The sequence below is a fragment of the Marinomonas posidonica IVIA-Po-181 genome, assembly GCF_000214215.1.
Lineage (GTDB): Bacteria > Pseudomonadota > Gammaproteobacteria > Pseudomonadales > Marinomonadaceae > Marinomonas > Marinomonas posidonica.
On the sequence record NC_015559.1, the window covers coordinates 1 to 461,373 of the forward strand.

The following is a 461,373-nucleotide window of genomic DNA, read 5'->3' on the forward strand; positions in this document are numbered from 1 at the left end:
TTATGCACATAAAATGATTTTTATCTACCGGTGTGCATAACTATTATTGTTATTAACAAATTCGCGCTCGGCCGCCACCAAGGATTTTTTTATTTAATGTGTGGATAACTCAACTTATCCAAGGTAAAATCCGCTTCTTGTCTGTCACTCAACCAGGGAGTACGTTTACAGTGTCTTTGGAGCATTGGAATCTGTGTCTGCAACGCTTGCAGAGTGAGTTTTCCACATCTCAGTTCAACACTTGGATTCGTCCACTTGAAGCCGAAATGCTCACCGGTGGCGAGCTGTGCTTAAGTGCGCCTAATCGATTTGTGTTGGATTGGGTGAGTAACAAGTATCAAACTCGTATCAAAGAGCTATTATCTGAGTTTGCAGGTGATGATCCCGCGCCAGCGTTAAGCTTGGTGGTTAAATCGCAAGGCTTTGCAACAGCCGCCCCAACACCTCCACCGCCGCCCATTCATCAAAAGCCACCGGTTAATTCGTTTAATACCGAGACCGTGTCTGAATCAGGCTATCGTCCTGGCTTTGGATTAATGGATGAAGAAGACACGCCGCATACAGATTTGGAGTTCGAAGCGCCTTTAACCCTATCGACAGCGGGTTTAAAGGGAGATCCGGAGCCATACGAACAAGGTCAATTGCCACTGACACCGCCAAAGCGCAAGGTGCAAGTCGAAGGCGGTATCAACCACGGCGCTAACCTCAATAATTCCTTTACGTTCGATAACTTTGTTGAAGGTAAGTCGAACCAATTAGCCCATGCAGCGGCTTTGCAAGTTGCTGAAAACCCGGGTGGTGCCTATAACCCATTGTTTATTTACGGTGGTGTGGGACTCGGTAAAACCCACTTAATGCAAGCCGTAGGCACCGAATTAATGCGTCATAACCCTAACGCGAAAGTAGTGTATCTGCATTCTGAGCGGTTTGTGGCGGATATGGTTAAAGCGTTACAACTTAATGCCATTAATGATTTTAAGCGTTACTACCGTTCGGTTGATGCTTTGCTGATTGATGATATTCAATTCTTTGCCGGCAAAGATCGTACACAAGAAGAGTTCTTTCATACTTTTAACGCCTTATTAGAAGGTGGCCAGCAAATGATCCTCACTTGTGATCGCTATCCGAAAGAAATCCAAGGTTTAGAAGATCGATTGAAATCTCGCTTTGGCTGGGGTCTAACGGTTGCTATTGAGCCTCCTGAGTTAGAAACTCGTGTGGCTATCCTGATGCGTAAAGCGGATGAAAGTGGCATCAAGCTTTCTTATGATTCGGCGTTCTTTATTGCTCAGAAAATTCGTTCTAATGTACGTGAATTAGAAGGGGCATTGAAGCGAGTCATTGCCAACTCTCATTTCACTGGTCGAGCGATTACTCCCGATTTTGTTCGTGAGTCATTAAAAGACCTTTTGGCCTTGCAAGACAAGCTAGTGAACATTGATAATATCCAGCGTATCGTAGCGGAATATTATAAAATCAAAATCAGTGATTTATTATCGAAGCGCCGCAGTCGATCTGTGGCACGTCCACGACAAGTGGCCATGTCACTTGCGAAAGAATTAACGAATCACAGCTTGCCGGAAATTGGTGACGCCTTTGGCGGTCGTGACCATACCACGGCGTTGCATGCGATTCGTAAGATTAAAGAGCTACAAGATACGGATTCGGATATCCGTGAAGATTATAAACAATTGATGCGAATTCTGACCACCTAAATGGTCTAAGACTTTGAGTTTACGAGGAAAATAATGAAATTTTCAGTCGTCCGCGAGACACTTCTCAAACCACTTCAACTAGTGGCTGGCGTTGTAGAACGCAAACAAACCATGCCGGTATTAGCCAATGTTTTGGTGGAAGTTAAAGACCAAATATTGACGCTAACGGGCTCCGATTTGGAAGTCGAATTGGTTGGTCATGTACCACTCGATGAGTGCGAAGAAGGTCGCATTACGGTACCTGCTCGTAAGTTGATGGACATTTGTAAAAGTTTGCCAGATAGCGCTGTGATTGAATTCACTTTGGATGAGCAAAAAGCCGTGATTCGTTCTGGACGTTCACGTTTTAGCTTGTCGACCTTGCCAGCAGATGAGTTTCCGAATATCCAAGACATGCAAGGTGACCTGACCGTTGCTATTGCGCAAAACAGTGTTCGTCGTTTGATTGATCGCACCGGTTTTGCCATGGCTAACCAAGATGTTCGTTATTACCTAAATGGCATGTTGTTGGAAGTGGCTGATGGTCAACTACGTGTGGTCGCAACAGATGGTCACCGTTTGGCGACGGCGGTAGAAGACGCTCAAGTTAGTGGTGATCTGACGCAGGTTATTGTGCCGCGCAAAGGTGTCTTGGAGCTCAACCGTTTGTTGAGTGATACTGATGAATTGGTAGAAATTGCCATTGGTACGAACCACATCCGTGCCAAAGTGGCAGATTATGTTTTCACGTCTAAATTAGTGGATGGTAAATTCCCAGATTATCATCGAGTGATTCCACGCAATAATGAAAAAATTGTCATTGCCGATCGTTTGGAATTGCGTCAGGTTTTCCTTCGAGCATCCATTCTTTCCAATGAAAAATATCGTGGTGTGCGTTTGATTTTATCTAACGGCATGTTGCAAGTCTTTGCCAATAACCCAGAGCAAGAAGAAGCCGAAGAGTCGGTTTTGGTTCAATACCAAGGCGACAATATGGAAGTGGGCTTCAATGTTGGTTATTTGTTGGATGTATTAGGTGTGGTTGACTCACAAGAAGTGCGTTTATCCTTAAATGATTCCAACAGCAGTGCCTTGATTGAGGAAGCACAGAGTCATGCCGCACAATATGTTGTGATGCCAATGCGCTTATAATAGCGTATTGATATCTTAGCGTACTCACCCGCTTGCGCCAGCAAGCGGGCCGTTCCTCTCCCGATCAAGGTTTAACGATTATGCCGCTGGTGCGTTTGGACATTTCTCATGTTCGCAACCTTTCTAGTGTGCGCTTTGAACCATCGCCTCAAGTAAATCTCATTGTGGGGAAAAATGGCAGTGGTAAAACCTCGGTTTTAGAAGCCATTCATCTTCTATCCTTTGGTCGATCTTTTCGCAGTCACAAACATAAAACCTACATACAGCATGATAATGAGGCGTGTTTGATCTTTGCTCAACTTGCTCAAGCGGATGGCCGCACCACCCGAGTGGGTTTACAGCGTCAGCGTGATGGACAGATTGATGTGCGTATTCAAGGACAACGAGCGCAATCTGTGATTGAGTTGGCAGAACGTCTGCCGGTGCAATTAATCAACCCAGATGCGTTCCGATTATTAGAGGGTTCCCCAAGTATTAGACGACAATTCATCGACTGGGGAGCGTTCCATTTTGATCATGAATTTATTTCTGCTTGGCGAGGGTGGCAAAAAGCATTAAAACAGCGGAATACCTTGCTCAGACGTGGTAAAATCTCAGCCAGTTTGTTGTCCGCTTTCGATCAAGAATTGATCCGACTGGGAGAGCAAGTCAATCTGTCGAGAAAAGCGTATGTTGAGAAGCTGACGCCGCAATTTCACCGAGTATTATCCCTGTTAACGGATGCGCTCAAAGTGGACCTGCACTTTTTTCAGGGTTGGGATGCGCAAAAGACATTATCAATGGCTGTTGAAGCCGGACGTGAACGAGATATCGAGCTGGGTTACACCCATACTGGCCCGCAGCGCGCCGACTTAAGGGTGAAGACTGCGACGGGAGATGCGTTGGACACGCTGTCACGCGGCCAACAAAAGCTTGTGGTCTCGGCGTTGAAAATTGCCCAAGGGCAATTGTTAATTGATATGGGTCGTCCCCTTGTATTTTTAGTGGACGATTTACCGGCTGAACTCGATAGCCAACATAGACAAAAACTTTGTCAGTTGTTGGAGTCGTTGAACAGTCAAATTTTTATTACCAGTGTTGAGCCTGACACAACGGATTTTACTTGGGCCGACAGCACAGACGTTCGTCAGTTTGTTATGCAGCAAGGCGAGTTGTCATTATTGAGCAAAGGTTTGCAGGAGAGTTAAATGAGTGAAAATAATTATGATTCGTCCAGTATCAAGGTGCTCAAAGGGCTTGATGCCGTTCGTAAACGTCCCGGTATGTATATTGGTGACACGGATGATGGGACAGGTTTACACCACATGGTCTTTGAGGTGGTTGATAACTCCATCGATGAAGCCCTAGCGGGTCATTGTGACACCATTACCGTGCTAATCCACCCAGACGAATCCATTTCGGTTTCGGACAATGGTCGTGGTATTCCTGTCGACATGCACGAAGAAGAAGGCGTTTCCGCGGCCGAAGTCATCATGACAGTATTGCATGCTGGCGGTAAGTTTGACGATAACTCTTACAAGGTTTCAGGTGGTCTACATGGCGTGGGTGTCTCCGTGGTAAACGCCCTATCGGAAAGCCTGACATTAACCATTCGTAAAAACGGCAAAATCTATGAGCAGAATTATGTTCATGGTGTTCCGCAAGCACCACTCGCCATTGTTGGTGATACGGATGGTGCCGGTACAACGGTTCATTTTAAACCTTCTGCAGAAACCTTTAGCAACATTTTATTTGTCTACGATATCCTAGCGAAGCGTTTACGTGAATTATCTTTCTTGAACTCTGGCGTGGCGATTCATTTAAAAGATGAGCGCAGTGGTAAAGATGAGTTTTTCAATTATGAAGGCGGCTTACGTTCTTTCGTAGAGCATTTGAACACCAACAAAACGCCAATCAATGACATTTTCCATTTTATCTGTCAGCGTGATGACCTAGAAGATGGCATCGCGGTGGAAGTGGCATTACAGTGGAATGAAGGCTTTCAGGAAAACATTTACTGTTACACCAACAACATTCCACAACGAGACGGCGGTACTCACCTTGCCGGTTTCCGTGGCGCCTTGACCCGTACCTTGAATAGCTTCATTGAGTCAGAAGGCTTGGCGAAGAAACAAAAAGTGGCGACGACAGGTGATGACTCTCGTGAAGGTTTGACCGCCATTGTGTCGGTGAAAGTGCCTGATCCTAAGTTCTCTTCGCAAACCAAAGACAAGTTAGTGTCTTCGGAAGTGAAAACTGCGGTAGAACAAGAGATGGCGAAACGTTTCGCTGAATACCTGTTAGAGAAACCAAACGAAGCGAAAATCATTGTTAACAAGATGATTGATGCTGCGCGAGCTCGTGAAGCGGCTCGTCGTGCACGTGATATGACGCGACGTAAAGGGGCTCTCGACATCGCTGGTTTGCCTGGCAAGCTGGCTGACTGCCAAGAGAAAGACCCTGCTCTGTCTGAAATCTACCTAGTGGAGGGTGATTCCGCTGGTGGTTCGGCCAAGCAAGGTCGTGATCGTCGTACCCAAGCCATCTTGCCACTAAAAGGTAAGATCTTGAACGTGGAAAAAGCCCGTTTTGATAAGATGTTGTCTTCGGCTGAAGTAGGCACCTTAATCACGGCCTTAGGTTGTGGTATTGGTCGTGATGAATTTAATGCGGACAAACTGCGTTATCACAGCATCGTGATCATGACGGATGCCGACGTGGATGGATCACATATTCGTACCTTGCTACTGACTTTTTTCTTCCGTCAAATGCCTGAAATCATCGAGCGCGGCCACATCTTCATTGCCCAACCACCTTTGTTTAAGATTAAACGTGGTAAGCAAGAGCAGTACATCAAAGATGAAGCGGCGCTTGATCAGCATTTGATTGAAGTGGCGTTAGACGGTGCACATATGCACGTCAATGCTGATGCACCTGGTATCCAAGGTGAGCCACTAGCGAAATTGGTACGTGACTACATTCACATCGAAGAAGACGTTGATCGTTTGGCTCGTGTGTATCCAAAAGATGTTATGGGTAAACTTCTGTACTGCAAAGAGTTGACGCAAGAGCATTTGAAAGACGAAGCCGCTGTGGCCGCTTGGGTGGAAGAGATTCGCCAACAAATGCCTCAAGATGCGCGTACAGGCTTCCGCTTTGACTTTGCTGTTGAGAAAGACGAAGAGCGCAGTCTTTACTTACCTGTCGTGGACATCATGTCTCATGGTGTGTCGAATCGTTATCGTTTTGAAGCTGCGTTCTTTAATTCGCCAGAATACAAACGCATTGTGGCGATGTCAGAAACCATTGCAGAGTTGTTTGGCGAGGAGTCTTACATTCAGCGTGGTGAGCGTCGTCAGCCAGTCACTCAAATTGAAGAGATGAAAGCCTGGTTAATGAAAGAAGCATCCCGTGGCATGACCATCCAACGCTATAAGGGTTTGGGAGAGATGAACCCGGATCAGCTATGGGAAACCACCATGGACCCAGATGCGCGTCGAATGTTACGCGTGACCATCGACGATGCGGTGGCCGCTGACCAGATGTTCACCACCTTGATGGGTGACGAAGTGGAACCACGTCGTAACTTCATTCAAGACAATGCGCTCACGGTCGCTAACTTAGACGTGTAAGCGACATTTGATGCGATGAAAACCCGAAAGGGCTAGACGTTTCGTCTAGCCCTTTTTTGTGTCAAAAAAAGCCCAACCCGCATAAACGGATTGGGCTTGTTGGAGCGTCATGCTATCAACGCACGTCTAAAGAGCGGCTTTAATGCTGTCTACGATAGGCGTAGTTGGACGACCAATTAAAGTGCTTAGATCTTTGCTGTCGCTGTACAGAGCGCCCTTTGAAGCACCTACATCTGAATCTGCAAGGATGCCTGCAAAGCCTTCTGGCAGGCCAGTACCGACTAGGATATTAGTGTACTCTTCGGCTGGAAGGTCTTGGTAAACTACCGTTTTGCCCGTCACTTCACTGATAGCGGCGGCGTATTCCGCAAGAGTGAAAGCTTGGTCACCGGCCAACTCATAGATTTTACCTGCTTGGTTGTCAGCTGTGATGACCACAGCTGCGGCTTCCGCATAGTCTTGACGAGTGGCGGTGGCGTACTTGCCCTCTCCTGCACTGCCTAATACCGCACCATGTTCTAGTGCCATACCAATCGACCCTGTGTAGTTCTCTGAATACCAGCCATTGCGCAGAAGCACGAAAGGCATACCGGATGCGATCAAGGCTTTTTCTGTTTGTATGTGTTCTTCCGCTAAGGCAAGTGGTGACTCTTGAGCTCTCATGATGCTGGTATAGGCCAACAATTCAACACCGGCTTGTTGTGCCGCATGGATGACATTTTTGTGCTGTGGAAAGCGTTGTCCTACTTCACTTGAAGACACTAACATCACGCGTTTAACACCGTCGAACGCGGCGTCTAATGATGCTGGGTCTGAGTAATCGGCTTTGCGCACTACTACACCTTGATCCGCAAGAGCTTGCGCTTTTTCTGGTGAACGAACGGCAGCGACGATTTGATTAGCAGGGGTACCGCGTTTGATTAGGTTGTTAACGATTAGGTTACCAAGTTGACCTGTTGCACCTGTGACTAAGATCATAATGTATCTCCTATAGAGTAGTTGTTTAAACTTGATGAAAAGCAGAATACATCACTAACAAACTTTTAGTAAGTACATACAAAAAGGTAAGTATAAAAATAACCGTTATTTTTCATAAAAAGGTAAAACTTGTTTTATAGTTGAGCCAGAAAGTAAGTGCTTACTTTTATTTTGAGGCTTGTTTTTTCTTATTTGGCTTGTTGTTTTTAGGGCAAGAAGCGCAGAAATTACCTTCTTCTCTACGAAAATGTAAACAACAGGTTTGCCGAACAAACATGGGAGCTTGGCTTGTTTGATCCTCTTGTAATCGCTGTAAGGCTTTGGTGGGTAAGGCTAAAATGTCTGCCCAGAGATGAAATTCTGCTGTTAAATTGAAGCGATTATGATTCTGTTGATCTTGTTGCTGCACATAGCTTTGTAGATACAGCATGGTTTCAATCAGTTGATCAGCCAATAAGGCTTGATAAAGGATAGGACGACCACCCTGCTGGGCAATCAGCTCTGACTGATAGGATTGGAATAACGAATGTAAGCCCTGACCTAGATGTTCAATCAATGCCGCATGTGAGCTTTGGTCGAGCCATTGATCGTCTGCCAGTTGATAACCGCAAACCATTTCCCCCACTTGTTTTTGTTTGATAGTGGCGATGTTACTTGGTACGGCGCGTAAGTGATAAACGCAGATTAGGGCTAAATAAATAGGTTGCCAGCAAAGCAATCCCCAGTTGCGAATACGCCAGTAAGGCGAACCCGTTTTCGGGTGCGCCTTACTGATCGTGTGATGAAGAGAAGCAATGAGTTCTGCTGTGTCAGGCCAAGACTCGGGGGAATCAGCTTGAGTCTTGGCTGTCTCTAAATGATGCATTTGGTTGGGGCGTTGACCATCCAATACGGGAATCAAATGTCGAGCAGTGTGAAATAACTCATCTAGATAAGATGCCATCTAGTTTTAACCTCATTAAAATTCATAACGCCCTGTTAGTTCAAAAGAACGGTCTGCTCCGAACCAGCAGGTTGTTGTGCTGTAGCAACTGAAGTAGGTTTCATCAAGCAGATTTGAAATGGCCAATTGAATACTTGCTCCTTTCCAGTTAGGTGACAGTTGCGCTAGATCATAGCCTACCGAAACATCAACAAGAGTATAGGATGGCATAGTATCCGAATTAGCAGCATCCATTTGCATCTCTCCGACATAACGAATGCCCGCTCCTAAATTTGCTCCAACCAGTTTCCCGGATGCCGGTTTGTAAGACAGCCAAGTACTGAGCTGTTTTTCAGGGATACGAATCGGTGTTGTGCCTTTTAGTCGAGTTTCATCTTTATTAATTTCAACATCCTGTACATTAGCGGCGACTGATAGTTTAATTTCTTCTGTTAGCGCTTTTTGGACTTCCAATTCAATACCACGAGAACGAATTTCGTCTACTTGAGTTTTACTGTAAACATCATCTGGGTCCGTTGTTAGATAATCGTTTTTGGTGATTTCGTAGACAGCCAAGCTGGTATTAAAACCATTTGCGTTGTATTTCAAGCCGGCTTCCCACTGCGAAGACGTTGTTGGGTCGTAGTTTTCTCCTGAATTTCGAGTATCAATGATAGGCTCGAAACTTTGAGAATAACTGATAAAAGGGGATACACCGTTTTCGAATTCATACAATGTGCCTAGACGACCACTAAAATGCGTCTGATCTACGTCTCTAGTTGCTTCAGAACCATAGTTCAAACCACTTTCGTCGTATTTATATTGGTCATACCGACCTCCAGCAATCAAGATTAATTGATCAAAACGCATTTGATCTTGTAGATATAAACCTAATTGCGAGCTTTCGTAGTCATGATCACTATAATCAACAAAAGTTAAGTCATTTGCCGTAAATTGATTGTTATCAGGGTTGTACAAATCAATTGTGGGTACCGCGGTAGCATACTTATATTTAAAGTTTGACTTGGTCTGTAAGTAGTCGACTCCGAAAAGCACATTGTGTTCTACATTCCCTATGTCAAAGACACCAGAAAATTGGTTGTCAATGCTGAAGCTTTCAGATTCTTCATCGGTTATATAAGCGAATCGATTAGCTGTGCGGTTATCTGATTGTAGACCTGTTGCATAAGCCATTTCTTGATAAGACTCTGCAGTGGTAAAACGAGCATTTTGCAAATAGCTCCAAGTGTCATTGATTTTATGGTCAATTTTATAACCTAAAATCAAAAACTCTCTTTCGAATGTATTGAAATCTACATCACCCAAAAACGTATCTGAATCCACTTTCCCATATTCATTATCATAAATGGTCCCTACTCCAGGTAGTACACCAAAAGTCCCCATACTTGGGTCCTTTTGATAGTACATATTGAGATTCACAAGCGTATCTTCACTGACTTTAATGTCTAATGAAGGCGCAATCATAACTCGCTCTTCTGTAGTAGTATCTGCTTGACCATCTTTATCACGGACAAGACCGATTAATCGATAATTAACGGCATCGCTGATGGAACCAGTTGAATCAAATGAAGCTTCTTTTTTATTGTCACTACCTACAGTGACTTCAACAGAGTTTTGGCTAGTGACTTGAGGAGCTTTGCTGATCATATTGACCATACCACCAGGGGGCATGCTGCCATATAAAGTAGAAGCAGGTCCTTTGAATACTTCTATTTGGCTAACAGCACTGGCATCGATTTGAGCTTGTAAATTGTTGCCGTTAGATAGCAAAGGTAAACCGTCGTAGTAAACCAGTGTGTTATCAAAACCACGAATGTTGAATAAATCTAAGCGTGTGATTGAGCCACCGCGAAGCTCACTGTGAACGCCTGCTGTATATCGAACCGCTTCCGATAAGCTTTCTACACCACGCTCTTCAAGTGTTTCTGATTCTATAATACTGATGGCTTGCGGTGTTTCTTCTGCATCCAACTGGGTTTTTGTGGCGGTATTCCGATAGGTTTGGCCCTTCACTTCAAGGGTGCTTAGGTCATTAATATCAATAGTATCTTCAGCGATGGCTTGACCTGTCGCAATGGCGATTGCCAGGGCGATCAAAGTAGGTCGAAATGACTGAGTCGAGTTCATTGTTGCTCCGAGAATAATGTTAGTTATGAGAATGACTCTCATTCTATTGATCTCGTCTTTGGAAAACTTAACGATTTGGTGCAAGTTATAACTCTTGCTCTACTTTCTCGATTCTATGGGAAGCCAATATTCCATATAACTGTTTGGGTCGGCTGGATCATAGTTGGATTGATACATTTCCAGCTCAAAACCAGATACGCCGTTGTAGTCAGAATCTGGTAGCCAATAAAATAGAAACCAACGAACGGCTTCTTCAATGGCCTGAACTTTACCGTGAACGGGTATAACAGCATATTCCTGAGCAGGTACAGTTAGAGTAGGGTAATCTTCGGGCAGCATGGTTTGTTCGAGATAGCTAGCCCAATAGTGTATTTGTTCAGGATGATGGGGACAAAATTTCGTATCAATGACACCAATAGGCTGCCCTTCTAAATTATTTTTAACTAACTCACCGTCGACTTTGCGCCATAATTCTCTGACCTTATATTGAAAGTCCGGTTGATTAGAAAAGGGCCCATAAACCCAGTCGGATTGTGCTTTTAGTTGAAAGGCGCTGCGGTTTTCAATGCGAATCTGGGTAAAGGCTTTGGGGGCTTCCACTCTATGATTGGCTTGTCGATATTGCAAAGGCGTGCGTAAACCTTGGCGTACGCCCCGCTGGCGATAATCTCTTGGTGTGGTGTGGAACATCTGTTTAAAAGCGCGAGAAAAACTGATTTCCGAATCAAACCCACATTGTATCGCAATGTCCAAATGTCGTTGCGGACTGGAAAGAAGCAACTCTGCAGCATGGCTAAGTCTTAGTTCTCGAGTGTATTGGGCCACTGTTAGTCCAGTGGCTTCACCAAAGACACGTTGAAACTGCCAGCGTGACCAACAGCTTTTCTCGGCTAATTCGGCCACATGGATGGTTTCATCTAAATGGTCATGGATATAGTCGAGTACCTTTTCAATGCGATTCAACTTGTCTTGGTTTGTCATATGGGCATCTGGCACAACATTAAATAATAACTATTATCATCTAATTGAGAGGCGCTGCCAATGATCTATCCTCAGCTACCAATGAGTTTTGAAAAGCCCTAGGATTTAATCAGCTTGCATGATTAAATCCAGCAGATTGTGAACAACAATAATCTTCTGTGAGTCATTGAATAGACTGACGTATCAATATGTTTTTGGATGAACTGCGATGAAAGAACTTCCCCGTACAAGCTTATATTGCGCTATGTTCATAGCGATTGGTGCGGTTTCTGGTTTACTGGGACCAAGCTTAATTTACTTAGCGGATCTCATTGATGCCAGTGTGACTGAAATTTCTGTGGTGTTTACCGCTAGGGCCATTGGCAATATTCTTGGCGCTTTGTTAGCGGGCCGCATGTACGATCGCTGGCAAGGACATCATTATATTGTGTTGATGCTGACCATTATGATTATGGCGTTGCTGTTTGTCCCCTTCTCCACTAGTTTAACCATGTTAGTGGTCTTGTTCTTCCTGCTGGGTGCGACAGAAGTCTCTGCCAACGCGGGTGGCAACATGATGATGCTGTGGTTGCATAAAGAAAAAGTGGGCTCATATGTCACTGTGCTGCATTTATGCCATAGTGCGGGTTCTATGTTGGCGCCTTTGATTTTGGTGTTTTCTGGATGGTTAGGACAAGGTTACGGTGCTGGATATTGGTTAGTGGCCATCTACGCTGTCTTTTTGCCTTTATTGTTGTGGCGTCAACCGAGCCCCACGTTTGAAGCAAGAGCGCAAGAGGTCGTGCCTGAGACTAAACAAAAGGCGACCTTTATTGCCTTTGTGACCGTGATATTCCTGTATGTTGGCTTCGAAATTACCATTGCTGGTTGGATCAGTACTTATGCCGTGTTATCCGGTGTTGAGCAAAATACGGCAGCGATTTTAGTGACCTGGTTCTTTGTTAGCCTATCACTTGGACGCTTAGTATCTGTGCCGTTATTAAGATTTATTACGCCTCAACAAGGGGTAAATTTCTTATTGTTCGTTAGTTTTTCCGCGGTTTTGGTAATGTTGTTAACGCAAGCTTCATTGGTATTGGTGGCTTTATGGCTCGGTTTAGGTTGTTCTGCTTTCTTTCCCATGGTGTTTTCGTATGCGAATAGCATCATGGCTTTAAATGGTAAACGAACAGCGATGGTGTTTGTTTGCTGTGGTTTAGGAGCGTTAGTAGCACCCACTCTAACGGGGCCGATTATTGAACTGTTTGGGGTGTCGGCATTTCCCTATTTATTGGCTTGTTTAGCGATTTTGATATCATTGAGTTGGTTCCGTTTGTCAAACATGACCAGATGATTTTTTTAGAACAGAGAGTATGTGATTACTTACATACTCTCTGTTGTTTTGGCTATTGATACTTGTGCAATAATGCAATACTAAAGGCCGCTAAGTCGGTATAGACTTCAAAAGCAAATGGGATGTCTTTGTACTGGGTTTGTCGGCCTTTGCCAGTGAGCACCAATACGGTTTTACAACCTCTGGCCTGACCCGCTTCTAAATCTCGCAAAGCGTCCCCTACCATGATAGCTGGCGTGCTATCGAAGCTGACGCCCAACTGCGTTTCTATCTTCTCTATCATGCCGCTTTTAGGCTTACGGCACCGACAGTTGTCGTCAGGTCCATGAGGACAATATTCAATGCCTTGAATGGTCCCACCTTCTGCTGCGACTAATGTCATCATCTTATCGTGCATGGCTTTTAGAGTCGCTTCATCATAATAGCCACGAGCAATACCAGATTGATTGGTAACGACAAACACTTTGAAGCCTGCTTTTGACAAAGCTGCGATGGACTTGATGCTACCTGGAATCGGTAGCCATTCCTCGACGGATTTTACATAAGCATCAGAATCTTGGTTTATCACCCCATCTCTGTCTAATAGGATGATGGGCTTGGTTTGAGTCATAACGAGTCTCTTTTATGATCAATTAATGGTTCTAAGTTCAGTGAGGTTGAGCAATGTTAGCAAAGTTTGTTTGACGGCATTGTTTGGCGAGATCGTTTGGGGCAATACCTATGTCCAAGCCTCTTTGGCCACCGCTGACATAGATAATGGGAAGGTTTTTTGCTGTCTCATCAATACAGGTGATTAACGCTTTCTTTTGGCCAATAGGGCTAATGCCACCCACCAGATATCCCGTTAATCGTTCCGCTTCTTTTACTTCGGCCATCTGCAGCTTTTTAACACCGAAGGCGGTGGCGGCTCGTTTCAGGTTAAGTTGTCCGGTGACGGGTACAATGGCAACGAAGAACTGCTTCTCATCTGTGACCAATAAAGTTTTAAACACCTCCTGTGGATTGAGGTTTAACTTAATGGCCGCTTCTACACCAAAGTTCTCACAGTGCGCGTCGTGTTCGTATTCATGCAGCGTAAAAGCAATTTTACGCTGTTTTAACTGGTTAATTGCTGGGGTCATCTGCTTAAGCCCTTATTTTTGCCAGAACATAGGGGTAAACAGAACCAATAAGGTAAAGACCTCTAAGCGTCCTAATAGCATGGAAAAACACAACATCCATTTAGCTGGGTCGCCTATGCTGGTGAAGCTGCTGGCCACTTCCCCTAATCCCGGGCCTAGGTTGTTTAGTGTTGCTGCTACCGCCGACCAAGCCGTCACTTGATCCAATCCTGTTGCCATAAGCCCTATCATCAAAATAACATAGACCAAGAGATAGGCTGAGAAGAAGCCCCAAACCGCGGAGACCACACGTTCTTGTACGGCTTTTCCACCGACTTTAACTGGAATGACGGCATTAGGATGAATCAAGCGTTGAATTTCACGTATTCCTTGCTTGAGTATCAATAGAATACGAATGACCTTCATACCACCACCGGTTGAGCTGGCACAGCCACCGACAAAGGAGGTAACAATCAATAAGAAGGGTAAAAAGTGAGGCCACGCTGAAAAGTCAGACGTACCAAATCCTGATGTGGTGGCAATGGATACACTTTCAAAAACGGCATATCGCAAGGATGTTGTCCAATCAAATGTCGCTGTCATGGCCAGAACCAGTGTTGACAAGATAACTGTACAACTGAGGATCAGTAGAAAGAAACGCGCTTCTGGGTCTTTAAAGTAATGCCAAACGCTTTTATGTCGCCATGCATAAAAGTGCAATGCGAAGTTAAAGGCTGACACTATCATGAAGAAGGTACATATCATCTCAATGGCGACACTATTGAAATACCCTATGCTGTCATCATGAGTCGAGAAGCCCCCAATGGCTACAGTGGAGAAGCTATGACAAATGGCATCAAACAAACTCATGCCAGCAATCCAATACCCTAAGGCACACACAGACGTTAAAGTGGCATAAATATACCAAAGGGCTTTTGCTGTCTCGGCGATACGTGGTGTGAGCTTAGTGTCTTTTACTGGACCTGGAGTTTCCGCTCGATATAACTGCATACCACCAATGCCTAGCATTGGCATGATGGCCACAGCCAGCACGATGATACCCATACCACCCAACCAAGTTAGCAACTGACGATAAAACAGAATGGATTTGGGCAGAACATCTATGCCAGTAAGAATGGTCGCTCCTGTGGTAGTGAGTCCTGAAATGGATTCGAATAACGCATCGGTAAAGGTTAAATCAGGGGTTTCGGCAAGGAAAAAAGGTACAGATCCGAATAGGCCTAGAACAGACCAAAATAACACGGTGACTAGAAAACCATCACGTATCTTGAGCTCGCCCCGTTCTTTTCTAACTGGAAACCAAAGTAAAAAACCACCCACTAGATTGACGCCCAGCGCATATAAGAAAGCCATCAATACGCCATCAGAATAGATTAGCGAGACGATAATAGGTGGAATCAGTGACACACTGAAAACCATAACCAATAAACCAATAACGCGTAGGATGACCTTAAAATGCATATCTTTGTCCTAATCTCTGGCGTCTTTATGCGTTGCCAGACAACGGCTGAATGTTATGTGTGGTGTGCGATGACGAAGGCTAGAATCGGTATCCTAGACAAGGGTCAATGAGAATGAGCACACTAGAAAAAGCTTAAGCCTACCTGAAACAGTTGCTCGACGGCTGGAATCTGTTTCTTATTGGTGACGAAGATAATTACGTGATCTTCGGCTTGGATGACCAATTCACTGGTGGCAACGATCACATCGTCTTCTCTTACGATGGCACCTATGGTCGCCCCTTCAGGTAAATTAATATTGGCAATGCTGCGCCCGACGACTTTAGAAGAACGATAGTCCCCGTGGGCGACCGCTTCCAATGCCTCTGCGGCGCCTTTTCGCATCGAGTGCACATTGACCACATCGCCTCGTCGAATGTAGCTTAACAAGGAGCTGATAGTGGTGTGCTGAGGCGAAATGGCGATGTCTATCATGCCCTCTTGTACTATGTCCACGTAAGCGGGATTGTTAATGATGGTCATGACGGTTCGAACCCCCAATACTTTCGCCAACATAGAAGACATGATGTTCGCTTCATCGTTGTTGGTCAGCGCGCAAAAGACATCTGTAGATTCAATGTTTTCTTCTAATAGCAGCTCTTGTTTGGAAGCATCACCATTCAACACTATGGTATTGTCCAAGGTTTCAGATAAGTAGCGACAACGTTCTGGGTCTCGTTCAATGATCTTAACGCGATACTCTTTTTCGAGGCTTTGTGCTAAGCGTTCGCCTATGTTACCGCCGCCTGCAATAATGATGCGTCGATAAGGGGTGTCCAGTGGACGCAGTTCGCTCATCACATCGAGTACATCTCGTTGAGCGGTCAAAAAGAATACTTCATCATTGGCGTGAATATGGGTATTACCGTCAGGTGAAATGGATTTGCCATCACGATAAATTGCCGCAATACGAGTTTGAATAGAGGGCATGTGCTCTTTCAAGAAACTGATAGGTTGGTCAATCAGTGGGCCACCTTTTTCTGCTTTGACAACCACCAACTGTACTTTGCCCTCCGCAAATTCCATGACCTGTAATGCACCAGGATATCGGATTAGACGGCTAAGGTGTTTGGTAACTTCTTTTTCCGGACTGATTCGAACGTCCATTGGTAAGGCTTGATCGCAAAAGAGTTCAGGGTAGCGTGAATAAGCGCTGGAGCGTACTCGACCAATTTTAGTCGGCGTTTTGAACAAGGTATGCGCTACCTGACAGGCCACCATATTGGTTTCATCCTGATTACTTACTGCGATGAGCATATCAGCATCGTTACAGCCAGCTTGGTTAAGAACGTCAGGGTGTGCGCCACTGCCTTCTACTGTTTGTATGTCTAATCTGTCTTGTAGCTCTCTAAGGCGATTTGAATTAGTATCAATGACCGTAATGTCGTTATCTTCGCTTGCTAGATTCTCTGCTAGAGTCGCGCCAACCTGACCGGCTCCAATAATGATGATTTTCATATTTTGCCTTAGCAGAGCTCGTCTATTGCTCTACTGTTTCTTATTCAATTTTCAATTCAGTTTTAGAACGTCGACTAGAAGCTCATCGTAATCGTATCTGGTCGAATACAAACTCATAATCCTAGTAGTAAAGTCTACCTACATAACTAAGATTATTTAACTTGATCTGCAAAAATACTGATAATTATTTTTAGAGGTCAATTATTTTCACTCTTGATGCCCTGTTCCATTTTTTGAATTGTTAAATCTGTTTCTATGAATGTGAAAAGCCTCTTAACTGTGTTTCACATGAAACATTCTGCTTCGTGAAATTAGGCTAAGAGGCTTTTGAGGCTTTTAGATTTCAGGTCTTGGTGTATTAAATAAATCTTAGTAGATCAAACCCAAATAGAAAAAATTAAGCAGACTTTTGTAGTAAGCAATAATAAAAGCCATCATTTCCATTTAGTGTCGGAAACAGTTGTTTGCCATGGCTTACTTCAAGACCCCAATTTAGGCTTAAGTTGGCGTTTAAATGATTTAGTTTAATTTCACTGGCATCGGACTGTTCTGACAAAAAGGCCGCGATCTGTTGCTCATTTTCTTCTGGCATCAAAGAGCAGGTTGCGTAAAGCAAATAGCCATTTGGCTTTAGTGTCGCCCACACCTTGTTAAGAATTTGTTTCTGTATAACGATCAGTTCTTCAATGTCTGCAGGTTTTCGGTTGAGTTTTATATCAGGGTTACGGCGAATTACACCAGTGGCTGAACAAGGTACATCCAGCAGGATCTTGTCGTAAGCTTGATTGTCCCACCACTCTTCTGTTTGTGAGGCGTCCGCGCACATTAATTCTGCGCAATAACCAAGGCGGTCTAGATTGGATTCGATCTTCTCAAGACGCCAGGCTTCTAATTCAATAGCCGTCAGTGAGGGTAATACTGAGTTGCTTTTCTGTTCTTCGGATTGAGAACGACTCAAACATTCTAGTAAATGCCCTGTTTTTCCACCCGGTGCGGCACAAGCGTCGAGTATTCGTTCACTCATGGTTGGGTTCAAAATTTGAGCAGACAACTGAGCGGCTTCATCCTGAACGCTGCAAAGGCCATCGTCGAAACCTGGTAATTGATTAACAGATACTGCTTTAGATAGGTACAAAGAAGCGTCAGATAAGCCACCTTGTGTGGTTTCTATACCCAATTCACTTAAGGTTAACTGGTATGTTTCACGTGAAACTCTGTCCAGATTGACTCGTATACACATCGGCGGATGAACATTACTGGCTTCTATAATTTGCTCGAAAGCATTCGGCCAATGTTTCTTATAGCGTTTAACCAACCATTTTGGATGATTAAATTCGACGGACGGCATCTGCATAAGATTATCTATAATCTCAAGCTCTTCTCGTTGGTAGCGACGCAATACGGCATTGATAAGTTTGGTCGCCCAATCTTTATTAAGAAGTCGACAAGCCTCAACAGATTCGTTTACCGCTGCGTGATCCGGCGTTTTCATGTAGGACAGTTGATATAGACCTAAAAGCAAGACAGCATAAAGATCTGTATCCTTCTCTTCAAAAGGATGTGCCAATAAGCTCAGAGCAATGCTATTAAGCTTAGGGAATTGGCGGCAAACACCAAAGCAAAGTTCCTTAAATAAGGCTTGCTGATCGGAGGTTACCTGCGTCTGCAATCGGTTTAGTTGAGTACTCAATGAACCCTGTTGTAGCAATACATTGGTTAATACTTGAATGGCTACCTGACGTGGCGCTTGCGTTGAAGCTTGATCTAGTTGGTTCATGATTGTTTTGCCTGCTCAATAGCGGAGAATTGCTTACCAACTTCCAATGCGGTTTTGTGTTTGCCATTTAGTGCATCTTGTACCTTCAAGCGTTTGCCGCCAGCAAATTGCAACTCAGAAATTAACAAAGCGTCTTCACCTGCTGCAACAAGGACGCCCTCTTTATCACTTCTTAAAATAGTTCCAGGGGAAAGAATTGTTGAAGCGGATGACGCTGTAACAGCAACAGCCGCATGAATTTTCATGCTACCAGCTTGGCTAAAACTATACGCTGCTGGCCAAGGTGATAAGGCCCTTACTTGACGTTCAAGCAAGGCCGCTGTTTGTGACCAGTCAAGATTGCCTTCCTGTTTGGTAAGCTTGGCTGCATAGCAGGTGTTGGCTTCGTCTTGTGGTTCTGGCGTGATCTCAGAGGTTTTGAGTTTCTCTATGGCGTCGATCAGTGCTATTCCACCTAACTTGGCTAACTTGTCATGGAGAGAAGCATAGGTCTCCGTTGAGCCAATCTCACAATGTGCTTTTAACAACATATCACCTGTATCAAGCCCTACATCCATCTGCATAATAGTGATCCCCGTTTGCTGATCACCCGCAATAATAGCGCGATGGATGGGGGCGGCACCGCGCCAGCGAGGCAATAAGGATGCGTGTACATTGATGCAACCCATCTTCGGAGTGTCTAGGATGTCTTTTGGCAAAATAATGCCATACGCTGCGACAATCATGATATCGGCATTTAACTCAGCCAACACTTTCTTATCGTCATCTTGTTTGAAGTTTATCGGCTGATAAACTGGAATGCCATGCTCAACAGCCAGTTGTTTTACTGAGCTTTGTACGAGTTTCTGACCTCGGCCTGCAGGACGATCAGGCTGAGTGTAAACACCCACTAACTGATATTGGTTGAGATCTTTATGCTCAATTAAGGCTTGCAAGCTAGATGCTGCAAAATCGGGTGTTCCAGCAAAAACAACGCGAAGAGGTGATGATGTCATTGGATATTCCTTAACAAAAAAATCAGGCCAAAAGCCTGATTTTAATAACGGGTTTGTAGTGAGATCTGTACTCACGAAGTTCAAATGATTGTTGTCTTGTAGGGCAGCAGATCAAGGATGGCCTATTTATTTGGCGTTTTTCTGTGCCAATTTGTGAGCCTTCTCTAACTTGCTCTTAATGCGATTACGTTTAAGTGGTGATAAGTAATCAACAAACAGTTTGCCATCTAGATGATCAATCTCATGTTGTACACACACCGCCATTAGTTCATCAACATCCATTTCGAATGGCTTGCCATGTCGATCTAATGCTTTCACTTTGACTCTTGCTGCACGGTATAGGTGTTCATAAAACCCTGGTACGGATAAGCAGCCCTCCTGAAACTCATTCGGTTCATCGTCTAAAACATCGAATTCAGGATTGATAAACACGATTGGTTGATTACGCTCTTCTGAGTGATCCATTACTACCACTCGATAATGGTAGTCCACTTGAGTCGCCGCTAAACCAACGCCATTCTCGTCATACATGGTATCTAACATGTCATCGATTGTGGTTTGCAGCTCATCCGTAAAGTCGCTGACCGGTGCAGCTATTTTACGTAAGCGTGGGTCTGGGTATTCAAGTACAGGTAAAACCGCCATGATGTATTCCAATAATCTCTTTTAAAATGGTTGGCAGGCAAAAGGAGAGCAAGAAGTGAAGGGGTCTCCATGCACTGCATAGGTTAATAGGTGTATTGTAACGCATGTAGCGGGATTGGGCAGTCTTCTCGTGGCGGTTTTTTACCCAATATGATTCAATGAGTTTAATAGTTGTGGTCTATTTTAACGATATCAAATCATCAAAATGCGACTCGGCAGGATGCCAGTAGCAACAACGACCTTAGCAAGGATGCGAAAAACAATGTCTAGCCCTTTCCTTTTATGTCAAGAAGATTGGCTTTGCTTGAGCTTTTTATCAGGCATAGGTCCAGCTCGATTATCTCGATTATTTGCCTATTTATCAGATTTAGATGAGTCGCAAGAAACGCATCCTCATAGCTTAATGTTAGATCGCTATGTATTAGAGGATCATCTTAAGTCGTCTAACATTAAATCAAAGCAATTGGACTCCGTACTATCTTATGAGGTTTTAAGGTCTTTAAAGTGGCCAGATATCACCGCACGTGAAGCCATGGCGTTTTTATCGACTGGCAAGTTGAGTGATGAACAGGAAAAGAAACGTCAGGATACCCTAGCCTGGTTAGACCAGAAGAATCATCACCTCATTTTACCAACACATCCTGATTACCCTGAGGCGCTTAAACAGATCAGTGTTGCCCCCGTTTTACTCTATGTAAGAGGCAATTTGTCCGCGTTAACAGCGCCTAAAATTGGCATTGTCGGCGCTCGGCGATGTTCGAATTATGGGCGGGATATGGCGTTCCATCTAGCTTATGAATTATCCATTTTAGGTATTTCGATTGTTAGTGGTGGCGCAATGGGGGTGGATACCGCGGCACACCAAGGCGCGTTAACTTCTAATATGACACCCAGCATTGCGGTGATGGGGACGGGGTTAAAGCATTTATACCCGCAAAAGAATACTTCATTGTTTGAACAGCTATTAGATCAGAAGGGCGTATTGATAAGTGAATACCCACTAACAACCACTCCAAGACCCAGCTTATTTCCTCCTAGAAATCGGATTATAAGCGGTTTAAGCATGGGCGTACTGGTGGCTGAAGCGTCTATTAAAAGTGGTTCATTAATCAGTGCCAGTTATGCCGTACAACAGAATCGTGAAGTATTTGCCTTACCAGGACGGATTAACGATGCTAACTCTGCGGGCTGTCATCAACTCATTCGTCAGGGGGCGACCTTGGTTCGTAGCGTACAAGACATTCTTGATGAATGCCCTGCTGAATGTCTGTCTATGAATAACGTCAAGGCGCATGATGAGTCTGGTAAAAAAGATGCAATTGAAAGGTCCCCTACCATCTCCGATGCTTATGTTAGCCAGATTACTCTCTTTGGCAAAGACAAAGAATTCAAGGCTAAGCAAGCGCCAGAATCACTGTCATCAAGTGCGAAACAGATTATTAACTATGTCGATGAACAAGCAAGGTCCGTGGATTTTGATGAACTGGTTCGTGCGAGTAAGCTGAATGCAAGTGAGCTAATGCAAGCACTCATAGAGTTGGAGTTGAGTGCTTGCTTAGAGAATAAAGATGGTCGCTATTTTCGTGTTTGATTAAACCGCTCTCAAGCTGGTTAAGACTGGAACTGGCGAAGAGGCATTGTCCTGAAGCTTCTTCTTTAAGAAATGCTGCCTAGCTAGAGAGAGGTAGAGTAAGTCCTTTAATCCAAGTTGCCAAATATGTCTTTTTTTAACTGTTTGATGTCACGACGCTCTTTCTTATTCGGCTTATGATCTGCCATGATACGCCCACCAAAAGACTTGTGTTCCAATGCTCTCTTTTCGCGTTTTTCAATGGATTCAGGGGTTTCTTCATAAAGCAGTCTAGCTTCTGGAGCCCCTCTTCTTTGGCCACTAATGCTTTTGATCTCAACTATCTTTTCGTCCCAGCCAATCCGAATACCAATCAAAGCGCCTACTTCGACATTGCGACTGGCTTTGCCTTTACTACCGTTGTAAGTAATCTTGCCACCGTCAATGGCGTCTTTGCTGAGCGAGCGAGTTTTGAAGAATCGTGCCGCCCAAAGCCACTTATCTAAACGAACAGCTTGTAGTTCTGACTGTTTTTCTGTTTTACTCATAAGGAATACATTGACCCATTTTGTTGTCATATTGAGGCTGTTATGCAGGACGTTAATCAACACCCCGTTTTTCAAGCGCTACAAAAAATAATACACGATGCAGCCACAGCGATCATGGAAATTTATCAAAGTGCCGATTTGGGGATTCAGCAGAAGTCTGATGACAGTCCTGTTACGGCGGCTGACTTGGCGGCACACCGTATTATTTTATCAGGTTTGCAAGCACTTACACCGGACATACCTGTCTTATCAGAAGAAGGTACGGTGAAATTTGAAGAGCGTGTGCACTGGCCGTCTCTTTGGATCGTTGACCCTTTAGATGGCACCAAAGAATTCATTAAGCGAAATGGTGAGTTCAGTATCAACATTGCATTAGTTCAAGACGGCAGACCAATTGTGGGCATGGTGTATTTGCCCACGACACTGGAAGGCTATTTTGGTGTCACGGAGGCTTGGCAAGATTTGCCTGTCGGAGCGATAAAATGGCACGACGACGTTGAGCATGAAGCCACGTATGAATCTATCAATGTCAGAGTGCCAAGAGAGCCTATTATTGTCATGACCAGTCGCAGCCATGGCCCTGCCCTGCCTATCGATTTAAAAGACACCTTAAAGGCTAACTATGAGCAAGTAAGAGAGTTGCCAAAAGGCAGTTCCATTAAGGGTTGTCGTATTGCCGAAGGCATTGCCGATTTGCATTTACGACGTGGTCCAACCAGTGAATGGGATACGGCGGCCCAACAAGCCATTATCGAGGCTGCGGGTGGTATGCTGGTCACACCAGAAGGAAAGCCATTTCGATACAATCAAAGAGAGACCTTATTAAATGGTCATTTCTTTGTCTCTGGTAATGAAATTGCGCCACACATTATGCGTTGGTATGAAAACAAAGACAGTGAGATAGACTAATGAATGTCGTTTTTTAGTGGACTGTTATTCTATCTGTCTATTGTTTGTTCATGTAACGCAGACTTATTTCGTATCGTTATCATTAAAAAGCCATGTGTTTCACGTGAAACACATGGCTTTTTATCTTATTGATCTAGTGTGTTATTTCTAAAACTTGGCTGCTTTATCGCTAATAAAATTATACCTAAGCCATTTTTAATCTAGACACAATGCGTTCATGGGCGCGTTTTAGGAAGTCATTTTGTAATGGTTGACTGATGGAGCGTGCAATGGAGACGGTTCCAACTAATGACACCACAGTCTCCTCAGCTAAGGCTTCCGGCTCAGGGTTACCTCTTTTCTTTAAAATAGTTGCTAGGCGTTCAACCAAGGTATCAAAACAAGCTTGGTAGGCTTGCCTTACTTTTTCTTCTTTGTGGGCCGCGTCTGTGACGAGAAATTCTAAAGGAGAAGGATGATCCTGGTCAGTCTTACTCCAACTTAAATAGCGCGTTACTAGCGCTTTAAGATGAGTTTCTTTGCCTTCTGTTCGTTTGTCGTCTCGTGCCCAAAAAGCATGAGAAACTGCAAATTGCATAGCCGCTTCGTAAAGGCTGCTTTTACCTGAGAAGTGCGCGTAGAAAGCACCGTGGGTCATGTTTGCTTTCTGCATGATTTGCGTTAGCGTGACACGGTCAAATCCTCTGGAGCAAAACAACTTTGCCGCAGCCACTAAGATGCGTTGGCGAGTTTGCTCCTTGTGTTGCTGTGTATAAGGCATCTCGTCTCCTCCTTATTTAGATTTAGCCATCTTGCATTCTATTTCTTATGGTGAACAAATTCTTGCGGTGATCAAAATATTATCTTGATCATATTAACTCTCACTCTAGCATGGGTAAGGTCATTTTGCAGAAAACAAAAAAATCGATCAAAACTGCAAAGCCACTTATTAGAGATGCAGAGGGTTTTCTCATGTCTTCACAAGATCGAATTGTTATTACTGGAATGGGGTTGGTGTCTCCGCTAGGCGTTGGCGTTGAATCCGTATGGGCAAAGCTGATTGCAGGTGAATCTGGTATTCGCCCGTTACCAGAATCCATCTCAGCGAGTTTAGCGACTAAGATCGCTGGCCAAGTACCTAGTATTACAGATCAAGATAATGGTTTGGATGAATCCAACTATCTGTCACCAAAAGAAAGAAAAAGAGTAGATCTGTTTACGCTTTTTGCTTTAGCCGCTGCAGATGAGGCGTTAAAGCAAGCGAATTGGTTACCTGAGACTGAGTTAGACAAACAAGCGACAGCCACAGTAATTGGTACGGGTATTGGGGGCTTTCCTACCATTACCAAAGCTCATACAACGCTTCAGGAGTCAGGTCCAAAACGAGTGTCTGCTTTCACAGTACCGGCCTTTTTGGCCAACTTAGCGGCGGGTAACGTATCGCTAAAATATGGCTTCAAAGGTCCCATCGGTACACCTGTTACCGCTTGCGCCGCTGGTGCTCAGGCCATAGGTGATGCCATGCGTTTGCTCCGTTCCGGTGAAGCTAAGGTCGCGTTAGCTGGTGGCACTGAGGCCTGTATTGATACTTTATCATTGGCAGGCTTTGGGGCTCTGAAAGCTCTATCAACCAATAACGATAAGCCAGAGCAAGCGTCAAAACCCTTTGATGCGGAACGTGATGGCTTTGTCATGGGGGAAGGTGCGGGTTTGATCGTAATGGAGACGTTAGAGCATGCCTTATCAAGAGGCGCGAGCCCTTTAGTCGAAGTGGTTGGTTATGGAACCAGTGCCGATGCTTATCATTTAACTTCTGGACCGGAAAGTGGTGAAGGTGCCGCTCGTGCGATATCCGCTGCTTTGAGCATGGCTGGTATCAGCGCAGATCAAATTGGTTATGTGAATGCGCATGCAACATCGACTCCTGTGGGTGATCGAGGTGAGATTAATGCTTTAAAAAGTATTTTTGGCGATTCTGTGAGCCAAGTGGCGGTCTCTTCTACTAAATCTTCGATTGGTCACTTACTTGGGGCGGCAGGTGGTGTGGAAGCGATTTTCAGTGCGCAAAGTATTCTCTCCGGTAAGTTACCTGCAACATTGAACTTGAATCATCCTGAAGACAGCATAGCGGATATGGATTTGGTGCCATTGGTTTCACGTGAAAAACAAGTCGACTATGTCTTGTCTGACAGTTTCGGTTTTGGTGGAGTGAATGCCGCGATTATTTTAAAGCGCTTTGCTCATTAACAACGGCTTATTAACTGCATAGCGTATTGAAAGAGAAAACTAGTCTAGATAAAAAAGCGGCCCTGTGTGAAAACAGAGCCGCTTTTTGTTCGTGCAATCAATATATTGGGTGGTGTCCCTACCCCATAATTTTGTTTGGCAACCACATCACCATGTCTGGGAAACACATACAAATGATCAGCACCAGTAGTTTGATTAAAACAAATGGTGTTACTGACTTATAAATGTCCAACATGGTAATACCTGGAGGGGCGATACCCTTCAAGTAGAATAAGGCAAAACCATAAGGTGGGGTTTGTACCGCTATCTCAATGTTGAGAATCATCAAGATACCAAACCAAATCGGATCAAAACCTAATGACACTGCAATCGGTGTGAAGATAGGCGCACACATCAAGACAATGATGAACTCGTCAATAATGAAGCCAAGCAACAGCATGATCAGCTGGAACATGATGATGACCATCATCGGCGACAAGCCGAGATCTTGTGTGAAGCTGGCGACCATGTTCTGTACGCCCATCAACAGATGGAAGTTACTGAAAACCGTGGCACCGAAAATGATCCACATAGCGACACTGACCAACAAGGCTGCTTGCATACCAGCATTACGAACCATACGAGGTTTGAAGCGCTTAAAGAGCACCGCCAAACAAATAGCACCCACAACGCCAATTGCCCCTGACTCTGTCGGGGTCGCAACCCCCATGATAATACTGCCTAATACGGCCACAATCAGTAGCAAAGACAATAAACCATCACGAGCCGTAAACCATTTCTCTTTCAAGGTGGGTGCTACGTCTGGAACTTTGTCTAAAGGGGCTTTGCTGTGATCCAGCTTACAAGCAATCACTACATAGGTGATAAGCAAAACAATGGTAATTAAGGCTGGCACTAATGCGGCTATGAACATGCGCCCTACTGAGTTTTGTGTTGCTGATGCAAACATAATCATCGGAATGCTAGGGGGAATCAAGATCCCAAGGCCGCCACCTGCCATGATCACGCCCAATGCCAAACGCTTGTTGTAACCACGTTCTAACATAGGTCGTAATGCAATACTGCCGGATGTCATGATGCCGGCACCTATGATGCCAACCATGGCACCTATCATAGAACACACTATGATCACGCTGATGGCTAATGAGCCGCGTACTCGGCCTATTAACATTTGGCTTGCGTTGAACATGGCGTCGCCAATGCCGGAACGAGTCAGCAATTGTCCCATGTAGATGTACAAGGGAATGGCCAATAGAATAAAACTGAAATGTGTGGCTTCTAACGTGGTTGGAATGACATTAAACAGACCGTCACCCCAAGTAATGTAACCCACGGCCATGGCGATTCCACCCAGACCTAACCCCACAGGTGCACCCAACGCGAAGGTTACTAGAATACAAAGTAGCAAAACGCCGGTAAGAAGTTCGATGCTAATCATGTGGCGTTTCCTCTATATTTCGAACGGAATCAGGAAGCAATTGTTTACCTGTTAATAAGTGAAAGCCTTCTTCTAATAAGTCGCTGCTGAGCTGAAGACCGAGCATAAAGCTAGCTACCGCCATCATTACCCAGTAATGGTGCATATGAGGTGCCCATTCACTCTGGCGACGATAATTGAACTCTAGGGCTTCTTCGAATTTACCTATGCTCATTTTGCAAATGATGGCGACAAAGAAGATGGCGAGGCAGAAAGAAATAATATTGAACAAACTGCGCATACGGGGCGACACTTTGTTATAAAGAATATCGACGTTGATGTGAGCTCGCTGCTGTTGCGCGTAAGCACCACCTAAAGCGGCAATGTAACCAAAAATAAACAGGGATAAGTCGTATGCCCAGATTGTTGGCTGATTTAAGAAGTAGCGCGAGAAAACCTCAAAGGCGACGACAAAAGCCAGCACAGGCATCAAATAAGATATGGATTTGCCGACAAAGGCCACCAGCGCATGAATGGTAAGGCAATAGCGCCTGATCGCTGTCTCTATCATTGTGTAATACCTTAAAAGGATGGGAAGGTTGTGCGAAATTACGAAAACATTTACCAAAAAACAAAGGAGACACAACCAAGTGAGTCTCCTTTGTGTATTGTATCAATCCATTGATAGAAAGGCTGTATTAGTTCGCTTCTTTACGAAGTACTTCAATTAACTCAGCGCTGTATTTATCAGATTTAGCGTATTCGTCCCATAAGCCAGCACCTGCAGATTGCCAAGCTGCTTTGTCAGCATCACTTGGTGCAGGGCTCCACTGTAGACCTTTTGCTTCCATCTCTGCCACGGCTTGAGATTCCCACAATTTAGACTTAGTCAATTGCTCACGAGCGTGTACAGTTGTTGCTGCTGAAACAATTGCTTGTAGATCTGGAGACAACTTGCTCCAAGCATTGCGGTTAACAATAATAGGTAACACTTGAGCACCAGCTAGAGGAAGTGGGTACATGTATTTAGCCACTTCAACGTGATTACCATCGCGGTGATCAATCATGTTAGAACCGATAGAACCATCGATAACACCTGTGGACAAAGAAGTGTAGATCTCACCCCAAGCTAGTGATACTGGCGAAGCACCTAGATTACGTAGGAACTTGCCGTAAGCACCAGGTGCACGGATTTTCAAACCTTTGAAGTCTTCAATTGATTTGATTGGTTTTTTCGTTAAAACGTAAACCGCAGGCTGAATGTATGGATCAAGCCAAACTAGACCTTGAGAGCCATACGCTTCTTTTAGGATAGGTGCCCAACCTTTCTCTTGGAAAAGTGTGGTTAATTCAGTGGCGTCATCAGTGCCGCCAGGAAGACCGATTTCAACAATACCTGCTGGTAGCTCACCGGCGTGCATAGATTGGAAAGGCGCGCCCATTGTGATTAGGCCAGACTTTACGGCACCTAGGATACCTGTTGTACCAACACCTTCACCAGAATAAAGAACTTGAACCTTGATACGGCCGTTAGACATAGTTTCAATGTTTTTCGCCAAGCTTTCGTATACTTCACCGAATGCACTACCGCGACTGTATAGATTAGCGAAACGCCAGTTGTGATCAGCAGCCTGGGCTGCAGTAGAAGCCATTGCTCCTAAGCCAAGTGCCATAGCTAACGAACTTGCAACCAAACGTTTTTTTGCTTTTTGAAACGTCTTTAACATGAACTACCTCATAAACAAAGTTTGCAGAAAAAGGTCACCAACCAAATGTTGTGACAACTTGCATTGGATACTTTCAAAAAGCCAACTGGCGTTAAAGCATACAAAACCCATCTAAAGTTTTGCCATCACCAAACAATTGAAAAATCAAAAAGCCTTAAAAATCAGTTAACTATATAAAAACCTGCACTGTATAGGTGCTTTATGGTTCGTTTTGGTGCAAATGTGGGTTAACTTTAAATCAATAATAACATGAGTAAATCTATTCTATCGCATTGAAATAACTGCATATTTTTTGTGAATTTCAACAATAATAGTCAGTGGCCTGATTCGAGCTATGTTTGCCCTAAAATGGTTCATGACTGAAGGCCTGCTTCAGAAAATTGATCATTCAAGGCCATTATGACAACTCAAAACCTTGAATTTGTTTGGCCAATTGTTTTGTTTGTTGGTGAATATTATCGTTGGCAGATCGAATGGATTCAGTGGCATGATGATTTTCTTTGATCTCTTGGGCGATGATATCCATGTCTTGTGCCATTTGAGTGGTGGTTAAGGCCACTTCCTGAATTGCTTGGCTGATTTCTTGACTGTTCTTCATGGCGTCCAAGGTGTTCATCTCAATCTGATGGACTGTGGTGACAGCATTCTCTCCTTGATCTTTACTCTGCTCGACTTTGGTTAAGCTGTGAACCATGGCATCAATAACGGCTTGCGTCTCTCGCTGAATGTTTTCCACCTTGCTGGTGATGTCTCCTGAGGCTTTAACCGTTTGTTCTGACAGTGCTTTGACTTCATCTGCAACCACCGCAAACCCACGACCAGCCTCACCAGCTCTGGCGGCTTCAATGGCGGCATTAAGGGCTAACAGACTGGTTTGTTCAGCAACCCCGACGATCAGTTCTATCACCACATCGATTTCTTTTGATAAGGTGCCCAATCGATCGACTCGATTATTCGTTTGCTGAATGGAGTCTGCTACATCGCCAATACTGGCCATGGCTTGCTCCATCGTCTTAGCACCACGGCTGGCGGACTCATATGCCAGCTGAGCCCCACTTTCGACGGCATGTGTCATATTGCGGACGGTATCTGCTGTGGCAGAAATCTCTTCTGTCGACGCGGCTAAGGTATGGCTACGATCTCGAATGCGTTGACTGCCGGTAACGATGGTTTGAATGCCTGCATCTAACTCATCAGCGGTAACGATAAGATGTTGATTGCTGGACTGTAGATGAGCAACCAATTGATGCAACTCATTTGACATTTGATAAGAGGCAATAGAAAGCTGCTGGAATTCATCTGGCTTATTGGTATTTGCGTGAAAGCTTTGCGAGGTTAGTTTGCCGCGAGCGACTTGTGTCAACATGCTTAATACAGAAGACAGATTTTGATTTAAGGAGCGCATGACGCTGATTAAAATAAAGCCGATACAAGCTGCGAGTAGCAAGCAAGCGATGATTAAAGAATTACGCGCTTGCTGTGCGGTTTTTTGGGAACGTTGTTGAGCTTGTGATAGTAACGTGCCTTGCAAATAGTCTGTATTTTGATCCATTGACTGAGTAAAGTCACGACTCAGCTTAGCCAGTTTCAGTTGTTGAGACTCAATGGCCATTGCGCGTTTGATAACAGGTGCTAGCGCGTCTTCATAAGTTTGAATAAAAGGGTTAAAGACATCGCCAAAGCCAATATTATTGACGTTGTTTTTAAGTTGGCTAATGGCATTAAATAAAGTGGCTTTGTGACTTTCATCGCGATAAGCGAGGAAGTTTTTTTCTTGATTACGAACTTCTTTAAAGCTGGCGGCAAAACTTGCTAGTGTGCTGAATTGTTCTTCTAAAGAATGGGCTGCTTGATTAAGCTCTCTCAAGGCTCCGGTTTTATCATCCAACCCTAAGGCTTCTAAATAATCTAGTTGTTGGCTCAGGGAGGCAATATAGTTCGGTAGAATGGCTTGGCTTTGATTAAGATACTGGGTACCAAGCTCTCCAACGAGATTCGCTTCGATATCAAAGCCCGCTGCGCTATGCTGCTGAATACTGGTTAGGCTTTTTCGAACTTGAGCTAGGCTATTCGGTGTGACTTCCGACATGGCGCGTTCAAATTTCAATAGCGACACTTCGATGTTCTTTACTTGGGTGGTTAGTGTGCTTAATTGACTGGCGTCGTCTGCAGCGCTCGACATTTTCGACAAGTTATAAATGGCATAGGCCCCAAAGCCACCGTAACCGATAGATACCATGATCACTATGGCGATGAGTTTTTGACGTACGGACAACGCGATCGACATATTAAGCTCCCTAGAATCGCTTTTTCAAATAGGCTATTTGTAAAATTAAAAAAAAGCCCGACTACCTAAAATAGATAGACAGGCCAAAAATAAATAGTCTGGAAGATCGAAATGAAAGATGCGATAGGCAAAAGTCCATTTCTAAGGTATAACCGAGCAAACACTTTACTTAGCCAGTAATCAGATCGTTGTGATCATGAGCGCGTTTGACCTGTATTACCTTAATCAAGCCCTAAGTCTGATGAAAGCCGGATCAATCAATGTAAAGTTAGAGGATCAACGAACTTAGTTGTTAAAATAGCAAGGGATAAGGGATGTCAGTATCTAACATGTCAGGGTCAGAAGAAGGATAATTGACCCATAATAATGAATCACGAAGGCGAACGAGGCAGAGATGAACGCACAAAACTATTCACTAGGACAAGTTGGTGATTATGAAATCAAACAACTTAAAGTATTCAAGACGGTAGTGGACTGTGGCGGCTTCTCAGCGGCAGAAACCTCATTAAACATTGGTCGCTCGACCATTAGTTTACATATCTCAAACCTGGAAGCTCGTTTAAATTTAGTCCTGTGTAAGCGGGGACGTGGTGGTTTTTCACTGACCGAAGAAGGCATTATTATTTATGAGATGACGGAAAAACTACTGGAGTCTCTGGATGCCTTTAGGACCACAGTAAACAATCTCAACGCCAGCCTGACAGGCAAGTTAAGACTCGCTTTATCAGACAAAGTGAGTTTAGACCCTCGCAGTCATTTTCCGGAACTGATACAACGCTTTGTCAGTGAGGCGCCAGAAGTGTCAATCACCACGAATGTGGCGTCCATGTCGAACATAGAGCGCATGATATTAAACGACGAAGCGGACATCGGCTTTATACCTTACCACCGCAAATTGGATGGTTTGGATTACGTTCACCTCTACAGTGATGATTGCTACTTATACTGTGGAAAAAATCATCCTTTGGCGAGCTTTGACGAACCTGAACAGGAACAACAAATTGATATTTATCCGGCTACACACGCAGGATTAAAGCCCCATGAAGCGGTGAGCGAACAGATATCCAATATGAATCTGACGGCCATTTCCTATTTCTATGACAGCCGATTGGCGTTGATACTGTCCGGCCAATACATTGGATTTTTGCCAGAGCAATATGCGCAATCTTATTTGGATAAAGGCGATATTGTTGCGGTAGCACCAAAAACGCGTTCCTACACCCTTGGTGTCGCCGTCATTTGTAAACGTACCAGTCAGCCGAATAAGCCACGTGATTTGTTCTTAAAAGTCCTTCATCAAACTGTCGAAGAACTGATTGTTGCACCTTATTAATTTGTCGTGGTAGTCGTTAGGACGTTCTTTGAGCAAAGAGATAGCCATCAAAATCCGGGGCATCGGTATCAGATAAAATAAAAAGAGTTTGTTTTACATTCTCTAGATGCTGCCACATCGCTTGTCTAGCGCCTTCTGCATTGCGCTTTCTTAATTGAAGCAAAACTTTTTTATGATCTTCTAACCACTGATCGTGATAAGAGGTGTCTTGAATCCTAGAGTGCAGCTTTTTCCACATAGGATTACCATCTCTCATATCCCATAATCGGGTTGCCACATCGAGCAATACTGTATTTTGAGTGGATTGAGCAATTAACAAATGAAAATCTCTATCCGCACTGTTGGCTTTGTCGACAGATTCTAGTTCTGCACTCTCAATTTCAATAATGTCTTGTAAGCGTTGTAAGTCTTGCTTCGTTATGACTTTTGCCGCACAAGATGAAATCGAGCTCTCAAGCTCTTGTCTAGCTTGTAAAAGTTCAAAAGGACCAACGTCGGAGACTTTTTTACTGGATTGAAGGGATAGATTATTTTTCAGATAGCTTCCTGAGCCTTTTTTCACCTCAATTAACTCTTCAATCTCTAGCATGATAAAAGCTTCTCGAACGAGAGTTCGACTAACTCCAAACAGTTCTGCATAAACTCGTTCAGTCGGCAGCTTATCTCCAACTTTCAGATTGGATTTTGATATTTCTTGCTTAATGCTTTCGCCAATTTCTCTATAAAGTCGTTCAGCCATACTTGCGAATCTTAGTGATTAATCTCTTGATTTATCTGGTATGCCATTTTTACTTAAATGATGCATAAAGTCGACATTTTAATCAGGTGTTATCGATTAAATTGCTTTTTGGTATGCCAAATTGATATTTAAGGCTTGTTTTCATTTGCTTAATGGGATACTTTGGCTCAATTATACATATTTGGTATACCAAAAATAATAATTAGGTAACTGATTTTATGAAAATTCGATCAGCAAAAGTCATTGTGACCTGTCCAGGACGCAATTTAGTTACGCTTAAAATTGAAACAGATGAAGGTGTTTATGGTATCGGAGACGCTACTTTAAATGGACGAGAAAAATCTGTGGTTGCGTACCTCGAAGAACATGTTATTCCTACCCTTATTGGTAAAGACCCGCAAAAAATAGAAGACATTTGGCAGTATTTGTATCGTGGCGCTTATTGGCGACGCGGACCTGTAGGGATGACTGCGATAGCGGCTGTGGATGTGGCCTTATGGGATATTAAAGCTAAATTAGCTGGAATGCCGCTCTACCAACTGTTAGGTGGCAAAAGCCGAGAAAAAGTGATGGTGTATAGCCATGCAACGGGCTTAGACATTGAGTCTTGTCTAGAAGAAGTTCGAAAACATGTTGAGCTAGGCTATAAAGCCGTTCGAGTACAATGTGGCATCCCCGGAATTCCAACAACTTATGGTGTATCCAAAGAGGTTGGCAAACCGTATGAGCCTGCAGATTCTTCTTTACCAGCTGAACATGCTTGGTCAACAGAAAAATATTTAACTTATGTACCAAAATTGTTTGCTGCTGTTCGTGCTGAATTTGGTGAAGAGTTGCATATCTTGCATGATGTTCATCACCGTTTAACCCCCATTCAAGCTGCTCGACTTGGTAAAGAGGTTGAGCCATTTCATTTATTTTGGCTTGAAGATTGTACTCCAGGGGAGAATCAAGCGGCTTTTGAGCTAATCCGTCAACATACTACTACACCCCTTGCAATTGGTGAGGTATTTAATAGCTTACATGACTGCCAAGAACTGATTCAAAAACAATTAATAGACTATATTCGTTCACCTATTTCACATGCTGGTGGCATTACGAATGTACGTCGTATTGCTGATTTTGCAGCACTGTATCATGTTAAAACGGGATTTCATGGCGCAACGGATTTGTCTCCAGTCTGTATGGGGGCGGCTTTGCATTTTGATACTTGGGTACCGAATTTTGGTATCCAGGAACACATGCCTCATACCGAAGAAACCGACCTCGTTTTCCCGCATGCTTATCAATTTTCAGATGGTTATTTTACCGCGGGAGAAGCGCCTGGCCATGGTGTGGATATAGATGAAAAACTGGCCAAAAAATACCCTTATAAACCAGCCTATCTTCCTGTAAATCGTCTGGAAGATGGCACTTTGTGGAATTGGTGATAAAAGATGAAAGCGTTCCAAGTAAGTAATGTAAATGATTATGCTCTCATTGATACCCAAGTGCCTGTTGCGGCGACTGGCGAGGTATTAATTAGAACCGCTTTTGCTGGAATTTGTGGTTCGGATTTACATATTATTCACGGCCAAAATCCATTTGTGGAGTTTCCGCGAATTACAGGACATGAGTTCTCTGGTGTTGTGGCGGCAATTGGTGAAGGTGTTGAGCATGTTGCGGTGGGAGACCCCGTTTGTGTCGATCCTGTCATTAGTTGTGGGAAGTGTTACGCATGTCGAGTTGGAAGAGTGAATGTTTGTGCTCATTTGCAGGTGTTTGGAGTTCACCGTAATGGCGGGTTTGGTGAGTTTACGAGTGCACCAGCAAGTAATGTGCTTGCTCTACCGGATAATGTTTCTCTTGAACAAGCGGCATTAGTCGAACCCTATTCTATTGCAACCAATGTGTTAACTCGTATGGAACCGCTACCAGGTGACACTCTTTTGGTATACGGTGCTGGTGTCATTGGTTTAACCATTGTTCAAGTTGCGAGAGCGATGGGAATTGAGCAGGTGATAGTCACGGATATCGTTGATGAGCGCTTAGAAACAGCCAAGTTACTTGGTGCAACGGACGTAATAAACAGTCGTGTGGATAATGTTGAAGAGTGTATTCATCATTGGACTAATGGAGAAGGTATACCCTTGATTGCCGATGCGGCGTGTCTCCCTGCCCTATTACCTGAAATTCTTCGTATTGCTTGCCCTGCCGGTCGTGTTGGATTACTCGGCTTTAATTCAATCCCAAGTGACATGGCTCAAATTGAAGTAATCAAGAAAGAACTCACGATTGTGGGGTCACGCCTTAACAATCGACGCTTTCCTCAAGTGTTGGATATGATCGCATCTGGTCGACTTGATCCTTTGGCTTTGATTAGCCACAGAATTGCTTTGAATGAAATCAGCGATGGTATACAGCTAATGGAAAACCACCCTGAACTTACTCGCAAAGTGCTAGTGGAAATGAGTAAGTAGTTACCAACCCCAATAAAATCTAATAATAACAATGGAGCTTCCCATGATAAAACCAATAATGAAAGTCGCTGTTCTGTCATCCATGCTAATGGCTAGTATGTCCTACGCGGCGGATGTCACCTTAAAATTTGGATACCCCGCAAATGAAGATAATATCTGGCATAAGGCCGCGCTGAAATTTAAGAGTGTAGCGGAAACCAATTCTGATGGTCGCATTGAAGTTAAGCTTTATCCAAATGAGCAGCTGGGTAAAGAAATGGATGTCATAAACAGTATCCAACTCGGCACGGCCGATATGACAATCACGGGTGAGTCTTTACAGAACTGGGCACCTAAAGCGGCATTGATGGCGGTACCCTATGCGTTTACTAGTTCTGAACAGCTTAAAAAAGCGGTCAACGGCGAAGTTGGCAAGGAAATTAGTGATCAAATCACCAAACGAACAGGCTTGAAACCAATTGCTTGGTTTGAGCGCGGATCAAGACATCTTACGTCGAATCGTAAAATTTTGACTCCAAGCGACTTAGATGGTCTTAAACTACGAGTCCCAAATGTTCCTTTGTTTGTAAAAACATGGCAGGCGCTAGGTGCTAAGCCTATTCCAATGGCATTCAGTGAAGTGTTTACCGCGCTACAACAAAGTACGATTGATGGACAAGAAAACCCATTGAGCCTAATTAATAGTGCTAGTTTCTACGAAGTTCAGAAATACGTGAATTTGACGGGTCACGTGCGCAGTTGGATTTATGTGGTTATTGGTCAAAGCAAGTTGAACAGTATGCCTGCCGATCTTCGAGCCATTGTCTTGGACGCTGGCCAACAAATGCAAACGTTTGAACACAATATGTTCGCATCAGATGAAGCAAAACTAAGAACAATATTAGAAGACCGAGGTATGGAGTTTGTTGAACCTGATTTAAAAGCCTTTAAATCAGCAGCGCAAAAAGCGGTTCAAGAGGCACTCTCATCGGAGCAGCTAGAGCTCTATAAAAAAATCTAGTGGTATCAAGTTTTTCTATCTAATGAAGACACCTATTTTTGCTAGATCAATCTAGTGAAAATAGGTCACTTTGGAGTGCCTGTGATGAGTAACTCATGTCAAATGAGTCGCCTTAGGAGCCTTGAGCGATTCAAAATAGCCATACAGCGGACGCTGAACGTTGTGGATTGGCTTTTCTCTGTATTAGCGGTATCAGCATTGTTAGCCATTATAGTGGTTGTTTTAATTCAAGTTTTTTCTCGTTTCTTATTACCAAGTTCTCCTATCTGGACAGAAGAATTATCTCGTTATTTATTCATTTATTTAATTGTCATGGGATCAGGCTTAGTCATTCGCCAGAATCGACATGTTCGTTTGGAGCTATTTCAATCTTCTTTAAATAGATTTTGGTATAAGGCGTATCAGGTATTTTGTCATCTGCTCGCAGGTGGCTTCGCTGTCTATATATTTCCGTATGCAATTAAGTACGCAGAAATAGGTCGATGGCAAACATCTCCGGCTTTGGAAGTACCAATGTATTGGGCGTTTTTGTCAGTTAGTTTTTTCTTTATGTTAACGGCCTTATATAGCGTTACCAGCGTGTTGCTCATATTGCTTGAGCGTGATGATCAAGGAGTAATCTCTTAATGGAAGTTATTTTGTTGTTTGCGGTTTTTTTCTTACTGCTATTGATTGGTGTGCCAATTGTATTTTGTTTAGGTGTTGCCTCTCTGACTTACCTTACATTAGCCGGTATTCCTTTAACCATAGTGCCACAGCGGTTATACGCTGGGATGGACTCGTTTGTTTTACTATGTATTCCGGGCTTTATTTTGGCTGGAAATTTGATGAATGTCGGTAATATTACAGATTATATTATTCGGTTTAGTAATGCTTTATTAGGCCATATTCGCGGTGGACTAGGTCTTGCGAATGTGGGCGGTTCAATGATCTTCGGTGGTATTTCTGGAACGGCTGTGGCGGATACGGCCAGTATTGGTGCCGTGATGATTCCTGGGATGGCGAAGAGCGGTTATGACAAGCCTTTTGCCGCCGCTGTGACGGCGGCATCATCAACAATAGGACCAATAATTCCCCCAAGTGTTCCTATGATTATTGTTGGATCCTTGAGTGGCATCTCTGTTGGAAAAATGTTTTTAGCCGGTGTCATTCCTGGTTTTATGCTGGGATTGGCGATGATGGTAACGGCCTATATTATTGCTGTAAAGCGACAATACCCGAGAGAGAAAAGAGCCACAGTACGAGAAATTTTAACGGTTGGAAAAGGCGCTTTTTGGGCGTTATTAATGACCTTTATTATTTTGTACGGAATCATCGGAGGGATGTTTACGCCGACGGAAGCTTCAATCATGGCAAGCTTATATGCTTTTGTCGTTGGAATGTTCGTTTATAAAGGGCTGACGTGGAAGAATCTTCCTCAATTATTGGTTGATACTGTATTAAGTTCAACAAGTCTTTTGCTTCTAGTTGGTATGGCAAACTTATTTGGCTGGATTTTGACAAGTGAACAAATCCCCCAAATGCTTGCAAGTGCCATTTTTCATATTAGTGAAAACCCAATCATAGTTATTTTAATCATTAACATTGTGTTATTGGTTGTCGGTGGTTTTATGGAAACCATTGCCGCTTTGATTATTCTTTTTCCCACTTTATTAAAAGTTGCAGAAGGAATTGGCATGGACCCGCTGCATTTTGGCGTAATGGCTGTACTTAACTTGATTATAGGCTTAACAACCCCTCCTGTTGGAGTCTGTTTGTTTGTTGCCGCTGGCATCAGTGAATTGCCAATGACGGCTATTGTAAGAGCAATATGGCCTTTCTTAATCTGTAACCTAATCGTACTTCTTTTAGTGGCTTATATCCCTTCTATTTCTTTGTGGCTCCCTTCTTTTCTAGGTTAGGAACTTGGTGATGATAAATTTTCAAACAATACATAGTCGAGTGTTACCTGATCAGCATGATGTTGGGATAGTCCATATAGGTTTAGGTGCATTTCATCGTGCCCATCAAGCCGTTTATCTCGAAAAAGTGCTTTCTGAACAGGGCGGTGATTGGTCAATAGTCAGTGCCAATATTCGTTCAAACTATAGGTTAGTTGACCAACTAAATGCAGCGGGCCTTAGATATCACGTAGTAGAGTATAGTGATAAAGAGACAGCAAAGGTTCGAGAGATACGTGCTATCAAAGAAGCCATTTTTACAGGCACGGAAGATGGTAGAAAGGCACTTTTAAAATACCTGACTGCGTCGACGACTAAAATTGTAACCTTAACCGTGACCGAGAAAGGATATTATCTCGAGCCGGTATCAGGACGGCTGCTGATTGATAATCCAGATATTCGACACGATCTTAATCCAGTAAATCAGCCTAAAACCGCGCTTGGTTTTATAGTGCAAGCCCTAAAGCAACGAAAAGACCAAGGCATAGAAGCATTCACCGTTTTGTCATGTGACAACATGCCTCATAACGGCGTTAGAGCCAAACAAGCGGCGGTTGAATTTGCAAAAGTAAAAGATGAAGCGTTTGCCAAATGGATTGAAAAGAATGTGGCTTTCCCTAGCACTATGGTTGACCGTATTGTGCCAGCTGTTAGTCCAGCGGACATCGAGATGATTTATGCTGATACGGGTCTTAATGAACCGATTTTGGTGAAGACTGAACATTTCAGTCAATGGGTAATAGAGGATGATTTTCCTTTAGGTCGTCCAGACTGGGAAACGGCTGGGGTTCAAATGGTCGACGACGTTGCCAACTATGAAATGATGAAATTACGCATGTTAAATGGCAGTCATTCATTATTGGCTTATCTCGGTAGTCTTGCTGGTTTCAAAACCGTATCGGAAGCGATGCAAGATGAGTCGATTCGAGCTTTTCTTGATTTTTACATGCGGCAAGAAGTGGCGCCAACATTATCCTCTTTTTCCTCAGAAGAACTTGAAGCTTACAGCGAACAGTTATTACAACGCTTTGAAAATACCAGCCTATATCATCAACTTTTACAGATTGCGATGGATGGAAGCCAGAAATTGCCTCAGCGGTGGCTAAGTACATTACTTCAACTTCGTGATCTAAAGCTCCCTTCAACTGCGATAGAGCTTGGTATTGCAGGCTGGATGTCGTTTGTATGTCACGCGGCCTACGGTTCTCAAAGTATTAATGATCCTTTAGAAAGTGAGCTGTTTGAATTGAGTCAAAATCATCGGGAAAGTAGCCATGACTTAGTACAATCTTTTTTAAAGCGAGATGACATATTTCCATCGAGCTTAAAGGAAAATACAGCACTGATTACGCGCTTGGCTGACCTTATAAATCAAATTCATTCCGGTACTAAAATACAACAGATGATGTTGTCAGTTATACAGAATACTAGAGTTGAGAGATAATTTATGGAACATACATGGCGTTGGTTTGGAGTAAAGGATTCCATATCATTACAAGATATTCGTCAGGCCGGAGCAACCGGCATAGTGACAGCGTTACACGATATCCCAAATGGTGAAGTATGGCCGATTGAATCAATTCAAGCCGTAAAAGAAAAGATTGAGTTAGCTGGATTAAGCTGGTCTGTCGTAGAAAGTATCCCTGTGCATGAAGATATCAAACAGCGTACAGGTCAATATCAGCATTACATCAAAAATTATGCTCAAAGTATTCAGAATTTAGCCGAATGTGGGATTTACACCATTTGTTATAACTTCATGCCTGTACTGGATTGGACCAGAACAGATCTTACTTATACATTACCGGATGGATCTAAAGCATTGCGGTTTGATCAGGTTGCCTTTACGGCTTTTGATGTATTCATTTTGAAGAGAGCCAATAGTGAGTCGGAATACTCAGAAGCAGAAATGTTGGCGGCAAGGTCTTATTATGACGCTTTAACAGAGACTCAGGAAAAAAAGCTGATCAATACTATCTTAGCGGGCTTACCTGGGGCAGAAGAAGCCTACACGCTTGATAACTTTAGAGAAGTATTAGCGGCTTACGAGAAAATTGATAAGGCAACTTTAAGAGAAAATTTCGCTTCCTTTTTAGAGCAAATTGTTCCCATCGCAGAAGCCTGCGGTGTCAGTCTGGCGGTTCATCCTGATGACCCTCCTCGGCCAATTTTAGGATTGCCTCGTATTGTTTCCACAAAAGAGGATATTGAGTGGCTGGTAAAGCGCATACCTTCGCCAGCCAATGGCATTACATTCTGTACAGGGTCATATGGCGTACGAGAAGACAATGACCTGTGTGATATGGCGGCCACCTTTGCAGAGCGAATTTATTTTACGCACTTACGCTCTACTCAAAGAGAGGACACTTGGGGCAGCTTTCATGAAGCAGCACATTTAGAAGGCAATACAGATATTTCCGCCATCATTTTGACCTTGTTGGAAGAGGAAAAAAGACGTGGATTAGCGGGTATTCAAAAACCGATTCCATTGCGTCCAGATCATGGACATCAGATCATGGATGATTTACGTAAACAAGCCAAACCAGGTTATTCAGCATTAGGAAGAATGAAAGGCCTTGCCGAGATTCGAGGCGTTGAGTTTGCCCTTAAAAAATATGTCTTGAAAGAGGAAAGTACGCAATAGTCCGTATTCTTTATCAAGATTAATTTTGTTTATCTAACAACTAATTAGCAAACGCTTGGATGCGTTTTTTCTAGGGTGAGCAATTGGTATAAGAGCAATAGAATTCAATGTTTGTTTCTTAAAAGTCCTTCATCAAACTGTCGAAGAACGGATTGTTGCACCTTATTAGTAACTGAATTTAAAAACTGTATCTTTAGGGCCAAGGTAATGGGTTGTGCATAATCGGATCTTTAGAGGGTTTGATATTGGCTGTCACTTCCTGATTTAACCAATCTACAAAGGCTTCAATTCTCGCTTTGCGAGGCGAGTTTTTTGCGTAATAGGTATAAAATTCAATCTTATTTTTTAATGCTTTAGGGTAGGCTTGAATGAGAGTCCCCTCATCTAATTCTGTTTGCACCATAAATTTCGGGCACAAAAATATTCCATGGCCAGCTTTGACTGCGTTGATTCCCATATACCAAGAATTCACCTCGGCCCAAAGGATGTCTTTACTTCGGATCGGACAAATCGCTTGCTCCTCAAACCAAATACGCCACTGATAAGATGGGTCGTCTACTTGTAACATCCAACATTTTAGTAGGTCTGTGGGATGGAATAAGTCAATTCTTGCTGCTAATGAGGGCGAACAAACAGGAATAATATCGGACGATATTAGCTTTCGTTGTACAGTATCTTCTCTTTTGCCAGCCATATGACGATTATCATCAATACCGATATCAATATTCCCCGCATGAATGTCTCTTCGTTCATCGGATGAAAAAAGTTTTACGGTAATATCATTTTGAAGGTCCGAAAAACGCCATAGTTTAGGCATTAGCCATAGTGAGACAAAGCTTTGCAATCCAGAAACCTGAAGCGTACCTTCAAGAGGTTCTAACTTCACGCTGTCTAATCCCTTACTTATATGATCAAACGCCAGAGTGAGATGCTCCGCAAGTTGAAGTCCTTGACTAGTAAGACGCATCTCGCGACCTGCCCGATAAAATAATGACACACCAAGATAGTCTTCTAACAATCGAATCTGTTGGCTGACGGCGGCTTGTGACACATTGAGTTGCTCTGCTGCCTTGGTATAACTCATGGTCTGGCTAGCGATGGAGAAATAATGGGTCGCTTTTAAATGTGTAACACGATGGCTCATAGGCGTTATTCCATAAGGTTTTCTAATCTTTGCCGTAAGAATATAGCATTCGTTTTTACCTGCTTTTACCACCAGAATAAAGTGACAATTCAACAGGAGGTGAGAATATGTGGGCGTTACTACTGTGGATAAATCAAAAAATATTAAATTTAAACAATAAGTTAAAAGAAAAAAGAGAAAAAAATAAAAGACGTGAAGAATCACGAGAAGTGCAGTTAGAGAGTCGTAAATTACCCGAGTACCTAAGAAAGGATTTAGGTCTACCTCCTTATGATTCATATGATAAGCATGATCATTTATAGAAGCTTTGAGGCATAAAAAAAGCCACTTCCGAAGAAGTGGCTTGGTCTACTCATTAGATTAAGGAAAGGCTGAACAAGTCCACTGGTTTCAGCGTGTCGTACCTTTCTTAACAGCAATAAGTTGAACGGAAGTGTTTAGACAAGCTCTTTAAAGCAACGTTTAAAGATTTCCATGCCTTCATCAATGATGTCCATTTCGATGGTCAAAGCTGGTAGGAAACGAATGACGTTACCACGAATACCACATGATAGAAGCACTAAACCGTTTTCAGCGGCTTTTGCCGATAGCTGTTTCGCAAGCTCTGGGTAAGGTTTGTTTACATCGCCATCATGAACAAATTCAACCGCAATCATGGCACCGGCGTTACGCACTTCACCAATGATGCTTGGGTATTCCTGCTGCATATCTGTTAGGTGTTTAACGAAGTGAGCACCGACTTCAACCGCACGGTCGCAAAGCTTCTCTTCTTCAATCACATCAAATACCGCAAGGCCTGCAGCACAACCCACTGGAGAACCGCCATAGGTACCGCCTAGACCACCAGGAATTGGTGCGTCCATGATGTCGGCTTTACCGACCACCGCTGCAATCGGGAATCCGCCCGCGATGCCTTTGGCGGCAGTCATAAGGTCCGCTTCGATGCCTGCTTGCTCGTGGCAGAACATAGTACCTGTACGAGCAAAACCGGCTTGGATTTCATCAAGGATCAACAAAATACCGTGCTCGTCACATAGGGCACGAAGTTTCTGTAGGAAGCTGGCTGACGCCATGTAGAAACCGCCTTCTCCTTGAACAGGCTCAATGATAATAGCCGCAACGCGAGAAGGTTCAATATCACAAGTGAAGCGCATTTGTAGGTCAGCAAGTGCTTGCTCTTCAGTAATACCTAAGTAGTCATTTGGGTATGGCACATGGAAAATATCGCTTGGGAATGGGCCAAAACCAATTTTGTAAGGGTTCACTTTGCCTGTCAGACCCATGGTCATATTGGTACGGCCATGGAAACCACCATTGAAAGCAATGATGCCAGGTCGACCTGTATAAGCGCGGGCAATCTTCACACAGTTTTCTACGGCTTCAGCACCAGTTGTGACGAAGATTGATTTCTTCGGTGTGTTACCTGGTGCGGCTGCATTCAGCTTCTCTGCCAATGCAACCGCTGATTCGTATGGGCTGACCATAACGCAAGTATGAGTAAAACGCTCAAGCTGTTCTTGTACTGCCGCTTTTACTTTCGGGTGATTGTGACCTGTATTGACCACAGCAATACCGGCACCAAAGTCAATGTGACGTTTACCTTCAACGTCCCAAATTTCAGCATTCACTGCACGATCAACGTACAGTGGGGCCATGTTGCCTTGACCACGAGCAATGGCCACTTCTTTGCGTTTTTGTAAATCAGCGTTTTTCATGTGTATTACCTTGGTTATGAAAGCCAGTAATGCCTCACTGGCTTTGCCTTAATGTCTAAAGTGGGTGACCTTTATCACCCTGCCAACAAAATAGAGAAGGTTAAGCTAAGCCGCCCATGCACAAGTACTTAGTTTCAACGTACTCATCGATGCCATACTTAGAACCCTCGCGACCACTGCCAGACTCTTTCACACCACCAAATGGGGCAACTTCACTGGAGATCAGGCCTTCGTTGATGCCTACCATGCCGTATTCTAAGGCTTCAGAAACACGCCAGATTCGGCCCAAGTTTTGGGAATAGAAGTAAGAAGCCAAACCAAATGGGGTATTGTTTGCCATGGCCACCGCTTCTTCTTCAGATTTGAACTTGAACAAGGGCGCAACAGGACCAAAAATCTCATTGGAGAAGATGTCCATCTCTTCGGTGACGCCTGTTAAAACGGTTGGTTCAAAGAATTGAGCGCCAGCCTCTTGTGACACACTGCCGCCGATCAAGGCTTTGGCGCCATTTGATAGTGCGTTTTCAACCAGTTGTTCTACTTTGGAAATGGCGGCTGGGTTGATCAGTGGGCCGATGTTGACACCTTCACCAAAGCCATCTCCCGTTTTAAAACTGGAAACACGTTGTGCCAATTTTTCGGCAAACGCATCGTAAATGCCTTCCTGCACCAGAATACGGTTTGCACACACACAGGTTTGACCTGCGTTGCGGTATTTAGAGTTGATTGCGCCTTCAACGGCAGCGTCAAGATCTGCATCGTCAAACACGATGAAAGGTGCATTACCACCTAACTCCATTGAAGTACGTTTTACGGTTTGTGCGCACTGTGACAGTAACAATTTGCCAACAGGCGTGGAGCCGGTGAAGCTTAACTTACGAACAATTGGATTAGCCGTAAGAACACCACCAATGTCTTTGGCATTTTTACCCACAACCACGTTTAGTACACCGGCTGGAATGCCTGCTTGATGTGCCAACTCTGCTAAAGCAAGAGCACATAATGGCGTTTCATCAGAGGGTTTGATGACAATCGTACAGCCCGCTGCTAAGGCAGGACCTGCTTTACGGGTAATCATCGCAATTGGGAAGTTCCAAGGGGTGATTGCCGCAACTACACCAATGCCTTGTTTGATGGTCAAGACACGACGATCGCTGGCAAAGGTTGGAATCACATCACCGTATAAACGGCGAGCTTCGTCAGCGAACCAATCAATAAAAGACGCCCCATAAGCCACTTCACCTTTGGCTTCAGCGAATGGCTTGCCTTGTTCTAGGGTCATTAACTTGGCCAGATCGTCTTGGTTTTCTAGAATCAATTGATTCCAACGGCGTAATAACGTTGCGCGTTCTTTGGCAGTCAGTGCTTGCCATGGTTTTTGTGCTTTTTCAGCGGCTTCTACAGCTAGAGTTGTTTCTTCTGCGCCTAAGTCAGCCACATCAATAATGTGCTCTCCGTTGGCAGGGTTGGTAATTGCAAACGTTTGACCGGATGTGGCTGATAACCATTCGCCACCGATATAAGAGTGGCTTTTCAATAAAGCTGGTTGAGATAGTGTGACATTCATAATGAGCTCCAGACTAAGCTGTGGAGGAAAATAAGTACCTAACGAACCATAGCAATAAATGGTACCTCTATGTCCATCGATAGTAGGCAAAGGTCAAGCTGGGAAAAATGGAAAGCTATCAATGCTTTGTTTGATGGCGTTCAAACATATTACATCCTAAGGCGAACGCTCAGGTAGGAAAAGTCGTCTTTAACATTGGCTCGCTCTCATGACGTATGCTCAACAGACGGAAGAAACCTTATGCATACCTTCCTGCTCATGCTATTTGTTATACTGGGTTTTCCATTTGCCATACTGTGCGGTTTGTTTAGCTGGTGAGGTGGTGACGCGTGATTGTGTTCAGTCAAAGAGGTAAATCAAGTTGGCACCAAAGAGAGCGGTTATTCGTCAAAGTTTACCGGATGTGATTGTTACGGACTTGCGTAAGCGTATTCTCTCCGGGGAACTCGAAGAAGGGGCTTTGATTCGCCAAGAGCTCTTAGCAGAGGAATATGATGTTTCTCGTATGCCAGTTCGAGAAGCGCTAAAGCGATTGGATGCGGAAGGGCTAGTGGTGTTTAAAAACAACCGTGGCGCCACGGTGACTAAGCACAGTTTAGAAGAAATCGCTGAAATATTTGATGTGCGTTTGTTATTGGAAGTGGATTTGTTCGCACGGGCAATCCCGAATATGACCGCCGAGGACTTCAGTGCTTGTGAAAGCCTTCTTAAGGAAATGGATGATTCCTATCTAGCTGGCAACATTGCCGACTGGGGCCCATTGAATGCAGAGTATCATGGCAAGCTGTACCAAGCGGCAGGACGACATTTAACTGAGAATTTGCTTGAACGAGTGACACTTCAGGCGAATCGTTATGTCAGTATGCACATAGGCAAATTGGATAAGCAACACCACGCCAGTCATGATCATCATGCTTTATTAGCGCTTGCGCGACAGCGCGATATTGAAGGGGCAACCGCCCTGCTTGAATCGCATTTGATGAATACCAAGCTACAAGTTATCGATTGGATTCAGCACGACCGTGATCCACATAACTAACCATCACAGAAGACAATCATCCGTCCGCTATACCTATCTAATATTCACCATCTTCTTGATTCAAATAAGATGGTGAATGTTGTTGTGGTCTGAAACATTGGGATTAAAGAGACTGTAGTGTGATGAGGTCATCGTACAAACTTTTGGGAATGTTAACGGCGTTTCTCGCAAGGTTTCTTTGTTGTGCAGCCTGACGGCGTTGTGAAGGCAAACGCGCGCCTTGGTCGATCACATCGGCAAACAAACGTTCTGCTCTTTGTTGATTGGCTGCCCGTTGGCCGCCACTGAGTAAGTCTGGATCGAAGGCGAGGATAATTTCCCCATGATAAGGCGCTTCCGGTTTGTCTTCCGCAAAGGCCATACTCTCTTTACTGGTCAGATCATCAATCAAAGGGCCTGCCATCAGTTCAATCATCAGTGATAGGGCCGACCCTTTATGGCCGCCAAAGGTCAACATGGCCCCCTGCATGGCGGCGTCGGCGTCTGTGGTTGGTTGACCCTCTTGATCAATGGCAACGCCTTCCGGCAATGGCTTTCCAGCCCGTCGATACAGTTCTATTTCACCACGTGCAAATTGGCTGGTAGCAAAGTCGAACGTGAAAGGCACTTGGCCATCACGAGGCCAGCTAAACGCAAAAGGGTTCGTGCCGAGTAAACCGCGCGTTCCACCCGCTGGTGCCACCCAAGCATGACTGGGCAACATCGCCATGCCTGCCAGCCCTGCTTGCGACAAGATTTCGACTTCGGGCCATAACGCCGAAAAATGGAAACAGCGATTAATCGCCAAGGCAGCGATGCCATTGTGTTTGGCTTTGCTAATCAATTTCGGCATGGCGGCTTGCATGGCCAAAAGAGAGACTCCGTCTTGCGCATTGGCCTTTATAACCGCTGGTCCTGCGTCTTCAATAATCGGCTGGGCGGTGCCGCTCACTCGGCCAGAGCGAATGCTTTCCGTACACATAAACAAGCGAAACAAACCATGAGAATGGCAATCAGCGAGCTGGTTGCTATAGATGATTTCCGTGATGGCGTTGGCGTGATCCGCATTAAAGCCGTGTTGAGTGAGTATGGACTCACTTAGCGATTTGACCTCAGATAAGCTCAAGGTAATCTGCTCGCTCATAATGTCTCCATTGTTTTTGTGTTTTTTTGATGTGCTTTATTAAGGGAAAGCGACACCAATGGTCTCACGTAAAACGTTTTGCCGAATAAGGTGATATATCAATGCTGGTGGCCTTGTTATGGATTAATTCACACACCAACTCGGCTGTCCCTGCTGACTGTGTTAGTCCGAGATGTCCATGGCCAAACGCGTAAACGACCTGTTGAGTTTGACTGGCATAATCAATGACAGGCAAACTGTCTGGCATGGAAGGGCGAAACCCCATCCATTGTTGAGATTCCGTGTCTTCGTCTTGTATTTGGCTTTTGTCTTGTTCATGGCCAAGCTTAGGTAAAAAGCGTTTGGCTTTATCCACCAAATACTGCGCTCTTTGATAATTGGGCGCTAGCTCCAATCCAGCGAACTCTACTGCGCCACCCACTCGAATCTTGTCCTTTATCTTAGTGACGACAAAGCCGTGATTACTGAAAGTAAGGTGTGTTTTCAGTTGCAGTGAACCAGCAGATAATGTGGTGTTGTACCCTCTTTCTGTATCTATAGGTAATGTGTCACCAGTTTGTGCGGCCAGTGGCTTTGACCAAGCCCCTGCCGCGATCACCAATTTGTTGGCTTTATATTGATGCAAATCGTCGTGATGTAAATGGCTTGCTGATGGATCGCCAAACACTGTGACGCTATTGTCTTGAAAGGAAATTTTGTGAACGGATGTGATTTGGATCTTACCCCCCAAGGCGATAAAGGTTTGCGCTAGATGGTCTGCCCAGGCTTTTGGATCGACCGAATTTTTCCATTCTGGTGTAAAAGCAGCGTGAGTAAAGCGAGGGTGAATGCCGGGTTGGATGCGTGCAATGGCGTCTGGGGATTCAAGTAATTCAAACAACACGCCATGTTCTTTACGTGTTTGCCAACCTGATAAGGCGTCTTGAAACTCTTGCTCTCCTTCATACAATTGCAATTGCCCTTCTCGTCGCATAAATGGTTCGCCATCAGTAGATTGAATCTGTTTCTCTAATGCAACTTTGGAAAAGTTCATCAGGCTTGCTTGTGCGGCAACAGCCGTAGTGTATTTATCATGCCAACTGGCACGCCAGAAACGCCATAACCAGGGTAGTAGTGTTAAGGCATAAGCTGGACGAATCGATAAAGGTCCTAGTGGGTCTAAAAACCACCTTGGCGCTTTGCGCAGTATGCCTGGTGTGGCCAGTGGTATCACATCTGCAAAGGCAAACGCACCGGCATTGCCGGCGGAAGTTTCAGCGGCCACGCCTTTGCTGTCCATTACCAACACGCGCTTGCCTGCTTGCTGCAAACGCAAGGCACAGCTGATGCCTATGATGCCTGCGCCAATAACAATCACATCTTGTTCTTGCTGCGTTACCATGAGACACCATGGCGTAATGAGTCGGTTGCATTGGTGATGATTTTGGCTTCCCGTGTGATAAAAGCTTGCCCTGTGATGGAAGGAATCACAGCCCCTGCATTATGACTGAGTTGGTAACTCAAGGTATAAGCGCTGCCGATAATACTTTCTTGGTAGATTTCCTCGTTGGGTGCTAAGCCTTGATCGGCGGCTAAACAGGCCAGTCTTGCTGAGCTGCCTGTGCCACAAGGTGATCGATCGTAAGAGTCATCTGGACAAAGAACAAAGTTGCGGCTGTGTCCTTGTTCAGTGAGTGCTGGGCCATAGAAAATAATGTGGTCGATCATGCCACCATTTTTACCTTCAATGCCCTGTGCATACAGGCATTCTCGTACCTTGATGGCATGATCAGTGAGTTGTCTAATATTGGTGGGCTCAACCGCAGTTGGACTCTCTTTGACAATGAAGAACCAGTTACCGCCGTAAGCAATATCCCCTCTGACCTTGCCAATGCCTTGCACATCCAGCTCAACATTTTGCTGATAACGATGGCTTTCGATGTTTTGCACCGTGACGGTATTTTTGTCCTTGAGTGTGACTTCCACGATTCCGGCAGGTGTTTCTATCTTATGAGTGCCTTCGCCAATGTGACCTAAATGTGCCAAGGTCACGGCTAAGCCTATGGTGCCATGACCGCACATACCGATTACCGCTGCGGCATCAAAATAAATTACGCCCGTTACACAGCTTGGGTCCGTTGGTTGCACTAATAACGCACCGACCATGGCTTCTTGTCCGTAAGGCTCAACCACCAAAGCACGATAGAAGTCTTTATGTTCTGTGGCTAAGCGTTTTGCTTTTTCTGCTAATGATCCTTTGCCAAGATCTGGCCCGCCGGACAAAACAACGCGAGTGGGTTCCCCTCCCGTATGACTATCAATGACATTTAGCATTCCGTTACCTGCATATCCGTTAGCTGAATAATAGACAGTATTCCACCTTGTTGTGACCAATCTGCAAACCAAGTTTTGAACAGAGCATACTGTTGTTCGCAGTAATGGCGCTGCGCATCATTGAGTTCGTCGGTTTCGTTAAAATGTAATCGATACGCTGGTTCGCCGTTAAGAACCAGCAAATATTTGAAAAACAGTACCAGATCAGGGCCTTCGTCAAAGCTGGCGAGAACATGGAAGGCTTCTTCTAGCTCTTGAGCGCGTTTACGTGCTTCTGCATGACCCTGTGCCGCTTTGCGAGATAAGTTAGTAAGCAGTAACACTTCTTTTGGTAAAGCTGTGCCTATGCCGGTAATGGCCCCAACCGCACCACAATTCACAAAGCCGTGGAAAACGGCTGTGTCGACACCCACCATGAGCAGCACATCATCGTCTTGTGAGGTGATGTTTTCAGCGGCATAGCGTAAATCGTCGACCCCACCAAATTCTTTGAAGCCGACTAAATTAGGGTGCTCGGCACGCAATGAGAAAAACAAGTCGGCTCGTGTGGCAAAACCATACACAGGACTGTTGTAAATAATGGCGGGTACATCAGGTGCGGCTTCAAGAATGGCTTTGAAATGATGGCGCTGAGCCGCAATGACGGAGCCTCGGGATAACACACGGGGAATCACCATTAACCCTGCAGCGCCAACCTTTTGTGCGTGGGCGGCCAGAGCGACAGCGGATTTTGTATTAATCGCCCCTGTTCCAACGACCACGGGCACACCGGCAGCGACCAAACGCTCTACCCCTTCCATGCGCTCTGCATCGGTCAGTAAAGGCCAATCCCCCATGGAACCGCAATACACTACGGCCGACATGCCTGCCGCCATCATCTCTTTGCCCTTTTTAATCAGTGCTTCGAAATCTGGCGTGCGATCTGGTTTACAAGGGGTCATCAACGCAGGCATAACGCCATTGAAAACACTTACATCAAAAACGTCATTGCTCATAAGTCGATACCTTTTCTAAGAAATTTAAGGGTTTTGATGTGTATTATTAAAAGTGTATTTTGTATCCAAAATATACCCAGTACAAAAAGTAGTCAATCATGGCAAGGTGAGTTTAGTTAAAAGATTAAAGGGTGGAAGATAAGGTTTTGATTTAGTGGGCTCTTTATTTGCGTCATTAAGATGCTGTTGCCTTGAAGACTACGAAAGTGATTTATTAGGATAGAGGTAACAAGAGTATTTTGATGTGGTGAGAAGAGGTTTTTTTGTCGTATTTAGAGGACTTTATGCAGCAATGGAAAGTGTATTTACAGCATCAACTCTCTCATGCTGGGATCCGCTATAAGGTCACCAATGGCGGGGATGTGTTTGATATCAAAGCGAACTCAATCGCTTATTTGAGTTGGTTGCGAATGAGGTCTCATCTGTCTGTTGAATTGGACGAATCAAGGGATAGTATTGCTTGGTTTATGTTGGAGAAACAATTAAAAGCGCTCGCTTATAAGGCTGAAAAGGGTAGGTCTAATCTTGTCTCTAAACTGTACATTGAAGAAAGCCAAATCCATATCTGTCTTAACTTTAACTATGATGATGAGCAACACGTCATCTATGTTAGTTGATTGAATCAAAGCCATTGGATAGACCCCGAATCGAAGAATTGATGAAATGGTAACTAAGCCGACTAAAAGGTCGGCTTAGTTAAGTAATGACTTTGGACTTCTAACGTAAATCAGCGCTTTGCTTTCCTGTTTGGCAAATCGGTAATGGTGCCTGCGCCTAATTCGGCAGCCAAACCGACCGATTCATGCAAACTTGGGTGGGCATGAATGGTCAAAGCAATGTCCTCCAAGGTGGCGCCAAATTCAATGGCAAGGGTCAGTTCACCGAGTAATTCCCCTGCATGAGCACCGACTACGCCAGCACCTAGCACACGTTCAGAGGCTTCATCGTAGATGAGTTTGGTTTTACCTTGAGTGATGCCTGAGGCAATGGCGCGACCACTGGCACTCCATGGGAAAGTCGCAGTTTTCACTGGAATGCCCTGTTTTTTAGCGTCTATTTCGGTTAAGCCAACCCAAGCGACTTCAGGAAAGGTATAGGCGATGGAAGGAATCGCCAGAGGTTGAAAGTCGACTTTATGACCAGAGATGACTTCCGCCGCAATGTGTCCCTGATGAGAAGCTTTGTGAGCCAGCATTGGGCCATGAGTCACATCGCCAATGGCAAATATATTGGGTATAGATGTTCTACACTGGGTATCTGTAGTGACAAAACCGCGGTCATCAAGTTCGACTCCTATGTCAGGAATGCCTGCTTTTCGACCATTAGGCGAGCGTCCAACAGCGACTAATACGGCATCTACGTTCAGGTTGCGTTGACCGTTTTGATCTTTCAGAGTGACGTTCAGTGTGTCTGACGAGGCTTGAATGTCTGTGACTTGAGTCTTGGTAAGAAAGGTCATGCGGTCTTTATTGGTTTGCTCGAAGACTCGAACCAGATCCTTGTCTGCCCCTGTCATGATTTGCTCGCCTAGCTCAGCGACAGTAATTTTCGCCCCTAGCGCTTGGTACACAGTGGCCATTTCCAGACCAATAATACCGCCGCCTAACACCAGCATGTGTTTGGGAATACGCTCTAGTTGAAGAGCGCTGGTGGCATCCAAGATACGTGGATCATCGTAAGGTACAAAAGGTAGGCGGATGGCTCTGGATCCTACTGCAATGATGGCATTTTCAAATTCTATTTTTAAACGGTCGTTGTCTTGAGTAACGGAAATGGAATGGGTTGACTCAAATTGCCCCTCTCCGTGAAAAATTTCTACCTTACGGCCTTTTGCCATTAAAGCTAGGTTGCCCGTGAGTGTATCGACGGTAGATTGCCTATGATGGCGAATGGCTTCTAAGTCGATTTTAGGTTTGGCATAAGTGACACCATGAGCATCTTCATCGGCCATACGGATTTTGCCGGCTACGTGCAATAACGCTTTTGATGGGATACAACCTACGTTCAAACAGACTCCACCAATGCGTTTATGACGTTCTATCATTGCGACTTTTAGGCCTAAGTCGGCGGCTCGAAAGGCCGCCGCGTAACCACCAGGGCCACTGCCAAGGACAACAAGATCAAATTTCATGAGAATTCCTTTTTATCTATCAGTAGGTAGGTGGTAATGTAGCTTGTAGATTTATATTAAGTCAATAAAATACCTATCTACTGATAGAGAAATGAGAAGACGGCATGACAGTGGAAAAAGTAGACACAAAAAATAAGATTATGGACTTAGCCGAGCAATACATTATAAGTGGCGGCTATGGCGCTTTTAGCTTTCGAGACTTGGCTGATGACATCGGCATAAAGAGTGCAAGTGTTCACTATCACTTTAGAACCAAAAGTGATCTAGTGGCTGCTGTTATGTTTCGTTATACCGACATCTTTTCTAAAAACCTGCCAGATCCTACCGAGCAGGAAGCAGACCCTCAGCGAATGCTAAATGGATTTATCGATGGGTTTAAAGCCAAGATCGTTGATCAAAACCACATGAGTTTGTGCACCATGTTAACAGCGGATAAACACATATTGCCTGAAGAGGTGAATGCCAGCTTGACAGCTTTCTATGACGTCAAGATTACTTGGTTAACTCAGGTATGTCTTCGTTTGCCATCTCTGTCTCAATCCTTGGATCAAGCTCATTCGTCGGCGGTCCGAATATTAGCGAGTCTTCATGGCGCTTCTGTTCTAGTGCAAGCAACAGGTAATGAAGCATTCTTTGAGCAAGTAGTGTCTGCGTGGCGTTGAAGACGCTTTTCTAATAACGGGACATATCATTTTGAGGCGTTCTTGGATTGATGTAAGATAGCGACTTCTACACTACCAAATAGGCTCACATTTTCAATGAGTACATCCGATAAACATTTGCATAACCCTACTTTTGAATGGCGTTTTCTTCTTCCTCGCTTTTGGGGGACGTGGTGTATTGTTTTTATTTCTCTTCTACTGGCTTTTGTTCCCTTCCGTATTCGCGATAAATTGGCTTGTAAAATTGCAAAGTTAATCATTGGAAAAAATGCCAGCACATTAAAGCGTGCTCGCTTGAATCTTGAACAGTGCTTTCCTGAAAAGACACCAGAAGAGCGTCATGCGATGTTATTAAGCAGTATAGAAACGGGTATTCAATTTTGCCTAGCTTACGGTGAGCTGCTTATTCGTAGTGAAAAATATAAAAAAAGTCGTGATGAGGTGATTGGCGGAGAGAATCTTTTTCCTTTAATCGAGCGAGGTGAAAATATAATTTCATTAACCCCTCATTGTTGGTCGATTGACTACACAGGTTCCATGTTAGCTTCTCGCGGAATTACTATCACCACTATTATGCGTCCACATAAAAGCCCCATGCTTGATTGGTTAATGCATAAGCAGCGTATGCAATATGGCCGAGGAATTGTTTACCCTAGAAGTGCTAGCGTTAAGCCATTCTTAAAATCCGTAAAAGAGGGTTGCTTAGGTTATTATTTGCCAGATGAGGATCATGGCCCTCAACAGTCTGCTTTTGTTCCTTTTTTTGGTGCTGAAAAAGCGACGTTAAAAGGGTTAGGTAAATTAACTAAGCTAACTAAAGCGAAAGTAGTTCCTTTTTTTCAAGCTTATAATGCCAAGTCTGGTAAATATGAATTGCATGTCTTTCCTGCACTTGAGAACTTTCCTACTGGGGATGAGACACAAGATGCGATTGTTATGAATCAGGCGCTTGAAAAAATGATCGCGTCTCGACCAGAGCAATATATGTGGATTCTAAATATTCTTAGAAGTCGCCCTGACGGTTCTAAACTTTATTAGACGCTCACATTTTTATTTACCAAGTTTTCTTCAATACTAAGCGCTTGACTAAGCGCTTGTCTAAACACTTAAATGGATCGTAGTTTTAGCTTTTGCGGGAAATACAAAAGCTAAAGACATAAAGCCATGGAGTAATTATGTCTGATCAATCACAAAGCCCGATAAACCATACAGATGTTATTGCGGTAAAAGACTATCTCATGTCGTTACAGGACCATATTTGTGCAGAGCTAGAAGGCTTGGAGCCCAGCATCCGTTTTCATCAGGACGCTTGGGATAGGCCCAATGGCGGCGGTGGTCGTACTCGAGTGATTGCTGGTGGCGAGGTTATTGAAAAAGGCGGCGTTAACTTTTCTCATGTGATGGGAGATACCCTACCACCATCGGCAACAGAGTCGCGTCCTGAGCTGGCAGGTGGGCGTTTTGAGGCCATGGGCGTGTCATTGGTCATTCACCCGAAAAATCCAATGGCTCCTACGTCTCATGCCAATGTACGCTTATTTGTCGTTTATAAAGAAGGGTTGGCGCCGGTTTGGTGGTTTGGTGGTGGATTTGATCTGACACCATATTATGGATTCGATGATGACTGTATCCAATGGCATCAAGCTGCCAAGGACGCGGTGGAACCATTTGGTGATGGGTATTATCAGAGATTTAAAAGCTGGTGTGATGACTACTTTTATTTGAAACACCGTGGAGAGCCTAGAGGCATTGGTGGTTTATTCTTCGACGATTTTAATGAAGGCGAATTTCAACACTGTTTTGCGATGATGAAATCGGTTGGAGACACTTACTCCAAAGCTTATATGCCGATTTTATCACGACGTAAAGATCTGCCATTTAATGAGCGGCAGCGGGATTTCCAATTGCATCGACGAGGACGCTATGTGGAATTTAATCTTGTTTTCGACCGAGGTACGCATTTTGGTCTGCAAAGTGGTCTAGGCCGTACTGAGTCTATACTCATGTCATTGCCGCCAGAGGTTCGCTGGACGTATGAATATCAAATAGAAGCCAACAGCCCAGAAGCTAAATTGACGGATTACTATCTCACGCCAAAAGATTGGCTGGCAGAGTAAATACTTTCCGTTTAATACAACATAGTCCGTTTAGAAGATAGAAGGATGCGTTTTGGATCAATACGCTGTGGTTGGCAACCCAATAGCCCATAGTAAATCCCCCAGTATTCATGCGGAGTTTGCTCAGCAAACGCAGCAATTGCTCAATTATAAGACTTTGTTGGGTGATGAATTGCAGTTTGAGCAACAGGTTGTAGACTTTTTTGCTCAAGGCGGAAAAGGCTTGAATGTGACAGTACCATTCAAAGAACGGGCTTATGCCATGTGTGATGTGCTGAGCCAAAGAGCGAAACAAGCAGGCGCGGTGAATACCTTACTCATGTCGAAAAATGGCGACCTGTTCGGCGACAATACCGACGGGGTCGGTATGGTTCGAGACATTGTTGTGAACCATCGGCAAAGCTTCGCTGGTAAGCGTGTTTTGATTTTGGGGGCTGGGGGGGCCGTACGTGGAGTACTTGAACCTATTTTAGATGAGAAACCAGTATCTGTTACCATCGCAAATCGTACCGTCGAAAAAGCCCAAGTTTTAGCCGATCACTTTGCCTGCTCTGCGTCTTCATTTGAAGCATTGGAAGGAAGCTTTGACATTATCATTAATGGTACGTCAGCTAGCTTATCGGGCCATTTACCACCATTGAAAGAGGAATTGTTAGGAGAACAAACTTGGTGCTATGACATGATGTATGGCAAACATGGCACGGTTTTCTTACAGTGGGCAGAACAGCGAGGTGTTAAAGGTGCTGATGGTTTGGGCATGTTGGTTGGGCAAGCGGCCGAGGCGTTTTATTTATGGCGACAGGTGCGGCCTGAGACCACTGCTTTAGTGGATCAATTACGAGCGCAAATGGACGATTAACAATGAAAGCGCAATGGTTTACGTCGGTAGAAGACATTGGTGAAGATCGTTGGCAAGCTGCCATCGGCGATACCCAATCCCCCTTTGCGAAATTTGCGTTTCATCAAGCCTTAGAAGTCAGTCAGAGTATTGGCGATGGCACAGGTTGGTACCCAGAATATTTGTTGCTAATGGACGATGACGATACGCCCTTAGCCATTGCCCCAACCTATTTGAAAACCCATTCACAGGGAGAGTTTGTCTTCGATTGGGCTTGGGCAGATGCGTATCAACGTCACGGCCTTGGTTATTTCCCCAAACGCATCTGGGCGATACCCTTTTCTCCTGTGACTGGGAGCCGTTTGTTTTCATATCTTGATCCTGATGGCGACGATACCGCCTTCATGCACCTGTATCTGACCGTGGCCGATGTGTTAACGGATGCGAATCAGCAGAGAGACTTTTCTAGCTGGCATCTGTTATTTACCAAACCCGATCATGCTGCGTTATTGAATAAGGAAAACGCTTATTTGGAACGTATATCATGTCAGTTCCATTGGTTTAATCGTGGTTACAAAGACATGGCAGATTACTTTTCCCACTTCTCCAGTCGTAAGCGAAAAGTGGCGCGTAAAGAGCGAGAGAAAGTGATTCAACAGGGTGTGACCTTGACGCGTACTCTTGGTAACAGCTTAACCTCAGCGGACCTTGACTTCTTTTACCTTTGCTATCAATCAACCTACGCGAAACGGGGTCAGCAAGGTTATTTAACTCGGGATTTCTTTGCGCAGCTGGTAGAGAACATGGGTGATAATATCTTGCTTGTACAAGCCTTTAGAGGCGATAACGCCATTGCTGCTTCTTGGTGTTTCTTTGATCATCATTCTCTGTATGGCCGCTATTGGGGTTGCATTGAAGAAGTAGATTGTCTGCATTTTGAGGCCTGTTATTACCAAGGCATTGAGTTTTGTCTTGAAAAAGGGTTACAGCACTTTGATCCTGGAACACAAGGGGAACACAAAATCCCTCGAGGCTTTGAACCCGTTTTTAGCCACAGTATTCATTACATTGCTCATGAAGGCTTTCGAGAAGCGATAGCACGTTTTTGTGAAGAAGAAGCACAAGCGGTGCGCGAGTACCATCAAGATACTCATGCTCTGTTGCCGTTTAAAAAAGCAGACTAGCCGTGCTGCATCTGACTGACCTGACGAATGCGTTCGGCGGGAAATTCGAGCTTATCTATTAGGTAGGATTTTAAATCGTCTGGATAGCCAAGGTGGTCTAATGCATTAGACATACAATTCAACCACATGGCTTTCTCTTTGTCGGTGACCACTAAATGCGCGTGAGCTTGGGGCAAATGAATTTTACCGTATGTCTTTGCATATAGGCGTTCACCGCCCATCCAGCCAGATAAAAAGGCCACTAGCTTATCAATGCTAACTTGTATATCGGGTGGATGCATATCAAACAACGGGTGGTATTCTGGTGTACTTTCCATAATCTGATAGAAGCAGTCAACCAAACGTCTTAGTCCGTCTAACCCACCCACGGCTTGTAGCGTGGCATCACCTTCACCGTAAGTGGGTTTCATTTGATCCGTCATCCGTTATTCGTCATCCGATGTTTTTGGCGCGTTCTTAGCGGCTTTTTCTTTGTCCATTTTGATTGAGTTACGGTAACCCCCAACAGCCGCCAAAGCGCCAATGATAAAACTCATATAAAGCGGTATTTGGAACAGCATGGTAATACTGATAAACACACAACCGACGGCTAAGCCCTCAATAATAGGTCTGAACTTCTTAGGCATGGTCACTCCGGAAGATAAAAAAGTAAGCGCGAGTTTAACAAAATTCTAGGATGAAGTGAGTGTCATTGTGGAAAAAAGCATCAGTTATCCAGTTTTTTTGATATGAGCTGAGTTGTCATTTGGATATTGGGTATATGTGGGTAACTCGATTAAAAGAGGAAGGAATCGGCAAAAATCAGGCCAATATGTTCAAAAAATGCACACGAATGGGAAAAATACCCAAGCCGTGTGAATAACTGTTATGATTTTCCACATAATTTTTCAGCCGAGTCTTTCCTTGTTGGTCGATTTTTATCCACAGAAAGCCCTAATTTCACAGGTGAACCACTGGTGCCAAAATTTCCTCTTTATGCTTTGTTGATGTCATGGCGCTTAAATGCCAATTTGAACCTGCGGATTTGGCACATGGCGTGGCCACCTATGATATCGAACATCACGACGCCGTTATTGGGTTTGGTCGATACGGCTGTGGTGGGTCATTTAGGCACAGCTACCTATCTTGGTGCGGTAGCAATTGGTGCCAGTATTTTTAGCTTTTTATTTTGGGCGTTTGGCTTTTTGCGTATGGGATCGACTGGCCTAACCGCACAAGCTTTAGGCCAAGAAGATTATCGTCGGGTGCGCGAACTCCTATTGCAGTCGATTTTAATGGGACTGGTGATCGGTCTATTGCTGATTCTCTTTCGCGGTCCAATTCTTGAGCTGGCCTTGCACCTCATGTCGCCCAGTGCGGAAGTGGCACCTTGGGCAAAAAGCTACAGTGAGATTCGTATTTACAGTGCGCCGGCTGTTTTAGCGGGTTATGCCTTAATGGGTTGGTTCTTTGGCGTGCAATACTCAAAAGGCCCGTTGTGGATGTTGCTGGTGATTAATCTGGTCAACATGATATTGGATTACTACGCCGTTTACGGTTTGGGCATGGCCAGTGATGGTGTCGCTTGGGCCACCGTGATGGCGCACTACGTTGGGGTGGTATTCGCCTTATTTTTAGCATGGCGTAAGCTGCAAACATTTGACGGGCATGTGCCTCTATCTGCTTTGATAAAGTGGCGTGAATACGTGGCTCTGGTTCGAGTGAATCGCTATTTATTCGTACGTACGATTTTGTTGTTGTTGGTCATGCTGTTCTTTACCTCTCAAGGGGCGCGTCAAGGGGACGCTATTTTGGCTGCCAATGCGGTATTACTGACTTTTTTGATGATTATTTCCAATGCGTTAGACGGTTTTGCTTTTTCTGTGGAAGCTTTATGTGGCGAATACTACGGACGTAAAGATAAGAAAAATTTTCAAAAGGTGATTCGCCTATCAACTTATTGGGCGTTGTTAGCTGCGTTTGCATTGATGTTTGTTTTTTGGCTATTTGGTAATCAAATCATTCATTTACTGACCAATGTGGAGAGCGTGCAAGAAGAAGCGAAACTGTACCTACCCTGGCTGATTGCCTTTCCTCTGTTGGGTATTTGGTCCTTTATGCTGGATGGCGTCTTCATCGGCACCACCAGTGTCAAACAAATGCAGAACACCATGATTCTTTGCGTGCTTGGCGTCTTTTTTCCGGTTTGGTTTATCAGTCAAGGCTTAGGCAATCATGGGCTTTGGCTGAGTCAGGCCGCCCTTTTTATTGCTCGCGCCCTGACTCTTTATTGGTGTTACCAACGTAATTTACGCAAAGGGCTTTGGTTCACACTTTAAGCTGGTGATCACAGCATAAAGGTTGAATACAAACCAAAGGTACAGACGGTCAGTAATGCCCAGCCAACAAATTGAAAGAAGACCGGCGTTTCGGCTTTTTGGATGCGATTATGCAATTTTTGACCGAAGATATGACCGAGCAAGGCGCAAGGCAGTAACCAAAGTTGGTGAATAAGCTGTAGGTCGATGTCTGCGATCAGGAAAGACACCATTTTGATGGTGACGAGAATGAACCAGAGTACAAACAAAGTATCGCGTAATTGATGGCGCGGTACTTTGGTAGCAAAGACAGAAACAATCAAAGGTGCACCAATCAAAGAGGTGCCACTAACATAGCCGCCAAGCATCAGAAAGACGGTATCGAGAATTCGGTTGTTGGTGTAAAACGGTTTGTTGATGATGTAGGACACGGCAAAGACGGCGACGATAACAAAAATTACGCCAGTGACTATGTTGCCCGGTAAGGTTAACAAGCCAAATACGCCGATCAGTTTAGGCACGATCATGATGCCTAAGGCTTTCTTCAAATAGCCCCAAGCAATGTTGCCTGAATTGTCATCTTGGAGTGTTTCTTCTGATGAATTTCGGGGGTGTTGTTCTTTTTGATGCGTTTGTCGCGCTCCCTGCCAAGCGATCCAGCTAGAGAAAATCAGCAGATGAATGGAAATAATGGGCAGGAAAAGTAACGGATCGTTTTCTACTAACAATAAAAAAGGTAAGGCGAGCACCGCGCCGCCAAACCCTAAGCCACTTCGAACAAAACCACTCCAAATAAAAATGACAGCAATGAGTGTGTATTGCCACCAGAGTAAATCCGCCATCTTGCTTCCTTAACTTTGATTAATCGGCTTGTTCAAACCAAGCTTGTTGATATAGAAAGAGAGTCAGTTCATCCCTGAGTAATTGAGCTCTTGCTGACAAACTGCGTTTGTGAGGCCAGACGAGACGAATTTCTCTTTTTTGTCCTCGCCATTCTGGCAGCACTTGAATGAGCTCACCCGCTTGAATGGCGTTATAGACCATACTGATGGGCATTAGGGTGATGCCAGCTCCCGCTTTTACTAGGTTGAGACTGACATTCATATCGTTGCTTAAGTGTTGATGATTCTTTTGCAATGCGCAGATGCTGCCATCTTGATGGACCAGACGCCAGTTGGAAAACATATTGGCGGCAATACTGGGACATTCGGTGATGTCTTCAACTCGATTCGGCAGTGAGAAACTGGTGTTGGGGGAAGCAACCAGAATGGGTTCAATGAAACCGAGCCGTTTTTGAATTAAAGAGGAATCTGGCAATGGGCCTGAACGAAGGGCTAAGTCTGCACGGTTTTCACGCATGTCTTGAATGGCGTTACTGAGTTCAATGTTAAGCTGAATATTTGGGTGTGTAGACGCGAAATGCTGCCAAAATGCATCCAAAGGGCCACTGCCTAAGTTGGTTGGCGCTAAGATTTTAACTTCTCCCGACAAACTGTGAAGGGTTTTATCCAGGTTCGAGATGCGTTGATCGAGCGCGTCTATAAATTCTGCGCATTCTTGATAATAGTCTTCTCCCATTGGCGTCAGAGTAAGGCCTTTGGTCGACCTGTGGAGCAGTTCACAACCGAGCGTTTGCTCCAGTGCCCTGATACGTCTTGATACTGTGGCGATGGTCATGTCCAAGCTTTTAGCCGCTTGTGTCAAACTGTGTTTATTGGCCGCAGTGATAAAAATTTTAAGGTCATCAAGCATATTACATATTTGTAAATTTGGTTTTAATAAATGGCTATATTTGCACATATAATAGTTTGCTAGGATGAGATCAAAGTCAACTAATACATCAAAGTCAACTAATACAATGGTGCGATTCGGGGCAGACGAATGGTCCAGTATAAGGAGAGAAGAATGAAATTCCGTATTTATTTTGCATTGATCATGTCCTGTGTCTTGTCATTTTTGATGTCGGGTTGGATTACTTACGTCAATCTTGGATTGCACCCAGATTTTGTGTTTTTTTGGATGACAGCTTGGCGTTTTGCTTGGCCTGCCGCAGCGGTTATTTCCTTTGTATTCGCGCCGGAAATCCAACGATTAAGTGGTTGGTTAGCGAAAAAACTCTAATTTCTAAATAATGATAAAAGCACGCCATTGGCGTGCTTTTATCATAACCATTCTAATGGACTAAATACGAAAGATTCCCTTCGTTGAGCACCAAATAAACGGCATTTTTGATGTCATTCGCCAAGGCGGTGGACACACTTTGACTTGGATGACAAAGAAATAAACGTAGCAGTAAATTATTGTGGTTTTTATTCATGCCGAGCCGTTCTATGACTGCTTTGGGAAGTTGTTGATAAAGTAAGTGTTTTGAGATCAAGCGAATCGCTTAATATTTGTTTATCTTCTACCTTGAGTCTTCGGCATTACGGCCCTGATGTCCAATTGATGAAGTTCTGCACAATACCAGCTGTCAATGCAATTTCGACGATAGACTAAGCCGTGGCTTAACAGGGATAAACAGTCGGGTCTACTCCTCTCAATATTTTATGTACAAAGAATTTAAAAAGTCGCTTTTTTAAAAACATGGAAACGTTGCCATATTTTTCTTGACAGTTTTTTAGATGGCGAGTACTAATAAAAAATAAGAATTTCGCCATAATGTGGCAACGTTTCCATAATGATAAAAATAAGGAAAATATAAAAATGAAAAGTGCTCGATTAAATCGTCTATTTGGCAAATCTGGTAACTGCTTTGATGTGGCTATTGATCATGGAATGTTCAATGAAAAAAGCTTTTTAAATGGTATTGAAAATATGGAAACAGCGGTTGATATCGTTGCCAATGCCGTGCCTGACGCTATTCAATTACCACCAGGCACTGCTCATCTATTACAAGAAAGAGCAGGTAAAGATCGCCCTGCATTTGTACTACGAACAGATATTGCCAATATATATGGTAATCCCCTTCCTTCCTTAGTTTTCTCGGAAATCATTGATAGACCTGTTGAACAGGCTATTCGTTTAGATGCCGCTTGTGTTGTGGTAAACCTTCTCAGCTTACCAAATGAACCAGAAGTTTATCGTCAATGTATTCGCAATATAAATGCTTTAAAGCATGAGTGTGATTTGGCCTCAATGCCATTAATGATAGAGCCTTTAGTTATGCAGGATAATTCCAACGGTGGTTATATGGTGGATGGGGATTTAGAGAAAATCTTACCTCTTGTCCGTCAAGCCGTTGAATTAGGCGCTGATATTATCAAAGCAGATCCTTGTACTAACCCTTCTGAATATCATCGAGTTATTGAAATTGCGCAAGGTGTTCCTGTGTTGGTGCGTGGAGGGGGGAAAGTATCTGATGAAGAAATTCTTACTCGTACGAAGGAGCTGATGGATCAAGGAGCCCGCGGCATAGTCTATGGCCGTAATGTTATTCATCACGCCAATCCTGGAGCAATGACAAAAGCTCTTATGGCGATTGTTCATGATAATGCTTCTGTAGCTGACGCTTTGGCGATGGTGAAATAATCATGAAAACGATACGTTTTGGCATCATTGGATGCGGCCTTATGGGGCGGGAGTTTGCTTCAGCTGCAGCTCGTTGGCTGCATTTGGTTAATAGTAATGCGCGCCCTGAAATTATTGGAATATGTGACACCAATGAAGAGTTAATGAGTTGGTTTACTTCTAACCTGGCTAGTGTTTCGCAAACCACAACGGATTTTAAAGAGTTATTGTCTAACCCTGAAATTGACGCGATTTATTGTGCTGTTCCTCATGTTTTACATGCGGATTTATACCCACAAATTTTGGCTGCAGGTAAGCATTTATTAGGTGAAAAACCATTTGGTATGGATGCTTCTCAGAACGCAATAATTGAAAAATCGATTGCTGTTCACCCTGATCTGTTGGTGCGTTGCTCTTCTGAAATGCCATTTTACCCAGGTGCTCAAAAAGTGATTGAGTTTGTTCAATCTGGTGCTTGTGGTGACATTTTAGAAGTGGAATCGGCATTTCTGCATTCATCAGATATCAACCCTGACAAGGTGATCAACTGGAAGCGCATGGTTGATGTGAATGGTGAGTATGGTTGCATGGGGGATCTTGGTATGCACGTGTGCCACGTTCCTTTACGTTTGGGTTGGAGACCCGAAAGTGTCTATGCGAGTTTAGTAAATCGAGTCACCGTTCGACCTGATAGTTCTGGGGAGAATGTTCCTTGTGAAACTTGGGATAACGCTACTGTAATAGGCAATGTCGTGAATGAAACAGGGAATTTTCCGTTAGTTTTAAAAACGTGGCGGATTGCGCCTGGAGAGTCGAACACTTGGAGCATTCGAGTTCTGGGGATGAAAGGATCTGCTTATTTCACGACAAAATATCCTCGACAATGGCAGTTTATGGAATACCAAGCTGGCGGTAAGCAAACTTGGCAATCAGAAGATCTTGGTTACCAGTCTGTTTTTCCTGCAATTACAGGTGGAATTTTTGAGTTTGGTTTTACGGATGCTATTCAGCAAATGTGGGCCGCTTTTATTGATGAGCTAAGTGGTGGTGCAAATGGTTTTAGTTGTGCAACTCCAACTGAAGCGAGAGATCATCATTCAATAATGTCTGCAGCACTAGCATCGGGTAAAACAGGTCAAACGCAAAAAGTGGAATATTTATCATGAAACGCTCACAGATAAATCTGGCTTTGCGGCAAGCTGAGATGATGTTGAATCGATACTCTTGGGCTTTGCCTAATTGGGGCAAGTGGTCGATGCTGGATCATTCAAAACACCCTATACAAAGCCGTTGGCTCAGAGAACGACAGCTTGGTTGGGACGTTACTGATTTTGGTTCTGGTGATTTTTTGAAACGAGGATTAACTCTTTTTTGTATCCGCAATGGAAAACCAAATGTTGTTGGAGAGCGTCCTTATGCTGAAAAGGTGATGTTTGTTGGAATAAATCAAGAAACGCCCTTTCATGCTCATAAAAATAAACTAGAAGACATCATTGTTCGCGGTGGCGGAACCTTGTGTGTTGAATTTAGTCGGGATGGCGCTGTTTTAGATAGTGGTACTGATATGGTGTATATCGATGGAAAAGCTGAGGTTTTATTTGGAAAAGTTCATCGGTTGGTAGCTGGACAAAGTATTACGATACCTAAAGGAATTCAGCATCGCTTTTGGGGAGAGCGTGAGGTTGTGTTTGCTGCTGAAGTTAGTCAGTGCAATGATGATATTACGGATAATCATTTTTTAGAGAAAATGGGACGTTTTTCAGAAATTGAAGAAGATGAAGCCCCTTATTTTCCTCTTTGGAATGAGGTGCTTCTATGAGTAATAAGCAAGGAATAGTATGCGCTGGGAACTGGATAGTCGATGTTGTTCATAATATTGGCTTCTGGCCTGCTAAATCGGATTTAGTCCATATTTTAGACGAAACGATTGGCGTAGGAGGAGGTGCTGCGAATGTTGCTTTTGATCTTAAAGCACTTGGAGTGGAGTATCCCCTATTTCCTGTCGGTGTATTGGGTAATGATAATCATGGTCAGGTCATTCTTGAGTTATGTTCTAGTGAAGGATTGTCTACAGAATACCTTTCTATTATCGCCAACCAATCTACTGCTCATACTCATGTTATGAATGTACCTGGTGATAGTAGAACTTTTTTTTATCAACCAGGCGTTAATAATTATTTTAATACCCAATCCGTTCCAATTAATCGCATTGTGGAACAAAATCCTCGAATTTTTTATCTCGGATATTTAAATCTCTTACCTCTACTTGATGCGGTAAATGATGGCCGCTCGATGGCGGCAGAACTATTGGCACTAGTAAGCCAATCAGGAATGATAACCTGTGTAGATCTTGTATCTTCTTCAAATATGAATTATCGGCAGACCGTTATGGGGACTCTTTCTGAGATCGATTGGCTTTTTTTGAATGAGGTTGAGGCAGAGCGAGCTACTGGTGTTTTATTAGGTGGTGAGAACAACCGGGAAAGCATCTCACATGCAGCAAACTTATTAATAGAAGGGGGTGTTAAAAAAGGATGCGTATTGCATACCCCTACCTTGTCACTATGGAAAACGCCAACAGAGGAAATATGGACTGAAGTAGATGTGGTTCCAACATCTGAAATAGTCAGTCCTGTTGGGGCTGGTGATGCCTTTGCTGCAGGTTTGTTACATGGTTTACATGAAGACTGGTCTGCCAAAGATTGTATTCAGCTTGCTAATAAAATGGCTGCAGAATGCCTTCGCTCTGCGACTGCGACAGGAGGTATAAAGCCGTTGAGTTGTTAATAGAAGCTCAACATAAAAAAAACAGGCAAAAAAGTGTAATAGATAGATTTTGTAAAATAAAAATAATATTTCCGTGGAGAAAAACAAATGAAACAGAATATAAAAGCTTTTTTAACCGTGTCTGCGATGGCCCTGACTTTAGCTGTACCTTTTAAGGCCGTAGCAAATGATGAGCCTGTCATTGCTAGTATTGTTTTTCAGGGAGATCAGTTCTTTAAATCTTTGCAGCAAGGAATCCGAGAAGGAGCTGAAGCTAGGGGAGCAGAAGTTCTAGAACTCAATGTTGACGGTGATCAGGCAAGAGAAGCGCAAGCGATAGATACCTATATATCACGAGGTGTTGATGCCATCGTTATTGCGCCTTTATCTGCTACTAATTCAGCTGGTCCTTTAAAGCGAGCTCGAGCGGCGGGAATTAAAGTGATTGCGGTTAACGGAGGTTTAGAAGACAAGTCAATTGCGAATGCAACTTTTTCAACAGCCAATTATGACTTAGGGGCATCAACGGGTGCCGCGGCTTCGGGCTTTATTCGTTCTAAACTGGATGGAAAAGCACATGTAGGTATTTTAGCATTTGCAAGTCTTTTGCCTGAACAAAGTGGTGCTAGAACAAGTGGTTTCAAGAGGGAAGCGAGCAGAGACAATTCAATAACTGTTGTTACTGAACAAGATGCTTGGATGCCAGAAAAAGCGGTTCAGGTTGCTACCGATATGTTAACTGCAAACCCTGAGATCAATATTTTATTTGCCGCAAATGAAGGCGGTACAGTTGGTGCAATGCAAGCTGTTCGTAATGCGGGAAAAGCTGGAAAAGTGTTTGTCTTTGGTATTGATGGATCTGAGCAGCTCGCTCGAGGTCTTATGTCGTCGGATAACGTATTGCAAGCCACTACAGCACAATCAGCTAAAGAGATGGGAGTAATGGGAGCGAATTCTGCTCTTGACCTTATTCAGGGGAAAGGGGTTCAAACCGAAGTCTCAGTTCCAGCCTTATTGCTAAGTCGCAATGATAAAGCCGGTATTACAAGCTTTGTTCAATCTCTAAAGTAAAATTATGTCACCCTGTCATATTAGACAGGGTGACAAAGGATTTCATATGAATGTTCTTCATTTTGATGCCTTGACTAAGCACTATGGGGAGGTCAGGGCTCTCGATAATTTTACCCACAGTTTTGCTGAAGCCCAAGTTCACGCTCTAATTGGTAAAAATGGTTCAGGCAAAAGTACTTTTATAAAGATGTTGGCAGGCGTGATTAAACCGACATCTGGGAAGATGAAACTAGGGTCTTTGGATTTATCTTTTGACAATCCTGCTGATGCATTTGAAGCAGGTATTGTCACTGTTCACCAAGAGCTTTCTTTGGTTCCTGAGCAAAGTGTCGCTGAAAATATATATCTGGGGCGACTTCCAAAGCGAGGATTTTTGGTTAATTGGACTCAACTTTTTGAAGATGCTCGTTTACTACTTGATGAAATAGGTGCAAGTGGTGTAGATCCTAAAGCCAAAGTGAAAGATCTATCCGTTGGTTTACAGCAAATAGTAGAAATAACCAAAGCTATGAGTTTCTCTCCTAAAGTGTTGCTCTTGGATGAACCAACATCGGCTCTCGCACAGAGTGAAGTTAGACAGCTTTTCGCGTTAGTTGAAAGGCTGCGAGCGAAGGGTGTGACGATTATATACATATCTCACCGGCTGGCTGAACTTCCATTAATTGCTGATACAGTAACAGCAATTCGAGACGGTTCTTTTGTTGATTCCGTACCAATATCTGAAGCTTCGCCACAAGCTATTGTGGATATGATGTTTGGTGAGCTATTGCCACTAGATCGTCCTATACGTGATTTTCCAAAGGAATTTCCGTCATTAAGCATTCGGGATCTGTGTCTAGTCCCATTCTTTCAAAATGTTTCTTTTGATTTATATCCCGGTGAAGTTATAGGAATAGCTGGCATGTTAGGCGCTGGCCGAACGGAGTTGCTTCATACCATTTTTGGTGCTCGTTCAGCTGACTCTGGTGATATTTTTATTAATGGAACTTTGATTGAGAATCCCAGTATTACTGTGATGAAAGCCGCAGGAATGGGATATGCCTCAGAGGATAGGAAAGCATCAGGGTTAGTCCAAAGTGCATCTTGTCATGCCAACCTATGTAGGGCAGCTCTTCAAAGAATTGCGCCATCAGGTTGGACTTCTATTAAAAAAGAGTCTTCTTTTGTTGATATCCAGATTCAGGATCTAAATATCAAATTAGGGAACCCAATGAATTCTGTGTCATCTCTTTCTGGTGGTAATCAACAGAAAATAGTTGTGGGAGGCTGGTTAAATAACGCACCAAGCATCTTATTATTTGATGAGCCAGGGAGAGGTGTCGATGTTCAAGCTAAACGTCAAATTTATCAAATAATTTGGGATATGGCCGCACAAGGCTTGTCTTGTATTGTTGTGTCAACTGAACTGGAGGACTTAACAGAATGTTGTGATCGAATACTTGTACTCCACAATGGCTCTATTTCAGAAGAGTTTCTTAATGACGAACTTGACCCTAAAGACCTCTATGCTGCGTGTATGGAAAATGATGATTCTACTGGAGAACCTGTATGAATAAACAACAACTTGTTGGGCTATCGAGACAGCATTCAATGCTTTTAATCTTGATATTGCTTTATATCATCGTTGGTTTTACTGCTCGTGGTTTTATGACAGTGGATAATCAGTTAAATATTCTACGCAATATCGCAGTGCCCGGTATGATTGCGTTTGGTATGGCCTTAGTTATTATTGTCGGTGAAATTGATTTATCTGTTGGTTCAATGGTGGCTGTGTCGGCGTGCCTAACAGCTTGGATCGTTGAAAAGGCATCTGGTCACGCTTTCGAACCTGCTTGGTATTATGTGGTGTTAGGGATCGTTACTACCTTGTGTTTTGCTGCTAGTGTTGGCTGGTTTAATGGCATGTTGCGTCACCGAGTGGGTGTGCCTACTTTTATCTCATCTTTAGCGATGATGGCAACATTGGCTGGAATGGCCAATATGATTACAAATGGTTCAGCTATAGAGGCATTTCCGTCGTGGTATTACATCATTGGCAGTGGACGCTTTTGGGGGATTCCTGTCCCAGTATACTTACTGGTGGTTGCTTTTATTTGTACTTTTATATTGGCAAATTTTACAACGTTTGGACGTGCTGTTTATTCTGTTGGAGGCAATATGGAAGCGGCTCGTCTATCTGGTATTAACGTATGGCGAACAAAAACAATTTGTATGGTTATTGTTGCAGTTTTCGCTGCAACGGGTGGGATTATTTATTCCTCTCTTATTAATTCTGGAAATCCAACCATTGCACGGGGAATGGAGCTTCAAGTTATTTCTGCTGTTATTATTGGTGGGGTGAGTTTATTTGGTGGGCGTGGTTCTATATGGGGGGCATTTATTGGTGTTTTGTTTTTAGGTGTGCTTATTAATGCTATGACACTTTGGGGTTTTAACCCATATGCTCAGCAAGTGGTAAGTGGAGCCTTAATTCTAGGCGCTGTATTTATTAATTTCTATATTGATAGAAAGTGATCTATTAGAGTAAACAATAGCGAGGGTTAGAAAAACTCTCGTTATTGTTTATTTTGAATTGTAGATTTTCTTATTTTAAGGTTAACAGGAAGCATAATTTTCTGATTTATATCGATGTTGGCTTTTTTTATAAAAGATATCATTGTTTTAATAGCCACTTCTGCAATCTCCTCTATTGGTTGGGCGATTGTAGTGATAGGAGGGAATACATAAGACGCCATTGGAGTATCATCAAAGCCTGTAACGGATAAGTCTTCTGGAATATTTATTCCTAATTCTCTTGCCGCGTGTAAAACACCAATAGCAGCAATGTCACTTGTTGCAATAATAGCAGTAGGACGAGGTGAAAAGCTGAGAGCCTCGTTTGCTAATGATTCACAAGCCCAAACGCTATGTTTTGAACCAAGAATAGTGTTTGGAACTTTTATACCCGCTTTCTTACAAGTTTCAATTGCGCCTTCAGTGCGTAATTTAACTGGCTCAGATTGATCTGGCGCTCCAATGATAGAAATAGATTGATGTCCCAGGCTAATAAGATGCTCTGCGGCAAGCCTTCCGCCTTCGAAATGATCTGCTCTAACAAATGGAACATCTAATCCTATTAATTGACGGTCTAATGCCAGAACTGGAATATTTGCATTTTGAAGCTTTGTAAATGCGGCACTCTCATTTCCAACTGAGGCGACCATTACACCAGCTACTTTTTGATTTAATAGCATTTCAATGTATTTTGCTTCGTGCTTCGTATCCTCCGCAGTTGAGCAAATCATTGTTTGATAGCCTTGAGCGAACAACATCTGTTCTAGTTTATGTGCTAGACGAGCAAAAAAGTCCACTTTAATCGATGGCACTAAAATACCAATAAGATTGCTTTTTCCGCTTCGTAGCGTTCTAGCGCCAATATTGGGAGTATATCCTAACTCTATAATAGCTTTTTCGATCCGTAGCCGTGTTGTATTCGATACGTAGCCACTTTTGTTAATGACTCTAGATACGGTAGAAGCTCCAGCACCTGATAGGCGAGCAATGTCTTTTATAGTGGCCATGAATCTTTATCCGAATAAATAACCCTACATTCTATCTTTTTGACAGCATACGTGCCATTAGAACCTTACGGGAATACCTTAAACCACGAGCAGTCATATCCAGTCAGATCATAGATAATATCTTGGTTTTAAATCGAATCTTATTTGCATTCTCTTCTATGCATTTTTAATGGAATGTTACCTCTGTCCAAGAATTAAGAAAGCCTTAGTGTTAGAAAGCCTTTGGTGGCTTTGCTGGGGCAAAGTTCTGTTGTTGAATTGGGTCCGTCTGGGGAGCGCCCCAATGCCTTTCTAAAGGTACAACGCCAGCCCACACTGGCCAATCAATATCGGCTGCGTCGTCGATTGGTGGCTCAGCACGGAATTTAACGGATGCTTCTTCTATTTTAATGCGTACTACCCCAGTGGCTTTAATTTCGCTTTCATTCACTGGTCGCAATTCTTCCCACCGTCCTGGGCTTACCTTGTCTAAGAAGAGTTTAAATTGACGCACTTTCTCTTCTTTATCATCAACTAACTCTGGGACACCAAATAAGGTAACGGAGCGATAGTTCACCGAGTGATGCATGGCAGAACGCGCTAATACCAAGCCATCTAATAAGCTAATATTGATACAAACCTTTTCTGGTTTGTCTATTGGTCCTTTGACATTGCGAGCTTTGGAATGAGCGTGCCAATAGAAGTAATCGCCTTCGCGCCAGTGGCTGGTGGGTGTCACAAATACTTGGCCATCTTTTGTTTGGCCAACATGGCACATTAATGCCGCATCAATAATGTCTAATGCTAGGTCTTTATCGTGTGAGGCTCTGTTCGGCCCTCTTTTTACTTTGCTTAATGGTGTTTCAAGTGTTTGGGTCATGGCTGCCTCTTAACGTTGGTTAAAGGTCTAATGTGTAATAAAAACTGGGACTCTTAATAAAGCCGACTTTTTCATATAGAGCTTGTGCTGGTAAGTTCTTTGCTGAGGTTTCTAGCATTAACCCTCGTGCGCTAGTTTGTTGAGCTAGCGATTTGGCTGCCTCTATTAATTTTTCTGCAATACCTTGTTTTCTATAGCTTTCGTCAACAAATAGGTCGTTTAAAAGCCAGAGCTTTTTCATGCCGGTTGAGGTGAAAAGTGGGTAGAGCTGAACAAACCCTGCTATCTCTTTATTCTGCTTGCCCGTTTCAGCGATAAAAATAATGGACTCCTGTTGCTCCATGCGAGCCTTTATAAAGTCGGTGGCTAATACTGTGTTATTTTCGCATTGATAAAAGTGTCTATATTGCTCAAACATTGAGACAACAGCTGCTAGGTCTTCTAATTCTGCTTGGCGAATGTTGATCACGGTAATATTTCCTTTTAGTAAAAAGAGTTTTGAGTACGTCTGGGTACACTGGTATAAATAAGAATATGCAAATCTGGTCCTTTTAAAAATAGCCAGAATGATTATAAAAAATAAGGCCAGATATCGAATGAAGTATGCTATTGCCAGTTTACGCTTATCCATAGAGGACGAAGGCGGACCTTACTACCAACAACTGATAAGTCAGATTCAGCAAGGCATTGCGTCTGGTGAATTGGCGGTTGGTGATAAGCTGCCCTCTTCGCGGCTACTGGCAACGTCTTTAGGGGTGTCCAGAAGCACCACATCCAGAGCTTATGATCAATTGATTGCGGAAGGCATTCTGGTCAGTGAATTAAAGCGTGGGGTATTTGTGGCCCCGCAATTGGCTTATCGAGCAGAGAGGAAGGTACCTCGAAGGGAGACGTCAACGCTGTCTAATAAAAACCATCTCGCACCTTCTCATAAGAGCCAATATGTTACATTTGATGCGGGTGTTGACGTTGAGGTTTTCCCCAGTAAAGAATGGGCGGCTAGTATGCGACGCAGCTGGCTTAAGCCGGATTATCATGTGATGCAAGGCGGTTATCTTACGGGCTACCCGCCGCTTAAAACGGCTTTAGTGGACTATCTATACCGCGTTCGAGGGTTAGACTGTTGTGCAGAACAAATTATCATTACCGCCGGTAACCGAGATTCGCTGCAACTTCTGCAGCATGCTTTGTCATCGATTGATGGTGGTGCGGTGAATTGGTGGTTAGAAGAACCGACCTATCCACCGATTTGGCAAGCGTTTGGGCAACACTCAAACATACAATCAATTGCTACTGATCATGAAGGCCCGTGTTTAGTTGAGCCCATTCAGGGCGAAAATGTCGCCATCCTGACGCCCAATCGCCAATACCCGCTTGGCACCTCGATTAGCTCCCAGCGTCGCCAAAAGTGGCTGCAAACATTGCAAGAAGAGTCTTCTCCTTGGTGGGTGATTGAGGATGATTACGACAACGAATTTGTCTATCAGGGGCGTATGGAAGTGCCTTTCATGCAAAGTGCACAGGCTCATGAAGCATCGAGAAATAAGGTGTTTTTCGTGGGGAGTTTCTCAAAAGTCTTGTTTCGAGGGCTGAGATTGGGATTCATCGTCGCACCGATGGCGCACGTCACATTACTGGAACAAATTCAATCTAGAATCGGTATGTCAGCTTCGTTGCCAATGCAACCTGTTGTTGCGGATTTCTTGATCCAGGGCAATTTTGATCGACATTTAAATCGTATGCGTCGTCATTATCGACTTAAAAGAGATATGCTTTTAGCGCTTTTGTCTGAGTATTTGTCGGCTTGGTTTGATTGGAAGAAGCCAAGAGGCGGTATGCATGTGTTGATTGAGTTTAAGCCCGAGTGGCGTCGACCTCAAAATGGACAGCAAGCATTAGACTGTATCGTCGCGGAACGATTGCAGCAAGATTCTATCAGCTTGTCGCCCTTGTCTTTGCATTATCGACATGTCATGAATGCGAAGGTGGGGTTTGTATTGGGGTTCAGTGGTATTGATGAATCGACCATGAAGCACCTTTTAATCACCATGCGGTCGGTTTTGTTAAAGATGTTTAAAAACGCCAGCTGACGTCTACTGGCGCAGCAGGCTCCCGATCTTGATTGTAGAATGTGATTTTTGTAAAAATTCGGTGAAGCAAGTGACAACAAAGGCTAAACTAGACTTTGTGTGATTGTTCGGTTTTTGGTATATTCCGCACACCGTAATTTGTGCTTAGTGGCTAAAACGTCGCTATCAAGGGTACGATAACGTGGAAATTGGATAATTAGATTGAGCCAGTTGCCTGGCGTGTTGCTCCTTTAAAATCTTAATAAACATAAGGCTTTAAAGGAATTTTTGTATCTAAGGCACGCAGGAAAACAAACGGATATTAAGCTCTCTGTTATACAAGTTGACTATAGTATTACTGGTTAGATGTGGGTCTGCTATGACCGATATCAACCTTTGCTCGCCAAATTTGGCCATTCGCTGTCTTCGTGATTGCTTTGTGGGAAAGCAGTTAATCGAGTTGTGGCTCGATTCACGGAACGAATGTTGAGTACCTTTTTCAGATTTAGGTGATCCAAAAGAATCGTTATTGCGTTAATTAACTTTAGCCAAGTAATGATTCTTATGCTGTTTTCAGTGTGGTGATCTTTACTGAAATACCCGGCTAGGCCGGATTTTCGTTCTGTTACTTGATGGTCAAGTAGCAGTTTTGTGAACCTCGGGGTTAGAGGATGATTCTCTTGTTAACTCGTATCCTAAGTAAAGTCGCTTTGGCGCTAATGGTGGGCTTGCTCGCCGGTTGTCAGGGTGGTGTGCTCGATCCAAAGGGGCAGGTTGGTATTGAAGAGAAGCAACTTATTATTGTTGCTACTCTATTAATGCTACTTGTGGTGATTCCTGTGATCTTCATGACATTGTATTTCGCTTGGAAATACCGTGAAGGTCGTGATGAAATCTACGAACCTAAGTGGTCGCACTCCACAAAAATTGAAACTATTGTTTGGGCCATTCCAATCGTAATTGTCATCGTTCTTGGTGTGATTACTTGGAAATCTACTCATGCATTGGACCCTTACAAGCCTTTGAAGTCGGATAAAGAACACATCAATGTCCAGGTTGTTTCGATGAACTGGAAATGGTTGTTTATCTATCCGGACCTTGGTATCGCTTCTGTGAACGAGCTGAGATTCCCAGCCAATGTTCCTGTTGCGTTCAAGATTTCTTCCGAAGGTACAATGAACTCATTCTTTATCCCTCAGTTGGGTAGCCAGATCTACTCAATGGCAGGCATGGTGACAAAACTGCACTTGATTGCGAATGAGCCAGGTACATTTGATGGCATATCTTCAAACTACAGTGGTGCTGGGTTTACCGGCATGAAATTCAAAGCCATCGCGACTGAAACAGAAGCGGACTTTGATGCTTGGGTTGAAGGTGTGAAAGCTGAGTCAATTGCTGGGTCAATCAACAACGGCATATTGGATCAGGCTTCTTATGAAGCGCTTGCTGAATTCGATCTAGATGCTCATCATCACGAACCTACTCCAGTTCAATACTACAATTCAATTAAATCAAGTGTTTTCATGGACAATGTAATGAAGTTCATGAAAGATCACGGCAAAGTTGAGTTGCTTAAAGGAACTGTTTTTGATTCTAAAATGATTCACGATAATTCGGCTCATGGCAACATGAACCATGGTGAAATGAATCATGAGGAAATGGACCACAGTGATATGAATCATGACGAGTCTCAACACTCATCGCATGATATGCATACGGAGGCTGATAAATAATGTCTGGTTTCTTAGGCAAACTTTCTATGGAAGCAATTCCACATGATCCTATTGTCATCACCACCTTGTGTGTTGTTGCTGTAGTCGCTTGTGTTGTCGCATTCCTGGTTCTAAAAAATAATTTGTTGGGCGTTCTGTGGCGCGATTGGTTGACCTCGGTTGACCATAAAAAGCTTGGTATCATGTACATTGTGTTGGCTTTGATCATGCTATTGCGTGGTTTTGCCGATGCCATCATGATGCGTTTGCAGCTTGCGCTCGCAACCAGCGGTGATCCAGGTTATCTACCGCCACACCATTACGACCAGATCTTTACTGCTCACGGTGTCATTATGATCATCTTTATGGCTATGCCATTTATGATTGGTTTGATGAACATTGTCGTGCCACTACAGATCGGTGCACGTGACGTTGCCTTCCCATTCTTGAACAACTTAAGTTTCTGGTTGGCTGCATCTGGTGCGATCTTGGTAAACATCTCTCTTGGCCTTGGTGAGTTCGCTAAGACAGGTTGGGTGGCTTATCCGCCTCTTGCTGGATTGGAATACAGTCCGGGTGTTGGGGTTGATTACTACATATGGGCGTTGCAGATATCTGGTATCGGTACGACCTTGACGGCAGTTAACTTCTTGGCAACTGTCTTCAAAATGCGTACTCCTGGTATGAAATTGATGGACATGCCGATCTTTACTTGGACCTGTACTTGGGCCAACATTCTGATCGCTGCTTCGTTCCCAATTTTGACTGCTGTATTGGCGATGTTGACATTAGACCGTTACCTAGACTTCCACTTCTTTACGAATGATGGCGGTGGTAACTCAATGATGTATATCAACCTGTTCTGGGCATGGGGTCACCCTGAGGTGTACATCCTAGTGCTGCCAGCGTTTGGTATCTTCTCTGAAGTCGTCTCTACCTTTACTGGTAAGCGTCTGTTTGGTTACAAATCAATGGTTTGGGCAACGGCTTCGATTTCCATTCTTGGATTTATCGTATGGTTGCACCACTTCTTTACCATGGGTTCAAGTGCCAATGTGAATGCCTTCTTTGGTGTGATGACAATGATCATTGCCGTACCAACGGGTGTGAAACTGTTTAACTGGTTGTTCACTATGTACCGTGGTCGTCTTCGTATGACGGTACCAGTTCTTTGGACACTGGGTTTCATGGTGACCTTCACCATTGGTGGGATGACAGGTGTTCTTCTAGCGGTTCCTGGTGCTGACTATGTGTTGCACAACAGCTTGTTCTTGATTGCTCACTTCCACAACACCATCATTGGTGGTGCGGTATTTGGCTACTTAGCTGGTTTTGCTTTCTGGTTCCCGAAAGCGATGGGCTTCCACTTGAACGTGAAATTGGGCAAAGCGGCATTCTGGTGCTGGTTGGTTGGTTTCTTCCTAGCCTTCATGCCTCTCTACGTATTGGGCTTCTTGGGAATGACTCGTCGTTTGAACCACACAGATAACCCAGACTGGAACATTTGGTTGTACATTGCTCTAGTGGGTGCGGTTGTTATCTTCGCCGGTATTGGTTGTCAGCTTCTGCAGTTGTTCGTGAGCTTCCGTGATCGCAAACAAAACCTTGATACAACGGGTGATCCTTGGGATGGTCATACACTTGAGTGGTCGACTTCATCGCCTCCACAGTACTACAACTTTGCTGAGCTGCCTGTTGTTTCCGATATCGATGCTTTCACCGATATGAAAGAAAAAGGCACGGCTTACCAACGTAAAGCAAGCTATGCGCCAATCCACATGCCGAAAAATACCTCTGCTGGTATTATTATCGGTGGCCTAATTACCGCATTTGGTTTTGCGATGATCTGGCACATTTGGTGGTTAGCAATCCTAGGTTTTGCGGGTTCTATCGTAACCTTCATCATTCGTGCTTACACGAAAGACGTTGACTACTACGTACAGCCTGATGAAATCGCTCAAATCGAAAATGAGCACCTAGATAACGTGGCTAAGGGGTAATCATGAGTACTGCACATATGAATACGCACGATGCTCACGAAGCGGGTGCACATCACGACGAGCACCATGATACTGGTGGCAACACGGTATTTGGGTTCTGGTTATACTTAATGACGGACTGCTTGTTGTTCGCATCCGTCTTTGCGACTTACGCTGTGCTCTTTATGAACACAGCGGGAGGCGCATCTGGTAAAGAAATTTTTGAGTTGGACTTTGTTCTAGCGGAAACCGCAGCGCTACTTGTTTCAAGTATCACTTACGGTTTCGCTATGATCTGTGCGCACAACAAGAACAAGAAAGGCACACTAGGCTGGTTGCTAGTGACTTTCGTTTTGGGTGCCATGTTCATCGCAATGGAAATTTATGAGTTCCATCACCTGATTGTTCACGGTCATGGACCTCAGACGAGTGCTTTCTTGTCTGCCTTCTTTACTCTTGTGGGTACTCACGGTCTTCACGTAACCGCTGGTTTGATTTGGATGTTCGTAATGATCATCGAAGTCATAAAAACCGGTCTTACTAGCCGTGCTGTAACACGTTTAAGCTGCCTAAGTTTGTTCTGGCATTTCTTAGACGTTGTTTGGATTTGTGTATTCACCGTTGTTTATCTGATGGGGGCGATCTAATGAGCGATCATTCTTCTGAAGCACATTCACACGGTAGCGTTAAGTCTTACCTAACTGGCTTTATTTGGTCAGTGATCCTGACGGGTATTCCTTTCTGGATGGTGATGACGGAAGCGTTTGATAAAGGTCCAACTTACATCACGATCGTGGTGTTGGCTGTTATTCAGATTTTTGTACACTTGAAGTACTTCCTTCATTTGGACTTCTCTGATCAAGGCAAATTGGATACTTATTCATTTATCTTTTCAGCTGTCATCATTGTCATGGTTGTTGCGTTGTCCGTATGGATTATCTACGCATCCAACGCCATGATGATGTAAGCCGAGTTGATTGTGATGATGCGGAAATTAAACCGCGAAGGGAGCCCTAAAGATGTTTAAGCGTTACTTACAGGTAACTAAGCCTGGCATCATTATGGGCAACCTTATATCTGTTGCGGGTGGCTTTTTCTTAGCCGCTCGTGGCGATATCGATTGGATGCTGATGTTAATGACGGTCATTGGCTTGTCGTTAGTTGTCGCCTCTGGTTGTGCCATCAACAATTACATCGATCGTGACATTGATGCCAAAATGAAGCGTACACGTAATCGTGTGACGGTGAATGGTGAAATGTCCGGTAAAGCCGCATTTTTTCACGGTGTGGTGCTGGGTGTGATTGGATTTGCTTTGTTGTCGTATTTCACTAACTGGGTAGCGGTTGCTTTTGCTGTCTTCGGTTACGTGGTCTACGTTGGCTTATATACCTTATACTTCAAGCGTAAGTCTGTTTACGGTACTTTCATTGGTAGTCTATCTGGCGCTGTTCCTCCCGTGGTGGGATATTGCGCAGCAGCAGGCCAATTTGATGCCGGCGCAGCTATTTTGTTGACCATGTTCAGCATTTGGCAAATGCCACATTCTTATGCGATTGCGATTTTTCGTTTTGATGATTATAAAGCGGCTGGCATTCCTGTTCTGCCTGTTTCGCAAGGTATTGCCAAAGCGAAGCGTCATATCATCTTGCACATAGCAGCGTTTGCTGTTGTCGCGGCATTATTGCCACTGGCGGGATACGTCGGTATTGGTTTTATGGTCGTGGCTTTGTCGACTAGCCTTTGGTGGTTGGCAATGGCATTAAGAGGATATCGTGCTGACATTGATTTAAACGGTTGGGCACGACAAGTGTTCTTCTTTTCAATCATTACTGTGACAGCCTTGAGCGTAACAATGGCGATTGATTTTAATGAAGTGTCACCAGATTTATTGGTGTTATCGGCACATTAAATTTGATTGATTGAAAACGGGCTCAAATGAGCCCGTTTTTATTTTCCCCTTCCCCAAGTTGATAACTTCCCATTTCCCACATTATTGGGTATTTTGAATACCACCTAAGTCGTTGTTTCAATATTAAACAAGCCTTGTGCCAAGACGACGTTGATTGCTACTCCAATGAAGGACGAAGAAATGAAGAGGTTTTTGATCAACTCTATCGCCTTAATGGCATTTGCTATGAGTAATCAAGTACTGGCAGACGCCATGCAATGTCAGGCACTTAGAGCTCAAGCAACGGATAAGCTTGAAATCAAGACCGCTATGTATGCTCCGACGGAACAAGTTCGAACTGCTTATTGTCTGGTCCAAGGTGTGGTGAGTCGACGTATTGGTAAAGATGGCACCTTCTATACAACTCGGTTTGAACTTCGTTTACCTTCTGGTTGGCAAGGTCGTCTTGCGTATCAATTTGATACGGCCTTTGGTGGTGAGCTTGCCCCTGCTGTTGGTAAAATCACGGGTTTAACGGTTAATCAATATGCAATAAATCAAGGCTTTGCCGTTGTCAGCTCAAATGAAGGTCATGACAATGAGGCGTTTAAAAAAGCGGCGGATGGTTTGTCTACCCCCTTCTTATTCGGTCGGGATGCGACCGCGAGAGAAGAATTTGCGTATCATGCGATGGAAAAAATTATGCCCGTCGCACAGGCTTTAACGGAACAGTATTATACGGCACCAGTGCAATATCGGTATGGTATTGGACAGGCAAACGGTGGTCGAACTGCCATGGTCGCCGCCAGCCGTTTTCCAAAGATGTTTCATGGTTTATTGATTGCTTCTCCTGGTTTAAATGCCCCCAAAGCGGCCTTACAACACCCTTGGGATTATCAAGCATTGCAAGCCATTAATTCGGATATTCGCGCGTCTTTTACCGAAAGAGATTTAGAATTCATTACACGTCAACTGATCCAACAATGTGATGACTTAGATGGCATCAGCGATGATTTGATCTTTGCGATAGACGCCTGTCAGAAACGCTTTAAACCTACAGCCTTAGCTTGTAAGAGTGAGTTTGATCGGAATTGCCTGCCACTGGTGAAAGTTGGCGCTCTAGTACGCATGCACCAAGGTCCGCACAATTCAAAAAATCAGGCACTTTATACTGGCTGGCCTTATGACACTGGCCTGCAATCGAACAATTGGCGTGGCTGGAAAATTGCCAGTAAATTGGATGCTTGGCACCGCATGCCAGCCAGTGTGGTAATAGGCGCAAGTGCGTTAGCGAATCTATACAGTACGCCTTATCAAGCCATTAAAGGGGATGTTTTTGCTTTAACCGATTTTCTACAATCCTTTGATTTTGACCACGCTGCCAACAAAATTTTTGCCACGAATGATGAGTTTACAGAATCCTCGATGTCATTGATGACCCCACCTGATGCAGCCAAGCCAACACTGACTCAATTCAAGCAAGCTGGCGGTAAATTGATTGTGTTTCATGGTAACAGTGACCCGGTATTTTCAGTTCAAGACACGGTGCGTTGGTATGATTTTCTGGATTTCGGTTTAGCGGGTAAAGCTGCTGACTTTGTGCGTTTTTACCGGGTGCCGGGCATGCCACATCAACAAGGTGGATTGTCGGCTGATCAGTTTGATATGTTGCAACCCTTGGTAAATTGGGTGGAGCAACAACGTCCTCCAAGGGAGGTGATCGCAGCCACACGAGCCAATAATCCAGAACTGACCGCTAGAATGGCGGGGTTAAAGCGTCCTTTATGCCCTTACCCAAGCTACGCTCGCTATCGTCAAGGGGACTTGAATTTGGCCAGTTCCTTTCAATGTGTGGTCGCGCAATAAGCCTTCCCTAGCGGCCTCCTGCCACGTCTAGGAAGCTGCCAGTACAGTAGCTGGCTTTCTCACTCAACAGCCAGACAATGGCTTCTGCCACCTCTTCTGCTTGCCCACCGCGTTGCATGGGAATGTTGGGAGCCAATCGATCAACACGATTGGCTTCACCGCCATCGGCATGCATCTCCGTATAAATGCTACCCGGTCTGACGCAGTTAACACGTATCCCTTGTGCGGCCATTTCTTTTGCCAGACCTTTTGTAAAGCTGTCTATCGCGCCTTTACTGGCGGCGTAATCCACGTATTCATGTGGTGAGCCAAAGACAGACGCCAAAGAAGACACATTAACGATACTGCCTTTTAAATGGTGATCGCGCATGTGCGTAATGGCGTGCTGGCAACACAACATAGTGCCAAAGACATTGGTAGCAAAGACTCGGTGCCATCGTTCGGGCGTAATGTCGATAAAATCACTTTGCTGTTCTAAGATACCGGCGTTATTAACGAGCGCGCTAATAGGCCCCCATTGTTCAAGAATGGTGTCGAACAGCTGCTGAGCGTCTTGTTGATTGCTGATGTCGGCTTGTAGACACTCTGCTAAGCCGTTTGTTGCTCGAATCTCATTCACCAATTGCTCCGCTCTGGCTTGATTGTGTTGGTAATTAATCACGACATGAAAGCCTTGTCGTGCTGCCAATCGAGCAGTGGCCGCGCCTATGCCACGGCTACCGCCAGTGATTAATACAATGGGTGTCGACATACTTCTCTCCTTATCCGTTTCCTCAAGATTAACGTTTATGGTTGGGAATTGCATTGATAGGATGGCGATGAAACGGAATCATTAGCTTGATGAGGAGTAGGAATGCCGTCTATCTGGAAGAAAATCGACCATCAGTGAGTGGTTTCGTTCGAGGTTGAGGCTGGTATGCCTTGGCTTGCCGAGCTATCATGCGTGCTTTCAAGCAAATGCAGCGATGGAGACAAGAGTGAGCCTATCTGAGCGACATTTTATTTTAGGCTATGGCAGCCTAATTAACGGTGAAAGTCGATCAAAAACTGGTGAGACTGGACAAGTTTGGCCGGTTAAATTGCAAGGTTATGAACGTCATTGGTCAGTCATGTCGTCTGAATTTGGTATGAGTTCTGTGGCGGTTGTACCGGCTTCTCACGCGAGTTGTAATGGTGTATTAGTCGAAGTTGCTTATGATCAATTTACCTTGTTTGATGAACGAGAGCGAGGGTATCAACGAAGTCAGGTTCAAGCTGAGAATCTAATGCCATACCATGATACCTGCTTACCGGAAGGTACCTATTGGATTTATCACATAGATCAAGTGACGCCTCCTCATGCGGATTGCCCAATTGCATTGAGTTATCTCGATGTGATTCTGTCAGGGTGTCTTGAACACAGCGCTGATTTCGCGGACGATTTTTTATCCCTCACACAAGGTTGGCATTATCCAACGCTGAATGATCGTCATCAACCTCGTTATCCGAGAGTACAGCCAGACTTATCCATCACCAGTTTAAATCCTTTGCTGGAGTCTGTTACCACATTATCTATTAAAGAGCTTTCTGTAACTTATGAATCTTAATTCAACCAGCCAATTATTGGTTCGTAGCGAACCCCAACTTGTTGGTAATGTAATGTTCGCTAATCCTGAAGATACGTACCCGCAAACCTTAATAGGGCAAGCTTCTGTATACGCCTGGTGTCAATCTAAGACCCGTTATGATGCGCTTCTTCAGCTTGGGTTTAAGGAAGACAATCTGGTGTTTTCGGAGCAGTGGCCAGCGGATCATGCGGTCGAATTTGATCATGTGGTGATTTATCAACCTAAAGCCAAAGAACTATTGGATTACCTATTGGCTTCGGTATTGCCGCATGTGAAAGAAGGCGGACAAGTTTGGTTAGTTGGTGATAATAAAAGCGGCGTGAAATCCTCTATGAAGCGTCTAGAGCCAAGTTTAGACGATGTAGGTAAGGTAGACAGTGCGAAACATTGCCTGCTTTTCTCAGGCTACAAGCGTCGTCCTGCTAAGCCGTTTGTGTTTGAGGATTGGATTATGTCTTGGACATTAACGGTAGCTGGTCAGGACATGACCTTGTGCAGCCTGCCAGGGGTGTTTGGCCACGGCAAGTTGGATAAAGGCACTGAGTTGCTGTTGAATCAATTGCAGCAACATCGTTTCATGAGTGATGTGAGTCAGGCCCGCTTATTAGACTTTGGTTGTGGTGACGGCATTATTAGCTTGTGGTTACATGGTCACACGAAAGCCAAGGTAACGGCGTTAGACGACAGTGCTTTGGCGCTTAAGGCAACGGCCCTGACGTTTGCTGAAAATAACGCCAGTGAAGCGTTAACCTTGATTGCTTCCAATGGTCTTACCAATGTGAAGGGGCGCTTTAACTATGTGGTGACGAATCCACCTTTTCACACTGGTGTGAGTACGGATTATAGCGTCGCTGAAAGTTTTTTCATTGGTGTTAAAAATCATTTAACCTTGAATGGTGAGTTGTTTGTTGTGGCCAATGATTTCTTACGCTATCCGCCTATTTTAGACGCGGCGTTAGGTACTCACACTCGTTTACTCAGAGACAAAGGGTTTGCGGTGTATCATGGCCGTCAAATCAAGAAGAAGTAACGCAGACCAAGCGGCTAATATTCTGTACCTATATAAATTATATTATGGGTACAGAAATAGCTAATACGCTAACCAACGTTTAAATGAACGACGAAAGTTGCTGACATCATAGAAATTTAAATAGTCCGCTACTTGACCCTCATCGTACCCCTGTTCATTGATTAATTGCATCGAGACTTTTTTTCGCACCTGATCACACAGTTTTTGATAGTGAGTATGGTGATGTTTTAACTTGCGTTTGAGTGTTGCTGGACTCATTTCAAGCACTTTCGCCAATTGCTCCAAGCTGGGTAGATTCTTAACCTGCAGGTAGAGCATTTCCTCAATCATCGAGAGTAAGCTCTGCGGTGACCCCATGTTGATAAAGGTGTCACGTGACGCTTCTAGAGAGAGTTGATAAATGGTTTGTGATGCCATTTGACAGGGTGCAGATATATGCCCTTTGGCAATACTCATGCTCAGTGTTGCTTGCTCAAAGGTTCGTTGTGAACCAATAAATACCTCGTATTCAGCTTGATGATCGGGAGCGGGATAATCAAATTTCACCGACCAGGGTAAGTGAGTGTTTGCTAACCAATTGCTAAAGGAAATAATCGCTGATACGGTCATTTCTTTTACAAATCGTGCCGCCCTGTTTTGCTCCGAACTGAGTAATAAACTGGGCGCAATGGGGCCGAATGGCTTGTGAAAATCAAGGTATACGTGGCTTGGACTTTCTCTCAATGTTGGGGTCAGTAATGGAAATAAAAGCGCGGCAAATTCCACCATCACATCGAGTGCCTGCCTTACGCTCGTTGCGTTTTGAAGGCAGCTAGAAACATGGCCAAAATACCCAGGCAACATACGTTGGCCAAACACAAATGCCAGCTCATTAGCCAAAGGCGGCTGACTGGCGTTATCACACAATTGGGCAAATTGTTCAGCGCTTAAGGTGCGGTTACCACGGCACACATCATCGTAAAATAACCCAGTTTTGCGTAGAAAGTAGTTAGGCTCTATCTGACGAGAGATAAGCAAGTCCATCAAAATAACAGACTGCTGATGAGCATAAAGATAAGCATCATGACGTTCTAGCCAGCGCTTTTTCATGGTCATTACTCGTAAGCGTTATTCAAAACGTGTTGGTTTTGCTGTGACAAAGCAAAGGAAGCACGGCCGAGTAGATCTTCAGGAGAATCCCCTTCTGCCTGTGCCATAACCATGACCATGGAGGCACCTAAATGGATGCTGTTATCGACGCCTTCAATACGATAACGGAATTGTTTGATCAGTTGTTCTAACTCTTGGGCAGAGGTCTTGGCGGTATGTACATTGACATCATGGAGCACAATGGCAAAACGCCCACCGGCCAAATGGAACAATGTGTCTTCATTTTTTAACGTTAAGCTAATCAATTCGCTAATGATGATTAGAAAGCGATCGGCTTCGCGCCCACCATGGCGATAACTGATATCGGCAAAAGGCACGACATCAATTAAGATCAGCGCATGTTGTTGCCAGTTGGCTTGGCCTTTTGCAAAGGCTTGCTCAAGCTTGCAGCTAAGATGATTGGATTTGGGTAAACAGGTGGTTTCATCTAATGGTGCGGTGTCTTGATAAATGGCTTTACGCTTTGTCAAATAGCGATCAATTTGAACTTGCTCTTTTCGCTTGAGCCAAATGGCCACGGTCAAAGCGAGTAAACCCAAAGGCAAGGATTCCACCCAGCTATCCCATTGGCTACCGAGTGGCAGGTGTACCCACTCATCTAATAGATCTTGGAAGCTGGACGCAAAAATGCCGATAAAGCCAAGAGCAAACCAATTGGTGACTGGGCCTGGTTGGCGCATCGACAGGACCAGCAGTAGCCAAATGACAATACAAAGTGCCGACGAGCCTTCGCCTATGATATCAATCCACACCCACTGATGGGCGGGCTTTAATTGGCCTTGAGAAAAGTTTAAGAACACTAGCATGGCGCACGTCACGCTGAGTACCACTAACCATATTCGGTGACGAAGGATTTTATGAAAATTGTCATTGATTGCATATTGCCAGCGGTCTAACCAGTGACCCATACCGCTCTCCTATTTAGTTGATGTCGGTGTGTGGTAGAGCTTCTATTATGTGACGTCTTTATGACAGATTTAGGTCAGTTAGTCCGATCAGCTCACATAAGCTGTCAACACAATTCAAAAATACACCTCCTTATTCTCTTAATGTTTTTATCTTATTGAATAATAGACATTAATTTTATTTAAAAGGGTTTCGAATGAGCTCAAAATTAAAATTATCGGGTCGTTTAAGAGAGTAAACTGAGGCATCACATCGACCGTTTTTATCATTGTCATAAAAGTGACACTCACCCTGACTAGGGTGGCCTCACTGAGTAAATTGATTCCATTCTTAGGAGAGCGCAGGATGAATGTAAAACTGACGATGATGGCGGTGGTGATTGGTGCAGTGAGCGTTGCTGCACACGCAACCACAGTGATGCCAACTAAGGTTAAAACACAAGCGAGTTATGAGGACATTGCCGATGCTGCGGTTTGGGTAAGCCCAATAAACGCCGCAAAAGATTTATTGATTGCCTCACTGGAAGGGGATGGCCTGGCGGTGTTTGATCAATCAGGACGGCTTCTGCTGACGGATTCATCCAAAGAGATTTTGGGTGCGGATATTCGTTATGGTCTAAAAGACGGCGGAAGCAGCATGGATGTCTTAGCGGTCGGTTTACCCGATGAAGAGGCTTTTGCTTTCTATCGTATTGATCCAATGGCAACGCCGATTCTACAGCAGGTCGGACGTATCGATACCTTCATCGCGCCAGAAGCTGTTTGCCTTTACCAGAACGTCACTACGGGTGAAACCACTGTTACTGGTCTTTCAGATGAAGGCGATGTGGTGCAATACAAGATACGTCATCGTAATGGCCAGATAGAAAGTGCGGTTGTCGACAAAAAAGGTGAGCCGATTGCGGTTCGTCATGCTCAGGTAGGTGGGAAATTAAGTGCTTGTGTGGCCGATGATGAAACCGGCTCCTTGTATGTTGCGGAACAGGATGTTGGTATTTGGGTGTACGGTGCTGATGCTGAGAATGTAAAAGATCGCCGATTGATGGATGTGGTTGCGCCTTTGGGGCATTTAGAAGAAATCGAAAGCATGGATATGGTCTATCAAGCTAATGGCAAAGGCTATTTATTGATTGCCGATGAAGGTGCCGGTTTCTTGGTGTATGACCGAGAAGGTGAACAGTCTTTCAAAGCCAAGTTTGATGTCACCGGTGTGGAAGAGGCAAAAATCCTTGCGGCATCGCCAAATGGCTTGTGGATTGGTAATACCGAAATAGAAGAACCTGTTTATGAAAGAATGGCACTGTCTTCACTTACCAATCAGTTGAGAGGCGTGGCGTTTAATGATTTGCAAAGTCATCGTCATTTATCCCTTGAAGGTGTGAAGTTAGTCAAAGCCTCAGGCGAGACGGAAGAAGTGAGTAAGAGTGGCGATGCGGCGGATGATCCTGCCTTTTGGTTGAACCCAGAAGACGCTTCCAAAAGCTTGATTATTGCGACCAACAAGAAAGGCGGCTTAATGGCGTATGACTTGAAGGGCAAGGAAGTTCAATTTCTAAAAGAAGGTGAGCCCAACAACGTAGACATTCGTACCATGACGGACTGGGATGGGTCTCAGATGGCATTAGCAACGGCGACGAATCGTGATTTGAATACCTTAGCCTTATATAAAATTGTGGGAGGGGATGAGCCAATACAACCGGTGAAAGCCGTGGGTAAACGTGTTCATGAAGAGGCACCAGAACTTGTTTCTGATGTTGATGAAGTGTATGGCTTGTGCATGTATCAAGCGAAAAATGGCCAAGTCTATTCGTTCTTAAATGGGAAAAACGGGGTCATCGAACAGTGGCGTTTAACGCCAACAAAAGCGGGGATTAAAGGTGACATTGTGCGTCGTTTAAAGGTCGACTCTCAACCTGAGGGCTGTGTTGCCGACGATGATGCAGGCATTCTGTATGTCGGTGAAGAAGATGTGGCTATTTGGACCTTTGAAGCGGATGAAAAGGCGAGTACAGAGGCACATTTGTTCGCTGCGGTAGACGGTAAGCAGTTGGTGGATGACATCGAAGGCTTAACCCTTTATCAAAACGGCAAAGACAACTATCTGATTGCGTCTAGCCAAGGCAATAACACCTATGCCGTGTATGACCTAGATAACGACAATCGTTATCTTGCTAGCTTCGCGATTATTGGTGATGATGAAAAAGGCATTGATGGCAGCAGTGATACCGATGGAATTCATGCGGTATCCATTAACTTAGGCGATGCCTATCCGAATGGTCTATTTTTAGCCCAAGATTGGTACAACCTTGATGCTGAATATAATGCTGAAAAGCAGAACTTTAAAATAGTAGATTGGCGAAATATCGAGCGAATTTTACAGCCATAATGGTTTAATTTGCTGATCAATAAGTGGTTTTAACAATAAAAAAATGCCAAGTCATCAGAGGATGACTTGGCATTTTTTGTCACTTATAAGGTTATACTTTGAAATAACTTACGCTTTGGTGAAGTTCTGCTGCCAAGGTATCCAGATCTGCTACGCTGTTTCTTGAACTTTCAACGGCTTTTGCAGTTTCATTGACCATATTTGAAATTTCTTCAACGTGTTGAGCAAGACTCTCAGTTGCTTTGTTTTGTTCATCAGAGGAATGAGAAACTTCGCGAATTCGATTGAGTGTCTTATCTGTACCCGTTCGAATATTGGTTAGCATTTGAGATACCTCATCCGAGCTATTAACACTTTCTTCCACTTTAGGAAGAATGGCTTGCATAGTTTTAGCGACGCCTTCGGTTTCTGTTTGCACAATATTAATGGTTTCGGTGATCTCTGAGGTGGCTGTGGCTGTGCGAGAAGCAAGGGTACGAACTTCATCTGCAACAACCGCAAAACCACGACCTTGCTCACCGGCACGAGCGGCTTCAATCGCTGCATTAAGGGCCAATAGATTTGTTTGTTCAGCAATGTCTCGGATCACATCAACAATGTTACCAATTTGCAGAGAACGCTTTTGCAAACTGTCGATTTCTTCAGTAGAACGGGTAATCTGATTTGAAATGTCATTGATGCTTTGTGCCGATTGCTTAACGACTTCCTCACCATGAAGAGACAGCTTGGAAGATTCTTCTGAATCACTTTCTGTGTTTCGAGCACTGTTGGCAATTTCTTCAATGCATGCTGATAGCTCTTGAATGGCGGAAGCTGTCGAATAAGAAGCATCGGAAGATTTCTGAGACGCAGAAGAAATCTGCTGCATTTGTTCGTTCAATGAGTTGGTTGAGCGTGTTAGTAATGCTGAGCCATTGTTGATGTTACGGACCATCTCTTGTAAAGACTTTTGCATTCGAGCAATGGAACCGAGAAGGCTGTTTTCTGTAAATTTACCTTCAATCGTTTCATTTAAATAACCATCGGCAATACTACTGGTAACGGACATCGCATAGCTTGGCTCGCCACCAATGCTTTTAAGTATGGATCTGGCAATGTAGACAGCAACGATAATAATAGCCGCTAAAATCAGCAGGCCTATTAGGCCGAACGAGATCGCTGAATTGACAAAAACAGCGTTCACATCATCCATATAGATACCAAAACCAATGACCCAATTCCAGTGAGGAAGCTTGGTCATGCCGTTAATTTTTAGCACTTGAACCGTTGTGCCTGGCTTGAAATTTTCACTGATTTTTATAGCGAAATCAACAGATTGAAGCTTTGCTATATCAGACTTGTAGGACTCTTGGAAGGTACCAATTTTTTCAGACTTTGGGTGCACTCGAGAAAGTGAGTTATTATCGTTTGCCCAAATATAGGAAGCGTCATATCGTATGTGTGAAAGTGTCTCAACAACTTTTTCTTCTGCTTCCTCTCTCGACAGCTTGCCTGCTTGTTCCAGGTCAATGTAGTGAGCGACTTGCTCTTTAGCGAGAGTCAAAATGGTTTGTATTTCGTGCTTCCCACTGTCAATCAAACTGGTTCGAAGGGTTTGTAATGCCACTGCTCCGAGAATGATCAGACCGATGGCCGCACAAGTAATAATAATACTGAGTTGTCGAGATAATTTCATGGTATTCCTTCCTATTAACCAGCAAAAGCAGTGCACTGATGCTTGAAAAAATTTGAGCTATAAAATGATGCCCTTTTATAAAGTAAAGAAGCAAGACTTGGAACATTTTTCATCAATAAAAAGACAAAAAAATACAATTATTTTTCTCAAAAACTAAATAGATCATTTTTTAATTTTTTTAAGTTTTTTTAAGTTTTTTTAAGTTTTTTAAGAAACTTTTATAGAATGTTTTCTTATGGATTTCAAAACGATCAAGGCGATTGGTAGAGCATGAAAAAGCAAGATCACCACATTTAAGTCAAAAAGCGCATAAAATGGACTGACTAGCAAAGCCCCGATGGCACTGGCGACCATTTTCATAAAAGCCAAAGCGCTAAATAAGATCAAATGTAAGGATTTAGATTCGAGTTGAATGCTGGATGTTAAACTGACTTCCGCCCCGCCTTCGCCAATACCTGCTAAACACACTAAGACAATAGCCCAACTTAATAGTGATTGTTGGAAGGTCAACACAAAGCCACATGACATGATCAGGCAGGATATGCAGAATCCATTTTCCAGTGACAATAACGCTTTGTCTTTCAGATAAAATCCAGCCTTACTTGCACCAATAAATTTGCCAATGCCCCATGCAGACATTAAGAGCCCCATGGCATAGCTAATATTATGAGGTGTGAGATTTTGTGATAATACCGGGAACCCTACTTGTTGTGCCGCGCAGGCTAAACTGCTAGCAGTCGAAATGGCGAATAACCAGCCTAAAAAAGGTGACTGCAAGGGACGATCGAACAGTCTAAAAGGGTGAATTCGCTGAGCGTCAGGGGCGTTTTGATGATCAGGTATTGGTTGAATGGTAGAGAGTGTCAGTAGGCTAAGGCCAACCAATGAATACAAAACAATATTGAAAATAAAGATGCCTTCGTAACCTCCGACAGCCACCAGTAAACCTATGCTTAGTCCAGCGATGACAGACGCGATGGCGGACAATGCTGTCAGCCAAGCATTGGTGCTGATGCGTTTCGATTTTTCGACCCAAAGTGGAATCTGGCTGTTTAACGTAATCATAAAGAGGGCGTTACAAAAGCCGCCTATTAAGGCGATCCAAGGTAAAACGTTAATTTGTTGGTGCGTAGGAATCAGTACTAAGATAAGGAGCAGAATGAGTCGAATGGTATTTAATAAGCTCAAGGTATGCTTATGTGGCTTTATTGAAAAAAAGCTGACTAGACTCGCGAGGATTCCGCCTGCAACACTTGAAGCCATGAATAAGCTGAGCGTAAAGACATTTTGGCTGATGAAGAAAACATAGCTGGACAATAAGATGAGATTCAACACCCCAGCAAAGTCGGATATCACACGAGTGAAAATAATCCAAATCGTGGCATGTTGAATAAAGGAGTGAGTTTGCTGAGCCTGTTCTAGCTTTGTGTTCATTCTGCCTATCCTTTGGCTGAAAAAAATCGTCCTGATTTATTGACACTGTCTTTTGGTTATACGCTGTTTTAGTCTCTCTTATCAAACTGTTTGATCAAAAAAAAGCGCCCTTACGGACGCAAATACTCGGTGGGAGTTCAGTGCTAAGCCAAGCTATACCGCATGACTGAATTCAATACGTTGCTCTTCGACAGCATGACAGGCAATCAAATGACCTGTTTGATCATCTCGAAGTTCTGGCACTTCCTGATGGCAACGTTCATTTGCATATTGACAACGACCATGGAAAGCACAGCCAGAAGGTGGGTTCAGTGGCGAGGGCAATTCCCCTTGCAATTTAATGCGTTGACGGCGCTTGTCTGGAGACAATTGTGGCGTACTGGACAGTAGCGCTAAGGTATATGGATGCTTAGGGTTATTGAAAAGGTCTTCTTTCGAACCTTGTTCGACGACTTTGCCTAAATACATTACCATCACGTTATCGGCAATGTGTTCGACCACAGATAAGTCGTGAGAGATAAAGACATAGCTTAACCCCAGTTCAGTTTGCAGATCCATCATTAGGTTAAGCACTTGCGCCTGTACTGAAACGTCCAAGGCGGAGACAGGCTCATCGGCGACAATGATGCTTGGGTCTAACATCAGGCCTCGAGCAATGGCGATACGTTGACGTTGCCCCCCAGAAAACATGTGTGGGTAACGATCATAATGTTCCGTCTTTAGCCCCACTTTTGCCATGATACTAAGCGCTTTTGCTTTGCGTTCGGCTTTAGAAAGTTGGCTGTTAATGACTAGCGGTTCTTCTAAGATGCTGCCAATTTTTTTGCGTGGGTTTAGAGATCCGTAAGGATTCTGGAAGATAATTTGAATTTTCTGCCGTAACGTCGCTTGCGCGGCTTTACTGAGACTTAATAGATCTTCTCCTAAATGTTCAAGGCGGCCTGAAGTCGGTGTTTCTATCATGGTTAACATGCGGCCTAATGTGGATTTGCCACAGCCCGATTCGCCAACTATGGCAAGGGTCTTCCCCTTCTCCAACTGAAAACTGATGCCATCTACAGCTTTCACAACCGCGTCGGGTTTAAAGATTCCTTGCTTAACATGATAGTGCTGCTTCAGCGCTTGAGCGTCGAGAATTAAATTGTTGCTACTCATGCGACAGGTCTCCCTTCTGTATCTAAAGGTGTGTGGCATTTTACCTGACGATGCAGGTCGCCTTGGTTATCCGGTTCTACTTGACGGCATTGCTCTGTGGCATAAGGACAACGAGGGCTGAGCAAACAGCCGAGGGGTCTATCATATTGCCCTGGGACTACACCAGATAAAGCATCAAGCCGAGATTTACCGGCCGCAGACTCAGGTAAAGAGGCCAGTAAGGCCTGGGTATAAGGGTGCTTAGGCGTCGCAAAGACTTCCGCTGCTGGACCTGATTCGACGATTTGACCGGCGTACATCACAATCACTCGATCAGCCACTTCGGCAACCAAGGCAAGATCATGGGTAATGAGTACTAAGCCCATTCTTTGTTTACGTTGTAGCTCGATCAACAAGTCGATGATTTGAGCTTGGATGGTGACGTCTAATGCCGTGGTGGGCTCATCAGCAATTAATAGCTTAGGGTCACATGCAATCGCAATGGCAATCATCACACGCTGACTCATCCCGCCGGATAGCTGGTGGGGGTAATTGTCTAAACGGGATTCAGGGGCAGGTATCCCCACTTGTGTCAGCAATTCAACAGCCCGAGTTTTAAGTTCTTTTTTACTACCACCTTGGTGTGTTTTCAAAGCTTCGATGATTTGATAACCCACGGTAAAACATGGGTTTAAGCTGGTCATTGGATCTTGGAATATCATCGCAATGTCTGAGCCAGTTAGCTTACGACGTTGTTTTTCAGGCATGGCCTGTAGATCTTGTCCATTGAAAGACAGGCGTTCTGCGCTGACGTTACCTGGATAATCGATCAGTCCCATAATGGAAAGAGAACTGACACTTTTTCCGGAACCGGACTCGCCCACTATACCAAGTACTTCGCCTTCCTCCACTTGATAGCTGATCTTATCGACGGCTTGGAAAGGACCAAATTGGACGCTTAAATTATTGAGTTCTAATAATGACATTTGGCCTCTCCTATTGCTTTAACTTAGGGTCAAGGGCATCACGTAAACCGTCGCCCATTAAGTTAAATGCCAGAACGGTAATGAGGATCATCAAACCGGGAAAGGTGACAACCCACCAAGCGCGTTGTACGAATTGCAATGCATCGGACAGCATTGAGCCCCACTCTGGTGTTGGTGGTTGAGCGCCTAACCCTAGGAAGCCTAAGGCTGCCATGTCGAGAATGGCACTGGAAAAGCCTAGTGTCGCCTGAACGATTAGAGGCGCCAGACAGTTTGGAAGAATACAAATAAACATCAATCTAAGCGGCCCTGCACCGATAACGCGTGAGGAAGTGACATAGTCTTTTGACATTTCCGCCATGGTGGCAGCTCGAGTCAAACGAACATAATGCGGTAAGGAAACAATGGAGATGGCTAATGCGGCATTGATGATGCTCGGTCCTAAGATGGCCACAATTGCAATCGCCAGTAGCAAGCTTGGCATTGCCAACATGATATCAACAATGCGCATGATTATCGTGTCGATCACACCTTTGAAGTAGCCGGCAATGAGTCCGAGTAATATTCCCATGATGAGTGATGCGGTCACGGCGACAATACCCACTGAGATAGACAAACGAGAGCCGTGAATTAAGCGAGACAGAATGTCTCGGCCCACATCATCTGTTCCCAAAATGAAGGACCAGTTACCTCCTTGTAACCATGCTGGAGGTAAAAGGAGTGCATCACGATATTGTTGTGACGGAGAATGTGGTGCGACAAAATCGGCAAAAATGGCCATAAAAACAATCAGCACAATAAAACCAAGGCCCGCCACAGCGCCTTTATTTGTACTGAAATAATACCAAAATTCTTGCAGTGGTGTTTTCGGTAATGGCGCAGTAATGGTTTGAGAAGACATAAATCGGCGCCCTTTTATTTACTGTGTCTAATGCGAGGATTAACAATGCCATAGGCAATGTCGACTAATAGATTCACCACTATGATGATACAAGCCACAATTAAGATACCGCCTTGTACCACTGGGTAGTCTCGACGTCCGATGGACTCAATTAACCATTTACCAATACCAGGCCAAGCAAACACGGTTTCAGTGAGAATGGCCCCGGACAGCAAGATACCAACTTGCAGACCAATCACGGTAATCACAGGGATCAGAGCATTACGTAAGGCATGGATGATGATAACGCGCCAAGGAGCGATGCCTTTGGCTCGTGCAGTCCGAATGTAGTCTTCACTGAGGACTTCTAACATGGAAGAGCGTGTCATACGAGCGATAACCGCCATTGGAATGGTGCCAAGTACAATGCTGGGCAGAATCAAATGTGCGGCAGCGGAGCGGAATGCGCCTACTTCATCGGAAAGTAACGTATCAATGAGCATAAATCCGGTGACATCATCGATCCAATAGACCACATCAATTCGTCCTGATACGGGTGTCCATCCAAGGTTAACTGAAAACACCAGCATTAGGAGCAAGGCCCACCAAAAAACAGGCATAGAATAACCGGTTAAGGAAAAAGTCATAACAGAGTGATCTAAAACCGTCCCCCGTTTGACCGCCGCGAAGATACCTGCAGGTAAGCCGACTAAGATTGAAAACAGTACCGCGCATATGGCAAGTTCTATTGTCGCTGGAAAGAGGGTTAGAAACTCTTGCATAACGGGCTCTTTGGTGATTAAGGAGTTGCCCAAGTCACCTTGCAAAACACCTGTTACATAGTGAAAGTATTGAATGTAAATTGGCTGGTCAAAGCCTAACTGAGCGCTTAACTCGGCATGGCGCTCTGCACTAACACCACGTTCACCTGCCATGACTTCGATAGGGTCACCAGGGATCAGGCGAATCAGCGTGAAAGTCAGTAAGGTGATGCCAATAAAGGTAGGCACGACCAGACTTAAACGGCGAAAAATAAACTGGAACATAATAGGATGGGCTCTCTCGGGGTACGAATTGATCGAGGACTCACTCGCTCAACAGAATGCCTACTTGCTGACTTTCCCTCATCAACAAGCAGGCATCATTTTGTCCAGGCTAGGACAATTTATTTGCTAACGTTATAGAAGTAATGACCGCCAAGAGGGTCTATTTTATAACCTTTAACGTCTTTGCTGATTGGTTCATAGACAACAGAGTGTGCCAACGTAATCCAAGGTGCTTCGCGCTTGAAGACAACTTGGGCTTGTTCGTAATCCTTGGTACGTTCAGCTTTGTCAGAAGTCCGTTTTGCAGCCAACAGTAAGTCGTTGAACTCTTTGTTACACCATTGTGCACGGTTTGAACCTCCTACAGCATCACACCCCAACAAAACGTATAGGAAGTTATCTGGGTCACCGTTATCACCTGTCCAACCCAATAGTACTGTTTCGTGCTCACCTTTCTTAGAACGGTTTAGATATTCACCCCACTCATAAGAAACGATCTCAGCTTTAACACCGACTTTTGACCAGTCTTCTTGCATGATTTCCGCCATACGACGGGCATTTGGGTTGTAAGGACGCTGTACTGGCATTGCCCAAATATTGGTTGAGAAGCCATCTGGATAACCCGCTTCTGCTAATAGCTTTTTCGCTTTAACAGGGTCATATGGGTAATCTACAACATTGTTGTTGTAAGACCACATGGTGGGTGGAATAGGGTTTTTAGCGGCCTTACCTGCACCTTGGAAAACCGCATCAATGATGGCGCTCTTGTCCGTCGCTAGGTTAAGGGCTTGGCGGACTCGAATGTCATCAAATGGTTTCTTCTTCGTATTGAAGGCTAGATAACCCACGTTTAGACCTTCTTGACTCATTAGATTGATGTTCGGGTCCTGATCCATTTGCTCAAGATCTGCAGGATTTGGGTACGGCATCACATCACACTCACCGGCTTTCAATTTTGCATAGCGAACGGAAGCATCTGGTGTGATAGAGAACACTAAACGATCGACTTTGGCTTTGCCTTTCCAGTAATCTTTAAAGGCTGTGTAGCGAATCAAAGAGTCTTTCTGATATTGAACTTTCTGGAACGGACCTGTTGCAACCGGGTTGATATCAAGCTGCTCTGGTGTGCCTTTCTTCATTAGGTAATCAGCTTGTTCTTTCGAGAAGATAGAGGCAAAGTCCATCGCCAAGTTGGCAATGAAAGGTGCTTCTGGATGATTCAGAACAAACGTCACAGTGTAGTCATCTACTTTCACTATGTCTTTGATTAGGTCGCCCATGCCCATACCGTTGAAGTATTCGTATGATCCACCGGAAACACTGTGATATGGGTTATTTTTGTTCCATTGACGGTCAAATGTAAAGACCACATCGTCTGCGTTAAAATCACGTGTCGGTTTGAACGATTTAGAAGAATGGAACTTCACACCTTTACGCAAATGGAAAGTGTACTCAAGGCCATCAGCAGAAACATCGTAGCTGGTTGCCAAGCCCGGCTCAGTTTCCGTGGTACCGAGTTTGAACTCCATCAAGCGGTTGAACATGTTTTTAGATGTCGCATCAAACGTCGTACCAGCCGTATAAAAAGCAGGGTTAAAGCCTTCAGGACTGCCTTCTGAGCAGTAAACCAAAGTAGTAGCTGCATGAGCTGTAGTACTAATGGCACCGGCGGTCATCAGCGCGAGCGTTAGTTTTGCTAGCCCTTTTTTCATTTGAACTCTCCATTAACATAATTATATTCGTGCTCTGCACGTGGGAAGTCGAACTAAGGTATTCGTTACTTTTGTGATCAGGTGGGAAAGAGCCTTCTCATTGATAAAACAAGCCCCATTTAAACTCCAAGTTTAAATGGGGCTGTTCTGCCTCATCCTTGAGCCCCCTTTAGCCATATGACAAGTCTGCTGAGCAGACAGTCACAACAGCGTTATTGAAGAGTACTGAAGCAATGAGCAATGACCAATCGAAATAACGATATGACCTATACGTCTAATGAATAGAGATTTTCGATAATAAGGGGAAAGGCTTGTTGTTTCTGGCTTGACGCACTAAAGCGCTGAAACTGAAAAAGGCAAAAAAAGTGTAAATTCATTTCGTCAGTTGAGAAAAGTGATAGGCAAAGGCCATCAAAATATGCATAAAGAGGCGGTTAGCTTCGAACCTTGCCAGAGAGGTATAGCCTCTCTAGCTCAGGAAAGGGAAAGCGTTTTAATCAAGCGCTTTTATTAAAACTGAAGTGTCTTGGCGGCCACGACCTGCCTTGATTAGTTGCTGATATTTTTCGTCGACTTCTAGCGTCAGTGGTAAGCTCAGTCCCATTTTTTCTGCCTGCGCCAAGCAAAGTCCAAGGTCTTTATGCATCCATTCAATGGCAAAGCCAAAATCAAATTCATCGTTGGCCATGGTTTCCCCACGGTTTTCTAATTGCCAAGAGCCGGCGGCGCCGTGTTTGAGAGTATCGACTAAGGTTGCTATGTCCAATCCAGCTTGTTGGGCAAAACGAATGCCTTCAGAGAGCCCTGATAAAACACCAGCAATGAGAATTTGATTCACCATCTTGGCCACTTGGCCTTGACCCACATCGCCCATTAGACTGGTGGCTTTGGCATAAGAGTCTAAAACTGGCTTGGCTTTTTCTAGGTGAGCGGGCTCGCCTCCTATCATAACCGTCAACACACCATTTTCGGCGCCCGCTTGACCGCCGGACACAGGCGCATCCATAAAGTCATACCCTTTTTCATTAGCAGCTTGATGCAGTTCTTTAGCAACCTCAGCTGAAGCGGTCGTGTGGTCAATGAATAAGGTGCCAGGTTTGGCCTGCTGAAAGGCACCATTCTGACCTAAGTAAACGGCTTTAAGGTCGTTGTCATTGCCAACACAGGTGAGCACAATGTCAGCATCTTGTGCTGCATCTGCTGGTGTGTCTGCATAGGATCCGACAAAAGAATCGCACCATAATTGCGCCTTTTCGACTGAACGGTTGTAAACCACAACCGAATGACCTGCCTTACTTAAATGTCCGGCCATTGGAAATCCCATGGTACCGAGTCCAATGAAGCTAACCTTCATATTCAACGTCCTTTTTCTAGCAAATGTAGTTTGTATCATACGTCGAAAATCCGAAAAATTGAGGTACAAAATGCACTAAATTCTGACATACAGACAGTATTATTGGGTTTTATCGGTTTATTTGAAGCACAAGATTAGCGCACCACACCTTGTGGATAACTTTGTGAAAGAAATTAAGGGATGACGGATTCTTTCATCTAAATCGAAAAAAGAGCGGATAATCGTGCATATTTCGTACAAAAATTCACTTTTCATCACTATTGCGAATAGGGCTGTGGTTTTGTCAAGATCTAATCCCTAATTAATTTCAGTCAACTTCCCTATCCGTTACGGAGGAAGTGGGCGATAAAGAAACCAATCAGTTAGATTGAATTTGTTTAAAACTCTTTAAAAACAATGAATTAAAAACTTATTTTGTCGCTAATCAATTCAAAAATAGCTTTTGCAAGTTGTTCATTTCCTTGCGTATCTAGGTGTACGCCATCGACATCACTGGGTTGTAATACACCAGCTGAATTTAAGAAGAGACATTGATTTTGTGAGGTAATATCTTGGTAATGTTGATGAAAGTATTGGGATTTTTCGGTTGCACCACTGAAACTTTCTGACATTGCTCCTTTTGGGGATAAAATATTTGGTGGCGCAATGACCAATAAGTTTGGACTTGGAAATCCGTGGTCACTTGGCATTCTTGACTTTTGGATCAGTTTTTCAACACCTTTTGCTGCTTCGTAGGCCCCAACATTGAAATGACGCTTTAAATCATTGGTCCCTAGCATGATGATCAGCAGGTCGACAGGCCCGAAGGTTTCCAATGCCGCTTGCAGATAGGCTAAGCCGTTACGCCCTTCTAAAAAGGGGTCGTTCCAAATTGTCGTTCGTCCAGGTAAGCCAAAATTAATCACTTGGTGTTGTGAACCAAGTAAAGTATTTAGCACGGATGGCCAGCGTAAATGTTTAGGATAACGTCCGCCGTTTGGTACGCTGCCCCAAGTGAGAGAATCGCCGTAGCAGAGTATGGTTGCCATAATACGCTCCTTGCTCTTATTCTTGGTAGATTACAGTACAGTGTAGCCAACCGCCGTGGGTTAGGAAACGATATTGATCAATTAATGGTCAATGTTTTTTTGTCAGGTGAGTTTGGATTAACAATAAAACTTATAAACCATTCGAGGCCAACATGACCAGTACACCTATTGATTCGGAAGCGCAACTTAACTCGGCTTTCTCTCGTTTAAAATCGGTGACTCGAACGAAGCCTTATCCTTCTGAAGAGGCTCGACGACAGCTATTATTGGGACTAAAGACGGCCATATTAGAGTATGAAATACCATTGTTGGCGGCATTACAGCAAGACTTTGGATGCCGTGCCCATGCAGAGTCGCGCTTGATTGAGTTGGTGCCGCTATTTGGTGAAATTAAACACGCTTTAAAGCATCTACATAAATGGATGAAGCCCACTCGACGGGCTCTGCACATTACCAGTTTGCCTGCCAGTGGTAAGGTGTTTTATCAGCCTAAAGGGTTGGTTGGGGTCATTGCGCCTTGGAATTACCCTGTGTTGTTATCTCTTGGCCCTATCGTTGGCGCCATCGCGGCAGGTAATCGAGTGATGTTGAAGGTATCTGAGTTTTGTCCGGCGACCAACAAAGTATTAGGTCAAATTGTGCAAACCGCTTTCGGTGATGAATGGGTCGAAGTGATTGAAGGTGAGGCGAATATTGCCAATCAATTTAGCCAATTGGCATTTGACCACTTGCTGTTTACGGGCTCGACCAATGTTGGTCGAATTGTCATGAAAAATGCCGCTCAACATCTTACGCCAGTCACATTGGAATTGGGCGGTAAGTCGCCTCTCTTGATAGCGCCATCGGCCGATTTGGCGGATACCGCGAAAAAATTGGTGTTTGCTAAGCTAATGAATGCAGGGCAAACCTGTGTCGCACCGGATTATGTGTTGTGCCATGAGTCACAAAAATCCGAGTTGATTGAGCACATTAAACAGGTATTAGCAGATCAATATCCGCAAGGCATTGCCAGTCCAGATTACACCAGCATTATCAATGATCGACAGCTCGAGCGTTTGCAAGGCTACCTAGAAGAGGCGAAAGCGTCTGGGGTCCAATGTGACAATCTTTTACCACAAGGGCCAGACACCATAGAAGGAAAGCTCGCGCTGCATGTTCTGCATGAGGCTGAGGATGAACTCATGGTGATGCAAGATGAAATCTTTGGGCCGATATTGCCTATACAAACTTACCAGGCCATAGACGAAGCGTTTAAATACATTCAGCAACGTCCTCGTCCTTTGGCTATGTATTTATTTACACAACACAAAGAAGACGAACAAGGTTGTGAACAAGGCATTGCTAGCGGCGGTTTGGTGATCAATCATGCTTTGATTCACGTGGCTCAGTCTGATTTGCCTTTTGGTGGAGTAGGTGATTCAGGAATGGGTGCCTATCATGCGGAAGAGGGCTTTCGAACCTTTTCACATAATAAAGCGGTTTTGCGAAAGTCGGGTGTGAATTTGGTGACTCTCATTGCGCCACCTTATGATAATTGGCTGCATCGCATTGTGGCGAAGTTTTGGCCGTATTTGTGACTTGTATTTTAGCGTGAAAAGCCCCATGAACCTAAGGTAGCGCGCATGGGGCCGGATCTAAATCACTTGTTAAGCGCTTTTATTTTAACGTATCGAGACGTTTCGCAATGGCATCAATTTCCTGACTCATGCTACTAAGCTGACTGGAGTCTGCGGCATTACTGCCGGTTAATTCCTGAAGTCTCGCGACAAACATACTTAACTCTTGCGACACTTTTTGTTGTTCACTGGCCGCCACGGAAATTTGAGTGGCTTGGTCGGTAATTTGTGAGAACGCACTCACCACTTGTTGTAAATGAGTAGCGGTAGATTCAGCGGTAACAACCGCTCTTTCGGTCTCGTTGTGCCCTAGCTCCATAGCACTGACGGATTGTTTTGACGTCACTTGTAAGCGGCTTAAGACTTGTTCTATTTCCACGGCAGAGCTTTCACTTTTCGCAGCTAGGTTACGCACCTCATCCGCCACGACGGCGAAACCTCGACCCGTTTCTCCAGCACGAGCCGCTTCAATGGCCGCGTTTAGAGCCAGTAAATTGGTTTGCTCTGCAATGTCACGGATCACACTCAACATACCATTTGCCTGACGACTGTCATCATCCAGTTTTAATATGCTGTTTTGAGCATTGGTCATGGCAGTCATTAAGCTGCGCATGGTGGTGATGACAGTATTCATTTCTTCGCCGCTGCTGCGCACATCTTGGTGAATGCGTTCGACTGTTTCTTTTGTTTCATTGGCGTACATGGCAACATCGTGAGAAGTCGCCCCTAGCTCTTCTGTGGCAGCCGCTAAGGTCGTATTTTCGTCACTTAAACTATTGGCTTTAGCGAGAAAATTGTTACTAAAGTCATTTAAACTTCCGGCATCTTTCACTAAGTTGGCCGATTCAATGTGAATTTGAGCCAATAGTTGTTTGAGCTTATCACCATATGCATTAACGGCTTGACGTAGTTCACCCAGTTCATTGAGTTTGCCAACGGTCAGTGCTTGGCTACTGCCGCCATCCGCTAATTCTTGAATTTGCGCTTTGGTCTGGTTGATCTTACTTAATAAACTTCTAAAGAAGGTGCCAGCGATGAGACTGACGACAATTAATAATGCACCAATGACTAGCATTAGGAAGAGTCCCATGCTTTGGGCAATTTCTGTCATGCGAGCTTTTGGCACCACAAGACCAATGGTCCAGCCTGTTTCTGGATGACGGACTAGGTCTACATAGGCGGCCCCGTTGAGTATGTTATCGTGGCTTAATGAAATGACAGTTTCTTTGTCTGTTACCTTGATTAACGCCGGTTTTAGCCAAGGCAGCTGTTCCCCCAACTCTTGACTGGTCAGCATGCTACCATCACTTTTGACCAACTCAGCCTGTCCTTTCGGAAAGCTTAAGACTTGCCCTGTTTGGTCAATTGCGAACACATAACCTTGGTTTTCTTTACCATATTGCTCGAGTGTTTGTGTGACACCATCTAGCATCATGTCAACTGTGGTCACCCCAGTAAATTGGTTGTGCTCTTTCATTGGGATGGTACAGGTTACCATTGGAATTTGCGTCACAGGGTCAATGTAAGCTTCTGACCAAGCACACAGATCAACTGAGGTTGTTTTTCCCACGGCATACCAGCCCTCATTGTGATAGCCTGACCCTGTCGGATCATTGTAATCGTCTAAATAGGTCATCTTGGAACCATCACGACCCCAGAAAAAGCTGCGACGCTCCACGCCTTTCGCAAACGCTGAGGGCTCTGGCCAAATACCACCTCCGGCAATGCTTTTATCATTATGGTTATTAATAATACTGGGAAAGAGCTTCTTAAAAAGACTTTCTTCTTTGGGCAACTGAGCACCCGCCAAGGCCAGGGTACTGGTCAGTAATTGAATTTTTTCTAATTTCGCATCGAGCAAATCCGTTAAAGCTTTTTGGTTAACCGAAATTTGGTGTTGGCGTTCAGCTGTGAGGTCTGGTTTGACTTTTATTTCAATGACTAGATAAATACTAATGAGTGCAAGTAGTAATATAGCGATAAGGCCAATATTAATTTGCTGGCGAATCTTGATAGGGGATTTCATAGTAACCTCAACCTGCTTACGGCAACGAATAGGAGTAATTTGAGCCAGCGTTCCTTGCTTTTCTAAGCCGAGAGCGACCTGTTCAAATTCTTAATATGACACAACATAATCTGTTGTTGTGCCAGTATATTCACCTTGCAACCATAGTGCCAATACTGACACTAGAATAATAAGTTAACACCTTGATAATGAAGTTGACTTAAAAGAGAGGCGCTAGGTTCTACGTCTGTGATGACGCAATCATAATCACTTATTTTCCCTGATAAACAACGTGATTCCATTTCAAACTTTGTACTGTCTATTAAAAGGATTCGATAATGGCAGTGCTCTATTAGTGCTTCTCTTGCCATGACCTCTTCATCTGTGAAATCGAATAATTGCCCACTTTTATTGACGGCAGCCACAGAAAAAATACCAATATCCGCACGATAATGTTGAAAGAAACGCATGGCGTCACCGCCAATAATATCTTGATCTCGCATTCGGACCCGACCACCAGAGATGGTCAGTTCACAATCAGGGTGTTCGCATAAGTTTCTAGCAGCATGAAGGTTTGTGGTCATCACTTGCAAACCTTGTAACCCCGTTAATTGATTGGCCACCTCAGACACACTCGAGCCACTGCCGAGAAAAATCGTTTGATAATCTGCCAGTTTGGTTCTACAGAGTGCGGCGATGTGTTGTTTACCGAATGCGTTACGAATACGTCTTTGGTCAAAACTAATGTTTTCTCTATGTGGAAAAGGGATGACTTCACCATGGCTGCGAAGAATTAAGCCTTTTTCCGTTAGCAGCCTAATATCCGCACGAATGGTTTGAACTGAAACACTGAATTTCTCTGCGACGGTTTGTAGGCTTTGTCTACCATTCGCATTAACCCATTGAACGATATCATGATGGCGTTGGTTCATTGATTGAGAGCTCGCATTTTATTTGGTCATTAACCTAGGGAAGGTGCGAATAAGTCTTCTGAAAGACCCGAAGGGCGTGGGCTAAGCTCTCTTTATTCTTTGTTAAGCTTATTGCCAATATATTCATATTGGAAGGCGAAACTTGCCTCGAATAAAAGAGAGTGATTCCCACGTTGCCGTAGCCAGTGAACTTGCTCGTACCTTCCCTAGCTCTTTCGAAACGAAAGAAAAACATCATTAAACGAAAATATTTGGTCACTATAGTGTCAAATTATTGCGCTATTGTTTCAACTCCTTAATCAAAATGAGAGTTGCTCCAATGATGCTTAAGAAAACGTTATTAATGTGTGTTGCATTAACCTTTCCTCTAATGGTTCAAGCTCAAGATACCTTGACACTGTATACCAGCCAACCAAACAAAGATGCTCAAATGACGGTAGATGCTTTTGAAAAGGCAAATCCTGATATCAAAGTGGATTGGGTTAGAGATGGTACGACGAAGTTAATGGTTAAGTTGCGAGCAGAATTGTCTTCAGGAGTGGTAAAACCAGACGTACTGTTAATCGCAGATAGTGTCACAATGGAATCTATGGTGGCAGATGACTACTTATATCCCTACTTGAGCCCTTATCGAAAACGCTACGAATCAAGTCTTTATAACTCGAAGGGCTATTACTATGGCACTAAGCTCATTACAACGGGTTTAGTTCGTCATCTAAAAGCACCTCAGACGCCAGTTGATTGGTCTGATTTAGTGAAACCTGAATATAACAATCAGGTCGCCATGCCAAGCCCGTTATATTCCGGAGCTGCCTTGATTCATTTGGCAACTTTAACTGCAGCTCCGTCTTTAGGTTGGCACTATTATGAGCAGCTTCATCAAAACAAAGTGCGCGCCCAAGGCGGTAATGGTGGAGTGTTGAAAGCCGTTGCCTCAGGCACTAAACCGTATGGGGTGATTGTTGATTTTTTAGCCATTCGTGAAGCCGCTAAAGGTTCCCCAATAGAGTTTATTTTCCCAAAGACGGGCGTCAGCATGGTGACTGAGCCGGTTGCGATTATGAAGGGCGCTAAGAACAAGCAGGCTGCCAAGCGTTTTGTTGATTTTGTGTTATCTGACGTTGGCCAAGAACTTGTTCTTAAACAAGGTTATTTACCCGCACTTGATGGCATTGGTGTTCCTGCAGGATTCCCAAAACGAGAGAACATACGTTTAATGCCATTTGATGCAGCTCAGACGCTTAAAAATAATGCGTCAAATAAAGCGCGTTTCAGTGACATCTTTGAAGGCAAATGAGTATGACGTTTGCATCGATAAAAATGGGTTTTGTCTTCGGAGGAAACATGGATAACCAACTTCGTTGGTTATCCACTGGGCTTTTTATTCTCATTGTGTCTTTAAGTGTTTTACCAAGTGTTCGATTATTACTTGAAGCTCTGAGCCAATTGACTTTTTCTGCTTCCTCACCTCTCGCACAAGTGTTGCAAAGTGAGCGTACTTGGGGGGCGTTAAAGAACAGTTTTTATACCTCAGGTTTAGGGGCTTTCATTGCCGTCATACTTGGTGCGGGCTTTAGTTTTATCGTCACCTTAACAAACGTAAGAGGACGCGGCATTTGGGTCTTCTTTTTTATGCTGCCGATGATGATTCCACCACAAGTGACTGCGCTCAGTTGGGTGCAACTGTTCGGTCCAGCAAGCCCAATGTTAAATACCTTTGGCATTGCTCCTGCTATAGGCAGTCCGCAACCCATGTACTCAGCAAATGGTATTGCATTGCTGTTGGGCATTCAGAGCGCGCCTTTGGTTTTTTTGACGATGCGGACTCAACTTGTGTCATTGCCTCAAGATTTGATCGAGGCCGCTCAATTGGCGAAAGCGTCTTCTTTTCAAATTTGGTTAGATATTATTTTTCCTTTGTGTCGTAGCGCCTTGGTCGCTGGGGGCGCATTGGCGTTTGTATCCTCGCTTGGAAACTTTGGTATTCCTGCCATGTTAGGCATTCCAGCTGGTTATATTGTGTTGCCGACATTGATTTATCAGCAAATGGCAGGGTTTGGTAACCAAATGTTGAGTCAAGTCGCTGGTTTATCGATGATCATTGCCTTACTGGTACTGATGGGCATGCTATTACAACAATGGCTACAGCAGCGAAGTCGTTATGCTCTGCTAGGGCACAGCACACATTCCATCGCGTTTTCATTAAAAAACTGGCGTATACCGCTCGAAATATTATTGGCCACCATATTGAGCTTTATTTTAGTGATTCCTTTATTGGCATTGGTAGTCAGTTCAATGGTACCTGCGCTTGGCATGCCGTTAACATTAAATACGTTTACCTTATCTGCATTTGAAGAAATGATTAGCCGTCAGAGTGTGACCTTCAGAGCATTTGAAAATAGCACTTGGTTGGCGTTTTTTAGTGCACTTGTACTGATGTTGGTATCATTACCATTAGGCTATTTATTAATGCGCATGCCGTTGCGCCTTCGTTCCGTGATCGCAAGTTTGATTGAAGTGCCCTATGCCATCCCTGGCATTGTCCTCGCGATTGCTTTCATACTGTTGTTTGCTAAGCCTTTACCTTTCATTGGCATTTCTCTTTACGGTACGTTAAGCATCATCTTTCTGGCGTACTTGTCCTGTTTCTTAAGCGTTTGTTTAAAACCCGTGTTGATGGCCATGTCTCAACTGGATCCGGCCTTAGAGGAAGCGGCACAGCTGGCAGGAGCTAAGTCCATTCGCCGCTTAATTGACATTATCTTGCCTTTAACCGCGCCCGCCTTTTTTGCTGGTGGCTTGTTGGTCTTTCTGATTGCCATTAATGAGCTGACAGTGTCAGCCCTACTCTGGAGTGCGGGAAACGAGACGTTAGGGGTACTGATTTTTAATTTAGATGAAAGTGGTGACAGTGTTATGGCGTCGGCCATTGCGGTATTGGTTGTTGTATTAGTAGCGGGTGTGATGGGGTTATTAAACCTTTGTGCGTCACGCCTGCCAAAAGGAGTGATTCCATGGCACGACTAGTATTGGACCAAGTGCAAAAGTCTTTTCAAGGAGAAAAGGTCATTAATAGCTTGAGTTTAAATATTGAAGCAGGTGCATTTGTGGCACTGCTTGGGCCAAGTGGTTGTGGAAAATCTACAATTTTGAGGATGTTGGCAGGCTTTGAAAATGTGTCGGCAGGAGAAATACGACACGGCGACCAATGTCTCTCCAATGTTGAAGTCCATGTCTCAACGGAAGCGCGCCCCTTTGGTATGGTGTTTCAATCCTATGCCTTGTGGCCTCACATGACTGTTGAGGAAAACATTGGTTACCCTTTGAAAGTACAAAAAATCAATAACAAGGAAAGAGTTAAGCGGATTGCAGAAGCATTAGACATTGTTCAGTTGAATGATTATGCCAAACGTCTACCTGCACAGTTGAGTGGCGGACAGCGCCAACGTGTGGCTTTAGCTCGTAGTTTGGTCACGGAACCGGATGTTATTTTGTTCGATGAGCCTTTGGCAAATTTAGATAAGCATCTGAGATCCTCTATGGAGGAAACCTTTAGAGCGTTCCATCAAAGAACGGGCGCGACCATGGTTTATGTGACACATGATCAAGCCGAAGCCATGTCTCTTGCTGATCAGGTAGCCGTGCTAAAACAAGGAGAATTAGTTCAATGGGGCACACCTCAAGAAATATACAATAATCCTAAGACCGCATGGCTTGCTAATTTCATAGGGCGAGGCTCTGTCCTGAACATTGCTGAAGTGCCGCCATCAAAATATATATATCAAGACGAATTACATGAAAGACTACAGGGTAGTGATCGTGCTGGGGTGACAAGCCATGTTTTAGTTCGTCCACAAGATATTACATTCAGTGATTCTTCGATGTTTGGCTTACCTGTTGTCGTTAAACAATGCATTTATCGTGGTGAACGTTATGACATTGAATTGTTACTCAGCAACGGACAAGCTTTGTTGGCGTATTCAGATGTACCGTTAATGCAGGGCAGCTCGCATTTTGTGGTGTTGCATCAGGCTTGGTCGTTAGAGAGCAAATCATGAGGTTATCGGTAGATATTTTGAGTGGTGGAGGCCGTAAGACCGCGGCAGCAATCTTACTGGTCTGCGACATACCAGAGCAAAATACGTCAGTGCGATTTTTACTGGATGCCGGTGGTGCGCTCGAACTGGATGAGGATAAGGGTTGGCAACAGCCAGACAATTTAGACGCCATTTTTATTTCCCATGACCATCAAGATCATATGGGTGGTTTAGTTGACATAGAAGGGCAAGTTCCTGTTTATGCAACGAAAGCCGTTCAGCCGCAATTACCCAATCATTTAAACTTAAAGGACTTATCTGTTTGTGGTAGCCAAATAGTTTCGGGCATTAAGGTGACGACTGGTTCTGCAGGGCATTCTTTTGGTGGTGTTTGGATGCATTTCGATATAGCGGGAGGAGTATTTTATAGCGGTGATTTTAGTCTTGAATCCAGCCTATTTCGTTTTACGCCGCCACCTACTGCACAATTAGCTTTATTAGATGCATCTTATGGCTTGTATGAGCATTCGTTACAACAGAGTAAGCAAAAGTTAGAGCAGTACCTTCTTCGGAGTGAGTCACTGCTTATGCCGGTTCCGCAGACCGGTCGAGCACTCGAAATAGCCTGTTGGCTAACTTCAATAGGCTTTGATGATTGGAGTTTAGGAAATGACTGTGTCAGTCCTGAACTTGCACTATCTGGACCTGATATGGGGATTTCTGAAGATTCCCAACGCATTTTAGCTGGCATGCCAAGCCATGATTTTAATCCTAATGCCAAAGTGTTGCTGTGTGGTGACCCTGATGGACTAGGGGGAGACTCTGCGCGACTACTGAGCCAAGCTGAACGTTATTTTCCTCTTTACACAGGCCATTTACCTGCTCATGCAAGGCAAGCGGTGGCGATAGGTGAAGCGGATTTTGTACGTTGGAACGTTCACCCTCGTATTCAGGATTTGCAGTTACTTAGTAGCATGTTGTCTTGTCAGATATGTGTTCCTCTGTTTCACGAATTCAAAGATAAAGCGTCTTGGCATGTGGCCTTGGGAAAGTGTTTTTCATCGGATTCTTATATTGAGTATGACTATGATATTGATCAGAAAGCCCTTTGTCTTTGCTCGTCACGCACAGAGTACATTTAATCAAGCGTATTTAATTGGTGGCGCGACAGACAGTCCATTGAGTCCGTTAGGGGTTAAGCAGGCCAAAGCTGCTCAGCCAACCTTGGCAAGAGTCCAATGGAGTCAGGTGGTTACGAGTACACTTAAAAGAACACAACAGACCGCTCAGTTTGCTGTTCCTGATCAGTCTTTGTTGCCGTTAGCGGCGCTGTGCGAGCGAAACTGGGGAGTACTTGAAGGCCAGCCAATCGAAGCACAACTTCCTTATGAAAGAACTCCTGAACAGGGAGAGTCGTGGCGAACATTTGAACTGCGAATTTTAGAAGGCTTAAACCAGGTATTGGAAGTGTATGAATGGCCGTTAATTATTGCTCATTCAGGTGTTTATAGAGTGTTGAATAATTACATAAACGGAACGCCTTATTGTCCGAGGATTGGCAATGTGGTCCCTATTTCTTTTATCCCCAACCAAAACGACAGTGGTTGGGTAATCAGTTCATTTGAAGGAACGTTTGTATGAGTCCAAATGCGGTTATTGTTGATTTAGATGGCACATTAGCTGAGTTCGATCCACAGCAAGTTGCTCATTGGGTATTAGGGGCAGAAAAGCATTGGGATCCATTTTTTGATCATATGAAAGAGGCGCCTGTCATTGAAAATATTCTTCGTTTGGTCAAGATATTAAAACAGCAGGGACAAAATATTTTGATTTGTAGTGGGCGACCAACATCACATGAAGAGCACTCAATCACTTGGCTCAAAAGACATAATATTCCTTTTGATGGGATCTATTTAAGACCGGATGGTGTCGATGGTATGCCTGATGAAGAAGTCAAAAAATTCCTTTTGGAAAAAATTGAAGCAGATGGTTTTGAGCCTTGGTTAGTACTTGATGATCGAGATGCGGTGGTGGCTGGCTGGCGCCAATTAGGCTTAACTTGCTTACAGTGCGCACCGGGAAATTTTTAGTATGACGTGTGTGGCTATTCATTTAGTCACACGTTAGCATGTGGAAAATTTCGTTGGGAGTAATGCAATGTTTCAACTGGTTTTGTTGAGTCAGAAACAGCAGGTTGATGTGGCAAATTTGTCGTTAAACGCTGAGTTAATGGGGTTGCCTAAAGAGATCCCGATACAGGTAGAACAGACGTGTTTGGTCGGTGGTAAACAAGCGGGTTCGCGTGTGATTCGACTAACGGTGGGGGATACTGTGGTGCGAGTGGTGCCGACTCGTGGTATGGCAATTCTCGAAGCCACTCGTCATGGCGTGCGCTTTGGCTGGGATTCTCCCGTGAAAGAAGTCGTGCATCCTAGCTTTATTAATCAGGAAGCGTCTGGTGGTCTTGGCTGGTTAGATGGGTTTAATGAAATGCTGGTACGTTGTGGTTATCAATGGGCTGGGCATCCAGGCCAAGATGGCGATGAATTCCTAACCTTGCATGGACGTATTCAAAATACTCCTGCCGATGAGGTGGTTCTAGAAGTGGAACAAGTGCCTCCGTATCGAGTGACTTTGCGTGGTCGAGTGGATGAGAAACGTTTCAAATTCACCAATTTTGAGCTGCATACTGAGCTGTCATTGACACCCGATCAAGCTTATCTTGACGTCAAAGATCGATTGGTCAATAAGGGAAGTTATCCTCGTGAGTACCAAGCCATTTACCATAATAATTTTGCCCAACCCATCTTAGAAAAAGGGGCGCGTTTGCATGTGCCTGTGGCTGAGTTATCGCCTTTTAATGACTATGCTGCAAATGGTTTAAAAGACTGGTCAGAAATGCCTGCGCCGACCACCGACTTTGATGAAATGGTGTTTAATATTCGCCCTTTAAGTGACTCGGATGGCTTGTCGTATGCTCTGATGCAGAATGCCCAAGCAAATCAAGGCATCGAGGTGTGTTATTCAACCGATACCTTGCCTTTGTTAACGGTGTGGAAAAATACCGATTCATTAGAACAGGGTTATGTTGTTGGCATTGAACCCGGTACCAGTTTTGCCTACAACCGTGCTTACCAGCGACCACTTGGTTTAGTGCCGACCATTGAGGCCGGAGAATCAAAACAGTTTGTGGTGCGTTTTGGTCTATTCACGAGTGAAAAAGAAGTCACTGAGAGTCGTTTACGCATTGAGCAATTGCAGGCTCAAACTTCTCCTCAAGTCTTGTCTAAGCCGGTAGTGGTGTTGGATTAGATTGTTCTTTCAGGAAGCGGGTCCAATCCCCCGCTTCCATATAGGGCGCATTGCCTAATGTTTGATTATAAATGTAAATCCAGCCTTTACCGTAAGGGGTGAAGATCCTTTTGCGAGTATGAATAGAATGGCTTAAGGTGGTTTCATCTAAGCCCTGTAATTGGTCCAGCTCGGCCAATAATTCATCACCTACCTGATACCATTCCACGCGGATACGCCCACTTTCGTCTAGGGTAGGGACAATGGCAGGGAAGTCTCCAAGATTGTGCATACGAAAGCCGGTGAGCCAACCCAAACCAATGCGCTTACAATTGGCGATTAGGCCATGATCAGACAAGCCTTCGCGAAGCGTTCCATATACGGCAACTATGTGTGTAGACATGGTTGAATTCCATCTTTAGCTGTAAAAGCGCACAAAATGGCCTTATTACAGAGGAAATTCAAGCGACTGGAAAAAGCTTTGCTGAAAAATTACCTTGCTATGACGCATCCTTGAAAAGGGTACTGAAAACCTTGCAGTGAGATACAAAAGGTAACTTAAGCGTGTGCCTTCTCGTGTTCAAGTAACCATTTTTTTCGTTCTAAACCACCTGCATAACCCACTAAGCTGCCGTCCTTGCCGATGACCCTATGACAAGGAATGACAATAGCAATGCGATTCATGCCATTGGCTCTGGCGACCGCTCGAACAGCCTTGGGGTTATCCAGCTTGATGGCCTGTTCTTGGTAACTGGCTGTTTGGCCATATGGGATGGTCTGCAGGATCTGCCACACTTGGTTTTGAAAGTCGGTGCCGGGGCTATGCAAAGGCACGGTGAAGTGCTGACGTTGGCCAGCGAAATATTCGTTTAGTTCCGTTTTTAATTGGATGATGTGCTGATTTTCACCATTGATGATGGTGGTTTTTAGACGTCGTTGTAAGTCTTCAAATTCCGTTTCCAGCATACGGCGATCAACGAACTCCAGAAGGCAAATACCTTGATCAGTTGCGCAGACGAACATAGGGCCAATAGGGGTGGTAAGTCGGTCAATTAAAATCACAGATTGCTCCCGGCTGAGTGTGGGGGAATGACCCAACAGTTTTTTATAGGTGTAGCCAAAGCCACTTAAGGAATCATAACCTGAATCCAAGGCTGCATGAGTCGCTGTTTTGCCACTTTTTAGTTCATGGTAAGCGAAGTTGATGCGATACATACGCTGAAAAGCTTGGAATGTCATGCCGTAATGCTGATTAAACCAGCGTCGGACAAAAATCGGCCGAATCCCTGCTTCTCGTAATTGTTGATCGCTGATCTTGGCTTTCGTACAGTCTCTAACTAGGTTCATGGCCGCTTCGACTTCTTGCGGTGCTTGATGGCTGTTTTCTGTTGGACGACAGACTTTACAAGGGCGAAAACCTGCGTCCATGGCGTCTTTGAAGTGAGTGTAGAAGTTAACATTCTCACGTTTTGGCTTGCGAGCACGGCAGGTAGAAATGCAAAAAATAGACGTGGTTTTAACGCCTACAAAGAAGCAACCCACATAGTTTGAGTCTCGTTCTATCAGAGCTTGGTAATATTCGTCGGCTTGTTGACGGTTGGTGATTAGCATACTCAGGTGTCTCTTTTTCTCATTATGGAGAACAGAGTAGCGTTAATGTCAGAATGGGAACAACCGAAAACTGAACAAGTATTTTTATTAGGATTAATTTTTTACAACACTATATGATAAGTGCCCTTTTGTAGTGCTCTTAAGGATGCAGTATGGACTACAGTGTGTTTACGATTAGTTTGTTAATTGGCACCGGATTTATAGCGGGCATTATTAATACCTTGGCAGGCGGCGGTTCCAACCTTACCTTACCCGCTTTAATGGTAATGGGGATGCCGGCGGACATTGCTAATGCTACCAATCGAGTGGGCGTTTTTTTACAGAATGTTGCGGCTACCATGGGTTTTCGCAAAGCCAAGAAATTGGATAATGCTGATATCCTACCTGTTATGGTGCCGTCGTTATTAGGTGGTGTTGTCGGTGCCTTTGCGGCCAGTTATGCCCCCGAAGTCTGGCTAAAACCCTTATTACTCAGTGCCATGATTGGCATGACTTTACTGATGATTATTCGTCCTGCTTTGGTTGCACCACCAGAAGGTACGGTGCCGTTTAAGGTGTCACAAAAGCCAAGTGCCTGGGTCGCCTTGTTTGTCGCTGGTGTGTATGGCGGCTTCGTACAAGCGGGTGTGGGGTTTATTCTAATTGCCGCTTTGGCCGGCACATTGCGCTATGATTTGGTGCGCACTAATGCGCTGAAGATGGTGTGTACCCTTGGTTTTACGGCGTTGGCTCTGGGGGTCTTCATTTGGAACGATCAGATTTTATGGCTGCCGGGTTTGATCCTAGCGTCAGGCACCATGTTGGGCTCTCACCTCGCGGTTAAATTTGCTTTAAAGGCCAATCCAAATCATTTGAAATGGTTTTTATTTGTGATGACGGTTTGTGGCAGTGCGGCAGCTTTATTGAGCGATTGAAGGTGGATGAAAGAAGCCTTATGTTTAACCTTTATCAAAAGGTGCTCAGGGGTCAGTTTTGTTAATGCTAAACTTTAAGGAAGGCTTATGGATTATTTAACGGTAAACAAAACTGCATGGGATAAGCGAACCAAGCTTCATGTTGCATCCAAGTTTTATGATGTTGAAGGTTTTCTGAAAGGTAAATCTTCTCTTAATCCAATTGAGCTTGATCAAGTCGGCAATGTTGCTGGTAAAAGCTTACTTCATTTACAGTGTCATTTTGGGCAGGACACCCTTTCTTGGGCGAGATTGGGCGCCAAGGTAACGGGCGTCGACTTATCGTCTGAAGCAGTAGCACAAGCCAAAAATTTAGCAGTAAGATCCGGATTGGAAGCGACCTTTATTGAGGCCGATATCTATCAATTTGGCGATGAGAATAGTGAACAGTTTGATCTGGTCTTTACCTCTTATGGGGCTTTATGTTGGTTGCCCGATTTGACTAAGTGGGCGCAAACCATTGCTCGCGCGTTGAAGGTAGGTGGCGAGTTTCATCTTGTGGAGTTTCATCCGATTAATGAGTTACTTCCAGCAGGTTATTCTTATTTTTCGCAAGATCAGCCAGATATAGAAGATGGCGGCACTTATACCGAAAATTGTGATGGGCAACAGTCCACTATGATGACTTGGGCTCATCCTTTAAGTGAAGTCATTAACTCGCTCATTACAGCCGGTTTGTCACTTCAAGCGGTTCATGAATATCCATTTAGTCCATATGACTGCTTTGATGGGCTTGAGTTGGTGGAAGGTCATGGTTATCAAATGCTATACAAAGAGCAGCAAGTTCCCCTTGTTTATTCAATTAAAGCGAGTAAAAGCTGATCGAAGAGGTTGGTTACTTTTAAATCATTTTGATGTTCATCTAAGACGATCAAGTTATTTTCTAAAGTGTCACCATAGTATCTATGTGATGCGTATGCATCGTTAGGATAGGTTTCTTAAAGTGGTAGTAAAAAGGTCTGTGCGATGGCATGTTTAAATTCAGAAGCACAGCAATAAAGTGGTTTGGCTTCAAGTTTCAGAAAACGCATTATCATAATAAATAAAACATCGTTTTATTTATTTCATTTCCCCTGCTAATCTATTCTCTTGAGTAGAAAGCTTCTTATCGGCTTTCTGCTTATTCCAAGTAATAAAAATAAAAAATTGATTTTCAAATACACGTGGTGAACTCGCTGAGTGTATTTATTTTCAATACATTGGAGAAACAGATGAATAGAAAAATGTTAGCGGCGTCATGCCTAGTTGCCAGTTTCATCATGGGATGTTCAAACTTTGGCTCGGGTGGCCTCTATGCAGATATCTCTCAACAAGTCTTACCGCCTAGCGATGGCTGGGCGGCTGCTGAGGGAGGCGTAACAGGTGGGGCGAATGCATCTGATGTGCATATTTATACTGTCAGCAGTCGAAAAGCATTGGTAGACGCTTTAAAAATCGCGGGCGATTCACCGAAAATCCTTAAAATTAGTGGCACAGTTAACCTATCGTCCGATGATCAAGGTCGTGAACTCAAAGAAGAGGATTACACCGTTGCACCTTATAACTTCGAAGATTATAAAAATACCTACGCCCCATCAGTTTGGAACATTAAGCCGCTTATCAAGAAGCGTCCAAACAGAAAGCTAACCGGGCCGTTAGAAGAGGCACGTTTGGCTTCTGTCGATAAGCAAAGATCTCAGATCGTCATCGAGATTCCACCCAATACCAGTTTGATCGGCTTGGGAGACGATGCAAAAATTGTCAAAGGCATGCTTTATCTCAGTGCTGGTGTAGAGAATGTCATCATTCGTAATATTCATTTTGAAGATGCCTTTGACTATTTCCCAGGTTGGGATCCTGGTGACAGTTTTAAAATCGATACCAGTTACCCAGGTTGTCAGGCTGAGTATGTGAATGCCAATGTTGGGCCACAAAAATGTCGTGGTGGTCGTTGGAATGCAGAATACGATTTGATCTCTATCAGTGGTGCTAAACGCATCTGGGTTGACCATTGCACTTTTTCTGATGGCGATCGACCTGATGCCTTGTTTCCTCCTGTTTACCCTTTCCCGCAGAATGAAATTACTCAGAAAGTCCAGCATCATGATGGTTTGATCGACATTACAAATCAAGCGGATTTGGTAACCATATCAAACAGTTACTTCCATGATCATGATAAAGCTATGCTCATAGGAAACAGTGACAAAAAGACAAAAGATACCGGCTATTTACGAGTAACACTACATAGTAATTACTTTAGTAATGTTGGTCAGCGTATGCCAAGGGTACGTTACGGACAAGTTCACAGTTACAACAATTACTTTGTGGGAGACGCCTCTGGTGATGGTCAGGGTGACAATAATTATGAGCGCCATGTGGATTCGTTAAAGGATAAACCTACACATAATATCTTACGTCAAGCATTAGGTGCGGGGAAACATTCTGCGATTTTCTCAGAAGCAAATGTATTCGAAATTGCGAATGGCACGCCGGCGAATGCGATTGGTCATATGAAAGGTGACGTGGCGTTTGATCGAGGTTCTATGTTCAACGGTGAGATGCTCGATATCATTGAAGAGGCGAACCGAGTCAGTGGTAAGTCTCTATCAAAAGACGTGGGTTGGCAGCCAAACTTGTATGGCCCTGCTCCGGTTTTACCTGCCAGTGAGGTCATTGAGTATGTAACAGCCAACGCTGGAGCGGGTAAGTTGTAGGATGCTTAAATAAAAAAACATAACCGTCGAGATAATACCGTCGGCGGTTATGTCTTTTTGAGATTGTCAGAATGACGTTATGGACTTTTATGCCAATACTTGAGTTTCCTGACGTCGTCGATTTAAGAAGACTGTCATCATTAGCCCTAAGATGGCGGTTGCAGCACCGGCAATGGAAACCGCAGGTAAACCGAGTCCCGCACTGATCACCGCACCGCCAAGAGCCGCGCCGATTGCATTACCCAGATTGAATGCGCCAATGTTCATAGCGGAGGCCAAATTAGGTGCCTCGCTGGCTTCCTGTACAACAAGGGATTGTAATGGCGGCACCACTGCAAAGCTGCCGACACCCCAGAAAAAGATCAGCGGAGCGGTAATCCAAGCCGATGTCATGGAGGTGGAGAAAAGCAGTAACAATACAGTGACGCTTACCAGAGACACAATTAAGGTACCGTACAGAGATTTATCAGCAAAGCGTCCCCCCAATACATTCCCTACTGATAACCCTACACCGTAGAGCACTAACATCGCGGTAACAAAGGTGGTTGATGCTAATGTTTCTTGCTGCAAAATCGGCACAATGTAAGTGAACACGGTAAACATCGAGCTGGCGCCAACCACGGTAAGCAATAATGCCGCTAGCACTGGGCCGCGAGTTAATACACTCAACTCATGACGTATGTTTGCTTTCTCCGTGTTGGCCAGTGGCGGTAAGCTGAATCTGAGTGCCAGCATGGTAATTACGCCAATGGCGGCAATTCCGAAGAAAGCAATGCGCCAACCTATGGTACTGCCAATAAAACTGGCTAAAGGCACACCGCCAATGGTGGCAAGGGTCAGGCCTGAAAACATAGCAGCTACCGCCCCTGCCCGTTTATTGGCTGGTACTATGCTGGTGGCGACCACAGCACCAACCCCAAAGAAGGCGCCATGATTGAATGACGTAATGATACGACCGATCAATAAGGTTGCGTAACTGTCTGCAAGTGCGCTGATTAAGTTACCCAAGGTAAAAATTGCCATGGATAACAGGAGTAAACGTCTGCGGGGCATGTTGGCAAAAGCCAAGGTCATGATAGGCGCGCCGACCAATACACCAAAAGCATAAGCACTGATTAAAATGCCTGCGGTTGGAATGGAGACGCCTAGGTCATTTGCAATGACAGGCAGCATTCCCATGGGCGAAAACTCGGTCACACCTATGCCAAATGCACCAATGGCTAACGTCAATAGAGGTAAGTTAATTTTCATCTTAATTTCCGTTGATTTATGATTGTGGGGAATATAACCAGAGATGCTTCCTTTGAATAGATAGGGGTTATGTCAATCTCTTTTGCATTGGATTCACAAATGAAACAGTTGAAAGTCGATAAAACCACTGAAATGGAAACCTTTCTAAAGGTGGCAACCACTGGCAGTTTGAGTGCTGCTGGTAAACAAATGGGATTAACCCCTTCTGCGGTGAGTCGCATGATGACGCGACTGGAAACACGTCTTGGTGTACGACTTATTGTAAGAACGACGCGTCATTTGCATTTGACCAGTGAGGGAGAAGCTTATGCCTTGGCAGCACGGCGCATTCTAAATGACCTTGAAGAGACAGAGTCGGCCATTGCCAATCGAGCACGTCCGAGCGGTTTACTTAAAATAAGTACCGCTGCCGCGCACAGTCGATTGACTATGGTTCCCTTATATCAGGAATTTTTAGCGCGCTATCCAGACATTAAGCTAGAAATCGAAGTCAGTGATCTGATCAGTGACGTAGAAGGGGGACACATCGATGTTGCGATTCGCTTTGGTCAGTTGCCCGATAGCAATTTGAGTGCCCGCCGTTTAGGGGAAACGGGGCGAACCATAGTGGCCACACCGAACTATCTGGCAAAGGCTGGTATACCGAAAACGCCAGCCGACCTTGAGCAGCATAATTGCTTGGATTTCAGTTTTAACCGCCTAGAACCTGGTTGGCCAATGTGCGATGAAGGACAACATTATATTTTGCCGATTTCAGGCAATATGATTGCCAATAATGGTGAAACCTTAGTGGAGCTTGCGATGCAGGATATTGGCATCACACGAGTGGGTAATTTTCACATTGAGCATGCATTGAAATCCGGGCAATTAGTGCCCTTATTAGAAGACTATAATCCACAGGATAAAGAGCTGATTCATGCGGTTTTCATTGGCGGACAACATATGCCTGAGCGTGTGCGAGTCTTTATTGATTACCTAGTGGAAAAGCTGTCATCATAACATCGGCGGTGATCTATCCCTCCATCCAGAACGAAAAGGAAGCGCACTATGCAAGAAAAGGAATATTTAGGACGTTGTCATTGTGGAAGCGTAGAATTCAAAATCATTACCGATGCCCCAGAGTTGACGACCTGTGATTGTTCTATTTGCATTCGAAAAAATGCACTCATGGTAAAAGTCCATGAAAGCAAATTCCAACTCATCAAAGGCGAAGATAGTCTGACTGAATATCAATTTCATACTAAAACAGCGCGGCATTTTTTCTGCAAAACTTGCGGAATTTACCCTTTTCACCGTAAACGCGTCTCCCCCGATTTCTTTGGTATCAATGTTTATTGTTTGGCGGGTTTCGAGATTGAAGGCATTCCAGTAAGAGCAACCCTAGGTGCGGGGATGGCGTGAAAATCCGACACTACAAAACTTCCGATGCAAAAGGCATCGCGAATCTTTTTCATGATTCAGTGCATGCAATCAGCCCAGACATCTATTCACAAGAGCAGTTAGATGCATGGTCGCCTTCACCGCCAGATTACAATATGTGGGAAGCGCGGTTAGAAAGAACCAGACCATTTTTGGCAACCATAGATGGTGTCATTGTCGGATTTATTGAGCTGGAGCTAGATGGTCATATAGATTGTCTGTACATCCATCCTGATTACCAAGGTCAAGGTGTTGCTAAGACGCTTTTTCATTATGCGAGAAACACCGCGATAGAAAATGGCTGCCAAACCATGTATGTGGAAGCGAGTAAAATCGCTAAGGCCTTCTTCCTCAAAAGGGGCTTTGAAATCCAAGCAGAAAACAGAGTGATCAAGAACCACCAAGAATTGATCAATTACTCAATGAGCGGCTCACTGAGGTAAATGTGCAGAGGTTGAGCTAGAGAGTATTGTTCGAAAAGATTTTAATCTTTCGATTTTTGAATTTTAATTTTGGCTCTCTCATAGCACTCGCTAATTTCAGACAAATTTACTTGTTGATCGCACAAAAGAAGGATCTGTAATAATAGTTGGCCATCCACTGTGCCTTGACTAAATTTTGAACGTAAGTTAGTCGTTTTCTGACGCACATGAAATTGCTCCCAGAGCTGATTAGAAAGTGTTTCATGATCAAGTCCAGCTCTTTTAATATAAGCGGGTAACCAGCTTTTCAGGGTTTCTTTCCACTCCATTTTACTGACGACAAGAAGGTTATCCAATTCTTGGTTTATTGATGGGGCTTTTTTAGGCATTGTGACTTCTCATTTCGTTTATTGCATTGTACAGAGCATAGCGGAAGGGAGAATATTTTCAACTAAAATTAAATATTATTAATTTTAGTTGAAAGTTATTAATTAGTGTTTTATCTTTTCCATAACTTAGTAACTAATTAGGGAAACATTATTATGGATTGGACATTGGAACGTATACACGAGAGTTTTGATGAAAGAGGGTTCTATGATGCGAATAACGTATCCTTTGACCTAGAGAGTACATCCCTCTTACTTACTTTTCATAATTTTGGTGAACTTCCTATCGTAATTGCAGTGAGTGATAAGCAAGTTCTTGTTGAGGTTGCGCTAGTGGAGCGTCATGAGTTTGATAATCCATCTGAGATTGATTATTTATTATTGACGACACACAAATATCTTCCTTTAAGTACTATTGCAATCCAATCAATAAATAGCGTCGATTGGTACGTTTTATTTGGTGCTTTATCTACCCAATCTAGAATTGAAGTAATTATTGAAGAACTAATGCAGTTAGTAAGCAATACATTTAATGTAATTGATACATTAGAGCCATTGTATAAGTTCAATGCTAAAGCAATTTGAATGTCTATCTAAAGGTAAAGGAGTGTGAAATGACAATTTTTAGGAAGCTATTTACTGCCTTAAAAGGTGGTGCTAATGAGATAGGTGAAGCTGTTGTTGATGCGAATGCAATTCGTATACTTGAACAAGAGCTTAGAGATTCTAGAGAGTCAGTAACTAAAGCCAAAGAAAGTGAGATTTCGTTATTGGCTCGTCAAAAGCAAGCTGTTGCAAAATCAGCCGCGTTAACAGAGCAAATAGAAGATTACGAGCGCAATGTTGTAATGGCATTAAAGAAAGAAAATGAAAATCTTGCTCTCGAAATTGCAGATCGTATTGCAATATTGCAATCAGAGCGAGATCAGCAAAAGAGCCAAGCTCAGAGCTTTGGTAAAAGTGCTTTGAAAATCAGAACACAGATTCAAACTGCAGAGGCTCAAATCAATGACCTCACAACACAGCTTGAGCAAGTGAAAGCGACAGACTCTGTACAAAAAGCCCAAGAAACGATTCATGCGAATATTCTTGCAGGCAAATCTTCTGTTTCATCAGCTAAAGAAAGCTTAGAACGTATTAAAAATAAACAAGAATATTTTGAAGCACGTATTGAAGCAGCCCAGGAAATGGAAACGCAATTTGATCTGGATAAAAAGCTTGAAGAGGCTGGTATTTCATCTCCTCAAACCTCAGCAGTCAGTATTTTAGAAGAGATTAAATCTCGTTCGAATTATAAATAATAAGTTTGGAGTGAATGGATGCTGAGTTTCTTTTTGGCTGATGGGAATTCGCCTTATTTAATCATGGTTGGTATTGTCATTGTCATTGCATTTTTGGAAGGCATTGGGTTGCTGATTGGAATAAGTATCTCATCTTTTCTTGATGATATGCTTTCAATCGATATGGATATTCCAGACGGTTTTTTAACGAAAATATTAGGTTGGATGTGCTTCGGTCAGCTTCCTGTTCTGATTTGGTTAGTTCTCTTATTCGTTAATTTTTCTTTATCGGGCCTCGTTGCGAATTATGTTTCTGAAATTTTATTTTCAGCATTACTCCCTCTGATAGTTTCTTTGCCTATAGCGGTGTTTCTGGGAGTATTTTTGTCAAAAACTATAGGTATTAAGCTCGCACTGGTACTACCAAAGAATGAGTCATCAGCCATCAAAACGGATTCATTTGAAGGTGGTATTGCCACAATTACTATAGGTATAGCTTCTGTAGGTTCACCTGCTGAAGCTAGTATTATAGATGTATTTCAGCAAAAGCATTATCTCATGGTCGAACCTCTAACAACGAAAGAGACCTTTCATAAAGGACAGAGAGTCGTACTAATCCAAAAAGCTGAAGGGCATTGGAAAGCGACTTTAGTTGATACTTCGTTTATCTAAATTAAGGAATATAATATGGAATTTTTAAATGATACAGCCGTCAGTTTTACGTTGACTATTATCGGTATTGTGTTGGTTGGTCTTATTACAATTGGATTAATTTTTGCAAAACTTTATGTGAGAGCCACTAAAGAAACTGCGTTCGTAAGAACGGGACTAGGTGGCGAAAAAGTGGTAAAAGATGGCGGTGTTATCGTATTACCTGTACTACATGAAACGATACCTGTGAACATGAATACTTTGCGTATCGAAGTGGAAAAGATACAAAAAGATGCACTTATTACAAAAGATCGTATGCGAGTAGATGTGAGAGCAGATTTTTATTTACGGGTCGCTCCGAATGCTGAAGGTATTTCAATGGCAGCACAAACACTTGGTATGCGAACAACACGTGTTGATGAACTCAAAAAATTAATGGAGTCCAAATTTGTCGATGTACTACGTGCAGTAGCAGCAGAAATGAGCATGACTGAAATGCATGAGCAGCGTACTGACTTTGTGCAAAAGGTACAGCAAAGTGTTGCCAATGATTTAGAAAAAAATGGATTGGAGCTTGAGTCTGTCTCGCTTACAGGGTTCGACCAAACGGATTTAATTTACTTCAATGAAAATAATGCTTTCGATGCGGAAGGCCGAGCGCGATTAGCTAAAATCATCGAAGAAAAACGTAAAGAAACAAATGATATTCAGCAAGAGAATCGTATCAAAATAGAGCAGCGTAACCTTGAAGCTGAAAAACTTTCTTTGGATGTGAAGCGAAATGAAGAAGAAGCCCGTTTGACGCAAGAGCAAATACTAGCGTTTAAGCGTCAAGAACAAAAAGCAGAAATTGCGAAACAAAGAGAACAAAAAGAGCAAGAAGAACAAGTTGCTATCATTTCAAAGCAAAGAACGATTGAAACAGCAGAAATCGAAAAATCAAAAGAAATTGAAACTCGTGAAATTGCTAAACAACAGGCCTTAGATGAGTCGACAATAATGCAACAGCAAGCAGTAGAAGTTGCTGAGCAAGTGAAACAAATTGCTATCGCTCAAAAATCGGAAGAAGAGTCAGCAGCTAGAGCTAAAGCGGCGGAGGCTGAAAAACTTAAAGCGGAAAAAGAAGAAGAAGTAATAACCGTTAGACAGTTGGCGGAAGCGAATCGTCGTAAACAAACAGAAGTAATTGATGCTAAAAAAGAAGCCGAGCGTGAGGCTGTTGGTATCACCATTGAAGCGTCTGCTAAGAAAGAAGCTGCTCAATACATGGCAGAGGCTATTCTTACCGAAGCAAAAGCGAATTCAGATGCCAAAATCTTACAAGCTGAGGCAGATGAAAAAGTGCTTGCAGTGGAAGCTTCTGGTAAAGAAGCTCTATATGCTGCTGAAAACATCTTGAAAGATGAGCAAATTGGTTTACAGAAAACATTAGCCATCCTGAAAGTACTACCTGAAATGATTTTGAATTCTGTAAAACCGCTTGAAAATATTGACGGGATCAAAATTCTTCAAGGATATGGTAGTCAATCCATTGCTGGTCAAGGTGATGAATCAAAGTCGTCTAATATTGCAGACCAAGTGACAAACGCTGCACTTAATTATCGTGCGAATGCGCCAGTTGTAGATTCTCTTCTTCGGGAATTAGGTATGGTAGATACACAAAATGGAAACTTAAGTGACTTAATCAGTGGTAACAGTTCACTTGTACAAAGTTTAAATGTTGCATCGGTCTCTCCTGACTCTAGACTAGAAGAATAGAAACAATAGTTTAATTTGCTATTCATTGGAGCTATTTGTGAGGGAGGCTCAAACCTCCCCCGCGTTCAGCAACATGCCTTGTGTGCTGGTGTCGAACAGTAAGACTCGGTTTAGATCCACGGACAAGGAAATGTGTTGTTGGCGTTTGACGTGGGAGCGTAAATCCAGTCTGGCTTTCGCATCTTCGCCGCCGAGTTTGAAGAGAATTTCTTTGTCGAAGCCGAGGTTTTCAACAAGGTTTACTTCTATGTTGTTGAATTCAAATAGATTGTCGCTTGGTGATGATAAGGTGCTGTCTTCAAAAAAGTCAGGACGAATGCCGACTAAGACAGTGTCGTGAGCACTGAGAGAGTGCATGTCGACATTGGCGATTTTTGTCGCAGGCAGTCGATAATTGTCGAATACCAGCTCTTCTCCTTCTAGCTTGGCTTCGATCAGATTCATCGCAGGGGAACCAATAAAGGTCGCCACAAAGGTGTTGGTGGGTTGCAGATAAATGTCCATCGGCGTGCCGACCTGTTCTACGATGCCGTCACGCATTACCACGACGCGATCACCCAGCGTCATGGCTTCGATCTGGTCATGGGTCACGTAAATGGCCGTCATGTTGTACTGATGTTGTATACGCGCGATCTCAGTACGCATGTGATGGCGCAGTTTGGCGTCTAGGTTGGAAAGCGGTTCGTCAAACAGGTAAACGTCAGCGTCACGAGCCAGTGCTCGTCCCATAGCGACGCGTTGGCGCTGTCCACCGGACAAGTCCGCAGGTTTGCGATCCAAATACTCGTTGAGTTTGAGCATGTCCGACACATCCGCCAGTTTGTTCTTTATGGTTTCAGCATCGGCACCGGATTTTTTCAGGCCAAAGATGATGTTTTCCCGAACGGACATATGCGGATACAGAGCATAGTTTTGAAACACCATGGCAATGTTGCGTTTATGAGGCGGCAAATCGTTAATGGTTTTATTACCAATCTGAATGTCTCCTTGGGTAATGTCTTCTAACCCGGCGACCATGCGTAAGGTTGTGCTTTTTCCGCAGCCACTTGGACCAACCAAGACCACAAACTCACCGTCTTTTACGTCTAAATTGAGGTTCTTCACTATCGGTAAATTACCGTAGGATTTGTTGACGTTTCTTAAAATCACGGAACTCATAATCGTATTCCTTATTTTTAAAATATCTCTATCTAGGAAGTGCTGAGCGACGCAAAGACGAGGCAAAAATGGGTGAGAAGGCGGAGTTTATAGTTATAAATGAGCACTTCGAGTCCATTTTTAACAAAGTATTTGCAAGCTCAGTCTTCATAGTTAGCCTTTCACTCCACCGTCGGTTAGCCCGCCGGACAAATGTCGATTGGCCAACATAAAGCAAATAATGACGGGCAACAGAGTCAGCATGGAGGCCGCCATAATGCGATCCCAGATGGCATTTTTTGAGGTAAATAAGGTTTGTAATGCCAAGGGCAAAGTGTGGAAATCTTGATACTGTTTTAGAAACACCGAGGCGAATAAATACTCGTTCCAAGCGATGACAAAACAGTAGATAAACACGGTAAACAACATGGGTTTGGATAAGGGCATGATAATTCGCCAAAAGGCTTCCACTCTTGAGCAACCGTCCATCATGGCGGCTTCTTCCAATGAAAAGGGAATAGTGCGGAAATAATTGCCCAGCATGTACATGGCGACGGGTAAGGTTTGAATCAGATAGATTAAAAACAAACTGAAAATCGTACCGCCTGCGCTGGACGCCAATCCCACGTTAACGCTCATTTGGTAGAGCGGCACCATCAGCAAAACCCCACCTACCATGTAGACAAAGAGCACACCGTTAGCCATCAGCGATTGGGCGGGAAAACGCAAACGGGCAATGGCATAGGCTGCGAGTGAGGCTAAGAAAGTCGAGCAAATGCCGGTAATAAAGGAAATTACGAAGGTATTCAGCATGTAGCGCCCGAAGGGGAAGACATCCCCTCCTGAGCTGAATTTTGCCAGTAGCATTTGTTTCTTTTCCGCTGATAAGGCTGGATTGTCCAGTAAGCGTTGGATGCTGGCGGGTACATCAACCTCTTTTGCTGGCATTAAGCCGAGCAATTCTTTATAAGCATCCAAGTGTACTATGCGCGGAATGAGTGACGGATTGCCCCAATCAATGGGGTGTTTAAGCGAGGTTGATAGAATCTGCAAAAATGGAAACACGCAGAAGATCACCAACGCGAGCACTAACGCGTATAAGGTCACGGATTGAAGCGGCGTGCGTTTATTCATCATGAGTCATCTCCTACCACTTGAGTACTTTGCGAACGTACAGCCAGATTAAGCCAACCAAGACCAGCAATTGAATCACTGAAATGGCTGCGGCTGCGCCTTGATCGACTATGCCTGCGAAGGCTTGGTAATAGGTAAAAATTGGCAAGGTCTCGACATTTGGGGCGAGTAAATACACGTCTTCAAAGCGATTTAAGTTCCAGATCACACGCAGTAACACGACGGTCGCGATGACAAATCTTAACTCGGGTAAGGTGACATGCCAAAAACGTCCCCAGGGGTTTTGTCCATCTATCGCGGCGGCTTCGTATAAGTCTTTTGGTACACTTTGCAGCTTGGCTAAGAAAAGCAAATAGGCAATGGGAAAGTGCTTCCAGATATCGAATAAGATTACGACGAACAGGGCAGAATCAGGGTTGCCAATGAGGTTTTCCCTTTCGTTGGTAAGGTGCAATACATCCACTACCACATGGTTGTAAATGCCGTTTACGGGATCAAAGATGAATTGCCAGCCAAACACCACGCTGATCACAGGCGCGAAGTAAGGCAATAGAATTAAACCTCTGGCCAGATTGCGAAATCGAAAGGTCTGGTTCATCAGAATGGCCGCCGCCAATCCTAATACTGTGGTGCCGATGACGGTGCCGATGAGGTAAATAACAGACACGCCAATCGAATGGTAATAGCGTGGATTACCTAGCAACTCCGTATAGTTGTTCAGTCCGACAAAGGTTTTGCTGCCATTGAGCTGCACATCGAAAAAACTTAGGTACAGATTGAACAGAATGGGGTAAATCACCAACAGACCAATAATGCCTACGGCTGGGGCAACCAGTTTTAGTCCCAATCTAGATTCATTTTTTATTAATACGGAAGACATACTTTCTCCTCGAGAACAATCTGCTTTTGAACGCAGCAGATTGTTCTTCCACAGTATGATGATTTACTGTGCCATTATGGTCTTCATTTCAGCTTCCGCCGCATCCAGAGTTTGCTGAGGATCTTTGCCTTCAATTGTGACGTCATAGATCATTCGAGGAATGACCGATTTGGCAAAAATGGCGCCTGAGGCCGGGAAGGTTTTACCGCCGACTACAGAGAAGGAGCGAATGTCATCAAACCCAGACACAATTTGCTTCATTTTGTCTGCACCGTAGAGTTTGAATACACCGTTTGGATCGTCTAAGTAAGCTGGGTCTTCGGCAATGCCTTTTAACATAGGGTTCATACCACCGGGTGCCATATGTAGGAAGGTAATGTAGCTGGCAGGGTCGTACATAAACTCAATGAAGTCTTTGGTTGCCTTGGCGTCTGCCGCGCGGCTGGTTTTCAGCGCCACGAGTCCAGACAAGGTACCGTAAGAGGCCGCGCTTTTATGGGAAATGATGGGAGCAAAGGCGGTGTTTTTGACCAGTTCTGGGTCGAAGGTGCCACCGCTTAACTCTTTGAAGTTCTCGGAGGATAAGGAGCCTTTGGCGACTTCTGCAAGGGCCAAATCATCCATAATATAGGTGGAATAGAAAAACATGCCCATTTTGCCTTGAAGGTAATAATCTCGGGCGCGCCAATTTTGTGGTCCTGGAGGATTATACAGGGCGAGGTCTTTATAATATTGGATGGTTTCTAGAGTGGCTGGGCTGTTGAATACCAAGTGACCCTCGGCATCAAATTCGGCGGCATTATTGGACAGGGCTAATTGTGTGAACACTTGCTCTGTGTAGCTATCTTGTTTGGTGCCCACTAAAATACCATATTGATTATTGGCTTTATCGGTCAGTGCTTTGGCAGCGGTTGCGATGTTTTCCCAAGTATTAGGTGCAGCCAGCCCTTTTTCATCAAACCAGTCTTTGCGGTACCAAATACCTTGAATCCAACCATGATACGGCAAACCGTAATATTGTCCTTGTGGAGACGTCAGTGTGGTCAGAGCACCGGTATGGAAGCGGCGTTTACCTATGTCGTTAATAACGCCTTGGTGGGTTTGTGTGTCGACAATGCCCTCTTCTCCCAATGCCATGATGATTTCGGAGTTCACTTCGATTAATTGCGGTGTGGTCCCAGCTGCAACGGCCGCTGCCATTTGTGTGGCCATTTCGTTTTCATCTACGCCCACCACCTTGACGGTGACACCATCGTTTAAGGCTTCAAAGGTGCTGGCCAAGAGTTCAATGGTTTGCAGTCGATCAGATTGAGTTTGTGCTGTCCAGAACTCTACCGTAGCAGCGTTGGATATTTGACTTATTAATAAGCCACTGAGCAGAATGGAACGGGTGATTGTCAGCGATTGATTCATTGTCGTTTCCTCATGTTATTGTTATACGAGTTTTCCGAACGTTTTTGGGGTTAAAACCCTGTCTTTACCACTCCTGGTGCTAGCATGACCTGTAACTCTTTTACAGGGGTTCCCTTGATGCGCGATACCATCATCTTGGCAAGTTGCTCGCCAATGTGTCCGGGTGTCGCCTGCTGAATGCTGGTGATCCCCATACTGGCGGTCAGCTCATCGGCAGGGGTATCACAACCAATTACACTCACCGGCTTTTCTTTGTGGTTAAGCTGGGTGTGGTGTAATCGCGTTACCGCTAATGCGGCACTGCGCGCACTGGTGCTGGTTAAGCAAATCAGCGCACTGATGTCTGGGTGCTGGATGAGGAACTCGGCACAGGCGAGATAACTTTCTTCCTCGTCAAAGCCAACTTCTAGACAGTGTTCGGAAGCGATCGTTAGCCCAAGTTGTGCGGCGGCGTCTTGAATACCACGGCGTCTTTCATGGGCAAAAAAATAGCGTTCGCTGACCGAGATCACACCAATGTGGCGGTGACCTTGTTCGTAAAGTTGATTGAGACTTAGTTGGCCGACTTGGTAATTATCCAAGTCTAACCAAGCAAACTGCGTCGCCCGTTCGGTGCGTCCATAACACACAAAAGGCACATTAAGCTTGAGTAAACGATGGACTTTAGGGTCGTTGACCCGAGTGCGAAGGAGCAAGAAACCGTCTTGATCGCCCGCTTTAACAAGGCGCTCAAATTCACTCAGTTCCTGCTTGCCAGTATCGATTGTCACCACTTGCAGTAAATAGCCTTCTGCTTGTAGAGCGTTTCGGGTTCCAGCAAGAACCTTCGAAAGAATGGTGTCGAGATACTGCATGTCTTGGTTCGGCACAATGGCCGTGATAACCCGCTTGGATTGCACCCAATGCGCGGCATCCGCCCCTTTTAGTTGGTAACCCTGTCGTGCGGCTTCCTTTAGCACACGTTTTTTGGTTCTAGGGCTAATGTCGGGATAATCATTTAGTGCGCGTGACACTGTGGATACCGACAAATCCAATTGGGTGGCTATCTCTTTAATCGACATAAATTACACACTGCACCATTCTTGTTTTTACACTGTCCATCATTCAGAGCATTTTTAAAAGCCCCAATCGTGCATTTTGTGACCAGCAAGAACTGACGTTAAGACCGAAAATGTTTCGATGCAAAGATTAATTTTCGCACTAAATTTGGGCGTTTTGTCAGATATAGAGAAAAAGACATCAACAGCGAATTTTTCTTTTTAAAACAAGGATAAAAATGTAACGTTTGTTTTCATTACGTTGAAAAAACGAACGTCTCAACTTATTATCGGCGGGTTCTAATGAACATCTTTTTCAGTTTCATGTGATGAATTCAATATAAGGTAGCCTCCATGACGAGGAAGCAAAAAACGCTTGATGTCTTGTTTAATGATCCGTCGATAACGGCTGCTTTAGCGAGAGTGAATGTTTTCGTAATAAATCATTATTCCGGTGGACGAGATGTTATTTCCTCTCTTATTCCAGATGCAGATTTTGCGGCTCAGGTATCATATGATCCATTGATGTGGCTGGATTATGTCCACCCCGATGATCGCGACGTTACTCGACAAGCTTGGAATGACATTGTGGAGGGGATAAGTGACGTTTTTGAAGGTGAATACCGTTTCTTAGTGGATGGAGAATATCGTTGGATTGCCAATAAAGGTACGGTGATCACTCGAGCTGAAGATGGCATGCCCGAACTTTATATCGGTGCAGATCGAGACATCACCGCAGAGCGTCAACTATGTGATTTGTTGGAAGGGGAAAAAGAACGTCTCACGCAATTGGTGATCAGGGATGACTTTCTGAATATTCCCAATCGACGCTATCTTGAAACCAAACAGTCACAGTTTTTTATTGCTGATGGCCGTACGCCGATGGCGGTGCTGGTGTTAGACATCGACAACTTTAAACAATTAAACACGGATCTGACTCACCATGGTTGTGATAAGGTGCTGCAAACCTTTGTTCGTCATATCTCGACTTGTCTTCAGCCTATGGATATTTTGGCGCGTTATGGTGGTGATGAGTTTGTATTAATCTTGCCGAATGCCACGCTAGACGATGCTCAAGCAAAAGCTCAGTGCATTCTTGATGTGGTTAGTCATATTGATCTTTCCTCGATGAAGGATGACCTGTTTGTCTCGGTGAGTATTGGTTTAGTGCATGGCTTGCCTAAAGTGACAGAAGACTTTTGGACGTATTTTGAAGAAGCCGATGCGCAGCTTTTGTTGGCGAAAAAACTTGGTAAAGCGCAGATTCAGTCTAAAGTATTGGGTTAACAACATCTTTGATTATCTGTCAGCCACCGTTAAATGACATATGAGTGCTATTTTGAGGGATTAGCTCGGGATGGTCGCTTAAACTCTTGTCTAGCTTGATCAATTTCCTCTCGCATAAAGCAATCTTCAGCATGATCATTGACCATGCCCATGGACTGCATGAAGGCGTAGATGGTTGTGGGTCCAACGAATTGCCAGCCGCGTTTTTTAAGTTCCTTGGCAAGCGCGATGGATTCAGGGCAAGTGGTTTGTGTCTCTGGGGGCGGCGGTTGTGTGGCTTCGTCAGGTTCGTAGCCCCATAGAAATGCTGCGAGGGAACCTTCCTGTTCAATTAATGGTAAGGCTTTTTGAGCATTGTTGATGACGGCGAGGATTTTGCGTTTGTTACGGACGATGTTTTTATTCTCTAACAGGTCAGCTATGTCTTTTTCTTCGAACTGGGCGACTTTCTGAATGTCAAAGTGTTGAAAGGCTTCTCGAAAGCTGTCGCGCTTTGCCAATATCGTCCGCCAGCTCAAGCCAGATTGGAATGTTTCTAAACAGAGTTTTTCAAACAAACGTTGATCTTCTGCCACAGGAAAACCCCATTCTGTATCGTGGTAATGAGGGAAGTCGGGAGCAGAATCAGCCCAAGTGCAGCGGTTTTTTGTTTCTTTAAGAGTCATGGGTTAACCGTTTTAGTAGACAAACGACTCGCTCTACTTCGTTAAAGCCAAGTTGCCTATGAAGATTGACGCTTTTTTCATTGGTTATTGGCGCATCGCTGCCTAGTTCATGAAAGCCTTGCTCTCTCGCCCAGTTTTCCGCTGTTTTGATTAACGCTTTGCCAATGCCTTGTCCTTGGTAACTAGGGGAGACAAACCAAGCTTCAATATAGGGGGTAGTTTGTTGGCGACTGCCGGGAATGTTATCGCGAAGGTTTAGTTCGATAAAACCAATCATGTTTTGGCTGGTATCATCAAGTGCAATAAAAACTTCTTTTATATTAGGATAGGTGCCTAGAAAAAAGTCATTTACTTCTTGCTGGCTGATATCTTTGATTTCAGGGAGAAATTCTATTCTCAACGCTGACCAAGCTAACGCATCGCGAGATTGAATTTTACGTATCTTCATATGTCTTTAACTCTCAATTACATGCAAAGCACGGTATTCGTCATAAGCAAATTGATCGGTCATGCCGCTGATATAGTCTTGGATAAGACGACAGCGAAAGTAGAGCTCCCAAGCATTATCACTGAGATTGCGTAAAATATCTTCCTCAAACTCTTGTTTAAATTCGGCAAATTGCGACATGGCTTTGTGGTAAGCCGCCAGTTGGCGACCGGCGATCTTATTGCAAAGGCGGGTTTGATAAAGCGGTGTTTGGCCTTCTTGATTGATTATTTTCTCAAAGCTTATTCGGTCAAGTTGCAATAAAGGCAAGTAGATGTCTAATAGGCCAGCAATAATTCGATAGCCTTGCAGCTCTTGCTTTTGCACTTCTTCAGAACAAAATACGTGTTTAAAGGCGACGGCCTTTAATGTGTCCAATATGGCATGAACCAGGCTGCCGTCTTCGAGTAAGGCTTGGTTGTAGGAGCCATGGAAAATCTCTTCGATGTGTTCAATAAATTGTTCGCTGGCATACTGTACCGATTTTGTGTTGATCGCGACTCTGAATTGCACGAAAAAATCACTGATGATGTTGGTTCGTTTGTATTGCCATAGACTTTTTTCGATCAAGTTTGACATTTGTGTTGCATCATCTTCATTGATCTTAGGGTATTTCCCCTGATTGCCTATGATGATTTGGAACTCTTCTTTTAATCTGAGTAACAGCTCATCAAACTTTAAAATGCCCTTCTCAACCGCATCTTCTATGTCTGCTATACAGTAAGAAATGTCGTCAGCCGCTTCCATTACGTAGGCGAAGGGAGAGCGGTTTCCGGCTTGAATGTTTAGGGTGTCGTTGATGGTGTTGACTATGGGCAGCTCGCTTAGATAAAAGCCCACTTTTTTTTGCAGGTAGGCTTTTGCTTGATCGTCATCCGGTTTGGCTTGATCACCACGACGAGTGTATTTCAATATGCCGGAAAGTTGAGTGTAAGTGAGGTTTAACGTCTGTAAAGAATGGACAATCCTAAGAGCCTGAGCATTTCCTTCAAAGTGGCACAGATCGGTTTTTAATCCAGTGAGATTCGCTTCGCTGTCTGTAATGTCATCACGTTGAAATAAGGTGGCGATTCGTTCGTCAAACCATTGGTTAATAGCCGCTTCACCAAAGTGACCAAACGATGGGTTGCCGACGTCGTGCATTAAGCATGACATCTCAATAATGGACTCGAACTGTCGCTCTAAATCCGACAGGCCATAAGCTTCTTGTTGCTCTTTGGAAAGATTTTTAAAGATGGTTTGACTGATAAAACGTCCCACTTGTTGTACTTCCATCGAGTGGGTTAAGCGGCTGCGAACCGCGGCGTTACGTTCTAATGGAAAGACTTGCGTCTTTTGTTGTAGGCGACGAATGGCAGCTGAGTTAATAACTCTCCCTCGATCACTTTCGAATTCACTTAAAGGAACCACTTTAGAATCATCAGGGTCGCGACTGTTATATTCTCGATTAGAACGAACTTTCTGTTTGAAGTTGATGTCCATAGTCTTTAAGTCTCCCCAGCCGTGAATCATGATAGTAGCGATATTTTTGCCAAAAAGTCATGTGAAAATGTCGACCTTATGGTCTATTTTATTGATTGGATTCTTAAAAAACGCGTTTTTGTATTTGAGGCTAGACTCAGGTGAGTACACTGTCGACATATTTCTGTCACATTAGTGTCATCAAGTTGTTGTCTAGTTGGATTAAAGTGAAGAAGACTATTTTAAGGTAAAAGATGTTATGCCTTCGGTTACGAATTTGTCCGCTATACAAGAACATGTGTATTTTCTTCTCAATGAAGTTGAGACACATTGTCAGCTGGTGACTCAATTTTATACCTCTTGCTCAACCGATGTTTTGCCGCGTATCCGCAGTCGTCGCGGGTATGTGCAAACACTGCGAGAAAAGATCGATTTAGAAGCCGCAGGCCTATTGCAACGACGCAAAGCCAAGGGACGTTTTTATTCTCGTGTGAGTGCGATGCGTTCCCTTGCGGTGGCGTTGGACTCCCTGACCCAGTACTGTTTTGATTGTGTGCTAGAAGGAACGTTGGATAAACCCTATGAGCACCCTTCTGCAACGGCGTGCATCAAGCTTATGAAGAAGGTAAAGCGAAGCCTCGATTTAGTGAAGTTTGGTTTAGAGCAAGAGCCACGTCGCACTGGGATTAAGTTGGGCCGCCGCATTCAAAAATTACTGGCGAATTATGCGGCTTTGCAAGCCGATACCCTAAAAGTGAAGTTGACCCTAGGAGATGATGAGTTAAGAGCGTCGATTCTCAGCAATGTTTGCTTAAAACGTCTGATCGAACAGCTTAGTGTGGTGGCGGACGCGCTCATTAAATCTGATCTTGGCCAAGTTGCCAGCTTACAAAACTACCCTCATTTATTGGACAGTGCTGCCAACCTCAATTACGACCTTAGCGATTTAAAGGTGCGTCGTTTGGCTTTAACTCGTTCAGGTAGCGCTATTGCCGCGATTTCTCACAAAGACCAAAGTGGTCAAGAGGTGCTTGCTGTATATAAAGAAGGCGAACGCAGCAAAATCGAAGAGGAAGTGGCGGGCGTGAATCATTGGCGTGAGATTGATCCTAAGTTGGCCCCCTGTGTGTTAGCACAAGCCAATGAGGTGGGAGAACAATCTTCTTTGTTAATTGAGCATATTCCGGGAAAAACATTAGAAGCCTTGCTTCTGGGAGAAGACGAATCGGCCTTGTCGGAAGCCTTAAAGAAGCTTTTTAAAACCCTCAATCAAACCTGGAAAGCCACCTTGACGAGGGAAACCTGCTCAGCTCAATTCATGATGCAGTTGAGTAAGCGAATTGGTGACAGTCGTAAAGTACACCCAGAGTTTTTTAAACAAGAAACACGCATTTGCCAACATGTTTTGCCGAGTTTTGATGCGCTGGTGGCCGATGTGGCCTTGCTAGAACAAGACTGGCGAGCGCCTTTTTGTGTTCTCACCCATGGGGACTTTAACGTCGACAACTTGATTTATGACGGCTTGGAAAAACGCATTTATTTCATTGATCTGCATCGGGCAAGTTATTTCGATTATGTTCAAGATTTGTCCGTGCTGATGGTGTCTATTTACCGTTTGCAGGTGCTCAGTGGTGCCACTCGAAAACGTATGATGGAAAGTGCGAAAGAGGTGTATCGATTTGGTCGTCGTTTTGCTAAACAGCAACATGATGACACGTTTGAAGTACGCATGGCGGCGGGATTGGCTCGCTCTTTTGCTACTTCGACGCGCTTCATCTTTGATAAAAAATTGGCGACACGAATGCACTTAAGGTCGCGCTACTTATTGGAAAAACTGGCCAGACTGACGCCAGAAGACGCTGAAAAATTCACTTTACCGTTAAAGGATCTTTATTTTGAGTAAACCTAAAATTGGGGTGATTGGTATCCCTGGAAAGTGGTCCACAGAAGTCTTAGCCGATCGTTTAGAGGCCCAAACAGGGTTTCGCGCTGTGATTGATATGAATCAGGTTGAGTTATGTTTAGACAGCCAAGGTTTGATGTATCAAGGGCTGGATCTAACCACGCTGGACGGTTTGATCATCAAGAAGATCAGTGAAGTCTATTCTCCTGCGACGGAAGACCGTTTGCGTTTGCTGTCTTACGCTGAGCAAGCAGGTGTGCGCTTGTTTAGCCCAACCCACAGTGTCGGTAATCTGATTAATCGTCTGGCGGGCACCTTAGCGTTACAGCATGGGCAGATTCCGATGCCAAAAACTCGCGTCACCGAAAACCTTGAACTCGCTTTTGAGACGGTAAGAGCGTTTGGTTCGGCCATTTTAAAGCCGCTGTATTCTACCAAAGCCCGCGGCATGATTATGTTGACTCAAGAAGACAGTGATGAGTTTGTACGCAACGCATTAGAAGAGTATCGCCAGCTGCAATCCATTTATTATATTCAGCAGACGGTAAATCTAGATGGACGTGATTTAGGGATGGTGTTCGTCGGGGGAGAGTATGTGTGTACCTATGCTCGTGTCGGCAATGAGGATTCTTGGAACACAACGATTAACAGTGGTGGCCGTTATGAAGGTTTTGAACCGGATGCGGAGCTGATTGAATTGGGGCGCAAAGCACAAGCTTGTTATGACTTAAGTTTCACCACAGTAGACATCGCTTTGACGGACCAAGGTCCAGTGGTGTTTGAGGTATCGGCTTTTGGCGGCTTCAAAGGTGCGTTGGAAGGGTGCGGTGTGGATGCCGCTGAAGTATATGCTGATTACGTGCTAAAAGAGGTCGCTAAGTCATGATACAGAACATTTTAGACCTGACTCATGTGGAAACGCATTTCGCCACCTGTCTTCATCAAACCCAGTTTCAATTTGCGCAATTGCAAGTCAGGGTTCATGCCACAGAGCTTAGTCTGATTGAAGACTTGATGGAGTATTACAAGAGTTATTTGCCTGTCACTCAACCCATCACATCGAGTATGGATTTATATGTGATGGAGCAAGCAGCGGCTGGGGATGAGTTGAACTGGTTAGAAGTTCCTCGTGAGGTAGGAAAGCAAGGTCGTAAAGAAGGCTACTTGGATGTGTCGGGTGGCCGTTGGATTAAGAAGTTCAAAACCGGTATGTCTTTTTTACAGCGTCCAGATCAGCTGGTGGCACTTGGTCCGTGTTCGGTTAACTTAGCACAAATCATTAATTTCATTAACAATCAATTTTTGAACCACTTCTTGCGTCAAGACTTTACCCTTGGTCATGCCTCGGCGTTTAGTGTACAAGGTCAGGTGACGGCAATTGCCGCCGGTGCTGGTGGTGGTAAGTCGACCTTGATGTTGCGCTGCCTTGAAAAGGACACACGTGACTTTTTAACCAATGACCGCATCCTGTTTAAGAAAGTTGGCAATAGTACAGAAACCATAGGCTTGGCTAAATTGCCTCGGGTTAATCCGGGCACGTTATTGTATTCGGAACGCTTACGTCATATCTTGCCTGAGTCTCGTCAGCAAGCTTTATCTTCTATGCCGACCAGTGAACTTTGGTCATTAGAAGAGAAATACGATGTGCAAATTGAAGATGATTACGGTCCTAATCGAGTTCAGTTAACCGGTCAACTGGTGAATTTGATCATGCTGGATTGGTCTTTGGATAGTCCAGAAGAAACCCGATTAGAGCGGGTTGACTTGTCTCAGGAGCCAGATGTGATTGAAGGGCTACGCAAACGCCCTGGGCCTTTTTATCAAGACAATCAAGGCGTATTTGCAGATTTAAATGTCATTGATTCGACAGAGCATTATGTCGATCAGTTAGCGAATGTGACCGTGTATCGTTTGGCTGGGAAAATTGACTTTGATTTGGGTTATCAATTGATTGCTCAGCTTGCGACAGCATAAAGGCCAACTTGGAATGCATTTATCGTGGTGAGTGTTTGTCTTTAATGGAACAAGGATGTTCAAAAAACACTCGAACGTCACCAAATTGTCATAAATCTTTAGCATAATTCGGCCTTCTGTTTGACGCCCATGTATTGTGTTAGAGTGATTTTGACGTCGCCGTTATACGATTCATCTACCAAGGTAAGAGAGACCATGCTTAACCCTATTCCTGCTATTAAGCCCCATTCACATCACACTGAGATTATTGCTCGGTTGCCAACAGAATGGGCGTCATGGCCTAGGGACAAAAGCTCGGTGAACAACCATGTGTTAAATGTCGAAGAAACACCTTCTCATTACACTAAACACAAATTACGTTGGCCAAAATACCCTGTGGTGTTTATATCGGATCCTCATGCGGATGCGATGGCGTTTGAAGCCTCTTTAATTGCCGCTGGTGTCGCGGAACGTAAGAAGAAGTCTGATCTTGGCCATTTAACTTTGACGAAAAAAGGCAAGCAGTCTGAGATTATTATTGGTGGCGATTGCTTAGATAAAGGCCCAAGTAATCTGGATTTATTGCGCAGCGTCCAGCAACTTTATCGTCTGAAAGCGCGGGTGACCTTGTTGGCTGGCAACCATGACTTGCGTCTTCTAATGGGGCTATTGGCATTGGCTCGTAAAAAAGATGTGGGCAATCAGCACTTGTTCGTTCGTATGGGCAAAAAGGTGGTGCCGTTATTCAGAGAAGTGTTTGACCAGTACTTGGCCGATACCAAATGGGATAAGAAAATCCCCGATGAAGACACTTGTCGTAAGCGTTTATTTCCAGGTGAAGCTTGGTTTAAAGAGTTTCCATTTCATGCCGCAGGTTTTTTGACCGCAGAAGGGATTGACCGTGAAGTGCGCAAAATGGAGTCGAAGAATCAAAGCTTTGAGAAACATTGCCATGCGTCAGGGTTAAGCCTTCGTCAAGTCTATGCGGCTTCTCTTAAGTGTCAGCAATTGTTTTTGCATAAGAAGGGTGAGTTTAATTGGTTTTTCCGTAAGATGGAGCTGGTCGCCCAGCGTGGGTCTTTCCTGTTTTTACATGCGGGCTTGGACGACAATATGGGCCAAATGCTATTAAAAAGCGGCCCAAAATACGCTAACAAAGCGTTTCATCGTAACCTTAAACGCCGTGATCTATTTGGCTTCTATTACAGCTCTATCGCCAATACTTTTCGTACCAAGTATCGTGATGCCGATCTACCTTTGACCCATCGTGGGGTGAAGGCGATCCATAAGTCGGGGATTCATGTGGTGGTGCAGGGGCATGTCAATCGCCAAGAAGGTCAGCGCATCACCATTAAAAAAGGCCTGGTGCATGTAGAGGCTGACATTACTTTGGATTCGCATTCTCGTAAGGTCGAAGGCTTAACGGATTATGGCATTGGTGCCACGTTAATTGATAAAAGCACAGGCATTGTCGGACTGAGTTGCGATTACCCAACGGCCAAAGTGATGACAGCAAAAGAGCTAGAAGGCATTTATCAAGAAGGTCACAATGAAGGGAAAAATCATGAAGTCAAAAACTGAGTTTAAGTACGAAGCTCTGCTGGATCCTGATGACATTCAAGATGTGTTGAAAGCGCTTTCAAAAGGCCTGAGTAAGGGGAAGCTGACCTTCAGTGATGAAAAAGAAGGCACGCTAGCCATTGAACCAAAAGGATTACTACGCTTAAAGGTTACCGCTTCAGACGACGAAGACAGCCAGCAATTTGAAGTCAAAGTGCGTTGGGAAAAACACCCTAAACGCTTAAATAAAAATGCGCCTAAAATTAGTTAGGAAGTGAGTATAAAGTATAAAATTACTATAACTAATTGTTCTGTTTAGATTAGTCTGCCCCGTGTCTTTTTAATTCGTATTTTCTCGTTTTATTTCCTTGTTTTTTTGATTGACTTCAGCCCTATTCCTTATCATATTGAACAAATAGTTTAATTTTATAAACTAATATAATGATTAGGGACCATCGACCTTTAGCTGTGGTTGTATGAGTTATTATTCCTATAATAATAAAAAGGAAAATGCTATGAACATCTGTAAGCGAGGGCTCATTATTATTTGTTTGTTGTTCTTACCTGTGTTCGTGTCAGCTAACGCGTCTGTGAATGCAATTAATTCCTGCTTGGCATTGGTGGAATTCTTAGATGATAAAATTTCTAAGGCTGGTGTGGCTTACTCAGAAAAAGAAATAGCAGACATTCAGAAAGGTTTAGGTACCTATTCGCACTACCTTAAGCACGAAGTGATTAAGGTTAGGTTGTTGGATATGTATGCGGGCAACAAGACTCAGGCTAAACTGATGTGGAAACTTTTTCATCATCAAAAGAAAACCTTTATCAAACATCTGAGTCAACATTTTTCGGTTAAGAAAATTCCGAATGAATATGCAGTGGCGTTAAGGAATTGCGTTGTAAAAGCACGTCCCCAAAAAGTGTCTGTTTCTCAACCTCTGGCAAGCGCCATCTATCTAATGGAAAAATGATTCTGCCATGCTATTGGAGAGTCTAGAATACATCAGGTTGAGCGGTTAAATATTGTTATTCTATTGTCAACTCATATGATGTGCATTCCTATCTCGATAGGAATGCACATTTCTGCACATGAAGAACCTTCGTTAGAGCGAACTAAGTTTGCCGACTAACTCACCTTACAAAACGTGTTGAATAGTGGAAACGAAGTTCGAAATAACCACCAAATCGGATAGTGAAAAAAATAGTCGATAAGGTTTTTTTGTATGCTGATTTTCATCATGCAATCCCTATGACTTGCGTAAATAACATTGGGTTTTCATGAAATACATAGTGTTGAGCGAGCATTCCCGCATCGCTTTCATGTTGATGACACTCTACAGGTATTTTTTATATTTTGCTTTTAGATAGGTTCGACCGGTTGAATAGGCTTACGGCGAGCGTTGCGCAGGCGACGAATGGAATCAAAAATCAACATAGCCAAAGCCGACCAGATTAAAACAAAGGTGATGAGCTTGTCGGAGCTGAGAGGTTCGTCATACACAAATACCGCTAGGATAAACATGCCTGTGGGACCTATGTATTGCATAAAGCCTAATGTCGACATGTTGACACGGTTCGCGGCCGCTGCAAAACACATTAATGGCACCATGGTGACGGGCCCTGAGGCGAACAATAACCAATTAATGGTGGCATTATTATCCAGTAAGTTGGCGGTTGGAGATGGGCTTAGAAGCAGATAAATGATGGCAATTGGCAGCATAAAGCTGGTTTCAATGGCCATCCCAGTGAAGCTGTCGACCGCGGCTTTTTTGCGTATTAGTCCGTAGACGCCGAATGTGACGGCTAAGACAAGCGCAACCCATGGAAGAGAACCAAATTGGAATACTTCAAACACCACAGCACAAAAGCACAAGGCAACGGCGAGCTGTCGAATGGGATCAAGTTTTTCTTTAAAAAATACGACACCTAATAAAATGCTGATCAAAGGGTTGATGTAATACCCTAAGCTGGCACTGAGCATTTGATTATTTTGTACTGCCCATATAAACGTCCCCCAGTTAAATCCAATTAATAGGGTAGAGGCGAGCATCGACATGAGAACTTTTTTCGAGGTCAGAGCCGTGATGAGAGCTTTGCTGTATCTCAGTAGGAAGATCAGCACAAAGACCAAAATACAGGACCAGATAATACGGTGGGCAAGGATTTCTTGTGCTGGAACAAACGACATCTCTTTAAAATAAATCGGGGCAATGGCCCAAAGAAAGAATGCAGTGAAAGCAAGCATAAGTCCGCTTTTTGAAGAGGCTGGCATATTGATATTCCAAATCCTTATTAATGGACAGGCGAGTGTAGCGGAATATGAAGGACTTCCCTAGTCTTGTGAGTCGTATTTCCTGAATTCATAACATAAAGCATGAAATAGTCAGAGCTTTCCATAGTAATAGAGAAGCTATATTGCCTATCTAGAGCGATAAGGTTAAAGTTGGCAGATAAATTTCATAAACATCGAACTTCGGGGCGGGGCGAAATTCCCCACCGGCGGTGACTTTGAAAGTGATGAGCTTTCAAACAGCCCGCGAGCGCTTGAAACCCTATTAATGGGCTTTTAAGGTCAGCAGATCTGGTGTGATTCCAGAGCCGACGGTTACAGTCCGGATGATAGAAGATCGACCAAGGCAAAAGAACCTCCTTAATAGGGTGGGCTTTGTGCTGTTGCGTGCTTGCTGTGCGTGCAACTTGGTGTAGTCAGTTTCATCACCCCTGTGCATCTTATTTTTTGGAGAAAGCAAAGATGGCAGGAACATTTTTTATCATGATCGCGTGCTTCACGTGGGCATTGGATACGTTAATTCGTTACCCTTTACTGGGCGCGGGTTATAGCACTCTGCAAATCGTTCTAATCGAACACCTTACGCTGGTTGTCTTTATTGCCCCTATGTTGTGGCGCTACCGTCATGTCTATCGGCATTTGTCGCTGGTGAGCTTATCTTGTCTGTTTTTTATTGGTGGTGTTGGCTCTGCCATTGGTACGCTGGCATTTACCGAGGCCTTTCAATATTTGAATCCAACGGTCGTGATTTTGTTGCAAAAATTGCAGCCTATTGTGGCCATTTTACTGGCTTTTTGGTTTCTCAAAGAGCGAATTGAAGGTCAATTTTTACAGTGGGCCGCGGTCATATTACTGGGCAGTTTTGTGATGATGTGGCCAGACCTACGTCATCTTGGAGATGCTCAATGGCATTATTCGAATGACAGCATGAGCATTATAAAAGGTTATGGATTTACCTTGATTGCCGTTATTGCTTGGGGAGCCGCAACCGTTTGTGGCAAGTATTTGTCTCATCAAAATGTGCCTGCAAATGCCATCATGTCTGGTCGCTTTGTGGCCGGTTTGTTGGTGCTGGCTCCCTTGGCCTTGGTGCAAGCTGAGACCTTGGTGAGTATGCAAATTTCGGATTTAGGTTTGGCTATCTTGATGGCCTTGTTGAGCGGTTTCATTGGTATGTGGTTTTATTATCAAGGTCTAAAAACTGTACCAGCACAATTAGCAACCCTTGCAGAACTGTCTTTTCCTGTTTTTGCCGCCGCTATTAATTGGCTCTTCCTTGATATGGGCTTAACGGTTTATCAAATTATTGGTGGGCTAATGCTTATTCTTGGCAACATTGGCTTGCGTATGAAAGAGCTGCGAAAGACAGAGTTAAACGTGGTATCCCAGAGAATCTAAGTGGCGGATTTAGATCTGGACGACGACATACTCAGTCGTGTTACGAGTAAGTCGTCGTCCACAGTCGCCTTTCCTTATTTATTGCAATAATGGACCGACCAGGCTTGTCTTTTCTTCCTTGTTTTGAACTAGAATAGCGCAGTCAAATTTTGTCCAAAGGGTCAATTATTTTAAATTCGCCCAGATCCAGTTTATAGGAAACCGAATGTCAGAGATTCAATCCCCCGTTACCGTATCGAACACTCAGTGGTTAGAGGTCACTTTGTTGTGGGTGGCTGGGGTGTCGGCAGCGATGCAGTTTGCCAAGTTTTCAGTATCCTTTGAGGCATTGTTGGCACACTATCAACAAGGTGCGACATTAACGGGGATGTCGCTTTCTGTGGTTGGCATTGCTGGACTCATCTTTGGTGTATCCGCTGGCATGATAGCGAGTCGCTTTGGCTACTTGAGGGTTTTGGTAGGTGCACTTCTATTGGGAGGGGTCTTGTCGTTTATTCAATCGACTCTGCCACCTTTCAATGTGTTATTGGTAACTCGCATACTCGAAGGCTTTTCTCAGTTAGGGGTTGTGGTCGCCGCGCCAACCTTGATTGCTAAGTTGAGCGCTCCTCAACATAAATCCTTAACCATGGGAATTTGGGGCACCTTTTTTGGGGTGGCTTTTGCCGTGTGTGGTGGCTTAGGTAAGAACATTTTAGACACCCATGGACTCGGTGCTGTTTTCTTGAATCATGGATTTTTGATCACCGGAATGGGCGTCATTTTATTTTTGGTTTTGAAAAACAACCCAGTATTGGTTCTAGCACCCGTGGCGTCGAATCAAGGCAGTGTGTTGGCGCAAATGTTACGTATTTATCAGAACCCAAGAGCCTTACTGCCAAGTTTGGTCTTCTTGTTTTATACCTGTACCCTAGTGTCCGTTTTAACCTATGTGCCTAGCCTAATTGAAGATAAAACCTTGCATAAAAGCATGCTGGTGATTCTACCCTTGCTAAGCACAGGTGGTACGTTTCTAGCAGGGGCCATTGCTCAGTATTTGATGCGCCCACAACGGGTGGCTTTCATTGCTTACCTTGGTGTGGCTTTGGCCGGTATAAGTTTATTATGGGTGGCGGACATGCCCTGGTTGTTTGCGATTCTGCTAGGGACAATGGTGTTATGCCTTGGGATGATTCCTGGTGCGTCACTGGCGATGATCCCAACACTGGCGCGCAACCCAGCAGAGCAAGCTCAGGGTTATGGACTATTGGCTCAGTTTGGTAATTTGGGGGCCACCATTGGACCGCCAAGTTATGCAGCTTTAATGACCTTGTTTGGTTTGCCTGGGATTGTCGGTTTGGTGTCCTTAATCTGTGTCTTTGGCGTATTATTTAGTCTGTTAGCCAATCGAATCAAAGCAAGCGTCTAATCCTTTCTGGTTGAATGAGTTCTCCATACTATGACAAAGAATGTCTTTCTTTGTCATAGTGCACCAAGTGGTCATTTCCTTTTCCCATTGTTTTTCCATTATGCTGTAAGAATGGTCTACCTTAGTCAGTCTAACCTGCTAAGGATAGAATCAAATTAATGACCCTAACTGGGCGTTGTGAGGTAATGAATGAAGAAAACAGGATTATTGGTACTCATTGCTTTACTGGCAGCTGGCTTTTTTTATTTTGATTTACACCAGTTGTTGACACTGTCTGGTTTAAAATCTGGTCTAGTGCAATTCGAAGCATGGCGCAGTGCTAGCCCTATTCTAGTGGGCGGCGTTTTTCTATTGATGTATGTGCTAGTGACAGCACTTTCCTTGCCTGGAGCGGCCATCATGACGTTGGCGGCTGGTGCTTTATTTGGTTTAGGTTGGGGGCTGTTAATTGTGTCCTTTGCCAGTTCCATTGGCGCTACATTGGCCTTTTTAGTCTCCCGTTATTTGTTGCAAGATATGGTGCAATCCAAGTTTGCTGATCGGCTCATGGCCATTAATCAAGGGGTGGAAAAAGAAGGCGCGTTTTACCTTTTCACCTTACGCTTGGTTCCTGTTTTCCCTTTCTTCTTAATTAATTTATTGATGGGTTTAACGCGTATCCGGGCGTTGACCTTTTACTGGGTGAGTCAGCTAGGCATGTTGGCGGGGACTCTGGTGTATGTGAACGCAGGAACGCAATTGGGTCAAATTGACAGTTTATCCGGTATTTTATCGCCTTCATTGTTGTTTTCATTTGTTCTGCTTGGAGTGTTTCCTTTAGTGGCTAAAAAGAGTTTGAATTGGCTAAAAGGACGACGAGTGTACGCGGGTTACTCTAACCCCAAGACGTTTGATCGAAATATGATTGTTATTGGTGCGGGTGCTGGTGGATTAGTGAGTGCTTACATTGCGGCGGCGGTTAAGGCAAAGGTGACCTTGATTGAAGCGCACAAAATGGGGGGCGACTGCTTAAATTATGGCTGTGTCCCGAGCAAGGCACTGATTAAAAGCGCGAAAGTGGCCAACCAGATTCGCCATGCAGAGCATTATGGTTTGCAGAGTAGTGAGCCAAGCTTTTCGTTCCAGCAAGTGATGGCGCGAGTTCAAGATGTGGTGCGTCAAGTGGAACCTCATGACAGTGTGGAACGTTACACTGAGTTAGGGGTGGATGTGGTTCAAGGTTATGCCAAGTTAATTGACCCATGGACAGTGGAAATCCAGCTAAATGAGGGCGGTACGCAACGTATGACCGCTCGCAGTATTGTGTTAGCAACTGGAGCGCGTCCATTTATTCTCAAATTAGAAGGCCTTGAAGACGTAGGGTATTTGACCAGTGATACCTTGTGGGAGGCTTTCTCTAAGCGCGACACACCTCCTAAGCGTTTGGTGATTCTTGGTGGTGGCCCAATTGGTTGTGAGTTAGCTCAAAGCTTTGCCAGACTAGGATCTGAGGTGATTCAGGTGGAACGTTCTCAACGCTTAATGGCACGAGAGGACGAAGAAGTTTCGGAGCTAGTGGAAACCTCTTTACTTCAAGATGGTGTGGCGGTTCTGACGTCTCATACGGCGTTGCGTTGTGAGCGTGATGGCGACGTAAAGCGCATTGTGGTTGAGCATGAAGGCGAAGAGCGAGTTATTGAATTTGATGAGCTGATTTGTGCGGTGGGTCGTGAAGCCAGATTAGAAGGTTATGGTTTGGAAAATCTGGGCATCGAAACAAAAGGAACCATTGTTACTAATGACTATTTAGAAACCCTGTACCCAAATATTTATGCCGCAGGTGACGTGGCTGGACCATATCAATTTACCCATGTGGCGGCGCATCAAGCTTGGTACGCAGCCGTGAATGCATTGTTTGGTTCGTTAAAACGCTTCCGTGTGGATTACCGAGTGATTCCTTGGACGACTTTCATCGACCCAGAAGTGGCGCGTGTTGGCCTAAGTGAGCAGGATGCGAAAGTCAAAGGCGTGGCCTACGAAGTGGTGCGTTATGGCTTGGATGATTTAGATCGTGCCATTGCAGATGGGGCGCGAACGGGTTTCGTGAAGGTTTTGACTGTGCCTGGCAAAGACAAAATTTTGGGGGTCACCATTGTTGGTGAACACGCTGGTGATTTGTTGGCGGAATTTGTCTTAGCCATGAAGCATGGTCTTGGTTTGAATAAGATTTTAGGCACGATTCACACTTATCCTACTTGGGCGGAAGCCAATAAATATGCCGCCGGAGAATGGAAGCGTGCACATGCACCTGCCAAAATACTGAACTGGCTTGAGAAGTACCACAGTTGGCGTCGAGGCTAGGCTGATGAAAACTTGGTTATTGGTGACGTCTATACTGATTGGTTTATTCAGTCAGTCGCTTAGCGCAGCAGAGGATGGTTTTGATCATACGGAATGGGGGCAATTGCTCAAACAGCACGTGAGAGTGTTACAGGGCGGACAAACGACGCAGGTAGATTATCAGGGCTTTGCTGAGGAGCAGATGAATCTCAATGCTTATTTAGATCGTTTGTCTGAGGTGTCACGTTCGCATTTTGATACTTGGTCAACAGCGGAGCAGTTGGCGTTCTTGATTAATGCTTATAATGCTTGGACGGTTGCCTTGATCCTCACGCAATGGCCTGATCTTGAGTCGATCAAAGATCTCGGAAGCCTCTTCCGTTCGCCTTGGTCAAAAGACATGGTGTCACTCTTTGGTGACATGGTCTCTTTGGATGACATCGAGCACAAGATGATACGTGGGTCGGATCGTTACCAAGATCCACGCATACACTTTGTCGTCAATTGTGCCAGCATTGGCTGCCCAGCGTTACGGGCTGAAGCCTATCAGGGCCAAAAGTTAGAGGTCCAACTCAATGAACAAACGCGCCTATTTTTATCCGATGTTAGTCGTAATCGACTAGAAGACGGTGAGTTGAAACTCTCGTCAATCTTCAAATGGTATAAACAAGACTTTGAGAAAGGTTGGTCAGGTTATGCTTCCTTAGAGTCGTTCTTGTTGGATTATGTCGTTGAATTGTCATTGGACGCACGGGCTATTCAGGCGTTGAAAAATGGTGATCTGGATATTGTCTATCTAGATTATGATTGGGCCTTGAATGTAACACCTTGATAATCTGATTTTTTACGTCTTGTTTAATATTATCGAGACGTAAAAGATCGCATCATTTCCCAGAACAAATTAACTTGGTAACTATGAGTTTGCTGTCGTAGTCGTACCATGTAGATAGGCACGTGATTACGTGACATGAAATTGTCTACTTCTATTGGCACTAACTGCTCGTTTTCCAACTCCGAAAGAATCATGTGTTTTGGCATTCTCGCCCACCCCATGCTATTGAGTAACAGGCTCTTTTTAGCCTGAAAATCGTTCACATACCAACGTTTTCCGGTTGTTAATACATGCCTGTGTCCATGGCTTGAGCCATCGCTGGCAGTATTGATGACGAGAATTTGTGGAAGCAGTTGTAGAGACGCTTGTTTGACCTTGTGGGCGTTTAGATTAAGTTGTTCAAGTAAGTTTGAACTCATGACAGTAATCATTTCCATTTTATAGAGTTCCAGTAACGAATGCCGATCATCTAAGCCATATCTTGGGCCAATGGTAACGTCACATTTTCCCTTGGCGAGTTTATCTTGCAAACCATACAAATGATCGGTTGTGATCTCTAAGTCGACTTCAGGGTATTGCTGTTGGAATGCTTGAATGCGTTTTATACAGTCTGGATCCAGGCTCATTTGGCTTAAACAAAGATGCAGTGGCGGCGTATCGACGCCCTTCGCCAAATCATGCCCCAAGGACTCTAGCTGAATGACTTGCGACATGAGTTTTTTCGCCTGCCTGAAAAAGGCATGACCTTCAGGTGTCAAGCCTGGGCGATAACTATTGCGATCAAACAAGGTAATGTCATATTGGTTTTCCAGCGCTTTGATGGCAGCACTGACACTCGGTTGGGTCTTGTGAATGGCTTCGGCAGCAGAACGAAAACTGCCGGTTTCTACCACTGCAATAAAGGCTTTGATCTGATCGATTTTCATAAGCACTCCAAGATGATCGTTTTTTCATATCGTTTTAATAGTAAAACGAGATTATTTATTTTTCATCAATTGCCTTATCATAAACCCATGAAATACAGATTAGATAAGGTGTGTAGGAGGTTTATATGGACACATCCATAGTGGTATTATTCCTCGCTGGATTAATTACTGGTTTTTCAAAATTCTCGGTCGGTGGTATGGGGCTTTTAGTGCTGCCGATTGTGATGATTGCGTTCCCTGGCCCTGAAGCCTTAGGGGTGTTGCTGCCACTGTATATTATTACGGACCTGATGGCGGTATCGAGTTATAAAAATAAGATTGCCTGGTCAGTACTGGCGCGTTTTTTACCCTTGGCGTTTATTGGTGTGATCACTGCGAGTCATTTCTTGGCGAACATTAATGCTGATCAGTTTATTGGTTTTCTAGGCTTCACTATCATTGCGATGATTGCATTGGGTTTGTATCTGGATGTGCGACCCGCGTCTTTCATGCGTCGCCCATTGGCGGCTTATTCGATGGGCTTCTTTGGTGGGGTAGTGAGTATGATTGCTAACGCAGCAGGACCATTGTTTAGTTTATTCTTACTTGAGCAGAAACTCGATAAAAAGACCTATGTTAGTACACGAGCATGGGCTTTCTTGATCATTAATTTATTGAAACTGCCTTTCTACATTGGTTTGGGGTTGCTTACTGCTAACAGTGCTGAAAGCAGTTTGTATGCCATACCTGGTTTGCTGGTGGGCTCCCTCATTGGTTACCACTTCTTGAAAAAGGTGCAGCCAACTCAGTTCAAATGGTTAATTCGAATTATGTCTACCATCGCGGCTTTCAAGCTGTTCCTATTTTCCTAGCCTTCTTAAGTTAGTACAAAAATCATACAAAAAAGCCATCCTCGTTGCTTGTATTGGAAAGGGGGTTACGTATTACTTGTAGGCAATCGTGACCATTGGACTTAGGTCACATGAGTAGATACGTGGAATTTGTTATGACGCACTCTGAAAATGAGCTATTTCGACTGGAGGCCTTGGTAGACTCTTCACCCATCCCGGCATTTTGGTCCAGTACCGATAATGGTTCGATAGAATACATTAATTCAGCTTTTCACAGTTTATTTGGCTTTGTTTTAGCAGACCTTTCTGATGTTCGTTCTTGGTACCGCCTTGCCTCGCGTCAGCCTGAATTCTACTCACAGGTGATAGAGCCTTGGCTGCATGAAACAGAGTTGCCTCATTCCATGCGAGATATTCAATTAAAGCTGTTTGATAAGCAAGGGGCCACATGTTACGTCAATTTATGCTTTTCCATTATTGGTAATAAGCGCTTCTGGTATTTCAATGACGTCACCAATTACTGTGTCGCTGAACAACGCCTGTGTGCTCGCAATAACATGTTGGAAAGAGTGGCAAAGAGCTCGGCTTTGGTTGATACCTTACACATGTTGGTTAAGCAAATTCAATATGAGACCCCGCAAGCCATTTGCAGTGTTTTACTGTTTGACCCACAGACGCAAAGCTTAAAATTGGGTGCTGCGCCGAACTTACCAGAGGCCTATAACCGAGCGATAGATGGGGTCAGGATTGGCTTAAATATGGGGTCTTGTGGTACGGCGGCGTTTCTGCGCCAGCGCGTTATTGTCGAAGACGTGTTTCAGCATCCGTATTGGGCTGACTTTCACGATCTTGCAAGATTGGCTGGTATTGCCGCTTGTTGGTCAGATCCTATTATCTCTTCAAAAGGCACCTTGTTGGGTACGTTTGCCATTTATAAGACTGTACCGTCCGTGCCCTCTATCAAAGAACTGGAACTCATTCATTTCGCCAGTAACTTGGCGAGCATTGCCATTGAAAGTTTTAGAGCGCAAGAAGAACTAGAGCGACGAGCTTATTATGATCACTTGACTGGGCTAGCCAATCGTGGCCATTTCTTTGAGTTGTGTGAGCAAGCTTTGAATCTTGCGCTCACAAAATCCTCTCCGGTTGCTTTGATCATGTTGGATGTGGATCACTTTAAACAGGTTAATGATCTATATGGCCATAAAACTGGTGATTTGGTACTGCAAGCTTTAGCCGATAATGGTCGTAGTATATTAGCTGAAGAGGAAGTGCTTGCACGCATTGGAGGGGAAGAATTTATCGTCTTGTTGCCAGCTTCTACACTAGATCAGGCGATGCAAAAAGCCGAGCTCTTGAGAATGAAAATGGAACACAGCATGGTGCTCAGTTGTGATAATCAAAAGGTTTATTTCACCGTCTCTATTGGCGTGGCCTACAAAGCGGCGGGTCAATGTTCGGTTGACGAAATGCTCAGTCGCGCAGACAAAGCCCTCTATCAATCGAAAGCCGCTGGTCGAAATTGTGTGTCAGTACTGGAATGTCAAAGTCAGGATATGTTGTTTTAGCCGCGTCAATGGATCCGATTTAACCTCCTTTCTTGTTGTTTCACTAATATTCAATTCATTGATCTAAAAGACCAATTTTCAATAATAGTGATCTGCTCTCGGCAAATTTGCATCCATGCGATGTCAGGTTTTGTGTGTGTATCAGCGCATGCAACAAGCATTAATATGAGGCATGAGATTGTGCCAGAGTATGATGATCAGGCGGCCAGTCATTCTGATCGTATAGAAGTCAGTCATCGCTTTTCTAATGGCATTGGCTTTGGTGTCGAAGCGAAATGGAAGAGTAATAATGAAAGTGCATTCGGAGAGCTATCGGGTAATGGTCAGCAGAGTAATATTAGCTATCGTATTAAGCTATCTGACGATTTAACTTTCACCCCTCAATATAAGTGGGAATCTGGCTCGAGCAAATTAAGCCATCAGTTTAATTTTAGCTTTGGTTACAAAGTGAGCAGCGATTGGTCTGTTGGTTTTAGGCATCGCTATAATTATCAAGCCAAAGTGGACGATGATAATTCCCATTACAACCGTTGGACTTTCTCTGCTGGTTACAAAGGCGTTGAGGATTGGTCACTAAGTTCTTCGATAGACTACACATTTAACCCTGAAGCCTCTGGCCCACGTTGGGAAGATAAGCAGTCTTGGTTTTCAGATGTGAACTTTAAAGGTGAATACACAGGTCTTAATAATAGCTGGAAACCGTTTTTGGAATTTGGTTTGAAGCCCTATAAGTCTGGTGAGACTTATCGCTTTAATGGGGAAGATGTTAGCGCAAATGATAAGTGGCGTCCTCGTTATCGTTTAGGTCTTAAGTACAGTTATTAATCCCCTTGAATAACGACTGAGGGTTCATTCTTCTTTATATTCAAAGGCCTATTTCTTAGAAATAGGCCTTTCTTTATTCATTATCTTGCAGAGCTTGCCAAGCTAAAGTTTGGCTGGATTTGCGTTAACTTCTTTGCCAGAAAGTTAAGCAATACACCGTACATAGGGACAAACAACCCTAAGCTAATGATCAGCTTAAAGGTAAAGTCCACCATCGCGATTTCAGGCCAATGTGTGGCCATGAAGTCATCTGGACTGCGATAGAAGGCAATGCCAAAAAAGGCCAGTGTATCCAATCCATTTCCGACTAAGGTGGAGGCCATTGGCGCGACCCACCACTGTTTCAATTGGCGTAGACGATTAAAGACTTGAATGTCTAATGCTTGCCCAAGCAAATAAGCCATCAAGCTGGCAAAGGCAATTCGAGCCACAAAGCTATCAAAATTCAACAAGGCTGAGAAACCTTGGAATGCGCCTTGAGCGAAGAGAACAGACAGCACATAGGAAATAATCAATGATGGAATCATGACCGCAAAAATAATCTGACGGGCAAGCTGAGCACCAAAGATCCTAACGGTTAAGTCGGTCGCTACAAAGATTAAAGGGAAAGTAAAGGCGCCCCAGGTAGTGTGGAAGCCAAAAAGGGTAAACGGGATCTGAACTAGATAGTTACTCGATGCAATGACCAGTAAATGGAACATTGCGAGGTAGCCTAGGGCTTTGCCCTGTTGCTCGGGGGTGAAGGTGCTCATATTGTACCTTTTTCGTTTTATTGGGGTGAGGGAACCCAAATCGATTTAAAATGAACTGACCCAGTGGTCAAATACGTGGCGCGATTATAGCGAAGTGTCACCAGAGTGCAATTGTTTTGTTTAAAAAACACACAGTTTGATGCGTTTAAATGTGCAAGAAATAAGTTTGTTTATTGTTTGGTGTGACAACAATTTTTCGATAACTTATTCTTTTTGATCTAAAAAAATAGTTTGAAAATAATAATATGGAGAATGACATGTCACGTACGATGATCCCTTTAGTGTCTTTGGCGACCGCCTTATTAACAGCATTGCCCGCTTATGCTGATTGGTCAAAGCAGCAAGTAGAAGTAGAAGGCTTTAATTTGCCTTATCAATTATTTGAACCTGAAAATGTTGTTGGGAAGATTCCGCTGGTGATTCATCTCCATGGCTCAGGTGAAGCCGGCGTAGATAATGAAAAACAAATGTATTCAGGTCAAAACATTGGACCGGATTATTTCGCGTCAGATGACATTCAAGCGATTCAAGCGGCTTATGTCCTTGCGCCTCAAACGCCAGGGCCAATGCGATGGGCGAATACGAGTTTAGCGCCATATGATTTTTCATCCACGCCTTCGACACCTTCTATGACCACACTGCTGGCCTTGATTGATAACATGGTAAAAGAGAACTCACATATTGATACGGGTCGTATTTATATGACGGGATTATCCCGTGGTGGTCAGGGTGTGTGGAATGCGGCGTTCCAACGTCCAGAATTGTTTGCTGCCATTGTCCCAATCGCTGGCTCGGCCAGCCCCAAAGACGCGGTTACGATTAAAGACATTCCCACTTGGGCATTTCATGGCTCGTGTGATCCAGTGACTAAGCCGAAATACACCAAAGACATGGTTGATGCCATGATTCGTGCTGGTGGTAGCACTCAATGGATTCGTTATACTGAGATTGAGTGTGGTGGTCATGACTCGTCTTGGTTGACGGCCTTCTCGAATGCAAACTTATATCAATGGATGCTGAAGCAACACCAATAGTCTGTGTTATTAACAACCTCGTAACGCTGTCCGCGTTGTGAGGTTGTTGCTCTGTAAAGGAAATCGCCGAGAGGCTTAGGGAAGGTACGAATAAGTCTACTAAGACTCGTAGGGCAAGGTCTAAAAGCCTGTCTTCTTTGTTGAGCACCTCGACAATAGGCCAACTATTCACATTCGGCACTCGCCTCGAATAACAGGCTTTTATCCACATGCTGAGGCAAGAGGGCTTGTTCGCACCTTCCTTAGGCAGATGGGTTACGTCGTTGGTATTCGCTTTGAATCAGCTGCTCAACCATTTCATTGATTTTTAACTCATGTTCTTCCGCTAACGCATTAAGCTTTTGTTTGGTGTTTTGTGTCATGCTGATACTGTAAGGTTTTTTACCGTTGGATTTTTCGCGGAATTTCTTCTGACTCCAAGCTTTCTTCATCTTATCTATCAGTAAAGCTTTACGGTCTTGATTGTTCGACAAGTCAATTGTCGCGATGACAATGTCACGTTTTTCACTGTCTTTATGGCTGGTCCAAGCAAGAGGAAGTGGACGTGTTTTAACATTTTGTAGATAAGAATAGGCCCACTGCCACTGGCTGACATTACTGTCTTCAAGCCAAGATGTGACAGAGGTATCTGCTTCTATATCAAACCACATGACTTTTAGAGAGTCGAGTAAGTCTTGTTGTTGCTTAGCGTCTAACTCACCATGATAAAAAGCATTTAAAATGTCTGTGTGGCGGTCTGCATTAGTGTCTTTTTCGATTAAAAAAGGTTGTCCTGTAAGACGCTTAAGTGAGCGATGGATGTCCTGAGTGTCGTGCTCCTGATCTTTATCTAGGGTGTGTTTTTTGAGATAACACCAAAGCCAATGGCACAATCGACTATCGAGTTTGTCTATCCAGCGGAAATAGCTATGGGGCAGCTGAGTGGCGGCAAAAGCCGTGGTCATTTGCGTAGCAAAGTTCTTTGGCGCCTTCTTTTTACGAATCAGCAGATCTAGTTCAGTATTGATGTTCTTAATTCGCTCTTCTACCGTTCTGCCTTGCAGGTTTTTCGCCGCGGTACTGCGAACTTGCTGGACTAAATAATCAGCGTAGAAGGCACATTCGCGATCTGAGTTGGCTTCTAAGATTTCAACATCAACATTGCTTCTGAACATCGTTTTCCTTTCCTTTATTATCGATTTTCCAAGTTTACTACATAGTAGCATCGATCGTAAATTTTATGTAATTAAATGCGTGATGGCAAATGATTAGATACTGCAACGCACGCTATCGCGACCAGATTGCTTAGCTTCATACAGATTGCTGTCCGCGATGGTGAACACTTCCTGTCGCGTTTTGGCTAGGTCAGAGAAGCCAATGCCAATACTGACGGTTATGTCAGACACATCCTCCAGTGATAGCTGGCTGATACCAAACCGTAATTGTTCTGCCAACGCTAATACCTCTTGGGGGGTGCGGTTCAATGTTAAGACCACAAATTCTTCGCCTCCCCAACGTCCAAGGACGTCTTCTGGGCGGATGGTTCGATTTAATTTCGCTGCTACCTTGGTTAAAATTTTATCTCCCATAGCATGGCCAAATTGATCGTTTACCTGCTTAAAATAATCAATGTCTATGATCATTAAAGCATAGCGTTGAGAACCTGTTTTAATCTGATCAATGCCTAATTCATCGAAGACTTTTTCCATGCCTCTGCGGTTCAAAATGCCAGTTAATAGATCCACGTAAGCATAGTTTTCCAGAAGGTTAATACGAGTATTGGCTTGAGCCGCTTTTACCCTTAATCGCACGACCGTCCACAGCAAAATAATATAGACAATATGGGCAACGGCAATATTCAACACCACTCCTATAGTATCTTCTAGGCCATGGTTTTGAATAAGCACCACATAATGGCCAATTAGGGTTGCAGCAAGAATTAATATGGTGGTTGATGCCGCGCGTTTTACTTCCAGAAACAAGTAAGCAATGACGTAGTTTAGACCTAGCCATTGAGCAGCGTTGGAAAACAATGCATTACTACCGATGTGATGCCAAATACTGGTACTGATTAAATAACCTGCCACGATAAGATATGTCAGTAAATGTAGATTGTTTTGCCAGGAAGCAGAAGAATAGCGGCTAGCCACATAAATAGCGGCAAAAGCGCAGATACAAATCGGATAGGCCGCAGCATCATACTGAGAAATAATGCCGCTGCTTTCGTCAATTAGCCAAATAAGCATAAAGCTAATACAAGCCAATACCAGCAAGCGCCGAAAAACCTTCGGCTCCATGATGGGCGGGTGGCGTGCTGGTTGTTTGTTGCGATGGCTCATTTAATCAGCTTACTCATATGGTAATTCATATTTCATAACATAATTTTTGATCGGGCTTTTGGGCTTAGACTTCCATGAGAATGATCGTGGAAGACAATAGTATTCGTTGGATTGAGCATTATGCCGAAAAGCCATTTCGATTTGATAAAGTAAGAACCTTACTGCCTCTTGTTCAAGAGGTAAAGCTCTCTCAAGATTTTGCGTAAGGGGCTTGGCTTAAAGAGGGACAAGAAAATTTCATTTCGTTTCGGCCAGAGTATTGTTTTATCTGGAGAAATATTGGAAAAAAGTACTGGGAAGATTAGGCCTGAGAGCAGGCACAGCCATATATGAATAATGTCTTCAGATCAAAGTACTTAGGGAAGGTACGAACAAGTTCACTGGCTACGGCAACGCGCTCCTCGGCAACCGCTCCTGCGTTGCCCTACTAACACCACATCCTTGTGGTTATGCGTTGCTCTAATCCCCTTCCATGTCGGGGGCAGCGTGGGAATAACGCTCTTTTATTCGAGGCAATTAACAAAGAATAAAGAGAGCTTAGCCCACGCCCTTAGGTCCTTTCAGAAGACTTATTCGCACCTTCCTTAGCCACCTTAATGGCTAAGTGCTTTGGATGTTGTTACTTAGACTAAGCAGACGCAGGGTGATTCAACGAGTCGCTGTGAGTGTTCGATATTTCCTTTAGATCGGACAAGCGCTGATCCGTTAATTGGTAACCCCACAAAAAGATCACCAGTCCAATTGCTGCGCCAATTGCATGACCTAGGTTTAACACATCCCACATGCCCTGAACAACGTGTGGTGGCTGTTGAACAACATGGCCAGCAGAGGACTGCACAAATCCTACCCAGGCTAAATAACCCATGGCGATTGCGCCGCCAGCCGCTGAGACCGCTTTATTAGCAAATGTCTGAGCCGCGAAAGTCACGGCTTCTAGTCTTTGACCTGATTTCATTTGACCATATTCAATACAGTCGGCAATGAAGATACTGGGCATGACTAAAGTGACCCCAAGCGCAATGGCTTTTAACATGTTGAGTCCGAGAAACACCGACAGACTGTCATACCCTACTCCCCAAGTGATGATGGAAAGAATGACCAAGGCTGCAGACGCACTCGCGAAAGTGGTGATTTTGCCAAAATAACGAATGGCAATGGGCACTAACGGTGAGGCGAGCATAGCAGGGGCAATAATGGAAAATAGCAGTAAACTGGTTAGTCCTGAATCTTGAAACACATCACGAGCTATAAACGGCATTAGAGTAAAAGCAAAATTGGCGCCGCCGATAAAGATAAAGGCAATGATGAAGATGAGTAAATAGCGGTTTCCAGTGATGGCTTGGATGATGTTGTTAAGGGTCGGTACCGCTTGTTCAATCACATGGCGTTCTTGTACATTACGAATGGGCACCATGAATATCATGGCCAATATGCCCATTATCATGGCGGCAAACATCCATTGTCCATTCAAACTGTCTAGCAGTAATGGCGCGCCCACCATGGCAATCACCATACCGGCAAAACCACCAAAGCGAACATAGGAATAAAGGGTGGTGCGTTCTTCAACGTTTTTGGTGATCACGGTTCCCAGAGCATAAGCGGGCGCATCTGAGATGGTGTAGAGCATGCCCCATAAAATATAAGTGATGCTGGCATAGGCCACTTTCGTCCACATTGGAAGCTGCGCAATTTGCTCACCAAATGAAAAAATCAAGATGGTCGCAATTGGAACGGCCCAAGTGATGGCCTTAATCCAAGGCTTAAACTTTCCCCCTGGCAGGCGACTTTTTTCGATCAGGATCGATAGCATTGGATCATTAACAGCATCCCATACTCGAGCGACCAATAAAATCATTCCTACGGTTGCGGCTGATAAGCCCAAAACCGAGGTATAGTAAATGCTCAAAAAGATGGTCACAAACATGTAGATAATGTTCTGACCCGTGAAAAAACTGTAATAGCTGAGTCGTTCGGGGCGGCTGGTTTCAAATGTTGTGTTGGGCATAATCCCTTTCCTTATTGTTGTTATTTACGTCTTTGTCTATTGATAGGACGCGCTTGTCTGTCGACAAGAGCGTCCAGTTATTTATGAATTTAAGTCGGCTAATAAAGCCAATAAAGCCTCCTCGGAATAACTTTGGCTGTTGAATACGGGTAAATTTCGTAGTGGCATGTCGGATACCATGGCTTCCGCCATGAGTTTGTCCGCTTCCGCAGCGGAATCGTTGGTATCCCCTTCCATCATTTTGCTAAACACACTGAGCATGGCATTAAACAGAGGCTTACCCTGTTCGGTTTGAGCAATGTCCCCTAATGTAGAATTAAGGGTATAGGGTGTGATCGGCGTGGCATCTGGAATGGGTTTGCCTAGCAATGCGCTGAAACTCTGGTCGTTGAATTGACGATCTGCTGGTGTGAAGTAGGCCGATAGGGTGGCATTTTGTGGTGCCAAAGGTGTATCTGTTTTTAAAGTGATCAGGGTCGTGAGGCGAATGTCTTCTACTGATGCCCCAATCTGAATGTGATAATCGTCGCTTTCCACTCGCCATTGTGAGTCGGCTTCGCACCAGAAGGCAAAGTCACGGTAGTTGAGTTCCAGTTCAACGCATTTGCTTTGCCCTGCTTCTAAAAAGACTTTTTGATAAGCTCGTAGTTCTTTGGCCGGTCTTGGTTGCGACGGTTTGTTTTGACCAAGGTAACATTGCACGACTTCAGCACCTGCACGGTCGCCAGTATTCGTCACGGTAACTTGTAAGCGAATGCGAGTTTGCTCATCAAAAGAGACGGCTTTAAGGTCCAGTTTGTCATCCATGATGCGTAATTCAGAGAAGCTAAATTCGCTATAGGTTAAACCATGTCCGAACGGGAAAAGAACGGGCTGTGCTGTGTGTGCAAAGTAGCGATAGCCAACCCAAATGGCTTCACGATACTGAGTCTGTTTGGTTGTGCCAGGAAAGTATGGCTGACTTGGTACATCGTCTAGGGATAATGGAAAGGTTTCGGCCAGTTTTCCGCTTGGGTTAACATCCCCAGCTAATATCTTGGCGATGGCTGAGGCGCCAGCCTGTCCCCCTAGATAGGCTTCTAGAATGGCGGGCACTTTATCAACAAAAGGCAAGGTGACAGGTGCACCATTTTGCAAAATGACCGCAGTTTTGCCTAGTTGGTCTCCCAGAGCGTCAATTAAGTCGAGCTGAACTTGTGGTAAGTTGAGGTGCTGTCGGTCAAACCCTTCCGATTCGTATTTAGGGGTTAAGCCTGCGAATAGAAAGATCACATCGGCTTGTTCGGCTTGCGCCACTGCGTCTTCAATCATGGTTTGATCAGATTCATCGTTCAGCTGATAGCCTTGGCTATAACGCACATTATTCGTCCCAAATACGGCCTCGATTTGCGCCAAAGGCTGCTCGAGTTTAAAAGGATTTATCTTTGAACTGCCAGCCCCTTGGTAACGCGTGTTGTTGGCGAGTGCGCCGATGACCAGTACATTCTGGTCTTTCTGAGCGGGCAGTAATTGATCATTTTTTAGCAGTACGCAGGACTCTTCAGCCACTTTGCTGGCCAACGTATGATGACGTTCCAGATCGACATTTACTGGGGCATTGTTAAGAGCGGCTTGCGATTTAACGATGAGTTCCAGTACGCGTAATACGGATTTATCCAAGGCTGCTATGCTGAGTCGGCCACTGTCGATGGCGTCTAAAATTTTCTGGGTATTCAATTCTCCTGAACTTGGCATTTCCAAATGTTGACCATGCTTAATGCCCTCGACACGATCATTATTGGCTCCCCAGTCGGTGACCACTATGCCTTCAAATCCCCATTCTTTTACCAGAATGTCATCGAGCAATTGCTGATGCTCTGCGGCATAGGTGCCATTGATTTTGTTGTAAGCACACATCACAGTCCAAGGTTGGGATTGCTTGATGGCTTTTTCAAAGGCGGGCAAATAGATTTCTCGAAGTGTTCTTTGGTCCACCACAGCATCAACTGTCATGCGGCAATGCTCGTGATTGTTTACTGCATAATGTTTTAAGCTGGTGCCCACATCTTGGCTTTGTACGCCTTTGATCCAAGCAGTCGACATATCACCTGCGATCAGAGGGTCTTCAGAAAAGTATTCAAAGTTACGGCCGCCTAACGGATTGCGTTTAATGTTGATGCCAGGGCCAAGTAGGACCGAAACGTTTTCAGCACGACATTCTTTGCCTAATGCGACTCCCATCTTTTCAATCAGTGCTGGGTTCCAAGACGAAGCCAGTCCGGATGCCGTTGGGAAGCAGGTTGCTTTTACAGACGCGTTTAATCCTACATGATCCCCTTCTCCTGACTGTTTCCGCAGGCCATGTGGGCCATCTGTCACCATGATAGAAGGTAACTCTAGTCGTTCAATGCCATGTAAATGCCAGAAGTCTTTGCCAGTACAAAGTCTGGCTTTTTCCTCGACTGTGAGGGCGTTCAAAATGTCTTTAGGGGTCATGTATGTCATCCTTCTTAGGCTTGTTTTACGGCTTTCATGCCATCGATTAAGAGCTGTATCAGCATAGGTGTGAGCGGTTGAATGGCACGAGGATCGATTTCCATTAGAGCGTTTTGGCGTAATAGCATTCGACGATAAAAGGTTGGAACCGCATTCAGTAAGGTCACCGCGAGATGATTTGCGTCAAGATCATGGCGCACACTGCCATCGTTTTGACCGCGCACCACTATGTCTGTCAGGCGTTCGGTGATGTCTTGTGGTAAGGCTTCGGTCAGCTTAGTGCGAAATTCAGTTGGAATACGAGCACCGGCATAATAACCATCAAATTCCGCAATAAAACGGTCGTCGTCTTCATAGTGTGGATCGGCATAGGCGTTTAACAAGGCTTCGATACCTTGCAGAGTGTTTGGGTATTGCTGGGCATAAATGCCATGGATGATGTCGTCATAAAAAGACATTTTACGCTGTAGGGCGGCCACTAGGATGGCGAACCCCAAATCGTACTTATTTTGATAATAGCGATACAAGGTATTGCGGCTCATACCAGTTGCGGCTGCTATGTCTATCATTTGAGTACCAGCAAAGCCATTTTGGATGAACAATGCTTCGGCCTTATTGATAATCTTGTTCCGAGTCGCCTCGGTTTGGTGGACCATTCGAGTTTTTATCATAAATGTTACACGTGTTATATTTTTTGTATTCCTAATCTAAAAGGAGTAAGCGCTGGAGTCAATAGCTTGTTGTGCCGCTAAACAGTTTTAATCGCCAAAAATATCAATTCAGTAAATAGCGTGCAAGCGATTGAAATTCCCTTACCTAGCCACACTAACTAGCTATCTTTGATATCAAGTTTATTTTTTTGGAGACTCAACATGAGTACAGAGAATTCACTTTTTACCCCGGTTAAATTGGGTGATTTTGAACTACCGAACCGCTTTGCAATGGCTCCGCTTACCCGTTGTCGTGCACCAGAACATCAACCGAATGAGTTGATGGCAGAATATTATTCACAACGTGCTTCAACGGGTTTGTTGATTACAGAATGTACTATGGTCAGCGAAGGTACGTCGGCGTTTGGAAATGACCCAGGTATTTATTCTGTTGAGCAAATCCAAGGCTGGAAACTCACGACAGAAGCGGTTCATAAAGCAGACGGCCGTATTTTTATGCAGATCTGGCACGCGGGGCGTGCCGCTCACCCTTTGTTAAATGGTGGTCAAGAAGCGGTTGCGCCAAGCGCCATCGCCATTGACGGTGAGACTCATACACCAGAAGGAAAAAAAGCCTACTCAGTGCCAAAAGCATTAACCAAAGCGGACATTGCCGACATTGTGCAGGATTTCAAACAAGCGGCAATCAATGCCAAAGAAGCTGGTTTTGATGGTGTGGAAGTACATGCGGCAAACGGCTATTTGATTGACCAATTCCTAAGAGACAGCGCGAATCAACGAGAAGATGAATACGGTGGATCATTTGAAAATCGTGCTCGCTTCTTGATGGAAGTATTGGATGCGGTAACGGCAGTCATGGGCAGTGGCCGTGTGGGTGTGCGTTTGTCACCTTTGAACAGTTTCCAAAGCATGAAAGACAGTGACCCTGTTGGTTTGGTGAGTTACTTGGCGAAAGCCTTGAGTCCTTATAATTTGGCCTACCTACATTTGATGCGTGCCGACTTCTTTGGTCTACAACAAGCGGATGTGGTGCCTGTTGCTCGAGAAGCTTATCAGGGGCATTTGATGGTCAACATGGGTTACACACCTGCCGAAGCCGCTCAAGTGATTGCTAACAAGCAAGCTGACAGTGTGGCGTTTGGTACCGGTATTTTGGCAAACCCTGATTTTGTGACTCGTGTACAACAAGGCGCGGATCTCAATCAACCGAACCCAGATACGTTTTACTCCCCTGGCGCTGAAGGTTATATCGATTACCCGACGTTACAAGCGGGTTAGTGGTTTTTAATCAGACAACACCTTAAAACCAAAGCCGAGGCATTGCCTTGGCTTTTTTGTTTTTGCTGCAAATGGCTAGGGAAGGTACGAATAAGTCTACTAAGCATCAGTCTTTCAGAGAAATCGTCAAATAAGGCGCGACTCTGAAGGAATGTAGGTACCTTTCAAAGAGTCGCAACGCAGTAGGACGTTTTCTCTGAAAGACCCGTACGCTTACATGGATGTGGGTAATAAGAGCAATGCATAACCACAGGGATGTGGTGCAGTAGGGCAACGCAGGAGCGGTTGCCGAGGCAAGAGGACTTGTTCGCACCTTCTATAGAGTAGTTGACCAAAACCTACTAAGTCTTTTAACTTAGTCTTTTTCGATTGACCCTGTAAGGCCACCCTACTGTGAACATTGCTTCAAAATTGCCCAATGTCGGCACGACGATTTTTACCAAAATGTCTGCTTTGGCAGCTGAAAAAGGCGCCATTAATTTATCCCAAGGCTTTCCTGATTTTCCAGCGGATACTCGATTATTAGAGCGTGCCTCACAGGCGTTGTTACAGGGAAATAATCAATATTCTCCGATGACCGGCTTACCCATTTTACGTGACGCAATAGGCGATTTAATCGCTCGTCACTATGACCGGAAAGTCGATCCAGTCAATGAAATCACAGTGACCAGTGGCGCTTCAGAGGCCATTTTTGATGCCATTAGTAGCTTGGTTCATCCTGGTGATGAAGTCCTCTTATTTGACCCTGCTTATGACCTATATGAACCGGCTGTTCAGTTAGCGGGTGGAGTGTGTAAGCGAGTGGTGCTGAAGGCGCCAGCGTTCCGTCCTGATTGGACTGAAGTAGACACCCTAGTGTCAGACAAGACACGTTTAGTATTAATCAATACGCCGCATAACCCGACGGGAACTTGTTGGCAGAATGAAGACCTAGAGCAGCTTTGGCAAATTATCTCGACACGAGATATTCATGTGTTGTCGGATGAAGTCTATGAATTTATTCATTTTCAAACGAAGAGCGTCAGTGTGCATCAACATGAATTACTTCGAGAACGCAGTGTCATTGTTTCTTCATTCGGTAAGAGTTTTCACCTGACTGGCTGGAAAGTGGGTTATGTGGTCGCCCCATCAGCGTTAACGCGAGAGCTGAGGAAAGTCCATCAGTTTGTTACCTTTTGCACTGCAACGCCTTTCCAGCAGGCCATCGCCGAACACCTTAATGAGGTACCAGAGGCCAGTGCTGAACTGGCTGGCTTTTATCAACAAAAGCGAGATGTATTGCGTCAAGCCTTAGAGGGGAGTCGCTTTACATTGCTGCCTTGTGAGGGCACCTATTTTCAACTCTTGGATTACAGCGCCATCAGTGATTTGGATGATGTGGCCTTTTGCGAACATCTGATTGAGCAAGTGGGTGTGGCGGCGATCCCTGTTAGTGTTTTCTATCAGAATCCACCAACAGGGCAGAAATTAATACGCCTGTGTTTTGCCAAAGACGAGAGTACCTTGATCGTCGCAGCGCAACAACTGGCTCAACTCTAATCTGGTGTTAGCTGGGCATAGCATCAAAGCAGGGAGCCTGACTGAGGTCCTCATCCCAATTGCCTTTGCTGCCCATAAAGATGTTGGCTTGGGCCTTAATGTCGAGATCAGAATCCAAGCTGCCTGCTGGCACCACGACTAAACCACGGGCTTTGGCATCGACCGGGACATTGGAGCCACAGGTTTGGCAGAAAGCGCGAGCAAATTGGCTGTCAGGGTGGCGATAAAAGCCGATCTTATCTTCTCCGCTTAACCAAGTTAGTTCAGCTCCTGGTGCAAACAGGTTGGCACAGTGTGAAGTGCCAGAAGTTTTGCGACAACGACTGCAGTGGCACAAAAAGAACTTTTTAAACTCACCACTCAGCTCGTAACTGATCTGCCCACATAAACAAGAACCGTTATGATGTTGTGACATTTGTCCCTCCGTTTTTATTATGCTTGTATCAGACTTTCTTTATAGCAAATTTATGCCTCAGCGAAAGGTGTTTTTTTCGATAAGGTTAAAGTCACGAAGAGCAAGGCGATAAGCGAACAACAGGTCATACCCAACACCATAGGCAAAGGTTCTTTGTTCATCAGTGGGCTTAGAATGGCAATAAAAATCGGACCAATAGCAATTTGCATTGTGCCCAATAAAGCCGATGCGGTTCCAGCAATTCGACCATGATTTTCCATCGCAAGAATCGAGGTCGTTGGAATCACTAAGCCGACACCAGCACTGGCGATCAAATAACATCCCATAAACAGATACAAAGAATCGAAGCCAACAAGATACAAGCTAGTCATACAGCACATGGCAATGGCACCAATCCATTTTCCGGCTTTGATGACATTCTCTATGCCATATAGGGAGCATAAACGGCCATTCAGTTGAGCGGATAAGAAAAAACACATGGCATTTAAACCAAAGGCGATTCCGTACTGGGTTTCGTTCAGGCCGTAATGTTCGATCAGCACAAAGGGGGAATTGGCCAAATAAATAAAGAAATTGGCGAGGGCAAAGCTGCCGGCAAATACTAACCCCATGTAGTGATGGTCTTTTAAAAGCGTTAAATAGGCTTGTAAACTGCTACCTTGAGAACGCGTATGTTGACGTTGTTCAAGCGAGTGACTTTCGCGTAGGCCGAATTGAATCAGTAATAGCCCCAGTCCTGCACAAATGGCAACGAGCACAAAAATACCATGCCAATCGGTGAACGTGAGAATCGTGCTACCAACCAAAGGTGCCAGAATAGGTGAAATTCCGAACACCAACATCAAAAGTGACATCAATTTCGTGGCTTCAATGCCAGTGTATAGATCGCGCACAATCGCACGAGCAATGACCACGCCTGCTGCGGCGCCAATGCCTTGTAAAAAACGAAACACAACCAGCTCATTGAGAGAAGACGCGTAAATGCAGCCCAGAGTGGATAAAAAGAAAATGATCATGCCAATGTATAAAGGTCGCTTTCGGCCAAATTTGTCGGATAAGGGACCATAGAATAGTTGTGACACACTTTGGGCAATCAAGAATACGGTTAAGCTCAGTTGTATTTCTGCTACGCCAACAGAGAAAAATTGGCTAATTTGCGGTAAGGCAGGTAAATACATATCTATGGCAAAAGGGCCAATCGCTGACAGTAAACCCAAAATAATGGCGATTTTATAAAATCCTATTTGACGGCCTGATGTGTGCATTTTCGTTCCCGTGAAAATTGAAAAGTCGCCATTGTAACCTTGTTTTGCGATTAAAAAAGGACGAGCGCAATAAAAACGTCTTTTATAAGGGCGAGTCTTGAAGCAAACAATTCAATCCATGTCTGCTTTCTCTTAGCTTGGCGTTCATTTTAGTATCCATGCGACTAAGGTAAAGTGAGAATAATATGACCAGTGGAACCCGATAGGCCGCCGATTAGCTGGCGGCCTTTGCCTGTTCTGCTTGTGCTTTATTCTCGATTTGAAAAATTCTCTCTTAACGCCTGAATCCAATTGCCAAACTGATGCATCAGTGTGCTGCCCTTGTCTAAAATTTCATGCAATTCTTCTTCGAATTTAGACTGCTTAACCTGTTCAGGTTCTGGTAACGGCGGCAAAATGTGAGCGTAATAGGTTTTATCCAACAGTCGATGCAATAACCTTTCCCCTAAAAAGGGTTTGTTGCTGTTTAAAGCGCGAGCGCCTTTAATCAAATTGCGAATGTCATATTGAGTCGGGCTAATGTCTGGTACTTGTTTGGGTATGTTCAGTAACTTATAGACCCCAATACGAGCGGTTCGAATGGACGCTTCCATGGTAAAGATGATGTCGTTACGAGTCTCGACGAACTGTCCTATCAGGCCAAGGTTGGTACAGCCTTCTGGTACAGGATGAGGTCGGTCACCCGTCGCACGAGGCATAAATTGAGCGGTAATGTACGGCATAAGTGCGACTCGAATTTTGGTCTTGCTGAGGATGTCCTTTAACTGATCCTGTAATCCGAGGTGATAGCAAAGCTCGGTGATGATTTCTTTTCCAGTACATTCCGGCATGGTTTTCTTTACCGCGTTCCCTTGTTGATCCATTAATAGGCCATAGACCCAAAGTACTAATGTGTCGTTTGGTTGGTTGGGAAAATGAGGTTGACGATTACAGGTAACGCTGAGTAACCATTTCGAATCGGTAAAGGTAATAATGCCGCCTGTTGCAGTGCGACCTGTGTATGGATCGTTGACGGCCAGCTCGATGATTTTTTGGGTTAATGGTGAGGGTTTACAGGTGAGCGTCGCGGACTCCCACATGGATTGTTCGGTATCGCCGTAGAACTTTTCGGGTTTGCCAAACACAGGGGATTTTTTCGCTAGGTTTTTCCATAACATCCAGCCACTTTGTTCCCCTGGGTCATCTTGTTCACAGGTTAATTGCGGCACCGTCTCCATGCTGGCGTAAGCGGTTTGCTCTGTCATTGAACCGGTTAGAGCAAATACCAAATCCTGATGATTAACGGCGATCGTTAGAGGCTGTTCTTGGTCATTTTCTCGAACCATGGCTTGAATGCCCGTCACGATTTTTTGATCCTCTGTTATCTGCATGTCCAAATCGACAACCCGGGTAGCGAATTGGAACTGCACGCCTTGCTGACGAAGGTAATCAGATAAGGGTTTAATGAAGGTATCGTATTGATTGTATTTTGGAAAAACCAAGGCCGACAGGTCAGCAAAACCGTCGATTGAATCGAGAAAACGGTGCAGGTAAAGCTTAGTCTCAAGCAAACTGTGGCTGTCTTTGAAGGCAAACATAGAGCGAAATAAGAACCAGAAATTACTCTTAAGAAAGCCTTTACTAAAATAATCTTCAATTCGAATGTCGTCTAATGCTTCTTTCCGCTTGAGCATTAAACGGATTAGTTCCCATTGTTGGGACTTGTTTAGGCCAAACTCTTTAGCATCCAGAATATCGCCATTTTTCGCCATGAGACGCGCTTTCGAATAATTGGCATCGTTGTCATTTATTAAACGATATTCATCCAATACTGAATAACCTTCGGGCAGCTCTGCCGCTGGAATGTCTTGGAACATGTCCCAAAGCGTATCGTAATTCCAATTCATCTCTCGGCCACCGCGGATGATATAACCTTCTTCTGGGTTGCCTGAGCCATCCATTGAGCCGCCTTCTAGGGTCATTTCTTCTAGAATATAAATGTTTTCGGCCGGCATATGAGCGTCACGAATGAGATAAAAAGCCGCCGCCAAACCACCAACGCCGCCGCCAATGATCCAAGCTTTGCGCTGCTCTATTCCCGGGGTTGGTAACGTCTTATGACGAGCGTAAGGTGAAATGAAATCGTAAGGTGGTAAGGTGTTCTTTGCTGAATGTTGCCAGTAGTCACGAGTGGCGTCGGGCTCGTGTTCAAATCCTTCTGCTGCTATGGTTGGAATATCAAATGTTGCAATCTTGTCGTAGCGCATCACAAATCCCTCTCGTTAAATAGCCTAGTGGATAGACTGATTCATTGAGTGTGGCATGGATCAACCATACCAAAGCTGAGATACATCAAGCGCTGAGCACTTATTACTAGGGATAACCAAGGGAAGGGAGAATAAGAGACTTTTTTCTCTTACTCTGAGTCCGCCTTTAATGCAGATTCCGGTACCACGACACTCAAGGATTTTGGTCTAACAACCACTTCTAAAGTGTCCGCTTCACGTGCTTCCCCATCCACCACATAATGTCCAATCTGACGGATGTCGACAGCCACTTTCAGGGCCGTTTTATGGAACACGCCAGAAGACGATTGCTGGCTTTTACCTTGCTTTTGACGGTTATCTCCAAGGCCTAACATAGCGAGCTCGGCAAGGTTGAGGATTTGCATGCGTTCTGGGTCTAACCAGGTTAAATCGAGTTCACCATCTTTAATGTCCGGCCCCCCTTTTCCTTGCGCTAACAGAGCGGTGACTGGCGACGCATTGGCAATGGTCAAACTGGGAGTATCAATTTCAAAGGTGTCACTGTCATTGAGCGTGACCTTGAAGGTATGGACATCATTCTGGCTGATGGCTTCCCATAAATCCTGTAAATACGCGATTTGTCCACTGTTGTTGTTTTTCTCACGGTCGGCTTTTTCAATCATTTGTTGTTCAAAGCCGACACCAGCCAACAGCAGCATCAATTCGTCGTTACAGGTCGCCGTATCAATGCGTTGTTCACAGCCATCAATGATGTTTAAGCAAATGGTTTTGGTTGATGGGATTTTTGACAGGCTTCCACATAAAGCATGACTGAGCGCATTGGTCGTGCCGAATGGAATAATGCCAAGTTTCACTTTTGTACCAACTAAGGCGGTTGCAACTTCCGTTACTGTGCCATCGCCACCACAAGCAATGACTAAATCTGGCGAGTTTTTGAGTGCCTGCTTGGCCAGCTCAGTACCATTGACCTCAAGTGTGGTGGTTTTAACCGTCAGGTTGTAATAGCCTGACAAGAGCTTCAGTATGGTGTCGTGTTCTTCTTCCCACTGACGTTTGCCAGCGACCGGATTGGCAATAATCCAAGCACTGTTGTGTACCACTAGGCGCTTATTTTCAAACGCTTGATTCAGTTGTTCAAACTGTTTGTTATTGAGCCGAACGGTGGGGCGAATGTCACGGATTTTGTTCATGATTTCTTTTGGTTTGGCATCTGGATATTGGCTTAATAGATAGGCCGCCACCATGAAAACTGAGCGACCGCGACCAAGAGCGCAATGTACGACGACCGACCGACCGTTCTTTTTATGAGTGTGTATCCAGTTTAAAGCCCGTTGAATTTGTGTGTCTGTTGGTACCGAATGATCCAAAATGGGAATGTTTAAGTAATCGATATTGGCTTGTAAAGACATCCAATTTAACGAACTGAATTCCGCTGTTACATCCAATACAGCACGGATTTTTTCATTTTTTATGTCGTGAATATCGGAGGGAAAGAGCCGTCTTGCCAGATAAACCCCGTCGTCTATTTTTTGCAGAGCTGGCACAGGGTCATTGCTGCGTGCCCAACTGTTATAGAGCTGAGTGCTCCATAGAAACGGCATAAAAACCCAGCGGATATAAAAGGGCATAGTGCCGTCAGAGCGTTTACGAAAGATGGTCGGTTTGTTCAATAAATAGGCTAAGCTGACGGAAAAAAAAGATAAGGCGAACCAAGCCCAAGCCAGCTTGAAATACAGGTGGCTAGTGAAAATAGCCAATAAAATAAAAGTGGCAGTGACCCATAAAAAATAATTTGGTTTAAACAAGTCCACTCTCCTAGCATACGACTTAGACTTAAAGAGTAGCTTAAATAATAGTCAGCGGAAAGAAAGCATTATGTATGTTTAATCAATTAGTTATTGGGTAACTGGGTGAGCGAACACTCACCTCAGCATGGTGTTGAAAATGGGGCAGACGTGTTGGAAATAGGTGATTAAGCGTTAGTTTTTCAGAATAGCGGCTAAGTAATGGCTGCCTAATTGGCGCATTTGCAGTTCAACCCAGACCGAACGTTTGCGTAGGTAGCGAGTAAGGTTAACAGGGTCACGCGTTCGAGGGCTGGGTAATAACACAGCCAAACGGGCCGCTTGATCCTTGGTTAAACGTTCGGCGGAACGGCCAAAATAGTGCTGACTGGCGGCTTCCACACCATAAATGCCTTTACCAAACTCGGCCACATTCAAATAGACTTCAAGAATGCGTTTCTTGCCCCAAAGCGCTTCCAAACCGAGCGCCAATCCAGCTTCCAGACTTTTGCGCAGAAAACTTTGCCCAGGCCAGAGAAAAATATTCTTAGCGGTTTGTTGGGTAATGGTGCTGGCGCCTCGTAATCCGTTGCCATTAAAATATTGCTTCAGCGCGTTACGAATGGCCGCGAAATCCACACCATAATGCTTGGGGAATCGTTGATCTTCAGAAGCCACCATCGCCAACGCCACATGATTAGGCAACTTATCAATACTAATCCATTCCTGCTTTACAGGGTAATCACTTTGCAGCATAAATGCCGTTGTCGGCAAAGGAACGAATCGGAATAAAACTGTGACCAAGATAAGCAGTAACAATCCCCGCCAGAAAAGCGCCCAGAATTTGCTCAACAAAGAACGACATAAGCGACCCAATACACTGTGCTTAGTTTTAGACTGAGACTTTGTTTTTGGCATTGATGGTGACTTCCTACTGCTTAAAGCATCCTCTGCTGTACACAAAGTAAACCACAAGCGCATGGTGGAGTCATCTCAGATGGAAATTAACCATTATTAGGTAGCTCTGATTTCCTGTTTTGCCTATTGTGAGGCGCTTAATGCGCCTCGTCCCAGTTATCCCCAACGCCTGCTTCTACCAGCAAAGGCACGTCGATTTTGCTGCTGTTCTGCATGATGTCGACGATTTTGGCTTGGGCGGCGTCGAGGTCTTTTTCAGCCACTTCAAAGATCAATTCATCGTGCACTTGCATGATCATGCATACATCAAGGTCGGTGCTTTCTAACCAGTTGTGCAAGCCTATTTTAAATATACAGTTACCGTGTCGTGTGGCCGGAGCAAGGAAAACGGCCTTAAAACCTATCAGCTGGTTTAAATATCCAGAAAAATCCAAGATATTGTGAAGATCCTAAGCCTGAAAGGTGTCGAAGGCAGTGTGCTAAAAGCATGGAAATGGCTAGAGCGCCCATTGCATCATGCAGATGGACTGGAAAATATGGAAGGTATTCCATTTGAACTTATGGATGAAAACGCATTGGATATAATCTATCAGAACGCGAAACCATATTTAAATTACAAAATTGACGTTGAAATGCTCTGGCGCGATTAATTTTGATCTAATCCTAATTTCTCGAAAAGAGAATCGGACTGTCAAATAGCTAGATAATCTCAAATCTATTTTAAATTTTCTCATAAATACACTGTGTTTCTATTATATCATTTAGTATTTCATAAATAGTTTTTTATAGAGGTGATTGTTCATTATCTGATATCCATTGCTCATATAATGGGGTCAATATTTTTTTAGAGATGAAAGAAATTACAGGGACGCATACGGCATCCCCCATTGCAAATAATGCTTTGTTTTCAATGTCAGGTAATTTATAACTATCTCTTAAACCTTGTAATCTAGCATATTCTCTTGATGTTAAATAACGAACGTCCCAGCTACCATTTCCTGATCTTATTAAAATCTGTTTACTCGAACCTCCTCTTGGTGTTCTTAAGCAACCAGCAATTCCATCTGTTTTGATTTCAGCAGTTGATTTACCATTTCTCATTCGTCTAAAAACTGTTGAATAAGATAAATTCTTAGCATTTACCAGTGAATCAAGCCTATCCTTGTGTGTCCTTGTCATTTGGGAATAAAGATATTCTTTTCTAGTCTGATTCCACCATTTTTTTGAAGTCATTGGTAAGTTTTTTTGTATGTATTTTTCAAGATCATTATGTATTTCATTATTGAAGTTGATTTTAAAAATTCCCCATTTTAGATCAGGGCAATTTAAAATTACTTTTTTTATTTGTGCTGTTCTTATTTTTTTATTACTATCGAATTCTGTCCACCAATTAGCTTCTTCGTTCTCATTTTTTATTTTCATTTCTTTTTCGGCTAATGATTTTTCAACAGCAATTATAAATATCCTTTTTCGACTTTGTGCTGTGAAAAAGTTGGCATCAATTTCTAAAATATCAATGTAATAGTCAAGTTCAGAAAAAGCTTCGATAGTATGTTTTATGTCCTTTCCATTATGAGAGTTTAAGAAGCCATTCACATTTTCAAGTAAAATTACTTTTGGTTCTTCATTCTTTGATTTTTTGATTTTTATGATTTCAAAAAATGCCTTTATGGTTCCAGAATGTATTCCTGCTAAGCCGGCTCTATTTCCTGAAATTGACAAATCTGTACAAGGGAAAGAGGCTGTATATAAAAAAGCACTTCCTTCTAAAGCAGAAATATCTTTGGATATATTCCAAATATCTTCTAATAAAAAATCCTTTTCCCCATAGTTTTTTACATATGTATCTTTTTTATCCGTTGAAACATCACTAGAAAGACTACATATCCAATTATCGGAACTTAATCCTTCTCTTATTAATCCTACGCCAGCGAAGAATTCAAAAAAATTTTTTTTCATATTAAAATTCATTTATTTTTCGTGTCATATTTTATATTTAGTAATTCCGAAGCTGGTTTTACTAAATTTTCGATTTCCCATTGATAGATTTTTTCTTCTCTAATATCACAAAATAAATCAATTTTTCCATCATTGAAAATATTTATTAATTCATCATCTAGGAAATTACTTTCTAATTCATTTTCAGATATGTTATTTATGTCTATGGCTTTGTTGTTTCTAGATATGAAGTATAAACCACTACGGTGGATTTTTTTTGTTTCTATTGTTGGGTGTTTTATTTTCCTTAATATTTTTCCTCTGCTTTCTATCAAAGATATTTGGTTTTCAGAATTACCTTTTAATTCATCAAGCCTTATAGAAAGTGAAAGGCTCCAAGCTTTTACTCGAGCTGTTTTATAATTAATGTTTTTAGTCCATTTTTCAACATTTATTGATGAGTTCAAAGTCCAGTTAAGTGTCCCAGTTTTTAATAAGATCTGAAAATCATTAATAGCATTTGAGGAGTTCCTTGCTGTAGTTCCAAATGCGCCAGTATAAGTCGTAAATGTAAACCAAGCTTTGAGTGTTTCATCATCTATTTTTTTCATGTTTGCTCTGAAAGCTTGGGCTAAAGTTATAAGCTGTAACTTATATGGGAAGTCGTTTGGACTGTTGATGCAAAAATTTTCGTTGGAAAAAATAGCTAGTTTTTTTAGCGATTTAAAAATATCAACTATAAGGTCTTCGTTTATTTTTTTCACTAATTCTTCAGTTCTTTTGCTGTATATATCAAATCCCACAAAGACCTTTATTAACAATATTAAATAACTGTTATCTATATCATACCAATCATTATTATTTATTAAGTAATTTTCCTTGGCACCTTCAATTACTTTTAATAAATCAAAGTCTGTGGAATAGCTTAATGCATTTAACATATGAGTTTCGGACATTTGCGTTCCGCGAGTGTTTATACGTTCGAAGCTTTTTGTTACGATGTCTTGATCATTAGTTTCAAGAGGGACTACAGGGAGCTTATAACTAATGAATGCTGAAACTATATCATCAGATCTATCAAGCCATTTTGATTTTTCTATGGGGATTGTTCTCTGGTATTTAAGGAGTTTTTTTGTGTCCATTATAGCGCTTAAAGGCATATATCTTGGGCTTATATATTGATCGCTATGTATTTTTTGGATTGTCTTTTTTTGAAAGAATGTATTATTTATATCGCTGGAATTTAAATCACAATAAATATCATAATTGTTAGATTCCACATGGTTTTTTATTTGATCTGTGGGATGATAAATAGATAAAAATAAGGTGGTTAATCTTTGTAATCCATCCATAAGAAAAATATTATGTTCGGAGTTTGATTTTTTTAATTCAAAAGGGCCTATGTTTTCAATATATTTCATATTGCTTTTTCTTGTTTCCCATAGCAATATTGCACCAATAGGTAGGCCTTCCAATATGCTACATAAAAGGTCGTGCTGCTGCTCCCAATCCCATACAAACTCACGTTGGAATCTAGGTATTTTAATTTCACCTAAGTTTAACTGTTTTAGTAAATGAGTCATAAAGACAACTCTCGGTTCTGAATTATGTAGAGAGCTCATGATGGCAACCTTGTGAAGTTTAATAAATTGTCTATTAAATTTTTTATTTCAAGAGAAGAATCTTTTTTTTCTATCAGTCTTCTAATTATCTCATCCTCATTTTTATTTTCATTTGTTAGACGAATAAACTTAGAAAATATTCCTTTTCCAAATCCTGAATATAACTCATTTTCACGAATCATTTCCTCTATATTATCGTATAGTCCAGAGTTTTTGCATGAAGTATCTTTTAATCCTCTCTTCATATGATAATAATATTTTTGTTCTTGATTCATTGATAAAAACGCGCTATATTTTTTTTGATCTCTATCATTTTTGTTGAGTTTATTTTTCAAATGTTCAATTGGCAAGTAATTTTCAATTGCTCTTCTATTCCAGCAATGGTGTTTTAGACAGTTTTCCGAACAGACTTCAATTACTTCTTTAGCTTGTCTGGATATGTTATCTTTTTTGTTTTTGTCACTATCAAATATAACAAAAACTTTATTTTTAATGTGGTTTTTATCTTTGCTAGAGACTATGTGCTTTTTAATTTCACCTAAACCACCTTTACCAACAAAAATTATTTGATTTTTATCGGATTTATCTAAGAAGTATTTTTTTATTTCTTCTGCCATCAAAAGTAATAAAAAATCTCTGTCATCAATTCCATTTTCAAGCCAAATTTCATATGGCTTGTCAATTATTTTTATTGCTTCTTCTATTTTAATTATGGGGTATTGTAAGTTCCAATTATCTTTTTCTTTGTTGTTTACAACTTCGAACTGATGTTCTATTTTGAAATTTGACTTGCATGTTGTTGTATATTCTTTAATAAGCGTCCAAAGCTCAGGATCATTTTTATCGATCCAATCTTGTACAGTGCTATCTTCATCATTAAAATCAATAAACGCTCGTCCACGAAGTGAAGCTAGAGCCATATAATTCAAAGAATGTTTGTTTTCATCATTGAATGCATTATTTTTAATGTTGAATATCATTATTAACCTTTAAATTTCTAAGCGGCTTTGTATGATTTTTTTTGACTGATGTATAGTTTCTTTGAACACGTTATTTGGCCAGTCGTTGGATAAATATCCATTATCATCAATGTCTATTTTCTTTAATTCTGATGTATATTGTGTCTTTTTAATCCAGATACATGAAAAATCATCTTTCGAAAATTCCTTTTTTATGATTGCCAACTGTATCGCTTTTAAAAAACTCTCAGAGTGTGTTTCAAAAATATATGAAGCAGAAGGATTATCTTTAGAGCATTTAACAAGAAAGTTGGCTAATTCAACCGTTGCTTGCGGATGTAAGTGTAGCTCAGGTTGTTCGATCGTAACTACTGGGAATTCTCCCAATTCTCCTTCAGCAGCCATAGCGCACAACATGACTACAGGTAGAGCCTGAGCTATACCTTCTCCTGAATCAAGAATTGCTATTCTAGTAGGAGAAAAATCATTTTCATCTTCTTTAATTATCGTTGGAGCTGTCATAATAGTTTCTAATCCGACAGTTCTCAAGCCATTCTTAGAATTATGAATAGCGCTAAAGTCTAATTCTCTTCCACATACGGAATTTAACCACATATTAATTCTATTTATTGATTTTGATTTGTTTTCAGCTAAATTCCATAGGATTGGTCCAATACCTTGCCCATCGGGACTTAAATATAAGGGGACACCTAGACCTATATTAAAATACCTAGGGGGAAAAGCTCTAACTGAGGATACCCAGTGCAATGAATTTGAAAAATTAGAAATTAACTTGTCTAATCCCAAAAACTCTTCAGGGCAGCGAAAGTTGTAAAAGTCGATGACTTCATTTGGTTCTGATTTATTTTCTAATTTATTCTCTTCTTCAAGAGAGCGTACATACTGTTTAATTAAAGATTTAGACTTTAAAGTTAAATCAGTCATTCTTTCAGGTTGGTCGCCTATTTGTTGTAGAGAAAAGTTTATACAACTGCCTTCCTCCCAATCTACACCAAATCCAAGCCGATTTTCTCCATTAAACAGAATATTTTCGTGTAGTCCTCCTCTTAATGATTTACATGAATAATCTAAATAGCTTGGGGTAAAATAACTACTAGTTTTCCTGAAACTTGATGATAAAAGTGGAAAAGCTCTTAATAGCGCACTTTTCCCTGTGTTGTTATAGCCAAATATGAGTGTCAGGTTATTAATGGGGATAATATGTTTCCCTCTAAATGCTTTGTAATTTTCTACGGTAATAGATTTTATTTTACTCACACCATCGCTCCTAATTTTTCAAAAAATTTACTACTATATTTATTATCAGAAGAATTTAATGCGCCTCGTCCCAATTATCTCCCACGCCTGCCTCTACCAGCAAAGGCACGTCGATTTTGCTGCTGTTCTGCATGATGTCGACGATCTTGGCTTGCGCGGCGTCTAGGTCTTTTTCAGCCACTTCAAAGATTAATTCATCGTGTACTTGCATGATCATGCGCACATCAAGGTCGGTGTCGGCGAGCCAGTGGTGCATTTTGATCATGGCGCGTTTGATGATGTCGGCGGCGGAGCCTTGCATCGGCGCGTTGATCGCGGTGCGTTCGGCAGCTTGGCGCATCATGGCGTTTTTTGCTTTGATGTCAGGCAAGTACAAACGACGGCCGTAAATGGTTTCAACGAAACCTTTCTCTTTGGCATTTTCACGAGTGTTGTCCATGTAGGTGCGGACGCCTGGGTAGCGTTCAAAATAGCGTTGTACGTATTTTTGCGCTTCAGGACGGGCGATGCCGAGCTGTTTGGCTAAACCAAAGGCTGACATGCCGTAAATCAAACCAAAGTTGATGGCTTTTGCACGACGACGTTGCTCTGTGGTGACTTCCTCTGGTGTAGTTTCAAACACTTCTGCGGCGGTGGCTCTGTGTACGTCGGCATTGTTGGCGAAGGCATCCAGCAAGCCTTGGTCTTGTGACAAGTGAGCCATAATGCGCAGTTCGATTTGCGAGTAGTCGGCGGCGACCAGTTTGTAACCTTCTGGTGCAATAAAGGCTTGGCGAATACGGCGGCCTTCTGCGGTACGAATTGGGATGTTCTGCAAGTTCGGATCCGTCGACGATAAACGACCAGTGGCGGTTACCGCTTGATGATACGAGGTATGAATGCGTCCTGTTTTTTGCAACATTTCCGGCAGCTTGTCGGTGTAAGTGGACTTAAGTTTCGACAAACTACGGTGTTCCATGATGATGCGAGGCAGTTCGTAGTTTTCGGCCAGTTCTTGCAAAATCGGTTCGGCGGTGGAAGGCTGGCCTTTAGGCGTTTTCTTGATGATGGGCAGTTCCAGCTTTTCAAACAGTATGACTTGTAACTGTTTCGGTGAGCTTAGATTAAAGCTTTCCCCTGCTGCTTCATGAGCTTTAATTTCCAGTTCTTGCAGCTTGGCGGCGATTTCACTACTTTGCGCATGCAATAATTCAGGGTCAATCAGTGCGCCGGTTTGTTCCATTTTTGCCAACACGGGCACCAACGGACATTCAATGTCTTTGAATATGCTCACTAACTCAGGTGTCTTTTCTAACTGTGGCCAAATGGCTTGATGCAAGCGCAAGGTAATGTCGGCGTCTTCTGCGGCATAAAAAGCAGCTTGTTCTAAGTCGATCTGATTGAAGGTTTTTTGCTTCGCGCCTTTACCGGCAATGTCTTCAAAGCTGACGCATTTATGGTCAAGGAATTTTTCCGCCAAGCTGCCCATGTCATGGCGCGAGCTGACCGAGTTAAAGACATAAGACTCCAACATGGTGTCGTAAACAATACCTCGTAAGGCGATGCCGTAATTGTTCAACACATTGGCGTCGTATTTTAGATGCTGACCGACTTTTGCCGCCGTCTCGTCTTCCAACCAAGGTTTGAGTTGTTCTAATACCCAATCGCGATCCAGTTGTTCTGGCGCATCTTCATAGTCGTGAGCAAGGGGGACATAAGCTGCTTTGCCTACTTCGGTGGAAAACGACAAGCCCACCAGTTCTGCTGCCATGTAATTTAAGCTGGTGGTCTCGGTATCAAAGGCTACCAAGTCGGCTTGTTGGATTTGTTCGAACCATTTGGTGAAGCTTGCTTGATCTAAGAGAGTGTCGTATTGCACTTCAATGTCAGACTTGCTGGCGGTGGCTTGTCCATCCAAATTGCTTGCAGTGTCATTAGGGCCATCGATGCTTGGTGCTTTGTCTAAGTCCTTCAGCCAAGTTTTGAATTCTAGCTTGGTAAACCACTCACGTAAGGCGTCTTTGTCTATTTGCTTGTTTTGCAGTTCCAATGCATTGAATGGCAGTTCAACGTCACACTTGATGGTGGCCAAGACGTAAGACAGCTCCGCCATTTCTTGATTGTCGGCCATTTTTTGCTTCATGGTTTTAGAGCCACGGAAGCCAAGGGCGGCGATCTCGTCTAAGCGATTGTAGATGTCTTTTAAGCTGCCTAGTCCTTGCAATAGTGCGAGTGCCGTTTTTTCACCCACGCCCGGTACGCCAGGAATGTTGTCGACTTTGTCACCCATCAGCGCCAAGTAATCGATAATTAGCTCAGGCGGAATACCAAACTTATCTTTCACGCCCTGAATATCCATCACGGTGTCCGTCATGGTATTTACCAAGGTCACTTTGTCGGTCACCAATTGCGCCATGTCTTTATCGCCGGTGGAAACGATCACATCACGACCCGTTTCACCGACTTGTTTGGCGATGGTGCCAATGACATCGTCGGCTTCTACCCCTTCAATAATCACTAAAGGTAAGCCCATGGCGTCAATCATGCGATGAATGGGTTCAATTTGAAGACGCAATTCATCTGGCATAGGGGGACGTTGTGCTTTGTAATCACTGTAGATGTCGTCGCGGAAGGTTTTTCCTTTGGCGTCAAAGATCACTACGATGGGGGAATTTGGGTAGGTTTTAATAAGGCTACGAATCATGCTGATCACACCACGAGCCGCATTGGTTGGTTGCCCTTCGCTGGTCGTGAGTGGTGGGATGGCATGAAAAGCTCGATATAGGTAGGACGAGCCATCCACTAAAATCATAGGTGTGTTTTGAGTTGTCGAATCCGTAGCCAAAATGAAACCTCTATAAAAAATGGCAAAGTTGGCTCTATTCTATGTGTTTATGGATTAATTTTCAGTGCCAATGAGGAAATTAGTGGTGGCTAGCGTGTGGCTTTATAGTCTTTTCAATATCAGAGAATAGAACGGCTTGGTTGCGGCCATTATGTTTGGCGTGATACAAGGCTTTATCGGCTTGATTGATGAGAGCAAGAAAGTGCTCGTGATGAGCAATGTGTGACATCCCCACACAAGCGGTGATTTGTCCGACATCCTGATAAGGCAATTGGCTTAATTTGATTTGGAATTGATCGGCAATGTGAGCCATTGAGCCTGAATCTGGGTTAATAAATACCGCGATGAACTCTTCCCCACCCCATCGACCGATGATATGGGAGCCTCGGTAAATGGTTCGTAAGCGAGACGCGAATTCGACCAACACTTGATCGCCCATGTCGTGTCCATAGGTATCGTTCACTCGTTTGAAGTGATCAACGTCGATTAATGCCAGACTGATTAAATCATCGTGTTTAAGTTGTGCAAGCCAATTCTGAAGGCCTCGTCGGTTATAAGTATCAGTTAAAAAATCTCGGTCTGCTTCAAGCTCTGAGCGCTGTAAATCTGTTGCGACTCGGAGCATATGATTGCGAATGCTTTTTTGATAGGGCGCCACCATATAGAGCAACAGGCAGCCTGGCCCCCAGAGGCCAAGTAATTCATAGCTGTGCCTCGTGTGCAGTTCCAGTGGGTGCAAAACGAGATAGTGCACCAAGGGGATGGCGGTACAGGCCCAGCTTAAGACAATGTATTTTTTGAACTCTTTGGGCAAAATGGTCAAACCGAGAGTCAGTATTGCAATGATGACCCCTGAGATGGGGGGGTAAAAATCGATTAGCCTGTGTTGTTCCCCTTGCCAAGCGAGCCAAACGTGTATCCAGGTGGCCGGTATAAACGCAGATAAGGTCAGCACAACATAGATGGTGATGACCTTGCTGATTCGGTTGTGTGGATCTTGATTGAGAAAGGCCAGCAAGGCTAAGAACAATCCACTGATAAGGGTAGGAATGAGGGAATCTGTAATTAAAGGTGTGGGAAAAAAATGGAAAAACGCCGCATACATTAGACTGCTAAAAAAAGAAGCCCACAATAGCCTTTGTAAAGCAGAGATGGTGATTTGTTCTTCGTCGTTTTGTAATCGCATAATCAAGTCTGATTGGTTTTTGTGTGTATTTTAGAAAATACTAGATGTATGTGCTGTAGTGTTTTCGTGAAGAAGTGTCGACAAACATGTATCCGAGGTAGGTTTTTGCAATCCAATGATGGCTTTTTTGTGGTGAACTAGGTGAATTAAGTGTGTCTTAGATTGACCTTTTAGTGCTTATTGTGGAGCATAAGCAGTTTCGTATCGCTTCAATTTCTGATTATCAATAGGTAGCACAACTTGGCAGTTTACACTTCCCTTTCTGACTCTGACATGCGGGCTTTAGTCGCGGATTATTATTTAGGCGAGCTAGTGTCATTTCAAGGTATTTCTGGTGGCGTGGAGAATACAAATTATTTTTTAACCACCACCACAGGGAAGTACGTATTAACCTTATTCGAAGAGTTTGAGTACGATGAAGTGCCTTACTTTTTAGACGTAGTCGCGCATTTGAAACATAAAGGGTTTAATGTTCCAGCGGCGTTAATTGATATTCACGGTGAGCGCTTGAGAATGGTCAAAGAACGGCCAGCGATTATTGTGGATTGTTTTTCTGGTGATGGCTTGGAACAGACCTCGGTCGAGAGTTGTCGGCAAATGGGCTCAGCCTTGGCAAAATTGCACATAGCGGGAGAGGATTTTCCTGATCATCGGGAAAGTCATCGAGGCATGGCTTGGTGGCATGCGACCAGCGAAGCGATTTTGCCTGAATTAGAGCCAGATCAAGCGAGGCTACTGGCATCCCAAATTGCCGAGTTTGATGCTTTTATCGCCGAACATGATGATTTGCCGAAAACGACCATTCATGGGGATTTGTTTTTTAACAATACCTTGTTTGATGGTGAATCGTTATCGGCCATCATCGATTTTTATAATGCTTGTTATTCATGGGTTATGTACGATTTAGCCATTGTTGTGAATGACTGGTGTTCGGACATTGAGACGGGTGAACTGGATATGGCCAAGTATCGAGCATTGTTAAAAGCGTATCTATATGAAAGAGAACCAAGTGTGGACGAAATCAAAGCTTGGCCATATATGTTACGAATTGCGGCGGTGCGTTTTTGGCTTTCCCGTTTAGAAGCTTGGCATGGCGCGAAGGACGACCCTGAACGCCTTGCACAGCAACATGACCCGCGTGAGTTACAGCGTATTTTAGAAGCTAGGCTGCGTTACACCCCAGCCCTGATGGAGTTCTGATGTTTCGTTTTATTCTTGCTGCCATTTTAGGCTTAACGACGTTACAAGCTTTGGCCCATCCACATGTTTGGGTGGACACTCAGTATCGTGTCAAGGTAGATGCGACCAGTATTGATCAATTAGAAGCGACGTGGAGCTTGGACTTATTTACCTCCACAAGTTTGATTGCTGAATATGATATTGATGCCAATGGTGAGCTGGAAGGGCAAGAAAAGCTCGACATGCTTGAGGTACTCAAAAGCTTTGAGACTTATGGTTATTTCATCAAACTGAAGCGTGATGGTACGGATTTTGTTCCTGATGAAGTGCATGTCATGGATGTGCGTATTCGCGATCAAATGTTATGGATTCGAATGGCCATTCATTTGCCTGAGCTAGTGAATTTGGAAACCTCGACCTTAAGTCTCGCGTTTGGTGATGATGAGTTGTATTTTGCCATGGAACCTGTGGAAGAAGGTTTGGTTCGTTTGACGGGGGCTTTCGCTGAAATCTGTACCCCTGCGGAACGTGAAGCCGAAGAAACATCGGTCGCCTTTTGGGTCGATTTAACCTGCAAACCATAATTGACTTGTCTATTTTCTGGAACGAATCTGTATGCTAGAGCATTTTCAGTGGTTGCCCTTTTTATTGGCCATTAGTGTCTTGACCATGAGTCCCGGCGTTGACACTATTTTGGTGATGCGCAATACCGCTTTGGGTGGCTGGCGTTTGGGCTTTCTGAGCAGTTTAGGAATTTGTTTGGGACTGTTCGCTCATGCCACTGTGTCGGCATTAGGTTTGTCGGTTATTTTACTTGGCTCGGCGGGCTTGTTTACCGCATTCAAATTATTGGGCGCGGCCTATTTAGTGTATCTCGGTGTGCAAGCATTACGCAGCGCTGCGAAGCCTGTAGGCTTGAGCTTTAACACCGCAAGTGATGTTCATCGAGTGACGGCGTGGAGTAGCTTTCGACAAGGTATTTTGTCTAATGTCTTGAACCCCAAACCGATTGTTTTCTACATGGCGTTCTTGCCACAGTTTATTGACCCAAGCCACTCGGCATTGGTGCAATCTCTGTTTATGGCCTCCCTTCACTTTATGATTGCGATGGTGTGGCAAATGTTTCTGGCGCTGATGATTCATCGAGCGCGAGTTTGGCTGGCGCGACCAAAAGTCGCACAGGTCATGGATAGTCTGACTGGTGTATTACTGGTGGGCTTTGGTGTAAAACTCGCATTAAGCCAGCGCTGATCGTGTGGTGTAATGCTTTTTGGTAAAGCGATCAATGAGTCTACTTATTTCTACCTGGATTAAATTCTTTTTTCTATTTGCGCCCTTTTTTGTGTTATCGATGTTTCTTGCGTTAACCCGTGGTGAAACGGCGACATCGCGTAAACAGGTGGCCAATAAAGCCATCATTGCAGCAGCGGTGATTGCACTGGTGTTGTTGTTTTTTGGCGGCAGTTTGTTTGCAGTATTAGGCATTACCTTGGACTCGTTCCGCATTGGCTCTGGTATTTTGCTCTTTATGTCGGCGTTGAGTTTAGTGCGTGACGGTACTCGAAATCATGCGGTGGGGATGCCCAGTGAAGAACGGGATGATGTGTCGGTTGTACCGCTTGCGGTGCCGACCATTATTGGTCCAGCAACCATAGGTACGATATTGGTGTACGGTGCTGAGCTGCAAGGTTGGGACTTGGTCATTGGCCTTTGTGGTTTGTTATTAGCGCTCGGTACCTTGGCTGTGATTCTGTATTCTGGTTCCTTGATTGAAAAAATGCTTGGCCGAACTGGATTGAATGTATTGTCCAAGATCACAGGCTTGATTTTGGCGGCCATGGCGGCGCAAATTTTTATGAGTGGCGTGATGGGATTTTTAAATCCTGCCTTAGTTCAATAAGTCAGTGCAGCTCTCGGTTTTCCCTTGTTTTTACCTGACGACTTCTCCTAAGGTTAGACTTGTTATACCATAACAAAATCAGTCTAACCTTAAGTGAGTGCCATGATGGCGAAGAATGTTGTTCTAATCTTTTTGTCTTTCTTCTGTTTTACCTCACCACTTTATGCAGCGGTGGATTTCTCTTTCTATCAGGACTTTATTCAGTGGGTAATTGGACAGCAAGCGAATTTTCATCGTGAGCTAGTGTCCTTAGTGCGAGCCATAAGCAAAGGCGGCAGTGTCGCTTTGTTGTGGAGTTTGGTTTCGGTGAGCTTTTTGTACGGTGTGTTTCATGCCGCCGGACCAGGCCATGGTAAAGCGGTGATTTCGTCTTATATGTTGGCCAGCCAAGCTTCTATGCGCAAAGGCATTTTGATTGCTTTTCTGTGTGCTGCAGTACAAGGCCTCATGGCAGTGGCGTTAATTTTAGTCCTAGGTCAGGTCTTTTCTCTAGCGGGTCGCGCTATGCAGATTTCTCGCTTTTTTGAGATCGCCAGCTTCGCGGCAGTGGGCTTGATCGGTGTGTGGATTTTATCGCGCTTATTGCGAGGTAAGTCTGGCTGTGGTCATGACCACTCGAAAGACCATCTTCATCACGATCACGATCACGATCACGATCACGATCACGATCACGATCACGATCACGGTCACGGTCACGGTCACGGTCACGGTCACGGTCACGGTCACGGTCATCATGCATGTTGTGATCAACATCATGACGTAGAGGACAGTGTCGTGGCGAAACGCAGTGTGTGGGCGATGATTGTAGCGGTAGGCATTCGCCCTTGTACTGGGGCTGTATTGGTATTGCTGTTTTCCATGAGTGCCGGGATTTTTCAATGGGGCTTAGCCGCCACCTTTGCCATGTCTTTGGGGACGGCGATTACAGTGGCTGGGCTAGCGGCTGTCAGTGTATTAGTCCGAGATACGGGTTTTCTTTTGAGCCGTGGGCAAAGTGTGTGGCGTCAACGAGTGTCAAGGGGCTTTGGATTTGTGGCGGCCTTGGCGTTGATTCTAATTAGTAGCTCGATGATTTGGAGCTATTTAAGCAATGCGGGCAGGGCATTTTAATGAGCGAAGATAACGCACATAACCATAATGATTGTATTGATACAGCCTTGGCAACGGCTGAGACCTTATGTTTGGAGCAGGGGCAGCGACTAACAAAGGTGCGTCGTCGAGCATTAGAGTTGATTTGGGAGAGTCATCGTCCATTAGGTGCGTATCAGTTATTGGCAAAATTGGCGGAAGAAGGCTTCAACTCCGCGCCACCTACAGTGTACCGTGCTTTGGACTTTCTATTGAATGCCGGTTTGATTCACAAAGTGGAATCCATGAACGCGTATTTGGGTTGTGCGCACGCGGATAAAGAGCACAAGGGCTATTTTTTGATATGTGATGAATGTCATAACGTCATGGAGTTTGATTATCAGGACATTCATGCTTCGTTGGTCGCGAAGGCTGCTCAGCATGGTTTCGAATTAAGATCGGAAACCATTGAGTTAACTGGCTTATGTGCTGACTGTCGGAACGCCGAAGCTGAGGTAAGAGCATGAGCAAGCGTTTAGTCGAGTTTACCGATATTGGTATTGAATTTGATGGTCGCATCTTATTAAACAAGATCAATATGACCATCAGCGAAGGGGAAATCGTCACTCTGATTGGCCCCAATGGCAGTGGTAAAAGTACGCTGATCCGTACTTTATTAGGTTTACAGAGCGCGACATCTGGTCGTGTCCTTCGTCATGAAGGTTTGCGTATTGGCTATATGCCGCAAAAGTTGCATGTTGACCCAACCTTGCCATTAACGGTGAAGCACTTTTTAGCTTTAGTACGTGGTGTCGATAAAAAAGCCATTGAACCTACCTTAGACAAACTTGGTATTGCTCACTTGTTGAATTCACAGGTTCATGTGTTGTCCGGTGGTGAGACACAACGAGTATTGTTAGCGCGTGCTTTGTTGAATAAACCCAATCTATTGGTGTTGGATGAACCGGTACAAGGAGTGGATGTGAATGGTCAGGTTGAGTTGTATAACTTGATCGAAAGCATCCGTGATGAGTTGGGATGTGGTGTGCTGATGGTGTCTCACGATCTGCATTTGGTGATGGCCAAAACGGATACGGTTGTTTGTATCAATCAACATGTCTGTTGTTCCGGTACGCCACAGCATGTTACTGGTCATCCAGCCTATCAGGCGCTGTTTGGTGTTCCTGGCGCAGATGAATCCATCGCGATTTATGCCCATCAGCACGATCATGTTCACGATGACCATGGTGGTATTTTATCTGACCAAGATGCCCATGCGCATTGTCATCATTAAGTCGTTTCACAACAAGCAGCGTAGTCATTGGAGTAAGTAATAACATGTTAGATCTTTTGCTCAGAGCCTTGATTGGTGGTTTGGGTGTGGCGTCCGTGGCTGGACCCTTGGGCGCATTTGTCGTGTGGCGTCGAATGGCTTATTTCGGAGACACCTTAGCGCACTCGGCGTTGTTAGGTGTAGCATTGGGGTTGTTGTTTAACATCAATTTGAATTTGGCCATCATTGTCTTGTGTGTCGGTCTTGCCGCAGTCTTGGTGACTTTGCAGAAAAAGCACATCATTGCGACGGATACTTTATTGGGGATTTTGGCGCACTCGTCCCTGTCTCTTGGTCTGGTCGCAGTGAGTTTCTTAGACGATGTGCGCATTGATTTAATGGCGTATTTATTTGGTGATTTGTTGGCCATCAGTCCGTTGGACGTGTATTGGATTTATGGTGGTGGTTTGGCCGTTATTGCGTTGTTGGTGACCTTTTGGAAGCCTTTGCTGGCGGTGACGGTGAATGAAGAGCTGGCCAAAGTGGAAGGTTATCCGGTTGAGGCCATTCGATTACTCTTGATGTTGCTGGTGGCCTTGGTCATTGCCGTCGCCATGAAGATTGTAGGGGTCTTGTTGATTACCTCCTTAATGATTATCCCTGCAGCAACGGCACGTAAACTGTCAAATACGCCTGTGCAGATGGCTTTCATTGCCAGTGTGATTGGTTGTTTAGCGGTTTGTGGTGGTTTGTGGAGTTCCTATCGTTGGGATACTCCAACTGGGCCTAGCGTGGTGGTGTGCGCGGCGGTGTTATTTTTGATTGCTTATACCTTGCCCTTTAAACGATTGCGTTAAGAGTTTTCAAAGAAATGTATTACAAAAAAGCCAACATACAAATATGTTGGCTTTTTTGTAAGAAAAATTCGACATTCACGTCTAATCTTAACACTGACCAGTCGTAGTCTTTTTAAACAAAATAGGGGACAGTTTTATGCTTGGATTTGCAACTATTAAAGGGCGATTAAGAGCCAGTTATTTATTGTTATTGGTGCTGTTGTTATTTGTTGTGCTCTTGTCTGTGATGCGTTTCCAAGCTTTGTCCGGCAACATTCGCAGCATAGTGGATGAAAATGCGGCTTTAGTGGAGCTAAGCGGTGAATTGAATTTGGATGCAGAGAGTCTCGCAAGTCGTTTGCTATTACTGTTTGTGTTGGAGGAGCGTGACGCTAGAGTGGCGATTTACAAAGAAATCGATGCTCGTAACAAGAGTCTAGATGATAACTTAGAAACAATGGCTACGTTGGTTCGAAGCGATCAGGATACAGCGTCAGTTGAGTCTTTAAAACGGCAAAAAGTGGTGTATCAAAATGCCCTACAAGCCACGGTTGAAGTACTTGAGTTTGGAGAATTAGAGGAAGCAAAAGCTTTAATGGCTGGTAATACTCGCGCCCAGTTACAGACCTTTTTAGCCCAAGCGGATCAGCTTTCAGAGCGGCAACGTAATGCCATGCAGTCTCGACAGCATAGTGTTTTAGCCGATTCCGAACTGGCGATTTTGCTCATTGTTGGACTGGGGATCGCGGCCTTGTTGGTGGGGGTGATTATGTCGATATTGATTACCCGTAGTATTGTGAATCCGCTTAATCAAATCATTTTGTTCTTAGATCAAGTGGCCAGTGGCGATTTGTCGGACGAGTTTAAAGAATCTTATACGGGAGAGCTTGGTCACCTTGTTGAGAGTCTAAATCACATGAGAACAAGCTTGGTGAGTCTGGTGACGAAAATGGACGCCAGTGCGAAAACAGTGGTGGATGCTGTAAAAGACATTCGTGTTAGCGTAACGGATGTTCAGCAAGGCTCTTCTTCTCAAATGGACATGGCGGGTGACATTCAGACCACCGTTGGCGTGTTGTCAGACGACGCGACCATTATGGTGGAGCATGCCACGGCGTCACGTCATCAAGCGGAAGCTGCACATGACTTGGCTAAGCATGGGAAACAGGTAATTACTCAAGCATCGCAAGACATTACTGACGTGGCGTCTTATATAGAAGAAACGGCTCGTTCTGTTGCGAAATTGAATGAAAGCACGGCTCAAGTGACAGGCTTTGTGAACAGTATCCGAGACATTGCTGAGCAGACGAACTTGTTGGCGCTAAATGCCTCAATCGAAGCGGCGAGAGCCGGCGAAAGTGGGCGTGGTTTTGCTGTTGTGGCCGATGAAGTACGTAACCTGGCCACCAATACAGCAGACGTGACCGCCTCAATAGATACCATCATTACTAAGATTAGCCAATTATCGACTCAAATCTCCTCTGAAATGTCTCATGGGCAGGAAAAAATGCGTCAAGGTGTGACTCAGATTGAAAATGTGGTGACCCCTCTTAGTCAGTTAGAAACCGATGCGCAAATGGCGAAGCAGAGATTAGAAGGCTTAGCTGAATTGGTTGATAAACAAGCGCAAGAAGCGACCGAGATTGCAGAACATATTGCTCAAATTGTTAGTGTGTCAACCAACAATGACACGACTTCGACTAAGTTGGGGCGTTTAACTGGCGATTTATCCGGTGCCGCTGAGCAAGCCTATGAAGTGGCTTCTAGTTTTGTTTTGAAGAAATGATCTTCAACGATTTGACTAGAATGCTTTTAGCTTACGTTGCCTTACTTTATTGATAATAAACTTAAAGTAAATCAGTAGGATGTAGTCATTGTTCTTAGTCACAATTAAAACGGTTTTGTTGTGATCCTAATTCAGGGGGCACAAATACTCTGTAATGAAGGATGTACTTGTATTTTTAAAAGTGTAGCCAGTGACATAGGTTCGATTTAAACCAGCATCTTGTTCTTATAAAGCCTCTCTAATTATTTGATTAGAGAGGCTTTTTTTTTTGCTTAAAATGAATATTAATGATTATTAATAAAGCCATCTCGTCATTTTGTTGCGAATAGTTATCATCTGCACTAACCTCTCCCGACATTATATTGAATCACTCTTGAGAGTTTCGTTGTTGATGAAAACCTTTTGCTGGCATACCTATGCTTCGACTATACGACATGCATTAAGCTCTTTTTTAAAAGGCGATTCTGGCGCGGCCTTACCTTTTATTGTGCTGATATTAGTAGGTGCGCTTGTGGGGTTTTCATTTGCGCTTGATACGACTCGAATGGTGAATACTGCCGGACAGCTAAAACGTGCCACTGACGCTGCCGCTCTTGCGATTGGTCAGATACAACTGCGAAATAACAACGATGATGAAACCGATCTAGATTCCATTGCTCAAGGCTATTTACTGAATAACCTTGGTATGGACTCGAGTCTTATTGATCAAATGAAGATGGCGCCCATTTCGGTCACGCAAGGCACGAAGGATGGCCACCCGACTTTTACCGTCACGGTGACGCTTGATGTTCAGTCTGACTTATTGAATTCACAGGTGGAAGATCAGCTTATTTCTTCAACGGTTGAGGTGGTGTCTATTCCCACGGAAGTCGCATTGCTACTGCCGAATACCCTAACAGAGGATGAATCTGAACTGGTCGCTTTGCGAACACTGGGGAAAAACTTTGCTCGAAACCTTCTTGGGGAAGATACGGATGCGTCTAAGAGCACACAAAAAGTCTGGCTGTCTTTAGTGCCATTTAGTCAGACCGTGAATGTCTATGATGCTGATGATCCGGAACGAATCTCCAGATGGGCGGCCGCCGGAGCCTTGAACCCCCCTGAACTACGCAGCTTATTTAAGACCGGAAAAGTCCGCAGTTTAGCGGACCCTCGTTTTCCAGACCGCATAGCGAAGTTGCTCTGTATGTATCGTGGGTTGGGTGCAGGAGAGAATTTTTATTGGGATCAACAGCCTGACAGTCAATTCGAGGTGTATTACCGTCATGATCTCCCTCAAAACGGCAGTCCCGGCGCGACACCCATTTCGTGGGTAGGCCCTAACCCAAGCTTATGGCCAAGTTCGGTGGCTGAAGATGTTCGCTGGATTGTTGCGGATAAAGGCTGCCCTGATGCCCCACTCTTACCCTTAACAAATGACTTAGATGCGATTGATGCCCGCCTTGATGAAATGTCGACACGATTCAACGTCAATTATGCCATTGCAATGGGGTGGGCCGGCCATGCTCTCTCACCAAACATGCGAGGAAGCTCTGGCTGGGGGGACAGCGAATTACCGCTTGATTTCAGTAACAGTAAGAGCAATGTGAAGGTGATGGTGATGTTGGCAAATACGACCGGAGATTGGTTCGACACCGATGCTTATAACTTCAACTCTGATCAAGTTTTAGGTTCGGGTACAAACTCAGCTAAAACCTTTTCTGCCCAGCGCTTCCATGATGTGTGCCGGAGTTTTAGAGATAAGAATATTAAGTTTTTCTTCATCGGTGTTCGCCCGGGCGACCCAGCAGATTTTGGTAGGACTTTATTTGCTGACATTGCAGGCCCTGGATTACGAGAATGTGCGGGTGGCGGTGGCGGCTTGTATTTTGCTGATTCTTCTAGTTTTACCGAAGGGAGAAGCCAAGTTGACAGCTTACTTGAAGAGATCGCAGAAGAGATTCGACAGAATTATTACGTACGCTTAATAAAGTAAAAAACGTCAGGAAAAAGATTCACTGAGCAGGAGTATTGCTATGTTGTTTGCCAAACCATCGCGTTCATTAGGGGTCTTTGCCCTTGAGCAGAGAATGATGTTCGATGCTGCTGGGGCCGCCACTTTGGAAGTGGAGTCAACCAACATTGATTATGTCGACGAGACGAACGATTACGATTCAAGCACGTATTCTAATGTATTGGCTGCGGCCGAAGACGTGTCTGTCTCTGAAGACGGCAATTTTGTCTATGCCGTGAGCAGTAACTCAAGTTCATGGAGCACTGATTCCTCCGTTTTAAGTGTGTTTAGCATGGCGGAAGATGGCTCATTAACCTTAGTGCAAAGCTATTACAACTATACGTCTGTGTTCAATTTAGAGACTTATACTAACGACCAAGTGGTACAAAACGAGGGCTTGGCGGGTGCCAGTTTGATCAGTATGTCGTCTGATCAAAACTACCTCTATGTGTTTGGTGAAGACGACAACAGCTTGGTTGTGTTTAGTCGAGATACGCAGACGGGTGAGTTAACACGCCTGAGCAGTACTGAAATAACCGACTTTGGTATTGATGGCGTATCCAGTTTTGTCTTCGATATAGAAACCTCCGGCGATTATTTGTACGTCACGGGAGGCGACCAAGTCCTTGTTTTATCGTCAGATGATGAAGGGTCGCTGTCTCTTGTTGCACAATACAGTAATGAAACGGAAGGTGTTTCTGGGTTAACAGGCGCAAACAGTATTGCGATTAGTGCCGACGGTACTCGTCTGGTGGTGGGAGCCAGTGGTGGTTCGAATGCGGTGACACTCTTTGATGTAAACGACGACGGCACACTTACCTACGTCAGCTCCGTAACGGGAGAAGACGATCAGTATTTTATCAATTCGGTAAAAATTTCTGCTGACGGTCAAACCGTCTATGCGCTGAATGATAACGACGGCTCTAGTTTATTGGTCATGACGTACGACGATGCCGGTGAATTGACCTTGGCGGATACTTATTCTGTGTCCGATGAAGCCAGAACCATTTTAGTGTCGGAAGACGGTACGGGCGTTTTTGTTATGGGCGCATACATAGATGTCTTCTTGCAAGATGACAATGCCGACCTAACGGCAGTTCAAACCATTGATGGCTCTGACAACGATCTCGGTGCGAACTTTTCAAGCATCACTCAAGCCTATTTAAGCGCAGATCATTCAAAACTGTTTGTGGTGATCAGTGATGGCATTTTATCGTTTAGTTTTGATGTCCCTGCGGTGTCTTACACCGAAAATGAACAAGGTACGCTATTGCTGCCCACTGGCATCATTAGTGATTCGGAGCTGGATGCACTGGATGATTATCAGGGGGCCAGCTACACCATCACCCGCGAATCTGGCGCGTTAGAAGAAGACGAATTCGATTTTCAAGAGGCGAATGGCCTAACACTTGAAGACGGAAAGATTCTCAAGGATGGAAGTGAAATCGCGACATTCACGGTGGTAGATAATGTGTTAACCGTGTCTTTTACGGCTTCAACGTCTCAAGCCACGGCACAACAAGTGTTGCGTCAAATCACCTATTCCAACTCAAGTAATGATCCGGTAGCGAATGGCGCCAGTCCTAGTTTTTCAATCACGGTCAATGACGGGGACGGCAATGAAACCTCGGTGAATGTTCAAGTGAATTTGATCGGGGTGAATAATCCGGCGGAGATCTCCTCGACCACAAGTGAGATAACCTACCAGACCGGCGATGATTACACTCTCTTGTTTAGCGATACCAGCATCGAAACCATAGAAGCAGACCAGACCATCTGGAAAGTTCAGATCGCCATTACAGGAGCCACAGCCGATGACCTACTAAAAGTAGGCAAGGGTAAGATCGCTTTAGAAGCTTTTTCAGGGACATCGCAAACGGTTGACAATACATCGTACTCCGTCACAGAAGAAGATGGTGTCGTGACGGTGACGCTTTATATCATGGACTCTTCGGAAAATGCGGCGTCAGTTATTGATGGTATTGCTTATAAATATACGGGGGATGACACGAGTGGAGAGCGAACCGTAAGCCTCAGCATTATCGAGTACACAAGCCAGTCGGATATCGGTGAAGCGACCACTTTGTACGATGGTACAACCACAATCACCTTAGCCGCCGCAGATGAAGATAATGTTGCGCCAACTATAACCAGCACAACCAATCAGATCGCTTACACAGAAAATGGTGCCGCCACGTCAGTGTTCCCCGATGCTGTTCTAACAGATTCACAAATGGACGCCTACAACGATGGGGCAGGTAATTATCACGGTGCTGAATTAATTGTGTCTATTACTGGCGCAACGTCGAGTGATCAGCTGGTATTTGAGGAGGCAAATGGACTGGTTTTAACGGGGAGTTCTTTGACAAAAGACGGTGTGGTGATTGCCACTGTCTCGAATGTGGATGGGATTTTAACCATTACCTTTACGGAAGATAACGGCACTGTCCCTACCTCAGAAGACGTGCAAAATGTGATCAATCAAATTCAATATCAGAACAGCAGCGAAACGCCTGAGTCGACCGTCAATGTGTCCGTGACCTTGTCGGATCAATTTGGCCTCACGTCAAATGTCCTGATGGCTCAAATTAATATTACAGCGCTCAACGATACGCCTGAGGTGACCCAAGACGCTTCCATTGCGGCGGGTGAAATGTCTTTAACTGAGACGTTAAGTGCGGCCGAAGGTCTTACGGATGTTAGTGCTTCCAGCGTGTCGAGTGACGGCGGTGTGCTTTATGTGGCGGACAGCAGTGGCAACATTGCGGTCTTTACCCTCAATGATGAAAGCAGTGAATGGGAATATCAAAGCACCCTAACCTCCGTTGATGGTGTTGATTCCGTGGATAAATTAATTACCACGGCCGATGGTCAAAACCTTTATCTGCTTGGCAATGAGGGCGATGTTATCGCCGTGTATTCGTTATCAGAAGATCTTGTGTTGTCGAATACTCAAGTAATTGTTGCTGACTATGAAACCAACGAAATCACCGTGAGTGGTGTTCAAGACATTGTCTTATCAGAAGATGGACTGCACTTTTATTACATCAACAGTACAGCGTTAAGTGAAATGACTCGTGACGCCGAAACCGGTGAATTAAGCTTTGTGCAAAAGATAGCCGATGCGTGGAGCTCCCCCTATCTGTGGAACCCTAGCAGCCTGACTGTTTCGGGAGATTATGTCTTCGTAACCACTAATTTTCGTACCTCAACGCTAATTGTATTTGAACAAGAGGAATCCGGCCTTGCATGGAAAGCTTACATTCGTGATGGCAGTGAAGACTCGGCAGGCAATAATGCCATATTGAGTTCAACCACACATGTGGCGGCAACAGACGACGGTGAGTACATCTATGTGGTCAACGATACGAGTATTTATACCTATGCGTATGATGCTGAAAGCGAATCCTTTTTACTGGTTACTGATGAGGCCATTCTTGTCGAAAACCTATCGGATTTAGTCGTGTCTGCGGATAACGAGAAGTTGTTTGTATTGACCTCCGACGGCAGCTTATACCGCTATATTATCGGTGAAGACGGATCCTTAACTCAGGCGGGCATCATGCAAGGAGCGTCGTCTGAGGGAGCGTATCTTTCTATTTCGGATGCTGGTCATGTGTTCCTGCAAGGTACTGATGTCGTTGCGATTTATGATGCGACGGGGCGCGAAGAGTCCTTGTATGAAATTGGTTTTGATGCGGTTGTATTGGCTCCTGAACTGACCATTTTTGATGAAGAAATGTCAGCCTCTGACAATTACTCAGGCCTAAGCATTACGCTTTCAGGTTCGACCATCAATGCCACCGATACCTTCGGTTTGGCAAGCGACAGTGAGTTTACACTGGACGGTGAAAATTTATTGTATCAAGGCGAGGTGGTTGGGCGCTTTGTAAATGATGGCGGAACTCTCTTAGTCACAATCTCATCCGCGCTAACGCAAGATCAAGTAAACGCCCTAGCAAGAAGCCTAACCTTTGAAAATGCCTCACTCACGCAAGCGGCTACCTTGTCTTTTACCGTCTCAATTAATGACGGCGACGCATCGAGTAATTCTGTCGAAATAGCGCTAAATGTCTCAGAAAATCTACCGCCACAGCTTGCAGGCAGTTATCAATTTTCTACTATCACGGAAACGGAATCCGTAAGTATCCAGCTACCGGATACATTGTTCTCCGATGCCTCTAATGACACGTTAACTTGGCAAGTCACAGGGTTGCCAAACGGTTTAAGCTTCAATGCAGACACCTTGGTTATTTCTGGTAATGCGGTCGAATTGGGTGAATTTTTAGTGGTCATACAGACAACCGATACGCAAGGACAGAGCGCTCAAATTGAAGTGACGCTCACGGTTGAACCTATGGTGGTTGCCTCGTCGTCTAGTTCGTCTCAAATAGACACGAGCGAAACGACCGCTAGCCAAATAGACACGAGCGAAACGACCGCTAGCCCAAGTGGCGCGACGGTAAGTCCAAGCGAAGCAGCAATGCAGTTTTTTTCACAATCCTTTATACAAGATACCCAGATAAATACGATTGATGTTTTTGCAAGCGCAGTAGATGTTTCTGAAAATGCCGTCGATGTTTCTACAAATACCTCCCTTATCAAATCAACCCTTGGTTCCGATTCATTTAGCACGTCACTTTCATTTATTGAAAATACTCAATTAGACAGCGTACAAACCGACTCTATAGCATCATTACAGGCCTATAGATCAACGTCCATAGAATGGTCGCAAGGCATAACTAACCTTCAACTTTCCTTGCTAGACAGTGTGATGTCAGAAGAGGAAAAAGCCATTCTTGCGGTGATGTCGGCAGATGGTATTGGGTTGCCAGAAGGCGTTGAATATGACCTTGAAACGGGCCGGCTGAATCTAGACAAGGACGTGCTTGGGGAAACTCAACAGATAGAGCTGCATGTGCTTGTAGTTGATGAAAATGGTGAGACGTCAGTCATACCCGTAGAAGTAAAATTGGAATCTGACAGCCATGCCCAAGTGAATAACGCGCCTTTCTCAGAACAGGTGAATGACGCGAGTTCGCTGAGTGTTTTTAACATTAACAAGCTGTTAATGAATGATCTGATGGCAGCATCTTAAGAATTGTAATGATGGAATTAAAAGGTTTATAACGTGACTATAAAAAGCAAAGTATTAGAGTATAAAACGTTACATCGTACGGCGGTTGCAACTGCCATTTTATTCAGTCTGACAGCCTGCTCTGTCACGCCGACCCCCATTACGTTTGAGCAAAAATTAGCATTGGTGAATGCTGACCGAAAAGCCATGTTTCAGGATCAAGAGCCAATTACACAGCCAATTAGTCTTGAAGAAGCGATGGCGAGAGCCGTTAAATACAACCTTAAAGAGCGTCTTGCCTTGATGGAAAAATTGGCGCAAGACAATATATTAGGTTTACAAAGCTTTGATATGTTGCCAAAAGTGGCCGCCAGTGCGGGCTGGACCGGGAGAAATAATGAGGCGGCATCATCGAGTAAATCGATTGCCACAGGCACCGAGTCCCTAGTGTCTTCTACTAGCCAAGATAAGCAATCGTCATCGGCGGATTTGAGTGTCTCTTGGAATGTTCTGGACTTTGGAATTGGGTATTTTGGCTCGAAAGCGCAGGCGAATAATGTCCTAGCCGCAGAAGAAAGACGTCGCAGTGTGGTCGCCGATATTATTCAAAATGTCCGAGGTGCGTATTGGGAGGCAGTGAAAGCTCAGGAACTTCAGCCGCTGGTGAAAGGTACGTTAAAAGATGCCTACAGTGCGTTAGAAACCTCTAAAAAAACCGCCGCAGAGCGTTTAATTTCGCCATTGGAATCCTTGAGATACCAGAAAAGCTTGCTTGAAATGATCAGTCGTTTGGAAACGCTGGAAGGCGATCTAGCGGCGTCCAAATCCCGTTTAGCGAGCTTAATGAATCTTCCCCCTGCCACTCAATATGAACTTGCCTCGCAAAACACTCAGCCTTTAGTACTGCCTTATCAATTGGAAGAGCTTGAGACACTCTCCATGGTCAATCGACCAGAAATCAATGAAGAGGCTTATCGTGCAAGAAATACTGTCTTAGAGACTCGTTCTTCATTAATGCGTTTGTTGCCAGGTGCGTCTCTGTTTGTCGGTGCTCACTATAATAGCAACAGTTACTCCTTGAATAATGATTGGGCTGATGCGGGAGTCCAGGTAAGTTGGAATCTACTCAGTGCGTTTTCCTATAGCGATGTAAAAAACGTTGGTCAGGCAAAAGAAAAAATTGCAGATTTACGTCGTCAAGCATTGAGAATGGCGGTTCTAACTCAGGTGAATCTTGCATGGCAACAGTACAAACAAGCTGATAATCAATTTCAACGTACGGCTGAGCTGTCGAGGATTCAAGACGCCATTTTTGTGCAAAGTACGGGAGCGTATCAAAATAACACCCAATCTTTGGTTGAACGTGTCCGCATCGCGACAGAAAGTGTGTTGGCGAAACGTAACCGTGATCAAAGCTTCGCTATGATGCAAAGTGCTTATGGTGCGATTTACAAAGCCGCAGGGCTTGATCCATTACCGAAATCCATTGCAGACACCAGTGTTGAAACATTATCTGCATCAATTGCGCATCAAGATGCATTACTTCAGCAAGGTCGCATTTCAGACGAAACGCTTGTGTCACGTGTTGCTCTGAACAGCGCGTTAGGCAGCATGTTAGATCAATATGAAAAGGCCGACACTGAACCGAAAAAAGAAGAGGCATCGAAGCCACAACTGGTGATGCTGTCCACTGGCGATTCTTTACAAGAAACGGCCATTATTGATTATACGAATTACGTCCAGCCATGAGTGTTCATTGTCGTACTAGATCGTGTGTTACGTTTGTTCTTGGCATGATGTTAAGCGGTGTCTTAAATGCAAACGCCTTGTTAAAGGACAATGAACAGCTTGGCGCGAAGAGGGTGTCTCAGCCGACTATTCGAGTGCAGTTGAACGCTAAAGACAGAGTTGTGCTGTCTAGCCAGCTTTCTGGTCGGATTAAAACACTGACCTTAAAAGAAGGTCAAAGTTTTAAAAAGGGGCAACCGCTCGTTGAATTTGACTGCGACATTTATAAAGCCAAATTGGATTATGCTAAAGCGGCCGCGGCTGCAGCCGAGCAAAAGCGTGTCGTTGCTAAGCGCTTAGACAATTTGCAGTCAATTAGTGTGATGGAAGTCAACCAAGCTGAATCCGATGCCTTGATGGCGCAAGCGGAGCGTCGCATTGGTGAAATAATGGTCAGCCGATGTGGCGTTTACGCCCCTTTTAATGGTCGTGTGGTAAAACGTTTAGTACAGCAAGGCGAGTTCGTATCGGAAGGCGAACCTATTCTTGAAGTCTATAGCAGCAAAGTCTATGAGGTCGCTTTAATTGTCCCATCTCGTTGGATTAGCGAGATAAAAATTGGGCATGCTTTCCAAGTTAAGTTGGATGAAACTCAGCAAATGTATAACGCTAAGGTAACGCGTTTAGGCGCAGTCATAGACCCGCTTAGTCAGTCTTTTACGGTTTTTGGAGAGATCCTAAAGACGCCAAATGTGCGCCTAATCCCCGGAATGAGTGGCAATGCTTATTTTGATCCGTCTCAATGGACATCGACAACTGAGAATGTGAAATGACGACCAACTCAAAGGATCAAAAGGCCGTTACCATAGAGGAAACGCTACTCACCTTACTGCAGTTAGAGCAAAAAATACGGGGCGCTAAAAATTTACAAGAATGGCAATTTATCTGCCTTAATGACACGCATTTATTAGTGCCCTTCCAGCAAAGTGTGTTGTGGATGTTTGGCTCTAAAAAATTAGAAGGCGCATCAGGCTTAGTCGATGTCGATTCCAATGCCCCCTTTTGCAGTTGGTTAAATCGTGTGTTATCTGGAATCGCGAAAACCGATAAAGCCGACAGAATCCATGCAATTGACGTGACAGATTTGAGTCCTGAAGATGCAAAACAAGGTTCGGAATACTTTTCTACGCGATTAATTTGGCTTCCGATTAAATCCACCGAGGGGGATTTAATCGGGGCTTTATTATTATCGAGATCGACCTCTTTAAACCTACGAGACAAAAAACTATTAGGTTTTCTGCTAGAGGCCTACGGTCATGCTTGGATTGGATTAACCTGTGCTAGAAAGCCCAAAGGGCAGCGGAAAAAATCCGCACTGTGGTGGTTGTTGGGCCTGCTTGTGACGATTGGGGTTTTATCGCTCCCTGTTCAGCAATCTGTTATCGCACCGGCGGATATCGTACCGCAGCAGCCAAATGTGTTAAGAGCCCCCATTGAAGGGGTGATCAGCGAGCTATTGGTTAAACCCAATGAACAGGTTGAGCAAGGTCAACTGGTCGCTAAGCTGGATGCTCAAGCATTAACACAAGAATTAGAAAGCGCACATCAGACCTATGTGGTAACCGGTGCGGAGTTGAGAATGGCCCAACAGCAGTCGTTCATTGATGAACAGAGGAAGGCGACTCTGGCCATTCTAGAAGGCAAGCTTGCGCAAGCCAAATCGGATATGAGCTACTTGCAGGATCAGCTGCGCCGCACCGAATTTAGAGCACCTCACAGTGGCGTCGCTATTTTTGATGATGCGGGCGATTGGCTGGGTAAGCCCATGACGCTTGGTGAACCACTTATGATAATCGCCAATCCGGATGAGATTGAGCTTGAGGTGCGTTTGCCTCTTGAAGATGTGATTGGAATCACAACAGGCTCTAGTGTGAAATACTTTCTAGATAGCGACCCTAGTGCGCCAATTAAAGCGCAGGTTCGGAGTATTGATTACCAAGCCCGGCCCACTCAAGATGGGCAATATGCTTTACACCTTACAGCAGTATTTGTGAATGATAATGCGACGCTCAGGTTAGGAAAAAAGGGCTTAGCAAAGTTATATGGGGAGCAAACTTCTCTGTTTTACTATGTGTTTAGAAAGCCGCTCACCAAGCTACGTATTTGGTTAAGTTGGTAGTCAATGATGCTTGATGCAACGGCGACAGAATGGGCACCGTTAAGAGAAGATCTGAAACTCTTCGAAGCGCCAGAAGATGCATTCGGTGCGCCGACTTGGACACTAGAAGATCCAATCAGTGGGCAATTTTATCGTCTCGGTTGGCATGAAATGGAGATGCTAGCACGCTGGTCGCTGAACAGTGCTCAAGCGATTGTAGAAGATATTTGCCAGCACTTGGCTCTGTTTATCTCAGTAGAGGATGTGAAGGCCTTTTATGGTTTTTTGCAGGGACATCATTTATTGAAAAATACGTGTCTCACCAAGCCTCAGAGCGAAGCGAAATGGGATTCAATAAAGCCTATTCGTTGGCTGTTACGCCATTATTTATTTTTTCGCGTTCCCCTATGTCGCCCTGATGCTTTTTTAGCGCTTACCTTGCCTTTAGCGCGGTTCTTTTTCAGTCGGTTATTTATATTCCTCTCTGTACTTGCGGCTGTTCTCGGGCTTTTTTTAGTGAGCCGCCAATGGCAAGCGTTTACGCACACTTATATGCACTTTTTTTCTTTTGAAGGCATGTTAGCCCTTGTGTTGGCGCTTTTTTTCACTAAGTCGTTGCATGAGTTAGGGCATGCCTATACTTGCAAACATTACGGTGGAAAGGTTGCAACAATGGGCGTTGCATTGCTCGTACTGTGGCCTGTTTTATACACAGACACATCGAGTGCTTGGCGATTAAAAAGTAAAGGGCAAAGGATGCTGATTGGTGCGGCTGGCGTCATCGTTGAATTGTTAGTGGGTGCTTGGGCACTGTTGTTCTGGAGTTTTATGCCAGAAGGAACGGGCAAGAGCCTTGCCTTTATGTTGGCTACGACGACTTGGATCTTATCCTTACTGATTAATTTAAGCCCCTTTATGCGTTTTGATGGGTATTTTTTGTTGTCTGATTTTCTTGGAATAGCAAACTTACAAGCCAGAGCTTTTGCGGTCACTCGGTGGAAGATTAGAGAATGGATTTTTGCGTTTAATCAGTCGCCACCAGAAACCTACTCTCCTCGTATGCAGAGAGTATTGATGAGTTATACGCTTGTCACCTGGTTGTATCGATTGTTTTTATATGTCGGCATCGCCCTTATGGTCTACCACTTTGCGTTTAAGTTATTAGGCATTGTTTTATTTATTGTGGAACTGTTGGTGTTTATTGTATTGCCCGTATTCAGAGAGTTGAGAGTTTGGCAGCAGAAGAGAAGTATTATGAGTTGGAATAAAAACACCCTATGCAGTCTGACACTGTTGGCCTTACTGTTATTTGTATTGTGTTATCCATGGCAAAGCCAAGTCGGTGCGCCTGCTGTGATGCGATCTTCTCAACAGTTTAACCTATACGTTCCTGCAAATGCGCAGCTGCATCGTTCATTTGTTAAGTCTCATCAGACCGTAAAGAAAGGGCAAAAGCTATTTGAATTTGTTTCGCCGGAACTGAATCAAGCAGCGGATAGGTTGACGTTGCGTATTACTCGATTGCAAAAACAAGCCGATGTTAATCCATTCAGTCCGAACGCTTCCGCCAGTGTGAAGGTGCTTAACGAGGAGCTTTCAGCAGCCAATCAGCGTTTAACGCTAATCAACCAACAATTGACACAGTTAACCCTAACCGCGCCCTTTGAAGGTGTCGTGGTGACGCAATCCAATCAGCATCATGAAGGCGATTGGCTGGCCGCAGGGGAAGGGTTAGGAATGCTTGTTAATACCCGATCAAATACAGTAGAAGCTTATATAAAGGAAAGCGATCTCAATCGAATTAAGGTCGATTCTAACGCGTATTTTATCCCCGAAAGCCTTTCTTATCCGAAGTTGTCTCTATTCTTAGAAGGTGTTGAAAATATTGCTTCGACTAAATTAACTTCTGCACCGGAATTAGCTTCGGTTTATGGCGGAAGAGTGGCGGCTAGCAACGCTAAAAATGACCCAATTCCTATCGCTGAGGAGGCGGTCTATCGGGCTTTTCTAACACCAACAGAACCTAATGCGGTTTCGCCAAATTGGGTAATACGGGGTGAAGTCTATATTGATGCCAAGGCAGAAAGTCTATTGAGTCAGCTTGTAAAGAGAGTGGTCTCAGTCCTCGTTAGGGAATCTTCGTTCTAGTTTATTTCATTAGAGTGAAGTGCGATGCAGACGGTTAATCCCGGATGATTATTGATTAGCGTTAACTCGCCATTATGTAAAGTGGTGATGGCTTGAACTAGAGTGAGTCCCAAACCATGACCAAAAACATCTTGTTTACTGGTGAGCCGTTTGAAGCGCTTGGTGACAACAGATTGATCTTCTTCGGCGATCCCTTTTCCTTGATCAGACACCTTGATAAGGGTGTTACCTAATGAAGATTCTATGCTAAGAGTGATGATTTTACTGTCAGGCGCATACTTGAGAGCATTATCTAATAGGTTGGCAATGGCCTGAAAAATTAAGATCTTATCCGCATAAAAATGATATTTTTTATTGGCCACTATGTTTAATTGAATATCGAGGTTTTCTGCCAGAGGTAGATAGTATTCATACGCTTCATGGAGTATGTCGTATGCATTTATTTTATTTTTTTGATGACTGACTTGTCCTGTTTCAACCTCAGACAAACGCATAATTGAACGAAACAACCTCTGGATTTGTTCTGTTTCTTTAATCGCCTCTTCCAGCTCCTGAAGCTCGTGCTCATCGGTTTTTTCAGACAAGTTGATGAGTTTATGTTGTAACCGGGTTAATGGCGTTCTCAGTTCATGGGCAACATGGCTAGTAATGGTACGTACCTCGCCCATTAATGTTTCCGTGCGACTGAGAACCAAGTTAATTTCTTTACCCAGTTGGCCAAACTCATCACCGTTATTTTTATAGTTAACCCTAACATCGTGTTTGCCTTGCGCATATTGTTCTAAAGCTTCAATGATGTGGTTTACACGAAATAAATTATGCAGGCTAAAAGGCAGACTAATGAGTAAGATTGACAATTGGATGGCCAGTAAGCCGGCACCTGTCATCAATGGAATAATGCGTGTTTGTTGTAGCATGGGTTGAATGTTATAGGCATTAAAATAAAGGCCGCCGTCAGCCAGTGGTGTCAGTAAGCCGAATAATTCACTGTGCTTACTTTTTAGCGATAAAATCTTTGGGGCATTTGACCGGTTATGGCTCAATGTTTGAATTTGGTTTCGCGTTAGTGTCGCTTGTTGACCATATAGAAGTTGATCTTGCCTATCCAGAATGAACGAAAAATGGTCTTTTCGAGTATCTAATTGATAGTTTGTGGTGAGCTGATTAGCAAGCAGTCTACTGCTGTTAAACAACCCCTTAAGTTTCTGATTTTCAAAATTTTCGAAGATCATTCCGCGAACATGGCTTTTCATAATGTTGCTGAGAACATGATCACAAATGGGTATGGCGGCAGAGGAAATAAGCAAACAAATAAACGCAATGGTCGCAGCTTGTCGGAAGCTACTGCTATGAAGTAATGGCTTAATAAACACGGTTTACCCTAATGCATACCCGACGGATCGAATGGTTCGGATGATGGGATTTTTTGAGCCGCCATCTAATTTGTTTCTAAGTTTTGACAAGTGAACATCCAGCACATTGGTCTGTGGATCAAAGTGGTAGCCCCATGCTTTTTCAAGCAACATACTGCGTGTCACTGTCTGACCTGGATGCTCAGCCAACACATAAAGCAGTTTGAATTCCTTGTTGGTGAGGTCTACTCGATGGCCGTCGCGAGTCACTTCATGACGCTCTAGATTAATGATCATGTCTTTGATTTTTATAAAGTTACTAGATGCAACTTGTTTTGTACGGCAGTAAAGTCTTTCCAAACGAAGAAGTAATTCAGCAAAATCAAATGGCTTACCTAGGTAGTCATCCGCTCCGGCTCTCAGACCTTCAATACGATCTGAGGTCTGATCATTCGCGGATAAGATTAAAACCGGTGGATGAGACTCCTTTGCCAACAAGCCCAACAGTTGAATGCCATCGATTTTTGGGATGATACGATCAAGCAAGATGACATCAAACACTTCTTCTTTAATGAGCTTAAGGGCATCTTCTCCATTATCGACTAATTTACATGTGTGCCCTGAAGCATGCAGTTTGCTGCTAATCCAATGACTGACAGAGACATCATCTTCAACAATCAGAATACGCATAGTATTTATCTCAGTAAGGTTTGAGTTTATAGAATTAGAAAACAATTCAGGGGATTCTAAAGTATAATGATAACTATTATCAATAAATATTTTAACGTAACTTTACAAGCCGTTTTGTCTAATACTGAAAATACTTATTTCAACTCTTTGTAATCGATAGATATTAATTAATTTAAGCGCTTAATTTCATTTCGGCTTCAGTCATATTAATTGATGCTCACATCCTACCAATGGCAGCCTAAAGAGAACCAGCTTCTATTCATTAAGCATTCTTAATGCTTTGCCTATTGTTTCGCTAATGAGAATCAATCTTAATATGTCTCGACTAAGTACAACCATTATTGTGAAGTTGAGAGGAAGTGATGAAATCAAGCATAAAACGTTTTTTGTCTGATGAACGAGGCGTAACCGCCATTGAGTACGGCATTCTTGCCGCGGCAATGGCAGCGGCAATTGGTGTCATATTTGGTTCAGATGGCGTCTTTGTAACGGCATTAAAAGAGCGTTTTTCTTCGATCGCCGAACAGATCACAAATACTGACAACCCTGGCACAGAATAGGTAATAGACACTCCAATGTTTGATTTAGCCATGCCTGCCATCCTGACATTAGCTTCCCTGTGGGTCATTGTGACGGACTTATTTTACCGACGTATACACAATCGTTTGGTATTGGTGCTGTTGGTGCTTTGGCTGGCTTCCGCTGCGATAACTTTAATCATGTCAGGTGAAAATAGAGCGGCGTTATTGGCTGATTTTGGTTATACCGGTTTGGGCGCTGTCGGTGTATTGCTGGTGGGGTTCTGTCTGTTTTTAGTCGGTCAAATGGGTGCCGGAGACGTTAAATTGATGTCGATTTTATGCTTATGGGTAGGCGTTGATCAGCAGCTGACTTTTTTGGTGGTGACGGCGTTGGCAGGTGGTGTACTTGCCTTGTTTTTGCCGATTATTTCGCTAATCGAGCTTGCTGGCGCGAGAGCCATTGTGCAATTTTCAGAGCGATATCCAGGTTTAAGAATTCCGGCTCCTATTGCGTTCTCCCGTGAAGGGGTGAAAGGACTGCCCTATGGACTGGCCATATCGGTTGGCTATTTTTATGTGCTCATAAGCCCTTTATTTCGTTAACACAAGAGTGAATGTTAAATGAAAGCTTCATCTGTTTTTTTTGTGTCTGGTGCACTGATTTTCGCATTGGGCGGAGCACTTCTTGGTAGCGCTCTTCTAACTTCAGAGCCGTCACCAAAAAAGGTGGCTAAAGTTGTGCCGAAAAAGCCCAATTATCGAGCGGTTTTGGTGGCGTCAAACACCTTAAGGCCGGGGGACTTTATGAATGCTACGTCCTTAGAGTGGCAATCTGCGGAAAAACAATATCCAGAAGATGCATTTTTCTTAAAAGGGTTGGATGAAAAAAGCCAACTGTATGGCGCGACCGTAACACAAACGATTCTAGCGGGAACGGCATTAGAAAGTGACTTGCTGGTTTCTCCGGGGGAGCCTGGATTTATTGCGTCAGTGCTAAAGCCGGGAATGAGAGCCGTGGCGATACCGGCTGATGTGGTAACGAGTAATGCTGGGTTGATCTCAGGTGGCGATCGTGTCGATGTGATTTTAAGCTTAAAAAGAGACCATGAACAAGGCGCAGACAATGACCCGCTTGCCACCATTAAACTGCCAAAATTAGCGTCTCAAACCTTGTTACGTAATGTCCGAGTCTTAGCGCTTAACGGCACAGTGGACGCGTTTCGAGAAAAGGTACAGAAAGTCGAATCAAAAAAAGACAAGAAAACCGATTCAAATAAGCGTAAATCCTACGAAACAGTCACGTTAGAAGTGCTGCCAAAAGACGTTGAGCGACTCACCGTTGCACGCGAAGTGGGTACGTTGCAGTTGGCTCTAAGAAGCGTTCAGGGTCACGACCTTGTCGTGTCCACGATCTCAACAAATGAGTCTCAAAGTGAAGTCACCACGTTAGGGCAAGTGACAGACATTTATGACAGCTTTAAGCCTAAGCAAAATGCTGAAAAGACCTCGGTGATGATGTTTCGAGGAGAGAGTCAGGATACCGCACAATTCATGAATTGAATGCGACTCATGAACCGCCTAGTAAATTTTACAATGGATTTTTTTTGATGTTTTCCAAATACTATTTTTTGACATTGTTTGCCGTTTGTAGCCTTCAGTCAACGCTCAGTTATGCCACCTATGATGTGGATCAAGAGGCGGATAATAACGTGCGTGTCACCGAGTCCCGATTTGAAGAGGTTGTGGTAAGTGGTCAAGTCAAGCTGCACGTAAACCAAGGCACATTGCTTAATTTACCGAAAGCCGCGTCAAAGGTGTTGATTGCCAATCCACAAGTGGCCAGTTTTCAAATGCCTTCACCTGATAATGTCTTCGTATTTGCCAAAGCGCCGGGGGACACAACCTTGTACGCATTGGATGAAAACAACGATGTGATTATTGCTGTGACGTTAACTTCTGGTTATGACCTAGCTGGGTTAACCCGTCAGGTAGCAGAAGAGGTACCTGGTACAGAAGTTCAAGTTGGGCCTGCGACGGATAAAGGATTAATTGTCCGTGGGACAGTGCAGACACCGCAGCAAGCCAAACAAGTCATTAGCAGTGTGGAGTCGTATCTGGGGGCCAGCACTTCGACAAACGGTCCGGGCGGTGCACCAGGACAAGGTCTACGAATTGTGAATCAGTTGAAAGTCGCCTTATCCTCGCAAGTTAACATCAGCGTTCGAATCGTTGAAGTGTCTCGTAGCCTAAGTCACAGCTTAGGGTTTAGTTGGGATGCATTGTTTGACAACAATACGGGATTTATTCGTAACGGTAGTAGCTTATTCGATGCCTCAACGGGTGTCTTTGATGGAAGTGGTATCACCAATGGGGTGTTGGGCGGCACCATTGGTAATGTGGGGGGCGTACTTTCTGCACTGTCTAGCGATGGTATGGCGAGTATTTTAGCAGAGCCCAACTTGACCGCCATGTCTGGTGAAACAGCGGGCTTTGCAGTAGGCGGTGAAGTACCTATCGTGATTCAGACAAACAACAGCGTAACCATTGAATATAAACAATATGGGGTCATTATGCGCATGACGCCAACACTCCTATCACCTAATCGAATCAGTTTGCACATTGCCCCTGAAGTTAGTGATCTATCAGATGAAGGGTCCGTTGTGCTCAGCGATCTCACTGTTCCTGCCTTTAAAGTTCGTCGTGCTGATACAACCGTTGAACTTGCCAGTGGCCAAAGTTTTGCGTTGGCCGGCATGCTGCGAAGCAGTGTCAGTCAAACGGTAAGCGGCGTCCCAGGCTTGCGAAGTATTCCTGGATTAGGGCGCTTATTTGAAACGGAGGCGAGTGAAAAGGAAGAAACAGAATTAGTCATTATCGCAACGGCTTATATTGTTGAGCCCACGTCAGCCAGTAATTATCAATCCCCAGCGCAAGGCATCAGTACGATTGAAGGGCATTTACCGCCTTTAGCATCGGCGGGTTATTTATATTGATTAAGAAGGTTCTAGTATGCGTATTCTTTCTATAGGTGTTGTGTTTTTACTCTTTCTAAGTGGCTGTGATCATACGGTTCATCGCTTGCGTAATGGTTCTGCTGAAGCTGAAAAAGGAACCCCTGCGTTTGTTGTAAAACCAACGGTTTCGTCTATTTCATTAACGTTACAAGAGAACGGTAGTTTGAAGCGATCGGCGCTGGACGCTGTGAATGCTTTATTACGAAATCAAGGGCGTTTATCCAGTCAAGAAATCTGGCTACAGCCCTATACCGACAAAGGTGATGAATTTGCTTCGCATTTAAAAGCCTCTTTGTTGTCGTTAGGTGTTCAGGAAAACAAGCTTGAGGTTCTGCCCATTCAATATCAAGCCACGGCGACATCCCCTAGTTCCACGAAAGACAAGCCAGAAGCATGGGATTTATCTCTCAGATCCGAGGCCATGGTGGTGGTGACGAAAAATTGCGGCATTCAGGATTCGCAGGCTTGGTCGGTTAACCCATATAAGGCAATTGGGACGCTTGGTTGTGCCAATCGGGTCAATCTTGCCCAAATGGTTGCTGACCCTCGTGATCTTATACGTGGTAGGACACTGGATGACGCTGATGGTATTCATGCCGTTGAAGCGATGACTCGTTATCACGAATCTGACGTGACACCGCTTTTAGATATTGATTTCAATGAAGACTAAGCTTGGAGATGCGAGATGAGTGATAAAATTATGCAAACTGAGAAAGCTTCTTCCATTGTCTATTTTACAGCGCAAAAAGAAGAAAAATCGACCATCTCAGATCGTTTGGTGAGGTTGGGGTACGCTCCGGACGTGGTGCACTCTGGTGGTATTTCGGCGGCAAACGAGTGGTGTAAACACAACCCCATCCCCCATCTTATTTTTGCGGATATCGATAAGGTTCATACACCTTTGGTGGCGGTTTCCGAGTTGTTAGAGCGAACAAGCCCCAGTAGCAAACTGATTATCGTGGGGTCAGATCAGAGTATTGATCAATACCGCGCATTGCTTTCCATTGGGGTGTTTGATTACTTGGTGAAACCCGCTCCTTTAGACATGATGGCCAAAATGATCCAGAAGGCTCAAAAAGGCGAGGACAGTGAATCGCTTGGCACTGGTCGTACTATTGCCGTAACTGGGTCTTCAGGTGGCATTGGCACATCACTCGTTGCCTATGCTTTGGGGAGGCTGCTTTCAAATCAACGCTACTTTAAATCTGCATTAGTGGACTTTGACCGAAGAAATGGTTGTCTCGATCTGATGTTAGGGGCGAAAGGCGAGTCTGGCTTAGACAGTGTGTTAAAAACTGACAAGATTGATACGCGTCTGCTAGAACGTTCTATGACAGAAATTGATGGTCGCTTGAGTCTGCTGGCACAACAACCTAACTATCAAGCTAAAGACATAGACGATACCGATCAAATGCTGCTATTGGGAGCAGGGCTATGTCGTATATTTAACCAAGTCATTTGGGATTTACCTTCTTCTCAACCTAATGGTTCGTTGGAAGTTCTAAAGCACAGCCAAGCCCGAATTATTCTGGTTGATCTGACCGTGACCGATGCCCGAAATACCTTGAGGTTACTTAACGAAATCGGTGATGAGTCAAATGGTCAGCGAATAGTATTAGTACGAAACGCTTCTCGTCAGCCGGGTGTTGAGGTGATTACTCAAGCCGCTTTTGAGGAATTTGTAGGCCGAAAAATTGACATTCAGCTGCCGTTTGTGGGCGGCGGCTTAAGTAAAAGTCTGCTGCAAGGTAAATTGTCATTTGACGCGTTTCCAGAGTTAACTCATCGTTTATTGCATCTTGCTGATCTGGCATGTGGAAAAGAACCTCAAGACCGTATGTCTTCGCTCCCTCCTATGATGCATTTTTTGAGCAAAATTCGACTGAATAATGATAGCAAGAAGCTGCGCGTTAAAGGGGCACGATTGTGATCATTAAGTCGGCTCTAAAGGTCAAGCAAACGGAAAAGAAAGCGTCTGATCATTCACCATCAGGGAACCTGAGCAAATCCAATGAGCCGCCGATTTCTCGACCTAAGATGGCGGATGAGTTAGGCGACTTGAATCATAAAAATAAGCGTTTGATTCGTCAGCAGCTGTACGAACAAATTGATCCCGTTAAAGCTGCCACGCTTAGCCACGAGCAACTTAATCAACAAATTGAATCGATTATTCGTGGAATTTGTGACCACAACCGATTGCAGTTATCACTCGATGATGAGCAAGCCATTTGTCGTGAAATGTTCCATGAAATGATCGGCATTGGCCCAATTGAACCCTTATTAGCCGATGATTCCGTGAACGATATTTTGGTGAATGGTGCTGGTCAAGTATTTATCGAGCGCTACGGTAAGCTTGAATTATCAAGGATTCGGTTTATTGATGAAGAGCATGTATTGAATATTGCGCAACGAATTGCCGCAGCCGTTGGCCGTCGTATCGATGAAACTCAACCTATGGTGGACGCACGTCTGGCTGATGGCAGTCGAGTCAATATTATCACTCACCCTCTTGCGATTGATGGTACGTCAATTTCGATACGAAAATTCATGCGTCGGAACATGTCGTTGGAAGTGTTGGAAAGTGGTAATGCCCTATCGGCTGATATGGTGACAGTACTGCGTAGAGCCATGCAGGGAAAATTAAACATCATTGTTTCAGGGGGAACTGGCGCGGGTAAAACAACGCTTCTTAATGCCTTGTCTCAAGAGATTAGCGGGGATGATCGAATCATCACAATTGAAGATGCTGCAGAGCTTCAATTGCAACAAATCCACGTGGTGCGTTTAGAGACTCGCCCTGTCAGCGCTGAAGGTACTGGCAAGGTAGATCAGCGTGATTTGGTGCGGAATGCGCTACGGATGCGACCTGATCGTATTATTTTGGGTGAGGTCCGAGGAGGTGAAAGTTTTGACATGCTACAAGCCATGAACACTGGGCATGACGGCTCGCTTTGTACGGTACACGCGAATACCCCACGTGATGCCATTATGCGACTTGAAAATATGGTGATGATGGCGGGAATGCAATTACCACAAGAAGCCATACGACGACAAATAGCAAGTGCGGTCGATTTGGTCGTACAGGTTGAAAGGATGCGAGATGGCTCTCGTCGAATTGTTTCTGTGACGGAAGTTTGCGGCATGGAGGACGATGTCATTCAAACTCAAGAATTATATGGATTTCAAACAGACAGTATTGATTCGTCCGGTAAAATTGTCGGTGACTTTGTTTCCTCTGGTCAAAGGCCCGCTTTCTACGCCACTCATTCTCATTATTTTGGGGATATTGAGTAAATGAACCAAAATTATCTGCTTCCTTTTATTATCTTTAGCCTCATCATGAGTGCATTTTTGCTGATCTATTTTGGTGTCCAAAGTCGACAGAAAGCAAAGCAGAATGAGGCTTTTCTGAGCTCTTTAAAACAGCAATTAATCATGAGTCAACGTGCTGCCGTTGAAGACTCCATGAACATAAAACGAAAAAATGCGGAATCATTATGGTTTGATTTTCCTGTAATGGGGGGATGGGTCAAACGCGTATGGCTGGGTTTTTCCTTACTTGGTTGGCAAGAAAAATGGCGCTCTAGAGCAATGTTATTAGCAGCACCTTGTTTGCTGTTGGGTTTTACCTTGGGAAAAAGCAGCCAATTCCCCATTGTAGGAAGTGTGTTGTTGTCCTTGGGGTTCTTTATCGCCCTTGTTTTTTTGTTGTATCGCAATGCGATGGGAAAGCATTTAAAAGAATTTAAGCAGAGCCTACCACAAGCCATAGATTCCATTGTACGTGTCGTAAAAGCGGGCGTACCTGCAACCAATGCCTTTGGTTTAATTGCGAATAACTTACCTGGCCCACTTGCAAAGGAACTTGCCTTAATTGATAAATGGCTGTCATTAGGGCTGTCTTTACGTCAAGCAATGCAAGATTCCGCCATCCGAGTTCCTCTTAATGAATATCGATTTTTTGCGGTCATTTTGGTGATTAACCAAGAGGCGGGGGGACGACTGAGCGATACCTTAGAGCGCCTTTCTGAAACGTTACGCGAACGTCAGGAGCTGGCACTAAAGATTCGCGCTAAAACCTCAGAGGTGAGAGCGTCTGCTGTTATTGTGGCAATGCTAGCGCCTTTATCCTTAGCCTATATGTATTTCAATTCACCCAAAGATTTTACGTTTTTGCTCACTGACCCCACAGGTAACAGTGTCTTGATCTATGCGTTTGGCAGTGTTCTGACCGGGTTAACGATTACGCACTTTATGATCAAACGGGTGATTCGATGAAAGAAGAGATGATACTCCCAGTATTGTTGGGGCTTTTTCTGTGCGCCGCTGGCATGATTTTATTGGCTCTGTATGTGCGGACCAAACCAAAAACACTGGCCGAGCGCTTGTCGTCGCATCAAGATCCTGTCTTGGTTACAGCACTTGAAACTTCTCTTTTGATTGAAGCCGATATGGCCACCTCATGGTGGCGCAAATGCTTGGCCCCTTTAGATCGAATTGGCCGAGAGTTAGCTGGTACCGAAAGCGATCGCTTTGCCACGAGAAAATTATTGCTGATGGCGGGCTTAAGGCATTCTCAATCTTTAGGACTTTATACCTTCGGCAAACTGGCATTAGGTCTGTTCTTGTCCGTTATGTTTGTGATTTTTGTGTTAGAGAAAGGCGACAGACTCAGCTTAACTGGCTTAGCAGGCAGTTTGATTATTCTCTTTTTATCGTCATTCGGTGCAGAAGTTTGGTTAAAGATGCGTGCGGCCAGTCGAGGTGGAAAATTGTCATCGAGCTTACCTGATGCATTGGACTTGATGGTGATTTGCGCCGAAGCAGGCTTGCCCTTAGGGCGTATTTTTAAAACCGTTTCTAAAGAGTTGGCATTTTCCTCACCGGAATTGGCCGAAGAGATTGGTTATACCCATGCTGAATTACAAATTCTCAGTGATCGATCAAAAGCACTGATGAATTTGGCTGACCGTTGTGGTGTCGATAATGTCGCTGCCATGGTATCGACCTTGATACAAGCTGAACGTTACGGCACACCCCTGTCTCAGGCTCTACGCACCATTTCGGTAGAAAGTAGAAAAAACATGGTTTTAGAGTTGGAAGAGAAAGCGGGAAAGTTACCGGCTCAATTAAGTGTCCCGCTGATGGTTTTTATTTTACCTCCAGTAATTGCCATGATGGGAACGCCCGCCATGATTCGCATTATCCGTATGTTAGGAAGTTAACAATGTTGTTGGAAAAGAACACACACAATACATGCCGTGGATGGGCTATCACCACTCTCTTGTTAATGGGATTGACGGGGTGCACCAGTCAAGTGACAAGAGACGGTGTGCCGGTGATAGAGAGTGCACCATATGAAGCCGAAAATGCTGAGGAAGCGTTAAAGTTGGCGCATTTGCTGAGAGACAATGGTCGCTATAAAGCAGCGTATGAAGTCTATGAAAATATGGATGAAAAAGGTCAATTAGAAGAGGCCTTTGTGCTGGAGTATGCCAGTTTATCCGCGTCCGTTTTGTCACCTCTTGAAGCCATTGCTTTGTTTAAGCGTGCAGAATTAGCATTAGAAGGGGATATAACGTCGGAGCAGAAACAGGCGATTTGTGTTGGCTTAGGTCGAGCCCATTTGGCGTTATCACAGTTTGATCAAGCCTCATCCAATTTTCAATGCGCTCTTCAGGCTAATCCAAACAGTGTTGTCGCATTGAATGGCATGGGGGTGGTTCTAAATAGACAGGGAGACTTTCCTGAAGCCTTAAAAAAACTGCAAAAAGCCATCGACCTGTCTCCTTCAAGTAAGTTGGTTGTGAATAACTTATCTTTGACTTGGCTCGCTTTAGGGGAGCATCAAAAAGCCATTAGTTTGTTAAGGACAAAACACAATAACATGGCCATTTCGACTCGTCTTAATTTAGCCTTGGTGTATGTTTTTTATCATAGAGAAGACATGGCAAGAGAGGTGTTAATGGCAGCGCTTCCTCAACAAAACACGGAACACATACTCGATCAATATTCGACTTCTCTTCATCGTGTCGAAAATGGTGTTGCTGTCGAAACTGAACTTTTTGCGCTGAGTAATACACCCCTAAAATTAAAGGATGTTGAATAATGGGCACATTTCCATTTTTTTTGAGAAGTAAAAGTGCCGTTGTTTCAATCGAAGTCGCTCTTATATTCCCCGTGATTTTATTTATATTAATGATGTTTTTTGAGTTGGCAAGAATTGCGCTTATTATTACCTTAGTCGATGTGTCTATTGAGCGGAGTGTGCAGAGCTTTAGAGAAGATTCGTTGTTTAATACATTAAGCGAAGCAGAAATAAAAAAAGTGACGAGTGATAATATCATTGAAGGGTCATTTAATATAATTCATCCAGATAATATCCAAATCGAATTGCAGCGATTCTCAAATTTGAATGAATTTGCTGGTGTAAAAGAGTCAGAAAATACATATTATTCTTTACCTATTCTGAATTTCAGCGTGTACCTTAACGAAACTTTCATAACACCTTTACCCAGTTTTTTTGGCCTTGGTGATTCATTTCAGCATGAATATCGACATGTTTTAGGCGATCTTTTAGGGGATGAAGCCTAATGCGACAACGCTTTTTAGTCAGCGATTATGGGACTACTGTTATTGAATTTGCATTGTCGCTGCCTATTATTATTGGAATTCTGTTAGTGAGTACTGACTTATACAACATCAATCGTATGAGGGGTGTTATGGAACAGGCTTCTCATAATCTTTCTTCTATTTTGGCCAATCAGCAGGAGTGGAATATCGACAGCTTTGACTATTTAGTTGAACACACTATTGATGACCTTGTGGATGAAGAGTATGAGCTGATTGTGTCCAAGGTCAATATAGATAGATCAATGGATTGGTTACCCATTAGGCGAGGAAAGATAAGCGGTGTTTGTGCTGAAATGAGCTCAGGAAAACAATATTTAGATCAAATGCCAGAAGAGGATTCCGATGCCAATAATGCCTCCTTTTTGGTCATTCAGTTATGTCGTTACAGTGATGATTTGATAATAAACAGCGGTTTGTTGGGAAGTAAAAAAATGGAGTCGATGTCAGTCAATCGTCTGCTTTATCATTCTGTTGTGTTGGATCAGAGGCTTTCAGGTGAAGTCGGTGTGGATTATGAAGAATAAGGGTAAATAGACACAGTGTTGATAAAAAGTAAAAAACTAATGTATCAAATAATCGCCGTAATAAGTTTAGGTCTGGCTATATTTGGAGTCATTACCCCGGGTTTTCCGGCAACAGAGTTTGTATTGTTGTGCGCTTGGTCTTCCGCAAAAGGATCGCCAAAAATCCATCATTTTTTACATGCCAATCGCTTCACTGGTCCGGTTTTAAATGATTGGAGAAATGGAAAAGTTATATCGCTAAATAATAAAATTTTCTCATCAATTAGCATGCTTCTATGTGTGTGCTTTTTATTTTATAGCGGCCTCAATATTTATTTTATTGGTTTTGGCTTATTCGGAATCTCTATTAGTTTTATTTGGGTTTGGTCACGTCCGAGTCATGTATAAAAGGACAAACGAACATGAGTTTTTCTTAATATAAATTTCATGGCTATTTTGTCGGTCCATTCTTATTATTTTAAGAGTTTCAAATGTTATCGAGGTGCCCAATGGAAACCGTTCAAGAAAAACCAGAAATTCTTACCTTTGCTAAAAAGCTGAAATATTCAACCAGAACCAATCACGATAGTGTTGACCAACTCGTGATGCAATCTGAACCTTTTTTAAATAACGAAAATTATGCCAAGTTTCTGCGTCTACAGCATATCTTTCACTTAAGTGTCGCGCCTTTTTATCAGAATGATGATTTGCAAGAATGGTTTCCTGGTTTAGCCGATTTACCTAGGCTGTCAGCGGTGGAGTCTGATCTAAAAGATTTGGAACTTGAGCCGAATGTTTCGCCTGATCAAATCGCGTCAGTCTCAAATCTATTCCAAGCAATTGGTTGGCTGTATTGTGCTGAAGGCTCCAACATCGGCGCCGCGTTTCTTTATAAGGAAACGCAGAAGCTCAATTTTGATGCGGAGCATGGTGCTAAACACTTGGCGGCACATCCTGAAGGACGGGCACCGCATTGGCGTAAATTTGTTGCACAACTGGATGCGTTAAAGCTGACAGAAGAACAAGAGATCGAAGCTGTGAAGGGGGCAACTGAAGCCTTTGCGTTCTACAAGAAAACATTAAAGAGCTTAGCTTAACGATTCAATCTATAAAGCACCTAACCCTAGGTGCTTTTTCGGGTCTACAACGGGCGTCTGAGCTGATCCAGTGAGAATTTTCCTGCCCCTTTACGCATCAACAATAGACTAATCGCCAGCCAGGTACCGTGTGTCGCATAAGCATCTGGATACACAAAGATCTGAATCACTAAGGTCATCAATGCTAGACCAAGTGCAGCATAACGAGTTAGAAAACCGATCAGAACCAGCACAGCGAGTACGTGCTCGGCAATGGTTGCCATCACCGCCGCAAATGCGGGTGGCAAAAGTGGTAAGGCATATTCGTGTTCAAATAAGAAATAGGTGGTGTCCGAAATGTGCGGCCATCCGAGTTGGAATTGCATGCTGATGAAGTTAATGGCAAAGCCATCTATTTTTGTCTGAGCAGACAACCAGAACACGGCCGCTAGGGAAAAACGGGCGATTAATAAAATCAGAGATTCTGGGATGTTCTTTAAGGCCGTTTCAAGGGTGTTAAATAATGTCGATAGCATGGCGTTGTCTCTTTTAGTCAGTCATTAGGGAAATGTTACGGATTAGCTTCCATTCAATGAGTTTGGCTAGGCTGCTACCAAGATCGAAATCGTCTGATTCAGGGACGGCGCTTGCTAACGGTATGTGTTCTTGTAGTGCTTTGATAAAACAGGCTTGATCAAATGAGATGACACTTAGTTTAGCGTATAAAAAGCTTTTATGGAGAAGTATGTACTCACTTTCATTGATGTCGATGTGATCACTTGAGACATCCTGCTGATTCGCCAGAAACAAGGAGCCAATCGCGAAAGGGGCATGTAAAAGCTGGCAGTTTGGCGTGATCTCCATCAAGAGTTGGCCCGGGTCATGTGTCTTTTCAAAGGTTACCGCGATGGATTGATGATTTAACGTATCCATTTCAGCGGCATGGGTCAGTTGCAGTAATTGATACTCCAAGCTGGCCATATCAGGTAGAAAAGCTACACTTTGAGCCGGTTCGAATTGTCTAATAAACTCTGAAAAATTGGCCCCATACTCACTGATAATCGGGGACGTAGGGGGGTGATGAAGTAAAAATTCCCGCGCCATGGCGCGAAAAAAATCCTCGCCAACGAGTTTTTGCGTGACCGGGAAAATATCCGCCAATGCTTCCTGTAATGACACCACCAGATTATTTTGATACACCTGAAAGCGCACGGCTTTTTCTGTCGCTTCACCACTGAGTAGAGGATAAAGGTGGCTTTTGTCCTGCGATAACAAGGCTTGGATAAAATCACGATGCATTCAATGAGCCTCCCTGTTTTACCATTTGTCGAATGCGATCTGCAAAGGCCGCTTCGGCCATCAATTCTACCCACTCGGGTAAGTTACCGTCTCGCTCGATGAGTGTAGGGCAATCGCCGAGTCGTTGTAAGGTGTATTGATACAAGGACCAAACATCTTGGCTGACAGCCTCATCATGACTGTCTATTTTTAATGGCACGACCGGGTTGTTATCTAACGTATGGCCAGCCAAATGGATCTGTTTAACCGCTTCTATTGGGAAAGCCTCTAGGTAATCCATGGCTTGGTTATTCTGGTTAAAACAGGATACTTCAACATTATTAACATCAAGCAATAGACCGCAGCCAGTGCGTTTTACCATTTCTCTAATGAAATCAATTTCGCTGAAGTCACTATTGGTGAATGTCAGATACGTGGACGGATTTTCCATTAAGATCGGTTGTTTCATCAGGGTTTGAACTTGGTCTATGTGCTGACACACTCGATCTAAACTTTCTTTGTCGTATCGAATGGGCAGTAAGTCGTTATAAAAGTGGTGTCCATGAGTGGACCAAGCAAGGTGTTCTGAAAAATAGGCTGGCTGAATCTCTTCAACGAGTTGTGCGACTTTTTGGAGATGCGTGGTATCAAGAGGCGTTTTACCACCAATTGATAACCCCACGCCATGAATCGTCATGTCGTAATCTTGGCGAATTTGGCGCAAAAAATAGGCCGCAGGACCACCTTGGCTAAGGTAGTTTTCAGCATGTATTTCAAAAAAACCCACTGCTGGGCGATTTTCTAAAATGGTCTGATAATAGATGGGTTTGAGACTAACGCCAGAATGAGACGCAAAACAAGGAGTCGTTGTCTGCCCTTCTTGTTTTGCATGAGTCTCGTTTAACAAGGGATAGGTCATGATACGTCGCGTTGATTAAAACGCTTTTAACTGACCATGGCCTGTTGATGACGTTTTCGATGTCATCTCAGTGCAAGTGCCTGCAGGTACAAATTTCCATGCATTGGATTGGTAGTCTGTTTTTGATGTACCAGCGCAAGAAGTACCAGGACCCGCAGCACAGTCATTTTGACCTGCCAATGACACGCCGTAGCATTTTTCTTTGCTAGCGGCGTGAGCAGGCATGGCCACGGCAGAAAGCGCAATAGCAGTACTTAGAGCAACAGATAAAGTAGCGGTTGAATTTTTCATTGTTAAAACCTCATAGTTTGTTATTTAAAAGACACGTGTCTTTGGGTTACAAGCTTTTGACGTAGAATGGTTTTCATTTCTTACACACAAGACGAAAAATTATTTTTTGTCGTCTTGATCAGGTAGTTTAGTATAGTGTTTGGAGATCGTGCGAAGATCTTCCATTTGTTTTCCAAATTGTTTGCATGACGAACATATCGCAGTGTGAACACCTAAGAGAACTTTCTCTTTGGTGGCGAGAGGTCGATCAAGCTTTTCCGATAGTAGCTGGGTAGCTTCTTTGCAATTCATCATAGTTAGGACGCCTTTGCTTGATACCAATTATCTTCTAGGCACTCTCTTAAACGTAAGCGAGCGCGATATAGGGTCACATTGAGGCTGGTAACGGAGATCTCTTCATTATGACAAATCTCAGGCGTTTCCATTTCTAAAAACTCACGCATCATAAAAAGGCGACCGTATTTCTCAGGAAGCGCATTCAAACAAGCATCAAACACTCGCCAGAAATGTTCATTTTCGATCCCATGGTCTGGATCATCCCATTTCTGAGGGCGCTCGTGTTTTTGCCAATGGCCATTTTCACTAAAGAGTTTGTCCATCAACGCTTCCCCTGAAATATTTGGCCCCTCTTCCAGCTGACTGGCCACCACAAGACGTTTTTCTTTGCGCAGCAAGTCGATGAGTTTATTTTTTAAAATCGAAAATACCCAGGTTTTGAGTGCCGCTTGACGACCAAATTTATCAATATTCTGATACGCCGACAGCATCGCCTCTTGAACGGCATCCTCGGCAAGCTGAGCATCTTTGACTTGTAACATGGCAAATTTCAGCATTTGATTACGGAGTTCTTCCATAAATTCAAGATCGGTAAAAATGCCAACGGATGGCGAATTCGGTATATCAGACGATGGGTTTGCGTTAACCATTTTAACCTCAGTACCTTAAGCGTTAGACGTTTGACGTTCACATTACTTACAAAGTTTGCCAATGTTTTTTTATTGGCCGATGTTTGAATCTTCCGCTTCTGCTAGATATTCATCTTTGAGCTTAACGTAGTTTAGTCCAGCATATTGAAAGTATTCGATTTCTTTGACCTTAAGAGGACGAATTTGTTTCACTGGCGAGCCCATATACATAAACCCAGTTTCCAATCGTTTGCCTGGCGGCACAAGAGAACCGGCCCCAATAATGACTTCATCTTCAATAATCGCGCCATCAAGAATCGTGGTGCCCATGCCGACCAAGACTCGGCTGCCAATGGTACAACCATGCAACATGGCCATGTGACCAACGGTGACATCATCCCCAATGGTAAGCGGATGTCCTTCTGGTTTATAGGTGCTGGCATGGGTGATATGAAGGCATGAGTTGTCCTGAATGCTAGTGCGCTTGCCAATGCGAATGCGGTGCATATCGCCTCGGATGGCGACCAGCGGCCAAACGGAACTGTCGTCACCAATGATCACATCACCAATCACCACGGCATTGTCATCGACCCAAACTCGCTCACCTAATTGTGGTGTATTACCGCGAAACGATTTCATCACCATTTGCACTCTCCTAGGTTTATAACCTGCATAATTAAGGTAACTATTAAGGCAATAGTCTTTCATGCATTGAAAAAAGCAAAAGACTACCTATCTTATTAAGCATTAGTTTTATTTGTACCTTACTACTGAAAGAGGACATTCTTCCTCAGTCGAAGGCTTAATTACATTGTCAAAAGGATACCATGATATGTCTCAATCCGTGTGGGATGCGACGAGTTTACCGAATTTCTCCGGCGTGGAAGTGTCTAGTATAGAGGCGGACTTAGACGCCATTTTAGCGCGCAATAAAGAGCAAATTGATGCTTGTGTCACAGCCAATCAAGAGCCCAGCTGGGAAAGCCTTATCCTACCTCTAGATCAATTAGAGGACGACCTGAGTAACTTTTGGTCGCCAATCAGTCATTTAAATGCCGTGCAAAATACACCTGAGTTGCGTGCCGCTTATAATGCTTGCTTACCTAAACTAACTCAGTACTACACTGAATTAGGCCAGAATAAAGCCTTGTATCAGGCTTATAAAACCTTAGCGGAAAGCCCAGAAGCCACTCATTTATCAATTGCGCAACAAGAAACCTTAAAGCAAGCGGTGCGCGATTTTGAATTGTCAGGAGTGGGCTTAGAAGGTGAGGCAAAGCAACGTTATGGTGAAATCAGTCAGCGCTTGTCAGAGCTGAGCAGTCAATTTAGCGAAAATGTACTGGATGCTACGCAAGCTTGGAGCAAATTGATTACCGACGAGTCTGAATTGGCGGGTTTACCGGAATCTGCACTGGCTCAAGCCAAACAAATGGCGCAAGCAAAGGATAAAGAAGGTTGGTTATTTACCCTAGACTTCCCTTCTTACATGCCAGTCATGAGCTACGCGGACAGTCCCGTGTTACGTGAAGAAATGTATCGTGCCTTTGCAACACGAGCATCGGATCAAGCGGATGTGAAATACGATAACGCGCCACTCATCAAGGACATTCTAGCCTTACGTCATGAAATGGCCGATATCCTTGGGTTTGAAAATTATGCTGAGCTGTCTGTGGCCACTAAAATGGCTGAAAATGGCCAGCAAGTTATTGATTTCTTAGATGATCTTGCGAGGCGATCAAAGCCTTCTGCTGAGCAGGATTTGGCCAACCTTGAAGCGTATGCCAAAGAAGAAAGTGGCATTGATCAATTACAGGCTTGGGACATGACGTACTACGCAGAAAAACTGCGTCAGTATAAATACAGCATCTCACAAGAGGCATTACGTCCCTACTTCCCAATGGGTACAGTGTTGTCCGGATTGTTTCACGTGGCACAAACCTTATTTGCTGTGGATATCCGTGAAGAAAGTGAATTTGATCGTTACCATCAAGACGTCAAACTTTTCACCATCAGCAAGGAAGGAACAGACATTGCCCGTTTCTATCTCGACCCTTATGCTCGCGAAGGCAAGCGTGGCGGTGCTTGGATGGACGCTTGTCGAACCCGCCGTCGTTTGAGCGATGCTCGTTTACAATTACCGGTTGCTTATCTGGTGTGTAATTTCACCCCGCCAATCGGTGAGCAAGCCGCTTTGTTAACCCATGACGAAGTGACCACTCTGTTCCACGAATTTGGGCATGGCTTACATCATATGTTGACCCAAGTAGAAGAATCCGCCGTATCAGGTATTAATGGGGTGGCATGGGATGCGGTCGAACTGCCTAGCCAATTTATGGAAAACTGGTGTTACGAGCCTGAAGCACTGGCTTACATTGCGGGACATCATGAAACCGGGGAACCTTTGCCGCAAGATTTGCTAGATAAAATGCTCGCGGCGAAAAACTTTCAGTCCGCTATGCAAATGGTAAGACAATTAGAATTTTCTTTATTCGATTTCAAATTGCACAAAGATTATCAGCCGGGTGTATCTGTTCAGTCCGTGCTAGATCAGGTACGTGCTGAGGTAGCCGTCGTGACACCGCCGTCGTTTAATCGTTTTCAAAATGGTTTCTCGCATATTTTTGCGGGTGGTTATGCCGCTGGCTACTACAGTTATAAATGGGCGGAAGTCTTGTCGGCCGATGCGTTTTCGAAATTTGAAGAGGATGGCATCTTTAACCAAGATACGGGCGCGCACTTCCGTGATACCATATTGGCTAATGGTGGTTCGCGACCTGCAGCCGAGTTGTTTGCTGCCTTCCGTGGCCGTGAGCCAAGCACGGATGCTTTGTTAAGACACAGTGGTATTGCCGCGTAACCATAAACAAGGCTGCATTAAGCCGCCCTAGCGTTCACTTCGGCGGCTTTGATGAGGACACAAAATGACAGTAAAACGCTTTATTGCAGGGGCGGTATGTCCGCGTTGTAATGAGATGGATAAAATCCGTGCATGGCGAGATGATGATGCTGAAAAGCAGCACAGAGAATGTGTCGCTTGTGGTTATCAAGATGAGCAATCGACTAATGTACAGGCGCAAGCGCCTGAATTGGCGACTCGTGTTAATCAGCCACACGCCAGTGCGCCACAAGCAGAAGAAATGGTCATTAATTTCATACCAAACCCAGGCTCAACGAAACATTAATGGTTGTTCATAGAAGATAAAACGGATCCCTTCGGGTCCGTTTTTTTGTGCCTGAGGTTACTGAGTATCCTTGTTGGCATAACCGCTGCCGATGGCGCTAAAGGGGAGTTTGAGTCCAAGTTCTGGTACTTGCTGACCAACCCAAGCAGGAAAGGTATTGCTGTTTGGGCCAGGAAAGACTTTGTAATGATTTGCCCAGGGGTAACGCTTAACTGCTTGCTCTATATCGGGAATCAGAGACTGTGCTTTTGCCCCTGTGATGGAAAGTAGTTTTTCAGGTTTGGCACCAAACCAATAACGATCCGGTGTCGGCGTTTGATAATGGGATAACGCTGGTAGCCCTCGATTGACGCGCCAGCCAACGACTTCATAAACTTGATATTGTGCCGCATTGACATCTTTCGTGGCGATCCAGGTGTGCACGGCGAACCAACCTCGCCAGCTATAAGCATCGGCGGCATAAACTTCAATGACCGCTTGCTTTTCCTGCTCTGGCGATGGCGCGATGCCAGCAGGTTCGCGGCTAGCGGTTTTCCAACCGTCACTAGAACAAGCACTGAGTAACCCTGTTAACAATATAAATCCACAGTGTTTATACATTGAAATCTCCTGATAGCTGATTCATTAGAGTGCTCAGATAAAAAAGGGTTCCATGTTATTTTTGTGTATTAACGGTATCAATAAAAACGCCGACTCAGGGTCGGCGCTTTAGATATGTTTTCACAGAGTTTGATTACTTCATCTCAGTCACAAAATTGTCTTTGCTGCGGCGTACTTTTTTCAAATCTTTAAGCCAATCGCCATCGTCGGCACGGTAACCTAAAGGTAACAGGATGACAGAGCGCAAGCCGCGTTCTGTTAATCCCAAAATTTCGTCCACTTTCGCTGGGTCGAAACCTTCCATTGGCGTGCTATCAACCCCTTCTTCAGCGGCGGCAATCAAAGCCGTCCCTAAACCTATGTAAGCTTGACGAGCGGCGTGTTGGTAGTTGGTTTCTGCATCACGAGTAGGGTATGCGTTTAATAGCATTTGACGGTAGTTTTCCCAGCCTTCGCTTTTAAAACCGCGTTCATCGTTCACTAGGTCAAACATTTCGTTGATGCGACCTTCTGTGTAGTTGTCCCATGCCGCGAAGACAAGTAGATGAGAGCCATCGGTAATTTGAGCTTGATTCCACGCGTGTGGCACGATTTGTTCACGCAGTTCGTTATTGGTCACGACGATGACTTCATAAGGTTGTAAACCACTGGACGTCGCCGTTAGGCGAACCGCTTCTAGAATACGATCGACTTTCTCTTGTTCTACTGCCTTGTTTGGGTTCATTTTTTTGGTGGCATAGCGCCAGTTCAATTTGTCTAACAAATTTGACATGAGACATCCTTAATGGAAATGTTTTTGATTCTCTCGATATGGGGCTTTTCTATCAGGAGTTCAATATGTACTTTATGGACAAAGTGAGGAAGCCAAAGAAAAGAACACTGATATCCGGTGGAAACGGCTTTGAACAAGTCAACGGACGCTTTGTTTACGGCGGCTTGTTTGTCTGAAGATAAAGCGTAAGTTCTCAGGATATTGACGAAGGGAGCATAAGCTGCCTTTTCTTGTGTTGTTGAATGTGCTCTGCTTAGTCTCTTGTCGATTACAGTGCGCGATTCTCAGGAGAACCATTTGCCCAATACCTTTCGATCCCTTGCTAATCCTAATTATCGCCTTTGGTTCAGTGGCGCGGTCATTTCTAATATTGGTGGTTGGTTACAGCGGACGGCGCAAGATTGGCTGGTGATCTCAGAGTTATCTGATAACAATGCCGCGGCGGTAGGTTTAGTGGTGTTTCTGCAATTTGCGCCCCAAATCTTTTTATTGCCCATCACGGGCTGGACGGCCGATCGAGTAGAACGTCGGAAACTGTTGTTTGTGACGCAATCCTTAATGGCAATACTGGCACTTGTTCTCGGTGTATTGGTTTTGTCTGCACAAGTAGAGTTGTGGCAGGTATGTCTTTGTGCACTTGGCTTAGGGTGTGTGGCGGCATTTGATGCGCCGGCTCGTCATGCGTTTGTTTCCGACATTGTCAGTGAAAAAGAGTTGTCTAATGCGGTTGGATTAAATGCGGTTTCTTTTAACAGTGCGCGTTTAGTTGGGCCCGCTGTTGCGGGGATCTTAATCGCTTTGGTGGGCAGTGGTTGGGTCTTTATGATCAATGTGGTGTCTTTTTTACCCTTGTTAACGGCCTTGTTTTTATTGAAACGTCGCTTACCAAAAGTTGAAGCTGAGCAAGGTCCGCCTGGCCCAGATTTAGCGAAATTTTTAGATGGATTTCGATACATCTGGCATCACCGAGAAATGACGGTGATCTGCATCATGTCGTTTTTAATTTGTTGTTTTGGTATGAACTTTCCGGTGTATTTATCGTCTATGACTGTACAGGTATTTGAAGGGCAGGCAGATCAATATGGTTTTCTTGTGTCCATGATGGCGATCGGATCCATTACTGGGGCGATTGTAACGGCGAGTCGTAAATCTTCACCATCGTTCCATTTTATGATTTATGTGGCAGGGTTTTATGCCGTGAGTTGCTTTGCCGTTGCTTTGAGCTCAAGCTTTTGGCTGTTTGCCATTATGCTGATTACACTTGGTTTGGGCGCTCAGCTATTTACGACTTCTACGGCCTCGTACATGCAGCTTGCCACAGAAAAAGTGTATCGTGGTCGTGTGATGGCGGTGGTGTTGGCCATTGCGATGGGTGGCACTGCTTTAGGAGCGCCTATTGTTGGTTTTATGGCGGATCATTATGGTGCGAGAGCTTCGATCCTATTGTGTGGGGTATCAGGAGCCTTAGCTGCCCTATTAGGTTTTTGGTTTTTTCATCGACAAGAACGCGCCAAAGGTGCTGGGTGATGGCGAAACAGAGACTTTCGCCTATGCTAAGGAAAGCCTTTTATGTAACTGATTCATAGTCAACGGAGACGAACATGTCGCAACATCTTGTATTGAGTTTTATTGGAGAAGACAAACCGGGCATCGTTGAGTGTTTATCTGACGTGATTGCTCGTCATCAAGGGAATTGGCTGGAAAGTCGAATGGCTCATTTGGCGGATAAATTTGCTGGCATTTTGACGGTTTCGGTTCCCCCTGCTGAGCAACAAGGCTTAATAGAAGCCCTACACGGTTTGGTCAGTTTAGGGCTTCATGTCACGGTCGAAATGGCCGTTGAAAAAGCCGTGGAAGGCTCAACTCTGTCACTGTCTGTAGTGGGTAATGATCGAGCCGGTATTGTGAATGAAGTGTCTCAAGTGCTGCACTCTTTGATGGTGAATGTGAAAGAGTTAACCACAAGCTGTGAACCCGCCGCCATGAGTTCGGAGATGTTGTTTAAGACCGAAATGGTATTGTCGGTGCCTGCGGATTTGCCATTATCTGAGTTGGAGGACGCTCTGGAGGGCATCAGTAGCGACCTGATAGTTGAATTATCCGTTAACCAGTTTGGCTAGAAGCTCATAAACTTTCGATGTGGGTCAAACACCATTCTGCTCTTTCCAGCACGGCGTGTTGTTGTGCTGAGCTTTGTTTGTCCCAATTGCCGTAAATCATGCTGATGCGCGGATTCTTCGCCAGCCAATCTCTGTGTTTCATCATAAATCGCCAATATAAGCTGTTGAGTGGGCAGGCTTGCTCGCCTGTTTTGTCCTTCACCTTGTAATGGCAAGAACCACAGTAGTCACTCATTTTCTGTACATAGCGGCCACTTGCCGCATAGGGTTTGGAGGCGACCCAACCCCCGTCTGCGAATTGGCTCATGCCACGAGTATTGGGCAATTCAACCCATTCAATGGCATCAACATAAATTCCCAAATACCATTCATCGACTTGTTTTGGCTCAATGCCGGTTAAGAGCGCAAAATTCCCCGTAATCATTAAGCGTTGAATATGGTGTGCATAAGCAAATTCCAAAGATTGACCAATGGCATTGGCCAAACAATTCATTTTGGTTTCACCCGTCCAAAAATACTCAGGTAAATCACGGTTGGCCTGCAAGGCGTTTTGATGATGGTAGTCCGGCATATTGATCCAATACATACCGCGTACGTATTCTCGCCAACCAAGAATTTGTCGAACGAATCCCTCTATTTGAGCAAGGTCGATTTGATCGTTCTGCCGATAGCTGGCTATGGCAGTCTGAATGACTTGCATGGGGGAGATCAGTTTACAGTTTAGGGCAAAGGATAGACGCGAGTGGTATAGGCTCCAAGCGTGTTCAGATTGGCTGGTCATGGCATCTTGGAAACGACCGAAATTGACCAATAAGCGATCACAAAAGTACCCTAATAGTTGATGGGCTTCGCGTCTTGTGATGGGCCAGCTTAAGCTTTCCCCAACATGCCCAATGGCCACTATATGGTGTCTTTTGAGGCGAGCCAATAGGCCTTTAATATCGTGTTGAAAACACAGTGGTTGAGGGATACTGCTTAAATCGTCGGTTTTGAGTTTTTGACGATTGCTAGCGTCGTAATTCCATTTTCCTCCTTCGGGCTGACCTTCTTCGTTCATTAAAATGTCAAAGCGTTGGCGCATTTTGCGATAAAAATGTTCCATACGAACGCTGTGTTTTTCTTTAAAGTGCTGTGGGATTTCGTCAAAGGGTAATAAAAAATGTTCGGTATCACACATGCTGACGGTTAATTCACTGGTCTCGACGAATGCCTTAAAAACCGTCAGTAGTCGATATTCGTCTGGTCTTTGAAGCTCAATTTTCTGTGCCCCAATATCATTGGCGAGAGACGTTAAAATGTCATTGATCGTGCAATCCTGTGTTTCATCAAGGGTTAGGTATTGAACCTCGTGACCTGCACTTTGGAGGGCTTTAGCAAAGCCTTCCATGGCGAGAAAAAAAGCACACAGCTTTTGTATATGGTGTTTGACGTAGCTCGTTTCGGAAGGCAATTCGGCAATAAGGTACAATACCCCCGCATCTTGTTGATGGAACCAAGAATGACTGGCGTTGAGCTGATCACCCAATAAAAAACGGAGAGTATGATATTGGTTCATGAGTGAGGGTAGACTGGCCAATCTGCGGCATCGACTGAATCCAGCTGAGGGTCAAAATCTGCCCCTTGCCATTGATCAATAAAAGCATGGTTCGGATCATAGAGCTGGGTTTGTTTCTCCAAATCAAAATGGCGGCCTCCTCTAGGATCAGCACCGACACCTGCGATGTATTGCCAATTTCCCCAGTTTGAACCAACGTCATAGTCGATTAATTGCTCTTCAAAGTAAGCGGCGCCATAGCGCCAATCAATGCCCAATTCGTAAATCAAACAACTGGCGGCAATCTGACGCCCACGATTACTCATGTAGCCAGTTTGGTTTAACTGTTTCATACAGGCATTGACAAGCGGATAGGGGGTATTGCCTCGACACCATTTGCGAAAACGCTCTGGGTAAAAACTTAAATGATGCGCTGTAGCGGTGAGCCCATTTACCGTGAACAAGGCGCGACCATGACAGGTGGCGTACCAATGAAAATATTCGCGCCAGAGCAGCTCGAAATAGATCCAGTCAGTCGATTCATTCGCGCCTTGTTCGGCTTCGTACTTTGTTAACGCAGCGATTACCTGTTTCGGTGACAAGCTGCCTTGCGCTAGCCAAGCAGAAAATTTGGTGGAGTTCTCCCAACCAGCTAATGCATTGCGTACCTGCTTGTAATGGCGTGGTAAGTTGCTGTTGAAGTAGTACTTCAATTGCTGTTGCGCGGCTTTTTCGCCACCAGTAAAGAGTGATTCAGTTGTGACTGGGCGAATTTGCCAAGCCTGTATCTGGGTGAGCGAACAGTGGACAGGGAGCGGTAATTGCAGAATGCTCGGCAACGGCTCTGTGATGTTTAAAGACGTAATTTGGCGGCGAAACTTTGAAAAGGTATCTGGCAACTCTGTGATGTTAAAAGGCAGTCGCCAAGCTTCAAACAGTGACTGTCCATGATCAATGTGAAAGCGTACATCCGAGAACTGACTTGTCAAATGGCGTAGGGACTCTTGTTCATTCCAGCCTGCCCGATGATTCATGTAAATATGTGAAATAGGCAACTCATTAAGCAATAATGTCAGGCTGTTAATGGCGTCTAATTGACTCACAAACAGGGGATGACCCAATGAATCGAGCTGCTGTGCAAGACTGTCTAACCCTTGATAGAGGAATTGGCGTCTGTTGTCTGACATGCCTTGTGTCGCATACCGACTGGGGCGTGTGTGTTCCGGTTCATCGCAATATAGGCAAATAAGCTGATCCACTTCCTGGGCCGCACGCCATAACATTTGTTGGTCGGTACAACGCAGGTCATTACCGAACCATACCAATCCCATTTTCATCACACACCCTCATTGATCGGATCGCTTTATTTCGATACGCAACGTCGGCTTATTTGGATTGCTTTCTAGGATGGTTACGCATAAAAAAAGGAATTTTTGCCGACAAACAAAAACCTTAGTAAAAATGGGGTTATAATGCGGCGAAATTTATTATGTTGAACGAAAGGTCTTAACCAATATGAGTCTTCCAAATTGTCCTAAATGTAATTCTGAGTATGTTTATGAAGATCAGGCAATGTTGATTTGCCCTGAATGTGCCCATGAATGGAATCCCAATGAAGTGGAAGTGGACGAAGAGGCATTGATCATTAAAGATGCCAGCGGTAAACAGTTGCAAGAAGGGGACAAGGTCACGCTAGCAAAAGACTTAAAAGTGAAAGGGTCTTCACAAGTCCTTAAGATTGGCACTAAAGCAACGATTAAACGCTTGGTTGATGGCGATCACGACATTGACTGTAAAGTGGATGGTGCTGGTGACATGATGCTGAAGTCCCAATTTGTGAAAAAAGCGTCAGCCTAGTCTCCGGACGGAAAAAGAGCTGGGAAACGTCTCTTGTGAATACTGAAAAATGAGCATAATAATGCTCATTTTTTGTTTCTGCAGAATAAAATGAGTAATTATTTTCCCATTCATCCAATGTAGACTATATTTTGAGCATGATATTGCGCATTGGAGGCTTATCGTGAAATCGACTTTGACAGACGAGCAGAAACAGAATTTGCTCATTGATCTTCTTAGGCAACACATGCTGGGAGAGCTGACTCAGGGGCAGCTACTGAAGTATCTGCGTAAGCAATTTCTTGGGATCTCTCAAGGTGAGTTTGCTGATCAAGTGGGTGTGAGTCGTCGTAGCTTAACGGACATTGAGTTAGACAAAGGCAGCCCAGCACAAGCCATGATTAATAAGGTGTTCGAACCTTTTGGGGTCAAATCCAGCTTAGCGCCGATAGAGCCCCATTTGGCATGCTATTTATTGGTTGGAAAAACGCTGGGTTAATTTTCTAATGAGCGGCGAACGATGAATCCTGTCAGTTTAGCGTTTAGTGTTTAAGCGCCAATACGCTTTGGTGTGGTTGTTCCTTCCCATGACTTTTCGCTCGTTGCGTAAAAAGTGACGAACTTGTTTGGCGGAGTCGGACTCAAACGCTCCCCAAACCGCATCAATCTCAGTGATTTTCTCCAGAACCGTTAACACTTTCTTCCCTTGTTGTTGAGGGGCGCAAACAATGCGTTCTATTTGAGCGTCATTTGGCAAGTCTGTGTGGCTGAAATAAGCTTGTTCCGATTCTTTCTCGCTGAGTAAGATGATGTAAGGTGCGATGGGGTTTTGCCATTGCTCTAAAATACCGGCAAGGGCTGGGTAGGCGGTTTCGTCTGCGATGAGTAACGCTTGGCCTTGATGCAAATGTGGGTGTTTGTCTTTGGCTTCCGAGCGACTGGAAATAATGTCACCTTTGTTAAGGCTGTTTGCCCATTGACTGCCTAGCGTGTTGTCATGGGTAAAAATATCAACATGAGCTTGATCGATAAAGTCAGACGCTTCTGATTGCCAAGCTTTACGAAGCGTGTAAAGGCGAACGTCTTTGTTGGCGCTCATCAGGAGTTTTTGACGCTGTTTATTGGACAGATGTTTCATTAACCAGATAAAGACGCGATCAAATAGGTTTTTCTGCCAGGATTTTTTATTCTGTGGGGATGCCACGAATTCCGGTCGCTTCTGCAAACTTTTTAACACAAAAGCAAAGGCATGACCTGGGTAGTAATCTGGTAATGGCGTTGAAGATTGCAGCGTTAATCGTGTGATATTTCGTGTGATATTCTGCGTATTAATGACTTCGAAAAAGCGTTTTCCAGTGCCGCTAAAATCACGGCCTTGTTTCACAATCGCGGCATAGGCAAGGTATAAAATTTTATCTTCTAAGCTACCGTTAATGACAAAAGGAGCGAAAACATCTTGATGATTATCTGAGGTGTTGCTCTCAGACGTTTTCTCATCCAATGTGCTAGCTTGAATTAAAACCCCTTCTTCAAAGAGATCCACTATCTTGGCCGACACTATCTTGAATGAGCCGTTTAGATGGCTTTCGGCAATGGCCAATACTTCTTCACTGTGATCTTGATTAACGTGTTCAAGTATATCGAGTTTGTGATCTGAGTCTTGGATGGGGGAACGTGATGCCATGTTACCTCTGGTGAGCTGGTGGCGAAAAATTTAAATAGCCATAGGGGTAAGCAAGCCCCTATGGTGAGTTATGTCTTAGTGGCAGACGCTTGGATACTACAAATGGTACAGGGCACTGATGCCAATTGTACGAGTTTGCCCTACTGTCGCGACGGTGCCTTCACGGTAATACACTAGGTCTTCGTTCGTGAGGTTTTTAACATAGCCAGTGATGGTCAAATCACCTAAGAGATATTGAGCGCGAGCATCAAAAACAGTGTGATTGCCGACTTCGCTGTCGGCACTGTTATCAAGGGTGGAGTAATATTGACCAACATAATTTGCATCGCCACCGAATGACCAATTGTCGCCTACGTATTGTGTGAAGCCTAAGCCAATGTTTGTTTCTGGAGCACCTGATAACTGATTGCCTTTATTGCCATCATTTTTATCGATTTCAGTGCGTAATAAACCAATAGAACCGTGTAATTCTACGTCGTTTGTCAGCCAAGTGCTGGTTTCCAGTTCGACGCCATAAGTATGAGCGGCTTCGACATTGACGACGGTAAAACCACTTGCCGCTTGATAGTCCGTATAGTCATTGTAGAAAAGGTTGGCGCTTATTCGTGTGCCATTGTCGAAGACGCTCTTACTGCTGACTTCATAGGCGGTCACGGTTTCACTGTCGAATTCATATGCTTCATTTGTCGATGTGTTAATGCCAGTACCAGAAGGGCTATAGCCTTTGCGAATGCTCGCCCCAAGCGTGGTTGAGTCTGACATCGCGTGAGTGAGACCGATCTTAGGTAGGTAGTGGGTCTGGTCTAGGTCTTGATTTACATCGCTGCGTCCAAAAAATGAACCGGTTTTATCAACGTCTTCGTGTTCGATGCGCAACCCTAGACTGGCCTGAGTCAGGTTGGATAAGGCATACGTCGTTTCGCCATAGGCCGCGGTGGTATTTGTCGTGTAGCGAGTATCTATGTTCAAGATACCTTGTGTGGCGTCAATCACAGAATCCTTGCTAGAAGCATAAAGTCCTAATACACCGGCCCAGTTAGATTCTTGATCGTTAAAGATCAGTCGGTTTTCTAACGAGCTAGTGTCTTGTTGAATGTCATATGTGTTGGTAGCCGTAGCCACAGAATAGCCATCTGCGTATAAATCCGAGTTACTATGGCTGACGTGCAGTGAGTTGGTGAGGCCGCTTTTGAGTTGGTAGTCCACATCAAGGGCAATGGATTTGTCCGTTGAATCTTGTTGGCGAGAGATGGTTCCGCTGCCCAAGGTAAGTGTTTGGCTATCTATTCCCTCTTCTGTATTACTGGCGAAGCGAATGTGTTCACCCTTGTTTTTATGATGATTGACGGTCAGCTTGGCAGAGAGTTCAGGCAGGCTAGCAGGCTGCCACAGGAGTTTACCTCGGATATTTAGACTCTCAGATTCACTTAAGTTCGGCGTGTCATCATACCCATTGGTATCATAGTTTAGCCAACCTTCTCCTTTGGTTTCATCCATGGCGATGCGATACGCCAACTCATCTTCCATAATGGCCCCAGATGTCATGGCGGCTAGATTGTATTTCAGATTGCCGTTTTTGTAGCTTTCTAAACCGACTTGAACCGCGGCGTCGTTTTCAAAGGTCGGGTCATTGGTATTGATGACAAGGGCGCCGGCGATCGCACTCGCGCCTTGTGCTGTTGATTGTGGCCCACGTAAGACTTCCACTTGCTGAGCGTCCCATAAACCAATAGGCGAAAAGTTGTATCCGGACCAGTCTTGTGACATACCGTCAACTACGGTAGCGACTCGAGCACGAGAGCCGGTTATTAAAGCTAGACCACCGGTTGCCGCGCCACCGCCCGAAATACCTCGTATGTTAATGTTGCCAAAGGACCCAGGAATAACATTGGGCGCTTGTGTTGCTATGTCTTTTGCCTGCTTGGTTTCGCCTGTTTCAAGCTCGTCAGATGTCATCACTGTGACGGCTGTGATGGTGTCTTTCAGCGTCTTATCCATTTTTTCGCCTGTGATGACTATGGTATCGAGATCAACTTCAGCCGCGAACAGTGGCTGGGTCATCATGGCACTCATAATAGACAAGGCGACCACGGAGAGCTTGTAAGAGCTGTGAGCGCGTATTTTTATTCTATTCGACATTGAATCTTTCCTTATTATGATATGGCTAACGTATGGCATGACGGTGAGGTGGCAAAGCCTGTATTTGGCTTCGTTTTAATAATGGGCGAATCACGCAGGCAATCAGTAGGGTGATGACGGCGCCGCCAGCGACAACACTGCTGTACTGCAGGTGTTTTGCTAGTGCTAAGCTTGCCGCGGAATAGGCAAAACCAAGTAGGGATGCCACGCTGAACTGAAGCGTGAAAAAAGTCGCTTTTCTTAGCGTGAGGGCTGCTTTGTCCATCATGATGGTGGAAGACACAACCAACATCGCGGGGAAGCTGATGAAATGTAAGGTAATGGCTGCATAAACCATGCCTTTACTGGTGGCACCTAGTGTTAAGAACAGCACAAAAATCAGGGAGGTGAATTGTATAAACGTCACCATGACCAGAGCATTTAAGCGCCCAATTTGATTGATGAGTGGTGTGGCGAGTAGCGCTGAAAAGAGTCCTACGATAGAACCGTAAATTTTCATCACGAAGCCAATGTCATCGAGTGGCCAGCCTTGATCGACAAGAAGAGGGTTTAGTAACGCGAATCCACAGGTTGAGCCAATCGGATACAGACCTAATATTAGAAACCAAGGTTTGTGCTTTAGAATGAACTCTTTAATGTCTTTAAGAAGGTATTGGTCGCTTTCGTTGTATGGTCTTGGTTCTGCAGCGTGATCTGGCTCTTTGAAAAACAGCATTTGCACAAGTGATAGGGCGGTCAAACCGGCCAACAACCATAAAGATCCTTGCCATCCTAACCAAGGGTAAAACATTAGAATCAAGCCACCACCAATGATGTTGCCGAGTAAGTTTCCTGAGAATTGAACACTGTTCGCAAACTTACGGGTGTCTGCATCAAACAATTTGCAGGAGAGACCATCAATTGAGACATCTTGAATGCTCATGAAAAAAACATAGCAGGCCAACACCAACAATATCCCGCTAAATTGCGTTTCGAAGTCTAAAGCGCCCGCTAAGACAAGCAGTAATGTCATGCCCCCTTGAGCGAGTATGAGCCAACTTTGGTATCTACCTTGTAGATTTACTAAACATATATATCGTAAGTTTACGTGAAATTTATCAATTATCGGGGCATAGAAAATCTTCCCGGCAAGAGGCAGTACAGCGAGGTTTAATAGGGCTAACTGATCCAGTTCAGCGCCCTGCTGACGCAGGATAGCAACGGCCGCTGAGAGAATAAAGGCGACTCCTATGTATTGCGTCACATAGGTGCTGGCTATCATGAACCAGGGGTAATGGCTGTTTTTCATGGGTAAATCCTAAAGGTCATCTTATGCGGATCATTAAGACGCAAGTGAGCGACGTCAATGTCGTTTGCATAAGGGGTTAACTGTCGAAGTAAGCTTTTGTGAAAAAGAAACAGACCTGCTAAGACGGTTTAAAGAGTCTATCGAGGAAAGAGAGAGCCTTCTTTCGAAAGCAGACATGTCACTTTTGAAAACGGAAAAAATGGCTAAGCTGAGTGTCGTATGCTCAGAGATTGGCGATATTCACTTGGGGTAACGCCCACCTCGCTTTTAAACAGGGTGGCGAAATGTGCTTGGCTTTTGAAGCCGATATCGTGAGCGATATCGGTAATAGGTTGGCTGCTGCCGAGTCGCTTTTGAGCGGTTTCGATACGAGTTTTACGTAGCCAATCGCGAAAGCTCATGCCCAGTAACTGTTTGATGTCTTGTTTAACATAAGTGCGATTGCTGCCTGCGAGACGAGCTACGGCCGACAGGGGCCAGTCCAGTTGCAAGTTCATTTGTATGTGGTTTAAGGCGTGATTTAATTGATCGATTCGAATATTCTGAGTAGCTTGGCTTTTTAGACGGTGTTGGTGAAGAAACAATGCCAGCACTTCTTGGGCTTTGGCTTTAATAAAAAGCTCGCGCTCAAACCCTTGTAAATCACAGTTCCATACCGCTTCGCAGCATTGAAGGATGTCCACTGGAATTGGACCCGCTTCTGCTAATCGTACTTGAGGAACATTATGCGGCACATTGCTGGTTAATTCAGGCAGTATGCTCCTTTGTCCTAGGTGCTCTAAAGACAAGTGAATGGAAAAGGTTTGCCAGGTGCTGTCGCTTGGGAAGTTCATGTAGGAAGGGCACGATTCGTCAACTAACGCTACCATGTAGTTATGACTGTAGTCCTTTTGTCTGTCCATGCCTTTGTTCAATGTTTGGCACTGACACTTTCCTATCATGGAAATATACAGGCCCGGTTGGTGAACATTCACAATGGAAGTGTCTTCATCAAAATGATGGTTAACTGTCCGGACCCAGCTTGATGGATCGAAATCTAAGTTAAATTGTTCAAACGTCGCAATTTGCTCAACAGAATGAAAAGACACGGTGCTTTCTCCTAACAAGGTAGTGCCAGCAAAGCCAGCAACAGATAACTGTTATAGTATTAATAATCATTATCAATTGCGAAGGTTATTTTCTAAAATTCTTTGCGTTAACTTGAGTTCGGAGAATGACAACGCACTGTTGCGTATTTAGAAGTGTGATATGCGTATTTATTGAATAATTACGGCGTATGATGATCTAGACTTCATTTATTCATGAATATTAATGAGTCGTATATTGATCGTATTAAAGGGGATTAGAATGACATTGGCCGTCATGTTTAAAAAATTAACGTTAGGATTTGTGGTTTTGGGGATGCTATCAACATCGGTGCATGCGGTAGAGATGATAAAAGATGTTCGCTATGGAGATCGGGAGCGTAATCAGTTGGATGTGTATTTGCCTGATAATGTGTCGAATCCTCCTGTTGTTGTCTTCATTCATGGGGGTCGTTGGTTCCGTAATGATAAGTCTCAAATTGAGCTCTATGATCGTGTAAATCAATTGATGAAAGCAGGTATGGCGTTAGTGTCTATTAACTACACATACAGCACACAAGCAACCTGGCCAACGCAATTGAATGATCTGAGAGCCGCATTCGACTTTATTCGGAATAACGCAGATCAATATGGCTATGATGGAAGTAAGGTGGCCGTTTGGGGGCAATCCTCAGGCGCTCATTTAGCATTGTGGTCAGGTTTCGACCAGGCTCAGTCGTCTGCTACACAATTAAAAGCGATAGTGTCATGGTATGCGCCGTCCGATTTATATCACATAGCAACGGATAGAGAGCAGGATGACGTAACGGATCGCAAAGGCATGGACGAAGAGCCAACACCAGAATCCATATTGGTTGGAGCAACAGTGACTGAAAATAAAGCTTTGGCCGATGCCGCCAGCCCACTGATATTTTTACAAGGCATGCCAGAGGATGCGAGCATTCCGCCGACTTTGTTGGTGCATGGTACAAGTGACTTCGTTGTTTCGCCCCTGCAATCAAAAAGATTGTATTCCGTGATGGAAGGTCGTTCAGGGGTAACATCCGTTGAGCTTCGTTTGGTGGAAGGTGGTCGTCATGGCGGTGACAAGTTTGATGCCGAAGTGGCACCTGTGATCGATTTCCTAAAACGCGCCTTTGCTCAATAAAGGCGCTTAGTGACTGAGTTCTGCCGCTTATTATAAGTCCTTCATTGTCTAGCACTCTCTGTGTTTTATCCATTGTGCTTTAGTCACCAGTAATTTGGCATAAAGGTGCTAGGCAATATATTTACTAACAAATTTACGGCGTAGTAAATGAGTTGAAACATTTCCAACAAGTGTTCCTAGTAAAATACAGATTAGGGCAATGGTTAAGCCTAAGCTCCAACTTTCGCCAAACAAGGGGACTGCCAAGGTACTGGCAAATACCGGTACTAATGCCATTAGGCTACCCATTCTGGTCGCACCGATTAAGTGAACCGCTCGTCCATAGCAAACCATTTGAACTGTGGTTGCCATCACACCTTGATAAAACGCTTGTAGGCTAATCATTTCCCAAGAGGCCTGACCTATCTGATGAGGTAGAAACAAAGCATAAATGGGGGCGAATAAACCCGTTGTCACTGCAATGATGCCTAGTGTTGCTTGCCAAGGAGCAAATTTCCAGCGACGTAATAGCACGGTAAAAATGCCCCAGAACATACAGGCTAGGATAAAGCTTGCATCACCAAGCCAATAAGATGCCCCAGTTATTAGGGTTTCAGAGATGAGCGCCACAATGCCTAAACTACTGAGCATAATGCCGAACCAAGCGACGTGATTGTGACGCTCATTCGCCAGGAAGAAAGCAAATACGGCAATCATGATTGGCATTAAACCAGGCAGCAATAATGCCGCATGAGTGGCGGGGGCATGGTCAAAACCATTGAATACAGATAAAGCATAAGCGAGTCCACCAATGCTGCCTAACACCAGCATACGCCACTGAAGAATGGTGTGGCGATGTTGCCAAATAAAGGGGAAAAATAAGACAAAGGCGGTGCCGAAGCGAACCATCATCATATCGGGTAGTGCCAGTGCGGCCAGTGATCCCGCTTTAGAGACCAAGATAAAGCCAGTCCATATCACCACTGCCGCGAGTGCATAGCTAATACCTGTAATGGGTAGGGTGTTCGAGTGGGAGTTGCTCATGAGGATGCCTTTTCTGTTTGTCTTTTAATCAGTTTAGGCTATGCTACATTTCATTAATAATGAATAATAAAGAACATATCGTTCATTTAAAATGAATCAAATAGATTGAATTAGGTGTTGTGTGGATATTTCAGATTTAATTGTTTTTAAAGCCGTGGTTGAACATAAAGGGGTAACGCGTGCCGCAGAGGCATTGCATCGGGTACCGTCTAACGTTACGGCACGACTGAAAAAGTTAGAAGCTGAACTGAATGTGAACCTATTTTTACGCGAACACAACCGACTTTCGGTGACATCGGCTGGTCTTAGATTGTTGGATTACACCGATAAAATACTGCAGTTACAAAAACAAGCGATCGCCGAATTGACGCATCAAGAACCCTCAGGGTTGTTTCGCTTAGGCTCCATGGAAAGTAGCGCGGCTTCGCGTTTGCCAAGCTTATTAACGGATTACCATACAACCTACCCACAAGTTCAAATTGAGTTAATGACCTCGGCGTCCATGCCATTGATTGAAAAGGTGTTGGAAGGCGAATTAGACTTGGCCATGGTGTCTGATCCACCTGACGATCCGAGATTGATCTGTCACCCTTGCTATGAAGAAGAGCTGGTTTTGATCATGCCTGAAGCTTGGCTAGCACGAGAAGAATTGCCTAATACTTTAACTATGGTGGGCTATAACAAAGGCTGTTCCTATCGCCATCGTTTGGAAAAATGGTTGAAACGACAAGCGCGAACCTGTGAACGCGTGATTGAAATACCCAGTCACTACACCATGCTTGGTTGTGTGATTGCAGGCATGGGAATAGGTATGGTGCCTAAGTCTTTGCTGGCATTGCATAAAACGGATGGCTTAGCTTATCGTCAAGTTGATGATGATATTGCTCAAGCAACGACCTATTTAGTCGCCCGAAAAGACAACCCTACCAGCGCCATCAGTGCATTTGTTGAGCTGGCGACAAGCGTAAAAAAACCATAAAAATGAACCGACTACAAAAGGGGTCTAAATTGATCCATAAAGTTTCAACGATTCCTGCTTGGCACCACATAGCCATACTTTACATGCCTTGTTAGACTGGATGTTAGTCAACTTAATGCATTGATGTCTAAACGAAAGAAGGAATTTACCATGTCAGTCGATTTTCATTCGCCAAGCGAACTGCTTAAACAGGCCATTCAAAAACATCAAACCGTGCTGAAAATCATTGCAGGTGTTTTTATTGTATTGGGGCTTTATGCTTTAATCGCGCCCACCGCGTTTGCCCTTGGCATTGAAACCATTCTAGGTTGGACATTGTTTATAGCAGCTGTGACCAGCTTTGCTCATGCCTTCTTTATACGCCATTGGCGCGGCGTGGCTTACGATTTGGTGAATGGTCTTATCTTCGCGCTCATTGCGTTTATCTTGTTAAGCAATCCTCTTAGCGGCGTGATTAGCTTAGGCTTAATCATGGCGGTCATTTTTGGTGTGGATGGTGTGGTGAAACTCATTCGCCTGTTTACAGGAAAATTAACCGGCAGTTATCGTGCTATGGTTGCGGTGTCGGCTGTCTTATCTCTCGCCATGGCCTTACTTATGTTATGGGATTTACCAAAAAACGCGCCAATCTTTTTAAGCGTCATTGTAGGGATTAACCTGATTATCAATGGTTTTGGTTTATGGGCTTTGGTGAAAGCGTTTAGTCGCTAGATTGGATCAGATCCAGTATAAAGATAAAGAGCTCAAAACCCTTAATATTCGCTAATGTCTAGATCAGAAAAAGCCTCTTGAGGTGCAAGACCACAAGAGGCGAAAACAGAAGTGAGTAGCGACTGAGCAGTGGGAAGGGAATACCGCTCAGTCAGGTGATGACCTACTCCACTTAGTGGCGGATTAGGTAATCAAATGCGCCAAGTGCTGCCGTTGCTCCGGACCCCATGGAGACGATGATTTGCTTGTAAGGTGCAGTGGTCACATCCCCAGCGGCAAAGACACCGGGTAATGAGGTTTCACCATGTCCGTTCACCACAATTTCTCCTCGGTTGGTCAGTTCCAGCGTATCTTTTAGGAATTCGCTGTTTGGCACCAAGCCAATCTGTACGAAGATACCTGCCACATCGACCAAGTGAGACTCGTCGGTTTTGCGATCTGTGTATTTCAAGCCAATGACGCGTTCGTCATCGCCCAATACTTCGGTCGTCATGGCATTTTTAATGATGGACACGTTTGGCAATGATTCCGCTTTTTTCACCAATACATCGTCTGCACGTAGTGTGTCACCAAATTCCAGAACAGTGACATGTTCTACGATACCCGCTAGGTCAATGGCCGCTTCAATTCCCGAGTTACCACCACCGATAACCGCCGTTTTCTTACCTTTGAACAATGGGCCGTCACAGTGTGGGCAGTAAGCCACGCCTTTGCCACGGTACTCTTGTTCGCCGGGTACGTTCATTTCTCTCCAACGTGCACCAGTGGCTAGAACAACGGATTTACTCTTAAGAATCGCGCCATTTTCCAGTTCTACTTCGACAAATTCTTTCTTTTCTAAGCGAACGGCTTTTTGAGTTTTCATTAGGTCAACATCGTATTCTAAAACGTGTTGTTCCAACCCTGCGACCAATTTAGGACCGTCGGTGGCTTTGACTGAAATAAAGTTTTCAATGGCCATGGTGTCAGATACTTGACCACCAAAGCGCTCTGCAACCACACCGGTACGTATGCCTTTACGTGCTGAATAGATTGCCGCAGCGGCACCTGCTGGGCCTCCACCAACGATTAAAACATCGTAAGCTTCTTTTTCGGATAAGGCGGCGGCTTGCTTATCCGATGCCCCCGTGTCGACCTTGTTTAGAATCTCGTCCAAGGTCATGCGGCCTTGTCCAAAGTGCTCACCGTTTAGGTAAACCGACGGTACGGCCATGATATTGCGCTCGTCTACTTCGCCTTGGAAGAGTGCGCCGTCGATCATGGTGGCCGTGATTTTCGGGTTAAGGACCGCCATTAGGTTAACGGCCTGTACGACGTCTGGGCAGTTATGACAAGAGAGGGAAATGTACACCTCGAAGTTCAGTTCGCTGTCCAAACCTTTAATTTGCTCTAGTGTGTCTTGCGCCGCTTTTGAAGGGTGGCCACCGGCTTGAAGTAAGGCAAGTACTAGAGACGTAAATTCGTGTCCCATTGGGATACCAGCAAAGCGAACACGAGGTGCTTCGCCTTTAGGACTAATGGCCATTTGTGGCGCACGACCAGATGGATTTTCATCTGTTATCAAAGTGATTTTGCTGCTGTTTAATGACTCGATGTCTTGCGCTAGTGCAAGTAATTCCGCTGATTTGTCGTTGCCATTAGTGGACACAGTAATCTCAATCGGATTAACGATATTTTGAAGGTAGGTGCCCAATTGTTGTTTCATATTTGCGTCTAACATAGTGTCTAATCCGTTTAAAATTGAGAATTACCGTAAATTTCGGGCGAAAAAAACCACTCCTAACAAGCGAGGCTTGAGGATTGAGTGCCGAAATTTAATTATTGAGGGCTGTTATCCAAGATCTGGTGAAAGCCCGAAGTTGGGCGCGGCGCGCCCAACTACAGGGAAGTCGTCTTAGATTTTGCCGACTAGGTCTAGAGAAGGAGCCAATGTTGCTTCGCCTTCTTTCCATTTAGCAGGGCAAACTTCGCCTGGGTGAGCGGCAACGTATTGTGCTGCTTTTACTTTGCGAAGTAGGTCTTCTGCGTCACGGCCAATACCTTCCGCTGTGATTTCCATCGCTTGGATAGTGCCTTCTGGATCGATCAGGAAAGTAGCACGATCTGCAAGGCCTTGGCCTTCACGCATGACGTTGAAGTTGTTGGTGATGTTGCCAGTTTGGTCGCCAACCATGTAGTAGTTGATTTTACTAATGGTGTCAGAGCTGTCGTGCCATGCTTTGTGAGTGAAGTGAGTGTCTGTTGAAACAGAGAATACTTCAACACCACGAGATTGCAGTTCTTCGTATTTGTCAGCCACGTCACCAAGTTCCGTTGGGCAGACAAAAGTGAAGTCAGCAGGGTAAAAGAAGAACACGGCCCATTTGCCTAGTACGTCTTTTTCAGAGATTTCTACGAATTCGCCGTTTTTAAAAGCAGTTGCATTGAATGGTTTGATTTGAGTGTTGATCATTGTGTATCTCCTAATAAGTGTTTGCGTTACCAACGAGAGCCATAGTAGGAGATTATTAATTATTAATAAAATTGTTATTATTTAGCGAGTTGATTTAAAAAAACTATATTGCTGGTTGTTGTCTTCATGATCTGGATAAAGTTCCAATATTTCAATGATTTGCGGTAATTGTTCGATGGCAATGTCGGTTAAATTTGGATCAAAATGTTGACCTTTTTGTTCCATTAGATAGTTGACAATGTGTTGTTCTGTCCAAGTTGCCTCTTCATGGCTTGGTGACATTAGGGTATCCAGAGCATCGGCTAGGGCGACAATACGACCCTCAAGTGGAATTTGGTCTGTTTGTAAGCCATTTGGGTAGCCACTACCATCCCATTTTTCATGGTGAGTTAAGGCGATCACACTGGCCATGAGTAACAGGGGGTCATTATCTGATTCAAGGATTTGTGCCCCGAAGAGAGTATGTTCTTGCATGATTCGGACTTCATCGGGTGTGAGATTTTCTGTCTTGTGAAGTATGCTGTCAGGCACACCAATTTTGCCGACATCATGCATGGGGGTGGCATGGAATATACGTTCTACCCAAGCCTGATCTTGCTCAGTATATTCGGCTAATAGCTTGCTGATCAGACTCATTCGAATAACATGAGCGTGGGATTCGTTATCCTTATGTTTGCCTGCGCGATGCAGGTGCTGGATGACTTGTATCTTACTGTTATGCAAGTCTTTAGTGTGTTGTTTTAGCCGTTTTAAAAGCTGACGATTTTGCTTGTGTAATGTGACATGAGTCCGTACACGTGCGAGAACTTGTTTGGGATGAAAAGGCTTGGTGATGTAATCCACGGCGTTGCTATCTTCTCTAAAATTTTCCTCTTCTTTGTCATTATCATGAACGATAAGAATAACCGGAGCATGTTTGGTCGTGTGGTCTTTGTTTAATTGTTGGCTAAGTTGGTCAATTTCAATGTCCGCGGAGGTCGCGTTAAGCAGGATTAGATCCGGTTTTGGAATATCGGCTTCGTTTAACATGGACAACGCATTTTCGACATCGGCCGCCACACTGATTTGATGATCCCTATAGAGCCACATAGTCAGTAAATTGATGTCTTCTTTTGAATCATCAATTAAAAGCAAATTCGGCTTAGACAGAGCAGCCTCTAAATCAATGCGGTTTATCATTGTCATTATCTTAACTCTATTAGGTTTATCTACTGCGTTACGGTTTTCTCAACGTAAGTCGAAATAAACATAGTCAAATATGAGACAAGAATGTTATTTCACTGTTGATACCTTCCTAATAAAGGGTAAGCGATAAGTGAGAAATTCTCAGACAGAGATCTGTCATGATATGTAAGATAGACATGAGGAATGTTGCGCTCTTTTACACGACTGAAACAGAATGTAAAAGAGCGGCTTAAGTCCGGATCGAGTTTAGCGCCATTGCTGCAGTCGAGCCATTTGAAGGTGACGCTCATGTTCTGCTTGGTCGACGGTAATGGGGGTGAATTGAATGTGTTCTCCCGGTTTTTTCTGGGCCAATAGACCACCGCCAAAACGAGTCACACAACCCATTTTAGGGTACCCACCAATGGTTTGACGGTCCCTTAATAAGACAATGGGTTGCCCGTCTTTGGGGATCTGTACGGCACCATAGGCAATGCCTTCTGAAATGATGCCAGGGGTTTCGCTGATAATGGCATGACCTTCTAAGCGATATCCCATGCGATCACTGTTTTGCGATATGGTGTAATCGTTGGAAAAAAAGTGAGCTCTTTCTAAATCTGAAAAGCTTTGATATTGATAACCTAATATCAATGGGATTTCACGCAGACTGTAATTTGGGATTGCCGCTCTAGGGACCGATCTTGGTTGATGGGTTTGGTTGGCGAGATAGGGTAAGACATCGCCCTTTTGAAGCTTTTCACCTGTTCCAGTTAGACCGCCAATTTTCTCACGCATCACAGTCGCGACACTGCCAAGAGTGGTATCAGCTTGGAAGCCGCCTTTTACCGATAGATACGCGCGGAGTCCCCATACGGGCTGCTGGAATGAAAGAATGTCCCCTTGTTTAACTGCATAGGTTTGCCAAGGTGTGAGGCTTTTATCATTGAGGGTGGCGGCTAAGTCGGCGCCGGTCAGTGCAATGCTGGTATCGGCTTGAGCTTCCAGAGACAGCATGCCAAACGTAATTTCCAACTGCTGTGTATTATCGTCATTGTCGAGTAAAGCGTTGCCCCAACGAAAGGCCAATTCATCCATTGGCCCTCCGGTGGTCAAACCAATGGCCTGATGACCGTGACGACCGAGATCCTGAAGTAATGCCAGCATACCGGGCTTGATAACCTTAAAAGCCATCCAGTTTGCCTCCTTGAGCTAAAAAATCTTGTCGTGATATGGGCTCAAAGCGAACCTTGTCCCCCATCGCAATCAGCGCCAAATTGTCACTTCCCCAATCGATCAATTGAATAGGCGTACGACCTATTATCTGCCAGCCCCCCGGTGTCACACTTGGGTAAACGGCGGTTTGGTTTTCGGCAATGGCGACACTGCCAATGGGGACTTTTAGACGAGGGGTGGTTTTACGACCGATATGCAGTGCTGCAGGCGTATTGCCTAAAAACGCAAACCCTGGGGTAAAGCCGATGGCATAGGCACGATAAAGGTTCGAGCTGTGCTGTTTAATGACCTCATTACTTGACATCCCACAGTGTGCGGCAACGTCGTCTAAGTCCGGTCCTACCTCGGTACCGTAATACACTGGAATCACAATCTCGCGGACATCGGTTTGTTGACTTGTGTTGGGGACAGGGTCAGCAATTCGGTCACGAATGGCTTTGCAAATTGCAAAACGATCATAATGATCGCCATCAAATATCACCAATAACGTTGTGTAGGATGGCACTAAATCAATAATGCCAGAAAGTGACGTAAGCTGGTGGCTGACATGGGCGATACGATCCGAAACGGCTTCGCTAATGGTCTGACTGAATGTCAGTAGACAGGCATTATCACTGACCATATCAATGTCAGGTAAAGGGGGAAGAACAGCTTGGATCATGATTTATTTCGTGTTTCCAGAATGAATGGCATTAACTAACGTGCGGATACGAGTGACTGCATCCAGCGCGTGATCCCCATCGCCGTGGACACAAATAGTATCGGCATGAATCGGCAGAGCTTGGCCTGAAGCTGTGGTTAACGTGCCCGTTTCACAGAGTTGTACCACTTGTTGTTCAATTTTCTCAAAGCTGGCATGAACGGCATCAGGCTCTTTGCGTGGGGTCAGTCGACCTTCGTCAGTATACAAACGGTCTGCGAACGCTTCAAACCATAAGGTTAGCGCATATTTTTCTGCCATGAGTTTGATTTGTGGTGCTTCTGGAACCGCCATGACCATGAGGATTAAGCGGTTATCCAATTCACTGACGGCCTGCATAACCGTGTCTAGCACAGTGAAATCGGCCATCATGGTGTTATATAAAGCTCCGTGAGGCTTAACGTAAGTCACTTGGGTATTTTGACCAGCACAAATGCCGTTCAATGCCCCAATTTGATATTGAATTAAGGCTTTTAACTCGGCTGGCGCGATGTCCATATTACGGCGACCAAAGCCGACTAGGTCTGGGTAGGCCGGGTGAGCCCCAATCGTGACATTATGTTGTTTTGCCAAGGCCACGGTTTTGGCCATGGTGTGTGGATCGGATGCATGGAAACCGCAAGCGATGTTGGCTTGATCTACGAAAGGCATGATGTGATCATCTTGCCCCATTTTCCAAGCGCCGAAGGCTTCGCCCATATCACAATTTAATTTCATTTTAATCGATCCTTAGAGATTTACTTTTGCGACATGGTCGCAGGTAAGTAGGTGACAATTTCGGGGAACAAGCTAATCAAACCTATGGCCACACCAATTAACAAGAAAAATGGCAGAGCGGCTTTAGCAACGTAAAGGATGTTCTTCCCCGTTAAGGCTTGAATGACAAATAAATTAAAGCCGACTGGAGGCGTAATTTGCGACATTTCGACCACCAACACAATGAAAATACCGAACCAAAGTAGATCAATATTGGCCGCTTCGACCATAGGTAAAACGACCGCCACCGTTAGTACCACAACCGAGATTCCATCAAGGAAACACCCTAAAACAACAAACAACAGGGTAAGGTAAAGGATCAATTCCATTGGTGATAAAGAAAGTCCACCAATCCATAATGCTAGGGCTTTAGGAATGCCTAGGAAGCCCATGGCCAAGGTTAGGAAGTGAGCGCCGACCAGAATAAAGCCGATCATACAGGAACTTTTCACCGCGCCAAGTAAGCTTTTCATAAAACTATTACGACTTAATGATCCGGTTGCGGCTGCGAGCACTAAGGCCCCTGTGACGCCGATGGCGGCGGCTTCTGTCGGAGTGGTGATGCCGCCATAAATTGACCCCAGTACGAAACCAATTAAGCCGACCACAGGTAAGAGTTTACGCAGTGCTTTAAGGCGAGCAGACCAACTGGTGTCTTGCTTGCTGGTCTTTGGCAGTTCGTCCTTGCGAAGATAGCCCCACATCATGGTAAAGCCCATAAACAAACTGACCAGTAACAGACCCGGTAAGGCGCCAGCAATGAACAAACGAGCAATGGACACTTCGGCGGCGACGCCATAGACAATGAGAATGATAGAGGGGGGAATCAGCAAGCCTAAGGTCCCCGAACCGGCTAAGGTGCCGATGGCCATCCGCTCACTGTAACCTTGTTTGCGCAGTTCGGGTAAGGTCATACGGCCAATAGTAGCAGCAGTCGCCGCGGAAGAACCTGACACAGCGGCGAAAATGCCACAGCTTAAAATATTGACGTGTAACAGCTTGCCTGGTACTCCGCTCAACCAAGGAGATAAGCCTTTGAATAAGTCTTCTGATAAACGCGTTCGAAATAACACTTCGCCCATCCAGATAAACAGGGGCAAAGCGGTTAATGACCAAGCGGTGCTGGCCCCCCAACTGGAAGTCGCAAACAAAAGATCCACTTGATAATTTTCAGATAAAACCAGTCCAAGTCCACCAATGGCGATCAGGGTAAAGGATACCCAAACACCCAGTGATAATAGTGCCAATAAAGCAAAGGCGAGGAGAATCGAAATCCACAGCATATCCATTAGATTTCCTCCAGCGCAAGCGTGTCTTCGTGCTCACTGTAGTTAGGTGTTTTGCCCTTTAGGACGGTAATGAATGCATCCAATATGGCCAAATTTAAGGCAATGACACCTATAGCAACTGGGGTTTGAGGAATCCAAAGAGGCACCGGAATGTAACCGTAAGAGACCTCATCGTAAAGGTAAGATTCATACACCATGTAAGCACAGGCGTAAGACACATAACTCATGAGCGCTAACGAAAACGCGAGGATAAGGCCTTCTTGCCATTTACGAGACACGGGAGAGAAGCGCTGAATCAGCAGTGTGACCCGAATGTGGCCACCTTCTTTGAAGGTGTAGGCGAGGCCAAGAAAGGTCGAAGCGGCTAACGCATAACCGGCGAAGTCTTCCGCCGACGGTACAATGAAACCGAATAAACGTCCGACAATTTGTGCCAGCAATAATAAGGTGATGAGGATAATGCACAAACCAGCCAGTAAGCCGGAACAGAGATACAGTTTTTCTTTTATTTGCTTCATAGTGTTCACTTTTGCTGGAAAGACACCGTCTAGCCTACTGAGATGGGGGCGAAGAAACCAGACGGTGTTGGAAGACCAAATTCGATGCTAAGCCGAATTTAGTTTTGGTAACGCGTTAAGATTTCGCCAACTTCTTTTGGCGCTTCGGCTTTCCATTCCTCAATCATAGTTGCGCCAATGGCTTGTAATTGATTTAGCAATTCAGGAGACGGATCGCTGACTTTCATACCATTGTCTATCAGCTTGGCTTTATCACTGGCCGCCCGTTCAGCGACTTTTTCCCAACCTAGGGCTTCAGCATGCTTTGCGGCTTCTAGGATGGCATTTTGGGTGTTTTTATCTAAGCGACGAAAAGCGCGCTTGTTCACCACCACGACGTTTTTAGGAATCCAGGCTTTTACGTCTGTGTAGTAGCTCACATAATCCCATGCTTGGCTGTCGACACCGGTAGATGGAGAGGTAATCATGGCTTGGATGATGCCGGTACTGAAGGCTTGAGGAATATCCGGCACTTGAATCGTTGTTGGAGTGGTGCCCATTAAGTCAGCTAAGCGAGAGGTGGATGGGCTGTAAGCACGCATTTTTGCGCCTGCAAGATCGCTTAACGTGTTGACTGGCATTTTGGTGTACAGACTTTGTGCAGGCCAGGCAACCGCATACAAGAGTTTCATTCCGCTTTTGTCTAACTGCTGTTCGACTTGTGGTTTGGCGGCTTCCCAGAGTTTTTTTGCGTCCTCAAAGGAGGTGGCTAGGAATGGAATGTTGTCGTGTTTGAACACCGGGTGTTCGTTGCCTAAGATACCGAGGAAGACTTCTCCCATTTGTACTTGGCCTGTTTTTACAGCGCGAGGAATCTCGGTGTGTTTTACCAAAGAGCCTGCAGAGTGAACGGTAATGTCTAAATCGCCGCTGGTTTTGTCTTTGATTTCTTCAGCAAAGCCATAAGCAATTTGCGTTGGCAGGTTACCATCGCCATAAGGGGTTGGCATGTGCCATTTGGCCGCGAGTGCGGAGGTGGATAAGACACTGCCGATAACGAGTGCTGTGGTGAGTTTTTTCATTGTTCCTGATCCTTTCGTTGAAGGGTTAAGTTTGTTTTTTGTTATTAAAAGCGCCACCTCGCCTGGGAGGGAAAGGCAGCGTAAAGCAAAGAGATTAGAGGACGGCTAAGTCCATATCTAACATGTCAGTGACCAGCATTTTGCCGGGTGCATGGGTGATACAAAACGGTGGTTTAGCGTTGCGTACAGCGACTTGGGGTGTTACGCCACAGGCCCAGAAGATTGGTACTTCACCGTCTTTAACGGAAACCGCATCGCCGAAATCAGGCTTGTCTAAGTCATGAATACCAATGTCTTGTGGGGTACCGAAATGCAGTGGTGCGCCATGTGCTTTAGGGAAGCGTGTGGTGATCTGAATCGCTCGAATCGCTTCTTTAGGGGTATAAGGACGCATAGTGACCACGGTATTACCAAAAAAACGTCCGGCTGGCACAGTGGCAATGTTGGATTCATACATGGAGACATTGACGTCTTCACTGATGTTGCGCGGTGTTAATCCAGCTTGCGATAAGGCATTTTCAAAGGAGAAAGAGCAGCCTAAAACAAATACCACGAGATCGTCTCGCCACAAATCGGCAATGTCAGCGCGGCTTTCGACTTTCACCCCATCACGGTAGACATAATATTCTGGCAGATCATGTCGCATGTCGATGTCTTTACCCAAGTCTGGCAGGTGAAAATCCCCGACTTCTGACACACCGATTAATGGGCAAGCGATAGGATTCTTTTGGCAGTAGAGTAAAAACTCATTAGCCCATTCAGCTGGCAGTATGACAATGTTGCCTTGCATTGCGCCGGTCGCTAAGCCACTGGTTGGCCCGGTATGGGCTCGACTACGAATGGCTTGACGCAATTCATACGTTTGTTGCAGTAGAGGCGTTGCCAGTTGGGTCATTAGAGTGGTTCCTTATTCTTGCACATTCTGTTTTTTCTAAGAGTAGAGTGCCGAGCCACAAAAAGTCTAATCGTGTTTTTTTGGGTTATTTGATCAATTTAATTTATCAAGTAAGGTGTTCTCGTATTTCTGTGCCGCTTCCACGGCTAGATCCACTGCCATTTCCGCCAACGGATTAAAGGGCTCGTCCGAATAAGAGGCGGTGAATTTCAAATCATGGGGTGTCCAAATAGTGTGGATTTTACGTAGGACGTTATCTTCCAGTTCTTTGGCAATCATGATGTCTGGCAAGGTGGCAATGCCCACCGCATCAATGGCAAGACTGCGAATCGCCGCTAAGGAGGTTGAGGCATAAAAATGCGGAGGGTTGCCTTCTAGTCCGCGAAATTTTTGGACTATCTCGGCATAGGGTTTGGTGGACTTAGCGTAAGTGATGATTGGCCAAGGCGTGAGTTCTTCTAAATAGAGCAAACGTTCCGGTAACGACAATCTAGGGCTGCAGACCCAAGACAATGCAAAGGTACATAAGTCTCGATTGACAATACTGGGTTCGGAAATCGGTCCCATTAATAAGCCCAAATCCAGGGTGCGATCTTTCACTCCAGCGGCCAGAATAGTCGTGATGTCGACGGTGAGTTCAACATTTAGATTGGGGGATTTTTGGTTTAGGCGTGCTAGAAAATCAGGTAACCAAGTATTAACGATGGTTTCTGATACCCCTAAACGCAGTACCCCAGAATATGCGGCATTTGCTTCTGCGCGTTTGCGTAATTGTTCTGACTGATAGAGGATTTTTTCTATGTAAGGTAAAAGCTCTTTGCCTTTTGACGTCAAAATAATTGGACTAGAGCCACCTTCCCTCTCGAACAATTTCACGCCGAACTCTTCTTCTAATCCGGCGATCCGTGCCGAAATGGCCGGTTGAGTGGTGTGTAAGCGTTCTGCTGTTTTGCAAAAACTTCCTAATGTGGCTACCCAGACAAAGGTTTCGAGACGTTTATAGTTCAAGGCTTGGCTCCTTTGAGTTGGCTCGGCTTAGCGGGCTAAGCCCCGATAATGAGCCGAGTTGATCGTTGTTGTATCGTATTGAATCTGTTGGTAAAAACTGCGCTAAATTAACATCATTAAGCCCACATTATTCACTCTACTGTCTAGGTTGTCATAGTCAGTTTTTGTTCAGGCAGAGTCTTCGGTGTCCTTGATGATTTGTTTTCTGGAAAATGGCCGTCTATTAACGGGGCAATCTCTTGCTTGATGTACACTATACAGCGCTATTGATAACTGGGTGAAATAGATATGAATAAATTGATGTCTCTGTTGTTAAAAGGTTTGGTGACTGTGTTGCCGATCGGATTGACCTTGTATTTGATTTATTGGTTGTTATCAACGGGTGAGTCACTCGCCAAACCAGTGATTTTACTATTGGTTCCTGATGCCTATTATTTTCCTGGTGTGGGCTTGGTAATGAGTCTGGTGACCTTAGTATTGATTGGGTTGTTGGTGAATCTATATGGGATCCGCTATCTGGTGAAACTCAGCCATAACCTGTTGGAACGCATTCCTTTGGTGAAGTCCATTTATGGTGCTTTCAAAGACATGATGATGGTGTTTAATCTGTCTGATAAAAAGGACATGAAAAGTGTTGTGTCACTTGAGTGGAATGGCGCGCAGGTGATTGGTTTTGTGACTGGAGAACAAACGGGAAAAAACGTGTTTCCTGAGCAGGAGTTAGTCGGAGTGTATGTGCCATTGAGTTACCAAATTGGTGGCATCACCTTATACATCGCCCGAGATCGATTAACGGAACTCGACATCGGTGTGGAAGAAGCCATGCGATTGACGTTAACGGCCGGCGTGCAAAGCCAGAAAGTGGCGTCAGAATAAGCGGATTGTGTTTGACCTCTTGGTGATCTGAGGGAATTTCATTATCATGCCTTTCCTTTTGAAATGAGTGGGTAGTCATGCAGAAAAATGTCATGGTGATTGGGGCCGGTCCAGCCGGTTTAATGGCCGCTGAAACCATGGCCGCGGCTGGTCATCAGGTTCATGTATACGATGCCAAACCAAGTGCTTGTCGCAAGTTTTTGCTGGCGGGTGTGGGCGGTATGAACATTACCCATTCAGAAGCGTATGATGATTTTATTCAGCGATATTATGATAAAGCCGATTGGCTTGATACGGCGATTCGTCAGTTTGATGGACAGGCATTACGAGCGTGGATTCATGACCTAGGCGTTGATACTTTTGTTGGCAGTTCGGGACGAGTGTTTCCAACTGATATGAAAGCCGCTCCGTTGTTACGCCACTGGCTATCACGTTTGCGTGAGGCGGATGTCGTGTTTCATATGCGACATAAGATGCTGAGCTTAGAGGCAGGCCAAGCCAGATTTGATCATCAAGGCGATGTGGTGGTGGCAAAGGCCGATGCGATTGTTTTGGCCATGGGAGGTGCTAGTTGGCCAAAACTTGGGTCGGATGGCGCATGGCAAACGATATTGTCTGAACAAGGTGTGGGTTTAGCGCCTCTGCAAAGTGCCAATTGCGGTTTTTACAGTCACTGGAGTGAACATTTACAAACCAAGTTTGCTGGTAGTCCATTGAAAGGCATCGCATTTAATATGCGCCTAGCAAGTGGCGAACGAGTGATGAAAAAAGGCGAATGCATTGTGACCCGGGACGGTATGGAAGGCAGTTTGATTTATGCCTTTTCAAAATACTTGCGAGATCAAATTAATGCATCAGGGGAGGCTTCCTTAACCATTGATTTGATGCCTGAATTGAGTGTCCAGCAACTCCAGAGCAAACTAAAAAACACCAAAGCGAAAGAATCATTCAGTAAATACCTTAAGCGGACATTGGGGTTGAGCGGGGTGAAAACCGCATTGTTATACGAGGCTTTTCAAAAACAGCGTTTGCTTTCGCCAGCTGGGTTGGCGGAATGTGTGAAACAGGTGCCAGTGTCGTTTTATCGGACCAAACCCATTGCAGAAGTGATTTCCAGTGCTGGTGGAGTTCAACAAAAAAGTGTGGATTCAACGCTGATGTTGCAGGCGCTGGAAGGTGTTTTTTGTGCGGGTGAAATGCTTGACTGGGAAGCGCCAACGGGTGGCTATTTGTTAACGGCTTGTTTTGCAACGGGGCGTCTTGCTGGTCAAGGTGTTTGCCAATGGTTAGACACACATAAGTAGACATTTAAGACGCCTTAGCAACATCATTATTAGCCTAAAAACGCTCGGTTAAGCTGGGCGTTTTTAGGCGCTATCTTGGTTTAATTTAGTTGCTATGTTGCAAGGCTGGCTCGCCGAAAGCGTACTGCACGCCCAGCGAGGTGACATTGTCTAAATAGTTGTCTTCAATGTCTTTTACGAGGCGAAAATCGGCTCTTAAACTGATATCTTGATTCAGCGCGTATTTCACTCCCCCACCCGCATTAATCAATAAATTGGTACTGGAATCAGAGCCATCCACATCGGTCATACCGACCCCTGCGGCTAGGTAAGGGGTTAAATTGACTTGAGTGAAGGCGGGTAGACTGTATAAACCATCCATTCTAACTTGGTTTATATCTTGGTCTTGGCCGCGCTTGTGAGCGTCTGAATGAAGGTAAGTAGCCTCAACCGCGAGAGGGCTCTCAAATTGATAGCCAAGACCAATGGCATAAGCCTGATCATTACCACCATCACGATCATTGTCGGTGTTGTAAAAGCCAATGCTTGGGGTCACTGTGAAGCCAGGCTTGCTGGACTCGGCATACGCCATTGTGGTTAATGTAGAAGCCATTAGGACTCCGCCGAAAAGAGTTCGCTTTGTATATGAAATTGCCATGTTAATTCTCCTAATGATCAAGATTAACGAAGATTGAGTATTGCTTTGTCTTCATGCTCATCATCCAGATTACGCGCATCTGGGTGGATGAAAAGCCCATGCCAAGGGTGCACGAAATGGGGCTTTCCCACTGCTTCTTCATTCATGACAAAGGCTTTACCGAACTCGGATTTTATTGAGGTAAATGGTCATAAAGTCAGCCTTTAAGGTGTAGGAAATTTGTTTTTTATTACAAGACTTTTGCATTGCAATATTGTCATTTAGGGATTGTGGAAAGTGTGTAAGCGATCAGGGGGCAAGCTATTTCAAAATATGACACAGCACAAAAAAAGCCCAATCAAAGATTGGGCTGGGCCGAAATGTGAGGCTTAGTTGGGAGTGCTTGAATTACGCTTGGTTGTTGGAAATAACCGCAATCACTCGGCGGTTAGCCTTCCGGTGTGCCGCAGAATCGTTGTCAAATAAAGGCTTGTCTTCACCGTAACCAATGGCACTGACACGGTTCTCGGGAATACCGAAGATTTCTACCAACACATCTGCAATGGCATTGGCGCGTTCTTCAGATACTTTTTGGTTGTAGCGGGCGGCACCGGTATCATCCGTGTGGCCTTCTATTACCACAGTCGTATTTGGATTTTCCATTAGGAAGGTCGCCAGTTTTTCAATTTCTGGATAGAACTTCTGCTCGACTTGAGTCTGGTTGCTGCCAAATTGAATATTCAGTTTGACGGGCGGTTGCGCTGCCACCACTGCGGCTTGTTCAGACAAGCTTGGTTCTGTGCCATCGGCTGTCACCGGTGGCTCAGGCAGTGGTTCTTCTTGTTCTAGCTTGTTTGTCATTGGTTGCTTGTCTTCAGCGATCACAGGTTGCTCTATTTCTGTGATGGTTTCTGGTTCATTTGCAGGTGTTGTCTCAGCCATTTCTTCTGTTGCTTGATCGGCTTTTTGGTCAAGCTCAATAGGCTGAAAGTCCATATCCTGACGGACTGCGGTTTTCTCCTTGTGGCCAAAGGTCATTTGTAAGCCAATAGAAGAGACCTTGTCGACATGATGATCTTCGACGTCGTTTACTAGACGAAAATCGGCGCGTAGGGCGAGAGAATCATTGATCGCGTATTTCAGACCACCGCCAGCATTAAGCTCAACATGCTGGTCAGAGCGTGAACTCAAGTCTGTGGTGCCAACCCCCGCCGCTAAATAAGGTGTTAGGTTATAGCGGGAGACGTTGGGTAGGTGGTAAAGACCATCAAGACGATATTGCTCGACATCGATTTTGTCACCATTCGCGGCGGATTTGGTATCGGCATTGAGGTAGACAAGCTCGATGGCCCATGGGTTATCAAATTGATAGCCCAAACTTAAAGAATACGCTGTGTCGTTTTCTTCGTCTCTGTCATTGTCCATATCATAAAAACCAATACTGGGTGTGATGGTGAAACCTGGCTGAGGCTGTGCCATGGTCACAGTAGAAAAAGAAGCAGCCGCAATGAGACTGCTTAAAAGCGTGCGTTTTGCGATGGTAAAAGACATGTTGTTATCTCCTGATAGGTCTCTAGGTTGTGTCGTATTTTTATCCAGAATAGCGTTTTTTTAGGGCCAGAAAAGGTACCCATGAAATGGTGTTAAAGCCTTTAATTACAGGGGGTTGCACTATCATTACGGAGAGTTTACTTAACAGGCATTTTCAACACGTAGAGGTAGAAAGTTAGGTCAGTAATAGGCTAGAAAGGGTGAAATTTATTACAGGATTTTTGCACTTAAAACGTCGTGAAAATGGTGCTCGTACTCTTTCCACGACCTTGAATATTAGCTTTCTTGCATTAATGAATGGTGAGCACCGACTCCTGCCATGACACCTGCGGCAGACGCAAAGGTCGCATTTTGCATTGGGTTGACTATATCCCCCGCGGTAAATAATCCCATAACATTGGTTTGTTTCATGTCATCGGTTTTGACCACCAACCCTAAAGGGCCGTCTTCAAATTCACAGCCAAGTTGCTCTGCTAATGGGCTGGTCATATGAGTTTTGGGTGTGACAAAGATTCCACCAAGCTGAATGGTGCGACCGTCGGCGAGGTTCTGGCTGGTAATTTTCGGAGGTCGCCCCAGAACTTCAATAACCACAGTACGTTCAATCGTTACTCCTCGTTTGGTTAACTGTGCCAACTGCTCGCCATCCGGCTCAAACTCGCCTTGGGTGAAGTAGGTAGTCGGCCCCCCATCGCTCTCTCAAGGCGGGAATGTCTGGGATCTCATTTTTCAGTCCGGTTGCCAGAATCAACTTTCTACTGCTTATGGTATGGCCATTACCTAAGGTGACATGAAATAGGTTATCGTCTTTTAAGGCGGCCGTGGCGAGCCAGCTTAACGACTACTGACATAAACTGACACTTCTACTGTTTAGGATATGGAATATCAAGTATAGGCTTCAAAGAAGACCTTTTAATGAGAGATTTTTGATAAGGAAGACAGTATGGAACTTTCAAACTTTCCGATTTTTTACGTAGATGATGTGCAAGCAAGCGTAGATTTCTATCGCCCTCTTTTAGAACGAGACCCTGTTGAACAGCAAAAAGATTTTGCCTTATTTGTCAGTGAATCAGGCAATAAATTTGGTTTATGGGCTTGGCATGATGTATTGCCTAAGACCGATAAAGTGGTATCCGCCAGTATGGAAATCGCCCTTGAAGTAGGCAATTTAATTACCCTGCAAATTCATTATCGGAAATGGTCTGAGTTGGGCGTTGAGATGATTCAAGACATAGATGTGATGGACTTTGGTACAAGCTTTACAGCACTTGATCCTGACGGTCACAGACTAAGAGTGTTTTGTTACGAGAAATAAGGGGTAAAACGCTCGCCAAAGTGCGGGCTTTTTTGTACTTAAATGAAATATCGATAAGGTTTTTTATTTAACTATTTCTTATTTAGAAATTATGGATTAACTGAATGCATATTGATCAGCTTGGTGCCCGAGCCTAGACTGAGGGCAATTCCATTGGTTCTCTCAGCAGGAGTTTGAATCAATCTAACCAAGTTATGAGGTGTCGTTTATGTTACCCACTTATTATATTTCTCATGGTGGAGGCCCTTGGCCATACATGCCTGATTTACGCGCTATGTTAGCGACGTTGGAAACGGCGTTGGCGGATATGCCAAATCAGTTAACCGAGAAGCCAAAGGCCATTTTAATGATATCCGGGCACTGGGAGACCAAAAAACTGGCTGTGCAGTCTAGTCCGGCACCCGGAATGGAATACGATTACTACGGCTTTCCAGAACATACCTATCAGGTGAAGTATCAAGCGCCGGGGTCACCTGAGGTGGCAGCACGAGTCGCTGAGTTAGTCTCCGCAGCTGGCTTTCCTGTTGATTTAGATGATAAGAAGGGGTTTGATCATGGTGCATTTACTCCGATGGTGATCATGTACCCAAATGAAGATATGCCATTGATTCAGCTGTCCTTGAAATCCAACTTAGACCCTGAAGAGCATCTTGCGATGGGTCGCGCCTTAAGACCTTTGCGTGAAGAAGGAGTCTTAATCATTGGGAGTGGTTTGAGTTATCACAACTTAGGTTTGTTTGGCCCGCAAGCGAAAGAACCTTCTGCCGAATTTGATGCTTGGTTGCAAACGACACTCATGTCTTCTTCGCCTGAGCTGCGTCATGAGCGTATCGTGGCATGGGAAAATGCACCGCAAGCGCGAGTTTGTCATCCCAGAGAAGATCATCTTATCCCACTTATGGTGGCGTTAGGCGCCGCGGAAGATGCTGAAACGACAAGAGTTTATCATGACAAAAATGTCTTTGGTGGGGTCACGGCATCCAGCTTCCGTTTTGATTAAATGCTGAAGGTTTGTGAAGCATTTGATCATATCGTAAATAGTATGGAACAAGATTTTTCATAAAAAAAGCCAGCACCAAGCTGGCTTTTTTTATTTTATTTCAAAAGGTTATGACTTTTTAAAAGAGGCTATACAAGGCCTTTTAATGGCTGGCATAGGCTTTGCTATCCCCGTATGGAGCAATGACAATAATAAGAAGGTATAGCCGTGCAAAATCTGAATCTAGAAGTTGGAAATATTCGTGTTCGTTATCAAGATACGGGAGGTAACTTACCTGTATTGGTTTTGCTACATGGTATTGGTGGGTCATTGGAGCTGTGGCAGTATCAGCTGGCGTCGTTATCTTCTTCCTTTCGAGTGATTGCACTGGATTTGCCGAATCATGGTTTATCTGAGATCAGTGAAAAACCTTTTGATGTGGTTGAGTATGCTGAAATTGTTTGGGCCTTGTTGGATAAATTGGCCATTTCCCAAGTTTACCTTGCGGGGAACTCCATGGGCGGGGCGATTAGCATTCATATGTCTGGTTTGCAGCCGGATAGAGTTGCCAAAATATTGCTGCTTAATGCCGCTACTTTAGGTAAAGAAACCCCATTGCCTTTTAAACTCATGTCGCTACCCATCGTAGGGCGAATATTGGCTCGACCTAATCAAGTTGCTGTTGATCAACAAATGCATAGCATCTTCTTGCATTCTGACAAAGTAGCCGAGGAAATAAAATCGGTTATTACTCGAAATGTCATGCGCGAAGGAGCACAAAGAGCCTTTGTTAGAACCTTGCAAAAAATGGTCGATTGGTCTGGGCAAAAAACGTCGTTATGTCGACTCAGCCTAAGCAGGCTTGAGAAGGCGTCTTGCCCTGTGTACTTTGTGCACGGTCGTCAAGATGCGGTCTTGCCTTATCAACATTCAGAAATAGCGTATCAGAACACCCCAGACAGTAAGTTGTTGATATTGGACAATTGTGGTCATACCCCACAAGTTGAGGTGCCCACTGAGGTAAATGATCTTTTTCTGCGGTTTTTTAACTGAACTTACGAATTTTTACAAAGACTTTTCTTTTAAATGAACACAAAGCGAAGAAAGCTCAACTATGGTTAGTGGTGTTCTACACAATGTTTGCAAGGAGCACTTTGATGAAGCAGGAAACAGACAAGGATTTAACACACCTAACCCAATTGCTGGAAGATCTTGAGCAAATATCCTTAGATGATATTGCTAAGATTCCAAAAGATAAGCAGCATTTAATGGTGGAAACCATCGAACTCCTTCAGGACCAACTGAAAGAAGTGGTGAATGACAGTAAGCTTTTGCATTGATGATATAACAGGCGGTTCACAGGTCAGTCAAAAATGACAAGATGCGATTCATTCGCCTAGATAATATCAGAAATGAAAAGACCGGCAGAAAGCCGGTCTTTTCATGTTTAGCATGAGGATAATATTGTTCATTAAGGGAGAGAATGGAATGTTTTCACTATGTTCGATAAGGATTGTACATCGACTGCTTTACAGATCTTGTCATTAGGCTGTTTGAACGTGGGGGTATCCTCTGCTGCGACCATTGCATTGATGACAGATTCTTCTATCGCTTCCACCGCGGCCATATAAAACGCATCGAAAAATTCATCGTTCAGGCAGGTCATAGAGGTCAGTGGGCCAGACAACTGAGGTAAATCTTGTTCGTTTGCTGTGCTAAAGGCAAGGAAGATATCCCCTGAATTGTTACCACCTGGTGAGCCATTTTTTCCAATACCAAGAGCGGCCCGTTTCGCGAGGCGTTTTAATTGGTGAGGTAACATCGGAGCATCGGTCGCAAGGATGACAATGATGGAGCCTTGTTCATGTAACGGATGAATACAATCTTGGGTCATTAACTTTCCAACAGGGGCACCAAGTACGGTAAACCATGGACGAATGCCGTGATTGGCTTGGACCAAAGCGGCGACAGTGTAAGTTTCACCAGCAATGTTAATGAGTCGAGAGGAGGTCCCTGTACCGCCTTTAAAGTCATAGGCAATCATGCCCGTTCCACCGCCAACATTGCCTTCTGAAATGGCACCGGACTTAGCATTGTTGAGTGCGTCCAAGGCATCTTGTTCGGACACATGCATGGCGTTGATATCATTGAGTACGCCATCATAAGTTTCTGCGACAACTGGCATAGCCCATAGGTGATTATTTTGCCACGCTTGTTGGTATTGTTTTATTGTCCATTTGACTGCGGCGTGGTGAGTAATACCGACAGCATGGGAATTGGTCAGCATGATAGGCCCAACAAAATAGCCGCCATCTTGTATCCAATGGGTGCCGGTCATTTCACCATTGCCGTTGAGGGCATACATTCCAGCCCATACAGGTTGCGGTGTGGTGTTTCTGCCCCGTGGCAGTATGGCGGTGACTCCGGTTCTAGCAGGTGAAATGGGGTCATTATTCATGAGAGTCTTAAAACCCACCTGAATGCCAGGAACGTCCGTGATGGCATTGTTTGGGCCTGTCATGCCAGGGAAAGGTAGCCCTAGTGCTCTTGCGCGTAATTTGGACATAATTTGGCTTACTGTTCCTTAGTGTGTGGATGTGTTTTTGGATTTGAAGTAAATGCCTGCGGATGCGATAACAACCGAAAAAAGCAGCATTAATGTGGCGATCGCGTTGATTTCAGGTTTAATGCCTCGACGGATCATGCCAAGAATAAAAACGGGTAAAGTGGTTGAGTCCACCCCACTGATGAAATATGTGATCACCAAATCATCCATGGAAATGATAAAACTGAGTAACGCACCACCGATTACGCCTGGCAGAATCAAGGGCAAAGTGACACGACGAAATGTTTGCCATTCATTCGCTCCAAGATCAGCAGAAGCGGCTTCTGTGAGAGGGTTCATACCCGCTAATCTGGCACTGACAACAATAAAAACATAGCTGGTTAAAAAAGTGCAATGACCAATAATGATGGTGCTGTTTCCCAGGGTGAAACCCGCACCAACGAAGAAAATGAGTAGTGCAATGCCTAGGACGATATCGGGCATAACCATAGGCACAAACAATAATAATCGATAAAACGAGTGTAGCTTAAAGCGATAGCGGGCTAAGGCAACCGCGGTACTGGTGCCGAGGAAGGTGGCTACGAGCGTCGCACTGGCAGCCACAATTAAACTGTTCAATAATGCGTTAAGAAGCTGATCTGTGGAGTCTACGTAGCTAGAGGAATCAGTCAATGAGGTTTCTAGACCAAAAATGCTGCGGTACCAATCGAAAGTGAAGCCATCCCAAATCATAATATTGATCGGATTTGAATTGAACGAATAGATCACGATGAGTATGACGGGGGCATAGAGGAACAGAAAAAAGAACACACTGTAAATGGATAATAAGCGGCCTAAGGGCGTTTGTTTTTTCATGCTTAGCTCCTATAACCCAGCTTGTTTTTTGGTAGATTTATAGAGATAAATGGACAAAATTATCATCATCATGAAGATAATCACCATCGAAAGTGTCGCCCCAAAAGGCCAGTTCCGTGCGTATAAGAATTGTTGCTCAATCATATTTCCTATCATCAATACCTTGGCACCACCTAGAAGATCAGGCACGACAAAGTTACCCAGGCTAGGAATAAAGACCAAAATGCAGCCTGCAACAATGCCTGGCAAGGTTAAGGGAAAAACAACCCTGCGGAAGGTGGTAAAAGGTGTTGCGCCTAAGTCTTCAGATGCTTGAAGTAGATTTTTGTCGAGCTTTTCGACACTGGAATAGATGGGTAAGAACATAAAAGGAATGAATATATAGACCATGCCAATGATCACAGCGGTCCCGGAAAACATAAGATTTAATGGCTCAGTTATTAACCCAGTGGCTTCTAAAAATTGATTTGCAAAACCTGAGTTCCGTAAGATTAATACCCACGCGTAAAGGCGAACCACCATGCTGGCGAAAAAGGGCAGTGTCATTAAAAAGATGCATAGAGCTTTGTTTTTTGCCGATAAGGTTGAAACCCAGAAGGCAACGGGGTAACAGATGAATAATGTGCAAAGAACGGTGGCCACCGACAATCCAATAGAGCGTAATAAAATCTTCAAATAAACCGGGTCGAATTCTTCATAAATACCATCAGCCCAGCCAAGTACTCGACCATAATTCCAGTGATAAAAATGCCATTCAACGCCCCCATATAAGCCTGGTTCTAAGAAGCTATAGGTCAGCATGATTAACATTGGGCCTATGAAAAAAATCAATAGGAATAGGCTGGTTGGTGTCAGTAAGGTTATTAGTGCAAGTTGTTTACGAGACAGGTTAAGGGGATTCATATATGCCCCTTAATCGACTTTTGCTTGGCAGGAATGGTGTGCAGCGCGTCGACTTGATAATACAGGGTTAGTTGCTGACCTTTTATCAAAGGCGTGTTCGTTTTTCTGGTTAAGGCTGAAAATGGTAGGCCATTGCTTAATTCGCCATGTAATTGATAGTCGGAGCCAACAAAGACGGTTTGGTTTAATGTCATTGTCAGCTGAGCTTGGGGGCCTTCTAGTTCATTTGGGGTTAAAGATAAATGTTCAGGTCGCAACAGGAGTTTCACCTCTTCGCCTAGTTTCAGTGTTTGATCATGACTGAATATAGTGCAGCCGTTGCAATCAATGTTGACCCCGTTTTCAGATTTGCTAATGACCATGCCGGATAAAATATTACTTTCACCTATGAATCTGGCAACAAACTCTGTTTTTGGGGTGTGGTAAATTTCATCCGGTGTGCCAATTTGGTCAATTTTGCCACTGTTAAGCACCACGATTTGGTCAGACATGGTGAGCGCTTCTTCCTGATCATGGGTCACAAAAATAAAACAAATTCCGAGTTCTGTTTGTAGGTTTTTCAGCTCGAGTTGCATTTGCAATCGTAAATTTTTATCTAAGGCTGAAAGGGGTTCATCAAGAAGCAGTAGTTTTGGGCGATTAATGATGGCGCGAGCGAGAGCAACACGTTGTTGTTGACCTCCTGATAATTGTGACGGAAGACGCTGTTCTATGCCACTTAGTCCCACCATAGTAAGCGCTTCCGCAACGCGTTGATTGCGTTCTACTTTGTTGACTTTTGCAATGTCCAAACCATAACCAACATTGTCACCAACTGTCATATGTGGAAACAAGGCATAGGATTGGAATACAGTATTAACCGGACGTTTATGAGCGGGTTGTTGGATAATGGATTGCCCATCTAACAGGATATCGCCACTGTCTAGCTCTTCAAATCCGGCGATGATTTTTAGCAGGGTTGTTTTTCCACATCCCGAAGGACCCAATAAGGTAATAAATTCACTCTGCGCGATGGACAGGCTGATATTATCTAATGCATTGATAATGCCACCTTCAGGTGTCATGAACTGACGATGTGCATGGTGAATTTTTATATATTCAGGCGATGGGATAGACGCTGACATAACAAACCTCTAAGTGAGAGAAAAGGGCGGGCGATCCCGCCCTGCCCCAAGGATATTATTGATTTTACGATGTGCGAATCTTGGTCCAGGCTCGATCATATAGCTTGATGCCTTTGCCTAGTTCTTTGAACAGTTGTAGCTTCGCCTTTACTTCTGCAGGAGGATTAATGCTTGGGTTGTTGCGCAAAGAGTCAGGTAATAGTTTGACGGCCTCGGTATTCATGGTGCCATTGGTTTGTTGCTTAGTATTGAGTGCCGCAATTTCAGGTTGAGTAAAGAACTCCAGAAATTTCTTCGCATTCACTTTATTGGGGGCGCTTTTCAGTACACACATATCTTCTTGATACATGGTTGCGCCTTCTTTTGGAATGACATAAGCAAGATCATCAGGATTTTGGAAGACGTATAGCATCGAGCCGACATACCATTGTGCAGCGGCAATATCACCAGATTGCACCATGGGAATACTGTCGTAGGTAAAGGCTGAGACATTGTGTTTTTGCTTGATAATATAGTCTTGAGCCGCTTTTAAATCGTCACGATTTGTTGTGTTGACACTTTTTCCATCAGTGATTAAACCGACGCTAATGACTTCTCGCATATCATCCAGCATGGCGATGTTTTTACCGTCATTTGGTAACGCGAAAAAGTCAGCCCATGAGTTCAGCTCGGGCACGAGTTTTTTGTTATAAAGAATGCCTACGGTGCCCCAAGCGTAGGGCAGGCAATATTCGCCATTTGGATCAGATTCAGCATTCAGAAAATTTTTATCGATATGTTTAAAGCCTGAATATTGGTTGATGTTGGTCTTTTCTAGCAGGTTTAATTTCGCCATGATGTCTTGCATATGGACGGAGGGAAATACAATGTCGTAACCCGTTGCTCCAGCTTGTAACTTGGCTAACATCTCTTCATTTGATGAATAGGTATCCAGCTTAACCTTGATACCCGTTTCCTCAGTAAAGCGCTGCAGTACTTCCGGGTTAATGTATTCTCCCCAATTATAAAGACTTAGAGTTTCCTCAGCGGATGCCGAGTGTGTAAAGCCGAGAGCGGTAATGGCGATACTCGTCATAGCGAGTGCTTTTTTTACCTTTCGACTACTTTTTAAAGAAATTGATTGTTTCATAATGCGGCCTTCTTGATCGTTTCTAAAGGAGTTGTCTTGGTCTGTAAAAGCACCGTCATTTCATTCTAAGTGATGGTATCATTCTTTCAATATCACAATATGTTATGTTTCTAACAATTTTGAAATGGTATAAATATGAAGGGATTAGATCTAAATTATGATTATTGACCCGAAACAAACGGATTTTTTCTGCACTTATTTAGTTTGTTTTTGATCAAGGTTGCACCATGTTGCTGCAAAAAATCTATTGAAAAGAGCAAGGCTGACAGAATGAAAAATACATTCTCCTCAAAACCTGAACACATTGCGACGACAACGTCACAACGCATTCAAGAGTTAATTCCCTTGGTATCCAAATCTGAGGCCCGAGTGGCGCAGTTTATTCTGCTCAACCTAGATCATATCAGTTATGAAACCGGTGCTTCCATTGCTGAAAAAGCCGCGGTTAGCCAAATTACCGTCAGCCGCTTTTTAAAACGAGCAGGTTATCAGGGCATCTCAGCACTGAAAGAAGAGTTACAGAAAGAGCTTATTCCGATTGAAGCCAACGAAAGTCAGAGGCTCGCTCCAGATTCATTTTATAAAGACAATTTGAAACAAGAGCTGAAAAGTATGGTTCGTCTTTATGAGCAGTTTGAGACAGAAAATTGGGAGAGTTTGGTCAGTTGCGTTAGCGCTGCAACGCGGGTTTATGTCACAGGATTTCAATCCATTCGAGGCACGGCGGAAGATTTTACACGGCGACTTTCCCTTGCCCGTGATCGGGTTCAGTATCTTTCACCTCATGATGGCATGTTAGGTGAGTGGCTTGAAGACAGTTCAAGGAGCCGGAAGGGTTACGATACTTTAATTATCCTTGATGTTGTTCCTTATGCCTCAGAAGTCCGAAAATTGTGTGAAGTTGCCGTGGAAAAAGGCATTCAAATTGTGATTATTAGCGATGAATTTTGTCATTGGGCAAGTGAATACGATGCCCATATTGTGTATTCCAAATCTAAGTCGGGATTATTCTTAGAATCAACGTGGGGCTTGGTTCTAACAACGAATATGCTCGTGGATGCCGTCTCTAGGCGAGATGTAAACAGTGATACTCGTATTAAGCGTTGGCAAGAGATGGCAAAACGCCTTGATCTTTTTTAATCGAAAAAAGACCGGCAGAAAGCCGGTCTTTTGGTTTTAGGCGTAAGGTCAGTTTATTCCCAAGAACGAAGCAGTTCGTCGTAAGATACCGTGACACCTTGTGGTTTCTCGTTCGACAGTTTCGCTTTAGGCGAACCTGGCTGTGCCAACCAATACGCTTCATCACGAGGCTTATTCAGTTTAGGACCACAGTTATCTTGCACCTTAGCACGTTCAAGACGTTGCATCACTTTATCCTGAGCGGCCGCGAGACCATTTAAGGCTTCTTGTGGGGATGCTTCACCACTGGCGGCTTGTGAAATGTACTGCCACCAAAGCTGAGCGAGCTTAGGATAGTCAGGAACGTTGGTTCCCGTTGGTGACCATTCTTTACGAGCAGGCCCTTTATAGAACTCAACCAAACCACCTAGTTTCGGTGCGGCAGCGGCCATTTCTGGTGAGTTGATGTCTGACTCACGAATTGGCGTTAGACCCACCAAGGTTTTCTGCAAAGACACGGTTTTAGACGTAGTGAACTGAGCGTACAACCAAGCGGCTAAACGACGATCATCCGGTGTTGAGTTCATGAAGGTCCAAGCGCCAACGTCTTGATAACCTTTTTTCATCCCCTCTTCCCAGTATGGCCCAACCGGAGATGGCGCCATGCGCCATTTCGGAGAACCATCTTCGTTCACCACGGGTAGGCCTTTTGCAGTCATGTCTGCAGTGAAAGCTGTATACCAGAAAATTTGCTGAGCCACGCCGCCTTGAGCAGGAACCGGGCCGGACTCAGAGAAGGTCATGCCTTGTGCTTCTGGTGGTGCGTACTTACGTAGCCAATCAACGTATTTTGTGGTCGCGTAAACGGCAGCAGGACCATTGGTCGCTCCGCCTCGTGAAACACTTGAGCCCACGGGATGACAGTTCTCTACGCGAATACCCCATTCATCAACAGGCAAACCATTTGGGATACCCTTGTCACCCGCGCCTGCCATAGAGAACCAAGCGTCGGTGAATCGCCAGCCTAGAGATGGGTCTTTTTTGCCATAATCCATGTGACCATAAACAGGCTCGCCATCGATGGTTTTCACTTTATCTGTGAAGAATTCAGCAATGTCTTCATAAGCTGACCAGTTCACCGGTACACCTAAGTCATAGCCATAAATGGATTTGAATTTGGCTTTCAAATCGGCACGTGCAAACCAGTCTGCGCGGAACCAATATAGGTTGGCGAATTGCTGGGTAGGCAGTTGGTAAAGTTTACCGTCTGGCCCTGTGGTAAAAGACAGACCAATGAAATCGTCTAGGTCTAATGTTGGTGACGTATAGTCTTTTCCATCACCCTTCATCATGTCAGAAATCGGCACCACTTTACCGTAACGGAAGTGCGTACCAATCAGATCTGAGTCATTAACATAAGCATCATAGATGTTACGGCCAGATTGCATTTGAGTTTGCAGTTTTTCGACTACATCCCCTTCTTGAATCAGGTCATGGTTTACCTTGATGCCAGTAATTTCTTGGAAGGCTTTCGCCAACACTTGAGATTCGTATTTGTGAGTGGTTAGGGTTTCGGATGCGACATTAATTTCCATACCGCGAAACTTTTTCGCGGCTTGAGTAAACCAACTTAACTCATCAAGTTGCTGCTGTTGGGTTAAAGTGGAAACTGAAAATTCGTCCTTCACCCACTTTTCCGCTGCATCTGAATACGCATCTGCCCATAGGCTAGCTGAATGCAACATAACAGCAAAGGGCAAGGTGGCTAGTGCAATTTTTTTCTTATTGTAGCGCATGATTTACCTCAACAATTTTAGTTTTTTGGCGTCCTGCCAAGTTTTCCATAAGGGCAACCGTTAGCCCCAACGCATTAGGATGATCATCCAAACAGCGCATAAGACGGTTGCTATCGCAATACTCACATTTGTTAGAGCAACAAATGCAAGGTGGATAAAGGCACTGCTAAGCAGGCCAATAAACAAACGATCACCTCGGGTGGTGGCAAGTGGCAAAAAACCACGGCGTTCTACACAAGGTGAGAGGATTTGCCAGACGGTCATGCTGACCAAAATGGCCGCAATCCCGATAAAAAACAAAGCGGTTGGTAGTGTCCAAGACATCCAAGCCATGATATTTCTCCTTACACTCGACCAAGGGCAAAACCCTTAGCGACATGGTTACGAACAAAGTAGATGACGAGCATGCCTGGAATGATGGTGAGCACACCGGCGGCGGCCAACAATCCCCAATCCATACCAGAGGCGGACACCGTTCGCGTCATAATGGCGGCAATCGGTTTTGCGTCTACTGACGTTAAGGTTCGTGCTAGCAAGAGTTCGACCCAAGAGAACATGAAGCAGAAGAAGGCGGTTACCCCAATGCCTGAACGGATCAGAGGAATAAAAATGCGTACAAAAAAGCGTGGGAAGGTGTAACCATCAATGTAGGCTGTTTCATCAATTTCTCTTGGCACACCGCTCATAAAGCCTTCTAGAATCCACACGGCGAGTGGCACGTTAAACAAGCAATGGGCGAGTGCAACGGCGATGTGCGTGTCGAATAATCCCACGGACGAATACAGTTGAAAGAATGGCAATAAGAAAACCGCAGGAGGTGCCATGCGATTGGACAGTAGCCAAAAGAACATGTGCTTATCACCGATGAACTTATAGCGACTAAAAGCATAAGCGGCTGGCAATGCCACTAATAAACTGATGACCATGTTCATCGACACATAGAAAATTGAATTGACGTAGCCCATATACCAGGTCGCATCACCAAAAATTTTGGCGTAATTTTCCAGAGTGAAATTGTCTGGGAAGAAGGATAATCCGCTGAGAATTTCAGTATTGGTTTTAAAGGACATATTGATTAGCCAATAGATTGGCAAGAGCAATAGGACAATGTAGAGCACAAGTCCGAAACGACCACGCCATTGGGCATGTCGGGCCTTACGTTCGGCAGTGCTATGAACTGGTGCTTGTGTATTAGAAGGTGTCATAGTCGCCCCTATTTATCTTTCTGCATGTTCATGATGGTGGTATAGAAAACCCAGCACACCAACAAGATGATTAAGAAGTAAACCAATGAGAATGCCGCCGCTGGACCAAGGTCAAACTGACCAATGGCTTGTTGCACGAGTGCTTGGCTCAAAAAGGTTGTCGAACTACCTGGGCCACCACCGGTTAAGACAAATGGTTCTGTGTAAATCATGAAGGAATCCATGAAGCGTAATAACACACCGATAATCAGCACATTGGTTAACTTTGGTAGTTGGATATAGCGGAACACAGCCCAGCGTGATGCGCGGTCGATGCGAGCAGCTTGATAGTAAACTTCAGGAATGGCTCTTAAACCTGAGTAGCAGAGTAAAGCGACCAGAGGAGTCCAGTGCCAAACGTCCATCAAAACAACGGTTAGCCAAGCGTCAGTCGGGTTCGATGCATAGTTGTAGTCAACGCCGATGTAACTCATGAAGGCGCCAAATAAGCCAATGTCAGCACGGCCGAAAATTTGCCAGATGGTGCCAACCACGTTCCAAGGTATCAACAAAGGAATGGCCACTAAAATGAGTGCAAGTGAAGCGCCTTTTCCTTTTGTCGGCATCATCAGCGCAACACAAATACCGAGTGGTATCTCAATGGCTAAGACCGTGAAGGAATAGATAAATTGACGCAATAGAGCATCATGCAGACGGCTATCGAGCATGACTTGTTGGAACCATTCGGTGCCAACAAAGTAGCGTGTAGATGGGTCAAAAATATCTTGTACGGAATAATTCACCACCGTCATTAATGGAATGATGGCGGAGAAAGCCACAATCAAGAAAACGGGCAGTACAAGAAACCAGGCTTTATTATTTTCGACTTTAGTTTGCATCTTGTGTCTCCTGTTTAGGCTCGACTAGATAGTCGTTGACATAGACTTTGGTCCATTGCTCAGGGAAGCTGACATAAACTTGCCCTGATGGGACTTTCTGGTCTTCACTGAGTCGAGCTTTCATCATTTGTCCGTTGAATAAGAAAGACAAAATCTTGTATGTGCCGAGGTCTTCTACGTAGTCGACTTCTACTTTGAAAGCATCATCACTTTTGCCATCCCAAACGTGTACAAATTCAGGCCGAATCCCCAATGTGACCTTGCTGGCTTGCATATCCGTAAGTTGTGAGAGCATGGCTTGGCTGGCGGTGATCTGGTAATCACCAAAGAGAATAGTCGAAGTGCCATCGGCCTGTTGAATCAGATCAGCGTCGAAAAAGTTCATTCCAGGGCTGCCAATAAAGTAACCTACAAAGGTATGAGCAGGGTTTTCAAATAGCTCTCTTGGGGTACCAAATTGCACGATTTGACCGTTGTACATGACGGCAATTTTGTCCGCGAAGGTAGAGGCTTCTAACTGGTCATGGGTCACGTACACCATGGTGATGTTAAATTGTTCATGAATTTGTTTGAGCTTACGGCGCAGCTTCCATTTCAGCTGAGGGTCAATGACCGTAAGTGGTTCATCAAATAAAATGGCGGAGACATCATCTCGTACTAAACCGCGGCCCATCGAGACTTTTTGTTTTTGGTCAGCAGACAGTCCTTTGGCTTTGCGTTTTAGCTGGTCTGTGAGTTCGAGAATCTCTGCCACTTCATGTACTTTTGAGCGTACTTTGTATTCAGGCACCCCAATGTTTCGTAATGGAAAGGCCAGATTGTCATACACTGACATGGTGTCGTATACCACAGGGAACTGAAATACCTGCGCGATATTGCGTTCTTCTGGTTTGAGCTCATTGACGCGTTTACCATCAAATAAGACTTCACCCTCTGAAGGTTCCAGTAACCCAGAAATAATATTCAACAAGGTGGACTTACCACACCCAGAAGGGCCCAGTAGAGCAAAGGCCCCACCCTGTCCCCAAACGTGTGTCATTTCTCGAATGGCATACTCTTTTTGACCATCTGATTTTTCGCCATAACTGTGGGCGAGTGAATTAAGTGTAATTTCTGCCATGATTATTGCTCCCTCATACGTGCTGGGGAATGCACCATTTTACCTTCACTATCAAAGGCATAGAGTTTATGGGTTGGGAAATAGACCTTAATGTCTTGATCCACTTGGTATTCGTGTACGCCAGACAAGTGCAATACCAGATCAAAGTTTGAATTGTGAACATGAAGAAAGGTTTCTGAACCACTGATCTCGGCTAGATCCACCTTGACTGGCAGTTCTAAGTCGTCATCTGAATGTGGTACTAAACCAATGTGTGAGGCCCTCACGCCGAATTTATATAGACCGGGTGTTAAGCCTCTTAAGTCACTGTTCAGACGAAAATGAACCGTATCGTCAAAGGTGACTTCTTCATCGCTCACGCGACCAGGAACTAGGTTGATGGGCGGTTCAGAAAACATTTCGGCCGTAATAATGTCTTTCGGTTGGTGGTAAACCTGCGCTGTTGGTCCCATTTGCAATAACTGGCCTTCATGCAGAACTGCTGTGTTACCACCAAGGGCAAGGGCTTCATTTGGCTCTGTGGTTGCGTAAATGGCAATACAGTTACGCGCTTTAAACAAGGCTCTGAGTTCTTGTCTGAGTTCTTCGCGAAGCTTGTAATCCAAGTTAACCAGGGGTTCATCAAACAGAATGATTTGTGAATCTTTTACTAAGGCACGAGCCATGGCCGTTCGTTGTTGCTGGCCTCCAGACAGTTGCAGAGGTAATCGATCTAGAAAAGGATCAATGCGCAGCATGGTTGCCGTTTCTCTGACTCTTTGGTCGACTTCGGTTTCGTCCATTTTGGCGAGACGTAAAGGTGAAGCGATGTTTTCGTAGACCGTTAGGTTGGGGTAATTGATGAACTGCTGATAGACCATTGAAATGTTGCGTTCACGAACGGGGAGTCCGGTCACATCAACGCCATTCATGAGAATGCTTCCTGTGCTCGGTCGGTCAAGACCGGCCATCAGTCGCATTAACGTCGTTTTACCAGACAAGGTGCGCCCAAGTAACACATTGAAGGAGCCTGGCTCAAGCGTCATGTTGACCTTGTCTATCCAAGTTTCTCCCTCAACAACGCGCGAGACATTTTGCAGCGTCAGAGACATGTTTAGAACCTTATTTGTTGTTATTGTTTTAAATAGCACGGCTGTTCAGTGTGAATTGCAAAGTGAACACGCAGGCTTTGTAAGGACTAATACAAAGCGTGTGCCAAAATACTAAAACGCCTCTTAATGTTTTTAACTGCATGAAAAATATGAAGAAATAATTCCATTCTTGACTTGGAAGAAAATGTTCATATGTGAAAAAGACTGTTCAGCAGTGTTCAAAGTGTTTAGAGTGGAAAAAATTGTGAACACTGGATGAACACCTTAGCGTCATCTGAGTAAACACCAAATAATAATAAAGAATGGACATGGCGAATGCCCCTGACGCGTCGGAGCTGGAAATGCCTGAGGAAGAACAACCACTAGAAAAGATGCAATCAAATGCCTTAGCTGAAGGGGTTCGATCCATCGATAAAACCCACAAAGAGCAAATCCAAGCCTCTTGGTATCGGTGTGAGCAGTTTGGTTTGGAGCATGGGAGTCGACCGGATTTTGCCAGTTTACCGAGAGGTGAGTTGCACGATTTACTGGATCAACATCGCAGTCTATTGGAAACCACTGAAAACGAAGTATTGCCCTATTACGAGAATATATTGAGTAATTCGGCTTGCATGATAGTGCTTGCAGATCGACAAGGGCATGTCTTGAATACGTGGGGACAGCCGCGCTTTGGAACCGCGTCAGAGCATGGTCTTGTTGGTGGTAATCAGTGGAGTGAAATCGGTGTGGGTACCAACGCCATCGGAACCGCTTTGATTACGGGTCAAGCAATTCAGGTTGGTCGCGATGAACATTACTTAAGAGCGAATCGCTTTATGGTGGGTTCGGCCTCACCTATTTATAATACTCAAAACGATTTAGTCGGTGTATTGGATATCTCATCGGACGCCTATTTGCCTCAGGATCATACCTTTGGCATGGTGAAGCTGATGTCTTTGAGTGTGGAAAATCGACTCATTTTTTCAGCCTTTCAACAAGCCCATTTTATTCTCAGTTTTAATACCAATGTGACCAGTTTGGACAGTCATTGGTCGGGTATTTTAGTTTTGGATGAAAATGGCACCATTGTGTCTGCGAACCGTCGTGCTGAAGTCGTGTTAGCGAGAGATCTAGCCCTCCTAAATATTCGTCAAATTTTTGATATTGAAATGCGAGAAATCAAACACCATCCTGCCAGTTTGCCGCTAAAATTACTGGCCTTGGGGCGCTATCAATTTTATGTCAAAGTCATACCGCCAGTGCAACAAATTATGCGTGTGCCAGATTTTCGTCAAGGTTCTGGGTATGTTCCTCCAACGCCTGAAAACAATAAAAATACTATGAAAAACAATTTCGAAGACTTATCTGACACGAAACAGGAAGAGGTCGATTCTGCGCCTCATAATGTGCCTCCCAATGTCATTCCATTAGCTGAATTACAACATGGTGACCCACATGTAGAGCGCTTGATAAAACAGGCTCATAAAATCATGGAAAAGGATATTCCGATTTTAATTCATGGTGAAACGGGAGCCGGAAAAGAGATTTTTGTGCGCAGTTTGCATTATCACAGCTCTCGACGCCAAGAGATGCTGGTGGCCGTTAATTGTGCGGCCATTCCGGCTGAATTGGTTGAGTCTGAACTTTTTGGTTACGAAAAAGGAGCCTTTACGGGAGCACAAAATAAAGGCTCGATTGGATTGATCCGCCGAGCGCATAGGGGCACTTTGTTTCTGGACGAAATTGGGGAAATGCCAATGGCAGTGCAGTCTCGTTTATTGCGAGTGCTGCAAGAAAGAGTAGTGACGCCGTTAGGCTCAACTGAAGTCTACCCGGTGGACATTAAATTAATCTCTGCCACTAACAGAGCATTAAAGACAGAGGTAAAAGACGGTCGTTTCCGGCAGGATTTATACTATCGCATTTCCGGCTTGAACATTGAGCTCCCCCCTTTGCGTAAACGACACGATAAGGTGAAACTGATCGCCTATTTGCACGCCAGGCTGAGTCAAGAAGAGCCCAGTCCACCTTTGTCAGATACCATGCTCGCCTTGCTTGAGAAGCATCCTTGGCCAGGCAATATGCGTCAATTGGCTCATACGTTAAAGGTTGGCATGGCCATGGCGGATGGAGATGAGCTGGAAGAATGGCATTTACCCGATGATTTCTTTGATGACCTAATGATGTCGCCTCCTGAGAGTACTGAGGTGAGTGTTGACAGTGTTGCGACTGAACCGCTTGAGCAGCTGATCCCACGTTTATTGAGTGAGTACAAAGGCAATGTTTCACAAACTGCTAAAGCAGCGGGTGTCAGCCGAAATACTGTGTACAAATATACTAAGCTTAAGACACCAAACTAAAGGCGGGTTAAAGGTGATAGGTTTGTCTGTTCAAAAACGATGAGTCTTGATACCTTGTGAGAGCCCGAAAATTGATTGTCTGTTCAAGTGGAGGCCAAGTGTGCTAAACCGTTTTGTGTTATTGATCTTGTTACCCCTGTTGCTCGTCGGCTGTGCGTCGACACAGGAGAACAGTGCACGTTTGCCGGTGTTTCAAGCTTGGCATGATGGTGAGCAGGTAGCTTATATCACCACAGATGTCTCTGATCGTAAAATGGCGAAGGAAATGCAGGCGAATTATGCGCCACGTTTACGAGATGCGATTCCTCGTTACCCAAAACCACCGCAAGTCAAAACGGTGCTGGAGCGGGTATATGGTTTTCCAAATAAAGAACAACAAAATGTCTTTGCCTCAGCACCTGTCCCATTAGGCTATTTAAGCCGAGATCGTCACTATTCACCGCTCTGGCTAATGTATTGGGTGGTTTGGCAAAAACCACAAGAAGCCTACGAATTGACTTCTGAAGAGGCCGTTTTGGCAGCAGAAGAGGCCGGATTTGTCCGTATTGAGCGCAGTAATATTGTGGTAAATTGTCCTGTGTTGCCATTTTTACCGGAATAAATCATGGGCAGCCTGTCTATTTGTAATATGTTCTGAAGACCACCATAAGCTGTATGTATATCAGACAGTTTACTTTACATTTATAAACTTTTTTACACAGTCTTTTGTTGGTAGTTTGTTACTTATATGGCATTATTTGACCTGTTACACTTTATTACAAAGGGTTGAATTGCAGATGGATGGCACATGTAATAAGAGGGATTTATGCTTCGTAAGTTGAGCGTATTATTTCCTTCTAGTAAGCGAGTCCTATTTTCCTTCGCCTTGATATCAGTAGTGTGTTCCCTATTGCTTTTCGCATTAGGTTTATATTTTTTTCTATTGAAAGATATCACTACTCGAACGGATCAAGCCAAAGTCTCATTAGCTTCGCAAATGGATGCGATTTTGGTTGAACTCAAAAGTATCGGCAATAACCCCCGCCTTTCTTGTAACAAAGAAGACATCAGGGGATTGCGCAGTGCGACGTTTTATTCTCCCATTTTTAAAGAGTTTGGCTTGTTCAATTCAGACTACCACGTCTTTTGTACCAATTTAGGCCCCAGAAACTTTAAGCTTTTTTCCAGCATTGTTGAGCGTATTGAAGCCAGTCCTTCTCGCAGAACCGTAGCGCTTGTTAAATCACATACCTTAGGCGACAGAGCGTTCCTTGTTTTTTATAAAGGCGAAAAAGGCATAGGAGTGAGTGGATTAGCACCACCGAAGCGTTTGGGGAGCTATGTTGATCGATGGTTGACATCGGGTTATGCCTATCAGCTAACTCTGGGTAAACAGATGGTTGTATCCAATGGGGCTGACATTGAAGGTTTAATATTAGATAAACAAGTTCGAACGCTTGATGATTGGTCTATGAGTTTGGCCGTGTATTTACCAGAACGCTATTATTGGCAAATGTATCAGTCAATGTGGCCTTGCATCATTTTGTTCGCGGTTTTTTTATTTGTTTTATTAAGCGCCATTCATTGGAGTTTTTTATATTATCGCCGCTCTTTGCCACAATGTATAAAAAGAGCCATTCGTAATAATGCCATGGAAGTTTATTTCCAGCCCATTGTGTCATTGAACGAAAATTCTACCCATGAATTAGAAGCATTAATTCGCTGGCATTCCCCTTATCATGGTCAGGTTTCACCGTTATCCATTGTTGAGGTGTCTGAGCGTTTAGGATTGATTGATGACTTAACTTGGTTGGTGATTCGGAAAGTCGGTGCGTTCTATCGTCAAAATGCGGACTTACTTAAAGACATTCGAATATCGGTTAATGTGGATCGACACAGTTTAATTCATGAAGATTTTGCTCCAACGCTGGCTAAGGTTATGGATGAATGGCCTGAATTAAAAGGCCGGTTAGGGTTAGAGGTGACGGAAACGACCGCTCTGAATTCCATTGAACTACCTATAATGGTGAGCCGTTTCGAACACATTAAAGCTTTGGATATTCGTTTGTCGGTGGATGATTTTGGTACTGGTTATGCTGGTTTGGATTTTTTACGACGTTTCCCATATGACACATTAAAATTAGATCAAGTTTTTATTGCCAGTTTAAAAGACGATCAGTTCACCCGTCAGGTTTTAACCTCGGTCACCAAGTTGGCTAAAGAGCTCAATATGGAAGTGGTTGCTGAAGGTGTAGAAAGGAAAGACCAGTTGGAAGCGGTGAGAGAGTTAGGGGTTGAAAGAGTGCAAGGTTATTATTTCTGTCGACCTTTACCGATTGATCAAATTATAGAGTGGTTGGTGGCTGAACAAGCGAGAAAAAGCCGTTTATAGCATTGTATTCCGCGTGGCCTTCTCTTACTCTTTGCTCCCTTTTATTTTCAAAGAGCGATTCGCATGGCGACTTTGGTGTTTCGATTAAAATATGTTCCTGAGGAAGAAGCCGATGATATCCGTCAACTTCTCACGGAACATGATATTGATTTTTATGAAACCAGTGCGGGTCGTTGGCAAATCTCTATGGCCGGTCTTTGGGTAAGAGATAAGCAGCAGGCCGAACAAGCACGAGCTCTGATCCGCGAAGATCAGCTTGAACGCAGTCGTCATATGACAACCCCTAGTGTTGGTGAGTATCTATTAGGGTATTTGCAGCATGCACGTCAAAATCCAGCAGAAGCCCTGTTTACGCTTTTAGCCATAGGCTTGATTTTAAGCGTATCGATTCTACCTTTCATCTTGTCGTCGTAATCTTTAGCTTTAAGTGTTTGTTAATGTGCTTTTAGCAACATTGGCACGCTGTGACTGAGCGCTGATGAGTTGAACCTTGATGGCGCAAAGAATGACGATGAACATGCCAAACAAGCTCAATACATCCGCATGAGAGCTTTCAATGAGTGTTGTCCACCATCCGAAAAACATCACCAGTTCCGTTAGGATAAAGGCCATAACCGGAGTTAGCGCCACGGATGCGCTGACTTGCACGGTTTGCCAATAACGCATGGCTTGAGCAAACGCGCCATAAGCGATCAAGGTATTAAGACAGCAAAAAGCCGCAATCCAAAATTCGTCATTCGATAAACCAGTGAGATCACTTAGTCTAGCAAATGGCAGCATGACGATGCTGGCATAGGCATAAATGGCCAATAAAATATTGCTTGGCGATAAGTATCTAAAGAGCGATTTTTGCAATAAGGCGTAGCACGACCAAGCAGAGGCTGAGATCTGAATAATAAAAAATCCTAACCACATATTGGCGTGATCCGCTTGTCCAAGAATCGGGTGAAAGAAGATCAGCATGCCTAATCCTATTCCTGCAAAGCAAAGCCATTGTTGCCAGTTTACCTTCTCTTGTAGAAAAAACAGTCCGCCTAAGGCCAGGAATAAAGGCGCACTTTGAAAGCTCAACTGAGCAGAGCCTGGCAACATATAAGATAAGCTCCAGGCAAAGCAGGTGTAGTTGATGATCAAAAAGCTCCCAGCCGCAAACAGCCGTAACCATTGTTGGCGAGAGAGGCGGCGAAATTCCTGCAACTGACCACGCTGCCATTGCCAAGCTCCCAGCAAAAGACCGGCGACGCAGAATCTTAGCCAAGTTAAGGTAATCGGATCAGAGAAATCACCAGAGAGCTTTAACGCAATGGGTAACATCCCCCAAAACAATACCGTGATGGCACTGAAGAAGAGTCCGTATAAAAAAGTCTGTTTGGCGTTCAGCATGACCGTCTCTCATGAAAGGGAACAATATAGGCAAAGAATGCCGTGTCTTAATCATGTTATCCAATGCATAATGTTTCTAATCATTATGCAATAAATGGGTTTTGGTTATGATATCGAATGCATTGCAGCAACTTGATTTAAAAGCCTTAACAGGTTTAATTTTATTGCTTGAAGAACGACATGTTAGCCGTGCGGCACAGCGCATGTCTTTAAGTCAATCCGCCATGAGTCGTTTGCTGATGCGCTTGCGTCATGCATTTGATGATCCGTTATTCATTCGAACATCGAGCGGAATGGCGCCCACCGCTAAAGCCTTAGAGCTCGAAGGTCCGATTAAACTCATGCTTGAGCAGATGGCCAGCATGCAGGTCTCACCGGATTTCGACCCTAATACCAGTCGACGTGTGTTCCGCTTGTTCACCACTCACTACCAAGCGCAGGCTTATGTACCGTCGATCGCGGAACGGTTTTATCGAGAGGCGCCGATGGCGTCCTTAGAAACCACCACCATTACCGAAACCAGTTTATTGAGGCAGACCGAACAGTCTGGTGATTTGTATTTATGCAGTGATTACATAGAGGTGCCGAATCATTTTAAACGGACTTTATTTGGTCGTGAAAAATTTCGCTGCATTATGTCTCAGTCACACCCTCTTGCGAATCAACCCAAGCTGACATTAGACGATTACATGCGTTATCAGCATGTGTTGGTGAACATGGGCGGTTCAATGCGAGTCGTGAGTGACTCTCTATTGGGTGAAAGAGCAAAAGAGCGACGATTCGCATTCCGAACGCCTTATTTTATGGCCGCGTTGGAAACGGTTTCGAGAACCCAGTTGCTGCTTAGTACCAGTGGTTTATTGCCCTCTCGATTTCAACAGGTATTTGGCTTAGTGATGAAAGATCTTCCGTTCGAGTTTCCTGATGTGCATTACTATTTGTGTTGGCCTAGAACCTCGTCGGGTGACCCCGCTGCTGAATGGTTTCGACAAATGGCGCGAGAGGTGGTGCAATCTTTGGTGCCTTATCCTGATCACCTTGGTTAAGGTGCTTCTTGCCAGCTTAGGAATTCGGTTATACTTATCTTTTAGCAACCAACAACGGCGACTCTGTGGCTCATAAAAGCAAGCATACCAATGGTAAACGTAGTAACAAACTAGAGTTGCATTCTCGCAATCCTCATCGTGCACGTTATGATTTTGCCTTGCTGGCGGATTCTTGTCCTGAGTTATCCCATTACATTCAGCTCAATAAATATGGCAATGAATCGATTGATTTTGCGAACCCTGATGCGGTGAAAACGCTCAATCGTGCTTTGTTAAATCATTTTTATGGGGTAGCGTTTTGGGACATTCCAACAGGCTTTTTATGTCCACCAATCCCAGGTCGTGCTGATTACATCCATTATTTGGCTGACCTTTTGGCGGCCAGTCATGAGGGCGTTATTCCGCGTGGTAAAAATGTCAAAGTGTTGGACGTTGGCGTTGGGGCAAATTGTGTGTATCCGATAGTGGGACATCAGGAATATGGCTGGCAATTTGTGGGCTCCGATGTGAATCCCATTGCGATAGCCACTTGCTCGACCATTATAAAGTCCAATCCCTGTTTGAAAAATGCAGTGAGTGTACGACAACAAGCGTCGGAGAAAGCGATTTTCAAAGACATTTGGCAGGCTGATGAACGTTTTGACCTGACCTTATGTAATCCGCCATTCCATACCAGCGAATCGGCCATGTTAGAAGAGTCCCAGCGTAAGTGGCGTGGTGTAAAAGGGACGTCAAATATGGCTCGAAAAAATGCCCCTCAAAAAACATCACTTAACTTTGGAGGAACGGCTCCTGAGCTGTGGTGTGACGGTGGCGAAGCGGGTTTTATTATACGTATGGTTAAGGAAAGTATCGCCTATCGCGATCAATGCTTTTGGTTTACCTCGTTAGTGGCTCGACAAAGCAATTTAGACACCATCCAAAAAGCCCTAAAAGACGTTGGAGCAAGGCAAGTAAAAGTGGTTGAGATGGCGCAAGGTCAAAAAATCAGTCGGTTTGTCGCCTGGAGTTTCCTGGCAGACGATCAAATCGACTATTGGCGCGACCATTATTGGCAGCAGTAGTTGCTAACCATGATGTCGCTGTGTCATCTTTGTGTGTTTGGTTATAACGCCGTGGCGATTTCAGCGGCCAGACGGGCGTTGTTAAACACTAATTGAATATTGCTGGCGAGACTATTACCGCCAGTCAGCTCAGCAACACGTGCTAGTAAGAAAGGCGTAGATTCTTTACCACCCACTCCTTGTTCTTCCATTTCTGCCAGGGCTTGATTGATGGCAGAATCAATCGCCTTTTTGTCCATTGCAAACTCTTCTGGGATCGGGTTGGCAATCACAGTCCCGCCATGTAATTGCATGTGCCATTTGGCGCTAATAAATTGTGCAATGTCCTTGGCGCTAGCCATGTTGTAATCCACGGTCTGATCACTCTCGCGTGTATAGAAAGCCGGTAAGGCATCCGTCTTATAGCCTAACACTGGGACACCTTGAGTCTCTAAGTACTCGCGAGTTAAGGCCAAATCCAAAATCGACTTCGCTCCCGCACAAACCACCGCGACATTGGTTTTGGCCAACTCTTGAAGGTCTGCTGATATGTCAAATGTCTGTTGTGCGCCACGGTGAACGCCACCAATGCCACCTGTTGCGAACACTCTAATGCCCGCCATAGAGGCGATGATCATAGTGGCGGCAACGGTAGTGGCACCGTGTTGTTTTTGTGCGACCACAAAGGGTAGATCCCGACGTGAGCATTTGGTCACAGACAGACCGGCTTTTGCCAATGTGTCGATTTCGTCATTGCTTAGACCAGCTTTTAAACGACCGTCGATAATCGCGATGGTGGCGGGAATGGCGCCATTGTCACGAATGATTTGCTCGACTTTTTTGGCGGTTTCCGCATTTTGAGGCCAAGGCATACCATGGGAAATAATGGTGCTTTCTAGTGCCACAACGGGCTTACCGGAAGCTATGGCTTCAGCGACTTCTGGGTGAATATCAAGAAATTGGTTCATAGTGTTTGCATCCATTGAGTGACATTTTGAACACTGAGTTCAGGGTGATTAGCATGAGGGCTCTCTAAGGTCATGGCTGCACAAGCCAGTGCAAAAGAGAGTCGTTGTGGTGTTTGTTCGAATTGTTCGCAAGCGCTCAAATAGCCCGAAAGTAGAGCATCGCCTGCACCTGTGTCGCTAGTCGGCGTCGTTGGGTGGCAGGTTTGATAATGATGTCCCGATGCATCGGCAAGTAGTAAGCCTTGGCTTCCAAGACTCAGTAGAACGGTGTTGACCCCATGTTTTTGTAGGGCTTGCACGAGCTGTTTGGGGTCTTTTTCTTGACTGTTGAGTATGGCTCTGGCTTCATCTTGATTGACCTTTAGGACATCTAGATGGGCGAGAATAGGTAATAGTTTTGGCGCTTTAGCAGCGGATACCGCATCGGCAATGAAGGTGGCATTAATGGCTTGTTGAGCTAACCAGGTTATGCACTCTTGCGATAAATTTGCGTCTACAATAATGCCTCGCGCACCTTGTAGTAAGGCTGTTTTAGCCGCTAAGCGATGGGGTTCTAATGTGTCAATAATGCGCATATCGGCAATGGCAGCTTGCAACTGACCGACTTCATTACTGATTGCCAGATAAGTCCCCGTTGGTAAGGTGTCATGGCGAATCACGTGATGAGTATCTACTCCGCTGGTTCGAGTCTGCTCGATTAGCCAGTCGCCGCGTTGGTCTAAACCAATAGGGGCAATCAGATGTACTTTTTCACCTAAGCGAGCTAAGTTTTCCGCAATGTTACGGCCAACGCCACCGGGACTTTGGTTGATTTGACCTGGGTTGGAGTCTTGGGGTAGCCATTGGGCAAGGCTATTACCATTAATGTCGACGTTGGCTCCACCAATCACAACATAGGCATCTTGTTCCGCTAGAAGATAACCTTTACCTAAGATATAGCCTTGTCTTGTTAGCTGCATAATGTGGCTGGCGACTGACTCACGAGTCATATTGAGTCGATCAGCGAGGGCTTTTTGCGAAGCTAACGGATCTTGTTTAATTGCTTCATAAACGCGCAAGGTTTGTTCTTTCATAATTCATCTTTAACAAAAGTTGAAACAAATAACTTATGTTAGAGTTTTTCTTATGACAAGCCTTTTTGTCCAATGTGGCATAAATATTCGATAAGCCCTATTATTCAATATTCAAGAAATGTGGCGAGCAAGATCAACATGAGGATGTAAGGTGTTCAGCAGCTTTCAGGCGCGACTGATTTTATTTGTTTTGGCTTTATTGGCCTTTGCCCAGTTGGGAACAGCACTGGCTGTTTTGTCGTCTTTAAAAGAGGATAACTATCGACAGGGGGTGCAATCGATTGATGTGTCTCGCAATGTCTTTGATTTGTTATTAGAAGCCAGGGCTGAGCAGCTCACCAAAGGGGTAGAAATTTTGACCTCGGATTTTGGCTTCAAACAAGCGGTTGCGACCAAAGAAACCGGCACCATTCGTTCTGTCTTACAAAATCACGGCGCGCGGATTAACGCGGATGTGTCTCTTTTAGTCTCCCCGTCGGGTGACGTTATTACCATGACTCAAGAGCTGAATGCCAGCGATGCCGTGGCGGATTTAGTCTTTGCTGCAAGACGTTCCGGTGGCTCGTCCATTAGTACCATGATTGCGCTTGGCGATCTGGCTTACCAATTGGTACTGGTGCCTGTGAGGTCGCCTAATATCGTAGCTTGGGTCGGCATGGCGTTTTTATTGGATCAGTCTCTGGCGGAAGAGATTAAAGGGGTGACGGGACTCGACATCAGCTTTGTTTATAAAAACCAAGATGAGCAGATTCACTTTGGTGGCACCACCTTGCCATCAGCAGAAGGGGGACAACTGTTAAGTGAAATCGAAAAAATCGAAGATATTTTGCAAGAGCCGGCGTTTTCGAACGATGAAAAGTACCTGTCTTTGGCGGTCGATCTAGGGGTGAAAAACCAGTGGGGGATGATTCATTTACCTTATGGGCCCTGGAAAGAAAGTTATAACTTCACGCGCAACCAATTGTTGGGCATTTTTGCGGGTGCCTTGGCCTTAGCTTTGCTTCTGGGTGTGGCATTGGCGCGTAATATGACGCGCCCTATTGGCCATTTGGTTGAATTCGCGACCAGCATAGGGAAAAGCGTACAACGAGCTGAGTTGACTGTGCCAAACATGACGGGTGAGTTTGGGGTTTTGTCTAACACCATGAAAACCATGCAGCACTCTATTTTAATGCGTGAAGAAGAGCTGACTTTTCGCGCCTCTCACGACATGCTAACTGGGTTGAATAATCAAAGTGCTGTCGAACTGTATCTGCAAGATGCGTTGCCAGCGAAGGAAGGCGGACTTTTATTGTTGAACATTCGTCGCTTTCGCGACATCAATAATATGCTGGGGTTTGATCTAGGTAATATTTTGCTCGGTAAGGTGGCGAATCGACTGCAAGAGTGGGCTTGCCAAGCAGACATGATTGCACGTTTAGGAGACGATAAGTTTCTATTGATTTTTCAGCGTAACATTACGGCTCAGGATTGCACTGATTTGAAAGAAGTCATGAATGACGAACTTGAAATTGAGCCAGGTTCAGAAATTCGCATTGACGTTAGTATTGGTGTTTTACCTCTGGAACACGCGACAGAAAGCGTGAATGCGGTGTTAAGACGTCTTGATATTGTGGCTGAAAAAGCCAAGGAAGAAAGTGATGGTTGTGCTTTCTATCACGTTGGCGAAGACGAGAATCACCGTCGTCAGTTAACCATTATTCGTGATCTTCCTGCCGCGTTAGAAGCGAATCAATTGTTTGTAGTGTATCAGCCTAAAGTTGGTGTGGCGCAAGACGATTGCCATGAAGCGGAAGCCTTAATTCGTTGGATTCATCCAGAGTTGGGCTTTATTCCTCCCGACGAATTTATTGCGCTGTTAGAACACGCCGGCAGTATTCAAGTTTTGACGAAATGGGTGCTTAATACCGTATTGATGCAATTGAGTCAGTGGTGGCAACAAGGTCATCAGATTCGGGTGGCTGTGAACTTATCTGCTCATGACCTCATTAATGAAGAGTTACCTTTAATCGTGTCGTTGGCGCTTGAGGCGAATCAATTGCCGGTACAAGCCCTAGCCTTAGAGGTGACGGAAAGCGCTGTAATGTCAGACAGAAATAAGGTCATTAGCGTGCTTGAATCATTACAAAACATGGGCATTCATTTGGCCATTGATGACTTTGGGACAGGACAATCATCGCTTGCTTATCTTCGGGATTTACCTGTCAACGAAGTGAAGATAGATCGAGCCTTCATCCAATATATCGATACGAAGCAAGAAGATGCCTCGATCACTAAAGCCAGTATCGATCTATCTCATAGTTTGGGCTTTCAGGTCACGGCAGAGGGTGCCGAAAATGCCCAGAGTGTGGCACTTTTGAGGGAGTTTCACTGTGATAAAATACAGGGTTACTTCTTTTCAAAGCCTCTTGGTAGCGAGGCATTTTTTGCTTGGCGTGAAGCGTTTAATAGGGTATCTGAATCTTACTCGTCGTAATTTGTGAGGTGAAATTCAATATGTTGCTTTTGATACGGATGGCGGCACTGCTGATATTGATTGTGTTAGTCACCCTATTTGGGATTGTCTTTTGCTTATTGACCTTAAAATCAAAAAACCGTGTCTATTACCTTGGTCGAGTGTTTGCACAGGTTGGGCCTTTATTTGGCTTGTCGGTTGAAGGTCGTGTGTCCGAGGCCGCGAAACAAGTACCTCAAGCTGTGTATGTCGCCAATCATCAAAATAATTTTGATTTGTTTACGTTGGCGACAGTCGTGCCAAAAGGCATGGTGACGGTCGGCAAAACCAGCTTGCGTTGGATCCCCTTCTTTGGCCTGCTGTACTGGGTAAGTGGCAACATTCTAATCAATCGTAACGATCGAAAAAAAGCCATCGCCACCATAGATCAGGTAGTGAATGGGATGAAGCGTACCGGCTTATCTATTTGGATGTTTCCAGAAGGAACGCGCAGTCGAGGACGCGGTTGGTTACCCTTTAAGCGAGGCGCATTTCACGCGGCGGTGCAAGCCGGAGTGCCAGTGATTCCGGTGGTGTGCAGCAGTACTCACAATCAGGTTAAGCTTAACCGATTGCATAATGGCAAGGTCATTGTTGAAATGCTGGAGCCGATCGATACCACGGGCTTACATGAGACCGATGTAATAAACATTATGACGGATTGCGAACGGCACATGCATGCGACTCAACGACGGCTTGATGATGAGCTAGCTAAGACCAGATGAGTCATCGTTCAACTTTGACTGTAATGCTTGTGTCAAAGTGTCCTCCACCTCTGTTTTAAGGGGATGGTCGGCTTGATACCAGTTAGGATGTTGCTTAGCTTGTCGCCAATAGAATGGCAATTTTCGTAGGGCCGCGTTGTCCGAAGCATGATTTTTGCTGAGTTGAAAAGGCTGCTGTGATGCATGTCCTCGCTGATGTAAATGACGAATGGCATCCAGCCCTCGCAAACTCAATAGAGTTAAGGTGCTGTTTTCTAAACACAAAAAATATTGTTTGGTGAGTTTGCTTTTAATCGTGTCTTTGTAATGTTTTCCGGTTTGCCAGCCAGCACCTAATAGAGCGCCGACACTGGTGGCGGTGCCGAGAGTCAGTCCTGCCGATATCATATCAATGCCGGCGCCAATAGCCGCCCCGGTTAGGGCGCTGGTTCCTGTTTCTATGCCCCATTCTTTCAATACCTCTTTATCAAACATATCTTGTTGCCAGCGATCGTACTGGATATGAAATTGACTCTGTACTAGGTCGTCAGGGCGAAAATCATAAAGTTTTAATAGCTGTTGAATGTATTGGTTCTCGAGTGCTTTGATGTGCTCTTCAAACTGGTTTGTTTGCTCATTAGACGCTGGATATTGATCGCAGAGGCTGCGGAAGCTGGCAGCATTGGTTAACCATTCAGCGAGTAAGCTGATCGCAGCGCTAAGTCTCAGTTGAGCGGCTTCTTCTCGCGCGAGAATCAATGCTTTCAAAGCATCGTATTGGTCCGGCATCAGGCTTTGGAGGCTTTGATAAAGGCGCTTTTCATCTTCAAAATAGAAGGCCACAGAATCGTATTTTACGACGGCATGCAGGTGCCGTTCGGTGAGAATCTGTCGCCAAGCCTGATGGTGCGAGCTTGGGCTTGCACTGAAGTTTAGGATGGGAATAATGGGTTTGTTAGCACTGGCTAAGAGCGAGAGTTCGTCTAAGTATTTTCCCAATGGAGCCTGACGTAAGTCGATGACATAGAGAATAATGTCGGTCAAGGTCAGTTGCTTTAGTATCTTAGCTTCTTGTTCGAACTCATTATCAGCCAGTGGGCTGTGACAAAAGGCCATTAACCAATCTCGTCCAGACAGCTCGTTAAACGGTGGCTGATGGCGGCATTCCCAAAGCCCAATCGAATCTTCAAAGCCAGGGGTGTCGATTAGAGTGAGGATGTTTTGCCCTGCCATCTCAATGTCGACACTTTCAACATGACGAGTGGTTCCGGCTTGATCATTGACCTCACCAAAATCGTGACGGCGCAATAAAGTACGAATCAGTGAGGTTTTTCCGGTGTTGGCATGACCCACTACTAATAATGACATGGTCATCACTTAATCCTCTATCATCCATTGTGGTGTTGACAGCTTTAGGTCGCTAGCGAGACGGATCCAGTCTTTTGAAAATTGGTCTGACGAATTTTTTTGCATCACCATTTTTAGATTTGGGTGTGTTTGGGCCAGACTCTGAAAGAAACGGTGGCTGCCACGATCAGGGCTTTGAGCGGTATTCACTAGAACATAAAGCAGCTGACTAGTGGGTATAGCGATAAAGGCTTGTTGCTGCGTTCGATCATTTAAAACATCCACATGACTGGCTTGGGCTAAAGGTTCTGGCGGTAATGCGCTCCATTCAAATAATCCCCAGTGCCCTGTAAGAGCGGATGAACAGATGGTGGTGCAGTCATTTGTCACGCTGGGATGTGATGTTGGCGTTTGAGTGTCTTCATCCAGAAGCTGATTGAGGTGTGTTTCCTGAACAGAATATCGTGCTTTGATGATATTTTCTTGTGAACTCAAGGGACGCTTTAGCCTTGTTAGATGATAGTTCATTAGACTCAAGGCCAATAAAGCAAATCTAGGCAGAATACCGTAAACAAACAAACTGGCCAGTAGGAAATTTGCCCAATGTTGTCGAGTAAGATCACTTTGTACAGCCTGATCAAGGCGACTGATTAAAATGTCTGTATGAGAGGGAAGCGAAACGCCGAGCCAATATAAAGGTCCGCTGAGACATTGCGTAAGGCGTAAGAAACTGTCTGGCGTTAGTAGGGTTGTTTCCCAAACAAAACTGACTTGATTGGTTAGCAGTAAGAGTAATGTCATCAACCAGCCCGCCAGTAGGTAACATCCCCATGCGCCATGGGAAAGACTGCTCGCCAACCATGCTTGGCTGTGCTTTGGGCATTGCCAGTGCCAGAAAGCATTACCAATGTTGGGTGAGATGCGAAAAACCCGACAGATTTTAGTATTTATGAAAGACAGGGCATTTAGCCAGATAAAAGAGGGATGACGGGGTCGTTTAAGAGACGCCAGTACGAGGCTGAGTCCCCACACAATAAGATTGATGAAATGAAATCCTAGCAAACTGATGAGTAACCAGAAAATATTGATCTGTTGGCTGGCATGAGTCAGAAAACTGCTCGGCACTATCATAGCCCCGAGAATAAACGCCAAGATGAATAACATCAGCACGCCACGATTAAAACCATGCTTGAGTTTGATGAATTGGGATAATGGTGTGTGATCAGCGTCACCTACTTCAAGGTGTGCTAGAGCCTGATGTAGATTGTTAGCATGACTTGGTAAAGTAAACGTGGAATGGCTTTCTAAATAGGCCGCTAATACTAATTTGTCATCTTGTGATGGAAACGTCATAACCAATGGAGTCTCATATGCCTTACAGAAAGTCGCTTTGCCTTGAGCAAAAACGTTATTTATCTTGTACGCGAAGTCAGCAGGAAAGGCAAAATTAGTTGATTGATTGGCATTTACCAAAAAAAATAACTATCATTCTTATGACATACTTCATGTTTTTTCGCCGAAAATATCCACTTCTTATGATGTAAATCATTGTTTTTTTGATTTAACGTGTCTTTTTTTCTTTGTAGGTAAAATCCTACAGGGTTAGTGTGTGTATTTGTTAATCCTGATTGAATTCATGACCAGCCACCGCCTACTATTGCCCTAAATAACAACGCGTAATTTCTAGGAGGTTTAGAATGCGTTTAAATTCGGTCAGAGTTAAAAGTTCACTGCCGGTTATCGTCATGGCGATAACTTTTATTATCGCAATGCTTTCTATGGGATTCATCATTAATCAATTAAAAGCGTCGCTAAATGAGCATACCAACAATTATGAAAAGGCGATTTCAGTCATTTTGAATGCCGACCGTGACGCGTATCAAGCCAAATTGGCTGAACAGCGTCTTGTTGTTGGATTAGGAGAGTCCGAAAGTGAAGAAGCCAATCGTACCGAGAATATTCAGCAGGTAAGTGATCGCTTTGCTTTGTACAAAAAGCATATGTCAGTGGCACCAGAAGTGGTGAACAATCTGGGCGATTTTGAAAGTGCATTTAATGCTTGGGTAGCCGCATCAGATGCGTTGGTTAACCTAGACAGTAATTCTGCTAATTTTGAAGCGGCAGAAACACTGTCTAATGATACCTTTAGCAGCATGCGAGATATTTTGGATGCGGCAGGTGTGGCCATTAATGAACACGCTGTTAAAAGCAAAAATATTCTTGAAGCACAGCTGGAATCCTCAGTTCGTGTTGCCACCATTGTCGTTATTATAGGTGTGCTTATTGCCGTATGGTTCAGCTATAAAACACCTAAAACATTAACGGATCAAGTACGTTACCTTGGCCAACGAATTCGTGAAATCTCAGAAGGCGATGGGGATTTAACTCAGCGTATTGAGTTCTCAACCAAGGATGAACTAGGCGATCTTGCAGGCGAATTTAACGGTTTTGTCGACAACCTTAGAAGCATTATTTCTAACATCCATCAGCAAGCCAATGCCTTAGGCAAGGTGACGGGGGAGTTGAATAATGCTGCGTTGCAAACCTCGGAAATCACAGGGTCACTGGCCAATGCATCCGCGTCAATTGTGAGTGCTGGTCATCAAATGGATATGTCGAATCAACAAATGGCGGCGGTCGCTCGTGATGCGGCGAATGAAGCCAACAATTCGAGCAGTTTGACGGAAAACGGTATTACGGCAGTGAATAAATCTCACTCAGCTGTGACCGAATTGGTGTCAGATATTGAACTCGCGCTTGGTCGATCTGACGAGTTGCACAAGAGCTCTGAGAGCATTGCTTCTGTATTAGAAGTGATTCGAAACATTGCTGAGCAGACTAACTTGTTGGCCCTTAACGCGGCCATTGAGGCGGCTCGTGCAGGTGAGCAAGGTCGTGGTTTCGCGGTAGTCGCGGATGAAGTCCGTACATTGGCAACCCGAACTCAAGACAGTACTAATGAAATTGAAGCCATGATTGAGCAGTTGAAAGTCAATGTCGCAGAGTCTTCAAAAGCCATTCAGAATAGCCGTAACAATGCCGACTTTACGGTGAACAATTTTGGTGATGTGACCAAAGCCTTCCAAGACTTGCAAGAATCCTTTGCGAAAGTTCAAGAAATGGCAGCTCAAACAGCACAAGCGACACAAGAGCAGTCGATTGTAGCGAACGACATCAATCAAAATATGGTGTCTTTGAAAGAGCAAACAGATTCAGTTCAGTCTGTTTCGGACAATATTAAGAAACAGTCGGGTGATATTTCTGACCTATACGAAGCGCTTGATAAGCAAGTCGGCAGCTTTAAAGTTTAGTCTTCAGTCGAATCCAGTCCTTCAAAAACCGCCAAGGGATCCCTTGGCGGTTTTTTTTATGTCTTATGCTTATAGCATGGTTTTGGCCAAAGGCAGTGGTGCTGAGGTTTTAACAGAGCGAATCGCAAAATAGCTTTGAATGTCTTTCACATGTGGCAAGGATTGAATCTGCTTTAAAATGCTTTCGTAATCTGGCAAGTCTCGCGCGACGACTTCTAGTTTGTAATCCGCTAACCCTGAAACCAGATGAGCACTGATGATGTCCTCCATTTCAATGATCGCATTTTCGAAGGCGATGTGATGATCATCAGCGTGTTTATTCAGTCTGACTTCGACAAAAACTGTCATGGAGAACCCCGCCTTTAATCGGTCGATTCTTGCATGGTAGCCTTGTATCACGCCTTGTGCTTCCAACTGCTTAACGCGACGTAGACACGGCGAAGGGGATAGGTGTATGTCGTCAGCTAGGGCGACATTGCTAAGACGACCATCCTCCTGAAGTTTGGTGAGAATGTCTAAGTCAGTTTTGTCTAAATTGGCATATTTCATATTATTGGTCTTTTTAAAGGGCTATATATGCTAAAAAATAGACGATAAAGGGGGTAAATAGCAAGGACATGCCCTCGCTTTTGTATGGATAATAGGACCTAATATTATCCGGCGAGGTGCGTATGGCTCAAACAGCAACCCAACACTATTCCAATCCAGCTCAGCATACTCCTCAGTATAAGCAATATGCCACAGGCTGGGGCTTTAAACTGGGTCTGTTGGCCGCGTTTATGTGCATTCTGATTTGGGCTTCTTGGCTCGTTAGTATGCGTGCTGGTGTGACCAATACTCTGACCCAATTTGACTTGGGGTTGTTACGGTATTCGCCTCCAGCTTTAGTGTTATTGCCCATTTTGTGGCGAGGACGAGAGCAGATAAAAGCGGTTTCCCCAACCCTATTATTGGGCATTGTATGTGGTGCAGGTGTACCGTTTTTCTTCTTGAGTGCAACCGGCTTAAAGTACGCACCAGCCTCCCATGCTGGATTGCTGATTTTAGGCGCATACCCTTTTTTTGTTACCTTATTAGCCGTGGTGTTTTATCAAGAAAAAGTCACTCGTGCGCGCAAAATTGGCTTGAGTCTCGTGTGTACTGGTGTGCTTGTATTATTGGGATTATCCACTCTAACGGCTGCAGAAGGCACTTGGAAAGGTGACTTATTATTGCTTGCGGCAAGTGTATTTTGGGCAATTTATACGGTCAGCTTACGGATTGCTGGTTTACCTCCTTTACTGTCAACCGCACTGATGGGTTTTGTCTCCTTGTTAGTCTTGATTGCGTTGTGGGGTTCCGGATTAGTGTCTAGTGGATTCAGTGAGACATCATGGAGCATGATCGCCTTACAGTTTGTTGTGCAAAGCTTATTGGTTGGTCTCTTAACGGGTTTCACTTATGGCTATGCAATTCATAAGCTAGGAGCTGAAAACATGGCCGCCATTGGTGCCTTCACGCCTGTTTTAGCCTCATTGATCGCGATTCCCGTGCTGGGAGAAACATTAGAGGTCTACTCGATTGTTGGGTTAGGGTTGGTGGCCACAGGGGTGTTAATTGCCAGTGGTATTTTGAAGAAGCGCTAACCTCACGGTATCGACTACATGATCTTTTCTGTTTTGATAGGGCGTTGAAGGACGTCCTAACAAGTCCTTTTCTTTTACTCATTGTTTTTCAATTAACGTTCGTCAAATCGCTTATCTTATCTTTACGAGCTTGTTAGATGGCTCAAATATTTCTTACTAAAATTGATAAAGTGGTAGTGGTAAATCCTGCATAAAAATTGCGCTTTTTTTGTCGTAGACGTCGAAGAGAGTGTTGCGGTTAATAGGTGGTAAGCTAAAAACAAACACAGGATGTGTTGAGTATTGTTGAAATGCTACCCATGGAGGGTATACTTTTGATTTATAAAACCAAAGAGTTTTGTTCTTTAACTAAAAAAGATCGTTTGTCTAATAAGGATCTTATTGAAGCGTGTGATGAGATCCAGAGAGGATTATTGGATGCTGACCTAGGTGGCTCTCTCTATAAAAAGAGAGTGGCAACAGAAAGCAAAGGCAAGAGTGGCGATTATCGAACAATTATTGGTGCTGTCATTGGAGAGAAGTATTTTTTCTTGTATGCCTTTGCTAAAAACAAACGCGCTAACATCACCAAAAAAGAGCAAATAGCGCTAAGGGAACTAGCTCAAGTCCTTATTAGTTTTAGCCAAAGTGAACTAGAAAGTTTGATAGCTTCGAAAGAGTTAATCAAAGTAGAAGATTGCCAAGAAGGAGGTCATCATGAGTGATATTTTAAAGTCTGTTCATAAGACAGCCAAAGGTCTTAGAAAAGCGGGAGCGATTGATAAAACCACCATGCGTCAATTTGATGCCTTATGCTTAACCTCTATTCATGACTTCACGCCTGAACAAGTCAAGAAACTAAGACTCGCCAACAACCTTTCTCAACCTGTGTTTGCACAATATCTTAACGTCAGCGATAAGCTTGTTAAAAAATGGGAACAGGGCGAAAGTAAACCCAGAGGCGCTGCGCTGAAAATGCTGTCTCTTGTTGAGAGAAAGGGTATAGAAGTGATTGCTTGATTAATGTAATTTTCATTTATTAGGGAATTGATTTGGAATACTATAAAATTTTTTTTATGCGCCTTTTCCAACTTAAAGATCGGAAAAATTAGCAGAGCTGTATAAAGTGTGTTGTATTTATAAAACGTTAAGAAATAAGTAAAGATTAGCTTCTCCATAAAAAAACCGCTTCCATTTCTGCAAGCGGTTTTTTGTTTTCTAAACGAAGTCGAGCTAATTACGCATCAATGCGTTTGTATTTAATACGCGTTGGTGTCGCATCGTTGCCGGTACGTTGTTTGTAGTCAGCTTCGTATTCTGCGTAGTTACCTTCGAAGAAGACGGCTTTTGAGTCACCTTCGTACGCTAGGATGTGGGTTGCGATACGGTCAAGGAACCAACGGTCATGGGAAATCACAATGGCAGCGCCTGGGAAGGCTAATAGCGCGTCTTCCAATGAACGTAAGGTTTCAACATCAAGGTCGTTGGTCGGCTCATCCAGTAGCAAGACGTTGCCCCCTTCTTTTAGCAGTTTGGCAAGGTGCAAACGGTTACGTTCCCCACCGGACAAGTGCTTAACGAATTTTTGTTGATCAGATCCTTTGAAGTTAAAGCGACCAATGTAAGCACGAGACGGCACCTTGTAGTTGTGAACCGTGATCATGTCTTGGCCATCTGAAATTTCTTCGAAGACGGTTTTGTCGCCATCCAATTCACGCATTTGGTCAACGTAAGCAAGCTGAACTGTCTCACCTATTGTGACTGTGCCTGTATCAGGTTGCTCAATACCAGCAATCATTTTGAACAGCGTCGATTTACCGGCACCGTTACCACCGACCACACCAACAATCGCACCCTGCGGCACCACCATGTTGAAGTCTTCTAGTAGCATTTTATGTTCGAAGCTTTTGCTCACGCCTTCGATCTCGATCACTTTAGAGCCAAGGCGAGGTCCAGGCGGAATGTACAATTCGTTGGTTTCGTTGCGGTCTTGGAACTCTTGAGAGTTCATTTCTTCGAAACGGGCTAAACGTGCTTTGGACTTAGACTGACGACCTTTGGCGTTTTGACGAACCCATTCAAGCTCAGACTTAATGGCTTTTTGGTGAGAGGCTTGTTGCTTGGCTTCACTTGCAAGTCGTGCATCTTTTTGCTCTAGCCAAGACGAGTAGTTGCCTTCGTATGGAATGCCGTGACCACGGTCCAGTTCCAGAATCCAACCAGCAGCGTTGTCTAGGAAGTAACGGTCGTGGGTAATGGCGACCACGGTACCTGGGTAATCTTTCAAGAAGCGCTCTAACCAAGCAACGGATTCGGCATCCAAGTGGTTGGTTGGTTCGTCTAGAAGGATCATGTCTGGCTTGTCGAGCAATAGACGACACAATGCCACGCGACGACGCTCACCACCGGAAAGGTGTTCAACATTGGCTTCCCAAGGTGGCAGGCGCAGTGCTTCTGCAGCAACTTCTAAGGCGCGTTCTAAATTGTGACCTTCTTTTGCTTCGATCAAGGCTTCCAATTGACCTTGCTCTTTTGCTAGCGCATCGAAGTCGGCATCCGGTTCAGCGTATTCAGCGTATACCGCATCTAAGCGTGCCATGGCCTCGATGACATCGGTGAAGGCTTCTTCCACTATGCCGCGAACGTTTTTAGTGGGGTCAAGGTGAGGTTCTTGTTCCAAGTAGCCGATTTTGATTCCCGGCATCGGACGCGCTTCACCATTATGTTCGGTATCGACGCCTGCCATGATGCGTAACAGTGTGGATTTACCAGAACCGTTAAGACCCAATACGCCGATTTTGGCACCAGGGAAGAAAGAAAGAGAAATGTCTTTAAGAATTTCGCGTTTAGGAGGAACGACTTTTCCTACGCGATTCATACTGTATACAAACTGAGCCATAACAGAGCCAACTTATTCCTGAGATTGATAAAACGCGCTTTATCATGATTAATGTCGATAGGCTTCATGATGGGATAGCACGCTGATATATAAGTGCGCTAAGAATAGCACATGGGAACAGGGGGAAAAATATAACCACAGGCAAGAAACGCAAATTCTATATTATTTTCTGGCGTTCATTTTAAGTGAGGGCTATGAGTGACTAAATTGCATAATTAAACCAGCACCAATCACCACCAGAATGGCCCCCAGCCAAGCGCCAAATGCTGGACGTTGTCCTGTGGTAATCCATAAACCAGGGAGAATAAGCACCGGAACGACCGCAGATAAGGTCGTGACAATACCCACATTCGCATTGCCAACCCCCCAGACTAACACGCTCATGCCTATGACCATGCCGATGGTCGCTAGAGCACTGATGCCGATAAAGTCTCGTTTTGTCAGTTGTGAAAAAGGGATGGCGTCGACTGGTTGCTTGTGACGATAGTACAAACTGTAGGCCAGAATTAAGGCGATCGCCCCTGTGGTAACCCGCAGGCCAGAGACGGCAATCGGATCGGCCCCGCTGAGCAACGCCGGCTTACTCAATAAAGCACCACTGGCTTGTCCAAGAGCACCACCCAGGGCCATGGTAATGCCAAATCCCAGATGGCCTCGGGTTTGTTCCCAAGCATGGGCATTGTCGCGTTTGCCAAATAAGATGGCGATGATGACACCGGTTAACACCAATCCACAGGCAAATAATTGCAGAATGGACAGATGTTCATTGAGGAAGAGCCAGCCTAATACAATGGAAATGGGAGCGTTCATTGAGAATAAAACGCCAGCTCGTCTTGGTCCAAGGCGATGAACGGCGGTGAAGAGCATGGTATCGCCTAAGAAAATACCCAATACACCAGATAGCATAACAAGCTCAGCATGTTGCCAAAGTGTGTCGTCAAAGCGATTAGTCGCCAAACAGAGTATTAATAAAATGCTGCTGGCGATGGTGATTCGACAGGTATTAAAGCGCATGGTGCCAAAGCGAAGAATCAGTCGTGGTGCCATCAAGCTGGATAAGGTCCAGCATAAGGCAGCGACCAGACCGGATAATTCAGCAAAAGCCATTAGATTCCTTATTAATGTATTTACTGGGCGAGCAAACAGCGCGCTTAGTGGCTATCTAAGAATGGGGTTGGTATCATCTGAGCCAGAAATAATAGCCAAACATTCTTACATCAAACCTGTGATATTGGAAGCACTATGCGATGCCCTTTTTGTGGAACTCAAGATACTAAAGTAGTGGATTCTCGACTTGTGTCAGAAGGCGCACAGGTTCGACGTCGGCGCACTTGCATTCACTGTCAGGAGCGCTTCACCACTTTTGAAGTGGCTGAATTACAAATGCCTAAATTGATCAAGAGTGATGGCAGCCGAGAGTCGTTCGACGATGACAAATTACGCAATGGCATACTTAAAGCCATTGAAAAACGCCCAGTGAGTATGGAAGCGGTGGAAACCGCGATTACGCGTATTAAAGAAAAAATGCAAGCGACAGGTGAGCGGGAATTGCCGTCTCGTTGGACTGGGGAAGCGGTCATGGAAGAGCTTCAGCGACTTGATCAAGTTGCTTATGTTCGCTTTGCTTCTGTGTATCGAAGCTTTAAAGACATCAGCGAATTTCGTGAGGCCATTGACCGCCTTGAAAGCCACAGTGTGGCATTGCCAACCGCCATTGAAGAAGACAAAGATGATGCATAACCACGAATATTGGATGGCCAAAGCGCTGCAACTCGCTCAAAAAGGCCTGTTTACCACACACCCAAACCCAAGAGTGGGCTGCGTGCTGGTGAAACAAGATGAATTGATTGGACAAGGTTACCACGAGAAAGCCGGTGAAGGTCATGCTGAAGTCAATGCTTTAGCGGATGCCAAGCAAGATGTTAGCGGTGCGACCGCGTATGTCACTTTAGAGCCTTGCAGTCATCAGGGCAAAACACCGCCTTGTGCTGACGCACTGATTAAAGCGGGAGTGGCTTGTGTTGTGTATGGCTTGCAAGATCCGAATCCGGAGGTGGCGGGCAATGGCTTGGCGAAACTCAAAGCCGCTGGAATAGAGGTCATCGGGCCCATCCTAGAAGCCGAATGTAACGCTTTAAACCCAGGCTTCAATAAACGCATGCGCGAAGGCTTACCCTTTGTTCGAGTGAAATTGGCCATGAGTCTAGATGGTCGAACGGCCATGGAATCCGGTGAAAGTCAGTGGATTACAGGGGGCGATGCGCGCTTGGATGTACAGAAATGGCGTGCTCAAAGTGATGCAATTGTAACGGGCATTGGGTCGGTATTAGCCGATAACCCCAGTATGACAGTACGCATTGATGAACAAGGTCAGGAAGTCGATGCCAAGACGGTTCGTCAACCTTTGCGTGTCATTATGGACACGGCGCTTTCTGTTCTGCCGGAAGCAAAAATTCTCTACCCTAGTTCACAGGCATGTGTATTTGCCATTGAAGAGGAAGTGGAAGCCGAGCATTTGGAGACATTGCAGCAAAAAGGTGTGCAGGTGAAATTTTCGTCACCCGGAGACGATGGTCGCTTGGATCTGGTTGATGCCATGGAACAATTGGCGGATATGGGCATTAATGAGGTTTTGCTGGAAACTGGCGCCGAGCTAGCAGGTGGTTTTTTACAGGCAGGCTTGATTGATGAAATCATTGTGTATATGGCACCAAAATTACTGGGTTCCAATGCTCGTGCCTTATTTCAGCTACCCTTAGAGGTGATGGCGGATGCGGTAGATTTGCAATTAAAGTCTGTGCGTCAGGTGGGGCAAGATCTTCGCTTGGTGTATCAACCGGTTTATCTTGATGAGTCAGAAGACCAGCAAGAATGAGTGGGTATCGATCACTGAGTCATTGCTTTCACTCGCTTTTTTGAGGAAAGCGGAAAAACCTTAAAAACTTGGTGAAATTTCGATAAGTTTGCCGAGAAACCTAGCATAAATGTTGCTATAATCGCCCGCCAAGATAATGCGTATTCTCGTGTTCTTGGCCATAATGGCTTAGAGCACAACAAAACAGACTGAACACACATACTCAAAAGGTCGTGTAGTCTGGATAACTGAGGCAAAAAATGAGCGAAGTGGAAACTACAAACGAACAAAACCCAGCACCGCAGCGTAAGGACAAAAAACCTTCACGCTCACAAATGCGCAGTGCGTCGCGTCGTTTGGCATTGCAAGCTGTCTATCAATGGCAGATGAATCACACTGCGGTAAGTGAAATTGAGACCCAATTCGTGATGGACCAAGACATGGGAGCTTGTGATAAAGCGTATTTCCGTGAAGTGTTACAAGGTGTCACGTCTGGTGCGAAGAAACTGGATGGCCTGTTTGAAGAGCTATTAGATCGTCCATTCGCAGAGCTTGATCCGATTGAACTCGCTGTATTACGTATTGGGGCTTTTGAGTTGTCTGAGCGTTTGGACGTCCCATATCGAGTGGCGATCAATGAAAGCGTTGAATTAGCAAAAGGCTTTGGTGCCACAGAAAGTCATAAATATGTGAATGGTATTTTGGACAAGTTAGCGCAACGTGTGCGCCGTGAAGAGATTGCCGCACGTCGCAATCGCTAAGCGAGAATATCGTGTTTAGGCGATCTGCTATCGTACTTGCTTTAACTTCCATGCCATAGCAAACGGATAGCGTCAAAGTGATCGTAAAAAAGCCCCCGTGTTATTGCCCAACGGCAATAACACGGGGGCTTTTTTTATGGTGAAAATGGTCTGCCGCGTGTGGGCATAAAGTTGACGTAGTTAGTCTTGAAATAAAATGGTGTATCGCTATACATTAGCGATACTGTTGGCGTTTAACTACATCCAATAATTAGGGAAGGTACGAACAAGTTCGCAGGCTACGGCAACCGCTCCTGCGTACACCACATCCTTGTGGTTATGCGTTGCTCTAATCCCCTACATCCATGTAGGGGGCAGCGTGGGAATAACTTTCTTTTATTCGTACCTTCCTAAGAGCGCTTTGCTTAATATAAGTAAATTCAATGCCACAAACAGCGTCTCAATCGTTCATATGAGGATGGGTTATGGTCAATGTATTGTTAAGAGTGTGGGCATTATTACTCGGTATTGTTTTGATCATGCTGGGCAACGGTATGCATTTTACCTTGATTGGTTTGCGCGGCGGGATTGAAGGCTTTTCGTCAGCAGAATTGGCGGTTATTACTTCCAGCTATTTTGTCGGTTTCTTATCCGGTGCTCGATTTACCCCTTTATTGATTCGTCGAGTGGGCCATGTGCGTGTCTTTGCGGCACTGGGCAGTTTTATTTCGGCTGGGCTCATTGCTTTCCCTTTACTGACGGAACCTTGGGCTTGGACAGTGTTACGCTTGCTGGTTGGCTTTTGTATGTCGGGTATCTATGTTGTGGCTGAGAGTTGGTTAAACGACGCCGCAACCAATGAGACTCGGGGTAAGGTGTTATCGGCTTATATGATTGCCCAGACGCTTGGCATTATTGGTGCGCAGGGTATGTTAACGCTGGGCGACGCGGCAACATCTGTGCTGTTTATTTGTGCTTCGATCCTGGTTTCTATTTCATTTGCGCCTATTCTTCTTTCCGTGGCTTCTGTTCCCGCGGTAGATGTGGCGCGCCCAATGGCATTAAGCTTTCTATTTAAACGCTCGCCTTTAGGGACGGTTGGCATCTTCTTATTAGGCAGTGCATATGCCACGCAAGCTGGTATGGGAGCCGTGTTTGGTAGTCAGATTGGGTTAACTGCGAACAGCATAGCTTTGTTTATTGCGACACTGTTTGCGGGGGCATTGGTATTGCAATATCCCATTGGTTGGCTGTCCGATCGAATGGATCGACGTAAATTAATTTTTAGTGCGGCCTTTATTGGTGGTCTGTCTTGTGCTGTCGGTTGGATAGCGCATGACGGAATATGGTCTTTAATGGCGGCGGCTTTCTTTGCTGGTGGTGTTACCACACCACTGTATGCTTTGTTTTTGGCTTATACCAATGATTCTCTTTCCGCCAATGATATGCCAGCGGCATCAGGTGGACTGGTGTTTACCTTCGGATTGGGGGCGATTACTGGACCGCTGGTGACTGGGTGGGCCATGCAATGGTTAGGGCCGTTCGCATTCTGGCTGGTTTTGAGCGCTATTTTTGCAGTGATTGCCTTCTATGCTATTTATTGTATAAAGCTGAATCATGTGGTTGTTCCGACAGAAGAAACGGAAAGTTATCTTGGGGTCGTGCCGACGTCTTCAGTGGTAGCGGTTGAAGCGGCAGGTGAGTGGGCGGCAGAACATGCTGAAGCGGAGCGAGAGGCCACAGACACACCTTGATTTTTTGAATGCTTTTTTTCGCCTGAATGAAGACGAGTGGTGATTTAAAAGTGCTTTGCCCTTTCATATCGATAGCTGGTTGATGGTTAACCCGCTATCATAGGCACATCAAGGCGGCTAAAACGCAGCCTTACTCAATATTTTAGGATTAACATGAAAAAGACGTTTGCTCTCTCCCACCCCAAGCTTTCTTACCAGCGCGTGATCGAAGTGGCCAAAAACGAAGTAAAGAAATACATTAAGCAAGAGCGTGCTAGAGCCTTACCAGAAGGGGCTGATTTTTGGGGATTTAACTGTAAGTTTGGGCAAGTAGAAAGCAAAGCTCGTGAGATTCATGAAGGGGATATCAACGTCAATATCAGTTCTGCACAAAGTCAGCACTGGAAGTCTTTTTATCTCGAAGTGGTACCAACGCCTAAGACACGAATGAAACGCCCGAAAGAAGATTGATCACGGGACAGTGAACCGCCCATTGACGATTAACAAGGCTGATCAGCGATAAGCGATCGGCCTTGTTTGGTTTTTAACGCTTGATTCAGTCTCACTGTTTTGCTTCTGACATCTTAATGACAATACGGTATCCTCTTGGTGAGTAAATTGGTTTTCCTTAACCCCTTGTTAATGGGTTTGGTTTGGGAATAAAAGGACATTCTGTTGAAAGAATTTGAGTTGATACAAAACATCTTTCAAGCCTCTGAAATGGCTAGCGTTCGTGGTCGTGACGATCTTTTATTGGGCATCGGTGATGACTGTGCTCAGGTGCAAGTGCCTACAGGTCAAAGTTTGGTGTTTTCAATGGATACCTTGGTTGAAGGTCGTCATTTTCCCCATGATGCCGACCCTGTCGATATTGGTTATCGTGCGGTGGCCACCTGTGTCAGCGACTTAGCGGCAATGGGAGCCAAACCGGCCTTCTTCACCCTAGCCTTGACGTTACCTCACTCGGATCCACAATGGCTTGCAGGGTTAGCGCAAGGCATGGCTGAGCTGGCGGAACCCATTGGTTTGATACTGGTCGGTGGGGACACCACAAAAGGTCCTTTAACCATCAGTTTGCAAGTTCATGGCTATGTCGAGCACAATCAAACCCCTCGTCGTGCCAATGCGCAAGTGGGAGATGATATTTATGTCACTGGTTGTTTGGGGGATGCGGCAGCGGCCGTGGCGATTGTGACCGGACAAACACAGGTCTCCAGTGAGCGTTTTGACTATTTCTATGATCGCTTCTGGCGTCCATCACCACGTTTGATTGCTGGCATGGCGTTGAAGCGAGTGGTGAATGCCATGATGGATATTTCGGATGGTTTAGCGCAAGATATTCAGCACATTTTAGCGGCGTCAAAGGTCGGAGCAAGCTTGGATGCCAGTCGCATACCGATTTCCTATGAGTTGAGGCAATGGCAGCCAGAGCAGGCATTGAATTTGGCGTTAACCGGTGGCGACGATTATGAATTGTGCTTTACCGCAGAGCCTTCCCAAGCGGCTGAAATTGCTTTGATTACCCAAACATTGGGGTTGCCTTGTGCTAAAGTCGGTGGCGTGACGACGTCGGGTTTCATCATTCAAGGGTATGACGGTGATGTGTCCGGTTGGCAACATTTTTAGCAGTACAATACATTTAATTTTTTAGAAGGTTTACAGCGTTATGGCCAATTCTGCCCCCGCCTCTGTGTGGCGAAATCCCATTCATTTTTTGGCCTTCGGCCTCGGTTCAGGTGCTGCGCCTAAAGCCCCAGGAACATTTGGAACCTTGGCGGCAGTGCCGTTGTTTATTTGGTTTCTACAAGACTTAGCCACAGTCGAGTACTTTGCGGTATTGGTCATCACTTCTTTAGTGGGTATTTATTTATGTGGTAAGACATCCCGTGATTTAGGGGTTCATGATCATGCGGGTATTGTGTGGGATGAATTCGTTGGTTTCTGGATCACCATGTGGATGGCGCCTGCTGGCTGGCTCTACCTAGTGTTGGGATTCATCTTGTTTCGTCTATTCGACATTTTGAAACCTTGGCCGATTTCATGGGTCGATAAAAAAGTCCATGGCGGTTTTGGCATTATGCTCGATGACATCCTCGCGGGTGTCATGTCTTTCGTGGTACTACAAGCCATAGCGCATTTTGTCTGAATAGTCCATTAAAAAAAGCGATGTTGGTTACAACATCGCTTTTTTGTGTATCGTACTTTTTGAGTCCGTGTGTGTTGTATTAACGTGCCACTGCGACCGGTTTGTTCAATTCTTTGCGCTTACGCAGAGCTTCATAGAAAGGCGCATAGGTGGGGCGATCTATGTATTCTCCTTCACCCGGTTTGGCGATAAGGGTATTGTTATGCCAAGCCAATTTGCCATTACAAATCGTTGTCTCTGGAACCCCGTTTATTTCCATGCCTTCGAAAATGCTGTGTTCAATTTTTGAGTGATGGGTTTTCGCGGAAATGGTCTTTTTCGCGGCTGGGTCCCAGATGACTAAATCGGCATCAGCGCCGACTCGAATACAACCTTTGTTCGGGTAAATGTTGAATATTTTTGCTGTATTGGTTGAGGTCAAAGCGACAAATTCGTTGGCGGTTATCTTGCCTTCATTCACGCCTTTTTCCCATAACACCATCATGCGCTCTTCGACACCGGCAGTGCCATTTGGGATCTGGGCAAAGTTGTCTTTCCCCATGGCTTTTTGATCTGCGCAAAACGCACAGTGGTCGGTCGCTGTGGTCTGTAAAGTTCCTCCTTGTACTCCTTTCCAAAGAGCATCTTGGTGATGCTGAGGACGAAATGGCGGGCTCATTACGTGGGCGGCGGCCGTAGCCCAGTCGGGGTTTTGGTAAACACTGTCATCAACGGTTAAATGACCGGCGAGTACTTCGCCAAATACCGTTTGACCGTGGTCTTTGGCATAGCGAATGGCGTCAACGGCTTCCTCTGTGGAAACGTGAACCAAATAAATAGGCGCGCCTAATGTGTTCGCGATACTAATGGCGCGATTCGCAGCCTCACCTTCAACAGAGGATGGGCGAGACAACGGATGAGCTTCTGGCCCGGTCATGCCTTCTGCTAACATTTTGTTTTGTAAGTGATACACCAGCTCACCATTTTCGGCATGAACGGTAGGAATTGCCCCCAGCTCAAGGCATTTTGTGAAGCTGGACACCAGAATGTCGTCTGTTGCCATGATGGCATTTTTATACGCCATGAAGTGTTTAAAACTGTTCACACCATGTTGATCAACCAGTACTTTCATTTCTTCCGCGACGGAGTCATCCCACCAGGTGATGGCCACGTGAAAGGTATAGTTTGAATGGGCTTTTTTCGCCCAGCCACGCCATTGATGGTAAGCGTCTAAAAGTGACTGCTGTGGGTTTGGAATAACAAAATCAATGATGCTGGTGGTTCCTCCAGCCAAAGCCGCAGCCGTACCTGAGGCAAAGTCGTCTTTTGCCACTGTGCCCATAAAGGGCAATTGCATGTGAGTATGAGGGTCTATTCCGCCCGGCATGATGAGCTTACCGGTCGCATCAATGGTTTCTACATCATTTGGTAGCTGACTGATGCTGCCAATTTCGACTATTTTATTGCCTTTACAGAGAATGTCGGCTTGAAAGGTTTCTTCATGGGTGACAATGGTTCCGCCTTTGATTAATAGACTCATATGCCGTCCTTTTTCTACAGGTTTATTGAGATTGGCAAGCACGTCCGACTTGCAAGAATGGATCTTGCCCGCTCGCGGATTGCCGACGTTGAAGGATGACGTTGCCTTTGTCATTGTCTAGACGGAAACAGGCAACGCCAATGAGGTTAAATCAGGCTTTACGAGGCCACAGCATCGGTTTGGTTCGCTGAGGCGCTTTGTAGATTTGCTAAGATGAAGTACAGCAAAGCCCCAGTGAAAGCACCGGTAAACCAACCATAGTTATAGAACCAGCCTAATGACGGTACATTCAACGCCATGAGGGTGATCAATACTGGGACCGCGAAAGCGATAAGTCCTGCGCTATTGAAAGCTGGGTACAAGCTACTCGGTGTATACAGGGCAACCAGATCCAAATGCTGACGTTTGATTAAGAAGTAATCGACAATCATAATGCCAGCAATGGGACCAAGTAGGCTGGAGTAACCTAATAGCCAGTTAGAGTACATGCTTTCAACACTGACATCCGATTCCAACATGCCCATTTTTTTGAGCAATTCCCAGCCCATCAATACGATGCCAATAAGCCCCGTCAATAAGGCTCCGCGAGTATGGTTGATGAGTTTCGGCGCAATGTTCTGGAAGTCATTGGTCGGTGACACTACGTTGGCCGCTGTGTTGGTTGATAGGGTCGCAATCACAATCAATACCATAGCCACCGCAACCCAAACTGGGCTGTCAATTTTACCAATTAATGAAATCGGATCGGAAATGGTTTCCCCGACTAATGTACTAGAAGCGGCCGTTAGTACGACACCTAACGCGGCGAAGAAAAACATGGTGATCGGCAGACCAATGATTTGCCCAATAACTTGGTCTTTTTGTGTTTTAGCATAACGACTGAAGTCAGGAATATTGAGTGACAGTGTCGCCCAAAAGCCGACCATCGCGGTTAAACCACCTAAAAAATAACCCATAAAGCCAGCGTCTTCTGGACGGTTAGCAGGTGTGGCTAAAATTTCCGTAAAGGATACTTTACCACCGGCCCATACCATTAGCCCAATGCCAACAATAAGGAGTAACGGGGCGGCCAATGTTTCAAGCCATTTGATGGATTCTGCCCCTTTGATGACGACGTACATATTGAGCGCCCAGAAGATGAAGAAGCCTATGACTTCGCCAACGCCGCCTAAGCTGGCCCAACCATCAGAAATCGCTGACATAAATAAGTGAATCGCTAAGCCACCAAACATGGTTTGAATACCAAACCAGCCACAGGCGACAATGGCTCGAATCAAACAAGGGATATTCGAGCCCACCATGCCAAAGGACGAGCGCAATAGTACAGGGAAAGGGATACCGAATTTTGTGCCTGGGTAGGCATTCAATGTTAGCGGTACTAACAAGATAATATTCGCAATCAAAATAGTGAACAGTGCTTCCGTAACAGATAGCCCGAAGTAAGCGGTCAGTACGCCACCTAGGGTGTAAGTCGGCACACAAATAGACATGCCTACCCAAAGGGCGGCGATGTTCCATTTGCTCCATGTGCGGTCTTTGATCTTAGTCGGAGCAAGGTCGTCATTATAGGCTGTGCTATTTTGTAGGTCGCTGTCGACCTCTAACTCATAAAACTCACCTTGCTTAACAGACTTGCTGGTCATTTTTGCCACCTCTTCTATTCTAGGGTTGATCGTTATTATGGGATTATTGCTTCATTCAAGGTGGGCACTCAGTTTATTAAGCGCCCTTTCATCTATTGTCTCTAGTGGACAAGGGTTATGCTTTGGTATGCTCTTGGGCGATTCGGTCACTGGCTTCTAACATGGTATGCAAGAGTACGTTGGCACCAGCGGCACACTCTTCAGGTGAACTGTACTCGGCTTCGTTATGACTAATGCCTTTTAAACAAGGTGTGAAAATCATCCCTGTTGGTACCAAATCCGCCATATAGCAGGCGTCATGTCCAGCGCCGGCATAGATGTCCATATGGCTATAGCCTAATTTCTCGGTGGCGGCTTTTACATCATCAGAAGAATTAAACTCCACCGGAGCGAAATACCAGAAGTGATCCAGATTAACGTCAAGTTCATGTTCTTTGGCGATTTTTTCACAAAAGGCTGCCAGTTCTTCATGCATGGCCAATAACACATCAGGACGGGGGTTACGTAAATCAGCACTGAAGGTTACCTTGCCCGGAATGGTATTACGCGAGTTTGGCCATACGTCCATATAACCAACCGTTCCCAAACCATTTTCGTGACGGTGAGCGATGTTATTCATTTCGGTCACTATGGCTGAGGCGGCGAGCATGGCGTCTTTGCGTAAATGCATTGGGGTTGTGCCTGAGTGAGAAGGGCGACCGACCACCTCGATGTTATACCAGCGGATGCCCTGGCCTAAGCGCACAATACCAATGGCCTTTTTTTCATCTTCCAGTATAGGGCCTTGTTCAATATGTGCTTCAAAAAATGCCCCCATATGGCGGCTACCCAATTCCATATCTCCTAAATAGCCGATGCGTTCCAACTCATCGCCTAGACGAATGCCATTCACATCGGTTTTATTCAATTCGGCTTCTAACTCGAAGCGACCGACATAGGTACCAGACCCTTGCATGGCGGGTTGGAAACGGGAGCCTTCTTCGTTAGTCCAAACGGAGAATTCCATCGCCGTTGGCGTCTCTATCTTGTTTTCATGAAGGGTCCGTAATACCTCAACACCAGATAGCACACCAAAGACGCCATCAAACTTGCCACCGGTGGGCTGCGTATCAAGATGGCTGCCTGTGCCGACCGCTGGTAAATCGTTATTGGTACCAGGTCGACGAGCAAAAATGTTACCAATTTTGTCCACTTCCACTGTGCAGCCACACGCTTCGCACCAAGACACAAATAGATCACGAGCTTGTTTATCCAAATCCGTTCCGGCTAAGCGATTACAACCGCCTTTTTCGGTACCGCCAATTTCCCCCATTTCCATTAACGTATCCCAAAGGCGTTGTTCGTTAATTCGAAGGTCTTGCATGGCCATCTCCTATTACCGTTAAATACATTTACCAAAAGGTAAAAAAGCTGAATAAAAAAATTTGAACTTGTCTTTTCGGTCAGCAATAACTAGGCCAAGTTTTTAAATGACACCATCTTGATTCAGTGGAACAAAGCCATATTAATAGCCATTAGAACTCTCAAAATGATGTTGAGTAATTAAAAATTAACCTTTAAAAACATATGCTTGTGATATTTTAGAAAAGCGGTTAAAGACGAACAAAAGGTGGAATAAAGTTTGGTAGTGAAAAAACAGAAACAAACAAAGCAGTCTATTAATCGACAAGAATTGGAAGCGAGAATTTTACGCTCAGCGGAAATTGTCTTTGCTGAAAAGGGCTATAACGGATCGTCTATGGAAGCCATTGCCGCCGTCGCTAATATATCCAAGCAAAATCTAATTTATTACTTTTCAAACAAAGAGTTATTGTACAAACGAGTGCTTAAAGAGATGCTCGATATTTGGATCGAAAAGCTGTCTATTCTTGAAAAAGACGGCGAGACTCCTGAGTTGGTCATTCGTCGTTATGTACATGAAAAAATGCAGTTATCCCGCCTCTATCCGAACGGTTCGAAAGTCTTTGCTCATGAAATTATTAGCGGTGCGCCAATGCTAAAAGACTACCTAGTGAGCCATTTAAAACCGCAATTTGAGCGTGATGTTGAACTGGTTAAGTCTTGGATAAGTAAAGGATTAATTGCTGACATAGACGCTGAACACTTGTTTTTTACCATCTGGGCAGCGACGCAAACCTATGCAGATTTTTCACTGCAAATGGAAGTGTTACTTGCTAAGACGGCGTTGGACGAAGGCGACTTTGAACGAGCTGAGTTGGCCGTCACTGAGTTTGTAATGCGCGCTCTTGGTGCCAAAAAAATAAATTAAATTTTTTCCTCACTTAAATTCTTTCTCATTTCTGATTGTCTGGTTAAAAAATAGCCAGTCTAAAGCCTTCAAAAAAGTACGGCTTTTCATGATCTTAACCATTTAGTTAACTTTTTGTTTAACTAAACTTTAATTCAATAGCGCAATTTTAGTGCGCAATTTGCACTAAAAAAAACAATTTACTACCACCAAAATGCTTGTTATTAATTTTTATACCAAATGGTAAAAAAGTTAATTTCCAGACACTGAGTGGAGTGAATATGATCTCTATTACTGAAGCCATATCTTATGAGTTTGCGACTGGACCAGACTTGTACGCACTCTGCCAACAGGCGGCAAATACCCGTGATCAAGCTTGGGGGAAAGCCATCAGTTATTCGAAAAAAGTCTTTATACCTTTGACGAATATGTGTCGTGACACTTGCGGTTATTGCACCTTTGTTCAATCACCAGATTCCATTCACGCTAACTACATGACGCCTGATCAAGTGTTGAAAACGGCGCAAGAAGGCGCGGCTTTAGATTGCAAAGAGGCGTTATTTAGTTTGGGGGAGCGTCCTGAACTGCGTTATCAAAAGGCGCGGGATAAGCTGGCGGAATTAGGTTACGACAACACCTTAGAATACCTCCATGATCAATGCGCCAATGTGCTCGACAACTCCACTCTACTACCGCATGTGAACGCAGGGGCTTTGACTTATGACGAATTAAAACGTCTAAAACCAGTGGCTGCGAGTATGGGCATGATGTTGGAAAATGTCACCACAGATTTACTCAAACAAGGCCAAGCCCATTATGCCTGCCCTGATAAAACCCCGAAGCGTCGCTTAAATACCCTTGAGTACGCTGGTCGTTTAGACATTGCCTTTACCACGGGAATTTTAATTGGCATAGGGGAAAGTTGGGAAGACCGAGTGCGCAGTCTGGTCGCCATTCGTGATCGCCACTTGGTATACGGCCACATTCAAGAGGTGATTATTCAGAACTTTCGTGCCAAACCAGGGACGCAAATGGCAGGCTGCCAAGAGCCGGATTTGGATGACATGAAGCGCACCATAGCAGTGGCGAGATTGATTTTACCGAGTGACATTAGTCTGCAGGCACCGCCCAATTTAGAAGAAGAATATGGCAGCTATCTTCATGCTGGCATCAATGACTGGGGAGGCATCTCTCCTCTGACCAAAGATTTTATTAACCCTGAAAGAGCTTGGCCACAAATTAGTAGTGTGGCGAAGGCGTGTGAAGGCTTGGGTTACTCATTGAATGAGCGACTGACCATTTATCCTCGCTTTCAGCAAGCGCAGGGTAAATACCTGACAGAAAACCTAATGCAGCGAGTGGCGTCCATGTCGACGCCGCATGCGCCATCTGCTTACTCTCTTTCCGCCACAGGAGGACTTGTCGCATGAGTCTAAATACCATCAATGAAACCTCGACCTCTGAGGCGATTTTTAGATCCCAACAGCTGAATTCGGAGATTCAGACGATTCTGAATAAGGCGGTTTTGGGCGAGGAACTGAGTGTTGACGAAGCCTGTGTGCTGTTTGCAACGGAAGGTGACGAAGCACAGGCGGTATTAGCGGCGGCCGATCAGGTACGAGAACGACGTGTTGGTAACACAGCTAGCTTTGTGGTGACTCGCAATATTAATTTCACCAATGTCTGCTACATGGGCTGTCGTTTTTGTAACTTTGCGACGGAAAAAGGCAGTAAAGACGCGGAGTTTTTGACGGTGGAGCAAGTGGCTGATCGTGCCGAAGAGGCTTGGCAGCGTGGCGCCACCGAGGTTTGTATTCAAGGTGGTTTGCACCCAGACATAGACGCAGATTATTACCGGAATCTAGTCATTGCCGTCAAAAAACGTGTGCCAAAGATTCATATCCATGCGTTTTCACCGTTTGAAATTTGGTATGGCTGTAAAAAAGCTCGCCTTGAACCAGAAGTGTTTTTGTCTGAGTTAAAAGCATTAGGTCTAGGTTCTATGCCGGGCACCGCTGCGGAAATTCTTGATACGGAAGTGCGTAAACAGCTGACCAAGAACAAACTCACCACAGAAGAGTGGGTGCGTATTATACGTGCTGCGCATTCAGTGGGTGTTCCGACAACTTCTACCATTATGTACGGTCATGTGGATCAGCCGATTCATTGGGCGAATCACCTCAAATTGCTGCGAGATATTCAAAAAGACACCGGCGGTTTTACCGAGTTTGTGCCGCTTGGTTTTATCCATTATGAAACACGTTTATATAAGGATAATCCAGACAAGGTTCGTCCCGGCCCAACCCGAGATGAACACTTTAAAATGCACGCCATTGCACGTCTTATGTTGCAAGGCCATATCGACAATATCCAAGCTTCGTGGGTGAAAATGGGGCCGGATGTTGCGGCTCAAATGCTGCGCTCCGGTGCCAATGATCTGGGCGGTACCTTGATGAATGAAAGCATTTCCCGTGCCGCCGGAGCGACTCATGGTCAGGAAGTGATGCCAGAAGACATGGTCGCCAATATTGAAGCGGCGGGGTTAAGTGCGATTCAGCGTAATACCAAGTATCAGACCGTGAGAGATTTTACCCAAGATCCTGTGCAACCGAATCGTATTGCGATCCAAGGAGTGGCCTGATGGCAGGGGTAAATATCACCTTATTAGCCGGCGGAGTAGGGGGTGCCAAAGCGGCAGAAGGCTTGGCGTTTGGGCACTATGCGCAAGGGGTGAAAGTGATTGGAAACGTCGCCGATGACGATGAGTTTCATGGGCTTTGGGTCTCCCCAGACATTGATACCTTGATCTATTCCCTTGGTGATCAAATAGATCGTCAGCAAGGTTGGGGGCGTAAAGGCGAAAGCCATCAAACGTTAAAAGAGCTTGCGGCGTTGGGGCAAGATACTTGGATGACCTTAGGCGATTTAGATCTGGCGACGCACATTTATCGCACTCAGCAAAGAAAGCAAGGCGTCAGCATGAGTGACATTACTCAAGGGCTAGCGACGCGCCATGGGGTGAATCTGCCGATTTTATTACCGACTGATGACATGGTGCAGACTCGTGTTAAAACACCCACTGGTTGGTTGTCTTTCCAAGAGTTCTTTGTCCGCGAACATTGTCAGCCGGACGTGATTGAGGTGGCTTATCAAGGGGCGGATCAAGCGACACCAAATGCCGCCGCCTTAGCTCAATTATCGACCAGTGATTTGATTGTCATTGCGCCCAGTAACCCTGTGGTTAGCATCGGAGCCATTCTGGCCATCCCTGATATTCGTCAAGCGGTTATCGACAGTGCCGCTTATGTTGTGGCTGTTTCACCCTTGATCGGGGGGAAAACGGTTAAAGGTCCAGCAGACAAAATGCTGGCAAGCGAAGGGAAGAGTGTCGATTCAAAGGGCATTTACGATTCTTACCAAGGCTTTATAGATGGCATGGTGATTGACCCGCAAGATGCACAAGAAGCCGATTGGTTGCTTGCTCAAGGTGTGGATGTCTTAGTGACGCCAACCTTGATGAAAGAGCGTGATGACAAAGTGAGCTTGCTTGATCAAGTGGTGGCTTTTGCATTGGATAAACAGGCAATGAGGGCGGCTTGATGAAACCAAAAGTGAACAACCTTTGTGTGGTTATTCCGATGAAATCACCTGCTAAAGGAAAGCAGCGTTTGTCGGCGAACTTGCCAACTGAAGCGCGAGAAAGCTTGTCACTCAGTTTGTTTGAAACGACTTTGCAGTTTTTTCAGCGACATTTTCCTGAGTTAGATGTGTTAGTGGTGAGTGAGTCGTTGGATGTCCTTCGGTTAGCGCAAGATTACCAAGCCAACAGTTTATTTGATGACGGTGAAGCGGGCTTGAATGGGGCCTTACGGTTTGCCTGTGATTGGGTGAAGCAGTCTGGTTATGATGGTCAATTGATCATCCCGAGTGACATTGCCATGTTGGATGAATCTGAGGTTCACGCCTTGTTAACGGCAGGATTAGAAGCCCAAGTTGTCATTGCAGTGGCCAAAGATGGTGGCACCAATGCTTTGTTAACCTCTCCGCCAGATGCCATCGAATTTGAATACGGTTGTCACTCTGCGGTGGCACATCAAACCAATGCGCAAATGCAGCAACTTAATTGTCGTAGCCTGCATTTGACTCACCTGTCATTGGACATTGATCAAAAGGAAGACTTGTCGCTGGCGTCGCGTCGTCAACCAGAGCGTTTCCAATTTTGGCATAAGTCACTTATTGCTCCCGTTAAGGCGGTCCGATATGCCTGATTCTATGAGCATGTTTCGTTTGATGGGGTTACCGGATTTTCAATCAGGTGATGATCTCGCGCAGAATATTATTGATACCTTATCGATACAAAATCAACGTTTGCAGCAGGGCGACATTCTGGTGATTGCACACAAGGTGGTATCCAAAACAGAAGGAGCTTGTGTCTATCTAGCGGATGTAACGCCCAGTAAGGAAGCCATTGAGCTGGCGAAAACAGTGAATAAAGATCCGCGTAAAGTGGAAGTTATCTTGTCTCAGTCGAATCGTATTGTGCGTGCGATGAAACGGCCAGATCAGCAAGAAGGCGTGCTGATTGCAGAGCATAAAAAAGGCTACATCTGTGCCAATGCAGCGGTGGATGAATCCAATGCGGATCATCCTGGGCAATTGATCTTATTGCCTGAGGACCCTGATAAAAGTGCGAACGCATTATGTCAGCGCTTGGAAGCACATTTTCAATGTGAGTTAGGCGTCGTGATCAGCGATACCTTTGGTCGCCCTTGGCGCTTAGGTCAAACCAATGTGGCTATCGGTCTAGCCAATGTACCTGGGGTCATGCATATGCAGGGAGAAGTCGATGCCTTTGGTCGCCCGTTGAGTGTCACAGCCCCTGCGTTTGCTGACGAACTGGCGGCCGCGTCAGGTCTTTTGATGGCAAAAAGCGCCAAGTCCCCAGTGATTCTTTTTCGAGGCCTAGATTGGCCAAAAACACAGAGCTCAAGTCGAGACCTTATCCGTTCACATAACGAGGATTTATTTAGATGAGTGTAGTAACCACAGTCGCTATTTTGGGTGGAACTGGTCCACAAGGTAAAGGACTAGCCCTGCGTTTGGCACAGGCTGGTGTTCATATTGTGCTTGGATCGAGAGACGCCAGTAAAGCTCAGCAGACCGCCATTGAGCTAACGGAACAACTGAACTCGCTGGGCGTAAATGCTCAGATAACGGGGGCTGATATGGTAACAGCGACCGAAACGGCTGACGATTTTGTAATTTTGTCAGTGCCATATGCCGGGCACGATGAGACCTTAAAGGCATTGGCTCCAACGTTGGCCGGCAAAACCCTAGTGGATATTGTTGTGCCTCTGGCACCGGGGAACCCAAAAGCGGTAGAAATGCCGCTTGAAGGCTCGGTGACCGAAGCTGCACAAGCCTTGTTAGGCGACGACATTCCTGTCGTCGGTGCGCTGCATAATGTGTCAGCCATCACTTTAAACGATTTATCGCGTCCAATTAATTGCGACATTCTGGTGTGTGGTAATGATTTGGCCGCGAAAAAACGGGTGATTCAATTATGCCAAACGATGGGCACGCAAGCCTATAACGCGGGGTTGGCTGAGAGCGCCCGTTGTATCGAGGCGTTAACTCCCATTCTCATTCGTCTGAACATTTCAAAGGATGTGCCTTTTTCCCATGCTGGGGTGCGAATTTGCCCTCCAGAGCAGGCTCATTAAGGTTTTATCTCGCAAGAACTCATACTAAAAAATGATCACAAGAGGAACTTACTATGGAATTCGGCATTACCTTTAAAGGCTTTGTCAGCCCAGACCGTGCACGCAGCTTGGTGCGTCAGGCTGAAGAAGCGGGTTTTACTTACTGTTGGTTTTACGATTCTCACATTTTATGGCGCGAATCGTTTGTCGCCATGGCCATGTGTATGGAACACACCAAAAACATGCGGTTTGGCCCTTGTGTGACCAACCCTAACATTCGTGATTGGTCCTTATCTGCGAGTTTATACGCCAGTTTAGCGCATCAAAGTAATGGTCGTTTTGATATCGGTTTGGGGCGTGGGGATTCATCGATGCGGGTGATGGGGAAAAAACCTGCCACGTTGGCTCGTTTGTCTGAATTTACTACTAAAGTAAAAGCCATGGTACGAGGGGAAGAGGTGGAATATGGTGAATGTCCTGAGCCGGTTAAATTGCCTTGGGCGACAGGCTATGAACTGCCTGTTTGGATTGGGGCTTATGGGCCAAAAGCCTTGGCCACAGCAGGACAAGTAGGGGATGGTTTGATCTTGCAAATCGGTGACCCAGATTTGGTGAAATGGTTCAAAGATCAAGCCATTGCCGCCGGTAACGAAGCAGGCCGTGATATGTCCAATTTCAAAGTTCAAGCAGCGGCACCAGCTTACTTTGGTGACATGGACTACTGCATTGAACACACCAAATGGTTTCCTGCCATGGTGGGTAACCATGTGGCTGACATCGTAGAGAAGTATGGCAGTGATTCAGGCTTAGTACCGAAGAGTTTAACGGACTACATTGAAAACCGTAAAGGTTATGATTACTCGAAACACGGTCAAAGTGATAACCCATTTTTGGATTTCATCACAGAAGACATTATTAAAAGTTTCTGTGTGTTGGGAACGGTGGAAGACCACATCACTAAGATCAAAGCGCTGGAAGCAGCAGGAACCACCCAGTTTAATATTTATCTGGATAGTGGTGACGAAGAAGGAATCATTGCCAAGTATGGTGCAGAAATCATTCCAAAATTCAGCTAATGAAAGGGGTTGGATGATGAAAAATAGCCAACTCAGCGTTGGCTATTTTTTGCTACTTCCCCGTTTTTTAGATAAGGGCAGAGCTGTTTCCTACCTTTCAACTTAACGGTTTGTTAGGCGGGTTGATCCTGCAAGTTCGTCAAAATCCATTGCTTGAAAATTTCAGCATTAGGGTGAAGGTATTGTTGTACTGGATGGGTTAAGAAAAACGCTTCAGACGTTTCCAGCTTATCTTCAAAGGGAGCGATTAAACTGCCTTCTTCTAACATGCTAGAAACCAATGAGGTGCGACCGAGTGCAAAGCCTAGTCCAAGCTTCGCCATTTCGAGAGCCGAGATTAGCGTGTCGAATTGTATGCCTTGGCCTTTGTCATGGAAGTCGGTACTGGTTTGGTTGAGCCAATAGCCCCAACCTTCTTCATAACCTAATACGTGCAACAATCTGTGCTCTGATAGTAGGTCTTTTTCGAGTGGAAGCGCGTGGTCTTTAACAAGATCAGGACTGCAGACAGGAAAGAGCTCATCCCAGGTCAGTCTCTCGGCTTTCACATCGGACCATATGCCTCGACCGTAACGGATATCTAAATCTGTGTCTTTCTCTTTTTCCTCTTTCCAAATATTACTGGTAAAGCGTATTTGAATATCTGGGTATTGTTCGTAAAAAAGTGGCAATTTTGGAGCCAACCAAGTGGTAAAAAACACCAAGGTGACACGGATGGTCACTTGTCGACTTCGGCCTTGGCCAAACAATTCATCTGTGACCGCGGCCAGTCTGACAATGGAGTCATGAATGGCGGGCATGTAGGCTAAGCCTGCATCAGTCAGGGCGAGACCTCGTGGCAGTCGTTTAAAGAGGGTCGTACCCAGTTGCGATTCAAGACTTTTGACTTGCTGGCTAATGGCCGCTTGGGTGAGGTTGAGTTCATTGGCCGCTTGAGTGAAGTTTAGGTGGCGAGCAGACGCTTCGAATGAACGTAACCAATTTAGAGGAGGCAGTCTTTTTTTCATGTTAGTAATCTCAACATATATTTCAATGTTAGCTATTAATTGATGCCAAAACTTCCTATTTCAGTAACCCTAAGCTGAAATAGAACTTAATAGACTTTTATATTGCTGTTTTCATATTTATTTTTATAAAACAACGCCATAGCTCTTAGTCATCAGAGCTATGGCGATGAGAAGATAACACTTTTGCTGTCCCTAGCATTGATTTTTTTACTTCATGGTTGGCATTGAAAATTCAACACCTTCGCGAACACCAGCAGAAGGCCAGCGTTGTGTCACTGTTTTACGCTTAGTGTAAAAACGTACTGCATCTGGACCATAGGCATGCAGGTCGCCAAACAATGAACGTTTCCAGCCACCGAAGCTGTGATACGCCACAGGCACAGGCAATGGAACGTTAATGCCAACCATACCGACCTGAATGTTGTCAGAGAAATAACGAGCCGCTTCACCATCACGGGTAAAGATACAGGTACCATTACCGTATTCGTGTGCATCGATTAGATCCATCGCTTCTTGCATGGTGCCAACTCGTACTACTTGTAGTACTGGACCAAAGATTTCTTCTTTGTAGCTGACCATGTCAGAGCTCACATTATCAATTAGCGTCGCGCCAACAAAGAAGCCGTTCTCATAACCGGCAACCGTCGTTTGTCGACCATCAACGACAATCTTGGAACCTTGCTGTTCTGCACTATTAATATAGCCGATAACTTTCTCTTGATGAGCCTTGGTGATGACAGGGCCAAAATCGTTTGTGGCATCAGAGTAGGCACCAACGTTTAGATTCTTCATGGCTTCCTGCATTTTTGATACAAGAGCATCCCCCGCAGCATCGCCTACGGCAACGGCCACAGACAGAGCCATACAGCGTTCGCCAGAAGAACCAAACGCCGCGCCGACGAGCTGGTTAACGGCATTGTCCATATCCGCATCAGGCATCACGATGGCGTGGTTTTTCGCACCACCTAGTGCTTGGCAACGTTTGCCATTGGCATTGGCAGTGGTATAGATGTATTCGGCAATGGGAGTTGACCCAACAAAGCTCACGGCCTTGATATGGTCATCATGCAGTAGAGTATCAACGGCTTCTTTGTCGCCGTTAATTACATTCATGACACCGTCTGGTAGCCCAGCTTCTTTTAGCAACTGAGCAATGAAAAGCGTTGAGCTTGGATCACGCTCAGACGGCTTAAGGATGAAGCAGTTACCGCAAACCAATGCCATTGGGAACATCCACAGTGGCACCATGGCTGGGAAGTTGAACGGCGTGATACCAGCGACAACACCAAGTGGCTGGAATTCGCTCCAAGAATCGATGTTTGGACCAACATTTTTGCTGTGTTCACCTTTTAGAAGTTCAGGAGCACCGCATGCGTATTCTACGTTCTCAATACCACGTTGCAGTTCGCCTGCAGCATCATGACTGATCTTGCCATGTTCTTCGCCGATCATGGCGCAAATTTTATCGGCATGTTCTTCCAGCAAGGTTTTAAACTTAAACATGATGCGAGCACGTTTAATGGCTGGAGTATTACGCCAAGCTGGGAAAGCAGCTTGAGCAGCGGCAATGGCACTTTCGACTGTACTTTTAGAGGCAAGATCTACTTGCTTGCTCACCTCACCAGTAGATGGGTTGTAAACGTCTTGTTGACGAGTGCCTTCGACGATGACTTCGCCATTAATCAGTTGTCCAATGGTATTCATTTATGTTTCCTCAAAAAATTATCTGAGCCGTAGTAAAGGCTCTCAATGTTTAAATCGAATTTAATCCCAAAGTTGTTTATAAAGCTCAATGACTTCTTCTGGACTTGGTACTCTCGGGTTGTTGCCCGGTGAGCCAGAAGCGATCGCTTGTTCAGCCATGGTGTCTAGTAATCCCATGTAATGGGCTCTGTCGATGCCAAATTCTTCCGGTGTGGGGACTTTTAGCTCTTCGTTTAGGGCTTTAAGCTCAGCGATCAGCTTTTCGTTGGCACTGTCGTTACTGTCTTGTTGTGACGCAATGCCCATTGCTCGAGCACAATCCGCGTAGCGTTGAACGGCGGCAGGAATAGAATATTCAGTGACAGCAGGCAATAACATGGCGTTGGATAAACCATGTGGAACGTGGAACGCAGCGCCAATGGGGCGACTCATGCCATGCACCAATGCCACAGAAGCATTTGAGAATGCGATGCCAGCTAGTGTCGAACCAAGCATCATGGCTTCACGAGCGGTTTCGTCAGTGCCATCATGATATACACGGCGAAGATTCGGTGCGATTAAACGCATGGCTTCCAAAGCTTGAGCATCACTGTATAAGCTGGCTTTTTTACTGACATAGGCTTCCATCGCATGGGTCAGCGCATCAATCCCCGTATCGGCCGTGGTACGTGGTGGCAAGGATAGCGTCAAGTTGTAATCAACCAAGGCTGCCACAGGCATAAAACCGACGCCCATGCAGAGCATTTTTTCGTCTGTGTTTTCATCTGTAATGATGGTTACCTTGGTGACTTCTGAGCCTGTACCCGCCGTCGTTGGGATGGCAATAATGGGTAAACCAGCTTCAGTGACAACGCGAGGAAATTTATAATCGCGCATTTCGCCACCAAATTTACCCAGTATGCTAATGGCTTTAGCACTGTCGATTGGGCTACCGCCACCCAAGGCAATAATGCTGTCGTAATCGCCTTCTCTTACTTTGTTAACGCCAGATTGAATCGACGCGACAGTGGGTTCTGGTACTGTGTCGTCAAAGATGTCAGCCGACATGTTTTGGTCAGCGAGAACGGCTTGAATTTTTGCCGCATAGCCCAATTGCACCATCATTTTATCTGTGATGATCAAAGGACGGCGACAGCCAAGGCTCTCTAGAATATTAGGAGTGGCATGACTGGCGTCTTTGCCGACCTGTAACATGCGCGGAAGAATGATTTGAGTAGACATACTGTTTCCTAATGTTATGAGTGTGAAAAACGGTTGCGTCGTTGATCGATTACAGACCGCGATTTGCCATAATGCAGAAGCAAATCGCGGCTATTTGATAGTCTAGTCAAATAGTCAGTTATCGATTAAGACTTTCCTTCCGTTGAGGGTTTCAGTTGTTCATCCTGACTGTTTCGGATCTCTTCTTTTAGCGATTTAACCAGTCCGTAAGCCGCCATAATGACGATGAAAGAGAAAGGCAGAGCGGCGACGATTGACGCTGTTTGCAAGGCTTTCAATCCACCAGCATAGAGAAGTACTGCGGCAACAGCACCGATGGCCGCGCCCCAAAAGACTCTGAATTTTGCTGGTGGATGTTCATCACCAAAAGACACAATAGTACAAATAACTAGAGTGGCGGAGTCCGCAGAGGTAACAAAGTAAGTCACGAGCATCAAGGTACACAGGCTGGAAATAATGATGGTGACAATATCCCCTGCGTTCATGCTTTCAATGGTCGTGAACAATGCCATGGTGGTGTCGGCATTCACGGCTTCAGTGATGCCGCCTGCGCCAAACAACTCAACAAACATCGCTGTGTTACCAAAAATAGAAATCCAGAAAGCGGCCAATAGCGTTGGTGCAATTAACACACCGAAGACGAATTCACGAATGGTACGGCCTTTAGAGATACGCGCGATGAAGATACCGCAGAAAGGTGCCCAAGCGATCCACCAACCCCAGTAGAAAATCGTCCACCAACCTTGCCATTGACCTTTTGGATCTGGATCGACCCAGAAACCTAGCTCAACGACGTTGGCAACATAATCACCCAAGTTAGTAATAAACGCGCCTAATACATAAACCGTTGGTCCAAAGACAATGAACAGCAAAAGGATCACGATGGTTAAGTGCATATTCCACTCACTTAAGATCTTGATACCTTTATTTAGGCCAGTTAAAACCGAGCCTGTTGCAATCACCGACAAGATGGCAATGAGGACAATTTGATTGGTCGTCGAAATCTCGATACCAAACAAATAAGACAGACCCGCGTTCATCTGCTGCGCGCCTAAACCTAGAGAGGTCGCAATACCAAATACAGTACCGAATACCGCTAGCAAATCTGCGGCGTGACCGATTGGTCCGTAGATTCGGTCTCCAAAGATTGGGTGTAAGCTAGATCGAATGGAAAGTGGTAGGCCTTTTCGGTAAGAAAAGTAAGCCAATGCCAAACCAATCACAGCGAACAATCCCCAACCGTGAAGTCCCCAATGGAAAATCGCGATACGCATGGCCACTTGTGCTGCCTCAACTGTATTTTGTTGGGATTCTGCGATTAGCGGGTTGCTCTGCAAATGATAAATGGGTTCAGCAATACTCCAAAATAGGATGCCTATGCCAATACCGGCACTGAACAGCATGGAGAACCAAGCATAATTACTGAATTCTGGGCGATCTGAATCTTTTCCAAGGCGAACATCACCGTATGGACTGAAGCTTATCCAGACCGCGAAAAATAGGAAAAAACTAATTAAACCAATGTAATACCAATCTAGATTAGTCGAGATATAGCTATTGGCTGAACTGTAAAGACTGTTTGCTAGGGTTGGATCGAAGACGGTAAACAAGACAAACAAGGTCACCAGTAGAGCAGAACCAACGGCTAATATTGGGTGAGTACCCGAAAAGACACCTGTTTTTGGAAGGACATAAGATTTGTTATTCATAGTGTTGACTCCGTCTGCGCGTTGTTATGCTTTGACAATTGCAAAGTAAATTCAGCCAGTATGGACTGTTTTGCGTAGACGAGACAAGAGTGCACTGTATGTTTCATATTGCGATTCTCTCTTTTATTTTTATTGTATTGTTAAGACATTCATCGGCCACTAACGAAGATCAAATCTCGTCGGTTTGTCTTAATGGTTTTGTTGCGAAAAACATTGTTATGAATCTCTTCCAAACTGAGAAGCAATAAAAAATTCACCTAAGACCCCATAAATTTTATGGGTCATTTTTGCCATTTTTTAGGCATAAAAAAAATGATATCTGAGGCCATTTATATTTTGCTGGTTCACGCTCAAATTCACTCCTAAGATTCTGTTTTCGACGATTCGCTGGGTAAATTCACTATTACCAATCACGTCGTACAAACCTAAAAGCAGCCGGTTTACCGGTATAAAAATAAATAATGCCAGTCTATTTAAACCCTTTATATAAGCGGTTTTGGCACTAGGTTAACTAGGATGAAGTGAATATGAACAAACACAATCAATTACCTTTAACAGGTGTCCGTGTGGCCGATTTTGGTCAGCAAATTGCCGGTCCTGCTGTTGCTATGGTATTGGCCGATTTAGGGGCAACGGTGGTACATATAGACCCACCAACTGGGCCCAGCTGGCAGCATCCTGCCAATGCAATTTTGAATCGGAATAAAGCGTCTCTGCGGTTGGACCTCAAGAGTCAATCTGGTTTAGAACAAGCGCTAGAAATTATTGCCAATGCCGACATTGTGATTGAAAGTTTTCGCCCAGATGTGATGAAAAACTTGGGCATTGATTTTGCTGAGTTACGCCAACAGCGTCCGGAATTAATCACACTTTCCATGCCGGGCTTTGCCAGTAACGACCAACTTCGTCGTGATTGGAAAGCGACCGAAGCGGTCGTGGCCGCCACGTCAGGTGCCTTTACCGATATGGGCTTTAACCGAGTGTTAATGGGGGTCAATCCGAGCTATTCGCCACTGCCTTTAGGCTCGGCTTATGCCATTACCTTAGCGGCCAGTTCCATTGCTTTAGCTTTGTTTGAAAGAGAAAAAACGGGTCGTGGAGATACCATTGAAGTGCCCGTTGCAGCGGCGTTGATGGAAGGTCTTTCCTACAATTCCTATGTGGTTGATCAATTACCTGAGCGTTATAAAACCATGCGTGAATTGGAAATTGAACATCGCAAGTTGAATAACATCGAAATGGACTTGGACTATGAGCAGTTGCAAGAGTATTTAGACCCATTTTACCGTACCTATCTTTGTGCCGATGGGCGTATGTTTTATTGCGTTTGCCCTTCTCACCGTAATCATGCCAAAAGAGCGTTACAAGTTTTGGGTATTTATGATGAATTGATCGCAGAAGGCTTACCGGATGTGAAAGATTTACACGCCCCGATTCGTGAATGGGAAGGGGAAACCTCGATTGGTGTTTACCCATTGCCGAAAAAGTGGGCGGATATTATTTCAGCCAAAATGAAACGCGCCTTTTTGCAAAAAACCTCCGAAGAATGGGGCGTTATTTTTGGTGAAGGTCAAATTCCGGGGGCACCTCATCGTACCACTCAAGAGTGGGTAAACTGCGAATACACCAAAGAATCTGGCTTAATTGTGGAAGTAGACGATGCTGAGTTTGGCACCATGAAGCAGCCTGGGCCGATTGTTTGGTTTGAAGGCGAAGCCGATGCCATGTTGTCACCGAAAGCGCGTGAAGACGTTTCTTTTGATGAGGCGGTAAGCCGTTTGAAAGAGGCGGAACAGATGGATCAATCATCACGTCCTCATGGTACAGACATTCAAGCTGCCAGTGGCGACGGTTGGCTAAGTGGTATTCGTATTTTGGATTTGACCAATGTGATTGCAGGGCCACATTCGTCTGCATTTTTGTCCCGTTTCGGCGCAGATATCATCAAGTTAGACCCAGTAACACCCCTATATGATCCTTTGATTGGCATTCTCTTTACCTTCCAAGCTGGGGTGGGTAAGAAAAGTGTTCTGATGGATATTATGACCCCGGAAGGACGAGAAATATTTGAACAGCTGGTGAAAAGTGTCGACATGGTGGTGATGAATGCCCCAGAGCGTCAAATGGTGCCTTTAGGATTAGATCAAGCGACTCTGAGTGCGATTAATCCAGAGGTACTTTTTTGTCGTCTTGACTGCTTCGGTGCGCCGCGTAAAGGACGCAAAACCAATTACATTGGTTATGATGACATTATTCAGGCGAACAGTGGCATCATGAGTCGTTTTGGTCGCCCAGAAACGCCAGAGGAACATGCCCATCTAGGTACCCTTGATGTGAACTGTGGTTTTGCCGCCGGTTTAGGCATGGCATTGGCGTTATATCAGAAACGTAAAACTGGCAAAGTGAGTCGTGTGAGAACCTCTTTGTCGGCGGTGACTAATATTGCCCAGTTACCATTTGCTTTTGATTATGAAGGCCGCGAGTCTTTTGACGAGCCATCTGGTCGAGAAGTTCTCGGTAGTCATGCCTTGTCTCATTTTTATCAAACTCAAAATGGTTGGCTATTCTTGGATGCGAAGCCAGAGGAGTTGGATAAAATCAATCAAATTGCAGAGCTTGAAGGCATTCAAGCGAGTGAAAATATTGAGTGTTTCTTAAGCGATGCCTTTGTCACGCAAGAAACTGAGTTTTGGTTAGAGGCTTTCCGTCAAGTCGATGTGGCCTGTGCTGAGCCTTTATCTATTGAGTATTTACGCGATAATAACAGCCGTCCAGCCGATCAAACGGTTGGCATTGACCGAGGCAGTTATGCTTTTTCGGTTTACGCTGATCATCCGAGCGGGCATTGCGTCACACAAATTGACCAATATGCGATTCGTCCAGCGGAGTCGACTATTAAAGCGGCGACACCAACAGAGAAATTTGGCCACTCGACCAAAATCGTATTGGCCGATCTTGGCTTTAGTGACGAAGACATTGACAAGATGTTAGCGAAAAGAATCGTGGCCACCAAGTGGAGTAATGAATTCTTACCAAGCTAATGGATAGAAAGTCAGTACATAGAGATTACCAAACTTAGCCAACTCAATGAGTTGGCTTTTTTTTTGTGTTTGTCTACATGAGCACCAATCTTTTACTTATTTTGGGAGGGGAAAAAATAGCCAAAGGCTGAAAATCCAGCGGATTATACTAATATTGAAAAAGAGTAACTGTGTGTGTACGGCGATTGGAAAGTGACATTTTTGGAGAGCTCATGCCATTCAATATTAATCAAATTGATGAATATATGCAGACTCTCATTGTAAATGCTAAAGCGTTATTGAGAGAGTCTGAGGTTTTGTTTGAGCATAAAGCCTTTGCTCGTTCTTACACTCTTTCTCATATTGCCAGAGAAGAAATTGTGATGTGCAAAATCCTGTATGCGACTGGTCTTAGAATCACTTCTGGAATAGAAGTGGATTGGAAACTGACCATGAAGAGATTGCAGAGTCATCAATTGAAGCTAAAACAAGAAATAGTTGGAAATTCAATTTTAGCGGCCATGTTAGATGACAAAGAAGATTTTGGAAAAATGACAGTTAGCGCGGACGTGTTACCTTATAAAACACACAACATGAAAATTAACTCTCTTTATGTTGATATATCTACGGATGGAAAAATGAGCGATCCCAGCAAAGTAATTAGTAAACGTCTGGCCAAACGTAATATACAGTTGGCGTGTCACGCTATTGATGAAGAGGCTTCAGCCCAAGCCAAAATGAGAAAACGATCAGGTTGGAAAGTAAAGAATAGGCCAGATGTTCCCTCTGTCAATAATATGAGCTTCGAGGATAAAAAGGCATTGATTAAAAGCGTGGTGTCTTTTTTAGTGAAGCATTCTGAACAATGATGCAAATAAGGTGAGTCAGTTGTCTCCCGGAATAGGTAACACAACAGTTAAGGCATCATTGTGACGTTACGATTGATTAAACAGACTGATTAACGGTTGTTTTCCTATGGATCAGTGATGGTCATTGCGTCTTAGATGGGCTTCAAAAGCTCTAATTAATAAGGATAAACTGAGAGTCAGGGTGAGGTACATGAAGGCCACGACGTTATAGGTTTCGAAGAACTGAAAGGTCGAGGAACTGTAGACTTTGGCGAGCTGGGTAATGTCTTGCACACCTAATACAGAAACCAGTGCAGAATCTTTTATCATGGCGACAAAGTCATTACCTAATGGCGGTAAAATCTTTCGCATGGCTTGCGGCAAGATGATCAAGCGAAATCGTAACCAGCTGGATAAGCCAAGGGATTGCGCGGCTTCAATTTGGCCTTTGCTGACCTCCTGAATACCGGCACGAAACACTTCAGCAATAAAAGCACTGTAACTGATGGATAAGGCCAAAATAGCGCGCCAGAGCATGTTGAAGTCTCGAGTTCTAGCCATTTCGATCCAGCCAGCTTCAATAGGCCATTGTAATAGCCAATTATAAAGATGGACCATTTCGCCAGCACCGACAAAGGCGATGTAAAAAAGCAGTACCAACACGGGAATACCACGAAAAATTTCCACATAAAAACGAGCGAACTCTCGCAAAATACGCCATCTTGAGAAGCCGGTTAGGGCAATGATTAAGCCCATTGCACTGGCTAATAAAAAGGCGACTAAGGTCACGCCAATGGTGGTCAATAATCCGTTACTTAACGCGCCAGCGATTCTTTGATAACTGTGGTTTGCCACCATGTTCCATAGCAAGACTAAGCCTATGATAAGAGTAGTGACAAGCCACCAAGGGGTGCGATCTAAGGTCTTTTTAAGGGGCATCATATTTCAGTTGTAGGTTATAAGGAAAGCAAACCGATAACCGTTTTTAACCGATTATCGGTGATGTGTTAGTCATGTTGTGGCGTCATCACTGGCACCTAAACCATGAATGATGGATTACTGGTTATAGTCAAAAAACCATTTCTTGTTTAACGCCTCTAAGGTGCCATCCGCTTTCATACTACGGATCGCTGCATTTACCGGTGCTACCAGATCAGACTCAGGTGTAAAGATAAAACCGAAATCTTCTGTGCCAAGTGGGCCACCAACAATTTTAAACATCCCTGGGTTGGCACCTATGTATCCACGCGCCGAGGTGGCATCCATTAACACACTGTCAACATCGCCCGATTTTAAGGCTTGTACAGAAGCGCCAAAGGTCTCTAATAAGGTAATGCGGGGATTGTCTTCGTTGCCATCTAATACGTCATACACGGCCACATAGAAGTTCGTTGTGCCAGCTTGTGCGCCAAAGTGTAGGTCGTCATTAGCAGCAAAGCTTTTGGCATCGGTAAATCGGTCCTCATCCGCTCGTACTAACATGAACTGTTGCGAGGTCATGTAGGGAATTGAGAAATCAATTTGCTTAGAGCGTTCGGCATTAATGGTAATGCCATCCATGCCGATGTCGTACTGGCCTTGTCTTACGGCTTGGATCATGGCGTCCCAGCTACTTAACTGCCATTCAATGTTAGCATTTAGGCGTTTGCCGATTTCATTCATGGCATCGTATTCCCAACCTATACCTTGACCTGTGTTGGCATCGACAAAATTCAGTGGTGTATAGGCGTTTTCGGTAACGGCTAGAATAGTACGACCTTGAAGATCGGGTAGGGCAGCAGCCTGGCTTGTACAGGCAAATAGTAAGCTCGCCGCGAAAACCAAACGGGACAGCAATAAAAGCATGATGATTACCTTATTAAAAAATGGTTGAAAGGGCGCTATCGATTCGATATTAGTTGAGGATTATACACATTTGTGTCACTCGACACTATGTGGAACGGGCTGTTCGGTAGCATCTAAGCAAGGAAACGCGTATATTCTGGTTATTCGAAACAGCCCTTATTCACTATCGTCATTGATGAGTCATAACCATTATGAGTAATCGCTTACGCGAATTATCGTCACAGCATGCTTTTCAAACCCAGTGCCTTGCACAGATGGGGGTGGTGACTTGGCTGAATGGTGTGGAAGAAACGACGGGGCAAGTGTATTTCCCTGCGCAACCTTGGCAAGCTCAAGGCAATGTGTTGACGGACTCTGAAACCTCGATTGATGAGATAGCTCCCTCTGTCCCAGATGACAGAGAGTCTGGCTTCTCGGCCAAAGCCGCTCAACCCCAGGTGAGGTTAGACCCCGAAGAAAAACAACAATCTGTTTCCAATTTGCGCGAGCAGCTAAATGCGGCGCCTGAAATCATTGTTGAAGATCTACAGCCGATTGAAGAATTGGCCGTCGACATTGAAGTGGCGGCGGACGTTAGTTTGAGTCAGGTATCCTCGATTGAGCTTAGAGCTTATGCTTTGTCGAATAAACTGTTGATTCTGAGTGATGTGCCTGCGGTTTTCTCGCAGCAAGAAGCAATCGATCAGTTGGCGTTGAAATTGGCACAGGCTTTATTAAAAGAGCCGGTTGAAAACTGGCAGCGTTATGCGTTTGCTTGGCCTGGGGTATTGAAAAATCCACACTTTTCAAATCGTACTGATTGGTTGATTGGTGCGTTGGAATCCTCGGTTCAACGTTGGACCCAAGAATTTTTACCCGAAGCGAAGCTGGTGATAGCGGGAAGTAAAATCGCCCAATTAATGGACGACTTGCCCGGCAGTAGCCCGTTAAAATCCTATGCTACAGCTAGGATTGTGAGTTTATCTGAGTTACACCGAATTCCTGAGTTGCGAAAGGAAGCTTGGAATAGCATGCAAACGAGTTTCTTTTCGTCCCATTAATACAATGAAATGCGGCGTCTATCTATGAATTCTACCTACGTGATTCGTCCAGCTGTTGAATCTGATGTGTTAGGTCTCGAAAGCTTGGACAAACATTCAAATCCTCATCCTTGGGGCCGCACTTTGGTGGCCGATGCTTTGGAAGTTCGCCTAAATTGGGTGATGTGCGAAGCACAAAATCCCAACACCATCGTCGCTTGGCTGACCGCGTCTCGCTGTGTTGATCAATCCGAACTGGAGTTGGTATTGGTTGATTCAAATGTGCGCCGGCAAGGCATTGCTAAACAATTGGTGCAGCATTGGCTCGACAGTTTGAATAAGCAAGGTGTTGCGGAATTTCTATTAGAAGTGCGTGAATCAAATTTGGCCGCGATTTATTTGTATGAAGCTCTAGGGTTTGAATTGGTGGGTCGGCGTAAACAGTATTATCAAACAGAGACAGGTCGCGAATCGGCTTGTTTGTACACGTTAGTTTCCCCTGTCGGAAGAGGATAGAAAGATGAGCAAAGTATTGGTACCGGTCGCCAATGGCAACGAAGACATCGAAACCATCACCATGATTGATGTGTTGAGACGTGGCGGCGTGGAGGTAACAGTCGCCAGTGTCCACGAAACAACCAATGTGACCCTAGCCAATGGTTGCCAACTAACGGCGGACACTCTGTTGAGTGAACACACTGAGAAAATGTTTGATGCCATTGCTTTGCCAGGTGGTATGCCGGGGGCCGAGCATCTTCGTGATAGTGACGTCCTAGTGGACTTGCTGGAAAAACACGATATTCAAGATGCATTATTGGCGGCGATTTGTGCATCGCCTGCGCTGGTGCTGGGAACGCATGGTTTTGTCGTGGACAAGCAAGCAACTTGTTACCCTGGATTTGAATCAGGTTTAACGGGAGCGGAATACGTGGCGGATGAGCCTGTGGTGATGGACGGTAATATTTTAACCGCGAAAGGTCCTGCGGTTTCCATGGTGTTTGCATTGACCTTGTTGGCGAATCTTAAAGGCTATGAAGAGGCGCAAAAAGTCGCCGAAGGCTTGTTGTGTTAAAGAATGCTCATTCCTGACCAAAGAGTTAGTTAAAAAGCACGAAAATAGGCTGCATTTCACCATTTCAGCGCCATTCTTAGGTGGACGATTCAACCTGTTCAGAGTAAAATTAGGCAGATTTTTTGAACGCGAGATCCATCTACATTCTGATGATGGATAGACGGCAAAAACGCAATTTCTTAAAAGCGAGATGGGCCGCCGGTTCGTCTCGCTTTTTTGCAACCTGATAGGCTCTAAACGGGAGGTTCCTTTGGCAACATCAGCGATTCTAGCTCTGGAAGACGGCACAATTTTTAAGGGCGTGTCGATCGGAGCGGATGGCTCATCAACCGCAGAGGTGGTATTCAACACCTCAATGACTGGTTATCAAGAAATTCTTACTGATCCTTCCTACGCTCGACAAATGGTCACTTTGACTTACCCACATATCGGTAATACTGGTGTTAACTCTGAAGATGAAGAGTCTAACCAAGTGTGGTGTTCGGGTTTAATTATTCGTGATTTACCTTTATTAGCCAGCAGCTGGCGCAAAGAAGAGACCTTGTCTGACTACCTAACTCGTAAAGGTGTGGTTGGCATCGCGGATATTGATACTCGTAAATTGACTCGTATTCTTCGTGAGAAAGGTGCACAAGCTGGTTGCATTATAGCGGGTGACAGCATTAATGAAGAAGAAGCCATTGCTGCAGCGCGTGCTTTCCCTGGCTTAAAAGGCATGGATTTAGCGAAAGAAGTGACGGTGCAAGAAACGTACGAATGGACTGAATCCACTTGGGATTTGGTTGAAGGTCATACTACTCCAGAAAGTTCCGAATTTCATGTTGTTGCCTATGATTTCGGTGTGAAGCGTAATATTTTACGTATGTTGGTTGAGCGTGGTTGCCGCTTAACCGTTGTACCAGCGAAAACACCAGCCAGTGACGTCTTGGCGTTGAATCCAGATGGTGTGTTTCTATCAAACGGCCCAGGTGATCCAGAGCCATGTGATTACGCAATCCAAGCGATCAAAGACATTCTAGAAACTGAGCTTCCTGTATTTGGTATCTGTCTTGGTCACCAATTGTTGGCGCTGGCCAGTGGTGCTAAGACCAAGAAAATGAAATTTGGTCACCATGGTGCCAACCACCCAGTTCAAGACATCAAGCAAGGTACTGTGATGATCACTAGCCAAAACCATGGTTTTGCGGTGGATGAAGACAGTTTGCCTGCTAACTTGGAGATGACACATAAGTCTCTGTTTGATGGCTCTTTGCAGGGAATTAGTCGAACCGATAAAAAAGCGTTCAGCTTCCAAGGTCACCCAGAAGCGAGCCCAGGGCCACATGATGTTGCGCCTTTGTTCGACCAATTTATTGACAACATCAAAGCCTCAAAAGCCTAAAAGGAGCGGAACGAAAGATTATGCCAAAACGTACTGACATAAAAAGCGTCTTAATTTTAGGTGCTGGCCCGATTGTTATTGGTCAAGCCTGTGAGTTTGATTACTCAGGTGCGCAAGCCTGTAAAGCCCTGCGTGAAGAAGGCTTCCGAGTGATTCTAGTCAACTCGAACCCTGCCACTATCATGACGGATCCAGTCATGGCCGATGCTACTTACATCGAGCCGATTGAGTGGAAAACGGTTGAAAAAATCATTGAGAAAGAGCGTCCAGACGCGGTATTGCCAACCATGGGTGGGCAAACGGCATTGAACTGTGCGTTGGATCTAGAGCGTCATGGTGTTCTGGAAAAATACAATGTTGAAATGATTGGTGCGACGGCTGACGCGATCGATAAAGCAGAAGACCGTAATCGTTTTGACCAAGCGATGAAGTCAATTGGCCTTGAGTGTCCTCGTGCGGGCATTGCACACAATATGGAAGAGGCCTTGAAAGTACAGGCTGAAGTCGGCTTCCCTTGTATTATCCGTCCTTCTTTCACCATGGGTGGTACCGGTGGTGGTATTGCTTACAACATGGAAGAGTTTGAAGAAATTTGTACTCGTGGTTTGGATTTGTCACCAACCAACGAATTGCTAATCGATGAGTCTTTGATCGGTTGGAAAGAATACGAAATGGAAGTGGTACGAGACAAAAAAGACAATTGCATTATTGTTTGTGCCATTGAAAACTTCGATGCCATGGGCGTTCACACAGGTGACTCCATCACAGTAGCACCAGCCCAAACCCTGACGGACAAAGAATACCAAATCATGCGTAACGCTTCTTTAGCTGTATTGCGTGAGATTGGTGTTGAAACCGGTGGTTCGAACGTACAGTTCGGTATGGATCCGAAAACGGGCCGTCTTGTGGTGATTGAAATGAATCCTCGCGTGTCTCGTTCCTCTGCCTTGGCATCAAAAGCGACTGGTTTCCCGATTGCGAAAATTGCTGCTAAGTTGGCCATTGGTTACACCTTGGATGAATTGCAGAACGACATCACTGGCGGTCAAACGCCTGCAAGTTTCGAACCTGCGATTGACTATGTTGTGACTAAGATTCCTCGTTTCACTTTTGAAAAATTCCCTACGGCGAACGATCGACTCACTACACAAATGAAGTCGGTTGGTGAAGTCATGGCGATTGGTCGTAGCTTCCAAGAGTCTTTGCAAAAAGCTCTGCGTGGTTTGGAGACGGGTTCCGACGGTTTCAATCCTCAGCTGGACATGGCAGAAGAAAACAGCAAAGAGAAATTGTCACATGAGTTGCAATCACCAGGTGCCGATCGTATTTGGTACATTGGTGATGGTTTCCGTTCAGGTATGTCTGTAGACGAATTGTATGCTGTGACCGGGGTTGATCCTTGGTTCTTGGTACAGATCGAAGACCTTATCAAAGAAGAAACCGCTTTGTCTGACAAAGGCTTGGCTGACATGACGTTTGACGTGATGCGTCGCTTGAAGCGCAAAGGTTTCTCCGATGCTCGCCTTGCAGACTTACTACAAGTAACGGAGAAATCCTTACGCGAGCGCCGTTATTTGTTGGATGTGCATCCGGTTTATAAGCGCGTTGATACCTGTGCGGCGGAGTTTGCGACGAATACCGCTTACATGTACTCCTCTTATGAAGACGAATGTGAAGCGGCACCAACCGACAAAGATAAGGTCATCATTCTAGGTGGTGGCCCTAACCGTATCGGTCAAGGTATCGAATTTGATTACTGCTGTGTCCACGCGGCGCTTGGTTTGCGTGAAGACGGTTACGAAACCATCATGGTGAACTGTAACCCAGAAACGGTTTCAACCGATTACGATACCTCTGATCGTCTGTACTTTGAGCCAGTCACACTAGAAGACGTATTGGAAATCGTACGTACTGAGAAGCCAAAAGGGGTGATTGTTCAGTTCGGCGGACAAACGCCTCTGAAAATTGCTCGTGCTCTTCAGAATGAAGGTGTGCCTATCATTGGTACAACGCCAGAAGCCATTGACCGTGCGGAAGACCGTGAACGTTTCCAAAGCATGATTCAGCGTCTTGGTTACAAGCAGCCTAACAATGCGACAGTACGTTCTACAGAACAGGCGATTGTGAAAGCGGCGGAAATTGGTTATCCATTAGTGGTTCGCCCATCTTATGTTTTGGGTGGTCGGGCAATGGAAATTGTTTATAACGAGAAAGAACTGACTCGTTATATGACAACGGCCGTTAAAGTTTCTAACGACAGCCCAGTATTGCTTGATCACTTCCTGAATGCTGCTATCGAGATCGACATTGATTGTGTGTCTGATGGTGAGCAAGTGGTGATCGGCGGTATTATGCAGCACATTGAGCAAGCGGGTGTTCACTCTGGTGATTCTGCATGTTCATTGCCACCTTATTCTTTACCTGCAGCAACGCAAGATAATATTCGCGAGATGATTAAGAGCATGGCGCTTGAGTTGGGTGTGATCGGTTTGATGAACACTCAGCTAGCGGTTCAGGATGGTGAAATCTACGTCATTGAGGTGAATCCTCGTGCATCACGTACGGTTCCATTCGTGTCTAAGTGCATTGGTCGCTCTCTGGCGCAAGTGGCGGCCTTGGTCATGGCAGGTAAGAGTCTGGTTGAATTGGGCTTTACAGAAGAGATCATTCCTTCTTACTACAGTGTTAAAGAAGCAGTCTTCCCATTCAATAAGTTCCAAGGTGTGGATCCTATTCTTGGTCCTGAAATGAAGTCGACTGGTGAAGTCATGGGGGTTGGCGATACGTTCGCAGAAGCCTTTGGTAAAGCGGTATTAGGTGGTGGTACAGAATTGCCAACATCAGGGCGTGCTTTTATCAGTGTACGTGATATGGATAAAGAAGGTGCGGTCGCGGTTGCTCAGCGTCTGGCGCAACAAGGTTTTGATCTTGTTGGTACAGAAGGCACAGCGAAATATCTGACGGAACATGGCGTTGAAGTTCGTAAGGTGAATAAAGTAAACGAAGGTCGTCCTCATATTGTGGATATGATGAAAAATGGCGAAATCGATTACATAATTAACACCACATCAGGTACTCAAGCGATTACCGACTCTTCTTTGATTCGTCGTACAGCATTACAGCGCAAGGTTTGTTACACTACGACATTGGCTGGCGCTGAGGCGACGAGTTTGGCAATTGGCCTAACCGGCGAAACCAAAGTCAGAAGATTACAAGATTTGCACTTGGGGAAATGATGAAAAAGGTTCCAATGACAGTAGAGGGTGAAGCTCGTCTTAGAGAAGAGCTGAATCACTTGAAAACTGTTGTCCGTCCTCGTGTTATTGCAGACATTGCAACGGCACGTGAGCATGGCGACTTAAAAGAAAACGCGGAATATCATGCTGCTCGTGAAGAGCAAGGTTTTACTGAAGGTCGTATTAAAGAGATCGAAGGTAAACTGTCTGATTCACAAGTGATTGATGTGAAGTCTATGCCTGCGACTGGTAAGGTTGTCTTTGGTACAACTGTTACTCTGTATAATGTTGATACAGAAGATACGGTCACTTATCAGATCGTTGGTGATGATGAAGCGGATGTGAAAGTGAAGAAGATTTCTTATGCTTCACCTATCGCAAAAGCTATTATCGGCAAGGAAGAAGGCGACGAAGTGGCTGTTAAGATTCCTAGTGGCGAAGCGGTTTATGAAATCGAAAAAGTTCAATACCTTTAATATTGGACTGAGTTAAAAAACCACCCTGTGAAAGCAGGGTGGTTTTTTTGTGTCTAAGGTAACGAAAGGCTATTGGGCCTGTTTAGTCTTAGTGTGATTGAAAGCCTTATTTAGCATTAAATAAGTGAGTGTTAGAGACCAAAAAAGCTTTAAGGTCTTCGAGTTTTAGTGGTTTTGAGAAGTAATACCCTTGGAACACATCACACTCCAAATCGGCGAGTATTTTTCTTTGTTCATCTGTTTCAACCCCTTCCACTACGGTTGTGATGTTTAATCTTCTAGCGATTGCAATAATGCCTTCTACCATAGCAAGGGTATTGCTGTTGGTTGTAATGTCATCAACAAAGCTCTTGTCTATCTTAAGTTCATCAATCGGCAACTGATTTAACAAGCTCAATGAAGAGTAGCCTGTTCCAAAATCGTCCAAGGAAATACGAATGCCCTTCTCGCGTATTTTTTTCATTAAATTTTGAATGCCGATAACATCGTCGATAAAGAGGTTTTCTGTTACTTCAAGTACCAATTCAACGTGAATGAAGCTGTGCTTTTCTATCAGTTCAATCAATCTATCGAAGAATTCATTATGCTGAAATTGGCGTACTGAAATATTGATGGATACGGTTACAGGTAAGCCTGTTTGGTTTTGAATTTCGGTTATGTCAGCAAACGTTTGGTCGATAATAAATTCACCGATAGGTAACATTAGTCCACAAGTTTCCGCAACGGCAATGAATTTATCTGGTGGGACAAAACCTAGTAATTGATTTTCCCAGCGAACTAATGCTTCGACACCAAGGGTTCCGCCATCGCGACGTATTTGTGGCTGATACATCATGTACAGCTCATTCTGTAATATGGCTTTCTTCAGCTCTTGCTCCATCTGTGCACGATATTTATAAGCTTGCTTGAAGTCCTCGCGAAAGAAGGTAATGGTGTTGCGTATTTTCTTTGCTTCGTACATAGCAAGATCGGCATAGCGTTTGAGCTCGTCCAAATCTTGACCATCTTCTGGGAAGGCGGCTATACCAATGCTGGCGCTTAACACAAAACGATAATCACCGATCATTGAAGGTGATGCCAAACGGCTCTGAATGGCTTGGCAGAAGGTGCTGATGCTGCTCTCGTTCTTGTTGAAGGCCACAATAATGAACTCGTCGCCGCTGTAGCGTACCAAAACATCTTGTGGGCTCACTAAGGATTGCAATCTTTCGGCAACTAGGCAGAGTACTCTGTCGCCAATTTCGTGACCGTAACCATCATTGATGGCTTTGAAATTATCTAGGTCGATGAAAATAAGATAATAATTCGAGCCTTTTTTCATTGAAGCTAATTGTTGATCCAAATAAAAACGATTGTGAAGCGCGGTTAGATAGTCGTGACTGGCTTGATGCTCTAGGGCATCTTTGATGCGTTTTTCATTGGTGGCGATGCCTCTGAATAGCAAATAAATCAGTAATAAGGAACCGACAAAAATGCTAATGAGTACCTGTAATTCTTTGAAAAACAAGCCTAATACATAGTCATTGTCTAATGTTAGTTCTGCCCACAAATCATATTGAGGTAAATAACGGCTTACAGCTTGGCTGGTTGAGCCTGGTTGCACACTGGTGGTAATGACTTCCAAGTCATTCGCTTTGATGTCTTCAATGCTCAGGCCTTTTTTCAGTTTTAGTGTGCGAAAAGCTTGTGCAATATTGGCTTGAGGAATTTGGTAGTTGTAAATTTCCGGATCGAGTTGATGGTGAGTCAGCACTATTTGAAAATACCTATCGCTGCCGCGATAGAGATAGAGGTCACTGTTGTTTTGATTGCTTTCACCCTCGAAGAAAAACTTAAAGCCTTTCGGAATGTTTATTACGGTAGATAATACGAATAAAGCATTACCGTCTGGGTCTACAACGGATTTTCGCATTGGGAAGGCAATGGTTTTTAAGACTTCACTTTGGTAGGTGCGCCCCAACACCATTTTGTTGGATGCCAGTGTTTGTTGGAAGCTTTCACGGTTTTCTGCTTGTGATAAGAGGTTAAAGTTGGCTGGGAGTTTGACGCCTGAAGAGGCTGCATATACATCGCCATTGGGTAAAAACAAGCCGACGCCAATCATAGAATTGTCGACTTCTACAACAGAGTCCATGACTTTTTGAATGATGTTTTTATCTGTCAATTCTCCGTAGGCCGTGACTTCTTTGGCTACGAGATCAAGCAGAACCTCATATTGACGCAAGGTAGATTGAATAGAGTTGGCCGTCAATGACATAAGCTTCTTTTGTTCAGCGGTATATTCTTCATAAACTGTTTGGTAGCTCACAAAAGTCGCCGCGCCAAAAAATAAAAACCAAATCAGAGTGGTTAGATAAAAAGCTGTCCAAATATTTTTTTTGAAAAAGGTCATTTTTGTCTCGTACAGATAAAATGTTTGTCGGAGTTAAGGTATTAAGCGGGTTTTAGTATTTGTCTTTAGTATAAAAAATAGTTAGGCACTTTATTAAATATAGAGCCCAAAGAATGTAACCACCACTGTAATCAGTAGGCTTGTTGTGGATTTGTGTAACGCTTTGTTGGTGGTGTTAAATTGTTTTCTGACTTTTTTACTGGAAATTGATCGGCATGGTTATCCCTATTTTACTTTAGACAGGTTTTTTTTTAGATACAAAGCATAGAGAGCTTAATCATCTCTAGGACAAGCTCAAAGAACGTAATCATTTCTAGTACAAGCTCAAAGCATCACATTGGAGGCGATGGAGTGTGTGATGCCAATGGGCGCAATAAAAATTATACCTGCATGAACCATGATCATGTCTGAATCGACTCTAAGGTTGAGCTGACCATCAATAACGAAAAGTCTTTCTGGGGTATCGTGTGCCTCGTCTGAATTGAGTGTGCCGTCCAAAGACGTGAGAATAAAAACACCAGCCGAGGCTGGTGTTTTTCTAACTTAATCTAACACATACTTGTTAGTGTTGAGCTTTCTTAAAGGCTTTAATCAAAGCTTGAGTTGATGCATCCAGTGCGCTGTTGTCGCTGTTGCTGACTAGGCGGTTATAGATGTCTGTACCCAATACTTTACCTAGTTCAACGCCCCATTGATCGAATGAGTTGATGCCCCAAATGGTACCTTGGACAAAAGTGCGGTGCTCGTAAAGCGCGATTAACGCTCCGACACTTGCGGGTGTCATTTTGTCAGTCAGTAAGGTGTTGCTTGGACGATTTCCCTTGATCACTTTATGTGGTGCAATCTTAGCAACTTGTTCGTCTGTTGCTCCGGCATCTTTTAGCTCTTGTTGTGCTTGTTCAAGGGTTTTACCTACCATTAGCGCTTGCGACTGACTCAGGCAGTTCGCGAACAAGTGCGTGTGGTGTTCTGCAATGGGGTTGTGGCTGGTTAATGGTGCGATGAAATCCACAGGTACAAGGCGAGTGCCTTGGTGCAACAATTGGTGGTAAGCATGTTGACCATTTGTGCCAGCGCCACCCCAGATGATTGGACCTGTGTCTGTTTCGACAGCGTCGCCATTGAGTAGATTTGCTTTACCATTACTTTCCATATCAAGCTGCTGAATATGAGCAGGCATGGCGCGTAAATAGTGGTCGTATGGAATCAATGCATGGGTTTGTGCATTGTGGAAGTTGATGTACCACACGCCCAAGACACCCATAATGACAGGTAGGTTTTCTTCAAGCGGCGCGGTACGGAAGTGCTCATCCATTTGGTGAGCGCCGTCTAGCAATTCGTAAAAGTTATCCATGCCAACGGCAATGGCCACGGGTAAACCAATCGCAGACCAAAGCGAGTAGCGTCCGCCAACCCAATCCCACATAGGGAAAATGTTTTCTTTAGCCATGCCAAAATCAACGGCTTTCTTGACGTTTGAGCTAACCGCCGCAAAGTGTTTGCTGACATTGTCTTGTGAGCCACCGTTGCTTAGGAACCAGTCGCGCGCGGCATTGGCGTTAGACAGGGTTTCCAGTGTGCCGAAGGTTTTTGATGAGATCACGAATAGCGTGGTTTCTGGATTAAGTTGCTTTAGTTTGCCAGTGATGTCTGAACCGTCAATATTGGCGACGAAGTGAACCTTTATGCTGTCTTTTTTGTACGGCGTGAGCGCCTCAGCGACGACTTTAGGACCAAGGTAAGAGCCACCAATACCAATTGACACCACATCGGTAATGGCTTTTCCGGTATAGCCTTGCCATTCACCAGTGTGCAGTTGCGCAACAAATTGTTCCATCTGCTTTAATGTGGCACGAACTTCCGCGAGTACATTTACGCCATCCACCATAAGAGTGTCTTGTGCTTGGCTTGCACGTAGGGCGACATGTAGTACTGAGCGATCTTCTGTGTTGTTGATGTGGGCGCCGCTGAACATACCGTCAATGGCGTTTTTCATACCCGCTTCATTTGCCAGTTCTGTCAGCAAAGAAAGGGTGGTGTCATTGGCTCGGTTTTTGGCATAGTCAAGGGTCCAGCCAGCCGCTTGTGCTTGATATTTGTCAGCGCGCTTAGGGTCGGCTTGGAAAAGTGATGTCATATCAACAGAGATCATCTCCTGTTGATGTTCCGCCAGTTTTTTCCAGGCAGAAAATTCAGTGGGTGAACGCATTACAATCTCCCTCGTGTTTGAAAGTGAATTAGGTTATGGGGTTGAGTTTAAGGTTAAATTACTCAGCTTGCCCAAGTTCTACGCGCAAGTTGTCAATAAGACGTGCGCTCCCTAGATGTGCTGCGGCCAAGATGACCAAGCACTTCTCTTCCTCTGTTGGCGTTTGTAAGTTATCTTGCGCGCGGATTTCAAAATAATCACGACGGAAACCAGCCGCTTCAAGCTTCTGTTGAGCTTGTTCGCGGATGTCCTCGTGACTCGCGCTGTTTGCTATGAGCTGTTCTTTTGCCCAGAGTAGTGTTTTGTACATTGTCGGTGCAATGTCTCGTTCTTGTTCTGTTAGATAGCCATTACGAGAACTCATCGCCAAACCATCGTCATTTCGGGCGGTGTCTATCCCTATAATGCGAACATTAGAGCTGAGATCTCGTGTCATGTCTTCGATGACTTTTAATTGTTGGAAATCTTTATTACCAAAAATAGCGCAATCAGGCTGCACTATGTTGAATAATTTAGTGACGACAGTCGCCACGCCGACAAAATGCCCAGGGCGAGAAGCACCACAGAGTATGTCGGATAAGCCAACTACTTCAATCTGTGTCTGACTGCGTTTTCCATCTGGGTACATTTCTAACGCATCTGGAGCAAAGACATAGTTACAGCCATTGGCCTTTAATACCTTCTTATCTTCTTCAAGGGTTTTTGGGTAGCGCTCTAAGTCTTCGTTGGCGGAAAACTGCATTGGGTTGACGAAGATAGATGAAACGACAATGTCTGCTTCTTGTGCTGCTCGACGGATTAATGACATATGGCCGTCGTGTAGGTTGCCCATGGTTGGTACAAAAGCAATGCTCTTATCTTGAAGGCGTAAGGTTTTGAGTGCTGCTCTTAATTCGGCAACGGTATGAAACGTCTGCATTATTGAAATCCGTGTTCTGGGCCAGGAAAGCTGGTGCTTTTTACTTCGTCTACATAGGCTTCAAAGGCCTGAGTCACATTACGACCATCGATTAAAAAGTTTTTGACGAATCGAGGGACATGGCCAAGGTTGATGCCTAACATATCGTGTAAAACTAATACTTGGCCATCCGTGTGATGACCTGCGCCAATGCCGATGGTTGGGACTGGAACCGCTTCGGTTAACGTCTTGCCAAGTTCAGTAGGGATGCACTCGTAAAGTAGAATGTCGGCGCCAGCTTCCACTAGATCTAATGACTCTTGTAACAATAATTCGGCCGCATCTTGGCTCTTGCCCTGTACTTTATAGCCGCCTAACTTATGAACGGATTGAGGGGTTAAGCCTAAATGAGCGCAAACTGGGATGCCGCGTTGGCTTAACAGTTTAATGGTGTCAGCAAGCCAGCTGCCACCTTCTAGTTTCACCATGTTGGCCCCGGCTTGCATCAGTTTAGCGGCATTGTCTAATGCCTGCTCTGGCTTGCTGTAACTCATGAAAGACATATCTGACATGATAAAGGCATTGGTGTTGCCACGTTTAACGGCGGCGGTGTGATAGCACATTTCTTCGATCGTCACTGGCAAAGTACTGTCTTTGCCCTGAATGACCATACCAAGGGAGTCGCCGACCAGAATGGTTTCAACGCCAGCCGCATTCATAACGTTCGTGAAGGAGGCGTCATAAGAGGTCAGGCAGGTGATTTTTTCTTTATCGATCTTCATTTTTTTGAGTGTCGACAAAGTAACGGGTTTGGCCAGTTTTTTTTGTGAGTTGTCTGAATACATATCTTATTCTTCTGTGATAATAACCAAGTCGCTGGTATCAAGTTGGTGTAACTGCTCGGTAACGGTTGTGCCATTCACCAAGAGCATATCGGGAGCAAGATCATGAAGAGGTTGGATGACAAAGCCTCGTTCAAGCATAAAAGGATGTGGCACAGTCAATCTTGGTAAATCAATCTGCTCTTGTCCATACAATAACAGATCTAAATCTAAGGTGCGCGGTCCCCAATGACGTTCGCGAAGCCTGTGATGATCTTGTTCAATGGATTGCAGTAGATCCAATAATTCGATGCCAGATAATGACGTTTCGAATGACGCAACTGCATTCACATAATCCGGTTGATCTTGTGGACCAACCGGTTTGCTGGCGTACAGTTTAGATATTCTCAAATTGTTCAAACTCGGCTGTTTAGCAAGAGTTTGGATGGCTTGGCGAATCTGCTCAAGTGGCTGATCAAGATTACTGCCAAGACCAATGTAAGCTGTCATCATCTGCCTGTCTCTTATGAGTCGCTTGAAATGTCTCTCTGTGGGGCATTGCTTTTACGACGTCGACGAGGGCGACGTTTCTTCGGCCCTTCATTATTATTCGAGCGGCTATCAATTTGTTTAATAAGGTCGCGTTGTTGGTTCTCGTTGCCATGCTGGAAAGCTTCCCACCAGGCGCCAAGATCGTTCAACTCAGTGCCGCTTTGTTCACGTATCAGTAAAAAATCAAAGCCAGCTCGAAACCTTGGGTGCTCTAACAGTTGAAAAGCGCGTTTGCCATAACGTTTCGGTAGCCTAAGTTGCATGTCCCAAATTTCACGCATTGGTGTTGAGAATCGACGTGGGATGGCGGTAGAAGCGACCTGATTATCAAGCACCATGTTGGCTGCTTGATGAAGCGCAGGTGTGACAGGCATGCCTTGCGCCTGAAATTCTTCGTGTCTTAGGACGACACTTGGCCACATTAGGATGGCATATAGGAAGTAAGGCGCGGTACTTTTACCGCTTTGAATGCGTTCGTCCGTGTTCTTCAGACCGCGCAGAATAAAGGCTTCAGGGTCAATGTCATCACGTTTCCAGCCACTTTGAAGCAAGGCGTCTGTGTCTGGGAACAAGTAGCGAAACAGGCCATATTCACGTAGCAGGGCAAAGGTTCTAATGCCGTTACCACTGCCCAGCAGTTTTAATACTTCTTCAAATAAGCGAGCAGGGGGAATGTGGTCAAGTAAATGGGCCATTTCTTTTATCGGGGCTGCTGTACTGGCTTCTATCTGAAAGCCAAGCTTACCCGCAAAGCGAATCGCGCGAAGCATCCGCACAGGGTCTTCTTGGTAACGCTGTTTAGGGTCACCAATAATACGAATTTGCTTGTTTTTAATGTCGGCAAGACCGCCACAATAATCGTGAATGCTAAAGTCTTGAACATTGTAATAAAGGGCATTGAAGGTAAAGTCTCGGCGCTCAGCATCTTCTTCTATGTTGCCGTAAACATTGTCACGTAGAATGATACCGTGCGTGGAGCGAGCCGAATCTTTGTCTTTTAATGACGTTTGCGTGGCACCTGGGCTCGGTGTCTCTTCTTGTGCTGTATTGGCTCGAAAGGTGGAGACTTCAATAATTTCTCGACCAAAGGTGACATGCACTAAACGAAAGCGTCGTCCAATCAATCGGGAGTTCGAAAAGATGGCGTGCACTTCTTCAGGTGTGGCATTGGTGACCACGTCAAAGTCTTTGGGTTCTATGTCTATCAAGTGGTCTCGTATGCAACCACCCACTAAATAAGCATCATAACCGGCTTTATTAAGACGATATAAAACCTTAACAGCATTCGGACTCATGTCCTGTCTTGAAAGGCTGTGTTGTTTACGAGGTATGATAATGGGGTAAGTCTGTGCTTTAGTCGGTGTGAACACAGAAGAGGCTTTACGTACCAGAGATTTGAATCCTGTAAGCATTAGACAACAAATTTAAAAGTTAACGAAAATGGCATTCTACACGTGATGGCGAAAAGTTACACGATTTATGAGGTAGTTTCAGTGAATTTGGTGGAGATCGGAAAATAATGAGATGAATTAAGAAATAAAATAATCGCTTTGGATACATGAAGATACTAGTTCCGAAAACAAAGTCAGTGCTGCTTCTGCAGTTCTACTTGGGTCTTATTTTTATTTTTGCATTGTTTTCATTGCCCGAGGGCTTGTATATCTAAAAAAATCAATTATCCAAAGCGATTTTCCATCCATGGCCTCAAATTTTATTTTTATTTGAAGAGGCCACGGTGTTCTTAATTATTATTCTTATTGTTAAGAACCTAACATACGACGATTAACTTATTTTTATTCTTGGTCAATCTTATTATCGTTGTGGCATATATAAGGCATTAGTTGTGCCAAAAAACATAATAGACTGATTTAATTGGTTTTTTGTAAAAACCTGTACACTTTTTTTACAATATTCTTATCTTTTTTTGGGTATTTTGGTAGCAAGTGTTACTTTTTGTTTGTTACTTTTTTGGGTATTGCTAACTTTTGCCTTCTTTCCCATAAACTTTTGCGGGATATGCCCAAAGAATGTGCAAGCTGGGTTTCCGTCATTTTGTGTTGGTGCGTGAGTACGAAATGTTTAAAGTAATCGTCAAGGGTCGTGCCTTCTGGAAGTGTGGCTTTAACACTGTCATCAGAGGAGGTTCGTGAGCTCTGTCCCTGACTGTGATGTTGGCTTGCCAATTTGAGGTTGGCGGCTTCTACTCTGTCCATGGGGCTGAGTATGATCGCGCGTTCAATGGCATTTTCCAGTTCACGAACGTTCCCCGGCCAATCGTGTGAACGAATGGTTCTGTCGAATGTTTTATTATAGGGTACGGGTGGGCGTCGATGCTTTAAACAGGTCTTTTCCAGTAAGGCTTCCGCCAGTATGGAAATGTCTTCTCCTCGATCTCGTAATGGCGGCAAAAGCAGTTCCATGACATAGAGTCGATAGTATAAGTCTTCTCGAAATTGGCCGTTTTTGACCATTTCAAAGAGGTTTCTATGGGTTGCTGTGATGAGGCGAATGTCGACATGAGTGGACTGTGTTGCACCGACACGACGAATCTCGCCTTCTTGCAGTACCCTTAACAATCTGGCTTGAGCTTCGAGGGGGAGTTCACCAATTTCATCCAAAAATAAAGTGCCTTTGTCAGCCGCTATAATCAAACCATCATGGGCCGTGGTTGCGCCAGTGAAAGCACCTTTCTCATGGCCGAAAAGCTCTGATTCTATTAGGTTTTCGGGGATGGCGGCGCAGTTGACCGTGATGATAGGCTGGTCGTGTCGTTGGCTTAGATTATGGAGTGCTTTGGCCACGAGTTCTTTACCTGTCCCTGACTCGCCTCGTATCAATACCGTAACGTCTGTGCCTGAGACTTTTCGCATGTCACTGAACAATTCCAGCATGGGTGGGCATTGTCCAATAATGCCACTGCCAGGTGAGCCAAGAGGAAGCGCGGCTTCACGTTCGCTGGCAGCAAATAATACCGGGTTTGAGGATACAATCTCAGACGCTGGTGTGGCTTTTTCTTGGTCCCCTTGTTCGAGCGTGTTGACGACGTGCTTGAGAAGCGTCTCTATGTCTGTTGGTAAGGGTAAATAATAAACCGCGCCTTCTGCCATGCTGTTCACTCCAGTGCTTAAGCTGGGTTTGGCATCCAGTACAATGTGTTTTGGGTTTTCTGGGATCTCGTTGGTTGGATTCTCTAATAGTTCAATGGCTGCCTGATCCACTAACATTAAGTCAAATGCGGAGAGGTCGTAATATTTGTTGGCTTGCTCAAAAGATTGGCTGGTATTAATTTGAAAGCCGTATTTTGATAACCACCTTTCCGACTCTTTCAATAGGGAATTATCGGGGCAGATAATCATAATGCTGTGCATGCGGTGTCACCTCTTGTAACCAATGTAACGATTATACACATGGATGAAGAGAGGTTGGAATAGAGGCGTTATTGAATGAGATGCCAGTCTTGTGGTTGGATCGGCAGAGCGCTTTGACCTTTTAGACGTTTTATATCCCATAATCTGATGGCCTGATCTAAGGCGTCTTGCATGTTGAGTGCTTGGATCTTGAGTCCAAGATACTTGAGGGCGCACAGTAAGGTGGTGATGTCTCCATCGGTAATGGCTTTGGCGTGATTTTGTTTGCTGATTTTATCGCCATTCTGATTCACGATAAGAGGAATATGGCACAGCTCGGGTGGTGTCCAATTAAACAATGAGTACAGGTGCAACTGTTGGGCGGTGGTTTCGATTAGGTCGGCGCCACGAACAAGGTGGGTGATGTTCTGTCTATGGTCGTCCACTACTACCGCTAATTGATAGGAAAAGTAACCATCTTTTCGTTTTAGAATGGGGCTGGTATTTTTTAGATCGTCTGTAAAAATGAGTGTCCCTTGAATGGGGTCCTGATATTGATAAACCAATTCGCAGCTCTTTAATCGCCAGGAATGTGGGGCGTCAGTATGACTATCGCAAATGTGTGGATGACGACCTTGGAATGGCTGGAGGGACTGGCGAGTGCAGTTACAAGGGAAAAGCTGCCCTTGTTGTTCTAGTTGCTCTAAGTAGTATTGATAAGATGGATGGTGTTGGCTTTGAACTTCGACTTTATCGTCAGAAATAAGGTGATAGCTTTGCAGTGTGGTTAGAATTTGTTCAGCGAAAGCGGGTTTACAACGTGTACCATCCACATCTTCAATGCGAATAAACCATTTGCCTTGTCGCTGCCTAGCTTCCAAATAACTTGCTAACGCACTCACCAGCGAGCCAAAATGAAGCGGACCGGTTGGCGAGGGCGCAAACCGGCCTATGTAGGTGCTTGCCACGGGTTAACCGCCGACTTGCTTCTCTTTGATTTCAGCAAGTGTTTTACAGTCAATGCACATGGTCGCCGTTGGGCGAGCTTCTAAGCGGCGAATACCAATCTCGATACCGCACTCTTCACAAAAACCGTAATCGTCATTGTCGATTAACTCGATGGTTTGAGAGATTTTTTTGACCAATTTGCGCTCACGATCACGGGCGCGCAATTCAAGGCTAAACTCTTCTTCTTGGCTAGCACGGTCATTTGGATCTGCATAGTTTACCGCTTCTTCTTTCAGATGGTGAACAGTGCGATCCACTTCTTCCATTAAGTTTTGTTTCCAGTTGAGTAGGATGCTTTTGAAATGCGCCAACTGGTTCTCGTTCATGTATTCTTCACCTTCCTTAGCGACATAAGGGGTGAAGTCTTTCATTAATGAATCTGGGTTCATATTTGGCATACGCATTGCCTCACTTCGCAGGTATCCGTTGTGGTAACCTGTAACCAATAAAATTAGGTGTTTATTTTTCGGCCGGAAACTTACCAGATTATTCGGTTATTCACCACTTTTTTTGCGCAAAATGTGACGAAAATTTTTAATTAGGTAGAGAAAACCGAATGAAACAGCATAAATTGGCGGCTCGAGTTGAGCAAATTTCCCCTTTTCAAGTGATGGCGGTGCTGGAGAAAGCAAAGGCATTAGAGGCAGAAGGAAAGCCTGTGATTCACCTGGAAATAGGTGAGCCAGATTTCTCAGCTGTATCTCAGGTTGAGCAAGCCGGTATACAAGCGATTGAGCAACATCAGACAGGTTATACGGCGGCAACTGGGTTATTAGAACTAAAGCAGGCGATTAGTCATTATTACGCTTCGCAGTATCAGGTTGAAGTGGCGCCAGAGCGAATCATTGTGACTCCCGGTGCGTCAGGGGGCTTATTGTTAATGGCGTCTCTGATGGTTAATGCGGGTGATGACGTGCTTATGCCAGACCCCTGTTATCCCTGTAACCGACATTTTGTGATGCAGGTTGGTGCTCGGGCAAGGTTGTTGGAGACGCGGGCAGAAGAGGCTTTTGCTATGACGCCAGAAGCCGTTGAGGCAACATGGCAAGCGACGACGTCGGGAGTGTGGTTAGCCTCGCCTTCTAATCCAACCGGGGCGGTGCTTAGTCGGTCTTATGTAGAATCTATGTATGACACAGTGCAGCGCTTGGGTGGGCATTTGTTGGTCGATGAAATTTATCAAGGCTTGGTATACGAAGGGGAGGATTTTTCCGCTTTATCCATTGCAGACGATGTGTTTGTGATTAACAGTTTTTCAAAATATTTTGCCATGACAGGCTGGCGACTTGGGTGGTTAGTGGTACCGGAGTGGGCCGTCGAAGGCGCGACCAAGTTAGCGCAAAATCTGTTTATCTCGGCCCCCAGTGTGTCTCAACATGCAGCGATACGAGCCTTTGGTCAAGATGTGTTGGATGAATGTGAACAACGTCGACAAACGTTGAATGCCCGTCGTTTGGTTTTGCTAAAGGGGCTTGAAAGGCTTGGTTTGCCTGTCGCCTCACCAGCTCAAGGTGCGTTTTATGTGTATGTAGATGTGTCCAGTGTGACTCAAGATGCCATGGCTTGGTGTCTGGCTTTATTAGAAACAGAATATGTGGCATTGACGCCGGGAGCAGATTTTGGCTCTAAAGATGCCAATCTCTATGTGCGATTTGCCTATGCTTGTGATGAGATGGATTTGCTGGAGGCTTTATCTCGAATTGAGCGCTTCATCAAGAAATAACTCAGCGGGTTGAGTTTGAAGAGAGAGGGTTAGCCTCTTCTCTTCATGAGGACTATGCCGGCACAAAGACAAATAGCGATAGGGATGCTCACGCCAATGACAGGGGGGAAATCCACCGCTACACTCATGCGGCCAAATAGGTTAAGTGCATTCTGAAACGCTAAACCAATCAAGACCCCTGAGAAAATTCGCCCTCCCATGGTAGAGGACCTCAGTGGACCAAAGACACTCGACAAGGCGACTAGGACTAATGCCATCGCCGCTATGGGTCTTAGCATAGTGATCCAGAATTCCAATTCGTATTGTGATGCATCCAAATTTTGTTCGCTTAAATACCCTTGGTAGCTGATGGATTGACTCAAGGATAGGGTTTCTGGATCTTGCGAAGCCAGATATAAGTGTTCTGGTTTGATGCTCATGTGCCAGTCTTGTGTCTTAGCCTTTTGGATGTCGATCCGATCTGGGTAAAAGACGGTTTCAGAAACTTGATTGAGCTGCCAGAGTGAATCCTTTACATAAGTTGCGGTTGCGGCTTTTTTAATACTTTCTAGTTGTTGATCTTGAGGGGCAAAAATTTCAATGCCATACAGTTTGCCGGTATTATCCGCAGCGTCTATATAGATTAACCGATTGTCCGCTTTTAACCATACTCCGCCTGTGAGGGAAAACTCGCCACTTTTTTGATTGCGGAATTTTTCAATGAGATTGGCTTTTTGCTCACTAACCGGAGAGACAAATTCAGACACACCAAGGCCAATAAGAGACACCAATAAAATGGGCTGGCAGGCGGCAAATCCGATGCGCCAAATGGGCATCCCCGCGGCTCTCATAACGGTTAATTCAGATGTCGCGGCAAGGGTTCCCAATCCCATTAAAGTGCCAATAAGAGAGGCTATGGGAACGTATTCTGCGAATTTTCCAGGTAAGCGAAAGAGAATGACTTGCAGCAAGGAAGCGACTGTATAGTGGTCGTTGACCTTTTTAATCTGTTCGATGAAGGTTAATGCAAAGTCGAGTCCGAGTAACACCAGAACTACAATCAAAAAGGCCCATAACACGCTACTGGCAATGTACTTGTCTATTTTATTCATGGTTTGCTATTCGGCCTCCGAAACGCTGGGTAACCGTGCTTTACGGCGATGGAATAACTGATTGTATTGGGCAAAAAGTAACGCGGCTAACAGTAAGAAAATGCCGTGAATCCACCATAATCCGAATTGCATTGGGAGTTTGCCTTTCTCCAGTCCCGTTCGGCCCCAAATTAGTAGCGCGAGATATAAAATCATAATCAAAATCGCGGGCAGCATTTTGAAGAAACGGCCCTGCCTTGGGTTTACCTGACTCAGAGATAAACCAATGATCGCTAGAATCGGGATGATGATAACTAAGGACAAGCGCCATTGCAGTTCGATTTTGTCAATTTTTCGATCACTGTTAATCAAAGTAAGTGTGCTTTGAGTGTAAGGGTCATCGATTGGTTTGCTGGCCTGATTTTCCATTCGAACGGCGTAGGTATCGAATTGCGTAACACGATATTCTGCTGTGCCGGGTTGGCCTTCGTAGCGAGTGCCATTTTTAAAAACCAAGTAATTCTGATCGCCTTTGTCGCTGATGCGGATCTGTTCGGCATTGGCGGCAAAAGTCTGAACCGGGATGTCTTTCCCTTTTTGGCGAATCACGTCAGAAATAAAGAGGTTATTCATCCAGCCTTCTTCTGGTGTGAAGCTGTCAACGTAGGTTGTGCGTTGGCCACGGCCTTCAAAACGTCCTGGAATCAGGAAATCAAAGGTTGAGAGCTGATTTTGCTGTTCAGAAGCTTCAGCGGCTTTGTACTCACTGGCAGGGGCTAGCCAAAGGTTAATGGTCGCACTGAAAAGGCTAATTAAGCAGGCGATGCCGAGCGTGTAGCCCGCCAATTTTACTTTGCTGATGCCGCTGGAGAAAAAAACCGACATTTCATTTTCAATGTACAAGCGGCCAAATGCTAGTAGTAAAGAGAGAAAGAATGCCAAAGGAATAATCATTTGCACAAAGCTTGGGACGTGGTAGCCCAGAATGACAAACAGGAATTCGAATGTCATTTTGCCTTCCGCGACACGCCCTAAATAATAGGAAAAGCGTCCACTTAAAATGACCAATAATAGAATTAGCGTGACGCCAGCGGTTGACACTAGCACTTCTTTCGCTAAATATCGGAATAGTCTCAAAGTCACCTCTGATGAATAATGCTTTTTAAGCCGAGAGTTGATTACACATCTAAAGCCCCCATTATCTCGTGGTAAGAAGGACATTATCCAGTATTTTTTAAAAGTTATTTTGTTGAGGGTTCTTTCATGAATATGGCGTTATTTGATCGCCTGCCTAATGTCGAGGCAGATTTGTTGGTTGTGTTTGTTCCTAGTGAAGGTGATTTACCTGAGTCGACGGCTTGGGTGGATGAAAATGCAGCAGGGCACATTTCCCAATTGCGTGAAACCGGTGTTTTCAAAGGCAGTGTTGCACAAACTTTATTATTGCCTTCTTTAACTCAAGATTTCGCGCAAGCGGTTTTGTTGGTTGGCCTTGGCAAAGGCGACACGTTAAGTGACATGCAGTCACGTAAAGTTGTGGCGGCCATTGCGGCACAAGTTAAAGGTTTGCCTTTTGCTAAAGTGGCTGTTGCCAGCCAAGCGCTCGTTATGAAAGGTCGTTCGGAGTCTGAAATCATTGCCTTGGTTGCTCAATGGCTGAACGAAGGTTTTTACAACTTTATCGGCTTTAAGCAGGACGATGCTGAGAAAGCCACGAAAGTTGACACATTATTGCTACAGGGCAGTGATGAGTCTGCGTTGGCAATTGGTAAAGCCACCGCGAGTGGTTCAGCGTTTGCTCGTCAATTGGGGAATTTGCCCGGCAATGTGTGTACACCCAGTTACTTGGCCTCAAAAGCGCAGCAGTTAGCAGAAGATTTTCCCATTGACGTTGAGTTGTTAGACGAAACCAAAATGGATGAATTAGGCATGCATTGTATGTTATCGGTCGGTCGCGGTAGTGATCAGCCGAGTTACTTGATTGTCATGCATTATCGTGGCGGTGAAGCAGGGGATGCACCACATGTCATATTAGGTAAAGGCATTACCTTTGATACAGGCGGCATTTCATTAAAACCTGGTCCTAAAATGGATGAGATGAAATACGACATGTGTGGAGCGGCAAGTGTCTTCGGTACCATGAAGGCCATTTGTGAATTGAAGCCTAAGATGAACTTCACCGCAGTGATTGCGGCGGCAGAAAACATGCCAAGTGGTCATGCGACTAAGCCTGGAGACATAGTGAAAACCATGTCTGGTAAAACCGTGGAAATCCTTAATACCGATGCGGAAGGTCGTTTGGTATTGTGTGATGCCTTGTCTTATATCGAGCGTTTTGAGCCTAAATCCGTGGTTGATATCGCCACCCTAACGGGCGCTTGTGTAGTGGCCTTGGGTAGCGTGAATTCAGGCATGTATGCGAACAATGATGCGTTAGCTGCTGAGTTGAAAACGGCAGGAAAGGTGTCCGCTGATAAGCTTTGGCAGATGCCATTAGATGAAGAATATCAGCAGCAGTTAGACAGTAACTTCGCTGACATTGCCAACATTGGTGGACCTGAAGCGGGTTCTGTGACGGCGGCTTGTTTCTTGTCCCGCTTTACAGAATCTTACCCTTGGGCACATTTAGACATTGCTGGTACGGCTTGGTCGGGTGGTGCGAATAAAGGGGCAAGTGGCCGTCCTGTTGCCTTGTTGACACGTTACTTGCTCAGTAAAGCTTAAGCGACTTTCTCATCCAGAGAAAAACGCAGGGTTTAATGATCATAAAGCGGCGATATTTTTATCGCCGCTTTTTTTTGAGAAACATAATAGGAATCAAGATATTAGTTTTCAAACGTACCATTTTTATCGACTGTTTGTGTGTTTGACAGACTAGACTTTTGAGGTCTTCAATGCGACAGTGGACGGAATAAGAGGTCAGTTTGACCTTGCCACAAACAATTTCATTTAGTATTTCAATGATTGGTTTTATATGTCAGATCTAGCGACGAATCAAAACGAAGAGATTCATGAACCGGATGAAGAGGCGTTAATTTCTGCGCTACGCAACCAGGACGACATTCCCATTTTAATGGATGTTGTGACGGATCCAGATTCAGAAGAAGATGGGGTGAGCCAGGAAGAACATTTCGTGCATTCCGTTGAGGACATTGCTGCGCAGGCCAAATCTTCCGTTGATGATGTTGCGGTGGCCTATCCTACATCACCAGAAGCGTTAGAATATGCCATTGCGTCGGTATTGGAAAAGCGCTTGCCTGAGTTGGTGGCCGAAGTGATTCAGGTCATGCAGGTCACTGGATCAAAACACAAAAACTAAGCTAGCACGCTGTTTTTGTACGATATTCACTGAAAATCTACCCTATAGTTCTTTATCTGGCTATGACAGGGTATAATTCCATCCCATTAATTTTGACCGCGACATTACAAAGAGCTTTAAGACACCATAATGGAAAAAACTTACCAACCTCAAAGTATCGAACAGCCTATTTATAAACGTTGGGAAGAGAGTGGCTATTTTTCACCTCAAGGCAACGGCACTCCTTTTTCGATCATGATTCCACCGCCAAACGTCACCGGTAGTCTTCACATGGGGCATGCTTTCCAGCATAGCTTGATGGATGCCATGATTCGTCGTGAGCGTATGAAAGGCAGTCGTACATTATGGCAACCAGGTTGTGACCATGCTGGTATCGCCACTCAGATGGTGGTTGAGCGTCAATTAGCAGCACAAAATGTCACTCGTCATGACTTGGGTCGTGCGAAATTTCTAGACAAGGTCTGGGAGTGGAAAGGTCAATCCGGCGGTACTATTTCTGATCAAATGAGAGTTCTTGGTGATTCTGTTGCTTGGGACAAAGAGCGCTTTACCATGGACCCAGGTATGTCGGCTGCCGTTCAAGACGTCTTTGTACGCTTGTTCGACGAAGACATTATTTATCGTGGTCAGCGTTTGGTTAACTGGGATCCTGTATTACATACCGCGATCTCCGACCTAGAGGTTATTTCGGAAGAAGAAAATGGTTTCATGTGGTATTTCCGTTACCCGCTGGCAGATGGTGTCAAAACATCCGACGGTAAAGACCATATTGTTGTTGCGACTACACGTCCTGAAACCATGTTTGGTGATACGGCGGTGGCGGTGGCCCCTGATGATGAGCGTTTTGCTTCCTTGGTGGGGAAAGACGTTGAATTACCCTTGGTTGGGCGTCGCATTCCGATCGTTGCTGATGAATACGTGGATAAAGAATTTGGTACTGGGTGTGTGAAAATTACGCCAGCTCATGACTTCAACGACTATGAAGTGGGTAAACGTCATGACATGCCGCTAATCAATATCTTTAATGATGATGCGGCGATTAATGACAATGCACCGGAAAAATACCGTGGCATGGATCGTTTTGATGCTCGTAAAGCCGTTGTGGCAGATTTTGAAGCACTTGGTTTATTAGAAAAAATCGCCGATCACAAATTGAAGGTGCCACGTGGTGAACGTGGTAACACCATTATCGAACCATATTTGACTCAACAATGGTATGTGGCGGTGGAAAGCCTTGCCAAACCTGCCATTGAAGCGGTTGAAAATGGTGATATTCAGTTTGTGCCTAAGCAGTGGGAAAATACCTACTTTGCTTGGATGCGAGACCTACAAGATTGGTGTATCTCTCGTCAGTTATGGTGGGGTCACCAAATCCCAGCTTGGTACGATGCCGATGGTAAGGTTTATGTTGGCAAAGACGAAGCCAGTGTGCGTGCTAAATACGGTTTGGCAGCCGGCCTTGAATTAACGCAAGACGAAGATGTTCTAGACACTTGGTTCTCTTCCGCTTTATGGACCTTTGCGACACAGGGTTGGCCTGAAGAAACGCAAGATTTCATGGATTTCAGTGAATCTGATGTTTTGGTAACGGGCTTCGATATTATTTTCTTCTGGGTGGCCAGAATGATCATGATGACCTTGAAGTTCACAAATAAAGTGCCTTTCAAAACCGTTTATATTACTGGCCTGATCCGTGATGAACGCGGCGATAAAATGTCCAAGTCAAAAGGCAATGTCATTGATCCATTGGATTTGATTAATGGTATTGATATTGATGCGCTGGTGGCGAAACGTACTTACGGCATGATGCAGCCGCGCCTGGCCGAAAAAGTAGAGAAAAACACTCGCGAAACTTACCCAGAAGGCATTCAAGCTTACGGTACAGACGCCTTGCGTTTCACCTTATGCTCTTTGGCATCGGGTGGTCGTGATATTAAGTTCGATCTAAACCGTCTAGAAGGTTACCGCAATTTTTGTAACAAAATCTGGAACGCGACGCGTTATGTGTTGATGAACACAGAAGAACAAGATTGTGGGCAAAATGGCGCTGAGGTTGAGTTGTCGCTTGCTGATAAATGGATTATTTCGCGCTTGCAGCATGCGGAAGAGGCGGTGAATCGTGCTTTTGAAACGCATCGCTATGATTTAGCGGCACAAGCATTGTATGAATTTATGTGGCACGAATACTGCGATTGGTATTTGGAATTGTCTAAGCCTGTGTTGTGGGATGAGAATGCCACAGCAGCGCAACTAACCGGGACACGTCGTACTCTGGTTCGTGTATTGGAAAGCTTTTTGCGTTTAGCGCACCCTATGATGCCATTCTTAACTGAAGAAATCTGGCAGCGCATTGCGCCATTGGCTGGTGTTGAAGGTGACACCATTATGCTAGCGCAGTATCCAGAGGCTGAAGATGCTAAAAAAGATGCGCAAGCAGAAGCGGATGTAGAGTGGCTTAAAGGTGTCATTCTAGGGGTGCGTAATATTCGTGGTGAAATGGACATTGCGCCTTCTAAGCCATTGTCTGTGTTGTTCCGTAATGGTTCGGAGCAAGATAAAATACGTTTAGAAGCCAACCTGACTTTCTTACAAAAACTGGCTAAGTTGGAAACCGTCACTTGGTTGACCGCTGGAGACGAAGCGCCTATGTCTGCCACTGCTTTGGTGGGTGATATGGAAGTCTTGGTACCGATGGCGGGTCTGATTGATAAAGACGCCGAGCTGGCTCGTTTGCAAAAAGAAATCGATAAATCGACGAAAGATCTACAGCGCATCGAAGGCAAGTTGTCGAACGAGAGTTTTGTGGCAAAAGCACCAGAAGCGGTAGTGGCAAAAGAAAGAGCGAAATGTGATGACCTTAAGTTGGCAGTGAGTAAGTTAGAAGATCAAAAAGCCAGCATAGAATCATTGTAAAAAATTAGAAGTCAGGGCACAGGTCCTGACTTCGCGCTTACTTTAATAAAAATAAAAAAAGAGGCGATCAAAATGCAGCGACTGACGGGAAATGTTAAGTGGTTTAATGATGCAAAGGGCATCGGCTTTATTAAACGAGAAGCGGATACCGATGTGTTTGTACATTATAAATCCATTTCTTGCACCGGACATAAAACCCTCAAGAAAGGGCAGAGTGTGAGTTTTGTCTTAACGAAAACAGACTTTGGTCTGCAGGCAATGGATGTGCAGGTGGAAAATAGCGTGACTCAGCCTGCTCATAAAGACATCAATGAACAGGCTGTGGGTCATTAGCTGTTGAGCATTTGATGAGCCAGTTTGACAAAATCGACTGGGGTCAAAATGCCCACCAGTTTGTTGTCTTCTAACACCGGCAAACAGCCATATTTATTGTCAATGAAAAACTCGGCCGCCGTGTCGAGTGGCATCTCAGGGCTGATGGTCAAAATGTCTTTGTTCATGGCGTTGGCAATGGGGGTTTGTTGTTCTTTCTTGGATAATAGTTGAGTGCCAAATTGGCTGACAAGATGGAAAGCATGACGCAAATACTCTCTCTGAGTTAACATACCCACGCATTCATTCTCGTCATTGATGATGGGAATGTTGCGAATGTTTCTTTCCTGCATAATGGTTTTGGCAGTCGCCAAAGAGTCATTTTCTCTTAATGTAATTAGCTTGGTAACCATTAAATCTGCGACGGTTTGCATTCTTGTTATCTCCTTGTACAACTTATAGATTTGCATTGAGTTTGGGTGAAGAATGCATAAAACGCAATGTGCCCCAATTGAGGTGGATCAATGATGACAGAAGAAGACTGGATGGCCTTGGCCATTAAGCAAGCCGAAAAAGCCGCAAGCGAAAGTGAAATTCCAGTTGGTGCCATTATTGTGCAACATGGCGAAGTGATCGGAGAAGGTTATAATTCGCCTATTTCGAAATGCGATCCGACGGCTCATGCTGAGATTCAAGCGATTCGTGATGCTTGTCAACGAGTGGGTAATTATCGTCTTCCCGAGGCCACGCTTTATGTCACGCTTGAGCCTTGTTCTATGTGTGCGGGAGCGATAATTCATGCTCGTATTGCACGAGTTGTGTATGCTGCAACGGAACCAAAAAGTGGTATTGTTGAAAGTCAGGGTCAGTTTTTTGATGCGCCTTATCTGAATCACTCTGTTGTGTCGCAAGGTGGTGTGCTGGCCGAAGTGGCGTCTGAACAGCTGACGCGTTTTTTCCAGTACCGCCGAGCCCAAAAGAAAAAGCTAAAAGAGCAGGCTAATCCTCCCATTTCATAATTAATTTGTTCATTTCTTGCAGAAAAGTCAGACTCTGCTGGCCTCTATTTACCTCATTGATTTAAAATACCCGCACCATTTCCCCCAAAACTACAAATGAGGCAATAACCAACATGCTAACCCTGCATGGTTCCGCAGCGCTATCAGCGTTTCGTAAGGCAAAGTTATTAGCGAATATGACTGCATCTGTCCCGTCTGTTACTGATGTTGACGCTCAGTTTATTCATTTTGTTGAACTGGCTGATGATCAGTCTCTTACGGCTGAACAAAATGTTGTTTTGCAACGAGCGCTTGCATACGGCCCTAAGTCGGCAGACATTCAATCGTCTGATCAGAGCGTATTAGTTGTCCCTCGCTTGGGCACAATTTCTCCTTGGTCTTCTAAAGCAACGGACATTCTTCATAACTGTGGTTTGGCTGCGGTGACTCGTGTAGAGCGTGGTGTTGAATATTTTATTCACAGTAGCAAGCCTCTGACGTTAGAAGAGTTAGACTTGTTATCCGCTATGTTGCATGACCGTATGACAGAAAGCGTGCTCCCGGCATTGAGTGACGCTGCGCAAATGTTCTCACATGCAGAACCGGCTCCAATGACCAGTGTTGATATATTAGCTGGTGGTCGTGCCGCTTTGGTTGAGGCAAACCAAAGTTTAGGCTTAGCACTGGCTGACGATGAAATTGATTATTTGGTTGAGTCTTTTGTCGAGTTAGGACGTAACCCCATCGACGTTGAATTAATGATGTTTGCTCAAGCGAACTCAGAGCATTGTCGTCATAAAATTTTCAATGCGTCTTGGACCATTGATGGCGAAGAGCAAGAACGCTCTTTGTTTAAGATGATCAAAAACACCCATGAGCACAATCCTCATGGCACCTTGTCTGCTTATAAAGACAATGCAGCAGTGATGGAAGGTCATCATGCTGGCCGTTTCTTCCCGTCTTCTGAGTCTCGTGAATACGACTTCAGTCAAGAAAACATCGATATTTTGATGAAGGTGGAAACCCATAATCACCCAACGGCGATATCGCCTTTTTCCGGTGCGGCGACCGGTTCTGGCGGCGAAATTCGTGACGAAGGTGCGACTGGAATTGGTTCAAAACCCAAAGCTGGGCTGAGTGGTTACACAGTATCCGACCTTAAAATCCCAGGGTACGAACAGCCATGGGAAAGCCATTACGGCAAACCTGCCCGTATTGTGACGCCATTGGACATTATGATCGAAGGTCCAATTGGTGGTGCGGCATTTAACAATGAATTCGGACGTCCAAATCTACTGGGCTATTTCCGAACTTACGAACAAAAAATTCAGGGCGCGTCACAAGAAGAAGTGCGTGGTTATCACAAGCCGATTATGTTGGCCGGTGGTCTTGGTAACATTCGTCGTGAACACGTTGAAAAAGATGAGATTAAAGTCGGCGCTAAGCTTATTGTGCTTGGTGGACCGGCAATGTTGATCGGTCTGGGGGGCGGTGCAGCCTCATCTATGGCCTCGTCTGATGGCAACGAAGACCTTGATTTTGCTTCCGTGCAGCGTGGAAACCCTGAAATGGAACGTCGTTGTCAGGAAGTGATCGACCGTTGCTGGCAATTAGGGGATAAAAACCCAATTAGCTTTATCCACGATGTGGGCGCAGGTGGTTTGTCGAATGCCTTGCCAGAGTTGGTCAAAGACGGTGATCGTGGTGGTAACTTCGATTTACGTAAAGTGTTAAACGATGAGCCTGGTATGTCGCCACTTGAAATTTGGTGTAACGAGTCGCAAGAACGTTATGTTATGGCCGTCTCGGCTGATCGAGTGGATGAGTTTAGTGCGATTTGTGAGCGTGAGCGTTGCCCGTTTGCCATTGTAGGGGAAGCGAAAGAAGAGATGCACTTGCAAGTGGCCGATGGGCACTTTGATAACAAGCCTGTGGATCTTCCCATGTCAGTCCTATTCGGTAAGCCGCCGAAGATGCATCGTGAAGCCACCAAAGCGGTGATTGCTGGTGATGATTTCGCCGCAGACAAGTTGGATTTGGCCGATGCGGCTCAGCGAGTATTGAGTTTGCCGACGGTGGCGAGCAAAAACTTCCTGATTACCATTGGGGATCGTACGATTACTGGTATGGTTGCGCGCGATCAAATGGTCGGCCCTTGGCAAGTGCCGGTAGCGGATGTGGCCGTGACCACGTCTTCTCTAGATAGCTATACGGGCGAAGCCATGACCATGGGAGAGCGTACTCCTGTTGCGCTATTAGATGCGCCGGCTTCTGGTCGTATGGCCGTTGGTGAGGCCTTGACTAACTTAGCGGCGGCTCAGATTACTCAGCGTAACCAGATTAAGCTGTCAGCAAACTGGATGGCTGCTGCAGGTCATGAAGGGGAAGACGAGAAACTTTATCAAACGGTTAAAGCGGTTGGTATGGAACTGTGTCCTGCACTGGATATCGCGATTCCAGTGGGTAAAGATTCCATGTCGATGAAGACAGTTTGGAAAGAAGGCGAGCAAGAAAAAGCCGTCACGTCACCATTGTCTTTGGTGATTTCGGCATTTGCACCGGTTGTCGATGCTCGTAAAACCTTAACGCCAGAATTACAAAATAAAGCCGATACTCAGCTTTTATTGATCGACTTGGGTGCGGGTAAGAACCGTCTAGGTGGATCCGTGATTGCTCAGGTTTACAATAAGTTAGGTAAGCAAGTGCCAGATGTTGATGATGCGGCTGCTTTGGCTGGTTTCTTTGATACCACTCAAGCATTAAACGCGGAAGGTAAACTGTTGGCCTACCATGACCGCTCTGATGGTGGTGCTTTTGCTACGCTAACAGAAATGTCATTTGCTAGCCATTTAGGTTTGAATATTGACCTTGATGCGATGGTGTCTTCGGCTTCTCAAGTTGCGCCAGCCTTATTTAATGAAGAGCTGGGTGCGGTGGTTCAGGTTAATCAAGCTGATGTTGAGGGTGTTATTGCTGCCTATGCGAAAGCAGGCGTTGCTGTTGCCTCAATTGCTACCTTATCGGGCGATGATCAAATTCGTGTGCGTTTAGCGGGTGAAACACTGTTAGAGGAAACTCGTGTAAATTGGCAGCGAGTTTGGTCAGAGACCAGTTACCGTATTCAGGCGATGCGCGATAATCCAGAATCGGCACAGCAGGAATTTGATAACTTATTAGATGCGCAAGATCCGGGCTTATCTACTAAGGTAGCTTTTGATCATAATGAAGATTTGGCCGCCCCTTTTATTGCAAGCGGTGTTAAACCTCGCATGGCGGTTCTCCGTGAACAGGGTGTTAACGGTCAAGTTGAAATGGCTGCTGCATTTCATAAGTCAGGTTTTACCCCTGTCGATGTTCATATGAGTGATATTTTGTCAGGTCGAATTGATTTGGCGGAATTCCATGGTTTGGTTGCCTGCGGTGGATTCTCTTACGGTGATGTTTTAGGTGCGGGTGAGGGGTGGGCGAAATCCATTCTGTTTAATGCTCGTGCGCGAGACCAGTTTGAGGCGTTTTTCAACCGCCAAGATACCTTTAGTTTAGGGGTGTGTAATGGTTGTCAGATGTTGTCTAACTTACATGAACTGATTCCGGGAGCACAAAATTGGCCGAAGTTTGTTCGAAATCAATCGTCGCAATTTGAAGCGCGTTTGGTGCAAGTTGAAGTTCAAAAGACAAATTCGATTTTGTTGGCTGGTATGGAAGGTTCTCGTTTGCCAATCGCCGTAGCACATGGTGAAGGTCAAACGGAATATCGTAGTGAGCAGCATTTGACGGCACTAGAAAGTGCGTCGCAAATTGCGCTACGTTATGTTGATAACTATGGTCAAGCGACGGAACGTTATCCGTTCAACCCGAATGGATCGGCTCAAGGTATAACGGGCCTAACAACGGAAGATGGTCGAGTCACCATTATGATGCCGCACCCAGAGCGTGTGTATCGTACGGTTCAGCATAGCTGGCACCCAAGTGATTGGGAAGAACAAGCGCCTTGGTTGCGCTTGTTCCAAAACGGCCGTAAATGGTTAGGCTAATGTAGTCGGTTAGCAAATTATAAAAGTGTTAAGAAGGCCCTCTAAGCAATTGGTTAGAGGGCTTTTTTTATGACTGGTGATTCGTGTTTTGTTGTAAATAATGGATGAGTTGTTGCAGGTTGGGTTGAGCGTAAGAGCTGTATTCCAGCCCGTAATAACGGTCTTTGTTCCCTTCTTGTGGAAATAGGGCAATCAAACGGCCTGCTGCCAACTCATCTTGAATCAAAGCACTAGGGCAAAGTGCGACCCCTTGGCCTGCAAGTGTGGCCATTTTTAATAAATGGAAATCTTCATAGATCAGCTTTCGATCAGAGGAGAGTGTGAGATCAAACTGAGAAAACCACGTCTGCCAACTGTGTTCGGAATGGTCGTGCAACAAGTTTACTTTGAGCAAAGAGGTTGGGCTGTCTATTGGATTGGAGTGGTTCAAATAAAGAGGGCTACAGACTGGAATCGTTTGGCCTGTAAACAAGGAGACGATCTTGTACTGACTGCTATGATTTGGGAGAAAACTGCTGATGCGTAGGCTATTCTCGTCTAAATATTCAGGTGCTGAAGAGTGATAACGAATGATTAAATCCAGCTCTGGGTGAGCTTCTTTGAACGTCAGTATTAGTGGCAATAACCAAGGCTCTAACAAAGATGGTAAGCAATATAGTGTCAGCCGTTGCTGATGGTTTGGTGTTTCATTTAATAGAGTGTGATCAATGTGGTCAAAAGGTTGGGCTAGTTGTTCAGCGAGAGCCAAGCCTCTGGGAGTCGCTTTTAATTGGCGGCCATTTTTATAAAACAAGGCGTAACCCAGCTGTGACTCTAATCGTTTAATCTGATGGCTAACTGCGGATTCAGTCAAACTTAAATGGTCAGCAGTTTGCTTTAGGCTGCCAAAACGTACGACCAAATGAAAGGTGTGGAGCGAAGTGTAGGGAAGGCTCATATAATCACTTTAATAATTGTCATGTATTTAGAAATAATATCAATTTATTAATGTATCTGCTTTTCCTAAGCTTAGGTTACTCACTTATCGTATTTGGAGATCATCATGGCAAAAGTGGAAGCGGCTTATCGCAAAGGTCCTGATTCAAAACTCACGATTGATACCGATTTTTATGATGCTTTAAAAGAAGGCAAGGCCAAGCGTACCTTGGTTGAAAAAGTGCACATACCATTGCGCTCTGGAAAGGCTTGGAAAGTGCCGGCTGGTCACATATTTCGGGTATTGGTACCTGAGGGACCGCAAGTTGGAGATTTCAATATGTGGAACTTGCATGACCCGAGGGAGAAAATGTGGGCGTCCAGAACACGACAACTACAAAGTGCCCATGTCAGTACGCACGATAGGATTTGGTCAACCTTGCCATTTTTACGTCCAATGGTAACCATAATTGATGATTCTTTGGCGGAATACGGTGAAGACAAAGATGGTGGACGAGTGCACGATCTATTGGGAACTCGTTGCGATCCTTATGTTAATCATCTCTTAACAGGAGAAGACTTTGATTTTCATTGTCATTCAAATTTAGTGAGGGCGGTTGTGCCATTTGGTTTAACCGAATTTGATGTGCATGATGTTTTGAACATATTCCAATGTACTGGTCTGAATGAAGACGACCAATACTTTATGAAAGCCTGTCCTGCGAAAAAAGGTGACTATCTAGAGTTCTTTGCCGAGATAGATTTGTTATGTGCATTATCTTGTTGTCCAGGAGGGGACTTGTCGGTCGATCTTTGGGGGCCGGATGCGAAAGATCCATTATCCACATGTCATCCTTTGGAAGTTGAAATCTATCAATTAGAAGAAAGTGCTTTGTCGACATGGCAAAGTCCTAAAAGCCCAAATTATAAAGGTGGTCATGGAATGCAATCGCCAAGCACGGATTGGAATCTAATCAAAAAGGCGCAAAGTTAGTCTTGCTGTTTGTTTTTTATACAAAAATGCCTGTATATATTGCAAAAAAAGTGTATGTGACGTTTTTTTTACATTAATTAAAATAAAGCTAAAAAAGGGCTTGCTAAAAATCTGTAGATCCTTAATATACGCCCTCGCTGACACGGACAGGGCTTCACTCTCTAGTAGAGGTAAGCAGCTTAAGTGGCACGGCAACGCTCTTTAAAATAGATAATCAGATAATTTGTGTGGGCGCTCGCTAGGGCTTCAAAAAAAATTGAAGTCTTACGAGAGTCAAACACGTCAATTCGCTTTATTAAGTAATTGTTAGTGTTTCGAATTTTGAGTAAGCAAACTTTTTAACTGAAGAGTTTGATCATGGCTCAGATTGAACGCTGGCGGCAGGCTTAACACATGCAAGTCGAGCGGAAACGATGATAGCTTGCTATCAGGCGTCGAGCGGCGGACGGGTGAGTAACGCGTAGGAATCTGCCTAGTAGAGGGGGACAACATGTGGAAACGCATGCTAATACCGCATACGCCCTTTTGGGGAAAGGAGGGGATCTTCGGACCTTCCGCTATTAGATGAGCCTGCGTGAGATTAGCTAGTTGGTGGGGTAAAGGCCTACCAAGGCGACGATCTCTAACTGGTCTGAGAGGATGACCAGTCACACTGGGACTGAGACACGGCCCAGACTCCTACGGGAGGCAGCAGTGGGGAATATTGGACAATGGGCGCAAGCCTGATCCAGCCATGCCGCGTGTGTGAAGAAGGCCTTAGGGTTGTAAAGCACTTTCAGGAGTGAGGAAGGGTAGTTTGTTAATACCAAATTACTTTGACGTTAGCTCCAGAAGAAGCACCGGCTAACTCTGTGCCAGCAGCCGCGGTAATACAGAGGGTGCAAGCGTTAATCGGAATTACTGGGCGTAAAGCGCGCGTAGGTGGTTTGTTAAGTCTGATGTGAAATCCCAGGGCTCAACCTTGGAATGGCACCGGATACTGGCAGGCTAGAGTACGGTAGAGGGGTGTGGAATTTCCTGTGTAGCGGTGAAATGCGTAGATATAGGAAGGAACATCAGTGGCGAAGGCGACACCCTGGACTGATACTGACACTGAGGTGCGAAAGCGTGGGGAGCAAACAGGATTAGATACCCTGGTAGTCCACGCCGTAAACGATGTCTACTAGCCGTTGGGTTGTAATGACTTAGTGGCGCAGCTAACGCAATAAGTAGACCGCCTGGGGAGTACGGCCGCAAGGTTAAAACTCAAATGAATTGACGGGGGCCCGCACAAGCGGTGGAGCATGTGGTTTAATTCGAAGCAACGCGAAGAACCTTACCTACTCTTGACATCCAGAGAACTTAGCAGAGATGCTTTGGTGCCTTCGGGAACTCTGAGACAGGTGCTGCATGGCTGTCGTCAGCTCGTGTTGTGAAATGTTGGGTTAAGTCCCGTAACGAGCGCAACCCTTATCCTTACTTGCCAGCACTTCGGGTGGGAACTTTAAGGAGACTGCCGGTGACAAACCGGAGGAAGGTGGGGACGACGTCAAGTCATCATGGCCCTTACGAGTAGGGCTACACACGTGCTACAATGGCGTATACAAAGGGCAGCTAACTTGCGAGAGTGTGCAAATCCCATAAAGTACGTCGTAGTCCGGATTGGAGTCTGCAACTCGACTCCATGAAGTCGGAATCGCTAGTAATCGTGGATCAGAATGCCACGGTGAATACGTTCCCGGGCCTTGTACACACCGCCCGTCACACCATGGGAGTTGATTGCTCCAGAAGTAGCTAGCTTAACCTTTCGGGGATGGCGGTTACCACGGAGTGGTCAATGACTGGGGTGAAGTCGTAACAAGGTAGCCCTAGGGGAACCTGGGGCTGGATCACCTCCTTAAACGATATGAAGCACTGGTGAGCGTTCACACAAATTATCTGATGGCTATGAGTTCTCATAGCAACCTATCTTAAAAGCGTTTTAGACAAAGTGTTAAGCAAGACACTAATCACAACACATTGTGTTGGTTAGTTTCTGACTTAGTGCTTTGCACTAAACTTGCTCTTTAACAATTCGAATTTTGAAATAACGATGAATCAAGCGTTAAACCGGTGGAAAGCACTTTAACCTAGTGACTTTCTATTATCGTAAATCCAGAGAAGAGACAAAAGCTTCTTTGGTATGTGATTCTTAATATGACACTCTTCTGAGTGGAAACTATTTTGGGTTATATGGTCAAGTGACCAAGCGTGCACGGTGGATGCCTTGGCAGTCAGAGGCGATGAAGGACGTGGTAATCTGCGAAAAGCTCGGGGGAGTCGATAAACAGACTTTGATCCCGAGATGTCCGAATGGGGAAACCCACTCTACTTGTAGAGTATCCCACAGTGAATACATAGCTGTGTGGAGGCGAACCCGGGGAACTGAAACATCTAAGTACCCGGAGGAAAAGAAATCAACCGAGATTCCCTAAGTAGCGGCGAGCGAAAGGGGATTAGCCCTTAAGTTGATTTGGTGTTAGTAGAAGACTCTGGAAAGGGTCGCCGTAGAGGGTGATAGCCCCGTATACGAAAACGCCATTTTAATGAAAACGAGTAGGACGGGACACGTGTTATCCTGTCTGAATATGGGGGGACCATCCTCCAAGGCTAAATACTCCTGACTGACCGATAGTGAACCAGTACCGTGAGGGAAAGGCGAAAAGAACCCCTGTGAGGGGAGTGAAATAGATCCTGAAACCGTGTACGTACAAGCAGTGGGAGCCGATTTATTCGGTGACTGCGTACCTTTTGTATAATGGGTCAACGACTTATTTTCAGTAGCAAGGTTAAGCGAATAGTGGAGCCGTAGGGAAACCGAGTCTTAATAGGGCGTTTAGTTGCTGGGAATAGACCCGAAACCGGGCGATCTATCCATGAGCAGGTTGAAGGTTGGGTAACACTAACTGGAGGACCGAACCCACGTACGTTGAAAAGTCCGGGGATGACTTGTGGATAGGAGTGAAAGGCTAATCAAGCTCGGAGATAGCTGGTTCTCCTCGAAAGCTATTTAGGTAGCGCCTCGCGTATTGCCATTGGGGGTAGAGCACTGTTTGGGCTAGGGGGTCATCCCGACTTACCAACCCCATGCAAACTCCGAATACCAATGAGTATGAGCGCGGGAGACACACGGCGGGTGCTAACGTCCGTCGTGGAAAGGGAAACAACCCAGACCGTCAGCTAAGGTCCCAAAGTTACAGTTAAGTGGGAAACGATGTGGGAAGGCTCAGACAGCTAGGAGGTTGGCTTAGAAGCAGCCATCCTTTAAAGAAAGCGTAATAGCTCACTAGTCGAGTCGGCCTGCGCGGAAGATATAACGGGGCTCAAACTGTACACCGAAGCTACGGATTCAAGATTTATCTTGGATGGTAGAGGAGCGTTCTGTAGGCCGTTGAAGGGAAAGCTGTAAGGCATCCTGGAGGTATCAGAAGTGCGAATGTTGACATGAGTAACGATAAGGGGAGTGAAAAACTCCCCCGCCGGAAGACCAAGGTTTCCTGTCCCATGTTAATCAGGGCAGGGTGAGTCGGCCCCTAAGGCGAGGCAGAAATGCGTAGTCGATGGGAAACAGGTTAATATTCCTGTACTCGTGTATATTGCGATGGAGAGACGGAGAAGGCTAGGCCAGCGCGGCGATGGTTGTCCGCGTTTAAGGTTGTAGGCTGGGGTTTTAGGTAAATCCGGAACCCTTTAAGGCTGAGAATTGATGACGAGTCCTCTTTTGGACGAAGTGGTTGATGCCCTGCTTCCAGGAAAAACTTCTAAGCTTCAGATATACAGGAACCGTACCCCAAACCGACACAGGTGGTCAGGTAGAGAATACCAAGGCGCTTGAGAGAACTCGGGTGAAGGAACTAGGCAAAATGGTACCGTAACTTCGGGAGAAGGTACGCCGGCCGGTGTGAAGGACTTGCTCCGTAAGCACTAGTCGGTCGAAGATACCAGGTGGCTGCGACTGTTTATTAAAAACACAGCACTCTGCAAACACGAAAGTGGACGTATAGGGTGTGACGCCTGCCCGGTGCTTGAAGGTTAATTGATGGGGTTAGCGTAAGCGAAGCTCTTGATCGAAGCCCAAGTAAACGGCGGCCGTAACTATAACGGTCCTAAGGTAGCGAAATTCCTTGTCGGGTAAGTTCCGACCTGCACGAATGGCGTAACGATGGCCACACTGTCTCCACCCGAGACTCAGTGAAATTGAAATCGCAGTGAAGATGCTGTGTATCCGCGGCTAGACGGAAAGACCCCGTGAACCTTTACTATAGCTTCACAGTGAACTTTGAACCTACTTGTGTAGGATAGGTGGGAGGCTTTGAAGATAGGACGCCAGTTCTATTGGAGCCAATCTTGAAATACCACCCTGGTACGTTTGAGGTTCTAACTCAGGTCCCTTATCGGGATCGAGGACACTGTGTGGTGGGTAGTTTGACTGGGGCGGTCTCCTCCCAAAGAGTAACGGAGGAGCACGAAGGTGTGCTCAGCATGGTCGGAAATCATGCATAGAGTGTAAAGGCAAAAGCACGCTTAACTGCGAGACAGACACGTCGAGCAGGTACGAAAGTAGGTCTTAGTGATCCGGTGGTTCTGTATGGAAGGGCCATCGCTCAACGGATAAAAGGTACTCCGGGGATAACAGGCTGATACCGCCCAAGAGTTCACATCGACGGCGGTGTTTGGCACCTCGATGTCGGCTCATCACATCCTGGGGCTGAAGCCGGTCCCAAGGGTATGGCTGTTCGCCATTTAAAGTGGTACGCGAGCTGGGTTTAGAACGTCGTGAGACAGTTCGGTCCCTATCTGCCGTGGACGTTTGAGATTTGAGAGGAGCTGCTCCTAGTACGAGAGGACCGGAGTGGACGAACCTCTGGTGTTCCGGTTGTCACGCCAGTGGCATTGCCGGGTAGCTACGTTCGGACGGGATAACCGCTGAAAGCATCTAAGCGGGAAGCCTCCCTCAAGATAAGATCTCACTGGAACATAAGTTCCCTAAAGAGCCGTTGAAGACTACGACGTTGATAGGTTGGGTGTGTAAGTGCTGTGAGGCATTGAGCTAACCAATACTAATTGCTCGTGAGGCTTGACCATATAACACCAAAGTGGTTTTACTGTATAATGGAGCGATTCATTAACAGGCACATAGATTACGATCCGGTTTAACACTTGATCCACGTTATTTCAAAATGAATTGTTAAAGATCCAAGCAACGTATTCGCGTGTTTTGGTTGCAGAGTAGAAGAGCTCGAACCGGAACGATACGCAAACCGAATTGCTTGACGATCATAGAGGCGTTGAACCACCTGATCCCATCCCGAACTCAGAAGTGAAAAGCGCCATCGCCGATGGTAGTGTGGGGGATCCCATGTGAGAGTAGGTCGTCGTCAAGCTTTAAATTAAGAAGCCCTGATAGGTTATCCTGTCAGGGCTTTTTTACGTCTGGAGAAAAGTCAGTCATTGCCACATCACATCCTCAGAAGCTCTATATACAAATGGTCTTTATCTTAAGGGATTTGCCATAGGTCAGCTCATCGAGCGGGAAATCGCAAATACTATTCAATTTTAGGACTAAAAAATTGCAGAATTATCTTTCTCCAATTGAAGTATTGTTAAGCGCGTGACACTTATTACTGATATCTAGGATTCACTATGAGGTGGTAGGAATTCATTTTAGTGTTAGAAAATGTTTAGGATTCGAACAACTTAAGATAAATAAAAAGAGTGAGAACTTCTGAATTTAATTCAAAAAAATTTGAAGTCAATTATTAATTTTTAATAAAAATATCATTTTTGCCTGTATTGTTTGTGTAAGGAAAATATAGTTTTCCTCCACATTCTTCAGTTTTTTTTTCACATTCTTCAGTTTTTTTCCGCTTATTATAGTTTTTCGTGAACAATGTAGCTTTGTGTAATTTTTATGCAGCTTTTGTGCGACTTTTGTGCGGTTTTTGCGTGGTTTGCATTCTCTTCTATTTTTTAAGTGTATGGTATGCAAGTTTCTAATTCGATGGGTATTTATTTAAGGAAGTACTGTGAAATTAAATTTAAAACAAAAGTTATTTGTCATTTTTTCTGCGATTCTATGTATCACATTGGTTTTAGGTTTTTATCCGTTGCGTTCACAGTCTGATCAAAGTGAAATACTTCTCAATGTTATTTTTGCTGATGAAGCCTTTTATCGGTCTCGGCTTGCACAAGCGGATTATATTATTTTAAACGATTCAGAGCTTATCAATGAAGTGTCTGATAATGCTCGAAATGCTTTTCAACATCTTGATGATGCTAGCTCCAGTATGTCTCTCGAAAGTTCCATTGAGCGTGTTGGTGAAATTAAGAAAAATATCAGTGATTTTTTGGATTTATTTAATGAATATGCAGAAATAAATAATGAATTGTCGGTAAAACTAGATGTGCTCCTTCAAGAGGCCGCTGACATAAGAATCATTATTAAAGAAATAAAAGATGATTTAATTAAAAATAACTCTGCCTCTTCTGTCGATCAAAAAACGCTCATTAGTCTGGATAGGTTAGGTAATCATTTTAATGCTGCTGATGTGTATTTTTGGCGTTATAGTGAAAAGAAAACGGACGAGCTAAAAGGTCTTATTGAGCAATCAATAGCAGGTCTTTATAAAGAAAAAGATAATTTTGAATTAATCTATAAAACTCAAAACGAGATTTTGTTTAATCGATTGGACAAGGATATTGCCGCTTATCGAGAGGCTTTTGAACATGTAGTCAAACATAACGCCTTGCTGGAAAAAAATAAGGTGACAATGATCGCTGCGGCCTATACCGCTTCTAATGATACTTCTGTCCTGGTTGATGCTGAGGTGCTAGTCGCTAAGCAGCATACTGAGTTTGTTAATAAGGTGACCATAGGACTGATTGTTGCGGCCTTTATTATTTGTTTGCTGTTAGGGCGATGGTTAACTCAGAGCATTATGCGCTCTCTAAAAAACTCTATTGATTTTGCCGAGGGCATTGCAAAGGGAGACTTATCTCATACCCTTGATGACTTAGGACATGATGAATTCAGTCAATTGAATAGAGCATTGTGTGAAATTGTGGTTTCGCTACGTAAGGTGATGGATCAAATCATTCTTGTGACCCGTGAGCTTGAGCAATCCAGTCATCAGATTTCCCTGTCTGTAGATAATACGGTGGTGTCAGTACAACAACAGCAACAGGAGACGGAGTTGGTTGCCACAGCGGTTAATGAATTAGCTGCCGCCGCCGTGCAAATTACACAGAATGCTCAGGGGGCATCAAGTACCAGTCTTGAAGCGGAGAAAGGCGTTGCCGTCTCACAAAAAGTCGTCGCTCAAACAGAAGGGGCCATGTCAGAGTTATCTAATACACTTAAGCATGCGACGTCAGTAGTGGATGATCTGAGTAGCAATAGTGCAAATATAGAAGGTATTTTGGTGGTTATTCGCGGTATTGCAGATCAAACCAATCTTTTAGCTTTGAATGCCGCTATTGAAGCTGCGCGAGCAGGAGAGCAGGGACGGGGTTTTGCTGTTGTGGCGGATGAAGTTCGTACACTAGCACAGAAAACACAAGATTCGATCAGTGAAATTAATACCATCATAGAATCTATTCAACAGGGTGCCGAGAGCGTTGTGCGCGAGATGGTATCTTCCAATGAAAAAGGTGAATTGGTGGTTTCCTTAACCACAGAATCGAGCGATTCGCTCAATCAAATAGTGAATTCAATCAGAGCCATTGTGGAGACCAATAATCAGGTCGCGGTTGGCGCACAAGAACAATCGCTTGTGGCGGAAGAAGTGGATAGAAATATTATTAAAATTAAAGGGCTATCGGATGGTAATAGTAACCACTTGGGAGCTATAAAAGGTCAGATTGATGCGTTGTCTGTGCAGACTAAATCGATGGGGCAGTTGGTTAGCTTTTTTAAAGTCTAGCTAGGGAAGGTACGAACAAGTTCACTGGATACGGCAACGGCTTCTCTGTGTTAAGAGTGATTGAAAGGTATTAACCTTCCTGCTCACTCTTGCCTTGATAGACCGTTTCTCTGATAAGACTGACGTTCAGAAGACTTATTCGTACCTTCCCTAGGACTTAATTGCATTTTAAAGAAAGAGGCTATGGCCTCTTTCTTTCGTTTATCGCCAAGGGTAAGAGTATTGTTCATTCGCATTTTTAATTTGCGTTATTTGAGTCTTTTCGTGAGCTTGATGGTAGCAATAACTTGGCTGATGTCATCCGGGTCTCTTTGAATTTGAAAGCCTAGGTGTTTACAGAATTGAATCATGCGTTTGTTTTCCGCCAACACGATGCCTTTCATGATTTTTAACCCCTTGTCATATGCGACTAAAAACAGTTGTCTCATCAGGTAGGAGGCTAAGCCTAGTCCTTGGAATTCATCTCCTAAGACCACAGCGAATTCACAACTCTGATCGTCAAAGTTATCAATATAACGAGCGGTTCCAATCAGTAAGTCCGTGTCTTCTCGGTTAATGACGGCAAGTAGGGCCATTTCTCTGTCGTAATCTATGTGCGACATGGTAGACAGCATGCGAGGCGTAAGTTCTTCAATGTTTGAGATAAAACGGAAGTAGCGGGTTTCATGTGACATATTGCGAACAAAGTCCGCTATGATGCCTGAGTCTCTTGGTAATACTGGACGAACGATCGCCTGTTCGCCATTTTTAAGTGACAATTCGCTGACCCATTGTCTAGGGTAGGGTTGGATGGCAAGGTGTTCATAACGTCTTAAATGTTTGCTGTCTTTCAAACTGGCACTGACATCGGCATACAGACTGCCACTATCATGAATACGAACGTCCGCTAGGTCTAAATGGTCAATCTCAGGCAGCTCACAGACAAGGGTAGACAGGTTGCGTAACAAGCCTTCCAATTCATAAGACGTCTCATTTGGTAAGGCTCTTTGTATTAGGTCTTTTGCCAGCAAAGTATTCAATGGAGGCAAGGCAACGGCTTCGGCTTGTTGGTGTTGTTGCGCGCCTTCTAATGCTAAGCCAATGGCTGGTCCAAATACTGGATCTTGAAATACCCGTATGTGTAAAGGCGCAGCCAGCAGGTGGTGGGCCTGTCTTCGTGTTGTTAGTCGAATATGAAATAGTTCAAAGATGTCTTTGAGATCGTCTAACCCCAAACTTGACGACTGTCGTTTGTGGAGTTTTGTGAGTTGCTTACTGGCTTGATTCACGTCTATTTGAAAACGAAAAGCGTGGCTGTCGGCGGCTTGTTTTGCCAACAGTTGGTTGCGTTGAAATTGGACGAGAAATTGAAAGCCTTCGATCGCAGTTTCGGGGGTTCTAAAGGTCGGAATGCCCGCTTCATTAATACGCGTTCGCATTTTTGTCATGCCTCCACCACCAAGCAAACAGACCATGACCAGCTTTTTCTGTTGACGATGCAGTTGCGTAATCAGCTCATAAAGTGAATCAATGTCGATCAAAGCGGTTGGGCTCAAGGTGAGCAATACCGCCCCACAGGCCTCATTATTGAGAGCATCTGCAGCGAGATTAATAAACAGATCGGTTGCGCTACTGGCCCATACGGTGGTGACGGTGCCAATGCCACCACGCCCCGCCATGGTTTGCTCGAGTTGTTGCTGGAGTGGCCCTTCTGGTGTCAGCAGATCAATGCCTAATTCCATGGCTCGCTGGGCCGCTAATTCTCCAGGACCAGCGCCGTTCCCTATGATGAGTAGAGAGCCTTCTTTAACTCGCCTTGCATTGGTCATCACCGAAGCGGCAGCAATCAGATCGTTTAAACGTCTACCACGGACGGCACCGGTACGACTAAGGGCCGCATCCAAGACACGTTGATCTGCGCCAATAGCATGCTCGGCGACCACAGCAACAGGCTTGCTTCGACCTGTTGCTCTTAAGCTACTGAGAAAGCGTGTCGGACGCCCTATTTTCTGAAGGTACATCAAGATGGCTTGGCTGTCGAAATCCCGAGATAAGTAGTCCAAGACCTGTGATGGCATCACATCAACAGGGGACCCCATGGCGACGACTTGTGAGAAGCCAATGCCTTGCCAGCTAGCCCAGTCCACTAAAGCACTGGCCACTGTACCCGATTGTGACATAAGGGCAAGCTTGCCAGTCAAAGGCTGGGTTAAGCCTAGCCATGCAAACACTCCTTGTTTGGGCCGACATACACCAAAACTGTTGGGTCCGAGTAGACGAACATTATGCTCTCGAAGGGCCTCTGTGAGTTCGTCTGTTGAGGTGTCTGTCCAAGACAGCATTAGTAGAGAATGAATATTGGCTTTACCACAGGCGGCGATAATGTCTTGCATGCTGGTATTAGGATAAAGGCCGACCAATACTGCAAGGTCGACGGGCGCATTTAGTTCATCTAAAGACGCGCAATGAGGGAAATCATAAGACCGGCTCGGTTTTACACCTACTAAATAAACGGGACAGGACTTTGGAGATTTGCCTAATGAGTTTAATAATGCGAACAATAGTGCATTATCTGAGTCGTCTCCGGTTAGTATGGCCATGGATTTAGGAGCAAGAAGGGGTTGCAATGCGTGTTGACTCACGGGGTTGTCTCCTTGCCTAAATGTTCAATATTGGTCGGTGAAACTTGCTTCGAAATAGAAGAGAGCCTGTCTAATTCGAAACAAGTATACGCTGACTCCCACATGTGTGTGGCATTCGCAATCTAGTAATCGTTGCTGTTGTCAGTGGACTTGTTCGTAACTTCCCTAAACAATAGCATACATACTCAAAGTAAGAATTGTAGACTATGGTAGGGTAGACGGTTTTGACGGTAATGTGGCTTGATATACCGCAAGATCATCTTAAACATAATCATTTTATTTTGGATTCACATGACGACGGCCTACGTAACGCATTTTCATTGTGATAAACACAACATGGGCGCAGATCATCCAGAATCACCACAACGTCTGGGTGCCATTCAGAATCGTCTGATTAATGGTCAGTTGATGGACTTCTTACGCCATATAGAAGCGCCAATGGCTACTCGAGAGCAGTTAGTGGCGGCTCATCAGCCAGATTATGTGGACTCGATTTTTGCTCGTGCACCTGAGGAAGGGCATGTAGAACTGGAAGCTGAGACGATTATGATGCCACATACATTAGAGGCGTCTTTGTATGCAGCGGGCGCCGTGGTGAAAGCGGTGGATTTGGTGATGACGCAACAAGTCGATAATGCGTTTTGTGCCGTTCGTCCGCCAGGTCATCATGCTGAGTTTGATAAAGCGATGGGCTTTTGTGTGTTTAATAACATTGCCGTGGGGACGAGGTACGCTACCGCTCAATATGGTTTAGAGCGAGTCGCCATTGTGGACTTTGACGTCCATCATGGTAATGGTACAGAGGACATCTTCAAGCAAGATCAAAAGGTGCTCTATGCTTCGAGCTATCAGCATCCTTTTTACCCTTACAGTGACCCTGGAGCGTCCCATGACAATATTCTGCACATGCCTCTTGAGGCTGGATCAGGGAGCGCAGCTTTCCGGCAAGTCATAATGGATCAATTAATGCCTGCACTGAATGACTTCAAACCACAGTTGATCATGATCTCAGCAGGCTTTGATGCGCATAAAGAAGATCCAATGGGACAATTAAGGTTGGATGAAGCCGATTACACTTGGATCACTGAACAGTTGTGTGATGCGGCAGAACGCCATTGTGATGGTCGTATTGTTTCTGTGTTGGAAGGCGGCTATAACATTGATGCCTTAGGACGTGCTGCCTTTTGTCATATTCGTAGTTTGATGCACTTATAAAATGGTGCTTTCAATAAAGGGTTGTTCGTTTTTAAAGAGTACGATTAATATAATATCGATAATATGCAATCAGATTACTTGTAAGAAAAAGCACTTCCATGAGAACGCCTAGTGGTGAGTGAACAATGGCATTATTAATAATCCAGAAAACCGTTCCAACCATCATGAATTGTCTTAGTTTCTTATCATGTTTGCAAAAAACGGCAGAGGTTTTAATCATTGACCCTAAGCAAGCAAGAATACTTGCGATGCCTGTAAAGGTTAAAAATAACACAGCAATTGGTATGATCAAAAAAGGAATGGCTACTTTTCTTGATGGAAAAAAGATACTTACAAAATATCGAACGCTTCCCATAAACATTAGCCAAGCCGCAGTTGGCTGTTCCAGAAGGTAAAAATGAGTGGCGTTGAATGCAGCGGCTAGGAAAAAACAAAAAACTATGATTTTTCTTTTTTTGAATTGAAAGGATATTAAGTCAAAAAAAATAGTAAAAATTAATAGGCATTGAGATAAAACAAAATTGTCCAAATGATGTCGTCCCTGGAAATATATAAAATATTGATGACCACTTTTTTCAATCATATATTTTCTAAGGCTATATGAAATACAAAAAATTATATGGATTATCAGTGTCGTCATCATGACTAAGAGCGACATAAAGAAGACTCTATGAAATGATGACGCCTAGGGAAGGTGCAATAAGTCTGCTGAACGTCAGTCTTATCAGAGAAATGGTCTATCAGGGCAAGAGTGAGCAGGAAGGTTAATACCTTTCAATTACTCTTAACGCAGGTCGGTTTTCTGAGGCGTTATTGGTGCACCTCAGAAAGGAAAAACGTCATATTCTGCCTGCTTCCAAAAGGGTTCAGAATGAATGAACAATCTGTCCATATCAAAAATAGCCGCTTGCATTACGACCTAGAGTGAAACCATCTTTAACATTACCAGTATACGGGTTGTGATGTTTCCTGACCATTGGCGAAGAAGTAACCTGCTTTTGGCGTAACAAAGACAGTTTGGCCTTTTTCAAAGCAATGCTTATCAAAGGCTTTGTGAGGCAAATCCACTTCCCAGATGTTGTCGCAGTGCCAATCAATTGGGTCAAGCTCCAATCTTACTTCAGCGCCAATAAGGTTTATGGCGATGACTTTCAGTGGTAATGAAGCGTATTCGGTGGCGACTGAAGAAACATGGAATTCATGCGAGCGTAGATATATTTGCCCTGCTTTTTGTGGTGCCTCATCTGGTAACTGAAGACTGGCCACACCGTTTTGCCATTTCTCGTTGTTAAATTGCGCATCAAAAACGTTAGCATTGCCTAAGAAATCAAACACAAAACGGCTGTTTGGTGAGGCATATAGATCGCCTGGTTGATCAATTTGTTCAATATGACCATTACTCATCACCACGACTCGATCCGACAACTCTAGGGCTTCTTCTTGATCGTGGGTAACAAACACGCTAGTAAATCCTAACTCATCATGTAAACCACGTAGCCAGCGGCGTAGTTCTTTACGCACTTTGGCATCCAAGGCACCAAAAGGTTCATCTAACAGCAGCACCTCTGGTTGTGTGGCCAATGCTCTGGCCAAAGCAATACGTTGCTTTTGACCTCCAGATAATTGAGATGGGAAGCGTTGTGCTAGGTGGCCAAGCTGAACCATATCGAGTAAATGCATGACGCGTTTACGAATGGTGGCGGCATCAGGACGCTTTGACTTGGGTAACACTTCTAAGCCAAAGGCTACATTATCGGCCACAGTCATATGACGGAACAGGGCATAGTTCTGAAACACAAACCCTACACGACGGTCACGAACATGTAGATTGGTGACATCGCGGTCACCAAACTGAATTCGACCTGAATCTGCGCCTTCCAATCCTGCAATGATGCGTAATAGGGTGGTTTTACCAGAACCGGATGGACCCAGTAGACCAATCATTTCGCCTTCATTAATGTCTAATGACAAGGGCGATAAGGCCTGAAATGAGCCAAAGTGTTTGGAAATATTTTCAATCAGAATGCTCATTTTGCTACCTGCTTTTCTTGGTCTGATTCATGTCGCATAAGTTTTTCTTGGCGCCATTCAATGTAAGCTTTAAACAATAACGTGATCAAAGCAATCAAGGCTAATAAAGAAGCGCTGGCAAACGCCGCGGCCGCTTGGTAATCCTCATATTGCAGTTGCACATGCAGTGGTAAGGTGTTGGTTTCACCACGAATATTACCCGACACCACAGAGACAGCACCAAATTCACCCACCGCACGGGCATTGGTTAGAATGACACCATAAATGAGCGCCCATTTTATATTCGGTAAGGTGACGCGACGGAAGAGTTGCCAGCCAGAAGCGCCTAAAATGACGGCGGCTTCTTCGTCTTCTCGACCCTGTTGTTGCATCAATGGAATGAGTTCTCGTGCAACAAACGGACAAGTAACGAAGACGGTGACCATGACAATGCCAGGCCAAGCGAACATCAACTGAATGTCTTGGTCGTACAGCCAAGAACCGATCCAGCCATTATTGCCATACAACAATAAGTACAGTAAACCTGCCACAACGGGTGATACTGCGAAGGGGATGTCCATTAAGGTCATTAATAGTTTGCGCCCAGGAAATTCAAAGCGTGTCACTGACCAAGCTAACATAACACCAAATACTAGATTGATGGGGACGGTAAGTAAGGCAACAAATAGGGTTAACCCTATAGCATGCAAGGTATCGCCTTCGAGCAGGCTGGCGAAATAATGGCCAACGCCTTTAATCAATGCTTGCTGAAAGATACTGATGAGCGGCACGACCAATAGTAATATGGTCAGCAGCAAGGTGATGCCGATTAGCGTGTATTTGATAAGAGGGCGATCACCAACTCTTAATTGATGAGACTGTCCTGTTTGATTAGACATAGTACGACTCCCTATCGACCATGGAGGCGACGTAAATAACGTGCCTGCCAAACGTTAATGGCGAACAATAAAATCAAGGAAGCCATCAAGACCACCGACGCGATGGCACTGGCCGCCGGAAAATCAAATTCCTGTAAGCTAACAAAGATCATCAAAGAGGTAATTTCGCTCACATAAGGCATATTGCCCGCGATGAAAATAACCGCGCCAAATTCACCTAGGCTACGAGTAAAGGATAACGCAATTCCAGTCATGAGGGCTGGCCATAATGCCGGAAAAATGACTCGTCGAAATACCGCCCAATCCGATGCGCCAAGCGTCATACCAGCTTCTTCCTCTTCTGGTGAGAGTTCTTCTAGAACTGGTTGAACAGTACGAACAACAAACGGAATGCTGGTAAATGCCATGGCGAGAATAATGCCGACAGGGGTGTAAGCCACTTTAATGCCAAGGCTTGTCAACAGGTCACCATACCAGCCATTTTGTGAGTACAGTGTTGCTAGAGTAATACCGGCTACGGCGGTCGGTAACGCAAAAGGTAAGTCCACGAGGGCATCGAGAATACGACGTCCTGGGAATTCGTAACGTACCAATACCCAAGCTAATAACAAGCCAAAAAGACCGTTGAAAATAGACGCGAAAAACGCGGCCCAAAGCGTGACCTTATAACTGGCAACCACTCGCTCGTTGGTGATGACGTACCAATATTCATCCCACCCCATGTCGACGGATTGCATGATTAATCCCGTCATAGGAAGCAGCATGATTAAACTGATGAACAGCAAAGAGGTTCCCAGACTTAAGCCTAAGCCAGGGAGTACTCGTTTGTGTTTCGGTCGGGCTTGCGCCACGTTTAAATGTGTTGCCATTGGCTTGCCTGTTTGCTTTGAAATGATCTATTTCGGACAGAAATAGCCAAATTAAAAGTGGTTATTAAGCGACGTTTAGAAAGTAGAAAAGCCGAATACGCGAGCGTATCCGGCTTGGCTTTCACGAATCAAAGATTAACGACGCTGAAGTTGATCCAGTTTACCGCCATTACGGAAAATCTCTTTCGTGGCTTTTGGCCATCCGCCAGCGATTTCTTCTACTGTCAATAGCGTCACTTCTGGGAATTTGTCGGCAAATTCGGCTTTTACCACGTCATTATGAATGCGGTAATTAAAGCCTGCCAATAAACGCTGAGACGCTTCACTGTACAAGTAGCTTAGGTATTCGTGAGAAACCTCTTCTGTGTCGTGCTTCTTCGCATTCTTAGTGACAACCGCAACTGGGAACTCCGCCAAAATAGAGGTTTTAGGTACGACAACCTCATACTGATCTTCGCCATATTGGTTACGGATGTTATTCACCTCAGATTCGAAGGTAATCAAAACATCACCTATGCCACGCTCAACAAACGTGGTGGTTGCTCCACGACCGCCAGTATCAAACACCGCAACGTTTTTCAGTAAGTGGCTGAGGAAGTCATCAATGTTGCTTTCATTGTTTTTGCCAAAATGGTGTTGCGCATAACCATATGCAGCAAGATAGGTATAACGACCATTACCAGAGGTTTTTGGATTTGGGAACACCAAGGCAACGTCATCACGTACCAGATCACCCCAGCTGTGGATGTTTTTTGGGTTACCTTTACGTACCAAGAATGCGGTAGTGGAGTAATAAGGTGAGCTGTTATTCGGGAATTCAGCTTTCCAATCTTCAGGAATCATGCGGGCTTTATCGTGCAGTACTTGTACGTCGGTTACCTGGTTAAAGGTCACCACATCTGCTTGCAATCCATTCATGATGGCATTGGCTTGCTTGGATGAACCGGCATGAGACTGTTTAATCTCGATTGTCTGGCCTGTTTTTTCTTGCCAATGTTTCTGGAAGGTGGGGTTGTAGGTAGCGAATAGTTCACGAGCAATGTCGTAAGAAGTGTTTAAGATGGTTTGATCGGCCGCCGACGCTTGAATAGCACCGCTAAGCAGCAAACTGCTAAGTATAGTTTTGAAAACGCCTGACTTAAATTGCATGTTAACCTCAGATTTTAATGCTGGTCATTCTTAATTTGGGGTAAGAATACTTAAAAGATTTAGTTATTACAATCTCCTTAAATAAACTTTTTTGGAATATAGATAGCCGGCTTTAATGTTAGAAAATGAGGGGCTTTTAGATGCGCCTTGTTCATGCAAAAAAAGTGTAAAAGATAGGTTTTTACGTTGCCAGATAAAGAGTTGGCGTAACTATTGAATAGCTTGTCATACCCACGGAAACCTTGGTTGATAGGCTGTATTTCTTTTTAAATGAACAACAAGGTTCATTTTTTGTATCACGTTAATTTTCGCGTGTATTATTTTGGTGCGTTATTACTTTTTAGGGTGAGCATGGCAGATTTTATTTGGTTGTTAGTCACTGCGGCATTTGTCTTTGTAATGCAGGCTGGTTTTTTATGTTTAGAAAGCGGACGAATCCGCAGTAAAAATAGTATTAATGTGGCAGCCAAAAATATCTCAGATTTTATTTTATCAACCACGCTATTTTGGTTTTTTGGTTTCGGCATCATGTTTGGTGAGTCGGTTTTTGGTGTGTTTGGTATCAGTGAATTTGCATTCGATCAGAATCATACGCCATGGCAAATCAGTTTCTTTATTTTCCAAATGATGTTCTGTGGTACCGCCGCAACCTTAACCTCTGGTGCGGTGGCAGAACGCATGACTTTTATTGGGTATTTGGCCGTTACCGCGATCTTGAGCGCCTTAATTTACCCTATCGTTGGGCATTGGGCCTGGTCTGGTATTTATGGTGCGAATGGATCACAAGGATGGTTAGAGCAATTAGGTTTTATTGATTTTGCAGGCTCGACGGTCGTCCACTCTGTTGGTGGTTGGGTAGCGCTGGCTGCCATTATGATTATTGGTCCAAGACTCGGTCGTTTTGAGCAAGGTATTCGTTTACCTCCTGGCAATAACCTCCCGCTGTCGGCCTTAGGTGCTTTGCTGATCTGGTTTGGTTGGTTTGGTTTTAATGGTGGCAGCACGCTGGCGCTGACGAATGATGTACCACTGATCATTTTGAATACCTTTATTTCAGCCGCTTGGGGCGGTTTGATTGCAGCGGGTTTAAATTACATTCGTGATGGCTTTGTGGAAGTTGGTTTTGTGCTGAATGGCACCATTGCTGGCTTGGTCGGTATTACTGCGTCCTGTCATGTGGTCTCACCTGGGGACTCAATTTTGATTGGTGGTGTATCAGGCGTTATTGTTTACTACGGCAGCTTGTTGATGGAGAAGTGGCGGCTGGATGATGCTCTTGATGTGGTGCCGGCGCATTTATTTGCTGGTGCTTGGGGCACACTTGGCGTGGCGATATTTGGAGAGCCAGCAAGGATAGATAATGGTTTAGGTTTCTGGCAACAGCTTGGTGTGCAATCATTGGGTGTGTTGGTGATTGGGTTATATTGCTTTTTGGTTGGCTATTCTTGTATCTGGTTATTGAATCGCGTTATGCCATTGCGAGCCAGTAAAGAGCAAGAAGAGCAAGGTTTGAATGTGGCTGAACACAGAGCCACAACCGAATTGTTGGATCTACTGACGTCCATGCAATATCAACAGAACAATGCGGATTTTTCTAGGCCTGTACCAGAGGAGCCTTTTACCGAAGTAGGGCAAATTGCACGTAAATACAATCAGGTTATTGATCGTGTGAGCAATGAAATTGCTCAGCGTGATGATGCCTTAATGCGTTTTCAAGAAAGTGAAATGCGCAAATCGGCAATTTTGAATTCGTCAATGGACTGCATTGTCACCATCAATCGTTTCGGTTCTGTGATTGAATTTAACCCCGCCGCAGAACGTACCTTTGGGTGTTTGAAAAAACAGGTAGAAGGCAAAAGCTTTATTGGTTTGTTTGTTTTGGAAAAGGATCGTAAGAAAATCTTTGAAAGTTTGAATTCGGGCTTCGCTTCCTCCAGTGGATTGATTTTAAACCGCCGTAACCCGTTCCATTTACAACGTGGTCCCAATCATGACTTTCCAGCGGAAATTGCCATTACTAAGGCGAATTCGGATGCGGGTTCAGACAGTGAATTTACTCTTCATATTCGTGATATGACCAAGCACGTTAAGTTGCAGGAAAGATTGAAATTCTTAGCTTATAGTGACCCTCTAACCAGTCTCTATAATCGAACCTATTTGATGGATGCATTGGTGAGTGCGCTGTTGTTTGCAACCAAGCAAAAAACCTCAGTAGGATTGCTGTTTTTGGATCTGGATAATTTCAAAATCATCAATGACACGTTAGGACATAAAGCGGGTGATGAGTTGCTATGTGAAGTCGCCAGACGTTTGTCTATGGTCTCGGGTGAACAGGATGTGATTGCTCGATGGGGCGGTGATGAGTTCGTCTTTATGGTGACGGAAAATGTCACCGAAGCGCTGTTGCAAGAACGTGCAGAGCATATCTTGCAAGCCATGCGAGCGCCGGTACATATTGGTGCCCAAGATTTAACCATTCCAACCAGTATTGGCATTACCTTTTCGAATCAGCATGGCATCAATGCGGATCGATTGATTCAACAAGCCGACATTGCCATGTATTACGCGAAGGATAAGGGACGTGATAATGCGCAATTCTTTATGCCTGAAATGGCCAATGTAGTGACCAAAAAATTTGGATTCGATAAAGAGATTAATGAAGCATTAGTTTCGGATCACTTTGCTTTAGTCTTTCAGCCACAAGTGGATCGAGATGGACAAGATATACAGGGATTGGAAGCGCTTATTCGTTGGCATCACCCTGACAAGGGGCTCATTTCCCCTGCGGAGTTTATACCGATTGCCGAAGAATCGAGTTTAATTATCAAAATCGATGAATGGGTCATTGATAGTACTCTTAAGCAAATGAGTCATTGGCGAGCGCAAGGTCTGGAGATGATTCCGGTTGCAGTGAATTTATCTGGTCGTCATTTGGTGTCGGATTCTTTGGTACCGTATGTGGCGGATAAATTAGCAAGTTACCAAATCCCTGGCAGTATGTTGGAAATTGAAATCACGGAAGGCGTATTGTTACAGGACATTCAGCGCTGTGTTGAGGTATTAACAGAGTTAAAAGGCCTCAATATCAAGATTTCCATTGATGATTTTGGAACCGGGTATTCTTCTCTGAGTTATTTAAAACGTTTGCCTTTGGATACATTGAAAATCGATCAATCGTTTGTGGAAGAGTGTGATACACACACAGAGGATGCCAAAATTTGCGAAACCATCATTCATTTAGCACGTAACCTTGAGCTGATGATTGTCGCTGAAGGGGTAGAAACCGCATCGCAAGCCGATACGTTGGCATCCTTAGGCTGTGAAATATTTCAAGGTTACTATTTCTATAAACCCATGCCTGCGGATGCCATACAATCCTTGCTTAATCAGCGTCTTGTATTGAGTTAGGCGCATGCCTTTCTCGAATACTGGCCATCAGTTCTTGTCCCTTGGTTTTCTCAAGGGCTTTGGTTCTATGATGCAGAGCGGTTTTGGCAATCATATTTGCTGCAACGGGTGCGGTAATGAGCAAGAACAAGGTGATCAAAAACTCTTGAATGGATAAAAAGCCTTTTGAGTAGCTTTGGTAGATCATGGACGCGACTAACACACCAGTGATGCCCAGAGTCGACGCTTTAGTCGGGCTGTGCAAACGCATATAGATGTCAGGTAAGCGTGCTAGTCCATAAGAGCCTAGCAAGAGGAAAAAACCGCCGATCAGCAGACACACACAAACAATAATTTCGAGATAAAGTGGCATATTCTTATCCTATTCAATAATGTCGCCGCGAAGTAAGTACTTACAAAGTGCTGCTGTGCTTACAAAACCGAGCATGGCAATCAGCAAAGCGGCTTCAAAATACAAAGCCGTATTAGCGTAAATGCCATACAAGAGAATCAAAGCAATGGCATTAATGTACATGGTATCGAGAGCCAGAATGCGATCAGACACAGTGGGTCCTACCATTAAGCGCCATAGATTCAGAATCAAGGCAATGCAGATGCAAACAGCAACAATGGTGATGGTATAAGTTAGCATCCAAATATCTCCTTGATTGGTTTTTCATAACGCTGTTTAACGGTTTCAATCAATTCGTTTTCGCTGTCCAGATGTAACGCATGAATATACAGCCATTGTTTGTCTTCTGACACCTCAGCACTGACGGTGCCAGGCGTTAATGAGACAGTACTGGCCAGAATGGTAATGCCAAGCTCAGATTGAATGTTAATGGGCACAGCAATAAAGCCAGGCTGCAGCTTTTTGACTGGGCCAATGATCCACAGCGCCACTTCGATGTTTGCTACCACTATGTCTTTCATCACCATTAGCACGTAACAAAAGGCTTTCCAAGGCTTCTGGATTTTTGGGTGTTCGTCACGCATGCCATTAACCAACAATGGGATGGCAAGGGCGAAAAATAACGCCAGCACTATGTGTCCGGCACTCATGGTGTTATTTAGCAGTAACCATACGACAAACAAAAGGACAGTATGGAATGGCATAGGCAGAAGTTTCATCGGCTAACCCCCGGAATTAAGTCGTAGGCTGACGATTGAATATCATGCAAAGAGGTCGCTGCTTGCAAGGTGTATTCTGTTATCGCACCACCAAAGATCACTAGGATGGGTGCCGCTAATAAGAGTAGTGCTATGGCGGCAATTTCACTTTTTGACGCCGGCTCGGCATCGTTCGACGTTGAACCGCTATGCCGCCAGAACAAAGTCGTGCCAGCGCGGGAGAAAGTCACCAAAGCGCCTAAGCTGCCAATTAGAATTAATGGCCACACCCACATGGTTTGTACGGAGGATTGAGTCGCCTGCAAAATCATAACCTTTCCAACAAAGCCGGAGAAAGGTGGCATGCCGACCAAACTCAAGGCAACGATGGCAAAGGCAAAGCCTATGAGCTTTGGCTGAGTAAACATTCGAGATTTGACGAACCTGTCTTCTGCTTGGCCTCTTTGACGCGTAATCAGATCGGCTAATAAGAACAAAGCGGCTGAGGCTAAAGTACTGTGTACCATGTAATACAGCGCCGCTGAAGTGGCTTCAACGGAATTGATCGCTGCGCATGCGAGTAAGCTACCACTGGATACAATCACCAGATTGGCACTGAGGGTTCTGACACTTGGGCTGGCTAATACACCAATGCTGCCAATGGTGATGGTGAGCAACGCCAGTGGCCAGAGCCAAGGTGTGGCAATGTTTTCCAGCTCACCTGCGTGCTCGCCGAAAATCACGGTATACACTCGAAAAATACTGTAAAGGCCAACTTTCGTCATAATGGCAAATAAGGCCGCGACAGGGGCTGAGGCACTGGCGTAGGTTTTCGGTAGCCAGAAGTGCATGGGCAACATGGCGGCTTTTAAACCAAATACGACCAATAGGAGCAATGCGCCTGTTTTCGCGAGCGTTGCATCTTCGCCTTGTAACTGACCGACTTTGATTGCCATGTCTGCCATATTTAAGGTGCCTAGCGTGCCGTAGAGTATGCCTAAGCCAAACAAGAACAAGCTAGAGCCGACCAAATTCAGGATCACGTAATGCACGGTTGCTTGTGTTTTTTGCTTACCACCGGCATGAATTAATAACGCATAGGAGGCGATCAGTAGGACTTCAAAGAACACAAACAGGTTAAAAATATCGCCGGTTAGAAAGGCGCCATTGATGCCCATCAACTGGAACATAAACAAAGGATGAAAGTAGGCACCGCCTTTGTCTTTTCCTGCTATGGCATAAAGCATGACAGCAAAACCAAGGAAGGAAGTGAGTAATACCAGCAAACTGGATACTCGATCGGCGACTAAAACAATGCCAAAAGGAGCTTGCCAGCCACCCAAGGCATAAAGTTGGGTGCCAGAGGTATCAATTTGAAACAGCAGTAACGCCGAACAAATCAATAAAAACAACGTACCAATGACTGAGCTGATTCGTTGAGAGGTAATGTCTCTTGAAATCGGTGGTAGCAACATAATCGCGCCAAACAACAGCGGGATTAAAATGGGAAAAATGCTCAAATGCTGCATTTATTTATTGCCTCCAGACGACTTATTCGACACTTCATTTGGTAGTTTGGGTAAGTTGCCATCCACATGATCATTGCCCAAGTCGGCGCGAGCACGCATGGCGAGGATAACCGCGAAGGCCGTCATAGCGAACCCAATAACAATGGCGGTCAGTACTAGGGCTTGTGGTAGCGGATCACTGTATTGTTCGGATTCGCCCAAAACGGCTGCCGCGTTTAATTTTAAACGACCGCTGGCGAACAAAAATAAATTCACGGCATAAGACAACAAAGTCAAACCAATGACTACCGAAAAACTGCGACCACGTAAGGTTAAGAATATGCCGCAAGCTGTGAGCAAGCCGACACAAAATGCGTACAGACCTTCCATTAATCATGCTCCTTTAGAATCGGGCGTTCGCTGGTGGTCAGCTGGCCGAGATTGGCGAGAATCAACATGGTCGCACCGACCACAGTGAGGTACACACCGAGATCAAAGATCATGGCGCTGGCGAGCTCAAATTTACCAATCAGTGGCAAATAGAAGTAATCAAACCAAGTTGATAAGAACGTATGACCGAACACCCAGCTGCCGATACCGCTTAGGGTCGCGAGGCCAATGCCTGAACCAATCATGACTTGATAGTCCAACTTGATTCGTGTCTTGATCCATACCACACCGTGAGCCACGTATTGCTGAATAATGGCCACCGAGGTAATCAAACCTGCAATAAAACCACCACCTGGTAGGTTGTGGCCTCGTAAGAATATATAGGCAGAAACCAGTAGGGCTAGCGGCAAGAGACTTTGCGAAATCACGGCTAATAGGATTGGATGGCGATCGGTTGACCAAGCCATGCCATTGTCATCTGATGATGGCATGAAGAGTTTCATGCGAGCCACCAGTTTATAAATCCCCAGTGCCGCAATCCCTAGTACGGTGATTTCCCCTAAGGTATCAAAGCCACGGAAATCCACCAAAATGACGTTCACCACATTGGTACCACCGCCCCCCGTTTTACTGTTAGCCGTAAAGAAGGTGGAAATGGTGTCTAACGGTCGAGTCATTAACGCATAACTGATGGTGCCGACAACCCCGCCAATCAATGAGGCCAGCCCTAAATCCCGAACAACACGACGAGGAGAGGACTCCTTCGGCGTTTTTTGCGGGAGGAAGAAGAGAGCCAGAATCAGTAGGATGACGGTGACCACTTCTACGGAAAGTTGCGTTAAGGCCAAATCAGGTGCTGAGAATTGCGCGAAGGCTAATGAGACAATTAATCCAACCACAGATAAGGTTAACAGCGCCACTAATCGTCTTCTGTGCCAAATTACCGTCGCCAAGGCGGAAATAGTGAGCAACACAGCACAGGTAATAGACAGCGCATCCACTGGGATTTCAGGGCGTTGTCCTGCGGTGGTGTTCAGTTTCATTAAGGAGGATGCTGTCATCACCACAGCAAATGCCAAGGTGAAGAAAATATAACGCTGCAAGGAGCCGTTTTCAGTCACAGAAATAATGCTTTTGGCCTTATTGGTAATGTATTGCACGATACTTTCAAATATCAGCTTAGGGTCATTGGCCGGAAATTGAGCTTGAAATTTAAATAAGTGAGTACGGTTATAGTACATGTAAAGACCGCCAAGCAAGGCCACTACACTCATCAACAGCGGGAAGTTAAAGCCATGCCAAATGGCGAGGCTGTATTCTGGTGCTGGAGTATTTAAGGCTGCACTGGCCGCGGCGTAAAGTAGCTCACCCACCACTAGGCTTGGAAAAATACCAACAAGCAAGCACAGAGCAACAAGGATTTCGACGGGAACACGCATGTAGCGAGGTGGTTCGTGCGGCGTTTTAGGTAAGTTAATGGGCTCACCATTGAAAAACACATCGTGAATGAAACGTGTTGAGTAAGCGACTGCGAATACACCGCCAAGTGTGGCTAATATTGGTATAAACCACGATAAAGATCCTAAGGAGCCTTGATGTAAGGTTTCGGTAAAAAACATCTCTTTTGACAGGAAGCCATTCAGCAAAGGCACTCCGGCCATTGAAGCAGATGCCACCATCGCTAGAGTGGCAGTATAAGGCATGTATTTCCAGAGGCCATTTAGTTGGCGCATGTCTCGAGACCCCGACTCGTGATCAATGATACCTGCCGCCATAAACAAGGAAGCTTTAAACGTTGCGTGGTTAATGATGTGGAAGATTGCAGCAACCGCTGCCAAGTCGGTTCCCATGCCTAATAATAAAGTGATGAGACCTAAGTGACTGATGGTCGAGTTGGCCAGCAAGCCCTTTAAATCATGTTGGAAGAGGGCGATATAAGCACCGACCAAAAAAGTGGCTAAGCCGGTCAAACTCACAATCAAGAACCACAGATTGGTGTCTGCTAAGGCTGGGTAGAACCTTGCCATTAGGAAAATACCCGCTTTTACCATGGTGGCTGAGTGTAAATAAGCACTGACGGGCGTTGGGGCTGCCATGGCATTGGGTAGCCAAAAATGGAAAGGGAACTGAGCGGATTTAGTAAAGGCACCGATTAAGATCAGTACCACAATAATAGGGTAATTGGCGCTGGCTTTAATAAAATCGCCACTGTCGAGAATGTCTTGTAGGTTAAAGCTGTCAACCGTGTTGCCCAAGATCAGCAAGCCTGCAAGTAACGCTAAACCTCCGGCTCCAGTGACGGTTAACGCCATGCGAGCCCCTTTTCGGGCTTCGGTTTTATGTCCCCAAAAACTGATTAACAAGAAAGAGCTGATACTGGTCAATTCCCAAAAAAACCAGATCTGGATCAAGTTATTGGATAACACCACACCGAGCATGGCGAACATAAAGAGGATCAGATAAGCATAAAACTTGCCGATTGAATCTTTCGCCGAAAGATAATAACGAGCGTATAGGATGACCAATAAGCCGATTCCAAGAATCAAAATAGCAAACAGGAGGGCTAATCCGTCTAGTCGGAATGAAAGGTTTAGACCGATGACGGGTATCCAAGGTAATTCAGCTTGGAAGCGTTCTCCTTGAAAAATGTCACCGGCATAAGACAGCACAAGTAATAAGGTTAAGGCTGGGAGTGCTGCAGTCAAAAAAGCACAAGCTGTTCGACTATAACGAGCAGTAAGAAGAGGAACCAGTGTCCCTAATAAAGGGAGAAACGGTAGCCAGATCAATGAACTCAAAGGGATAACTCCTTCCAAATTAACGGTAAAACAGAGTCGATACAGAGTGTTAGCATGATGTTAATCCTACAATCAGCCTTATTAACGGGTTCTGCGATCATACAATGTTTGGTTCGTCCTTACCCGACAAACCTTTACCTAAAGGGATAACATTGAAAATAGCACAGATTTTGATGAAGAATAAGTAGAATTGAGATCGTAGGGGATGGAAACAGTTCCATTGTTTGCCGTACTTTTCATTAACTTAGGGTGATAAGGCTAATAAAATGATGTCTGTTTTAAGGGTTTTGAGCCACCGACTATCATTAGTTGTTTTGTCATTAAAAAAACACTCGCGGATATTTTTGGGATTATCTTGTTCTTGCACGATGAAGCGTACTTTCATGAAGAAGGACCTAACTAGGTTCGCCGCTGTCAAATGAGCACAGAAACGACAAACCTAGTTGGATTGGGCAGTGTCTAAAAGAACTTCCAAATAATGCTGTGCTCAGAGCCTAGACTCCAAATAAGGACCACAGCGGCTAATAAGGCTTCCAATACCAGCACACCAATGCCAAGCGTGGTACTCGATAGAATAAAGCCTTGTTTATTGCTAATGCCTAAGAAGCTTGGTGTACCTCTATACAGTAGATAGCCTGTGTAGATAACGCCGATCACACAAGATAATAAACACAGCCAAATAATAGGATAAATCGCGACAAGGCCGCTCAAAAATAAAGGTGTGGCAATGTAGCCTGCAAACACAATACATTCTTTACGTGGTGGACGATTTGCATGATTCCGTGCCATCCAATGGATCACGCTGCCAACGGCCGCGACGGCGACTAAGATTAGAGCATAAAACAGCAAGCCCAGCCCTAAACCATCTATGATGGAGACTTTTATGGATTCATTGCCTATGGACCAGCCAAATTGTGTGGTGCCAATAAAGGCACTGACCACGGGGATGGCCGCCATCCAGAGCACGTGGTGGTAAAACATGTGGCTAACCGATTCGTGCTCTTCATTAATCGCTCGCCATTCTTTATCCGGGTGATGAATAAGACCCCAAACATGATTGATCATGGATTCCCCCTTGCTTTAATACAAAGCCTAAATGAGTTGGAAAAAGTCCTGATACAGCCACGCCCAAACTTTTGTGGCTTACCATCAGTATAGTTGCATACGCAGGAAACGTCGGAAGGGTTAATAAAATTTTATTATAAAGATGAGTGTTTTAAGATCTTATAGAACTATTCCCCAAGGATATTTACAGTCGGTTTATGTTACATCAAGCTTGGTTGCTTTTTTTATGTTTGATGCTTCTGTAAAGGACGTTGAGTGAACTGTTCTTGGATGTTGGTGGATAGGGTTTTTAGTTTTCTACAGGGTAGTGTTTATCGTCATTTTATGGTGTCATGGCCTTGTTTGGGGCTGATTTCCTTGGCCATTTTGTCGTGTGGCTTTGCTCGTAGGCTAACGTTTATCTAGGGGGGGAATCTACATGCTAGAAGGGATGTACATCGCCCTGATCTCGATGTGAAAATTTAGGCGATGATATTCGACTTGGCTATAGCTCATCTACTGTTCGTGGGAAAACAGACTGAAACCCTTCGGCATATTCTGTGTTGCGTCCGCCCGCCTGACCACCTGAATTACGTCGGAAATGATTGCCACGGTTTTCGGCAACATTTGTATAAAATTGCCATAGATGTTCCTGACCCTGCATGCATTCGATGGCCGCTTTTTTCTTTTGCCAAACCTCTGTGATGTCTAAGAAAGTATCGGGCTTCCAGCCCATTTGCTCTGTTTGGTGGGGCTCAAATAAATACAGTTGAGGAGCGCCAAGTACCTTTTCTCCGGGGTTATGTCCCCAAGCTTGAGCGACCATACGGGCTTCCAGTACAAAACGAGTGGTGTTCATGTGATCAGTATTGTATGGATCCCACATGGAATGACTCATCATAAAATCAGGTTGTACCAAGCGAATGGTATCGACAAGACGGTCACGGGCTTCAGAGGTAAAGTCTAATGGGTAATCGCCCATGTCTAAGAATTGTATGTCATGCACCCCCAGTACATCGGCAGCCGTTTTCGCTTCTTGTTGGCGTGCCTGTTTGACTCTGTCCAAATTCATGCCATCTTGTTTCCACAGTTTAGCGCTTTCACCTCGTTCACCATAAGACAAGCAAACCACGGTCACCTCATAACCTTTCTCAGCATGAAGGGCGATGGCGCCACCAGCACGCCAAACAAAATCCGCGGCGTGAGCGCTGATGATCAGAGCTGTCTTGTTTTTCATTGTTTTATGGTCCTTTTATTATCGGGCAATCGAATCGAATCGAATCGATAAAGATCAATCAATATGCTTGTGTTAGTCGGCATCAAGTTGTGGCGGTTATGCTTGTTGCCAAGCAGGGAATGGATCTTGCAATGCTGTCCAGTAATCTTTGCCGAGTAAGACTTCGTCTTGACTTAAGAGGCAGGCATCTAATGCTTTCATCATGCCGTTTTGATCCAAGTCTTGCCCAATGAAAACCAGCTCCTGTCGCATGTCGCCAAAGGGTTCAACCCATAATTTCTCAATGGATGCCAAGTAGTCGGGATCCGTTGGCCAATCTTCCTTAGGAATGGCGCGCCAAAATACGCCTGCAAACCCATAATGAGCGATGCTGCCGGCTTGGCTCCATTGACCCGCAAAGGTTGGTCGTGATGCAAGCCAGAAATACCCTTTAGAACGGATTAACTTACCGAATTGATTAATGTTTTGTATAAATTGATGAAATTTCTGTGGGTGAAAAGGACGGCGTGCTTGATAACTAAAGCTGCTAATGCCGTATTCTTCTGTTTCAGGAATGTGTTCTCCGCGCATTTCTTTTAGCCAACCTGGTGCTTGTTGAGCTCGCTCGAAGTCGAATAGGTTTGTGTTAAGTACCTTGTCGATGTCCACATTGCCATGGGCAATGGGGACAATTTGCGCATGAGTGTTAAGGTTTTTTAGAACGGCAATTAAATGGTCAACGTCGGTTGAGCTGACCAGATCCGTTTTACTGATTAGAATGACGTCTGCAAACTCTACTTGATCCACCAATAAATCGGATACACTGCGATCGTCTTCTTCTCCAAGTGATTCGTCTGTGTCCTGTAAGTATTTTGTGTCGTTATAGTCTTTTAGGAAGTTGGCCGCATCAACCACTGTGACCATGGTATCTAGGGTGGCGACATCGGACAGAGATACACCATTTTCGTCTGCGAAGGTGAAAGTTTCTGCCACTGGCAGGGGTTCAGAAATCCCCGTTGACTCAATCACCAGATAGTCAAATTTTCCTGCTTCCGCGAGCCTGGCAACTTCTTCTAATAGGTCTTCGCGCAAGGTACAGCAAATACAGCCATTGCTCATTTCGACTAGCTTTTCCTCATTGTGATTGAGGGACACTTCATTCTGTATGATTTCAGAATCGATGTTGATTTCACTCATATCATTAACGATCACCGCCACTTTTTTGCCTTGACGATTGTTAAGAATGTGGCTCAGGACGGTGGTTTTACCAGCACCAAGAAAGCCTGAAAGGACTGTAACGGGTAATGGATTCATAGGGAGGGCTCTCATTCTTAGTTAGTGATTGATAAATGTTATAACATAACATTTATCAATCTGGCAATCATCGATGCTGACCGTTTTGGTTGAATTAACGTCGCACACTTACCTCGTCTTTTTTGATTTTGGAATAGGAACACAGCATTTCTTATGGGTTGGTTTGCCCTACAGAAACCCTTCTTGGCGAAATAAAAGTAAATAAACTGTAATAAACCTCACTTTCCTTACGACTAAATTTCAATATTCACAAGTGGCAGCAAGGGCAAGACATTGTTAGAAACGCTTCAATCCATGCTTGCAGATCGGACGACATCGGTTACTTGGCTGTTGATAGGCATCATTTTACTGTCCTATCTATTGGAAGATTTGGCCATCGTGACCGCTGCGGTTTTGGCATCACAAGGCAATATGCCGATAGCGTGGGCGCTATTGGGGATTTTTATTGGCATTGCAACTGGCGATTTAGCCTTATACGGATTGGGGCGGAGTGGCCGGCGTTTGCGTTGTGTGAGGTTGAGATTATTAAAAATGCCGTATTTTCATATGGCCAAACAGCGCTTTGAAACTCGTTTGTTCTTGAACCTTTTTATTATTCGATTTGTACCAGGGTTAAGAACCGTAGGGTTTACCTTGTCCGGTTTTATAGCACTGCCAGTCGGTTTGTTTTTAAGTGCTGTGATCACCGCGACCGCACTTTGGAGCAGTTTGGTCTTTAGCATTATTTATACCTTTGGTCAGCAAACTTGGCTGGTGGCGACGCAATATCAATGGTTACTGATTCCAGTTGCTTTGTTTGGCTTACTTAGTGTGAATCGATTGATTAAAAAGACATATTTAAAAGGTTATTGATGAGTAGTATGAGGAAATTTTCATTGATCCCAGCGCATAAAGTAAATGGTGGTATGCCGGCCTTAGAGGAAGACTCGAAGCGTACAATTTCGCCCTATGAGTTTCTGCCCACTTGGTTTTTCTATACCCCTGTGGTACTGCAAAGTGTGTTGCTGGGAATGTATTATCGCGACTTTCGTCTGCCTTTGGTGGCCAACCCAAGCATCAAACTAAGCGGTATGGTGGGTGAGTCAAAGCATGACATTATGAATCTGGCTGGTGGTCTGGCGTCGGTGTGGATTGCCACTTATTGTGTACGAAAGAAAAACCATTGGCCATTAAAGCAGCAGTTAAGCGCGGCATTGGATGATCTGAAACAGCACGATATCCGGTTTCCATTGGTGGCAAAGCCGGACCTTGGTTGTCGAGGGGTCGGTGTCAAACTTTTACAATCTGAAGCGCAATTGACGGAATACATTCGATCCTTTCCGATCGGAGCACGTTTTGTTTTGCAAGAAAAAGCCCCTTATAAAGCCGAGGCTGGTGTCTTCTATGTGCGTCAGCCAGGACAGCAAAAAGGCGAAATTTTTTCCATTACATTGAAGTATTCTCCTTCTGTCGTGGGGGATGGTCGCCAGAATCTAAAAAGCTTGATTGAAGGTCATCCACGAGCCGGAAAGTTACGTCATTTATACCTGCCGAGGCATCAAGGCATGCTTGATTGGGTACCAGAGTCTGGGGAAGAATTTCAATTGGCGTTTGCTGGCAGTCACAGTCGCGGCGCAATTTTCCGAGATGGTAACCAATACATTACCGAAGCCTTAACGCGTAAGTTGGATTTGTTATTGAAAGATGTAAAGGGCTATTACTACGGTCGCTTAGACATCAAATTCGACAACCTTCATGATTTTATGGAGGGCGAAAAATTCACCATTTTAGAACTCAATGGTGCAAGTAGCGAGGCTGCTCATATCTGGGATAGAAATGCTTCTCTGCGAAGTATTTTCAGCGTCTTGCTGAAGCAATATCGGTTGTTGTACTCGATTGGTGCAAAACAGAAGAAGCGAGGCCATCAGCCCCCTTCTTTACGACAATTATTGGCCGCTTGGCGAGAAGAGAAAAAACTCACTAAAGAATACCCAAGTACGGACTGAATTTTTTATGAGGCCATCCAAAGAGCTGGAAAGAGAGTAGATATGATTCCATTACTTAACAGTGAACGCCATCAGAAAAGGTTTGTGAGGGGAGAATTGGCGGTCGTTCAAGGATGCATTGATTGCCTTGAGCAAGGTAAGGCTTTTTTGTCTTCCCTGACCAGTGAACAATATTTAGCCTCGGCGGAACCTTATGTCACGAGCAGTATAGGCGAACATTTTCGGCATCTATTGGATGTGTATCAAGGGGTTTATTTAGGGGTTTATTCGAGAGGCTCTGAGGCAAACCAGTCAACTCATCATGCAAGGGTCATTGATTATAACCAGCGTCGACGTGGACACAGAGTGGAAACCTGTCGCTTACAGGCGTTGGCCGAAATAGATGAGTTATTGGCGTGGCTTGAAAGTTTGACGGTGGACGATGTAAAAGCGTCTGTGCAAGTCATCTCGGAAGTGTCTGTCTGCCAAACGCAATCCGCCCAAATGTACTCTACTTTGGAAAGAGAGCTGACGTTTATTGCTCAGCATGCAAACCATCATTTCGCTATGACCAAGGTGACCATGACTTTACTGGGGGGCCATGTGGAAGCGGATTTTGGTTTTGCCCCAGCGACCCTGACGTACTTAGGGAGGTCTTAGTTATGTGTTCCGTTAGCTGGTGCATTAATGATCATGGTTATCAGATTTATTTTAATCGTGATGAGCAGAAAACCCGCCCTGTGGCGTTACCTCCTAAAAGGCTGAATTTCTCTGGCATAAATGTATTGATGCCAATTGACCCTGTTGGGCATGGCAGTTGGATCAGTACCAATGATGCTGGCTTGAGTTTGTGTTTATTAAATAATTATCAAGGCAAGGTCCCAGCAACGCCCTTGATTAGTCGTGGTCTATTACTCAGTCGATTGGCCAAATACACTTGCCTTGATGAGGTTGGGCAGGCGCTGTGTAATAACACCCTCAGTAAATTTGCACCGTTTATTTTGTTGGCTTTTGATCTCAGCCTTTGTGAACAACAAGAATCAGTGCGAGCCTTTCATTGGGACGGTGAAGCATTGTGTATCAATACCATGACGTCGCCCGTATTTTCTTCTGCGGTGGCTTTATCACAGGTGAGTCAATACCGTTATGCGGCGTATCAAGACTTAGTGGTAGATGAAACGAGTCAAGCTGCACGGCTGGCATTTCATTGTCACCATCATTCAGCACAACATGATAAATCGGTTTGTTTGCATCGTGAAGATGCGCAAACCGTCAGTTTTACACAAGTGACGGTTACCCAAACTGAACAGCACATGAGTTATGTGGCGGGGTCACCCTGCGATCATTTGACGCCGAGCAGTTTGGCGAATAACCGCCTCACTCTATCCAAACAAACGACAATGTCGGAGGCTTCCTGAGGAGTAAGCAATGAAACAATTTATCGCAATGATCATTCTTTTTGCCAGTCCCTGGACGTGGGCAGAAGACCCTATTTCGACCGGCTATTTCAGCAACAAAGCGGTTAGTGGTTATGATACGGTCGCCTATTTTACGGAACTGCGAGCTATCGAAGGTAGCGCCAAATTTAAAGCAGAATATAAGGGTGCAGACTGGTATTTTGTCTCAAAAAAACATTTGGAAATGTTCTTGGCCGAACCTGAAAAATACGCGCCACAATACGGCGGTTATTGTGCTTGGGCCGTTTCAGCCAATAAAAGCTTTGCTTCCTCTGATCCTGAGCAGTGGGCCATTGTCGATGGGAAATTGTATTTGAACTATAACAAATCGGTAAAACAAAAATGGAATGCTGATTCGGCCTTGCACATTGATCAAGCGGATCAGAATTGGCCTGAAATGATGCCACAATAATTTAGTAAAGAGAGAAGAAGATGACAGATAGTCCATTTCGTTTGCCCAGAGTAACGCCATTTGGCCTCGCTGAAAAATGTGTGGAGTGGCTGACTGGCTTGAGTAAGCTGGATGCCTTGTATCAACAACGCACGTTGACTCACTCCAGCTTTGAGTTTATGAATTACACTCTCAAAGCCTTGGATATCCATTATCAGTTAGCATCGGGGTCTTTACAGAACATACCCAAACAAGGTCCTGTGGTGATTGTCGCGAATCATCCCTTGGGTGCCATAGAGGGGGTGATTGTGGCGGATCTGCTCGCCAATGTGCGTCAGGATGTGAAAGTGCTGGCGAACGAAATGCTCAAGCGCTTACCAGAGATCCGTGATTTGTTTATCGGAGTCAATGTGTTTGGTGGCAGTAAAGCCGCCAAAACAAACAGTGTGGCAATACGCGAGGCCAATAAGCATTTGGCCGATGGCGGTGTGCTAGTGATTTTTCCCGCTGGGGAAGTGTCTACTTATGCTAAAGGCAGCAAGGTATTGGCAGATGTGGAATGGCGTCATTCGGTGGCGAAGTTTATCAACCGCAGCCAAGCGTCAGTGGTGCCGATTTTCATTGATGGAAAAAACAGTGCCATGTTTTATCGCGCGGGGCGAATTCACCCTTTGTTAAGAACCGCCATGTTGGCAAAAGAGCTGCTCAATAAAAGCGCCACGGGCATTCGCTTGTCTATTGGGCAAGCCATTGATTATTCCGAATTGAAAGGCTTCAGCGACGAAAAAGATTTAGTCCATTACTTACGACTCAACACCTATTTATTGTCGTCTGATACCCAACAACAAAGCTTGTCAAAGGTGATTGCGCCGTTGGCGTCCGATTCCTTATTAAGAGACATAGCCGCATTACCTGAAGAGGCTCTGCTATTCGAGCAAGGGGATTTTGCAGTGTATTGTGCTGGCCGCGATCGATTACCCAATATAATGCAGGAAATAGGACGCATCAGAGAGCAAAGTTTTCGTGCGGTTGGTGAGGGCAGTGGATTGGCTTGTGATCTGGATGAATACGATCACTACTATCAGCAATTGTTTGTGTGGCACAAAGTCGATCAAAAAATCGTTGGTGCTTATCGTTTGGGCTTTGTTGATCAGTTGCTCAAGGAAAAGGGGTTACAGGGCTTGTATTCGCGTAGCTTGTTTCAATACGATCAAGCCTTTTTGGCCAGTATGGGAAACAGCATTGAAGTGGGACGATCTGTGGTCGCTGAGGCGTACCAAAAGAACCTCAATTCCTTGCTGATGTTATGGAAAGGCATTGCCACATTAGTATTGCGTTATCCGCAATATACCCATTTATTTGGGCCTGTCAGTATCAGTAATGATTACAGCGACAGTGCTCGACAACTGATGATGCAAACCCTGTCCTTACATCATTATGATCAACGAAGAGCCAAATTGGTCAAAGCATCCACGCCATTAGCGCAGAACACAACGGACTTTTGGCAGCCTAACCTTTTGTCTGCCTTGACCAATGTTGAGCTGTTGTCCAAAATCTTGGCGCGCATGGAGCAAGGAAAAGGCCTGCCAGTGTTGCTCAGACAATACCTAAGAATGAACGGTAAATTGATTTGCTTTAATCTGGATCATGAGTTCAATGATGCATTGGATGGTCTTATTATGGTGGATTTGACCAAGGTACCACTCAAAACGTTGGGCAAATACATGGGGCGAGCACCGGCTGAGGATTATCTAAAACAACATGCCAGCTCTGAGTCTGAAACAGCGGATTAAGGCAATCAAACGTATCTCTTTAATTGCCATGACGAAAGACGTTTTCGAAGTAAGAAACACTCGAAGGAAAAGGCCACGAAGGAGCACCCTCGTGGCGACGTAAGCTGTGACTAAACAGGCACAGCGACTTCCAAATCGGCCAATAACGCTTTAGTCACATGATAGCGAGTGATGATGCCAATGATGCGTCTTTCTTGTACCACTGGGTACATCTTAGGCTTGGGCTCTGCCATCATCTTAGCAATTTCAATAATGTGATCGTTTGGACTGACACTCAGCACATTGGTCTTCATCACCGAACTCACATCCTTCGGTTCTTCACTGTAATAAGCGCTTTGCATGAGCGCTGGTAAAATATCTTGCTCAGACACAAAACCAATCAAATGTCCTTGTTTATCAGCCACCGGCGCACCCGGCAAACGGCGCTGTGTGAGCCCTTTCACACAATCAATGATACTGGTATCAGGGTAAACGTAATAAGCGTCACGCGACATAATGTCTCTCACAAAGAGGGTACCTGTTTTCATACTTATTTCTCCCAGCCAATGCATACCTTTAGTGTAGAGCTAGACACGCAGAATTGCGTAACAGAGACGAGATATTTGTGATGCTTTTATGATGAGTAAGGAAGGGCGAATGTAAGAACAGGCTGTATGGATAAGACTTGTTACGATTATTAAGCAAAGAGAAATAATGATTTAACCCTTCGGTTATTCATTTCTCTGAGTGATTTATTTATAGAGAAGAGTATTCACTCCTTCAATAAGACCAGTAACTAATTGATTTTTATATTGAAATAACATTAAGTCGCTCGATTTTTCTGCAACAAACAGTCAGAAATCTATTAATCCGCAACGACCAGCTAGGTCAACTGGCGAAGCGCTATTTATTGTACCTTTAAAGCCCTCGAATTGAGGGCTTTATTCTTTTGTAGAAGGTTATTCATCAATAGCTTCTTTGGCCAGTATCGTGCCGTGTCCGTCTTGAAATTCCACGAAGGCGTGGATCAGTTGGTGTGTTTTTGGCTCTTGGATGATAGGGGTTAGCGGGATAAGAGCGCTAACAATGTCCCCGAAGGTCTGTAAATCAACACCAAATCGCTCTTTAAGCGGTGTGTCGTAATCTCCGCCGCTGTCTATTAAGTCGTCCGTTTCTCGAGTGGTGAGCCCGAGCACTTTTTCTGCGAGTCGTTGTATTTGAATACGTTCCATATAGATTCCCTTTTCTTCGTTGCAGGTTAGGGCAAATAAAAAAGCCCCTCATACAGAGGGGCTTTTTAGGCAGTTTCTTGCAATGCGACAAATAGGCTTTCTTGAGAATTTTTCATGCTTTCAACAACACATTTTAGCAACGAGCTAATTCCTTCACTGGTGACGGTTGTTTCATGATCTATCGTATCGGGTATCACTATTGACAGCGTTTTTAACGCTTTAATATCCGATGACATTCTAATCAATTGACATTGAACTAAGTCAAGCAGGTTGCTTCTCATCAGGCTCCATCTTTTTTAGCCTTTTATCTAATTTCCCTATATTGAACGATTTTCATCTTTTGTCAATTAGTATGAATTTTTGTAAATTTTAGTATACAGAATAATAAGCTTAGAAGTTGCTAACAATGTATTTTACACCAAAGTAGTTGGCGAGCTTGTTCATATTGGTAATACAAATGGCTCGCTTTTCACTGTGAAATTGGTGAATGTAAGCATGGCTAATATCCGTATATTCAGCTAATAAACGATAGCTTCCTTTGCGTTTTCTGCCGTTAATAATTCGGCTGCTTGAGGTGAACTCGGTGATTTTTTCTCTGAGTTGTTCTTCAAGCTTATCTACACCAACAGCGTCGTACTGTGTGGCAGTGCTTAAATCAAATGAAACGCCTGTTATTTCCTTTTCTTGGGGTCCCATGGTGCTCTCCTATTTATCGAACCGTAAATATGGCCATGCTTTGTTTGAGTCTTTAAAATCTAGCCAGTTAAAGCCACTTTGGTAGAATCGTAATATTCCAAACATTAAATCCCAATGGGCTAATGGGCTGTAGTTGTATTTATGCAACCCTTTCTGGTGATGAACAATGTGCTGCTCTGGGATTTGAATAATATACCCCAGCGGTCGTATCCAGCGAGGCAGTCTAATATTGGCGTGATGGAAGGTTTCTAGTATGCCTTCAATCACTAGCGTCATGGCGACGGCATTGGCACTGACATCTAAAATAACTTTACCCAATACAAACAATATGGCGGTGTTTATAAGCATTTCCAGCGGATGCCTATAAAATGCCACGCGACTGTCCATGTGGGAAGGGCTGTGGTGCATTTTATGTAAGTACTTCCATGCTATTGGTATTGCGTGTTTTGCTCTGTGAGCCCAGTAGTTAACAAATGAATAGATTAGGTAGAAGATCATACCTTCTATAAGTGGATCGTTATGTATTGCTATGCCTATTGCTGGAATATTTATCCACCCAAAAAACATGACTTGGGCGAATATCGCGCCAATACTCATGATGAAACACAACATGGAGTTAAAGCCTTTTTGTGTTTGCCACTGATTGTTGGGAAATATCCTTTCTAACAGAAAACTACACAAGAAAAAAATAGCTTGTAGGGTAATCAGGTTGGTAATGAACATTTCAAATCTCCTTCTATTATGGAGACTTGAGGCTACTACTACTGACCTTTTTAAATCATGCCTTTTGTATCATGTAGTGTACCTTTTATAAGGAATTAGCGTTAATTTGAGCGTTTTTTTGCAAGTGAGGTTTTTCTTCTTTGCTGATAAATACAGCTAGGCGCTCGCCTTTTTGGGTGTTTACTGGGTACTTAGTCCTGTGGGCTGCTGGTGTGTTTCTTATTGTTTCACCAGTCCAGATAATCCCTAATGCCTTGAAGACATCCTTGGAACAGTGCCAGATGTTACCGTCTGGCGATTAGTGGGTACGGATGTCTTTTGGTGTGTCATGCATTAGGTCAGAGTATTTTCATCAAAGGTTGGTTCGCGGTTAAGGTTTTGCCGCGCAACGATGAAGCCGTTCCCGTCTTGAAATTCCACGAAGGCGTGGATCCGTTGGTGTGTTTTTGGCTCTTGGATAATGGGGGTTAGCGGGATCAGGTCGTTGGCGATTTTGCTAAAGGTGTCTAGGCAACTCCAAAGCGTTTTTTTAGTGGGTGTCCTAGTCTTCAGCGTTTTCGATCCGTTCGTCTACTTGCTGTGGGGTTAAACCGAGGACTTTTTCTGCTACTAATTGAATGTCTAAAATGTTCATTTTGAATGCTCCAAAATGACAATGTTATAAAACGCTACAGTCCTTTTTTACGAGGGTTAGACGTAAAAAAACCACCCGAAGGTGGTTCTTTAAATTGGTGGAGACGGGGGGGATCGAACCCCCGTCCGTCAGTCCTCTGCCATCGGCTCTACATGCATAGTCACTTCTACTGTTTGACCACGAACCGCCCGAAGGACAGGGTGTTAATGGCGAGCCTACTTAATCTTAGAACCTTATCCCTAGGCGGGGCATCAGTTAGCATCTCGTAATTTATGATACTGCAGAGTCTCTGGCTACGAGCAACCTGAGGGCAGCACACTAGCAGCGGTTTAGGCTGCTAAAGCGTAGTTTTCGTCGTTTGCGACTATTAAATTGATACGGGGGATTTACGAGATCACGTATCACTCTCGACATGCACCTTTGGGTTTGTAACCGACGTCGAAACCATGTCGTCCCCAAAAAGTAACGCAATTCTAACGGAAACCTTTGGTTTACGCTAGAGATAACGCGATGTAACACAGCTTATTCATTTTAAGCGACACTATTTTAAATAATGTCTTGCTATTGGTGGCTGTGTTTCATTAAACGTTCTTTATCACGTGCCCAGTCGCGGTTGCGTTCTGTATCACGTTTGTCGTGCTCTTTCTTGCCGGTAACCAATGCGACTTCACACTTAATTTTGTTGCCTTTCCAGTACAATGCCATGGCCGCACAGGTTTTACCCTTTTGCTCGGTCACTTGGATTATTCTGTCCAGCTCTTTGCGATTAAGTAGTAGCTTACGCTGTCTTAGTGGCTCACAAACTACATGCGTAGATGCACTTAGTAGTGGTGTGATTCTTGCGCCGACAAGCCATGCTTCGTTTTGGTGAATAATGACGAAGGAGTCAACAAGTTGAGCCTTGCCTTCACGTAGACTTTTTACTTCCCAGCCAGACAAAACGAGTCCGGCTTCGAACTTTTGGTCTACAAAGTAGTCATGTTTAGCGCGTTTGTTAAGGGCAATGGTGCCAGTACTGTTGGATTTTTTCTTTACTTTGCTCATAGGGAAAAATTATACGGTCGATAGAGGCAAAAACCTATGCTTTTCTTGAGGTATGCGCCTGAATGATGGAAAATTCACATCTGTTTACTAAATTTATTTGAGTAGAGTCATTATTCCTTTAGGGTTGTCTTTCCTCATTCTCATTTTGTTGTTTTCTTAGAGCCTAAATTTATGCCTGAAAGTCGATGTTTACAAGGTATTTGGTCAAGTCCATGGATATTTATTTTTGCGGCCAGTGGGTCGGCGGTTGGCTTAGGTAACATTTGGAAGTTTCCTTATGTGCTCGGGCAAAACGGTGGCGGTGCGTTTCTATTAGTGTATTGCTTATGTTTGTTGTTGGTTGGCTTGCCAGTGTTGGTGGCAGAAGTGGCGTTAGGCCGTACGGTCCGTTCTAATCCAGTGGACACGGTCAATGATTTGAGCGAACGCCGTATTGTGCATAAGGCTTGGGTTATCGTTCCTTGGCTAGCAGGCATTACGGGCTTTTTGATACTGACCTTTTACAGTGTGATTGCGGGTTGGTCGATAGGCTACTTGGAACGAGCCGTATCAGGCGAATTTCGGCAAATTACTCAAGCTGGTGCTGTCACCATGTTTAAAGATTTGTTGGCGAACCCGAGTGAAATGCTGCTTTGGCATTCTGTGTTTATGGTGCTGGTGGTGTTGACCGTAGGGCAGTCTGTGACTCGAGGGTTGTCGGCGTTAGTGCGAATTTTATTGCCCGTGTTAGTCATCAGTTTGTTGGGTTTATCAGCTTACTCTATGACGGTAGGAAACATGGCCAAAACCTTAGATTTTATGTTCGGTTGGTCATGGCAGGACATTACCTTTGATGTGGTATTGGCCGCAGTGGGTATGGCCTTGTTTAGTTTGAGTGTGGGCATGGGGGCGATGTTTGCCTACGGTGCTTATATGAGTAAACGCATGTCGATTGCCCGAGCGTGCGGTATTGTCGTGGGAGTTGATTTGCTGGTGGCTTTGTTAGCCGGATTGCTAATCTTTCCTTTGGTCTTTTCATTCCAAATTGATGTGGAAGCAGGGCCAAGCCTGACGTTTGTTTCTTTACCGATTATTTTTGGTGGCTTGCCTGGTGGCCAATTCTTTGCTGGCGTTTTCTTCACCTTGCTCGTCGTGGCAGCGCTAACGTCGGCGATCTCTATGTTGGAACTGTTTGTCGCTTGGTTACATGAAAAATTTTATATTGCTCGTTTAAAAGCCGCATTGCTACTAGGGATTGCGGTATGGTTGATTGGTATTGCGGTGTTACTGTCGTTTAACCATTGGGACAGTAAAATCCTGTTTGATTTAAATTTCTTTGAATTGTTAGATGCGCTAACGTCTTTAATTTTGTTGCCTGTTGTCGCTATTTTACTGTCTATTTTGGTCGCTTGGTTTATACCGCGTACCATGTTGCAGAATGAAATGATCACCAAACAGATTAGCCATTTTGAATGGTGGTACGGTACGTTAAAATACATCAGTATTCCTGCCATGATGGTGATTACTTTGGCAGGTTGGATAGGAGTTTAGTTTGAGTCGTATAGAACGTTTTGCTCATGTTAGTTTTAGTTGTGAGCAAATGTATGATTTGGTTAATGACATTAATGCTTACCCTGAATTTTTGCCAGGTTGTTTAAGTGCGAAATTGATTTCGCAAACCCCAACAGAGATTGTTGCTTCATTGGATGTGGGTAAAGGACCAGTGAAACAGGCGTTTACGACGAAGAATTATTTAGAGCTGAACCACCGTATTGAAATGACGTTGGTGGAAGGGCCTTTTAAGCGCCTTCATGGTGTGTGGACATTTACTGAGGTGTCGCCAACAAGTTGTAAAATCGCCTTGAGCATCGATTTTGAATTAAGTGGTATGTTGAAGTTTGCTTTTGGCGGTGTGTTTAGCCAGATTTCGAATACCATGGTAGATTCTTTCAGTAAGCGCGCAAAAGTCGTGTATGGTGAGTAGTATGAGAGTTGAAGTCGCTTATGCTTTGCCTGAAAAGCAGAAAATTGTGTCATTAGAGGTGGAAGAAGGTTGCACGGTACGTGATGCTGTACGTCGTTCCAACATTAATGTATTTTTCCCTGAGTTAGATGTGGAAAACGTTAAAGTAGGTATTTTTGGCAAAGCCGTACGCAATGCAGACCAACAAGTGCTAAAAGAAGGTGAGCGAGTAGAGTTGTATCGTGAGCTGACGGTTGACCCTAAACAAGCTAGGGCCAACAGAGCAGCAAAAAGCACGAAACCTTAGTTGTTTTTAATGTTGGTTAGGCTGCCACTGTCGAATGTAAGAACAAGGTCGGTTACTTCGCTTTGTTTGGTCTCAGACGTAGCATATTTAGACGTGTACATATAGTGCCACTCGTTTGGTTTAAACGTATCTTGGATCATAGGGTTACCGAGAAGGTAAGTGACTTGAGACTCGGACATACCAATTTTAAGCTGTGAAAGCTGATCCTGTGTTACAAGGTTTCCTTGAGTAACGGGAACCTTGTAAGGTGGTGGAAATAAACTGCATGCACCTAAAGAAAGTGCGGCACATAAAATTAAAACTGATTTTTTCATTTGTATTATCCTTACTTTGGTATGCTAATGATAAAGTAATTATCAATAAGATCGAATAGAGAATGACTCATGACTAGTGAAAATCAAGAGCTAAAGAAAGCGGGACTCAAGGTAACCTTGCCAAGAGTGAAAATTTTACAAATTCTTGAGAAAGCAGGTGACCACCATCTAAGTGCGGATGATGTGTATCGCACTTTGCTTGACCAAGGAGAAGACGTTGGCTTGGCTACTGTGTATCGAGTTCTGACTCAGTTTGAAACGGCTGGTTTGGTTCAACGTCATCACTTTGAAGCTGGTACAGCGGTATTTGAATTGGAAAAAGGTGATCATCACGATCACATGATCTGTTTAGAAACGGGCAAAGTGATTGAGTTTGTTGATCCGGTGATTGAAAAACGTCAGCATGAAATCGCCGAAGAACATGGTTATGATATCGAAGAGCACAGCTTGATTATGTATGTGCGTCCTAAGAAAAAGTAACCACAGGGCAATAGCGAAGGGTGCCTCTTAACGGTGGCTTTCTTTGTGAGCAAAGGAAGGGCTTAAACTTTTAGGGTTTAAGCCCTTTTTGCTGTCTGATCAACTGTGTTTTTTACGACTGGTGAGGTTTTTTGCCAGAACGATTATTGCAACTGTACGTTGCTGAGCATTTCTCTTGCATGAGCGAGGGTTTGCTCGGTTAATTCAAGGCCGCCTAGTAAACGAGCGATTTCTTGGGTTCGGTCTTGTTCTTTTAAAACTTTGACCTCAGATGAGGTCGCTTCATTGGTGACTTTTTTACTCACCTGTAAATGTTGATGTCCTTGTGCGGCGACTTGCGCTAAGTGTGTCACGCTGAACACTTGGCCGCGTTGGCCAACAGAACGCAGCATGCGCCCAACGACTTCTGCAATGCCACCACTGATGCCGACATCGACTTCGTCAAATACTAAAGTAGGAATGGTTGAGGTGTGAGCGGTTACCACTTGAATGCCCAAACTAATACGAGATAACTCACCACCGGATGCCACTTTACGAAGTGGTTGGGCAGGTTGCCCTGGGTTGGAAGCGATCATGTATTCAATGTCTTCAAAGCCATTGGCAGTGACTTGATTGAGTGGTTGGCATTGAATATAGAAACGTGCGTGAGGCATGCCTAAGCCGTGAATTTGTTCTTCTACTTTTTTTGCCAATTCGTCTTTGGTGCTAATGCGCTTTTCTGTGAGGTTAGTCGCTAAAGCGGTGAGCTTTTCGTAGGCTAATTCTTCTTTTTCTTTTAGCGCTTCTAAGCTTTCTTCGCCACCTTGCAGTTTAGACAGTTCCCCTTCAACCGACTCACGTAGGGAAATCAAGGTGTCAGGCAAACATTTATGACGACGTGCGGTGTCATAGATATCAGATAAACGGCTTTCGACTGTGGTTAAGCGTTCAGGGTCTTGTTCGAGTGTGTCTTGGTAATGTCGAAGGCTGTCGGTGGCTTCTTGAGCTTGAATGAGGGCGGCATTCATCATGTCTAATGCGCCTTCTAGTTCCTGTGTTGGCGGATTGATTTGGCTGGCACTGTGAATGGCTTGATTGAGCAAAGAGCAGATGCTGCCTTCTTCGTTATCTGCTAATAAATTGCTGGCTTGGTACGCTTTGACCTGAGAATCGGCAATGTTAGAGAGAAAGGTTTGCTCTTGCTCTAGGGATTCAATTTCCCCTTCCTTTAAATCAATCTGTTCTAATTCTTGGGCTTGATACGACAGCAGCTGAATCTTCGCGTCTTGTTCGGCGGATTGGTTTTGTTTGGCGAACAGTTCGTCTTTTAACTGGCGCCACGCTTGGTATTGTTGTTGAACCTGCTTACTCAGTTCAGTGAGTTGGCCATATTCATCCAGTTGTTGGCGTTGGGCATGTTTCTTTAAAAGCGATTGATGTTCGTGCTGACCATGAATGTCAACTAACTGACTACCCACCTCTTTTAAGTCGCTTAAGGTGCAAGGTCGGCCATTGATGTAGGCTTTGGAGCGGCCTTCTTTGCTAATGACGCGGCGCAGTATGCAGTTATGCTCTTGTTCCAGATCCCTTTCTTCCAGCCATTGATAAACATGAGGGTACTCTTTGATGTCAAAGCTGGCAGAGATGTCGGCTTTTTTCTGTCCATGGCGCACAACGCCGGCATCGGTTCGATCACCTAAGCATAATGACAGGGCATCCACCATAATGGATTTGCCTGCGCCAGTTTCACCGGAAATCACTGTCATACCTTGCTTAAATTCCAGTTCAAGTGATTCCACAATGGCAAAGTTGGATATAGCGATGCTGATCAGCATAGTAAGCTCCAAAGAAAGAAAATATTTATATGGTTATTTATACAGTATTTGGTTGTTTTTTGACAAGTGGCTAGTGTGGAATTAATTCCCTTAAATTTAATGCGGTTTTAGTGTTGAAAGGTAAAAAGCCGTCCCCATATACCCAGCACAGAGAAAGAATAGTTTCTGTTATTTGGAGTTAAACAATGAGTGATCAGCAAAAAAATCCTAATCAAGAGGCGGAGCAAGATTTGAACAGTGAAGCACAAAACGAAGCAGTAGAAGAGCTGTTAGAGCCAGAAGCTGAGCTGTTGGAAGCGGAAGCTGAAAATGACGAACTTGCGAAAGCGTTAGAAGACGTTGCTCAATACAAAGAAGCCGCACTAAGAGCGCAAGCCGATGCTCAAAACGTACGTCGTCGTGCCGAGCAAGATGTGGAAAAGGCTCACAAGTTTGGTTTAGAGAAATTCGCCAAAGCTGTCATTAATGTAGCGGATAACCTTGAGCGTGCCTTAACGTCTGCAGCCGACACTGGCGAAGCGGATCCGGTTCGTGAAGGGGTTGAGCTTACTTTAAAAGATTTGCTTGAAACCTTAGCTCGTTTTGAAATTAAAGCCGTTGATCCACATGGCGAACCTTTCAACCCGGAGTTGCATCAAGCCATGACTATGGTGCCAAACCCTGAACTAGAACCTAACACTGTTATGGATGTGGTTCAGAAGGGTTACACCTTGCACGGTCGTCTTTTAAGACCTGCGATGGTAGTGGTTTCAAGTGCTGCATAAAAAGACCGTCATTTTTTTGACACTGGACGCTTGAAAAGTTTTTAAGTGTACCCAAATACAGAAGTAACCTTGTTATAAACGAATTTATTGGAGAGACAAACGATGGGTAAAATCATTGGTATCGACTTAGGGACCACAAACTCTTGTGTTGCTGTTCTTGATGGTGAAAAAGCTCGTGTAATTGAAAATGCGGAAGGCGATCGTACAACTCCTTCGATCGTTGCCTTCGCTGAAGACGGTGAAGTATTGGTCGGCCAATCTGCTAAACGTCAAGCTGTGACTAACCCAACAAACACCTTGTTTGCGGTTAAGCGTTTGATCGGTCGTCGTTTTCAAGATGATGTGGTACAGAAAGACATCTCTATGGTGCCGTACAAAATTATTTCTGCAGAAAATGGTGATGCTTGGGTCGAAATCAAAGGCGATAAGAAAGCGCCACCTCAAGTATCTGCAGAAGTTCTGAAAAAAATGAAGAAGACGGCAGAAGATTACCTTGGCGAAAGCGTATCAGAAGCGGTTATTACCGTCCCAGCTTACTTTAACGACTCTCAGCGTCAAGCAACAAAAGATGCTGGTAAAATCGCTGGTCTAGACGTTAAACGTATTATCAATGAGCCAACAGCGGCGGCTTTGGCATACGGTTTGGATAAAAACTCTGGTGATTCTACTATCGCGGTTTATGACCTTGGTGGTGGTACGTTCGATATCTCTATCATCGAAATTGCTGATGTCGATGGCGAGAAACAGTTCGAAGTATTGTCGACTAATGGTGATACTTTCCTTGGTGGTGAAGATTTCGACATGCGTGTTATCGAATTCTTGGCTGCTGAGTTTAAGAAAGACACTGGCATTGATCTTCACAATGATCCACTTGCGCTACAGCGTTTGAAAGAAGCAGGTGAAAAAGCCAAAGTTGAGTTGTCTTCTTCTTCACAAACAGAAGTGAACTTGCCTTACATCACAGCTGATGCAAGTGGTCCTAAACACTTAAACGTGAAATTGACGCGTTCTAAACTTGAGTCATTGGTAGAAGAATTGGTGATCAAGTCTCTTGAGCCTTGCCGCCAAGCGCTGAAAGATTCTGAGCTTTCTGCTTCTGATATCGACGAAGTTATCTTGGTTGGTGGTCAGACTCGTATGCCATTGGTGCAAACGAAAGTAACAGAATTCTTTGGTAAAGAGCCACGTAAAGACGTTAACCCAGATGAAGCTGTCGCAATTGGTGCGTCTATTCAAGGTGCGGTATTAGCGGGTGACGTGAAAGACGTTCTGCTTCTAGACGTCACGCCTTTGTCTTTAGGTATCGAGACAATGGGTGGTGTGATGACGGCCTTGATTGAGAAAAACACAACGATTCCAACTAAGAAATCACAAACTTTCTCGACTGCTGAAGACAACCAGAACGCGGTAACGATCCATGCTTTGCAAGGTGAGCGTAAACAAGCGGCGCAGAACAAGTCACTAGGTCGTTTCGATTTGGCTGATATTCCGCCAGCACCACGTGGTGTGCCACAAATTGAAGTTAGCTTCGACATTGATGCTAACGGTATCTTGAGCGTTTCCGCGAAAGACAAAGCGACTGGTAAAGAACAGTCTATCGTGATCAAAGCTTCTTCAGGCTTGAGCGATGAAGAAGTTGAAAAAATGGTTCAGGACGCGGAAGCGAACGCGGAAGAAGATCGTAAGTTTGAAGAGCTTGTGCAAGTTCGCAATACAGCGGATGGCATGATCCACGCGACTCGTAAGACACTTGCGGATGCGGGTGATAAAGCGACTGAAGAAGAGAAAACAGCGATTGAAACAGCGATCTCTGAATTGGAAGAAGCGCTAACCTCTAATGACAAAGAACAGATCGAAGAGAAAACCAATGCGTTGACTCAAGCGTCAGGTTCTTTGGCTCAGAAGATGTACGCTGATGCGGAAGCTGCAGCGGGCGCACCAGAAGGTGCAGAGCAAGCTGAAACGCAAGACGATGCGGTAGACGCTGAATTCGAAGAAGTAAAAGACGATAAAAAATAATCGTCAATAGCTGATAACGCCGCCTCCTTATGAGGCAAGCGATAGCGAGCACGGTTTTCGAACCGTGCTTTGCTGTTTAAGCATTAGGTTAAGACTTTTACTATTCAGGAATGCCTGCGATGAGCAAAAGAGACTATTACGACGTTCTTGGGGTTGCCAAAGACGCGGATAAGAAAGAGATCAAAAAAGCTTATCGCTCTTTAGCGAATAAGTACCACCCAGATAAGAATCCAGACAACCCAGAAGCACTCGATAAATTTAAAGAATTGGCGGAAGCCTATGAAATTCTGTCTTCTGAAGAAAAGCGCTCGGCTTATGACCGCTTTGGTCATGAAGGCGTAAACGGTCAGGCTGGCGGCTTTGGCGGTGCAGGAGCGGGTGGTTTTAGCGACATCTTTGGTGATGTCTTTGGTGATATTTTTGGCGGCGGTGGTGGCGGTGGTCAAAGCCGTACGCGACGTGGCTCAGATTTACGTTACACCTTAGAACTTGATTTAGAGCAAGCGGTCTGGGGTTGTGAGGAAAAAATCCGCATCCCTACCTTGGTAGAATGTGAGACCTGTGACGGTTCTGGTGCGAAAAAAGGCTCAACACCTAAGACGTGTGGAACTTGTGGCGGTGCTGGTCAGGTACGTATGTCGCAAGGCTTTTTCTCGGTTCAGCAAACCTGTCCAGAATGTCACGGTCAAGGTCAGGTCATTTCAGACCCTTGTCCTGATTGTCATGGCCAAGGCCGTAAGCAAGAATACAAAACTCTGAATGTGAAAATCCCTGCGGGTGTGGACACAGGTGACCGTATTCGTCTTTCTGGTGAAGGTGAAGCCGGAACACATGGCGGTCCAGCAGGTGATTTGTTTGTACAGGTGTCGGTGAAACCTCATAACATCTTTGAGCGCGATGGGGCTAACTTGTACTGTGAAGTGCCAATTAGTTTTACTACAGCTGCTCTTGGTGGTGACATCGATGTACCAACATTGGATGGCCGAGTTCGCTTGAAAGTGACGGCCGAGTGTCAGACTGGCAAACTGTTCCGTCTGCGTAACAAGGGTGTGAAACCTGTGCGTGGTGGCCCAGTAGGCGACCTAATTTGTAAGGTTGTGGTGGAAACACCGGTGAATCTAACCGCTCGTCAGAAAGAATTACTGACAGAGTTGGCGGATACCATGGGCGAAGGAACGGATCATTCGCCAAGACAGAAAAGTTGGTTTGATGGGGTGAAACGCTTCTTTGACGATATTAAGAAGTAAGGGTAACGACCTCCTTGTCGATCTGAAAAAGGCGCTATTTAGCGCCTTTTTCTTTGAGTAAAAAATCGATATGGCTGCGTAACAAGTTGGCAGCATTGGTAAAGCTTTTATTGTTAGGAATGATAAAGTCGGCTTTATCTCGAATGTCTAGAGTCTTTAGCGATGCTTGGCGCACGTGGCGCATGTAGCGACTGGTGACTTCATTGACGTTACGTCCACGCTCCGCAATGTCACGCTTCAAACGCCTTACCACAGCAATGTCCATGTCAGTATCAACAAACAACAAGTAGTCGACGGCGTCGCGTATGCCTGGGTCTTGGAACATCATGTGGCCTTCTACGAGGACTACATGGGTTGATTCCAGATTACGATAACCGATGCGTTTGTGTTGAGAGTGATCGTAAACTGGGATCTCATTTGGCTGTTGTCTATTTTTGCAGTTATGAATGGCCAGAGTTAAGCTTTCAACATCAAGCGAATTTAAATCATCGAAATTATAGACATCCGGGTCTATGCTGCCGCAGCCGTTGTAGAAGTTATCCTGGCAAAGAACAGTGATTTTTGAATCTTGTCCTTCTGCTAACAGCGAACAAAGTCGACTCTTTCCACTGCCTGATACTCCTGTGATGCCAATAACAAGTGCCATGTACTACCTCAAAAAAATAATCTGTCTGTGCTCCTTGAGTTGTGGGAGCGATTCGTGTTGTATTATATATCAGGTTTGGCCGTTTTTGGCGGCAAAAGTGGAATATCGATTTATGTAGGGATAGATTCATGCCTAGGGTGATTGCTTCTGTTGTCCTCGCCTTATTTGTTTTGGTGTCGCAGCAACTATGGGCTAATACACAAGCGAGCACTGCGCGAGTGTCAGGTCAGTTAGAATTGTTTGGCTTGCCATTCAATAACCTGAAATTGTCAGATTTAGGCGAACAGCTAAAATCCATGGGAGTGGAAAGCTACCCAGCCTATAAAGAAGGTGTTCAAAGCTACAGTCTCGGTCCTGAAGGCATTTTAGGGGTGACCGATTTAACGGTACAGAGTAACGAGTTTGGCTATCTAGAACAGGCTTTACTTTCGGGCACGGTGAAAAGCCTTCGCCAGCGTCGTTCTCTAGGGAATTTACTGTTGAAGAAATACGGTCCGCCAAGTTCTGGTCGTCTTGATAATGGTCTTGGGGAAGTGGAATGGCAGCTTAAAGATTACACTAAGATCATGTTGAAAAATACCAGTGCCGATGTGTCGGTAATGTATGTCGATGAACGTCCTAAAGTGATTCGGAGTTCGGGACGAATCGATGTAGAATCCTTATCTAGTAATTATTAGTTATGGCTTGGCAGTAAATCAACCTATGATTTTTCTTGATCTCAATTTGCGCTTAGCGCAACTGTTACAACCTCACTTGCAAGATGTCTCTTTGGCGCTAGTCGCGACCTGTTTGGTGATTTATGGCGACCGTATTAATGGGTATCTTAAGCGCATGGTGTCTTCGTGGATTTTTCTTGCTCGCATTGCGGCGTTTATTCTCATGTGTACGTTCGGCTATGGTTTGTTAACTCTGTGGACTCAGCCATTGTTTTTGTGGGGAATTACACAGGTGGATTTAGTCTACCGACCTATTCTGATACTGGCGTGTTTTTGTGTATTGGGCATTTTGGCCGAAAGAAAACGCCATTTGTGAAAATAATTGATGAAATTTCCTGTCTAATTTCGTTGCTAATTTACAACAAAATAGACAGGTTTTGCTGATTTTTCCATTCAACGCTTCGCTTCTGTAGTAAAGTTTCTAACTCTTCTTTTATATTTCGTTATTTCTATAAAATAACCCTCTAAATTACGGATTTTAAAGACTTTTCGTAGTCTTCTTACAATTTGTTTTTGCTCAAAACAGGCGGTAGACTGCGCCCATATTGATACGATAGCGTCATTTGGGAGCACAGCATGACAAGCACTTGGTTACAATCTCTCTCGCAAGTAGAATCCATGATTCCACTTCTTGGTAAACTTGGCCGTGAAAAATCCATCAAGGTTCAGCTAGCGGGTAATACCCTAATGGCGGATTCTGTGACGGGTTTGATGGCCACTTTTGATCAACATCCTGAGTTAGATCTAGGGCAAGTTTATGGCGTGTTAGAAGAATTGTATGCAAGCGAACTGGCTCAGACTTGTGTTGAACTAGAGGACTTGTTAGCACAAGCTGATTTAACGTCAATGCTGGCGGCTCAACCTTCTGATGGTTCTGAAGTGCCTGTGGTGCTATATGGCTTTGGCCGCATTGGCCGTTTGTTAGCACGTCGCATGTGCGCGCTTGGACACACGACGCCAGGTATGAAATTGGCGGCGATTGTCGTACGTAACGCTGGAGCAAATGATTTGGCTAAGCGTGCCAGTTTGCTTAAGTATGATTCGGTTCACGGTGCATACGATGGTATTGTAAAAGTTGATGAGGCGAACCAAGTCTTAATGATTAATGGCAATGCCGTTCAAATCATTTACGCATCAGATCCGGCTGAAGTTGATTACTCTGCCTACAATATTGAAAAAGCCTTGTTGGTTGATAACACAGGTCGTTGGCGCGATCACGACGGTTTAAGTGTGCATTTGAACCGTCCTGGTATTGAGCGTGTTGTGCTAACGGCTCCTGGTAAATCAATGAAGAATGTTGTGTTTGGTGTGAATGACTCTGATCTAACTGCAGAAGATCAGATTGTATCCGCCGCGTCGTGTACCACCAATGCGATTACACCAATACTGTCTGTGCTTGAAGAAAAATTTGGCATTGAATCTGGTCATGTTGAAACCGTACATGCCTACACCAATGACCAAAATCTAATAGATAATATTCATAAAGGTGATCGTCGTGGACGTGCGGCTGGTATGAATATGGTGATGACAGAAACGGGGGCGGCGAAAGCCGTGTCAAAAGCCATTCCTTCTTTAGAAGGAAAGCTCAGTGGCAGTGCGATCCGTGTTCCTGTTATTAATGTGTCTATTGCTGTGTTGAGTTTGAATCTAAAAGCGGGCACCTCGGTTGATGAGATTAATGCATTATTAAAAGCTGCGTCTAATAGTGCCGAGTTAGCGGGCCAAATTGGTTTCAGTGAAGAAGCCGATGCGGTAAGTTCTGACTTCATTGGCTCTCAACAGGCGGGTATTTTGGATTCTTTGTCTACCAAGGTGCGTGGCAACCAAGCGACCTTATACGTATGGTACGACAATGAATACGGCTACAGTTGCCAAGTGGTAAGACTGATGGAAAAATTGGCTTTAGGCCAGTTTTCAAAAGCTCAGTTGTTGGAAGATCAAGCTGCCTAATGATGGGTTGATTGATCATTAGGCATGAATGAAGCGATGACAAAGGTCATCGCTTTTTTTGTTTTTGTCGGTTGTGAATAAGCATAAAAAAAGCCGGACATAGGTCCGGCTTAAATAAAAGTAACTAGCAGCTTGAATAACATCATCCTGTGGGAATGCTGATATTCACCTAAGACACGACTGTGGGAGCATGCCTTAGGCTTCATACAGTTAGGGCTGTATTAACACTCTTTAGATCATATAAAAACCCAAAGATATGATGGTCATTTTAGTGGAATTTGGTTGACTGACAAACGATATAAATTAGGTTTTAGCATTAGTGTGGCTAATGCTAAAATGATTTTTATATTGTCTGTTTAGTGTTTCTTTTTAAGGATGAGCCAAGATGAAAGTTATGCCGTTAACTGGGTTGAATACCTTCTCCGTTGCTGCCCGTCATTTGAGTTTTACTAAGGCGGCAGAGGAATTGCATCTCACTCAAGGGGCGGTAAGCCAGCAAATTCGTCAATTAGAAGATCGCTTGAACTTAGGGTTATTTACACGCCATCATAGGCGTCTTGAATTGACCGTTGCGGGGGCCAGGTTGGCGGTCCAATTAAATCATAGCTTCAATGAAATAGGTCGCTTGATTAGTGATTTACAAGAAGAAGAAAGCTCCAACATTCTTACTGTCTCTGTCATGCCTTCCTTTGCAACAAAGTGGTTGATTCCTCGTCTTGGTAGCCTGCAAGAAACCTATCCAGATTTGCAATTGCGTATTCAGGCGAATGATCGAGAAGTGAGCTTTCAACGTGACCGTATTGATGTGGCCATTGTCCATAGCTATGTGCACAAGACTAAGAGTCACTTGGTCCCTTTGATGAAAGATAAAGTGTTCCCGGTTTGCAGTCCGGCTTTTTTAGCGCAAAAAGCGTTAACGCATGCCGATCAATTAGCCAATGTCCCTTTATTGAACGACGATTCAGAATGGCGTTTTTCCAGTCCCTATGCTGAGTGGGAGCGCTGGTTGCAGCTGGCGAATGCAAAGGGTGTTAAACCGTCCCGAGGGATCAGCTTTAACCGTGGCGATTTGGCAGTGCAAGCGGCCATTGCAGGACAAGGTGTGGCGCTTGGCAGAACCCCTTTGGTGATGGATGACATTCAGCAAGGCCGTTTAGTGAAGCCGTTTGAGGATACTTTGGATGAAAGCCATGCTTATGTGTTTGCTTGTCCAGAAGCGCAATATCAAAGGGAGCCTGTTCAGCAATTGCTGAAATGGCTGGTGGCGGAGTGTTATCGATATTCGCCAGACGATGCGTTAACTAAGCCTGAAGCGTTAGAGGCTACTGGTTGATCAGTAACTTCACGGAAATGGCTAAACACATGATAATGACCATAGGGCGGATTAATTTAGTGCCTTTTGTGATTACTAAGCGTGAACCAACTTGTGCCCCAAACCATTGTCCTAATCCCATCACAATACCCAATGTCCACATAATATGACCACTGAAGGTGAACACCAGCAAGGAAGACACATTGCTGGTGGCGTTTAGGATTTTAGTGTGGGCTGTCGCTGACACTAGGGTTAAACCCATCAGGCAAAGATAAGCGGTAGAGAAAAAGGCGCCTGTGCCTGGACCAATCAAACCATCATAAAAGCCAATGCTGGTGCCGATAATGAGGGCAAACTGAAGGTGGCTTAAGGAAAATTTGCTGGCAATATAGGGCTGAACTTTCGGCAGAAAGAAGAAAAAAACCGCAACGGCAATTAGAATGATTGGCACGGCTTTGAGCAGCAAGCTGCTATCCAGATAAGACACCAACAAGGTCCCGAGCACAGCGCCGATGGCCGTCATGATAATGGCTGGTCGCATTTGCTTAAGATCAACCTGGCCTTTTTTAATAAAGTGATAGGATGCCGATAACGTACCAGCACAGCCCTGTAATTTGTTGGTGGCCAAGGCTTGTGCGGGAGAAAGCCCGGCGGCCAGTAACACAGGTACAGTAATCAAGCCGCCACCGCCGGCAATCGCGTCAATGGCGCCAGCAATAAATGCAGTGGCGAACAATGCCAAATAGACCCAAATTGATAAGTCGAACAGCATGATATCCATATGGCTGGCTTCCATTGTCGGCGGTAAAGAATGTTTAAGGGGGGCTTAGTAAAGCAAAAAAAGCCCACCTAGACAATGGACTAGGCAGGCAAACGTACAGAAGAGATAGCCGATTAAAGCCGAGATTGAAGGTACTCTTCTAGAGCAATGACCTCTTTTTCTGAAAGCTCCAAGCCTAGCTTGGTTCGGCGCCATAGAATGTCTTCGGCAGTACGCGCCCATTCTTCGTTAATCAGATAGTCCACTTCGGCTTGATAAAGTTCATGACCAAAGTGCTGACCTAGATCCTCTTGTGAAGAAACGTTTGCGAGTACTCGCTTTGTTCGGTTGCCATAACTATTGGCGAAGCGATGAGCTAGATGTGCTCCAATAAAAGGATAGTCTTGTTGTAGCTTCATACTGAAGGCGTCCAATGACATACCTAAATCCCCACCTGGTAATGACTTGCTATGAGTCCACTCATCCCCCATGTTGGTGTAATAAGGTGCGAGCTTACGCATTGCGGATAATGCCAGTTTTCGATAAGTGGTGATCTTGCCACCAAAGATGCTAAGCAATGGGGCACCCAAATCATCATCCAGATGCAGGGTGTAATCGCGCGTCACCGCAGACGGATCCGACGACTCATCCTCAAGTAACGGACGTACACCAGAATAGCTCCAGACAACATCGGCTGGCGATAAGGCTTGTTTAAAGTGGTCATTAGCGACTTGTAGGATGTAGTTCGTTTCGTCTTCTGAAATGGCCACATCGTTTGGATCGCCTTGGTATTCGACATCTGTTGTGCCAAGCAATGTGTAGTCTTCACGATAAGGAATGGCGAAAACAATGCGCTTGTCTGTGTTTTGCATGATAAACGCATTTGAGTGTTGATACAGCTTTGGCACAACAATGTGACTGCCTTTAATCATCCGAATGCCGTAAGGTGCCTTGCGTTCCACCTGGGTTTCAATGAACGAAGACACCCAAGGACCTGCGGCGTTGACTAAGCCGTTTGCGGTGATTTCCGTTGTCTCATTTGTAGTATCATCGGTTAGAAGGATTTGCCATTTGCCATCCACCCTTTTTGCGGATGAGCAACGAGTTCGAGCAAAAATAGACGCACCATTTTGTTGTGCGCTGAGAGCGTTAGTCACCACTAAACGAGCGTCGTCTACCCAACAGTCTGAGTATTCAAAGCCTTGTTTTATATCGTCTTTTAAGGGGCTGTCTGAACCATATTTTACCCCTTTAGAGCCTGGTAAGGTTTCTCGTTTACCCAAGGTGTCATATAAAAACATGCCAATTCGAATCAGCCATGCTGGGCGTAGGTGTGGACGGTGTGGCATTTGAAAGCGCATTGGGGTGACCAGATGTGGCGCTACTTTCAATAACACTTCACGTTCGTTTAGAGCTTCTTTGACAAGACGAAATTCGTAATGTTCTAGATAACGTAATCCACCATGAATGAGCTTACTACTGGATGAAGAGGTGGCGTGTGCAAGATCTCCCATTTCACACAGGCCAACGGATAATCCACGTCCAGCGGCGTCTGCCGCAATGCCTGTACCGTTGATGCCGCCGCCCACAACAAATAGGTCAAAGTGTGCCTGATTCATGATTAGCCTCATATTCGAAAGTTTATCATGTTCGAAAACGAACATTTATTTTCGATACTAAACCTAGGGAGGCGGAATATCAAGCCTGAAAATGTGAATATTTAGTGACCATCAAAAGGATGGTCACTAAAGCATGAGCGGGAGCAGAAAATAGAGAGTTGAAGAATCAGTGCTTTGGTGTGCAAAGTTCGAGCTGAACCTTGTGTTCTTTCATGAGTTTAATGATGGCTTTTGGTGGTTGCTCATCGGTAAAGATACGATCGACTTGGGTGATATTTCCCAATCTAACCACCGCATTACGACCAAATTTTTCGCTGTCTGCGGCTAAAAAAACGTTTCTAGAGTTGGAAATGATACTTTGCGCTACCCGTACTTCTTGATAATCATAGTCGAGTAATGAGCCATCATGTGGGTCAATCCCACTGATTCCTACTATGCCAAAGTCGACGCGAAATTGGTTAATGAAATCTATGGTTGCTTCACCCATGACGCCGCCATCGCGGGATCGTACTGTGCCGCCCGCAATGATAACGTTAAAGTCTTCCTTGCTGCTGAGAATGGTCGCAACATTGAGATTGTTGGTAATTACCTGCAGGCCATGATGATTGAGAAGCGCTCGGGCGACGGTTTCGGTGGTGGTCCCTATGTTGATAAACAAGGAGGCATTATTAGGGATTTCAGCGGCAATGCGTTTGGCGATTTGTTCTTTCGCGCCCAGTTGTAAGATTTGTCGTGTTGCATAGGCGACATTAGTCGTACTGGAATCGTAACTTGCGCCACCATGGTGACGGCGTACTTGTCCTGCTTTTGCCAGTTCATTGATGTCACGTCGAATGGTTTGTGGTGTGACGGAAAATTGAGTGGCCAGTTCATCAATGGATGCATAGCCTTTGTCTTTTACTAACGCGACGATCTTGTCTTGGCGAGAAAGCTGCCCCATACCGTTTTTTTCTCCTCTCACAGGTTACTCTTGCTAAAGGAGTCCCCATTGGTTTTTAATATAGAATATTCGAATTTGAATATTAATTTTCAAAAAACAAAACAACAATTAAGTTGCTTATCGAAAGTGACTGATATCTCAAAGAGACTCTACCATGACTCATTATATTCTTGCGATCGATCAAGGTACCACCAGTTCACGCGCCATTGTATTCGATGAAAAAGCGAACCGTATTGGCCAGTCTCAGCAAGAATTTCCTCAAATCTTTCCTAATGATGGTTGGGTAGAGCATGACCCAGAAGCCATTTGGTCTTCAACCCTAGCCGTTTGTCAATCTGTGCTTAAGGATACAGGCATCGCCGCGCAAGAGATAGCCAGTGTCGGTATCACCAATCAAAGGGAAACCACCATTCTTTGGGACATAACGACCGGCAAGCCTGTTTACAATGCCATCGTTTGGCAGGATCGACGCACCAGTGTTTATTGTCAATCTTTGGTTGATCAAGGTTGGGCGAACAAGGTTCAAGAAAAAACGGGATTGTTGATCGACCCATATTTTTCGGCCACTAAGATACGTTGGGTGTTGGAGAATGTTGAAGGGGCGAAACAAAAAGCACAGGCAGGTCAATTGGCGTTTGGTACGGTAGACAGCTATTTGCTTTGGCATTTGACAAAAGGGCAATCCCATAAGACGGATGCAACCAATGCGGCTCGGACGATGGCGTTCAACATTCATCAGCAAGAATGGGATCAAGAACTGATAGCGTTGTTTGGCATTGAGGACGTGATTTTTCCTGAAGTGATGGATTGCAGCGCTGATTTTGGTGACATTGATGCACAGTGGCTAGGTGCCAGTATTCCTGTGAATGGGGTTGCAGGAGATCAACAAGCTGCCCTAGTTGGTCAGGCGTGCTTTACACCAGGCATGGTGAAAAGCACCTATGGGACTGGCTGCTTTATGATCCTTAATACAGGTGAGCAAGCACTTAAATCGGAACACAAGCTACTCACTACGGTGGGGTATCGCCTTAATGGAAAAGTGACTTATGCGCTAGAAGGTAGCATTTTCGTTGCTGGTGCGGCGATCCAGTGGTTGCGCGATGGTCTAAAACTGTTCAGTGATGCCAAAGAAACGCAAAATTTGGCGCAAAAAGCGTTGAACGATGATTCGGTTTATTTGGTGCCTGCCTTTACGGGCTTGGGTGCCCCTTACTGGGATCCTGATGCGCGTGGTGCCATGATAGGTTTGACTCGTGATACCAGCGTAGAAGACATTGTTAGTGCTGGTTTGCGATCTGTGTGCTATCAAACGCGAGATCTGGTGGATGCAATGGCACAAGACGGAGCCAATTTCCGTTTCCTGCGGGTGGATGGTGGTATGGTCGTTAATGATATTATGGTGCAATTTCTAAGTGATTTGTTAGACGTCACCGTAGAGCGACCTTGTGTCACAGAAACCACAGCGTTGGGTGTGGCGTTTTTGGCCGGTATGAAGGTTGGAATTTATCAATCTCTAGAGGAAATTAGTCATTTGTGGGAAGCCGATAAAACCTTCCAGCCAGAAATGGATAAGGCTGCAGGCGATACTTTGTATAAGGGCTGGCAGAAGGCGGTGAACCGAGTTCGAACCAAGACTTAATGTATTGTTTACGTTTTTCTACAAGTGTGCCCTTGTGTCACGCCATAATTATGGCTAACTTAAAGGAATTATAAGTTTTAGAAAGGTTTTTTGTGATGTCGAAACAGTTTGCCGAAGTGCAACAAGATGATTTTATGAAGTTCGGTGGAGAACGTCCTAGCTATTTGCAAATAGAAGATGCCTTAATGGCACTGGGCGGACATGGAGTGGCTGGAAATAATTTTAAAAATGATATGGTTAAGTTGGCGGGTTGGACAGGTGGTGCGTTGACTACCTACGCTCAACGAGCTGAAGTGGCACAAAATGCCTTTAATCGTATTCGAGTAATCTTACCGAGAGTGAAAACAGCGGACGAGCTGAAAGCTAAATTGCAAGCAGCCGTAGCAGCAGAATAAATCTCGGCTTTTGCTGAGAGGATAAAAAATGGCTTTACAGAGTAACTGTGAGGCCATTTTTTTTACCCCTGACTAACTGTGTGAATGTTATTCAGCATCCGCGATTTGACGGATGTTGTATTCTTCATCAATAATTCGACCAATCACATTATCACCCACTAGATGATGGGCGTAATGCATGTGTAGGCAACGAACTTGATCCCAGTTGGCGATGCCGCCGATGCCCAATTTATCGAATAAAGGCTTAAAGCCTTTCTCTTCAATGATCGCCTTGTGCTCGTCACTCATTACTTGCCAACGTCGGGTGACATAGTCTTGATGTGAGGCATGATGAGCTTCTCGTAATGTCTCGTCTTCCTTGATTCTTTGCTCAAGCTGTTTTACAACGCCTTGGCTTTCTATTTTGGCAAGTGCCTTATCGATGGCTTTGCTGGAAAGCCAGTATAAGGTGGGAAAAGGCTGGTCGAAAACCCAGGTTTCCATTTCAAGCACTTGTGGTGTGCCATTGGGAGAAGAATGGGCAATCGCATTGATGCCACTTGGCGTACGGCCAAGTTGAGCTGTGATGATTTCAATATCAGCTTGGGAAAGTGTTGCAGTCATAATGTGGTTCGTATTGGCTGAGGTTAGAGGGTGAAAGCGGGAAAACTGGCAGCAAACTTCTGGATCCATTCGGCTGCGGCTTCATTGTAGTTTAAGCGCCGGCCTTGGTTTTTTGCTTGGCGTCGATAATGCTCTATTTGCGAGAGTTGCTCTATCATACGCACACAATAACATTCTTCTTTGGTAGGAAATTCGATCGCAATTAAATAGCCTTCGCTTTCCTTATTACACCAAGCAATGCGCCCAGAGACACAGAAATTTGGGTCAATTTCTTCCAATGTTATTTCTACTGAACAGCCATTTCTAAATGGGTTTAAGCTCAAGTAGGTAATACCGACAAAGCCATCTCTATTCTCACAAATAGAAGGGAAAGGCTGATCTTCAATTAGGGTAATCTCTAACGGAAGGTCTCTCGGATGTGCTACAAATTCCATCACAAAAAAGCCAGCTTTTAATTCATATAGTCAAGTGATCGGCCAAAACGGCTGAGTGTTTAAAAAAGAAAGCGAATTGTACGCTTTTTGTCCTGCCTGTACAGACGGATTTTAAGATGCGTTGAATCAAGTTCATAACTTCTACTTATATACAGATTGCCCTAGGCGTTTTACTCGATGCTACCTTATTTATTTGCGGATATGAACTTAGTTTTTGCTAACTTGTTGATAGCAAAGCTTTCCTAACTCTTTTAGTGCAATATCTGTGTTGTAGTCCCAATTTAGGGCGTAGTTTAGGCGAAAGTGATGGCCGAATTGGTTGTGAAGGCTAAAAGCCAATCCCGGTAAGATTCCAATGTTTTTTTCCAGTGCTTGAGCGTGCAGCTTCATAGTGTCAATGTCGGTAGGCAGGCTGACCCATAATAGAAATCCTCCCTTCGGAGTCGAAGTGTGAGTGCCTTCCGGAAAATGCGCTTTTATCTGCTCCTGACAGCGAGCCAAATTTTCTTGGTAGGTGGCTCGGGTTTTTCGTAGATGACGATCATAGGCACCATTCTCTAAAAAATTTGCAATGGCGGTTTGCGTCAGTGTGGGAATGGCCAAAGATTGAACATAGGCAAGGTGTTCAATGGGGGCTTGAAAACGTCCGCCAATAATCCAGCCAATACGAAACCCAGGGGCGATGCTTTTTGAAAAAGAGCTGGTATAGATAACTCGATTATAGACATCGTCGGCTTTCAAAGCTCGCTCGCGTTTATCTTGGTAGCTCAATTCACCATACACATCGTCTTCAATAATAATGAAATCATGATCGTTGGACTGTTTGATCAGACGTTGACGTGCTTGATGGCTTAATGTCGCCCCCGTTGGGTTTTGATTATTGGGTGTCACGATACAGGCTTTAATGTCCTGTTGTTGATTGGCCATTTCTAATTGGTCGAGATCAAGGCCGGTGACGGTCGAACAGGTGATTTCAATCGCATTCAGTTTGAGAACTTCTATGGCTTGCAAGACACCGTGGTAGGCTGGGCTTTCAATGGCAATAGTGTCGCCAGCTTTGGTAACGGCTTGAAGCGCAAGCATCAAGGCGTTTTGGCAACCTAGTGTGATGGTGATGTCGTTGGGCTGCAATTGGCAGCCACTGTCCAACATACGAATGGCGATTTGCCTTCTTAAGGCCAGTGATCCAGGGGTAAATTCGTATTCGGCACAAATTTCTGGCTCCAGACGCATTAAGCGGCCAACCGAGCGCTGTAGTTGTCGAATCGGTAAAAAGTGGCTTTTCGGAATGGCAGCGCCAAACTGAACGATGTTTTCGTCTTGGGACACATGCAGCAGTTTGTGTAGTAGTGCGTGGACACTTTGTTCTTGTTTGACTGTCTCTAGTGGTAATTCAGTACTGAGCTTGAGGCGGTTTTCCTGGACAAAATAACCTTTCTGAGGACGTGCTTTGATGACACCTCTGTCCTCTAGCAAACTGTAAGCTTGAAGTACCGTTGCGACACTGACTTCTAATTGTTTACTGGATTTACGAACAGAAGGGATTTTGACGCCAGGCAAAAAAATACCTTCTTGGATTTGTTGCTCAATTTGATTGGCAATCTTTTCGTAAAGAGGAAGGTCCATAATGGTTGCGTAAGGTTCTTGTATCGATTAAAGAGAGTAAATCTAACAGATCACTAGATCGAAGGAAATGTAAGACGCAGATTGAAGACATTGCAATGAAAAGTCGCAAATTGTCATGTTTAGATTATTAAACAGTGTAAATAAAGTGTTATGATTTTGATTGAATGGTCAAAATATGATGTTTTCGCCTTGGTTTGCGAAATAAAAAAAATACTTAGTGTGAAAAAGAGGGCGTATATGTCGTTATCTGTTATTCAGAGGATTTTACTTGGCTTCGGTGTGTTGTTGGTATTGTTGCTAACCATTGCAGTGGCGGGATTTGAAGGCACGAATAAGGTGGAAGATCGGCTCAATGTTGTTACCGGTAAAGTGTCCAACATTATGGTGAACAGTAATAAGCTAAGGGATGACCTTGCCCTGTCGAATGCGACCGTATTGCAATATCTGTTGAGTAAATCCCCCGAGTCTCTTGACGTTTTATCACAGCGATTCGCTAGTTTGACAACCCAATATCAAGAGATTTCAAGTAACTTAGCCGATGATTTTCAAAATTCTCCTATGATGCAAGACGCCTTGACTAAGATTGATCAAGAAGTTGATGCTTTCATGCAGCTAACGGATGTGGCGTTTTCGAATCACAAAAGAATGTTGGAACTACAAGCCACTATTCCGGACGAAAAACTGGATTTAAAAGACGCCATTAATTTCACATCTGAAGATTTATCCTTTTTGCAAGAAGGTGGTGATACTTCTGAAATTCAATTTGCGGCTTCTTATATGGTGAGCCAAGCGCAAAGCTTGCAGGTGACGGTGAATGACTATTTTGACTTGCGTGACTTAACCAGTATGCAAAGTTTGCGCGATGACATGGTCTCAGTGATTGGCAGTTTGAGAGAAAAGCAAGACTACCTCAAAGATGACAACATTAATGGATTGATTGATGAAGTGGATGTCAGTGTGCAGTCGGACGATGGCGTCATTAATAAGTATTTTGAAAATACACGCTTAACACAAGAATCAGAACAATTGGCGAAACAGTTGTCTGACAGTATGAAACTTGTGGATGAATCGGTGCAGCTTCTGCTGACGGAAGCCAATCAGATGGCCACGGTTGCGAAAGAAGAAGCAAGCAGTGCGGCGAATTTATCTCGTTTGGTTATTTCTGTGGTGTTTGTGGTGTCTATTGTGATCGCCATTTTAGTTGCGTTATGGGTAAGTCGAAGCATTCGTTCTCCATTGAAAGAAGTAATGCGAGTGCTAGGGCTGATTTCAGAAGGGGACTTTACACAGCGTAGCCAGGTTAAAACCAAAGATGAATTTGGAGAACTGTCTGGTTGGGTCAATGGTTTGGTCGAAAGGTTGCAAAAAGTGATGGCTGAAATTGATCAGTCTTCGACTGAGGTTGCCGCATCCGCTAATAGTAATGTGCACATAGCTGGTGAGTCGAAGCGCTTAATGGGCTCGCAAAATGAACGCACTACGGAAGTGGCCTCTTCTATGTCTGAAATGGCATCAACGGTTGAACAGGTAGCGAAAAGTTCTGAGTTTATTTTGCATCAAATCCAATCGGCGGATCAAAGGGCTGGCCAAAATCGCACTCAAATGGACGCTAATATTGCCAAAATTGAAGCGTTGTTAGCGCAAATTGAAGAGTCGACCAGTGTGGTGAATCAGCTGGATGAATACTCCAAAAACATCGACAGTATTTTGGATGTGATTCAAGACATTGCCGAGCAGACTAACTTATTGGCTCTCAATGCCGCAATTGAAGCAGCGCGAGCTGGCGAACAAGGTCGAGGCTTTGCTGTTGTGGCTGATGAAGTGCGAACTCTGGCGACTCGAACACACAGTTCAACGGAAGAAATTCAGAGAGTGATTGCGCAATTGCAACAGGGCGTGAAGAAAGCCGTTGGTAGCATGGAAGAAAGCCGACAAAGTGCGACTTCCAGTGTTGGCGAGGCTCGTTCGGTTGGGGAATCTTTATCTGAATTGCAAAATAATATGGTAGAAATTCGGGATTTGAGTACACAAATCGCCACCGCCGCAGAACAGCAATCGGCGGTCGCACATGAAATCAGTGATAATGTCATCGAGATTTCAAGCATGTCTGAAGAAGCCGCGTCAGGCGCGGATAAGAGTGCTCATGATAGTGAAGATTTATCCGCCTTAGCGTCTCGCCAAAAAGAATTGCTCAGTCAATTCAAGATTGTTTAATAGTTTTTTATCAGAGGGTTGCGGTAATATAACGCAACCTTATTCTCTGGAGATAAATAGAATGTCGATTCTTGTTGGTGATATGTTGCCATATGGCTCGTTTCAGGTAATGGGAGAAGAGGGTCCTGAGACCATCGATGTAACCGAATTTTTCACGGATAAAACCGTGCTTATGTTTGCTTTACCGGGTGCATTTACACGGACTTGTAGTACCAGTCATTTGCCGAGCTTTGTGGTTCATTTCGATGCTTTGAAGGAAAAAGGCATAGACGAAATTGTTTGTTTGTCCGTAAATGATGTTTTTGTCATGCATGCTTGGGGCCAAGCGAATAATGCTGAGAAGCTCATCATGGCCTCTGATGGATTGGCTGAATTTACTTGTTCAATGGGATTAGAGTTGGATATTTCAGCAGCGAAAATGGGCATTCGTAGTCGTCGTTATGCCATGCTTGTTCGTAACGGCATCGTGCAAGAGTTATGGCTTGATGAGCCGGGCGAGTACAAGGTGAGTTCGGCCGAATATGTGTTAAGCCAGTTATAATACTATTTTGATTGATTTGAAGAGCCGCTTGATGCGGCTTTTTTATGCCTGAAATTCAGTTCATTCAAAATCGCTATCTCAAAATGTAATACCCTTTCGGTTAAAATGAAATAGCCAAATTCCGTTCGGAAATCAATACTCTCAAACAAATCAAAAAATGAAATAGTGCGTTTATTGCGTCAGTCTATTTCACTTTGTTTGTTACTTTAATAAGAATAGAGAGTTGTAACATGATTATAGATTGCCACGGTCACTATACGACAACCCCGCCAGGCGTTGGGGAATACCGAGATAAGCAAAAAGATCAGGTCGCGAAAGATCCAGCCTTTGTTGGAGAAAAAGGCAAGGTGGTCGTGTCAGATGATGAAATTCGGGACAGTATTGTGAATAACCAGCTTAGGTTACAACAAGAGCGTGGCACTGACCTTACTATCTTTTCTCCTCGTGCAAGTTGGATGGGGCACCATATTGGTAATGAGCATACCAGCCAATATTGGACGGAACACCAGAATGACTTGATCCGTCGAGTGTGTGATTTGTTCCCAGAAAACTTTGCGCCTGTTGCGCAACTGCCACAATCTCCTGGTGTTGATCCTGCTAAGTCTGTTGCTGAAATAGTCAGAACGGTAGAGCAAATGGGTTTTATCGGTATTAACTTAAACCCAGACCCAAGTGGTGGTTTCTGGCAAGACGCTTCGCTGGGCGACCGCTCATTTTATCCAATTTACGAAAAAATGTGTGAATATGACATTCCTGCCATGATACATGTGTCGGCCGCTTGTAATGATTGTTTCCACACTACGGGCTCTCATTATTTAGGCGCCGATACAACCGGTTTCCAACAGCTAATGATGTCCGACGTGTTTAAAGACTTCCCTGAATTGAAAGTCATTATTCCACATGGTGGTGGTGCCGTTCCTTATCATTGGGGACGTTTCCGTGGCTTGGCGCAAGACCAAGGGTTTGATTTGGCTGAGCGCGTTTTGAATAACGTTTATTTTGACACTTGTGTGTATCACCAGCGTGGTATCGATTTGCTGTTAGACATTATTCCGACGAAAAATATCTTATTTGCCTCAGAAATGATTGGCGCGGTTCGTGGCGTTGACCCTGAAACCGGTCATTACTTTGACGATACTAAGCGCTATATTGATAACAATACGGTGCTTACCGCCGAACAAAAACAAGAAATTTTCGAAGGTAATGCGCGTCGCGTGTTCAGTCGTCTGAAAGCATAAGGGGAAAAGAATGCGAGAAAATATCGTAGTTCAACATATTGAGCGAGCCGATCAATCTGTCATTGATGGTTTAGCAGAATGTGGTGTCGCGACCATTCATGAGTCTCAAGGTCGAGTTGGCTTGTTAGCGCACTATATGCGCCCTATTCAAATGGATAAAACCATTGCCGGTTCGGCGGTGACCATTTCAGGCGCGGCAGGTGATAACTGGATGATGCATGTGGCCATTGAACAATGTCAGGCAGGAGATGTGATGGTGTTTGCACCAACCTCGCCGTCCAATCATGGTTTTTTTGGTGATTTGTTAGCGACGTCTGCTCAATCTCGAGGTGTGGTGGGATTGGTCATTGATGGTGGGGTTCGTGATACACGAGATCTACGTCAGATGGATTTCCCTGTGTGGTCGAAAGCGATCTTTTCGGAAGGCACGATTAAAGAAACCGTTGGGTCCGTCAATGTCTCAATCGTCTGTGCAGATGAAACGGTTCATGCGGGCGATGTGATAGTAGCTGATGATGACGGTGTGGTGGTAGTACGTCGTGAGAAAGCGGCTGAAGTATTGGAATTAGCTCGTGCTCGAATGGCGAACGAAGAAGCTAAAAGAGTGCGTATGGCCAATGGTGAATTAGGTTTAGACATTTACGACATGCGCCCGCGTCTAAAAGAGAAAGGGTTGAAGTATGTCTAACGGCATTGCTTGCATGTGGATGCGTGGCGGCACCTCAAAAGGGGCTTATTTTCTAGAGCAAGATTTGCCCATCGATGTGGCGGAACGTGATGCTTTGTTGTTACGCATTATGGGCTCACCAGATGAACGTCAAATAGACGGTATTGGTGGCGCGGACCCATTGGCGTCCAAAGTCGCGATCGTAAAAAAAGCCCGTCGTGACGATGCGGACGTAGAGTATTTGTTTCTGCAAGTGTTTGTCGATCAAGCTGTGGTCACCGATGCGCAAAATTGTGGCAACATATTAGCGGGTGTTGGTCCTTTTGCGATCGAAAGAGGTTTAGTTAAAGCCTCTGAAGGTGAAACGTCAGTGCGTATTTTCATGGAGAACACCCAGCAAATCGCCGTCGCTCGTGTATTGGTCAAAAACGGTGAGGTTCAGTACGAAGGGAAGGCTCGAATTGATGGCGTGCCGGGTTTTTCAGCCCCTGTACCAATTGTTTTCCAAGATACAGCAGGTTCGACTTGTGGGGCATTGTTACCAACTGGCAATGTGGTGGATGTGATTGATGGTGTGGCGGTTACCTGCATTGACAATGGCATGCCCGTGGTTGTTCTTAAAGCGTCTGATATGGGCATTATGGGCAGTGAGACACGAGAACAACTGGAAGCCAATGAGACGTTAAAAGCTAAGTTGGAATCGATTCGTTTACAGGTCGGCCCCATGATGAATTTGGGGGATGTCACGGCGAAATCGGTACCTAAAATGTCGATGGTCAGTGCACCGAGCGAAGGCGGTGCGATTTCTACTCGCACTTTTATTCCTCACCGCTGCCATGCTTCGATTGGGGTGCTAGGTGCTGTTAGTGTGGCGACCGCGGCGATTTTAGAAGGCTCGCCTGCTCATGAGCTGGCGCATTATACCGATGGTGAACGCATGTCACTGGATGTTGAGCATCCGATTGGTGCCATGACCGTTATATTAGATAAGAATTCACAAGGTCAATTGGAGAGTGCGGCGATTCTGCGTACCACTAGGAAATTGTTTGATGGGCAGGTCTTCGCTCATGCAAGCGGCTTGTGAATCGATTGATTAAAACAATGATAAATAAGGCATTCGATTATGATGGACAAAACCTACATTCCATTTCATTCCAACCCGACAAAACCAGCCTTCCAAGCACCTGAAGGGGCGGTCGATGCACACTGTCACGTATTTGGTCCAGCGGATAAGTTTCCGTATCATCCGAAACGCAAATATACCCCTTGCGATGCTTCAAAAGAGCAGTTGTTCGCTTTGCGTGACCACCTAGGTTTTTCCCGTAACGTGATTGTGCAGGCTTCTTGTCACAGTACTGATAATTCGGCCCTAATAGATGCACTAGAAAGCGCTGGCGATCTGGCACGTGGGGTGGCGTTTGTGGATGATTCTATTACCCATGCAGAGCTTGAAAAAATGCATGCGGCTGGTGTTCGTGGTGTGCGTTTTAACTTTGTAAAACGCTTGGTAGACAGTACGCCTAAGGAAGTTTATTTTTCCATTGCCGATAAAATTCGTCCTTTCGGTTGGCATATAGTGGTGTATTTTGAAGCAGCGGATCTGGAAGAGTTAATTCCTTTTCTGAAGTCATTAAACACGACGATTGTTGTGGACCACATGGGGACACCTAACGTCGCCAATGGTATCGATCATCCAGACTTCCAGCGCTTTGTTAACTTTATGGCGGACAACGATAACGTTTGGTGTAAGGTCAGCTGTCCTGAACGTTTAACGCAACATGCGCCGGACTATTCAGATGTCTATCCTTTTGCACGTACGTTGGTGGAGCAGTTTTCTGATCGTGTGTTGTGGGGAACAGATTGGCCACATCCAAACATGAAAGTGGAAGCGCCAAATGATGGCCATCTAGTGGATGTTATTCCTCATATTGCAACGACGTTAAAGCAACAGCAGGCTTTGCTGGTGGATAACCCAATGCGTCTTTATTGGGCGTAGTATGTTACTCCAGTTATGGACAAACAAAATAAAAAGGTATGAATGATGACAGCAAATGATCCGACTCAACCTGTACCGGGCACTTACCTGTTTGATGGCAAGATGGCAAAGAAAGGTTATGGCCTGAACAAAATGTGTTACTCGTTTAATGAGCAGTCTGCTCGTGATGAGTTCAACAAAGACCCAGATGCCTATTGCGCCAAATTTGGTTTAACGGAAGCACAGATTAAGGCCATTCATGAGCGAGATATCATTGGTCTATTGCAACAAGGCGGCAGTATTTATTATGTGGCTAAGTTTGCTGGCCTGCTAAAGCTGAATATGCAAGACATTGGCGCGATCCAAACGGGTATGAGTCTAGATGAATTTAAAGCCATGCTGGTTAAACGTGGCTCAGGAGAAGAGTAATGGCGAATATTATTGGCGCGGTAACAACCTCCCATATCCCTGCGATTGCCAATGCCATGGCAAACAAAGCAGAAGAAACACCCTATTGGAAACCTTTTTTTGACGGTTATCCCCCGGTCCGTAAATGGCTAAATGAGAAAAAGCCGGATGTGATTGTGCTTTTTTATAACGATCATGGTTTGGAGTTCTTTATTGATAAGAAGCCGACTTTTGCGATTGGTGTGGCGGATGAATATCATAATTCAGACGAAGGGTGGGGCATTGCTACTATTCCTCCAGTGACGGGGGAGTCTGAGTTGTCTTGGCATATTGCTAATAGCTTAGTGGAAGATGGTTTTGATATGACCATTTGTCAAGAAATGAAGGTTGATCACGGTTTAACCGTACCTTTGAGTTTGATGTGGCCAGGCAATGATTATGGCCATGTAAAAGTCATACCAGTTTGCATAAACTGTGAGCAACACCCAATGCCACAACCGAAGCGCTGTTACGCTTTAGGCCAAGCGATTGGTAAGGCGATCGAGTCGTTTGATTCGGAGATGACGGTGGCTATTTTCGGTACGGGCGGCTTATCACATCAATTAGATGGCGAGGCGGCTGGTACATTGAATCGTCAGTTTGACCTTGAGTGTATGGATAAGCTTGTCGAATGTCCTGAAGAGCTGACCACATACTCTAATCTAGATTTGGTGAAAATCGGCGGTGCGCAAACGGTTGAACTTAATATGTGGATTGCCATGCGTGGAGTACTGCGTGGAAAGGTGACTGAGCTGCATCGTAATTATCATGCACCGATTTCCAATACTGGCGCTGGACTCCTATTACTTGAGCATGAAATGCCCAAATAAACCATGTCATGATCACAAAAAACGCGCTCAAATGAGCGCGTTTTTTTATGTCTATGTGAACAGTAAGAAAGTAAGAAGGCTTAGCTCTTATTTTCGTTAAGCAGTTTGTTCACTGTGTTGGCAACGTGTTCTGCTCCCGTTAGGATTTCTTGGATGATGCCTGATGCTTCTTCGATTAATTGTGCGCTTTCACCGGAACGTTCACTTACTTTGTTCATACTGGCCTTGGCCTGACGCGTTAGATCACTGTTTTGAGCAACCATATTTTCGATTTCGACAGTTGAAGTACTGGTTCGAGCGGCAAGCGTTCGTACTTCATCGGCCACGACGGCGAAACCACGACCATGTTCACCCGCTCGTGCGGCTTCGATGGCCGCATTCAGTGCCAATAAGTTGGTTTGATCAGCAATGGAGCCAATGGTGGTCACAATCTTAGCAATGTTTTCAGATTGTTGGTTTAGACTTTCAATCAGCTCGGTTGAGGCTTCAATATCGGTAACGATTTGGTTTGACGCTTCCACTGTGTTGCTTAAGATTTTCGCGCCGTTTTCAGACACTTGTGCGGTTTCAACCGATGTTGAATGAGCCACTTCGGCGGCGTGTTGAACAGCCAGTTGTTCGGTCACTCGCTCTGTAATATCGGAGGCCACTTTTAATATTTTAATGACTTTGCCATTTTCATCATAGATGGGGTTGTAGGTCGCTTCTAACCAGATGGTGTCACCTTGCTTGTTAACACGCTCAAAACGGCCAGATTTGAAATTGCCATTGGCGAGTTCTTCCCAAAAACGAGGGTGTTGTTGATAAAACTCGTCCTGACAAAAATTTCTGTGATGCGTGCCACTAATTTCCTGTACAGAGCTAAACCCCATGGTTTTAAGGAAATTATCATTGGCTGTGATGATGGTGCCATCAGGATGGAATTCTATCATTGCACTAGAGCGGTCAATCGCATCGTAGACGGCTTTGTGGCTGTCTGCAGTGTGTTTTGCTTTGGTGATGTCGGCCGCAATTTTGACGACTTTTACAATTTTTCCGTCTTGTTCTATCGGGAAATAAGTTGCTTCAATCCATAAGTCTTCGCCATTTTTCTTTTGACGTAAGAAGGTACCTTGTTGACAATTCCCCGACGCTAATTGTGGCCAAAAATTTTTATACTCAGAGCTGTTTGCGACTTCCTTAGGACAGAAAATGACATGTTTTTGTCCTTTCACCTCATCGAGAGTGTAACCTACCGCATTTAGAAAATGTGTATTCGCTTCGAGAATTGTGCCATCGGGCAAAAAGCTGATGGTGGCACAAAACTTGTTCATGGCTTTAAGGAAAGCGGCATTTTCAGACAATGGCTTTTCATTTGTCTGTGGTGCGCTCTTATTGGTTTTATTAAAAAACATAATTATATTCCCTATTTAGTCTTTGGTTTGGGGGTCACTAGTCTGGCTATGTCCGATTTAGCCTAGATAGGTGTTAGAAGCGACTGCAGTTTTGTAAGCCTATTCCTACACGATTTTGAAAACTATAGTTTGTTTGAAGCGTTTTAAATATAAGATTCACGTTTTGAAAAAGTAATTAACTGAAACGGTAAGTAGAGAAGTGTATTGATAGGCCTTTGCTGTGTAAATAGTACAGGTGTACTTTTTATATGCTTGATATAAAAGATGTTTAAATTAATGATGGATGGGTAGTTAAGCTGGGCTGTTTGTGATTGAGTGTAAAAAATAACCGCATTGAGAGAAGGGAATAAAGAGTAACAAGAGCCCCTGAACGGGGCTGCGAAATGCGATTAAAATTCTTCAGTATCGATTTCTTTTTGTTGCGCCGCGTTGTAGCGAGGTCCATGAACATTGTTTTGGTTGATCATCTCATCCAGTAGGCGGATTTGAGAGGTGTCCAAATTGAGTTGCGCCGCGTCTAAATTCTCCTGCATATGGTGAACCGAGCGAGTCCCAGGAATGGGGACAATATTGTTATGTTTACCCTTAAACCAAGCCAATGCGAGTTGTGCCGGAGTGCAGCCAATGTCTTTGGCAAGGGAGAAATAGTCGTTTAACAGTGCTAGGTTGCTTTCATAATGTTCAGTTTGAAAACGTGGCATGTTGTTGCGGATGTCTTTTGTTTCTAAATCATTGGCGTTCATCAGACCGCCAGTCAAAAATCCACGAGCCAATGGACTGAAGGCCACAAAAGTCACGTCCAGCTCTTGGCAGGCTTTTAGAACGGCGATTTCGGGGTTACGGGTCCACAAGGAGTATTCGGACTGGATCGCCGTGATTGGGCATTCTTGATGGGCTTTTCGTAACGTGGTCGCGGAGACTTCGGATAATCCAATGGCACCGATCTTGCCTTCTTTTACTAAGTCTCCTAGTGCGCCAACACTTTCTTCTATGGCCACTTCTGGATCAAGTCTATGTAGGTAATATAGGTCGATGTATTCGGTTTGAAGACGCTTTAGGCTGTTTTCACATTGTTGTCGAATCGTGTCTGGACGGCCATTAATTTGTTTTTTGCCATCCACCATCGCCATGCCGCATTTACTGGCCAAAAAGAAGGACTGTCGATGATCTTTTAAAGCCTGGCCAACCAATTGTTCATTGGCGCCACCACCATAAAGCGTTGCCGTATCAAAATGTCGATAGCCCATCTCAAAAGCCTCTTGTAAGGCTTTGATGGCATCATCTTGTTGAACGGGTGAACCATAGGCGTGCGATAGGTTCATACAGCCTAAGCCGATACTGGGATTGGCGAGATGTGGGTGTTTTGACATAACAGGTCCTCGTTATTTTCTCAGGCATATTATAGGGGTAGAACAAAAACAGGAAGCCGAGGCTTCCTGTTGGTAGTAAAGATAGACGGTATTAATCTTCTAGGCATTGCTCTAAACGATGAAGAGTTTCCATCGCGTCAATGGCTTGAGTCACACAAGAGTTAGGGTCACGTCCTTCTTGAATGGCTGTAATGAATTCGCGGTCTTGAAGTTCGATACCATTGTTAGAAACGGCCACGCCAGTTAAATCGATCTTGTTGTCATTGCCATCGTACAAATCGTCATAACGTGCTAAATAGGTGCCGTTATCACAGATGTAGCGGAAGAAGGTACCAAATGGACCATCGTTATTAAAGGACAGTGATAGGGTACATAAAGCCCCATTTGCTACTTTCATACCAATGCTCATGTCCATCGCAATGCCCAGCTCGGGATGAATCGGTCCTTGCATAGCTTGTACTTTGGTCGCCGTTTCACCGGTCTGATATTGGAATAAATCAACTGTGTGACAAGCATGGTGCCATAATAGATGGTCAGTCCAAGAGCGAGCTTTACCAAGCGCATTTTTATTGGAGCGACGGAAGAAGTAGGTTTGCACATCCATTTGTTGAATGGTCAGTTCACCCGCTAATACTTTGTTGTGAATCCACTGGTGCGAAGGGTTGAAGCGACGGGTGTGTCCCGCCATTGCGACTAAACCTGTTTTGTTCTTGATTTCAACCACTTTGCGAGCGTCTTCGATGTTATCAGCCATCGGAATTTCAGACATCACATGCTTGCCTGCTTCCAAACATTGAATGGTTTGTGCCGCATGCATTTGTGTCGGTGTTGCTAAGATAACGGCGTCAACATCTTCGCGCGCCAAACTCTCAGCTAGGTCTGTTGTGAAGTGAGCGACGCCACGTTGTTCGGCAAACTCTTTGATGGCATCAATTTTAGTGCCCACTACGGAAGTGACTTCAGCCCCTTCGATGGCCGCAATGGCGTCCATGTGTTTCATGCCAAAAGCGCCGGAAGCACCAGCAATACAAATTCTCATCAGTTTACTCCTAAAAGTGCGAGTGTTTATTGTTAGAAGGAAAACACACCTTAGTGCTTTTATAATGCAGTTCAATCTAGCACTGGTACCGTTTTAGGGGTAATCCATTCATCGCTTATGTTATTCATTTTTTGCAATCGAAAACGTGCGTTTATCACCGAACCTGCTCAGACACTTTTCTTAGCAAACTCAGAAAATGAGATTGAGTTACAGTCGGAAGCCAGCTTTTTCGGACACATAGGCCGATTGGACGACGGGTATGCTCTAAGGGAAACTCGATGACTTTTAACAAGCCAATATTAATTTCTCGCTCAACTTGGTGTGCCGACATTAGCGTAAGGCGATCACTTTCCAATAACAATTCACGAATTAAAATTTGTGAGCTGGATTCGACCAAACGACTGGGTAAAGGGATATCCGCCGCTTTGAAAATGTCCTCAAAAGCTTGTCGTGTCGGTGTTCCTTGAGCGGGCACAACCCAAGAATATTGGGCCAATTCAGCGGCACTGATGTTTACCTGATTGAGCAAAGGGTGATCCTGACGGGCAATGACAGATAGAGGCGGAGCCCAAAGTTCTTCTTGAATGACATCGTCCGCCGGTGTCGGATAGCGTAAAGCGCCTAATATGATGTCGATGTCACCTTGACGTAAGTGATGCAATAGATCTGTGTAAGGCCCTTCTGTGACGTTAATATTGACGTCAGGGTGGCGCTCATTAAATCGCAGAATGGATTTTGGCAAGATGGTCATACGTGCCAGAGGCATGCTGCCAATGGTAATGGTACTAACATCCTTGAACTGCAGGGCGTTGATTTCATAAATTCCCTGACGCAATTCATTAAAAGCCAGTTTAGTGGCTTTCGCCAAGGCTTGTGCGGCTTTCGTTGCACTGGTACCTAAGCTGTTTTTTTCAAATAAAGTGACGCCAAGTAACCGTTCTAAATCGCGAGCAGCCCGATGCACAGAGGATTGAGATACCGCTAGATTGCGGCTGGCGATGCTGAAATTTTGCGCTTCACTGACCGCCACGAGCGCACGCAGCTGGGTCGTACTAATCAGCGCCACTAGGTTTTTGGGGGAGCGCTCTTTTGTTGATTGATCTTTAACTATGTCTTGGGTGGCGACTTGAATGTGGTCAATGGCGCGACTGACACGCTTTTGCCAAATCTCCCCTGAGGCGGTCGGATACATGCCGTCAGAGTGACGCTCAAATAACGGGGCACCCAAAGAGGTTTCTAATTTGGCAATGGCTTGAGTGATTGCCGGTTGGGATAAAAATATACTATCCGACGCTCGTGTAATGCTTTTTAATTCGGTAACTGCGAGAAAAACACGTAAATGTCGTAAGTTTGGAATGGATATTTCCATTTGCCCCTCAATTCTGGTGACTTAGAATGACTATATCAAAATTGAATGACAAAAAAATCAAATTGAAAAAGGTTTTGTTGGTTTTGTTGGTTTTTTGTGTGTGAGAATATAACGAAACCGTCAGCTTTAATTCGATTGATGAGCAATCTAAGGTGTCTTTAGATGGATGTGGTGTTGAACATTACTGCCCCGATATTTTTGTTGATTTTAGTGGGTTTTGCCGCTGCTCGTTATGGCTTTATTCCACTAAATGCTTTGGCAGGCTTAAGTCGATTTGTCTTGTATCTGGCCTTGCCGTCACTGATTTTTGTCAAACTTTCCGCCATGGATATTTGGCAAGTGTTTCATCCTGATTACATTTTTGTCTATGCCGTTGGCGGTTTAGGGACCTTCTTTATCACGCTATTGCTGGGTTGGACACTCATTAAAGCTGATCTCGTCACGGCGGGGGTGTTTGGTGTTGGGGCAGCCATGTCAAACAGTGCCTTTATTGGTTTTCCGGTGTTGTTGCAATTTTTTGATGAGCCGATGACGCAAGCTTTTGTCATGGCGTTGATGGTCGAAAATCTCATTCTTCTACCTGTATGCCTGATCTTTATTGAAACCATGTTAGGGCGACAACGAAAGCAACAGGAGACCACCTCACAAAGCTTAGGCAGGGTGGTGGCAAAGCGTATCATCACCAATCCATTATTAATTGCTTTGACAGCCGGACTGTGTTTTTCCGTGTTGTCACTGCCAGTACCGGAATTTGCTCAGCGAGGTTTGTCATTGTTGGCGGATGGCGCAGCACCAACGGCTTTAATCGTTATTGGTGGCTCGTTGGTCGGTGTTTCCATTCGTGGACACTTGAGTGCGATTGCTTTGGTGGCCGTGGCAAAGCTGATGATTTTTCCTTCATTGGTGATGCTGCTATTGATGCTCACCCCTGAGATGAGCCAAGCCTTGAAGGTGTCGGTATTGGTCTTTGCGGCCATGCCTATGTTCAGTACCTACCCTATTGTTTGTGGTGAATATGGTCAGCGAAGCTTTTGCGCCAGCACCTTATTGGTGACAACTGTGTTATCGTTTCTGACATTGAGTATATTGTTGCGTTTTTTAGCCGCGAGCTAATGACGCATTAGACCTGTTTTGGAGTGTAATATGGCAAGTATTATGGTGCTTAATGGCCCAAATTTAAATTTATTGGGCACTCGTGAGCCTGCCCAATATGGCCATGAAACCTTAGCGGATGTGGAAAAGCTGTGCGCGGATGCGGCGGCGGCGTTAGGGCATCAAGTGGTGTGTCATCAATCTAACCACGAGGGTGTATTGATTGATTTGATTCACGAAGCAGGACAAAGGGTAAAATCTGGAGACATGTTAGGTGTGGTGTTTAATCCTGGTGCCTACACTCATACCTCCATTGCTTTGCATGATGCGATTAAAGGGGCTGATGTGCCTGTGATAGAAGTGCATATCTCCAATGTTCATGCTCGAGAATCCTTCCGTCACCATTCTTACATATCACCCGTTGCTGCAGGTATGGTGGTGGGAATGGGCGTTCAAGGTTATGTCTTGGGGATCCAAGGGTTAGTGAGTAAACGGGCATAATGTCGCTCAACTCACTGCAACCTCCGAGAATATGACAACAAGCGCGTTGCGTCTGTGCTTGTTGTCTGAGGTTTTGGACATCATCAAATGAGTTGCATGGCCTTGTTAATGGCTCAGACGATTGCCTTTGGCGTCTAGTATCAGTTCGCCATCTTCCTTTTCGTAAGGGCCTTCTGGCCATTGCTCGAGTAAATCCAATACGGCTTCACTAGGGCGACACAGCTTGACGCCCTTAGGTGAGCAAACAATCGGACGATTAACTAGGACAGGGTGTTCTAACATGGCTTCTAAGATGATGTCGTCAGAAACGCTTTTGTTTAATAATCCCAACTCTTTGGCGGGGGACTTGGTTTCTCTCAAGGCACTTCTTGGGGTCAAATCAGCGGCGGCAAATAAGGCCAACAACTGAGCCTTGGTCCAGCCTTCTTTGAGATAGTCAATGACCAAAGGTGTATAGCCTGCATCTTTTATAATGCGCAAAACATTTCGTGATGTCCCGCAATCAGGATTGTGATGTATCAAAACCATGGTGATCACGCCTTAAGCAAACCAGTGACGAGTGCGATTAGCGAACCACACAAGTGACAACATAACAGGGACTTCAACCAATACGCCGACCACTGTGGCTAACGCAGCACCAGAATGCAGACCGAATAATGAAATGGCCACCGCAACGGCAAGCTCGAAGAAGTTTGAAGTGCCAATTAAGCTTGCTGGCGCTGCTTCGTTGTGAGGCAGTTTGAACTTCAATGCCAACCAATATGCCACGGCAAAAATGCCGTAAGTTTGAATTAACAAAGGAATGGCAATCAGTACGATGGCTTGTGGGTTTGATAAAATGGTATCGGACTGGAAGCCAAACAAGAGTACCACAGTGGCAATCAGGCCTATGATAGACCAGGGCTTCATTTTGCTTAGGAAGCCATCTAATCGAGAGTGGTCGTTGGCTTTATCCAATGAATTACGAGTGATTGCACCGGCAATTAAAGGGATTAAAACGTACAGCAACACGGAGACGAGTAAGGTCGTCCAAGGAACATGAATGTCCGTTGCACCTAACAGAAAGCCTGCGATTGGAGCAAACGCAAAGATCATGATGACATCATTGATGGAGACTTGAACCAAGGTGTAATTGGCGTCGCCCTTAGTTAATTGGCTCCACACAAATACCATCGCGGTACAAGGCGCCACACCAAGTAAGATCATCCCAGCAATGTATTCATTGGCGGTTTGTGGGTCTACCCAGTCTGCGAATAGGCCTTTGAAAAAGAGCCAACCAAGTAAGGCCATTGAAAAGGGCTTAATCAGCCAGTTAATGACAAGAGTGAGTGCCAAGCCTTTGGTTTGTTTGCCTACGTTTTTGATGGAAGAGAAATCAATCTGCACCATCATAGGGTAGATCATTAACCAAATTAGAATGGCCATGACAAAGTTCACATTGGCGTATTCCAAGCTAGCGATAAACGCAAAAACGTCCGCTGCTAAGCTGCCCAACAAAATACCGGCTAGTATGGCCAAGCCTACCCAGACCGTTAAATAACGTTCAAATAATCCCATAGTTTTTTCTTATCCAATGTCAGGTTTAAATCGATTTTTGATTCACTCGTTGGCTTAATTGCTCAGCGCTTTCAACACGTTCAGAGTAACGGTCTACCATGAATGTTTTGTTATCTCTCAATAACAAGGTGAATTTCATTAGCTCTTCCATCACATCCACGATGCGATTGTAGTAAGGCGAGGGTTTCATTCGGCCATCCTCCTCAAATTCCAAGAAGGCTTTCGCCACCGAGGACTGATTTGGAATGGTCACCATGCGCATCCAACGCCCTAAAATGCGCATCTGATTCACTGTGTTAAAGGACTGGGATCCACCGCAAACCTGCATCACCGCAAGGGTTTTACCTTGCGTTGGACGAACACCACCTAGACTGAGTGGTACCCAGTCAATTTGGCTTTTAAAAATGCTGCTCATCGAACCATGACGCTCTGGAGAGCACCAAACTTGGCCTTCCGACCACATCATCAGCTCACGAAGCTCTTTTACTTTTGGGTGGTTTTCATCTTCAGTGTCTGTTTGTGGTAGGCCTTGTGGGTTGAAAATTCGGGCTTCAGCGCCCAATTCCGTTAATAAACGTGCTGATTCTTCCACTACTAAGCGACTGTAAGAACGTTCTCTTAACGAGCCATAGAGCAATAGAATACGTGGCTTATGAGAGCTTGGCGTTGAGCTGAACTGATCATGGCGGGTCTCACGCCATTGTTCGCGATCGATGTTAGGCAAAGCTGTGTCTTGTGAATTCATTATTTGGCTCCCAAAATCGAAAGTTCGAACTTAAGTTGCTCGGCGTCAAGGCGACGTTGAGCGAGGGCTTTTAGTTGTTCAACACGTTCTTCAATCGCCTTGATGGTGTCCATGAAAGCGGTTTCTTGTTGTGTGTCGCTGCCTTCTAACTTAGAAGGGTCGCTGAGTCCCCAATGTACTTTTAGACTCTTACCAAAATACAGTGGGCAAGCTTCGCCTGCTGCTGAATCGCATACGGTAATGACCAGATCCGGCTCAAAATCTTCAAAGTCATCCCATGATTGGCTGATTAGCCCCGCGGTTTGGTAGCCCGCTTGCTTAAGATATTTCAATGATAATGGGTGTACTTCGCCAACGGGTTGACTGCCGGCACTTTTTGCTTCTATTAGGCCAGCAGCCATGCCATTGGTAATGGCTTCAGACAAAATACTGCGACAGCGGTTATGGGTACAAATGTATAAAATTTTCATCTTGGCCTCGTGATTAACAACAACGGTTTGATGCAACTTGGCAAGCTTTTAGCGTCTCTAATGCTTGCTGATAATAATCCGGGTTTTGTTTTGCGGTTTCGTGAATGACTCTTTTTGCCCAATCCGGCAGATCATCCTGTAATTTGTAATACACCCATTTGCCACGGCGCTCATCCTGCAAAATGCCGCATTTACGCAGCTCTGCCAGATGTCGTGAGGTTTTGGGCTGATCCAGTTTCAAAGCGTCTTTTAGATCACATACACAAGCTTCGCCTGTCTGGGAAATCAATAATAGGGACTTGAGTCGAGTATCGTCGGCTAAGCATTTATAAAACTGTATGGGCGTCATAATAAGATTAAATCTTTATATATGTGAAAAATAACATATGTGAAATTTCGTATATATAGAGACGTAAGTCAAGCAAAGAAATGTGCAATCTTCATGTGAGTTCTATGGCGAGATGTTGCGTTGTGTCTAGGAGGACAGATTAAGCGCCATCAAAGGGCGCTTAATCTGCAATGTAATGATTAATGCTTGGAAACTTGGAACTGACCGACTAACGAGTTGAGCTTTAAGGCTGACAATCCCACTCGTGACGAACGTCGTTGTAAGGCGGCAATCGAGCGTTTCATTTGCTCCGTTGCGGCCCCCATTTCTTGTGCGGTATTGGCGTTTTCCTTGTTACTTTCATTGAGCAGCAACATGGCCTCAAAAAGTGTCTCAACCAACTCGTATAAGCTGCTGTCTTCACTGCCTGATTGTTCGTTTACCTGCAGGTTACGGTCAACGTTTTCAGCCCCTTTTTCCATAAAGCTCACAGCGTTGCGGGTTTCCTCTTGGATACCTTCCAGCATCGTTTGAATCTCTTCTGCGGCCTCGGCGGTTTTGGATGCCAAGCTGCGAACTTCATCCGCTACCACAGAGAAACCACGACCATGTTCGCCAGCCCGTGCGGCTTCAATGGCGGCATTGAGTGCTAACAAGTTGGTTTGGTTAGTGATATCTGAAATGGTGGTGATGATGCCTGCAATCTCATTGGTCTTCTGATCTAGCGACTTAACGGATTCGGCCGTCGTGCGGACCACATCACGAATTTCTTGGGTGCCTGTTTTGGCATCTTCGAGACGTTTTTGTGCACCTGCGACTACCTGATCCATGGTTTGCTTTAGATCATTTGCGGTTTGTGAGGCGCTTTCGACTTCATTGACCTGTTTTTGGAACATGGTCAGCATGTCTTCTACGGTAGAAGCTAAATAATGTGAAGCGTCTTTTGCCTCTTCATTGGTGTGTACCATGAATTGGTTGGAGTTTTTCACATTGTTGCTGGCTGAAATCACCTCACCTATGGTGTTGTCTAAATTATCAATGAAACTGTTCATCCAACGACCCATATCCCCCGTTTCATCATTACTAAGGTCGCCCTCTAAGCGCTGTTTTAAATTCCCTTCCCCCTCAGCAATGGCTTGAATAACGGTTGTCATTTTGCTCATGTTTTGGCTAATTTTTCGTGTCCCTAAACGATTAAACAAGACACCTGCCAACAATAAGCAGGCAAATGAAATGGCTAAGTCGCTGGTGACAGATAAATCGGTAAAGGCCTGCAAAGCAGAGCAAATTAATAAGGGGGGAGTGGAGGCAAAAAGATAGCCTTCCATCAATTTTATGTTGATTGAGCGGCGTCGGTAGACTTCTTCCAAATCTCCTTCACACATCATGCCCCATGTATCAGGGCTGCCTTTGAGTTGAAAGGTCACGCCTTTACCAATGACAGGAATATGACGATAGTCCGAGTAGCCTGGGTAAGTGACAAATAGGTTTTGGCCATTTTTAATGGTTTCTCGCACTCCTGGGTGCAATTGTTGAGTCGCTGGGTCAGTAAAACGTATTTCAAACTCGGTATGCTGTTCTACTTTAACTACGCCCCAGTCTGTGTTTACTCCGCTTTTGAGATTTTCACCGTGACTGAAGGTGTCGTCTTCAAAGCGCGATCTGGATAAGGCTGTGCCTGGTAGGATAGCGGGGTCGAAGCTTGGCTTGACCATAAACAAATAGTTATCGCCGGATTCTTTATAAATGTGTCCTGCTTCACGTTGAATTAAATCCCCAAGTACATCGTTTGGAACACGAGCACAAATCGCTCCTAAGGTGTTGCCATCGTGCTTGATGGGTAAATAAAACATCAGCGTCACTGCATCATGAAATTTCGAGCTGGAAGGGCCTATTTTTAGGGTGTTTTGATCGATATAAGGGCCGTGTAAGAAGTAATCTTTTAACCCTTCCGAGACAGCATTAGCCGGTAGGTCGTTCTGTCCAATTCGACTTTTTTCAGTGGAATTAATGACCTTGCCTTCGGCATCAATGACAAAGTATTCACTGACGTCAGGCACTATATTGAAACGTTCTTCGAGGGCGCTGGTTTCAATATTGGGAAAGCTCTCTGAGATGATTTCTAACAATACTTCAAGTTGCGACCACTGATTGTTAACCCAGTTATCAAGCAACTTAACACGCGTATTGGCGATGCCTTCAAAGGTTTTTTCAACGGTCTGATAGGTGTTTTTGTTTAAATAACAAGATCGAAACAATGAAAGGCGTCCATTTGCGCCAAACCAAGGTAACCAACTTAACTCCTTAGGAGAAAGGGCCATACTTTTACTTTTTAGTGTCATGTTTTTAAATGCTCCATTGCATTCATGCAACTACTTCAATGTAGTTGTGATAGGGGGATGACTTAAAAAAAGCAATATATTTGCCATAGTTTGGTATAAGCAGAAGTTTAGTTTGATGTTCTGCGGTCTAAACAAATGTCTAGAAGTTTGTACTGAATTAAATTTTGTTTGCAGTAGATTCTAAAACGGTCGAGTTTTTCCACAGCAAGGAAAGCGCACCAATTTGGTTAAGAAAAACCTCCCTGCACCAAAATTAATCACTTAGACGATGTTTAACTGTCTAAATAGTCAATTAGGACAAACAGTTATACGTAATCAATCTATGGTTAGTTTGCATTGAAAATAACCATTTCAATATGGGTTGTATCATGTCGAGGATTTCAACCTGTTTCGTTTTACGATCAAACGTTTGGTGAGCGTCGTTGGCTTATTACTGCAATTTGATGAGCGTCCTACCATGAGAATAAGGCCAAAGCTAAAAGCTAGTTATGGTTTTATCAATAACAAGGCAGACAGTGTGATAGTCGCACTTTATTCGTTGCTTTAGCGGTTGGTTATGAAGGGGGACCAATAGCACCTATGATTTTTTCGTCTCTTCGTATTCCTAAACTTTCATGATTCAAGAAAGGGTTCTTGGTGTAGGCTTTTATTTTCTTACAACGGATTCGCTTAGCAAGGATCAGGTTTCCTCTGCCACGCAGGTGATAATTCCTTGATAGAAGTGATTCTACACCGTTGCTTATTAGAGTGTTCTTTAACGGCAACTTTCTTTAGTTACTATGTTGGTCTGATGTGCCGTTGTGCCCTGTTAGATCCGATATTTGGTATACGTTGGGAGACATGACAATGGTAAATCTTGGTCTTATTGGTCAAGCAATCAACTCTTCTCGCTCACCTTCATTACATGATTTGTTGGGTAAATTAAATCAACTGCCTGTTGATTATCAATTACAGGAACCAGAAGACAGTAGTGCGCAATCGTTTTGTACAAAATTAGCTGAAATTCGTGAACTTGGTTTTGTGGGGGTTAATGTGACTTTTCCCTACAAGCAGATCGCCATAGACAGTGCGGATGACGTCAATGAGGCGGTAAAAAAAGTCGGCGCGACGAATACCTTGTTGCTTAAAGACGGTAAAGTGTGTGCGTTTAATACTGACTACAGTGGCTTTATTCGTGGTTATAAGGGACGTGTTGGTGATCAGCCTGCCGGTAAAGTGCTGATGATTGGCGCCGGTGGTGTGGGGCGGGCGATTGGCTTTGCATTGTTTGATGTTGGTGCGACCGAGTTGTTGGTAACAGACTTAAACGAAGCCAGTGCGAAATCTTTGGTTGATGCAATCAATGCATATGGCTTTAACGCTCGTTATGTGGCGAAAGAAGAGATTGCTGCAGCGGCAAAAGAGGCCGATGGTTTGGTTAATTGTACCCCAGTTGGTCATTTTAAAAGCCCTGGAATGCCGATTGAAGCGGCGTCTATTGGTGGTCAGAAGTGGGCGTTTGATGCGGTATATACGCCGATGGATACCGAGTTTCTCATTGAAGCAAGCAGAAAAGGCTTACAAATTGTGTCGGGCTTTGATTTGTTTTTTTATCAAGGCATTGATGCGTTTGAAATCTTCACTGGGAAGTCTATTTCAGATGCTTCTCTCGTTTGGGATTTGTTTCGAGAAAAGTGTCAGGTAGTTAGTGACTTAATTTAGCTTATTCGCCTCTCAACAAATTCATAGATTTGTCTAAAAGCACGCTCATTGAGAGTGCTTTTTTATTGAGAAGTATCGTGATGGCGACATTCCCCTTGTGACCTTGATGATTTTGCCAAACGCCCCCTGCGATAATAAGCAGCAGGCAGGACGAGAGTGATCACCGTACAAGGTATTGTCTGGCGTTTAGATTGCCGAGAAGTCTTTATGATGATCGGCGGGATTATAGTAACTGTCTAATGTTTGAGCCGTTTCTCGTACTGCGGCCATAAAGAGCTTCAAGGCTGTGGAGGGATGGGAGTCTGCACGTGTTGTTAACCCTACCGCACCTAATGTTTCTTTTGAATCCACTGGCAGAGCAGCCAGTTCGCCATCACTTATTTCCCGGGCGACTACACCTCGAGAGACGATCCAGACAGCATCATTATTACGAATAAACTCTTTGCCAAATGAGTCTGAGATTGTATCTATGCGATCTTGAAGGTTCGATACGCCTTGTGATAACAAAAAACGATCTACGTAGGGGGCTGTAATCGAGCCTTTTGGTGGGTACAAAACGGTGTGCTCATTAATGTCGCTGATCTGAAAGTTTGCTTTGCTAAGAAGTGGGTGATCAGGCCTTACGACGAAAGACACTTGTTCTGAATAGAGGTGTTGAAAGGAAAGACCAGACATGGTTTCTGGAACACCTAAACGACCAACCACAAGATCCAGTTCACCGATGCGTAATTGACTCATTAAAGTAGAATTTGCGCCTGATACTAGGTGTAAACGGATATCCAATGTGTTGGTACGAAAGCGTTTTACTGACTCGGGCAAAATGCTTGTGGCAACGGTGGGGAGTACGCCAATACTGAGGCGAATCAAGCCTTTTTTTTGTACCTGAGCGACACGCTCTGTGCCTTCTCTTAAGGCCGCCACACTGGTACTGGCATGTTCTAAAAAAACATTACCAAAAGCGGTTAATTCAACGCCTTTTTTACTTCGCTCGAGTAAACGTACGCCAAGAATGTCTTCCAGTTCTTTGAGTTTCTTTGACACGGCAGGTTGTGTGAGTGCCAGTGCATCGGCGGCACGCACAACACTCCCTTGACGGGTAACTTCTAAGAAACATTGCAGGTGTCGATATTTTATGCGGTTTTCTAGCATAGACATGTTTCCTATTGGTGTGGCGGATGCTTTCGGATTATCTGTTTAGCCTCATAAACAGGGCCGTATCAATATAGAGCAGTATTAAAACAATTACACTCCTCAACATTCTAAAAGGGAAGTAGTCATGTATTCCTTTTACGATATATTTTAGGTGCATTTTTTCATTAATGAATCCCCTTATATTTAATAAATCCTGTGCTAGCATCAAAAAATAAAGGCTATCACAACACTTTTGGCCCGAGATGGTTCAACTTTTTATATATTGATTTAGTTATGTAATACAGAGGATTAGACAATAATGAAAACAGCGCTCGCTACCGTAACTTTGTCAGGAACCCTAAGAGAAAAGTTTGAAGCGGCTTCTAAAGCGGGTTTTCAGGGGGTTGAGATTTTTGAAAATGATTTAACCCAGTTTGACGGTACTCCACGAGATGTGCGTTTGATGGCAGAAGATTTAGGCCTGGACATTATTGCCTTGCAGCCATTTCGTGATATGGAAGGCATGCCAGAACCTATGCGTTCGCAAAAAGGCGTCATGTTAGAGCGCAAGATGGAAGTGGCTCACGAGTTAGGGACAAGCCGTTTATTATTTTGTAGTAATGTGCAACCGTACTCTTCTGCTGACCTTGATGTATGTGCGAATGATCTTCATGTTTGGGCGGATATGGCCAAACGTGAAGGCATTATGTTGGGCTACGAGGCATTGGCGTGGGGATATCACATTGCGGATTACACTGACGCTTGGGAGTTAGTGAAACGGGTTGATCATCCTAATTTAGGGATCATTCTGGATACCTTCCATATGTTCTCGCGCGGTAACACTTTGGATGTGCTTCGTGATGATATTCCATTGAGTAAAATTGCGTTAGTGCAAGTGGCCGATGCACCAAGCTTGCAAATGGATGTACTGCAATACAGTCGTCATTTTCGTTGTTTTCCTGGTCAAGGTGATATGCCAGTCGTTGAGTTCTTACAGGTGCTTAAGGACAAGGGGTTCAATGATTATCTGTCTCATGAAATTTTCAATGACGAGTTTCGTTCTTCTTCGCCATTGAATAAAGCCATTGATGGTATGCGTTCTTTGATCTGGTTGGACGATCAAACGGTCAGTAAAAAAGAGGATCGCATTGAGCCTGTTTGCGCGCCAAAAATCAGTGAAGTGGAGTTCATTGAATTTGCCATCGAAGGTGAAAGCGGTAAAGCATTAACAAATACGTTAGCGCAACTTGGCTTTCATGAGACGCATCAGCATCGCTCCAAAGAAGTCAGCTTGATGCGCCAAGGAAACATCAACCTGATCTTAAACCGTGAGCCAAAGAGTCAGGCACATTCTTATTTTAAGAATCATGGTGTGTCCGTGTGTGCGATGGCGTTTGCTAGTGAAGATGTAAAAGCAACATTGTTGCTTGCTGAGCGTTACCGTGTTGAACAATTCAATAATCAAACTGGTCCGAGTGAGCTGAATATTCCCGCGTTAAAAGGCATAGGTGACAGCCTAGTGTATTTAGTGAATAGTGATGCGGCGGTACGCTTCTTTGAGGTTGATTTTAAACCCATTCAGGGCATTCAAGGTGAGGATGGGGTTGGTTTAACACGGTTTGACCACATAGGTCAGACTGTGTCCAATACAGACTTTCTGTCGGCGTCGTTTTTTTATAAGTCCCTATTTGGATTTGATATTGATGCTAGCCAAGATTTACCGGATATTCATGGTTTGGTTGTTAGTCGTACAGCCTTAAGCAAGGATAAGCGTGTTCGCATACCTTTGAATATGACAAATGCACCCAGTGCATCAGCTCAGCGTTTTATGCACAAATCAAAAGGGTCTGGGGTTCATCAAATTGCCTTTGCTTGTGATGATATTTTTGCGGCGGCGAGGAACATCGACAGAGAAAAGCAGTTACCCATTCCGCAAAATTATTATCGAGACCTTGAAGCGCGTTTTGGTCTTGCCCCAGAATTGATGGCTAAGCTTCAGTCTCACAACATCATGTATGATCGAAATGAGGAAGGGGAATTCTTTCACTTTTACACAGAAGAAGTACACGGTGTTTTCTTTGAAGTGGTTCAACGGGTTGGGGATTACAGCCGTTATGGTGAAGCGAATGCCTTTGTTCGTCTTGCTGCTCAGGCACGGCAGGAAGTGAAACAAGATACCTAAGGAAGGTGCGAATAAGTCTTCTGAAAGATCCGAAGGGCGTGGGCTAAGCTCTCTTAATTCTTTGTTAAGCTTGTTGCCAATATATTTATATTGGACGGCCAAACTTGCCTCGAATAAAAGAGAGTGATTCCCACGCTGACGCCAGTGAACTTGTTCGTACCTTCCTTAGCCATAGAGATAACCGATCCAGATGTGTTTTTTAAACCAGAGAAGGTTTTCTTCTCTGGTTTCTCTAATCCTTTCCATGCTTTCCTTCGAGAATAATGATTTCCTTTCTATTGATAGATTCTCTGATTCTACTGACCCTCTAAAAACGTAAGGGACAGTACGAGCAAATCCACAGGCCTTTTTACAAGAGCAAAGTGATATCTGTTTTATAGGTTAAATGTCGAGCCGATTTCTAGGTGAGCCATCCGCCATGGACTGTTTTCGAATGGGGTTATGGCTATGAAAGACAAGAATGCATGGTTTGTGAGGGAGAAGTTTTAGTAAAACGTTAAGGTGATTTTCTTGTAGAAGAAAAAGGTCTGCTAGAAAGGCAGCAGACCTTTAGGATTATTTAAATTTTGAACAATTTCGGTTTGATCATTTTTGTCCAAAGCGGTGTTTTCGTAAATAAAATCAACACTATGGTCATCAATAATACGACAGATAATGGGCTGGTAAACATGTGAGCGAATAGATCAATGACGCTGCCTCGTTCAGTCAAAATAGCTCGTCGCCAGTTTTCATCTGTTAAGGAACTTAAGATCACCCCTAAAATTACGGGGCCAACAGGAAAACCGTAGAGACGCATAAAGTAGCCAAAGACCCCAAAAGCGAGCATCCACCAAATGTCCGTGATCGCGTTGTTAATGGCGTAAGCGCCAACAATAGATAACAGGAAGATGAGTGGAATTAAAATGCCTTTTGGGCATTCCACTATTTTTGAAAATAACTTGATGCCAGTTAAGCCAAATACGAGAATAAAGAGATTGGCCAGCGTTAAATTGCCCACGGTGAACCAGAACATATGAGGTTGTTCAACCATCAATAGTGGACCGGGGTTTAAGCCATGAATGAATAAGGCGCCGATGAACACGGCGGTGACCGCATCTCCCGGTATGCCAAGTGTTAGCATAGGAATATAGGCTCCACCAACAGCGGCGTTATTCGCCGATTCTGGGGCGATTAAACCTTCTTTTGCACCTTCACCGAATGCGACATCTGGGTCTTTTGTCGTTCGTTTTGCGTGGTCATACGCCATCAATGCCGCAATGTCGCCTCCGGTTCCTGGTAAAGCGCCAACAATAACGCCAATAAACGAAGTTCGTATGCTAAGTGGCAGGTATTTTTTGACATCAGAGAGTCTTGGAATGATGCGCGATATCTTTTGCTTGATGACCGCTTTGTTCATATGTTGCAGTTGGTGTAAGGCTTCTGAAATACCAAACATACCAATCATCACGGCAACAGGGTTGATGCCATCCCAAAGTTCAATTATGCCGAAAGTGAAGCGTTCATCGGCTGTCATTGGATCTAAACCAACGGTACCGATCAGTAAGCCAAATGCACCGGCAAAAATACCTTTTGCTAAGCTGCTACCCGATAATGACCCTACCAGCATGATGCCTAAAATCCCCAACATCATATAGTCACGAGGTTGGAAGGTGATGGCAAATTCGGCAATGGAGGGAGCGGCCAAAGCCAGAACAAATATTCCGATAAAACCACCGACCACTGACATCACAGTGGATAAGCCGATGGCTTCGCCAGCTAGACCCTTTTTAGCGAGTGGATAACCATCCAAAGCCGTTGCAATTGCGGAAGGTGCACCGGGAATATTCAGTAAAATCGCCGTACGAGAACCACCGTAAACACCGCCCATATACACCCCAACCATCAGGCAAAGTGCGTTGTTCACATCCCATGAGAAGGTAAAGGAAATTAAGATGGAAACGGCCATGGTAACCGATAGTCCTGGTATCGCGCCGACATAAATACCCAAAAAAGTACCTAAAGCTGTGAGCGCTAATAAGTCAGGAGAAAGCCAAGACATGGCAAAATAATTTAAAGCATCCATGGGTGACTATCTCCACAAGGCGGTTATTGAGGCGATGATATCGCGTTCAGGTACGATGCCTTCAGGCAGCACAACTTGGAAAACGAGACGAAACACAATGTAGACCATAATCAAGGATAATAGGCTGATAGCCAGTGTTGTTAACACACTGCGGCGATACAGAAATTGAATGCTAATAAATAAAAAGATAAAACTGGAAAGTATGAAGCCAAGGCTTTCCAGCACCACGGCATAGATCAAAATCAGTGCCATAATAATCGCCACAATAGGCGGAAAGCAGTGAGAGAAGAAGTCCATTCCTTGGGTGGCTGGCAGTTTTAAGGTATTCACAAAGACAATGCAGGAAGCCAAAAGCATAGTGGCGGCTGTCGCCATAGGGAAAGCTCCTGCAGAGCTTAGATCACTGAAACCTGAAATCTTGTATGACTGCCAAAACAAATAAACGCTGCCTATGATCAGCAGAAAGCCGAAAAGACGTTCGCCCGGTTTACGTGTTTCGGGTATGGATTCATGACTGGACATGATTTCTCCAGATAAAACAGAATTGAGAAGAGACATCGCCTTATAAAAGGGATGTCTCTTAATCGATAGAGTGAAAGGCTTCTGGTTATGGTTTTTGGATGCCAAACTTCTCAGGAGAGAACTTTCCAACGCCCGCGTTGTAAACCAACCAAGACGAGACAGAGCGGTAAGTGTCTAGGAAATCGACGGCTTCTTGCCCAGAAATGTTCATCACAGAGTAACCACGATTGCTCATCATTGACGTAAATTCCTCTCTCGCACCGGCCGTTGAGAAAGCACTGGTTAATTTATTAACCGCTTCATCAGGCGTACCTTTGCGAACGAAAACGCCAAAAAATGGACCCCAAGGAAGGTAGCTGTTTAGGCCTGGAAGTGTGTCCGTGATCGGAGCCACGTTAGGCAGCATAGGGTTTGCTTGATTATCGATTAGACCAATGGCCTTCATGCGGCCCGCTTTGATCTGTTCTTTTGTCGCACCTAATACGGCCGGCATGACATCAATAGCGTTCCCTTGAATGGCGGTGAGAGCTGGGCCGTCACCCTTGTATGGGATGCTGATGTAATCAAGTTTTACTTGGGACTCAATCATCGCCATGATGATGGAAGGTAACCCACCTTTTCCTGTTGAACCAATTTTCACTTCACCTGGATGGGCTTTGATGTAATTGATCAGCTCTTGCATTGTATTATAAGGCGCATCGTTTCTTGCGACGATCATTGGCACACCACGAGCAAGAATGGCCACAGGAATCATATCGCTGTAGTCAACGTTCGATAGGCCTAGAACTTTATGCATTTGAGGATTTTCGGCACCCATTAACAAGGTGTAACCGTCGGCTTTTTTCTTGTTGACGTATTTCATCGAAATCGCGCCAACACCGCCACTCTTGTTCGACAAAATTAAGTCGGTGCCAAGTGCTTCTTCTGCATAAGGTGCGACGGAACGCATAACGGTATCCGTTGATCCACCTGCTCCCCACATGATGACACCTTGGATGTCTTTATCTGGATACGCTGCAAGGCTTGCCGTGGATGTGATGGATAGAGCGGCTAGTAGTGCTATTGTTGTTTTTTTCATAGTGTCTCCGGTTAGCCTTAGTTGAGCACATCAATTAAGGTCAAAATGTTATTATTATTGTCGTTTACTGTTGAACGAGTAAATAATCGGCAACGTCGATTACTTTAGCTTATGAGTAGTTCACGAGAAAAGGGACTATCTATTCCATATTTTACTCATTTTATGTCGGTTTAGTTATAGGTAACCCTCGGAAAAATGGCATTTTTAGGCGAAAAAGGCATATTTTTCACTCATTTTATTGAATAAGGCCGCCTGAAAATTTTATCACGGACAAATATTGTTGAAACATCCCTGTTGGTGACCCTTTCCGTTGAAGGCATTGCTTTATATTAATTCTCACTCCAAGGCTTGGAAGGCTTGGCGAGTTAAATTGATCGATGACTCGGATTTGATTTGCAGATTATCCTCAATGCGGATACCACCGAAAGGCATGAAATGTTGAATGCGTTCTAAATCACAACCATGGTGGGCGACTTCCGCTTGCATTTTCTCGATTAACATCGGGATGAAATACAGACCGGGTTCAATGGTGATAATCATGTCTTCTTCCAAGGTTCGAGTGAGTCGCAGAAAGGGGGCATGATCATCAGGCATACTAAGTTGCCCTGATGAATCGATTTGATGGCCACCTACATCGTGTACCTGCAAACCTAATAAATGCCCTAAACCGTGTGGAAAGAAGACTTGCGGAATGCGTTTCTCAAGTTGTTCTTCAATGCCTAATGAACAGATTTTATGGTCTTTCAGCAGCTGCGCAACATCGACTAAACAGGACTGGTGTAAGTCTCGAAACGCCACGCCTGTCGTAGCTTGCTGGCATAGGCTTTGTTCTAAGGTATCTAACCCCGTAATCAGAGCAGAGAAATCATCTTGGTGGCGGGTATAGGTGCGAGTAATGTCGCTGGCATAGCCATGACAATTGGCACCGGCATCAATCAGCAAGGTACGAGAGTTCGGCAGGGCGTTAATGGCTTTGTGCTCATAGTGCAAAACCGCTGCATGCTCATTCAATCCGACAATGCCAGGATAAGGTTCTTGTGCAGAGGTTTGTTGGCTAGCCGATAAAAAGGCCAGATGAATATCCAATTCGCTTTTGCCTTCCAAAAACGCCTGTTTGGCAGCAAGGTGGCCATGGACGGCGGATTGGCTTGCCTGCTGCAGTGCTTGGATTTCAAACGGTGTTTTCACTGCTTTGGCAAAATCCACATAGGCGTTTAAGCCATCGCAGGATGTAATATCCCGTTTTTCTAGGTCTGACTTTGGCCCAAGCCAAGCGGATTGTTTCGGCAGATTTTGAAACCATTTATCGTCGCGACGTGCTGGCTCAATATGCCAGTTATTTTGCCACTCTCCTTCAGGGATGGGATTAGGGGCATGCCAGAAGTCGTCTCTTATTGGCCAGACTAAAGTGGGTTTCTGCCCAGGCTGGATAATCAGGAAGGTGTCTGCACCAATATCAAAAGGCAGCCATTGTTGTGCCCCTGAATAGCCATGAAATGGATGACTGTGATCGTCTTGGAAATAGTAGGTTTTATGCCCTGAAGCGATGACAATCGCCTCTAATTTAAAATGCACCATGGCGTTCTCATAGCGCTGCATCAGAGTGGCAATATGTTGTTGATAAAGTGTGTTCATAGCTAGCTCTTGTTGAATGAATCTAAACGACCAGGTGATTCATCCATTGAGCCTATGTCGTGCTTATCAGGGGGTGCTTGATTAGCCGTTATTCTGAGTTTGAGTCTACATCGTGTTGCTTTTTTTGACGACGTAATAAGGAGAGGAAACTTCGAAAAACCACATGGGCGATCACCACTGAAACGAGAGCCAACACGAGTGTATTTTGAACAGCAAAAAAATACTCGACAGTATAAAAAATGATGATAGTCAGAAGGATGCGAACCAGACTGTCGACGAGGGCAATATACGTAGGTGATTTTAACATATGGATTTTTTAACCGAATAAAACAATATGGGTTTTAAACTGTCCCATAAAATGTGCCTCAGGCCAATGTTTTAATCGGTAAACAGATTCGAGTGACATAATTCTTTGGCTGTTCCGCATGTGCTGGACCGACTTCAAAAATTTCGATGCCTTCGCGATGGCGATGAGGCTTGAGCTTACGCAGTCGCATGAATTGATAGAGTACATGCCATGCTACGGACAAATGTTGGTAACGTCCCGTATAGCGTAAGGCCAAATAGTTCCCAGGTAACACAATGCGTTCAGGGCACAGTTCACAGGGCGCCATGTTTTGCACGGGAATCCCCAAACGGCCTGTGAAGACATGATTGGCTAAGTCAACTTGCCGGTATAACGCAAAGCTGGGGCCCGCTGGTGGATTTTCAGGGCCTAACGTGGTCATTAAATCATGAAATCCTTGATCCATTTTTTGGGACATGGGCTGATGATTCACAGTAAATGGGCGTGTCACAGCATCTAAATTGTCGAGTCGGGTTTGGGCTAGGAATTCAAAGGGCTCCATTTCATCGGCGTCTTGTACCACTTTTGTTTGCAGGTCAGCATTGAGTAACAACATGGCTAACTCGGCGTCTTTATCGGCTCGAATAGCATAATCAGCTTGTTGCCAACATTTTAGAAAAGGCAGCTCTCCTGTCACTTGGAAGCTGATTAAGGTGCCGTGTTTTTGTTTTGTGAGGTCTAAATTGAAATGAAAATCGCAGGGATAAAAAGCGGGCGCTGCTACCAATGTATGATAATAAAGGGCATTAGGGCGGGCGGCTTCTAACGATAGGCTGCCCTGTTTAATTAGATCTCCTCGCCAGACTAAACAGGATGGCAAAGGGGATAGTGGATTGGCGTATTCCAATTCAATCTGCGCCTGTTTCTCAAACAGCAACCAAGGCAGCCAGTTTGTCCAGCTATTGAGGTCTTGCAAGTGTTCGTTGACGGTTTCTATGTCTAAATCCACCAACAAATGATGACGTTTGAAAAAACGCCCTTTAAAGGCATTGGCATATAAGGTCAGTAATAGCCCTAAGCACACGAGAGCAAACAGTAATAGGATCATATTGAACTCAGCCCACTTTTCGTTTTAAACGTGTCGTTTTAAACCTGCTTTTGTCAAAGCATGCTTGTTAAAACAGGGTTGCCATCAGTGGTTTTATCATGCGCATCTTTGCAATATGTCATGCGGGGATTTTCCTAAGGTGACTTTTGTAGCATAGTGTCTAATCTGATTGTTTTACAAATATAAAGATGGGATTTTCAAAACGGGCAGGGGATGAAAATGAAATCAACATTAGTTTGGGATTGGCCAGTACGATTAAGCCATTGGTTAATGGTGGTATTGTTTACGGGTTTGATCATCACAGGTAAAGCGGAAGAAGATTATCTTCAGTTCCATTTCTATTTTGGCTATGGCTTATCGAGTGTCATCATTGCTCGGGTCTTGTATGGTTTTTACGGTTCTCGTTATGCCTTGTTTGGACAATTTGTAAGAGGGCCAAAACGGGTATGGTATTTCGCCAAATCCTTGCTACAAGGACAGCCTAAGTCGTATCTTGGTCACAATCCGTTAGGTGCTTTGATGGTGGTGGCATTACTGACCTTGTTATCTGTGCAATGGGGGACAGGGCTCTTTAGTAGTGATGATATTTTCTGGTTTGGCCCCTTTAATGGATTGGTATCCGAAGAGGTGTCCAGTGTTTTAGTCTCAATACATCGTTTTTTACCAAATTGGTTGCTGGGGCTGGTGGCGATGCATGTTCTGGCTGTGCTCTATCATGAGGTGCATTTGAAAGAGCGACTCATTGACGCCATGGTTCGTGGTCGTAAGAAACAGGTGGGGTTATCAGCAACCACACCTAGATGGGGTGTCATTTTTTCCTTGTTAATGGGGCTTTCATGGTTAGCAGCCTTGTGGATGATGCCAATATAGTCTTGTTGTAATTGTTTGTTTTGGTTGACTAACGGTATAATTTGCACACATTCATGTGCTAATGGAACGCCTTGTGTCTGAGCCAACAACAATAAACGTCGCTAACCTGTTTGAGGATCTGCCAGATGTCTCACAGCCAATATACGCCAAGCTAAAACAGGCGATTGTGCTAAAGATTACCTCTGGCGAATGGTCAGTGAATCAGCGTGTTCCGTCTGAGCTGGAAGTGGTCAAAGCCTTGGGCGTGAGCCGTATGACGGTGAATCGTGCGTTGCGTGAATTGACGGCAGAAGGCTTCTTAGTTCGTCACCAAGGTTTGGGTACCTTTGTGGCGGAGAAAAAAGCCCATTCGGCGTTATTTGAAGTACATAATATCGCTGAAGAAATTGCCGCTCGGGGCCATCAACATAAATCCGAACTCTTGGTGTTGGAATCGGCCAAAGCCAGTGTGGAAGAAGCCGTTAGCTTGGGCGTCAGAACCAACCATCCTATTTTTCGTTCCGTTGTTTTGCACTTTGAAAACGATTTACCCATTCAAATCGAAGAGCGCATTGTCAACGCCAGTTTGGCGCCGGACTATGATCAGCAAGATTTTTCAACCCATACTTCTTATGAGTATTTGATGAGCGTGGCACCCATGACGGAAGGCGAACATTTGGTGGAAGCCATTTTGCCCAATCCGGAAGAATGTCAGCGTTTGCAAATTTCACCGCAAGAACCTTGTTTGCAAATTAAACGCCGTACTTGGTCTGGAGAAGACATAGTGACGGTCGCGCGTTTACTCCACCCAGGGGCCCGATTCCAGTTATTTGGTCACTTCGGACGTTAGTTTATTTGAGGTTTGTAAAGTTCGAGCCTGCTACGACGATGGTGTTTTCATTATTTGAATCTGAATGACTCGACCTCTGATTAAATCCAGTGGTCTTTTTCTCAGGCTGTTTGGGTCCATTTCTGAATTTAGGAGAGTGATAAAACTGTGTGCGGAGAAAGAATGGAAACGATCTGCGTGATGATCATACAGTTCACATTCCTCAGCACAGTAAATAGCATGCAGTAGCGCATTTGATTGAATGGGATCGAATGCCAACTCAGTTGGGGCCTGTCGTGCTATCACTTGAGCCTTGGTGTCGGCTTCTCTCACCATGACATTCAAATCCTCAATGGGACCATCAGTGAGTGACGCAAAGGTTTGGTCACCGCCTGAAAACTGCGCCATCTCCAATACCTTAGTAAGCCGGATGTGTTGCATGCCCTGTTCATTCTGGTGTGTCATGGCGAGCCCATGACCAGAAAGTAGAATCAGGATTCGGTGCAAACCACTAAAGTCGGAGAATAAGCCGTTCTCCACCACAGACGCTTGACTGATGCGGTATTGCAAACCTTGTTCATCCGACAGGCGGGCAATGTTTCGGGTGTGTCCTAGACCATTTTTCCATGGCACGATTGGGTAATCCGCTTGTTCTATGATCGAGAAGATCGACGTGTCATTAAGCATCGTAAATCACCTTTTTGATGACCTTGATGAAGTCGGCTTTATGTTGCTCTTCTTGTTCATGATGAAAGTTCTTAATAGTATGTTGGCCAGCCACAAAAACATCCTTGATCAGGTTTTCATTGGTGGCGAATAGCCAACGGTTGATCAAGTCTTTTGGATGACTGGCGGCGACAAAAGGCGAGTTTGGATCGAGCACGATAAAATCCGCGCGGTGTTTTGGTTGCAAGCCAAAAGACACATGACACGCTTGATTGCCGCCCAACAGAGCCTGTTGGTAAAGGTTGTCACCAATCCGGTTTTCACCTTGACGATAAAGTCGATTACGTTGTTGATCTCGTAATCGTTGGCTGTACTCCAGCACTCGTAATTCTTCCACCAGTGACAAGCTGACATGGCTGTCCGAGCCAATGCCCCAACGTCCTTTGGCAAGTTCAAACTCCACGGCGGGGAAAATGCCATCTCCCAAATTGGCTTCCGTTGTTGGACATAACCCTGCAACTGCACCCTGCTGAGCGATCGCAGTGAGTTCGTCATGGTTTAAGTGAGTGGCGTGAACTAGACACCAGCGTTCGTTTAAACCGATTTCATTGTGCAGCCATTCAACCGGTCGTTGACCACTCCATGCTAAGCAGTCGTTGACTTCTTTTTGCTGTTCGGCAATGTGGATATGAATGGGGTAGTGTGAGTCCAATGCGGGCAGAACCTGTTGTATTTGTTCTTGCGTGACCGCTCTCAGTGAATGGAAGCAGATCCCCAGCTGGTGCAAAGTGTGTGGTTTTAAGCTGTGTTCACATTGTTGAAAAAGGGCGAGGTAGTCTTCTGTTGAATGGACAAAACGAGCTTGCCCTGTATTCGGCATTTGTCCACCAAAGCCTGAGTGGGCGTAAAGTACAGGCAGTAACGTGAGCCCGATGCCGGATTCATCCGCGGCGGCCAGTATCTGTTTCGACATTTCGGCTGGGTCCGAATAAGGCTGTCCACCCAGATCATGATGCAAATAATGAAACTCCCCCACTTGTGTATAACCAGCTTTTAGCATGTCGATGTAGAGCTGGCTGGCGATGACTTTAGCGTCCTCTGGGGAAAGTTTTTGAACGATCTTATACATCAGATCACGCCAACTCCAAAAACTGTCATCAGGGTTCAAGCAGACTTCCGCCATGCCCGCCATGACTCGCTGAAAGGCGTGGGAATGCAAATTTGGCATGCTGGGTAACACTGGACCTGATAAGAAGGTGCAGTCTGCTGTCGCCTGACTGTTTGCAGTGACTGACAGAAAATGACCTTCTTGGACGGCAAACAGCACGTTTTCAGCCCAGCCAGTTGGTAGCAACGCCTGTTTGGCAAAAAAGTGTTGGATTGGTTGAGTGTGGGTGTGATGCATCGTCTTTAGCCTAGTGAATGTTAATTCACTAAGTTTAGTTCAAAAAATAATGTATATACAAGTTGTCATTTTATCTCCCATTCTTAATGTTTTTTACTCTCTTGATATCTCACTGATTTTATTGAGATTATGTGGTTTTTGATTTTTTGTTCAGCCATTTCTGTGGGTTTTTTCGCCAATTTGGTCGAAAAATAGCTTGCATCTGAAAAACGAACTCACTATCTTTATTTTAAGTTGTATATACATTTAAAAGTTAAATTGCTAAAAATGACCAAAAAGGTGACTAACATGGCTCATTCTAATACTCCTCATAAACGTTACCGAGCTGGCGTAGTAAAAGCCGCTACCGGAAACACCTTAACGGCAAAGTCTTGGTTTACCGAAGCACCCATGCGCATGCTAATGAATAACCTTGATCCGGATGTTGCTGAAAACCCAGAAGAGCTTGTGGTGTATGGCGGTATTGGCCGAGCGGCAAGGGATTGGGAATGTTATGACAAAATTGTGGAGTCATTAACGAATTTAGAAGAAGACGAAACCCTATTGGTGCAATCGGGTAAACCTGTCGGGGTATTTAAGACCCATTCAAATGCGCCGCGTGTATTGATTGCTAACTCTAACCTAGTGCCTCATTGGGCAAACTGGGAACACTTTAATGAGTTGGATGCCAAAGGCTTGGCAATGTATGGTCAGATGACGGCAGGTTCGTGGATCTACATTGGCAGTCAAGGGATTGTACAAGGTACTTATGAGACGTTTGTTGAGGCGGGACGTCAGCATTATGAAGGCGATTTAACTGGTCGTTGGGTATTAACCGCAGGCTTAGGTGGCATGGGGGGGGCACAACCTTTGGCGGCGACCTTGGCAGGCGCTTGCTCATTGAACATTGAATGTCAGCAAAGTCGTATCGATTTCCGTTTGCGTACTCGTTATGTGGATGAGCAAGCAACTGACCTAGATGACGCTTTAGTGCGCATTAAAAAGTACACTGAAGCAGGTCAAGCGGTTTCCATTGCTTTGTGTGGTAATGCTGCCGACATTTTACCGGAAATGGTAAAACGTGGAATCCGTCCAGATATGGTCACCGACCAAACCTCAGCTCATGATCCACTAAATGGTTATTTGCCTTTGGGCATGAGTTGGGAAGTGTATCGTGAGAAGTCACAAACCGAGCCGCAGGCTGTGGTGAAAGCGGCAAAACAGTCGATGGCGAAACACGTTGAAGCCATGCTCGCATTCCAGAAAATGGGCATTCCGACTTTTGACTATGGTAATAATATTCGTCAGATGGCAATGGAAGAAGGGGTGGAAAATGCCTTTGATTTCCCAGGCTTTGTACCAGCTTATATTCGTCCTCTATTTTGTCGTGGCATTGGTCCTTTCCGTTGGGCCGCTTTGTCAGGTGATCCAGAAGACATTTACAAAACCGATGCTAAAGTAAAAGCGCTGATTCCAGATGACGCGCATTTGCATCACTGGTTAGACATGGCCCGTGAACGTATTCAATTCCAAGGCTTGCCAGCGCGTATTTGCTGGGTGGGTTTAGGGCAGCGGGCTAAGTTAGGCCTAGCCTTTAATGAAATGGTCAGATCAGGCGAATTATCCGCGCCGATTGTGATTGGTCGAGATCATCTGGATTCCGGTTCTGTGTCCAGCCCGAACCGTGAAACTGAAGGCATGCAGGATGGTTCCGATGCGGTATCGGATTGGCCATTATTGAACGCCATGTTGAATACGGCATCGGGTGCCACTTGGGTCTCTTTACATCATGGTGGTGGAGTCGGTATGGGCTTTTCCCAACACTCGGGCATGGTGATTGTTTGTGATGGTAGCGACGAAGCCGCTGCACGAATTGCCCGTGTATTGACCAATGATCCTGCAACAGGCGTGATGCGTCATGCGGATGCGGGTTACGATATTGCGATTGACTGTGCCAAAGAACAAAATTTACATCTGCCGATGATTAGCGGCAAACAGTAATACACAAACAGATACCGAGTAAGGGCGAGTGCCTTACTCGGTATTGGTTTTTTATTTGCGGTTAAGAACACGTTATTAAGCGTCATCCGATATGGAAACGCAGATGAAAAACATATTATAAAAATTGAGGAACACCATGTTTGAATTAATGATTAAACCAGGCCATTTGAGCCTTCATGAATTACGTCAAATTAGTCGTCAGTCAGTACGACTGAGTTTAGATGAGCAGGCGATTCCAGCCATTCATGCCAGCACTCAAGTGGTGAATGATGTGATTGCCGAAGACAGAACCGTCTACGGCATTAATACGGGTTTTGGTTTATTAGCCAACACTCGCATCGCGCCGGACGATTTGGAAGAATTGCAACGCAGTATCGTCTTGTCTCACGCCGCTGGAATCGGTGAGTTAATGGATGACAGTACGGTGAAGCTGATCATGGCCTTGAAGGTCAACAGTTTAGCCCGAGGCTTTTCTGGCATTCGCTTAGAAGTGATTGAAGCGCTTATTACCTTGATCAATAAAGAAGTGTATCCATGCATCCCGAAAAAAGGCTCTGTGGGTGCGTCGGGTGACTTAGCACCTTTGGCGCACATGAGTACTATTTTACTGGGTGAAGGCCAAGCGCGTTACCGTGGTGAAGTCATTTCTGGCCAAGCGGCTTTGGCGGTTGCTGGCTTGTCGCCGATTACCTTAGCGCCAAAAGAAGGCTTAGCGTTATTGAATGGTACACAAGCGTCGACGGCATTTGCATTAGAAGGCTTGTTTGAAGCGGAAGATTTGTTTGCTTCAGCTGTGACCTGCGGGGCGCTATCGGTAGAGGCTGCATTGGGCAGTCGTAGTCCTTTTGATGCGCGTATTCATGAGGTTCGTGGTCATCAGACTCAAATGGATGCGGCTGCCGCTTATCGTCACTTGTTGGGTAAAAGCAGTGAATTGGGTGACTCGCATCAGGGTTGTGAGAAAGTACAAGACCCCTATTCATTGCGTTGTCAGCCACAAGTGATGGGCGCGTGTTTAGAACAAATTCGTAACGCCGCAAAATCTCTGTGTGTGGAAGCCAACTCAGTGTCGGACAACCCTTTGGTGTTTGCTGCAGAAGGTGACATCATTTCCGGTGGTAACTTTCATGCTGAGCCCGTGGCCATGGCGGCCGATAATCTGGCTTTAGCTATCGCTGAAATTGGCAGTTTGTCTGAGCGTCGTATGGCGTTACTGATCGACAGTAATTTGAGTAAATTGCCGCCTTTCTTGGTAGACAATGGTGGTGTGAACTCAGGTTTCATGATCGCGCAAGTGACAGCGGCGGCGTTGGCGAGCGAAAACAAAACCTATGCTCACCCTGCCTCAGTGGACAGTTTACCTACGTCGGCAAACCAAGAAGACCATGTGTCTATGGCGACGTTCGCCGCTCGCCGTCTGAAAGACATGGCGGAAAACACTCGTGGTATTTTGGCGGTTGAAATCCTGTCTGCCGTACAAGGTCTGGATTTTCGTGCGCCGTTGAAATCAACCGAAAAATTAGAACAGGCTCGTGCAACATTACGTGCTCGTGTGCCTTTTTATGATAAAGATCGTTACTTTGCTCCAGACATAGCCAATGCCAATGAGTTGCTAAAAGAAGCCGCTCACAACGGGGCGATGCCATCTGGCTTATTGCCAAGTGTGGCCTAAAGGAGACCCTATGACTCAGGCAACGGGGCCCACAGATCGCCCCTTGATTCTAGACAGCCTTTGGTATGGTGCTCATGTTGCGACCATGCAAGATGGGCATTTTTCGGTGATCGAAAAGGCGGCAATTGGCGTTCGGAACGGTCGTATTGTGTGGCTTGACGAAATGAGTAAACTGCCAGCTTATGAGGCTCAACAAGAGCATGATTTTGCGGGTGGTTGGGTCACGCCAGGTTTGATTGATTGCCATACGCATCTGGTTTTCGGTGGCAACCGTGCCGGTGAGTTTGAACAGCGTTTGAATGGTGTCAGCTATCAAGAGATTGCTAAACAAGGGGGCGGTATTGCCGCGTCCGTGAAGGCGACTCGTGATGCCAGTGAAGCGACCTTGCTGGCGTCAGCCAAACGTCGTTTGAGCAGTCTGATGCAAGACGGTGTGACCACGGTTGAAATTAAATCTGGGTATGGTTTGTCCCTGCAAAGCGAACTCAAAATGCTACGGGTTGCAGCCCAGTTAGAAGATCAACTACCGATTCATGTGAAACGGACTTGTCTGGCGGCTCATGCCATGCCGCCAGAATTCGATGACAAAGACGCTTACGTAGACTATTTGTGCGAAGAGGTTTTACCAACGGTTGCGTCATTAGGACTAGCGGATGCCGTGGATGCTTTCTGTGAAGGCATTGCTTTCAGTACTGAGCAAGTATCACGCTATTTTGAAAAAGCCAAAGCTTTGGGCTTGCCCGTTAAAATTCATGCTGAGCAGCTTACTTCACAAGGTGGTACTCGCATGGCGGCTTCGTTTCAGGCGTTATCTGCCGACCATATTGAATTTATTGAAGAGGCAGACGTCCAAGCCATGGCCGAGGCAGGCACAGTAGCGGTTTTGTTACCCGGGGCGTTTTTCACCTTAAAAGAAACCCAAAAACCCCCGATTGATTGGTTACGTCTATATCAGGTGCCAATGGCCATTGCTACCGATGCCAACCCTGGGACGTCACCTGCTTTGTCGTTGCGTTTGATGATGAACATGGCTTGTACCTTGTTTGCTTTGACGCCAGAAGAAGCCTTGGCTGGTGCCACCATTCATGCAGCGCAAGCGCTTGGTATGGCAGAGACGCATGGCTCTTTGGTCGTTGGCAAAGCGGCTGATTTTGTTTGCTGGGATGTGGAAAGCCCCGGTGAGTTGTGCTATTGGTTGGGCGGTCAGTTATTGAAACAGCGCATTCAGCAAGGAAAATTAACATCATGAGTGAATCTGTATCCTCTATTGCGTCTCCGTTCGAGTTTACTCAAGGTGATTCTCCGTTATTGGTCAGTATGCCGCACTCAGGTTTGAATCTCACCCCAGAAGTGGCGGCGGGATTGACGGATTTGGCGGCTAAATTGCCTGATACGGATTGGTTTATTCCTGAGTTATATGGCGATCTGGCTGATTTGGGTATTGGTTGCATCAAAGCCAATTATTCTCGTTACGTGATTGATTTGAATCGCCCTTACGATGACAAGCCCCTTTATGCGACCAAAACCACGGGATTGTTTCCTGATATTTTGTTTATCGATGAAGCTGTTTTTCAGGCTGAGAAAACGCCCGCAGAAGCTCATCGCCAAGCGTGTAAAAAACAAATCTGGCGTCCTTATCACGATACCATTGCCAAAGAGCTAGCTCGCCTGAAAGACAAATTTGGTTATGCCGTCTTATTTGATGCTCACAGCATTGCCGCCGAAGTGCCCATGTTGTTTGAAGGTCACTTGCCAGACTTTAATTGGGGCACCAACAATGGTGAATCTTGTGATATGGCTCTACCGGGTATGCTCACGCAAATCTTACGACCAAATTACACCCAAGTGCTCAATGGTCGATTCAAAGGCGGTTACATTACGCGCCAATTTGGCCAGCCAGCAGAAGGTATTCACGCCATTCAGCTAGAACTGTCTCAAGCCACCTACCTAGATGAAAATGCCGCTCAGCAAAACGAATATCACTTGGATCAAAGTAAATTACCCTTTATCCAACAGCAACTTAGGGAAGTGATGGAAGGCATTTTGCAGATAAGATTCTAGTTTTTCTTATTCTTTACTGAGAGTCCCTATGTTGTAAAAATGACATGGGGATTTTTTTGGTCATAGGATTTCTTAGCTTTCGTTTTTCTTGACGCCAATGGAATAGAGCGTCATGGTGGATGTATCAAATTTATAGGAAAAGGAATTCTTATATGTTCAAAAACTATTTTTTAGCGTCTTCTGCTTTTCATTATTTCTGTTTGATTTTTGATCGACAAATTACGCCAATGGCGTATAATTTGGTGATGGTATGGTGATTATTGAAACGTCTATCTTCACTAAACTCATCAGAGAAATAATGAATGACGACGAATACAAAGAATTGCAGGAAGCCTTAGTGGCTAAACCTGATCTTGGTGTATTAATTAAGAACAGTGGTGGTTTGAGGAAGGTTCGTTGGTCTGTTGATGGACGTGGTAAAAGAGGTGGTGTGCGATCATCTATTATTGGATGACCAATAATGATCAAGTTTACATGCTGTATGTTTTTCCAAAAAACACACAAGACAACTTAACCGATGCACAAATCAAAACTCTCAGACAGATAGTGGAAAGGTGGTCATTATGAACGACGGTGTATTTAATGAATTACTGGAAAGCGTGCAACAAGCCGATGGCATCATAAAAGGCCAAAACACGGCGGCGCGCATCACGGAATTTGCCGAGCCAGAAGTAAAAGCGATTCGGACAAAAACCGGCTTAAGCCAAAGTCGCTTTGCTAGCCTGTTAGGGGTTAGCAAACGTACTTTAGAGAACTGGGAACAAGGCCGTCGTCAGCCAACAGGGCCAGCACGTGCTTTGCTGAAAATTGTCGATGCTGATCCTGAACATGCGCTAAAGGCGTTGCATGGTTAACCAAACAGTTATTTATGCTTTTTAAATACTTTGAAAATATCCCCTACTTTTTTGAACGAATTTACTACTTCGAGATTCTGTAAAGTTTGAAGTAGCTTTTCGTTTTCTGGAGTATTTGGGATTTTTGGTTGGTTTC

Annotated in this window: 409 protein-coding genes, 3 rRNA genes, 1 other RNA gene and 1 riboswitch; of the genes, 213 read left to right on the forward strand and 200 right to left on the reverse strand. The window is 44.7% G+C overall.

Annotation, left to right across the window (positions count from 1 at the left end):
* Nucleotides 1-170 precede the first annotated feature (170 nt).
* From dnaA to gyrB, 4 genes are all read left to right on the forward strand, one after another.
* Nucleotides 171-1,715: a chromosomal replication initiator protein DnaA gene (gene dnaA / locus MAR181_RS00010; protein ID WP_013794547.1), complete on the forward strand. Its 1,545-nt coding sequence runs from the start codon at nt 171-173 to the stop codon at nt 1,713-1,715.
* Nucleotides 1,716-1,748: 33 nt separating this feature from the next.
* Nucleotides 1,749-2,846 carry a DNA polymerase III subunit beta gene (gene dnaN, locus MAR181_RS00015; protein WP_013794548.1) on the forward strand — a complete coding sequence of 366 codons (1,098 nt, stop codon included), beginning with the start codon at nt 1,749-1,751 and terminating at the stop codon, nt 2,844-2,846.
* Between the two features lie 80 nt (nt 2,847-2,926).
* Nucleotides 2,927-4,033: a DNA replication/repair protein RecF gene (gene recF, locus MAR181_RS00020; protein ID WP_013794549.1), complete on the forward strand. Its 1,107-nt coding sequence runs from the start codon at nt 2,927-2,929 to the stop codon at nt 4,031-4,033.
* The gene (gene gyrB / locus MAR181_RS00025) at nt 4,034-6,457 is read left to right on the forward strand and encodes a DNA topoisomerase (ATP-hydrolyzing) subunit B (RefSeq protein ID WP_013794550.1); all 2,424 of its coding nucleotides are present in this window, start codon (nt 4,034-4,036) and stop codon (nt 6,455-6,457) included.
* 126 nt (nt 6,458-6,583) lie between these two features.
* On the opposite strand, the gene MAR181_RS00030 is transcribed toward gyrB, so the two are convergent.
* From MAR181_RS00030 to MAR181_RS00045, 4 genes are all read right to left on the reverse strand, one after another.
* Nucleotides 6,584-7,435 carry an SDR family oxidoreductase gene (locus MAR181_RS00030; RefSeq protein WP_013794551.1) on the reverse strand — a complete coding sequence of 284 codons (852 nt, stop codon included), beginning with the start codon at nt 7,433-7,435 and terminating at the stop codon, nt 6,584-6,586.
* A 166-nt stretch (nt 7,436-7,601) separates the two neighbouring features.
* On the reverse strand, nt 7,602-8,378 hold the full coding sequence (locus MAR181_RS00035) for a siderophore ferric iron reductase (RefSeq protein WP_013794552.1): 777 nt from the start codon (nt 8,376-8,378) through the stop codon (nt 7,602-7,604).
* Between the two features lie 15 nt (nt 8,379-8,393).
* Entirely contained in the window at nt 8,394-10,505 is a 2,112-nt protein-coding gene (locus MAR181_RS00040) for a TonB-dependent siderophore receptor (protein ID WP_013794553.1), read from the reverse strand.
* Nucleotides 10,506-10,604: 99 nt separating this feature from the next.
* The gene (locus MAR181_RS00045) at nt 10,605-11,486 is read right to left on the reverse strand and encodes an AraC family transcriptional regulator (RefSeq protein WP_013794554.1); all 882 of its coding nucleotides are present in this window, start codon (nt 11,484-11,486) and stop codon (nt 10,605-10,607) included.
* Between the two features lie 208 nt (nt 11,487-11,694).
* On the opposite strand from MAR181_RS00045, the gene MAR181_RS00050 reads away from it, so the two are divergent.
* Nucleotides 11,695-12,819, forward strand: coding sequence for an MFS transporter (locus MAR181_RS00050; RefSeq protein ID WP_013794555.1), 1,125 nt, complete (start codon nt 11,695-11,697; stop codon nt 12,817-12,819).
* Nucleotides 12,820-12,871: 52 nt separating this feature from the next.
* On the opposite strand, the gene gmhB is transcribed toward MAR181_RS00050, so the two are convergent.
* The 7 genes from gmhB to def all read right to left on the reverse strand — a co-directional run bounded on the left by gmhB (nt 12,872) and on the right by def (nt 20,314).
* Entirely contained in the window at nt 12,872-13,429 is a 558-nt protein-coding gene (gmhB, locus tag MAR181_RS00055; RefSeq protein ID WP_013794556.1) for a D-glycero-beta-D-manno-heptose 1,7-bisphosphate 7-phosphatase, read from the reverse strand.
* Nucleotides 13,430-13,466: 37 nt separating this feature from the next.
* A complete protein-coding gene (gene ybaK, locus MAR181_RS00060; protein ID WP_013794557.1) occupies nt 13,467-13,940 on the reverse strand; it encodes a Cys-tRNA(Pro) deacylase in 474 nt (157 codons plus the stop codon).
* Between the two features lie 12 nt (nt 13,941-13,952).
* Complete coding sequence (locus MAR181_RS00065) at nt 13,953-15,401, reverse strand: TrkH family potassium uptake protein (RefSeq protein ID WP_013794558.1); 1,449 nt, start codon at nt 15,399-15,401, stop codon at nt 13,953-13,955.
* Between the two features lie 122 nt (nt 15,402-15,523).
* A complete protein-coding gene (trkA, locus tag MAR181_RS00070; RefSeq protein WP_013794559.1) occupies nt 15,524-16,897 on the reverse strand; it encodes a Trk system potassium transporter TrkA in 1,374 nt (457 codons plus the stop codon).
* A 397-nt stretch (nt 16,898-17,294) separates the two neighbouring features.
* Complete coding sequence (gene rsmB, locus MAR181_RS00075; protein ID WP_013794560.1) at nt 17,295-18,674, reverse strand: 16S rRNA (cytosine(967)-C(5))-methyltransferase RsmB; 1,380 nt, start codon at nt 18,672-18,674, stop codon at nt 17,295-17,297.
* On the reverse strand, nt 18,671-19,669 hold the full coding sequence (gene fmt, locus MAR181_RS00080) for a methionyl-tRNA formyltransferase (RefSeq protein ID WP_013794561.1): 999 nt from the start codon (nt 19,667-19,669) through the stop codon (nt 18,671-18,673). Before fmt ends, rsmB begins: the two co-directional genes overlap by 4 nt.
* A gap of 126 nt (nt 19,670-19,795) precedes the next feature.
* Complete coding sequence (gene def, locus MAR181_RS00085; protein WP_013794562.1) at nt 19,796-20,314, reverse strand: peptide deformylase; 519 nt, start codon at nt 20,312-20,314, stop codon at nt 19,796-19,798.
* Between the two features lie 262 nt (nt 20,315-20,576).
* Between def and dprA the strand changes: the two genes are divergently transcribed.
* Entirely contained in the window at nt 20,577-21,905 is a 1,329-nt protein-coding gene (gene dprA, locus MAR181_RS00090) for a DNA-processing protein DprA (protein ID WP_013794563.1), read from the forward strand.
* A 107-nt stretch (nt 21,906-22,012) separates the two neighbouring features.
* Here the strand turns inward: dprA and MAR181_RS00095 are convergent, their stop codons facing one another.
* A complete protein-coding gene (locus MAR181_RS00095) occupies nt 22,013-22,432 on the reverse strand; it encodes an RNA-binding S4 domain-containing protein (protein ID WP_013794564.1) in 420 nt (139 codons plus the stop codon).
* Nucleotides 22,433-22,474: 42 nt separating this feature from the next.
* Between MAR181_RS00095 and cysQ the strand changes: the two genes are divergently transcribed.
* Complete coding sequence (cysQ, locus tag MAR181_RS00100) at nt 22,475-23,341, forward strand: 3'(2'),5'-bisphosphate nucleotidase CysQ (RefSeq protein WP_013794565.1); 867 nt, start codon at nt 22,475-22,477, stop codon at nt 23,339-23,341.
* Between the two features lie 184 nt (nt 23,342-23,525).
* Here the strand turns inward: cysQ and MAR181_RS00105 are convergent, their stop codons facing one another.
* The gene (locus tag MAR181_RS00105) at nt 23,526-24,101 is read right to left on the reverse strand and encodes a TetR/AcrR family transcriptional regulator (RefSeq protein WP_013794566.1); all 576 of its coding nucleotides are present in this window, start codon (nt 24,099-24,101) and stop codon (nt 23,526-23,528) included.
* Nucleotides 24,102-24,292: 191 nt separating this feature from the next.
* Between MAR181_RS00105 and fabF the strand changes: the two genes are divergently transcribed.
* Nucleotides 24,293-25,567, forward strand: a complete 1,275-nt coding sequence (fabF, locus tag MAR181_RS00110) for a beta-ketoacyl-ACP synthase II (protein WP_013794567.1) — start codon at nt 24,293-24,295, stop codon at nt 25,565-25,567.
* Nucleotides 25,568-25,685: 118 nt separating this feature from the next.
* Here the strand turns inward: fabF and MAR181_RS00115 are convergent, their stop codons facing one another.
* From MAR181_RS00115 to MAR181_RS00130, 4 genes are all read right to left on the reverse strand, one after another.
* Nucleotides 25,686-27,005, reverse strand: a complete 1,320-nt coding sequence (locus tag MAR181_RS00115) for a TRAP transporter large permease (RefSeq protein ID WP_013794568.1) — start codon at nt 27,003-27,005, stop codon at nt 25,686-25,688.
* A complete protein-coding gene (locus MAR181_RS00120) occupies nt 26,998-27,555 on the reverse strand; it encodes a TRAP transporter small permease subunit (RefSeq protein ID WP_013794569.1) in 558 nt (185 codons plus the stop codon). The genes MAR181_RS00115 and MAR181_RS00120 overlap by 8 nt, the downstream gene beginning before the upstream one ends.
* 127 nt (nt 27,556-27,682) lie before the next feature.
* A complete protein-coding gene (locus tag MAR181_RS00125; protein WP_013794570.1) occupies nt 27,683-28,711 on the reverse strand; it encodes a TRAP transporter substrate-binding protein in 1,029 nt (342 codons plus the stop codon).
* Nucleotides 28,712-29,108: 397 nt separating this feature from the next.
* Nucleotides 29,109-30,998 carry a methyl-accepting chemotaxis protein gene (locus tag MAR181_RS00130; RefSeq protein WP_013794571.1) on the reverse strand — a complete coding sequence of 630 codons (1,890 nt, stop codon included), beginning with the start codon at nt 30,996-30,998 and terminating at the stop codon, nt 29,109-29,111.
* A gap of 394 nt (nt 30,999-31,392) precedes the next feature.
* On the opposite strand from MAR181_RS00130, the gene MAR181_RS00135 reads away from it, so the two are divergent.
* Nucleotides 31,393-32,331 (forward strand): LysR family transcriptional regulator, encoded by a 939-nt coding sequence (locus MAR181_RS00135; RefSeq protein WP_013794572.1) that lies wholly within the window; start codon nt 31,393-31,395, stop codon nt 32,329-32,331.
* Nucleotides 32,332-32,347: 16 nt separating this feature from the next.
* Here the strand turns inward: MAR181_RS00135 and MAR181_RS00140 are convergent, their stop codons facing one another.
* Nucleotides 32,348-33,070: an FCD domain-containing protein gene (locus MAR181_RS00140; protein ID WP_013794573.1), complete on the reverse strand. Its 723-nt coding sequence runs from the start codon at nt 33,068-33,070 to the stop codon at nt 32,348-32,350.
* 218 nt (nt 33,071-33,288) lie between these two features.
* Between MAR181_RS00140 and manD the strand changes: the two genes are divergently transcribed.
* From manD to uxuA, 7 genes are all read left to right on the forward strand, one after another.
* Nucleotides 33,289-34,500: a D-mannonate dehydratase ManD gene (gene manD / locus MAR181_RS00145; protein ID WP_013794574.1), complete on the forward strand. Its 1,212-nt coding sequence runs from the start codon at nt 33,289-33,291 to the stop codon at nt 34,498-34,500.
* 6 nt (nt 34,501-34,506) lie between these two features.
* Nucleotides 34,507-35,529, forward strand: coding sequence for a Zn-dependent oxidoreductase (locus MAR181_RS00150; protein WP_013794575.1), 1,023 nt, complete (start codon nt 34,507-34,509; stop codon nt 35,527-35,529).
* A 43-nt stretch (nt 35,530-35,572) separates the two neighbouring features.
* On the forward strand, nt 35,573-36,529 hold the full coding sequence (locus MAR181_RS00155) for a TRAP transporter substrate-binding protein (RefSeq protein ID WP_013794576.1): 957 nt from the start codon (nt 35,573-35,575) through the stop codon (nt 36,527-36,529).
* Nucleotides 36,530-36,613: 84 nt separating this feature from the next.
* On the forward strand, nt 36,614-37,156 hold the full coding sequence (locus MAR181_RS00160; protein ID WP_013794577.1) for a TRAP transporter small permease: 543 nt from the start codon (nt 36,614-36,616) through the stop codon (nt 37,154-37,156).
* On the forward strand, nt 37,156-38,430 hold the full coding sequence (locus MAR181_RS00165) for a TRAP transporter large permease (protein ID WP_013794578.1): 1,275 nt from the start codon (nt 37,156-37,158) through the stop codon (nt 38,428-38,430). The genes MAR181_RS00160 and MAR181_RS00165 overlap by 1 nt, the downstream gene beginning before the upstream one ends.
* Before the next feature lie 10 nt (nt 38,431-38,440).
* On the forward strand, nt 38,441-39,913 hold the full coding sequence (locus tag MAR181_RS00170) for a mannitol dehydrogenase family protein (RefSeq protein WP_013794579.1): 1,473 nt from the start codon (nt 38,441-38,443) through the stop codon (nt 39,911-39,913).
* Nucleotides 39,914-39,916: 3 nt separating this feature from the next.
* On the forward strand, nt 39,917-41,113 hold the full coding sequence (gene uxuA, locus MAR181_RS00175) for a mannonate dehydratase (protein ID WP_013794580.1): 1,197 nt from the start codon (nt 39,917-39,919) through the stop codon (nt 41,111-41,113).
* 193 nt (nt 41,114-41,306) lie between these two features.
* Here the strand turns inward: uxuA and MAR181_RS00180 are convergent, their stop codons facing one another.
* Nucleotides 41,307-42,257 carry a LysR substrate-binding domain-containing protein gene (locus MAR181_RS00180; protein WP_013794581.1) on the reverse strand — a complete coding sequence of 317 codons (951 nt, stop codon included), beginning with the start codon at nt 42,255-42,257 and terminating at the stop codon, nt 41,307-41,309.
* Nucleotides 42,258-42,364: 107 nt separating this feature from the next.
* On the opposite strand from MAR181_RS00180, the gene MAR181_RS00185 reads away from it, so the two are divergent.
* Nucleotides 42,365-42,559 carry a hypothetical protein gene (locus MAR181_RS00185; protein WP_013794582.1) on the forward strand — a complete coding sequence of 65 codons (195 nt, stop codon included), beginning with the start codon at nt 42,365-42,367 and terminating at the stop codon, nt 42,557-42,559.
* 135 nt (nt 42,560-42,694) lie between these two features.
* Here MAR181_RS00185 and gabT read toward each other — a convergent pair whose 3' ends face one another.
* Nucleotides 42,695-43,972 carry a 4-aminobutyrate--2-oxoglutarate transaminase gene (gene gabT / locus MAR181_RS00190; protein WP_013794583.1) on the reverse strand — a complete coding sequence of 426 codons (1,278 nt, stop codon included), beginning with the start codon at nt 43,970-43,972 and terminating at the stop codon, nt 42,695-42,697.
* A gap of 100 nt (nt 43,973-44,072) precedes the next feature.
* The gene (locus tag MAR181_RS00195; RefSeq protein ID WP_013794584.1) at nt 44,073-45,539 is read right to left on the reverse strand and encodes an NAD-dependent succinate-semialdehyde dehydrogenase; all 1,467 of its coding nucleotides are present in this window, start codon (nt 45,537-45,539) and stop codon (nt 44,073-44,075) included.
* Between the two features lie 361 nt (nt 45,540-45,900).
* Here MAR181_RS00195 and MAR181_RS00200 point away from each other — a divergent pair, with 361 nt between their 5' ends.
* Entirely contained in the window at nt 45,901-46,578 is a 678-nt protein-coding gene (locus MAR181_RS00200; protein WP_013794585.1) for a GntR family transcriptional regulator, read from the forward strand.
* A gap of 103 nt (nt 46,579-46,681) precedes the next feature.
* On the opposite strand, the gene MAR181_RS00205 is transcribed toward MAR181_RS00200, so the two are convergent.
* From MAR181_RS00205 to MAR181_RS00220, 4 genes are all read right to left on the reverse strand, one after another.
* Nucleotides 46,682-47,701 carry an Ldh family oxidoreductase gene (locus MAR181_RS00205; protein WP_013794586.1) on the reverse strand — a complete coding sequence of 340 codons (1,020 nt, stop codon included), beginning with the start codon at nt 47,699-47,701 and terminating at the stop codon, nt 46,682-46,684.
* 64 nt (nt 47,702-47,765) lie between these two features.
* Complete coding sequence (locus MAR181_RS00210; RefSeq protein ID WP_013794587.1) at nt 47,766-49,082, reverse strand: NAD(P)/FAD-dependent oxidoreductase; 1,317 nt, start codon at nt 49,080-49,082, stop codon at nt 47,766-47,768.
* Nucleotides 49,076-50,014, reverse strand: a complete 939-nt coding sequence (locus MAR181_RS00215; protein WP_013794588.1) for a 4-hydroxyproline epimerase — start codon at nt 50,012-50,014, stop codon at nt 49,076-49,078. Before MAR181_RS00215 ends, MAR181_RS00210 begins: the two co-directional genes overlap by 7 nt.
* A complete protein-coding gene (locus MAR181_RS00220; RefSeq protein ID WP_013794589.1) occupies nt 50,008-51,009 on the reverse strand; it encodes a dihydrodipicolinate synthase family protein in 1,002 nt (333 codons plus the stop codon). Before MAR181_RS00220 ends, MAR181_RS00215 begins: the two co-directional genes overlap by 7 nt.
* A gap of 263 nt (nt 51,010-51,272) precedes the next feature.
* Here MAR181_RS00220 and MAR181_RS00225 point away from each other — a divergent pair, with 263 nt between their 5' ends.
* Nucleotides 51,273-51,626: a hypothetical protein gene (locus MAR181_RS00225; protein ID WP_144011178.1), complete on the forward strand. Its 354-nt coding sequence runs from the start codon at nt 51,273-51,275 to the stop codon at nt 51,624-51,626.
* A gap of 110 nt (nt 51,627-51,736) precedes the next feature.
* Here MAR181_RS00225 and lpdA read toward each other — a convergent pair whose 3' ends face one another.
* Complete coding sequence (lpdA, locus tag MAR181_RS00230) at nt 51,737-53,140, reverse strand: dihydrolipoyl dehydrogenase (RefSeq protein WP_013794591.1); 1,404 nt, start codon at nt 53,138-53,140, stop codon at nt 51,737-51,739.
* Nucleotides 53,141-53,244: 104 nt separating this feature from the next.
* Between lpdA and MAR181_RS00235 the strand changes: the two genes are divergently transcribed.
* The 5 genes from MAR181_RS00235 (at nt 53,245) to MAR181_RS00255 (ending at nt 57,941) form a co-directional block, all read left to right on the forward strand.
* The gene (locus MAR181_RS00235; protein ID WP_013794592.1) at nt 53,245-53,802 is read left to right on the forward strand and encodes a TetR/AcrR family transcriptional regulator; all 558 of its coding nucleotides are present in this window, start codon (nt 53,245-53,247) and stop codon (nt 53,800-53,802) included.
* A gap of 96 nt (nt 53,803-53,898) precedes the next feature.
* On the forward strand, nt 53,899-54,840 hold the full coding sequence (gene lpxM, locus MAR181_RS00240) for a lauroyl-Kdo(2)-lipid IV(A) myristoyltransferase (RefSeq protein WP_013794593.1): 942 nt from the start codon (nt 53,899-53,901) through the stop codon (nt 54,838-54,840).
* A gap of 137 nt (nt 54,841-54,977) precedes the next feature.
* Nucleotides 54,978-55,919 carry an oxygen-dependent coproporphyrinogen oxidase gene (gene hemF, locus MAR181_RS00245; RefSeq protein ID WP_013794594.1) on the forward strand — a complete coding sequence of 314 codons (942 nt, stop codon included), beginning with the start codon at nt 54,978-54,980 and terminating at the stop codon, nt 55,917-55,919.
* Between the two features lie 52 nt (nt 55,920-55,971).
* Nucleotides 55,972-56,778 carry a shikimate dehydrogenase gene (gene aroE / locus MAR181_RS00250; protein WP_013794595.1) on the forward strand — a complete coding sequence of 269 codons (807 nt, stop codon included), beginning with the start codon at nt 55,972-55,974 and terminating at the stop codon, nt 56,776-56,778.
* Between the two features lie 2 nt (nt 56,779-56,780).
* Complete coding sequence (locus tag MAR181_RS00255) at nt 56,781-57,941, forward strand: GNAT family N-acetyltransferase (RefSeq protein ID WP_013794596.1); 1,161 nt, start codon at nt 56,781-56,783, stop codon at nt 57,939-57,941.
* Here the strand turns inward: MAR181_RS00255 and MAR181_RS00260 are convergent.
* Nucleotides 57,938-58,363: a group II truncated hemoglobin gene (locus tag MAR181_RS00260; protein WP_041651073.1), complete on the reverse strand. Its 426-nt coding sequence runs from the start codon at nt 58,361-58,363 to the stop codon at nt 57,938-57,940. The genes MAR181_RS00255 and MAR181_RS00260 overlap by 4 nt on opposite strands.
* Nucleotides 58,364-58,366: 3 nt before the next feature.
* Nucleotides 58,367-58,567, reverse strand: coding sequence for a hypothetical protein (locus MAR181_RS00265; RefSeq protein WP_013794598.1), 201 nt, complete (start codon nt 58,565-58,567; stop codon nt 58,367-58,369).
* 405 nt (nt 58,568-58,972) lie between these two features.
* Between MAR181_RS00265 and MAR181_RS00270 the strand changes: the two genes are divergently transcribed.
* Nucleotides 58,973-60,259 carry an MATE family efflux transporter gene (locus MAR181_RS00270; RefSeq protein WP_013794599.1) on the forward strand — a complete coding sequence of 429 codons (1,287 nt, stop codon included), beginning with the start codon at nt 58,973-58,975 and terminating at the stop codon, nt 60,257-60,259.
* An 8-nt stretch (nt 60,260-60,267) separates the two neighbouring features.
* Here the strand turns inward: MAR181_RS00270 and MAR181_RS00275 are convergent, their stop codons facing one another.
* Together MAR181_RS00275 and MAR181_RS00280 are read right to left on the reverse strand one after the other, a co-directional pair.
* A complete protein-coding gene (locus tag MAR181_RS00275) occupies nt 60,268-61,080 on the reverse strand; it encodes a sulfite exporter TauE/SafE family protein (RefSeq protein ID WP_013794600.1) in 813 nt (270 codons plus the stop codon).
* Between the two features lie 19 nt (nt 61,081-61,099).
* Nucleotides 61,100-61,990 carry a LysR family transcriptional regulator gene (locus MAR181_RS00280; RefSeq protein WP_013794601.1) on the reverse strand — a complete coding sequence of 297 codons (891 nt, stop codon included), beginning with the start codon at nt 61,988-61,990 and terminating at the stop codon, nt 61,100-61,102.
* Nucleotides 61,991-62,143: 153 nt separating this feature from the next.
* Here MAR181_RS00280 and MAR181_RS00285 point away from each other — a divergent pair, with 153 nt between their 5' ends.
* From MAR181_RS00285 to MAR181_RS00320, 8 genes are all read left to right on the forward strand, one after another.
* Nucleotides 62,144-62,359 carry a DUF2798 domain-containing protein gene (locus MAR181_RS00285; protein WP_013794602.1) on the forward strand — a complete coding sequence of 72 codons (216 nt, stop codon included), beginning with the start codon at nt 62,144-62,146 and terminating at the stop codon, nt 62,357-62,359.
* Between the two features lie 537 nt (nt 62,360-62,896).
* Nucleotides 62,897-63,766 carry a class I fructose-bisphosphate aldolase gene (locus tag MAR181_RS00290; protein WP_245546185.1) on the forward strand — a complete coding sequence of 290 codons (870 nt, stop codon included), beginning with the start codon at nt 62,897-62,899 and terminating at the stop codon, nt 63,764-63,766.
* 2 nt (nt 63,767-63,768) lie between these two features.
* The gene (locus MAR181_RS00295; RefSeq protein WP_216086352.1) at nt 63,769-64,911 is read left to right on the forward strand and encodes a Gfo/Idh/MocA family protein; all 1,143 of its coding nucleotides are present in this window, start codon (nt 63,769-63,771) and stop codon (nt 64,909-64,911) included.
* A complete protein-coding gene (locus tag MAR181_RS00300) occupies nt 64,908-65,564 on the forward strand; it encodes a D-lyxose/D-mannose family sugar isomerase (protein WP_013794605.1) in 657 nt (218 codons plus the stop codon). The genes MAR181_RS00295 and MAR181_RS00300 overlap by 4 nt, the downstream gene beginning before the upstream one ends.
* Nucleotides 65,561-66,532, forward strand: coding sequence for a carbohydrate kinase family protein (locus tag MAR181_RS00305; protein ID WP_013794606.1), 972 nt, complete (start codon nt 65,561-65,563; stop codon nt 66,530-66,532). The genes MAR181_RS00300 and MAR181_RS00305 overlap by 4 nt, the downstream gene beginning before the upstream one ends.
* Before the next feature lie 87 nt (nt 66,533-66,619).
* A complete protein-coding gene (locus tag MAR181_RS00310; RefSeq protein WP_013794607.1) occupies nt 66,620-67,582 on the forward strand; it encodes a substrate-binding domain-containing protein in 963 nt (320 codons plus the stop codon).
* A gap of 46 nt (nt 67,583-67,628) precedes the next feature.
* A complete protein-coding gene (locus MAR181_RS00315) occupies nt 67,629-69,134 on the forward strand; it encodes a sugar ABC transporter ATP-binding protein (RefSeq protein WP_013794608.1) in 1,506 nt (501 codons plus the stop codon).
* Nucleotides 69,131-70,096, forward strand: coding sequence for an ABC transporter permease (locus MAR181_RS00320; RefSeq protein ID WP_013794609.1), 966 nt, complete (start codon nt 69,131-69,133; stop codon nt 70,094-70,096). Before MAR181_RS00315 ends, MAR181_RS00320 begins: the two co-directional genes overlap by 4 nt.
* 41 nt (nt 70,097-70,137) lie before the next feature.
* Here MAR181_RS00320 and MAR181_RS00325 read toward each other — a convergent pair whose 3' ends face one another.
* The 3 genes from MAR181_RS00325 to MAR181_RS00335 all read right to left on the reverse strand — a co-directional run bounded on the left by MAR181_RS00325 (nt 70,138) and on the right by MAR181_RS00335 (nt 72,632).
* A complete protein-coding gene (locus MAR181_RS00325; protein WP_013794610.1) occupies nt 70,138-71,142 on the reverse strand; it encodes a LacI family DNA-binding transcriptional regulator in 1,005 nt (334 codons plus the stop codon).
* A 211-nt stretch (nt 71,143-71,353) separates the two neighbouring features.
* The gene (locus MAR181_RS00330) at nt 71,354-72,001 is read right to left on the reverse strand and encodes a pyridoxamine 5'-phosphate oxidase family protein (protein ID WP_013794611.1); all 648 of its coding nucleotides are present in this window, start codon (nt 71,999-72,001) and stop codon (nt 71,354-71,356) included.
* 19 nt (nt 72,002-72,020) lie between these two features.
* Nucleotides 72,021-72,632: a GNAT family N-acetyltransferase gene (locus MAR181_RS00335; RefSeq protein ID WP_144011180.1), complete on the reverse strand. Its 612-nt coding sequence runs from the start codon at nt 72,630-72,632 to the stop codon at nt 72,021-72,023.
* Between MAR181_RS00335 and pdxR the strand changes: the two genes are divergently transcribed.
* From pdxR to MAR181_RS00370, 7 genes are all read left to right on the forward strand, one after another.
* Nucleotides 72,598-74,091: a MocR-like pyridoxine biosynthesis transcription factor PdxR gene (gene pdxR / locus MAR181_RS00340; RefSeq protein ID WP_013794613.1), complete on the forward strand. Its 1,494-nt coding sequence runs from the start codon at nt 72,598-72,600 to the stop codon at nt 74,089-74,091. The genes MAR181_RS00335 and pdxR overlap by 35 nt on opposite strands.
* A gap of 650 nt (nt 74,092-74,741) precedes the next feature.
* Nucleotides 74,742-75,803, forward strand: a complete 1,062-nt coding sequence (cyoA, locus tag MAR181_RS00345; RefSeq protein WP_041651075.1) for a ubiquinol oxidase subunit II — start codon at nt 74,742-74,744, stop codon at nt 75,801-75,803.
* Nucleotides 75,803-77,782, forward strand: a complete 1,980-nt coding sequence (gene cyoB, locus MAR181_RS00350) for a cytochrome o ubiquinol oxidase subunit I (protein WP_013794615.1) — start codon at nt 75,803-75,805, stop codon at nt 77,780-77,782. The genes cyoA and cyoB overlap by 1 nt, the downstream gene beginning before the upstream one ends.
* Nucleotides 77,783-77,784: 2 nt before the next feature.
* On the forward strand, nt 77,785-78,408 hold the full coding sequence (gene cyoC / locus MAR181_RS00355) for a cytochrome o ubiquinol oxidase subunit III (protein WP_013794616.1): 624 nt from the start codon (nt 77,785-77,787) through the stop codon (nt 78,406-78,408).
* Complete coding sequence (gene cyoD / locus MAR181_RS00360) at nt 78,408-78,728, forward strand: cytochrome o ubiquinol oxidase subunit IV (RefSeq protein ID WP_013794617.1); 321 nt, start codon at nt 78,408-78,410, stop codon at nt 78,726-78,728. Before cyoC ends, cyoD begins: the two co-directional genes overlap by 1 nt.
* Before the next feature lie 52 nt (nt 78,729-78,780).
* Nucleotides 78,781-79,671, forward strand: a complete 891-nt coding sequence (gene cyoE / locus MAR181_RS00365) for a heme o synthase (protein WP_013794618.1) — start codon at nt 78,781-78,783, stop codon at nt 79,669-79,671.
* A gap of 180 nt (nt 79,672-79,851) precedes the next feature.
* Nucleotides 79,852-81,516, forward strand: coding sequence for a tannase/feruloyl esterase family alpha/beta hydrolase (locus tag MAR181_RS00370; RefSeq protein ID WP_013794619.1), 1,665 nt, complete (start codon nt 79,852-79,854; stop codon nt 81,514-81,516).
* Nucleotides 81,517-81,523: 7 nt separating this feature from the next.
* On the opposite strand, the gene fabG is transcribed toward MAR181_RS00370, so the two are convergent.
* Nucleotides 81,524-82,267 (reverse strand): 3-oxoacyl-ACP reductase FabG, encoded by a 744-nt coding sequence (gene fabG / locus MAR181_RS00375; RefSeq protein ID WP_013794620.1) that lies wholly within the window; start codon nt 82,265-82,267, stop codon nt 81,524-81,526.
* A gap of 226 nt (nt 82,268-82,493) precedes the next feature.
* On the opposite strand from fabG, the gene MAR181_RS00380 reads away from it, so the two are divergent.
* Entirely contained in the window at nt 82,494-83,102 is a 609-nt protein-coding gene (locus tag MAR181_RS00380; protein ID WP_013794621.1) for a gamma-glutamylcyclotransferase family protein, read from the forward strand.
* Nucleotides 83,092-84,153 (forward strand): class I SAM-dependent methyltransferase, encoded by a 1,062-nt coding sequence (locus tag MAR181_RS00385; protein ID WP_013794622.1) that lies wholly within the window; start codon nt 83,092-83,094, stop codon nt 84,151-84,153. The genes MAR181_RS00380 and MAR181_RS00385 overlap by 11 nt, the downstream gene beginning before the upstream one ends.
* Nucleotides 84,154-84,213: 60 nt before the next feature.
* On the opposite strand, the gene MAR181_RS00390 is transcribed toward MAR181_RS00385, so the two are convergent.
* Together MAR181_RS00390 and MAR181_RS00395 are read right to left on the reverse strand one after the other, a co-directional pair.
* Nucleotides 84,214-85,242 carry an AraC family transcriptional regulator gene (locus MAR181_RS00390; protein ID WP_013794623.1) on the reverse strand — a complete coding sequence of 343 codons (1,029 nt, stop codon included), beginning with the start codon at nt 85,240-85,242 and terminating at the stop codon, nt 84,214-84,216.
* A gap of 5 nt (nt 85,243-85,247) precedes the next feature.
* On the reverse strand, nt 85,248-86,210 hold the full coding sequence (locus tag MAR181_RS00395; protein ID WP_013794624.1) for a GGDEF domain-containing protein: 963 nt from the start codon (nt 86,208-86,210) through the stop codon (nt 85,248-85,250).
* 343 nt (nt 86,211-86,553) lie between these two features.
* On the opposite strand from MAR181_RS00395, the gene MAR181_RS00400 reads away from it, so the two are divergent.
* Nucleotides 86,554-88,593, forward strand: a complete 2,040-nt coding sequence (locus MAR181_RS00400) for a phytase (RefSeq protein WP_013794625.1) — start codon at nt 86,554-86,556, stop codon at nt 88,591-88,593.
* Between the two features lie 91 nt (nt 88,594-88,684).
* Here MAR181_RS00400 and MAR181_RS00405 read toward each other — a convergent pair whose 3' ends face one another.
* From MAR181_RS00405 to MAR181_RS00445, 9 genes are all read right to left on the reverse strand, one after another.
* Entirely contained in the window at nt 88,685-90,268 is a 1,584-nt protein-coding gene (locus MAR181_RS00405; protein WP_013794626.1) for a methyl-accepting chemotaxis protein, read from the reverse strand.
* Nucleotides 90,269-90,475: 207 nt separating this feature from the next.
* Entirely contained in the window at nt 90,476-91,702 is a 1,227-nt protein-coding gene (locus MAR181_RS00410; protein ID WP_013794627.1) for an MFS transporter, read from the reverse strand.
* 153 nt (nt 91,703-91,855) lie between these two features.
* Entirely contained in the window at nt 91,856-92,857 is a 1,002-nt protein-coding gene (locus tag MAR181_RS00415; protein WP_013794628.1) for a peptide ABC transporter ATP-binding protein, read from the reverse strand.
* Complete coding sequence (gene dppD / locus MAR181_RS00420) at nt 92,854-93,822, reverse strand: dipeptide ABC transporter ATP-binding protein (RefSeq protein WP_013794629.1); 969 nt, start codon at nt 93,820-93,822, stop codon at nt 92,854-92,856. The genes MAR181_RS00415 and dppD overlap by 4 nt, the downstream gene beginning before the upstream one ends.
* A gap of 10 nt (nt 93,823-93,832) precedes the next feature.
* Nucleotides 93,833-94,723: a dipeptide ABC transporter permease DppC gene (dppC, locus tag MAR181_RS00425; protein ID WP_013794630.1), complete on the reverse strand. Its 891-nt coding sequence runs from the start codon at nt 94,721-94,723 to the stop codon at nt 93,833-93,835.
* Nucleotides 94,724-94,737: 14 nt separating this feature from the next.
* Complete coding sequence (locus MAR181_RS00430) at nt 94,738-95,748, reverse strand: ABC transporter permease subunit (RefSeq protein ID WP_013794631.1); 1,011 nt, start codon at nt 95,746-95,748, stop codon at nt 94,738-94,740.
* A 119-nt stretch (nt 95,749-95,867) separates the two neighbouring features.
* Complete coding sequence (locus tag MAR181_RS00435) at nt 95,868-97,460, reverse strand: ABC transporter substrate-binding protein (RefSeq protein ID WP_013794632.1); 1,593 nt, start codon at nt 97,458-97,460, stop codon at nt 95,868-95,870.
* Nucleotides 97,461-97,953: 493 nt separating this feature from the next.
* The gene (locus MAR181_RS00440) at nt 97,954-98,853 is read right to left on the reverse strand and encodes an NAD(P)-binding domain-containing protein (RefSeq protein WP_144011182.1); all 900 of its coding nucleotides are present in this window, start codon (nt 98,851-98,853) and stop codon (nt 97,954-97,956) included.
* A gap of 362 nt (nt 98,854-99,215) precedes the next feature.
* Entirely contained in the window at nt 99,216-99,842 is a 627-nt protein-coding gene (locus MAR181_RS00445) for an SGNH/GDSL hydrolase family protein (protein WP_013794634.1), read from the reverse strand.
* A 152-nt stretch (nt 99,843-99,994) separates the two neighbouring features.
* On the opposite strand from MAR181_RS00445, the gene MAR181_RS00450 reads away from it, so the two are divergent.
* Entirely contained in the window at nt 99,995-101,419 is a 1,425-nt protein-coding gene (locus MAR181_RS00450; RefSeq protein ID WP_013794635.1) for a coniferyl aldehyde dehydrogenase, read from the forward strand.
* Between the two features lie 79 nt (nt 101,420-101,498).
* Here MAR181_RS00450 and MAR181_RS00455 read toward each other — a convergent pair whose 3' ends face one another.
* Together MAR181_RS00455 and MAR181_RS00460 are read right to left on the reverse strand one after the other, a co-directional pair.
* A complete protein-coding gene (locus MAR181_RS00455; protein WP_013794636.1) occupies nt 101,499-103,484 on the reverse strand; it encodes a methyl-accepting chemotaxis protein in 1,986 nt (661 codons plus the stop codon).
* A 161-nt stretch (nt 103,485-103,645) separates the two neighbouring features.
* Complete coding sequence (locus tag MAR181_RS00460; RefSeq protein ID WP_013794637.1) at nt 103,646-104,395, reverse strand: DeoR/GlpR family DNA-binding transcription regulator; 750 nt, start codon at nt 104,393-104,395, stop codon at nt 103,646-103,648.
* 322 nt (nt 104,396-104,717) lie between these two features.
* Here MAR181_RS00460 and MAR181_RS00465 point away from each other — a divergent pair, with 322 nt between their 5' ends.
* The 7 genes from MAR181_RS00465 (at nt 104,718) to MAR181_RS00495 (ending at nt 111,744) form a co-directional block, all read left to right on the forward strand.
* Nucleotides 104,718-105,692, forward strand: coding sequence for an ABC transporter substrate-binding protein (locus MAR181_RS00465; RefSeq protein WP_041651477.1), 975 nt, complete (start codon nt 104,718-104,720; stop codon nt 105,690-105,692).
* 47 nt (nt 105,693-105,739) lie between these two features.
* Nucleotides 105,740-107,422, forward strand: coding sequence for an ABC transporter permease (locus tag MAR181_RS00470; RefSeq protein WP_013794639.1), 1,683 nt, complete (start codon nt 105,740-105,742; stop codon nt 107,420-107,422).
* A complete protein-coding gene (locus MAR181_RS00475) occupies nt 107,410-108,453 on the forward strand; it encodes an ABC transporter ATP-binding protein (RefSeq protein ID WP_013794640.1) in 1,044 nt (347 codons plus the stop codon). The genes MAR181_RS00470 and MAR181_RS00475 overlap by 13 nt, the downstream gene beginning before the upstream one ends.
* On the forward strand, nt 108,450-109,574 hold the full coding sequence (locus MAR181_RS00480; RefSeq protein WP_013794641.1) for an MBL fold metallo-hydrolase: 1,125 nt from the start codon (nt 108,450-108,452) through the stop codon (nt 109,572-109,574). The genes MAR181_RS00475 and MAR181_RS00480 overlap by 4 nt, the downstream gene beginning before the upstream one ends.
* Entirely contained in the window at nt 109,519-110,073 is a 555-nt protein-coding gene (locus tag MAR181_RS00485) for a histidine phosphatase family protein (RefSeq protein ID WP_013794642.1), read from the forward strand. The genes MAR181_RS00480 and MAR181_RS00485 overlap by 56 nt, the downstream gene beginning before the upstream one ends.
* Entirely contained in the window at nt 110,070-110,522 is a 453-nt protein-coding gene (locus MAR181_RS00490; protein ID WP_013794643.1) for a phosphatase domain-containing protein, read from the forward strand. Before MAR181_RS00485 ends, MAR181_RS00490 begins: the two co-directional genes overlap by 4 nt.
* Before the next feature lie 67 nt (nt 110,523-110,589).
* On the forward strand, nt 110,590-111,744 hold the full coding sequence (locus MAR181_RS00495) for an aldose 1-epimerase family protein (RefSeq protein WP_013794644.1): 1,155 nt from the start codon (nt 110,590-110,592) through the stop codon (nt 111,742-111,744).
* Here MAR181_RS00495 and MAR181_RS00500 read toward each other — a convergent pair.
* Both MAR181_RS00500 and MAR181_RS00505 read right to left on the reverse strand, forming a co-directional pair.
* Nucleotides 111,719-112,126, reverse strand: coding sequence for a gamma-glutamylcyclotransferase family protein (locus MAR181_RS00500; RefSeq protein ID WP_013794645.1), 408 nt, complete (start codon nt 112,124-112,126; stop codon nt 111,719-111,721). The two genes, MAR181_RS00495 and MAR181_RS00500, sit on opposite strands and share 26 nt — an antisense overlap.
* Nucleotides 112,127-112,281: 155 nt before the next feature.
* On the reverse strand, nt 112,282-113,334 hold the full coding sequence (locus MAR181_RS00505; protein WP_013794646.1) for a bifunctional transcriptional activator/DNA repair enzyme AdaA: 1,053 nt from the start codon (nt 113,332-113,334) through the stop codon (nt 112,282-112,284).
* A 152-nt stretch (nt 113,335-113,486) separates the two neighbouring features.
* Here MAR181_RS00505 and MAR181_RS00510 point away from each other — a divergent pair, with 152 nt between their 5' ends.
* The 3 genes from MAR181_RS00510 to MAR181_RS00520 all read left to right on the forward strand — a co-directional run bounded on the left by MAR181_RS00510 (nt 113,487) and on the right by MAR181_RS00520 (nt 116,980).
* On the forward strand, nt 113,487-114,248 hold the full coding sequence (locus MAR181_RS00510) for a sulfite exporter TauE/SafE family protein (RefSeq protein ID WP_013794647.1): 762 nt from the start codon (nt 113,487-113,489) through the stop codon (nt 114,246-114,248).
* An 87-nt stretch (nt 114,249-114,335) separates the two neighbouring features.
* Complete coding sequence (locus MAR181_RS00515) at nt 114,336-115,109, forward strand: class I SAM-dependent methyltransferase (protein ID WP_013794648.1); 774 nt, start codon at nt 114,336-114,338, stop codon at nt 115,107-115,109.
* Between the two features lie 389 nt (nt 115,110-115,498).
* The gene (locus MAR181_RS00520) at nt 115,499-116,980 is read left to right on the forward strand and encodes a pectate lyase family protein (protein ID WP_013794649.1); all 1,482 of its coding nucleotides are present in this window, start codon (nt 115,499-115,501) and stop codon (nt 116,978-116,980) included.
* A gap of 87 nt (nt 116,981-117,067) precedes the next feature.
* Here the strand turns inward: MAR181_RS00520 and MAR181_RS00525 are convergent, their stop codons facing one another.
* The gene (locus tag MAR181_RS00525) at nt 117,068-118,231 is read right to left on the reverse strand and encodes an MFS transporter (RefSeq protein ID WP_013794650.1); all 1,164 of its coding nucleotides are present in this window, start codon (nt 118,229-118,231) and stop codon (nt 117,068-117,070) included.
* 99 nt (nt 118,232-118,330) lie between these two features.
* Between MAR181_RS00525 and MAR181_RS00530 the strand changes: the two genes are divergently transcribed.
* The 3 genes from MAR181_RS00530 to MAR181_RS00540 are packed head-to-tail and all read left to right on the forward strand — an operon-like array spanning nt 118,331 to nt 120,093.
* Nucleotides 118,331-119,230: a LysR family transcriptional regulator gene (locus MAR181_RS00530; protein ID WP_013794651.1), complete on the forward strand. Its 900-nt coding sequence runs from the start codon at nt 118,331-118,333 to the stop codon at nt 119,228-119,230.
* Between the two features lie 48 nt (nt 119,231-119,278).
* On the forward strand, nt 119,279-119,632 hold the full coding sequence (locus MAR181_RS00535) for a GFA family protein (RefSeq protein WP_013794652.1): 354 nt from the start codon (nt 119,279-119,281) through the stop codon (nt 119,630-119,632).
* Nucleotides 119,629-120,093 (forward strand): GNAT family N-acetyltransferase, encoded by a 465-nt coding sequence (locus MAR181_RS00540; protein ID WP_013794653.1) that lies wholly within the window; start codon nt 119,629-119,631, stop codon nt 120,091-120,093. Before MAR181_RS00535 ends, MAR181_RS00540 begins: the two co-directional genes overlap by 4 nt.
* Nucleotides 120,094-120,134: 41 nt before the next feature.
* On the opposite strand, the gene MAR181_RS00545 is transcribed toward MAR181_RS00540, so the two are convergent.
* Nucleotides 120,135-120,461 carry a DUF6471 domain-containing protein gene (locus tag MAR181_RS00545; RefSeq protein WP_013794654.1) on the reverse strand — a complete coding sequence of 109 codons (327 nt, stop codon included), beginning with the start codon at nt 120,459-120,461 and terminating at the stop codon, nt 120,135-120,137.
* Between the two features lie 153 nt (nt 120,462-120,614).
* Here MAR181_RS00545 and MAR181_RS00550 point away from each other — a divergent pair, with 153 nt between their 5' ends.
* Genes MAR181_RS00550 through MAR181_RS00565 form a run of 4 tightly spaced genes read left to right on the forward strand, consistent with a single transcriptional unit; the run spans nt 120,615 to nt 124,147 of the window.
* The gene (locus tag MAR181_RS00550) at nt 120,615-121,043 is read left to right on the forward strand and encodes a DUF2170 family protein (protein WP_013794655.1); all 429 of its coding nucleotides are present in this window, start codon (nt 120,615-120,617) and stop codon (nt 121,041-121,043) included.
* Nucleotides 121,044-121,072: 29 nt separating this feature from the next.
* Nucleotides 121,073-121,759: a PspA/IM30 family protein gene (locus MAR181_RS00555; protein ID WP_013794656.1), complete on the forward strand. Its 687-nt coding sequence runs from the start codon at nt 121,073-121,075 to the stop codon at nt 121,757-121,759.
* 18 nt (nt 121,760-121,777) lie between these two features.
* The gene (locus MAR181_RS00560) at nt 121,778-122,410 is read left to right on the forward strand and encodes an OB-fold-containig protein (protein WP_013794657.1); all 633 of its coding nucleotides are present in this window, start codon (nt 121,778-121,780) and stop codon (nt 122,408-122,410) included.
* A gap of 15 nt (nt 122,411-122,425) precedes the next feature.
* Nucleotides 122,426-124,147: a flotillin family protein gene (locus MAR181_RS00565; RefSeq protein ID WP_013794658.1), complete on the forward strand. Its 1,722-nt coding sequence runs from the start codon at nt 122,426-122,428 to the stop codon at nt 124,145-124,147.
* Nucleotides 124,148-124,195: 48 nt separating this feature from the next.
* On the opposite strand, the gene MAR181_RS00570 is transcribed toward MAR181_RS00565, so the two are convergent.
* The 5 genes from MAR181_RS00570 to MAR181_RS00590 all read right to left on the reverse strand — a co-directional run bounded on the left by MAR181_RS00570 (nt 124,196) and on the right by MAR181_RS00590 (nt 129,772).
* Nucleotides 124,196-125,305: an ABC transporter ATP-binding protein gene (locus MAR181_RS00570; RefSeq protein WP_013794659.1), complete on the reverse strand. Its 1,110-nt coding sequence runs from the start codon at nt 125,303-125,305 to the stop codon at nt 124,196-124,198.
* A gap of 153 nt (nt 125,306-125,458) precedes the next feature.
* Nucleotides 125,459-126,421: a carbohydrate ABC transporter permease gene (locus MAR181_RS00575; protein ID WP_013794660.1), complete on the reverse strand. Its 963-nt coding sequence runs from the start codon at nt 126,419-126,421 to the stop codon at nt 125,459-125,461.
* A gap of 10 nt (nt 126,422-126,431) precedes the next feature.
* Nucleotides 126,432-127,298, reverse strand: a complete 867-nt coding sequence (locus MAR181_RS00580) for a carbohydrate ABC transporter permease (RefSeq protein ID WP_013794661.1) — start codon at nt 127,296-127,298, stop codon at nt 126,432-126,434.
* Nucleotides 127,299-127,361: 63 nt separating this feature from the next.
* Complete coding sequence (locus tag MAR181_RS00585; protein ID WP_013794662.1) at nt 127,362-128,711, reverse strand: extracellular solute-binding protein; 1,350 nt, start codon at nt 128,709-128,711, stop codon at nt 127,362-127,364.
* Between the two features lie 50 nt (nt 128,712-128,761).
* Nucleotides 128,762-129,772 carry a LacI family DNA-binding transcriptional regulator gene (locus MAR181_RS00590; RefSeq protein ID WP_013794663.1) on the reverse strand — a complete coding sequence of 337 codons (1,011 nt, stop codon included), beginning with the start codon at nt 129,770-129,772 and terminating at the stop codon, nt 128,762-128,764.
* Nucleotides 129,773-130,102: 330 nt separating this feature from the next.
* On the opposite strand from MAR181_RS00590, the gene MAR181_RS00595 reads away from it, so the two are divergent.
* Nucleotides 130,103-131,035, forward strand: a complete 933-nt coding sequence (locus tag MAR181_RS00595; RefSeq protein WP_013794664.1) for a sensor domain-containing diguanylate cyclase — start codon at nt 130,103-130,105, stop codon at nt 131,033-131,035.
* Between the two features lie 47 nt (nt 131,036-131,082).
* On the opposite strand, the gene MAR181_RS00600 is transcribed toward MAR181_RS00595, so the two are convergent.
* From MAR181_RS00600 to dgt, 3 genes are read right to left on the reverse strand one after another with little or no spacing between them, the layout of a single operon-like run.
* Nucleotides 131,083-131,700: a DNA-3-methyladenine glycosylase I gene (locus tag MAR181_RS00600; protein WP_013794665.1), complete on the reverse strand. Its 618-nt coding sequence runs from the start codon at nt 131,698-131,700 to the stop codon at nt 131,083-131,085.
* Entirely contained in the window at nt 131,690-132,148 is a 459-nt protein-coding gene (locus MAR181_RS00605; RefSeq protein ID WP_013794666.1) for a GNAT family N-acetyltransferase, read from the reverse strand. The genes MAR181_RS00600 and MAR181_RS00605 overlap by 11 nt, the downstream gene beginning before the upstream one ends.
* Before the next feature lie 6 nt (nt 132,149-132,154).
* The gene (gene dgt, locus MAR181_RS00610) at nt 132,155-133,669 is read right to left on the reverse strand and encodes a dGTPase (protein ID WP_013794667.1); all 1,515 of its coding nucleotides are present in this window, start codon (nt 133,667-133,669) and stop codon (nt 132,155-132,157) included.
* Between the two features lie 238 nt (nt 133,670-133,907).
* Here dgt and MAR181_RS00615 point away from each other — a divergent pair, with 238 nt between their 5' ends.
* The 6 genes from MAR181_RS00615 (at nt 133,908) to MAR181_RS00640 (ending at nt 140,035) form a co-directional block, all read left to right on the forward strand.
* Entirely contained in the window at nt 133,908-135,551 is a 1,644-nt protein-coding gene (locus MAR181_RS00615; protein ID WP_013794668.1) for a phosphotransferase, read from the forward strand.
* Nucleotides 135,544-136,437, forward strand: coding sequence for a GAK system ATP-grasp enzyme (locus MAR181_RS00620; RefSeq protein WP_013794669.1), 894 nt, complete (start codon nt 135,544-135,546; stop codon nt 136,435-136,437). Before MAR181_RS00615 ends, MAR181_RS00620 begins: the two co-directional genes overlap by 8 nt.
* The gene (locus tag MAR181_RS00625) at nt 136,434-137,525 is read left to right on the forward strand and encodes an HprK-related kinase B (protein WP_013794670.1); all 1,092 of its coding nucleotides are present in this window, start codon (nt 136,434-136,436) and stop codon (nt 137,523-137,525) included. Before MAR181_RS00620 ends, MAR181_RS00625 begins: the two co-directional genes overlap by 4 nt.
* A gap of 195 nt (nt 137,526-137,720) precedes the next feature.
* Nucleotides 137,721-139,085: a metallophosphoesterase gene (locus MAR181_RS00630; RefSeq protein ID WP_013794671.1), complete on the forward strand. Its 1,365-nt coding sequence runs from the start codon at nt 137,721-137,723 to the stop codon at nt 139,083-139,085.
* Nucleotides 139,069-139,335: an amphi-Trp domain-containing protein gene (locus tag MAR181_RS00635; protein ID WP_041651083.1), complete on the forward strand. Its 267-nt coding sequence runs from the start codon at nt 139,069-139,071 to the stop codon at nt 139,333-139,335. The genes MAR181_RS00630 and MAR181_RS00635 overlap by 17 nt, the downstream gene beginning before the upstream one ends.
* A 244-nt stretch (nt 139,336-139,579) precedes the next feature.
* Nucleotides 139,580-140,035 (forward strand): hypothetical protein, encoded by a 456-nt coding sequence (locus tag MAR181_RS00640; RefSeq protein ID WP_013794673.1) that lies wholly within the window; start codon nt 139,580-139,582, stop codon nt 140,033-140,035.
* 389 nt (nt 140,036-140,424) lie between these two features.
* On the opposite strand, the gene rarD is transcribed toward MAR181_RS00640, so the two are convergent.
* On the reverse strand, nt 140,425-141,336 hold the full coding sequence (gene rarD / locus MAR181_RS00645) for an EamA family transporter RarD (protein ID WP_013794674.1): 912 nt from the start codon (nt 141,334-141,336) through the stop codon (nt 140,425-140,427).
* Nucleotides 141,337-141,529: 193 nt separating this feature from the next.
* A riboswitch (FMN riboswitch) is annotated at nt 141,530-141,696 on the forward strand.
* Between the two features lie 120 nt (nt 141,697-141,816).
* On the opposite strand from rarD, the gene MAR181_RS00650 reads away from it, so the two are divergent.
* From MAR181_RS00650 to MAR181_RS00665, 4 genes are all read left to right on the forward strand, one after another.
* Nucleotides 141,817-142,752: a DMT family transporter gene (locus MAR181_RS00650; protein WP_013794675.1), complete on the forward strand. Its 936-nt coding sequence runs from the start codon at nt 141,817-141,819 to the stop codon at nt 142,750-142,752.
* A gap of 205 nt (nt 142,753-142,957) precedes the next feature.
* Complete coding sequence (locus MAR181_RS00655; protein WP_013794676.1) at nt 142,958-144,160, forward strand: MFS transporter; 1,203 nt, start codon at nt 142,958-142,960, stop codon at nt 144,158-144,160.
* Nucleotides 144,161-144,349: 189 nt separating this feature from the next.
* Nucleotides 144,350-146,500: an FAD-dependent oxidoreductase gene (locus MAR181_RS00660; protein WP_013794677.1), complete on the forward strand. Its 2,151-nt coding sequence runs from the start codon at nt 144,350-144,352 to the stop codon at nt 146,498-146,500.
* Between the two features lie 4 nt (nt 146,501-146,504).
* Nucleotides 146,505-147,311 (forward strand): DUF547 domain-containing protein, encoded by an 807-nt coding sequence (locus MAR181_RS00665; protein WP_013794678.1) that lies wholly within the window; start codon nt 146,505-146,507, stop codon nt 147,309-147,311.
* A gap of 29 nt (nt 147,312-147,340) precedes the next feature.
* On the opposite strand, the gene MAR181_RS00670 is transcribed toward MAR181_RS00665, so the two are convergent.
* Nucleotides 147,341-148,237, reverse strand: a complete 897-nt coding sequence (locus tag MAR181_RS00670) for a LysR family transcriptional regulator (protein WP_013794679.1) — start codon at nt 148,235-148,237, stop codon at nt 147,341-147,343.
* Between the two features lie 125 nt (nt 148,238-148,362).
* Here MAR181_RS00670 and MAR181_RS00675 point away from each other — a divergent pair, with 125 nt between their 5' ends.
* The 3 genes from MAR181_RS00675 to MAR181_RS00685 all read left to right on the forward strand — a co-directional run bounded on the left by MAR181_RS00675 (nt 148,363) and on the right by MAR181_RS00685 (nt 151,460).
* Nucleotides 148,363-149,088: a sulfite exporter TauE/SafE family protein gene (locus tag MAR181_RS00675; RefSeq protein ID WP_013794680.1), complete on the forward strand. Its 726-nt coding sequence runs from the start codon at nt 148,363-148,365 to the stop codon at nt 149,086-149,088.
* 134 nt (nt 149,089-149,222) lie between these two features.
* Nucleotides 149,223-150,635, forward strand: a complete 1,413-nt coding sequence (locus MAR181_RS00680; RefSeq protein WP_144011183.1) for a sensor domain-containing diguanylate cyclase — start codon at nt 149,223-149,225, stop codon at nt 150,633-150,635.
* 120 nt (nt 150,636-150,755) lie between these two features.
* Entirely contained in the window at nt 150,756-151,460 is a 705-nt protein-coding gene (locus tag MAR181_RS00685; RefSeq protein ID WP_013794682.1) for an oligogalacturonate-specific porin KdgM family protein, read from the forward strand.
* A gap of 80 nt (nt 151,461-151,540) precedes the next feature.
* On the opposite strand, the gene MAR181_RS00690 is transcribed toward MAR181_RS00685, so the two are convergent.
* Nucleotides 151,541-152,212: a 7-cyano-7-deazaguanine/7-aminomethyl-7-deazaguanine transporter gene (locus MAR181_RS00690; RefSeq protein ID WP_013794683.1), complete on the reverse strand. Its 672-nt coding sequence runs from the start codon at nt 152,210-152,212 to the stop codon at nt 151,541-151,543.
* A gap of 257 nt (nt 152,213-152,469) precedes the next feature.
* Between MAR181_RS00690 and MAR181_RS00695 the strand changes: the two genes are divergently transcribed.
* Nucleotides 152,470-153,246: a carboxylesterase family protein gene (locus tag MAR181_RS00695; RefSeq protein ID WP_013794684.1), complete on the forward strand. Its 777-nt coding sequence runs from the start codon at nt 152,470-152,472 to the stop codon at nt 153,244-153,246.
* A gap of 242 nt (nt 153,247-153,488) precedes the next feature.
* Here the strand turns inward: MAR181_RS00695 and MAR181_RS00700 are convergent, their stop codons facing one another.
* Together MAR181_RS00700 and MAR181_RS00705 are read right to left on the reverse strand one after the other, a co-directional pair.
* A complete protein-coding gene (locus MAR181_RS00700; protein WP_013794685.1) occupies nt 153,489-154,400 on the reverse strand; it encodes a hypothetical protein in 912 nt (303 codons plus the stop codon).
* Between the two features lie 93 nt (nt 154,401-154,493).
* Nucleotides 154,494-155,564 (reverse strand): GGDEF domain-containing protein, encoded by a 1,071-nt coding sequence (locus MAR181_RS00705; protein WP_013794686.1) that lies wholly within the window; start codon nt 155,562-155,564, stop codon nt 154,494-154,496.
* Between the two features lie 74 nt (nt 155,565-155,638).
* Between MAR181_RS00705 and MAR181_RS18655 the strand changes: the two genes are divergently transcribed.
* Nucleotides 155,639-155,770 carry a hypothetical protein gene (locus MAR181_RS18655; RefSeq protein ID WP_281002440.1) on the forward strand — a complete coding sequence of 44 codons (132 nt, stop codon included), beginning with the start codon at nt 155,639-155,641 and terminating at the stop codon, nt 155,768-155,770.
* A 422-nt stretch (nt 155,771-156,192) separates the two neighbouring features.
* On the opposite strand, the gene MAR181_RS00710 is transcribed toward MAR181_RS18655, so the two are convergent.
* The 3 genes from MAR181_RS00710 to MAR181_RS00720 all read right to left on the reverse strand — a co-directional run bounded on the left by MAR181_RS00710 (nt 156,193) and on the right by MAR181_RS00720 (nt 160,715).
* Nucleotides 156,193-157,569 carry an MFS transporter gene (locus MAR181_RS00710; protein WP_013794687.1) on the reverse strand — a complete coding sequence of 459 codons (1,377 nt, stop codon included), beginning with the start codon at nt 157,567-157,569 and terminating at the stop codon, nt 156,193-156,195.
* Nucleotides 157,570-157,650: 81 nt separating this feature from the next.
* Nucleotides 157,651-160,044 (reverse strand): glycoside hydrolase family 3 C-terminal domain-containing protein, encoded by a 2,394-nt coding sequence (locus MAR181_RS00715; protein ID WP_013794688.1) that lies wholly within the window; start codon nt 160,042-160,044, stop codon nt 157,651-157,653.
* Between the two features lie 14 nt (nt 160,045-160,058).
* A complete protein-coding gene (locus tag MAR181_RS00720; RefSeq protein WP_013794689.1) occupies nt 160,059-160,715 on the reverse strand; it encodes a TetR/AcrR family transcriptional regulator in 657 nt (218 codons plus the stop codon).
* 201 nt (nt 160,716-160,916) lie between these two features.
* On the opposite strand from MAR181_RS00720, the gene MAR181_RS00725 reads away from it, so the two are divergent.
* Complete coding sequence (locus MAR181_RS00725) at nt 160,917-161,993, forward strand: alkene reductase (RefSeq protein WP_013794690.1); 1,077 nt, start codon at nt 160,917-160,919, stop codon at nt 161,991-161,993.
* A 393-nt stretch (nt 161,994-162,386) separates the two neighbouring features.
* Nucleotides 162,387-163,532 (forward strand): methionine aminotransferase, encoded by a 1,146-nt coding sequence (locus tag MAR181_RS00730; RefSeq protein ID WP_013794691.1) that lies wholly within the window; start codon nt 162,387-162,389, stop codon nt 163,530-163,532.
* 7 nt (nt 163,533-163,539) lie between these two features.
* On the opposite strand, the gene MAR181_RS00735 is transcribed toward MAR181_RS00730, so the two are convergent.
* The 6 genes from MAR181_RS00735 to MAR181_RS18575 form a co-directional block, all read right to left on the reverse strand.
* Nucleotides 163,540-163,947, reverse strand: coding sequence for a GFA family protein (locus MAR181_RS00735; protein WP_013794692.1), 408 nt, complete (start codon nt 163,945-163,947; stop codon nt 163,540-163,542).
* A 50-nt stretch (nt 163,948-163,997) separates the two neighbouring features.
* Entirely contained in the window at nt 163,998-165,212 is a 1,215-nt protein-coding gene (locus MAR181_RS00740) for a multidrug effflux MFS transporter (RefSeq protein ID WP_013794693.1), read from the reverse strand.
* Nucleotides 165,213-165,460: 248 nt separating this feature from the next.
* Nucleotides 165,461-167,458, reverse strand: a complete 1,998-nt coding sequence (locus tag MAR181_RS00745; RefSeq protein ID WP_013794694.1) for an oleate hydratase — start codon at nt 167,456-167,458, stop codon at nt 165,461-165,463.
* Nucleotides 167,459-167,607: 149 nt separating this feature from the next.
* Nucleotides 167,608-169,263 carry a diacylglycerol kinase family protein gene (locus tag MAR181_RS00750; RefSeq protein WP_013794695.1) on the reverse strand — a complete coding sequence of 552 codons (1,656 nt, stop codon included), beginning with the start codon at nt 169,261-169,263 and terminating at the stop codon, nt 167,608-167,610.
* 174 nt (nt 169,264-169,437) lie between these two features.
* Nucleotides 169,438-170,160, reverse strand: a complete 723-nt coding sequence (gene mtgA, locus MAR181_RS00755; protein WP_013794696.1) for a monofunctional biosynthetic peptidoglycan transglycosylase — start codon at nt 170,158-170,160, stop codon at nt 169,438-169,440.
* 137 nt (nt 170,161-170,297) lie between these two features.
* Nucleotides 170,298-170,594 carry a DNA polymerase gene (locus MAR181_RS18575; protein ID WP_041651085.1) on the reverse strand — a complete coding sequence of 99 codons (297 nt, stop codon included), beginning with the start codon at nt 170,592-170,594 and terminating at the stop codon, nt 170,298-170,300.
* Nucleotides 170,595-170,600: 6 nt separating this feature from the next.
* On the opposite strand from MAR181_RS18575, the gene MAR181_RS18295 reads away from it, so the two are divergent.
* Nucleotides 170,601-170,810: a hypothetical protein gene (locus tag MAR181_RS18295; protein ID WP_144011185.1), complete on the forward strand. Its 210-nt coding sequence runs from the start codon at nt 170,601-170,603 to the stop codon at nt 170,808-170,810.
* Between the two features lie 133 nt (nt 170,811-170,943).
* Here the strand turns inward: MAR181_RS18295 and MAR181_RS00765 are convergent, their stop codons facing one another.
* From MAR181_RS00765 to MAR181_RS00790, 6 genes are all read right to left on the reverse strand, one after another.
* On the reverse strand, nt 170,944-172,119 hold the full coding sequence (locus MAR181_RS00765; RefSeq protein WP_144011186.1) for a DNA cytosine methyltransferase: 1,176 nt from the start codon (nt 172,117-172,119) through the stop codon (nt 170,944-170,946).
* Between the two features lie 8 nt (nt 172,120-172,127).
* Nucleotides 172,128-173,720, reverse strand: a complete 1,593-nt coding sequence (locus MAR181_RS00770; protein ID WP_013794698.1) for a DUF262 domain-containing protein — start codon at nt 173,718-173,720, stop codon at nt 172,128-172,130.
* Nucleotides 173,717-174,700, reverse strand: a complete 984-nt coding sequence (locus MAR181_RS00775; protein WP_013794699.1) for a hypothetical protein — start codon at nt 174,698-174,700, stop codon at nt 173,717-173,719. The genes MAR181_RS00770 and MAR181_RS00775 overlap by 4 nt, the downstream gene beginning before the upstream one ends.
* A 9-nt stretch (nt 174,701-174,709) precedes the next feature.
* Nucleotides 174,710-175,957: an AAA family ATPase gene (locus tag MAR181_RS00780; RefSeq protein ID WP_013794700.1), complete on the reverse strand. Its 1,248-nt coding sequence runs from the start codon at nt 175,955-175,957 to the stop codon at nt 174,710-174,712.
* 55 nt (nt 175,958-176,012) lie between these two features.
* A complete protein-coding gene (gene polA, locus MAR181_RS00785; RefSeq protein ID WP_041651483.1) occupies nt 176,013-178,748 on the reverse strand; it encodes a DNA polymerase I in 2,736 nt (911 codons plus the stop codon).
* A gap of 112 nt (nt 178,749-178,860) precedes the next feature.
* Complete coding sequence (locus tag MAR181_RS00790) at nt 178,861-179,967, reverse strand: GGDEF domain-containing protein (RefSeq protein ID WP_013794702.1); 1,107 nt, start codon at nt 179,965-179,967, stop codon at nt 178,861-178,863.
* 240 nt (nt 179,968-180,207) lie between these two features.
* Between MAR181_RS00790 and MAR181_RS00795 the strand changes: the two genes are divergently transcribed.
* The 15 genes from MAR181_RS00795 to MAR181_RS00865 all read left to right on the forward strand — a co-directional run bounded on the left by MAR181_RS00795 (nt 180,208) and on the right by MAR181_RS00865 (nt 201,113).
* Nucleotides 180,208-181,167, forward strand: a complete 960-nt coding sequence (locus MAR181_RS00795) for a homoserine kinase (RefSeq protein ID WP_013794703.1) — start codon at nt 180,208-180,210, stop codon at nt 181,165-181,167.
* Complete coding sequence (locus MAR181_RS00800; protein WP_013794704.1) at nt 181,167-181,730, forward strand: DUF1007 family protein; 564 nt, start codon at nt 181,167-181,169, stop codon at nt 181,728-181,730. Before MAR181_RS00795 ends, MAR181_RS00800 begins: the two co-directional genes overlap by 1 nt.
* A gap of 31 nt (nt 181,731-181,761) precedes the next feature.
* Nucleotides 181,762-182,397, forward strand: coding sequence for a LysE family translocator (locus MAR181_RS00805; protein ID WP_013794705.1), 636 nt, complete (start codon nt 181,762-181,764; stop codon nt 182,395-182,397).
* Between the two features lie 34 nt (nt 182,398-182,431).
* Nucleotides 182,432-183,046: a MarC family protein gene (locus MAR181_RS00810; RefSeq protein WP_013794706.1), complete on the forward strand. Its 615-nt coding sequence runs from the start codon at nt 182,432-182,434 to the stop codon at nt 183,044-183,046.
* Between the two features lie 102 nt (nt 183,047-183,148).
* Nucleotides 183,149-184,156, forward strand: coding sequence for a nickel/cobalt transporter (locus tag MAR181_RS00815; protein WP_245546188.1), 1,008 nt, complete (start codon nt 183,149-183,151; stop codon nt 184,154-184,156).
* The gene (locus MAR181_RS00820; RefSeq protein ID WP_013794708.1) at nt 184,156-184,641 is read left to right on the forward strand and encodes a Fur family transcriptional regulator; all 486 of its coding nucleotides are present in this window, start codon (nt 184,156-184,158) and stop codon (nt 184,639-184,641) included. The genes MAR181_RS00815 and MAR181_RS00820 overlap by 1 nt, the downstream gene beginning before the upstream one ends.
* Complete coding sequence (gene znuC / locus MAR181_RS00825) at nt 184,638-185,408, forward strand: zinc ABC transporter ATP-binding protein ZnuC (protein ID WP_013794709.1); 771 nt, start codon at nt 184,638-184,640, stop codon at nt 185,406-185,408. Before MAR181_RS00820 ends, znuC begins: the two co-directional genes overlap by 4 nt.
* Before the next feature lie 44 nt (nt 185,409-185,452).
* Nucleotides 185,453-186,244, forward strand: a complete 792-nt coding sequence (znuB, locus tag MAR181_RS00830) for a zinc ABC transporter permease subunit ZnuB (RefSeq protein ID WP_013794710.1) — start codon at nt 185,453-185,455, stop codon at nt 186,242-186,244.
* Between the two features lie 136 nt (nt 186,245-186,380).
* A complete protein-coding gene (locus MAR181_RS00835; protein WP_013794711.1) occupies nt 186,381-188,009 on the forward strand; it encodes a methyl-accepting chemotaxis protein in 1,629 nt (542 codons plus the stop codon).
* Between the two features lie 391 nt (nt 188,010-188,400).
* Entirely contained in the window at nt 188,401-189,984 is a 1,584-nt protein-coding gene (locus MAR181_RS00840; RefSeq protein ID WP_013794713.1) for a TadE/TadG family type IV pilus assembly protein, read from the forward strand.
* A gap of 40 nt (nt 189,985-190,024) precedes the next feature.
* Nucleotides 190,025-195,100: a beta-propeller fold lactonase family protein gene (locus tag MAR181_RS00845; RefSeq protein WP_013794714.1), complete on the forward strand. Its 5,076-nt coding sequence runs from the start codon at nt 190,025-190,027 to the stop codon at nt 195,098-195,100.
* Nucleotides 195,101-195,133: 33 nt separating this feature from the next.
* Nucleotides 195,134-196,828: a TolC family protein gene (locus tag MAR181_RS00850; RefSeq protein ID WP_013794715.1), complete on the forward strand. Its 1,695-nt coding sequence runs from the start codon at nt 195,134-195,136 to the stop codon at nt 196,826-196,828.
* Nucleotides 196,825-197,640, forward strand: a complete 816-nt coding sequence (locus tag MAR181_RS00855) for an efflux RND transporter periplasmic adaptor subunit (protein ID WP_013794716.1) — start codon at nt 196,825-196,827, stop codon at nt 197,638-197,640. Before MAR181_RS00850 ends, MAR181_RS00855 begins: the two co-directional genes overlap by 4 nt.
* Complete coding sequence (locus MAR181_RS00860) at nt 197,637-198,986, forward strand: efflux RND transporter periplasmic adaptor subunit (RefSeq protein ID WP_013794717.1); 1,350 nt, start codon at nt 197,637-197,639, stop codon at nt 198,984-198,986. Before MAR181_RS00855 ends, MAR181_RS00860 begins: the two co-directional genes overlap by 4 nt.
* A gap of 3 nt (nt 198,987-198,989) precedes the next feature.
* Nucleotides 198,990-201,113: an efflux RND transporter periplasmic adaptor subunit gene (locus tag MAR181_RS00865; RefSeq protein WP_245546189.1), complete on the forward strand. Its 2,124-nt coding sequence runs from the start codon at nt 198,990-198,992 to the stop codon at nt 201,111-201,113.
* On the opposite strand, the gene MAR181_RS00870 is transcribed toward MAR181_RS00865, so the two are convergent.
* Together MAR181_RS00870 and MAR181_RS00875 are read right to left on the reverse strand one after the other, a co-directional pair.
* Nucleotides 201,110-202,486, reverse strand: a complete 1,377-nt coding sequence (locus tag MAR181_RS00870; protein ID WP_013794719.1) for a sensor histidine kinase — start codon at nt 202,484-202,486, stop codon at nt 201,110-201,112. The two genes, MAR181_RS00865 and MAR181_RS00870, sit on opposite strands and share 4 nt — an antisense overlap.
* A 3-nt stretch (nt 202,487-202,489) precedes the next feature.
* The gene (locus MAR181_RS00875) at nt 202,490-203,155 is read right to left on the reverse strand and encodes a response regulator transcription factor (protein WP_013794720.1); all 666 of its coding nucleotides are present in this window, start codon (nt 203,153-203,155) and stop codon (nt 202,490-202,492) included.
* Nucleotides 203,156-203,517: 362 nt separating this feature from the next.
* Here MAR181_RS00875 and MAR181_RS00880 point away from each other — a divergent pair, with 362 nt between their 5' ends.
* The 14 genes from MAR181_RS00880 (at nt 203,518) to MAR181_RS00940 (ending at nt 214,923) form a co-directional block, all read left to right on the forward strand.
* A complete protein-coding gene (locus MAR181_RS00880) occupies nt 203,518-203,715 on the forward strand; it encodes a Flp family type IVb pilin (RefSeq protein ID WP_013794721.1) in 198 nt (65 codons plus the stop codon).
* Between the two features lie 15 nt (nt 203,716-203,730).
* Nucleotides 203,731-204,279 carry an A24 family peptidase gene (locus MAR181_RS00885; RefSeq protein WP_013794722.1) on the forward strand — a complete coding sequence of 183 codons (549 nt, stop codon included), beginning with the start codon at nt 203,731-203,733 and terminating at the stop codon, nt 204,277-204,279.
* 18 nt (nt 204,280-204,297) lie between these two features.
* Nucleotides 204,298-205,236 (forward strand): Flp pilus assembly protein CpaB, encoded by a 939-nt coding sequence (gene cpaB / locus MAR181_RS00890; protein WP_013794723.1) that lies wholly within the window; start codon nt 204,298-204,300, stop codon nt 205,234-205,236.
* A gap of 47 nt (nt 205,237-205,283) precedes the next feature.
* Nucleotides 205,284-206,669, forward strand: a complete 1,386-nt coding sequence (locus MAR181_RS00895; RefSeq protein ID WP_013794724.1) for a type II and III secretion system protein family protein — start codon at nt 205,284-205,286, stop codon at nt 206,667-206,669.
* Between the two features lie 16 nt (nt 206,670-206,685).
* Nucleotides 206,686-207,360 carry a CpaD family pilus assembly protein gene (locus MAR181_RS00900; protein WP_013794725.1) on the forward strand — a complete coding sequence of 225 codons (675 nt, stop codon included), beginning with the start codon at nt 206,686-206,688 and terminating at the stop codon, nt 207,358-207,360.
* A 15-nt stretch (nt 207,361-207,375) separates the two neighbouring features.
* The gene (locus MAR181_RS00905) at nt 207,376-208,620 is read left to right on the forward strand and encodes a CpaE/TadZ family protein (RefSeq protein ID WP_013794726.1); all 1,245 of its coding nucleotides are present in this window, start codon (nt 207,376-207,378) and stop codon (nt 208,618-208,620) included.
* Nucleotides 208,617-209,984, forward strand: a complete 1,368-nt coding sequence (locus tag MAR181_RS00910) for a TadA family conjugal transfer-associated ATPase (RefSeq protein ID WP_013794727.1) — start codon at nt 208,617-208,619, stop codon at nt 209,982-209,984. Before MAR181_RS00905 ends, MAR181_RS00910 begins: the two co-directional genes overlap by 4 nt.
* Nucleotides 209,985-210,968 (forward strand): type II secretion system F family protein, encoded by a 984-nt coding sequence (locus MAR181_RS00915; RefSeq protein ID WP_013794728.1) that lies wholly within the window; start codon nt 209,985-209,987, stop codon nt 210,966-210,968.
* A gap of 8 nt (nt 210,969-210,976) precedes the next feature.
* The gene (locus MAR181_RS00920) at nt 210,977-211,915 is read left to right on the forward strand and encodes a type II secretion system F family protein (RefSeq protein WP_245546190.1); all 939 of its coding nucleotides are present in this window, start codon (nt 210,977-210,979) and stop codon (nt 211,913-211,915) included.
* Between the two features lie 2 nt (nt 211,916-211,917).
* The gene (locus MAR181_RS00925; RefSeq protein WP_013794730.1) at nt 211,918-212,799 is read left to right on the forward strand and encodes a tetratricopeptide repeat protein; all 882 of its coding nucleotides are present in this window, start codon (nt 211,918-211,920) and stop codon (nt 212,797-212,799) included.
* A complete protein-coding gene (locus tag MAR181_RS00930; protein ID WP_013794731.1) occupies nt 212,799-213,284 on the forward strand; it encodes a TadE/TadG family type IV pilus assembly protein in 486 nt (161 codons plus the stop codon). The genes MAR181_RS00925 and MAR181_RS00930 overlap by 1 nt, the downstream gene beginning before the upstream one ends.
* The gene (locus MAR181_RS00935) at nt 213,284-213,847 is read left to right on the forward strand and encodes a TadE/TadG family type IV pilus assembly protein (protein ID WP_013794732.1); all 564 of its coding nucleotides are present in this window, start codon (nt 213,284-213,286) and stop codon (nt 213,845-213,847) included. The genes MAR181_RS00930 and MAR181_RS00935 overlap by 1 nt, the downstream gene beginning before the upstream one ends.
* 39 nt (nt 213,848-213,886) lie before the next feature.
* Nucleotides 213,887-214,234 carry a YbaN family protein gene (locus MAR181_RS18190; RefSeq protein WP_083815550.1) on the forward strand — a complete coding sequence of 116 codons (348 nt, stop codon included), beginning with the start codon at nt 213,887-213,889 and terminating at the stop codon, nt 214,232-214,234.
* Between the two features lie 101 nt (nt 214,235-214,335).
* On the forward strand, nt 214,336-214,923 hold the full coding sequence (locus tag MAR181_RS00940; protein ID WP_013794734.1) for a biliverdin-producing heme oxygenase: 588 nt from the start codon (nt 214,336-214,338) through the stop codon (nt 214,921-214,923).
* Between the two features lie 44 nt (nt 214,924-214,967).
* Here the strand turns inward: MAR181_RS00940 and MAR181_RS00945 are convergent, their stop codons facing one another.
* The 7 genes from MAR181_RS00945 to MAR181_RS00975 all read right to left on the reverse strand — a co-directional run bounded on the left by MAR181_RS00945 (nt 214,968) and on the right by MAR181_RS00975 (nt 218,940).
* Entirely contained in the window at nt 214,968-215,438 is a 471-nt protein-coding gene (locus MAR181_RS00945; protein ID WP_013794735.1) for a DoxX family protein, read from the reverse strand.
* Nucleotides 215,439-215,451: 13 nt separating this feature from the next.
* Nucleotides 215,452-216,201, reverse strand: a complete 750-nt coding sequence (locus tag MAR181_RS00950) for an HvfC/BufC N-terminal domain-containing protein (RefSeq protein ID WP_013794736.1) — start codon at nt 216,199-216,201, stop codon at nt 215,452-215,454.
* Nucleotides 216,191-217,099 carry an MNIO family bufferin maturase gene (gene bufB, locus MAR181_RS00955; protein ID WP_013794737.1) on the reverse strand — a complete coding sequence of 303 codons (909 nt, stop codon included), beginning with the start codon at nt 217,097-217,099 and terminating at the stop codon, nt 216,191-216,193. Before bufB ends, MAR181_RS00950 begins: the two co-directional genes overlap by 11 nt.
* 15 nt (nt 217,100-217,114) lie before the next feature.
* Complete coding sequence (locus tag MAR181_RS00960) at nt 217,115-217,390, reverse strand: BufA1 family periplasmic bufferin-type metallophore (RefSeq protein WP_013794738.1); 276 nt, start codon at nt 217,388-217,390, stop codon at nt 217,115-217,117.
* A gap of 99 nt (nt 217,391-217,489) precedes the next feature.
* Complete coding sequence (locus MAR181_RS18705) at nt 217,490-217,684, reverse strand: zf-HC2 domain-containing protein (protein WP_013794739.1); 195 nt, start codon at nt 217,682-217,684, stop codon at nt 217,490-217,492.
* A 2-nt stretch (nt 217,685-217,686) separates the two neighbouring features.
* A complete protein-coding gene (locus MAR181_RS00970) occupies nt 217,687-218,316 on the reverse strand; it encodes an RNA polymerase factor sigma-70 (RefSeq protein ID WP_013794740.1) in 630 nt (209 codons plus the stop codon).
* Nucleotides 218,317-218,385: 69 nt separating this feature from the next.
* A complete protein-coding gene (locus MAR181_RS00975) occupies nt 218,386-218,940 on the reverse strand; it encodes a gamma carbonic anhydrase family protein (protein WP_013794741.1) in 555 nt (184 codons plus the stop codon).
* Between the two features lie 187 nt (nt 218,941-219,127).
* Between MAR181_RS00975 and prlC the strand changes: the two genes are divergently transcribed.
* Complete coding sequence (gene prlC / locus MAR181_RS00980; protein WP_013794742.1) at nt 219,128-221,155, forward strand: oligopeptidase A; 2,028 nt, start codon at nt 219,128-219,130, stop codon at nt 221,153-221,155.
* Nucleotides 221,156-221,219: 64 nt separating this feature from the next.
* Nucleotides 221,220-221,480, forward strand: coding sequence for a YheV family putative zinc ribbon protein (locus tag MAR181_RS00985; RefSeq protein WP_013794743.1), 261 nt, complete (start codon nt 221,220-221,222; stop codon nt 221,478-221,480).
* A gap of 57 nt (nt 221,481-221,537) precedes the next feature.
* On the opposite strand, the gene MAR181_RS00990 is transcribed toward MAR181_RS00985, so the two are convergent.
* Nucleotides 221,538-222,080 carry a DUF3750 domain-containing protein gene (locus MAR181_RS00990; protein WP_013794744.1) on the reverse strand — a complete coding sequence of 181 codons (543 nt, stop codon included), beginning with the start codon at nt 222,078-222,080 and terminating at the stop codon, nt 221,538-221,540.
* 133 nt (nt 222,081-222,213) lie between these two features.
* The gene (locus MAR181_RS00995) at nt 222,214-222,852 is read right to left on the reverse strand and encodes an NAD(P)H-dependent oxidoreductase (RefSeq protein ID WP_013794745.1); all 639 of its coding nucleotides are present in this window, start codon (nt 222,850-222,852) and stop codon (nt 222,214-222,216) included.
* Between the two features lie 297 nt (nt 222,853-223,149).
* Between MAR181_RS00995 and MAR181_RS01000 the strand changes: the two genes are divergently transcribed.
* Nucleotides 223,150-224,379 carry an MFS transporter gene (locus tag MAR181_RS01000; protein WP_013794746.1) on the forward strand — a complete coding sequence of 410 codons (1,230 nt, stop codon included), beginning with the start codon at nt 223,150-223,152 and terminating at the stop codon, nt 224,377-224,379.
* 74 nt (nt 224,380-224,453) lie between these two features.
* A complete protein-coding gene (locus MAR181_RS01005; RefSeq protein WP_013794747.1) occupies nt 224,454-224,972 on the forward strand; it encodes a glycine cleavage system transcriptional repressor in 519 nt (172 codons plus the stop codon).
* Nucleotides 224,973-224,976: 4 nt separating this feature from the next.
* On the opposite strand, the gene MAR181_RS01010 is transcribed toward MAR181_RS01005, so the two are convergent.
* Entirely contained in the window at nt 224,977-226,527 is a 1,551-nt protein-coding gene (locus MAR181_RS01010) for a cryptochrome/photolyase family protein (RefSeq protein WP_013794748.1), read from the reverse strand.
* The gene (locus MAR181_RS01015; RefSeq protein WP_013794749.1) at nt 226,524-227,843 is read right to left on the reverse strand and encodes a DASH family cryptochrome; all 1,320 of its coding nucleotides are present in this window, start codon (nt 227,841-227,843) and stop codon (nt 226,524-226,526) included. Before MAR181_RS01015 ends, MAR181_RS01010 begins: the two co-directional genes overlap by 4 nt.
* A gap of 178 nt (nt 227,844-228,021) precedes the next feature.
* Between MAR181_RS01015 and MAR181_RS01020 the strand changes: the two genes are divergently transcribed.
* Together MAR181_RS01020 and MAR181_RS01025 are read left to right on the forward strand one after the other, a co-directional pair.
* The gene (locus tag MAR181_RS01020; protein WP_013794750.1) at nt 228,022-228,363 is read left to right on the forward strand and encodes a zinc ribbon domain-containing protein YjdM; all 342 of its coding nucleotides are present in this window, start codon (nt 228,022-228,024) and stop codon (nt 228,361-228,363) included.
* 163 nt (nt 228,364-228,526) lie between these two features.
* On the forward strand, nt 228,527-228,841 hold the full coding sequence (locus MAR181_RS01025) for a helix-turn-helix domain-containing protein (protein ID WP_013794751.1): 315 nt from the start codon (nt 228,527-228,529) through the stop codon (nt 228,839-228,841).
* 36 nt (nt 228,842-228,877) lie between these two features.
* On the opposite strand, the gene MAR181_RS01030 is transcribed toward MAR181_RS01025, so the two are convergent.
* From MAR181_RS01030 to MAR181_RS01045, 4 genes are all read right to left on the reverse strand, one after another.
* Complete coding sequence (locus MAR181_RS01030) at nt 228,878-230,026, reverse strand: siderophore-interacting protein (RefSeq protein WP_013794752.1); 1,149 nt, start codon at nt 230,024-230,026, stop codon at nt 228,878-228,880.
* A gap of 96 nt (nt 230,027-230,122) precedes the next feature.
* Nucleotides 230,123-232,165: a TonB-dependent receptor gene (locus MAR181_RS01035; RefSeq protein WP_013794753.1), complete on the reverse strand. Its 2,043-nt coding sequence runs from the start codon at nt 232,163-232,165 to the stop codon at nt 230,123-230,125.
* 25 nt (nt 232,166-232,190) lie between these two features.
* A complete protein-coding gene (locus MAR181_RS01040) occupies nt 232,191-233,453 on the reverse strand; it encodes an MFS transporter (RefSeq protein ID WP_013794754.1) in 1,263 nt (420 codons plus the stop codon).
* Between the two features lie 203 nt (nt 233,454-233,656).
* On the reverse strand, nt 233,657-234,541 hold the full coding sequence (locus MAR181_RS01045; RefSeq protein WP_013794755.1) for a helix-turn-helix domain-containing protein: 885 nt from the start codon (nt 234,539-234,541) through the stop codon (nt 233,657-233,659).
* A 259-nt stretch (nt 234,542-234,800) separates the two neighbouring features.
* Here MAR181_RS01045 and MAR181_RS01050 point away from each other — a divergent pair, with 259 nt between their 5' ends.
* Complete coding sequence (locus MAR181_RS01050) at nt 234,801-235,685, forward strand: alpha/beta hydrolase (RefSeq protein ID WP_013794756.1); 885 nt, start codon at nt 234,801-234,803, stop codon at nt 235,683-235,685.
* Nucleotides 235,686-235,793: 108 nt separating this feature from the next.
* Here the strand turns inward: MAR181_RS01050 and MAR181_RS01055 are convergent, their stop codons facing one another.
* On the reverse strand, nt 235,794-236,708 hold the full coding sequence (locus MAR181_RS01055) for a DMT family transporter (RefSeq protein ID WP_013794757.1): 915 nt from the start codon (nt 236,706-236,708) through the stop codon (nt 235,794-235,796).
* A gap of 121 nt (nt 236,709-236,829) precedes the next feature.
* On the opposite strand from MAR181_RS01055, the gene MAR181_RS01060 reads away from it, so the two are divergent.
* Together MAR181_RS01060 and MAR181_RS01065 are read left to right on the forward strand one after the other, a co-directional pair.
* Nucleotides 236,830-237,687, forward strand: coding sequence for a LysR substrate-binding domain-containing protein (locus MAR181_RS01060; protein ID WP_013794758.1), 858 nt, complete (start codon nt 236,830-236,832; stop codon nt 237,685-237,687).
* A gap of 150 nt (nt 237,688-237,837) precedes the next feature.
* Entirely contained in the window at nt 237,838-238,398 is a 561-nt protein-coding gene (locus MAR181_RS01065; RefSeq protein WP_013794759.1) for an HdeD family acid-resistance protein, read from the forward strand.
* A 172-nt stretch (nt 238,399-238,570) separates the two neighbouring features.
* On the opposite strand, the gene ahpF is transcribed toward MAR181_RS01065, so the two are convergent.
* The 11 genes from ahpF to MAR181_RS01120 all read right to left on the reverse strand — a co-directional run bounded on the left by ahpF (nt 238,571) and on the right by MAR181_RS01120 (nt 249,474).
* Complete coding sequence (ahpF, locus tag MAR181_RS01070; RefSeq protein ID WP_013794760.1) at nt 238,571-240,118, reverse strand: alkyl hydroperoxide reductase subunit F; 1,548 nt, start codon at nt 240,116-240,118, stop codon at nt 238,571-238,573.
* A 174-nt stretch (nt 240,119-240,292) separates the two neighbouring features.
* The gene (gene ahpC / locus MAR181_RS01075) at nt 240,293-240,850 is read right to left on the reverse strand and encodes an alkyl hydroperoxide reductase subunit C (RefSeq protein WP_013794761.1); all 558 of its coding nucleotides are present in this window, start codon (nt 240,848-240,850) and stop codon (nt 240,293-240,295) included.
* An 81-nt stretch (nt 240,851-240,931) separates the two neighbouring features.
* Complete coding sequence (locus tag MAR181_RS01080; RefSeq protein ID WP_013794762.1) at nt 240,932-242,035, reverse strand: HD domain-containing phosphohydrolase; 1,104 nt, start codon at nt 242,033-242,035, stop codon at nt 240,932-240,934.
* 246 nt (nt 242,036-242,281) lie between these two features.
* A complete protein-coding gene (locus tag MAR181_RS01085; protein ID WP_013794763.1) occupies nt 242,282-243,205 on the reverse strand; it encodes a 5-oxoprolinase subunit C family protein in 924 nt (307 codons plus the stop codon).
* Nucleotides 243,195-243,908, reverse strand: coding sequence for a 5-oxoprolinase subunit PxpB (gene pxpB / locus MAR181_RS01090; RefSeq protein WP_013794764.1), 714 nt, complete (start codon nt 243,906-243,908; stop codon nt 243,195-243,197). Before pxpB ends, MAR181_RS01085 begins: the two co-directional genes overlap by 11 nt.
* A 3-nt stretch (nt 243,909-243,911) precedes the next feature.
* Nucleotides 243,912-244,664: a 5-oxoprolinase subunit PxpA gene (locus MAR181_RS01095; protein WP_013794765.1), complete on the reverse strand. Its 753-nt coding sequence runs from the start codon at nt 244,662-244,664 to the stop codon at nt 243,912-243,914.
* A gap of 20 nt (nt 244,665-244,684) precedes the next feature.
* Nucleotides 244,685-245,992: a TRAP transporter large permease gene (locus MAR181_RS01100; RefSeq protein WP_013794766.1), complete on the reverse strand. Its 1,308-nt coding sequence runs from the start codon at nt 245,990-245,992 to the stop codon at nt 244,685-244,687.
* Nucleotides 245,992-246,510 (reverse strand): TRAP transporter small permease, encoded by a 519-nt coding sequence (locus tag MAR181_RS01105; protein ID WP_013794767.1) that lies wholly within the window; start codon nt 246,508-246,510, stop codon nt 245,992-245,994. Before MAR181_RS01105 ends, MAR181_RS01100 begins: the two co-directional genes overlap by 1 nt.
* Nucleotides 246,511-246,608: 98 nt before the next feature.
* Nucleotides 246,609-247,571: a TRAP transporter substrate-binding protein gene (locus tag MAR181_RS01110; protein ID WP_013794768.1), complete on the reverse strand. Its 963-nt coding sequence runs from the start codon at nt 247,569-247,571 to the stop codon at nt 246,609-246,611.
* 94 nt (nt 247,572-247,665) lie between these two features.
* Nucleotides 247,666-248,466, reverse strand: a complete 801-nt coding sequence (locus tag MAR181_RS01115; RefSeq protein WP_013794769.1) for a putative hydro-lyase — start codon at nt 248,464-248,466, stop codon at nt 247,666-247,668.
* A gap of 93 nt (nt 248,467-248,559) precedes the next feature.
* Nucleotides 248,560-249,474 carry a LysR family transcriptional regulator gene (locus tag MAR181_RS01120; RefSeq protein ID WP_013794770.1) on the reverse strand — a complete coding sequence of 305 codons (915 nt, stop codon included), beginning with the start codon at nt 249,472-249,474 and terminating at the stop codon, nt 248,560-248,562.
* Between the two features lie 288 nt (nt 249,475-249,762).
* Here MAR181_RS01120 and MAR181_RS01125 point away from each other — a divergent pair, with 288 nt between their 5' ends.
* Together MAR181_RS01125 and MAR181_RS01130 are read left to right on the forward strand one after the other, a co-directional pair.
* On the forward strand, nt 249,763-250,350 hold the full coding sequence (locus tag MAR181_RS01125; protein WP_013794771.1) for a DUF502 domain-containing protein: 588 nt from the start codon (nt 249,763-249,765) through the stop codon (nt 250,348-250,350).
* A 77-nt stretch (nt 250,351-250,427) separates the two neighbouring features.
* Nucleotides 250,428-251,654, forward strand: coding sequence for a TIGR03862 family flavoprotein (locus MAR181_RS01130; RefSeq protein WP_013794772.1), 1,227 nt, complete (start codon nt 250,428-250,430; stop codon nt 251,652-251,654).
* Between the two features lie 85 nt (nt 251,655-251,739).
* On the opposite strand, the gene MAR181_RS01135 is transcribed toward MAR181_RS01130, so the two are convergent.
* From MAR181_RS01135 to MAR181_RS01145, 3 genes are all read right to left on the reverse strand, one after another.
* A complete protein-coding gene (locus tag MAR181_RS01135; RefSeq protein ID WP_245546191.1) occupies nt 251,740-252,246 on the reverse strand; it encodes a porin family protein in 507 nt (168 codons plus the stop codon).
* Between the two features lie 432 nt (nt 252,247-252,678).
* Nucleotides 252,679-253,821 (reverse strand): OmpA family protein, encoded by a 1,143-nt coding sequence (locus tag MAR181_RS01140; RefSeq protein ID WP_013794774.1) that lies wholly within the window; start codon nt 253,819-253,821, stop codon nt 252,679-252,681.
* Between the two features lie 276 nt (nt 253,822-254,097).
* Nucleotides 254,098-254,457, reverse strand: coding sequence for an FAD-dependent oxidoreductase (locus MAR181_RS01145; RefSeq protein ID WP_049782688.1), 360 nt, complete (start codon nt 254,455-254,457; stop codon nt 254,098-254,100).
* 307 nt (nt 254,458-254,764) lie between these two features.
* On the opposite strand from MAR181_RS01145, the gene MAR181_RS01150 reads away from it, so the two are divergent.
* From MAR181_RS01150 to MAR181_RS01165, 4 genes are all read left to right on the forward strand, one after another.
* Entirely contained in the window at nt 254,765-255,136 is a 372-nt protein-coding gene (locus MAR181_RS01150) for a VOC family protein (protein ID WP_013794775.1), read from the forward strand.
* A gap of 208 nt (nt 255,137-255,344) precedes the next feature.
* Complete coding sequence (locus MAR181_RS01155) at nt 255,345-256,136, forward strand: DODA-type extradiol aromatic ring-opening family dioxygenase (RefSeq protein ID WP_013794776.1); 792 nt, start codon at nt 255,345-255,347, stop codon at nt 256,134-256,136.
* A gap of 207 nt (nt 256,137-256,343) precedes the next feature.
* The gene (locus MAR181_RS01160; RefSeq protein WP_013794777.1) at nt 256,344-257,168 is read left to right on the forward strand and encodes an alpha/beta fold hydrolase; all 825 of its coding nucleotides are present in this window, start codon (nt 256,344-256,346) and stop codon (nt 257,166-257,168) included.
* Nucleotides 257,169-257,272: 104 nt separating this feature from the next.
* The gene (locus tag MAR181_RS01165) at nt 257,273-257,455 is read left to right on the forward strand and encodes a hypothetical protein (protein ID WP_013794778.1); all 183 of its coding nucleotides are present in this window, start codon (nt 257,273-257,275) and stop codon (nt 257,453-257,455) included.
* A 131-nt stretch (nt 257,456-257,586) separates the two neighbouring features.
* On the opposite strand, the gene MAR181_RS01170 is transcribed toward MAR181_RS01165, so the two are convergent.
* From MAR181_RS01170 to MAR181_RS01190, 5 genes are all read right to left on the reverse strand, one after another.
* Complete coding sequence (locus MAR181_RS01170) at nt 257,587-258,681, reverse strand: DmpA family aminopeptidase (protein WP_013794779.1); 1,095 nt, start codon at nt 258,679-258,681, stop codon at nt 257,587-257,589.
* An 18-nt stretch (nt 258,682-258,699) separates the two neighbouring features.
* Nucleotides 258,700-259,536, reverse strand: coding sequence for an ABC transporter permease (locus MAR181_RS01175; protein ID WP_013794780.1), 837 nt, complete (start codon nt 259,534-259,536; stop codon nt 258,700-258,702).
* A gap of 9 nt (nt 259,537-259,545) precedes the next feature.
* On the reverse strand, nt 259,546-260,439 hold the full coding sequence (locus MAR181_RS01180) for an ABC transporter permease (protein WP_013794781.1): 894 nt from the start codon (nt 260,437-260,439) through the stop codon (nt 259,546-259,548).
* A complete protein-coding gene (locus tag MAR181_RS01185; RefSeq protein WP_013794782.1) occupies nt 260,436-261,563 on the reverse strand; it encodes an ABC transporter ATP-binding protein in 1,128 nt (375 codons plus the stop codon). Before MAR181_RS01185 ends, MAR181_RS01180 begins: the two co-directional genes overlap by 4 nt.
* A gap of 64 nt (nt 261,564-261,627) precedes the next feature.
* Complete coding sequence (locus MAR181_RS01190) at nt 261,628-262,692, reverse strand: polyamine ABC transporter substrate-binding protein (RefSeq protein ID WP_013794783.1); 1,065 nt, start codon at nt 262,690-262,692, stop codon at nt 261,628-261,630.
* A gap of 270 nt (nt 262,693-262,962) precedes the next feature.
* On the opposite strand from MAR181_RS01190, the gene MAR181_RS01195 reads away from it, so the two are divergent.
* Nucleotides 262,963-263,832, forward strand: coding sequence for a MurR/RpiR family transcriptional regulator (locus MAR181_RS01195; RefSeq protein WP_013794784.1), 870 nt, complete (start codon nt 262,963-262,965; stop codon nt 263,830-263,832).
* Between the two features lie 53 nt (nt 263,833-263,885).
* Here the strand turns inward: MAR181_RS01195 and MAR181_RS01200 are convergent, their stop codons facing one another.
* From MAR181_RS01200 to MAR181_RS01225, 6 genes are read right to left on the reverse strand one after another with little or no spacing between them, the layout of a single operon-like run.
* Nucleotides 263,886-265,607 (reverse strand): ABC transporter substrate-binding protein, encoded by a 1,722-nt coding sequence (locus tag MAR181_RS01200; RefSeq protein WP_013794785.1) that lies wholly within the window; start codon nt 265,605-265,607, stop codon nt 263,886-263,888.
* A gap of 60 nt (nt 265,608-265,667) precedes the next feature.
* Nucleotides 265,668-265,940: a DUF2160 domain-containing protein gene (locus MAR181_RS01205; RefSeq protein ID WP_013794786.1), complete on the reverse strand. Its 273-nt coding sequence runs from the start codon at nt 265,938-265,940 to the stop codon at nt 265,668-265,670.
* Nucleotides 265,941-265,951: 11 nt separating this feature from the next.
* Nucleotides 265,952-266,812 carry a carbohydrate ABC transporter permease gene (locus tag MAR181_RS01210; RefSeq protein ID WP_013794787.1) on the reverse strand — a complete coding sequence of 287 codons (861 nt, stop codon included), beginning with the start codon at nt 266,810-266,812 and terminating at the stop codon, nt 265,952-265,954.
* Between the two features lie 8 nt (nt 266,813-266,820).
* Complete coding sequence (locus MAR181_RS01215) at nt 266,821-267,690, reverse strand: carbohydrate ABC transporter permease (protein ID WP_013794788.1); 870 nt, start codon at nt 267,688-267,690, stop codon at nt 266,821-266,823.
* A complete protein-coding gene (locus MAR181_RS01220) occupies nt 267,680-268,810 on the reverse strand; it encodes an ABC transporter ATP-binding protein (protein WP_013794789.1) in 1,131 nt (376 codons plus the stop codon). The genes MAR181_RS01215 and MAR181_RS01220 overlap by 11 nt, the downstream gene beginning before the upstream one ends.
* A gap of 2 nt (nt 268,811-268,812) precedes the next feature.
* Nucleotides 268,813-269,901 (reverse strand): ABC transporter ATP-binding protein, encoded by a 1,089-nt coding sequence (locus tag MAR181_RS01225; RefSeq protein WP_013794790.1) that lies wholly within the window; start codon nt 269,899-269,901, stop codon nt 268,813-268,815.
* Between the two features lie 371 nt (nt 269,902-270,272).
* Between MAR181_RS01225 and MAR181_RS01230 the strand changes: the two genes are divergently transcribed.
* From MAR181_RS01230 to MAR181_RS01245, 4 genes are all read left to right on the forward strand, one after another.
* Nucleotides 270,273-272,240: a sigma-54-dependent Fis family transcriptional regulator gene (locus tag MAR181_RS01230; RefSeq protein ID WP_425357352.1), complete on the forward strand. Its 1,968-nt coding sequence runs from the start codon at nt 270,273-270,275 to the stop codon at nt 272,238-272,240.
* A gap of 100 nt (nt 272,241-272,340) precedes the next feature.
* Complete coding sequence (locus tag MAR181_RS01235) at nt 272,341-272,841, forward strand: DUF7482 domain-containing protein (RefSeq protein ID WP_013794792.1); 501 nt, start codon at nt 272,341-272,343, stop codon at nt 272,839-272,841.
* Between the two features lie 321 nt (nt 272,842-273,162).
* The gene (locus tag MAR181_RS01240) at nt 273,163-274,611 is read left to right on the forward strand and encodes an EAL domain-containing protein (RefSeq protein ID WP_245546193.1); all 1,449 of its coding nucleotides are present in this window, start codon (nt 273,163-273,165) and stop codon (nt 274,609-274,611) included.
* Between the two features lie 63 nt (nt 274,612-274,674).
* Complete coding sequence (locus MAR181_RS01245) at nt 274,675-275,025, forward strand: DUF6164 family protein (RefSeq protein ID WP_013794794.1); 351 nt, start codon at nt 274,675-274,677, stop codon at nt 275,023-275,025.
* A gap of 9 nt (nt 275,026-275,034) precedes the next feature.
* On the opposite strand, the gene MAR181_RS01250 is transcribed toward MAR181_RS01245, so the two are convergent.
* Complete coding sequence (locus tag MAR181_RS01250) at nt 275,035-275,994, reverse strand: DMT family transporter (RefSeq protein WP_013794795.1); 960 nt, start codon at nt 275,992-275,994, stop codon at nt 275,035-275,037.
* Between the two features lie 107 nt (nt 275,995-276,101).
* Between MAR181_RS01250 and MAR181_RS01255 the strand changes: the two genes are divergently transcribed.
* A complete protein-coding gene (locus MAR181_RS01255) occupies nt 276,102-277,040 on the forward strand; it encodes a LysR family transcriptional regulator (protein ID WP_013794796.1) in 939 nt (312 codons plus the stop codon).
* Nucleotides 277,041-277,105: 65 nt separating this feature from the next.
* Complete coding sequence (gene rlmF, locus MAR181_RS01260) at nt 277,106-278,104, forward strand: 23S rRNA (adenine(1618)-N(6))-methyltransferase RlmF (RefSeq protein WP_013794797.1); 999 nt, start codon at nt 277,106-277,108, stop codon at nt 278,102-278,104.
* A 41-nt stretch (nt 278,105-278,145) separates the two neighbouring features.
* On the opposite strand, the gene MAR181_RS01265 is transcribed toward rlmF, so the two are convergent.
* Together MAR181_RS01265 and MAR181_RS01270 are read right to left on the reverse strand one after the other, a co-directional pair.
* Complete coding sequence (locus MAR181_RS01265) at nt 278,146-279,051, reverse strand: pseudouridine-5'-phosphate glycosidase (protein ID WP_013794798.1); 906 nt, start codon at nt 279,049-279,051, stop codon at nt 278,146-278,148.
* Nucleotides 279,048-280,124, reverse strand: a complete 1,077-nt coding sequence (locus MAR181_RS01270; RefSeq protein WP_013794799.1) for a carbohydrate kinase — start codon at nt 280,122-280,124, stop codon at nt 279,048-279,050. Before MAR181_RS01270 ends, MAR181_RS01265 begins: the two co-directional genes overlap by 4 nt.
* 151 nt (nt 280,125-280,275) lie before the next feature.
* On the opposite strand from MAR181_RS01270, the gene MAR181_RS01275 reads away from it, so the two are divergent.
* Together MAR181_RS01275 and MAR181_RS01280 are read left to right on the forward strand one after the other, a co-directional pair.
* The gene (locus tag MAR181_RS01275) at nt 280,276-282,600 is read left to right on the forward strand and encodes a putative bifunctional diguanylate cyclase/phosphodiesterase (RefSeq protein WP_013794800.1); all 2,325 of its coding nucleotides are present in this window, start codon (nt 280,276-280,278) and stop codon (nt 282,598-282,600) included.
* Nucleotides 282,601-282,620: 20 nt separating this feature from the next.
* Nucleotides 282,621-283,343, forward strand: coding sequence for a 1-acylglycerol-3-phosphate O-acyltransferase (locus MAR181_RS01280; protein WP_013794801.1), 723 nt, complete (start codon nt 282,621-282,623; stop codon nt 283,341-283,343).
* On the opposite strand, the gene MAR181_RS01285 is transcribed toward MAR181_RS01280, so the two are convergent.
* Nucleotides 283,326-284,690 carry a DUF3482 domain-containing protein gene (locus MAR181_RS01285; RefSeq protein ID WP_245546194.1) on the reverse strand — a complete coding sequence of 455 codons (1,365 nt, stop codon included), beginning with the start codon at nt 284,688-284,690 and terminating at the stop codon, nt 283,326-283,328. The genes MAR181_RS01280 and MAR181_RS01285 overlap by 18 nt on opposite strands.
* Nucleotides 284,691-284,699: 9 nt before the next feature.
* A complete protein-coding gene (locus MAR181_RS01290) occupies nt 284,700-286,022 on the reverse strand; it encodes a DUF2868 domain-containing protein (RefSeq protein ID WP_013794803.1) in 1,323 nt (440 codons plus the stop codon).
* A 344-nt stretch (nt 286,023-286,366) separates the two neighbouring features.
* On the opposite strand from MAR181_RS01290, the gene MAR181_RS01295 reads away from it, so the two are divergent.
* Nucleotides 286,367-287,980 (forward strand): methyl-accepting chemotaxis protein, encoded by a 1,614-nt coding sequence (locus tag MAR181_RS01295; protein WP_013794804.1) that lies wholly within the window; start codon nt 286,367-286,369, stop codon nt 287,978-287,980.
* Nucleotides 287,981-288,049: 69 nt separating this feature from the next.
* Here MAR181_RS01295 and MAR181_RS01300 read toward each other — a convergent pair whose 3' ends face one another.
* Nucleotides 288,050-288,529: an Lrp/AsnC family transcriptional regulator gene (locus MAR181_RS01300; protein ID WP_013794805.1), complete on the reverse strand. Its 480-nt coding sequence runs from the start codon at nt 288,527-288,529 to the stop codon at nt 288,050-288,052.
* Between the two features lie 122 nt (nt 288,530-288,651).
* On the opposite strand from MAR181_RS01300, the gene MAR181_RS01305 reads away from it, so the two are divergent.
* From MAR181_RS01305 to MAR181_RS01315, 3 genes are all read left to right on the forward strand, one after another.
* A complete protein-coding gene (locus MAR181_RS01305) occupies nt 288,652-289,605 on the forward strand; it encodes a DMT family transporter (protein ID WP_013794806.1) in 954 nt (317 codons plus the stop codon).
* A gap of 275 nt (nt 289,606-289,880) precedes the next feature.
* On the forward strand, nt 289,881-290,309 hold the full coding sequence (locus tag MAR181_RS01310; protein ID WP_245546195.1) for a type II toxin-antitoxin system RelE/ParE family toxin: 429 nt from the start codon (nt 289,881-289,883) through the stop codon (nt 290,307-290,309).
* Nucleotides 290,302-290,604: a helix-turn-helix domain-containing protein gene (locus MAR181_RS01315; protein ID WP_013794808.1), complete on the forward strand. Its 303-nt coding sequence runs from the start codon at nt 290,302-290,304 to the stop codon at nt 290,602-290,604. The genes MAR181_RS01310 and MAR181_RS01315 overlap by 8 nt, the downstream gene beginning before the upstream one ends.
* Before the next feature lie 217 nt (nt 290,605-290,821).
* Here MAR181_RS01315 and ettA read toward each other — a convergent pair whose 3' ends face one another.
* Nucleotides 290,822-292,483 (reverse strand): energy-dependent translational throttle protein EttA, encoded by a 1,662-nt coding sequence (gene ettA / locus MAR181_RS01320; RefSeq protein ID WP_013794809.1) that lies wholly within the window; start codon nt 292,481-292,483, stop codon nt 290,822-290,824.
* A gap of 192 nt (nt 292,484-292,675) precedes the next feature.
* Nucleotides 292,676-293,590, reverse strand: coding sequence for a DMT family transporter (locus tag MAR181_RS01325; protein WP_013794810.1), 915 nt, complete (start codon nt 293,588-293,590; stop codon nt 292,676-292,678).
* A gap of 135 nt (nt 293,591-293,725) precedes the next feature.
* Between MAR181_RS01325 and nrdR the strand changes: the two genes are divergently transcribed.
* From nrdR to MAR181_RS01360, 7 genes are all read left to right on the forward strand, one after another.
* Nucleotides 293,726-294,223: a transcriptional regulator NrdR gene (nrdR, locus tag MAR181_RS01330; RefSeq protein WP_013794811.1), complete on the forward strand. Its 498-nt coding sequence runs from the start codon at nt 293,726-293,728 to the stop codon at nt 294,221-294,223.
* Nucleotides 294,213-295,358, forward strand: a complete 1,146-nt coding sequence (gene ribD, locus MAR181_RS01335; protein ID WP_013794812.1) for a bifunctional diaminohydroxyphosphoribosylaminopyrimidine deaminase/5-amino-6-(5-phosphoribosylamino)uracil reductase RibD — start codon at nt 294,213-294,215, stop codon at nt 295,356-295,358. Before nrdR ends, ribD begins: the two co-directional genes overlap by 11 nt.
* Before the next feature lie 239 nt (nt 295,359-295,597).
* Entirely contained in the window at nt 295,598-296,098 is a 501-nt protein-coding gene (gene nusB / locus MAR181_RS01340; protein WP_013794813.1) for a transcription antitermination factor NusB, read from the forward strand.
* Nucleotides 296,099-296,562: 464 nt separating this feature from the next.
* Complete coding sequence (locus tag MAR181_RS01345) at nt 296,563-297,831, forward strand: MFS transporter (RefSeq protein ID WP_013794814.1); 1,269 nt, start codon at nt 296,563-296,565, stop codon at nt 297,829-297,831.
* 153 nt (nt 297,832-297,984) lie between these two features.
* Entirely contained in the window at nt 297,985-298,281 is a 297-nt protein-coding gene (locus MAR181_RS01350; protein ID WP_013794815.1) for a DUF6172 family protein, read from the forward strand.
* Nucleotides 298,282-298,485: 204 nt separating this feature from the next.
* A complete protein-coding gene (gene thiL / locus MAR181_RS01355; RefSeq protein WP_013794816.1) occupies nt 298,486-299,436 on the forward strand; it encodes a thiamine-phosphate kinase in 951 nt (316 codons plus the stop codon).
* A 40-nt stretch (nt 299,437-299,476) separates the two neighbouring features.
* Nucleotides 299,477-299,956, forward strand: a complete 480-nt coding sequence (locus tag MAR181_RS01360) for a phosphatidylglycerophosphatase A family protein (RefSeq protein WP_013794817.1) — start codon at nt 299,477-299,479, stop codon at nt 299,954-299,956.
* Nucleotides 299,957-300,035: 79 nt separating this feature from the next.
* On the opposite strand, the gene hydA is transcribed toward MAR181_RS01360, so the two are convergent.
* From hydA to MAR181_RS01375, 3 genes are all read right to left on the reverse strand, one after another.
* Complete coding sequence (gene hydA, locus MAR181_RS01365; RefSeq protein WP_013794818.1) at nt 300,036-301,475, reverse strand: dihydropyrimidinase; 1,440 nt, start codon at nt 301,473-301,475, stop codon at nt 300,036-300,038.
* Between the two features lie 158 nt (nt 301,476-301,633).
* Nucleotides 301,634-303,118: an NCS1 family nucleobase:cation symporter-1 gene (locus MAR181_RS01370; RefSeq protein WP_013794819.1), complete on the reverse strand. Its 1,485-nt coding sequence runs from the start codon at nt 303,116-303,118 to the stop codon at nt 301,634-301,636.
* Nucleotides 303,119-303,233: 115 nt separating this feature from the next.
* A complete protein-coding gene (locus MAR181_RS01375; protein WP_013794820.1) occupies nt 303,234-304,481 on the reverse strand; it encodes a Zn-dependent hydrolase in 1,248 nt (415 codons plus the stop codon).
* 264 nt (nt 304,482-304,745) lie between these two features.
* Here MAR181_RS01375 and MAR181_RS01380 point away from each other — a divergent pair, with 264 nt between their 5' ends.
* From MAR181_RS01380 to MAR181_RS01415, 8 genes are all read left to right on the forward strand, one after another.
* Complete coding sequence (locus MAR181_RS01380; protein WP_245546231.1) at nt 304,746-305,387, forward strand: TetR/AcrR family transcriptional regulator; 642 nt, start codon at nt 304,746-304,748, stop codon at nt 305,385-305,387.
* A 260-nt stretch (nt 305,388-305,647) separates the two neighbouring features.
* On the forward strand, nt 305,648-306,796 hold the full coding sequence (gene cofG, locus MAR181_RS01385) for a 7,8-didemethyl-8-hydroxy-5-deazariboflavin synthase CofG (RefSeq protein ID WP_013794822.1): 1,149 nt from the start codon (nt 305,648-305,650) through the stop codon (nt 306,794-306,796).
* Nucleotides 306,793-308,007 (forward strand): 5-amino-6-(D-ribitylamino)uracil--L-tyrosine 4-hydroxyphenyl transferase CofH, encoded by a 1,215-nt coding sequence (gene cofH, locus MAR181_RS01390; protein ID WP_013794823.1) that lies wholly within the window; start codon nt 306,793-306,795, stop codon nt 308,005-308,007. Before cofG ends, cofH begins: the two co-directional genes overlap by 4 nt.
* Nucleotides 308,007-308,966, forward strand: a complete 960-nt coding sequence (cofD, locus tag MAR181_RS01395) for a 2-phospho-L-lactate transferase (protein WP_013794824.1) — start codon at nt 308,007-308,009, stop codon at nt 308,964-308,966. Before cofH ends, cofD begins: the two co-directional genes overlap by 1 nt.
* Nucleotides 308,966-309,634 carry a 2-phospho-L-lactate guanylyltransferase gene (cofC, locus tag MAR181_RS01400; protein WP_013794825.1) on the forward strand — a complete coding sequence of 223 codons (669 nt, stop codon included), beginning with the start codon at nt 308,966-308,968 and terminating at the stop codon, nt 309,632-309,634. Before cofD ends, cofC begins: the two co-directional genes overlap by 1 nt.
* Nucleotides 309,627-310,400, forward strand: coding sequence for a coenzyme F420-0:L-glutamate ligase (gene cofE, locus MAR181_RS01405; protein ID WP_013794826.1), 774 nt, complete (start codon nt 309,627-309,629; stop codon nt 310,398-310,400). The genes cofC and cofE overlap by 8 nt, the downstream gene beginning before the upstream one ends.
* Nucleotides 310,397-311,089 carry an NADPH-dependent F420 reductase gene (gene npdG, locus MAR181_RS01410; RefSeq protein ID WP_013794827.1) on the forward strand — a complete coding sequence of 231 codons (693 nt, stop codon included), beginning with the start codon at nt 310,397-310,399 and terminating at the stop codon, nt 311,087-311,089. The genes cofE and npdG overlap by 4 nt, the downstream gene beginning before the upstream one ends.
* Nucleotides 311,090-311,142: 53 nt before the next feature.
* Nucleotides 311,143-312,144: a TIGR03842 family LLM class F420-dependent oxidoreductase gene (locus MAR181_RS01415; RefSeq protein ID WP_013794828.1), complete on the forward strand. Its 1,002-nt coding sequence runs from the start codon at nt 311,143-311,145 to the stop codon at nt 312,142-312,144.
* A 113-nt stretch (nt 312,145-312,257) separates the two neighbouring features.
* On the opposite strand, the gene MAR181_RS01420 is transcribed toward MAR181_RS01415, so the two are convergent.
* The 4 genes from MAR181_RS01420 to MAR181_RS01435 all read right to left on the reverse strand — a co-directional run bounded on the left by MAR181_RS01420 (nt 312,258) and on the right by MAR181_RS01435 (nt 317,785).
* Nucleotides 312,258-313,151 (reverse strand): LysR substrate-binding domain-containing protein, encoded by an 894-nt coding sequence (locus MAR181_RS01420; RefSeq protein WP_013794829.1) that lies wholly within the window; start codon nt 313,149-313,151, stop codon nt 312,258-312,260.
* A 207-nt stretch (nt 313,152-313,358) separates the two neighbouring features.
* On the reverse strand, nt 313,359-314,855 hold the full coding sequence (locus tag MAR181_RS01425) for a CoA-acylating methylmalonate-semialdehyde dehydrogenase (protein ID WP_013794830.1): 1,497 nt from the start codon (nt 314,853-314,855) through the stop codon (nt 313,359-313,361).
* A gap of 60 nt (nt 314,856-314,915) precedes the next feature.
* A complete protein-coding gene (locus tag MAR181_RS01430) occupies nt 314,916-316,076 on the reverse strand; it encodes an iron-containing alcohol dehydrogenase (protein ID WP_013794831.1) in 1,161 nt (386 codons plus the stop codon).
* A gap of 125 nt (nt 316,077-316,201) precedes the next feature.
* Complete coding sequence (locus tag MAR181_RS01435) at nt 316,202-317,785, reverse strand: BCCT family transporter (RefSeq protein WP_013794832.1); 1,584 nt, start codon at nt 317,783-317,785, stop codon at nt 316,202-316,204.
* A 527-nt stretch (nt 317,786-318,312) separates the two neighbouring features.
* Between MAR181_RS01435 and MAR181_RS01440 the strand changes: the two genes are divergently transcribed.
* Complete coding sequence (locus tag MAR181_RS01440; RefSeq protein ID WP_013794834.1) at nt 318,313-320,826, forward strand: CoA transferase; 2,514 nt, start codon at nt 318,313-318,315, stop codon at nt 320,824-320,826.
* Between the two features lie 212 nt (nt 320,827-321,038).
* Complete coding sequence (locus MAR181_RS01445) at nt 321,039-321,674, forward strand: AbiV family abortive infection protein (protein WP_013794835.1); 636 nt, start codon at nt 321,039-321,041, stop codon at nt 321,672-321,674.
* Nucleotides 321,675-321,785: 111 nt separating this feature from the next.
* Here MAR181_RS01445 and MAR181_RS01450 read toward each other — a convergent pair whose 3' ends face one another.
* Both MAR181_RS01450 and MAR181_RS01455 read right to left on the reverse strand, forming a co-directional pair.
* Entirely contained in the window at nt 321,786-322,595 is an 810-nt protein-coding gene (locus MAR181_RS01450) for an amino acid ABC transporter permease (protein WP_013794836.1), read from the reverse strand.
* 114 nt (nt 322,596-322,709) lie between these two features.
* The gene (locus MAR181_RS01455) at nt 322,710-323,498 is read right to left on the reverse strand and encodes a transporter substrate-binding domain-containing protein (protein WP_013794837.1); all 789 of its coding nucleotides are present in this window, start codon (nt 323,496-323,498) and stop codon (nt 322,710-322,712) included.
* Between the two features lie 191 nt (nt 323,499-323,689).
* On the opposite strand from MAR181_RS01455, the gene MAR181_RS01460 reads away from it, so the two are divergent.
* The 6 genes from MAR181_RS01460 to greA all read left to right on the forward strand — a co-directional run bounded on the left by MAR181_RS01460 (nt 323,690) and on the right by greA (nt 330,682).
* Complete coding sequence (locus tag MAR181_RS01460) at nt 323,690-324,538, forward strand: hypothetical protein (RefSeq protein WP_013794838.1); 849 nt, start codon at nt 323,690-323,692, stop codon at nt 324,536-324,538.
* A gap of 24 nt (nt 324,539-324,562) precedes the next feature.
* Nucleotides 324,563-325,033: a GNAT family N-acetyltransferase gene (locus MAR181_RS01465; RefSeq protein WP_013794839.1), complete on the forward strand. Its 471-nt coding sequence runs from the start codon at nt 324,563-324,565 to the stop codon at nt 325,031-325,033.
* 4 nt (nt 325,034-325,037) lie between these two features.
* A complete protein-coding gene (locus MAR181_RS01470; protein WP_013794840.1) occupies nt 325,038-325,589 on the forward strand; it encodes a DJ-1 family glyoxalase III in 552 nt (183 codons plus the stop codon).
* A 250-nt stretch (nt 325,590-325,839) separates the two neighbouring features.
* Nucleotides 325,840-326,970 carry a glutamine-hydrolyzing carbamoyl-phosphate synthase small subunit gene (gene carA, locus MAR181_RS01475; protein WP_013794841.1) on the forward strand — a complete coding sequence of 377 codons (1,131 nt, stop codon included), beginning with the start codon at nt 325,840-325,842 and terminating at the stop codon, nt 326,968-326,970.
* Between the two features lie 20 nt (nt 326,971-326,990).
* Nucleotides 326,991-330,206, forward strand: coding sequence for a carbamoyl-phosphate synthase large subunit (gene carB / locus MAR181_RS01480; RefSeq protein WP_013794842.1), 3,216 nt, complete (start codon nt 326,991-326,993; stop codon nt 330,204-330,206).
* Nucleotides 330,206-330,682, forward strand: coding sequence for a transcription elongation factor GreA (gene greA, locus MAR181_RS01485; RefSeq protein ID WP_041651100.1), 477 nt, complete (start codon nt 330,206-330,208; stop codon nt 330,680-330,682). The genes carB and greA overlap by 1 nt, the downstream gene beginning before the upstream one ends.
* A gap of 106 nt (nt 330,683-330,788) precedes the next feature.
* On the opposite strand, the gene MAR181_RS01490 is transcribed toward greA, so the two are convergent.
* The 9 genes from MAR181_RS01490 to dksA all read right to left on the reverse strand — a co-directional run bounded on the left by MAR181_RS01490 (nt 330,789) and on the right by dksA (nt 342,307).
* Complete coding sequence (locus MAR181_RS01490; RefSeq protein ID WP_245546196.1) at nt 330,789-332,990, reverse strand: bifunctional diguanylate cyclase/phosphodiesterase; 2,202 nt, start codon at nt 332,988-332,990, stop codon at nt 330,789-330,791.
* A 646-nt stretch (nt 332,991-333,636) separates the two neighbouring features.
* Nucleotides 333,637-335,283 (reverse strand): glucose-6-phosphate isomerase, encoded by a 1,647-nt coding sequence (gene pgi / locus MAR181_RS01495; protein ID WP_013794845.1) that lies wholly within the window; start codon nt 335,281-335,283, stop codon nt 333,637-333,639.
* A gap of 58 nt (nt 335,284-335,341) precedes the next feature.
* Complete coding sequence (gene panC, locus MAR181_RS01500; RefSeq protein WP_013794846.1) at nt 335,342-336,202, reverse strand: pantoate--beta-alanine ligase; 861 nt, start codon at nt 336,200-336,202, stop codon at nt 335,342-335,344.
* The gene (panB, locus tag MAR181_RS01505; RefSeq protein WP_013794847.1) at nt 336,202-337,026 is read right to left on the reverse strand and encodes a 3-methyl-2-oxobutanoate hydroxymethyltransferase; all 825 of its coding nucleotides are present in this window, start codon (nt 337,024-337,026) and stop codon (nt 336,202-336,204) included. Before panB ends, panC begins: the two co-directional genes overlap by 1 nt.
* A 3-nt stretch (nt 337,027-337,029) precedes the next feature.
* Nucleotides 337,030-337,512 carry a 2-amino-4-hydroxy-6-hydroxymethyldihydropteridine diphosphokinase gene (gene folK / locus MAR181_RS01510; RefSeq protein ID WP_013794848.1) on the reverse strand — a complete coding sequence of 161 codons (483 nt, stop codon included), beginning with the start codon at nt 337,510-337,512 and terminating at the stop codon, nt 337,030-337,032.
* Nucleotides 337,513-337,526: 14 nt separating this feature from the next.
* Nucleotides 337,527-338,966, reverse strand: coding sequence for a polynucleotide adenylyltransferase PcnB (gene pcnB, locus MAR181_RS01515; protein ID WP_013794849.1), 1,440 nt, complete (start codon nt 338,964-338,966; stop codon nt 337,527-337,529).
* Between the two features lie 534 nt (nt 338,967-339,500).
* Nucleotides 339,501-340,922 carry a sigma-54-dependent transcriptional regulator gene (locus MAR181_RS01520; protein ID WP_013794850.1) on the reverse strand — a complete coding sequence of 474 codons (1,422 nt, stop codon included), beginning with the start codon at nt 340,920-340,922 and terminating at the stop codon, nt 339,501-339,503.
* 68 nt (nt 340,923-340,990) lie between these two features.
* Entirely contained in the window at nt 340,991-341,869 is an 879-nt protein-coding gene (gluQRS, locus tag MAR181_RS01525; RefSeq protein ID WP_013794851.1) for a tRNA glutamyl-Q(34) synthetase GluQRS, read from the reverse strand.
* Nucleotides 341,870-341,872: 3 nt separating this feature from the next.
* The gene (gene dksA / locus MAR181_RS01530) at nt 341,873-342,307 is read right to left on the reverse strand and encodes an RNA polymerase-binding protein DksA (RefSeq protein WP_013794852.1); all 435 of its coding nucleotides are present in this window, start codon (nt 342,305-342,307) and stop codon (nt 341,873-341,875) included.
* Nucleotides 342,308-342,465: 158 nt separating this feature from the next.
* Here dksA and MAR181_RS01535 point away from each other — a divergent pair, with 158 nt between their 5' ends.
* Nucleotides 342,466-343,632, forward strand: a complete 1,167-nt coding sequence (locus MAR181_RS01535; protein WP_013794853.1) for an aminotransferase class I/II-fold pyridoxal phosphate-dependent enzyme — start codon at nt 342,466-342,468, stop codon at nt 343,630-343,632.
* A 29-nt stretch (nt 343,633-343,661) separates the two neighbouring features.
* Here MAR181_RS01535 and lptG read toward each other — a convergent pair whose 3' ends face one another.
* Nucleotides 343,662-344,723 (reverse strand): LPS export ABC transporter permease LptG, encoded by a 1,062-nt coding sequence (gene lptG, locus MAR181_RS01540; protein WP_013794854.1) that lies wholly within the window; start codon nt 344,721-344,723, stop codon nt 343,662-343,664.
* A 6-nt stretch (nt 344,724-344,729) separates the two neighbouring features.
* A complete protein-coding gene (gene lptF, locus MAR181_RS01545) occupies nt 344,730-345,845 on the reverse strand; it encodes an LPS export ABC transporter permease LptF (protein WP_144011190.1) in 1,116 nt (371 codons plus the stop codon).
* 120 nt (nt 345,846-345,965) lie between these two features.
* On the opposite strand from lptF, the gene MAR181_RS01550 reads away from it, so the two are divergent.
* The 4 genes from MAR181_RS01550 to MAR181_RS01565 all read left to right on the forward strand — a co-directional run bounded on the left by MAR181_RS01550 (nt 345,966) and on the right by MAR181_RS01565 (nt 351,267).
* The gene (locus MAR181_RS01550; protein WP_013794856.1) at nt 345,966-347,426 is read left to right on the forward strand and encodes a leucyl aminopeptidase; all 1,461 of its coding nucleotides are present in this window, start codon (nt 345,966-345,968) and stop codon (nt 347,424-347,426) included.
* Between the two features lie 250 nt (nt 347,427-347,676).
* Nucleotides 347,677-348,021, forward strand: a complete 345-nt coding sequence (locus MAR181_RS01555; protein WP_013794857.1) for a hypothetical protein — start codon at nt 347,677-347,679, stop codon at nt 348,019-348,021.
* A gap of 129 nt (nt 348,022-348,150) precedes the next feature.
* On the forward strand, nt 348,151-350,934 hold the full coding sequence (locus MAR181_RS01560) for a valine--tRNA ligase (protein WP_013794858.1): 2,784 nt from the start codon (nt 348,151-348,153) through the stop codon (nt 350,932-350,934).
* A gap of 72 nt (nt 350,935-351,006) precedes the next feature.
* The gene (locus tag MAR181_RS01565; protein ID WP_013794859.1) at nt 351,007-351,267 is read left to right on the forward strand and encodes a cold-shock protein; all 261 of its coding nucleotides are present in this window, start codon (nt 351,007-351,009) and stop codon (nt 351,265-351,267) included.
* Here MAR181_RS01565 and MAR181_RS01570 read toward each other — a convergent pair.
* On the reverse strand, nt 351,264-351,680 hold the full coding sequence (locus tag MAR181_RS01570; RefSeq protein ID WP_013794860.1) for a CBS domain-containing protein: 417 nt from the start codon (nt 351,678-351,680) through the stop codon (nt 351,264-351,266). The genes MAR181_RS01565 and MAR181_RS01570 overlap by 4 nt on opposite strands.
* Before the next feature lie 93 nt (nt 351,681-351,773).
* Between MAR181_RS01570 and tadA the strand changes: the two genes are divergently transcribed.
* Both tadA and purL read left to right on the forward strand, forming a co-directional pair.
* Nucleotides 351,774-352,265: a tRNA adenosine(34) deaminase TadA gene (gene tadA, locus MAR181_RS01575; RefSeq protein WP_041651519.1), complete on the forward strand. Its 492-nt coding sequence runs from the start codon at nt 351,774-351,776 to the stop codon at nt 352,263-352,265.
* Between the two features lie 113 nt (nt 352,266-352,378).
* Entirely contained in the window at nt 352,379-356,278 is a 3,900-nt protein-coding gene (gene purL / locus MAR181_RS01580) for a phosphoribosylformylglycinamidine synthase (protein WP_013794862.1), read from the forward strand.
* Between the two features lie 67 nt (nt 356,279-356,345).
* Here the strand turns inward: purL and MAR181_RS01585 are convergent, their stop codons facing one another.
* Nucleotides 356,346-357,215 (reverse strand): LysR substrate-binding domain-containing protein, encoded by an 870-nt coding sequence (locus MAR181_RS01585; RefSeq protein ID WP_013794863.1) that lies wholly within the window; start codon nt 357,213-357,215, stop codon nt 356,346-356,348.
* 105 nt (nt 357,216-357,320) lie between these two features.
* Here MAR181_RS01585 and MAR181_RS01590 point away from each other — a divergent pair, with 105 nt between their 5' ends.
* The 5 genes from MAR181_RS01590 to MAR181_RS18005 all read left to right on the forward strand — a co-directional run bounded on the left by MAR181_RS01590 (nt 357,321) and on the right by MAR181_RS18005 (nt 366,127).
* Nucleotides 357,321-358,187: an urea carboxylase-associated family protein gene (locus MAR181_RS01590; RefSeq protein WP_013794864.1), complete on the forward strand. Its 867-nt coding sequence runs from the start codon at nt 357,321-357,323 to the stop codon at nt 358,185-358,187.
* A gap of 339 nt (nt 358,188-358,526) precedes the next feature.
* Nucleotides 358,527-360,066 (forward strand): 16S ribosomal RNA (locus MAR181_RS01595).
* A 334-nt stretch (nt 360,067-360,400) separates the two neighbouring features.
* Nucleotides 360,401-363,290 (forward strand): 23S ribosomal RNA (locus MAR181_RS01600).
* A 184-nt stretch (nt 363,291-363,474) separates the two neighbouring features.
* Nucleotides 363,475-363,589, forward strand: a 5S ribosomal RNA gene (gene rrf / locus MAR181_RS01605).
* Together the 16S, 23S and 5S rRNA genes form the textbook arrangement of a ribosomal RNA operon.
* 642 nt (nt 363,590-364,231) lie before the next feature.
* Entirely contained in the window at nt 364,232-366,127 is a 1,896-nt protein-coding gene (locus tag MAR181_RS18005; protein ID WP_013794865.1) for a methyl-accepting chemotaxis protein, read from the forward strand.
* A 248-nt stretch (nt 366,128-366,375) separates the two neighbouring features.
* On the opposite strand, the gene MAR181_RS01615 is transcribed toward MAR181_RS18005, so the two are convergent.
* Nucleotides 366,376-368,748 carry a bifunctional acetate--CoA ligase family protein/GNAT family N-acetyltransferase gene (locus MAR181_RS01615; protein ID WP_013794866.1) on the reverse strand — a complete coding sequence of 791 codons (2,373 nt, stop codon included), beginning with the start codon at nt 368,746-368,748 and terminating at the stop codon, nt 366,376-366,378.
* A gap of 291 nt (nt 368,749-369,039) precedes the next feature.
* On the opposite strand from MAR181_RS01615, the gene MAR181_RS01620 reads away from it, so the two are divergent.
* Nucleotides 369,040-369,963 carry a histone deacetylase family protein gene (locus MAR181_RS01620; RefSeq protein WP_013794867.1) on the forward strand — a complete coding sequence of 308 codons (924 nt, stop codon included), beginning with the start codon at nt 369,040-369,042 and terminating at the stop codon, nt 369,961-369,963.
* Between the two features lie 31 nt (nt 369,964-369,994).
* Here MAR181_RS01620 and MAR181_RS01625 read toward each other — a convergent pair whose 3' ends face one another.
* The 5 genes from MAR181_RS01625 to cysP all read right to left on the reverse strand — a co-directional run bounded on the left by MAR181_RS01625 (nt 369,995) and on the right by cysP (nt 374,890).
* Nucleotides 369,995-370,546 (reverse strand): YgjV family protein, encoded by a 552-nt coding sequence (locus MAR181_RS01625; protein ID WP_083815580.1) that lies wholly within the window; start codon nt 370,544-370,546, stop codon nt 369,995-369,997.
* Between the two features lie 359 nt (nt 370,547-370,905).
* On the reverse strand, nt 370,906-371,994 hold the full coding sequence (locus MAR181_RS01630) for a sulfate/molybdate ABC transporter ATP-binding protein (RefSeq protein WP_013794869.1): 1,089 nt from the start codon (nt 371,992-371,994) through the stop codon (nt 370,906-370,908).
* Nucleotides 371,991-372,872 carry a sulfate ABC transporter permease subunit CysW gene (gene cysW / locus MAR181_RS01635; protein WP_013794870.1) on the reverse strand — a complete coding sequence of 294 codons (882 nt, stop codon included), beginning with the start codon at nt 372,870-372,872 and terminating at the stop codon, nt 371,991-371,993. The genes MAR181_RS01630 and cysW overlap by 4 nt, the downstream gene beginning before the upstream one ends.
* Before the next feature lie 11 nt (nt 372,873-372,883).
* Entirely contained in the window at nt 372,884-373,741 is an 858-nt protein-coding gene (gene cysT / locus MAR181_RS01640) for a sulfate/thiosulfate ABC transporter permease CysT (RefSeq protein ID WP_013794871.1), read from the reverse strand.
* Nucleotides 373,742-373,876: 135 nt separating this feature from the next.
* Nucleotides 373,877-374,890 (reverse strand): thiosulfate ABC transporter substrate-binding protein CysP, encoded by a 1,014-nt coding sequence (gene cysP / locus MAR181_RS01645; protein WP_013794872.1) that lies wholly within the window; start codon nt 374,888-374,890, stop codon nt 373,877-373,879.
* Between the two features lie 351 nt (nt 374,891-375,241).
* Between cysP and amt the strand changes: the two genes are divergently transcribed.
* Nucleotides 375,242-378,298 carry an ammonium transporter gene (gene amt, locus MAR181_RS01650; protein WP_013794873.1) on the forward strand — a complete coding sequence of 1,019 codons (3,057 nt, stop codon included), beginning with the start codon at nt 375,242-375,244 and terminating at the stop codon, nt 378,296-378,298.
* Here amt and MAR181_RS01655 read toward each other — a convergent pair.
* The 9 genes from MAR181_RS01655 to zigA all read right to left on the reverse strand — a co-directional run bounded on the left by MAR181_RS01655 (nt 378,273) and on the right by zigA (nt 387,657).
* Nucleotides 378,273-378,650: a Na+/H+ antiporter subunit G gene (locus tag MAR181_RS01655; protein ID WP_013794874.1), complete on the reverse strand. Its 378-nt coding sequence runs from the start codon at nt 378,648-378,650 to the stop codon at nt 378,273-378,275. The two genes, amt and MAR181_RS01655, sit on opposite strands and share 26 nt — an antisense overlap.
* A 9-nt stretch (nt 378,651-378,659) precedes the next feature.
* Nucleotides 378,660-378,929 carry a K+/H+ antiporter subunit F gene (locus MAR181_RS01660; protein ID WP_013794875.1) on the reverse strand — a complete coding sequence of 90 codons (270 nt, stop codon included), beginning with the start codon at nt 378,927-378,929 and terminating at the stop codon, nt 378,660-378,662.
* Complete coding sequence (locus MAR181_RS01665) at nt 378,923-379,408, reverse strand: Na+/H+ antiporter subunit E (protein WP_013794876.1); 486 nt, start codon at nt 379,406-379,408, stop codon at nt 378,923-378,925. Before MAR181_RS01665 ends, MAR181_RS01660 begins: the two co-directional genes overlap by 7 nt.
* A complete protein-coding gene (locus MAR181_RS01670; RefSeq protein WP_013794877.1) occupies nt 379,405-380,916 on the reverse strand; it encodes a monovalent cation/H+ antiporter subunit D in 1,512 nt (503 codons plus the stop codon). The genes MAR181_RS01665 and MAR181_RS01670 overlap by 4 nt, the downstream gene beginning before the upstream one ends.
* The gene (locus tag MAR181_RS01675; protein WP_013794878.1) at nt 380,917-381,285 is read right to left on the reverse strand and encodes a Na+/H+ antiporter subunit C; all 369 of its coding nucleotides are present in this window, start codon (nt 381,283-381,285) and stop codon (nt 380,917-380,919) included.
* On the reverse strand, nt 381,285-384,083 hold the full coding sequence (locus MAR181_RS01680; protein ID WP_013794879.1) for a monovalent cation/H+ antiporter subunit A: 2,799 nt from the start codon (nt 384,081-384,083) through the stop codon (nt 381,285-381,287). Before MAR181_RS01680 ends, MAR181_RS01675 begins: the two co-directional genes overlap by 1 nt.
* 459 nt (nt 384,084-384,542) lie before the next feature.
* Nucleotides 384,543-385,148, reverse strand: coding sequence for a Yip1 family protein (locus MAR181_RS01685; protein WP_013794881.1), 606 nt, complete (start codon nt 385,146-385,148; stop codon nt 384,543-384,545).
* A 484-nt stretch (nt 385,149-385,632) separates the two neighbouring features.
* Nucleotides 385,633-386,364 carry a PIG-L deacetylase family protein gene (locus tag MAR181_RS01690; protein WP_013794882.1) on the reverse strand — a complete coding sequence of 244 codons (732 nt, stop codon included), beginning with the start codon at nt 386,362-386,364 and terminating at the stop codon, nt 385,633-385,635.
* Between the two features lie 96 nt (nt 386,365-386,460).
* The gene (gene zigA / locus MAR181_RS01695; RefSeq protein ID WP_013794883.1) at nt 386,461-387,657 is read right to left on the reverse strand and encodes a zinc metallochaperone GTPase ZigA; all 1,197 of its coding nucleotides are present in this window, start codon (nt 387,655-387,657) and stop codon (nt 386,461-386,463) included.
* A gap of 273 nt (nt 387,658-387,930) precedes the next feature.
* Here zigA and MAR181_RS01700 point away from each other — a divergent pair, with 273 nt between their 5' ends.
* The 6 genes from MAR181_RS01700 to MAR181_RS01725 are packed head-to-tail and all read left to right on the forward strand — an operon-like array spanning nt 387,931 to nt 393,262.
* Nucleotides 387,931-388,509 (forward strand): DedA family protein, encoded by a 579-nt coding sequence (locus MAR181_RS01700; protein WP_013794884.1) that lies wholly within the window; start codon nt 387,931-387,933, stop codon nt 388,507-388,509.
* 23 nt (nt 388,510-388,532) lie between these two features.
* Nucleotides 388,533-389,642 carry a D-alanine--D-alanine ligase gene (locus MAR181_RS01705; RefSeq protein ID WP_245546197.1) on the forward strand — a complete coding sequence of 370 codons (1,110 nt, stop codon included), beginning with the start codon at nt 388,533-388,535 and terminating at the stop codon, nt 389,640-389,642.
* A 42-nt stretch (nt 389,643-389,684) separates the two neighbouring features.
* Entirely contained in the window at nt 389,685-390,281 is a 597-nt protein-coding gene (locus tag MAR181_RS01710; RefSeq protein ID WP_013794886.1) for a DinB family protein, read from the forward strand.
* Nucleotides 390,282-390,283: 2 nt separating this feature from the next.
* Complete coding sequence (locus MAR181_RS01715; RefSeq protein WP_013794887.1) at nt 390,284-391,039, forward strand: NRDE family protein; 756 nt, start codon at nt 390,284-390,286, stop codon at nt 391,037-391,039.
* Between the two features lie 10 nt (nt 391,040-391,049).
* On the forward strand, nt 391,050-391,490 hold the full coding sequence (locus tag MAR181_RS01720; RefSeq protein ID WP_013794888.1) for a YHS domain-containing (seleno)protein: 441 nt from the start codon (nt 391,050-391,052) through the stop codon (nt 391,488-391,490).
* Between the two features lie 20 nt (nt 391,491-391,510).
* Nucleotides 391,511-393,262 (forward strand): bifunctional lysophospholipid acyltransferase family protein/GNAT family N-acetyltransferase, encoded by a 1,752-nt coding sequence (locus MAR181_RS01725; protein WP_013794889.1) that lies wholly within the window; start codon nt 391,511-391,513, stop codon nt 393,260-393,262.
* A 110-nt stretch (nt 393,263-393,372) separates the two neighbouring features.
* Here the strand turns inward: MAR181_RS01725 and MAR181_RS01730 are convergent, their stop codons facing one another.
* The 6 genes from MAR181_RS01730 to smpB all read right to left on the reverse strand — a co-directional run bounded on the left by MAR181_RS01730 (nt 393,373) and on the right by smpB (nt 397,570).
* Entirely contained in the window at nt 393,373-393,789 is a 417-nt protein-coding gene (locus MAR181_RS01730; protein ID WP_013794890.1) for a CBS domain-containing protein, read from the reverse strand.
* A 411-nt stretch (nt 393,790-394,200) separates the two neighbouring features.
* A complete protein-coding gene (locus tag MAR181_RS01735; protein WP_013794891.1) occupies nt 394,201-394,473 on the reverse strand; it encodes a hypothetical protein in 273 nt (90 codons plus the stop codon).
* Nucleotides 394,474-394,863: 390 nt separating this feature from the next.
* Nucleotides 394,864-395,169, reverse strand: a complete 306-nt coding sequence (locus tag MAR181_RS01745) for a helix-turn-helix domain-containing protein (RefSeq protein WP_013794893.1) — start codon at nt 395,167-395,169, stop codon at nt 394,864-394,866.
* A 9-nt stretch (nt 395,170-395,178) separates the two neighbouring features.
* Entirely contained in the window at nt 395,179-395,892 is a 714-nt protein-coding gene (locus MAR181_RS18010) for a sterol desaturase family protein (protein ID WP_013794894.1), read from the reverse strand.
* Nucleotides 395,893-396,621: 729 nt separating this feature from the next.
* Nucleotides 396,622-396,983: a transfer-messenger RNA gene (gene ssrA / locus MAR181_RS18200) on the reverse strand.
* A gap of 104 nt (nt 396,984-397,087) precedes the next feature.
* Nucleotides 397,088-397,570, reverse strand: coding sequence for an SsrA-binding protein SmpB (gene smpB, locus MAR181_RS01755; RefSeq protein ID WP_013794896.1), 483 nt, complete (start codon nt 397,568-397,570; stop codon nt 397,088-397,090).
* A 171-nt stretch (nt 397,571-397,741) separates the two neighbouring features.
* Between smpB and MAR181_RS01760 the strand changes: the two genes are divergently transcribed.
* Genes MAR181_RS01760 through MAR181_RS01770 form a run of 3 tightly spaced genes read left to right on the forward strand, consistent with a single transcriptional unit; the run spans nt 397,742 to nt 399,819 of the window.
* Complete coding sequence (locus tag MAR181_RS01760; protein ID WP_013794897.1) at nt 397,742-399,100, forward strand: sodium-dependent transporter; 1,359 nt, start codon at nt 397,742-397,744, stop codon at nt 399,098-399,100.
* A gap of 1 nt (nt 399,101) precedes the next feature.
* Nucleotides 399,102-399,533, forward strand: coding sequence for a type II toxin-antitoxin system RatA family toxin (locus tag MAR181_RS01765; RefSeq protein WP_013794898.1), 432 nt, complete (start codon nt 399,102-399,104; stop codon nt 399,531-399,533).
* A 1-nt stretch (nt 399,534) separates the two neighbouring features.
* Nucleotides 399,535-399,819: an RnfH family protein gene (locus MAR181_RS01770; RefSeq protein WP_144011191.1), complete on the forward strand. Its 285-nt coding sequence runs from the start codon at nt 399,535-399,537 to the stop codon at nt 399,817-399,819.
* Here the strand turns inward: MAR181_RS01770 and MAR181_RS01775 are convergent.
* Nucleotides 399,816-400,133: an outer membrane protein assembly factor BamE gene (locus MAR181_RS01775; RefSeq protein ID WP_013794900.1), complete on the reverse strand. Its 318-nt coding sequence runs from the start codon at nt 400,131-400,133 to the stop codon at nt 399,816-399,818. The genes MAR181_RS01770 and MAR181_RS01775 overlap by 4 nt on opposite strands.
* Nucleotides 400,134-400,202: 69 nt before the next feature.
* Between MAR181_RS01775 and fur the strand changes: the two genes are divergently transcribed.
* Nucleotides 400,203-400,613 (forward strand): ferric iron uptake transcriptional regulator, encoded by a 411-nt coding sequence (gene fur / locus MAR181_RS01780; protein ID WP_013794901.1) that lies wholly within the window; start codon nt 400,203-400,205, stop codon nt 400,611-400,613.
* A gap of 143 nt (nt 400,614-400,756) precedes the next feature.
* On the opposite strand, the gene recN is transcribed toward fur, so the two are convergent.
* The gene (gene recN, locus MAR181_RS01785; protein WP_013794902.1) at nt 400,757-402,427 is read right to left on the reverse strand and encodes a DNA repair protein RecN; all 1,671 of its coding nucleotides are present in this window, start codon (nt 402,425-402,427) and stop codon (nt 400,757-400,759) included.
* 185 nt (nt 402,428-402,612) lie between these two features.
* Between recN and grpE the strand changes: the two genes are divergently transcribed.
* The 3 genes from grpE (at nt 402,613) to dnaJ (ending at nt 406,457) form a co-directional block, all read left to right on the forward strand.
* A complete protein-coding gene (gene grpE / locus MAR181_RS01790; protein WP_013794903.1) occupies nt 402,613-403,191 on the forward strand; it encodes a nucleotide exchange factor GrpE in 579 nt (192 codons plus the stop codon).
* A 102-nt stretch (nt 403,192-403,293) separates the two neighbouring features.
* The gene (gene dnaK / locus MAR181_RS01795) at nt 403,294-405,210 is read left to right on the forward strand and encodes a molecular chaperone DnaK (protein WP_013794904.1); all 1,917 of its coding nucleotides are present in this window, start codon (nt 403,294-403,296) and stop codon (nt 405,208-405,210) included.
* A 119-nt stretch (nt 405,211-405,329) separates the two neighbouring features.
* Nucleotides 405,330-406,457, forward strand: a complete 1,128-nt coding sequence (dnaJ, locus tag MAR181_RS01800) for a molecular chaperone DnaJ (protein ID WP_013794905.1) — start codon at nt 405,330-405,332, stop codon at nt 406,455-406,457.
* Nucleotides 406,458-406,491: 34 nt separating this feature from the next.
* Here dnaJ and MAR181_RS01805 read toward each other — a convergent pair whose 3' ends face one another.
* Nucleotides 406,492-407,103: a uridine kinase family protein gene (locus tag MAR181_RS01805; protein ID WP_013794906.1), complete on the reverse strand. Its 612-nt coding sequence runs from the start codon at nt 407,101-407,103 to the stop codon at nt 406,492-406,494.
* 128 nt (nt 407,104-407,231) lie between these two features.
* On the opposite strand from MAR181_RS01805, the gene MAR181_RS01810 reads away from it, so the two are divergent.
* The 4 genes from MAR181_RS01810 (at nt 407,232) to gcvA (ending at nt 411,102) form a co-directional block, all read left to right on the forward strand.
* Nucleotides 407,232-407,780: a hypothetical protein gene (locus tag MAR181_RS01810; protein WP_013794907.1), complete on the forward strand. Its 549-nt coding sequence runs from the start codon at nt 407,232-407,234 to the stop codon at nt 407,778-407,780.
* 25 nt (nt 407,781-407,805) lie between these two features.
* Nucleotides 407,806-408,135: a DUF3392 family protein gene (locus MAR181_RS01815; protein WP_013794908.1), complete on the forward strand. Its 330-nt coding sequence runs from the start codon at nt 407,806-407,808 to the stop codon at nt 408,133-408,135.
* A 260-nt stretch (nt 408,136-408,395) separates the two neighbouring features.
* Nucleotides 408,396-409,769, forward strand: a complete 1,374-nt coding sequence (locus tag MAR181_RS01820) for a glyceraldehyde-3-phosphate dehydrogenase (protein WP_013794909.1) — start codon at nt 408,396-408,398, stop codon at nt 409,767-409,769.
* Between the two features lie 385 nt (nt 409,770-410,154).
* Entirely contained in the window at nt 410,155-411,102 is a 948-nt protein-coding gene (gene gcvA / locus MAR181_RS01825; RefSeq protein WP_013794910.1) for a transcriptional regulator GcvA, read from the forward strand.
* On the opposite strand, the gene MAR181_RS01830 is transcribed toward gcvA, so the two are convergent.
* The 3 genes from MAR181_RS01830 to MAR181_RS01840 form a co-directional block, all read right to left on the reverse strand.
* Nucleotides 411,092-411,862, reverse strand: coding sequence for a TSUP family transporter (locus MAR181_RS01830; RefSeq protein WP_013794911.1), 771 nt, complete (start codon nt 411,860-411,862; stop codon nt 411,092-411,094). The two genes, gcvA and MAR181_RS01830, sit on opposite strands and share 11 nt — an antisense overlap.
* Nucleotides 411,863-411,975: 113 nt before the next feature.
* Nucleotides 411,976-413,460 (reverse strand): glycerol-3-phosphate dehydrogenase, encoded by a 1,485-nt coding sequence (gene glpD / locus MAR181_RS01835; protein WP_013794912.1) that lies wholly within the window; start codon nt 413,458-413,460, stop codon nt 411,976-411,978.
* A gap of 166 nt (nt 413,461-413,626) precedes the next feature.
* Complete coding sequence (locus MAR181_RS01840; protein ID WP_013794913.1) at nt 413,627-414,400, reverse strand: DeoR/GlpR family transcriptional regulator; 774 nt, start codon at nt 414,398-414,400, stop codon at nt 413,627-413,629.
* Nucleotides 414,401-414,554: 154 nt separating this feature from the next.
* Between MAR181_RS01840 and glpK the strand changes: the two genes are divergently transcribed.
* Both glpK and MAR181_RS01850 read left to right on the forward strand, forming a co-directional pair.
* On the forward strand, nt 414,555-416,039 hold the full coding sequence (gene glpK / locus MAR181_RS01845) for a glycerol kinase GlpK (protein ID WP_013794914.1): 1,485 nt from the start codon (nt 414,555-414,557) through the stop codon (nt 416,037-416,039).
* A gap of 95 nt (nt 416,040-416,134) precedes the next feature.
* On the forward strand, nt 416,135-416,434 hold the full coding sequence (locus tag MAR181_RS01850) for a hypothetical protein (protein ID WP_013794915.1): 300 nt from the start codon (nt 416,135-416,137) through the stop codon (nt 416,432-416,434).
* Nucleotides 416,435-416,521: 87 nt separating this feature from the next.
* On the opposite strand, the gene MAR181_RS01855 is transcribed toward MAR181_RS01850, so the two are convergent.
* The 3 genes from MAR181_RS01855 to MAR181_RS01865 all read right to left on the reverse strand — a co-directional run bounded on the left by MAR181_RS01855 (nt 416,522) and on the right by MAR181_RS01865 (nt 419,097).
* Complete coding sequence (locus MAR181_RS01855; protein ID WP_041651101.1) at nt 416,522-417,037, reverse strand: DUF501 domain-containing protein; 516 nt, start codon at nt 417,035-417,037, stop codon at nt 416,522-416,524.
* Nucleotides 417,038-417,060: 23 nt separating this feature from the next.
* Nucleotides 417,061-417,471, reverse strand: a complete 411-nt coding sequence (locus MAR181_RS01860; protein ID WP_013794917.1) for an energy transducer TonB — start codon at nt 417,469-417,471, stop codon at nt 417,061-417,063.
* A gap of 207 nt (nt 417,472-417,678) precedes the next feature.
* On the reverse strand, nt 417,679-419,097 hold the full coding sequence (locus MAR181_RS01865; protein ID WP_013794918.1) for an aminotransferase-like domain-containing protein: 1,419 nt from the start codon (nt 419,095-419,097) through the stop codon (nt 417,679-417,681).
* 237 nt (nt 419,098-419,334) lie between these two features.
* Here MAR181_RS01865 and MAR181_RS01870 point away from each other — a divergent pair, with 237 nt between their 5' ends.
* The 8 genes from MAR181_RS01870 (at nt 419,335) to MAR181_RS01905 (ending at nt 427,009) form a co-directional block, all read left to right on the forward strand.
* The gene (locus tag MAR181_RS01870) at nt 419,335-421,311 is read left to right on the forward strand and encodes a methyl-accepting chemotaxis protein (RefSeq protein ID WP_013794919.1); all 1,977 of its coding nucleotides are present in this window, start codon (nt 419,335-419,337) and stop codon (nt 421,309-421,311) included.
* 61 nt (nt 421,312-421,372) lie between these two features.
* Complete coding sequence (locus tag MAR181_RS01875) at nt 421,373-421,852, forward strand: peroxiredoxin (RefSeq protein WP_013794920.1); 480 nt, start codon at nt 421,373-421,375, stop codon at nt 421,850-421,852.
* Nucleotides 421,853-422,082: 230 nt separating this feature from the next.
* Nucleotides 422,083-423,090: an amidohydrolase family protein gene (locus tag MAR181_RS01880; RefSeq protein ID WP_013794921.1), complete on the forward strand. Its 1,008-nt coding sequence runs from the start codon at nt 422,083-422,085 to the stop codon at nt 423,088-423,090.
* Between the two features lie 10 nt (nt 423,091-423,100).
* Nucleotides 423,101-423,778, forward strand: coding sequence for a 4-carboxy-4-hydroxy-2-oxoadipate aldolase/oxaloacetate decarboxylase (locus MAR181_RS01885; RefSeq protein WP_013794922.1), 678 nt, complete (start codon nt 423,101-423,103; stop codon nt 423,776-423,778).
* Nucleotides 423,771-424,841, forward strand: coding sequence for a 4-oxalomesaconate tautomerase (locus tag MAR181_RS01890; RefSeq protein WP_013794923.1), 1,071 nt, complete (start codon nt 423,771-423,773; stop codon nt 424,839-424,841). The genes MAR181_RS01885 and MAR181_RS01890 overlap by 8 nt, the downstream gene beginning before the upstream one ends.
* 39 nt (nt 424,842-424,880) lie before the next feature.
* A complete protein-coding gene (locus MAR181_RS01895; protein ID WP_013794924.1) occupies nt 424,881-425,753 on the forward strand; it encodes an amidohydrolase family protein in 873 nt (290 codons plus the stop codon).
* Nucleotides 425,754-425,795: 42 nt separating this feature from the next.
* Nucleotides 425,796-426,161 carry a protocatechuate 4,5-dioxygenase subunit alpha gene (locus MAR181_RS01900; RefSeq protein ID WP_013794925.1) on the forward strand — a complete coding sequence of 122 codons (366 nt, stop codon included), beginning with the start codon at nt 425,796-425,798 and terminating at the stop codon, nt 426,159-426,161.
* The gene (locus tag MAR181_RS01905; protein WP_013794926.1) at nt 426,161-427,009 is read left to right on the forward strand and encodes a class III extradiol dioxygenase family protein; all 849 of its coding nucleotides are present in this window, start codon (nt 426,161-426,163) and stop codon (nt 427,007-427,009) included. Before MAR181_RS01900 ends, MAR181_RS01905 begins: the two co-directional genes overlap by 1 nt.
* A gap of 80 nt (nt 427,010-427,089) precedes the next feature.
* Here the strand turns inward: MAR181_RS01905 and MAR181_RS01910 are convergent, their stop codons facing one another.
* The 4 genes from MAR181_RS01910 to MAR181_RS01925 all read right to left on the reverse strand — a co-directional run bounded on the left by MAR181_RS01910 (nt 427,090) and on the right by MAR181_RS01925 (nt 432,181).
* On the reverse strand, nt 427,090-428,403 hold the full coding sequence (locus tag MAR181_RS01910) for a methyl-accepting chemotaxis protein (protein WP_013794927.1): 1,314 nt from the start codon (nt 428,401-428,403) through the stop codon (nt 427,090-427,092).
* Between the two features lie 389 nt (nt 428,404-428,792).
* A complete protein-coding gene (locus MAR181_RS01915) occupies nt 428,793-429,773 on the reverse strand; it encodes an aldo/keto reductase (RefSeq protein ID WP_013794928.1) in 981 nt (326 codons plus the stop codon).
* Nucleotides 429,774-429,864: 91 nt separating this feature from the next.
* Nucleotides 429,865-430,812 carry a Gfo/Idh/MocA family oxidoreductase gene (locus MAR181_RS01920; protein WP_013794929.1) on the reverse strand — a complete coding sequence of 316 codons (948 nt, stop codon included), beginning with the start codon at nt 430,810-430,812 and terminating at the stop codon, nt 429,865-429,867.
* Nucleotides 430,813-430,966: 154 nt separating this feature from the next.
* Nucleotides 430,967-432,181 (reverse strand): LysR family transcriptional regulator, encoded by a 1,215-nt coding sequence (locus MAR181_RS01925; protein ID WP_013794930.1) that lies wholly within the window; start codon nt 432,179-432,181, stop codon nt 430,967-430,969.
* A 162-nt stretch (nt 432,182-432,343) separates the two neighbouring features.
* Here MAR181_RS01925 and MAR181_RS01930 point away from each other — a divergent pair, with 162 nt between their 5' ends.
* Together MAR181_RS01930 and aroQ are read left to right on the forward strand one after the other, a co-directional pair.
* Nucleotides 432,344-433,294, forward strand: a complete 951-nt coding sequence (locus MAR181_RS01930; RefSeq protein ID WP_013794931.1) for an AEC family transporter — start codon at nt 432,344-432,346, stop codon at nt 433,292-433,294.
* Between the two features lie 30 nt (nt 433,295-433,324).
* A complete protein-coding gene (gene aroQ, locus MAR181_RS01935; RefSeq protein WP_013794932.1) occupies nt 433,325-433,774 on the forward strand; it encodes a type II 3-dehydroquinate dehydratase in 450 nt (149 codons plus the stop codon).
* 105 nt (nt 433,775-433,879) lie between these two features.
* Here aroQ and arsC read toward each other — a convergent pair whose 3' ends face one another.
* From arsC to MAR181_RS01965, 6 genes are all read right to left on the reverse strand, one after another.
* Nucleotides 433,880-434,302: an arsenate reductase (glutaredoxin) gene (gene arsC / locus MAR181_RS01940; RefSeq protein WP_013794933.1), complete on the reverse strand. Its 423-nt coding sequence runs from the start codon at nt 434,300-434,302 to the stop codon at nt 433,880-433,882.
* 12 nt (nt 434,303-434,314) lie between these two features.
* Complete coding sequence (arsB, locus tag MAR181_RS01945) at nt 434,315-435,331, reverse strand: ACR3 family arsenite efflux transporter (protein ID WP_013794934.1); 1,017 nt, start codon at nt 435,329-435,331, stop codon at nt 434,315-434,317.
* Between the two features lie 25 nt (nt 435,332-435,356).
* Nucleotides 435,357-436,076, reverse strand: a complete 720-nt coding sequence (gene arsH / locus MAR181_RS01950; RefSeq protein WP_013794935.1) for an arsenical resistance protein ArsH — start codon at nt 436,074-436,076, stop codon at nt 435,357-435,359.
* On the reverse strand, nt 436,076-436,546 hold the full coding sequence (locus tag MAR181_RS01955; protein WP_013794936.1) for an arsenate reductase ArsC: 471 nt from the start codon (nt 436,544-436,546) through the stop codon (nt 436,076-436,078). Before MAR181_RS01955 ends, arsH begins: the two co-directional genes overlap by 1 nt.
* A gap of 13 nt (nt 436,547-436,559) precedes the next feature.
* Entirely contained in the window at nt 436,560-436,895 is a 336-nt protein-coding gene (locus tag MAR181_RS01960) for a metalloregulator ArsR/SmtB family transcription factor (RefSeq protein ID WP_013794937.1), read from the reverse strand.
* Between the two features lie 179 nt (nt 436,896-437,074).
* Entirely contained in the window at nt 437,075-439,216 is a 2,142-nt protein-coding gene (locus tag MAR181_RS01965) for a methyl-accepting chemotaxis protein (RefSeq protein ID WP_013794938.1), read from the reverse strand.
* 840 nt (nt 439,217-440,056) lie between these two features.
* Between MAR181_RS01965 and MAR181_RS01970 the strand changes: the two genes are divergently transcribed.
* Nucleotides 440,057-440,917 carry a shikimate dehydrogenase family protein gene (locus MAR181_RS01970; protein WP_245546198.1) on the forward strand — a complete coding sequence of 287 codons (861 nt, stop codon included), beginning with the start codon at nt 440,057-440,059 and terminating at the stop codon, nt 440,915-440,917.
* 186 nt (nt 440,918-441,103) lie between these two features.
* On the opposite strand, the gene pcaQ is transcribed toward MAR181_RS01970, so the two are convergent.
* Nucleotides 441,104-442,066 (reverse strand): pca operon transcription factor PcaQ, encoded by a 963-nt coding sequence (gene pcaQ, locus MAR181_RS01975; protein ID WP_013794940.1) that lies wholly within the window; start codon nt 442,064-442,066, stop codon nt 441,104-441,106.
* 301 nt (nt 442,067-442,367) lie between these two features.
* Here pcaQ and MAR181_RS01980 point away from each other — a divergent pair, with 301 nt between their 5' ends.
* Nucleotides 442,368-444,230, forward strand: coding sequence for a bifunctional sugar phosphate isomerase/epimerase/4-hydroxyphenylpyruvate dioxygenase family protein (locus tag MAR181_RS01980; RefSeq protein ID WP_013794941.1), 1,863 nt, complete (start codon nt 442,368-442,370; stop codon nt 444,228-444,230).
* A gap of 559 nt (nt 444,231-444,789) precedes the next feature.
* Here the strand turns inward: MAR181_RS01980 and MAR181_RS01985 are convergent.
* From MAR181_RS01985 to MAR181_RS02005, 5 genes are all read right to left on the reverse strand, one after another.
* Nucleotides 444,790-446,292 (reverse strand): tripartite tricarboxylate transporter permease, encoded by a 1,503-nt coding sequence (locus MAR181_RS01985; RefSeq protein ID WP_013794942.1) that lies wholly within the window; start codon nt 446,290-446,292, stop codon nt 444,790-444,792.
* 6 nt (nt 446,293-446,298) lie between these two features.
* Complete coding sequence (locus tag MAR181_RS01990) at nt 446,299-446,814, reverse strand: tripartite tricarboxylate transporter TctB family protein (protein WP_013794943.1); 516 nt, start codon at nt 446,812-446,814, stop codon at nt 446,299-446,301.
* An 85-nt stretch (nt 446,815-446,899) separates the two neighbouring features.
* Complete coding sequence (locus tag MAR181_RS01995) at nt 446,900-447,892, reverse strand: tripartite tricarboxylate transporter substrate binding protein (RefSeq protein WP_013794944.1); 993 nt, start codon at nt 447,890-447,892, stop codon at nt 446,900-446,902.
* 336 nt (nt 447,893-448,228) lie between these two features.
* Nucleotides 448,229-449,527 (reverse strand): Xaa-Pro dipeptidase, encoded by a 1,299-nt coding sequence (pepQ, locus tag MAR181_RS02000; RefSeq protein ID WP_013794945.1) that lies wholly within the window; start codon nt 449,525-449,527, stop codon nt 448,229-448,231.
* A gap of 365 nt (nt 449,528-449,892) precedes the next feature.
* Complete coding sequence (locus MAR181_RS02005) at nt 449,893-450,921, reverse strand: GyrI-like domain-containing protein (protein ID WP_013794946.1); 1,029 nt, start codon at nt 450,919-450,921, stop codon at nt 449,893-449,895.
* A gap of 219 nt (nt 450,922-451,140) precedes the next feature.
* Here MAR181_RS02005 and MAR181_RS02010 point away from each other — a divergent pair, with 219 nt between their 5' ends.
* The gene (locus MAR181_RS02010) at nt 451,141-451,791 is read left to right on the forward strand and encodes a cytochrome b/b6 domain-containing protein (RefSeq protein WP_013794947.1); all 651 of its coding nucleotides are present in this window, start codon (nt 451,141-451,143) and stop codon (nt 451,789-451,791) included.
* 73 nt (nt 451,792-451,864) lie between these two features.
* On the forward strand, nt 451,865-452,620 hold the full coding sequence (gene hutC, locus MAR181_RS02015) for a histidine utilization transcriptional repressor HutC (protein WP_013794948.1): 756 nt from the start codon (nt 451,865-451,867) through the stop codon (nt 452,618-452,620).
* Between the two features lie 30 nt (nt 452,621-452,650).
* Here the strand turns inward: hutC and MAR181_RS18015 are convergent, their stop codons facing one another.
* Together MAR181_RS18015 and MAR181_RS02025 are read right to left on the reverse strand one after the other, a co-directional pair.
* Nucleotides 452,651-453,286, reverse strand: a complete 636-nt coding sequence (locus tag MAR181_RS18015; protein WP_013794949.1) for a HutD/Ves family protein — start codon at nt 453,284-453,286, stop codon at nt 452,651-452,653.
* Nucleotides 453,279-454,670 (reverse strand): formimidoylglutamate deiminase, encoded by a 1,392-nt coding sequence (locus MAR181_RS02025; protein ID WP_013794950.1) that lies wholly within the window; start codon nt 454,668-454,670, stop codon nt 453,279-453,281. The genes MAR181_RS18015 and MAR181_RS02025 overlap by 8 nt, the downstream gene beginning before the upstream one ends.
* Nucleotides 454,671-454,958: 288 nt before the next feature.
* Here MAR181_RS02025 and hutU point away from each other — a divergent pair, with 288 nt between their 5' ends.
* From hutU to nadS, 6 genes are all read left to right on the forward strand, one after another.
* Nucleotides 454,959-456,650: a urocanate hydratase gene (gene hutU / locus MAR181_RS02030; protein ID WP_013794951.1), complete on the forward strand. Its 1,692-nt coding sequence runs from the start codon at nt 454,959-454,961 to the stop codon at nt 456,648-456,650.
* 136 nt (nt 456,651-456,786) lie between these two features.
* On the forward strand, nt 456,787-458,322 hold the full coding sequence (hutH, locus tag MAR181_RS02035; protein WP_013794952.1) for a histidine ammonia-lyase: 1,536 nt from the start codon (nt 456,787-456,789) through the stop codon (nt 458,320-458,322).
* A 10-nt stretch (nt 458,323-458,332) separates the two neighbouring features.
* Nucleotides 458,333-459,571: an imidazolonepropionase gene (gene hutI, locus MAR181_RS02040; RefSeq protein ID WP_013794953.1), complete on the forward strand. Its 1,239-nt coding sequence runs from the start codon at nt 458,333-458,335 to the stop codon at nt 459,569-459,571.
* On the forward strand, nt 459,568-460,383 hold the full coding sequence (hutG, locus tag MAR181_RS02045; RefSeq protein ID WP_013794954.1) for an N-formylglutamate deformylase: 816 nt from the start codon (nt 459,568-459,570) through the stop codon (nt 460,381-460,383). Before hutI ends, hutG begins: the two co-directional genes overlap by 4 nt.
* 298 nt (nt 460,384-460,681) lie before the next feature.
* The gene (locus MAR181_RS18580; RefSeq protein ID WP_245546199.1) at nt 460,682-460,837 is read left to right on the forward strand and encodes a hypothetical protein; all 156 of its coding nucleotides are present in this window, start codon (nt 460,682-460,684) and stop codon (nt 460,835-460,837) included.
* A 109-nt stretch (nt 460,838-460,946) separates the two neighbouring features.
* Nucleotides 460,947-461,237: a NadS family protein gene (nadS, locus tag MAR181_RS02055; protein WP_013794956.1), complete on the forward strand. Its 291-nt coding sequence runs from the start codon at nt 460,947-460,949 to the stop codon at nt 461,235-461,237.
* Nucleotides 461,238-461,373 lie beyond the last annotated feature (136 nt).

Bases quoted from the DNA above. Each gene is read 5' to 3' on its own strand.
- dnaN (WP_013794548.1), top strand. From the start codon at position 1,749: ATGAAATTTTCAGTCGTCCGCGAGACACTTCTCAAACCACTTCAACTA.
- recF (WP_013794549.1), top strand. From the start codon at position 2,927: ATGCCGCTGGTGCGTTTGGACATTTCTCATGTTCGCAACCTTTCTAGT.
- gyrB (WP_013794550.1), top strand. From the start codon at position 4,034: ATGAGTGAAAATAATTATGATTCGTCCAGTATCAAGGTGCTCAAAGGG.
- MAR181_RS00030 (WP_013794551.1), bottom strand. From the start codon at position 7,435: ATGATCTTAGTCACAGGTGCAACAGGTCAACTTGGTAACCTAATCGTT.
- MAR181_RS00035 (WP_013794552.1), bottom strand. From the start codon at position 8,378: ATGGCATCTTATCTAGATGAGTTATTTCACACTGCTCGACATTTGATT.
- MAR181_RS00040 (WP_013794553.1), bottom strand. From the start codon at position 10,505: ATGAACTCGACTCAGTCATTTCGACCTACTTTGATCGCCCTGGCAATC.
- MAR181_RS00045 (WP_013794554.1), bottom strand. From the start codon at position 11,486: ATGACAAACCAAGACAAGTTGAATCGCATTGAAAAGGTACTCGACTAT.
- MAR181_RS00050 (WP_013794555.1), top strand. From the start codon at position 11,695: ATGAAAGAACTTCCCCGTACAAGCTTATATTGCGCTATGTTCATAGCG.
- gmhB (WP_013794556.1), bottom strand. From the start codon at position 13,429: ATGACTCAAACCAAGCCCATCATCCTATTAGACAGAGATGGGGTGATA.
- ybaK (WP_013794557.1), bottom strand. From the start codon at position 13,940: ATGACCCCAGCAATTAACCAGTTAAAACAGCGTAAAATTGCTTTTACG.
- MAR181_RS00065 (WP_013794558.1), bottom strand. From the start codon at position 15,401: ATGCATTTTAAGGTCATCCTACGCGTTATTGGTTTATTGGTTATGGTT.
- trkA (WP_013794559.1), bottom strand. From the start codon at position 16,897: ATGAAAATCATCATTATTGGAGCCGGTCAGGTTGGCGCGACTCTAGCA.
- rsmB (WP_013794560.1), bottom strand. From the start codon at position 18,674: ATGAACCAACTAGATCAAGCTTCAACGCAAGCGCCACGTCAGGTAGCC.
- fmt (WP_013794561.1), bottom strand. From the start codon at position 19,669: ATGACATCATCACCTCTTCGCGTTGTTTTTGCTGGAACACCCGATTTT.
- def (WP_013794562.1), bottom strand. From the start codon at position 20,314: ATGGCGGTTTTACCTGTACTTGAATACCCAGACCCACGCTTACGTAAA.
- dprA (WP_013794563.1), top strand. From the start codon at position 20,577: ATGTCTAGCCCTTTCCTTTTATGTCAAGAAGATTGGCTTTGCTTGAGC.
- MAR181_RS00095 (WP_013794564.1), bottom strand. From the start codon at position 22,432: ATGAGTAAAACAGAAAAACAGTCAGAACTACAAGCTGTTCGTTTAGAT.
- cysQ (WP_013794565.1), top strand. From the start codon at position 22,475: ATGCAGGACGTTAATCAACACCCCGTTTTTCAAGCGCTACAAAAAATA.
- MAR181_RS00105 (WP_013794566.1), bottom strand. From the start codon at position 24,101: ATGCCTTATACACAGCAACACAAGGAGCAAACTCGCCAACGCATCTTA.
- fabF (WP_013794567.1), top strand. From the start codon at position 24,293: ATGTCTTCACAAGATCGAATTGTTATTACTGGAATGGGGTTGGTGTCT.
- MAR181_RS00115 (WP_013794568.1), bottom strand. From the start codon at position 27,005: ATGATTAGCATCGAACTTCTTACCGGCGTTTTGCTACTTTGTATTCTA.
- MAR181_RS00120 (WP_013794569.1), bottom strand. From the start codon at position 27,555: ATGATAGAGACAGCGATCAGGCGCTATTGCCTTACCATTCATGCGCTG.
- MAR181_RS00125 (WP_013794570.1), bottom strand. From the start codon at position 28,711: ATGTTAAAGACGTTTCAAAAAGCAAAAAAACGTTTGGTTGCAAGTTCG.
- MAR181_RS00130 (WP_013794571.1), bottom strand. From the start codon at position 30,998: ATGTCGATCGCGTTGTCCGTACGTCAAAAACTCATCGCCATAGTGATC.
- MAR181_RS00135 (WP_013794572.1), top strand. From the start codon at position 31,393: ATGAACGCACAAAACTATTCACTAGGACAAGTTGGTGATTATGAAATC.
- MAR181_RS00140 (WP_013794573.1), bottom strand. From the start codon at position 33,070: ATGGCTGAACGACTTTATAGAGAAATTGGCGAAAGCATTAAGCAAGAA.
- manD (WP_013794574.1), top strand. From the start codon at position 33,289: ATGAAAATTCGATCAGCAAAAGTCATTGTGACCTGTCCAGGACGCAAT.
- MAR181_RS00150 (WP_013794575.1), top strand. From the start codon at position 34,507: ATGAAAGCGTTCCAAGTAAGTAATGTAAATGATTATGCTCTCATTGAT.
- MAR181_RS00155 (WP_013794576.1), top strand. From the start codon at position 35,573: ATGATAAAACCAATAATGAAAGTCGCTGTTCTGTCATCCATGCTAATG.
- MAR181_RS00160 (WP_013794577.1), top strand. From the start codon at position 36,614: ATGAGTAACTCATGTCAAATGAGTCGCCTTAGGAGCCTTGAGCGATTC.
- MAR181_RS00165 (WP_013794578.1), top strand. From the start codon at position 37,156: ATGGAAGTTATTTTGTTGTTTGCGGTTTTTTTCTTACTGCTATTGATT.
- MAR181_RS00170 (WP_013794579.1), top strand. From the start codon at position 38,441: ATGATAAATTTTCAAACAATACATAGTCGAGTGTTACCTGATCAGCAT.
- uxuA (WP_013794580.1), top strand. From the start codon at position 39,917: ATGGAACATACATGGCGTTGGTTTGGAGTAAAGGATTCCATATCATTA.
- MAR181_RS00180 (WP_013794581.1), bottom strand. From the start codon at position 42,257: ATGAGCCATCGTGTTACACATTTAAAAGCGACCCATTATTTCTCCATC.
- MAR181_RS00185 (WP_013794582.1), top strand. From the start codon at position 42,365: ATGTGGGCGTTACTACTGTGGATAAATCAAAAAATATTAAATTTAAAC.
- gabT (WP_013794583.1), bottom strand. From the start codon at position 43,972: ATGAAAAACGCTGATTTACAAAAACGCAAAGAAGTGGCCATTGCTCGT.
- MAR181_RS00195 (WP_013794584.1), bottom strand. From the start codon at position 45,539: ATGAATGTCACACTATCTCAACCAGCTTTATTGAAAAGCCACTCTTAT.
- MAR181_RS00205 (WP_013794586.1), bottom strand. From the start codon at position 47,701: ATGAGCGAGCAGATTACCTTGAGCTTATCTGAGGTCAAATCGCTAAGT.
- MAR181_RS00210 (WP_013794587.1), bottom strand. From the start codon at position 49,082: ATGGTAACGCAGCAAGAACAAGATGTGATTGTTATTGGCGCAGGCATC.
- MAR181_RS00215 (WP_013794588.1), bottom strand. From the start codon at position 50,014: ATGCTAAATGTCATTGATAGTCATACGGGAGGGGAACCCACTCGCGTT.
- MAR181_RS00220 (WP_013794589.1), bottom strand. From the start codon at position 51,009: ATGAGCAATGACGTTTTTGATGTAAGTGTTTTCAATGGCGTTATGCCT.
- lpdA (WP_013794591.1), bottom strand. From the start codon at position 53,140: ATGAAATTTGATCTTGTTGTCCTTGGCAGTGGCCCTGGTGGTTACGCG.
- MAR181_RS00235 (WP_013794592.1), top strand. From the start codon at position 53,245: ATGACAGTGGAAAAAGTAGACACAAAAAATAAGATTATGGACTTAGCC.
- lpxM (WP_013794593.1), top strand. From the start codon at position 53,899: ATGAGTACATCCGATAAACATTTGCATAACCCTACTTTTGAATGGCGT.
- hemF (WP_013794594.1), top strand. From the start codon at position 54,978: ATGTCTGATCAATCACAAAGCCCGATAAACCATACAGATGTTATTGCG.
- MAR181_RS00255 (WP_013794596.1), top strand. From the start codon at position 56,781: ATGAAAGCGCAATGGTTTACGTCGGTAGAAGACATTGGTGAAGATCGT.
- MAR181_RS00260 (WP_041651073.1), bottom strand. From the start codon at position 58,363: ATGACGGATCAAATGAAACCCACTTACGGTGAAGGTGATGCCACGCTA.
- MAR181_RS00265 (WP_013794598.1), bottom strand. From the start codon at position 58,567: ATGCCTAAGAAGTTCAGACCTATTATTGAGGGCTTAGCCGTCGGTTGT.
- MAR181_RS00270 (WP_013794599.1), top strand. From the start codon at position 58,973: ATGGCGTGGCCACCTATGATATCGAACATCACGACGCCGTTATTGGGT.
- MAR181_RS00275 (WP_013794600.1), bottom strand. From the start codon at position 61,080: ATGGCGGATTTACTCTGGTGGCAATACACACTCATTGCTGTCATTTTT.
- MAR181_RS00280 (WP_013794601.1), bottom strand. From the start codon at position 61,990: ATGCTTGATGACCTTAAAATTTTTATCACTGCGGCCAATAAACACAGT.
- MAR181_RS00285 (WP_013794602.1), top strand. From the start codon at position 62,144: ATGAAATTCCGTATTTATTTTGCATTGATCATGTCCTGTGTCTTGTCA.
- MAR181_RS00290 (WP_245546185.1), top strand. From the start codon at position 62,897: ATGTGGCAACGTTTCCATAATGATAAAAATAAGGAAAATATAAAAATG.
- MAR181_RS00295 (WP_216086352.1), top strand. From the start codon at position 63,769: ATGAAAACGATACGTTTTGGCATCATTGGATGCGGCCTTATGGGGCGG.
- MAR181_RS00300 (WP_013794605.1), top strand. From the start codon at position 64,908: ATGAAACGCTCACAGATAAATCTGGCTTTGCGGCAAGCTGAGATGATG.
- MAR181_RS00305 (WP_013794606.1), top strand. From the start codon at position 65,561: ATGAGTAATAAGCAAGGAATAGTATGCGCTGGGAACTGGATAGTCGAT.
- MAR181_RS00310 (WP_013794607.1), top strand. From the start codon at position 66,620: ATGAAACAGAATATAAAAGCTTTTTTAACCGTGTCTGCGATGGCCCTG.
- MAR181_RS00315 (WP_013794608.1), top strand. From the start codon at position 67,629: ATGAATGTTCTTCATTTTGATGCCTTGACTAAGCACTATGGGGAGGTC.
- MAR181_RS00320 (WP_013794609.1), top strand. From the start codon at position 69,131: ATGAATAAACAACAACTTGTTGGGCTATCGAGACAGCATTCAATGCTT.
- MAR181_RS00325 (WP_013794610.1), bottom strand. From the start codon at position 71,142: ATGGCCACTATAAAAGACATTGCTCGCCTATCAGGTGCTGGAGCTTCT.
- MAR181_RS00330 (WP_013794611.1), bottom strand. From the start codon at position 72,001: ATGACCCAAACACTTGAAACACCATTAAGCAAAGTAAAAAGAGGGCCG.
- pdxR (WP_013794613.1), top strand. From the start codon at position 72,598: ATGAAGTATGCTATTGCCAGTTTACGCTTATCCATAGAGGACGAAGGC.
- MAR181_RS00335 (WP_144011180.1), bottom strand. From the start codon at position 72,632: ATGGATAAGCGTAAACTGGCAATAGCATACTTCATTCGATATCTGGCC.
- cyoA (WP_041651075.1), top strand. From the start codon at position 74,742: ATGATTCTCTTGTTAACTCGTATCCTAAGTAAAGTCGCTTTGGCGCTA.
- cyoB (WP_013794615.1), top strand. From the start codon at position 75,803: ATGTCTGGTTTCTTAGGCAAACTTTCTATGGAAGCAATTCCACATGAT.
- cyoC (WP_013794616.1), top strand. From the start codon at position 77,785: ATGAGTACTGCACATATGAATACGCACGATGCTCACGAAGCGGGTGCA.
- cyoD (WP_013794617.1), top strand. From the start codon at position 78,408: ATGAGCGATCATTCTTCTGAAGCACATTCACACGGTAGCGTTAAGTCT.
- cyoE (WP_013794618.1), top strand. From the start codon at position 78,781: ATGTTTAAGCGTTACTTACAGGTAACTAAGCCTGGCATCATTATGGGC.
- MAR181_RS00370 (WP_013794619.1), top strand. From the start codon at position 79,852: ATGAAGAGGTTTTTGATCAACTCTATCGCCTTAATGGCATTTGCTATG.
- fabG (WP_013794620.1), bottom strand. From the start codon at position 82,267: ATGTCGACACCCATTGTATTAATCACTGGCGGTAGCCGTGGCATAGGC.
- MAR181_RS00385 (WP_013794622.1), top strand. From the start codon at position 83,092: ATGAATCTTAATTCAACCAGCCAATTATTGGTTCGTAGCGAACCCCAA.
- MAR181_RS00390 (WP_013794623.1), bottom strand. From the start codon at position 85,242: ATGAAAAAGCGCTGGCTAGAACGTCATGATGCTTATCTTTATGCTCAT.
- MAR181_RS00395 (WP_013794624.1), bottom strand. From the start codon at position 86,210: ATGGGTCACTGGTTAGACCGCTGGCAATATGCAATCAATGACAATTTT.
- MAR181_RS00400 (WP_013794625.1), top strand. From the start codon at position 86,554: ATGAATGTAAAACTGACGATGATGGCGGTGGTGATTGGTGCAGTGAGC.
- MAR181_RS00405 (WP_013794626.1), bottom strand. From the start codon at position 90,268: ATGAAATTATCTCGACAACTCAGTATTATTATTACTTGTGCGGCCATC.
- MAR181_RS00410 (WP_013794627.1), bottom strand. From the start codon at position 91,702: ATGAACACAAAGCTAGAACAGGCTCAGCAAACTCACTCCTTTATTCAA.
- MAR181_RS00415 (WP_013794628.1), bottom strand. From the start codon at position 92,857: ATGAGTAGCAACAATTTAATTCTCGACGCTCAAGCGCTGAAGCAGCAC.
- dppD (WP_013794629.1), bottom strand. From the start codon at position 93,822: ATGTCATTATTAGAACTCAATAATTTAAGCGTCCAATTTGGTCCTTTC.
- dppC (WP_013794630.1), bottom strand. From the start codon at position 94,723: ATGTCTTCTCAAACCATTACTGCGCCATTACCGAAAACACCACTGCAA.
- MAR181_RS00430 (WP_013794631.1), bottom strand. From the start codon at position 95,748: ATGTTCCAGTTTATTTTTCGCCGTTTAAGTCTGGTCGTGCCTACCTTT.
- MAR181_RS00435 (WP_013794632.1), bottom strand. From the start codon at position 97,460: ATGAAAAAAGGGCTAGCAAAACTAACGCTCGCGCTGATGACCGCCGGT.
- MAR181_RS00440 (WP_144011182.1), bottom strand. From the start codon at position 98,853: ATGATACAAACTACATTTGCTAGAAAAAGGACGTTGAATATGAAGGTT.
- MAR181_RS00445 (WP_013794634.1), bottom strand. From the start codon at position 99,842: ATGGCAACCATACTCTGCTACGGCGATTCTCTCACTTGGGGCAGCGTA.
- MAR181_RS00450 (WP_013794635.1), top strand. From the start codon at position 99,995: ATGACCAGTACACCTATTGATTCGGAAGCGCAACTTAACTCGGCTTTC.
- MAR181_RS00455 (WP_013794636.1), bottom strand. From the start codon at position 103,484: ATGAAATCCCCTATCAAGATTCGCCAGCAAATTAATATTGGCCTTATC.
- MAR181_RS00460 (WP_013794637.1), bottom strand. From the start codon at position 104,395: ATGAACCAACGCCATCATGATATCGTTCAATGGGTTAATGCGAATGGT.
- MAR181_RS00465 (WP_041651477.1), top strand. From the start codon at position 104,718: ATGCTTAAGAAAACGTTATTAATGTGTGTTGCATTAACCTTTCCTCTA.
- MAR181_RS00470 (WP_013794639.1), top strand. From the start codon at position 105,740: ATGGATAACCAACTTCGTTGGTTATCCACTGGGCTTTTTATTCTCATT.
- MAR181_RS00475 (WP_013794640.1), top strand. From the start codon at position 107,410: ATGGCACGACTAGTATTGGACCAAGTGCAAAAGTCTTTTCAAGGAGAA.
- MAR181_RS00480 (WP_013794641.1), top strand. From the start codon at position 108,450: ATGAGGTTATCGGTAGATATTTTGAGTGGTGGAGGCCGTAAGACCGCG.
- MAR181_RS00485 (WP_013794642.1), top strand. From the start codon at position 109,519: ATGATATTGATCAGAAAGCCCTTTGTCTTTGCTCGTCACGCACAGAGT.
- MAR181_RS00490 (WP_013794643.1), top strand. From the start codon at position 110,070: ATGAGTCCAAATGCGGTTATTGTTGATTTAGATGGCACATTAGCTGAG.
- MAR181_RS00495 (WP_013794644.1), top strand. From the start codon at position 110,590: ATGTTTCAACTGGTTTTGTTGAGTCAGAAACAGCAGGTTGATGTGGCA.
- MAR181_RS00500 (WP_013794645.1), bottom strand. From the start codon at position 112,126: ATGTCTACACACATAGTTGCCGTATATGGAACGCTTCGCGAAGGCTTG.
- MAR181_RS00505 (WP_013794646.1), bottom strand. From the start codon at position 113,334: ATGCTAATCACCAACCGTCAACAAGCCGACGAATATTACCAAGCTCTG.
- MAR181_RS00510 (WP_013794647.1), top strand. From the start codon at position 113,487: ATGGACTACAGTGTGTTTACGATTAGTTTGTTAATTGGCACCGGATTT.
- MAR181_RS00515 (WP_013794648.1), top strand. From the start codon at position 114,336: ATGGATTATTTAACGGTAAACAAAACTGCATGGGATAAGCGAACCAAG.
- MAR181_RS00520 (WP_013794649.1), top strand. From the start codon at position 115,499: ATGAATAGAAAAATGTTAGCGGCGTCATGCCTAGTTGCCAGTTTCATC.
- MAR181_RS00525 (WP_013794650.1), bottom strand. From the start codon at position 118,231: ATGAAAATTAACTTACCTCTATTGACGTTAGCCATTGGTGCATTTGGC.
- MAR181_RS00530 (WP_013794651.1), top strand. From the start codon at position 118,331: ATGAAACAGTTGAAAGTCGATAAAACCACTGAAATGGAAACCTTTCTA.
- MAR181_RS00535 (WP_013794652.1), top strand. From the start codon at position 119,279: ATGCAAGAAAAGGAATATTTAGGACGTTGTCATTGTGGAAGCGTAGAA.
- MAR181_RS00545 (WP_013794654.1), bottom strand. From the start codon at position 120,461: ATGCCTAAAAAAGCCCCATCAATAAACCAAGAATTGGATAACCTTCTT.
- MAR181_RS00550 (WP_013794655.1), top strand. From the start codon at position 120,615: ATGGATTGGACATTGGAACGTATACACGAGAGTTTTGATGAAAGAGGG.
- MAR181_RS00555 (WP_013794656.1), top strand. From the start codon at position 121,073: ATGACAATTTTTAGGAAGCTATTTACTGCCTTAAAAGGTGGTGCTAAT.
- MAR181_RS00560 (WP_013794657.1), top strand. From the start codon at position 121,778: ATGCTGAGTTTCTTTTTGGCTGATGGGAATTCGCCTTATTTAATCATG.
- MAR181_RS00565 (WP_013794658.1), top strand. From the start codon at position 122,426: ATGGAATTTTTAAATGATACAGCCGTCAGTTTTACGTTGACTATTATC.
- MAR181_RS00570 (WP_013794659.1), bottom strand. From the start codon at position 125,305: ATGAGTTCCGTGATTTTAAGAAACGTCAACAAATCCTACGGTAATTTA.
- MAR181_RS00575 (WP_013794660.1), bottom strand. From the start codon at position 126,421: ATGATGAATAAACGCACGCCGCTTCAATCCGTGACCTTATACGCGTTA.
- MAR181_RS00580 (WP_013794661.1), bottom strand. From the start codon at position 127,298: ATGTCTTCCGTATTAATAAAAAATGAATCTAGATTGGGACTAAAACTG.
- MAR181_RS00585 (WP_013794662.1), bottom strand. From the start codon at position 128,711: ATGAATCAATCGCTGACAATCACCCGTTCCATTCTGCTCAGTGGCTTA.
- MAR181_RS00590 (WP_013794663.1), bottom strand. From the start codon at position 129,772: ATGTCGATTAAAGAGATAGCCACCCAATTGGATTTGTCGGTATCCACA.
- MAR181_RS00595 (WP_013794664.1), top strand. From the start codon at position 130,103: ATGACGAGGAAGCAAAAAACGCTTGATGTCTTGTTTAATGATCCGTCG.
- MAR181_RS00600 (WP_013794665.1), bottom strand. From the start codon at position 131,700: ATGACTCTTAAAGAAACAAAAAACCGCTGCACTTGGGCTGATTCTGCT.
- MAR181_RS00605 (WP_013794666.1), bottom strand. From the start codon at position 132,148: ATGAAGATACGTAAAATTCAATCTCGCGATGCGTTAGCTTGGTCAGCG.
- dgt (WP_013794667.1), bottom strand. From the start codon at position 133,669: ATGGACATCAACTTCAAACAGAAAGTTCGTTCTAATCGAGAATATAAC.
- MAR181_RS00615 (WP_013794668.1), top strand. From the start codon at position 133,908: ATGCCTTCGGTTACGAATTTGTCCGCTATACAAGAACATGTGTATTTT.
- MAR181_RS00625 (WP_013794670.1), top strand. From the start codon at position 136,434: ATGATACAGAACATTTTAGACCTGACTCATGTGGAAACGCATTTCGCC.
- MAR181_RS00630 (WP_013794671.1), top strand. From the start codon at position 137,721: ATGCTTAACCCTATTCCTGCTATTAAGCCCCATTCACATCACACTGAG.
- MAR181_RS00635 (WP_041651083.1), top strand. From the start codon at position 139,069: ATGAAGTCAAAAACTGAGTTTAAGTACGAAGCTCTGCTGGATCCTGAT.
- MAR181_RS00640 (WP_013794673.1), top strand. From the start codon at position 139,580: ATGAACATCTGTAAGCGAGGGCTCATTATTATTTGTTTGTTGTTCTTA.
- rarD (WP_013794674.1), bottom strand. From the start codon at position 141,336: ATGCCAGCCTCTTCAAAAAGCGGACTTATGCTTGCTTTCACTGCATTC.
- MAR181_RS00650 (WP_013794675.1), top strand. From the start codon at position 141,817: ATGGCAGGAACATTTTTTATCATGATCGCGTGCTTCACGTGGGCATTG.
- MAR181_RS00655 (WP_013794676.1), top strand. From the start codon at position 142,958: ATGTCAGAGATTCAATCCCCCGTTACCGTATCGAACACTCAGTGGTTA.
- MAR181_RS00660 (WP_013794677.1), top strand. From the start codon at position 144,350: ATGAAGAAAACAGGATTATTGGTACTCATTGCTTTACTGGCAGCTGGC.
- MAR181_RS00665 (WP_013794678.1), top strand. From the start codon at position 146,505: ATGAAAACTTGGTTATTGGTGACGTCTATACTGATTGGTTTATTCAGT.
- MAR181_RS00670 (WP_013794679.1), bottom strand. From the start codon at position 148,237: ATGAAAATCGATCAGATCAAAGCCTTTATTGCAGTGGTAGAAACCGGC.
- MAR181_RS00675 (WP_013794680.1), top strand. From the start codon at position 148,363: ATGGACACATCCATAGTGGTATTATTCCTCGCTGGATTAATTACTGGT.
- MAR181_RS00680 (WP_144011183.1), top strand. From the start codon at position 149,223: ATGACGCACTCTGAAAATGAGCTATTTCGACTGGAGGCCTTGGTAGAC.
- MAR181_RS00685 (WP_013794682.1), top strand. From the start codon at position 150,756: ATGTCAGGTTTTGTGTGTGTATCAGCGCATGCAACAAGCATTAATATG.
- MAR181_RS00690 (WP_013794683.1), bottom strand. From the start codon at position 152,212: ATGAGCACCTTCACCCCCGAGCAACAGGGCAAAGCCCTAGGCTACCTC.
- MAR181_RS00695 (WP_013794684.1), top strand. From the start codon at position 152,470: ATGTCACGTACGATGATCCCTTTAGTGTCTTTGGCGACCGCCTTATTA.
- MAR181_RS00700 (WP_013794685.1), bottom strand. From the start codon at position 154,400: ATGTTCAGAAGCAATGTTGATGTTGAAATCTTAGAAGCCAACTCAGAT.
- MAR181_RS00705 (WP_013794686.1), bottom strand. From the start codon at position 155,564: ATGAGCCATCGCAACAAACAACCAGCACGCCACCCGCCCATCATGGAG.
- MAR181_RS18655 (WP_281002440.1), top strand. From the start codon at position 155,639: ATGAGAATGATCGTGGAAGACAATAGTATTCGTTGGATTGAGCATTAT.
- MAR181_RS00710 (WP_013794687.1), bottom strand. From the start codon at position 157,569: ATGCCCAACACAACATTTGAAACCAGCCGCCCCGAACGACTCAGCTAT.
- MAR181_RS00715 (WP_013794688.1), bottom strand. From the start codon at position 160,044: ATGACCCCTAAAGACATTTTGAACGCCCTCACAGTCGAGGAAAAAGCC.
- MAR181_RS00720 (WP_013794689.1), bottom strand. From the start codon at position 160,715: ATGATAAAAACTCGAATGGTCCACCAAACCGAGGCGACTCGGAACAAG.
- MAR181_RS00725 (WP_013794690.1), top strand. From the start codon at position 160,917: ATGAGTACAGAGAATTCACTTTTTACCCCGGTTAAATTGGGTGATTTT.
- MAR181_RS00735 (WP_013794692.1), bottom strand. From the start codon at position 163,947: ATGTCACAACATCATAACGGTTCTTGTTTATGTGGGCAGATCAGTTAC.
- MAR181_RS00740 (WP_013794693.1), bottom strand. From the start codon at position 165,212: ATGCACACATCAGGCCGTCAAATAGGATTTTATAAAATCGCCATTATT.
- MAR181_RS00745 (WP_013794694.1), bottom strand. From the start codon at position 167,458: ATGCGCTACGACAAGATTGCAACATTTGATATTCCAACCATAGCAGCA.
- mtgA (WP_013794696.1), bottom strand. From the start codon at position 170,160: ATGCCAAAAACAAAGTCTCAGTCTAAAACTAAGCACAGTGTATTGGGT.
- MAR181_RS00765 (WP_144011186.1), bottom strand. From the start codon at position 172,119: ATGAAAAAAAATTTTTTTGAATTCTTCGCTGGCGTAGGATTAATAAGA.
- MAR181_RS00770 (WP_013794698.1), bottom strand. From the start codon at position 173,720: ATGAGCTCTCTACATAATTCAGAACCGAGAGTTGTCTTTATGACTCAT.
- MAR181_RS00775 (WP_013794699.1), bottom strand. From the start codon at position 174,700: ATGATATTCAACATTAAAAATAATGCATTCAATGATGAAAACAAACAT.
- polA (WP_041651483.1), bottom strand. From the start codon at position 178,748: ATGATTTTAGTGGATGGCTCGTCCTACCTATATCGAGCTTTTCATGCC.
- MAR181_RS00790 (WP_013794702.1), bottom strand. From the start codon at position 179,967: ATGCGATTACAAAACGACGAAGAACAAATCACCATCTCTGCTTTACAA.
- MAR181_RS00800 (WP_013794704.1), top strand. From the start codon at position 181,167: ATGTTTCGTTTTATTCTTGCTGCCATTTTAGGCTTAACGACGTTACAA.
- MAR181_RS00805 (WP_013794705.1), top strand. From the start codon at position 181,762: ATGCTAGAGCATTTTCAGTGGTTGCCCTTTTTATTGGCCATTAGTGTC.
- MAR181_RS00810 (WP_013794706.1), top strand. From the start codon at position 182,432: ATGAGTCTACTTATTTCTACCTGGATTAAATTCTTTTTTCTATTTGCG.
- MAR181_RS00815 (WP_245546188.1), top strand. From the start codon at position 183,149: ATGATGGCGAAGAATGTTGTTCTAATCTTTTTGTCTTTCTTCTGTTTT.
- MAR181_RS00820 (WP_013794708.1), top strand. From the start codon at position 184,156: ATGAGCGAAGATAACGCACATAACCATAATGATTGTATTGATACAGCC.
- znuC (WP_013794709.1), top strand. From the start codon at position 184,638: ATGAGCAAGCGTTTAGTCGAGTTTACCGATATTGGTATTGAATTTGAT.
- znuB (WP_013794710.1), top strand. From the start codon at position 185,453: ATGTTAGATCTTTTGCTCAGAGCCTTGATTGGTGGTTTGGGTGTGGCG.
- MAR181_RS00835 (WP_013794711.1), top strand. From the start codon at position 186,381: ATGCTTGGATTTGCAACTATTAAAGGGCGATTAAGAGCCAGTTATTTA.
- MAR181_RS00840 (WP_013794713.1), top strand. From the start codon at position 188,401: ATGAAAACCTTTTGCTGGCATACCTATGCTTCGACTATACGACATGCA.
- MAR181_RS00845 (WP_013794714.1), top strand. From the start codon at position 190,025: ATGTTGTTTGCCAAACCATCGCGTTCATTAGGGGTCTTTGCCCTTGAG.
- MAR181_RS00855 (WP_013794716.1), top strand. From the start codon at position 196,825: ATGAGTGTTCATTGTCGTACTAGATCGTGTGTTACGTTTGTTCTTGGC.
- MAR181_RS00860 (WP_013794717.1), top strand. From the start codon at position 197,637: ATGACGACCAACTCAAAGGATCAAAAGGCCGTTACCATAGAGGAAACG.
- MAR181_RS00865 (WP_245546189.1), top strand. From the start codon at position 198,990: ATGATGCTTGATGCAACGGCGACAGAATGGGCACCGTTAAGAGAAGAT.
- MAR181_RS00875 (WP_013794720.1), bottom strand. From the start codon at position 203,155: ATGCGTATTCTGATTGTTGAAGATGATGTCTCTGTCAGTCATTGGATT.
- MAR181_RS00880 (WP_013794721.1), top strand. From the start codon at position 203,518: ATGAAATCAAGCATAAAACGTTTTTTGTCTGATGAACGAGGCGTAACC.
- MAR181_RS00885 (WP_013794722.1), top strand. From the start codon at position 203,731: ATGTTTGATTTAGCCATGCCTGCCATCCTGACATTAGCTTCCCTGTGG.
- cpaB (WP_013794723.1), top strand. From the start codon at position 204,298: ATGAAAGCTTCATCTGTTTTTTTTGTGTCTGGTGCACTGATTTTCGCA.
- MAR181_RS00895 (WP_013794724.1), top strand. From the start codon at position 205,284: ATGTTTTCCAAATACTATTTTTTGACATTGTTTGCCGTTTGTAGCCTT.
- MAR181_RS00900 (WP_013794725.1), top strand. From the start codon at position 206,686: ATGCGTATTCTTTCTATAGGTGTTGTGTTTTTACTCTTTCTAAGTGGC.
- MAR181_RS00905 (WP_013794726.1), top strand. From the start codon at position 207,376: ATGAGTGATAAAATTATGCAAACTGAGAAAGCTTCTTCCATTGTCTAT.
- MAR181_RS00915 (WP_013794728.1), top strand. From the start codon at position 209,985: ATGAACCAAAATTATCTGCTTCCTTTTATTATCTTTAGCCTCATCATG.
- MAR181_RS00920 (WP_245546190.1), top strand. From the start codon at position 210,977: ATGATACTCCCAGTATTGTTGGGGCTTTTTCTGTGCGCCGCTGGCATG.
- MAR181_RS00925 (WP_013794730.1), top strand. From the start codon at position 211,918: ATGTTGTTGGAAAAGAACACACACAATACATGCCGTGGATGGGCTATC.
- MAR181_RS00930 (WP_013794731.1), top strand. From the start codon at position 212,799: ATGGGCACATTTCCATTTTTTTTGAGAAGTAAAAGTGCCGTTGTTTCA.
- MAR181_RS00935 (WP_013794732.1), top strand. From the start codon at position 213,284: ATGCGACAACGCTTTTTAGTCAGCGATTATGGGACTACTGTTATTGAA.
- MAR181_RS18190 (WP_083815550.1), top strand. From the start codon at position 213,887: ATGTATCAAATAATCGCCGTAATAAGTTTAGGTCTGGCTATATTTGGA.
- MAR181_RS00940 (WP_013794734.1), top strand. From the start codon at position 214,336: ATGGAAACCGTTCAAGAAAAACCAGAAATTCTTACCTTTGCTAAAAAG.
- MAR181_RS00945 (WP_013794735.1), bottom strand. From the start codon at position 215,438: ATGCTATCGACATTATTTAACACCCTTGAAACGGCCTTAAAGAACATC.
- MAR181_RS00950 (WP_013794736.1), bottom strand. From the start codon at position 216,201: ATGCATCGTGATTTTATCCAAGCCTTGTTATCGCAGGACAAAAGCCAC.
- bufB (WP_013794737.1), bottom strand. From the start codon at position 217,099: ATGACCTATCCCTTGTTAAACGAGACTCATGCAAAACAAGAAGGGCAG.
- MAR181_RS00960 (WP_013794738.1), bottom strand. From the start codon at position 217,390: ATGAAAAATTCAACCGCTACTTTATCTGTTGCTCTAAGTACTGCTATT.
- MAR181_RS18705 (WP_013794739.1), bottom strand. From the start codon at position 217,684: ATGATGAATTGCAAAGAAGCTACCCAGCTACTATCGGAAAAGCTTGAT.
- MAR181_RS00970 (WP_013794740.1), bottom strand. From the start codon at position 218,316: ATGGTTAACGCAAACCCATCGTCTGATATACCGAATTCGCCATCCGTT.
- MAR181_RS00975 (WP_013794741.1), bottom strand. From the start codon at position 218,940: ATGGTGATGAAATCGTTTCGCGGTAATACACCACAATTAGGTGAGCGA.
- prlC (WP_013794742.1), top strand. From the start codon at position 219,128: ATGTCTCAATCCGTGTGGGATGCGACGAGTTTACCGAATTTCTCCGGC.
- MAR181_RS00985 (WP_013794743.1), top strand. From the start codon at position 221,220: ATGACAGTAAAACGCTTTATTGCAGGGGCGGTATGTCCGCGTTGTAAT.
- MAR181_RS00990 (WP_013794744.1), bottom strand. From the start codon at position 222,080: ATGTATAAACACTGTGGATTTATATTGTTAACAGGGTTACTCAGTGCT.
- MAR181_RS00995 (WP_013794745.1), bottom strand. From the start codon at position 222,852: ATGTCAAATTTGTTAGACAAATTGAACTGGCGCTATGCCACCAAAAAA.
- MAR181_RS01005 (WP_013794747.1), top strand. From the start codon at position 224,454: ATGTCGCAACATCTTGTATTGAGTTTTATTGGAGAAGACAAACCGGGC.
- MAR181_RS01010 (WP_013794748.1), bottom strand. From the start codon at position 226,527: ATGAACCAATATCATACTCTCCGTTTTTTATTGGGTGATCAGCTCAAC.
- MAR181_RS01015 (WP_013794749.1), bottom strand. From the start codon at position 227,843: ATGAAAATGGGATTGGTATGGTTCGGTAATGACCTGCGTTGTACCGAC.
- MAR181_RS01020 (WP_013794750.1), top strand. From the start codon at position 228,022: ATGAGTCTTCCAAATTGTCCTAAATGTAATTCTGAGTATGTTTATGAA.
- MAR181_RS01030 (WP_013794752.1), bottom strand. From the start codon at position 230,026: ATGGCATCACGTTCCCCCATCCAAGACTCAGATCACAAACTCGATATA.
- MAR181_RS01035 (WP_013794753.1), bottom strand. From the start codon at position 232,165: ATGTCGAATAGAATAAAAATACGCGCTCACAGCTCTTACAAGCTCTCC.
- MAR181_RS01040 (WP_013794754.1), bottom strand. From the start codon at position 233,453: ATGAAAAACAGCCATTACCCCTGGTTCATGATAGCCAGCACCTATGTG.
- MAR181_RS01050 (WP_013794756.1), top strand. From the start codon at position 234,801: ATGACATTGGCCGTCATGTTTAAAAAATTAACGTTAGGATTTGTGGTT.
- MAR181_RS01055 (WP_013794757.1), bottom strand. From the start codon at position 236,708: ATGAGCAACTCCCACTCGAACACCCTACCCATTACAGGTATTAGCTAT.
- MAR181_RS01065 (WP_013794759.1), top strand. From the start codon at position 237,838: ATGTCAGTCGATTTTCATTCGCCAAGCGAACTGCTTAAACAGGCCATT.
- ahpF (WP_013794760.1), bottom strand. From the start codon at position 240,118: ATGTTAGACGCAAATATGAAACAACAATTGGGCACCTACCTTCAAAAT.
- ahpC (WP_013794761.1), bottom strand. From the start codon at position 240,850: ATGATCAACACTCAAATCAAACCATTCAATGCAACTGCTTTTAAAAAC.
- MAR181_RS01080 (WP_013794762.1), bottom strand. From the start codon at position 242,035: ATGACAATGATAAACCGCATTGATTTAGAGGCTGCTCTGTCTAAGCCG.
- MAR181_RS01085 (WP_013794763.1), bottom strand. From the start codon at position 243,205: ATGGCTTTTAAGGTTATCAAGCCCGGTATGCTGGCATTACTTCAGGAT.
- pxpB (WP_013794764.1), bottom strand. From the start codon at position 243,908: ATGATCCAAGCTGTTCTTCCCCCTTTACCTGACATTGATATGGTCAGT.
- MAR181_RS01095 (WP_013794765.1), bottom strand. From the start codon at position 244,664: ATGAAATTAAATTGTGATATGGGCGAAGCCTTCGGCGCTTGGAAAATG.
- MAR181_RS01100 (WP_013794766.1), bottom strand. From the start codon at position 245,992: ATGGATATGCTGTGGATTTCGATTCTCCTCGCCTTTGCTTTATTGGCA.
- MAR181_RS01105 (WP_013794767.1), bottom strand. From the start codon at position 246,510: ATGAAGCAAATAAAAGAAAAACTGTATCTCTGTTCCGGCTTACTGGCT.
- MAR181_RS01110 (WP_013794768.1), bottom strand. From the start codon at position 247,571: ATGAAAAAACTCACCACAGCACTCGTTATCGGCAGTGTCTTATCCACC.
- MAR181_RS01115 (WP_013794769.1), bottom strand. From the start codon at position 248,466: ATGACCCAACTGGCAACGCCTCTACTGCAACAAACGTATGAATTGCGT.
- MAR181_RS01125 (WP_013794771.1), top strand. From the start codon at position 249,763: ATGAATAAATTGATGTCTCTGTTGTTAAAAGGTTTGGTGACTGTGTTG.
- MAR181_RS01130 (WP_013794772.1), top strand. From the start codon at position 250,428: ATGCAGAAAAATGTCATGGTGATTGGGGCCGGTCCAGCCGGTTTAATG.
- MAR181_RS01135 (WP_245546191.1), bottom strand. From the start codon at position 252,246: ATGGCTTCTACATTAACCACAATGGCGTATGCCGAGTCCAGCAAGCCT.
- MAR181_RS01140 (WP_013794774.1), bottom strand. From the start codon at position 253,821: ATGTCTTTTACCATCGCAAAACGCACGCTTTTAAGCAGTCTCATTGCG.
- MAR181_RS01150 (WP_013794775.1), top strand. From the start codon at position 254,765: ATGGAACTTTCAAACTTTCCGATTTTTTACGTAGATGATGTGCAAGCA.
- MAR181_RS01155 (WP_013794776.1), top strand. From the start codon at position 255,345: ATGTTACCCACTTATTATATTTCTCATGGTGGAGGCCCTTGGCCATAC.
- MAR181_RS01165 (WP_013794778.1), top strand. From the start codon at position 257,273: ATGAAGCAGGAAACAGACAAGGATTTAACACACCTAACCCAATTGCTG.
- MAR181_RS01170 (WP_013794779.1), bottom strand. From the start codon at position 258,681: ATGTCCAAATTACGCGCAAGAGCACTAGGGCTACCTTTCCCTGGCATG.
- MAR181_RS01175 (WP_013794780.1), bottom strand. From the start codon at position 259,536: ATGAAAAAACAAACGCCCTTAGGCCGCTTATTATCCATTTACAGTGTG.
- MAR181_RS01180 (WP_013794781.1), bottom strand. From the start codon at position 260,439: ATGAATCCCCTTAACCTGTCTCGTAAACAACTTGCACTAATAACCTTA.
- MAR181_RS01185 (WP_013794782.1), bottom strand. From the start codon at position 261,563: ATGTCAGCGTCTATCCCATCGCCTGAATATATAAAAATTCACCATGCA.
- MAR181_RS01190 (WP_013794783.1), bottom strand. From the start codon at position 262,692: ATGAAACAATCAATTTCTTTAAAAAGTAGTCGAAAGGTAAAAAAAGCA.
- MAR181_RS01195 (WP_013794784.1), top strand. From the start codon at position 262,963: ATGAAAAATACATTCTCCTCAAAACCTGAACACATTGCGACGACAACG.
- MAR181_RS01200 (WP_013794785.1), bottom strand. From the start codon at position 265,607: ATGCGCTACAATAAGAAAAAAATTGCACTAGCCACCTTGCCCTTTGCT.
- MAR181_RS01205 (WP_013794786.1), bottom strand. From the start codon at position 265,940: ATGGCTTGGATGTCTTGGACACTACCAACCGCTTTGTTTTTTATCGGG.
- MAR181_RS01210 (WP_013794787.1), bottom strand. From the start codon at position 266,812: ATGACACCTTCTAATACACAAGCACCAGTTCATAGCACTGCCGAACGT.
- MAR181_RS01215 (WP_013794788.1), bottom strand. From the start codon at position 267,690: ATGCAAACTAAAGTCGAAAATAATAAAGCCTGGTTTCTTGTACTGCCC.
- MAR181_RS01220 (WP_013794789.1), bottom strand. From the start codon at position 268,810: ATGGCAGAAATTACACTTAATTCACTCGCCCACAGTTATGGCGAAAAA.
- MAR181_RS01225 (WP_013794790.1), bottom strand. From the start codon at position 269,901: ATGTCTCTGACGCTGCAAAATGTCTCGCGCGTTGTTGAGGGAGAAACT.
- MAR181_RS01230 (WP_425357352.1), top strand. From the start codon at position 270,273: ATGCAATCAAATGCCTTAGCTGAAGGGGTTCGATCCATCGATAAAACC.
- MAR181_RS01245 (WP_013794794.1), top strand. From the start codon at position 274,675: ATGGCGACTTTGGTGTTTCGATTAAAATATGTTCCTGAGGAAGAAGCC.
- MAR181_RS01250 (WP_013794795.1), bottom strand. From the start codon at position 275,994: ATGCTGAACGCCAAACAGACTTTTTTATACGGACTCTTCTTCAGTGCC.
- MAR181_RS01255 (WP_013794796.1), top strand. From the start codon at position 276,102: ATGATATCGAATGCATTGCAGCAACTTGATTTAAAAGCCTTAACAGGT.
- MAR181_RS01265 (WP_013794798.1), bottom strand. From the start codon at position 279,051: ATGAACCAATTTCTTGATATTCACCCAGAAGTCGCTGAAGCCATAGCT.
- MAR181_RS01270 (WP_013794799.1), bottom strand. From the start codon at position 280,124: ATGAAAGAACAAACCTTGCGCGTTTATGAAGCAATTAAACAAGATCCG.
- MAR181_RS01280 (WP_013794801.1), top strand. From the start codon at position 282,621: ATGTTGCTTTTGATACGGATGGCGGCACTGCTGATATTGATTGTGTTA.
- MAR181_RS01285 (WP_245546194.1), bottom strand. From the start codon at position 284,690: ATGTCATTATTAGTAGTGGGTCATGCCAACACCGGAAAAACCTCACTG.
- MAR181_RS01290 (WP_013794803.1), bottom strand. From the start codon at position 286,022: ATGACGTTTCCATCACAAGATGACAAATTAGTATTAGCGGCCTATTTA.
- MAR181_RS01295 (WP_013794804.1), top strand. From the start codon at position 286,367: ATGCGTTTAAATTCGGTCAGAGTTAAAAGTTCACTGCCGGTTATCGTC.
- MAR181_RS01300 (WP_013794805.1), bottom strand. From the start codon at position 288,529: ATGAAATATGCCAATTTAGACAAAACTGACTTAGACATTCTCACCAAA.
- MAR181_RS01305 (WP_013794806.1), top strand. From the start codon at position 288,652: ATGGCTCAAACAGCAACCCAACACTATTCCAATCCAGCTCAGCATACT.
- MAR181_RS01315 (WP_013794808.1), top strand. From the start codon at position 290,302: ATGAGTGATATTTTAAAGTCTGTTCATAAGACAGCCAAAGGTCTTAGA.
- ettA (WP_013794809.1), bottom strand. From the start codon at position 292,483: ATGGCTCAGTTTGTATACAGTATGAATCGCGTAGGAAAAGTCGTTCCT.
- MAR181_RS01325 (WP_013794810.1), bottom strand. From the start codon at position 293,590: ATGGCTTTTGCTGAATTATCCGGTCTGGTCGCTGCCTTATGCTGGACC.
- nrdR (WP_013794811.1), top strand. From the start codon at position 293,726: ATGCGATGCCCTTTTTGTGGAACTCAAGATACTAAAGTAGTGGATTCT.
- ribD (WP_013794812.1), top strand. From the start codon at position 294,213: ATGATGCATAACCACGAATATTGGATGGCCAAAGCGCTGCAACTCGCT.
- nusB (WP_013794813.1), top strand. From the start codon at position 295,598: ATGAGCGAAGTGGAAACTACAAACGAACAAAACCCAGCACCGCAGCGT.
- MAR181_RS01345 (WP_013794814.1), top strand. From the start codon at position 296,563: ATGGTCAATGTATTGTTAAGAGTGTGGGCATTATTACTCGGTATTGTT.
- MAR181_RS01350 (WP_013794815.1), top strand. From the start codon at position 297,985: ATGAAAAAGACGTTTGCTCTCTCCCACCCCAAGCTTTCTTACCAGCGC.
- MAR181_RS01360 (WP_013794817.1), top strand. From the start codon at position 299,477: ATGGCCAATTCTGCCCCCGCCTCTGTGTGGCGAAATCCCATTCATTTT.
- hydA (WP_013794818.1), bottom strand. From the start codon at position 301,475: ATGAGTCTATTAATCAAAGGCGGAACCATTGTCACCCATGAAGAAACC.
- MAR181_RS01370 (WP_013794819.1), bottom strand. From the start codon at position 303,118: ATGACCAGCAAGTCTGTTAAGCAAGGTGAGTTTTATGAGTTAGAGGTC.
- MAR181_RS01375 (WP_013794820.1), bottom strand. From the start codon at position 304,481: ATGCAAGACCTTCGAATTAACGAACAACGCCTTTGGGATACGTTAATG.
- cofG (WP_013794822.1), top strand. From the start codon at position 305,648: ATGATCTCTATTACTGAAGCCATATCTTATGAGTTTGCGACTGGACCA.
- cofH (WP_013794823.1), top strand. From the start codon at position 306,793: ATGAGTCTAAATACCATCAATGAAACCTCGACCTCTGAGGCGATTTTT.
- cofD (WP_013794824.1), top strand. From the start codon at position 308,007: ATGGCAGGGGTAAATATCACCTTATTAGCCGGCGGAGTAGGGGGTGCC.
- cofC (WP_013794825.1), top strand. From the start codon at position 308,966: ATGAAACCAAAAGTGAACAACCTTTGTGTGGTTATTCCGATGAAATCA.
- cofE (WP_013794826.1), top strand. From the start codon at position 309,627: ATGCCTGATTCTATGAGCATGTTTCGTTTGATGGGGTTACCGGATTTT.
- npdG (WP_013794827.1), top strand. From the start codon at position 310,397: ATGAGTGTAGTAACCACAGTCGCTATTTTGGGTGGAACTGGTCCACAA.
- MAR181_RS01415 (WP_013794828.1), top strand. From the start codon at position 311,143: ATGGAATTCGGCATTACCTTTAAAGGCTTTGTCAGCCCAGACCGTGCA.
- MAR181_RS01420 (WP_013794829.1), bottom strand. From the start codon at position 313,151: ATGAAAAAAAGACTGCCTCCTCTAAATTGGTTACGTTCATTCGAAGCG.
- MAR181_RS01425 (WP_013794830.1), bottom strand. From the start codon at position 314,855: ATGAATACCATTGGACAACTGATTAATGGCGAAGTCATCGTCGAAGGC.
- MAR181_RS01430 (WP_013794831.1), bottom strand. From the start codon at position 316,076: ATGTCTACTCAAATCATTCTTCCGCGCATGTTACAGGTCGGCAAAGAC.
- MAR181_RS01435 (WP_013794832.1), bottom strand. From the start codon at position 317,785: ATGAATAACAAATCTTATGTCCTTCCAAAAACAGGTGTCTTTTCGGGT.
- MAR181_RS01440 (WP_013794834.1), top strand. From the start codon at position 318,313: ATGAACAAACACAATCAATTACCTTTAACAGGTGTCCGTGTGGCCGAT.
- MAR181_RS01445 (WP_013794835.1), top strand. From the start codon at position 321,039: ATGCCATTCAATATTAATCAAATTGATGAATATATGCAGACTCTCATT.
- MAR181_RS01450 (WP_013794836.1), bottom strand. From the start codon at position 322,595: ATGATGCCCCTTAAAAAGACCTTAGATCGCACCCCTTGGTGGCTTGTC.
- MAR181_RS01455 (WP_013794837.1), bottom strand. From the start codon at position 323,498: ATGCTTTTATTGCTGTCCCGTTTGGTTTTCGCGGCGAGCTTACTATTT.
- MAR181_RS01460 (WP_013794838.1), top strand. From the start codon at position 323,690: ATGAGTAATCGCTTACGCGAATTATCGTCACAGCATGCTTTTCAAACC.
- MAR181_RS01465 (WP_013794839.1), top strand. From the start codon at position 324,563: ATGAATTCTACCTACGTGATTCGTCCAGCTGTTGAATCTGATGTGTTA.
- MAR181_RS01470 (WP_013794840.1), top strand. From the start codon at position 325,038: ATGAGCAAAGTATTGGTACCGGTCGCCAATGGCAACGAAGACATCGAA.
- carB (WP_013794842.1), top strand. From the start codon at position 326,991: ATGCCAAAACGTACTGACATAAAAAGCGTCTTAATTTTAGGTGCTGGC.
- greA (WP_041651100.1), top strand. From the start codon at position 330,206: ATGAAAAAGGTTCCAATGACAGTAGAGGGTGAAGCTCGTCTTAGAGAA.
- pgi (WP_013794845.1), bottom strand. From the start codon at position 335,283: ATGCGTTCACCCACTGAATTTTCTGCCTGGAAAAAACTGGCGGAACAT.
- panC (WP_013794846.1), bottom strand. From the start codon at position 336,202: ATGCAGACGTTTCATACCGTTGCCGAATTAAGAGCAGCACTCAAAACC.
- panB (WP_013794847.1), bottom strand. From the start codon at position 337,026: ATGTATTCAGACAACTCACAAAAAAAACTGGCCAAACCCGTTACTTTG.
- folK (WP_013794848.1), bottom strand. From the start codon at position 337,512: ATGACAGCTTACATTGGTCTTGGCAGTAATCTTGATCAGCCACTTGAG.
- pcnB (WP_013794849.1), bottom strand. From the start codon at position 338,966: ATGCTTACAGGATTCAAATCTCTGGTACGTAAAGCCTCTTCTGTGTTC.
- MAR181_RS01520 (WP_013794850.1), bottom strand. From the start codon at position 340,922: ATGCACAGCATTATGATTATCTGCCCCGATAATTCCCTATTGAAAGAG.
- dksA (WP_013794852.1), bottom strand. From the start codon at position 342,307: ATGCCAAATATGAACCCAGATTCATTAATGAAAGACTTCACCCCTTAT.
- MAR181_RS01535 (WP_013794853.1), top strand. From the start codon at position 342,466: ATGAAACAGCATAAATTGGCGGCTCGAGTTGAGCAAATTTCCCCTTTT.
- lptG (WP_013794854.1), bottom strand. From the start codon at position 344,723: ATGAATAAAATAGACAAGTACATTGCCAGTAGCGTGTTATGGGCCTTT.
- MAR181_RS01550 (WP_013794856.1), top strand. From the start codon at position 345,966: ATGAATATGGCGTTATTTGATCGCCTGCCTAATGTCGAGGCAGATTTG.
- MAR181_RS01555 (WP_013794857.1), top strand. From the start codon at position 347,677: ATGTCAGATCTAGCGACGAATCAAAACGAAGAGATTCATGAACCGGAT.
- MAR181_RS01560 (WP_013794858.1), top strand. From the start codon at position 348,151: ATGGAAAAAACTTACCAACCTCAAAGTATCGAACAGCCTATTTATAAA.
- MAR181_RS01565 (WP_013794859.1), top strand. From the start codon at position 351,007: ATGCAGCGACTGACGGGAAATGTTAAGTGGTTTAATGATGCAAAGGGC.
- MAR181_RS01570 (WP_013794860.1), bottom strand. From the start codon at position 351,680: ATGCAAACCGTCGCAGATTTAATGGTTACCAAGCTAATTACATTAAGA.
- tadA (WP_041651519.1), top strand. From the start codon at position 351,774: ATGACAGAAGAAGACTGGATGGCCTTGGCCATTAAGCAAGCCGAAAAA.
- purL (WP_013794862.1), top strand. From the start codon at position 352,379: ATGCTAACCCTGCATGGTTCCGCAGCGCTATCAGCGTTTCGTAAGGCA.
- MAR181_RS01585 (WP_013794863.1), bottom strand. From the start codon at position 357,215: ATGAGCCTTCCCTACACTTCGCTCCACACCTTTCATTTGGTCGTACGT.
- MAR181_RS01590 (WP_013794864.1), top strand. From the start codon at position 357,321: ATGGCAAAAGTGGAAGCGGCTTATCGCAAAGGTCCTGATTCAAAACTC.
- MAR181_RS01620 (WP_013794867.1), top strand. From the start codon at position 369,040: ATGACGACGGCCTACGTAACGCATTTTCATTGTGATAAACACAACATG.
- MAR181_RS01625 (WP_083815580.1), bottom strand. From the start codon at position 370,546: ATGATTGAAAAAAGTGGTCATCAATATTTTATATATTTCCAGGGACGA.
- MAR181_RS01630 (WP_013794869.1), bottom strand. From the start codon at position 371,994: ATGAGCATTCTGATTGAAAATATTTCCAAACACTTTGGCTCATTTCAG.
- cysW (WP_013794870.1), bottom strand. From the start codon at position 372,872: ATGTCTAATCAAACAGGACAGTCTCATCAATTAAGAGTTGGTGATCGC.
- cysT (WP_013794871.1), bottom strand. From the start codon at position 373,741: ATGGCAACACATTTAAACGTGGCGCAAGCCCGACCGAAACACAAACGA.
- cysP (WP_013794872.1), bottom strand. From the start codon at position 374,890: ATGCAATTTAAGTCAGGCGTTTTCAAAACTATACTTAGCAGTTTGCTG.
- amt (WP_013794873.1), top strand. From the start codon at position 375,242: ATGGCAGATTTTATTTGGTTGTTAGTCACTGCGGCATTTGTCTTTGTA.
- MAR181_RS01655 (WP_013794874.1), bottom strand. From the start codon at position 378,650: ATGCCACTTTATCTCGAAATTATTGTTTGTGTGTGTCTGCTGATCGGC.
- MAR181_RS01660 (WP_013794875.1), bottom strand. From the start codon at position 378,929: ATGCTAACTTATACCATCACCATTGTTGCTGTTTGCATCTGCATTGCC.
- MAR181_RS01665 (WP_013794876.1), bottom strand. From the start codon at position 379,408: ATGAAACTTCTGCCTATGCCATTCCATACTGTCCTTTTGTTTGTCGTA.
- MAR181_RS01670 (WP_013794877.1), bottom strand. From the start codon at position 380,916: ATGCAGCATTTGAGCATTTTTCCCATTTTAATCCCGCTGTTGTTTGGC.
- MAR181_RS01675 (WP_013794878.1), bottom strand. From the start codon at position 381,285: ATGGAAGGTCTGTACGCATTTTGTGTCGGCTTGCTCACAGCTTGCGGC.
- MAR181_RS01685 (WP_013794881.1), bottom strand. From the start codon at position 385,148: ATGATCAATCATGTTTGGGGTCTTATTCATCACCCGGATAAAGAATGG.
- MAR181_RS01690 (WP_013794882.1), bottom strand. From the start codon at position 386,364: ATGAAAAACAAGACAGCTCTGATCATCAGCGCTCACGCCGCGGATTTT.
- zigA (WP_013794883.1), bottom strand. From the start codon at position 387,657: ATGAATCCATTACCCGTTACAGTCCTTTCAGGCTTTCTTGGTGCTGGT.
- MAR181_RS01710 (WP_013794886.1), top strand. From the start codon at position 389,685: ATGATTCCATTACTTAACAGTGAACGCCATCAGAAAAGGTTTGTGAGG.
- MAR181_RS01715 (WP_013794887.1), top strand. From the start codon at position 390,284: ATGTGTTCCGTTAGCTGGTGCATTAATGATCATGGTTATCAGATTTAT.
- MAR181_RS01720 (WP_013794888.1), top strand. From the start codon at position 391,050: ATGAAACAATTTATCGCAATGATCATTCTTTTTGCCAGTCCCTGGACG.
- MAR181_RS01725 (WP_013794889.1), top strand. From the start codon at position 391,511: ATGACAGATAGTCCATTTCGTTTGCCCAGAGTAACGCCATTTGGCCTC.
- MAR181_RS01730 (WP_013794890.1), bottom strand. From the start codon at position 393,789: ATGAAAACAGGTACCCTCTTTGTGAGAGACATTATGTCGCGTGACGCT.
- MAR181_RS01735 (WP_013794891.1), bottom strand. From the start codon at position 394,473: ATGGAACGTATTCAAATACAACGACTCGCAGAAAAAGTGCTCGGGCTC.
- MAR181_RS01745 (WP_013794893.1), bottom strand. From the start codon at position 395,169: ATGGGACCCCAAGAAAAGGAAATAACAGGCGTTTCATTTGATTTAAGC.
- MAR181_RS18010 (WP_013794894.1), bottom strand. From the start codon at position 395,892: ATGTTCATTACCAACCTGATTACCCTACAAGCTATTTTTTTCTTGTGT.
- smpB (WP_013794896.1), bottom strand. From the start codon at position 397,570: ATGAGCAAAGTAAAGAAAAAATCCAACAGTACTGGCACCATTGCCCTT.
- MAR181_RS01760 (WP_013794897.1), top strand. From the start codon at position 397,742: ATGCCTGAAAGTCGATGTTTACAAGGTATTTGGTCAAGTCCATGGATA.
- MAR181_RS01770 (WP_144011191.1), top strand. From the start codon at position 399,535: ATGAGAGTTGAAGTCGCTTATGCTTTGCCTGAAAAGCAGAAAATTGTG.
- MAR181_RS01775 (WP_013794900.1), bottom strand. From the start codon at position 400,133: ATGAAAAAATCAGTTTTAATTTTATGTGCCGCACTTTCTTTAGGTGCA.
- fur (WP_013794901.1), top strand. From the start codon at position 400,203: ATGACTAGTGAAAATCAAGAGCTAAAGAAAGCGGGACTCAAGGTAACC.
- recN (WP_013794902.1), bottom strand. From the start codon at position 402,427: ATGCTGATCAGCATCGCTATATCCAACTTTGCCATTGTGGAATCACTT.
- grpE (WP_013794903.1), top strand. From the start codon at position 402,613: ATGAGTGATCAGCAAAAAAATCCTAATCAAGAGGCGGAGCAAGATTTG.
- dnaK (WP_013794904.1), top strand. From the start codon at position 403,294: ATGGGTAAAATCATTGGTATCGACTTAGGGACCACAAACTCTTGTGTT.
- dnaJ (WP_013794905.1), top strand. From the start codon at position 405,330: ATGAGCAAAAGAGACTATTACGACGTTCTTGGGGTTGCCAAAGACGCG.
- MAR181_RS01805 (WP_013794906.1), bottom strand. From the start codon at position 407,103: ATGGCACTTGTTATTGGCATCACAGGAGTATCAGGCAGTGGAAAGAGT.
- MAR181_RS01810 (WP_013794907.1), top strand. From the start codon at position 407,232: ATGCCTAGGGTGATTGCTTCTGTTGTCCTCGCCTTATTTGTTTTGGTG.
- MAR181_RS01815 (WP_013794908.1), top strand. From the start codon at position 407,806: ATGATTTTTCTTGATCTCAATTTGCGCTTAGCGCAACTGTTACAACCT.
- MAR181_RS01820 (WP_013794909.1), top strand. From the start codon at position 408,396: ATGACAAGCACTTGGTTACAATCTCTCTCGCAAGTAGAATCCATGATT.
- gcvA (WP_013794910.1), top strand. From the start codon at position 410,155: ATGAAAGTTATGCCGTTAACTGGGTTGAATACCTTCTCCGTTGCTGCC.
- MAR181_RS01830 (WP_013794911.1), bottom strand. From the start codon at position 411,862: ATGGATATCATGCTGTTCGACTTATCAATTTGGGTCTATTTGGCATTG.
- glpD (WP_013794912.1), bottom strand. From the start codon at position 413,460: ATGAATCAGGCACACTTTGACCTATTTGTTGTGGGCGGCGGCATCAAC.
- MAR181_RS01840 (WP_013794913.1), bottom strand. From the start codon at position 414,400: ATGGGGCAGCTTTCTCGCCAAGACAAGATCGTCGCGTTAGTAAAAGAC.
- glpK (WP_013794914.1), top strand. From the start codon at position 414,555: ATGACTCATTATATTCTTGCGATCGATCAAGGTACCACCAGTTCACGC.
- MAR181_RS01850 (WP_013794915.1), top strand. From the start codon at position 416,135: ATGTCGAAACAGTTTGCCGAAGTGCAACAAGATGATTTTATGAAGTTC.
- MAR181_RS01855 (WP_041651101.1), bottom strand. From the start codon at position 417,037: ATGACTGCAACACTTTCCCAAGCTGATATTGAAATCATCACAGCTCAA.
- MAR181_RS01860 (WP_013794917.1), bottom strand. From the start codon at position 417,471: ATGGAATTTGTAGCACATCCGAGAGACCTTCCGTTAGAGATTACCCTA.
- MAR181_RS01865 (WP_013794918.1), bottom strand. From the start codon at position 419,097: ATGGACCTTCCTCTTTACGAAAAGATTGCCAATCAAATTGAGCAACAA.
- MAR181_RS01870 (WP_013794919.1), top strand. From the start codon at position 419,335: ATGTCGTTATCTGTTATTCAGAGGATTTTACTTGGCTTCGGTGTGTTG.
- MAR181_RS01875 (WP_013794920.1), top strand. From the start codon at position 421,373: ATGTCGATTCTTGTTGGTGATATGTTGCCATATGGCTCGTTTCAGGTA.
- MAR181_RS01880 (WP_013794921.1), top strand. From the start codon at position 422,083: ATGATTATAGATTGCCACGGTCACTATACGACAACCCCGCCAGGCGTT.
- MAR181_RS01885 (WP_013794922.1), top strand. From the start codon at position 423,101: ATGCGAGAAAATATCGTAGTTCAACATATTGAGCGAGCCGATCAATCT.
- MAR181_RS01890 (WP_013794923.1), top strand. From the start codon at position 423,771: ATGTCTAACGGCATTGCTTGCATGTGGATGCGTGGCGGCACCTCAAAA.
- MAR181_RS01895 (WP_013794924.1), top strand. From the start codon at position 424,881: ATGATGGACAAAACCTACATTCCATTTCATTCCAACCCGACAAAACCA.
- MAR181_RS01900 (WP_013794925.1), top strand. From the start codon at position 425,796: ATGATGACAGCAAATGATCCGACTCAACCTGTACCGGGCACTTACCTG.
- MAR181_RS01905 (WP_013794926.1), top strand. From the start codon at position 426,161: ATGGCGAATATTATTGGCGCGGTAACAACCTCCCATATCCCTGCGATT.
- MAR181_RS01910 (WP_013794927.1), bottom strand. From the start codon at position 428,403: ATGTTTTTTAATAAAACCAATAAGAGCGCACCACAGACAAATGAAAAG.
- MAR181_RS01915 (WP_013794928.1), bottom strand. From the start codon at position 429,773: ATGTCAAAACACCCACATCTCGCCAATCCCAGTATCGGCTTAGGCTGT.
- MAR181_RS01920 (WP_013794929.1), bottom strand. From the start codon at position 430,812: ATGAGAATTTGTATTGCTGGTGCTTCCGGCGCTTTTGGCATGAAACAC.
- MAR181_RS01925 (WP_013794930.1), bottom strand. From the start codon at position 432,181: ATGGAAATATCCATTCCAAACTTACGACATTTACGTGTTTTTCTCGCA.
- MAR181_RS01930 (WP_013794931.1), top strand. From the start codon at position 432,344: ATGGATGTGGTGTTGAACATTACTGCCCCGATATTTTTGTTGATTTTA.
- aroQ (WP_013794932.1), top strand. From the start codon at position 433,325: ATGGCAAGTATTATGGTGCTTAATGGCCCAAATTTAAATTTATTGGGC.
- arsC (WP_013794933.1), bottom strand. From the start codon at position 434,302: ATGGTTTTGATACATCACAATCCTGATTGCGGGACATCACGAAATGTT.
- arsB (WP_013794934.1), bottom strand. From the start codon at position 435,331: ATGGGATTATTTGAACGTTATTTAACGGTCTGGGTAGGCTTGGCCATA.
- arsH (WP_013794935.1), bottom strand. From the start codon at position 436,076: ATGAATTCACAAGACACAGCTTTGCCTAACATCGATCGCGAACAATGG.
- MAR181_RS01955 (WP_013794936.1), bottom strand. From the start codon at position 436,546: ATGAAAATTTTATACATTTGTACCCATAACCGCTGTCGCAGTATTTTG.
- MAR181_RS01960 (WP_013794937.1), bottom strand. From the start codon at position 436,895: ATGACGCCCATACAGTTTTATAAATGCTTAGCCGACGATACTCGACTC.
- MAR181_RS01965 (WP_013794938.1), bottom strand. From the start codon at position 439,216: ATGACACTAAAAAGTAAAAGTATGGCCCTTTCTCCTAAGGAGTTAAGT.
- MAR181_RS01970 (WP_245546198.1), top strand. From the start codon at position 440,057: ATGACAATGGTAAATCTTGGTCTTATTGGTCAAGCAATCAACTCTTCT.
- pcaQ (WP_013794940.1), bottom strand. From the start codon at position 442,066: ATGCTAGAAAACCGCATAAAATATCGACACCTGCAATGTTTCTTAGAA.
- MAR181_RS01980 (WP_013794941.1), top strand. From the start codon at position 442,368: ATGAAAACAGCGCTCGCTACCGTAACTTTGTCAGGAACCCTAAGAGAA.
- MAR181_RS01985 (WP_013794942.1), bottom strand. From the start codon at position 446,292: ATGGATGCTTTAAATTATTTTGCCATGTCTTGGCTTTCTCCTGACTTA.
- MAR181_RS01990 (WP_013794943.1), bottom strand. From the start codon at position 446,814: ATGTCCAGTCATGAATCCATACCCGAAACACGTAAACCGGGCGAACGT.
- MAR181_RS01995 (WP_013794944.1), bottom strand. From the start codon at position 447,892: ATGAAAAAAACAACAATAGCACTACTAGCCGCTCTATCCATCACATCC.
- pepQ (WP_013794945.1), bottom strand. From the start codon at position 449,527: ATGAACACACTTTATCAACAACATATTGCCACTCTGATGCAGCGCTAT.
- MAR181_RS02005 (WP_013794946.1), bottom strand. From the start codon at position 450,921: ATGATCCTATTACTGTTTGCTCTCGTGTGCTTAGGGCTATTACTGACC.
- MAR181_RS02010 (WP_013794947.1), top strand. From the start codon at position 451,141: ATGAAATCAACATTAGTTTGGGATTGGCCAGTACGATTAAGCCATTGG.
- MAR181_RS18015 (WP_013794949.1), bottom strand. From the start codon at position 453,286: ATGCTTAATGACACGTCGATCTTCTCGATCATAGAACAAGCGGATTAC.
- MAR181_RS02025 (WP_013794950.1), bottom strand. From the start codon at position 454,670: ATGCATCACACCCACACTCAACCAATCCAACACTTTTTTGCCAAACAG.
- hutU (WP_013794951.1), top strand. From the start codon at position 454,959: ATGGCTCATTCTAATACTCCTCATAAACGTTACCGAGCTGGCGTAGTA.
- hutH (WP_013794952.1), top strand. From the start codon at position 456,787: ATGTTTGAATTAATGATTAAACCAGGCCATTTGAGCCTTCATGAATTA.
- hutI (WP_013794953.1), top strand. From the start codon at position 458,333: ATGACTCAGGCAACGGGGCCCACAGATCGCCCCTTGATTCTAGACAGC.
- hutG (WP_013794954.1), top strand. From the start codon at position 459,568: ATGAGTGAATCTGTATCCTCTATTGCGTCTCCGTTCGAGTTTACTCAA.
- MAR181_RS18580 (WP_245546199.1), top strand. From the start codon at position 460,682: ATGAATGACGACGAATACAAAGAATTGCAGGAAGCCTTAGTGGCTAAA.
- nadS (WP_013794956.1), top strand. From the start codon at position 460,947: ATGAACGACGGTGTATTTAATGAATTACTGGAAAGCGTGCAACAAGCC.